The organism is Thioclava nitratireducens, from assembly GCF_001940525.2.
Taxonomy (GTDB): Bacteria; Pseudomonadota; Alphaproteobacteria; order Rhodobacterales; family Rhodobacteraceae; genus Thioclava; species Thioclava nitratireducens.
This window is the reverse complement of record NZ_CP019437.1, coordinates 2,070,864-2,530,662: the sequence shown is the minus strand read 5'-3', so window position 1 is coordinate 2,530,662 and position 459,799 is coordinate 2,070,864. Positions and strand designations below refer to the sequence as shown.

Annotated in this window: 410 protein-coding genes, 3 tRNA genes, 1 other RNA gene, 4 pseudogenes and 1 riboswitch (2 of these 419 only partly in view); of the genes and pseudogenes, 193 read left to right on the top strand and 225 right to left on the bottom strand. The window is 63.9% G+C overall.

What is annotated here, in order from left to right:
• Both BMG03_RS21385 and cysE read left to right on the top strand, forming a co-directional pair.
• Positions 1-78: the final stretch of a DUF7742 family protein gene (locus BMG03_RS21385; RefSeq protein WP_441351180.1), read on the top strand. 267 nt of this gene lie to the left of the window's left edge; the window shows 78 of its 345 coding nt (coding positions 268-345); the start codon falls outside the window, past its left edge; its stop codon occupies positions 76-78.
• Positions 79-107: 29 nt separating this feature from the next.
• On the top strand, positions 108-914 hold the full coding sequence (cysE, locus tag BMG03_RS12010) for a serine O-acetyltransferase (protein ID WP_075775017.1): 807 nt from the start codon (positions 108-110) through the stop codon (positions 912-914).
• A 187-nt stretch (positions 915-1,101) separates the two neighbouring features.
• Here the strand turns inward: cysE and BMG03_RS12005 are convergent, their stop codons facing one another.
• The 4 genes from BMG03_RS12005 to BMG03_RS11990 form a co-directional block, all read right to left on the bottom strand.
• The gene (locus BMG03_RS12005) at positions 1,102-2,475 is read right to left on the bottom strand and encodes a pyruvate dehydrogenase complex dihydrolipoamide acetyltransferase (protein ID WP_075775016.1); all 1,374 of its coding nucleotides are present in this window, start codon (positions 2,473-2,475) and stop codon (positions 1,102-1,104) included.
• A 12-nt stretch (positions 2,476-2,487) separates the two neighbouring features.
• Positions 2,488-3,882, bottom strand: coding sequence for a pyruvate dehydrogenase complex E1 component subunit beta (locus BMG03_RS12000; RefSeq protein ID WP_075775015.1), 1,395 nt, complete (start codon positions 3,880-3,882; stop codon positions 2,488-2,490).
• A gap of 14 nt (positions 3,883-3,896) precedes the next feature.
• A complete protein-coding gene (gene pdhA, locus BMG03_RS11995) occupies positions 3,897-4,922 on the bottom strand; it encodes a pyruvate dehydrogenase (acetyl-transferring) E1 component subunit alpha (protein WP_075775014.1) in 1,026 nt (341 codons plus the stop codon).
• Between the two features lie 182 nt (positions 4,923-5,104).
• A complete protein-coding gene (locus BMG03_RS11990) occupies positions 5,105-5,401 on the bottom strand; it encodes an FtsB family cell division protein (protein ID WP_075775013.1) in 297 nt (98 codons plus the stop codon).
• A 360-nt stretch (positions 5,402-5,761) separates the two neighbouring features.
• On the opposite strand from BMG03_RS11990, the gene BMG03_RS20755 reads away from it, so the two are divergent.
• The gene (locus tag BMG03_RS20755) at positions 5,762-5,917 is read left to right on the top strand and encodes a glycosyltransferase family protein (protein ID WP_157771584.1); all 156 of its coding nucleotides are present in this window, start codon (positions 5,762-5,764) and stop codon (positions 5,915-5,917) included.
• A 17-nt stretch (positions 5,918-5,934) separates the two neighbouring features.
• Here BMG03_RS20755 and BMG03_RS11980 read toward each other — a convergent pair whose 3' ends face one another.
• The 10 genes from BMG03_RS11980 to BMG03_RS11935 form a co-directional block, all read right to left on the bottom strand.
• Entirely contained in the window at positions 5,935-7,545 is a 1,611-nt protein-coding gene (locus BMG03_RS11980) for a coiled-coil domain-containing protein (RefSeq protein ID WP_075775011.1), read from the bottom strand.
• Positions 7,542-8,660, bottom strand: coding sequence for a protein-glutamate methylesterase/protein-glutamine glutaminase (locus BMG03_RS11975; protein WP_208858017.1), 1,119 nt, complete (start codon positions 8,658-8,660; stop codon positions 7,542-7,544). The genes BMG03_RS11980 and BMG03_RS11975 overlap by 4 nt, the downstream gene beginning before the upstream one ends.
• Positions 8,657-9,511 (bottom strand): CheR family methyltransferase, encoded by an 855-nt coding sequence (locus BMG03_RS11970; RefSeq protein WP_075775009.1) that lies wholly within the window; start codon positions 9,509-9,511, stop codon positions 8,657-8,659. The genes BMG03_RS11975 and BMG03_RS11970 overlap by 4 nt, the downstream gene beginning before the upstream one ends.
• A gap of 2 nt (positions 9,512-9,513) precedes the next feature.
• Positions 9,514-9,996, bottom strand: a complete 483-nt coding sequence (locus tag BMG03_RS11965) for a chemotaxis protein CheW (protein WP_075775008.1) — start codon at positions 9,994-9,996, stop codon at positions 9,514-9,516.
• A 34-nt stretch (positions 9,997-10,030) separates the two neighbouring features.
• Positions 10,031-11,704, bottom strand: a complete 1,674-nt coding sequence (locus BMG03_RS11960) for a methyl-accepting chemotaxis protein (RefSeq protein WP_075775007.1) — start codon at positions 11,702-11,704, stop codon at positions 10,031-10,033.
• Positions 11,704-12,240: a chemotaxis protein CheW gene (locus tag BMG03_RS11955; RefSeq protein ID WP_075775006.1), complete on the bottom strand. Its 537-nt coding sequence runs from the start codon at positions 12,238-12,240 to the stop codon at positions 11,704-11,706. Before BMG03_RS11955 ends, BMG03_RS11960 begins: the two co-directional genes overlap by 1 nt.
• Positions 12,237-14,171, bottom strand: a complete 1,935-nt coding sequence (locus BMG03_RS11950; protein WP_075775005.1) for a chemotaxis protein CheA — start codon at positions 14,169-14,171, stop codon at positions 12,237-12,239. The genes BMG03_RS11955 and BMG03_RS11950 overlap by 4 nt, the downstream gene beginning before the upstream one ends.
• A complete protein-coding gene (locus tag BMG03_RS11945; RefSeq protein WP_075775004.1) occupies positions 14,168-14,536 on the bottom strand; it encodes a response regulator in 369 nt (122 codons plus the stop codon). The genes BMG03_RS11950 and BMG03_RS11945 overlap by 4 nt, the downstream gene beginning before the upstream one ends.
• Positions 14,537-15,181: 645 nt before the next feature.
• On the bottom strand, positions 15,182-16,075 hold the full coding sequence (locus BMG03_RS11940; protein WP_075775003.1) for a fructose bisphosphate aldolase: 894 nt from the start codon (positions 16,073-16,075) through the stop codon (positions 15,182-15,184).
• Between the two features lie 235 nt (positions 16,076-16,310).
• Positions 16,311-17,507 carry a phosphoglycerate kinase gene (locus BMG03_RS11935; protein ID WP_075775002.1) on the bottom strand — a complete coding sequence of 399 codons (1,197 nt, stop codon included), beginning with the start codon at positions 17,505-17,507 and terminating at the stop codon, positions 16,311-16,313.
• Positions 17,508-17,687: 180 nt separating this feature from the next.
• Here BMG03_RS11935 and BMG03_RS11930 point away from each other — a divergent pair, with 180 nt between their 5' ends.
• Entirely contained in the window at positions 17,688-18,194 is a 507-nt protein-coding gene (locus BMG03_RS11930) for a peptidylprolyl isomerase (protein ID WP_075775001.1), read from the top strand.
• A complete protein-coding gene (locus BMG03_RS11925; protein ID WP_075775000.1) occupies positions 18,187-18,792 on the top strand; it encodes a peptidylprolyl isomerase in 606 nt (201 codons plus the stop codon). The genes BMG03_RS11930 and BMG03_RS11925 overlap by 8 nt, the downstream gene beginning before the upstream one ends.
• 175 nt (positions 18,793-18,967) lie before the next feature.
• Here BMG03_RS11925 and BMG03_RS11920 read toward each other — a convergent pair whose 3' ends face one another.
• Positions 18,968-19,903, bottom strand: coding sequence for a nucleoside hydrolase (locus BMG03_RS11920; RefSeq protein WP_075774999.1), 936 nt, complete (start codon positions 19,901-19,903; stop codon positions 18,968-18,970).
• A 252-nt stretch (positions 19,904-20,155) separates the two neighbouring features.
• On the opposite strand from BMG03_RS11920, the gene BMG03_RS11915 reads away from it, so the two are divergent.
• Positions 20,156-20,872 (top strand): hypothetical protein, encoded by a 717-nt coding sequence (locus BMG03_RS11915; protein ID WP_075774998.1) that lies wholly within the window; start codon positions 20,156-20,158, stop codon positions 20,870-20,872.
• Between the two features lie 83 nt (positions 20,873-20,955).
• Here the strand turns inward: BMG03_RS11915 and BMG03_RS11910 are convergent, their stop codons facing one another.
• A complete protein-coding gene (locus BMG03_RS11910) occupies positions 20,956-21,957 on the bottom strand; it encodes a Fe(3+) ABC transporter substrate-binding protein (RefSeq protein WP_075774997.1) in 1,002 nt (333 codons plus the stop codon).
• A gap of 234 nt (positions 21,958-22,191) precedes the next feature.
• On the opposite strand from BMG03_RS11910, the gene BMG03_RS11905 reads away from it, so the two are divergent.
• The 8 genes from BMG03_RS11905 to BMG03_RS11870 all read left to right on the top strand — a co-directional run bounded on the left by BMG03_RS11905 (position 22,192) and on the right by BMG03_RS11870 (position 34,478).
• Positions 22,192-25,566, top strand: a complete 3,375-nt coding sequence (locus BMG03_RS11905) for a transglutaminase family protein (protein ID WP_075774996.1) — start codon at positions 22,192-22,194, stop codon at positions 25,564-25,566.
• Positions 25,567-25,587: 21 nt separating this feature from the next.
• Positions 25,588-28,023, top strand: coding sequence for a circularly permuted type 2 ATP-grasp protein (locus tag BMG03_RS11900; RefSeq protein WP_075774995.1), 2,436 nt, complete (start codon positions 25,588-25,590; stop codon positions 28,021-28,023).
• Positions 28,024-28,027: 4 nt separating this feature from the next.
• A complete protein-coding gene (locus BMG03_RS11895; RefSeq protein WP_075774994.1) occupies positions 28,028-28,906 on the top strand; it encodes a transglutaminase family protein in 879 nt (292 codons plus the stop codon).
• Between the two features lie 220 nt (positions 28,907-29,126).
• Positions 29,127-30,725, top strand: a complete 1,599-nt coding sequence (locus tag BMG03_RS11890; RefSeq protein ID WP_075774993.1) for an ABC transporter substrate-binding protein — start codon at positions 29,127-29,129, stop codon at positions 30,723-30,725.
• Between the two features lie 160 nt (positions 30,726-30,885).
• Positions 30,886-31,893 carry an ABC transporter permease subunit gene (locus tag BMG03_RS11885; protein ID WP_075774992.1) on the top strand — a complete coding sequence of 336 codons (1,008 nt, stop codon included), beginning with the start codon at positions 30,886-30,888 and terminating at the stop codon, positions 31,891-31,893.
• A gap of 5 nt (positions 31,894-31,898) precedes the next feature.
• Positions 31,899-32,798 carry an ABC transporter permease subunit gene (locus tag BMG03_RS11880; protein WP_075774991.1) on the top strand — a complete coding sequence of 300 codons (900 nt, stop codon included), beginning with the start codon at positions 31,899-31,901 and terminating at the stop codon, positions 32,796-32,798.
• Positions 32,799-32,802: 4 nt separating this feature from the next.
• Positions 32,803-33,636, top strand: coding sequence for an ABC transporter ATP-binding protein (locus BMG03_RS11875; protein WP_075774990.1), 834 nt, complete (start codon positions 32,803-32,805; stop codon positions 33,634-33,636).
• Entirely contained in the window at positions 33,633-34,478 is an 846-nt protein-coding gene (locus BMG03_RS11870; protein WP_075774989.1) for a dipeptide ABC transporter ATP-binding protein, read from the top strand. Before BMG03_RS11875 ends, BMG03_RS11870 begins: the two co-directional genes overlap by 4 nt.
• A gap of 246 nt (positions 34,479-34,724) precedes the next feature.
• On the opposite strand, the gene BMG03_RS11865 is transcribed toward BMG03_RS11870, so the two are convergent.
• The 5 genes from BMG03_RS11865 to BMG03_RS11845 all read right to left on the bottom strand — a co-directional run bounded on the left by BMG03_RS11865 (position 34,725) and on the right by BMG03_RS11845 (position 40,376).
• Positions 34,725-35,492 carry a crotonase/enoyl-CoA hydratase family protein gene (locus tag BMG03_RS11865; RefSeq protein ID WP_075774988.1) on the bottom strand — a complete coding sequence of 256 codons (768 nt, stop codon included), beginning with the start codon at positions 35,490-35,492 and terminating at the stop codon, positions 34,725-34,727.
• Positions 35,489-37,165: an AMP-binding protein gene (locus BMG03_RS11860; protein WP_244270944.1), complete on the bottom strand. Its 1,677-nt coding sequence runs from the start codon at positions 37,163-37,165 to the stop codon at positions 35,489-35,491. Before BMG03_RS11860 ends, BMG03_RS11865 begins: the two co-directional genes overlap by 4 nt.
• Positions 37,166-37,262: 97 nt before the next feature.
• A complete protein-coding gene (gene arsJ / locus BMG03_RS11855; protein WP_075774986.1) occupies positions 37,263-38,531 on the bottom strand; it encodes an organoarsenical effux MFS transporter ArsJ in 1,269 nt (422 codons plus the stop codon).
• Positions 38,528-39,526 carry an ArsJ-associated glyceraldehyde-3-phosphate dehydrogenase gene (locus BMG03_RS11850; protein ID WP_075774985.1) on the bottom strand — a complete coding sequence of 333 codons (999 nt, stop codon included), beginning with the start codon at positions 39,524-39,526 and terminating at the stop codon, positions 38,528-38,530. Before BMG03_RS11850 ends, arsJ begins: the two co-directional genes overlap by 4 nt.
• A gap of 10 nt (positions 39,527-39,536) precedes the next feature.
• The gene (locus tag BMG03_RS11845; protein WP_075774984.1) at positions 39,537-40,376 is read right to left on the bottom strand and encodes an arsenate reductase/protein-tyrosine-phosphatase family protein; all 840 of its coding nucleotides are present in this window, start codon (positions 40,374-40,376) and stop codon (positions 39,537-39,539) included.
• A 469-nt stretch (positions 40,377-40,845) separates the two neighbouring features.
• Here BMG03_RS11845 and BMG03_RS11840 point away from each other — a divergent pair, with 469 nt between their 5' ends.
• From BMG03_RS11840 to BMG03_RS11820, 5 genes are all read left to right on the top strand, one after another.
• Complete coding sequence (locus BMG03_RS11840) at positions 40,846-42,786, top strand: dynamin family protein (protein ID WP_075774983.1); 1,941 nt, start codon at positions 40,846-40,848, stop codon at positions 42,784-42,786.
• Positions 42,783-43,859 (top strand): dynamin family protein, encoded by a 1,077-nt coding sequence (locus BMG03_RS11835; RefSeq protein WP_075774982.1) that lies wholly within the window; start codon positions 42,783-42,785, stop codon positions 43,857-43,859. The genes BMG03_RS11840 and BMG03_RS11835 overlap by 4 nt, the downstream gene beginning before the upstream one ends.
• Positions 43,856-45,997: a dynamin family protein gene (locus BMG03_RS11830; RefSeq protein WP_075774981.1), complete on the top strand. Its 2,142-nt coding sequence runs from the start codon at positions 43,856-43,858 to the stop codon at positions 45,995-45,997. The genes BMG03_RS11835 and BMG03_RS11830 overlap by 4 nt, the downstream gene beginning before the upstream one ends.
• Positions 45,998-46,011: 14 nt before the next feature.
• Positions 46,012-47,463 (top strand): GTPase, encoded by a 1,452-nt coding sequence (locus BMG03_RS11825; RefSeq protein ID WP_075774980.1) that lies wholly within the window; start codon positions 46,012-46,014, stop codon positions 47,461-47,463.
• Positions 47,464-47,647: 184 nt separating this feature from the next.
• Complete coding sequence (locus BMG03_RS11820; RefSeq protein ID WP_075774979.1) at positions 47,648-49,168, top strand: bifunctional metallophosphatase/5'-nucleotidase; 1,521 nt, start codon at positions 47,648-47,650, stop codon at positions 49,166-49,168.
• Positions 49,169-49,524: 356 nt separating this feature from the next.
• Here the strand turns inward: BMG03_RS11820 and BMG03_RS11815 are convergent, their stop codons facing one another.
• Positions 49,525-49,992: an Lrp/AsnC family transcriptional regulator gene (locus BMG03_RS11815; protein WP_075774978.1), complete on the bottom strand. Its 468-nt coding sequence runs from the start codon at positions 49,990-49,992 to the stop codon at positions 49,525-49,527.
• A gap of 114 nt (positions 49,993-50,106) precedes the next feature.
• On the opposite strand from BMG03_RS11815, the gene putA reads away from it, so the two are divergent.
• Positions 50,107-53,526 carry a bifunctional proline dehydrogenase/L-glutamate gamma-semialdehyde dehydrogenase PutA gene (gene putA, locus BMG03_RS11810; RefSeq protein WP_075774977.1) on the top strand — a complete coding sequence of 1,140 codons (3,420 nt, stop codon included), beginning with the start codon at positions 50,107-50,109 and terminating at the stop codon, positions 53,524-53,526.
• Between the two features lie 14 nt (positions 53,527-53,540).
• Here putA and modC read toward each other — a convergent pair whose 3' ends face one another.
• The 7 genes from modC to BMG03_RS11775 form a co-directional block, all read right to left on the bottom strand.
• The gene (gene modC / locus BMG03_RS11805) at positions 53,541-54,620 is read right to left on the bottom strand and encodes a molybdenum ABC transporter ATP-binding protein (RefSeq protein WP_075775135.1); all 1,080 of its coding nucleotides are present in this window, start codon (positions 54,618-54,620) and stop codon (positions 53,541-53,543) included.
• Complete coding sequence (gene modB, locus BMG03_RS11800) at positions 54,617-55,312, bottom strand: molybdate ABC transporter permease subunit (RefSeq protein WP_075774976.1); 696 nt, start codon at positions 55,310-55,312, stop codon at positions 54,617-54,619. The genes modC and modB overlap by 4 nt, the downstream gene beginning before the upstream one ends.
• Positions 55,309-56,058, bottom strand: a complete 750-nt coding sequence (gene modA, locus BMG03_RS11795) for a molybdate ABC transporter substrate-binding protein (protein ID WP_099049362.1) — start codon at positions 56,056-56,058, stop codon at positions 55,309-55,311. Before modA ends, modB begins: the two co-directional genes overlap by 4 nt.
• Before the next feature lie 142 nt (positions 56,059-56,200).
• On the bottom strand, positions 56,201-57,301 hold the full coding sequence (locus BMG03_RS11790) for a c-type cytochrome (protein WP_077701241.1): 1,101 nt from the start codon (positions 57,299-57,301) through the stop codon (positions 56,201-56,203).
• Positions 57,298-58,578: a c-type cytochrome gene (locus BMG03_RS11785; RefSeq protein WP_167733395.1), complete on the bottom strand. Its 1,281-nt coding sequence runs from the start codon at positions 58,576-58,578 to the stop codon at positions 57,298-57,300. The genes BMG03_RS11790 and BMG03_RS11785 overlap by 4 nt, the downstream gene beginning before the upstream one ends.
• Before the next feature lie 16 nt (positions 58,579-58,594).
• The gene (locus tag BMG03_RS11780) at positions 58,595-59,248 is read right to left on the bottom strand and encodes a cbb3-type cytochrome c oxidase subunit II (RefSeq protein ID WP_075774975.1); all 654 of its coding nucleotides are present in this window, start codon (positions 59,246-59,248) and stop codon (positions 58,595-58,597) included.
• On the bottom strand, positions 59,245-60,819 hold the full coding sequence (locus tag BMG03_RS11775) for a cbb3-type cytochrome c oxidase subunit I (RefSeq protein WP_244270943.1): 1,575 nt from the start codon (positions 60,817-60,819) through the stop codon (positions 59,245-59,247). Before BMG03_RS11775 ends, BMG03_RS11780 begins: the two co-directional genes overlap by 4 nt.
• 639 nt (positions 60,820-61,458) lie before the next feature.
• On the opposite strand from BMG03_RS11775, the gene BMG03_RS11770 reads away from it, so the two are divergent.
• Both BMG03_RS11770 and BMG03_RS11765 read left to right on the top strand, forming a co-directional pair.
• A complete protein-coding gene (locus tag BMG03_RS11770; protein ID WP_075775131.1) occupies positions 61,459-61,782 on the top strand; it encodes a YidH family protein in 324 nt (107 codons plus the stop codon).
• Between the two features lie 59 nt (positions 61,783-61,841).
• Positions 61,842-62,687, top strand: coding sequence for a fumarylacetoacetate hydrolase family protein (locus BMG03_RS11765; protein ID WP_075774974.1), 846 nt, complete (start codon positions 61,842-61,844; stop codon positions 62,685-62,687).
• Between the two features lie 61 nt (positions 62,688-62,748).
• On the opposite strand, the gene kdsA is transcribed toward BMG03_RS11765, so the two are convergent.
• The 3 genes from kdsA to BMG03_RS11750 are packed head-to-tail and all read right to left on the bottom strand — an operon-like array spanning position 62,749 to position 66,060.
• Positions 62,749-63,582, bottom strand: coding sequence for a 3-deoxy-8-phosphooctulonate synthase (gene kdsA / locus BMG03_RS11760; RefSeq protein ID WP_075774973.1), 834 nt, complete (start codon positions 63,580-63,582; stop codon positions 62,749-62,751).
• A 35-nt stretch (positions 63,583-63,617) separates the two neighbouring features.
• Positions 63,618-65,423 carry a KpsE/RkpR family capsule polysaccharide export protein gene (locus tag BMG03_RS11755; RefSeq protein ID WP_075774972.1) on the bottom strand — a complete coding sequence of 602 codons (1,806 nt, stop codon included), beginning with the start codon at positions 65,421-65,423 and terminating at the stop codon, positions 63,618-63,620.
• Positions 65,407-66,060, bottom strand: a complete 654-nt coding sequence (locus BMG03_RS11750; RefSeq protein WP_075774971.1) for an ABC transporter ATP-binding protein — start codon at positions 66,058-66,060, stop codon at positions 65,407-65,409. The genes BMG03_RS11755 and BMG03_RS11750 overlap by 17 nt, the downstream gene beginning before the upstream one ends.
• Before the next feature lie 155 nt (positions 66,061-66,215).
• Between BMG03_RS11750 and BMG03_RS11745 the strand changes: the two genes are divergently transcribed.
• Both BMG03_RS11745 and BMG03_RS11740 read left to right on the top strand, forming a co-directional pair.
• Positions 66,216-66,797 (top strand): uracil-DNA glycosylase family protein, encoded by a 582-nt coding sequence (locus BMG03_RS11745; protein WP_075774970.1) that lies wholly within the window; start codon positions 66,216-66,218, stop codon positions 66,795-66,797.
• Positions 66,794-67,594 (top strand): SseB family protein, encoded by an 801-nt coding sequence (locus BMG03_RS11740; protein WP_075774969.1) that lies wholly within the window; start codon positions 66,794-66,796, stop codon positions 67,592-67,594. The genes BMG03_RS11745 and BMG03_RS11740 overlap by 4 nt, the downstream gene beginning before the upstream one ends.
• Positions 67,595-67,645: 51 nt before the next feature.
• Here the strand turns inward: BMG03_RS11740 and BMG03_RS11735 are convergent, their stop codons facing one another.
• From BMG03_RS11735 to BMG03_RS11715, 5 genes are all read right to left on the bottom strand, one after another.
• Positions 67,646-68,551: a formate/nitrite transporter family protein gene (locus tag BMG03_RS11735; RefSeq protein ID WP_077701239.1), complete on the bottom strand. Its 906-nt coding sequence runs from the start codon at positions 68,549-68,551 to the stop codon at positions 67,646-67,648.
• Positions 68,552-68,599: 48 nt separating this feature from the next.
• Positions 68,600-69,577 carry a Gfo/Idh/MocA family protein gene (locus tag BMG03_RS11730; protein ID WP_075774968.1) on the bottom strand — a complete coding sequence of 326 codons (978 nt, stop codon included), beginning with the start codon at positions 69,575-69,577 and terminating at the stop codon, positions 68,600-68,602.
• 128 nt (positions 69,578-69,705) lie between these two features.
• The gene (gene rpoH, locus BMG03_RS11725) at positions 69,706-70,605 is read right to left on the bottom strand and encodes an RNA polymerase sigma factor RpoH (RefSeq protein WP_075774967.1); all 900 of its coding nucleotides are present in this window, start codon (positions 70,603-70,605) and stop codon (positions 69,706-69,708) included.
• Between the two features lie 178 nt (positions 70,606-70,783).
• A complete protein-coding gene (gene cls / locus BMG03_RS11720) occupies positions 70,784-72,226 on the bottom strand; it encodes a cardiolipin synthase (protein WP_075774966.1) in 1,443 nt (480 codons plus the stop codon).
• On the bottom strand, positions 72,223-73,275 hold the full coding sequence (locus BMG03_RS11715) for an RluA family pseudouridine synthase (RefSeq protein ID WP_075774965.1): 1,053 nt from the start codon (positions 73,273-73,275) through the stop codon (positions 72,223-72,225). The genes cls and BMG03_RS11715 overlap by 4 nt, the downstream gene beginning before the upstream one ends.
• On the opposite strand from BMG03_RS11715, the gene BMG03_RS11710 reads away from it, so the two are divergent.
• From BMG03_RS11710 to BMG03_RS11620, 19 genes are all read left to right on the top strand, one after another.
• Positions 73,274-73,609, top strand: coding sequence for a DUF6476 family protein (locus tag BMG03_RS11710; RefSeq protein WP_075774964.1), 336 nt, complete (start codon positions 73,274-73,276; stop codon positions 73,607-73,609). The two genes, BMG03_RS11715 and BMG03_RS11710, sit on opposite strands and share 2 nt — an antisense overlap.
• A complete protein-coding gene (ybeY, locus tag BMG03_RS11705; protein WP_075774963.1) occupies positions 73,599-74,096 on the top strand; it encodes an rRNA maturation RNase YbeY in 498 nt (165 codons plus the stop codon). The genes BMG03_RS11710 and ybeY overlap by 11 nt, the downstream gene beginning before the upstream one ends.
• A 38-nt stretch (positions 74,097-74,134) precedes the next feature.
• Positions 74,135-75,025: a hemolysin family protein gene (locus tag BMG03_RS11700; RefSeq protein ID WP_075774962.1), complete on the top strand. Its 891-nt coding sequence runs from the start codon at positions 74,135-74,137 to the stop codon at positions 75,023-75,025.
• 18 nt (positions 75,026-75,043) lie between these two features.
• Positions 75,044-76,600 (top strand): apolipoprotein N-acyltransferase, encoded by a 1,557-nt coding sequence (lnt, locus tag BMG03_RS11695; RefSeq protein ID WP_075774961.1) that lies wholly within the window; start codon positions 75,044-75,046, stop codon positions 76,598-76,600.
• A gap of 10 nt (positions 76,601-76,610) precedes the next feature.
• Positions 76,611-76,660, top strand: a riboswitch (SAM-SAH riboswitch).
• Positions 76,661-76,667: 7 nt separating this feature from the next.
• Positions 76,668-77,834 (top strand): methionine adenosyltransferase, encoded by a 1,167-nt coding sequence (metK, locus tag BMG03_RS11690; protein WP_075774960.1) that lies wholly within the window; start codon positions 76,668-76,670, stop codon positions 77,832-77,834.
• A 210-nt stretch (positions 77,835-78,044) separates the two neighbouring features.
• Positions 78,045-78,491, top strand: a complete 447-nt coding sequence (locus tag BMG03_RS11685; protein ID WP_075774959.1) for a DMT family transporter — start codon at positions 78,045-78,047, stop codon at positions 78,489-78,491.
• Positions 78,492-78,524: 33 nt separating this feature from the next.
• Positions 78,525-79,271, top strand: a complete 747-nt coding sequence (gene trmB, locus BMG03_RS11680; protein ID WP_075774958.1) for a tRNA (guanine(46)-N(7))-methyltransferase TrmB — start codon at positions 78,525-78,527, stop codon at positions 79,269-79,271.
• A 59-nt stretch (positions 79,272-79,330) separates the two neighbouring features.
• Complete coding sequence (gene aroA / locus BMG03_RS11675) at positions 79,331-80,677, top strand: 3-phosphoshikimate 1-carboxyvinyltransferase (protein ID WP_075774957.1); 1,347 nt, start codon at positions 79,331-79,333, stop codon at positions 80,675-80,677.
• A gap of 48 nt (positions 80,678-80,725) precedes the next feature.
• Positions 80,726-81,334, top strand: coding sequence for a (d)CMP kinase (locus BMG03_RS11670; RefSeq protein ID WP_075774956.1), 609 nt, complete (start codon positions 80,726-80,728; stop codon positions 81,332-81,334).
• Between the two features lie 9 nt (positions 81,335-81,343).
• Positions 81,344-81,910, top strand: a complete 567-nt coding sequence (locus tag BMG03_RS11665; RefSeq protein ID WP_075774955.1) for a hypothetical protein — start codon at positions 81,344-81,346, stop codon at positions 81,908-81,910.
• A gap of 96 nt (positions 81,911-82,006) precedes the next feature.
• Entirely contained in the window at positions 82,007-82,606 is a 600-nt protein-coding gene (locus BMG03_RS11660) for a glutathione peroxidase (RefSeq protein ID WP_077701238.1), read from the top strand.
• Between the two features lie 197 nt (positions 82,607-82,803).
• Positions 82,804-84,483, top strand: coding sequence for a 30S ribosomal protein S1 (gene rpsA / locus BMG03_RS11655; protein WP_075774954.1), 1,680 nt, complete (start codon positions 82,804-82,806; stop codon positions 84,481-84,483).
• A gap of 302 nt (positions 84,484-84,785) precedes the next feature.
• Positions 84,786-85,073 carry an integration host factor subunit beta gene (ihfB, locus tag BMG03_RS11650; protein WP_075774953.1) on the top strand — a complete coding sequence of 96 codons (288 nt, stop codon included), beginning with the start codon at positions 84,786-84,788 and terminating at the stop codon, positions 85,071-85,073.
• Between the two features lie 6 nt (positions 85,074-85,079).
• A complete protein-coding gene (locus BMG03_RS11645) occupies positions 85,080-85,436 on the top strand; it encodes a lipopolysaccharide assembly protein LapA domain-containing protein (RefSeq protein WP_233243041.1) in 357 nt (118 codons plus the stop codon).
• A 1-nt stretch (position 85,437) separates the two neighbouring features.
• On the top strand, positions 85,438-86,124 hold the full coding sequence (locus tag BMG03_RS11640) for a phosphoribosylanthranilate isomerase (protein ID WP_075774952.1): 687 nt from the start codon (positions 85,438-85,440) through the stop codon (positions 86,122-86,124).
• A 105-nt stretch (positions 86,125-86,229) separates the two neighbouring features.
• Positions 86,230-87,462 (top strand): tryptophan synthase subunit beta, encoded by a 1,233-nt coding sequence (gene trpB, locus BMG03_RS11635; protein ID WP_075774951.1) that lies wholly within the window; start codon positions 86,230-86,232, stop codon positions 87,460-87,462.
• A 138-nt stretch (positions 87,463-87,600) separates the two neighbouring features.
• Complete coding sequence (locus BMG03_RS11630) at positions 87,601-88,110, top strand: PepSY domain-containing protein (protein WP_075774950.1); 510 nt, start codon at positions 87,601-87,603, stop codon at positions 88,108-88,110.
• 80 nt (positions 88,111-88,190) lie between these two features.
• On the top strand, positions 88,191-88,694 hold the full coding sequence (locus BMG03_RS11625; RefSeq protein ID WP_157771583.1) for a hypothetical protein: 504 nt from the start codon (positions 88,191-88,193) through the stop codon (positions 88,692-88,694).
• Positions 88,695-88,724: 30 nt separating this feature from the next.
• The gene (locus BMG03_RS11620; RefSeq protein ID WP_075774948.1) at positions 88,725-89,282 is read left to right on the top strand and encodes a helix-turn-helix transcriptional regulator; all 558 of its coding nucleotides are present in this window, start codon (positions 88,725-88,727) and stop codon (positions 89,280-89,282) included.
• Between the two features lie 4 nt (positions 89,283-89,286).
• On the opposite strand, the gene BMG03_RS11615 is transcribed toward BMG03_RS11620, so the two are convergent.
• Positions 89,287-90,180 carry a LysR family transcriptional regulator gene (locus BMG03_RS11615; protein ID WP_075774947.1) on the bottom strand — a complete coding sequence of 298 codons (894 nt, stop codon included), beginning with the start codon at positions 90,178-90,180 and terminating at the stop codon, positions 89,287-89,289.
• Positions 90,181-90,307: 127 nt separating this feature from the next.
• Between BMG03_RS11615 and BMG03_RS11610 the strand changes: the two genes are divergently transcribed.
• Positions 90,308-90,712 (top strand): DoxX family protein, encoded by a 405-nt coding sequence (locus BMG03_RS11610; RefSeq protein ID WP_075774946.1) that lies wholly within the window; start codon positions 90,308-90,310, stop codon positions 90,710-90,712.
• 12 nt (positions 90,713-90,724) lie between these two features.
• Complete coding sequence (locus BMG03_RS11605) at positions 90,725-91,528, top strand: VOC family protein (protein ID WP_075774945.1); 804 nt, start codon at positions 90,725-90,727, stop codon at positions 91,526-91,528.
• A gap of 63 nt (positions 91,529-91,591) precedes the next feature.
• Here BMG03_RS11605 and BMG03_RS11600 read toward each other — a convergent pair whose 3' ends face one another.
• The 3 genes from BMG03_RS11600 to BMG03_RS11590 all read right to left on the bottom strand — a co-directional run bounded on the left by BMG03_RS11600 (position 91,592) and on the right by BMG03_RS11590 (position 93,455).
• The gene (locus tag BMG03_RS11600; RefSeq protein WP_075774944.1) at positions 91,592-92,656 is read right to left on the bottom strand and encodes a 5-(carboxyamino)imidazole ribonucleotide synthase; all 1,065 of its coding nucleotides are present in this window, start codon (positions 92,654-92,656) and stop codon (positions 91,592-91,594) included.
• Entirely contained in the window at positions 92,649-93,134 is a 486-nt protein-coding gene (purE, locus tag BMG03_RS11595) for a 5-(carboxyamino)imidazole ribonucleotide mutase (protein ID WP_075774943.1), read from the bottom strand. The genes BMG03_RS11600 and purE overlap by 8 nt, the downstream gene beginning before the upstream one ends.
• Before the next feature lie 102 nt (positions 93,135-93,236).
• A complete protein-coding gene (locus BMG03_RS11590) occupies positions 93,237-93,455 on the bottom strand; it encodes a YdcH family protein (RefSeq protein WP_075774942.1) in 219 nt (72 codons plus the stop codon).
• A 231-nt stretch (positions 93,456-93,686) separates the two neighbouring features.
• Between BMG03_RS11590 and BMG03_RS11585 the strand changes: the two genes are divergently transcribed.
• Positions 93,687-94,097 carry an Hsp20 family protein gene (locus BMG03_RS11585; RefSeq protein ID WP_075774941.1) on the top strand — a complete coding sequence of 137 codons (411 nt, stop codon included), beginning with the start codon at positions 93,687-93,689 and terminating at the stop codon, positions 94,095-94,097.
• Positions 94,098-94,120: 23 nt separating this feature from the next.
• On the top strand, positions 94,121-94,348 hold the full coding sequence (locus BMG03_RS11580; RefSeq protein WP_075774940.1) for a DUF1150 family protein: 228 nt from the start codon (positions 94,121-94,123) through the stop codon (positions 94,346-94,348).
• Positions 94,349-94,381: 33 nt separating this feature from the next.
• Here BMG03_RS11580 and BMG03_RS11575 read toward each other — a convergent pair whose 3' ends face one another.
• From BMG03_RS11575 to BMG03_RS11545, 7 genes are all read right to left on the bottom strand, one after another.
• Positions 94,382-94,819 (bottom strand): paraquat-inducible protein A, encoded by a 438-nt coding sequence (locus tag BMG03_RS11575; RefSeq protein WP_075774939.1) that lies wholly within the window; start codon positions 94,817-94,819, stop codon positions 94,382-94,384.
• A 36-nt stretch (positions 94,820-94,855) separates the two neighbouring features.
• Positions 94,856-95,629: a hypothetical protein gene (locus BMG03_RS11570; RefSeq protein ID WP_075774938.1), complete on the bottom strand. Its 774-nt coding sequence runs from the start codon at positions 95,627-95,629 to the stop codon at positions 94,856-94,858.
• A gap of 125 nt (positions 95,630-95,754) precedes the next feature.
• Positions 95,755-96,501: an ABC transporter ATP-binding protein gene (locus BMG03_RS11565; RefSeq protein WP_075774937.1), complete on the bottom strand. Its 747-nt coding sequence runs from the start codon at positions 96,499-96,501 to the stop codon at positions 95,755-95,757.
• Positions 96,498-97,289 (bottom strand): MlaE family ABC transporter permease, encoded by a 792-nt coding sequence (locus tag BMG03_RS11560; protein WP_075774936.1) that lies wholly within the window; start codon positions 97,287-97,289, stop codon positions 96,498-96,500. Before BMG03_RS11560 ends, BMG03_RS11565 begins: the two co-directional genes overlap by 4 nt.
• Entirely contained in the window at positions 97,286-98,335 is a 1,050-nt protein-coding gene (gene alr, locus BMG03_RS11555; protein ID WP_075774935.1) for an alanine racemase, read from the bottom strand. The genes BMG03_RS11560 and alr overlap by 4 nt, the downstream gene beginning before the upstream one ends.
• Before the next feature lie 69 nt (positions 98,336-98,404).
• On the bottom strand, positions 98,405-99,133 hold the full coding sequence (locus BMG03_RS11550; protein WP_075774934.1) for a hypothetical protein: 729 nt from the start codon (positions 99,131-99,133) through the stop codon (positions 98,405-98,407).
• A 20-nt stretch (positions 99,134-99,153) separates the two neighbouring features.
• Complete coding sequence (locus tag BMG03_RS11545) at positions 99,154-99,909, bottom strand: RNA methyltransferase (protein ID WP_075774933.1); 756 nt, start codon at positions 99,907-99,909, stop codon at positions 99,154-99,156.
• Positions 99,910-100,009: 100 nt separating this feature from the next.
• On the opposite strand from BMG03_RS11545, the gene BMG03_RS11540 reads away from it, so the two are divergent.
• On the top strand, positions 100,010-100,627 hold the full coding sequence (locus tag BMG03_RS11540; RefSeq protein WP_075774932.1) for a thiamine phosphate synthase: 618 nt from the start codon (positions 100,010-100,012) through the stop codon (positions 100,625-100,627).
• Entirely contained in the window at positions 100,627-101,301 is a 675-nt protein-coding gene (locus BMG03_RS11535) for a nucleoside/nucleotide kinase family protein (protein WP_077701236.1), read from the top strand. Before BMG03_RS11540 ends, BMG03_RS11535 begins: the two co-directional genes overlap by 1 nt.
• A gap of 10 nt (positions 101,302-101,311) precedes the next feature.
• Here the strand turns inward: BMG03_RS11535 and BMG03_RS11530 are convergent, their stop codons facing one another.
• The 12 genes from BMG03_RS11530 to BMG03_RS11485 form a co-directional block, all read right to left on the bottom strand.
• Positions 101,312-102,556, bottom strand: coding sequence for a cytochrome P450 (locus tag BMG03_RS11530; protein WP_244270942.1), 1,245 nt, complete (start codon positions 102,554-102,556; stop codon positions 101,312-101,314).
• A gap of 124 nt (positions 102,557-102,680) precedes the next feature.
• Positions 102,681-103,943 carry a hypothetical protein gene (locus BMG03_RS11525; RefSeq protein ID WP_075774930.1) on the bottom strand — a complete coding sequence of 421 codons (1,263 nt, stop codon included), beginning with the start codon at positions 103,941-103,943 and terminating at the stop codon, positions 102,681-102,683.
• Between the two features lie 56 nt (positions 103,944-103,999).
• Entirely contained in the window at positions 104,000-104,692 is a 693-nt protein-coding gene (locus BMG03_RS11520; protein WP_075775126.1) for a M48 family metallopeptidase, read from the bottom strand.
• A gap of 34 nt (positions 104,693-104,726) precedes the next feature.
• Positions 104,727-105,359, bottom strand: a complete 633-nt coding sequence (locus BMG03_RS11515; protein ID WP_075774929.1) for a DedA family protein — start codon at positions 105,357-105,359, stop codon at positions 104,727-104,729.
• A complete protein-coding gene (locus BMG03_RS20750) occupies positions 105,356-105,730 on the bottom strand; it encodes a hypothetical protein (RefSeq protein WP_075774928.1) in 375 nt (124 codons plus the stop codon). The genes BMG03_RS11515 and BMG03_RS20750 overlap by 4 nt, the downstream gene beginning before the upstream one ends.
• Positions 105,727-106,908, bottom strand: coding sequence for a vWA domain-containing protein (locus tag BMG03_RS11510; protein ID WP_075774927.1), 1,182 nt, complete (start codon positions 106,906-106,908; stop codon positions 105,727-105,729). Before BMG03_RS11510 ends, BMG03_RS20750 begins: the two co-directional genes overlap by 4 nt.
• A 13-nt stretch (positions 106,909-106,921) precedes the next feature.
• Entirely contained in the window at positions 106,922-107,089 is a 168-nt protein-coding gene (locus BMG03_RS20880; protein ID WP_165756950.1) for a hypothetical protein, read from the bottom strand.
• A 52-nt stretch (positions 107,090-107,141) separates the two neighbouring features.
• Positions 107,142-108,632, bottom strand: coding sequence for a DUF2927 domain-containing protein (locus tag BMG03_RS11505; RefSeq protein ID WP_244270941.1), 1,491 nt, complete (start codon positions 108,630-108,632; stop codon positions 107,142-107,144).
• Between the two features lie 378 nt (positions 108,633-109,010).
• Positions 109,011-109,997 (bottom strand): methyltetrahydrofolate cobalamin methyltransferase, encoded by a 987-nt coding sequence (locus BMG03_RS11500; RefSeq protein WP_075774926.1) that lies wholly within the window; start codon positions 109,995-109,997, stop codon positions 109,011-109,013.
• Positions 109,994-110,887, bottom strand: a complete 894-nt coding sequence (locus BMG03_RS11495) for a methylenetetrahydrofolate reductase (protein WP_075774925.1) — start codon at positions 110,885-110,887, stop codon at positions 109,994-109,996. Before BMG03_RS11495 ends, BMG03_RS11500 begins: the two co-directional genes overlap by 4 nt.
• 14 nt (positions 110,888-110,901) lie before the next feature.
• Entirely contained in the window at positions 110,902-111,213 is a 312-nt protein-coding gene (locus tag BMG03_RS11490) for a virulence factor (RefSeq protein ID WP_075774924.1), read from the bottom strand.
• A 234-nt stretch (positions 111,214-111,447) separates the two neighbouring features.
• Complete coding sequence (locus tag BMG03_RS11485; RefSeq protein ID WP_075774923.1) at positions 111,448-112,362, bottom strand: LysR family transcriptional regulator; 915 nt, start codon at positions 112,360-112,362, stop codon at positions 111,448-111,450.
• 373 nt (positions 112,363-112,735) lie between these two features.
• Here BMG03_RS11485 and BMG03_RS11480 point away from each other — a divergent pair, with 373 nt between their 5' ends.
• The 5 genes from BMG03_RS11480 (at position 112,736) to BMG03_RS11460 (ending at position 117,493) form a co-directional block, all read left to right on the top strand.
• Entirely contained in the window at positions 112,736-113,953 is a 1,218-nt protein-coding gene (locus BMG03_RS11480) for an ABC transporter substrate-binding protein (protein WP_075774922.1), read from the top strand.
• A 72-nt stretch (positions 113,954-114,025) separates the two neighbouring features.
• Positions 114,026-114,799, top strand: coding sequence for an ABC transporter ATP-binding protein (locus BMG03_RS11475; RefSeq protein ID WP_075774921.1), 774 nt, complete (start codon positions 114,026-114,028; stop codon positions 114,797-114,799).
• 11 nt (positions 114,800-114,810) lie between these two features.
• Positions 114,811-115,518, top strand: coding sequence for an ABC transporter ATP-binding protein (locus BMG03_RS11470; protein WP_206184180.1), 708 nt, complete (start codon positions 114,811-114,813; stop codon positions 115,516-115,518).
• A 54-nt stretch (positions 115,519-115,572) separates the two neighbouring features.
• Complete coding sequence (locus BMG03_RS11465; RefSeq protein ID WP_075774919.1) at positions 115,573-116,478, top strand: branched-chain amino acid ABC transporter permease; 906 nt, start codon at positions 115,573-115,575, stop codon at positions 116,476-116,478.
• A 94-nt stretch (positions 116,479-116,572) separates the two neighbouring features.
• A complete protein-coding gene (locus tag BMG03_RS11460) occupies positions 116,573-117,493 on the top strand; it encodes a branched-chain amino acid ABC transporter permease (RefSeq protein WP_075775124.1) in 921 nt (306 codons plus the stop codon).
• 146 nt (positions 117,494-117,639) lie between these two features.
• Here BMG03_RS11460 and BMG03_RS11455 read toward each other — a convergent pair whose 3' ends face one another.
• Entirely contained in the window at positions 117,640-117,822 is a 183-nt protein-coding gene (locus BMG03_RS11455) for a hypothetical protein (RefSeq protein WP_075774918.1), read from the bottom strand.
• Positions 117,819-118,367 carry a hypoxanthine phosphoribosyltransferase gene (hpt, locus tag BMG03_RS11450; protein WP_075774917.1) on the bottom strand — a complete coding sequence of 183 codons (549 nt, stop codon included), beginning with the start codon at positions 118,365-118,367 and terminating at the stop codon, positions 117,819-117,821. Before hpt ends, BMG03_RS11455 begins: the two co-directional genes overlap by 4 nt.
• 84 nt (positions 118,368-118,451) lie before the next feature.
• Here hpt and BMG03_RS11445 point away from each other — a divergent pair, with 84 nt between their 5' ends.
• On the top strand, positions 118,452-118,910 hold the full coding sequence (locus BMG03_RS11445) for a type II toxin-antitoxin system RatA family toxin (protein WP_075774916.1): 459 nt from the start codon (positions 118,452-118,454) through the stop codon (positions 118,908-118,910).
• A gap of 81 nt (positions 118,911-118,991) precedes the next feature.
• Here BMG03_RS11445 and BMG03_RS11440 read toward each other — a convergent pair whose 3' ends face one another.
• The 4 genes from BMG03_RS11440 to BMG03_RS11425 form a co-directional block, all read right to left on the bottom strand.
• Positions 118,992-120,170: an ammonium transporter gene (locus BMG03_RS11440; protein ID WP_075775123.1), complete on the bottom strand. Its 1,179-nt coding sequence runs from the start codon at positions 120,168-120,170 to the stop codon at positions 118,992-118,994.
• 180 nt (positions 120,171-120,350) lie between these two features.
• Complete coding sequence (locus BMG03_RS11435) at positions 120,351-120,824, bottom strand: CinA family protein (RefSeq protein ID WP_075774915.1); 474 nt, start codon at positions 120,822-120,824, stop codon at positions 120,351-120,353.
• Positions 120,821-121,330, bottom strand: coding sequence for a phosphatidylglycerophosphatase A family protein (locus tag BMG03_RS11430; RefSeq protein ID WP_075774914.1), 510 nt, complete (start codon positions 121,328-121,330; stop codon positions 120,821-120,823). Before BMG03_RS11430 ends, BMG03_RS11435 begins: the two co-directional genes overlap by 4 nt.
• 4 nt (positions 121,331-121,334) lie before the next feature.
• Positions 121,335-122,462, bottom strand: coding sequence for a bifunctional 2-C-methyl-D-erythritol 4-phosphate cytidylyltransferase/2-C-methyl-D-erythritol 2,4-cyclodiphosphate synthase (locus BMG03_RS11425; protein ID WP_075774913.1), 1,128 nt, complete (start codon positions 122,460-122,462; stop codon positions 121,335-121,337).
• 217 nt (positions 122,463-122,679) lie between these two features.
• Here BMG03_RS11425 and dusB point away from each other — a divergent pair, with 217 nt between their 5' ends.
• The 5 genes from dusB (at position 122,680) to ntrX (ending at position 129,850) form a co-directional block, all read left to right on the top strand.
• Positions 122,680-123,660: a tRNA dihydrouridine synthase DusB gene (dusB, locus tag BMG03_RS11420; protein WP_279627814.1), complete on the top strand. Its 981-nt coding sequence runs from the start codon at positions 122,680-122,682 to the stop codon at positions 123,658-123,660.
• On the top strand, positions 123,657-124,724 hold the full coding sequence (locus BMG03_RS11415; RefSeq protein WP_075774912.1) for a two-component system sensor histidine kinase NtrB: 1,068 nt from the start codon (positions 123,657-123,659) through the stop codon (positions 124,722-124,724). Before dusB ends, BMG03_RS11415 begins: the two co-directional genes overlap by 4 nt.
• 3 nt (positions 124,725-124,727) lie before the next feature.
• Complete coding sequence (locus tag BMG03_RS11410) at positions 124,728-126,098, top strand: response regulator (RefSeq protein ID WP_075774911.1); 1,371 nt, start codon at positions 124,728-124,730, stop codon at positions 126,096-126,098.
• 72 nt (positions 126,099-126,170) lie between these two features.
• Complete coding sequence (locus BMG03_RS11405; RefSeq protein WP_075775121.1) at positions 126,171-128,453, top strand: sensor histidine kinase NtrY-like; 2,283 nt, start codon at positions 126,171-126,173, stop codon at positions 128,451-128,453.
• Complete coding sequence (ntrX, locus tag BMG03_RS11400) at positions 128,450-129,850, top strand: nitrogen assimilation response regulator NtrX (protein WP_075774910.1); 1,401 nt, start codon at positions 128,450-128,452, stop codon at positions 129,848-129,850. The genes BMG03_RS11405 and ntrX overlap by 4 nt, the downstream gene beginning before the upstream one ends.
• A 102-nt stretch (positions 129,851-129,952) precedes the next feature.
• Here the strand turns inward: ntrX and BMG03_RS11395 are convergent, their stop codons facing one another.
• The 6 genes from BMG03_RS11395 to BMG03_RS11370 all read right to left on the bottom strand — a co-directional run bounded on the left by BMG03_RS11395 (position 129,953) and on the right by BMG03_RS11370 (position 136,359).
• Positions 129,953-131,281: a branched-chain amino acid ABC transporter permease gene (locus BMG03_RS11395; protein WP_075774909.1), complete on the bottom strand. Its 1,329-nt coding sequence runs from the start codon at positions 131,279-131,281 to the stop codon at positions 129,953-129,955.
• Positions 131,278-132,285 (bottom strand): branched-chain amino acid ABC transporter permease, encoded by a 1,008-nt coding sequence (locus BMG03_RS11390; protein WP_075774908.1) that lies wholly within the window; start codon positions 132,283-132,285, stop codon positions 131,278-131,280. The genes BMG03_RS11395 and BMG03_RS11390 overlap by 4 nt, the downstream gene beginning before the upstream one ends.
• Before the next feature lie 3 nt (positions 132,286-132,288).
• On the bottom strand, positions 132,289-132,993 hold the full coding sequence (locus tag BMG03_RS11385) for an ABC transporter ATP-binding protein (protein ID WP_075774907.1): 705 nt from the start codon (positions 132,991-132,993) through the stop codon (positions 132,289-132,291).
• Positions 132,990-133,850, bottom strand: a complete 861-nt coding sequence (locus BMG03_RS11380) for an ABC transporter ATP-binding protein (RefSeq protein WP_075774906.1) — start codon at positions 133,848-133,850, stop codon at positions 132,990-132,992. Before BMG03_RS11380 ends, BMG03_RS11385 begins: the two co-directional genes overlap by 4 nt.
• Positions 133,851-133,954: 104 nt before the next feature.
• Positions 133,955-135,139, bottom strand: a complete 1,185-nt coding sequence (locus BMG03_RS11375; RefSeq protein ID WP_075774905.1) for an ABC transporter substrate-binding protein — start codon at positions 135,137-135,139, stop codon at positions 133,955-133,957.
• Between the two features lie 191 nt (positions 135,140-135,330).
• The gene (locus BMG03_RS11370; protein ID WP_075774904.1) at positions 135,331-136,359 is read right to left on the bottom strand and encodes a GlxA family transcriptional regulator; all 1,029 of its coding nucleotides are present in this window, start codon (positions 136,357-136,359) and stop codon (positions 135,331-135,333) included.
• A gap of 220 nt (positions 136,360-136,579) precedes the next feature.
• Between BMG03_RS11370 and BMG03_RS11365 the strand changes: the two genes are divergently transcribed.
• Complete coding sequence (locus BMG03_RS11365) at positions 136,580-137,950, top strand: class II 3-deoxy-7-phosphoheptulonate synthase (RefSeq protein ID WP_075775120.1); 1,371 nt, start codon at positions 136,580-136,582, stop codon at positions 137,948-137,950.
• 108 nt (positions 137,951-138,058) lie between these two features.
• Here BMG03_RS11365 and BMG03_RS11360 read toward each other — a convergent pair whose 3' ends face one another.
• Positions 138,059-138,841, bottom strand: coding sequence for a PAS domain-containing protein (locus BMG03_RS11360; RefSeq protein WP_075774903.1), 783 nt, complete (start codon positions 138,839-138,841; stop codon positions 138,059-138,061).
• A 175-nt stretch (positions 138,842-139,016) separates the two neighbouring features.
• Here BMG03_RS11360 and BMG03_RS11355 point away from each other — a divergent pair, with 175 nt between their 5' ends.
• From BMG03_RS11355 to BMG03_RS11345, 3 genes are read left to right on the top strand one after another with little or no spacing between them, the layout of a single operon-like run.
• Positions 139,017-139,952: a YicC/YloC family endoribonuclease gene (locus BMG03_RS11355; RefSeq protein ID WP_240497093.1), complete on the top strand. Its 936-nt coding sequence runs from the start codon at positions 139,017-139,019 to the stop codon at positions 139,950-139,952.
• Between the two features lie 5 nt (positions 139,953-139,957).
• Positions 139,958-140,602: a guanylate kinase gene (gmk, locus tag BMG03_RS11350; RefSeq protein ID WP_075774902.1), complete on the top strand. Its 645-nt coding sequence runs from the start codon at positions 139,958-139,960 to the stop codon at positions 140,600-140,602.
• On the top strand, positions 140,599-141,120 hold the full coding sequence (locus BMG03_RS11345; protein WP_075774901.1) for a gamma carbonic anhydrase family protein: 522 nt from the start codon (positions 140,599-140,601) through the stop codon (positions 141,118-141,120). The genes gmk and BMG03_RS11345 overlap by 4 nt, the downstream gene beginning before the upstream one ends.
• Here BMG03_RS11345 and BMG03_RS11340 read toward each other — a convergent pair.
• A complete protein-coding gene (locus BMG03_RS11340) occupies positions 141,117-141,419 on the bottom strand; it encodes a hypothetical protein (RefSeq protein WP_075774900.1) in 303 nt (100 codons plus the stop codon). The two genes, BMG03_RS11345 and BMG03_RS11340, sit on opposite strands and share 4 nt — an antisense overlap.
• A 347-nt stretch (positions 141,420-141,766) precedes the next feature.
• On the opposite strand from BMG03_RS11340, the gene BMG03_RS11335 reads away from it, so the two are divergent.
• The 6 genes from BMG03_RS11335 (at position 141,767) to BMG03_RS11310 (ending at position 150,470) form a co-directional block, all read left to right on the top strand.
• Entirely contained in the window at positions 141,767-142,825 is a 1,059-nt protein-coding gene (locus BMG03_RS11335; protein WP_075774899.1) for a sensor histidine kinase, read from the top strand.
• A gap of 132 nt (positions 142,826-142,957) precedes the next feature.
• Positions 142,958-144,103, top strand: coding sequence for a Ppx/GppA phosphatase family protein (locus BMG03_RS11330; RefSeq protein ID WP_075775118.1), 1,146 nt, complete (start codon positions 142,958-142,960; stop codon positions 144,101-144,103).
• Entirely contained in the window at positions 144,103-144,837 is a 735-nt protein-coding gene (locus tag BMG03_RS11325; RefSeq protein WP_075775117.1) for an RlmE family RNA methyltransferase, read from the top strand. Before BMG03_RS11330 ends, BMG03_RS11325 begins: the two co-directional genes overlap by 1 nt.
• Before the next feature lie 125 nt (positions 144,838-144,962).
• On the top strand, positions 144,963-145,934 hold the full coding sequence (locus BMG03_RS11320) for a GAF domain-containing protein (protein WP_075774898.1): 972 nt from the start codon (positions 144,963-144,965) through the stop codon (positions 145,932-145,934).
• 669 nt (positions 145,935-146,603) lie between these two features.
• Positions 146,604-148,130, top strand: coding sequence for an aldehyde dehydrogenase (adh, locus tag BMG03_RS11315; RefSeq protein ID WP_075774897.1), 1,527 nt, complete (start codon positions 146,604-146,606; stop codon positions 148,128-148,130).
• 147 nt (positions 148,131-148,277) lie between these two features.
• Positions 148,278-150,470, top strand: a complete 2,193-nt coding sequence (locus BMG03_RS11310; RefSeq protein WP_075774896.1) for a methyl-accepting chemotaxis protein — start codon at positions 148,278-148,280, stop codon at positions 150,468-150,470.
• 242 nt (positions 150,471-150,712) lie between these two features.
• Here the strand turns inward: BMG03_RS11310 and BMG03_RS11305 are convergent, their stop codons facing one another.
• Positions 150,713-151,546, bottom strand: coding sequence for an AraC family transcriptional regulator (locus BMG03_RS11305; protein ID WP_077701379.1), 834 nt, complete (start codon positions 151,544-151,546; stop codon positions 150,713-150,715).
• A gap of 180 nt (positions 151,547-151,726) precedes the next feature.
• A complete protein-coding gene (miaA, locus tag BMG03_RS11300) occupies positions 151,727-152,611 on the bottom strand; it encodes a tRNA (adenosine(37)-N6)-dimethylallyltransferase MiaA (RefSeq protein ID WP_075774895.1) in 885 nt (294 codons plus the stop codon).
• Positions 152,612-152,729: 118 nt separating this feature from the next.
• Here miaA and pyrH point away from each other — a divergent pair, with 118 nt between their 5' ends.
• From pyrH to BMG03_RS11235, 14 genes are all read left to right on the top strand, one after another.
• Entirely contained in the window at positions 152,730-153,461 is a 732-nt protein-coding gene (pyrH, locus tag BMG03_RS11295) for a UMP kinase (protein ID WP_075774894.1), read from the top strand.
• A gap of 88 nt (positions 153,462-153,549) precedes the next feature.
• On the top strand, positions 153,550-154,113 hold the full coding sequence (frr, locus tag BMG03_RS11290; protein WP_075774893.1) for a ribosome recycling factor: 564 nt from the start codon (positions 153,550-153,552) through the stop codon (positions 154,111-154,113).
• A gap of 137 nt (positions 154,114-154,250) precedes the next feature.
• Entirely contained in the window at positions 154,251-154,925 is a 675-nt protein-coding gene (gene uppS, locus BMG03_RS11285; RefSeq protein ID WP_240496934.1) for a polyprenyl diphosphate synthase, read from the top strand.
• Positions 154,922-155,719, top strand: coding sequence for a phosphatidate cytidylyltransferase (locus BMG03_RS11280; protein WP_075774892.1), 798 nt, complete (start codon positions 154,922-154,924; stop codon positions 155,717-155,719). The genes uppS and BMG03_RS11280 overlap by 4 nt, the downstream gene beginning before the upstream one ends.
• 3 nt (positions 155,720-155,722) lie before the next feature.
• Positions 155,723-156,901 (top strand): 1-deoxy-D-xylulose-5-phosphate reductoisomerase, encoded by a 1,179-nt coding sequence (dxr, locus tag BMG03_RS11275; protein WP_075774891.1) that lies wholly within the window; start codon positions 155,723-155,725, stop codon positions 156,899-156,901.
• Positions 156,902-156,904: 3 nt separating this feature from the next.
• A complete protein-coding gene (rseP, locus tag BMG03_RS11270) occupies positions 156,905-158,245 on the top strand; it encodes an RIP metalloprotease RseP (RefSeq protein ID WP_075774890.1) in 1,341 nt (446 codons plus the stop codon).
• A gap of 135 nt (positions 158,246-158,380) precedes the next feature.
• Positions 158,381-158,554 carry a hypothetical protein gene (locus BMG03_RS20745; protein ID WP_157771582.1) on the top strand — a complete coding sequence of 58 codons (174 nt, stop codon included), beginning with the start codon at positions 158,381-158,383 and terminating at the stop codon, positions 158,552-158,554.
• 287 nt (positions 158,555-158,841) lie between these two features.
• Positions 158,842-161,094 (top strand): outer membrane protein assembly factor BamA, encoded by a 2,253-nt coding sequence (gene bamA / locus BMG03_RS11265; RefSeq protein ID WP_075774889.1) that lies wholly within the window; start codon positions 158,842-158,844, stop codon positions 161,092-161,094.
• A gap of 9 nt (positions 161,095-161,103) precedes the next feature.
• Positions 161,104-161,982 carry an OmpH/Skp family outer membrane protein gene (locus BMG03_RS11260; RefSeq protein ID WP_075774888.1) on the top strand — a complete coding sequence of 293 codons (879 nt, stop codon included), beginning with the start codon at positions 161,104-161,106 and terminating at the stop codon, positions 161,980-161,982.
• Positions 161,983-162,104: 122 nt separating this feature from the next.
• Complete coding sequence (fabZ, locus tag BMG03_RS11255) at positions 162,105-162,566, top strand: 3-hydroxyacyl-ACP dehydratase FabZ (protein WP_075774887.1); 462 nt, start codon at positions 162,105-162,107, stop codon at positions 162,564-162,566.
• A gap of 4 nt (positions 162,567-162,570) precedes the next feature.
• Complete coding sequence (gene lpxA / locus BMG03_RS11250) at positions 162,571-163,368, top strand: acyl-ACP--UDP-N-acetylglucosamine O-acyltransferase (RefSeq protein ID WP_075774886.1); 798 nt, start codon at positions 162,571-162,573, stop codon at positions 163,366-163,368.
• Complete coding sequence (locus tag BMG03_RS11245) at positions 163,365-164,180, top strand: LpxI family protein (RefSeq protein WP_075774885.1); 816 nt, start codon at positions 163,365-163,367, stop codon at positions 164,178-164,180. Before lpxA ends, BMG03_RS11245 begins: the two co-directional genes overlap by 4 nt.
• A complete protein-coding gene (lpxB, locus tag BMG03_RS11240; RefSeq protein WP_075774884.1) occupies positions 164,177-165,328 on the top strand; it encodes a lipid-A-disaccharide synthase in 1,152 nt (383 codons plus the stop codon). The genes BMG03_RS11245 and lpxB overlap by 4 nt, the downstream gene beginning before the upstream one ends.
• The gene (locus BMG03_RS11235; protein WP_075774883.1) at positions 165,328-165,591 is read left to right on the top strand and encodes a hypothetical protein; all 264 of its coding nucleotides are present in this window, start codon (positions 165,328-165,330) and stop codon (positions 165,589-165,591) included. The genes lpxB and BMG03_RS11235 overlap by 1 nt, the downstream gene beginning before the upstream one ends.
• 21 nt (positions 165,592-165,612) lie before the next feature.
• Here the strand turns inward: BMG03_RS11235 and BMG03_RS11230 are convergent, their stop codons facing one another.
• The 4 genes from BMG03_RS11230 to BMG03_RS11215 form a co-directional block, all read right to left on the bottom strand.
• Positions 165,613-166,983 carry an aspartate aminotransferase family protein gene (locus BMG03_RS11230; protein ID WP_075774882.1) on the bottom strand — a complete coding sequence of 457 codons (1,371 nt, stop codon included), beginning with the start codon at positions 166,981-166,983 and terminating at the stop codon, positions 165,613-165,615.
• A 47-nt stretch (positions 166,984-167,030) separates the two neighbouring features.
• Entirely contained in the window at positions 167,031-168,506 is a 1,476-nt protein-coding gene (locus BMG03_RS11225) for an NAD-dependent succinate-semialdehyde dehydrogenase (RefSeq protein ID WP_075774881.1), read from the bottom strand.
• A 102-nt stretch (positions 168,507-168,608) separates the two neighbouring features.
• Complete coding sequence (locus BMG03_RS11220) at positions 168,609-169,094, bottom strand: Lrp/AsnC family transcriptional regulator (protein ID WP_152844310.1); 486 nt, start codon at positions 169,092-169,094, stop codon at positions 168,609-168,611.
• A 64-nt stretch (positions 169,095-169,158) separates the two neighbouring features.
• On the bottom strand, positions 169,159-170,637 hold the full coding sequence (locus BMG03_RS11215; protein WP_075774880.1) for an MFS transporter: 1,479 nt from the start codon (positions 170,635-170,637) through the stop codon (positions 169,159-169,161).
• A gap of 503 nt (positions 170,638-171,140) precedes the next feature.
• On the opposite strand from BMG03_RS11215, the gene BMG03_RS11210 reads away from it, so the two are divergent.
• Positions 171,141-173,012, top strand: a complete 1,872-nt coding sequence (locus BMG03_RS11210) for a PHA/PHB synthase family protein (RefSeq protein ID WP_075774879.1) — start codon at positions 171,141-171,143, stop codon at positions 173,010-173,012.
• Here BMG03_RS11210 and BMG03_RS11205 read toward each other — a convergent pair.
• Positions 173,009-174,583: a cisplatin damage response ATP-dependent DNA ligase gene (locus tag BMG03_RS11205; RefSeq protein WP_075774878.1), complete on the bottom strand. Its 1,575-nt coding sequence runs from the start codon at positions 174,581-174,583 to the stop codon at positions 173,009-173,011. The two genes, BMG03_RS11210 and BMG03_RS11205, sit on opposite strands and share 4 nt — an antisense overlap.
• Complete coding sequence (locus BMG03_RS11200; protein WP_075774877.1) at positions 174,580-175,581, bottom strand: ligase-associated DNA damage response exonuclease; 1,002 nt, start codon at positions 175,579-175,581, stop codon at positions 174,580-174,582. Before BMG03_RS11200 ends, BMG03_RS11205 begins: the two co-directional genes overlap by 4 nt.
• Positions 175,582-175,752: 171 nt before the next feature.
• Here BMG03_RS11200 and BMG03_RS11195 point away from each other — a divergent pair, with 171 nt between their 5' ends.
• Positions 175,753-176,124 carry a phasin family protein gene (locus tag BMG03_RS11195; protein WP_075774876.1) on the top strand — a complete coding sequence of 124 codons (372 nt, stop codon included), beginning with the start codon at positions 175,753-175,755 and terminating at the stop codon, positions 176,122-176,124.
• 127 nt (positions 176,125-176,251) lie between these two features.
• Here BMG03_RS11195 and mnmA read toward each other — a convergent pair whose 3' ends face one another.
• Entirely contained in the window at positions 176,252-177,388 is a 1,137-nt protein-coding gene (mnmA, locus tag BMG03_RS11190; protein WP_075774875.1) for a tRNA 2-thiouridine(34) synthase MnmA, read from the bottom strand.
• Between the two features lie 131 nt (positions 177,389-177,519).
• On the opposite strand from mnmA, the gene sciP reads away from it, so the two are divergent.
• The 5 genes from sciP (at position 177,520) to BMG03_RS21210 (ending at position 183,141) form a co-directional block, all read left to right on the top strand.
• On the top strand, positions 177,520-177,798 hold the full coding sequence (sciP, locus tag BMG03_RS11185; protein WP_075774874.1) for a CtrA inhibitor SciP: 279 nt from the start codon (positions 177,520-177,522) through the stop codon (positions 177,796-177,798).
• A gap of 94 nt (positions 177,799-177,892) precedes the next feature.
• Complete coding sequence (gene ctrA / locus BMG03_RS11180) at positions 177,893-178,606, top strand: response regulator transcription factor CtrA (RefSeq protein WP_075774873.1); 714 nt, start codon at positions 177,893-177,895, stop codon at positions 178,604-178,606.
• Positions 178,607-178,694: 88 nt separating this feature from the next.
• Positions 178,695-180,818, top strand: coding sequence for an NAD-dependent DNA ligase LigA (gene ligA / locus BMG03_RS11175; protein ID WP_075774872.1), 2,124 nt, complete (start codon positions 178,695-178,697; stop codon positions 180,816-180,818).
• Positions 180,815-182,905 carry an ATP-dependent DNA helicase RecG gene (gene recG / locus BMG03_RS11170; RefSeq protein WP_075775113.1) on the top strand — a complete coding sequence of 697 codons (2,091 nt, stop codon included), beginning with the start codon at positions 180,815-180,817 and terminating at the stop codon, positions 182,903-182,905. The genes ligA and recG overlap by 4 nt, the downstream gene beginning before the upstream one ends.
• A 113-nt stretch (positions 182,906-183,018) precedes the next feature.
• Complete coding sequence (locus BMG03_RS21210; protein ID WP_255266459.1) at positions 183,019-183,141, top strand: hypothetical protein; 123 nt, start codon at positions 183,019-183,021, stop codon at positions 183,139-183,141.
• A 168-nt stretch (positions 183,142-183,309) separates the two neighbouring features.
• Here BMG03_RS21210 and BMG03_RS11165 read toward each other — a convergent pair whose 3' ends face one another.
• Positions 183,310-183,738: an iron-sulfur cluster assembly scaffold protein gene (locus BMG03_RS11165; RefSeq protein ID WP_075774871.1), complete on the bottom strand. Its 429-nt coding sequence runs from the start codon at positions 183,736-183,738 to the stop codon at positions 183,310-183,312.
• 61 nt (positions 183,739-183,799) lie between these two features.
• Here BMG03_RS11165 and hisI point away from each other — a divergent pair, with 61 nt between their 5' ends.
• Positions 183,800-184,162: a phosphoribosyl-AMP cyclohydrolase gene (hisI, locus tag BMG03_RS11160; protein ID WP_075774870.1), complete on the top strand. Its 363-nt coding sequence runs from the start codon at positions 183,800-183,802 to the stop codon at positions 184,160-184,162.
• Between the two features lie 28 nt (positions 184,163-184,190).
• Here hisI and gluQRS read toward each other — a convergent pair whose 3' ends face one another.
• From gluQRS to BMG03_RS11115, 9 genes are all read right to left on the bottom strand, one after another.
• On the bottom strand, positions 184,191-185,039 hold the full coding sequence (gene gluQRS / locus BMG03_RS11155; RefSeq protein ID WP_075774869.1) for a tRNA glutamyl-Q(34) synthetase GluQRS: 849 nt from the start codon (positions 185,037-185,039) through the stop codon (positions 184,191-184,193).
• Between the two features lie 21 nt (positions 185,040-185,060).
• A complete protein-coding gene (locus BMG03_RS11150; RefSeq protein ID WP_075774868.1) occupies positions 185,061-185,255 on the bottom strand; it encodes a hypothetical protein in 195 nt (64 codons plus the stop codon).
• Positions 185,252-186,601 (bottom strand): methylenetetrahydrofolate--tRNA-(uracil(54)-C(5))-methyltransferase (FADH(2)-oxidizing) TrmFO, encoded by a 1,350-nt coding sequence (trmFO, locus tag BMG03_RS11145; protein WP_075774867.1) that lies wholly within the window; start codon positions 186,599-186,601, stop codon positions 185,252-185,254. The genes BMG03_RS11150 and trmFO overlap by 4 nt, the downstream gene beginning before the upstream one ends.
• Before the next feature lie 97 nt (positions 186,602-186,698).
• The gene (locus tag BMG03_RS11140) at positions 186,699-188,309 is read right to left on the bottom strand and encodes a BCCT family transporter (RefSeq protein ID WP_075774866.1); all 1,611 of its coding nucleotides are present in this window, start codon (positions 188,307-188,309) and stop codon (positions 186,699-186,701) included.
• Positions 188,310-188,658: 349 nt separating this feature from the next.
• Entirely contained in the window at positions 188,659-191,484 is a 2,826-nt protein-coding gene (gene gyrA / locus BMG03_RS11135; protein WP_077701229.1) for a DNA gyrase subunit A, read from the bottom strand.
• 149 nt (positions 191,485-191,633) lie between these two features.
• Entirely contained in the window at positions 191,634-193,451 is a 1,818-nt protein-coding gene (typA, locus tag BMG03_RS11130) for a translational GTPase TypA (RefSeq protein WP_075774865.1), read from the bottom strand.
• A gap of 99 nt (positions 193,452-193,550) precedes the next feature.
• The gene (locus BMG03_RS11125) at positions 193,551-193,886 is read right to left on the bottom strand and encodes a DMT family transporter (protein ID WP_075774864.1); all 336 of its coding nucleotides are present in this window, start codon (positions 193,884-193,886) and stop codon (positions 193,551-193,553) included.
• 18 nt (positions 193,887-193,904) lie between these two features.
• Positions 193,905-194,552 (bottom strand): YitT family protein, encoded by a 648-nt coding sequence (locus BMG03_RS11120; RefSeq protein ID WP_077701228.1) that lies wholly within the window; start codon positions 194,550-194,552, stop codon positions 193,905-193,907.
• A 118-nt stretch (positions 194,553-194,670) separates the two neighbouring features.
• A complete protein-coding gene (locus BMG03_RS11115; RefSeq protein ID WP_075774863.1) occupies positions 194,671-195,288 on the bottom strand; it encodes a YitT family protein in 618 nt (205 codons plus the stop codon).
• A 425-nt stretch (positions 195,289-195,713) separates the two neighbouring features.
• Between BMG03_RS11115 and BMG03_RS11110 the strand changes: the two genes are divergently transcribed.
• On the top strand, positions 195,714-195,935 hold the full coding sequence (locus BMG03_RS11110) for a hypothetical protein (protein WP_075774862.1): 222 nt from the start codon (positions 195,714-195,716) through the stop codon (positions 195,933-195,935).
• 318 nt (positions 195,936-196,253) lie between these two features.
• Here BMG03_RS11110 and BMG03_RS11105 read toward each other — a convergent pair whose 3' ends face one another.
• The 6 genes from BMG03_RS11105 to BMG03_RS11080 all read right to left on the bottom strand — a co-directional run bounded on the left by BMG03_RS11105 (position 196,254) and on the right by BMG03_RS11080 (position 201,870).
• The gene (locus BMG03_RS11105) at positions 196,254-197,468 is read right to left on the bottom strand and encodes an NADP-dependent isocitrate dehydrogenase (RefSeq protein WP_075774861.1); all 1,215 of its coding nucleotides are present in this window, start codon (positions 197,466-197,468) and stop codon (positions 196,254-196,256) included.
• 100 nt (positions 197,469-197,568) lie between these two features.
• The gene (locus BMG03_RS11100; RefSeq protein ID WP_075774860.1) at positions 197,569-199,773 is read right to left on the bottom strand and encodes an NADP-dependent isocitrate dehydrogenase; all 2,205 of its coding nucleotides are present in this window, start codon (positions 199,771-199,773) and stop codon (positions 197,569-197,571) included.
• Between the two features lie 135 nt (positions 199,774-199,908).
• Positions 199,909-200,499, bottom strand: a complete 591-nt coding sequence (locus BMG03_RS11095) for an HD domain-containing protein (protein WP_075774859.1) — start codon at positions 200,497-200,499, stop codon at positions 199,909-199,911.
• Positions 200,496-200,933 carry a hypothetical protein gene (locus BMG03_RS11090; RefSeq protein WP_075774858.1) on the bottom strand — a complete coding sequence of 146 codons (438 nt, stop codon included), beginning with the start codon at positions 200,931-200,933 and terminating at the stop codon, positions 200,496-200,498. The genes BMG03_RS11095 and BMG03_RS11090 overlap by 4 nt, the downstream gene beginning before the upstream one ends.
• Positions 200,930-201,193 (bottom strand): hypothetical protein, encoded by a 264-nt coding sequence (locus BMG03_RS11085; RefSeq protein ID WP_075774857.1) that lies wholly within the window; start codon positions 201,191-201,193, stop codon positions 200,930-200,932. The genes BMG03_RS11090 and BMG03_RS11085 overlap by 4 nt, the downstream gene beginning before the upstream one ends.
• Positions 201,193-201,870, bottom strand: a complete 678-nt coding sequence (locus BMG03_RS11080) for an alpha/beta hydrolase (RefSeq protein ID WP_075774856.1) — start codon at positions 201,868-201,870, stop codon at positions 201,193-201,195. The genes BMG03_RS11085 and BMG03_RS11080 overlap by 1 nt, the downstream gene beginning before the upstream one ends.
• A gap of 255 nt (positions 201,871-202,125) precedes the next feature.
• Here BMG03_RS11080 and iscR point away from each other — a divergent pair, with 255 nt between their 5' ends.
• The 11 genes and pseudogenes from iscR (at position 202,126) to BMG03_RS11025 (ending at position 211,817) form a co-directional block, all read left to right on the top strand.
• The gene (gene iscR / locus BMG03_RS11075; RefSeq protein ID WP_075774855.1) at positions 202,126-202,584 is read left to right on the top strand and encodes a Fe-S cluster assembly transcriptional regulator IscR; all 459 of its coding nucleotides are present in this window, start codon (positions 202,126-202,128) and stop codon (positions 202,582-202,584) included.
• Between the two features lie 144 nt (positions 202,585-202,728).
• Positions 202,729-203,772, top strand: coding sequence for a cysteine desulfurase family protein (locus BMG03_RS11070; RefSeq protein ID WP_075774854.1), 1,044 nt, complete (start codon positions 202,729-202,731; stop codon positions 203,770-203,772).
• Between the two features lie 18 nt (positions 203,773-203,790).
• The gene (gene sufB, locus BMG03_RS11065; RefSeq protein ID WP_075774853.1) at positions 203,791-205,311 is read left to right on the top strand and encodes a Fe-S cluster assembly protein SufB; all 1,521 of its coding nucleotides are present in this window, start codon (positions 203,791-203,793) and stop codon (positions 205,309-205,311) included.
• A gap of 99 nt (positions 205,312-205,410) precedes the next feature.
• Positions 205,411-205,944, top strand: coding sequence for a hypothetical protein (locus tag BMG03_RS11060; protein WP_075774852.1), 534 nt, complete (start codon positions 205,411-205,413; stop codon positions 205,942-205,944).
• Between the two features lie 52 nt (positions 205,945-205,996).
• Positions 205,997-206,311, top strand: a complete 315-nt coding sequence (locus BMG03_RS11055) for a heavy metal-binding domain-containing protein (RefSeq protein ID WP_075774851.1) — start codon at positions 205,997-205,999, stop codon at positions 206,309-206,311.
• A 9-nt stretch (positions 206,312-206,320) separates the two neighbouring features.
• Complete coding sequence (sufC, locus tag BMG03_RS11050; protein ID WP_075774850.1) at positions 206,321-207,094, top strand: Fe-S cluster assembly ATPase SufC; 774 nt, start codon at positions 206,321-206,323, stop codon at positions 207,092-207,094.
• On the top strand, positions 207,094-208,371 hold the full coding sequence (gene sufD, locus BMG03_RS11045; protein WP_075774849.1) for a Fe-S cluster assembly protein SufD: 1,278 nt from the start codon (positions 207,094-207,096) through the stop codon (positions 208,369-208,371). Before sufC ends, sufD begins: the two co-directional genes overlap by 1 nt.
• Positions 208,372-208,380: 9 nt before the next feature.
• Positions 208,381-208,872, top strand: a complete 492-nt coding sequence (locus BMG03_RS11040; protein WP_075774848.1) for a Yip1 family protein — start codon at positions 208,381-208,383, stop codon at positions 208,870-208,872.
• Positions 208,872-209,465, top strand: coding sequence for a YIP1 family protein (locus BMG03_RS11035; protein WP_075774847.1), 594 nt, complete (start codon positions 208,872-208,874; stop codon positions 209,463-209,465). Before BMG03_RS11040 ends, BMG03_RS11035 begins: the two co-directional genes overlap by 1 nt.
• A gap of 8 nt (positions 209,466-209,473) precedes the next feature.
• Positions 209,474-210,693, top strand: a pseudogene (locus tag BMG03_RS11030) (cysteine desulfurase).
• Between the two features lie 86 nt (positions 210,694-210,779).
• On the top strand, positions 210,780-211,817 hold the full coding sequence (locus tag BMG03_RS11025) for a patatin-like phospholipase family protein (RefSeq protein WP_075774845.1): 1,038 nt from the start codon (positions 210,780-210,782) through the stop codon (positions 211,815-211,817).
• Here BMG03_RS11025 and BMG03_RS11020 read toward each other — a convergent pair.
• From BMG03_RS11020 to BMG03_RS11000, 5 genes are all read right to left on the bottom strand, one after another.
• The gene (locus tag BMG03_RS11020) at positions 211,799-212,500 is read right to left on the bottom strand and encodes a DUF502 domain-containing protein (RefSeq protein WP_075774844.1); all 702 of its coding nucleotides are present in this window, start codon (positions 212,498-212,500) and stop codon (positions 211,799-211,801) included. The genes BMG03_RS11025 and BMG03_RS11020 overlap by 19 nt on opposite strands.
• A gap of 77 nt (positions 212,501-212,577) precedes the next feature.
• The gene (locus BMG03_RS11015; protein ID WP_075774843.1) at positions 212,578-213,498 is read right to left on the bottom strand and encodes a pseudouridine-5'-phosphate glycosidase; all 921 of its coding nucleotides are present in this window, start codon (positions 213,496-213,498) and stop codon (positions 212,578-212,580) included.
• On the bottom strand, positions 213,495-214,397 hold the full coding sequence (locus tag BMG03_RS11010) for a PfkB family carbohydrate kinase (protein WP_075774842.1): 903 nt from the start codon (positions 214,395-214,397) through the stop codon (positions 213,495-213,497). The genes BMG03_RS11015 and BMG03_RS11010 overlap by 4 nt, the downstream gene beginning before the upstream one ends.
• Positions 214,398-214,458: 61 nt before the next feature.
• Entirely contained in the window at positions 214,459-214,953 is a 495-nt protein-coding gene (locus BMG03_RS11005; RefSeq protein ID WP_075774841.1) for a disulfide bond formation protein B, read from the bottom strand.
• 8 nt (positions 214,954-214,961) lie between these two features.
• Complete coding sequence (locus BMG03_RS11000; protein WP_075774840.1) at positions 214,962-215,540, bottom strand: YqaA family protein; 579 nt, start codon at positions 215,538-215,540, stop codon at positions 214,962-214,964.
• A 135-nt stretch (positions 215,541-215,675) separates the two neighbouring features.
• Between BMG03_RS11000 and ypfJ the strand changes: the two genes are divergently transcribed.
• The 4 genes from ypfJ (at position 215,676) to BMG03_RS10980 (ending at position 220,777) form a co-directional block, all read left to right on the top strand.
• Complete coding sequence (ypfJ, locus tag BMG03_RS10995) at positions 215,676-216,539, top strand: KPN_02809 family neutral zinc metallopeptidase (RefSeq protein ID WP_075774839.1); 864 nt, start codon at positions 215,676-215,678, stop codon at positions 216,537-216,539.
• Positions 216,540-216,585: 46 nt separating this feature from the next.
• Positions 216,586-216,669 (top strand) — tRNA-Leu (locus tag BMG03_RS10990).
• Positions 216,670-217,548: 879 nt separating this feature from the next.
• Entirely contained in the window at positions 217,549-219,825 is a 2,277-nt protein-coding gene (locus BMG03_RS10985; RefSeq protein ID WP_077701225.1) for a Hint domain-containing protein, read from the top strand.
• A gap of 214 nt (positions 219,826-220,039) precedes the next feature.
• Positions 220,040-220,777, top strand: coding sequence for a Hint domain-containing protein (locus BMG03_RS10980; protein ID WP_075774838.1), 738 nt, complete (start codon positions 220,040-220,042; stop codon positions 220,775-220,777).
• An 85-nt stretch (positions 220,778-220,862) separates the two neighbouring features.
• On the opposite strand, the gene BMG03_RS20740 is transcribed toward BMG03_RS10980, so the two are convergent.
• Positions 220,863-221,051 (bottom strand): DUF1127 domain-containing protein, encoded by a 189-nt coding sequence (locus BMG03_RS20740; protein ID WP_075774837.1) that lies wholly within the window; start codon positions 221,049-221,051, stop codon positions 220,863-220,865.
• Positions 221,052-221,138: 87 nt separating this feature from the next.
• Here BMG03_RS20740 and BMG03_RS10970 point away from each other — a divergent pair, with 87 nt between their 5' ends.
• From BMG03_RS10970 to BMG03_RS10955, 4 genes are all read left to right on the top strand, one after another.
• Entirely contained in the window at positions 221,139-222,557 is a 1,419-nt protein-coding gene (locus BMG03_RS10970; protein ID WP_075774836.1) for an aminotransferase-like domain-containing protein, read from the top strand.
• 163 nt (positions 222,558-222,720) lie between these two features.
• Entirely contained in the window at positions 222,721-223,617 is an 897-nt protein-coding gene (locus tag BMG03_RS10965) for an ABC transporter permease (RefSeq protein ID WP_075774835.1), read from the top strand.
• A 7-nt stretch (positions 223,618-223,624) separates the two neighbouring features.
• Positions 223,625-224,434, top strand: a complete 810-nt coding sequence (locus BMG03_RS10960) for an ABC transporter permease (protein WP_075774834.1) — start codon at positions 223,625-223,627, stop codon at positions 224,432-224,434.
• Positions 224,435-224,445: 11 nt separating this feature from the next.
• A complete protein-coding gene (locus BMG03_RS10955; protein WP_075775109.1) occupies positions 224,446-225,522 on the top strand; it encodes an ABC transporter ATP-binding protein in 1,077 nt (358 codons plus the stop codon).
• Positions 225,523-225,710: 188 nt separating this feature from the next.
• Here the strand turns inward: BMG03_RS10955 and BMG03_RS10950 are convergent, their stop codons facing one another.
• The 4 genes from BMG03_RS10950 to BMG03_RS10935 all read right to left on the bottom strand — a co-directional run bounded on the left by BMG03_RS10950 (position 225,711) and on the right by BMG03_RS10935 (position 231,724).
• Positions 225,711-227,315: an ArnT family glycosyltransferase gene (locus BMG03_RS10950; RefSeq protein WP_075774833.1), complete on the bottom strand. Its 1,605-nt coding sequence runs from the start codon at positions 227,313-227,315 to the stop codon at positions 225,711-225,713.
• Positions 227,312-228,343 (bottom strand): glycosyltransferase family 2 protein, encoded by a 1,032-nt coding sequence (locus tag BMG03_RS10945; RefSeq protein ID WP_075774832.1) that lies wholly within the window; start codon positions 228,341-228,343, stop codon positions 227,312-227,314. Before BMG03_RS10945 ends, BMG03_RS10950 begins: the two co-directional genes overlap by 4 nt.
• Before the next feature lie 368 nt (positions 228,344-228,711).
• A complete protein-coding gene (locus tag BMG03_RS10940; protein ID WP_077701223.1) occupies positions 228,712-230,091 on the bottom strand; it encodes a cytochrome-c peroxidase in 1,380 nt (459 codons plus the stop codon).
• A gap of 4 nt (positions 230,092-230,095) precedes the next feature.
• Positions 230,096-231,724, bottom strand: a complete 1,629-nt coding sequence (locus BMG03_RS10935) for a phospholipase C (RefSeq protein ID WP_075774831.1) — start codon at positions 231,722-231,724, stop codon at positions 230,096-230,098.
• A gap of 438 nt (positions 231,725-232,162) precedes the next feature.
• Between BMG03_RS10935 and trkA the strand changes: the two genes are divergently transcribed.
• The 6 genes and pseudogenes from trkA (at position 232,163) to tsf (ending at position 238,786) form a co-directional block, all read left to right on the top strand.
• Entirely contained in the window at positions 232,163-233,539 is a 1,377-nt protein-coding gene (gene trkA, locus BMG03_RS10930; protein WP_075774830.1) for a Trk system potassium transporter TrkA, read from the top strand.
• 13 nt (positions 233,540-233,552) lie between these two features.
• Entirely contained in the window at positions 233,553-235,076 is a 1,524-nt protein-coding gene (locus BMG03_RS10925; RefSeq protein WP_075774829.1) for a TrkH family potassium uptake protein, read from the top strand.
• Positions 235,077-235,236: 160 nt separating this feature from the next.
• On the top strand, positions 235,237-235,470 hold the full coding sequence (gene hfq, locus BMG03_RS10920; RefSeq protein WP_038060695.1) for an RNA chaperone Hfq: 234 nt from the start codon (positions 235,237-235,239) through the stop codon (positions 235,468-235,470).
• Between the two features lie 33 nt (positions 235,471-235,503).
• A complete protein-coding gene (gene hflX, locus BMG03_RS10915; RefSeq protein ID WP_075774828.1) occupies positions 235,504-236,790 on the top strand; it encodes a GTPase HflX in 1,287 nt (428 codons plus the stop codon).
• Positions 236,791-237,063: 273 nt separating this feature from the next.
• Positions 237,064-237,830, top strand: a pseudogene (gene rpsB / locus BMG03_RS10910) (30S ribosomal protein S2).
• A gap of 74 nt (positions 237,831-237,904) precedes the next feature.
• Positions 237,905-238,786: a translation elongation factor Ts gene (gene tsf / locus BMG03_RS10905; protein WP_075774826.1), complete on the top strand. Its 882-nt coding sequence runs from the start codon at positions 237,905-237,907 to the stop codon at positions 238,784-238,786.
• Positions 238,787-238,871: 85 nt separating this feature from the next.
• On the opposite strand, the gene BMG03_RS10900 is transcribed toward tsf, so the two are convergent.
• From BMG03_RS10900 to BMG03_RS10810, 19 genes and pseudogenes are all read right to left on the bottom strand, one after another.
• Positions 238,872-239,636, bottom strand: coding sequence for a helix-turn-helix transcriptional regulator (locus BMG03_RS10900; RefSeq protein WP_075774825.1), 765 nt, complete (start codon positions 239,634-239,636; stop codon positions 238,872-238,874).
• Between the two features lie 139 nt (positions 239,637-239,775).
• Positions 239,776-241,527 (bottom strand): SulP family inorganic anion transporter, encoded by a 1,752-nt coding sequence (locus BMG03_RS10895; RefSeq protein WP_075774824.1) that lies wholly within the window; start codon positions 241,525-241,527, stop codon positions 239,776-239,778.
• A gap of 23 nt (positions 241,528-241,550) precedes the next feature.
• Entirely contained in the window at positions 241,551-241,991 is a 441-nt protein-coding gene (locus tag BMG03_RS10890; protein ID WP_075774823.1) for a protein tyrosine phosphatase family protein, read from the bottom strand.
• A gap of 68 nt (positions 241,992-242,059) precedes the next feature.
• Positions 242,060-242,923: an MBL fold metallo-hydrolase gene (locus BMG03_RS10885; RefSeq protein WP_075775107.1), complete on the bottom strand. Its 864-nt coding sequence runs from the start codon at positions 242,921-242,923 to the stop codon at positions 242,060-242,062.
• 48 nt (positions 242,924-242,971) lie between these two features.
• Positions 242,972-243,673: an HAD family hydrolase gene (locus BMG03_RS10880; protein WP_075774822.1), complete on the bottom strand. Its 702-nt coding sequence runs from the start codon at positions 243,671-243,673 to the stop codon at positions 242,972-242,974.
• Positions 243,667-244,329, bottom strand: a complete 663-nt coding sequence (locus tag BMG03_RS10875) for a phosphoglycolate phosphatase (protein ID WP_075774821.1) — start codon at positions 244,327-244,329, stop codon at positions 243,667-243,669. The genes BMG03_RS10880 and BMG03_RS10875 overlap by 7 nt, the downstream gene beginning before the upstream one ends.
• Positions 244,326-244,879: pseudogene (locus tag BMG03_RS10870) on the bottom strand (thioredoxin family protein). Before BMG03_RS10870 ends, BMG03_RS10875 begins: the two are co-directional and overlap by 4 nt.
• Positions 244,880-244,887: 8 nt before the next feature.
• Positions 244,888-245,844 carry an MBL fold metallo-hydrolase gene (locus BMG03_RS10865; RefSeq protein WP_075774819.1) on the bottom strand — a complete coding sequence of 319 codons (957 nt, stop codon included), beginning with the start codon at positions 245,842-245,844 and terminating at the stop codon, positions 244,888-244,890.
• Between the two features lie 2 nt (positions 245,845-245,846).
• Entirely contained in the window at positions 245,847-246,755 is a 909-nt protein-coding gene (locus BMG03_RS10860; protein WP_075774818.1) for an MBL fold metallo-hydrolase, read from the bottom strand.
• A 112-nt stretch (positions 246,756-246,867) separates the two neighbouring features.
• A complete protein-coding gene (gene rpe, locus BMG03_RS10855) occupies positions 246,868-247,569 on the bottom strand; it encodes a ribulose-phosphate 3-epimerase (protein ID WP_075774817.1) in 702 nt (233 codons plus the stop codon).
• An 18-nt stretch (positions 247,570-247,587) separates the two neighbouring features.
• Positions 247,588-249,915, bottom strand: coding sequence for a nitric oxide reductase activation protein NorD (locus BMG03_RS10850; RefSeq protein ID WP_075774816.1), 2,328 nt, complete (start codon positions 249,913-249,915; stop codon positions 247,588-247,590).
• Between the two features lie 12 nt (positions 249,916-249,927).
• A complete protein-coding gene (locus BMG03_RS10845; RefSeq protein ID WP_075774815.1) occupies positions 249,928-250,764 on the bottom strand; it encodes a CbbQ/NirQ/NorQ/GpvN family protein in 837 nt (278 codons plus the stop codon).
• A gap of 83 nt (positions 250,765-250,847) precedes the next feature.
• Positions 250,848-251,213 carry a ribulose bisphosphate carboxylase small subunit gene (locus BMG03_RS10840; protein WP_075774814.1) on the bottom strand — a complete coding sequence of 122 codons (366 nt, stop codon included), beginning with the start codon at positions 251,211-251,213 and terminating at the stop codon, positions 250,848-250,850.
• 41 nt (positions 251,214-251,254) lie between these two features.
• Complete coding sequence (locus BMG03_RS10835) at positions 251,255-252,688, bottom strand: form I ribulose bisphosphate carboxylase large subunit (RefSeq protein ID WP_075774813.1); 1,434 nt, start codon at positions 252,686-252,688, stop codon at positions 251,255-251,257.
• Between the two features lie 71 nt (positions 252,689-252,759).
• The gene (gene fba, locus BMG03_RS10830; protein ID WP_075774812.1) at positions 252,760-253,839 is read right to left on the bottom strand and encodes a class II fructose-bisphosphate aldolase; all 1,080 of its coding nucleotides are present in this window, start codon (positions 253,837-253,839) and stop codon (positions 252,760-252,762) included.
• A 58-nt stretch (positions 253,840-253,897) separates the two neighbouring features.
• Entirely contained in the window at positions 253,898-254,899 is a 1,002-nt protein-coding gene (gap, locus tag BMG03_RS10825) for a type I glyceraldehyde-3-phosphate dehydrogenase (RefSeq protein ID WP_075774811.1), read from the bottom strand.
• 13 nt (positions 254,900-254,912) lie between these two features.
• Positions 254,913-256,886, bottom strand: a complete 1,974-nt coding sequence (gene tkt, locus BMG03_RS10820; protein WP_075774810.1) for a transketolase — start codon at positions 256,884-256,886, stop codon at positions 254,913-254,915.
• A gap of 17 nt (positions 256,887-256,903) precedes the next feature.
• Positions 256,904-257,776 (bottom strand): phosphoribulokinase, encoded by an 873-nt coding sequence (locus BMG03_RS10815; RefSeq protein WP_075774809.1) that lies wholly within the window; start codon positions 257,774-257,776, stop codon positions 256,904-256,906.
• A gap of 3 nt (positions 257,777-257,779) precedes the next feature.
• Entirely contained in the window at positions 257,780-258,775 is a 996-nt protein-coding gene (locus BMG03_RS10810; protein WP_075774808.1) for a class 1 fructose-bisphosphatase, read from the bottom strand.
• A 107-nt stretch (positions 258,776-258,882) separates the two neighbouring features.
• On the opposite strand from BMG03_RS10810, the gene cbbR reads away from it, so the two are divergent.
• Both cbbR and BMG03_RS10800 read left to right on the top strand, forming a co-directional pair.
• Positions 258,883-259,812, top strand: coding sequence for a LysR family regulator CbbR (gene cbbR / locus BMG03_RS10805; RefSeq protein ID WP_075774807.1), 930 nt, complete (start codon positions 258,883-258,885; stop codon positions 259,810-259,812).
• Between the two features lie 47 nt (positions 259,813-259,859).
• Entirely contained in the window at positions 259,860-260,831 is a 972-nt protein-coding gene (locus BMG03_RS10800; protein WP_075774806.1) for a quinone oxidoreductase family protein, read from the top strand.
• A gap of 123 nt (positions 260,832-260,954) precedes the next feature.
• Here BMG03_RS10800 and BMG03_RS10795 read toward each other — a convergent pair whose 3' ends face one another.
• The 6 genes from BMG03_RS10795 to BMG03_RS10770 are packed head-to-tail and all read right to left on the bottom strand — an operon-like array spanning position 260,955 to position 271,924.
• The gene (locus BMG03_RS10795; RefSeq protein ID WP_075774805.1) at positions 260,955-262,580 is read right to left on the bottom strand and encodes an alpha-D-glucose phosphate-specific phosphoglucomutase; all 1,626 of its coding nucleotides are present in this window, start codon (positions 262,578-262,580) and stop codon (positions 260,955-260,957) included.
• Positions 262,577-264,595, bottom strand: a complete 2,019-nt coding sequence (gene glgX / locus BMG03_RS10790) for a glycogen debranching protein GlgX (protein WP_075774804.1) — start codon at positions 264,593-264,595, stop codon at positions 262,577-262,579. The genes BMG03_RS10795 and glgX overlap by 4 nt, the downstream gene beginning before the upstream one ends.
• Positions 264,592-266,013, bottom strand: a complete 1,422-nt coding sequence (glgA, locus tag BMG03_RS10785; RefSeq protein ID WP_075774803.1) for a glycogen synthase GlgA — start codon at positions 266,011-266,013, stop codon at positions 264,592-264,594. Before glgA ends, glgX begins: the two co-directional genes overlap by 4 nt.
• Positions 266,014-266,071: 58 nt before the next feature.
• Entirely contained in the window at positions 266,072-267,343 is a 1,272-nt protein-coding gene (gene glgC / locus BMG03_RS10780; protein ID WP_075774802.1) for a glucose-1-phosphate adenylyltransferase, read from the bottom strand.
• A gap of 26 nt (positions 267,344-267,369) precedes the next feature.
• The gene (gene glgB / locus BMG03_RS10775; protein ID WP_075774801.1) at positions 267,370-269,514 is read right to left on the bottom strand and encodes a 1,4-alpha-glucan branching protein GlgB; all 2,145 of its coding nucleotides are present in this window, start codon (positions 269,512-269,514) and stop codon (positions 267,370-267,372) included.
• Between the two features lie 13 nt (positions 269,515-269,527).
• Positions 269,528-271,924, bottom strand: a complete 2,397-nt coding sequence (locus tag BMG03_RS10770; RefSeq protein ID WP_075774800.1) for a glycogen/starch/alpha-glucan phosphorylase — start codon at positions 271,922-271,924, stop codon at positions 269,528-269,530.
• 166 nt (positions 271,925-272,090) lie between these two features.
• On the opposite strand from BMG03_RS10770, the gene BMG03_RS10765 reads away from it, so the two are divergent.
• The 3 genes from BMG03_RS10765 (at position 272,091) to BMG03_RS10755 (ending at position 278,566) form a co-directional block, all read left to right on the top strand.
• Positions 272,091-273,677, top strand: a complete 1,587-nt coding sequence (locus tag BMG03_RS10765; RefSeq protein ID WP_075774799.1) for an alpha-amylase family glycosyl hydrolase — start codon at positions 272,091-272,093, stop codon at positions 273,675-273,677.
• A gap of 244 nt (positions 273,678-273,921) precedes the next feature.
• A complete protein-coding gene (gene mprF / locus BMG03_RS10760) occupies positions 273,922-276,528 on the top strand; it encodes a bifunctional lysylphosphatidylglycerol flippase/synthetase MprF (RefSeq protein ID WP_075774798.1) in 2,607 nt (868 codons plus the stop codon).
• Between the two features lies 1 nt (position 276,529).
• Complete coding sequence (locus tag BMG03_RS10755) at positions 276,530-278,566, top strand: bifunctional DedA family/phosphatase PAP2 family protein (protein ID WP_075774797.1); 2,037 nt, start codon at positions 276,530-276,532, stop codon at positions 278,564-278,566.
• 9 nt (positions 278,567-278,575) lie between these two features.
• On the opposite strand, the gene BMG03_RS10750 is transcribed toward BMG03_RS10755, so the two are convergent.
• Positions 278,576-278,932 (bottom strand): YigZ family protein, encoded by a 357-nt coding sequence (locus BMG03_RS10750; RefSeq protein WP_075774796.1) that lies wholly within the window; start codon positions 278,930-278,932, stop codon positions 278,576-278,578.
• Positions 278,933-279,006: 74 nt separating this feature from the next.
• Positions 279,007-279,981 (bottom strand): NAD(P)-dependent oxidoreductase, encoded by a 975-nt coding sequence (locus BMG03_RS10745; RefSeq protein WP_341865708.1) that lies wholly within the window; start codon positions 279,979-279,981, stop codon positions 279,007-279,009.
• 48 nt (positions 279,982-280,029) lie between these two features.
• Between BMG03_RS10745 and BMG03_RS10740 the strand changes: the two genes are divergently transcribed.
• Entirely contained in the window at positions 280,030-282,513 is a 2,484-nt protein-coding gene (locus tag BMG03_RS10740) for a penicillin acylase family protein (protein ID WP_075774794.1), read from the top strand.
• Between the two features lie 61 nt (positions 282,514-282,574).
• Here the strand turns inward: BMG03_RS10740 and BMG03_RS10735 are convergent, their stop codons facing one another.
• From BMG03_RS10735 to BMG03_RS10720, 4 genes are all read right to left on the bottom strand, one after another.
• Positions 282,575-283,867, bottom strand: coding sequence for an HlyD family type I secretion periplasmic adaptor subunit (locus tag BMG03_RS10735; RefSeq protein WP_075774793.1), 1,293 nt, complete (start codon positions 283,865-283,867; stop codon positions 282,575-282,577).
• Between the two features lie 36 nt (positions 283,868-283,903).
• On the bottom strand, positions 283,904-285,772 hold the full coding sequence (locus tag BMG03_RS10730; protein ID WP_075774792.1) for a cadherin-like domain-containing protein: 1,869 nt from the start codon (positions 285,770-285,772) through the stop codon (positions 283,904-283,906).
• 3 nt (positions 285,773-285,775) lie between these two features.
• Entirely contained in the window at positions 285,776-287,548 is a 1,773-nt protein-coding gene (locus BMG03_RS10725) for a type I secretion system permease/ATPase (protein ID WP_075774791.1), read from the bottom strand.
• 72 nt (positions 287,549-287,620) lie between these two features.
• The gene (locus BMG03_RS10720) at positions 287,621-294,475 is read right to left on the bottom strand and encodes a peroxidase family protein (RefSeq protein WP_075774790.1); all 6,855 of its coding nucleotides are present in this window, start codon (positions 294,473-294,475) and stop codon (positions 287,621-287,623) included.
• A gap of 251 nt (positions 294,476-294,726) precedes the next feature.
• Between BMG03_RS10720 and BMG03_RS10715 the strand changes: the two genes are divergently transcribed.
• Both BMG03_RS10715 and BMG03_RS10710 read left to right on the top strand, forming a co-directional pair.
• Positions 294,727-296,211 (top strand): sensor histidine kinase, encoded by a 1,485-nt coding sequence (locus BMG03_RS10715; RefSeq protein ID WP_075774789.1) that lies wholly within the window; start codon positions 294,727-294,729, stop codon positions 296,209-296,211.
• Between the two features lie 198 nt (positions 296,212-296,409).
• Complete coding sequence (locus BMG03_RS10710; RefSeq protein WP_075774788.1) at positions 296,410-297,072, top strand: response regulator transcription factor; 663 nt, start codon at positions 296,410-296,412, stop codon at positions 297,070-297,072.
• A gap of 36 nt (positions 297,073-297,108) precedes the next feature.
• On the opposite strand, the gene BMG03_RS10705 is transcribed toward BMG03_RS10710, so the two are convergent.
• On the bottom strand, positions 297,109-297,882 hold the full coding sequence (locus BMG03_RS10705; RefSeq protein WP_075774787.1) for a 3-hydroxybutyrate dehydrogenase: 774 nt from the start codon (positions 297,880-297,882) through the stop codon (positions 297,109-297,111).
• A gap of 317 nt (positions 297,883-298,199) precedes the next feature.
• Between BMG03_RS10705 and BMG03_RS10700 the strand changes: the two genes are divergently transcribed.
• From BMG03_RS10700 to BMG03_RS10675, 6 genes are all read left to right on the top strand, one after another.
• Positions 298,200-300,026, top strand: a complete 1,827-nt coding sequence (locus BMG03_RS10700; protein WP_075774786.1) for an extracellular solute-binding protein — start codon at positions 298,200-298,202, stop codon at positions 300,024-300,026.
• Between the two features lie 248 nt (positions 300,027-300,274).
• Positions 300,275-300,604: a hypothetical protein gene (locus BMG03_RS10695; protein WP_075774785.1), complete on the top strand. Its 330-nt coding sequence runs from the start codon at positions 300,275-300,277 to the stop codon at positions 300,602-300,604.
• A gap of 260 nt (positions 300,605-300,864) precedes the next feature.
• Positions 300,865-302,385 carry a class I adenylate-forming enzyme family protein gene (locus BMG03_RS10690; protein WP_075774784.1) on the top strand — a complete coding sequence of 507 codons (1,521 nt, stop codon included), beginning with the start codon at positions 300,865-300,867 and terminating at the stop codon, positions 302,383-302,385.
• Positions 302,382-303,029 carry a DsbA family oxidoreductase gene (locus BMG03_RS10685; protein WP_075774783.1) on the top strand — a complete coding sequence of 216 codons (648 nt, stop codon included), beginning with the start codon at positions 302,382-302,384 and terminating at the stop codon, positions 303,027-303,029. The genes BMG03_RS10690 and BMG03_RS10685 overlap by 4 nt, the downstream gene beginning before the upstream one ends.
• A gap of 138 nt (positions 303,030-303,167) precedes the next feature.
• Entirely contained in the window at positions 303,168-304,388 is a 1,221-nt protein-coding gene (locus BMG03_RS10680; protein WP_077701219.1) for a multidrug effflux MFS transporter, read from the top strand.
• Positions 304,389-304,454: 66 nt separating this feature from the next.
• Positions 304,455-305,129, top strand: a complete 675-nt coding sequence (locus BMG03_RS10675; RefSeq protein ID WP_075774782.1) for a class I SAM-dependent methyltransferase — start codon at positions 304,455-304,457, stop codon at positions 305,127-305,129.
• Here BMG03_RS10675 and mfd read toward each other — a convergent pair.
• Positions 305,101-308,544 carry a transcription-repair coupling factor gene (gene mfd / locus BMG03_RS10670; RefSeq protein WP_075774781.1) on the bottom strand — a complete coding sequence of 1,148 codons (3,444 nt, stop codon included), beginning with the start codon at positions 308,542-308,544 and terminating at the stop codon, positions 305,101-305,103. The two genes, BMG03_RS10675 and mfd, sit on opposite strands and share 29 nt — an antisense overlap.
• Positions 308,545-308,593: 49 nt before the next feature.
• Positions 308,594-309,127, bottom strand: coding sequence for a hypothetical protein (locus BMG03_RS10665; protein ID WP_075774780.1), 534 nt, complete (start codon positions 309,125-309,127; stop codon positions 308,594-308,596).
• 157 nt (positions 309,128-309,284) lie between these two features.
• On the opposite strand from BMG03_RS10665, the gene hemB reads away from it, so the two are divergent.
• A complete protein-coding gene (gene hemB, locus BMG03_RS10660; protein ID WP_075774779.1) occupies positions 309,285-310,286 on the top strand; it encodes a porphobilinogen synthase in 1,002 nt (333 codons plus the stop codon).
• A 141-nt stretch (positions 310,287-310,427) separates the two neighbouring features.
• Entirely contained in the window at positions 310,428-310,985 is a 558-nt protein-coding gene (locus BMG03_RS10655; protein ID WP_075774778.1) for a lipid-binding SYLF domain-containing protein, read from the top strand.
• 99 nt (positions 310,986-311,084) lie between these two features.
• On the opposite strand, the gene BMG03_RS10650 is transcribed toward BMG03_RS10655, so the two are convergent.
• The 4 genes from BMG03_RS10650 to BMG03_RS10635 all read right to left on the bottom strand — a co-directional run bounded on the left by BMG03_RS10650 (position 311,085) and on the right by BMG03_RS10635 (position 313,317).
• A complete protein-coding gene (locus tag BMG03_RS10650) occupies positions 311,085-311,708 on the bottom strand; it encodes a lytic transglycosylase domain-containing protein (RefSeq protein WP_075774777.1) in 624 nt (207 codons plus the stop codon).
• Between the two features lie 117 nt (positions 311,709-311,825).
• The gene (locus BMG03_RS10645; RefSeq protein ID WP_244270939.1) at positions 311,826-312,317 is read right to left on the bottom strand and encodes a helix-turn-helix transcriptional regulator; all 492 of its coding nucleotides are present in this window, start codon (positions 312,315-312,317) and stop codon (positions 311,826-311,828) included.
• A 54-nt stretch (positions 312,318-312,371) separates the two neighbouring features.
• The gene (locus tag BMG03_RS10640; RefSeq protein ID WP_077701218.1) at positions 312,372-312,971 is read right to left on the bottom strand and encodes a cytochrome b/b6 domain-containing protein; all 600 of its coding nucleotides are present in this window, start codon (positions 312,969-312,971) and stop codon (positions 312,372-312,374) included.
• An 82-nt stretch (positions 312,972-313,053) separates the two neighbouring features.
• Positions 313,054-313,317, bottom strand: coding sequence for a PepSY domain-containing protein (locus tag BMG03_RS10635; protein WP_075774775.1), 264 nt, complete (start codon positions 313,315-313,317; stop codon positions 313,054-313,056).
• Between the two features lie 273 nt (positions 313,318-313,590).
• Here BMG03_RS10635 and ssb point away from each other — a divergent pair, with 273 nt between their 5' ends.
• A complete protein-coding gene (gene ssb, locus BMG03_RS10630; RefSeq protein ID WP_075774774.1) occupies positions 313,591-314,100 on the top strand; it encodes a single-stranded DNA-binding protein in 510 nt (169 codons plus the stop codon).
• 89 nt (positions 314,101-314,189) lie between these two features.
• On the opposite strand, the gene BMG03_RS10625 is transcribed toward ssb, so the two are convergent.
• The 10 genes from BMG03_RS10625 to BMG03_RS10580 all read right to left on the bottom strand — a co-directional run bounded on the left by BMG03_RS10625 (position 314,190) and on the right by BMG03_RS10580 (position 322,051).
• Positions 314,190-314,726, bottom strand: coding sequence for a DsbE family thiol:disulfide interchange protein (locus tag BMG03_RS10625; protein ID WP_099049360.1), 537 nt, complete (start codon positions 314,724-314,726; stop codon positions 314,190-314,192).
• Entirely contained in the window at positions 314,719-314,937 is a 219-nt protein-coding gene (locus BMG03_RS21025; RefSeq protein ID WP_075774773.1) for a hypothetical protein, read from the bottom strand. The genes BMG03_RS10625 and BMG03_RS21025 overlap by 8 nt, the downstream gene beginning before the upstream one ends.
• On the bottom strand, positions 314,934-315,662 hold the full coding sequence (locus BMG03_RS10615) for a heme ABC transporter permease (protein ID WP_075774772.1): 729 nt from the start codon (positions 315,660-315,662) through the stop codon (positions 314,934-314,936). The genes BMG03_RS21025 and BMG03_RS10615 overlap by 4 nt, the downstream gene beginning before the upstream one ends.
• A 65-nt stretch (positions 315,663-315,727) precedes the next feature.
• On the bottom strand, positions 315,728-316,384 hold the full coding sequence (ccmB, locus tag BMG03_RS10610; RefSeq protein WP_075774771.1) for a heme exporter protein CcmB: 657 nt from the start codon (positions 316,382-316,384) through the stop codon (positions 315,728-315,730).
• Positions 316,385-316,547: 163 nt separating this feature from the next.
• Positions 316,548-317,180, bottom strand: coding sequence for a heme ABC exporter ATP-binding protein CcmA (gene ccmA / locus BMG03_RS10605; protein WP_075774770.1), 633 nt, complete (start codon positions 317,178-317,180; stop codon positions 316,548-316,550).
• Positions 317,177-317,566: an Mth938-like domain-containing protein gene (locus BMG03_RS10600; protein ID WP_075775103.1), complete on the bottom strand. Its 390-nt coding sequence runs from the start codon at positions 317,564-317,566 to the stop codon at positions 317,177-317,179. Before BMG03_RS10600 ends, ccmA begins: the two co-directional genes overlap by 4 nt.
• Entirely contained in the window at positions 317,550-318,536 is a 987-nt protein-coding gene (gene secF / locus BMG03_RS10595; RefSeq protein WP_075774769.1) for a protein translocase subunit SecF, read from the bottom strand. The genes BMG03_RS10600 and secF overlap by 17 nt, the downstream gene beginning before the upstream one ends.
• A 13-nt stretch (positions 318,537-318,549) precedes the next feature.
• A complete protein-coding gene (secD, locus tag BMG03_RS10590; protein ID WP_075774768.1) occupies positions 318,550-320,220 on the bottom strand; it encodes a protein translocase subunit SecD in 1,671 nt (556 codons plus the stop codon).
• Positions 320,221-320,241: 21 nt separating this feature from the next.
• On the bottom strand, positions 320,242-320,580 hold the full coding sequence (gene yajC / locus BMG03_RS10585) for a preprotein translocase subunit YajC (RefSeq protein ID WP_075774767.1): 339 nt from the start codon (positions 320,578-320,580) through the stop codon (positions 320,242-320,244).
• Positions 320,581-320,887: 307 nt separating this feature from the next.
• Positions 320,888-322,051 (bottom strand): M20 aminoacylase family protein, encoded by a 1,164-nt coding sequence (locus BMG03_RS10580; protein WP_075774766.1) that lies wholly within the window; start codon positions 322,049-322,051, stop codon positions 320,888-320,890.
• 63 nt (positions 322,052-322,114) lie between these two features.
• On the opposite strand from BMG03_RS10580, the gene mazG reads away from it, so the two are divergent.
• Complete coding sequence (mazG, locus tag BMG03_RS10575; protein ID WP_075774765.1) at positions 322,115-322,957, top strand: nucleoside triphosphate pyrophosphohydrolase; 843 nt, start codon at positions 322,115-322,117, stop codon at positions 322,955-322,957.
• 64 nt (positions 322,958-323,021) lie between these two features.
• On the opposite strand, the gene BMG03_RS10570 is transcribed toward mazG, so the two are convergent.
• Together BMG03_RS10570 and dusA are read right to left on the bottom strand one after the other, a co-directional pair.
• Complete coding sequence (locus tag BMG03_RS10570; RefSeq protein WP_075774764.1) at positions 323,022-323,837, bottom strand: sulfite exporter TauE/SafE family protein; 816 nt, start codon at positions 323,835-323,837, stop codon at positions 323,022-323,024.
• Between the two features lie 25 nt (positions 323,838-323,862).
• Complete coding sequence (dusA, locus tag BMG03_RS10565) at positions 323,863-324,888, bottom strand: tRNA dihydrouridine(20/20a) synthase DusA (RefSeq protein ID WP_075774763.1); 1,026 nt, start codon at positions 324,886-324,888, stop codon at positions 323,863-323,865.
• Positions 324,889-325,130: 242 nt separating this feature from the next.
• On the opposite strand from dusA, the gene BMG03_RS10560 reads away from it, so the two are divergent.
• Both BMG03_RS10560 and BMG03_RS10555 read left to right on the top strand, forming a co-directional pair.
• Positions 325,131-325,967 carry a hypothetical protein gene (locus BMG03_RS10560; RefSeq protein WP_075774762.1) on the top strand — a complete coding sequence of 279 codons (837 nt, stop codon included), beginning with the start codon at positions 325,131-325,133 and terminating at the stop codon, positions 325,965-325,967.
• Positions 325,968-326,002: 35 nt separating this feature from the next.
• A protein-coding gene (locus tag BMG03_RS10555) for an IS3 family transposase (RefSeq protein WP_244270937.1) occupies positions 326,003-327,162 on the top strand; the annotation gives its coding sequence in 2 pieces (ribosomal slippage) (positions 326,003-326,252 and positions 326,252-327,162; 1,161 coding nt in all).
• Positions 327,163-327,612: 450 nt separating this feature from the next.
• Here BMG03_RS10555 and BMG03_RS10550 read toward each other — a convergent pair.
• The 7 genes from BMG03_RS10550 to BMG03_RS10520 form a co-directional block, all read right to left on the bottom strand.
• Complete coding sequence (locus BMG03_RS10550; protein WP_075776457.1) at positions 327,613-328,137, bottom strand: GNAT family N-acetyltransferase; 525 nt, start codon at positions 328,135-328,137, stop codon at positions 327,613-327,615.
• A gap of 494 nt (positions 328,138-328,631) precedes the next feature.
• Positions 328,632-329,015: a helix-turn-helix domain-containing protein gene (locus tag BMG03_RS10545; RefSeq protein ID WP_075776612.1), complete on the bottom strand. Its 384-nt coding sequence runs from the start codon at positions 329,013-329,015 to the stop codon at positions 328,632-328,634.
• Positions 329,016-329,166: 151 nt separating this feature from the next.
• Positions 329,167-332,259 carry a type I restriction endonuclease subunit R gene (locus BMG03_RS10540; RefSeq protein WP_075776458.1) on the bottom strand — a complete coding sequence of 1,031 codons (3,093 nt, stop codon included), beginning with the start codon at positions 332,257-332,259 and terminating at the stop codon, positions 329,167-329,169.
• A complete protein-coding gene (locus BMG03_RS10535) occupies positions 332,259-333,413 on the bottom strand; it encodes a DUF4268 domain-containing protein (RefSeq protein ID WP_075776459.1) in 1,155 nt (384 codons plus the stop codon). The genes BMG03_RS10540 and BMG03_RS10535 overlap by 1 nt, the downstream gene beginning before the upstream one ends.
• Positions 333,413-334,270, bottom strand: a complete 858-nt coding sequence (locus BMG03_RS10530) for a hypothetical protein (protein ID WP_075776460.1) — start codon at positions 334,268-334,270, stop codon at positions 333,413-333,415. Before BMG03_RS10530 ends, BMG03_RS10535 begins: the two co-directional genes overlap by 1 nt.
• Complete coding sequence (locus tag BMG03_RS10525; RefSeq protein WP_075776461.1) at positions 334,267-335,592, bottom strand: restriction endonuclease subunit S; 1,326 nt, start codon at positions 335,590-335,592, stop codon at positions 334,267-334,269. The genes BMG03_RS10530 and BMG03_RS10525 overlap by 4 nt, the downstream gene beginning before the upstream one ends.
• Entirely contained in the window at positions 335,589-337,109 is a 1,521-nt protein-coding gene (locus tag BMG03_RS10520; RefSeq protein WP_075776462.1) for a type I restriction-modification system subunit M, read from the bottom strand. Before BMG03_RS10520 ends, BMG03_RS10525 begins: the two co-directional genes overlap by 4 nt.
• 246 nt (positions 337,110-337,355) lie before the next feature.
• Here BMG03_RS10520 and BMG03_RS20730 point away from each other — a divergent pair, with 246 nt between their 5' ends.
• The 4 genes from BMG03_RS20730 (at position 337,356) to BMG03_RS10505 (ending at position 340,418) form a co-directional block, all read left to right on the top strand.
• On the top strand, positions 337,356-337,511 hold the full coding sequence (locus BMG03_RS20730; protein WP_157771580.1) for a hypothetical protein: 156 nt from the start codon (positions 337,356-337,358) through the stop codon (positions 337,509-337,511).
• A gap of 274 nt (positions 337,512-337,785) precedes the next feature.
• Entirely contained in the window at positions 337,786-339,351 is a 1,566-nt protein-coding gene (locus tag BMG03_RS10515; RefSeq protein ID WP_075776464.1) for an ankyrin repeat domain-containing protein, read from the top strand.
• On the top strand, positions 339,315-339,794 hold the full coding sequence (locus BMG03_RS21325; protein ID WP_425275168.1) for an ankyrin repeat domain-containing protein: 480 nt from the start codon (positions 339,315-339,317) through the stop codon (positions 339,792-339,794). Before BMG03_RS10515 ends, BMG03_RS21325 begins: the two co-directional genes overlap by 37 nt.
• Positions 339,795-340,130: 336 nt before the next feature.
• Positions 340,131-340,418: a pyocin activator PrtN family protein gene (locus tag BMG03_RS10505; protein ID WP_075776466.1), complete on the top strand. Its 288-nt coding sequence runs from the start codon at positions 340,131-340,133 to the stop codon at positions 340,416-340,418.
• A gap of 354 nt (positions 340,419-340,772) precedes the next feature.
• Here BMG03_RS10505 and BMG03_RS10500 read toward each other — a convergent pair.
• From BMG03_RS10500 to BMG03_RS21020, 3 genes are all read right to left on the bottom strand, one after another.
• Positions 340,773-340,849: transfer RNA gene (locus BMG03_RS10500), tRNA-Arg, on the bottom strand.
• 51 nt (positions 340,850-340,900) lie between these two features.
• Entirely contained in the window at positions 340,901-342,007 is a 1,107-nt protein-coding gene (gene aroB / locus BMG03_RS10495; RefSeq protein WP_075776467.1) for a 3-dehydroquinate synthase, read from the bottom strand.
• On the bottom strand, positions 342,000-342,572 hold the full coding sequence (locus BMG03_RS21020; protein ID WP_276206163.1) for a shikimate kinase: 573 nt from the start codon (positions 342,570-342,572) through the stop codon (positions 342,000-342,002). The genes aroB and BMG03_RS21020 overlap by 8 nt, the downstream gene beginning before the upstream one ends.
• A 232-nt stretch (positions 342,573-342,804) precedes the next feature.
• Between BMG03_RS21020 and BMG03_RS20725 the strand changes: the two genes are divergently transcribed.
• The 6 genes from BMG03_RS20725 (at position 342,805) to BMG03_RS10465 (ending at position 348,937) form a co-directional block, all read left to right on the top strand.
• Entirely contained in the window at positions 342,805-343,029 is a 225-nt protein-coding gene (locus BMG03_RS20725; protein ID WP_075776469.1) for a hypothetical protein, read from the top strand.
• Positions 343,019-344,623, top strand: a complete 1,605-nt coding sequence (locus BMG03_RS10485) for a hypothetical protein (RefSeq protein ID WP_077701216.1) — start codon at positions 343,019-343,021, stop codon at positions 344,621-344,623. The genes BMG03_RS20725 and BMG03_RS10485 overlap by 11 nt, the downstream gene beginning before the upstream one ends.
• Entirely contained in the window at positions 344,620-345,597 is a 978-nt protein-coding gene (locus BMG03_RS10480) for a site-specific tyrosine recombinase XerD (protein WP_075776470.1), read from the top strand. The genes BMG03_RS10485 and BMG03_RS10480 overlap by 4 nt, the downstream gene beginning before the upstream one ends.
• Positions 345,598-345,630: 33 nt before the next feature.
• A complete protein-coding gene (locus BMG03_RS10475) occupies positions 345,631-346,953 on the top strand; it encodes an HlyC/CorC family transporter (RefSeq protein WP_075776471.1) in 1,323 nt (440 codons plus the stop codon).
• A gap of 93 nt (positions 346,954-347,046) precedes the next feature.
• Entirely contained in the window at positions 347,047-348,609 is a 1,563-nt protein-coding gene (guaA, locus tag BMG03_RS10470; protein WP_075776472.1) for a glutamine-hydrolyzing GMP synthase, read from the top strand.
• A 52-nt stretch (positions 348,610-348,661) separates the two neighbouring features.
• Positions 348,662-348,937 carry a putative quinol monooxygenase gene (locus tag BMG03_RS10465; RefSeq protein WP_075776473.1) on the top strand — a complete coding sequence of 92 codons (276 nt, stop codon included), beginning with the start codon at positions 348,662-348,664 and terminating at the stop codon, positions 348,935-348,937.
• A gap of 4 nt (positions 348,938-348,941) precedes the next feature.
• Here the strand turns inward: BMG03_RS10465 and BMG03_RS10460 are convergent, their stop codons facing one another.
• The 6 genes from BMG03_RS10460 to BMG03_RS10435 all read right to left on the bottom strand — a co-directional run bounded on the left by BMG03_RS10460 (position 348,942) and on the right by BMG03_RS10435 (position 356,878).
• Complete coding sequence (locus tag BMG03_RS10460; protein ID WP_075776474.1) at positions 348,942-350,498, bottom strand: trimethylamine methyltransferase family protein; 1,557 nt, start codon at positions 350,496-350,498, stop codon at positions 348,942-348,944.
• A 71-nt stretch (positions 350,499-350,569) separates the two neighbouring features.
• Positions 350,570-351,655 carry an ABC transporter ATP-binding protein gene (locus BMG03_RS10455; RefSeq protein ID WP_075776475.1) on the bottom strand — a complete coding sequence of 362 codons (1,086 nt, stop codon included), beginning with the start codon at positions 351,653-351,655 and terminating at the stop codon, positions 350,570-350,572.
• Between the two features lie 10 nt (positions 351,656-351,665).
• Entirely contained in the window at positions 351,666-353,306 is a 1,641-nt protein-coding gene (locus BMG03_RS10450; RefSeq protein WP_075776476.1) for an alpha-glucosidase, read from the bottom strand.
• A complete protein-coding gene (locus BMG03_RS10445) occupies positions 353,306-354,463 on the bottom strand; it encodes a carbohydrate ABC transporter permease (RefSeq protein WP_075776477.1) in 1,158 nt (385 codons plus the stop codon). The genes BMG03_RS10450 and BMG03_RS10445 overlap by 1 nt, the downstream gene beginning before the upstream one ends.
• Positions 354,463-355,440, bottom strand: coding sequence for a carbohydrate ABC transporter permease (locus tag BMG03_RS10440; protein WP_075776478.1), 978 nt, complete (start codon positions 355,438-355,440; stop codon positions 354,463-354,465). Before BMG03_RS10440 ends, BMG03_RS10445 begins: the two co-directional genes overlap by 1 nt.
• Before the next feature lie 73 nt (positions 355,441-355,513).
• Positions 355,514-356,878 (bottom strand): ABC transporter substrate-binding protein, encoded by a 1,365-nt coding sequence (locus BMG03_RS10435; RefSeq protein WP_075776479.1) that lies wholly within the window; start codon positions 356,876-356,878, stop codon positions 355,514-355,516.
• 268 nt (positions 356,879-357,146) lie between these two features.
• Here BMG03_RS10435 and BMG03_RS10430 point away from each other — a divergent pair, with 268 nt between their 5' ends.
• The 11 genes and pseudogenes from BMG03_RS10430 to BMG03_RS10385 all read left to right on the top strand — a co-directional run bounded on the left by BMG03_RS10430 (position 357,147) and on the right by BMG03_RS10385 (position 365,596).
• The gene (locus BMG03_RS10430) at positions 357,147-358,178 is read left to right on the top strand and encodes a LacI family DNA-binding transcriptional regulator (protein WP_075776480.1); all 1,032 of its coding nucleotides are present in this window, start codon (positions 357,147-357,149) and stop codon (positions 358,176-358,178) included.
• Positions 358,179-358,224: 46 nt separating this feature from the next.
• Positions 358,225-359,553, top strand: coding sequence for a GH1 family beta-glucosidase (locus tag BMG03_RS10425; protein WP_075776481.1), 1,329 nt, complete (start codon positions 358,225-358,227; stop codon positions 359,551-359,553).
• Entirely contained in the window at positions 359,550-360,506 is a 957-nt protein-coding gene (locus BMG03_RS10420) for a glucokinase (protein WP_075776482.1), read from the top strand. Before BMG03_RS10425 ends, BMG03_RS10420 begins: the two co-directional genes overlap by 4 nt.
• A gap of 113 nt (positions 360,507-360,619) precedes the next feature.
• Positions 360,620-360,904 carry an STAS domain-containing protein gene (locus BMG03_RS10415; RefSeq protein ID WP_075776483.1) on the top strand — a complete coding sequence of 95 codons (285 nt, stop codon included), beginning with the start codon at positions 360,620-360,622 and terminating at the stop codon, positions 360,902-360,904.
• Positions 360,901-361,266 (top strand): response regulator, encoded by a 366-nt coding sequence (locus BMG03_RS10410; RefSeq protein WP_075776484.1) that lies wholly within the window; start codon positions 360,901-360,903, stop codon positions 361,264-361,266. The genes BMG03_RS10415 and BMG03_RS10410 overlap by 4 nt, the downstream gene beginning before the upstream one ends.
• A gap of 10 nt (positions 361,267-361,276) precedes the next feature.
• The gene (locus BMG03_RS10405) at positions 361,277-363,514 is read left to right on the top strand and encodes a chemotaxis protein CheA (RefSeq protein ID WP_075776485.1); all 2,238 of its coding nucleotides are present in this window, start codon (positions 361,277-361,279) and stop codon (positions 363,512-363,514) included.
• 3 nt (positions 363,515-363,517) lie between these two features.
• Positions 363,518-363,988 carry a chemotaxis protein CheW gene (locus BMG03_RS10400; RefSeq protein WP_075776486.1) on the top strand — a complete coding sequence of 157 codons (471 nt, stop codon included), beginning with the start codon at positions 363,518-363,520 and terminating at the stop codon, positions 363,986-363,988.
• Positions 363,985-364,170, top strand: a pseudogene (locus BMG03_RS21320) (hypothetical protein); the annotation flags it as partial. The gene BMG03_RS10400 and the pseudogene BMG03_RS21320, both read left to right, overlap by 4 nt.
• A 130-nt stretch (positions 364,171-364,300) precedes the next feature.
• A complete protein-coding gene (locus BMG03_RS20935; protein ID WP_279627839.1) occupies positions 364,301-364,843 on the top strand; it encodes a CheR family methyltransferase in 543 nt (180 codons plus the stop codon).
• A 4-nt stretch (positions 364,844-364,847) separates the two neighbouring features.
• On the top strand, positions 364,848-365,234 hold the full coding sequence (locus BMG03_RS10390; protein WP_075776487.1) for a response regulator: 387 nt from the start codon (positions 364,848-364,850) through the stop codon (positions 365,232-365,234).
• Positions 365,234-365,596 carry a hypothetical protein gene (locus BMG03_RS10385; RefSeq protein ID WP_075776488.1) on the top strand — a complete coding sequence of 121 codons (363 nt, stop codon included), beginning with the start codon at positions 365,234-365,236 and terminating at the stop codon, positions 365,594-365,596. The genes BMG03_RS10390 and BMG03_RS10385 overlap by 1 nt, the downstream gene beginning before the upstream one ends.
• 87 nt (positions 365,597-365,683) lie before the next feature.
• On the opposite strand, the gene BMG03_RS10380 is transcribed toward BMG03_RS10385, so the two are convergent.
• From BMG03_RS10380 to recA, 9 genes are all read right to left on the bottom strand, one after another.
• Complete coding sequence (locus tag BMG03_RS10380; RefSeq protein WP_075776489.1) at positions 365,684-366,205, bottom strand: chemotaxis protein CheD; 522 nt, start codon at positions 366,203-366,205, stop codon at positions 365,684-365,686.
• Positions 366,202-367,266: a protein-glutamate methylesterase/protein-glutamine glutaminase gene (locus tag BMG03_RS10375; protein WP_075776490.1), complete on the bottom strand. Its 1,065-nt coding sequence runs from the start codon at positions 367,264-367,266 to the stop codon at positions 366,202-366,204. The genes BMG03_RS10380 and BMG03_RS10375 overlap by 4 nt, the downstream gene beginning before the upstream one ends.
• A gap of 20 nt (positions 367,267-367,286) precedes the next feature.
• Positions 367,287-370,337, bottom strand: coding sequence for a methyl-accepting chemotaxis protein (locus BMG03_RS10370; protein WP_167733394.1), 3,051 nt, complete (start codon positions 370,335-370,337; stop codon positions 367,287-367,289).
• Positions 370,338-370,462: 125 nt separating this feature from the next.
• On the bottom strand, positions 370,463-371,227 hold the full coding sequence (locus tag BMG03_RS10365; protein ID WP_075776491.1) for a squalene/phytoene synthase family protein: 765 nt from the start codon (positions 371,225-371,227) through the stop codon (positions 370,463-370,465).
• Positions 371,224-372,846 carry a citramalate synthase gene (cimA, locus tag BMG03_RS10360; protein WP_075776492.1) on the bottom strand — a complete coding sequence of 541 codons (1,623 nt, stop codon included), beginning with the start codon at positions 372,844-372,846 and terminating at the stop codon, positions 371,224-371,226. Before cimA ends, BMG03_RS10365 begins: the two co-directional genes overlap by 4 nt.
• A gap of 172 nt (positions 372,847-373,018) precedes the next feature.
• The gene (gene cysS / locus BMG03_RS10355; RefSeq protein WP_075776493.1) at positions 373,019-374,419 is read right to left on the bottom strand and encodes a cysteine--tRNA ligase; all 1,401 of its coding nucleotides are present in this window, start codon (positions 374,417-374,419) and stop codon (positions 373,019-373,021) included.
• 255 nt (positions 374,420-374,674) lie between these two features.
• Entirely contained in the window at positions 374,675-374,980 is a 306-nt protein-coding gene (locus tag BMG03_RS10350) for a DUF1330 domain-containing protein (protein WP_075776494.1), read from the bottom strand.
• Positions 374,980-377,634 carry an alanine--tRNA ligase gene (gene alaS / locus BMG03_RS10345; protein WP_075776495.1) on the bottom strand — a complete coding sequence of 885 codons (2,655 nt, stop codon included), beginning with the start codon at positions 377,632-377,634 and terminating at the stop codon, positions 374,980-374,982. Before alaS ends, BMG03_RS10350 begins: the two co-directional genes overlap by 1 nt.
• A gap of 124 nt (positions 377,635-377,758) precedes the next feature.
• Complete coding sequence (recA, locus tag BMG03_RS10340; protein ID WP_075776496.1) at positions 377,759-378,826, bottom strand: recombinase RecA; 1,068 nt, start codon at positions 378,824-378,826, stop codon at positions 377,759-377,761.
• A gap of 216 nt (positions 378,827-379,042) precedes the next feature.
• On the opposite strand from recA, the gene BMG03_RS10335 reads away from it, so the two are divergent.
• Positions 379,043-379,645 (top strand): hypothetical protein, encoded by a 603-nt coding sequence (locus BMG03_RS10335; protein WP_075776497.1) that lies wholly within the window; start codon positions 379,043-379,045, stop codon positions 379,643-379,645.
• Here BMG03_RS10335 and BMG03_RS10330 read toward each other — a convergent pair.
• Both BMG03_RS10330 and BMG03_RS10325 read right to left on the bottom strand, forming a co-directional pair.
• The gene (locus BMG03_RS10330) at positions 379,637-382,018 is read right to left on the bottom strand and encodes an ATP-binding protein (protein WP_077701377.1); all 2,382 of its coding nucleotides are present in this window, start codon (positions 382,016-382,018) and stop codon (positions 379,637-379,639) included. The two genes, BMG03_RS10335 and BMG03_RS10330, sit on opposite strands and share 9 nt — an antisense overlap.
• A gap of 152 nt (positions 382,019-382,170) precedes the next feature.
• Positions 382,171-383,331, bottom strand: coding sequence for an RsmB/NOP family class I SAM-dependent RNA methyltransferase (locus tag BMG03_RS10325; RefSeq protein WP_075776498.1), 1,161 nt, complete (start codon positions 383,329-383,331; stop codon positions 382,171-382,173).
• Positions 383,332-383,573: 242 nt separating this feature from the next.
• Between BMG03_RS10325 and BMG03_RS10320 the strand changes: the two genes are divergently transcribed.
• Both BMG03_RS10320 and BMG03_RS10315 read left to right on the top strand, forming a co-directional pair.
• Positions 383,574-383,951 carry a TadE/TadG family type IV pilus assembly protein gene (locus BMG03_RS10320; RefSeq protein ID WP_075776499.1) on the top strand — a complete coding sequence of 126 codons (378 nt, stop codon included), beginning with the start codon at positions 383,574-383,576 and terminating at the stop codon, positions 383,949-383,951.
• 1 nt (position 383,952) lies between these two features.
• Complete coding sequence (locus BMG03_RS10315; protein WP_077701214.1) at positions 383,953-385,299, top strand: pilus assembly protein TadG-related protein; 1,347 nt, start codon at positions 383,953-383,955, stop codon at positions 385,297-385,299.
• A 310-nt stretch (positions 385,300-385,609) separates the two neighbouring features.
• On the opposite strand, the gene BMG03_RS10310 is transcribed toward BMG03_RS10315, so the two are convergent.
• The 3 genes from BMG03_RS10310 to BMG03_RS10300 are packed head-to-tail and all read right to left on the bottom strand — an operon-like array spanning position 385,610 to position 389,422.
• Positions 385,610-387,826, bottom strand: coding sequence for a polysaccharide biosynthesis tyrosine autokinase (locus tag BMG03_RS10310; RefSeq protein WP_075776500.1), 2,217 nt, complete (start codon positions 387,824-387,826; stop codon positions 385,610-385,612).
• A 60-nt stretch (positions 387,827-387,886) separates the two neighbouring features.
• Positions 387,887-388,333 (bottom strand): low molecular weight protein-tyrosine-phosphatase, encoded by a 447-nt coding sequence (locus BMG03_RS10305; protein WP_075776501.1) that lies wholly within the window; start codon positions 388,331-388,333, stop codon positions 387,887-387,889.
• Positions 388,334-388,336: 3 nt separating this feature from the next.
• On the bottom strand, positions 388,337-389,422 hold the full coding sequence (locus BMG03_RS10300; protein ID WP_075776502.1) for a polysaccharide biosynthesis/export family protein: 1,086 nt from the start codon (positions 389,420-389,422) through the stop codon (positions 388,337-388,339).
• A gap of 437 nt (positions 389,423-389,859) precedes the next feature.
• Here BMG03_RS10300 and BMG03_RS10295 point away from each other — a divergent pair, with 437 nt between their 5' ends.
• Entirely contained in the window at positions 389,860-390,963 is a 1,104-nt protein-coding gene (locus BMG03_RS10295) for an MraY family glycosyltransferase (protein WP_075776503.1), read from the top strand.
• Positions 390,964-391,425: 462 nt separating this feature from the next.
• Here the strand turns inward: BMG03_RS10295 and BMG03_RS10290 are convergent, their stop codons facing one another.
• From BMG03_RS10290 to BMG03_RS10275, 4 genes are all read right to left on the bottom strand, one after another.
• Positions 391,426-391,755: a hypothetical protein gene (locus BMG03_RS10290; protein WP_075776504.1), complete on the bottom strand. Its 330-nt coding sequence runs from the start codon at positions 391,753-391,755 to the stop codon at positions 391,426-391,428.
• Between the two features lie 98 nt (positions 391,756-391,853).
• The gene (locus tag BMG03_RS10285) at positions 391,854-392,498 is read right to left on the bottom strand and encodes a YjbF family lipoprotein (protein WP_075776505.1); all 645 of its coding nucleotides are present in this window, start codon (positions 392,496-392,498) and stop codon (positions 391,854-391,856) included.
• Complete coding sequence (locus tag BMG03_RS10280; protein ID WP_075776617.1) at positions 392,495-394,609, bottom strand: YjbH domain-containing protein; 2,115 nt, start codon at positions 394,607-394,609, stop codon at positions 392,495-392,497. The genes BMG03_RS10285 and BMG03_RS10280 overlap by 4 nt, the downstream gene beginning before the upstream one ends.
• A 138-nt stretch (positions 394,610-394,747) precedes the next feature.
• The gene (locus BMG03_RS10275) at positions 394,748-396,178 is read right to left on the bottom strand and encodes a mannose-1-phosphate guanylyltransferase/mannose-6-phosphate isomerase (protein ID WP_075776618.1); all 1,431 of its coding nucleotides are present in this window, start codon (positions 396,176-396,178) and stop codon (positions 394,748-394,750) included.
• A 195-nt stretch (positions 396,179-396,373) separates the two neighbouring features.
• Between BMG03_RS10275 and nusG the strand changes: the two genes are divergently transcribed.
• A complete protein-coding gene (gene nusG / locus BMG03_RS10270) occupies positions 396,374-396,880 on the top strand; it encodes a transcription termination/antitermination protein NusG (RefSeq protein ID WP_075776506.1) in 507 nt (168 codons plus the stop codon).
• 22 nt (positions 396,881-396,902) lie between these two features.
• Here the strand turns inward: nusG and BMG03_RS10265 are convergent, their stop codons facing one another.
• A complete protein-coding gene (locus BMG03_RS10265; protein WP_075776507.1) occupies positions 396,903-398,315 on the bottom strand; it encodes a cryptochrome/photolyase family protein in 1,413 nt (470 codons plus the stop codon).
• 206 nt (positions 398,316-398,521) lie between these two features.
• Here BMG03_RS10265 and BMG03_RS10260 point away from each other — a divergent pair, with 206 nt between their 5' ends.
• Positions 398,522-399,574, top strand: coding sequence for an ABC transporter substrate-binding protein (locus BMG03_RS10260; protein ID WP_075776508.1), 1,053 nt, complete (start codon positions 398,522-398,524; stop codon positions 399,572-399,574).
• Positions 399,575-399,678: 104 nt separating this feature from the next.
• Positions 399,679-400,860 carry a hypothetical protein gene (locus BMG03_RS10255; RefSeq protein ID WP_240496893.1) on the top strand — a complete coding sequence of 394 codons (1,182 nt, stop codon included), beginning with the start codon at positions 399,679-399,681 and terminating at the stop codon, positions 400,858-400,860.
• An 18-nt stretch (positions 400,861-400,878) separates the two neighbouring features.
• Here the strand turns inward: BMG03_RS10255 and BMG03_RS10250 are convergent, their stop codons facing one another.
• The 3 genes from BMG03_RS10250 to BMG03_RS10240 are packed head-to-tail and all read right to left on the bottom strand — an operon-like array spanning position 400,879 to position 404,611.
• Positions 400,879-401,889 carry a sulfotransferase family 2 domain-containing protein gene (locus BMG03_RS10250; RefSeq protein ID WP_075776509.1) on the bottom strand — a complete coding sequence of 337 codons (1,011 nt, stop codon included), beginning with the start codon at positions 401,887-401,889 and terminating at the stop codon, positions 400,879-400,881.
• A complete protein-coding gene (locus tag BMG03_RS10245; protein ID WP_075776510.1) occupies positions 401,886-403,031 on the bottom strand; it encodes a glycosyltransferase in 1,146 nt (381 codons plus the stop codon). The genes BMG03_RS10250 and BMG03_RS10245 overlap by 4 nt, the downstream gene beginning before the upstream one ends.
• Positions 403,028-404,611: a glycosyltransferase gene (locus tag BMG03_RS10240; RefSeq protein WP_075776511.1), complete on the bottom strand. Its 1,584-nt coding sequence runs from the start codon at positions 404,609-404,611 to the stop codon at positions 403,028-403,030. The genes BMG03_RS10245 and BMG03_RS10240 overlap by 4 nt, the downstream gene beginning before the upstream one ends.
• 89 nt (positions 404,612-404,700) lie before the next feature.
• Here BMG03_RS10240 and ssrA point away from each other — a divergent pair.
• The 5 genes from ssrA to fumC all read left to right on the top strand — a co-directional run bounded on the left by ssrA (position 404,701) and on the right by fumC (position 408,020).
• Positions 404,701-405,056: a transfer-messenger RNA gene (gene ssrA, locus BMG03_RS10235) on the top strand.
• A 95-nt stretch (positions 405,057-405,151) separates the two neighbouring features.
• On the top strand, positions 405,152-405,502 hold the full coding sequence (locus BMG03_RS10230) for a hypothetical protein (RefSeq protein WP_157771579.1): 351 nt from the start codon (positions 405,152-405,154) through the stop codon (positions 405,500-405,502).
• Between the two features lie 156 nt (positions 405,503-405,658).
• On the top strand, positions 405,659-406,123 hold the full coding sequence (locus BMG03_RS10225) for an SspB family protein (protein WP_075776513.1): 465 nt from the start codon (positions 405,659-405,661) through the stop codon (positions 406,121-406,123).
• Between the two features lie 4 nt (positions 406,124-406,127).
• Positions 406,128-406,529: an ester cyclase gene (locus BMG03_RS10220; RefSeq protein WP_075776514.1), complete on the top strand. Its 402-nt coding sequence runs from the start codon at positions 406,128-406,130 to the stop codon at positions 406,527-406,529.
• Positions 406,530-406,625: 96 nt separating this feature from the next.
• Positions 406,626-408,020 carry a class II fumarate hydratase gene (fumC, locus tag BMG03_RS10215; RefSeq protein ID WP_075776620.1) on the top strand — a complete coding sequence of 465 codons (1,395 nt, stop codon included), beginning with the start codon at positions 406,626-406,628 and terminating at the stop codon, positions 408,018-408,020.
• Positions 408,021-408,214: 194 nt separating this feature from the next.
• On the opposite strand, the gene BMG03_RS10210 is transcribed toward fumC, so the two are convergent.
• The 12 genes from BMG03_RS10210 to BMG03_RS10155 form a co-directional block, all read right to left on the bottom strand.
• Positions 408,215-408,961, bottom strand: a complete 747-nt coding sequence (locus BMG03_RS10210) for an alanyl-tRNA editing protein (RefSeq protein WP_075776515.1) — start codon at positions 408,959-408,961, stop codon at positions 408,215-408,217.
• Entirely contained in the window at positions 408,945-411,497 is a 2,553-nt protein-coding gene (locus BMG03_RS10205; protein WP_075776516.1) for a DUF3772 domain-containing protein, read from the bottom strand. The genes BMG03_RS10210 and BMG03_RS10205 overlap by 17 nt, the downstream gene beginning before the upstream one ends.
• A complete protein-coding gene (locus BMG03_RS10200) occupies positions 411,494-412,525 on the bottom strand; it encodes a cysteine synthase A (protein ID WP_075776517.1) in 1,032 nt (343 codons plus the stop codon). The genes BMG03_RS10205 and BMG03_RS10200 overlap by 4 nt, the downstream gene beginning before the upstream one ends.
• Before the next feature lie 86 nt (positions 412,526-412,611).
• Complete coding sequence (locus tag BMG03_RS10195; protein ID WP_075776518.1) at positions 412,612-413,745, bottom strand: NUDIX domain-containing protein; 1,134 nt, start codon at positions 413,743-413,745, stop codon at positions 412,612-412,614.
• Between the two features lie 87 nt (positions 413,746-413,832).
• Positions 413,833-414,318: a TrgA family protein gene (locus tag BMG03_RS10190; protein WP_075776519.1), complete on the bottom strand. Its 486-nt coding sequence runs from the start codon at positions 414,316-414,318 to the stop codon at positions 413,833-413,835.
• Between the two features lie 154 nt (positions 414,319-414,472).
• The gene (locus BMG03_RS10185) at positions 414,473-415,183 is read right to left on the bottom strand and encodes a ThuA domain-containing protein (RefSeq protein ID WP_075776520.1); all 711 of its coding nucleotides are present in this window, start codon (positions 415,181-415,183) and stop codon (positions 414,473-414,475) included.
• Positions 415,180-416,049, bottom strand: coding sequence for an NAD(P)-dependent oxidoreductase (locus BMG03_RS10180; protein ID WP_075776521.1), 870 nt, complete (start codon positions 416,047-416,049; stop codon positions 415,180-415,182). The genes BMG03_RS10185 and BMG03_RS10180 overlap by 4 nt, the downstream gene beginning before the upstream one ends.
• The gene (locus tag BMG03_RS10175) at positions 416,049-417,575 is read right to left on the bottom strand and encodes a sugar ABC transporter ATP-binding protein (protein ID WP_075776522.1); all 1,527 of its coding nucleotides are present in this window, start codon (positions 417,573-417,575) and stop codon (positions 416,049-416,051) included. The genes BMG03_RS10180 and BMG03_RS10175 overlap by 1 nt, the downstream gene beginning before the upstream one ends.
• Complete coding sequence (locus BMG03_RS10170; RefSeq protein ID WP_075776523.1) at positions 417,572-418,561, bottom strand: ABC transporter permease; 990 nt, start codon at positions 418,559-418,561, stop codon at positions 417,572-417,574. Before BMG03_RS10170 ends, BMG03_RS10175 begins: the two co-directional genes overlap by 4 nt.
• A 10-nt stretch (positions 418,562-418,571) precedes the next feature.
• Positions 418,572-419,546: an ABC transporter permease gene (locus tag BMG03_RS10165; RefSeq protein ID WP_075776524.1), complete on the bottom strand. Its 975-nt coding sequence runs from the start codon at positions 419,544-419,546 to the stop codon at positions 418,572-418,574.
• A gap of 129 nt (positions 419,547-419,675) precedes the next feature.
• Positions 419,676-420,473, bottom strand: coding sequence for an SDR family NAD(P)-dependent oxidoreductase (locus BMG03_RS10160; protein WP_075776525.1), 798 nt, complete (start codon positions 420,471-420,473; stop codon positions 419,676-419,678).
• 77 nt (positions 420,474-420,550) lie between these two features.
• Positions 420,551-421,501, bottom strand: coding sequence for a sugar ABC transporter substrate-binding protein (locus tag BMG03_RS10155; protein ID WP_075776621.1), 951 nt, complete (start codon positions 421,499-421,501; stop codon positions 420,551-420,553).
• Between the two features lie 228 nt (positions 421,502-421,729).
• On the opposite strand from BMG03_RS10155, the gene BMG03_RS10150 reads away from it, so the two are divergent.
• The 8 genes from BMG03_RS10150 to BMG03_RS10115 all read left to right on the top strand — a co-directional run bounded on the left by BMG03_RS10150 (position 421,730) and on the right by BMG03_RS10115 (position 431,525).
• Positions 421,730-423,535, top strand: coding sequence for an ABC transporter substrate-binding protein (locus BMG03_RS10150; RefSeq protein WP_077701211.1), 1,806 nt, complete (start codon positions 421,730-421,732; stop codon positions 423,533-423,535).
• An 11-nt stretch (positions 423,536-423,546) separates the two neighbouring features.
• Positions 423,547-424,350 (top strand): SDR family NAD(P)-dependent oxidoreductase, encoded by an 804-nt coding sequence (locus BMG03_RS10145; RefSeq protein ID WP_075776527.1) that lies wholly within the window; start codon positions 423,547-423,549, stop codon positions 424,348-424,350.
• 89 nt (positions 424,351-424,439) lie between these two features.
• Positions 424,440-425,741 (top strand): M24 family metallopeptidase, encoded by a 1,302-nt coding sequence (locus BMG03_RS10140; protein WP_075776528.1) that lies wholly within the window; start codon positions 424,440-424,442, stop codon positions 425,739-425,741.
• Positions 425,742-425,818: 77 nt separating this feature from the next.
• Positions 425,819-426,817 carry a thiamine pyrophosphate-dependent dehydrogenase E1 component subunit alpha gene (locus BMG03_RS10135; RefSeq protein ID WP_075776529.1) on the top strand — a complete coding sequence of 333 codons (999 nt, stop codon included), beginning with the start codon at positions 425,819-425,821 and terminating at the stop codon, positions 426,815-426,817.
• 10 nt (positions 426,818-426,827) lie between these two features.
• Positions 426,828-427,823, top strand: coding sequence for an alpha-ketoacid dehydrogenase subunit beta (locus tag BMG03_RS10130; RefSeq protein ID WP_075776530.1), 996 nt, complete (start codon positions 426,828-426,830; stop codon positions 427,821-427,823).
• A complete protein-coding gene (locus BMG03_RS10125; protein WP_075776531.1) occupies positions 427,813-429,171 on the top strand; it encodes a biotin/lipoyl-containing protein in 1,359 nt (452 codons plus the stop codon). The genes BMG03_RS10130 and BMG03_RS10125 overlap by 11 nt, the downstream gene beginning before the upstream one ends.
• Before the next feature lie 19 nt (positions 429,172-429,190).
• Entirely contained in the window at positions 429,191-430,621 is a 1,431-nt protein-coding gene (locus tag BMG03_RS10120) for an NAD-dependent succinate-semialdehyde dehydrogenase (protein ID WP_075776532.1), read from the top strand.
• Positions 430,622-430,631: 10 nt separating this feature from the next.
• A complete protein-coding gene (locus tag BMG03_RS10115) occupies positions 430,632-431,525 on the top strand; it encodes a 2-oxo acid dehydrogenase subunit E2 (protein WP_075776533.1) in 894 nt (297 codons plus the stop codon).
• 832 nt (positions 431,526-432,357) lie between these two features.
• Here BMG03_RS10115 and BMG03_RS10110 read toward each other — a convergent pair.
• A complete protein-coding gene (locus BMG03_RS10110) occupies positions 432,358-433,773 on the bottom strand; it encodes a tetratricopeptide repeat protein (protein ID WP_157771578.1) in 1,416 nt (471 codons plus the stop codon).
• A gap of 386 nt (positions 433,774-434,159) precedes the next feature.
• Here BMG03_RS10110 and BMG03_RS10105 point away from each other — a divergent pair, with 386 nt between their 5' ends.
• Positions 434,160-434,366, top strand: a complete 207-nt coding sequence (locus BMG03_RS10105; protein WP_075776535.1) for a YjiS-like domain-containing protein — start codon at positions 434,160-434,162, stop codon at positions 434,364-434,366.
• A gap of 568 nt (positions 434,367-434,934) precedes the next feature.
• On the opposite strand, the gene guaB is transcribed toward BMG03_RS10105, so the two are convergent.
• Positions 434,935-436,383, bottom strand: a complete 1,449-nt coding sequence (gene guaB / locus BMG03_RS10100) for an IMP dehydrogenase (RefSeq protein ID WP_075776536.1) — start codon at positions 436,381-436,383, stop codon at positions 434,935-434,937.
• A gap of 298 nt (positions 436,384-436,681) precedes the next feature.
• A complete protein-coding gene (locus BMG03_RS10095) occupies positions 436,682-437,644 on the bottom strand; it encodes a TDT family transporter (protein ID WP_075776537.1) in 963 nt (320 codons plus the stop codon).
• Positions 437,645-437,751: 107 nt separating this feature from the next.
• On the opposite strand from BMG03_RS10095, the gene speB reads away from it, so the two are divergent.
• Positions 437,752-438,741, top strand: a complete 990-nt coding sequence (gene speB, locus BMG03_RS10090; protein WP_075776538.1) for an agmatinase — start codon at positions 437,752-437,754, stop codon at positions 438,739-438,741.
• Between the two features lie 39 nt (positions 438,742-438,780).
• On the opposite strand, the gene BMG03_RS10085 is transcribed toward speB, so the two are convergent.
• Positions 438,781-439,617 carry a GNAT family N-acetyltransferase gene (locus tag BMG03_RS10085; RefSeq protein WP_075776539.1) on the bottom strand — a complete coding sequence of 279 codons (837 nt, stop codon included), beginning with the start codon at positions 439,615-439,617 and terminating at the stop codon, positions 438,781-438,783.
• A gap of 129 nt (positions 439,618-439,746) precedes the next feature.
• Here BMG03_RS10085 and BMG03_RS10080 point away from each other — a divergent pair, with 129 nt between their 5' ends.
• The 8 genes from BMG03_RS10080 to BMG03_RS10045 all read left to right on the top strand — a co-directional run bounded on the left by BMG03_RS10080 (position 439,747) and on the right by BMG03_RS10045 (position 446,766).
• Positions 439,747-439,953: a hypothetical protein gene (locus BMG03_RS10080; RefSeq protein WP_075776540.1), complete on the top strand. Its 207-nt coding sequence runs from the start codon at positions 439,747-439,749 to the stop codon at positions 439,951-439,953.
• A gap of 199 nt (positions 439,954-440,152) precedes the next feature.
• Positions 440,153-441,250 carry an outer membrane protein transport protein gene (locus BMG03_RS10075; protein ID WP_075776541.1) on the top strand — a complete coding sequence of 366 codons (1,098 nt, stop codon included), beginning with the start codon at positions 440,153-440,155 and terminating at the stop codon, positions 441,248-441,250.
• A 118-nt stretch (positions 441,251-441,368) separates the two neighbouring features.
• Entirely contained in the window at positions 441,369-442,274 is a 906-nt protein-coding gene (locus tag BMG03_RS10070) for a DMT family transporter (RefSeq protein WP_075776542.1), read from the top strand.
• Positions 442,275-442,324: 50 nt separating this feature from the next.
• Positions 442,325-443,179, top strand: coding sequence for an ATPase (locus tag BMG03_RS10065; RefSeq protein WP_075776543.1), 855 nt, complete (start codon positions 442,325-442,327; stop codon positions 443,177-443,179).
• A gap of 54 nt (positions 443,180-443,233) precedes the next feature.
• On the top strand, positions 443,234-444,154 hold the full coding sequence (locus tag BMG03_RS10060; RefSeq protein WP_075776544.1) for a homoserine O-succinyltransferase: 921 nt from the start codon (positions 443,234-443,236) through the stop codon (positions 444,152-444,154).
• Positions 444,129-445,112, top strand: a complete 984-nt coding sequence (locus BMG03_RS10055; RefSeq protein ID WP_075776545.1) for an alpha/beta fold hydrolase — start codon at positions 444,129-444,131, stop codon at positions 445,110-445,112. Before BMG03_RS10060 ends, BMG03_RS10055 begins: the two co-directional genes overlap by 26 nt.
• A gap of 156 nt (positions 445,113-445,268) precedes the next feature.
• The gene (ppk2, locus tag BMG03_RS10050; RefSeq protein ID WP_075776546.1) at positions 445,269-446,165 is read left to right on the top strand and encodes a polyphosphate kinase 2; all 897 of its coding nucleotides are present in this window, start codon (positions 445,269-445,271) and stop codon (positions 446,163-446,165) included.
• The gene (locus BMG03_RS10045) at positions 446,158-446,766 is read left to right on the top strand and encodes a TetR/AcrR family transcriptional regulator (protein WP_075776547.1); all 609 of its coding nucleotides are present in this window, start codon (positions 446,158-446,160) and stop codon (positions 446,764-446,766) included. The genes ppk2 and BMG03_RS10045 overlap by 8 nt, the downstream gene beginning before the upstream one ends.
• A 100-nt stretch (positions 446,767-446,866) precedes the next feature.
• Here BMG03_RS10045 and BMG03_RS10040 read toward each other — a convergent pair whose 3' ends face one another.
• Positions 446,867-447,460, bottom strand: a complete 594-nt coding sequence (locus BMG03_RS10040; protein ID WP_075776548.1) for an outer membrane protein — start codon at positions 447,458-447,460, stop codon at positions 446,867-446,869.
• Positions 447,461-447,711: 251 nt separating this feature from the next.
• Between BMG03_RS10040 and BMG03_RS10035 the strand changes: the two genes are divergently transcribed.
• The 3 genes from BMG03_RS10035 to BMG03_RS10025 all read left to right on the top strand — a co-directional run bounded on the left by BMG03_RS10035 (position 447,712) and on the right by BMG03_RS10025 (position 450,087).
• Positions 447,712-448,458, top strand: a complete 747-nt coding sequence (locus tag BMG03_RS10035) for an SDR family NAD(P)-dependent oxidoreductase (protein WP_075776549.1) — start codon at positions 447,712-447,714, stop codon at positions 448,456-448,458.
• Positions 448,459-448,567: 109 nt separating this feature from the next.
• Positions 448,568-448,657: transfer RNA gene (locus tag BMG03_RS10030), tRNA-Ser, on the top strand.
• Positions 448,658-448,794: 137 nt separating this feature from the next.
• Positions 448,795-450,087 carry a tyrosine-type recombinase/integrase gene (locus BMG03_RS10025; protein WP_075776550.1) on the top strand — a complete coding sequence of 431 codons (1,293 nt, stop codon included), beginning with the start codon at positions 448,795-448,797 and terminating at the stop codon, positions 450,085-450,087.
• Here BMG03_RS10025 and BMG03_RS10020 read toward each other — a convergent pair.
• The 9 genes from BMG03_RS10020 to BMG03_RS09975 all read right to left on the bottom strand — a co-directional run bounded on the left by BMG03_RS10020 (position 450,069) and on the right by BMG03_RS09975 (position 457,524).
• Entirely contained in the window at positions 450,069-450,257 is a 189-nt protein-coding gene (locus tag BMG03_RS10020; protein WP_075776551.1) for a hypothetical protein, read from the bottom strand. The two genes, BMG03_RS10025 and BMG03_RS10020, sit on opposite strands and share 19 nt — an antisense overlap.
• A gap of 162 nt (positions 450,258-450,419) precedes the next feature.
• A complete protein-coding gene (locus tag BMG03_RS10015; protein WP_075776552.1) occupies positions 450,420-450,599 on the bottom strand; it encodes a hypothetical protein in 180 nt (59 codons plus the stop codon).
• 1,123 nt (positions 450,600-451,722) lie between these two features.
• Entirely contained in the window at positions 451,723-452,733 is a 1,011-nt protein-coding gene (locus BMG03_RS10005) for a phage tail tape measure protein (protein ID WP_157771577.1), read from the bottom strand.
• On the bottom strand, positions 452,724-454,070 hold the full coding sequence (locus BMG03_RS10000; protein WP_075776555.1) for a hypothetical protein: 1,347 nt from the start codon (positions 454,068-454,070) through the stop codon (positions 452,724-452,726). Before BMG03_RS10000 ends, BMG03_RS10005 begins: the two co-directional genes overlap by 10 nt.
• A 17-nt stretch (positions 454,071-454,087) precedes the next feature.
• Complete coding sequence (locus BMG03_RS09995; protein WP_075776556.1) at positions 454,088-455,695, bottom strand: terminase large subunit; 1,608 nt, start codon at positions 455,693-455,695, stop codon at positions 454,088-454,090.
• 2 nt (positions 455,696-455,697) lie between these two features.
• Positions 455,698-456,084, bottom strand: coding sequence for a phage terminase small subunit P27 family (locus BMG03_RS09990; protein WP_075776623.1), 387 nt, complete (start codon positions 456,082-456,084; stop codon positions 455,698-455,700).
• A 277-nt stretch (positions 456,085-456,361) separates the two neighbouring features.
• A complete protein-coding gene (locus BMG03_RS09985; protein WP_075776557.1) occupies positions 456,362-456,673 on the bottom strand; it encodes a phage head closure protein in 312 nt (103 codons plus the stop codon).
• Between the two features lie 3 nt (positions 456,674-456,676).
• Positions 456,677-457,156 carry a DUF3168 domain-containing protein gene (locus BMG03_RS09980; RefSeq protein ID WP_244270936.1) on the bottom strand — a complete coding sequence of 160 codons (480 nt, stop codon included), beginning with the start codon at positions 457,154-457,156 and terminating at the stop codon, positions 456,677-456,679.
• An 86-nt stretch (positions 457,157-457,242) separates the two neighbouring features.
• A complete protein-coding gene (locus BMG03_RS09975) occupies positions 457,243-457,524 on the bottom strand; it encodes a hypothetical protein (RefSeq protein ID WP_075776558.1) in 282 nt (93 codons plus the stop codon).
• A gap of 296 nt (positions 457,525-457,820) precedes the next feature.
• On the opposite strand from BMG03_RS09975, the gene BMG03_RS09970 reads away from it, so the two are divergent.
• Positions 457,821-459,110: a hypothetical protein gene (locus tag BMG03_RS09970; RefSeq protein WP_075776559.1), complete on the top strand. Its 1,290-nt coding sequence runs from the start codon at positions 457,821-457,823 to the stop codon at positions 459,108-459,110.
• A 1-nt stretch (position 459,111) separates the two neighbouring features.
• Here BMG03_RS09970 and BMG03_RS09965 read toward each other — a convergent pair whose 3' ends face one another.
• Positions 459,112-459,765 (bottom strand): hypothetical protein, encoded by a 654-nt coding sequence (locus BMG03_RS09965; protein WP_075776560.1) that lies wholly within the window; start codon positions 459,763-459,765, stop codon positions 459,112-459,114.
• Positions 459,762-459,799, bottom strand: partial view of an HNH endonuclease gene (locus BMG03_RS09960; protein ID WP_075776561.1) — the 3' end only. It continues 301 nt past the right edge of the window; only the last 38 of its 339 coding nucleotides appear in the window; its start codon lies beyond the right edge, outside the window; the stop codon is at positions 459,762-459,764. Before BMG03_RS09960 ends, BMG03_RS09965 begins: the two co-directional genes overlap by 4 nt.

The window sequence follows — 459,799 nt, the reverse complement described above, 5'->3', positions numbered from 1 at the left end:
TGGCAATCCATGCGGCAGCCCGTAAACCGAAATGATCGAACGCCCCTTCCTCTATCCGCCGAAAAACCTATGTGTTAGGTTCTTGCGCGCGAAGAGGGAGTAATCCGATGAACAAGCAGATGGCAAAGGTTGCAACCGTCGATCCGGTCTGGACGCAGATTTGCGACGAGGCGCGGGCAGCGGTGCGTGACGAGCCACTTCTGGGCGCGCTGATCCATGCGGGGCTGTTGCATCACCCGACGCTGGAACGCGCGCTGGCCTACCGTTTCTCGATGAAGCTGGCCTCGGCGGAGATGAGCGAGCAGATTCTGCGCGAGATCGCCGAGGAAGCTTTCGCGGCCGATCCCGATCTGGGGCAGGCGGCCCGCGCCGATCTCGTCGCCGTGCATGAGCGCGACCCGGCCTGCCACCGCCTGATCCAGCCGTTGTTGTTCTTCAAGGGGTTCCAGGCGCTGCAAAGCTACCGGATTGCGCATTGGCTGTTCACGAACGGGCGTCGCGACATGGCCTATTTCGTGCAGATGCGCGCTTCGGAGCTTTTCGGCGTCGACATCCATCCCGGCGCGAAGATCGGCCGCGGCATCATGATGGACCACGCCCATTCGATCGTGATCGGCGAAACGGCCGTGGTGGGTGACAATGTCTCGATGCTGCATTCGGTGACGCTGGGCGGCACCGGCAAGGAAGACGAGGACCGTCACCCGAAGATCGGCAATGGCGTGCTGATCGGCGCCGGTGCGAAGGTGCTTGGCAATATCCATGTCGGCGACAACAGCCGGATCGCGGCGGGGTCGGTCGTCCTCTCGGACGTGCCTTGCTGCAAGACCGTGGCCGGCGTTCCCGCGAAGATCGTCGGCGAGGCGGGCTGCGAGCGTCCGGCAAGCGAGATGGACCAGCTGCTGCACGGCAGTTGAGCAAAGCTCAGATGGAATAGAGAGGCGGGGCTTCGGCCCCGCTTTTTTGTTGCCTCGCGAAAAGCCTCCAGGCCTTCTCGAATGACTGCGCATCGTCCCCTTGGTGAAAATCTCCCTAGGGCGAGTTCGCGAATGCGAAGAGGGGGGCAGCGCGCCCCTCTTCAACGTCTCGAAACGTACGGGCAGGTCAGGCCAGCATCAGCATCGGGTTCTCGAGGTTCTCGCAGATCGCCTTGAGAAGCTCCGCGCCGAGCGCGCCGTCGATCACGCGGTGATCGACCGAAAGCGTCATCGACATGACGGTCGCCACCTCGATCTCCCCCTCGTCATTCACCACCGGCTGCTTGATGCCTGCACCGACGGCGAGGATCGCGCCATGCGGCGGGTTGATGACCGCGTCGAAATTCTCGATCCCGAACATGCCGAGATTGGAGATCGCGAAGCTGCCGCCCTGATACTCATGCGGGGCAAGCTTGCGGTCGCGGGCCCGGGTCGCGAGGTCCTTCATCTCCGCCGAAAGCGTCGAGAGCGATTTCGCCTCGGCATCTTTCAGCACCGGCGTGAACAGCCCGCCTTCGATCGCGACCGCGACGGCCACGTCCGAGGGCTTCAGCTTGAACACCTTGTCGCCGGCCCAGACCGCATTCGCATCCGGCACCGATTGCAGCGCCAGCGCGCAGGCCTTGATGATGAAGTCGTTGACCGACAGCTTCACGCCACGACCCTCGAGCTGCTTGTTGAGCTGCGAGCGGAATTTCATCAGCGCGTCGAGCTTGACCGAACGACGCAGGTAGAAATGCGGGATCGTCTGCTTGGCCTCGGTGAGGCGCGCGGCAATGGTCTTGCGCATCCCGTTGAGCTCGATCTCCTCGTACTCGCGACCCTCGTACATCTTGGCGATGGCAGAGGAGGATACCGTCGGCGCGGGCGCCGAAACGGGGCTCGCATCCGCGGATTTCGGCGCGTCCGACTTGGCCGGGGCTGCCTTGCCACCTTCGGCGGCTTCGACATCGGCCTTCACGATGCGACCCTTCGGGCCCGAGCCCTTGAGCGAGGCCAGATCGACGCCCTTGTCGGCGGCGATGCGGCGCGCGAGCGGCGAGGCGAAGACGCGCTTGCCATCCGCATCCTGCGGCGCGGCAGGCGCTTTCTCGGTCTTCGGCGCGGCGCCTGCACCTTTCGAGCCGCCGGCTTTCGCGCCGCTTTTCTCGGCGGGGGCGTTGTCGGCTTCCTTGGTCTCTTCCGCGTCCTCGGCCGCTTCGGCCTGAGCCGCGGCCGGGGCAGGGCTTTCGGCCTCGTCCACGGCGGAAGCGTCTTCGCCTTCTTCCAGCAGAACCGCGATCGGGTCGTTGACCTTCACGCCGGAGGTGCCTTCGGCGACGAGGATCTTGCCGATCGTGCCTTCATCCACAGCCTCGAATTCCATCGTGGCCTTGTCGGTCTCGATCTCCGCGATGATGTCGCCCGAGGAGACTTCGTCACCCTCTTTCACGAGCCATTTCGCGAGCGTGCCTTCCTCCATCGTGGGCGACAGGGCGGGCATCAAAATCTGGGTTGCCATTGCGCTATCCCCTTACCGGTAGGTGACTTTTTTGACCGCATCGACGACCTCGTCCGAGGTCACGAGCGCCAGTTTCTCGAGGTTCGCCGCGTAGGGCATGGGCACGTCCTTGCCGGTGCAGTTGATCACCGGGGCGTCGAGCCAGTCGAAGGCGCGCTCCATGATCACGGCCGACAGGTGGTTGCCGAAGCTCGCGACGGGGAAGCCTTCCTCGACGGTCACGCAGCGGTTGGTCTTGCGCACCGAGGCGAGCACCGTGTCGTAATCCACCGGGCGCAGGGTGCGCAGGTCGATCACTTCGGCGTCGATGCCCTCTTTCTCGAGCTTGTCGGCGGCTTCGAGCGCGTGGCTCATACCGATGCCCCAGCTGACGATGGTGACATCCGCGCCTTCGCGCCAGATCTTCGCCTTGCCGAAGGGGATCGTGAAGTCCTCCAGATCCGGTACCTCGAAGCTCCGCCCGTAGAGGATCTCGTTTTCGAGGAAGATCACCGGGTTCGGATCGCGGATCGCAGTTTTCAGCAGGCCCTTCGCATCGGCCGCCGAGTAGGGCTGCACGACTTTCAGGCCCGGAACATGGGCATACCATGCGCCGTAATCCTGGCTGTGCTGTGCCGCCACGCGGGCCGCAGCACCGTTCGGACCGCGGAACACCATCGGTGCGCCCATCTGGCCGCCCGACATGTAGAGCGTCTTCGCTGCCGAGTTGATGATCTGGTCCATCGCCTGCATGGCGAAGTTGAAGGTCATGAATTCGACGATCGGGCGCAGGCCACCGAAGGCCGCACCGACGCCGAGACCGGCGAAACCATGCTCGGTGATGGGCGTATCGATCACGCGGCGGTCGCCGAACTCGTCGAGCAGGCCCTGCGTGACCTTGTAGGCGCCCTGGTATTCGGCGACTTCCTCACCCATCACGAAGACGGTGTCGTCGGCGCGCATTTCTTCGGCCATCGCGTCGCGCAGCGCCTCGCGAACGGTCTGCGTCTTCATCGGCGTGCCTTCGGGCCAATCCGGCGTGGTGTCGGGCTTGGGCATGTCGTCGCCGTCGTCCGAGGACTTCGCCTTGGCCGGAGTTTTCGCGGGTTCGTCGCTGTCGTCGCTCTCGGCGGCGTCCGACCCGGTGTCGGGCGCTTCGGCCTCTTCCGCGGCGGAGGCGTCTTCGCCTTCTTCCAGCAGCACCGCGATCGGGTCGTTGACCTTCACGCCGGAGGTGCCTTCGGCGACGAGGATCTTGCCCAGCGTGCCTTCGTCGACCGCTTCGAATTCCATCGTGGCCTTGTCGGTCTCGATCTCGGCGATGATGTCACCGGCCGAAATCTCGTCGCCCTCTTTCTTGAGCCATTTCGCCAGCGTGCCCTCTTCCATCGTGGGCGAGAGCGCGGGCATCAGAATCTTGGTTGCCATCTGTCTTTCCCCCCTCAGGCGTTCTGCGGCGCGACATCGGTGTAGATGTCGGTGTAAAGTTCATCCACGGAGGGCTCCGGGCTCTCCTTGGCGAAATCGGCGGCGCCGTTGACGATCGCCTTGATATCCTTGTCGACCTGCTTGAGCTCGTCCTCGGTCGCGTGCTTGCCGGTCAGCAGGAGCTGACGGACCTGCTCGATCGCGTCACGCTCTTCGCGCATCTTCTGCACTTCTTCGCGGGTCCGGTATTTCGCCGGGTCCGACATCGAGTGGCCGCGATAGCGATAGGTCTTGATCTCGAGGATGTAGGGGCCCTTGCCCGCGCGGCAGTGCGCGACCGCCTTCTCGCCGGCCTGCTTCACCGCCAGCACGTCCATCCCGTCGACTTCCTCGCCGGAGATGCCGTAGGCAATGCCGCGCTCGTAGAAGTCGGGCGACTTGGTCGCGCGCTTCACGCTGGTGCCCATCGCGTACTGGTTGTTCTCGATCACGAAAACGACCGGAAGATCCCAGAGCTGCGCCATATTGTAGGTCTCTGCGACCTGACCCTGGTTCGCCGCACCGTCGCCGAAATAGGTGAAGGTGACGTTGTCGTTGCCCTTGTACTTATCCGCGAAGGCGAGGCCCGCACCGATCGGCACCTGCGCCGCGACGATGCCGTGGCCGCCATAGAAATGCTTCTCTTTCGAGAACATGTGCATCGAGCCGCCCTTGCCCTTCGAGTAACCGCCGTCGCGGCCCGTGAGCTCGGCCATGACGCCTTTCGGGTCCATCCCGCAGGCGAGCATGTGCCCGTGGTCGCGATAGGAGGTGACGCGCTTGTCGCCTTCCTTCGCCGCAGCCTCGAGGCCGACGACCACCGCTTCCTGCCCGATATAGAGGTGGCAGAAGCCGCCGATCAGACCCATGCCGTAGAGCTGACCGGCCTTCTCTTCGAAGCGCCGGATCAGCAGCATGTCGTGGTAATATTGCTTGAGTTCCTCGGCCGAGACATTCGCGCCCGCTTTGGCGCCGCTCGCCGAGCCTTTCCGTGCTGCCATTGGTCAGACCTCCCTTGGCCGGAATAGTTTAGCGTTAAACCATTCCTTACAGCAATGCCGGGCCGAAGGCAATGACCCCGCGGCATCGGAGGGCGGGAATGGCGCTCACGTTTCAACTAGGGCCGGTGAGGCAGTTTTCGAGCGATGTTTGTGCCGCAAAAACGGGCAGGCCGAGTAGCCTCTCAGCGGATCACGATCTCGTCGGAGCGCATCGCGCCCAGCACTTCGCGCGCCTGGCTGTCGAGAAGATCCAGATCGAGGTAATCGTCGGAGAGGCGATGGGTCAGGTTGGCCATCCGGTCGACCTTGGCGCGCAGCGCATCGCGCTCGGCGCGCTTGGCGTCGATCTCCGCTTCGATCTGCACGCGGCTGAGAATGCCGTAGCGTCCCTGTACGGCGGCGAAGGCGAAATAGGCGCCGAGCACCACCGCCACGGTCACGAAAATCAGAGGCCCGATCGTGGGGCGTCTCATAACCATTGTCCTGCCTCTCTTCCGTATCGGCCGCGCTCCGTCCCCCGGAGCCGCGTCCTGACCTCTGCCGGGCCCTTTATCTCGAATCATGTCACATGTGATTCGTCATTGGAATCCCCCCTGCGATCAATTCTGCAAAGATTCCGCGCAGAGTTGCGCGTCGGCGAATTGTCTCGCATGCACCGCCCTTGGTTGCGCACAAACTTGTTCCCACCCGCGCATCTGGCTACGCAGGCGCTAATGGAAACGCGCGCATGTGAGCATCTCCGGATTCATCGAGGCGATCGGATCGAAGAAGATTCGGCTCTTCGGCATCACCGCGCCCCCCCGCCGCCGACGCGCGACGGTCCGGCCCTCGTCGCTATCGTGAAGACTATCGGTGATTACATCCTCGAATGGCTGGAAACGCACACGGTGACCGGCGCGCGCCACGTCTGTCTCTACGACACTGGCTGCACCGACGATACGCTGGCGAAGATCGGCACACGATACGCTTCAGCGCCCGGGCGCTGGAACCGGTGACTGAATATGCGGATACCTCAGAAGAAGATGTCCTCGGCCTCCTGTGCCACGGATACGAAATCCGCCGAGGATGACGGGAAGACCCCGGCATGCACCTCGCGCTCTGCGGGCATGGTGTAACTCGCCTCGACCGCGTCCAAAAAGCTGGCGATTTCGTTCGAAATCTCGCCCTGGAAGGCATTGTTCGTGTTCGGAGGAAGCGCCGATCGTGCTTCGCTCAGCAAGCGCACCAACGCGGCCCGGCTATCCCGCAGGGGACCATCGCGGTCGGCGCGGACCATATCTGTCATGCCGTCCAACGCGGCGCCGAGTTCTGCCGCGAGGCTCTCCATGGCCCTGACCGCAGAGATATCCGCGCCGCTCTGCTCGTCCGGGGAAAGGAAGACCGCGGCGCTCGACTCCTGCAACAGGGCCAGGCGGACGATCCCGGCGATCCCGGCCGCGATCTCGAGTGTGCAGTCGCGCAGCTGCTCCGACACTTCGAGCGTCGCTCCGCCGTCCGGCCCCAGACGGCCGGAGACCAGGGTCGCGTTTATCCCGAGCAGCTGGATGCGTTCGTCGAGACGGGATATTTCCGCGGCGGACGCGGCACTGCGGGCGTAAAGGGCCGAGAGAGCGGCCATGTCCGGCGCGATCCGATCACGCTGCGCTGCAAGTTGCTCTGCCCCGGTCGCCAGCCGGCGGGCGCGTTCGGCCACGCCGGCCAGTGATCTTGCCAAGGGAGCCTCGGCGATGCCGGCGAGTTCGACGCGCGCGTTTTCGACCTGCACTCCCATCCGATCGAACTCCGGCAGGGCGGCCTCGATGCCCATCCCCAAGTCGTCGATCGCCGCGTGCAGCTGTCGCTGCGCGAGCGCCCGGGCGGCAGGTCTTACGCCCGCCGGACCGGCCTCGCCGCGCGCCGCTATCGCCTCGACATGTTCCAGTCTCTGCCGTGCCGCGTCACCGCATTGAAGATGGGTCACCGCGCTTTGGAGGGCGGATCCGAGACGTTGCCGCGCTTCTCCGACCTGTTCCACGGCCCGGAGCGGCAAGGAATTGCCACGCAGCGCACGGAGCAGAGCAGAGATTTCCCTTCGAACATCCCCGATGTCTTGCGCGGTCCGTTTCATGCCGCGGATCTCCGGGGCGAGGTGGGCCAGTTGCCGGTCGCCCTGCGCCAGTTCCTCCCCCAACTCTGCCACCGCGCGATCGATCCTGTCGAGTATTGTCCGGGCCTCCGTGGCGAAGCGCGCCAACGACCCCTCGTTCATGGCGCGGCTGACGACGAGGGCATTGGTCGCGATCATTCGCGCAAGCCGAATTCTGCGGACCTGAGCGGGGATCAGAGCACGGATCTCTGCGGCATTGCCGAGCAGCATTTCGGCCGCCTCGTCGAGCATGCCGAACTGGGCTTCGACCTGTTCGAGGAGCGCCCCGACGTCGCGCGCCGCCTCGTCGAGCCGTTTCAATCCCTCCTGGCCGGACGCCTCGGAGACGCGTCCCAGCATGGTCTGCATCGTACCGAGATCGTCGAGCCGTGCGAATAGCGCGGTCGATGCATTCAGGAAGACGGCTTCCAACTCGCCCGCCAGCTGCGCCGAAACTGTTCGGAGAGCGGCAAGCGACAGCGTGATATCATCGGTCATGCCGCACCGACCCGCATCTCGTACCGCGCGATCTCCGTCGCCAGCCCCGGCAGCGGAACCGCCCGTTCAGCGGCGCCGATGCGCATCGCCTCACCGGGCATCCCCCACACGACCGAGGTCGGCTTGTCCTGAGCGATGGTCTGGGCGCCGACCGCCCGCATCTCGGCCAGCCCGCGCGCGCCGTCATCGCCCATGCCCGTCATCAGGATCCCAAGCGCCGCCGGCCCGGCGGCGATCGCCGCCGAGCGGAACAGAACATCCACTGAAGGTCGATGCCGTGCGACATAGGGCCCATCGAGAATCCCCACGCGATAGCCCGCGCCTTGCCGCCGCAGAATGAGGTGGCGATCGCCCGGTGCGATCAGCACGCTGCCCGGGACGGGGCGGTCGCCATCGACCGCCTCGCTGACACTGACCGAACAGAGACCATCGAGCCGCCGGGCGAAGGCCGCTGTGAATTTCTCCGGCATGTGCTGGACGATCACGACCGGTGGCGTCGTCGGGGCAAGCCGCGGAAGCAGCGTCGCCAGCGCCTCCGTCCCCCCGGTCGAAGCGCCGATCACCACGAGCGGCCCGACGCCGGAGGGGATCGGCGCGCCGGGACGTGGCGGAGGCAGGATGACGTCGGCCGTAAGTTTCGGCCCAGGCGAGAGCTGGGTCGGCTCTGCCTTCAGGCGGGCGGACGCGCGATCGCCGAAGCCGCGAAGTCCGCCTGCCTTCGCAGCGGCGCGTACGGCATCGGAGAGCCGGATCTGTGCTTCCTGCCGGGCCTCGGGTGAGGTCAGGCGCGGCTTGCCCACGACCTCGCGGGCCCCAATTTCCAGCGCGCGCATCGCGGCATGCGAGCCGGCATCGGTATGGCTCGAACAGACGACGACGGGCAGCGGGTGCTGTGCCATTATCTTGGCCAGAAAAGTCAGCCCATTCATACGCGGCAATTCCAGATCCAGCAGCATCACATCGGGCAGCGCATCGCGCATTTTCTCGGCCGCGTCGAAAGCATCGCGGGCGGTCGCGGTCACCCGAATGGCCGGATCCGCGCCCAGAAGTTCGCACAGCGCCTTTCGCGCGGAGGCGCTGTCATCGACGATGAGAACCTTGATCTGCGCCATCATGTTGCTCCTTCGTTGCGGAACACGCCGGGGGCCATCTGAACGAGCGAAGGCACCTGCACGATCATGGACTCGGAATGGCCGACGATCAGGTAGCCGCCGCGACGCAGGTGTCGGGCCAGCGCGGCGAGCACCCGGTGCTGCGTCGGCGGATCGAAATAGATCAGGACGTTGCGCAGCATGACAACGTCCAGACCGGTTTCGATCGGATAGGGTATCTCCATCAGGTTCATCGGTGCGAACCGGACCCGCGCACGGAGTTCCGGCACAATTCGTGACTGCCGAACCGGGCCTTTCCTGCCCTGCATGAGATAGGCGTCGCGCAGTGCCGGGGGGACCGGCTCCAGATCCGATAGCGGAAAGACGGCGTTTTGCGCGATCTGCAGCACCCGGTGAGAGATGTCGGTGCCGAGTATGGCCCAATCCAGCCGGCGATCAGCCTGTGCCGCGCGGGCCAGCAGCATTGCCGCCGACCAGGCTTCGGCCCCGGTCGAGGCTGCCGCGCTCCAGAGCCGGAACCGGACCGTCCGTCCAGCGGGCGCGGGCGCGAGGCATTCGGGAATGATACGCTCCTCCAGAAAGCGGTAATGTGCCGGCTCCCGGAAGAAGTCGGTCTTGTTGGTGGTTATCAGATCGATGATCCGGGGCAATTCTTCGCGCATTGCTCCATCGTCGAACAGGTGACCGAGATATGCGTCCAGCGTGGGGAGGCCGAGCGCGACCATACGCTTGCGCAGGCGCGACTCGATCATCACGTTTTTAGACTCCCGCAACCGGATGCCGCTGACCTCGTGAACGAGGTCGCGGAACCGATCGAGCCTGGCGTGGCTGGTGCTGGTTGCCGCGTCTACCATTGTCAGGCGGCGAGTGCGGCCGACGCGAGAACAGCGACATCGTCCGCGAAGAGCCCTTCGACATCCAGCACTGTCACGAAGGCGCCGTCACGCCGACCGATGCCGGCCACCATAGATTCGTGCCATTTCAGCAAATCCGCCTCGGCCAGCGGCCGGGTGACAGCCTCGTCGAGCTCTGTCACCTCGATTACCTGGTCGACCCGGAGCCCGACACTGTGATCGGCCTCACCATCGCCGCGCAGCCCCAAGACAATGATCCGCGTATCTGGCGCGTCATCGCAGTCGGGGCGTCCCAGAAGACGGCGCAGATCGATCACCGGTACCGAAGCGCCGCGACGGTCGATCAGCCCCAGCAGATGTGCGGGCGTTCGGGGCAGTGGAGTGATTGGCCGCACGTCCAGAATTTCGACCACGGGCGCAACGGGCAGAGCGAAAAGCGTGTCCGCCAGTCCGAAGGTGACGACGGTACGGTGGTTCTGTGTCATGTCTTCGCATCCTTGCTGTGGGACTTGTGTCTGATCATGCAGCGTTGCGGCCGGCCCGGGTGAACTGAGCATCCAGCTCGTCCTCGCTGACGGTCATGTCGAAATCGAAACCACCGGACTTGGGTGGCGATTTGGGCTGCGTGGCCGCTGCCCGTCGTTGCGGTTTGCGGCCGGTGGACGTGGACGACGCCGCGTGCCCGGCGGGAGCGGCCATCCCGTCAGCCAGCCGGAACAGCGACATCGTCGCGCGCAGCGTCTCGGCCTGAGCCGACAGCTCTTCGGCGGTCGACGACAACTGCTCGGACGCCGAAGTATTTTCCTGCGTGACCTTGTCCAGCTGCTGGATCGCCAGATTCACCTGTGTGGCGCCGGTGGCCAGTTCCTGACTGGCGCCGCTGATCTGGCTGACCAGTTCGGCGGTGCGTTCAATGTCGGGGACCAGACCGTCGAGCATCCGGCCGGCATCCTCGGCGGCCTTGACCGTGTCCGAAGACAGTCCGCTGATCTCCCCGGCCGCGGTTTGGCTGCGCTCCGCCAGCTTACGCACCTCGGAAGCGACCACGGCGAAGCCTCGGCCATGTTCACCTGCGCGCGCGGCTTCGACCGCCGCGTTGAGAGCCAGGAGGTCGGTCTGGCGCGCAATTTCCTGCACCACCATGATGCGCTCGGCAATGGTCTGCATCGCAGTTACGGCGCGCGACACCGCCAAGCCCGAAGCCCGGGCGTCCTCGGCCGATTTCTTGGCCATGCCCTCGGTTTCGGACGCGTTCTCGGCCGTCTGCTTGATGCTGGCGGTCATCTGCTCCATCGAGCTCGACGCTTCCTCGGTCGAAGAGGCCTGTTCGGTCGCGCCCTGGCTGAGTTGTTCTGACGTGCTCGCCATCTCGCCGGCGCCCGAGGCGACGTTGCTGGCACCGCCGGTAACTTCGCCGACGATGTCGCGCAGCTTCTCGACCATGATGTTCTGCGCGCGCAGCAGATCGGTCACCTCGTCGTTGCCGCGCAACGTGGCCGTTTGCGTCAGATCGCCGTCCGAGACGCGGCGCGCCAGTTCGATCGAGCGATTCAGCCCGCGCGAGATCGTCATCACGATCCACGTGGCTGTCAGGGCGCCGAGCACCACGGCGGCGATCATCAACCCGATCACGGTCTGTCGCGCTTTGGCGTAGAGCGCATCGGTGTTCCGGATCGCCTCGGCCATGATGGCATGGTTGGAAGCCAGAATTGCGTCGAGGCTTGTCTGCATTTCGGTCCACTGGGCTTGTCCATCGCTCGACACGAGCCGGTAGCCCGACAAAGCCCCGTCGTTGTCGGCCATGACCATCGCGCGATTGTTGATGTCGCGCAGCTTGGCGTTGATGTCGGTATAGGTGGCGATTTCCGCCTTTCCCTCGGGTGTTGCCAGGGCAAGCAGGTCGGTGACCAACGCGTCATGGGCCTTTCGCCCGGCCGCCAGTTCGCTGCGCAATTCGGTCCGCATGGAAGCGCGTTCGCTCAGCAGATATTCCCGCACGTTGCGCTGGATGCGCAACTGCTCGGCATTCAGTTGCTGGGACAATTCGATCCTGCGCGCGGAGTTGTTGACCAATTCGCCCAAACGATCGTTGAGGCGTCCGAGATCGCGGATCGCGAATGCGAGGCCAGTGCCAGCGAGGGCAATCAGAAGAACGAATGTGGCGGCCAGTTTGAGTTTCAAGGTAAATCGCATCAGGCATGCTCCGGTTGCGGTGTTGACCCCGCGGACGTTGCGCCGGGCCTTTCTGGTTGGGCGGTTCGCCCGATGAGAAAATCGCCGAAGATCGTCGAGAGGTCGGGTATCGTGACGAAGCGGCCGGACCAGCGTCCGACGGCGGCGACGTAGCGGGGCGGCCAGCGGCTGCCGACCGGAGGTATGCGTTCGATGGATTCGGGCGGGATGCGCGTGACCTCATGCACGCTGTCGGCGAGAATGCCGACAATGCTGCGCTGGTCTTCGAGATCGAGATCGAGGACCAGAACACGGGCCGCGATCCCCCCGGTGGCGCGCGGCATTCTCAGCGGAACCCGCAGGTCGGCGAGCGGCACCACGGCGCCGCGAACGTTGATCAACCCGGCGACGAAATCGGGCGCACCGGGCACGCGGGTCATGGCGCCCGGTTCGAGTACCTCGCGTAGCTGCGCTGTCGGGACCGCCAGTGTTTCACCGGCGAGGTGAAAGGTGACGAGATCACCGTCGAGCGCGCGGGGGTCGCTGTTCAGGGTCATGCCGCCTCCTGACCGGTTTCGGCCTCGCTATGGCCGCGCGCGACTAGTTGCGGGACGTCGAGGATCAGCGCCACCGCGCCGTCGCCCAGGATCGTCGCGCCGGAGAATGCCTTGAGCCCGGCATGCAGCGGCGAGAGCTGCTTGATGACGGTCTGATTGGTGCCGATGATGCGGTCCACCACCAATCCGACGCGGCCATCGCTGCTGGTCACGACGATCACCTTCTGATGCGGGCCGGGGGCGCCGGGACTGTCCAGCAGATGGCGCAGGCGCAGGAAGGGCACCAGGCTGTCGCGAATGTCGAGAAATGCGTTGCCGCTGTCGGGCATCGCCATCTCGGCGGGAAGCTCGACGATCTCATCGACTGCGGCCAGCGGGATCACGAAACGTTCGTTCGCCACCTCGATCAGCAGACCGTCGACGATGGCGAGGGTCAGCGGCAGGCGCAGGGTAACCGTCGTGCCGTGGCCGGGTTCGCTCGTGACCTCGAGCGTCCCGCGCAGCGCCTCGATCGTGCGCCGCACCACGTCCATGCCGACTCCGCGCCCCGACAGCTCAGTCACCGTGGCCGCTGTCGAGAAGCCCGGAACGAAGATGAGTTGGAAGAGCGCGTCGTCGCTCAGCTCGGTGGTTTCGGCGATCAGCCCGCGCTCCACGGCCCGGTCGCGGATCGCGGCACGGTCGAGACCGCGTCCGTCGTCGCCAAGCGAGATCAGCACCTCGGCCCCGGAGTAGCGGGCCTTCAGCCGGATTTCTCCGGTCTCGGGCTTACCCATCGCGCGCCGGGTCGCCGCATCCTCCAGGCCGTGGTCGGCGGCGTTTCGGATGATATGCATGAGCGGGTCCGTCAACCGCTCGACAACGGTCTTGTCCAGCTCGGTCTCCTCGCCCTCGACCGTGAAAGTGAGCGACTTTCCCAGACTGCCGGTCAGATCATGGACCAGCCGGCGGAAGCGTCCCGTGATCGCGCCGATCGGGGTCATGCGGATCGACATCGTCGTGTCGCGCATCGCCGTGGTCAGGCGCTGAATGTCTTCGGCCACCGCGATCAGCCCGGGGTCGCCGGACTGTGAGGCCAGTTCGATCAGCCGGGCCTCTGCGATCACCAGTTCCCCGACACGGTCCATCATGTCGTTGAGGCGCTCGGCCGGCACCCGCATGAGCGCACCGGAGCCGCGGCTTGCCCCCTCCGCGGGCCGGGCCGGCGCCGGATCGGTTGCGGGTTCCTGTTCCGGAGCCGCAGATTCCTGGCTCGCGCGTTGCGGGGGCAGGGGGTCCGCCAGCTCCGACGACTCGAGTTCGAGGCGGAGGCCGTTCTCGTGGAACAGGAAGACGCCGCGGATATCGTCCTCGGTCGCGGTTGAGTCGATCCACGCCTCCCATCCGAGGTAGAGCTGCAGCGGGTCCAGCGCATCGAGGGGCGGAATCTCGTCGGTCAAGGCAAGGATCTGCGCCGCGCCAAGGTGTTGCAATTCCTCCAGTACCAGTTCTGGTCGGCCGCCCAGCGTTGGCGTGTCCGGTGGCAGGAAAAAACGCAGGTGCCTGCCGGGCGCGGCCGGCGGAGCGTCGGAGGTGAGATGGTCGGCGAGCCGCTTGAGGATGGCGTTGCCGTCATCGCGCGCAGCCCCGGATAGCAGGCCGGCAACGTGATCGCGTGCCGCGAGACTGATCGTGATCAGGTCTTCGTCCACCGGCACCGTCCCCTCACGTACAGCAACGAATGCCGTCTCGAAGTCATGCAGGAAACCGGCGATGTCGGTGCGCCCGAACATCGCGCCGGATCCCTTGAGGGTATGCAGATCGCGGAAAACCCCGTCGATCAGCCCACGGTCCCCCGGGGCGTCCTGCAAGGCCAGCAACTGCTGCTCCAGGCTTTCCACGAGGCTCTCGGCCTCCGCGCGGAAGGTGTCGAGAGAGTCTTCGTCCATCATGTCCCCACCACCTTGCCGATTACCGAAAGGAGTTTCTGCTGGTCGAACGGCTTCACCATCCAGCCGATGGCTCCCGCCGCGCGGGCCTTGTCCTTGATCGCGGCTGCGGTTTCGGTCGACAGGAAGACGATTGGCACGCCGAGGTTGGCGGGGCGTGCCCGGAATGCCTGGCAGAACCCCAGCCCGTCGAGCCGTGGCATGTTCTGGTCCGTGATGATCGCATCGAAGCTACGGGTCCGGCTGATGTCCAGCGCGTCCTGCCCGTCCACCGCAGTGGCCACGTCGTAGCCAGCGCTCTTCAAGGTCGTGGCGATCATTTGTCGGACCGACAGGGAGTCGTCGACCACCAGAATACTGCGTGTCATCTATTGAAACCTCAGTCGGAATTCGAAGGCGTCTCGGAAAGCGCGCGCGGAAAGAGATGACCGGAGCCTCGCGACCGAGATCGCCGCGCAATCGGGGAAGTTGCGGAGGCGCCAGCCCCGTAACGTCGAGCCGGAGGCATCGGGAGTCGGTTGCATGAACGAGACCTCGTGTTTCTTGGGCCGGGAACAAAGCGGTCACACGAGGCATAGCAACGCCGCCTTAAGGCTTCCCTAAAAACGCCGCTGAATTTGCCGCCGTCTCGATCGGAGAAACGAAACCGCTGGGAATCGCGGTGCAAGGGGAGTGGATATGCGTGGCGGCGGCGACCACGCCAGCGCCCTGCGCTGTTTGACCGCTGCGAACCCCAAGGCGAACGCGCCGCAAGAGACCCGACAGACCCGCTTTGCGGGGGCTTCGCGTGGAGGCTCGCCGAGCATGAAAAGGGGCTGCCGCGCCTTAGATCTGGTAAAAATAAAAAGAGGGCGCGGTAGGTTCCGCGCCCTCTCAGCGTTCATCGTCTGCCCACCGATCCCATCGGCGCGGCAGCGGGTATGCGCATGCCGTTGCCTCCATTCCGACACGGCGTCGGAGGTGTCCAACCGGCAGCTATGAATCGGGCAGCGCCCCCTGATCGGTAACCGATCTTACCCGGCCACAGACGCCGCATGGATCGAGGTGATCGCATCTTCCAGCATCGCGTTGAATTCCTCGTCCGACTGCTGGGCCGAGAGGCCCTCGGTCAGCGCGCGCGAGAAGGACGCGATCATGCCGGTGTTCTTGGCCAGCTTCTCGTTCGCCTCGTCGCGCGAATAGCCGCCCGAGAGCGCCACGACCTTCAGCACCTTCGGGTGGTCGACCAGCGGCTTGTAGCGGTTCGGCTCGGTCGGCAGCGAGAGCTTCAGCATCACCTGCTTGCCCTCGGGCACTGCGTCGAGATGGCTCAGGATCTCGGCCAGCAGCATCTGCTCGGCCTCGTCCTTGTCGGAGATCGAGATCGTCACTTCCGGTTCGAGGATCGGCACGAGGTCGTGGCTGAGAACCTGCATGCCCAGCTCGAACTGCTGATCGACGATCGCCTTTATGCCGCCGACATTGGCCGCCGAGATCACCGAGCGCTCCTTGGTGCCGAAGATGCCCGCCTTCACGGCACGCTCCAGCAGAGCGTCGAGGTTCGGGATCGGCTTCATCAGCTGCACGCCGTGCTCCTCGGCCTCGAGGCCCTTGTCGATCTTCAGGAAGGGCACCACGCCGCGCTTTTCCCAAAGATAGGTGGCGGTGGGGGTGCCGTCGATGTCACGATCCATCGTCTGCTCGAACAGGATCGCGCCCACCACTTTCTCGCCGGTGAAGGCGGGGGATTTGATGATCCGCGAGCGCATCTGGTGGATCAGGTCGAACATCTCGTCTTCGCTGTTATAGGCATCTTCCTCGATGCCGTAGAGCCGCAGCGCCTTGGGGGTGGAGCCGCCCGACTGGTCGAGGGCCGCGATGAAGCCGTTGCCCTCGCGCATCTGCTCGGTCTGCTTGGCGTTGGACATGGGAATTCCTCCTGCGGGATATAGGGTCGTCTGAAGGGATAGTTTCCGCGCCGGTGCGATGCAACGCTGGTGACGCTAACATATCGAAACGGCGCGCATTTTGGCGTGTCCTCGCCGGCCCCGCCCTCGCGCGCCTTGAAACGCTGCGCGAAAAGACAAGGCCGGGGCGCTTTCACAGCCCCGGCCCGATCCGTTTGCTCTTTCCTGTCTCCCGCCCGTTTTCAGGGCGCGCGGCTCAGCTTTGCTGGTCGAGCGCCGCCACGCCGGGCAGGACCTTGCCTTCCATCCATTCGAGGAAGGCACCGCCAGCGGTAGAGATATAGGAGAAATCCTTCGCCGCACCGGCCTTGTTGAGCGCGGCCACCGTGTCGCCGCCGCCCGCGACCGAGATCAGCTTCTCCTCGCGCGTCAGCTCGGCCGCTTTCGCCGCCGCCGCATTGGTCGCCGCATCGAAGGGTGCGATCTCGAAGGCGCCGAGCGGGCCGTTCCAGATCAGCGTGCGCGAGTTCTCGAAGACCTTACTGATTTCCTCGACCGATTTCGGTCCGGCATCGAGGATCATCGCATCCGCGGGACAGGCGTCATTGGCCACGGTCTCGTTCTCGGCCCCCGCCTTGAACTCGCGCGCCACGACCACGTCGACGGGCAGGTGGATCTTGCAGCCCGCAGCCTTGGCCTTCTCCATGATCTCCTTCGCCGTGTCGGCCATGTCGCGCTCGGCCAGCGATTTGCCGACGTCGATGCCTTGCGCCACGAGGAAGGTGTTCGCCATGCCGCCGCCGATGATCAGGTGATCGACCTTCGCCACCAGATTGCCGAGCAGGTCGAGCTTGGTCGAGACCTTCGCCCCGCCCACGACTGCCGTCACCGGACGCTCGGGATCGCCAAGCGCCGCCTCGAGGGCTTTCAGCTCGGCCTCCATCAGGCGACCGGCCGCGGCGGGCAGGATCTTCGCGATGCCTTCGGTCGATGCGTGCGCCCGGTGCGCGGCCGAGAAGGCGTCGTTGACATAGACCTCGCCAAGCGCGCCCATCTCGGCGGCCAGCATGGGGTCGTTCTTCTCTTCGCCGGCGTGGAAACGGGTGTTCTCCAGCAGCAGAACCTCGCCCTTCTGCAGCGCGCCCACGGCTTCCTTCGCAGGGCCGCCGATGCAGTCCTTTGCGAATTTCACCGGAAAGCCGAACGCCTTCTCCAGCGCGGGCACCAGCGGCTCGAGGCTCATCTCCGGCACGACCTGCCCCTTGGGGCGCCCGAAATGCGCCAGCAGCACCGGCTTGCCGCCCTTCGACATGATGTCCTGCACGGTCGGCACGATCTTCTCGATCCGCGTCGCGTCGGTCACTTTTCCGTTCTCCACGGGCACGTTGATATCCACGCGCACCAGCACGACCTTGCCGTCCAGATCGACCTCGTCGAGGGTTTTCCAAGCCATGATATCACTCTCCCAATCTGCGCAGGGGGCCATCGCGAATGTGGCCCGCTCCCGCGGCTTGCGTTCTTCTTGCCTGCGGCGATGGGTCGCGTCAACACGGCGGACCGAACTGCGGCGCTTTGTCCTTGCCGCGCAAGGGCCTCGCTCCTATGGTCGGCCCAAATTTCAACGGAGGACCCAATGGCCGATATCAAGGATCCCGAGAACACGATCATCATCGAGCTCAAGGACGGGCCGGTCGTGATCGAGCTGCTCAGCGACGTCGCCCCGAAACATGCCGAGCGCATGAAGCAACTCGCCCGTGACGGCGCCTATGACAACGTGGCCTTCCACCGCGTGATCGAGGGCTTCATGGCCCAGACCGGCGATGTCGCGAACGCCAATATGGAAAAGGACTACAATCCGGGCCGTGCGGGCACGGGCGGGTCGCAATATCCCGACCTTCCGGCGGAATTCTCGAAGCTGCCGCATGATCGCGGGACGCTGGGCGCTGCGCGCTCGCAGAACCCGAACTCGGCCAATTCGCAGTTCTTCATCAACTTCAAGGACAACCACTTCCTGAACGGTCAATACACGGTCTATGGCCGCGTGATTTCGGGGATGGAGCATGTCGACAAGATCGCGCGCGGCGAGCCGCCGGCGAACCCCGACCGGATGATCTCGGTGAAGGTGGCCGCCGATGCGTAATATCCTGCGCCGCACCGTCCTCGCCGCCGCCGCGAGCCTCGTCGTCTCGGCGCCCGCCGCCTTCGCGCAAGACAGCTCTGGCGTGCCGGATACCGGCGGGCCGAAGCTCGTGCTGCAGATCGGCGGTCAGACCGAAGGCAAGGTCGTGATCGACCTGCTCACCGACAAGGCCCCGAAAGCCGCCGAACGCCTGATGAAGCTCGCCAAGGAAGGCAAATACGACGATGTCGTCTTCCACCGCGTGATCGACGGCTTCATGGCCCAGACGGGCGATGTGCAATTCGGCAAGAAGGGCGGAGATACCTCGATGGCCGGGATGGGCGGCTCCGATCTGCCCGACCTTCCGGCGGAATTCTCGAACATCTCCTTCCAGCGGGGCATCGTGGGCATGGCCCGCTCCGCCGATCCGAACTCGGCGAATTCGCAGTTCTTCATCATGTTCGCCCCTGCGCCCCATCTCGACGGGCAATATACCGTCGTGGGCCATGTCGTGAGCGGCATGGACGTGGTCGACAAGATCAAGAAGGGCGACGCGGCGCGCAACGGCGTGGTCGAGGATCCCGATTACATCGTCAAGGCGACGGTGGAAGACAAGTAAGACGGGCAAGGGGGCTTCGGCCCCCTTTCTCATGCGCAGGCAGTCACTTTCGGCTTGGCCCAAATATCCCGGGGGGTGAGGCGGGATCAGCGGCCTTCCAGTGGAAGGACGCCCCGGCGAACGCCCGAAGCGCAAGCGAAGGGCCGTCAGCGCGGGGGCAGCACCCCCCCAGCTGTCACAGCCGCGCGATGCGCTCGGTCAGGAGCGTGTAGAACCCTTCCGCGTCCAGATCGCCCATGAACATCGCATTCGGCGCCCGGTCGGTCACGCGCCACCAATCGGCGACGGTCATGCCCATGGTCAGCTCCGACGTCGTCTCGATCTCGACATTGATATGCCGCCCCGTGAACAGGTCGGGCTTGAGCAGATAGGCGATCACGCAGGGATCGTGCAGCGGCGCGCCCTCGGAGCCGTATTTCGCCATGTCGAAGCGCTCGAAGAAATCGGTCCAGCTGGCGACCGCATGGCCGACGCGGGTGCCGAGATTGCGGAACGCCTCGACGCGGGCGCGGGTGGTGAGCGCCTTATGCGTCACGTCGAGCGGCATCACCACCAGAGGCACGCCGGATGTGAAAACGATCTCGGCGGCCTGCGGGTCGACATGAATGTTGAATTCGGCGGCGGGGGTGGTGTTGCCCACCTCGAAATAGGCGCCGCCCATCAGCACGATCTCGGCGATCTTCTCGGCGATATCGGGGGCGCGGCGCAAGGCGGTCGCGATATTGGTGAGCGGGCCCAGCGGGCAGAGCGTCACGCTGCCTGCGGGATGGTCGCGCAGCGTCTCGATCAGGAAGTCGACCGCGTGCTGCTCCTGCAGCGGCATCTGAGGCTCGGGCAGTTCGATCCCGTCGAGCCCGGTCTTGCCGTGGACATATTCCGCCGTGACCAGTTCGCGCGCGAGCGGCCGGTCGCAGCCCGCATAGACCGGCACATCCGTGCGTCCGGCAAGTTCGCACACCACGCGCGCGTTCTTCGAGGTCAGCGGCAGCGGCACGTTTCCGGCGACGCAGGTGATGCCCAGGACTTCCAGCTCGGGGCTGGCCAGAGCCAGCAGGATCGCCACCGCGTCATCCTGTCCGGGATCGGTGTCGATGATGATCTTGCGCGCCATGTTCGCCTCCTTCGTGGGTTCCGCGCGACCTTGGCGCGGCGGCGCGGCGATGTCCAGATATGGGGGCGGATGACGGTGAGGCGCACCAAATCAACAATACCTATGCGTGTGTTCGCCCCGAAGCTTTCCAGCCACCGGCCACATTTGGCCACATTCGGTCTTTAGACAAATTGCTGCAGGGAAGGACACCCAGACATGAACCAGCATCACGTTTTCATTGCAGCGCCCGCTTCGGGGGGGATGAGTGGCAGGATGGCCCGCACGCTTGGCTGCGGACAGGACGCTCTGGCCCGCGCAGGCTATGGGCAGGCCGTGATCGGTGCAGCAGCCAGTGGCCGTGTCCATCTTGATTCGCAATTGATCGGCGATGCGGCGGCGGGGCTCTATCACCTCTTCGCCCGAGCCCAGGAACGGGCCGAGCGGTTTCGCGCAGCGCTGGCCGGGACGGTCGGTCGCGTGGTGCTCTACGCGCCGAGCTACGAAGACTATTACCCGGCGCTCTGGCGTGACCTCGCCGCCCGCCGCCCGCTCAAGCCCTTCGCCGAGCTGACGCCGCGCCTGATGGCGCGCCCGCGTCGCTGGGTCGACGTGGTGCGTGATCTGAAGGCGGGGCTCGAACCCCGCGAGATCATCGTCTTGCCGCATGGCTCGCAGATCGGCGAGGCGCTGGCGGCGCTGGTGCCGGGCGCGTCGCTCGAGCCCGCGCCCGATGCCGAACCCAACCATTCCGATACGGTGATTGCGATGATGCAGCGTCTGCATCATTCGGGCGTCGTGATCGGGCCGAAGCAGAAACGCCGTCTGGCGCGGTTCCACGAGCATCAGCCGCAGGGCACGCCGATTGCGGAGTTCGACGCGCTCGACCGGGTCTCGCTGCAGCGCCGCTACGAGCAGGATCTGGAGCAGATGGCTGCCATCGACGGCGTGCGCATCGGCCCCGACGAAGCGTTGCAGATCGCCGCCCAGTAAACGGTTCGGTTCGCTCCTTTGCGAGAATGAAAAAAGCGGCGCCTTCTGGACGCCGCTTTCTCTTTTCGGAGGCACGCTTGCGATCAGCCGTCGAGATCGACCTCGTCGATCAGCTTCAGCGCGGTCGGGCGCAGTTCTGCCAGCTTCGCGAGGTCCAGCGTGTCGGGCGTGAACTCGCCCCAGCTTTGCACCAGCTCGGACCGCGCAACGCCCGGCTTGATCGGGAATTCGTGGTTGGTCTGGGCGTAGATTTCCTGCGCCTCATCCGAGACGAGGAATTCCATCAGCTTGAGCGCGTCGTCGCGGTTCGGCGCGGATTTGGTCATCGCCATGCCCGAGACGTTCATATGGGTGCCGCCTTCCTCGAAGACCGGGAAGGCGATGCGCACGGAATTGGCCCATTGCGCCTGCTCGGGATCGGCGAGCATCTGGCCCATGTAATAGGTATTGCCCAGCGAAATGTCGCATTCGCCCGCCCAGATCGATTTCACCTGGCTGCGGTCATTGCCCTCGGGCGTCTTGGCGAGGTTCGCTTTCAGCCCTTCGAGCCATTCCTTGGTCGCCTCTTCGCCGTGATGGGCGAGATAGGCGGAGGTCAGCGCGACGTTGTAATCCGAGGTGAAGGAGCGGGTGCAGATGCGGCCCTTCCATTTCTCGGAGGCGAGGTCTTCATAGGTCGTCACCTCGCCATCGGCCACGCGCTCTTTCGAGGCATAGACGATGCGCGCCCGCGAGGTCAGGCCGAACCAGTGGTTTTCCGGATCGCGGAATTCGGCCGGGATCGCGTCTTGCAGCGCCGGGTCCTCGACCGCCTGCGTCACATCCGCATTCACCACTTCGCTCAGCCGCGCGATGTCGACGGTCAGCACCAGATCGGCGGGGGAGCGGTCGCCCTCGGCTTTGAGGCGCTCGACCATGCCTTTCTCGACATAGGCGATGTTCACCGCGATCCCGGTCTCTTCGGTGAAAGCGTCGAGCACGGGCTGGATCAATTCAGGCTGGCGGTGGGAGTAGATGTTCACATCCGCAAGCGTCGGCGTGGCGAGGGCCGTGCCCATCAGGGCGAGGGCGAGGGTCCGGGTCATTGAAGTCTCCATTCGCGTTTTCGTGAGCGAAGAGGTAACGGCGGTTCACGAACGCGTCAATGCCTGAGTGAAATAATCGGAAATAATTTGCCGGCGCGCTTCCTGCCTCATTATTGGGCGTTCGATTTCGCAATAAGCAGGGGCAGGGCGTATTTTTCGAAATTGTTCCTTTCACCGATGCCCTCGCTCCGTCATCGTGAAGAAACGCGACATCCTATTGCGGGAGCGAGACTTATGGCGATCCATGCCAGCATCTATCACTTGACCCATTACCAATATGACCGCCCGGTGACGCTCGGCCCGCAGATCATCCGCCTGCGTCCCGCGCCGCATTCGCGGACCCGGGTGATCTCGCATTCGCTCAAGGTCTCGCCCGGCGGGCATTTCGTGAATCACCAGCAGGACCCCTATGGCAACTGGCTTGCGCGCTTCGTCTTTCCCGAGCCGGTGACCGAGCTGAAGATCGAAGTGGACCTCACGGCGGATATGACCGTCTACAACCCGTTCGACTTCTTCACCGAGGAATATGCCGAGGAATGGCCCTTCGACTATCCCGAGGAGCTGCGCGACGATCTGTCGATCTACCGCACGCCCGAGCCGGAAGGCCCGCGTCTGGCGCAGTTCATCGGCGAGATCGACTACACGATCAAAGGGACGGTCAATTTCCTCGTCGCGCTCAATGCGCATATCTCGAAGGTCGTCGATTACACGATCCGCATGGATCCCGGCGTGCAGACGCCAGAGGAGACCTTGGAGAAATGCTCGGGCTCTTGCCGGGACAGCTCGTGGCTACTGGTTCAGGTCCTGCGCCATCTCGGCTTCGCGGCGCGGTTCGTCTCGGGCTACCTGATCCAGCTGAAGCCCGATCTGGAGGCGCTCGACGGGCCGTCTGGCACCGACCACGACTTCACCGACCTGCACGCGTGGTGCGAAGTGTTCATCCCCGGCGCGGGCTGGATCGGTCTGGACCCGACGTCCGGATTGCTGACCGGCGAGAGCCATATCCCGCTGGCCGCCACTCCGCATTTCCGCAATGCCGCGCCGATCTCGGGGGGCTTTTCCTCGGTCGGCAGCCCGGAGGTGAGTTTCGCCTTCGACATGACGGTGGACCGGGTGGCCGAACATCCTCGCATCACCAAGCCGTTCTCCGACGAGGCATGGGGCCGGCTCAATGCGCTGGGACGCAAGGTGGATGAAAGCCTGAAGGCGGGCGATGTGCGCCTGACGATGGGGGGAGAGCCGACCTTCGTCTCCATCGACGATTTCGAGAGCGACGAGTGGAACACCGCCGCCGTGGGCCCGCAAAAACGCGCGCTGGCCGATGAGCTGATCCGGCGGCTGCGCGACCGCTTCGCGCCGGGGGGCTTTCTGCATTACGGGCAGGGCAAATGGTATCCGGGCGAAAGCTTGCCGCGCTGGACCTTCTCGCTCTACTGGCGGCGCGACGGCAAGCCGATCTGGCGCGACGAAGATCTGATCGCCAAGGAGGGCGACAAGACCGGCGCGGGCCCGGAGGAGGCCGGCACGCTGATGCGCGGCATCGCGGAGCATTTGGGGATCGAGCCCGATCACGCGCAGCCCGCCTATGAAGACCCGGCTGAATGGATGCTCAAGGAAGGCAACCTGCCAGAGAACGTCACGCCCGAAGACAGCAAGCTGAAGAACCCCGAGGATCGCGCCCGTTTCGCCCGGGTCTTCAATCGCGGGCTGGAGACGCCCACGGGCTACATCCTGCCGGTGCAGCGCTGGCAGGCCAAGGCGCAGCCCGGCCATCGCTGGCGCTCGGAGAAGTGGAAGACCCGGCGCGGCAAGCTGTTCCTGATCCCCGGGGACAGCCCTGCCGGGTTCCGTCTGCCGCTGGGCGCGCTGCCCTATGTCCCGCCCGCGCAATATCCCTATCACTACGTCACCGATACCTCGCTGCCCAAAGGCGATTTGCCCGATTTCCATGCCGAGATGGAGAAGGCCGTCGCGAAGGGGTTGGTCGACAAGCCCACCGAGGAACACAGCCAGCCCGTCTCCGAGGCGCAATCGGCCGAGCCGGGCCAGACCATCGTGGAGCAGGATCTGGATACGATCGACGGCGTCGTGCGCACCGCGATCTCGGTCGAGCCGCGCGACGGGCGGCTGTGCGTCTTCATGCCGCCGACCGAGGATCTGGAGGACTATCTCGAACTGATCGCCGCCGCCGAGGAAAGCGCCAAGGCGATGGGGCTGCCGATCCATATCGAAGGCTACGCCCCGCCGCATGACCCGCGCCTCAACGTGATCCGGGTCGCGCCCGATCCCGGGGTGATCGAGGTGAATATCCATCCCGCTCATAGCTGGGAGGACTGCGTCGCCACCACCGAGGCGATCTATGAGGAGGCCCGCCAGTCCCGGCTGGGGGCCGACAAGTTCATGATCGACGGGCGCCATACCGGCACGGGGGGCGGCAACCATGTGGTTGTCGGCGGAGAGACGCTGCTCGACAGCCCCTTCCTGCGTCGCCCCGATCTGCTGAAATCGCTGATCCTGATCTGGCAGCGGCATCCCTCGCTGTCCTACCTGTTCTCGGGCCTCTTCATCGGCCCAACCTCGCAGGCGCCCCGGATTGACGAGGCGCGGCACGATACGCTCTACGAGCTGGAAATTGCGCTGAGCCAGATCCATCCGCCCGAGGCAGGCAACGTCCCGCCGCCGTGGCTGGTGGACCGGCTGCTGCGCAACATGCTGACCGACGTCACCGGGAACACGCACCGCGCCGAGATCTGCATCGACAAGATGTTCTCGCCCGACGGGCCCACGGGGCGACTTGGCCTCGTCGAATTTCGCGGCTTCGAGATGCCGCCGGACCCGCGCATGTCGCTCGCCCAGCAGCTTCTGTTGCGGGCCATCATCGCGCGGTGCTGGAATGCGCCGGTAGAGGGGCGTCCGGTGCGCTGGGGGACGGTGCTGCATGACCGCTTCATGCTGCCGCATTACCTGTGGGAGGATTTCACCGATCTTCTCGCCGATCTGCGCCGCCACGGTTTCGATCTCGATCCGCAATGGTTCGAGGCGCAATCGGAGTTCCGTTTCCCCTTCTGCGGTCAGATCGAGGCGGAAGGCGTTCACTTGGAGATCCGTCAGGCGCTGGAGCCGTGGCATGTGTTGGGGGAGACCGGCGCCATTGGCGGTACGGTTCGCTATACCGACAGCTCGGTGGAGCGTCTGCAGGTGAAGATGACTTCGCTCCATCAGGACCGCTACAGGGTGATGTGCAACCGTCGCCCCGTGCCGCTGGCGCGGACGCAGGAGAGCGGGGTCTCTGTCGCGGGAGTACGGTTCAAGGCATGGCAACCTGCAGAGGCGCTGCATCCGACGCTGCCGGTCAATGCGCCGCTGACCTTCGACATCTATGACGACTGGACGGGCAGGGCGATCGGGGGCTGCGTCTACCACGTGGCCCATCCGGGGGGGCGCAACTACGATACCTTCCCGGTGAACGGCAACGAGGCGGAAGCCCGCCGACTGGCGCGCTTCGAGGGGCACGGTCACACGCCGGGGGCCTATCGTCCGGAACCGGAGCCCCCCCACCCGGAGTTTCCCCTGACGCTTGACCTGCGACGTCCTGTCGGGCTGAGTTGATCCGAGCCTAACGGAGACCCTATGCAAAGCCCCGATACGCCCGACGCTGCGAGCCCGCTCGAACAGCACCCACTTCTGGCGGGCTATGCGCCTGTGCCCGGCGTGGCCGACGAGCTGTTCGAACGCTCCGGCGCGATGCGGCGGGTCTGGCGGCCCTTCGTGGAGAAGTTCCTGCAGCTCGAACCGGGGGAAATCCCCCAGCGGTTCGAGCGCGGCAATCAATACCTGCGCGACGCGGGCGTCTATTACCGGCAATATTCCAACGACGTTCTGGCCGAACGCGAATGGCCGCTTAGCCATATTCCCGTCGTGCTGCATGAAAGCGAATGGTCGAGTATCTGCGAGGGGCTGGCACAGCGCGCCGATCTGCTGGAGGCGGTGATGGCCGATCTCTACGGGCCTGGCACGCTGGTCTCCAACGGACACCTGCCGCCGGAACTCATCGCGGGCAATAAGCACTGGATGCGCCCGATGGTGGGGGTGCAGCCCAAGGGGGGGAACTACCTGCATTTCCTCGCCTTCGAGATCGGGCGCTCGCCGGACGGGTCGTGGTTCGTGCTGGGGGATCGGACGCAGGCGCCCTCGGGGGCAGGCTTCGCGCTGGAGAACCGGATGGCCACGGGGCGCATCTTCCCCGAGAGCTTCCCGCGCGATCATATCCACAAGCTCGCCACCTTCTTCGGTGATTTCCGCGCCGCGCTGGAGACGCTGGCGGGGCGGGCCGATGGCGATATGCGCCGCGCCGCGATCCTGACGCCGGGCCCGGCCAATGACAGCTACTACGAGCACACCTATATCGCGCGCTACCTCGGCCTCTCGCTTCTCGAAGGCGAGGATCTCTTGGTCCAGAACGGCGAGGCGATGGTCCGCACGATCGAGGGGCCACAGCCGCTGGGTGCCCTCTGGCGGCGGATGGATGCGGGCTTCGTCGATCCGCTGGAGTTCGATCCCGCCACGCAGATCGGCACGCCCGGCCTGATGGAGGCGGTGCGCGAAGGCAATCTGGCGATGGTCAATGCGCTGGGCGCAGGGGTGCTGGAAACCCGCGCGCTGATGGCTTTCCTGCCGAAGATCTCGCGGGTGCTGACCGGGCAGCCGCTCGCCATGCCCAATATCGCGACATGGTGGTGCGGCGGCGCGTCCGAGCGTGCCCATGTCCGCGCCAATGCGGCCAACATGATGATCGGCCCCGCGATGGCGGTGGATCTCCCGTTCGATCTGGATGCCGCGACCGCGCTGGGCGGGCAGTTCCGTTCGGGGGCGGAGGCGCCGATCGCGGATTGGCTGGAGGCCGAGGGCGGCAAGCTCGTGGGGCAGGAGGCGGTGACGCTGTCGACGACGCCCGCATGGCATGACGACGGGGAGGGCGGCGGCGCGATCCGGCCCTGTCCGATGACGGTCCGCGTATTTGCGGCGCGCACGCCGCAGGGCTGGCAGTTCATGAAGGGCGGCTATGCCCGGATCGGGCCAGAAGGCGATGCGACCGCGCTCTCGATGCAGCAAGGCGGCGCGGTGGCCGATGTCTGGATCGTCTCGGACAAGCCGGTGCCCTCGGCAAGTATCGCGCCGCGCCAGACTGGCACCTTCCGGCGCAAGATCCCCGGCACGCTGCCTGCGCGCGCCGCCGACAACCTGTACTGGCTCGGCCGCTATATCGAGCGCTGCGAAGACTCGATCCGGGTGATCCGCGCCTATCACCTGCGCCTCGCCGCGACAGGCAGCCCGGAAGACCCGCGGCTTGCACGGCTTGCGCAATTTCTCGGAGCGCATGGCTTCGACATCTCGCAACCGGTGCCCGACGCGCTGTTGCAGCGGCTCGATGCGGCGCAGGCCTGCGCGTCGAAAGTGCGCGACCGGTTCTCGACCGATGGCTGGCTCGCGCTGAAGGATCTGTCGAAGACCGCCCGGGAGATGGTGAATACCGCACGCCCCGGCGACGATGCGGCCCGCGCGATGGGGGTGCTTTTGCGCAAGATCACGGGGTTCTCCGGGCTCGTGCACGAGAACATGTATCGTTTCGAGGGCTGGCGCTTCCTGTCGATCGGGCGGGCGCTGGAGCGCGCCGACGGGCTGGCCGCGCTGCTGATCCGTTTCACCGCCGAGGACGCACCGGAAGGAGCGCTCGATCTGGCGGTGGAGGTCGCCGACAGCGTCATCACCCACCAGCGCCGCTACCGGGTGCGCACCAACTTGGAGACGGTGCTGGACCTGCTGGTGCTCGACGCCGCCAATCCGCGCGCAATTCTTTTCCATATCAACGGTTTGAAAGCGCTTCTTGATGAACTCCCCGGTGCGGAGGTCGCCGGGCGTCCGGGCGATCTGCTGCGCGCGCTCATGCCGCTGCGCACCCAGCTCTCGGTGATCGAGCCCGAGGAGGTCACGCTGCAGATGTTACAGCAGATCCGGTCGGACCTGTTCCGGCTCTCCGATCTCGTGTCGCAGAAATATCTGAGGTAATCCGATGCGTTACGAGGTGAAGCTGAAGTTGACCTACAGGTATAACGCGCCATCGGATCATGCGCGGACCCTGCTGCGGGTGCTGCCCTCGGACATCGCGGGGCTGCAAACCGTCACATCGCGGGTGCTCAGCTTCGATCCTCCGCCCGACGAGCGTCACGAGTCGCGCGATTTCTTCGGCAATGGCATGACCTCGGCGGTGTGGCACGCGCCGGTCGCCGAGATCGGAGTGACGCTGAACGCCAGGATTGAGCGCGGGCTGGCGGAGCCGGGGCTGGACCTGTCGTCGCCGCGCGAGGAACTGGCGCAGGAGATCGCGCAATTTCGCAGCCTCGCGCCCGACGCGCCGCATCACTTCCTCGCGCCCTCGCGCCGCGCCTCGCCGACCAAGGCGATGACCGAGTTCGCCCGGGCGCAGTTGCAGCCGGGCCAGACCGCGCGCGGCGCGATCGAGGCATTGGGGCGTGCGCTGCACCGGGAGATGCGCTTCGATGCGGGCGCGACCGATGTCAACACGCCCGCGGCGGAGGCATTCGCGAACCGCCACGGCGTCTGCCAGGATTTCAGCCATATCATGATCTCCTGCCTGCGCGGTGTGGGCATCCCTGCGGGCTACGTCTCGGGCTTCCTGCGAACCTATCCGCCGCCCGGCCAACCGCGTCTGGAAGGCGCGGATGCGATGCATGCCTGGGTGCGCGCATGGGCGGGGGCGGAGACCGGTTGGATCGAATTCGACCCCACGAACGATCAATATGCGGGCGAGGATTACATCACCGTCGGCTATGGCCGCGACTATGACGACGTGCCGCCTTTGCGCGGGGCGATGCGCGGGGCGGGCGGTCAGCAAAGCGCGCAGGCGGTGGACGTGATCCCGCTCGATTGAGGCGGTGAACGGCGCGCTGCGGCGTGACCCCGTGCCTCGGACGCACGAAAGCTTCACCCGCTCGTGACCCGCGACGTCACGGCATTCATTGACCACGTGATCAAAGCACGATTTACTCCTCACCAGTTTGTGTTTGAACCGTCCCACGATGTCGCGTCCGCGCGACCGTTGAGGGGGCAGCGGCACACACGAGAAGACCAACCAACAGGAAGGACAGACCATGACCATTCGCTCGATGCTTTTGGCGGGGGCTGCCGCGGTGATGATGACCGCAGGCGGGGCCGGCGCCAAGACGCTCGTTTACTGCTCGGAAGCGTCGCCGGAAGGCTTCGATCCCGCGCCTTACACCGCGGGCACCACCTTCGACGCCTCTTCGCACCCGGTCTACGACCAGCTCGTCGAATTCAAGCCGGGCACGACCGAGATCGAACCGGGCCTCGCGGAAAGCTGGGACGTCTCGGATGACGGCCTCACCTACACGTTCAACCTGCGCAAGGGCGTGAAATTCCACTCGGTCGAGGGCTTCACCCCGAGCCGCGATTTCAACGCCGATGACGTGATTTTCTCGTTCGACCGTCAGGGCAACAAGGACAACCCCTATTACGCTTACGCGCCGGGCGTGTCCTATGAATACTATGCCGGCATGGATATGCCGACGATCATCAAATCGATCGAGAAAGTCGACGATTACACGGTGAAGTTCACCCTGTCCGAGCCGAACGCGCCGTTCCTCGCCGACCTCGCGATGGACTTCGCGTCGATCCTGTCGAAGGAATATGCCGACAAGCTCGCCGGCGAAGACCGCAAGGCCGACATCAACAACGTGCCCGTCGGCACCGGCCCGTTCTCCTTCGTGGCTTACCAGAAGGACGCCGTGATCCGCTACAAGGCGAATCCGGACTACTTCAAGGGCAAGACCCCGGTCGACGACCTGATCTTCGCGATCACCCCCGATCCGGCGGTGCGCATGCAGAAGCTGCAGGCGGGCGAGTGCCAGATCATGCCGTACCCGGCGCCGGCCGACATTCAGGCGCTCAAGGACGACTCGAACATCAAGGTCGACGAGCAGCCCGGTCTGAACGTGGCCTACCTCGCCTACAACACCACGCAGGCTCCGTTCGACAAGGTCGAAGTCCGCAAGGCGCTGAACATGGCGATCAACAAGGATGCGATCATCGACGCGGTCTTCCAGGGTGCGGGCCAGGTTGCCAAGAACCCGATCCCGCCGACCATGTGGTCCTATAACAAGGACATCAAGGACGACGCCTACGATCCTGAGCAGGCTAAGAAAATGCTCGAGGATGCCGGCGTGAAGGACCTCGAGATGAACATCTGGGCGATGCCCGTGCAGCGGCCCTACATGCCGAACGCGCGCCGCACCGCGGAGCTGATGCAGTCGGATCTCGCCAAGGTCGGCGTGAAGGCGAACATCGTCTCCTACGAGTGGGGCGAGTACCTGAAGAAGTCGAAAGACCCGAGCCGTGACGGCGCGGTGATTCTCGGCTGGACCGGCGACAACGGCGACCCGGACAACTTCCTCGCGGTTCTGCTGGGCTGCTCGGCGGCCGAAAGCGGTGCGAACCGTGCCTTCTGGTGCAATCAGAAATTCGACGATCTGATCACCAAGGCACGTCAGAGCAACGATCAGGCCGAGCGCACCAAGCTCTACAAAGAGGCTCAGGAAGTCTTCAAGGAACAGGCGCCGTGGGACACCATCGCCCACTCGACCGTGTTCATGCCGATGTCCAAGAAGGTCACCGGCTACGTGATGAGCCCGCTGGGCGGTCACGACTTCTATGGGGTGGACATCTCGGAGTGATCCTGAGAATACCCGTCTGATTGAGGCGTCCGGGAGACCGGGCGCCTCGCAATACTTTCAGGGGCCAAACATCGGAGACCGATGACCGCGGGCGCGACAGGGTGCGGCGGGCAGGGGCTCCACGAAGGTTCCGCAGAGAACCGCAAACAGGACCGGTGACATGTTACGTTTCATAATCGGCAAGATCCTCTGGCTGATCCCTACGCTGATCGGCATCACGATCGTGGCTTTCGGCTTCGTTCGGGTGCTGCCCGGGGATCCCGTGCTGCTGATGGCAGGCGAGCGCGGGCTGAGCCCCGAACGCCATGCCGAGCTGGCGCATCAGCTGGGCTTCGATCGCCCGCTCTGGCAGCAATATCTCGAGTTCATCTGGCAACTCGCCCATGGCAATCTCGGCGACAGCCTCGTGACCCACAAACCCGTGCTCGGTGAGTTCTTCGCACTCTTCCCGGCCACGCTGGAGCTGGGCGTCTGCGCGATGTTCCTCGCCGTGGTGATCGGCGTGCCGATCGGCGTGATGGCCGCGATCAAGCGCGGCTCGTGGTTCGATCAGGCGACGATGGGCACGGCGCTGGTGGGCTATTCGATGCCGATCTTCTGGTGGGGCCTGCTGCTCATCATCCTCTTCTCCGGCATTCTGCAATGGACGCCGGTCTCGGGGCGCATCTCGCTGATGTATTACTTCCCCAACGGCACCGGCTTCATGATCTGGGATGCGCTGATGTCGGGGCAGTCCGGCGCGCTCACCTCGGCGCTGAGCCACCTGATCCTGCCCGCGATCGTGCTGGCGACGATCCCGCTCGCGGTGATCGCGCGCCAGACCCGCTCGGCCATGCTTGAAGTGCTGGGCGAGGATTACGTGCGCACCGCACGCGCCAAGGGGATGCCGCCGCGCCGCGTCGTGGGCGTCCACGCGCTGCGCAATGCGATGATCCCGGTCATCACCACGATCGGCCTTCAGGTCGGCATGCTGATGGCGGGCGCGATCCTGACCGAGACGATCTTCTCCTGGCCGGGCATCGGCAAATGGATGGTCGACTCGATTTCGCGGCGCGACTACCCCTCCGTGCAGGGCGGGCTGTTGATGATCGCGCTGATCGTGATGTTCGTGAACCTGATCGTGGATCTGCTCTACGGTCTGATCAATCCGCGTATCCGGCATAGGTGAGTGACATGTCCGAAGTGATCGAAACCGATATCCCGGCCGGCACGCGCCGCGCGCAATTCGCCGAGTTCTGGTTCTATTTCAAGGAAAACCGTGGGGCCGTTCTGGGTCTGGTGGTGTTCGTGCTGATCGCGCTGGCCGCGATCGCGGCGCCGCTGGTCGCGCCCTTCGATCCCGATACGCAGTTCCGTGACGCGCTTCTGGCGGGTCCGCTGACCCATGACGCGAACGGGACGTTCCTGATGGGCACCGACGCGGTCGGACGCGACATCCTTTCGCGCCTGCTGTTCGGCGCGCGCTTCTCGCTGTTCATCGGCGTGATGGTCGTGCTGCTCGCGCTCTCCGTGGGCGTGCTCCTCGGCCTGCTCGCCGGCTGGTTCGGCGGCTGGGTCGATACCGTGATCATGCGGGTGATGGATATCATCCTCGCCTTCCCGTCGCTGCTGCTCGCGCTCGTCTTCGTGGCGGTGCTCGGCCCGGGCCTGATCAATGCGATGATCGCCATCGCCATCGTCTACCAGCCGCATTTCGCACGCCTGACGCGGGCCGCGGTGCTGTCCGAGAAGAACCGTGATTATGTCATGGCCGCACAGGTCGCGGGCGCAGGCCATATGCGCCTGATGTTCCGCACGGTGCTGCCGAATTGTCTCGCGCCGCTGATCGTGCAGGGCACGCTGAGCTTCTCGAACGCGATCCTCGACGTGGCGGCGCTCGGCTTCCTCGGCATGGGGGCGCAGCCGCCGACGCCGGAATGGGGCACGATGCTGTCGGAAGCGCGCGAGTTCATCCTGCGCGCATGGTGGGTCGTGACCTTCCCGGGTATCGCGATCCTCGTGACGGTGCTGGCGATCAACCTGATGGGCGACGGCCTTCGTGACGCGCTCGATCCGAAACTGAAGCGGAGCTGAGCCAATGTCCTTGCTGAAAATCCGCAATCTCACCGTCGAATTCGACACCGCTCAGGGCGCGTTTCGCGCCGTGGACGGGATCGATGTCGAGGTCTCCGGCCGCGAAGTGCTCGCCATCGTGGGCGAATCCGGCTCAGGCAAATCGGTCTCTATGCTCGCCGTGATGGGCCTTCTGCCGCCCACCGCGACGATCACCGCCGACGAGATCACCTATGACGGGCGCGACATGCTGAAAATGTCTGGCCGCGAACGTCGCCAGATCATCGGGAAGGAAATCTCGATGATCTTCCAGGAGCCGATCTCCTCGCTCAACCCCTCCTTCACCTGCGGTTTCCAGGTCGAGGAAGTGCTGACGCGTCACCTTGGCCTGAAGGGCAAGGATGCCCGCAAACGCGCGCTGGAGCTGTTCGAACAGGTCGGCATCCCCGATCCCGAGCGGCGGCTGAACAGCTATCCGCACCAGCTCTCGGGCGGTCAGTGCCAGCGTGTGATGATCGCGATGGCCATCGCCTGCAAGCCGCGCCTGCTGATCGCCGACGAGCCGACGACCGCGCTCGACGTGACGATCCAGAAGCAGATCCTCGATCTGCTGATGAGCCTGCAGGAAGAATACGGCATGGGGCTGATCATGATCACCCATGACATGGGCGTCGTGGCCGAGACCGCCGACCGCGTCTCGGTCCAGTTCAAGGGCCGCAAACTGGAGGAGGCCGACGTGCTCTCACTCTTCGAGAACCCCCAGCATCCCTATACGCGCGCGCTTCTGGCCGCGCTGCCGGAAAACGCGACCGGGGACCGTCTGCTGACCGTCGCCGATGGCTGGGAGGGCGTGCAATGAGTGTGATCCTCGAAGGGCGCGACATCACGCGCGACTACATCGTCTCGGGCGGGTTCCTGCGCGGGGCGAAGACGATCCGGGCGCTGCACGGCATCTCGTTCTCGCTCGAGCAGGGCAAGACGCTGGCCATCGTCGGCGAATCCGGCTGCGGCAAGTCCACGCTGGCGCGTATCCTGACGCTGATCGACCCGGCCAATTCGGGCGATCTGTATATCCAGGGCGAGAAGATCGACATCAAGGAAACCAAGGTGACGTCCGAACTGCGCGCCAAGGTTCAGATCGTCTTCCAGAACCCCTATTCGTCGCTCAACCCGCGCCAGAAGGTGGGCGAGGTGCTGACCGAGCCGCTGATCATCAATACCGACATCCCCGCCAAGGAGCGCCGCAAACGCGCCGAGGAGATGCTGGAGAAGGTCGGGCTCGAGCGGCAGCACTACAACCGCTACCCGCATATGTTCTCGGGCGGCCAGCGCCAGCGGATCGCGATTGCGCGCGCGCTGATGCTGAACCCGCAGATCCTCGTGCTGGACGAACCGGTCTCGGCGCTCGATCTGTCGGTGCAGGCGCAGGTGCTGAACCTGCTCAAAGACCTGCAGGACGAGTTCGATCTGTCCTATATTTTCGTGAGCCACGATCTCTCTGTCGTGCGCTATTTCGCGGATGAGGTGATGGTGATGAATGCGGGCGAGGTGGTGGAATACGCCTCGCGCGATCAGATCTTCGCCAATCCGCAGCACGAATATACCAAGACGCTGCTGGCCGCGACGCCGATCGCCGATGTCGAAAAGATCCGCGAGCGGGTCGAACGCCGAAAGGCGTTCTTGGCCGCGGCGGAGACATAAGGGCCGGGCGCCTCAGGGGCCGTTCGGAGTTAAGAAAAGGGGCCCGGGGCGATGCGCCTCGGGCCTTTTCATTTTGCGAAACGCTCTCAGGTCTGATTTTGGCGCGGGGCGACCAGCCCCGGGCCGTGCCCGATCCTCCCCCCGGGAGGGCGCCCCGTGCGCCGCGCCGCGCGGCGCGTTCGCCGCTGAAGCCTTCCACTGGAACCCTTCCGAGACGCGGCTCACCCCAAGGCTCGGGTGCGGCCCTTATCTCCCGGACCACTCCGGCGCGCGTTTCTCGAGGAAGGCTCGCGCGCCTTCGGCGGCGTCCTCGCTCTCCATCACGGCCTTCAAGGTCCGCGCGTTCTCCTCCCAGAGGGGGTCGACCGCGCGGCGCTCGATCTCGCGCGACAGCCGCAGGGTTTCGCGCAGGGCCAAAGGCGCGTTCTTCGCGACCTCCTCGGCCAGCGCCAGCGCCGCGTCAAATGCCTGCCCGGCCTCGGCGCGGCGGGCGATCAGGCCCAGCTCCCACGCCTCCGCCGTGTCGAAAAGCCGCCCCGTCAGCAGTAATTCGCGCGCCCGGGCCGGGGGGATGAGGCTCGCCAGCCGCAACGCGCCGCCCGCGCCCGCAACCAGACCGCGCAGCACTTCTGGCAGGCCGAAGCGGCAGCCCTCTTCCGCCACGATCATATCGCAGCCCAAGGCGAGTTCGAACCCGCCTGCGAGCGCCGCGCCGTGACAGGTGGCGATGATCGGCTTGCTGCGGTGGGATTGGGTCAGGCCGCCGAAACCGCCTTCAGCAAATAGTAACTCCTCGACCTTACCTTCGGTGAATGCGGCGAGGTCCATGCCCGCGCAGAACACCGCGCCTTCGCCGCGAAGGATACCGATCTGCAGCGCGTCATCCGCTTCCAGACGGGCTACCGCCTCGGCCAAAGCGTGGCCAGCTTCGGCATTGATCGCGTTGCGCCGTTCGGGGCGGTTGAGGGTGATGATCGCGATGTTGCCGCGGGTCTCGAATAGGACGGGGCTCATTGGGCGGGCTCCTTGGGTAGGCGGGCGCGTAGCGCGTTGCGGATGATCTTGCCGGTGGTGGTCACGGGCATGTCGTCGATCACGTAGATCGCGCGGGGGTATTCGTATTTCGCGAGCCGTGCGCGGACATGGGCGGCAAGGTCGTCGCGCAGCGCCTCGGTATCGGCATGGCCGGGGCAGAGCGTGACGAAGGCCGCGACGATCTCGCCGCGCAGCGGATCGGGCTGCCCTACGACGCCCGCCATCTGCACCGCCGGATGGGAGATCAGGCAATCCTCGATTTCGGCGGGGCCGACACGGTAGCCGCCGGTCGAGATGATGTCGTCGTCGCGCCCGATGAAGCGCAGCCTGCCGTCTGCGCCGCTGACGCCCCGGTCGCCGGTCAGCAGCCAGCGCCCGTCGAGGCCGGTCACGAATTTCGCCTCTGTCGCCTCGGGCTGATTGAAATAGCCGAGAAACATCACCGGGTCGGGCGCGCGCACCGCGATCGCGCCTTCCTCGCCATCGGGCAGGATCTGACCCGTCTGGCTGTCGACGATCGCGACCTCGTGGCCCGGCACCGGCCAGCCCATAGCACCCGGTTCGGGCGCATCAAGGCTCGCGGCGGACGAGACCACCATGTTGCACTCCGTCTGGCCGTAGAATTCGTTGATCGTGACGCCAAGCGCCTTGCGCCCCCAGTCGAGGAGCTGCGCGCCCAGCGGCTCGCCCCCCGAGGCGACTGAGCGCATATTGAGGCTCCAAGACAGGCTCTCCGGGTCGGCTTTCATCATCTTCAGCGCGGTGGGCGGCAGGAAAGCGTTGCGCACGCCCAGACGCCGGATCAGATCGGCCGCCGCCTGCGCCGAGAACTTGCGGAAGCGGCAAGCCACGACCGGCACACCGTGATGCAGCGCCGGGAGCAGCACGTCCAAGAGCCCGCCGATCCACGCCCAATCGGCGGGCGTCCAGATGCGGTCGCCCGCCTGCGGCAGGAAATCGTGGCTCATCTCGACGCCGGGCAGGTGGCCCAGCAGCACCCGATGGGCATGGAGCGCGCCTTTCGGATTGCCCGTCGTGCCCGAGGTGTAGATCAGCACGCCGGGGGTTTCGGCGCTGGTATCGACGGGGGTGAACTTGGGCGAAGCCTCGGTGAGAGCGGCGTCGAAATCCGCGGCGCCTTCCGGTTGCGTCCCGCCGCCATCGGTGACGAAAACCGTCTCCAGATCGGGCAGCTCGGAGCGGATTGCGGCGATCACCTCGTAACTCGCCGGGTCGGTCACCAGCACCCGCGCGCCGCTGTCGCGCAGCCGGTGCAGCAGCGCCTCGGGGCCGAACAAGGTGAACAGCGGCAGCGAGACGCAGCCCGCCTTGAAGGCCGCGATATGGGCGATGGCGGTCTCGCGGCGTTGCGGCAGCAGGATCGCCACCCGGTCGCCGGTCTCGCGCCCGTCGCCGCCTACGCCCATCGCCGCCAGCACATTGGCGAAGCGGTTCGACGCCTCGCGCAACGCGCCAAAGGTGGTCTCGCGGACTGCGCCGTAGCCGTCTTCCTCGACCTCGATCAGCGCGACGCGGTCAGGCTCGCGCGCGGCCCATTTGTCGCACGTGTCGACGCCGATATTGTAGCGTTCGGGTATGTCCCATCGAAACGCAGCCCGCGTGGCCGCGTAATCCTTGCCGCGTGACAGCACCGGCTCTCCTCCCATTTTGCAAGCGGCGCGGGGGCCGCTTTCCTCCGCCGCTCAGAAAAGCGCGGAGAGCCGGGAATGTCCATCTCCGCTCACGGGCTTATGCGGGGCTTTGCGCTGAGAGCCGCCCCGCCGCCAGCGCGCTGAAGGCCACCATCCCCGTCGCGGTGATCATCACGGCACCCAGCCCGCCCATCTGGTAGCTCAGCCCCGACAGCAGCGTGCCGATCAGCCGCCCGCCCGCATTGGCCATGTAGTAGAAGCCCACATCCATCGTCACCCGCTCGGCCTGTGTGAAGGCGAGGATGAGATACGAGTGGAGCGAGGAATTCACCGCGAAGATCGCGCCGAAGACGAGCAGACCCACGACCAGCACGGTGCTGAGCCACAGCGACGGGGTCGGGTCGATCAGCACGGCGGCGCTGAGGAGCGCAGGCACGGCAAGCAGCGCCAGCGCCCAGTGCCGCGCGGCCCCGATCAGTGCGCTTTCGGGGCGGGACTTGGCCTTCAGGATGCGCGGGGCGGCGGCCTGCACCGCGCCGTAGAGGATGATCCAGAGCGCCATGAAGGTGCCGACGAGGAAGAAGGCCGCGCGGTCGCCCGCATGCGTTCCGTCCGACAGGACCGCATAGAAATAGATCGGGATGCCGACGACGAACCAGACGTCGCGCGCGCCGAACAGGAAAACCCGCGCCGCGGAGAGCCAGTTCACATTGGCCGATTTCGAGAAAACCTCGGAGAATTTCGCGCCCTTGCGCCCGCGCGGCAGGCCCGGCGGCATCGCCACGACGATTGCGGCGAGGATCAGCGCCAGCACCACCGCCATCGCGACCACCGCGTAATCGAAGCCGAGCGCCGCCAGCAGCGCCGCGCCCAGCAGGAAGCCCACGCCCTTCACCGCGTTCTTCGACCCGGTCAGCACCGCGACCCATTTGAAGAGCCCGCCATTGTCGGTGGGCGCCAGCAGCTTCACCGCCGATTTCGAGGACATCTTGGCAAGGTCCTTCGCGACCCCGCTGAGGCCCTGCACGATCATCACATACGTGACGGAGGCGCCAATCGCCCAACCCGGGTTCAGTTGCGCCAGTGCGATCAGCGCCACGACCTGCAGCGACAGCCCCGCATAGAGCGTCGAAACCAGCCCGAACCGCGCCGCGATCCAGCCCGCCGAGACGTTCGTGACCATCCCCGCGACTTCATACAGGATGAACAGGTAAGCCAGTTGCACCGGCGAGAAGCCGAGCGTGTGAAAATGCAGCAGCACCAGCATCCGGAGCGCGCCATCGGTGAGCATGAAGGCCCAATAGGCCGCCGTCACCGCGATATAGGCGGAGAAGCCTTCGGGGCGGCTGGCGGGGTGGTCGGTCACAGCGAGGCTCCCACCATCAGTGCGACATCGGCGAGCCGGTAGGCATAGCCCATCTCGTTGTCATACCACGCATAGACCTTCACCTGCGTGCCGTTCACGACCATCGTCGAGGGCGCGTCGATGATCGAGGAGCGGATGTCGTTGGTGTAATCAGACGACACCAGCGGGCGCGTCTCGTAGCCGAGGATGCCGTGCAGATCGCCCTCAGCGGCGGCTTTGAACAGCGCGTTGACCTCTTCGGCAGTCGTTTCGCGCTCGACCTCGAAGACGCAATCGGTGAGCGAGGCGTTCAGAAGCGGCACGCGCACCGCATGGCCGTTCAGGCGGCCCTTCAGCTCGGGGTAGATCAGCGTGATCGCGGTGGCCGAGCCGGTCGTGGTCGGGATCAGCGAATTGAGCGCCGAACGCGCGCGACGCAGGTCCTTCGCGGGGCGATCAACGATGGTCTGGGTGTTGGTCACGTCATGGATCGTGGTGATCGACCCGTGCTTGATCCTCAGGTTCTCGTGGATCACCTTCACCACTGGGGCGAGGCAATTGGTGGTGCAGCTGGCCGCCGTCACGATGCTATGCGCAGCCGGATCGTAGGCGTCATTGTTCACGCCATAGACGATATTCGCCGTCGGGCCGTCCTTCACCGGGGCCGAGACGACGACCTTCTTCACGCCGGCGGCGAAATAGGGGGCGAGCGCGGCCTCGGATTTGAAGACGCCGGTGCAGTCGATCACCACGTCGACCCCGTCCAGCGGCAGGTCTTCGATGTTGCGCGTGCCGATGAAGGGCAGGCGGGTGCCGTCGATGGTAACGCTGTTCGCGTCGCTCGAAAACTCCGCGTCCCAGCGGCCATGAACGGAGTCGAATTCCAGCAGATGCGCTTGCATCGCCGCATCGCCCACCGCGTCGTTGATCCATGCGATCTTCGCACCGCACTCCAGAAGCGGCTTCAAGGCGAGTTTTCCGATGCGGCCGAGGCCATTGAGGGCGTAGGTGGTCATGGTCAGTCCTTCAGTTACGGCCAATGTCATCGACGGCGGATTGCAGCGCGATGCGGTCGAGCGTGGTAAGCGGCAGGGCGGCGAAGGCCTCGATCCGGCGGTGAAGCGCGCCATAGGCCTGCTGGAACGCCAGCGCCTTTTCGGCCTCGGTGCCGGTCGCCTTTACCGGGTCGGGCATCCCCCAATGGCCGCTGATCGGCTGGCCGGGCCAGGGCGGGCATTCCTCGTTGGCGGCGAGATCGCAGACAGTGAAGACGAAATCGAGTACCGGCGCGTCCTCTCCGTGAAACTCGGAGATGTTCTTCGCGCGCAGCGGCTCCACGTCATGGCCCTTGTCGCGCAGCACCTGCACCGCGAAAGGGTTCAGCTCTGAATAGGGTTTCGTGCCCGCCGAATAGGCTTTGAACCGGTCGCCCGCCCGGTCTCGCAGGATCGTCTCGGCAAGGATGGAGCGCGCCGAATTGCCGGTGCAGATGAAAAGCACGTTGAATTTTCGGCCCGTTGCAGATTGCGTCATGCGGCTGTCTCCGCTGGGATCGGGTTGCGTGAGGGGAGAGCAGATATCGGGGCGTCCCTGACAGCAGTCGATCAGAAGCGCGTCGAAGAGGTTGCGCACGGTCTCCATCTCGATTCCGTAGCGCAACGAAGTGCCGGCCCGCGTCTGACCGATCAGCCCGACTTCGGCGAGGGCTGCGAGATAGGCCGAGAGCGTGGAGGGTTTCAGCCCCAGCGCCGCGCCGATTTCGCCTGCGGGCAGCCGGTCGGGATACCGGCGCATCAGCAGCCGGAAGATCGCTAGGCGTTGCGCGTGGCCCAGCACGGTGAGCCGTTGGGGTGTCATCTCATCCATATTTCGAGGTTTTACGAAATAAGAGAGTCGGATCAAGTGAAGCTTTGATGACGGTGCGCGATAGACGGATTACGTGTAAACAATCCACGGAAAACCTGCGGTAACTCGCGATAACCGGAAACGCTCACAAATTCGTGAATACGCAGGGAAATAGGGCCGAAACGAGACTTCCCCTGCGTCACACATTTCGCATCGACCCAGCAAAGCAAAGAAAACAGGCGAAAAATCGTGATCGGGGAAATGCGCTGCGCGCTGCCCCGAACGGCAATTATGGTCGCTCTGCCATAATCTCTGCCGCATTTCGGACAAGAGTGCACAACAGAACTTAAGCACGAACCGACCCAGCCGGTGCGTCGCCAAGAAGGGGGCGCGCGCCGTCCCTGTAACGTTGGCGGTCTCGGGCGGCATGGGGTGTGCCGAACCGTTTCCGCCCAAGACCGCATCGCCCCTGCGGAAAGGAGTGCCCCTCGTGTATGAAGCGAATTCCATCTTTGATTGGCATCGCCGCGGTTTCGAGGCGCTCAATTCTTACTGGGAGACGCTCGACCAGCTCGAACAGGCGGTAAAGGATGTCTCGGACGCCGATCTCGGCTTCGTCGAGGACCAGCTCGACAGCGTGCTCGAGATGATCGACGCGTTCGAGCCGACCGTCAGCGTCATCGGCCAGGTCAAAGCGGGAAAGAGCACACTTCTTAACGCATTGATCGGCAAGCCGGGGATGCTGCCCTCGGATGTGAACCCTTGGACCTCGGTGATCACGGCGCTGCATCTGAACGCGCGCCACCGCCCGATGGACACGCGCGCGCTGTTTCGTTTCTTCGACCGTCACGAATGGGATCGGCTTGTGGCGACCGGCGGGCGTCTGGGCGAGATGGCCAACCGCGCGGGCTTCGAGACCGAGGCCGAGAGCGTGCGCAAGCAGGTCACCGCGATGCGCAACGCGACCGAGGCGAGGCTTGGCGAGCAGTTCGAGGAACTTCTCGGCACCAGCCGCGCCTTCCCGACGCTCGATAAGGCGGTGCTGGATCAATATATCTGCTACGGCGATCCTGACGATCTGGCCGAGGGCGCGAGCGAAGGCACCTATGCCGATCTGACGAAATCCGCCGATCTCTATCTCGATCTGCCGCATCTGCCGCGCGGCTTGTGTCTGCGCGACACGCCGGGTGTGAACGACACCTTCATGATGCGCGAGCAGATAACGCTCAATGCCATCGGCGACAGCCGCGCCTGTATCGTCGTGCTCTCCGCCCATCAGGCTCTGACCACGATGGATCTCGCGCTGCTGCGCATCATCTGCGCGATCGATGCGCGCGAGGTGGTGATCTTCGTCAACCGCATCGACGAGTTGGAAGACCCGCGCGGGGCGCAGGCCGCGATCCGCGGCTCGATCCGCAAGACGCTGGGGCGCATGGGGCTGGGCGAGGAGATCGAGATCCTGTTCGGCTCGGGCTACTGGGCCAATTGCGCGATGGGCGATGTGAACGAGATGGCGCCCGCCAGCCGCGCGGCGCTGGAGAAGATGACCGGCCCCACGCCCACCAGCGAGACCGAGTTGCGCCAGCGCGCGATGGAAGCGTCCGGGATCGGTGCGTTGATGCAGGCGGTGGTCAAGCGGATCGTCGACGGGCCGGGGCAGGCGGTGCTTGGCGATGTGCAGGACGAGCTGGAGCGCATCATCGAGCGCGCCGAGACCGTGGATAGCGTCGCCCGCGTGGCTGATCCCTCCACCATCCTCAGCGAGTCCAAACTGATGATGCGCCTTGCCGAGATCGAGGAAGAGGCCGTCTCCGCCTTCAACCGCGATGCCGCGGACCTGCGTGCGGAGCTGCGCGAGCGGCTCGACCGGGCGCAGGAGCAATTCGTGGCCTCGGCGCTCGAGGCGCTGCAGTCGCATATCGACACCTATGGCGAGATCGGCGCGTGGACCCATGATCCGACTTCGCTGCGCATGGCGATGAAGACCGCCTTCGCGTCCAATTGCGCGCGGCTGCGGCGCAAGGGCGAGGCGGCGCTCGACATGGTCAGCGACGGGATCGACAGCTTCCTCGCTGCCGAGTTCGGCGTGATCCGCGAGGCCGATGTGAGCCGCTTCCCCGAACAGCCGCAACATCGCGCGCCGACGGTGCTCGCGCGAATGATCACGCTGGATATGCAGGGCGCGTGGTGGCGTCGCTATTGGCGGTTCAATCGCAAGGGCGCGGCACAGGCGCGCTACCGCGATGTGATAATCGCGGAAACCACGCCGCTGATCGAAGACCTGATGACCGAGTATTTCGACCCCGCCATCGCGCGCAGCCGCGAGATCGTGGAGCGCTTCGTCTTCGATCAGGGTCAGTTCTGCAAGGCGGTGCGCGAGCGCTGCCTCTCGGGCGCGGCGGGACACGACAAGGAAAGGCTCTCGGCATGAACTCGATGCGCAAACGCGAACGCCCTGCCTTGCCGGACCTCACGAGTGCCCAGAGCCCGCAAGCCGCCGCGAAACCGCGCAAGCTGCGGGTGCTGGTGGCGGGCGAATTCTCGGCTGGTAAAACCAGTCTCATCAACGGGTTGCTGGGCGAGAAGGTGCTGCCCTCGCATGTCACCGCGACCGCCCTGCCGCCGATCTGGCTGGTGCACGGCAGGGACCGGGGGCAGATCTGGATCGACAAGGAGGAGGTCGCGCGCCCGCTTTGCGATCTGGCGCAGCTCAATCTGGAAAAGGCGCGCTACTGCGTGATCGCCCATGGTGCGCCGATCCTCGAGCGGATCGACATCATCGACACGCCCGGTTCGTCGGACCCGAACATGCCGATGGAAAGCTGGCAGCGGATGCTGCGCTATGCCGATCTCGTGATCTGGTGCACCAACGCGACGCAGGCGTGGCGGCAAAGCGAGAAGGCGGTCTGGGACGCGATGCCCCAGGCGCTTCTCGAGCAGCCGATGCTCGTCGTGACCCATGGCGACCGTCTGCCCGACGAACGCACCCGCGCGCGCCTGATGCGCCGGGTTCAGCGCGAGGCGGGAGAGGTTTTCCCGACGATCCGTCTGGCGGCACTGACCGACGCGCAGGACGTCGCGCAGATCGGGCGCGAGATCGAGCGGCTGATCGGCCAGATCGGCCAACCATCGGGAGAGACCAACGAGACGGTCGCCAAATTCGTGCGCGAGCGCGACGTGATCGCTTTCCCGAAGCCGCGCATGCCGGTCAAGCCGCGCCGTCTGCGCTCGGCGCGCCTGATAAAGGCGGAGGGCGCGGAGCTGCCAGAGGTGACCGATGCCGAGCCGCTGATCCTCGACTCGCCGCTCCCCGACTACCCGCCCGCAGAGCCCGCCTCGATGCCGGGCCCGGCCCGCGCGCTGTGGGAGGAACTCACGGCGGGTCACGCCTTTACCGATGCCGCAGATGTCCTCGCCCATGTCGAACATCTGCTTGACCGGCTCGATGCCAGAGCCGCAGACGAACCCGAGCCGGCCTACGCGACGAGGAGGAGCACGCCATGAAGATCGCCCCGCAACTGCGTAAGGAACTCGACTTTCTCGACGGCACGCTCGACCAGATAGAAACCGCCGTCGAACGCAGCGCCCGTCCGCGCATCCGCGATCTGCGCTTGCGGCTGCATGACTGGGCGGCGCGCGTGGCGGTGATCGGGCAGGTGAAGGCGGGCAAGTCGACCTTCCTCAACGCCTTCCTGCACCAGCATGACTTCCTGCCCTCGGACGTGAATCCGTGGACCTCGGTCGTGACGAACATGCGCATCAACCTGCCGGAAGATCCGGTGACGGGGGCCCGGTTCGAGTTCTTCTCGGAAGCCGATTGGGACGAGATCATCAATGGTGGCACGCGCATCCGGCAACTGACCGAAGAGCTGCTGCCGGGATTCGATACCGACATCCTGCGCGAGCAGTCCGAGCAGATGCGCCGGCGCGCGCAACGGCGGCTTGGCAAGCATTACCACACGCTTCTGGGGCAGCAGCACGACTACGACTTCCTCGCCCCCGACCTGTTGCAGCGCTATGTCTGTGCCGGGCCGGGCGCGGATGACGGGCTGGATCGCGAGGCGCTCGGCCGGTTCGCCGCGCTGACGAAAAGCGCCCATATCTACATGCGCTTGCCCGAATTCCAGGTGCCCACGATCATCACCGACACGCCCGGCGTGAACGACCCGTTCCTCGTGCGCGACGAGTTCACCTGCCGCTCGCTCGACCGCTCGGACGTGTTCATCATGGTGCTCTCGGCGCATCAGCCGCTGACCGATGTGGACCTCGCCCTGATCCGTATCCTCGCGCGGCAGGACGACAAGGACGTGCTGATCTTCCTCAACCGGATCGACGAGTTGGACGATTACGCGGTCGAAGTGCCCCGCGTGATTGCCGATGTGTCGCGCCGCCTGCGCGCGGCGATCCCCGACATCGACTTCAAGATCGTCGCGGGCAGTGCCTATCTCGCCGATCTTACCCAGCGCTCCGACGAGGAAGCCGCCTGGGCGCGCGCCGAGATGGATTCGATGGAGCTGGCGCAATATCTGTATTCGCGTTTCGGCCGTGTGCCCGAAGATCCGATCGATCGGCTTCTGCTGGCCTCGGGCGTCGAAGAGGTCAAACACGTGCTCTCTGCCGTGATCGATGGCGGGGTGGGGCGTCAGCAGCTCGCCCAGCTGCGGGGCGATTTGCGCGCGGAGCTGTCGGGGATGCAATTCGTCGCCCGCCGCGAACGCGATACGCTGCAGATGCAGATCGAGAGCATTCGCTCGGACGTGGCGGAGGCCGCGATCGAGGAGATGACCGGCGAGATCGAGGCGACGGAGGCGCTGCGCGGCGCGCTCGAAAACCATGTCGAGAGCGCCGAACACCAGATCGAATCCGTGCTGAACCGAGGCTGGTCGGCGTTGGAGACGCGGCTCAACAAGAGCATCGAGGATTTCGTCAACAGTCAGCGTGCCCGGTTTGAGGAGGTTCTGCGCACCAATCGGATCCGCGACGGCCGTCCGCCGCGCAGCTTCGAGACCGATACGACCGCGTTGCAGATCGCGCTCGAACGCGAAGTGACGAAAAGCTACGCCCGCTCACGGGCCGCGATCGACGTGCTGCTCGACAATGCGATCCATGCCTGCCGCACAACCATCGTGGACCGGTTCGACGATCCCAGCGAAGAGATCGACCTCGCGGATATGCCGCATGACACCTTCACCTCGACCTTGACGCTGACCCGGCGCGCGCTGCGGATCAATTTCGCGTTGGAGCGCGGCTGGGCCTTCTGGCGTGGACCGACCGTGAATATCGAGAAGACGCTCGAGGGTCTGCGCATCGTCGCGGCGGAAGAGTTGCGCCCTGCGGTGGAGAAGATCCTGCAAGCCTATGGCGAGACGCTGGTGGAGCGCGCGACCGCGGGCGGGTCGCGACTGCGGGTCATGGTTCGGATGATGGAGATGGTCGTGCGCGAGCGGACCCTGCAGCTCAAGCAGGAGCGGGCCGAGTTGGAACGTCTGGCGCGTGATCCCGCCCAGCAAAGCCGGATGGCGTCGCGCATCCAGAGCAAGCTGGAAGTTCTGGAACGGCGCCTGATCAACCTCGGCGCTATCGAAAGCGCCGTCAGCAGCACGATGATGCCGCGGCGCAAGCCCGCATCCCGCGCGGCGTGAGGACAAGGAAGCAAATGATCTTCAAACAAGACCTCCGCCACGATCAGGCACCGCCCGATCCGGTCCGCGCACCGTTGCGGGTCGCGATCTGCGGCGAGGTCAATTCCGGCAAGTCCACGGTGCTCAACGCGATTTTGCGCGCGCGCAGCATCGGCGACAATCTGGGCCGGACCGAGCGACCCACGGTCGTCGCGCGCTACCGGGCGACGCCGGGCGTGGTGATGCGCGACGCGACGGGGCGGGAGATCGACGCGGCGGAGGTCGAAGAGGGCGGCGCCGTGCCCTCCGAGATTTACGTCTATTCCGCGCAGCCGCATCTGCAGGGGTTCGAATTCGTCGAGGTGCCGCTGACCTGCGCCGAGGATCTCAACGAAGGACAGGTCGGCCTGATCGCCACCTGCGACGTGATGATTTGGGTCACGATCGCCTCGCAGGCATGGCGGCTGACCGAAAAGACTCTGATCGAATGTCTGGGGTCTGCGCGCCCGTCCGATTGCCTGCTCGCGATTTCGCGTGGCGACAAGCTGCGCAACGACAGGGACCGGGCGAAGCTGAAGGCACGGGTTCAGCGCGAGTCGGCGGCGTATTTCTCGCGGATCGCATTTCTGCACGGATCGCGCGACCTGTTGCGTGCCGCCGAGACTTCGGATGAAGCGTTCCAGCGTAGCGGCGGCGCAGCGCTGATCGCGGCGCTCGGGGCGATGACAGGGCGCGCGGTGGCCGGGCTCGACGCGCTCGATCCCGAGACCGAGGCGGATCTGGCGATCGGGGCCCATGACGCGCCGTCCCCGCTACTCTCGGAACATGGCGGGGCGATCTTGCCGTTCCGCGCGCCCGGGGAGCGTAAACGCAGCTCCGAGCCCGCAAATTCGGGCGCTCCGGTCGCGCCGGTTGCGCCCCCCGGGGCCGAGCCCGAGTATCGGCCGGACCCGAACCCCGTTGACCGCACGCCCGAGGTGTCGCCACGTCGTGTCACGCGGGCGTCGAAACCCCTTCGCGATCCTGCGCGCGAGCCCGTTCGAGAGCCCGCGCTCAAGCCGGGGCCGAATGTCACCGGCGGCGTCGTGCCTGAAACCGAGGCCGAGAGGGAGGCCCCGGTGGAGCAGGAAAGCCCGCTGCTTCTCGCCACCACGCGGCTCCGGCTGGGTATCGAGTTGCCCGAGGGGCTGCAGCTTGCCGGGCGGATCGGCCCCAGCGACCGGATCTTGCGGCCCGTCAAAGGGTCGTCGGACGAGATCGTGGCCTGCGCCAAGGCTTTGGAGGCCATGATGTCCGGATTCGCGGGAAGCTACACGACCGTCTTCGGCGGGCAGCTCGACATGATCACCGAGTCGGGCGAGGACGTCCGCGTCATGTTCTCCAGCGCGCCGGAGACCGGCCTGACCTTCGCGCAATTCACCGTCGACCTGATCGACGAGGCGGCGGCGCATGCGTTGTTCGCGCGCTTGGCGGGCGTGTTGGTCTGAAAGCGTACCCAGCGCGCTGATCTGCGCGGGGTGACGCGAAAAGAGGCGCGCGTCCGATCGTGAACGCGAGGTCATCTGACTTGAGGTTTGCGCGATGACAGAGTGCGGCTAAGCTTTCTCCCACGCCCCGGGCCATGCGGCCGTTCGGGGTCTATGAATAAATTCATTCCGCAGGGAGACCGAAATGTCCGATTTCAAGCGCCGTCTGGCTGCCCTCATGCTGGGCGCCGCCTCCACCGGGCTTCTCGCCGCCGGGCCCATTCAGGCCGAGACGGTGAAGCTCACGATCCTCGGGGTTGGCGATATCTACAATTTCGACGGTGATGGCGAGCGCGGCGGGTTCGCCCGGCTCAACGCGGTCGCCAAGAAGGAGCGCGCGGACAATCCCAACACGCTCTATGTGTTCGATGGCGACATGCTCTCGCCCTCGCTTCTGTCGGGGATCGACGAAGGTCAGAACACGATCGACCTGACCAATATCGTGCCCTTCGATATCGCGGTGCCGGGCAACCATGAATTCGATTTCGGCCCGCAGAATTTCGAGAAGAAGATGGAAGCCTCGAAATACCCGTGGGCCGCGATCAACATCACCCAGAAAGACGGCTCGCCGGTTCAGGGTCTGGGCGGCGTGATGATGAAAGAGATCGCCGGTCTCAAGGTCGCGCTCGTTCCGGTCGCGCAGGACACGACGCCCGAGGTCGCCAATTCGGGCGATCTGAAATTCGGGCCGACCGTGGACAGCGCGATCGCAGCAGCCAAGAAGGCGCGCGAGGATGGCGCGGATCTGGTGATCGGCGTCGTGCAGACCGATCAGTCGAACGACCGCGACCTGATCGCGAGCAAGGATTTCGACGTCATCATCTCGGGCGACGACCACCTCAATGCGATGTTCTATGACGGGATCACGGCCTATGTGGAGACCTCGATCGACGCGCGGTACCTGATGCCGGTCGATCTGACCGTCGACATCTCCGAGAAGGACGGCAAGCGCAAGATCAGCTGGACCCCGGATTTCCGCTGGATCGACACCGCGAATGTGACGCCGGATCCGGAATCGATGAAGCTGGTCAACGGCTTCAAGCAGCAACTCGACGACAATCTCGGCCAGCAGATCGGCACGTCGGAGACCGAACTGGACTCGCGGCGCAACGTGGTGCGCTCGCAGGAGAGCACGATGGGCGATCTGATCGCCGATGCGCTGCGCGACGCGACCAAGGCCGATGTGACGCTGATCAATGGCGGCGGCATCCGGGGCGACACGACCTATGATGCGGGCCACAAGATCACCCGCAAGGACGTGCTGACCGAGCTGCCCTTCGGCAACAAGACGGTGGTGACCGAGATCCCCGGCTCGCAGCTCCTGAGCGCGCTGGAGAACGGCTTCAGCCAGGTCGAGAACGGTGCGGGCCGTTTCCCGCAGATCTCGGGCATGAGCGTGGTCTACGATCCCTCCGCACCGGCCGGGTCGCGCGTGGTTTCGGTCGAGGTGGGCGGTCAGCCGCTCGACAAGGACAAGGTCTACAAGGTCGCGACCAACGATTACATGCTGGGCGGCGGCGACGGCTACACGTCGCTCGGCGGCGGCAAGGTCATCGTGAACGCCGGCAACGGCAACCTGATGGCCAATGACGTGATGACCTATATCGAGAACAAGGGCACGGTCGCACCCAAGCTCGACGGGCGGATCAAGAAACAGGGCGAGTGAGTTCGACCTGATCGGATCGAGAGGCGGCGGGGAGACCTGCCGCCTTTTCTATTGCGCCTAATGTGGTGAGGGTCCGGCGCGGCCCGGGGCTGGTCGCCCTGTGCCAAGTGGACAACTATTGCCAATATGCGCGTGCAGGGACAGGGAAGCGTAGAGAGGGCCTCGATCTGAACGAACGCAATCTGCTTGCCCGGAACAGCCGCGAAGCGGCCCGGGCAGCGCCCGACCGCCCCCTCGGGCGGGCGCTTGGGTGACGTCAGCGCGCGGATCGAGGTCATCCGGATTTGGCCGCGATTAAGTACGGACCACATGACGAGGGACGCCCGCCCGGCGATCGGGCGCTGCCCTCTGTAACCTCACTCCAAGGGCGGCGCGCTGGCCTCCACCACGGTCTCCATCGCGACATAGCTCGACGAGGAATGGACATGGGGCAGGGTGGACAGCTCTTCCGACATGATCCGCCGGTAATCGGCCATGTCGCGGGCGCGGATCTTCACTAGATAATCGAAGCCCCCGGCGATCATGTAGCACTCTTCGACCTCGGGGATCGCGCGCACCGCGGCGTTGAACGCCTTCAGCGCGGTCTCGCGCGTATCGCTCAATTTCAGCTCGATATAGGTCACATGGGTCAGCCCCAGCTTGATCGGTGAGATCATCGCCCGGTAGCCCTTGATGAGCCCGGTTTCCTCCATTTGGCGGATGCGCGCGGCCACCGGCGTCTTCGACAAGCCGACCCTGCGCGCTATCTCAGCCACGGGAAGGCGTGCATCGGCGATAAGCTCGTTGAGGATTCGCCTGTCGATCGCATCGATCTCTTCACTCATGGGCTACAGAGTCTCCAAAAATAAGTTCCAGAGACCATCGCTTAGCAAATCTTTGCGCCAATCGCCTAGGGGAAATCGAATAGTATCGGACAATCAGACTCAAGGGAGGATCGCATGGGCGACACGTTCGATCAGTTCACGACACAGGCGAAATTCGCCGAAGAAGCCGCGCTTCTGGAGCGGCTAAAGGGCCAGGCCGAACTGAGCGAGAGTGATCGCAAGCAGATCTCCGCCCGCGCGGCAAAGCTCGTGCGCCGTATCCGGACCGAAGCCAAACCGACGCTGATGGAGCATTTCCTCGCGGAATATGGCCTGTCCACGCAGGAAGGCGTGGCGCTGATGTGCCTCGCCGAGGCGATGCTGCGCGTGCCCGATGCCGAGACGATCGACGCGCTGATCGAAGACAAGATCGCACCGTCGGACTGGGGCAAGCACATGGGCACCGCGTCGTCCTCGATGGTCAACGCCTCGACCTGGGCGCTGATGCTGACGGGCCGCGTGCTCGAAGACGAAAAGCCCGGCATGGCAGGCGTGTTGCGCGGGGCCGTGCGCCGTCTGGGCGAGCCGGTGATCCGGGCCGCCGTCAGCCGCGCGATGAAGGAGATGGGCCGCCAGTTTGTCCTTGGCGAGACGATCAAGGACGCGCTGAGCCGAGCCAAGAAGCTCGAAGATCGCGGCTACACCTACAGCTACGACATGCTGGGCGAGGCCGCTCGCACCGCGCGCGACGCCAAGCGCTACGCGAAGGATTACGCCGACGCCATCGCCGCCATCACGAAGGTCTGCAAGGACCGCCCTGTGGCCGAAAATCCCGGCATCTCGGTGAAACTCTCGGCGCTGCATCCGCGCTACGAGGTCGCCAAGGAAGAGCGCGCCATGGCCGAGATCGTGCCGGTGCTCAAGGATCTGGCGAAGGCCGCGAAGGCCGGGAATATGGGCCTCAACATCGACGCCGAGGAGCAGGACCGTCTGGTGATCTCGCTCAAGATCATCAAGGAGGTTCTGTCCGACCCCGAGCTTGCCGGCTGGGACGGGTTCGGCGTGGTCGTGCAGGCTTACGGCAAACGCGCGAGCCTCGTGATCGACTGGCTGGGCGCTCTGGCGGAAAAGCTCGACCGCAAGATCATGGTGCGTCTGGTGAAAGGCGCCTATTGGGACACCGAGATGAAGCTCGCGCAGGTCGAAGGCCTGCCGGACTTCCCGCTGTTCACCACGAAGGCTGCGACCGATGTCAGCTACCTTGCCAATGCGCGCAAGCTGTTCAGCTACACCGACCGCATCTATCCGCAATTCGCGACCCACAATGCCCATTCGGTCGCGGCGATCCTCGAGATGGCCGAGGGCCGTCCCTACGAGTTCCAGCGCCTTCATGGCATGGGCGAGCGTCTGCACGAGATCGTCCACCGCGAAGAGGGCACCCGCTGCCGCATCTACGCCCCCGTCGGCGCGCATCGCGACCTGCTGGCCTATCTGGTGCGTCGCCTGCTGGAGAACGGCGCGAACTCTTCCTTCGTGCACCAGATCGTCGATGAGGACGTGGCGCCCGAGACCATCGCGGAAGACCCGTTCGTGCAACTCGAGACGGCCGAGCGTTCGGCGATGCTCAAGCTTCCCTCGGAGGTGTTCGCCGAGTCCCGCGAGAATTCCATGGGCTTCGATCTGACCGACGAGGGCACGCTTGCGCGCATCGACGCCGCCCGCAATGTGGCGATCCCGGATGCGGGTCCGCTGGTGGCGGGCGAGGCGACGGGGCAAGCCGTGGCCGTCATCAACCCCTCGACCGGCGAAGAGGTGGCCAAGGTCACGGAGGCCGACGAGGCCTGTGTCGCGGCCGCCATCGACGCTGCGCGTCCGTGGGCTGCCCCGGTCGCTGAGCGTGCCGCCGTTCTGCGTCGCGTGGCGGAGCTTTACGAGGAAAACTTCGGCCCCTTCTTCGCGGTGCTCGCGAAAGAGGCGGGCAAGAGCCAGCTCGACGCCGTGGGCGAATTGCGCGAGGCGGTCGACTTCCTGCATTATTATTCGGCGCAGGCCGAAGAGAGCGACCCGACGGCGCGCGGCATCTTCGCGGCGATCAGCCCGTGGAACTTCCCGCTGGCGATTTTCACCGGGCAGATTTCGGCGGCGCTGGCTGCCGGTAATGGCGTGATCGCGAAACCGGCCGAGCAGACGCCGCTCGTCGCCGCCATCGCCGTGCGCCTGATGCATGAGGCGGGTGTGCCGCGCGACGTGCTGCAACTGCTGCCGGGTCAGGGCGAGACGGTGGGCGCAGCCCTGTCGTCCAACCCGAAGATCGCGGGCATCGCCTTCACCGGCTCGACCGAGACGGCGAAGATGATCCGCCGCGCGATGGCCGACAATCTCGATCCGACCGCGCCGCTGATCGCGGAAACCGGCGGTCTGAACGCGATGATCGTGGATTCGACCGCGCTGCCCGAACAGGCGACGCGAGACATCATCGCCTCGGCCTTCCAGTCGGCGGGTCAGCGCTGCTCGGCGCTGCGCTGCCTCTATGTGCAGGAAGACGTGGCCGAGAACCTGATTTCAATGATCAAGGGCGCGATGGACGAGCTGTCGCTGGGCGATCCGTGGTATCTGTCGACCGATGTCGGCCCGGTGATCGACGGCGAAGCTCAGGAAGACATCGCCGCCTATATCGCGAATGCCGAGAAAGAGGGCCGCGTGCTGCACAAGCTCGACGCGCCGTCGAAGGGCCATTTCATCGCGCCGACGCTGGTGAAAATCTCCGGCATCGAGGCGCTGGAGCGTGAGGTCTTCGGCCCGGTTCTGCATATCGCGACCTATCGCGCAGAGGATATCGAGAAGGTGTTCGACGCGATCAACGCCACCGGCTACGGGCTGACCGCCGGTCTGCACAGCCGGATCGACAACCGCGTGCAGGAGGTCTCGGACGCGCTGCATGTCGGCAACCTTTACGTCAACCGCAACCAGATCGGCGCGGTCGTGGGCTCGCAGCCCTTCGGGGGCGAAGGTCTGTCGGGCACGGGGCCGAAAGCGGGTGGACCGCTTTACCTGACCCGCTTCGCGATGGCGCCTGAGGCGTCGTCGAAAAACGGCGAATGGGGCCACAAGGCCGATCTCGACACGCTGCGCAAAAAGCTTGCGAAAGCGGCGGCGAAGGCCGAGGCGGCGGGGCCGCTCGAGGCGCTGGAACTGCCGGGCCCGACGGGCGAGGCTAACACGCTGCGTCGCTATTCGCGCGGGCCGATCCTGTGCCTCGGGCCGGGTGAAGCCGCGCAGGTCGCGCAGATCAAGGAAGTCGAGAAGCTGGGCGGTGTGGCCGTCGGTGCCGATGGCAAGATCGCCCCGGAAGTGCTTGAAACGCTTGAGGATATCGCGGGCGCCATCTGGTGGGGCCACGATACGCGCGCCCTCGTCAAAGCGCTTGCAAAGCGCGAGGGCCCGATCCTGACGCTGACCACCGGCGCGGTGCAGAAGGCCGATGTCCTCCACGAGCGGCATCTCTGCGTCGACACCACCGCGGCGGGCGGCAACGCGGCGCTGCTGGCGGGGTAAGCCCCGCTGGCCTGCTAGCCCACATCCTCGGAGGCCACCGACATCGCCTTGATGATCGCGTGGCACCTCTCCCCCTCGGTCAGGCCAAGCGCCGCGACCGAGCGGGTGGTGAGCCGGGCCAGCAGATGCTCGTCGCCCATCTTCAGGCGGGCATAGACGCTGGGAGGAGCCGCAGGACGCAGCTCCGTGACCGTCACCGGCAGGATGTTGAGCGCGGAGAGGCCTTCGGGCCGCGCAACCGCAAGAGTCACGTCCCCCGCATGGATGCGCAGCCGCAGTGATTGGCCGGGCTGACCTTCCCAATAGGGCAACAGCACCGGCCCGCCTGCGGTTTCGATCCGGGTCAGGCCGTCGGCTTCCTGCGCCATGACACGTCCCGAAATCACCGCCCCCGCTTCGCGCTGCCCGAGCGCGGGGGCGAGTGTCGGATCGGACAGAATCTCGCGCGCGGGGCCGAAGCCGCGCAGCCGGCCGGCCTCGATCAGCGCGATGGATGTGGCGAGGCGCGCGACCTCGGCCGGTGCGTGGCTGACATAGAGGATGGGAAGTTTAACTTCGTCCCGTAACCTCTCGATATAGGGAAGGATTTCCGATTTTCGCGCAGCGTCCAGCGCGGCGAGTGGCTCGTCCATCAGCAGCATCCGCGGGTTCGACAGGATCGCGCGACCAAGCGCGACGCGGCTTTTCTCACCGCCCGAGAGCGCGGCGGGACGGCGCTCCAGCAGCGCGCCGAGGCCGAGCATATCGATGATGTGGTCGAACTCCGGCGCGGTCTTGGTTTTGTTGAAACGCTGCCCGTAGAGTAGGTTCGATCTGACGCTCAGATGCGGGAACAACCGGGCGTCCTGGAAGACATAGCCGATGCGGCGCTTGTGGGGCGGCAGGCAGATCCCGGCCTCGGTCTCGAGCAGCACCTCTCCATTGACGACGATCCGCCCCCGGTCGGGCCGCAGCAGCCCCGCGACCGCGTTCACCACGGTCGTCTTGCCCGCGCCGGACGGGCCGAACAGCGCGGTCACGCCTTCGGGCGCTGTGAAATCTACGTCGAGATCGAGCGCCGGCAGGCGATGGCTGAGCGAGATTTCCAGCATCAGTTCTGTCCCGCGATCCGCGCCGCGATCCGTCGCGCCAGCCACTCCGAGACCAACAGCGCGCCAAGCGCCAGCGTGACCGAGATCACCACCAGCCGCGCGGCCTCGACCTCGCCGCCCGGCACCTGCAATTGCGAGTAGATCGCGAGCGGCAGGGTCTGTGTCTGGCCGGGGATGTTCGAGACGAAGGTAATCGTCGCGCCGAATTCGCCCATCGCCTTGGCGAAGGCGGTGATCGCGCCCGCAAGGATGCCGGGCAGGATCAGGGGCAGGGTGATCGTTGCGAAACTGGCGATGCGCGAGGCCCCGAGGGTGGAGGCCGCCTGTTCCAGCTTCGGGTCCACCGCCTCGATCGCGAGCCGGATCGCGCGCACCATCAGCGGAAAGGCCATGATCCCGGCGGCCAGTGCCGCGCCGCGCCACGAGAAGGCGACCGTGACCCCGATCTTCGCCAGCGCCGCCCCGATCACCCCGTTCGGCGCGAAGCCTATCAGCAGCAGGTAGCCAGTGACGACCGGCGGCAGGATCAGCGGCAGATGCACCAGCCCGTTGACGAGGCTGCGCCCCGGAAAGCGCCAGCGGGCCAGCGCATAGGCGACGAACAGCCCGGGCGGCAATGACAGCAACGTCGCCCAGCCTGCCACTTTCAGCGAGAGAAAGACTGCTTGCCAGTCGGAGGACGACAGCCAGCTCATTTCAGTGTCTCGAAGCCTTGCTCGTGGAAGATCTTCGCGGCGGCGTCGGATTTCAGCTCGGCATAGAAGCTTTTCGCCGCGTCGCTATCGGTGAGGCGGGCGGCTGGGTAGCGGATCGGTGGGTGGCTGTCTTCGGGGAAGGTCGCCACGACATGCACGCGCGGCTCGGCCACGGCGTCGGTCGCATAGGTGATCCCGTAGGGTGCTGCGCCAAGCGCCACCATCGCAAGTGTCGCGCGCACGTTATCGGCCTGCGCGACTTCGGGCTCGACCTTGGACCAGAGCCCGTAATGCTCCAGCGCCGCCTTGCCGTATTGCCCGGCGGGCACCGCGTTCACCAGCGACATGGCCAGCTTGCCGCCATTCAGAAGCGCGTCGAAATCGAGATCGCGAGAAATCGTCACAGGTTTCGCTTCTGGATCATGGGCGATCAGCACAAGGTGGTTGGCCAGCAGATCCTCCTGCACCTTGATGCGGCCCGTCTTCGCGACCGTCTCCATCCAGCCGGGATTTGCGGAGATGTAGATATCGGCCGGTGCTCCGGCGGCGATCTGGCGGGCCAGCGCACCGGACCCGGCGAAGGAAATATGCGCCACGTCGCCGGTCTTCGTCTCCCACGCTTTGGCCACCTGATCGAGCGCGGTCTTCATCGACGCGGCGGCGAAGATCGTGACCTCCTCTGCGCGGGCGGGTAGCGCGAGGCTCGCCGTCGTAAGCGCAAGGGCGAGGATGCGGGGCAGGGACATGGGGCCTCCTTCGATATGTTTCATCAGACATATTGCAGCGCAGATCGCCAAAGGCAAGCGCGGGCCGCCGCGGGAAGGGCTCAAAAGGAAAAGACCGGCGCATTGCTGCGCCGGCCCGTTCTAGGAGGTCTAATGGAAAGGCTTAGCCTCCCGAACTTTCGTTTTGCGCAGGCGCCGAGGCCTGATCGCTGGAGGGATATCCCGGACCCATCAGCTTGCCGTCGACCTCTTTGCCGTAGAAGCCCTGATGGTTGTGGTGCCATTTGTCGACGGCGTCCTTCACCGTCACGTCGCCGATCTGCCGCGGGTCGTTCGGGCGCGGATGGCTGTCGACGAAGGCGGCCACGTCCCAGGCTTCCTGCACGGTCAGTTTGTTCGGCTCCGAAAGCGGCATGTTATGCTTGATGAAGGCGGCGGCGGCGTTGATCTTGTGCATGCCCGCGCCCCAGTTGAAGCTGTTCGGCCCCCAGAGCGGCGGGAAGACGACCTTGCCATTGATGTCCTTCTGACCCTGACCGTCGGCGCCGTGGCAGACCGCGCAGTTCTGGGCGAAGACCGCTTCGCCGCGCTGGCGCGAGGGCTCTTTCGCGGGCTTGTCGATCTTGCCGAAGCCTGCGCCTTCCGGTTTCTCGCCCGTGGGCAGACCCTTGGACATCCAGAAGAAATAGGCCTGCAGATCGCGATAGACATCCGAGCCATAGGGCGGCGGTCCCCCCGAGGGCGAACCTTGCGCGTTCATCGAATAGGTGAAGCAGCCCTTGATGCGGTCCTCCATGGTATTCACCATTTTGTTCTTGCCGCGATATTTCGGATAGACCGGGTAGGCGGCCCACATCGGCGCGGAGAAGGCCTGACGGCCCGCGTCGAGGTGGCAGTTCGAGCAGGACAGATCGTTTCCGACGAAGTCATGCGCGTTGGTGCCGGTATCGTTGAAAATCGCCAAGCCTCGGCGGACCGACTTGCCGAAATCGTCGTCGGGAATGGTGCTCTCCGCAGGCGGGGTGAAAAGCTTCGCGTGTTGCGTGTCGCCGCCGCTTTGCTGCGCGGCGGCCTCGGCTTCGCTCTGGTCACGCGTGGCGCCGGTCAACCAGCTGGGTGCGAGGCCGAAATTTACCAGCAGCGAGCCCAGCACGACCAGTGCGAGGCCACCGCCTACCGCGAGGATCGCGCGCAGGGCCGTCTTGCCGCGGGAGGGGTCGGTCTCTCCGCGCGGAGGGATGTCGGACGGGTGCTTGTTACTCATTGATCCACTCCTTCACGCACCGGGATGTTGCTTTCCATCGCGGCCAGTTCGGTTTTGTCCATCGCCGGCATCGGGGCGAGCGAGGCGAGGTAATCGGCCACCGCGCGCCGATCCGCATCGTTCAGCGCCTTGCCGATCCCCGCCATCAGGCCGAGCGGCGAGTTATGGCGCGCGCCGCCTGCCCACATCGCGAGTTGATGCGCGACATAGGCCGGCTGCTGCGCGGCGATCCCGGGAAAATTCGGCGCGACGCCGACGCCCGAGGGCCCGTGGCAGGTGAAGCAAGCCGGAACGCCGATCGACCAGTCGCCTTCCTTGGCAAGCTGTGCGCCGCGCTTGAGATCGCCTTCCAGAGAAGGCTTCGCGCCCGAGGGGCTGGTCATCGTGGCGTAGTAGTTCGCCAGTTCTACGATTTCCTGATCGCTCAGACCCTTGGCCACATAGGCCATCGAGTCGTTGGGCCGGGTGCCTTTCTGGAAGTCGTGCAACTGCTTGGCCAGATAGGGCGCCGGAAGGCCCGCCAGCCGCGGCACGGTCTCGGTGCCTTCGCCCTTGTCGCCGTGACAGCTTGCGCAGGCCCAGACCGTGCCCGAGCCCTGACTGACGAGCTGCGCGACGCGCTCGGACCCGGGGCCTTTCTCGGCAGCTGCGGATTCCGGCTGCGCGGGCAGGTTGTTGATCAGCCCTGCGAGGCCTGCGCCGCCATCGAGCGGGTCCATGTCGCCCGCCACCTTGCGGATATCGGCGACCTCCGGGGCGCTGATGGTCTTGGCGTCGTCATTGAGCCCGGTGGCCACATAGGATGCGACTTCGGAGATTTCGGTGTCGCTGAGAACAGAGCCGAAGGCGGGCATCTCGCCCTCGTAGCTCTCGCCATTGACGTTGAGCTTGCCACCGATGCCGCGCATCACGATCTGGGTCACCGCCTTTGCGCCGCCCAGCTTCACGATGTCAGAGCCGTGCAGCGGGGGGAAGGCGCCGGTGACGCCTTCACCGGCATCGCCATGGCAGGTCGCGCAATTGTCCGCGAACAGCGTCTTGCCCGCGTCGAGATCGGGCGCGGCGGCCTGCGCGAGTTTCGTGGGCTCTTGCTTGGCCGCTTCGGTTTGCGCCTTGTCCGCGACCTGGACGGCGGTGCTGGTCTGGACCAGCATGATCACCCCCCAGATCGCGAGCGCGATCGCGATCGAATAGACGGGCCACGGGATGCGGCGGGTGGCCTCGAACGGCTCGAAAGTCTCGTCGGGACGCCGGGGATCGGGTTTCTTGTCGGTCATTCTTGTCTCCGTCGTCTCAGTTCGAGGCCTTGGTGGCATCGGTCGCTTCGCGTTGCTTCTCGGCGATCAGCGCGTAGCCGTTGTCGCGCAGACCGTCCTTCGGCGGAGCGTATTGGCGTGTCATGCCTTGCAGATACTTCACGAGGTCGAGCGCATCCTGCTTGGCCACGATCACACCGGATTTGGGCGCGTATTTCGCGGGCAGCTTGACCACCACATCGTCAGGCCCGGCTTTGTCCTTATGCGTGAAGAGGTAGGGATAGGCGGGCATGATCGACCAGCTGGAGATCGCGCGGGGCTGATAGAGATGGGTCAGCTGCCATGCCTGAGAGGGCATGCGGTCGCCGATATCCATCAGGTCCGGCCCGGTGCGCATCGTGCCCAGCTGGTGAGGGGCGTCATAGGCGTAGTCGCCCGCGACCGAGGCCCGGCCCCAGCCGCGTTCGGCATCGGGGGCCTGTGCCAGCGAACGCGGCTGCTGCGAGTGGCAGTATAGGCAGCCCAGCGAGACATAGACCTCACGGCCGCGCGCCTCGGCCTCGGTGTAAGGCTTGAGCCCCGACGTCGGTCCCTGTGCGCTGATCTGCATGCCCGGCGCGATCACCAGGAACAGGGTCGCGAGCGCGAGGATCGCCAGCGCCGTGATTGCGAGAGGAAGATAGCGGTTCATTCTGCAGCCACCATGTTTTCGGTTTCGGTCTCACGGGTCTTCTTGGCGAAGCCGATCGCGATGAGGTTGATCACCAGCAGCACATGGCCCAGCGTCATCAGTCCGCCGCCGAGCGAACGGCCTTCGAGATAGGGCTTGAGCAGGGTCACGCTGTCGGCGAAGGGCTTCGTCGCATCGAGCTGGGCAAGGCCCTGCAGCACGCCGCCGATTGTCAGCGAGAAGAAGTAGATCGCGAAGCCGATCACGTTCAGCCAGAAATGCCATGCGATCATCCGCGGGAAAGGCCAGTATTTCCCGGTCGCACGCGGCACGACCTGATAGATCACGCCCATCAGCACCAGCGACACGAAGGCATAGGCGCCCAGATGCGCGTGCGCCACCGTGTAATGGGTGAAGTGGGTGATCGTGTTGACCGAGCGCAGCGCCTCGATCGAGCCCTGGAACGAGGCCAGCGTGTACATCACCGCCCCGAAGGAGATGAAGCGCAGCGGGATCGACTCCTTGAGCGCCCAGAGATTGGCCGCCACCGTGACGTGCTGGTTGATCGCAACCGCGATCACGGGAACGAACATCATCACCGAATGGACGACCGAGAGCGTCACCAGCCAGGTCGGGACCGGGCCGCCGATCAGGTGGTGGATGCCGACCTGGCTGTAGAACAGCGCCAGCGCCCAGAAGCCAACCAGCGAGAGCGCGTAGGAATAGACCGGTTTGCCGATGATCTTCGGGATGAAGTAATAGGCCGCGCCCACGCCCAGCGGCGTCAACCAGAGGCCCAGCACGTTATGGGCGTACCACCAGTTCATCGTGGCCTGCTCGACCCCGTGATGGACGCCGGGAATGTTGGCGATGACGAACAGCACCGGGAACCAGAGCACCGCGGCGAGGAAATACCAGCCGGAGACGTAGATGTGATGGACGTTGCGGTGCTTCGCGGTCGCGATCAGCGGGGCCACGAAACAGGCCGCGCCGGCTGCGAGGACGATGTCGATCTGCCACGGGATCTCGAGCCATTCGAGCCCGTCGGTCCAGCCGTTCGCGATGGCGAACACGCCTGCGGCGAGGCCGATATTCCAAAGCACGATCCCGGTCTTCAGAAGGCCCGTCATGCGCAGTTCGGTGCGGAAGATACGCGGGAGGATCCAGCAGACGGCGGCGAGGCCGCCCTGGCTCGCCCAGCCATAGGCGACCGAGTTCAGGTGCACCGTGCGCATCCGCCCGAAGGTCATCTGCGCAGTTCCCGACATCAGATCGGGCAGGTGCAGTTCCAGCGAGGCGGCCAGCCCGTGCAGCGAGCCGTAGATCAGCCAGAACACCGCCGCCGCGATGAGCCACATCACGACGCTGGAGGAACTCGCGTCGATACCGGCGCGCGCCGCGTTGAAGTGGTGAGGGTCGTTCGGCGCGTCGGTATCCGCGCCCTCGCCGGGCTCGAAGATGGTCCGCGCATCGTCGGCGTCTGGCGTGTGGACCTGCTTGTTCGCGATCGCCCAGATCAGGATCGTCAACGCCAGTAGCGAGATGACGAAGCTGAGGGCGAGCAGCAGGCCGAGCGTTTCGGTGATTTGCATTGGCTGGCTCCGGTGTCAGGTTTGACCCGGGCCGAGCCGGTGCGACGCGTGGATGCTCGTCACTGTTCCATTCTCCCTTTAGCCCGGTCGGTCGGTTCTTGTTCACGTTGTTTTCACGAACAATGCATGGCGGAGTGATCTGTTCCAAACATTCAGATGTATGCAGATGTCGGGCGCACCGACGCCCGCCGAGGGACGATCACGACCATGTGGCGCGGGCGCCGGATGTTCGCGAGCGCCCAGAATGATGCAGTCACGGGGGCGCGACCACCTCTCCTCACGCGATGATGATCTTGGTTGAACGAGCCGCGCGGAGAGCTTTCCTCGGCGGAAAGCGCACGCGCCAGCCGGGCCTTGTTTTTCGGGCGGAAATCCGCTGGCGGGACGCTCGCGAGGCGCTCCCGCAGCGCTGATCGGGGCAACGATCTCGTGATCCGCGGCTCACGATTGCCGTGAGATGAGTTGAAAGCGGGGCGGGGTTCCCCAAGGGGCAGGGCGGCAGACCGCTTCCGGGGATAGGGGAACCGATCGGGCCGCAGATGCGATTCCGATACAGGAGCGCGCGGTGCGCGCCGCCTTGCGTGGAGTGTCGCAGCGGATCGCGCGAGATGCGATGGAAAGGCAGGCTCGAGAGTGGCCGTGAACGAGAACTTCAAGGATCACGCCGCCAACGAGCGGACCTTCCTCGCGTGGCTCCGCACGGCCGTCGCGATCGTCGGGGTCGGGCTCACCGCGGCGAAGTTGACCCGGACGGATCTTCCGCAATGGTCCGATCTGGCGATGGTGCTGAGCGGCGGGGTCGTGGTGATCCTCGCCTTCGTGCGCATGCGGATGCTGCGCGCCGCGATCGAAAGCGGCAAGGCCCCGGACAGCCAAGGAACCAACTGGCCCGAGCTGGTGCTGTTTGCGCTGGTGATCGCGCTTCTGGTTCTGCTCGGGATTTTCATCCTGCATGTCACCTGACACTCTTGCATCTTCGTCGCCGCACAGGCTTGATGCCGCCAAATTATGGAGGACATTACATGAAACTTCTGCGTCACGGGCTTATCGGAGCCGAAAAACCGGGGCTGATGGACGGTCAGGGTGTGATCCGCGACCTGTCGGGCCAGGTCGCCGATATCGGGGGTGCGGTGCTCTCGGATGACGGGTTGGCGGCGATCGGCTCGCTGGACGTGTCCGAGTTGCCCGCCGTGCCCGAAGGCACGCGTCTGGGCGCGCCGATCGCGGGCATCGGGAAGATGATCTGCATCGGGCTGAACTATGCCGACCACGCTGCGGAATCGGGCGCGACAGTGCCGCCGGAGCCGCTGATCTTCATGAAGGCCACTTCCGCGATCCAGGGCCCGAACGATCCGATCGTGATTCCGCGCGGCGCCGAGCAGACCGACTGGGAAGTCGAGCTGGGCATCGTCATCGGCAAACCTGCGAAATACGTCTCGGAAGAGGATGCGATGGATTACGTCGCGGGCTACGTGCTCGCCAACGACGTGTCCGAGCGCAGCTACCAGAAGGACCGCTCGGGCCAGTGGACCAAGGGCAAGAGCTGCGACAGCTTCGGCCCGCTCGGACCGTATCTGGTGACGCGCGACGCGGTGGCCGATCCGCAGAAGCTGGCGATGAAGCTGAGCGTGAACGGCGAAGTGATGCAGAACGGCTCGACCGAGACGATGGTCTTCGGCGTGAAGAAGCTGGTCAGCTACCTCTCGCAATTCATGACGCTGCATCCGGGCGACGTGATCTCGACCGGGACCCCTCCGGGCGTCGCAATGGGGATGGAGACCCCGCGCTTCCTGCGTCCGGGCGATGTGGTGGAGCTGGAGATCGAAGGGCTGGGCCAGCAGCGCGCCGAGGTCGTGGCCGACGCCTGAGGCAGGTCTTTGCGAACAGGGCAGGGCGCGCGGAACACTCGCGCGCCCTTTCTCATACGCGTTACAGCCGGATCGGGTCGTCCTTGGCGATCCGGTCGAACTGCATCAGCGTCTGCACCAGCTTCGGCATCTGGTTGAGCGGGATCATGTTCGGCCCGTCCGAGGGCGCGCTATCGGGCGCCTCATGGGTTTCGATGAATACCCCCGCAATGCCCAGCGACACCGCCGCACGCGCCATCACCGGCGCGAATTCGCGCTGACCGCCAGAGGAGCCGCCCTGACCGCCGGGCTGCTGCACCGAATGGGTCGCGTCCATGATCACCGGGTAGCCGGTCTTCGCCATCTCGGGCAGGCCGCGCATATCGGCGACCAGCGTGTTGTAGCCGAAGGAGGTGCCGCGCTCTGTCAGCAGGATCTTCTCGTTGCCGGTGGAGGCGACCTTCTCGGCCACGTTGGGCATGTCCCACGGGGCGAGGAACTGGCCCTTCTTGATGTTCACGACGCAGCCGGTCTCGCCCGCGGCCAGCAACAGATCGGTCTGGCGGCACAGGAAGGCCGGGATCTGGATCACGTCGACGACGGCGCCTGCAATCCGGGCCTGTTCCGCGTCGTGGATGTCGGTCAGCACCGGGCAGCCGATCTCTGCGCGCACCTCTTCGAGGATCTTCAGTCCCGCGTCGATGCCGAGGCCGCGCTTGCCTTTGAGACTGGTGCGGTTGGCCTTGTCGTAGCTCGCCTTGAAGATGAACTGCGCGCCCGCCTGGTCGCAGGCGCGGGCCATTTCCTTCGCGATCATCATCGCATGGTCGCGGCTTTCGAGCTGGCACGGACCCGCGATCACCGTCAGCGGGCGGTCGTTCGAGACGGTCAGCCCGCCGATTTTCACGTCTTTCATTTCTCTCTCCGCAGCCTGTGACGGGCCGCTCTAGCTCAGCTCGAGACCTGCTCGCGCAGGACCGACGCTGTGAGCGACAGCATCAGATAGATGCCCGAGAAGATCAGGAAAGCCAACAGCGTGTTCTCGAAAGCGCGCGGATAGGTGGGCTCGTCCGGGGCGACGGGGCGTACGCCCATCTCCAGATAGCGTACCTGCTTGTTGGCCTCGATCCGGGCGGTTTCCATCTGTTGCGCAGCGGCAGAGAGCAGCATCTGGCGGGTCTGCAATTCGCCTTGGGCGATCTGCAACTGGCCGGTGACGGCGGCGAGCGACTCGCCCCCGGTGGCCTGGCGCCCCGCCGTGAGTTGGCCACGCGTCTTTTCGAGAAGCGCCTGAATGCGCCTGATGTCGCCCTGCACACCCGAGACCCGCGCCTGGTTGGGACGCGCATTGTCGAGAAGTTGGCCCAGCTCGAGCCGTTTCTGCTGCAACTGGTTTTCCAGATTGGCGACCTGGCCCATCACCACCGAGTTCTCGCTGACGGGATCGAGGACGCCGACCTTCTCCTGTAGCTGCTGCACCTTGGATTGCGCAGCGAACACCTTCGCCTCGGCATCCTGATAGCTTTCGCGCGCGCCCTTCATCTGGTCGTCGCGCAGCCGCGAAGTCAGTTGGTCCACCTGCTGTTCGGCATAGGAGATCAGCGACTCGGAGAATTGCTGCGATTTCTGCGGATCGGGGGCGATGACCTCCATCTTCACGATGCCCTCGGAAGGGTCGTAGCCGATCTCGACCATTTTCGAGTAAAGCCGGTAGGCCTGCTCGTCGGTGGCATCCTTCGGCAGGCGCTGAAGCGGGTCGATGCTCGGATCCTCGAAGATTTTCTTGAAACCCTGATCGCGGTCGAGCCGTTTCATGGCATCGCGCGACTGCAGATAGGATTGCACTGTCACCGAGTCCTGATTGGTGGCGAGCTGCGTGCCCGAGAAGAGCGACCCCAGCCCGGAATTGCCCAGCCCTTCGGCCTTCTGGATCACGAAAGCCGATTTCGTCGCATACATCGGCGTGGCCATCGCGAAATAGTAATAGGCGGCCATCAGCGTCGGCAGCACGACGAAGAAGCCCAGCCGCGCGCCCAGCAGCATCAGCTTGCGGCGGCGACGTTTGGCGATGTCGCGCTGGATGCGCAGGATCTCGGCGGCGCGACGATCCTCGGTCATCACCTCGGTCGAGGGGAGCTGACCTTTCTTGATCGTCTGCGGCAGGTTCACGCGGGTATCCGCGCCCGGCCCGTCGGTCCGTGCCAGCGCCCGCGAAGTCGCTTCCGCCTCGCCGGGTTTCACCATCGCCACGATATTCGAGCGGTCGAACGGATCGATCCCGCGGCGGCGCAGGAGCAGCACGGCCTCGAAATCGGAACTGGCCTGCACGCCGTGTTTCTGCGCCATCCGGCGGGCGAGGCGCAACTGGCGGCCGGTCAGCCCCTCGGCGCGGATCGCGTCGATTTCTTCCTCGGGGGTGCGCTGGCCCGCATCGATCACCTCGGCGCCGTTGCGCTCCGCCGTCGGGAATTTTTGATCGCCGAACCCGTCATCCTGCGGCTCGAACATGCTGGAGGGATCGCTGTCTCTGTGCCGCCGTTGCCGTTGCCGTTGCGGTTCCGGCGTGTCGGAAGAGGGTGCGGCTTGCGCGGCGGAGGCCGCAGAGGCGTTGGAGGCGCGCGGCGTGGTCGGCTCTCCCGTCGTCCCGGGGCCCGATTTCAGCGGCATCGCCCCCAGCTGCAGCGAGCCGTCGCTCCCCGTGATCACCGGCCCATCGCGGCGGATACGGAATTTCGGGGCCTTAGGACTGGTAGTCATACAACCGCTTCGCTTCTTCAAGAGTGTCGAACTGGTAAAGTTGCCCGTCGCGCAGCACCGCCGCACGATTGCAGAATTTCTCGATCGTGGAGGGTTGGTGCGAGACCACGACCACGGTGGAATTACGCAGCCGGTCGCGCAGGATCGAGCCGGCCTTGCGGTTGAACTCCACATCGGTGGTCGAGGGCATCCCCTCGTCGATCAGGTATATGTCGAATTCCAGCGCGAGCAGCAGGGAAAAGGTGAACCGCGCGCGCATCCCCGAACTGTAGGTGCCCACGGGCTGGTCGAAATATTCCGCGATCCCGGTCAGCCAGCGCGAGAAGGCCTCGACATAGTCGGGATCGAGCCCGTAGAGCCGCGCGATGAAGCGTGCGTTTTCGCGCGCCGAATGTTTCGAGACGACGCCGCCCATGAAGCCCAGCGGGAACGAGACCCGGCTGGTGCGACGAATCTCGCCCTCGTCGGGCTTTTCCAGCCCTGCCATCATGTTGATGATCGTGGTCTTGCCGGTGCCGTTGGGCGCGAGAATGCCGAGGCTCTGGCCCAGCTCCACGCGGAAGCTGGCGCGTTCGAGGATCACCTTGCGCTGCTTGCCGGTCCAGAAGGATTTGGAGACGTTCTCGAATACGATCATTACTTTTTGGCCCGGGTCTCCATCTGTGCGCGCCTCGCCACTAAATCACGGGGGCAGCAGTGCGAGAACCCGCCTAACCTTGGATTTGGGCAGCATTATGTTCAGTTGTGGGAGGGTTATGCAATGACGAACACATTGACACTAGAGGAGAAACGATGACCCGCCCCGTGCAAGACGAGATCCGCGACTGCCGCCTTTGCGCGGCGCGGTTTCGCGCGACCGCGACCGGGCATTCGCCGCGTCCCGTCGCGTGGTTCGCCGCCGGCGCACGCGTGCTGATCGTGGGGCAGGCGCCAGGGATCCGGGTGCACGAGACCGGCGTGCCGTTCAACGATCGCTCGGGCGACCGGCTGCGCGATTGGATGGGCGTCGATCGCGAGACCTTCTACGACGTCTCGCGCATCGCGATCGCGCCGATGGCGTTCTGCTTTCCGGGCTATGACGCGAAGGGGGCCGACCTGCCGCCGCCCGCAATCTGCGCCCAGACGTGGCGCGACCGGGTGATGGAGGAAATCGGCCCGGTCGATCTGACGCTTCTTGTGGGCGGCGCCGCGCAGCGCTGGCATCTGGGTACACGCAACGTGACGCAGGCCGTGCTGGGCTGGCGGGACCAGGCGCCGCGCCTCTTCCCCTTGCCTCATCCGTCTTGGCGCAATACGGGATGGCTGAAGAAAAACCCGTGGTTCGAGGCCGACCTGCTGCCGGTCCTGCGCGCCCGGGTGAAGGAGCTGACATGACCCCCTATGACCGCGCCCATGCCGCGATGGAAGCCGAACCGGAGAACGAGGCCAAGCGTCTCGCCGTGTTCGACCGTCTCGCCGATGCCGAGCTGTTCCTGCTGCTCGAAGAAGAGCCCGAGGACGAAAACATCAAGCCGCAGGTGTTCTCCACCGAAGAGGGCGAGTTCGTTCTCGTCTTCGATACCGAAGACCGTCTCGGCGAATTCGCGGACGGGCCGCAGCCCTACGCGGCGCTGCCGGGCCGGGTGATCGCGCAGCATCTGGTGGGCGAGAATATCGGGCTGGGCGTCAATCTCGGTGTTGCGGACTCGGCGATGCTGTTGCCGCCCGAGGCGCTGGACTGGCTGACCGAGACGCTCGCGCATACGCCGTTGGAGGCGCAGGGCCGTCCGGTGGAATTCACCGCTCCGGGTCTGTCGCCCGCGGTGATCGCGCTGCTGCTGCCCGCCTTCGAGGCCAAGCTGGACCAGCTTGCCGGGATCGCGCAGGCTGCCGTGCTGGGCGGCGTCACCTACGAGGACGGCCACCGGGGCCATGTGCTCGCGGTGATCGGCGCGCATGAGCATTTCCGCGCGGGTATCGCCAAGGCAATGGGCGAGGCGCTGACCTTCTCGGGGCTGGATGCGGGCGAGTTGGACGTGACCTTCCTCGAGCCCGAGGACAAGGCCGCGCAGCTTCTGCTGGACAAGGGGCTCGTGCTGCATGTCCCCGAGCCGGTCGAGGAAGAGGTGCAGGAACTCCGCCCCGGTTCCGCCCCCGGCATGGATCCGAGCAAGCCGCCGAAGCTGCGCTGAGGCGCGCCCGGCGGTTTTCGCATATCGTTTGAAAAACTCGGTCGGGGCGGCTCAGGACTCGTCGTCTGCCTCGTCGTGCTCGCCGATCACCTCGTTCTTCACCTGACCCCATGTCAGCAGCGTGAAGACCGCCGTGCCGCCCGCGACATTGCCTGCGAGAACCGGGAAGAAAAACCGGCTGATCGCCTCGGTCAGGCTCATATGGCCGCTCCAGACAAGCAGCCCCGCCTCGACCGAGCCCGCGACGACGTGCGCAGAGCCCGAGGCCGCGAGCAGCCATGTCATCGCGAGGATCACGAGGAACGAACTGCCCTGCGCCGCGGGCATGATCCACACCACGGCGGCGATGATGATGCCCGCCGGCATCGCGCGGTAGAAGTTCTGTCCCATGTCGCCGTCGGTCGCGTGGCGCGCCACGGCCAGCAGGCTGTCGGTCATCTCGTCGGGGATGACATGGGGAATGCTCAGGAACCCCGAGGCGATCGCGCAGCCAAGAATGTTCGACGCAAGCACGATCGCCCAGAGCCGCAGCATTTTCAGCAGGCATGTCAGCGACCGTTCGGCCACCACCGGCAGGACGGTGGTGATCGTGTTCTCGGTGAACAGCTGCATCCGCCCGAAGATCACCACCATGAACCCGGCCGAATAGCCGAGGGACTCGACCAGAATCCGCCAGCTTTCGTCGGGCAGACGCGCATGCAAGCTCGCCTGCGCGATGACCGAGAGGCTGATCAGGATGCCCGCCGCGAGCCCCGACCACACGAGAGAGGTGAGCGGGCGGTTCAGCTCTTCGTCGCCGTCATGCCGGATCACGGCGTAGATCAACCGCGCGGAGAGGCGCGAGGCTTGCTTCACCGAGCGCTCCTCGTGCCGTTCGCGCACGGCGTTGTTCTGGACTTTTCCGCTGCCGTTGTCGGACCCGCCCTGCGCGTCACTTTGGGAACTGTCTGATTTCATTCGTCCTGAACCCCGTCACGCGTGCTTTGTTCCCTGTGCGAGCCTGCGCTATCCCTGTTCGCTGGCGAACACCTTGTCGATCATCGCCTGTGTGCCGCGCGCATCTTCAAGTGTCCACGCATAGGGCGCGCCCTCGGTGACATGACGCATGAAGGCTTCCACCTGGATCACATATTGATTCACGGCCGGGTAGCGGATCATCTCGTCCGGCTTGCCCTTGCGGATCAGCGTGACCTCCGCCTGATCGAAGACATTCGCGTTGAACGGGCAGGTGAGGCGGATCAAACCTTCGGAGCCCTGGAAGACCGCTTCCTGGCGCGGATGCAGCCGGGTCGAGGTCAGCGCGCCATAGGTGAAGCGGCCCTTGTCGCTGACCATCTCGCCCGTGACCTGCGTGAACGTGTCGACATCGTTCTCGCGATGGATGACGGCGCGCAGATCGCCCGGTTCGGCCCGGGCTGCGAAGCGCACGCAGGAATAGGCATAGACGCCGATATCGGGGATCGAGCCGCCGCCCATATCCGCCTTGTTGCGGATATTGGTGGGGTCGGGGTTGTTGAAGGTGAACACCACATCGGCGTGGCGCAACTCTCCGATCGCGCCCGCATCGAGCCAGTCGCGCACCTGCCGCCATTGCGGGTGATGCACGATCATGTAGGCCTCGGTCGCGAACTTGCCGGCGGCGTCGCGCGCGTCTATCAGCCCGTCGATCTCCTCGGCCTTCATCGCGATCGGCTTTTCCGTCAGTACATGCTTGCCTGCCGCCAGCGCCTTCTTCGTCCACTCCACATGGAGCGTGTTGGGCAGCGGGATATAGACTACGTCGATGCCGGGGTCGGCCAGCAGCGCGTCATAGCTGTCATGAACCTTGAGATCGGGCGCGAAGGCCTTGAAGGGATCGGCTTTTTCCGGGCTCGACGTCGCGAGCGCCGCCAGCCGCGCGCCCTCGGCCGCGTGGATCGCCCGGCCCATATGCTCGCGCGCAAATTTCGCGGCGCCGAGGATTCCCCAGTTCAACACCTGCATCGTCTCTCTCCCTCTTTTCGTGCTCGTATCCGGGGCGAAGGTAATGCTTATGCGGCGCGGCGCAAAGAAAATCGCCGCCCCCGGGAAAGGAGCGGCGACACACTTTCGCACTCGTTACTGTTCGCGGGTTACGCGGGCACGTTCATGCCTTTTTCCCGTGCCAGTTCGGTCATGCGCTTCTGCAGCTTCTCGAAGGCGCGCACCTCGATCTGGCGGATACGCTCGCGCGAGACGTCATAGACGCCCGAGAGTTCCTCCAGCGTGACGGGATCGTCGCGCAGGCGGCGCTGCATCAGGATGTCCTTCTCGCGGTCGTTGAGAACGTCCATCGCGTCCATCAGCATCTCGCGGCGGGCTTCCATCTCCTCGGTCTCGGCATAGGCCTCGGCCTGATCGGCATCCTCGTCTTCGAGCCAGTCCTGCCACTGTGCGGCCCCGCCTTCGTCACCCGCGCCGATCTGTGCGTTCAGCGAGGCGTCCGAGCCCGACATCCGCCGGTTCATCGAGATCACTTCTTCCTCGGTCACGTTCAGATCGGACGCGATCTGTTTGACGTTCTCGGGGCGCATATCGCCGTCTTCATAGGCGCCGATCTTGGACTTCGCCTTGCGGAGGTTGAAGAACAGCTTCTTCTGCGCCGAGGTGGTGCCCAGCTTCACGAGGCTCCACGAGCGCAGGATGTATTCCTGGATCGCGGCGCGGATCCACCACATAGCGTAGGTCGCGAGGCGGAAGCCCTTCTCGGGATCGAAGCGCTTCACGGCCTGCATCAGACCGACATTCGCCTCCGAGATCACCTCGGCCTGCGGCAAGCCGTAACCGCGATAGCCCATCGCGATCTTCGCGGCGAGACGCAGGTGCGACGTCACCAACTGGTGCGCGGCATCGGTGTCCTGGTGGTCGGCCCAGCTCTTGGCCAGCATATATTCCTGTTCCGGCTCCAGAAGCGGGAACTTCCGGATCTCCTGAAGGTAGCGGTTCAGCCCCTGCTCAGGACTCGGGGCCGGAAGGTTCGTGTAGCTCGTCATCGTCTCCCATGTCTCCCTTTTGGCGGCTGCTCAATGTGGGGATCGCCCCCCGTTCTTTCAAGAAACGCAAGGCAGTGCGGATTGGTTCACCGAAAGCCGCCCTGACGCAGTCGCATAGAAAGATCAACGTATCGTAACGGGATTTCCGTCGCGGATGTGTAAAAAAACATCTGACGCTTCACAAGATCGGCGCGAGCACCGACATCAGGTTGTTGATGATTTTCCAGTGCAGGGGCCATTCCGCGATCCGCTCCGGTCCGACGCGGCGGGCCTGCGCGATCCAGTGGCGCTGGCGTTCGCCAAGTTCGAGACCGAGTTCGTGGTCCTCGATCAGCACGCAATTCTCGTAATTCAGCTCGAAGCTGCGGCGGTCGAGATTGGCCGAGCCGAGGATCGCGACGCGGCCATCGGCCAGCAGGGTCTTGGCGTGCAGCAGGCCCGGCCCGTGCTCCCAGATCTCGACGCCCGCCTCGGCCAGCACCGGGTAGAAGCTGCGCGCGGCATGGGCGACGAAGCGCGAGTCGTTGCGCCTCGGCACGATCACCTGCACTCGCACCCCCCGGCGCTTGGCGGCGCGCAGGGCGGAGGCGATTTCCTCGCCCGGCACGAAATAGGGGGTGGAGAGGGTCAGCGTCTCGCGCGCGGCCCCGATCACCGCAAGGAACACATCCGGCACCCCGCGCGTGTCCAGCATCGGCCCCGTGGCGAAGGCGACCGCCGTTCCGGGCCGCGCGGTCGGCGCGGCGGGAGTGGGGATCACGAGGTCCGAGATTTCCTCCCGGCTATGCGTCACCCAGTCGGTCGCGAAGATGTGCTGGTGCTGGGCGGCGAGCGGCCCCTCGATCCGCAGCATGACATCCTTCCACGGCGCGAAGCGCGCCTTGATGCGGAACTCCGGGTCGGCGATGTTGCGCGAACCGGTATAGGCCACATGCCCGTCGATCACGGCGAGCTTGCGGTGGTTGCGCAGGTCGATCCGCATCGTCGCGAGCTTGAACAGCGGCCAGCGGAAGGAAAAGGCGATCGCGGTCTTCACTCCGGCCTTCTTCATCGCCTTCCAGTGGCGCGACTTGATGAAGCCGCGCGCGCCCAGCCCGTCGACGAGGACGCGCACGGTCACCCCGCGTTCGGCCGCGCGGGTCAGCGCCTCGGCCATCGCGATGCCGGTCAGGTCTGTCAGCCAGATATAGGTGATGAGGTGCACGCTTCGGCTGGCGGCGTCGATATCGGCGATCAGCGGTTCGAGCTGATCGGCAGGGTCGGGCAGGAAGGCGATGGCATCGCCGCTACTCGGCGCGTAGCCGTTGATCGCGGCGGCCCGGGCGAAGGCTGCGCGATAGGCCGGGGAGATGGCTTCGAGGTCTGCGGGCTCGACCGGATCGGGGGCGGGCAGGGCGGCGACCGTCGCCTGCAGCTTGCGCGCGACGCGCTGGTTGAGCCGCGTCTCCCCGATCAGGATGTAGAGGATGACGCCGAGGAACGGCACCGACAGGATAAGCACCGTCCAGCTTGCGCGCACCGCGGGCGGCTTGTCGGGACGGGTGAACACGCGCAGCAGCGCGAGCGCCTGACTGCCGAAGTGAAACAGCAGCGTCAGAAGCTCCGCCCACCAGACGTTCACGGGGCGGTGCCGCCTGCAGGGGGCATGGAGGCGGCGCGCAGCGCGTCGATCAGGTCGGTCATGTCGTCGGGCAGGGGCGCCTCGAAGGACAGTTCCTCTCCGGTGACGGGATGAACGAAGCCAAGCGTCGCCGCGTGGAGCGCCTGACGCGGGAAGGCGCGGACGGCCTCTGCCGCAGCCGCGCCCACCGCTTTTTCCGAGATCTTGCGCTTGCCGCCATAGGTCTGATCGCCGATCAGCCCGTGACCCGCATAGGCCATATGGACGCGGATCTGATGGGTGCGCCCGGTCTCGAGCCAGCAATCGATCAGCGCCGCCGTTCCGTTGAAATCCTCGATCGTGCGGGCCCGGGTGACGGCATGCCGCCCGCCATGGGCCACCACCGCCTGTTTCTGCCGGTCGGTCTTGTGGCGGGCGAGTTGCGTGACGATCTTCAGCACGCCGCCTTGCTCGAAGCTGACGCCGTTCAGTCCGCGCAGCCGCGGATCGGAAGCCTGCGGGACGCCGTGGCAAAGCGCGCGGTAATGGCGATGAACCGTATGCGCCTCGAATTGCGCGGCGAGCCCGTGATGCGCCCGGTCCGATTTCGCGACGACGAGCAGCCCCGATGTGTCCTTGTCGATGCGGTGGACGATGCCGGGGCGCGCCTCGCCGCCGATCCCTGAGAGATTCCCGCCGAAATGGTGCAGCAGCGCGTTGACCAGCGTGCCTTCGGGCGTGCCCGGCGCGGGGTGGGTGACCATGCCCGCGGGCTTGTTCACGACGATCAGGTCGTCATCTTCCCACAGCACTTCCAGCGGAATGTCCTGCGCGACGGTCTCGACCTCTTTCGGAGGCTCCAGCGCGATCTGATAGACCTCGCCCTCGGCGACCTTGGTCTTCTGATCGGTCACGGCCACGCCCTCGCGGCTGACCGAGCCCTCCGCGATCAGTTTCGCCAGGCGCGAGCGCGAGAGCGCCGCTTCCTCTGGCACAGCCGCCGCCAAGGCCTTATCAAGGCGGGGACCCATGCCGGGTCCGATCTCGATGCTGAGGATTTCCTTATTCATGTCCGACCTGCCTGACGAAGAGCCTGCCACCACGCTGCCACCCGATCTTCGCTTTCTCAAGATACTGGTGACCACGCTTGCGGCGGTGATGATCGTCGGGCTTGTAGCGATCGTGGCGCTGCTTGTCATCCGCTTGCAGCAACCCAATCCGCTGCCGCAACTGCCCGCCGCGATCACGCTGCCCGAGGGCGCACAGGCCGAGGCCGTGACCTTCGCGCGCAACTATACTGTGGTGGTGACCGATGGGGGGCAGGTGTTGGTCTATGACAAGGCCGGGCAGAAGGTGGGCGATCTGACGCTTGGCACGGAAGGCGGGAATTCCGATGGAAATTGACCTCGAGATCGAAGACCCCCGCTGGGAGACGGTCGGGCTCGAAGACCTTATGACCCGCGCCGCGTCACTGGTGCTGGAGGATCGCGGAATCGAGGCTGAGCTCTGCCGCCTCTCGGTGCTCGCCTGCGACGATGCGCGCATCGCCGAGCTGAACGGCGAATATCGCGACAAGGCGAAGCCCACCAATGTGCTCAGCTGGCCCGCCGAAGAACGCGGCGCGGAAGAGCCCGGCGCCCATCCCGAACCGCCCGCGCCCGATGTCTTCGGTGAGATCGAGCTCGGCGACCTCGCGATCGCCTATGAAACCTGCGCCCGAGAGGCCGAAGAGCAAGGCAAATCCGTCGAAGATCACACGCTGCATCTGCTCATCCATGGGGTGCTGCACCTGTTGGGCTATGACCATATTCGCGACGAAGATGCGCAAGTTATGGAACAAATCGAAATCCGGCTTCTTGAAAGCGTAGGAATTCGTAACCCATATGTGTAAGACTAGGCGCATTCCGCGTCATCTTTCGGAAAGGAACAATGGGACAGGTCGCCGACGGAGTTACCTCCGCCAATACCGGTAGTTCGGAAAACGCAGAACCCGGTCAGTCTTCGGAGCCCGCTTCGCGCGGGTTGCTCAGCCGCTTTTTCGGGCAACGCCCAATGGAAGAAGAGGCCCCACAGGTAGAAATGCCGCCCAAACCCGCGCCAGCGCCGCTGGGGCTGGGGAACCTGCGCAAGATGCGGGTGGGCGATGTCGCCATCCCCAAAGTCGAGATCGAGGCCGTTCCGGTCTCCATCACCCGCGACGAGCTGGTGGAGAAGTTCCGCCAGCACGGCTATTCGCGCCTGCCGGTCTTCAAGGAAACGCTGGATACGCCTCTGGGCCTCGTCCACCTGAAAGACCTGGCGCTGGAATACGGCTTCGGATCGGGCAATGGCCGGTTCTCGCTGCGCAAGCTGATCCGTCCGCTCCTTTACGTGCCGCCGTCGATGCCGATCGGCGTGCTCTTGCAGAAGATGCAGGTGCAGCGCACCCATATGGCGCTGGTGATCGACGAATATGGCGGGGTCGACGGTCTGCTCACGCTAGAAGACCTGATCGAACAGGTGATCGGCGAGATCGAGGACGAGCATGACGAGGCCGACGACGCTTATTGGCGCGAGGAAAAGCCCGGCCAATGGGTCGTGCAGGCCCGCGCGCCGGTCAACGAGTTCGAAGCGCAGATCGGGATGCGGCTCTCTGACGAGGAGGCCGATGACGAGATCGATTCGATGGGCGGTCTGGTGTTCATGCAGCTTGGCCGGGTGCCCGCGCGCGGCGAGGTCGTGGTGACCGAGAACGGCGTGGAATACGAGGTGGTCGATGCCGATCCGCGCCGGATCAAACGTCTGCGCGTACGTCTGCCGGGAGTGGCGCCCGCCGAGTGAGCGGGCTATGACGCGCCCATGATCGCGACCATCCGAGAGGGCTTTCGCGCACCGTTGCGCCCGCGCTGGCAGAGCTTGGCTCTGGCAGCGCTTTTCGGTGTTCTGTTCGCCGCCGGGCAGGCGCCGCTCGGTCTGTGGTGGATCGCGCTGCCCACGCTGGCGGCCTCAGTCTGGTTCGCCTCCGCCGAACGCTGGCGCGCCTCCACGATCTGGATCGGGTTCGCCACCGGCTTCGGCTATGCGCTGGCCGCGATGTTCTGGATCGTCGAGCCTTTCATGGTCGAGGCCGATGTCTATGGCTGGATGGCGCCTTTCGCGCTGGTCCTGATGGCCGCAGGGATGGGCGCATTCTGGGCGATCGGATACGGGCTCGGGGCCTATGCGGGGCAGGGGCCGCGCTCGCGTGCGCTCGGGATCGCGCTTGGCATGGCGGCCTCGGATGCGCTGCGCTCCTACGTCTTCACCGGGTTTCCGTGGGTGCTGGTCGGCCATATCTGGATCGGCTCGCCCGTCGCGCAGGCGGCGGCCTTTGTCGGGCCGCTGGGGCTGAGCCTGATCACCCTGCTGATCGCAAGCGCGCCTGCGATGACGCGCGGGATGCGGATGCCTGCCGCCCTCGGGATCGTGGGCGCGGCGCTGGTCGGGCTGTGGCTCGGCGGGGTGGCGCGGCTCAACGCGCCGGTGGCGCCGAGGCCCGAGCCGATCACTCTGCGTCTGGTGCAGCCCAATGCGCCGCAGAACCTGAAATGGCTGCCGCAATACCGGATGAAATTCTTCCAGCGGCTGCTGGACCTGACGAAGGCCGATCCTGCGCCCGGCCAGCCCAAGCCCGACCTGATCGTCTGGCCCGAGACCGCGGTGCCGTTCCTGCTCGACCATCCGCAGGGCGGGCTCGAGATGTCGACCGAGGCGGCGGGTGGCATCCCGCTCGCGATGGGGGTGCAGCGCAGTGAAGGCAGCCGCTATTTCAACTCGCTCGCCGTCATCGCTCCCGACGACCGGGTCGAGGCGCTTTACGACAAATCCCATCTCGTGCCCTTCGGCGAATACATGCCCTTCGGCGATGCGCTGGCTAAGATCGGGATCACCGCCTTCGCGGCGCAGGTCGGCAATGGCTATTCGTCCGGGCCGGGGGAGAAGCTGCTCGATCTGGGCAAGCTCGGCCATGTTGCGCCGCTGATCTGCTACGAGGCGATCTTCCCGCAGGACCTGCGCGGCTTCCCGCAGCGGCCCGACTGGATCTTGCAGGTCACGAATGACGCGTGGTTCGGCACGCTCAGCGGGCCCTATCAGCATTTCGCGCAGGCGCGGCTCCGCGCGATCGAACAGGGCCTGCCGCTTGCGCGCGACGCCAATACCGGGGTCACTGCGATGATCGACGCCAAGGGGCGGATCACGGCGAGCCTCGGACTCGACCGGATGGGCAAGCTCGACGTGGCGCTGCCGCCAAGCCTGCCGCCGACGCTCTATTCCAAGCTGGGCGACGCACCGTTCATCGCGCTGATTGTTGCAGCTTTGGCGCTTCTTTCACTCTTTACGCGTATTTCGATTGACCCGACCGGCAGGCGCTCCTAGCTAGAAAGCCGAACCACCCCAACGGCTTCCTGACGGGGTGGGGATATCAACAACGGAGCACCCTTTCATGGCACGCGCGAATTACGTCTTCACCTCCGAATCCGTTTCGGAGGGGCATCCCGATAAGGTCTGTGACCGCATTTCGGATGCCGTTCTCGATACTTTCCTGGCTGCAGAGCCCAACGCGCGGGTCGCCTGCGAAACATTCGCGACGACCAATCAGGTCGTGGTCGGTGGCGAGGTCGGTCTGGCCGATAAAACCAAGCTCGCCGAATATCTCGAAGGCATCGACAAGATCGTGCGCGATTGCGTCAAGGATATCGGCTACGAGCAGGACGAGTTCCACTGGGCGACGCTGAAAGTCGCGAACTTCCTGCACCCGCAATCGGCCCATATCTCTCAGGGCGTCGACAAGGATGGGGCCGGCGATCAGGGGATCATGTTCGGCTTCGCCGCCGATGAGACCCCCGAACTGATGCCCGCGCCGATCCATTATTCGCACGCGATCCTGCGCCGTCTGGCCGAAGCGCGCAAATCCGGCGCCGAGCCCGAGCTGCGCCCCGACGCGAAATCGCAGCTGTCTGTGCGCTACGAGAATGGCCGCCCCGTCGGCGTGAGCCAGATCGTGCTTTCGACCCAGCATGCCCACGAGCATCAGACCTCGGATGATATCCGCGCGATCGTCGAGCCTTACATCCGCGAGACGCTGCCCGAAGGCTGGATCACCGACGAGACCGAATGGTGGGTGAACCCGACCGGCACCTTCGTGATCGGCGGTCCGGATGGCGATGCGGGCCTCACCGGGCGCAAGATCATCGTGGACACCTATGGCGGCTCGGCCCCGCATGGCGGCGGCGCGTTCTCGGGCAAGGACCCGACCAAGGTGGACCGTTCGGCGGCCTATGCGGCGCGCTATCTGGCGAAGAACGTGGTGGCGGCAGGCATGGCGCGCAAATGCGTGATTCAGGTGTCCTACGCGATCGGCGTGGCGAAACCGCTGTCGATCTATGTCGACACGTTCGGCACCGGCGAAGTGCCCGACGAGGTGATCGAGAAAGCCGTGGCGCAAGTGATGGACCTGACGCCGAAAGGCATCCGCGAGACGCTCGATCTTTGCAAGCCGATCTACGAGCGCACCGCGGCCTATGGCCATTTCGGTCGCGCCCCGGAGGCCGATGGCGGCTTCTCCTGGGAGAAGACCGATCTGGTCGAGGCGCTGAAGAAGGCGGTCTGAGGCGAGAGCTTTCAGGAATTTGCGACGGGCAGGGGGAACCTCTGCCCGTTTGCTTTTGCGGGGATGGTGCTGAGCGGCGGGTGCGGCCTTGAGGCTGGTCGTCCAACGCGGTTCGTGCGCGCAGACGAGCAGACCGAACGCTTCGCGATCCAGCTTGCGCCTTCCGACCTTCCGCGCCACTCTCCGCCGCAAAACAACAGGAGACAGACCATGCCCGACGCCCTGCGCTATGCCGCCATCATGCTTGCCGCCGGGATCGGGATTCCGGTGCTGGCCGCACTCAACGCCCAGCTTGGCGCGCGGATCGCATCGCCTGCGGTCGCGGCGGTCGTCCTGTTCTGCGTTGCGCTGTCGGGTGCGGTGATCGTGATGCTCTTCACCGTCGGTCCCGCGCCGCTCGCACGTCTGCCGGGGCAGCCTTGGTATCTGTTTCTCGCGGGGCTCCTCGTTGCCTTCTACGTGATCTCGATCACCTTCATCGCGCCGAAATTCGGGGTCGGCAATGCGGTGTTCTTCGTGCTGCTGGGCCAGATGATCGCCGCCGCCGCGATCGACCAGTTCGGACTGTTTGGCGCGTTGGTCCGGCCGATCACTCTGATGCGCGGGGCGGGGATCGGTTTCATGTGCCTGGGGCTGTTCCTCATTCAGAAGGCTTGAACCTTTCGAGAGACGCCGCTAGAGGCCCCTCCCATGAGCGAGAATGACACCCCCGAACAGCCCTGGCGCAACTTCTATGGTCGCCGCCACGGCAAGACGTTGAACAAGGCGCAGAAGGAATATCTGCGCGAGGACCTGCCGGGCCGTCTGCCCGGTCCCGTCGGTTGGGAGGAGAACCCCGACCGCGAGCCGCTCGACATGGAGACGCGGTTCAAGGGCAAGCCGGTCTGGCTTGAAGTGGGCTTCGGAGGGGGTGAACATCTCGCCCACATGGCGCAGACCTATCCGGACGTGGAATTCATCGGCTGCGAGCCTTTCGTCAATGGCGTGGCGATGCTCTTGGGTAAGCTGCGGCGCGAGAAAATACCGAATGTCTCGGTCCATCCCGGCGATGCGCGCGACCTGATGGATGTGCTGCCCGAGGGCTCGATCTCGAAGGCGTTTCTCCTCTACCCAGACCCGTGGCCGAAATCGAAGCACCATCGTCGGCGCTTCGTGACGCAGGAGCATCTCGAACCGCTGCACCGCGCGCTGAAACCGGGATCGGAATTCCGCGTGGCGACCGACATCCCCGACTATGTCCGCCAGACGGTCGAGGAAGTCCCGCAGGCCGGATTCGAGCCGCTGTTCGAGGTGCCCGCCGCCTTCGATTTCGACGATCCGCAGCCGGTTTCCGGCGATTGGGATACACCGTGGGCGGACTGGCTCTCGACGCGCTACGAACAGAAAGCGCTGCGTGAGGGCCGCAAGCCGCATTACCTGACCTATCGGCGGATCTGAGCCCTTCCGCCTCCCGCCAGATCGCGCTAACAGGGGCGCGTTGAAATTAGGGAGGCATCATGTCCGGCCACGGCACACCGATCAAAATGACCTCGCACGCCTGCGGTCCCCTCAAGGGCACGGCGGAGGTTCCCGGCGACAAGTCGATCAGCCATCGCGCGCTGATCCTCGGCGCGCTCTCGGTGGGCGAGACGAAGATCACCGGCCTGCTCGAAGGCGAAGACGTGCTCGACACGGCCAAGGCGATGCGCGCCTTCGGCGCCGAGGTCACGCAGCACGGCCCCGGCAGCTGGTCGGTGCATGGCGTGGGCGTGGGCGGCTTTGCCGAGCCTGAGGATGTCATCGATTGCGGCAATTCCGGCACCGGCGTGCGCCTGATCATGGGCGCGATGGCGACCTCGCCGATCGTGGCGACCTTCACCGGCGACGGGTCTTTGCGCAAACGCCCGATGGGCCGCGTCACCGATCCGATCCGGCTGTTCGGGGCGCAGGCTTTCGGGCGTCATGGTGGGCGACTGCCGATGACCATCCTCGGCGCGCCGAGCCCCGCTCCCGTGCGCTACGCGACGCCGATGGCCTCTGCGCAGGTGAAATCGGCGGTGCTGCTGGCGGGTCTGAACGCGCCGGGTCAGACCGTCGTGATCGAGAAGACCCCGACCCGCGATCATACCGAGCGAATGCTGCGCGGCTTCGGTGCCGAGATCACGACGGAAGTGACCGATCAGGGCCATGTGATCACGTTGCAGGGCCAGCCTGAGTTGAAGGCTCAGGAGGTCGCCGTGCCGCGCGATCCGTCTTCGGCGGCCTTCCCGGTCTGCGCTGCGCTGATCGTGCCGGGCTCGGAGATCGTGGTGCCGGGCGTCAGCCAGAACCCGACCCGCAACGGGATCTTCATCACGTTGCGCGAGATGGGCGCGGACCTGACCTTCGAGAACGAGCGCGAAGAGGGCGGCGAGCCGGTGGCCGATCTGCGCGTGCGCTATTCCAAGCTGCACGGGATCGACGTGCCCGCCGAGCGCGCCTCGGCGCAGATCGACGAATATCCCGTTCTTTCGGTCGTCGCAGCCTTTGCCGAAGGCGTGACGCGCATGCCCGGCGTGCATGAGCTGCGCGTCAAGGAAAGCGACCGGATCGACGCGATGGCGCGCGGGCTGGAAGCCAACGGCGTCAAGATCGAGGAAGACGAGGATACGCTGATCGTGCATGGCTGCGGACCCGAAGGCGTGCCGGGCGGCGGCACCGCGGTGACCCATCTCGACCACCGCATCGCGATGAGCTTCATGGTACTGGGCATGGCTGCGCAGAAGCCGGTCTCGGTCGATGACGGCTCGCCCATTGCAACCTCCTTCCCGATCTTCGAAGATTTGATGGCGCAGCTGGGTGCGGAGATCGTCCGCGAAGGCTGAGCCGGGCAGGGCGGCTGTCCGCGTCGCTGTGAGAAGAAAGGACCGTTCATGCGCTTTACCGTCGCCATCGATGGCCCCGCCGCGGCCGGCAAGGGCACGATCAGCCGCGCCGTGGCCGAGCAGTTTGGGCTGGCGCATCTTGATACCGGTGCACTCTATCGCGCGGTCGGCATGAAATCCGAGACCGAGGGGCTGGAGCCCATCGCCGCGGCCAAGGCGCTCCGCCCCGAGGATCTGGAGCGCGACGATCTGCGCACGATGGAAGCGGGGCAGGCGGCCTCGATCGTCGCCGCGATCCCGGAGGTGCGCGCGGCTCTGGTGGCGTTTCAGCGCGATTTCGCGGCGCGAGAGGGCGGTGCGGTGCTCGACGGGCGCGACATCGGCACGGTGATCTGCCCGCAGGCGGAGGTGAAGCTGTTCGTCACCGCCTCGCCGGAGGTGCGCGCGCATCGGCGCTGGCTCGAGCTCGGCGGCGACGAGGCAGATGTGCTCGAACAGGTGCGCGAGCGCGACGCCCGCGACATGGGCCGCGCCGACAGCCCGCTGCGCCCGGCCGTGGATGCGCTCGTGATCGACACGTCGGATCTCAGCATCGAAGAGGCCGTCGCCCGTGCCGCCGATCAGATCGAGGCCCGCCGCGCGGGCGATCTGGACTAGGGGGCAGGGATGCTGCGCTGGGGGCTCCTCTTGCTGGTTCTTGCCTCTCAGGCGACCGCCGAGGAGCGCCCGCAGGGCCTGTTATGGAGCGAGACGGACCTGCCGCGCACCATGCCGTTGCAGATCAAATCCGCCCCGGATCGCGATCTCTACATCGTGCTGCGCGATGCCATGACCGGGCAGGACGTGATGGGGGCCTATGCGCAGGGTGGGGAGTTCTTTCGCCTGTTGGTGCCGCCGGGCCGGTTCGAGCTGCAGGTGGCGCTTGGACCTGCCGAGGATTGGAAAGGCGGTGCGACGCTCTTCGGTCCCGACACCGAGCGCTTGCGCCTCGATCCGCCGCTCGATTTCGGCGTCACGGGCTTCGCGCGAAAGGGCGGGCATCTGGTCGATCTGAGCGATCTGGGGGCGATAGCGCAGAAAAGCCTCGGAATTTGCCAGCGCCTCGCGCTCGATTTCGACAGCGTGACCACCGCACCGGAAGCGGTGCGCCCTGGCGTAAAGCCCCGTGATCCCATGGAAATACCAGAATTCCCGGTGCCGAAATATCGCCGCGTCGATCGCATTTGCGATTGAGGAAAAGAAACATCCGAAATATATAATCACGAAATGGTGAACCTTTTCCCGCCTCGCTGCGTTAGCGGTACGTGAAAACTACATGAGGAAGGTCCGATGCGCTTGCCCCTGGCTTTGGCCTGCATCTGTCTTGGCGCCGCGTCCCTGACCGCTCCGGCGCGGGCCGACAGTCCGCTTCCCGAACCGCTCCGGGTCAAGGCGCACTCCGCGACGCCGGTGCCCGGCGATCTGTCCTTCGATCTGGTCGAAGGCGGAAAAGTGTCGCTCTCCGATTTTCGTGGCAAGGTCGTGCTCGTGGTCAATACCGCATCCAAATGCGGCTTCGCGCCCCAGTTCACCGAGTTGCAGAAACTGTCCGAGACCTACGGACGCGACGGGCTGGTCGTTCTGACCGTGCCCTCGAACGATTTCCATCAGGAACTCTCCACCGCGCAGGAGGCCAAGCGCTATTGCGCGTTGACCTTCGGGGCCGAGTTGCCGATGGCGCAGCTGGCCAAGGTGAAGGGGCCGCAGGCGCATCCGTTCTACCGCTACATGCATGACACCGAGGGGTTCGAGCCGAGCTGGAACTTCAACAAGGTGCTGCTGGGCCGCGACGGATCGTTGATCGCGACCTATCCCGCCAGCGCGACCCCGCTTTCGTCGTGGATGCTGGGCGACGTCAAGGCCGCTCTCGCCAGTGCGAGCCACGGTTGAGCGAGAGGCCGCCACGGCCTGCTCAGGACGCAATAAATGCTTGCGATAATGGTTGATCGCGCCTATATCGGCGCGGTCTGAGGCAGGTCGGGACTCACCCGGCCTGTGCGCTATTGCAGCACGGACATTCCAACGAAAGACCGGCGGAGCCAACCGCAAGGCCAGAAAACCGAAGATGAAAAGGAAAATCTGAACGCATGTCGCAAAATGCAACCATGGACGAATTCGAAGCCCTTCTGAACGAGAGCCTCGAAATCGACACCCCGAACGAAGGTTCGGTTGTTAAAGGCAAGGTCATCGCCATCGAGGCGGGCCAGGCCATCATCGATGTCGGCTACAAAATGGAAGGCCGCGTCGAACTGAAAGAATTCGCCAACCCCGGCGAGGCTCCGCAGATCGAAGTCGGCGACGAAGTCGAAGTGTATCTCGACCGTGTCGAGAACGCCCGCGGCGAAGCCGTGATCTCGCGTGAGAAAGCCCGCCGCGAAGAGGCATGGGATCGTCTCGAAGCAGCTTACGCCAAGGAAGAGCGCGTCGAAGGCGCCATCTTCGGTCGCGTCAAAGGCGGCTTCACCGTCGATCTGGGCGGCGCTGTCGCGTTCCTGCCCGGCTCGCAAGTTGACGTGCGCCCGGTGCGCGACGCTGGCCCGCTCATGGGTCTCAAGCAGCCGTTCCAAATCCTCAAGATGGACCGTCGTCGTGGCAACATCGTTGTCTCGCGTCGTGCGATCCTCGAAGAGAGCCGCGCCGAACAGCGCGCCGAAGTCATCGCCAACCTCTCCGAAGGTCAGGTCGTCGATGGTGTGGTCAAGAACATCACCGAATACGGTGCGTTCGTTGATCTGGGCGGCGTCGACGGTCTGCTGCACGTCACCGACATGGCATGGCGCCGCGTGAACCACCCGTCCGAGATCCTGTCGATCGGCGAGACCGTCAAGGTCCAGGTCGTCAAGATCAACAAGGAAACCCACCGCATCTCGCTCGGCATGAAGCAGCTGCAGTCGGATCCGTGGGACTCGGTGGAATCGAAGTACGCTCTGGGTTCGGTGCATACCGGCCGCGTGACCAACATTACCGACTACGGCGCGTTCGTCGAGCTGGAGCCGGGTGTCGAAGGTCTCGTGCACGTGTCCGAGATGTCCTGGACCAAGAAGAACGTCCACCCCGGCAAGATCGTCTCGACGAGCCAGGAAGTCGACGTCATGGTCCTCGAGATCGACACCGCGAAGCGCCGCGTCTCGCTGGGTCTCAAGCAGACCATGCGCAACCCGTGGGAAGTCTTCGCAGAGACCCACCCGGTCGGCACCGTCATCGAAGGCGAAGTCAAGAACATCACCGAGTTCGGTCTGTTCGTTGGCCTCGAGAACGACATCGACGGTATGGTTCACCTCTCGGACCTCAGCTGGGAACAGCGTGGCGAGGATGCGATCCAGGATTACCGCAAAGGCGACATGGTCAAGGCCGCTGTCACCGAAGTGGACACCGACAAGGAGCGTATCTCGCTCTCGATCAAGGCGCTCGACGCCGACACGTTCTCGGATGCCGTTGACGGCGTGAAGCGTGGTTCGATCGTGACCGTGACCGTGACCGCGATCGAAGACGGTGGCGTCGAGGTGGAATACAACGGCATGAAGTCGTTCATCCGCCGTTCGGACCTCGCCCGCGATCGTGCCGACCAGCGCCCCGAGCGCTTCCAGGTTGGCGATCACGTCGATGTCCGCGTGACCAACGTCGACTCCAAGACCCGCAAGCTGGGTGTGTCGATCAAGGCGCGCGAGATCGCTGAAGAGAAAGAAGCCGTGGAACAGTACGGCTCGTCGGACTCGGGTGCGTCGCTGGGCGACATCCTGGGCGCCGCGCTCAAGGGCGACAAGTAAGAGATCGGACCGCTCGGTCCATCCGGAGGCCCCGCCGTTTGGCGGGGCCTTTTTCGTTCCTGCAAAGGCTTGGCGATGTGCAACAGCGATTCGCGCACAGGGTGACGCGTGGGCGGGCGATCGGCCAATTTTCTGCGATTGCGAAGGCGGTTCTATCGGCGGCAGACCGCTAGGGGCTCGATTTTACGTGGATTTTCCGGGTCTTTGCTGTTCCGCGCTGACCCGATTGGTCCTATAATTGCACTCTGACGCATGTGAGAGCCGGGAGCTCACCCGGCCAAGCCCGTGGGGGAGATAACAAGATGATCCGCTCTGAGTTGATCACGAAGATTGCCGAGGAGAATCCGCATCTTTACCAGCGGGATGTCGAGAAGATCGTGAACACGATCTTCGACGAGATCACCGAGGCGCTCGCCTCGGGCGACCGCGTCGAGCTGCGCGGCTTCGGGGCTTTTTCCGTCAAGAAGCGCGACGCGCGCACCGGTCGGAACCCGCGCACCGGCGAAGCGGTTGAGGTCGAGGAAAAACATGTACCCTTCTTCAAGACCGGTAAGCTGCTGCGCGACCGGCTGAACGGGAAAGAGGAATAAGAGCTAATGATTCGAGCGCTTCGGCTGCTGTTTCTCGGCCTGCTCGCCGTGGTCCTGATCGGACTGGCGCTGGCCAATCGTCAAATCGTCACGCTGCGGGTGCTGCCGCTCGAGGCGGGCAGCTTCCTTGGCTGGGACTGGGCTGTTCAGGTGCCGCTGTTCCTCGTGATCCTCGCGGGCGTTCTGATCGGCCTGCTGATCGGTTTCGTCTGGGAATGGGCGCGCGAGGCGCGTCTGCGCCGCGATGCCCGCCAGTCGCACCGCAAGGCCCGCAAGCTCGAGGCGGAGGTTCAGACCCTGCGCCACGACAAGACCGGCCCGAAGGACGACGTGCTGGCGCTGCTCGACCAGCCCTCGCGCTGAGATGCCGACCGTCGCCATAGACCGCAACGCGCAGGGTCTCGCCCGGGTCAAGATCTGCGGGCTGCGCAAGGCCGAGGATATCGCCGCCGCCGTCGAGGCGGGGGCGCGCTATGTTGGCTTCGTTTTCTTCCCGAAATCCCCGCGTCATCTGGAGATCGCCGAGGCGCGCGAGTTGGCGCAGGAGGTGGAACCCGGCATCGCCAAGGTTGGCCTGGTTGTGAACCCGAGCGACGAGCTTCTCACCGAGATCACGGAGGCCGTGCCGCTTGACATGATCCAGCTTCACGGCTCCGAGACGCCGGAGCGGGTATCCGAGATCCGCGCCAAGTTCGGTCTGCCCGTAATGAAGGCGGTGGGCGTCGCGGATGCGGCCGATCTGCCGAAGATCGCGGACTATGAGGCGGTGGCCGACCAGATTCTGCTCGATGCCAAGCCGCCGAAAGAGGCGGAGCTTCCGGGCGGTAACGGGCTTTCCTTCGACTGGCGGCTGATCGCCGGGCGCAAATGGGAAAAACCGTGGATGCTGGCCGGAGGGCTGACGCCCGAAAACGTGGCCGAAGCGATCCTGCTGGCCGGCGCGCGGCAGGTCGATGTCTCTTCCGGGGTGGAAAGCGCGCCGGGCGTGAAAGACCCCGAGAAAATCCGCGCCTTCGTCCACGCCGCGCGTCAGGGGGCCGACGGGGCGTAGCCGGGCCCGGCGCAATCGAGTATTTTTGGTCTGAGGCCGGGGCAGGGATTTATCTTGCCCCGCTTTGACGCTAGACCCGTCGTCACGAAAAGCGCGAGGTGAGCCATGGCTGACGATCTGATCAATTCCTTCATGAATGTGCCCGACGAGAATGGGCGGTTCGGCATTTTCGGTGGCCGCTTCGTGTCCGAGACGCTGATGCCGCTGATCCTCGCGCTCGAAGAGGAATACGAGAAGGCCAAGACCGATCCCGAGTTCTGGGCGGAGATGGACGATCTGTGGAAGCACTATGTCGGCCGTCCGTCGCCGCTGTATTTCGCGCCCCGCATCACCGAAGAGCTGGGCGGCGCGAAGGTCTATCTCAAGCGCGACGAGCTGAATCACACCGGCGCGCATAAGATCAACAACGTGCTGGGGCAGATCCTGCTGGCACGGCGCATGGGCAAGACCCGGATCATCGCCGAGACCGGCGCGGGCCAGCATGGCGTGGCCACCGCGACGGTCTGCGCGAAATTCGGTCTCAAATGCGTGGTTTATATGGGGGCGACCGATGTCGAGCGTCAGGCGCCCAACGTCTTCCGGATGCGCCTGCTGGGCGCCGAGGTCGTGCCCGTCAAATCGGGCCGCGGCACGCTGAAAGACGCGATGAACGATGCGCTGCGCGACTGGGTGACCAATGTGCGCGACACGTTCTACTGCATCGGCACGGTGGCCGGTCCGCACCCCTATCCGGCGATGGTGCGCGATTTCCAGTCGATCATCGGCAAGGAAGTGCGCTGGCAGCTTGAAGAGCAGGAAGGCGAGGGCCGTCTGCCCGACACCGTGATCGCGGCGATCGGCGGTGGCTCGAACGCGATGGGCCTGTTCTACCCGTTCCTCGACGACAAATCCGTGCGCATCATCGGCGTCGAAGCCGGCGGTCACGGCGTCGACGAGAAGATGGAGCATTGCGCCTCGCTCACCGGCGGGCGTCCGGGCGTGTTGCATGGCAACCGGACCTACCTGCTGCAGGACGAGGACGGGCAGATCCTCGAAGGGCATTCGATCTCGGCCGGGCTCGACTATCCGGGAATCGGGCCGGAGCATAGCTGGCTGCACGACACGGGTCGCGCGGAATATGTGAACATCACCGACAAGGAAGCGCTGGAGGCGTTCCAGTTCTCCTGCCGTCTCGAAGGGATCATCCCCGCGCTCGAGCCCTCGCACGCGCTGGCCCATGTGATGAAGATCGCCCCCGATCTGCCCAAGGACCATATCATCGTGATGAACATGTGCGGGCGCGGCGATAAGGACATTTTCGCCGTCGCGAAGCATCTCGGCTTCGATATGCAGGCATAAACTCAGGTTTATGTCCTGCAACGGCAGGCCGAATGTGCCGACATAACCCAATTGTCAATGGACCGGCGGGCCCTGTCCGCCGACCCTCTCCCCCGACGTCGCAGCCCGCGGCGCAATTCCCATCGGAGGAGAGAGACGATGAAGATGAAATCTACCCTCGCCGTACTCGCGGCATTCGCGGTCTCAGCGCATATGGCGCAGGCTGAAGTGTCCACGGACGGCATCGCCGCCGATCTTCAGGCCAATGGCTTCACCAGCATCGAGATCAAGGTCGGTCCGACCCAGGTCAAGGCCGAGGGCTACAACCCCGACGGCACCAAGATCGAAGTGGTCTATGACCGCGAGACCGGCAAGATCCAGAAACAGGAAACCTACCGGACGCGCGCGGGCGAGGACATGACGCAGGGCGTCAGCGTCCGTCAGCAATCGGAAGATTTCTACGACGGCAGCGAAGACGACCATAACGGTAGCGACGATCAGGGCATGGATGACAGCAGCGACGGCGATCACACCATGTCGGATTCCGATCACGGTTCGGACGACCACGGCTCGGACGATGGCGGCTCGGATGACAGCGGTTCCGACGACGGCGGCTCACATGACAGCGGGTCGGATGACGGCGGCTCGCATGATAGCAACGACGATTGATCCGAACGGACTTGCCCGGCGCTCCCTGCGCCGGGCATAATCCCCGCAAGAGCCGCGTATCCGCGCGGGAGGAGGAGCCGATGAGATTGCGCAGAGACTTGGCGATAGCCGCGTTGATCGGCGCGTTGAGCGTGCCTTTCGCGCCCGGCCTCGCCCGTGCCGAGAGCGCCAGCGAGGCGGTCACCCGACAGCTCGAAGATTACGGCTATCATGGCATCGACGTACAGCGGACCCTGTTGGGCCGCGTGCGCATCACCGGCACCCGGGCAGGCGTCGAGCGCGAGATCGTCCTCGATCCGCGCAGCGGCGAGATCCTGCGCGATCTGTCACGCTCCAGCCGCAGGCCGATCCTGAACGACACGCCATTGGGCGGGAACGGATCGAGCTCCTATGCCGGACAGGGCGCCACATCCGGAGGAGACGGCTCCGACGACGGGTCGGACGATGGCGGCAGCGACTCGGATAGCGGATCCGACAGCGGGTCCAGCGCCGGCAGCGACGATGGCGGAAGCCACGACAGCGGCAGCGACGATGGCGGGGGCAGCGATAGCAGCGATAGCGGCGGAGACAGTGCGGATGATTGACGCCCCGCAGCGGTCGACGGGAGCGGCGCTATGACGTCGCGGCTGCGCCGGGCGGTGCTTGTGGGGGCGATCCTGCTCTTTCAGGCTGTCTGCGCGCTGTTCTTCATCTCCGACATCCTGCTGTCGATCTTCGGTCTCTACCCGGCGCCGATCAGTTGGCAGAACCGCGAATTCCTCGAAATCGGCGCCGCGCTCGGCCTCGTTCTGGGCCTCGCGCTCGGGGCGTTCGCTCTGGCGGGGGCACTACGCGAGGGGGCGCGGGCGCAGGCGCGCCTGGACCGGGCGACCTCGGCCTTCGAAGACCTTCTGGAAGAACGCTTCTCGGACTGGGGCCTCACGGCGGCAGAGCGCGACGTCGCGCTTTTCGCGATCAAGGGGCTCAGTACGGCGGAAATCGCGGCCCTTCGCGGGACGTCCGAGGGCACCGCCAAGGCGCAGAGCGCGGCAATCTACCGCAAAGCCGGGGTGAACGGACGCGGCGCGCTTCTGAGCCTTTTCGTCGAGGACATGATGGACCAGCGCGCCCAAGGCGCACAGCGGTCCGAGACGTCGGCCACGCGCGGCGTGACGGCGACGGTCAAGGGCTGAGCGCTCAGGCCCGGAAGGGGCGCGTATCCTCGTAGGCGAACTCGATCAACGCGCGCAGCTTGCGCGGCAGCCGCGGCCCGTCGAGATAGACCGCGTGAATCGGGATGCGCAGCAGCATCTCCTCCGGAAAGAGCGAGACCAGCCGCCCCGCTGCGATTTCAGGGCCCAGCACGAAGTCCGGCCCATAGGCGATGCCGTGGCCCGCCAGCGCCAGCTCGCAGGCCGCGCTGGCGCTGTTGACGCGGATTTGCGCGGGAACGGGCAGGGTGGTGATCTCGCCGCTCTCACGATGCCGCCAATGCGGGATCGCGCTGTGATTGCTGTCATGGATGCAGCGGTAATCGGTCAGATCGGCGATCTTCGCAGGACGGCCCACCCGTTCGAGATAGGCCGGAGAGGCCACGACGCGCATCCCGATCTCGCCCAGCTTGCGCGCCCGCAGAGCCTGATCGCGCAGCTGCCCGATCCGGAAAGCGAGGTCGATCCCCTCGGCGGCCAGATCGGTCGGTGCATCCGAGAGCGTCAGATCGATCACCAGATCGGGGTGCGGTGCGGCGAAGCGCGCGAGCATCTCGGCCAGATAGACCTCGCCGAAAGTGACTGGCGCGGAGATCCGCAGCACGCCGGAAAAACCCCGCGACTGTTCGGACACCGCGCCCAAGAGATCGTCGAGCCCGTCGAGCACGCCCGGCGCATCGGCCAGCAGCCGTTCGCCCGCGGGGGTCAGCCCGATCCGCCGCGTCGTGCGCTGCAGAAGGCGCGTGCCAAGGCGTTCCTCCAGCTCGGCCACGTATTTCGAGGCGAGCCGATTGGAGATGCCCAATTGCTCCGCCCCCGCGGTGAAAGAGCCGGCGCGGGCGGTCGCGACGAAGGCGCGGAGCTGTTCGGTGATATCCATCGCAATTCAGAACAAAATGGTAAAAGTCATTCCAGATAATATCCATTTTATTCACTAACGGAACGGCTAATTTCCTCGCTGTAACGCGAACACACCGCACACAAAGTGCGGTTGCAGGAGATAGACCATGATCGACACCAAACTCGCCCCCTACGGCATCCTCGTTTTGCGCCTTCTGACCGGGGCGCTGTTTCTCACCCACGGCCTGACGAAGCTTTTCGTTTTCACTCCGGCCGGCACGATGGGTTTCTTTGAATCGCTGGGTTTGCCCGGCTGGCTCGGCATCGTGACGATGGCGGCGGAATTCCTCGGCGGTATCGCCTTGCTCACCGGCATCTATGCGCGGATCGTCTCTTTCGGGCTCGGGTTCATCCTGCTCGGCGCGGCCTTCACGGCGCACTGGGGCAACGGCTTCGGATTCTCGAACCAAGGCGGCGGCTGGGAATATCCGGTGATGTGGGCCATCGTGCAATTCACGCTCGCTGTTCTGGGTGACGGCGCCTATGCGCTGCGCCCTTTGAGCCGGAAATGACAGGAGGAGACGATGGCGACCAGTGATGCAAATGTCGAAATCGGCCATGTGACCCTCGTGGTCCGTGACCTCCCGGCGGTGGGCGCGTTCTACGAGAGCGTGCTCGGGCTGGAGTGGATCGGGGGCGACACTGCCGAGGCGCGTTACGGCGTCGATGGCAAGGTGCTCGTGATCCTGAAAGCCGACCCGGAGGCGCGCAAATCGAGCCGGGCAGAGGCGGGACTGTTTCACACCGCCTTTCTGCTGCCCGACCGCGCCGATCTGGGCGCGTGGCTGAACCACGCCGCCGAGAAAGGCATCCGGCTCGACGGGGCGTCCGATCACCTCGTGAGCGAGGCGGTCTATCTGCACGACCCCGAAGGCAACGGGATCGAGATCTACCGTGACCGTGCCCGCGAAGACTGGCCGCGCAAGGACGGGATGATCGCGATGGTGACCGACCCGCTCGATCTGGCTGACGTGATGGCGCAGGCCCGCGGCCCGTGGCGCGGCGCGCCGAAGGGTTCGGTGATCGGGCACGTTCACCTACAGGTCGGTGCGCTCGATCCAGCGGAGCCGTTCTATGCCGAGACGCTCGGTGCGGATTTGATGGCCCGCTATCCGGGAGCGAATTTCCACGGCTGGGGCGGCTATCACCACCACCTCGCCACGAATATCTGGAACAGCCGCGGCGCCAAGGAGCGTCACCAGCCCGTGACCGGTCTGGCCGAGGTGGGGCTGAAGGCCGATGCCGAGCCGCTCGCCGCCTTCCGCGAGGCCTATGGCGACAGCGTGGCAGACCCGTGGGGCACGCGCTTCACATGGTCCGCGAAGTGATCGTGCGACATAAGTGATCTTGCGATATAAGAGAAAGGCGCCCGCGATGGGCGCCTTTTTCACTTACAGGATGTGGTTCACATGACCCATCTTGCGGCCCGGCTTCACCTCGGCCTTGCCGTAGAGATGGATCTGATACCGCGCGAGCTTCGTCAGCCGCGGCACGCGGTCCATGTCGTCGCCGATCAGGTTCTCCATCTCGACGTCGCAATGGCGCCCGCCATCGCCCAGCGGCCAGCCGGTCACGGCCCGGATATGTTGCTCGAACTGGTCGACCGCGCAGCCCGCCTGCGTCCAGTGGCCGGAATTATGCACGCGCGGGGCGATCTCGTTCACGATCAGCGCGTCGCGGGTGACGAACAGCTCGACCCCCATCACGCCGACATAATCGAGCTTGTTCAGGATCTTCGCCGCCAGCAGTACCGCATCGGTGCGCTGGCTGTCAGTGATCGCGGCGGGCACCAGCGTGGTGCGCAGGATGCCGCCCTCATGCTTGTTCTGGCCCGGATCGTAGCAGGAGATCGCGCCATCCTCGGCACGCGCGCCGATCACGGAGATTTCCTTGAAGAACTCCACGAAGCCTTCGAGGATCGCAGGCGCGCCCTTCATGTCCTCCAGCGCGGCGGCAGCCTCTTCGGGCGCGTTGATCACCACCTGTCCCTTGCCGTCATAGCCGAAGCGGCGTGTCTTCAGGATCGCGGGGCAGCCGATCTCGGCGATCGCTTCCTTGAGGTCCTCGATATCGTCCACGGCGGCGAAAGGTGCTGTGGCGAGGCCCAGGTCGTTGAGGAAGGCTTTCTCCACCAGACGGTCCTGGCTGACGGCGAGCGCCTTGCGGCTGGGGCGGATCGGTTTGAGGCTTTCCAGCAGATCGAGCGCCGAAGTCGGGACATTCTCGAACTCGTAGGTGATGACGTCCACGGCTTCGGCGAAAGCGCGCAGCGCGGCCTCGTCCTCATAGGGCGCAGTCGTCACCGCATGGGCCACGTCACCTGCGGGCGGGTTCGCGCCCGGCTCGAAGATGTGGGTCTTGTAGCCCAGACGCGACGCCGCGACGGAGAGCATCCGTCCCAGCTGACCGCCGCCCAGAATGCCGATCACCGACCCATAGGGCAGGGGCTCACTCATCTTCCGGCTCCTCCTTGATCGAGGCGGAGAGCTTCTCGCGCCAGTCATCGAGCCGCTTTGCCAGATCCGCATCGGACACGGCCAAGATTCCCGCCGCCATCAGGCCCGCATTGGCGGCACCCGCCGCGCCGATCGCCATCGTCGCGACGGGGAAGCCCTTGGGCATCTGCACGATGGAATAGAGGCTGTCGACGCCCGAGAGCGCCCGGGTCTGCACCGGCACGCCGATCACCGGCACGCGGGTTTTCGAGGCCATCATGCCGGGCAGGTGCGCGGCACCGCCCGCGCCTGCGATGATGACGTGCAGACCACGCTCCACGGCGGTCTTTCCGTAGGACCAGAGCCTGTCGGGGGTGCGATGGGCCGAGACGATCTTCGCCTCGTATTCCACACCGAGTTCGTCGAGGATTTCCGCCGCCTCTTTCATCGTGGTCCAGTCGGACTGACTGCCCATGATGATTCCCACTTTCACGCTCATGACGCCCCCTTTTCAGATGGAGCGCGCACTATAGGAATCTGTGCCGTCGCGGCAAGCCCCGGCAGGGCTGCAGCACCGATCGGGTCGGGATCAATTCGGGGATCAGGCGATGATGTCGGGCGTGAGCTGGTCTTCGATCCGCGCGATCTCGTCTTTCAGGGCCAGCTTCTGCTTTTTCAGTCGCACGAGGCGCAGCTGATCGGAATGCACCGCCTGTGTGAGGGCAGAGATCGCCTCGTCCAGATCGCGGTGTTCACGCCGCAGCACTTCCAGCTTCACCCGCAGCACTTCTTCATGATCCATCTCGAGATGGGCGTTCATATCCGTATCATCCGGTTCTGGTTGCGCGATTTACCCTCCGCCCGACTCGGCTGGGCCCGTCAGGGGGAGGGTCAATATAACAGGTTTCGAACGACTTAGGAGAAAATTTGCCCTTAGCGTAAATGGACGGCGGGGTCTTGCAGGGGGCTTCCACGCCGCCCATATTTGACTAGTGGGCTGCCGAAGATCGGGGCCCGAACTTGCAACGTCGCTTGATCAAGGGCTTGCCGAATGACGAAACTGAGTTTTGGCGCACATCCCTACCTGCTGGGCTTCGACCAGCTGGAACGGCTGGTGGAACGCACCGCCAAGGGATCGGATGCCTATCCGCCGTATAACATAGAACAACGCGGCGAGGATGCGTTCCGCATCACGCTCGCAGTGGCAGGCTTCCGAGAGGAAGACCTCGCGATCACCCTCGAAGACCGGGCTTTGGTGATCCGCGGTCGTCAAAGCGAGGAGGATGGCGACCGCCTGTTCCTTCATCGCGGGATCGCCGCACGGGCCTTTCAGCGCAGCTTCGTGCTCGCCGAAGGGGTCGAGGTCGCAGCCGCCACGATCGAGAACGGTCTACTGCATGTCGATCTGAACAGGGCGCCGCCCGAGACGATCGTGCAGACCATCCCGATCGAGCGGAAATAATCAGGCAGGAAAGGAAAAGCGCAATGAATACGGAATACGATTTCGGTGATAAGGCCGAACATCCCATCGTCTATGTCCGCGAAGTGGCGGTCGTTGATCTGCCCGAGGAAATCCGGGCCGAACTGGACGATGTCGATCACCTCTATGCGGTGCATGACAGCGATGGCGAACGGCTCGCGCTGGTGAAGGACCGCAAGCTGGCCTTCTCGCTGGCCCGGCAGAACGATCTGGACCCGGTCTCGGTCCATTGATCGGTTGAACGGACGCGAAAGGCGCCCGGGGGATCACCCTCGCGGCGCCTTTTTCATTTCCAGATGCGAGATCGCGAAAGAGGCCGCGACGCATCCGGTAAACAGGTACAGCCCCCAAGCCGTCTCGAGGCGCCCGACGCCCACGCCCTTCGCCACGACGATATAGATCGCGATCAGGAAGATGTCGGCCATCGCCAGCTTGCCCAAGACGTTCAGCGTCGGCAGCAGGCGCGGCGATGCCAGATCGAACTGGATCAGCGCGACGCCGATCACCTTCAGATAGGGGGCAAACAGGGCCAGAAAACTGACGAGCAGGGCGAGAAACACATCCGTCCGCCACAGCGTCTGCAGCCCGCTGAGCACCGAGATTCCCTCCAGCCCGAAGAAGGGCAAGAGCCCCGCGCGCAGAAGCGGCGCGGCCCATGCGAGGGGAAAGAGCAGCAAGAGCGCCAGATTGGCGAATTTCAGCATCGACCGGCGCTCTTCCCGAGGGACGCTTCGGCCCCGTTACGACTTGGATTCTTTCTTCGCGATCGGCACCACGTTGGGCTGCGGGCCGTCTTCGATTTCGTAGCCCAGCAGCGGCAGGATGTCACGCAGGTCGCGCTCCAGCAGGCGAAACTCGGCGTTCACCTCGCGCTCCTCGGTCTCGACATCGGTCAGCCATTCGCGCAGCTGCGTGCAGGTTCCACGGGCGACCGAGATCTGATCGCTCAGCGTCTCCGCCTCCTGTTGGCGCTGTTCGAGGAAGGCGCGGGCGCGTTTGACCTTTTCCTCGGAATAGACCTTCGCGAGGTCGCGCGATTGCAGGCTCATCTGTGCGGCCAGTTCCAGCAGCTCCGGCTCGAGCCCTCCCAGGTCGGGATGCTGGCGCAGATAGCTGATGCGCTCGCGCATGGCGTCGAACTCGCCCGACAGCGCAAAAACGCCTGCGCGGTCCGCATCATGCGCGCTGCGATAGGCGCGGGTCACGTCATCCATGTCGACGTGGAACCGCCGATGACTGCCTTCGAGCTTCGACACGCGCGAGCAGGAGGGCAGATAGAGCAACAGGATCAGCGCCAGAAGCGCTGCGCCAACCTGTAGCCAGGCGCCGAAATCAGGCAGGACGGTGTCGCCGAATTGCGCCTCGAGACTGAGCCACGGCATCAGGCCGAGCGACGCCGCAGCGACCGCGCCGATCGCGGCGAGTGCGGTGATTGCGACGGTGACGGTAAGTGCTTGGCCAATCGCCGCGTTGATACGGTCTAGATTGGCACTCCCAACGTGTTCGGTTTGCATTGTCTGAACCCCCCGGTCCCCTTGTTGAAGATGTTGGCCGGAACCGGTCCGAGTTTGAGTCTCGTTGGCGGATCAAGCACTTGGGGAGAATGCGCGGAAATTCGCTTGGTTCCGCAGCCTGTATGTTAACGAAGCGTTTCGATCGGTCCGTCCGCACGTCCGTGGATGAACTGCTGGACGTAAGGGTCTGAAGTCGCGTCCATTTCCGAGATCGGACCTTCCCATCGAATTTTGCCCGCGTGGAGCATTGCAACGCGGTCGGCAATCGCGCGGACAGAGGTCATGTCATGGGTGATCGTCATCGCGGTCGCGCCCATCTCGGTGACGATCTCGCGGATCAGCTCGTTGATGACACCCGCCATGATCGGGTCGAGCCCGGTGGTGGGTTCGTCGAAGAAGATGATCTCGGGCTCTGCGGCGATCGCGCGGGCAAGGCCGACGCGCTTCTGCATACCGCCCGAGAGTTCCGCCGGATATAGGTCGGCGACATCCGGCGACAGGCCCACCCGGCGCAGCTTCTCCACCGCGATCTCGCGCGCTTCCGCCTTGGGGCGCTTCAGCGCGCCGCGCAGCAGGCGGAAAGCGACGTTCTCCCAGACGGAAAAGCTGTCGAACAGCGCGCCGCCTTGAAACAGCATCCCGAAGCGGGCGAGGAAGGCGTCGCGCTCCCCGGTGCGGACATCGACCCCGTCGAGTGTGATCGTCCCGCTATCGGGTTTGACCAGCCCGAGGATACACTTCAGCAGTACCGATTTGCCGGTGCCCGAGCCACCGATGATGACCGTCGATTGCCCCGTCGGCACCACCAGATCGACGCCGCGCAGGACGTGGTTCGATCCGAAGCTCTTGGTTATGGCCTCAAGCGTGATCATGCCGAGAAGAACGCCTCCGTCAGCACGTAATTCGCGGCGAGGATCGCGACCGAGGCGGCGACCACCGCCGATTTCGTCGCCCGGCCCACGCCCTGCGCGCCGCGGCCCGAATTCATCCCGTGATAGCAGCCCATCGTCGCCACGATGAAGCCGAAGGCCGCGCCCTTCACGAGGCCCGATCCCACGTCCCAGAACTCGAGGAAATCCCACGTATTCTTGAGGTAGGTGGCGGAGTTGAAGCCGAGACGGTTCACGCCGACCACCCAGCCGCCCATGATCCCGATCACGTCGCCCACGCCGACCAGCATCGGCACGCAAAGCGTCGCGGCCAGCACGCGCGGCACGGTGAGATATTTCATCGGGTTGGTCGAGAGCGTGGTGAGCGCGTCGATCTGCTCGGTCACTTTCATCGTGCCGATTTCGGCCGCGATGGATGAGGCCACACGCGCCGCCACCATCAAGCCGCCCAGGACGGGGCCAAGTTCACGCACCATTCCGATCGCGGTGATCGAGGGCACGACCTGCTCTGCCGAGAAGCGCGCGCCGCCCGCGTAGATCTGCAGCGCCAGCGCCGCGCCGGTGAACAGGGCGGTCATCCCCACCACCGGCAGCGACAGCCAGCCGATATTGAGACAAGCGAGCCAGAATTCGCGCAGGTAGAAGGGCGGGCGGAGCAGGTGGCTCAGCGTCTCGCCCACGAAGCGCGACAGCCGCCCCGTCTCCGCCAGAAGCGCGAGCGTGGCCCGCCCGAGCGTGGCCAGCGGTCGGCTGAGCGCCGTTGCGGTCATGCGGCGGGCTCCGCGTAGCGGCGGGCATAGCGTGGACCGAGCGAGGTCAGGATCTCGTAGCCGATCGTGCCCGCGAGATCCGCCAGCGTGTCGACACCCTGATGCGGCCCGAGCAGATCTAGCGTCTCGGGCACCGTATCGAGATCGGTCACATCCACCGTCAGCAGGTCCATCGAGACGCGGCCTCGCAGCGGGCAGGGCGTGTCGCCCGCGTAAAGGTTCGTGATGTTCGACAGCACGCGGTGAATTCCGTCGGCATAGCCCGCCGAGAGCGTCGCGATCTGCGTCTCGCGCTCGGCGGTCCAGGTGTTGCCGTAGCCCACGGTTTCGCCAGGCTCGACGATCCGGGTCTGGATCACCGGCAGCGAGAGGGTCACGACGTGGCGCGCCTCTTCGAAGGGGCGCCCGCCGTAAAGGCCGATGCCGGGGCGTGTCACGTCGAAATGATAGTCCGGCCCGAGCAGAATGCCGCCCGTCGCCGAAAGCGAGCGTTTCAACCCCATACCGTCGGTCATGCGTTTGAACTCGGCCAGCTGCTTGGCGTTCATCTCGTGGTCGGGTTCGTCGGAACAGGCGAGATGGCTCATCACCAATTCGATCCCGCGCTCCATCAGCTGCGGGGCGGCGGCCTGCCAGTCGGCAGCCTCCATCCCGAGCCGGTTCATCCCGGTGTCGAGCTGTACGCCCACGGGGCTTTCGGGGATCGCCTGCAGATGCCGCTGCGCCTGTTCGCCGGAGTTCAGCATCGGGACCAGCCGCGCGTCGCGCAGGAAACCCGCATCGCCCGCCATATGACCGCCAAGAACGAAGATCCGCGCGTCTTCGCCCAGATGCGGACGCAGCTTCGCGCCTTCCTCGGCCAGCGCGACGAAGAAGTCCCGCGCACCCGCCCGGTAAAGCGCCGGGGCGATACGCTCTGCGCCCAAGCCGTAGCTGTCGGCTTTCACGACCGCCGCCGTGCGCGTCGCCTCACCCGATTGCGCGTCGAGCGCGCGCCAATTGCTGACCACTGCGTCGAGGTCGATATGAAGATGTGCCTGTGCCATGGCCCCTTTTTCTGCGCACACGCCCTCAGGTCAAGCGCAATCCGCGCACGCCTCGCGCATGGCTGCGTTTCAGGGAAAGCTGCGCCCGTCTTCCAGCCGCGCAAGGATTGCCTCAGGTCCGCCCTGATGCGCCTCCCAGATCAGCACGGCGCAGGCGGCTTCGGCATAAAGTCGGTTGTCGCGCCCGGCCTGCGGTGCCCAGTCGAAGGGCGAGCTGGGCAGATCGGCGCGCGGCAGCGCCTGACAGCGCCCGATGCCCGAGCCTGGCCCGAGATAGCGCGGATCGTTCGAGACCAGCACCGCTAGCCCCTCGTCGAACCACGCGGGCATGCGACCGCGTACCTGACCCAGAACCCCCAGCCGGGCATGGGTCTCTGTATGGGTCAGCTCATGCGCGAGGATCGTCTCGGTCAGCCCGCGCGGGGCCACGCGGATCACCGCCCAGGCCCCGAGCGAATAGGTCACTGCCGCCGCACCCCGCCCACCAAGGCGGCGGTCGCAGGCGTCGCTCGTGCAGGCGAGAATGCGGGTATGGGCTTCGCGCGTGGGATAAAATTGGGCGACGGTGTCGCGTGCCGCATCGACCGTCTCGACCAGATCGCGGCGCTCTGCGCGGCTCATCTCATGCTCGACGAAAATGCCCGGCGCGGCCCGGTCCAGCCCGAAGCAGCGCGGGCATAGCCCCGCCGCCAGTACCGGATAGAACCACAAGAGAGCGATCAGGCCCAGAAGCCCGCCCGCCAGAAGCGCCAATAGAGAGACCCGGATCACTCGCCACATGCCGCCAAGATGGCGCATGCCACGGTTTTCACCAAGCGTCAGTCGCGCCCGCGGAGGATTTGTCGCAGCGCGCCGTGCAGTGTCTGCACCTCCGAGCGCGTCATCGCGAAGCGCGTCCACATGTTGCGCAGGTTGCGCTTCATCATCGGGGCCTTCGCGGGCGGGTGGAAGAAGCCCGCCTCTTCGAGCCGCTGCTCGAAGTGATCGCCCAGCTTCTCGACCTCGACCGCGCTTGCAGGATCATGGCCCGCAAGTCCCGGATCGATCGGAACGGACTCCAATGTGTGGCGCGAATACTCATAGGCCGACAGCAGCACCGCCTGCGCGAGGTTGAGCGAGAAGAATTCCGGGTTCACCGGCACGGTGATGATCGCATTGGCACGCAGGATGTCGTCATTCTCCAGCCCCGTGCGTTCGGGCCCGAAAAGCACGCCGACCTTCTGGCCTGCGACGATGCGTTTGCGCGCCTCGTCCATCGCCGCCTCGGGCGTGTAGATGGGTTTGGGCAACTCACGGCCGCGCGCGGTGGTGGCAAAGACGTAATCGCAATCGGCGACCGCGTCCGCCACGCTGTCATAGACGCCCGCGAAATCGAGCACTTGACCGGCCGCCCCCGAGGCCATCGCCACCGCCTTGGGGTTGGGCCAACCGTCGCGCGGTTCCACCAGCCGCATCTTGCGCAGCGAGAAGTTGAGCATCGCGCGCGCCGCCGCCCCGATATTCTCGCCCATCTGCGGACGCACGAGGATGAAGGCGGGCTGGGCGGGATCGGGGATTTCGGGCGTATTGGGCATGGGCGGTCCTTTCGCGCCTCTCCTAGTCGCGCAAGCTGGCACTGGCAAGGCCGCGCCGCTTGCGTTAATAGGCGGCCAAGACCCGCAAAGGAGCCTGCCCATGGCCGAAGACCGCCCGCAGATTTACCTGATCACGCCGCCCGCTTTCGACGCCGAGGAATTCGCGCCGAAACTGGCCTCGGTGCTCGATGCGCATGAGATCGCCTGCATCCGCCTGTCGCTCGCCAGCCGCGACGAATACGAAATCGGTCGGGTCGCCGACGCGATGCGCGAAGTGGCCCATGCCCGCGACGTGGCGCTGGTCATCGAATCCCATGTCGCCCTCGTTGAACGCCACGGGCTCGACGGGGTGCATTTCATCGATGGCGCGAAGCAGATCCGCTATGGCCGCAAGGAGCTGGGCGACGACGCGATCGTCGGCAGTTTCTGCGGCAATTCCCGCCATGAGGGGATGAACGCGGGCGAGGCGGGGGCCGACTATGTCTGCTTCGGCCCGATCGGCGAGACCGTTCTGGGCACGGCGGAGCCTGCCGAGCACGAGCTGTTCGCCTGGTGGTCGGAAGTGATCGAAGTCCCGGTGGTGGCCGAAGGCGCGCTGACCGAGGAATTGGTCACGAAATTCGCCCCCGTCACCGACTGGTTCGCCTTCGGCGACGAGGTCTGGCGCGAAGACGACCCGGCCGCAGCTTTGGGACGGTTCATCGAGTCGATGTCGTGATGCCGGATTGGCTCGGCGATAGCGACGGCCCGATGGGCGATTACGGGGCCTTCATGGAGAGCGAGCTGCAGGTGCCGCGCGCCGATCTGGCCTCGCATATCCGCCAGCTTCCGGGCGAGCGGCTGCTGATCGGGCTCGTCGGCGGCCCCGGTGCGGGCAAGTCGCATCTCGCGCATGAACTCGCCGAGGCGCTCGGAGAGCAATCGGCGATTGTCGCGATGGACGGGTTTCACCGCGACAATGACTGGCTCGACGCACGCGGCCTGCGTAACGTGAAGGGCGCACCGGAAACATTTGATACGGAGGGGTTTTCACAACTTCTTGCACGGCTGAAGTCGAGCCGTCAGGACGAGGCGGTGCCGACCTTCGACCGTGATCTGGACGCCACCGTTCCGGGCGGTGCAAACGTGCCGGGCTCGGCGAAATACCTGATCGTCGAGGGCAATTACCTGCTGCTGACGCGGCCCGGTTGGAGCGATCTCTATCCGCTTTTCGATCTCACGATCCGCATCGATCTGCCTGAAGAGGTGCTGCGCGAGCGGCTGACTCAACGCTGGCGCGATCAGGGCTGCGATCTGGCCGAGACGCGCCGCCGCGTCGAGGAAAACGACTTGCCCAATGGCCGTACCATCACGCGCGAGAGCCGCGCCGCCGATCTCGTCGTGCGGGACTGAGCTTCGCGTCTCAACGCACGGAAATCCTGAGATAAATCCCGTCCTTGCCGCGCACCGTCAGATGCGCGACAGGGACAGGCTCGTGGCCCTCGACAGCCTCGAAACGAAACGCCCGCAGCAGCATCGCGAGCAGAAGCGGCCCCTCCGCCATCGCGAAGCCTGCACCGGGGCAGACCCGCGCGCCCGAGGAGAACGGGATATAGGCGCGGCGCTGGCAGGACTTGCCGTTCTCGGTCTCCCAGCGGCTCGGGTCGAACCCGTCGGGATTGTCCCATAGCCGTTCGTGGCGATGCAGGTGCCACGGTGAGATGACCACCTGACTGCCCGGTTTGACGTCGCGCCTGCGGAAGGTTTCCGGGCCGGTCGCCTCGCGCACGAACATCGGCACCGGCGGGTAAAGCCGCATCGCCTCACGGAATGTGGCGCGGTTCAACTTCAGCTTGGAAAGCACGGAAAAGTTGTGACTTTCCGCCAGTGCAGTCGTTGCCTCTTCGGCCACTCGGTCCTGCCATTCCGGATGCGTCGCCAGCAGATAGAGCGCCCATGCCAGCGCCGAAGCCGAAGTCTCGTGGCCCGCAAGAAAGAAGATCGCGACCTGATCGACCATCTCGGCGGTGTCGAAGGTCTCGCCGGTTTCGGGATCGGCGGTGGTCATGATCTTGGTCGCCAGATCGTCGGGCGCGGTGCCGGTGGCGATCCGGGCGGCGCGCTCTGTCGTCAGCCGCTTGATCAGCGCGCGGATATGGGCGGCCGTGCGCTTCGTCTCGCGCGCATGAAAGCGCGGAAACCAGCGCGGCAGCGGCAGAAGCGCGCCAAGATTGACCACCGGAGAGGCGCGCTGATGGCGCTTGAAGGCTGCGAAGACGGCGCTGGCGGTCTCATCCTCGATCGGGATCGAGAATAGGGTGCGAAAGATGATATCGGCCGCGAAGTGGGAGGTTTCCGTTTCAATATCAATTGGTTCGGCGTCGGTCTTCAACTTCAGCCGTTCGACGCAAGCCTCGCCCGCTGCCCACATCGCCGGGAATGTCTCGCGAAGCTTGCCGCCCTCGAAGGCCGGGTCGATGATCCGGCGCTGGCGCTGCCATTGTTCGCCATTGGTGATGAAGACGCTCTCGCGGAGAAGCGGTTTCAGCCCCTCGCGCACTCGGTCGGATTTCGGGAAATCCATCGGGCGTTTGTTGAGCACCAGATCGACCAGATCGGGGTCGTTGCACATGTAGGAGCGGAAGAACGGCGTGCGGAACTCCGCCATCCACGCGCGATAGAGACGCGCGGGCTGGGCGGAGAGGATGTCGGATTTGAACAGCCGGAAATAGCGCCAGAGAGAGACGCGATCCGGGCGCGGGGTCGGTTTCGGGGTAGGCGGGAGGGCCGGCTCATGTGACGCTCGAGAACCGGTTCGCGGGCGTCGTGATCCGGCTTTTCGATGGCGGACGACCGTGGAAGCGTTCGGCCAGGGTCAGCGGTCCGGCGGTCAGGCGGAAATAGTCGTAATCCCTTGGCCGGTCGAAGGCGCAGAGGTATTGGAAATGCAGCCGGAAGAAGCGCCAGCGGAGGTCTTTCCAACGTGCAGGGCTGAGAGTCTGGGTGAAGGCGGCGGAGATCACCAGCGGGTGGATCTGGCCCTCCGGGGCCACGCCCGAGACCGCAACCGGATCGCAGAGCGCGAAGGCGCAGCCATCGCCCGGCGCGGTGACGTCGAGCCAGAACAGCTCGGGCCGCGTGGCGAGGAACTGCAGATCTGCGCGCAGGCGGGTAGCGCGGGGGAGGTAGCTGACCATCGGGATGACCTGACCGAGCGAGAGGAAGGCGAGCGCCGGGGGCGCTGCCCCCGGACCCCCGGGATATTTCGACAAGCCCGAACTGGGGAGGCGGTTCTCGCGGATCAGGTCGGCGAGGATCGAGACGGCCAGATGGGCGCCCGAGGAATGGCCGACGATCAGGACTTCATCCCAGTCCTCTCGCATGGCGTCTTCGATGCGGGCGGCGAATTCGGCCATGCGCGCTTCCAGCTCTGGCGGGTTCGCACCGCCCCAGCGTGCGGTGAAGGCGTAGTCATGCATCAGGTAATAGGCGAAGAGCTTGCCGTCTTTGCCTCGGAACCAGCGTAGGGTGAGAGCGAGGATCGCGGCGCCGAGAATGAGGCCTGCGAGCCAGTCGAGCGGGAAGCCGGGAAGGCGCGTCAATGCGAGTGCTGCCGTAGCCCAGCCAAGGCCGAACCCGATCAGCGCCTGCACGATCAGTGCCACGATCGGGTAGAGCGCGGCGATCACCGGGCCTTTGCGCAGCCTCATCAGCCGGAACAGCGCGCCGGAGGCGATATAGGCCCATGCGGTGCGGATCAGTTGCGCGTAGGTCGCGGGGATCGATTTGCCCATCGATGAGCGCACGATATCGGACCAGACGAGCACTTCGACATCGGCCTCGACCTCTGCGCCGTCCTGGGTGGAGGTGACGTGCCAGCCATAGGGGCCGCCTGCGCGCTTGGGCGCCAGCGAGATCTCGTAGCCCGAGATACGGGCCTGGTCTGCGCCTTCCTTGCGGTAGAGCTCGCGGTAGCGGCGGGGGTGAATCGGGTCGTAGCCCGGAATGTAGAACACCCGGCGCCTGTGCACCCGCCCTTTAGACCCGCTTGTCATTCGCTGCCCTTCCTCGCGGGCAGATTAGCGGCCCTGCGAGGCGAAAGTAAGGAAAATCAGCGCTCTGCGCGTGACCAGCGCAACTGGTTCGCCTCGATCGCGGCGATGCGCTTTTCAGTCTTGGGGTGGGTGAGCAACCAGGCGGGCGTGGTCTGGCCCGCGTTCTTGGTCAGCGCATCGAGCTTGCGGAAAAGCGAGACCTGCGGCGCGGTGCCGAAGCCCGCCTTGATCATCAGTGCCGAGGCGAATTCATCGGCCTCGAACTCGTCTCGCTGGCTGAGGCGGGCAGCGAGTGCGGCGGTGATCAGATTGGCGATCCACGGACCGATGAAGGGGATGAAGCGGCCAAGCACTGTCATCAGCACGGCGCGCAGGGCGTTCTGACCCGAGAAGTCGATCATGCGGCGGCGCGAATGGCCCAAGGCGACATGGCCCAACTCATGCGCGATCACCGAGGTCAGTTCCTCCGCCGAGACCTCGCGGTTGCGATATTTGCGCATGAAGCCTTCGGTGATGAAGACGCGGCCATCGGGGGCGGCGAGGCCGTTGACCGGTTCGATCTGGTAGACATGGACGGGGATTTCCGAGACTTCGAGCGCGGCGGCGAGCCGGTCGAGATAGGGCTCCAGCTTGCTGTCGCGCAACCGGCGCGAATTCCCGTTCAGCTGGCGTTTGAGTTGCCAGGTCGAGAAATGCCACATGGCGAAGCCGTAGAGGACCAGCAGCAGGATCGGGAGAAGGCGGAACAACATGGGATGGATATGGCGGCTCGCGGGCCCGTGATCAAGCGTCGTGATCAGGCGTCGGATGGGGGGCTTTGGGCGCGCGTTTGGCCGCGTGCCAGAGCCACCAGCCGAAGGCGAAGGCGGCCGCACCCGCGCCCAACAGCCCCAGCGCGTTGCCTGCAAGTTCGGCGGCCGCGTCCAGATTGGCCCCGAAAGTGATGCCGAGGCCCACATAGGCGGTGACCCAGACCGCTTCGCCCGCCAGATCTGCCAGCGTGAAACGCCGATGCGCGAAGCCCGAGGCGCCGGCTGCGAGGTTCACCCAAGGCCCGAGCGCGGAGAACATCCAGCGGGTGAAGAACACCGTGACCGCGCCTCGCCTGCGCAGGGCGGCCATCGCCTTGTCCACCAGGGCGCCGCGTCTGGTGCCGGGCTGCGGCAGGAACCGCTCGGCCCGGCGGCCGAGCTGAAAGCCCAGCTGATCGCCGAGGATCGCGCCGGTGAAGGCTGCGCCCGCGACCGTCGCGAGGTCCAGATCGCCCGAGGCCACGAAGGCTCCGCTCGCGATCATCATCAGCGAGGAGGGGACCGGGATCGCGAGGCAGCTCAGGAAGGTCGTCAGACCTAACAGCCAAGGCCCATAGAGCGGCACCTGCGCGAGCAGCCAATCTGAGAGGTCGGAGAAACTCATTGCGGCGGTCGCGCTTCTTTGTCGGCGATCGTCTTCGGCAGGCCGAGAGAGAGTTTGCGCATCAGGTCCTGCAGCGGCTCGCCCTTGGCCTTCGCGATACGTTCCAGCGTCGGGCGTCCGTCGCCGACCAGCGCGTGGCCGTCCTCGATGCCGAGGATCGCGTCGACTTCCTCGATCTTCAGATGCCAGCTGCGCGCGATATAGCCAGGCGTCATCCATTCCTCGGGGCTTTGATGCATATGGGCGGGGTCCGACCAGTAGATCGCGCGCGAGACGAACCTTGCGCCGAAGAACAGCGACAGCGCGACCGCGAGGATAAAGCCCAGCGAGGCGATCTTGTGATGCCCCCAGAGGTAGCGCAGCCGGTTCATCCGAGTTCCTTCATCGCCGCGGTGATCCCTTCGAGGGTCAGCGGATGCATTCGGTTCTCGAAAATCTCGCGGATGATCTCGATCGACGGCGTATAACCCCAGCCGCGTTCCGGGATCGGGTTGAGCCATGTGTGATCGGGCCATTGCTCGCGCGCGCGGGTCAGCCAGACGTGGCCCGCTTCGTCGTTCCAATGCTCGTTTGCGCCGCCGCGATGGGTGATCTCATAGGGCGACATCGAGGCGTCGCCCACGAAGATGCATTTGTAATCGGGCCCGTAGCGATGGAGCACGTCCCAGGTCGGCGTCGCCTCGTTCCAGCGACGCTTGTTCGATTTCCAGACGCCCTCGTAGAGGCAATTGTGGAAATACCAGTGCTCGAGATGCTTGAACTCGGATTTGGCGGCGGAGAACAGTTCCTCTACCAGCTGCACATGGGCGTCCATCGAGCCGCCCACATCGAGAAACAGCACGACCTTCACCGCGTTATGCCGCTCGGGCCGGGTCTTGACGTCGATATAGCCGGCTTCGGCCGAGGCGCGGATCGTGCCGGGCAGGTCCAATTCCTCGTTCGCGCCGTGCCGCGCCCATTGGCGCAGGCGCTTGAGCGCCACCTTGATGTTGCGGGTGCCCAGCTCCACCGTGTCGTCGAAATCGCGAAACTCGCGCTTGTCCCAGACCTTCACCGCGCGCTGGTGACGGCTTTCCTTCTGGCCGATGCGGACGCCTTCCGGATTGTAGCCATAAGCGCCGAAGGGCGAGGTGCCCCCCGTACCGATCCATTTGCTGCCGCCCTGATGGCGGCCTTTCTGCTCCTCGAGCCGCTTTTTCAGCGTTTCCATCAGGTTGTCGAACCCGCCGAGCGCCTCGATCTGCGCTTTTTCTTCGTCTGTTAGGTGTTTCTCAAGCTGCTTGCGCAGCCATTCCTCGGGTAGATCGACGGCGTTGAGCACATCGTCCGGCGTGATCGTCTCCAGCCCCGAGAAGGCCTCGGAGAACGCGCGGTCGAACCGGTCGAGGAAGCGTTCGTCCTTCACCATCGCGGCGCGGGCGAAATAGTAGAACCCGTCGATGTCGTAGGTGCAAAGCCCCGCGGCCAGCCCTTCGAGAAAGCTCAGATATTCGCGCAGAGAGACGGGGACACCGCCGCGCCGCAGAGCATCGAAGAATGGCAGGAACATCTCCGCCCTCCGATTATGCCCAGATGCGGTTGATGATCACGGTGACGAAGAGGCCCACCAGCGCCAGCCCGATCGCGTGAACGGCGGCATATTGCGCCCGGTCGAGCTTGTTGCCGCCGCGTTTGCGGGCCTTCCAGTCGCCCCAGATCAGCCCGATCACCACCCCTGCCAGAACATACATGCTGCGCCCCCTTGCGGTCTTGGTCCGGGCGCGCCCGGACCGCCTTTTGCGGTCAGTTCACGCGAGCGCCCGCATTGGCGAGGGCCGCCACCTCTTTCGCGCGGCGTGTAACCGCCGCGTCCGAGCCAAATCCATAGCGCGCCCATTGCTGCATGTCGAGACGAGCCTGATGTTCCTGCGTAGCGTCACCAAGCTGGCCATAGGCTTCGGCGCGGATCATGTAGAGCGTGGCCATCAGCGAGGCGTTCTCGGTCGAGACATCGGGGGCCAGCGCGCGGTTCACCAGCGTCACCGCCTCCTGCGCGCGGCCCGTGCCAAGCGCGTAGGCCGCAAGCTGCATATCGATATGGGCGGCCTGAATTTCCGCGCCCGGCGTTGCGCGGTAGATCCGGCCTGCCTTCTTGTAGGCCGCGACGGCTTTCTCGGGATCGGTCTTCATCGTCAGCCGCCCGACCGCGAACCACGCAAACGCCGCGCGGCTGTCATGCCAGCCCCGGCTGGTGGCGATCTTCGTGGCGCGTTCGGCGGCGGCACGACGGCGCTTGTCGCTCGCGCCTTGACCGAGCGCGGTGGTGATCGCCTTCACATAGGCGCGCGGTGTCGGATCGGCGGGCAGGGTGCGCATCTGGCCGCCCGACGGGTGGATCTTCGACAGGATCGCGGGCAGGGCCATGCGCACTTCGTCGGGGCTCATGCCGGTATGCAGCGCCGGGTCGTAATAGGCGCGCAGGATCGTCATGTCGAACTTGGTCAGCACGGTGTGGAAATTGTCGTCGTTCCAGACCGTGTCGGGCAGGCGGTAGAGATCGTTCACCGGCCCGAGCGCCTGGCTGACCTCCTCATGCAGGCAGTCGCGGATTTCCTGCGGCGTGGAGTCGGCGGGGATGAACACGGTGGCGGAATGGCGCTGCGTCAGCTTGGCCCAATCGCTGGCCTCGTCGCCATGCGAGTTGCGGTAATCCGTCCAGCTTTCGACATTAGGCACCACGAAACAGGCGACATTCGGAACCTCGCGCCGCATCTGCCGTTGGGGAACGAATTGCACAGAGATTGTGTTGGTATTGCCCGGTTCGGTCGACACGTTCAGCCCCGCCTCGGTCTGCAGCCGGTGGACCAGATGACCCAGTTCGGTCTGCGCGACGGGCGGGGCGTTGCCGGCGAGCGTGATCGAGACGGGACCTTCGAACCGGGTGAAGCGCGGCAGCGCGCGCCCGGATTCGAGGAAAAAGCTGAGTTCCATGAAGTCGGCGCCCAGATGGCTGTTATCGGGCAGCCGCTCAGACGGGGGAGCGGTCTCGAGCCCTGGCGCCAGATCGGGCGCGGAGAGATCGAGAAGTTGGGCCGTGCCACGGGTCGTCGTCACCTCGGGGCTGTTGGTCGAGCAGGCGGCGAGACCGCCCGCGACGATCAGCGCGGCGAGCATGCCCGCCCGCGCCGCAGCGCGTCCGGGGGACGAGGCTTTCAACAAGCCGGTGCGCGATGCCGTCTCAAGGTGCGCAGGCGCCAGAGAGGCCGCGCTGAGCAGTTTGAATGCTAAGCGCATGGCAGCGTGTTCCCAGTTCGATGCCGCAAGGTACACATACGGGTTTAAGCCCTGCCAGTAAATCTTTGCCTTACAATCGGAATTTTCGAGCCCCGGGGCGCGAAGCGGCGATATCCCGCCGGTCCGCAGCGCGGCTGAGGCTGCAATATGCTGAATGAGACGGCTTCTGTGCGCGGGAGCTCTGATTGATTACGACTCCGCGAATCGCGCCGTGATAACCGCCATTGTCCCATTGTCGTGGAACTGCGGACGATTTGTGCCGGTTTGCGCAACAATATCCGCAGGTAAGGCCGCAAATCCGGGCTGGAAGAAACGCGATGCGCAAAATGCGAAACGCCCGGAGCAAGCCCGGGCGTTCGACTGTCTTGGTGGGGCGGATCAGGCGCGGCGACGGCGCCCGCCACGACGCCCACCGGCGGAGGAGGTGGCCGCGGCTGCCGAGGCTTCGGCGAAGCTGATGCCGCCCTCTTTCATCGCGTCGAGCGTCTTCGACAGGCGGATCCACTCCATCCCGTTCGGGTCGTGGTTCATCAGCAGGTTGGCGGCGCGGATCGCCTCCATCTCCTGATTGCGCACCGGGTTCATGATGGCCGAGGTCATGCCCGCGCCGATCGCCATCGGCAGGTAGGCCCCGTTGATCCCGTGACGGTTCGGAAGGCCAAAGGAGATGTTCGACGCGCCGCAGGTGGTGTTCACGCCCAGCTCGTCGCGCAGACGGTTGACCAGCGTGAAGACCTGACGGCCCGCGGAGGCCATTGCGCCCACAGGCATCACCAGCGGATCGACCACGATGTCATGCGCGGGGATGCCGAAATCGGCGGCGCGCTCGACGATCTTCTTGGCCACGGCGAAACGCACGTCGGGATCTTCGGAAATCCCGGTGTCGTCGTTCGAGATCGCGACGACCGGCACGTTGTATTTCTTCACCAGCGGCAGAACCAGTTCCAGACGCTCTTCCTCGCCCGTCACCGAGTTCAGCAGCGGACGGCCTTCGGCGGCTTCCAGACCCGCCTCGAGCGCGGCCGGAACCGAGCTGTCGATGCACAGCGGCACGTCGATCACGCCCTGCACGCAGTTGATCAGATCGCGCATCAGCGAGGGTTCGACGAAGTTGTTATCCGCATAGCGCGGGTCTTCGGCCATCTTGTTCGAGAACACCGCGCCCGAATTGATGTCCAGAACCGTGGCGCCGCAGGCGACCTGCTCGAGCGCGTCTTTCTCGACGGTCGAGAAATCGCCTTGCTCCAGCTCGGCGGCCAGCTTCTTGCGGCCGGTGGGGTTGATCCGCTCACCGATGACGCAGAAGGGCTCGTCAAAGCCGATCACGACGGTTTTGGTTTTGGACTCAAGGACGGTGCGGGTCATTCATGGCCTCTCTGTTCGGCGATCCAATTGGCTGTGGCGGTGATACCGCCCAGCGGGAAGAAATGCACGGCTTCGATATTCGATGGGCGATCGGCGGCCAGATCGGTCAGCAATTCGGTCGGCTCGAAGGGCAGCAGCAGCTTCGTCACGTCGCGGGCGCGCTTTTGCAGCACTTTCAGCGAGGGGCCGACGCCGCAGGCGATGGCGAACTTCAGCAGCGTCTGCAGTTTCGCGGGGCCCGCGATGCCCAGATGGACCGGCATTTCGATGCCGTTGGCCTCCAGACGCTTGGCCCAGTCGCGGATCGGACCGGCCTCGAAGGCGAATTGCGTGGCGATCGCCATATCCGCATCGGTGCGGTTCGCGAAATCCTGCTTGAGCTTCAGCGCGGCCATCACCTCTGCCTCGCCGCCATTGGGATCGATGTCGCGGTTGCCCTCGGGGTGGCCGGCGACATGAAGACGGGCGAAGCCGTCGAAGGCGCCGGTTTCGATCATCTGCATGGCGCAGTGGAAGTCGCCCTTCGGCTCGGCCACGCCGCCGCCCAGCAGCAGCGCCTGCTCGACACCTGCTTCGCCACGGTAGCGTGAGACCCAGTCATTGAGCTGCGCTTCGTCGCGGATGATGCGCGCCGGGAAGTGCGGCATCGGCTCGAAACCCTCTTCGCGCAGCCGTTTGGCCGTGGCGAGCATTTCCTCGAAGGGCGTGCCGTCGATATGGGCGATATAGACGCGGGAGCCCTTCGCGAACAAAGGCGCGAAGCTTTCCACCTTCGCGGCGGTGCGCGGCATGACCTCGACCGAGGCGCCGTCCAGCAGGGCCACCATATTGGCGTTCACCGGCGGGCGGACCGGTTTCGCAGCCTCGCGGCGGAAATTCACAAGAGCCATGCGCCTATTCTCCCTTACGCGTCGGGCTGGGGGTTCCAGCCGTCATTGGCAATCAACGCGCGCAACCGCGCGTCGTCGTAGTCAGAGAGGATACGCGCCAGCACGGCCTCGGCCGCCTCGGCATCGTCGCCGGGCTCCTCGCCCTCGGGCACCTTGCGCCACTCGGCCAGATAGGCGTCGCTGTCGCGTGCGCCGATCTTCATGGCCGCGCGGTCGATCGCCTGCTCGAACCGTTCGGGCAGTGGTTTCTTGACGCCACGGCGTCCCTTGCCCGCGATGATCTGGGCCGGGATGTCGCGCCAATAGACCAAGGTGATCTGTGCCATGCGAATCTCTCTCCTCGTGGGGCCAGAATTGCCCGAAAGCGACGCCGGGCGCGGTGGATTTTCGACATTCCGTCGCGGGTGAGCGACGTGCCGGTGACTGTGGGGCAGGTGATAGCAGGCGGGCAGGGGCCTGGGCCAGCGCTGCGCATCGGAATAATCCGCGCCAAGATCATGAGCGCGGCTCAATCGACCGCGCTCCATCGCTGACCCAATCGGCCCGCCGCGTCGCCCCGTTCAATCCGACAGGGCGGTGATCCGGGGCAGGAACTCGGCGCGGCTCTTGGAAACCTCTTCGGCGATGAAGCGCATCGCGGCGCGGACGCGGGCGATCTCGTGCAGGTCTTCATGAGTGACCAGCCAGAAGGTGCGGCGAATCTCGATCTCGTCGGGCAGGATCGGCACCAGCTTCGTCGAGTGGCGGGCGAGGAAATCGGGCAGCACCGCGATCCCGCGTCCGGCCTCGGCCACCTGCTTGTGCGCGAAGAGATTGGTCGAGGACAGGCGCGGCGTGTGATCGCCCAGCATGACCGACAGGTAATCCAGCTCCGGCGTGTAGATCAGTTCCGGGATATAGCCGACCAGCGGGTGCTTCAGCAGGTCCTCCTTGCGGTTGATCGCCGAATTGCGGGCGAGGTAGTCGGGGGAGGCGTAGAAATGCAGCGTGTATTCGGTGAGCTTGCGCGACACGAGCCGGCCCTTTTCGGGGCGCGACAGGGTGATCGCGATATCCGCCTCGCGCTTCGAGAGCGAGAACAGGCGCGGCGTGGCGACCAGCTGCGCCTCCAGCTCGGGATTGGCCTTGATGAAATCCGCCAGCCGCGGCGCGAGAAAGAACGCCCCGAACGCATCGGGCGCACCGATTCGCACCGTGCCGGACAGCGCATAGAGCGTGCCCGACAATTCGTCCTGCACGCGTGCCGCGACATTCTCGATCTGCTCGGCCTTCGCCAGAAGCCGCTCGCCATGTTCCGACAGCGCATAGCCGCGCGGGCTGCGCTCGAACAATTGCGCGCCAAGCTGGGTCTCCAAAGATTTGACCCGGCGTGATACCGTGGCATGATCGGTGCCCATCGCGCGGGCCGCGACGGTCAGGCGCCCGGCCCGGGCCACCGAGAGAAAGAATCGCAGATCGTCCCAATCGAAGCTCATTGCCGGTCCTTTTTGCAGTCGTGTGTCGTAAAAACGGGCTATATGGGTATTCTTGCACATGCGTTTGGCGATACGTGGCATGGCCGCGCGTATTTTCCCACCTAGCCTTTTGCACATGGCCGGTTTCTGCCTATGATGGGAGCGCTGACAATGAATTTATCGGCTTGAAGGGAACTGCGGTGGCGCAAGCGCTTGAATGTCCCCTCGTTTCCAAGCTGAATTCGCCAGCGGTCGCGTCGAGGAGCAGGGACGGCCGTGTGAGGAGAAAAACAGGATCGTAATCCGGCAGGGACCAGAGAAGCGTCCCGTCGGCGTGTTCTCATGGCGCGATGCGCAAGAGAGCCAAATCTATCAACCAATGGGAGGAATGTTGATGAAATCAGCTATTTACGCAGGTGTAAGTGCCGCGGCGCTTAGCATTGCCGCAGGCGGCGCGATGGCGCAGGACGCGATTTCGAACGGCTCGGTGAAGATCGGTGTGCTCGGCGATATGTCCGGCGTCTACTCGACCGGTTTCTCGGGTAAGGGCGCGGTCGACGCGGTGAAAATGGCCGTGCGCGACTTCGGCGGCGAAGTTCTCGGCAAGCCGATCGAAGTGATCTCGGCTGACCACCAGAACAAGGCGGATGTCGGTTCGGCCACCGCACGCGAGTGGATCGACCAAGAGCATGTCGACATGATCGCCGACCTGACCAACTCGGCCGTGGCGCTTGCCGTGCAGCAACTCGCTTCCGAGAAGAAGACCATCACCTTCGCAACCGGCGCTGCCACCGCGGCGCTGACCGGCGAGAACTGCTCGAAATATGGCATCCACTACGGCTACGACACCCACGCGCTGCCGGTCGGCACCGCGACGGCGGTCGTGAAGAACGGCGGCGACAGCTGGTACTTCATCACCGCTGACTACGCCTTCGGCCATGCGCTGCAGGACAACACGTCGGAAGTCGTGAAGAACCTCGGCGGTTCGGTCGTGGGCAGCTCGGACGTGCCGCTGGCATCGACCGACTTCTCCTCGTACCTGCTGCAGGCGCAAAGCTCGGGCGCGAAAGTGATCGGTCTGGCCAATGCCGGTCAGGACACCGTGAACTCGATCAAGCAGGCGCATGAATTCGGCATCGTCGCCGGTGGCCAGCAGCTCGCTGGTATGCTGGTGCTGATCTCGGACGTGAAGTCGCTCGGCACCGACGTCGCCAAGGGCCTCCAGTTCACCACCGGTTGGTACTGGAACATGGACGACGAGAGCCGCAAGTGGAAGGAAGAGTACGAGAAGTTCTCGGGCGGCGAAGCGCCGACCTTCGTGCACGCTGCGGACTACTCGCTGACCATGGCCTATCTCGAGGCGATCAAGGCGGCTGGCACCGACGATTCCGACAAGGTGCGTGAGCAGCTCGGCAAGATGAAGATCGACGACTTCTTCGCCAAGGGCGGCACCATCCGTCCCGACGGCCTGCTGGAGCACGACATGTATCTGCTGAAGGTCAAAGAAGGCGGCGAAGATCCGTGGGACGTGGCCGACGTGGCGCGCACCATTCCGGGCAAAGAGGCCTATGCCTCGCTCGAAGCGGGCGGCTGCAAGCTGGTCAACAAGTGATCTGAACAAATCCTTGGCGCAGGGCGGCATCGCGACCGCCCTGCGCCTGCGTATCAGTCCGAAAGCGAGACCATGAGCGACGATATCATTCTCGAGGCCAAGAACCTGACCAAGAGTTTCGGCGGCTTCGTGGCCGTCAATGACGTGAACCTGCGCATCAAGCGCGGCGCCATTCACGCGATCATCGGCCCGAACGGCGCGGGCAAGACCACGATGTTCAACCTGCTGACGAAATTCATCACGCCCACGTCGGGCAAGATCCTCTTCAACGACCGCGATATCACCAATCGCAAACCCGCCGAGATCGCCAATATGGGCATCGTTCGGTCGTTCCAGATTTCCGCGGTCTTTCCGCACCTGACGGCGCTGGAAAACGTGCGCCTCGCGCTGCAACGCTCGCTGGGCGTGAGCTATCAGTTTTGGCGCTCCAAATCGGTGCTGCACGACCTCGACGCGAAAGCCGTCGCTGCACTCGATCAGGTGGGGCTGAAGGACTTCGCCCATCTCAAAGCGGTGGAGCTGCCCTACGGCCGCAAACGCGCGCTCGAGATCGCGACGACGCTGGGGCTGGAGCCCGAGCTGATGCTGCTCGACGAGCCGACCCAGGGCATGGGCACCGAGGACGTGGGCGCCGTGACCGAGCTGATCGGCCGTGTCCGCGAGGGGCGCACCATCGTCATGGTGGAGCATAACCTCGGCGTCGTGGCGGAACTGGCCGACACGATCACCGTGCTGGCGCGCGGCGAAGTGCTGGCCGAAGGGCCCTATTCCGAAGTGTCGAAGAACCCGCAAGTCATGGAGGCCTACATGGGCGTCTCCGCCGACGAGCAGGAGGAGGTCGCATGAGCACCGCAACCATGACCAAACCGATGCTCAAGATCGAGAATCTGCACGCATGGTATGGCGAGAGCCACGTCCTGCACGGGATCAATCTCGAACTAGGCGAGGGGCAGCTGATCACCCTTCTGGGCCGCAACGGCGCGGGCCGTTCGACCACGCTGCGTTCGATCATGGGTATGGTCGATCGCCGCGAAGGCTCGATCAAGATCAATGGCGAGGAGTTTCTGACGAAGCCCACGCACAAGATCTCGCCCGATGCACGGATCGGCTATTGCCCCGAAGAGCGCGGCATCTTCGCCTCGCTCAATGTCGAGGAAAACCTGATGCTGCCGCCGAATGTCGGCGAGGGCGGCATGTCGGTGGAGGAACTCTTCGAGATGTTCCCGAACCTCGCCAATGTCCGCAAGCGGATGGGCACGCGGCTTTCGGGCGGCGAACAGCAGATGCTGGCCATCGCGCGTATCCTGCGCACCGGCTCGCGGCTGCTGCTGCTCGATGAGATCACCGAAGGGCTGGCGCCCGTGATCGTGAAAACGCTGGGTCGCGTGATCCGCGATCTGAAATCGCGCGGCTACACGATCGTTCTGGTGGAGCAGAACTTCCGCTTCGCAGCCCCGCTCGCCGACCGCCATTATGTCATCGAACATGGCGAGGTGATCGACGTGATCGAAGCCGATCAGGTCGAAGCCTCGATGGACCGGCTGAACCATTACCTGAGCGTGTAACGAGAAACCGGGCCGGGCTCAGGCGCCCGAGACCCGACAGGGAGGACAACCCCGATGGATCCGATGATCCGACTTATTCTTGCCCAGGGGATGCTGGGCCTAAACAACGGCGTGTTCTACGCGATGCTGAGCCTCGGGCTCGCGGTGATCTTCGGCCTCTTGAACGTGGTCAATTTCGCGCATGGCGCGCTCTACATGCTGGGCGCGTTCCTCGCGCTGATCCTGTATTCCTATGTCGGTCAGTGGATCGGCATGGCGGACCTGCATATCGGCTTCTGGCCGGCGCTGATCCTCGCGCCGCTCCTGGTGGCCTGCTTCGGGATGCTGATCGAACGCTTCCTGCTGCGCAGGCTCTACAAGCTCGACCCGATCTACTCGCTGCTGCTGACCTTCGGGATCACGCTGGTGCTGCAGGGCCTGTTCATCAATTACTTCAACGCCTCCGGCACGCCCTATCCGGGGATGCCCGAGAGCATGAAGGGCGTGACCAATCTCGGCTTCATGATGTTCCCGAAATACCGCCTCTTCGTGATCATCTTCTCGATCGTGGTCTGCTTCGTGACCTGGTACGTGATCGAGCGGACCCGGATCGGCGCACGGCTGCGCGCGGGCACCGAGAACCCCGAACTGGTGAAAGCCTTCGGGATCAACGTGCCGCTGATGGTGATGCTGACTTTCGGCTTCGGCACCGGCCTCGCGGGGCTCGCAGGCGTGCTGGCCGCGCCGATCTACTCGGTCAGCCCGCTGATGGGCGCGAACCTGATCATCGTGATCTTCGCGGTCGTCGTGATCGGCGGCATGGGCTCGATTGCGGGGGCGGTGATCACCGGCTTCTCTCTGGGGCTGATCGAGGGCGTGACCAAGGTCTTCTACGCGCCCGCCGCGAACACGGTGATCTTCCTGCTGATGGTGATCGTGCTTCTGGTGCGCCCGTCGGGCCTCTTCGGACGTCAAGGGTGAGGGTGAAGACATGAGCAATACGACAAGCACGACGAGCGAAATCGGCGAATTCGAACAGGAAGACGTCAGCCCCCAGACCCACAAGCGCGGCCGCATGGTGCAGGCTGTGTTCTGGGTGGTGTTGCTGGGCTTCCTCGCGATCGCACCCTTCTTCCTCTACCCGGTCTTCGTGATGCAGCTGCTGTGCTTCGCGCTGTTCGCGGCCGCCTTCAACCTGCTGATCGGCTTCACCGGCCTCTTGAGCTTCGGCCATGCCGCCTTCTTCGGCGGTGCGGCCTATGTCGCGGGCCATGTGCTGAAGGTCTGGGGCTTCCCGCCGATCCTGGGCATCATCGCTGGCACGCTCGCAGCGGCTGCGATGGGCTGGGTCGTGGGCTCGCTCGCCATCCGCCGGCAGGGCATCTACTTCGCGATGATCACGCTCGCGCTCGCGCAGATCGTGTATTTCTTCGCGCTGCAAATGCCCTTCACCGGCGGCGAGGACGGTCTGCAAGGCATCCCGCGCGGCAACCTGCTGGGGATCTTCAATCTCAGCGATCCGATCACGATGTACTATTTCGTGGCCGCGATCTTCTTGGTCGGCTTCCTCGCGATCTACCGCATCGTGCATTCGCCCTTCGGGCAGGTGCTGCAGGCGATCCGCGAGAACGAGCCGCGCGCGCTGTCGCTGGGCTACAACGTCGACCGGTTCAAGCTGCTGGCCTTCGTGCTGTCTGCGGGTCTGGCAGGGCTTGCGGGCTCGACCAAGGCGCTGGTGTTCCAGTTTGCCTCGCTGACCGACGCGCATTGGCAGATGTCGGGCGAGGTGATCCTGATGACGCTTCTGGGCGGCATGGGCACGATCTTCGGCCCGGTCGTGGGCGCGTTCATCGTGGTCACGCTGCAGCACTTCCTGTCGGGCATCGGCTCGTGGGTGCAGGTGGTGATCGGCGCGACCTTCATCGCCTGCGTGCTGCTGTTCCGCCGCGGCATCGTCGGCGAGATCGCGCGCCTGCTGCGCATTTCGTCGCTATAAAACTGGCGTGGCGGGGGCTCTGCCCCCGCGCGTCACGGCCCGTCGCTTGCGCGTCGGGCGTTCGGCGGGGCGTTCTTCCACTGGAAGGCCGCCTTTCCCGCCTCACTCCCCGGGATATTTCACAAGCCCGAAGAGGGACCGCGGCCTCAGGGTCTGGGAGCGCGCAAGGCGCGCGGGTTCACCGACGCCCAGTCCGGCCAATATCCAAGCTTTTCAATGACAACGATCGCGATCACGGCGAGCGCCACGACCGCCACGATCTTCACCTGCGTCATCGACGGAGGGCGCCGTGCCCACCGCGCCATGCGCAGCAGCCACGTGTAATTCACGAAGCATCCCCGGTGAAGCGCACCTTGCCGATATAGGGCAGGTTGCGGTTGCGCTGCGCGAAGTCGATCCCGTAGCCCACGACGAATTCATCGGGGGTCTCGAACCCGGTCCAGGTGGCGCGCACATCGACCTCGCGCCGCGACGGCTTGTCGAGCAGCGCGCAGGATTCGATCCGCCCCGGTTCGCGCGCCCGCAGCATTCCCATCACGTGGTGCAGGGTGAAGCCAGTGTCGACGATATCCTCGACCACCAGCACGTCGCGGCCTTCGATGCCCGCGCGCAGATCTTTCAGGATGCGGACCTCGCGCGAACTGGTCATCGCGTCGCCGTAGCTCGAAGCCTCGAGGAAGTCGACTTCGACGGGCAGGTCGATCTCGCGCACCAGATCGGCGATGAACACGAAGGAGCCGCGCAGCAGCCCCACCACGACCAGCTTGTCGGTGCCCTTGAAGGTCCGGGTGATCTCGGCCGCCAATTCCTCGACTCGGGCCGCGATCTGCTTGGCCGAAATCATCTGGTCGATCACATAGGGGCGCTGCGTCATGATGTAGGGCCTCGAAACGGGTTGTAGGGCTTGAACTCGGGCTTAGCTTTAGCGCATCAAGAGGCGCAAGAAAACGGGAGAGACATGCCTAAGCATCACGAGAACAGGGTCATGCCCTATAGCGCGCAGCAGATCTACGATCTTGTGGCCGATGTGGAGAGCTATCCGAAATTCCTGCCGTGGAATTCCGCCGCCCGCGTGCGCTCGCGCGAGGAGCGTCCGGACGGCTCGATCCTGATGCTGGCCGATCTGGTGATCTCGTTCAAAGTGTTCCGCGAGAAGTTCGGCTCGCGCGTGGTGCTTCATCCCGAGGAGCATCATATCGAGACCGAATATATCGACGGGCCGTTCAAATACATGCACAGCCACTGGCGGATGACCGATCGCGAGGAGGGCTCCTGCGAGGTGGATTTCCACGTCGATTTCGAGTTCAAGAACGCGATCCTGCAGGGCGTGATCGGGGTCGTCTTCAACGAGGCGATGCAGCGGATCGTGCGTGCCTTCGAGAAGCGCGCAGAGGAGTTGTACGGGCCGAAGGGCTGAGCGCCGCGCCGTTCGTTCCGCGCCACGAAAAAGGCCGCCTCTCGGGGCGGCCTTTTTGCGTTTCCCTTCAAAGCCCCGCGATCAGGAATTCATGTCGTAGGCGCGTTCGCCATGGGTGGAAAGGTCCAGCCCGTTGGTCTCGTGCTCCTCGCTCACGCGCAGCGGGAAGACGAGCCGCACCAGCATCGCCAGCGCCCAGCTGCCTGCGACGGTGAAGACGCCCACCACCGCCAGCGCGCCAAGCTGGGCAACAAAGCTGCCATGGCCGAAGACCGCGATCATGATCGTGCCGAAGATGCCGCCCACGCCATGGACCGCGAAGACGTCGAGACTGTCATCGACATGAAGCCTCTCGCGGATCAGTACGACGAATTCCTGACAGATGATCCCGGCGGCGAAGCCGATCACCAGCGCCTCGATCGGACCCACGAAGCCCGAGGCCGGGGTGATCGAGGCGAGGCCCGCGATCGTGCCGGTCACGAGGCCCACCATCGAGGCGCGACCGAACTTGATGCGCTCCCACAGCGCCCAGCTGAGCGAGGCGGCGGCGGCGGAGATATGAGTGACGGTGATCGCCATGCCGGCAACGCCATCGGCCGCCAGCTCCGAGCCGCCGTTGAAGCCGAACCAGCCGACCCACAGGAGCCCTGCGCCCATCGCGACCATGCCGGGATTGTGCGGCGGGGTGGTGCGCTTGGCGCGCGGCCCGATCATCAGCGCCAGCACGAGGGCTGCAAGACCCGCGGTTTCATGCACCACAATGCCGCCCGCGAAATCCCGGGTGCCGACCGCGCCCCAGATGCCGCCATCCGACATCATGCCGCCCCCCCAGATCCAATGCGTGACCGGGGCGTAGATCAGTAGCATCCAGAGCCCGGTGAAGGCCATCACGAAGGCATAGTTGATGCGCTCCACGAAGGCGCCGACGATCAGGGCGGGCGTGATGATCGCGAAGGTCATCTGGAAAGCGAAGAAGACGATCTCGGGGATCGAGCCCGACAGCGTGTCGGGCGTCACGCCCAGCAGCGCAAATTTGCCCAGACCGCCCCAGTAGCCATTGGCGTCCCCGAAGGCGATCGAATAGCCGAACAGCAGCCACAGCACGCTCATCAGCGCGGCGATCGAGAAACACTGCATGAAGATCGACAGCACGTTGCGCGCCCGCACCAGCCCGCCGTAGAACAGCGCCAGCCCCGGCAGCGTCATCAGCAAGACCAGCGCCGTCGCCACCATGATCCACGCGGTATCGGCCGCGTTCATCCCCGCTTCCATTTGCTCACATCCTCCTCGGAAATCCCTCTGGAGGGGCAGGGGCCATAAGCGCCGCGCGCAATAAAGGGACAATTTCCGCGCAGGCCGCTCAAATGCGCGTCACTTTGGAAACTGCGCGCAAATTGGGCAGATTTTTCCCGGTATGCGCGATTGATGGGCGGAAGTGAGTCAGCTTTTGGCGGCTTGCAGCAGCAGGCTCAGCGCATGATCGCGGGCCGCTTCGCGCACGATGTCGCGGCCGAGCGCGCCGAATTCGACTGTCTCGACCTGCGTTTCGGCGCCGTTTCGGGCGAGGCCGAAGCAGACGCGGCCCTCGGGTTTGAACTCCGACCCGCCGGGGCCTGCGATCCCGGTGATCGCGACCGCGAGCTGGGCGTGGGAGTGGCGCAGCGCGCCCTCGGCCATCTCGCGCGCGACCTCCTCGGAGACCGCGCCATGGGCGTCGAGGCTTTCCGCGCTGACGCCCAGCATCTCGCGTTTGGCGTCATTGGTGTAGGTGACGAAGCCGCGCTCCACCACCGCCGACGATCCCGGAATATCGGTAAGGGCTGCGGCGACCATGCCGCCGGTGCAGCTCTCGGCGGTGGCGACCATAAGACCGCGCGCCTCGCAGGCGTCGAGAACGTCGGAGGCGCGGCTCATCCCATCATGCCCAGAAAGACGATGTGATAGAGCCCTGCGAGGATGATCGACACGATCCCGGCAAAGACCCCCGCCCAGATATCGTCCAGCATCACGCCCGTCGCGTCATGGCGGCGATCGGCGCGGCCCACGAGCCACGGCTTCCAGATGTCGAACAGCCGGAACAGCAGGAAGGCCGCGACCGGGCCGGGCCAGACCATATGCAGATCGACGCCGGTGGAGAGGCCGCGCTGCCAGAAGCCGAAGGCCGGGAACAGGAGTGCCACCCATTGGCCCGCTACCTCGTCGATGACGATCTCGGAGGGGTCGTCGCTGCTGTCGCCCAGTTGCGCGCGCACCGACCAGAAGCCGAGTGCGGTGACCGCGACCGTGGCGATCACCAGCGGGATAAAGCCCAGCCAATGTTCGATCGCCCAACCGACCAGCACCGCCACCAGCGAGCCCCAGGTGCCCGGCGCGGGTTTCAGCAAGCCGACAAATCCGACCGTGTTGATGGCGCGCAGCATGGCGTTACTCCTTGATCAGCGTGGCAGTGGCGATGGCGGCGATGCCTTCCTCGCGCCCGGTGAAGCCCAGACGTTCGGAGGTGGTGGCCTTGACCGAGATCCGGCCCGGCTCGATCCCGATGATGCGCGCCAGAACCTGTGCCATTTCAGTGGCATGCGGGCCGATCTTGGGACGCTCGCAGATCAGCGTGACATCGGCATTGCCCAGACGGAAGCCTCGTGCTTCGGCCAGTTTCACCGCGTGGTCGAGGAAAATCTCGGACGCCGCGCCCTTCCACCGCGGGTCCGATGGCGGGAAATGCCGCCCGATATCGCCCTCGGCCAGCGCGCCATAGATCGCATCGGTCAGCGCGTGCATGCCCACATCGGCATCGGAATGGCCCTTGAGCTTCTTGTCATGCGGCACCGCGACCCCGCAGAGCGTCACGTGATCGCCCGGCTCGAACGCGTGCACGTCGTAACCATGACCCAAACGGATATCCATCTTGTCTCCCAACAGTCTCTCGGCCCGGGCGAAATCCTCCGGGTAGGTGATCTTCAGATTGTCCTCCGAGCCGCGCGTGATCGCAACCGATAGACCCGCCGCGCGGGCCACTTCCACGTCATCGGCGGACCCGCCGGGATGGGCGCGGTGCGCGCTGAGGATCGCGTCGAAATCGAAGCCCTGCGGGGTCTGCGCGCGGTAGAGCCCGTTGCGGTCCTGCGTGCCCGTGACCTGACCGTTCTCGCCGGTCCAGAGTGCATCCGACACGGGCAGGGCGGGGGCTGCCGCCTGTGTGCTGTCCAGCGCCTCGAGCACGGCGTCGATCACTGCGCGGCTCACCAGCGGGCGTGCGCCGTCATGGATCAGCACCTTATCGACGCCCGAGCCCTCGAGCATCTCCAGCGCATTGCGCACCGAGGCGTCGCGGCTGGCACCGCCCGCACACAGCGCGACCTTGCCCTGAAACAGCGCGACGCCGCGCGTCATGTCCTCGGGATGCAGCACCACGACGATGCGTCCGATGCCTTCGAAAGCGGCGACGGTATGGGCCAGCACCGGCTGCCCCGCGAGGCTCTGCCATTGCTTCGGGGTTTCTCCGCCGGCGCGGGTGCCGCGCCCGGCGGCGACGATGATGATGGCGTTGCTCATGGCGCCTCCCTGATCGCCCAAGGGCTTAGGCGAAGACGCGACTTTGCGCAATCGGTGCCGCTGGACGCGAGACGCTGCGGGATGTGACAACTGGCCACGGCCCGGTGATTAAAAAATAGGCGGATGCTGATTTTCCCACCTAAAAAGGGCTGGACGCAATTGTGATTCTTTGGTCAAACGCCTAATTCGAAGGAAGACGCGTAACAGGACAGTCTCCGTGCCGCAGAATTTGGTTCTCGACGATATCACATTGACCCCTCCGGTCTTCCTCGCGCCGATGGCGGGGATCACCGACCTTCCGTTCCGGCGGATGGTGGCGCGCTTCGGCGCGGGTCTCGTCGTGTCCGAGATGGTGGCCTCGGGTGAGATGCTGACGGCGAAGCCCTCCGTGCGCGCGAAGGCCCGGGTCGAGATGGGGCTGGAGCTTCCGACCTCGGTGCAATTGGCGGGCCGTGAGCCCGAGCCGATGGCCGAAGCCGCGAAAATGGTCGCCGGCATGGGGGCGCGGATCATCGACATCAATATGGGCTGCCCGGCCAAGAAGGTGACGGGCGGGGCCTCGGGCTCGGCGCTGATGCGCGATCCAGATCACGCGCTGCGTCTGATCGAGGCGACGGTGGGCGCGGTCGATCTGCCGGTGACACTGAAGATGCGGCTGGGCTGGTGTGACGATACGCATAACGCGGCCGAGATCGCGCGCCGGGCAGAGGCTGCGGGCGTGAAGATGATCGTCGTGCATGGGCGCACCCGGATGCAGTTCTACAAAGGCAGCGCCGACTGGGAGGCGATTGCCGAGACGGTCGAGGCGGTCTCGATCCCGGTGATCGCCAATGGCGACGTGGTCGATGCGAATTCCGCTCGCGCAGCGCTTGCGCAATCGGGCGCGGCGGGCGTGATGGTCGGGCGTGGGGCGCAGGGCGCACCGTGGCGCCTGGCTGAAATCGGTCATGAAATCTTCGGATCGCCGAAGCCGCAGGTTCCGTACGGAAACGCCCTTTGCGATTATATTTCAGAACATTACGAGGCGATCTTGAGCTTCTACGGCCGTGATCTCGGGCTGCGTCTCGCGCGCAAGCATCTGGGCTGGTATTGCGAGGCGGCGAACGCGCCGCTGCGCGCCGAGTTGATGGTCAGCGAAACGCCGGAGGCGACCTTGGCGCTAATCGAGCGCGCTTTCGGCGAAAGGTGCGCCGCATGAACCTTCCGGCCCCCGGCATAATCTGGACTTCGCTGCCGACCCCGGCTTTGCTGATCGACGGCGATGATCTTGTCGACGAGGTGAACCCGGCCGCCGAGCTGTTCCTTAACCTGTCTGCCAAGGCGCTGAGGGGTAAGGCGATCGGTGAAAGGCTCGCGATTTCGGCGCCTTTGGAGGAGATCTTCTACCGGGTTCGGAAGAACCGCGCCTCTCTCTTCGTTAACGATGTCGAGCTGACGACGGGCGAGAAAGCCCCGGTGCAATGCAACCTTCAGGCTGCGCCGGTGGGCGAAGACCCCGACCGGGTGTTGCTGCTGATCGAGCCGCGCGAACTGGCTGACCGGCTGGGCCGCGCCAGTCTCGTGAAATCGGCGGCGCGCTCGGCCATCGGTATGGCGGAGATGTTGGCCCATGAGATCAAGAACCCGCTCGCCGGGATCGCCGGGGCGGCACAGCTTCTGAGCATGAACTTGTCCGGAGAAGACCTTGAATTAACGGACCTGATCGTCGACGAGACGCGCCGGATCGTGAAGCTACTCGAGCAGGTCGAACAGTTCGGCAACGTCCGTGCGCCCGAGAAGAAGCCGGTCAATATCCATGACGTACTCGACCGCGCACGCAAATCCGCAGGTGTGGGTTTCGGCGCGCATATGGCGATTACGGAAGATTACGATCCCTCGCTGCCGCCGACGCTGGGCGATGCGGATCAGTTGACTCAAGTCTTCCTGAACCTGTTGAAAAACGCCGCAGAAGCCTCTGAAGGAGCTGGGAATATCAAGATCCGTACCTTCTACGAACACAGCCTGCGTCTGCGTCGCGCCGATGGATCGGGGCAGCCCTTGCCGCTGCAGATCGAGATCATCGACGACGGCCCCGGTATTCCGCCGGAAATCTCCAACGAGATCTTCGAGCCCTTCGTCTCGGGTCGCGAGAACGGGACCGGGCTCGGTCTCGCCCTTGTCTCGAAGATCATCAATGATCACGACGGCTGGGTCACGCTCGACTCGGTCCCGGGCAAGACCCGGTTTCGCATTTCACTTCCCGTTGCGCCGAAGGAGGCCTGATCCATGGACGGCACCGTACTTGTCGCGGATGACGATCGCACAATCCGCACCGTTCTGACCCAGGCGCTTACCCGTGCGGGCTGCAAGGTTCACGCCACGGCCTCGCTCGTGACGCTGATGCGGTGGGTCGAAGAGGGCAAGGGTGATCTGGTGATTTCCGACGTCATGATGCCCGACGGGAACGGGCTGGAGGCGTTGCCGAAGATATCCGAGGAGCGTCCCGGCCTGCCGGTCATCGTGATCTCGGCGCAGAACACGATAATGACCGCGATTCAGGCGGCCGAGGCCGAGGCTTACGACTATCTGCCCAAACCGTTCGATCTGCCCGACCTGATGAAGCGCGCGCAAAAGGCGCTGGAGCAGAAACGCCGCAGTCCGACCGCGCCGCGCGAGATCGACGGACGCGCCGATGCGGGCGATCTGCCGCTGGTCGGGCGCACGCCTGCGATGCAGGAGCTTTACCGGCTCGTTGCGCGGGTGATGAATGCCGATCTCGCGGTGCTGATCGCGGGTGAGAGCGGCACCGGCAAGTCCCTCATCGCGAAGGCTATTCACGACTTTTCCGACCGCCGCACGCTTCCCTTCGTGGTGGCGCAGGCAGGCGATCTGCAGGGCGCGGACGGCCCCGCGGCACTGGTGGCGAAGGCCAAAGGTGGCTCGCTCGTTTTCGACGAGGTCGGCGATTACGACGACGAGACGCAGGCGCGGATCGTGCGTATGCTCGACGCGCTGCCCGATCCCGCACCGCGTATCATGGCGACGACGCAGATCGACCTCGCGGGGCTGATGGAGGCGGGCAAGTTCCGTCAGGACCTGTTCTACCGGCTGGGCGGCGTGACGCTGAACGTGCCGAGCCTGCGCGAGCGGGTCGAGGATATCCCGCTTCTGGCCGAGCATTTCCTTGCCCGCGCCGAGCGTGATGGGCTGGGGCTGCGCCGTTTCACGCCCGAGGCGCTGCAACTCGTGCGCGCCTATTCCTGGCCCGGCAACGTGCGCCAGCTGGAGAACACGATCCGCCGGCTTGCCGTGACCTCGCCCGAAGAGGAAATCACCCGGGCCGAGGCGGAATTCGTGCTGGGCAACCAGCCCGCGATCGAGCCGCTACGTCAGGGCGGCGAGGGCGAGAAGTTGTCCTCCTCCATCGCACGCCACCTGCGGCGCTATTTCGACCTTCACGGCGGCACGCTGCCACCGCCGGGCCTCTACGACCGGATTTTGAAGGAAATGGAGGCGCCGCTGATCGAAATCGCCTTGGATGCAACCGGCGGCAATCAAGCCAGATGTGCCGATTTGCTCGGCATCAACCGCAATACGTTGCGGAAAAAGATCACTGATCTGGATATTCAGGTGACACGGCGCCGCAAACTGATGTAAACCCGCAACAGGGGCCTGTGGCTTTTCCGTCTAACGGATTCGCGAGCTTCAGCCCGGAATGAGGGGGCATTGGTGCAGGGCAGCACGGCATATCGCTCAGGCTGGGACCGTTTGGCGCGCTTTCGCCGCCAGAAGCGGGTCCGCAACCTGTTCACCTTCGGCCTGGTGGTGCTTGGCCCGGCACTCGCGATTGCGACCTTTATCGTCCTCGGCCCCCTGGGACAGGGGGCGGACAGCACCGCGCTGCGCCTGATCCTGCTCGCCGATTTCGTCTATTTTCTGCTGCTCGCCGGTCTGATTTTGATGCGGCTGGTGCAGATCATCGCAGCCCGGCGCGCCCATTCCGCCGGCTCGCGGCTCACCCTGCGCCTGACGGGCGTTTTCGCGGGCATTGCGCTGGTGCCGACGATCCTCGTCGCAGTCTTCGCGTTCCTTACCGTGAATATCGGCCTCGAGGGGTGGTTTTCCGACCGCGTGCGCTCGGTCGTCGGCACCTCGCTTCAGGCCGCCGAGGCCTATCAGTCCGAGCACAAGCGCGATCTGGTGCAGGACAGCCGGGCGCTCGCGAATTTCCTCGACCTGCGTCGGCAGGCGTCGACCTTCATGTCGGATGGCGAGCTGCGCGAATTGCTCATTACCGGGCAGGCGGGCATCCAGCGCGGCGTGAAAGAGGCCTATGTGATCGACGGTACGGGGCGCATCATCGCGCGCGGCGATCGCTCTTATCTCTTTGATTACGAAGAACCTTCTCCGCGTGACATCGTCGAGGCGCAGAAGGGCGAGACGGTGCTGATCGAGGATTGGCCGAACTCGGAACTGCGCGCGCTGATCCGGCTCGACGCTTTCGTGGATCGGTATCTGTATATCTCGCGCAAGGTGGATGGGCAGATTCTCGCGCTGCTGGACAAGACGCGCGAGACGGTGACGCTCTATCAGCAATTGGAGAGCGCTCGCGGTCGCGTCATCTTCGAATTCGGGCTGGTCTATTTCGGCTTCGCGCTGATCCTGATCCTCGCCGCGCTCTGGATGGGGCTGTGGTTCGCGGAGCGCCTGTCTCGGCCGATCGGGCGGCTCGCCGCCGCCGCGGAGCGGGTCGGCGCGGGTGATTTGGACGCGCGGGTGATCGAGGCCGAGGGCGACGACGAGATCGCGACGCTTGGCGAGGCGTTCAACCGCATGACCGGGCAACTGAAGGGCCAGCGCATGGCCCTGATGGAGAATCACCGCGAGACGGAAGAACGCCGTCGCCTGTTCGATTCCGTGCTGTCCTCGGTGACTTCGGGGGTGATCGGACTCGATGCCGACGGGCGGATCGATTTCATGAACCGGGCGGCTATGCAGTTGCTGGCGCTCAATAGCGTGAGCGATCATTCCCGCGACCTTGCAACCGCCGTTCCAGAATTTCTCTCGATTTACAACAAGTTGCAGGACGGTCTTAATGAAGTTGCGCAGGAGGAAATCCGGATTTCGCGCGGCGGGCGGCTGGAGAGCCTGCTGGTGCGCATGGCCGTTCGACGCAACGATCTGGGCACGCCCGAGGGCTATGTGGTCGCGTTCGAGGATGTGACCGATCTGGTCTCTGCGCAGCGGATGGCGGCCTGGGGCGACGTGGCGCGGCGCATCGCACATGAGATCAAGAACCCGCTCACGCCGATCCAGCTCTCGGCCGAACGGATCAAGCGTAAGTTCGGCAAGATGACCGAGGGCGAAGACCTAGAAACGCTCAATCAGCTTACCGGCGTTATTGTGCGCCAGACCAATGACTTGCGGCGCATCGTGGACGAGTTCTCGCGCTTTGCCCGGATGCCCGAGCCCGACCGTGCCGATCACGATCTTGCGCAGCTCGTGCGCGATGCGGCGACCTTGCAGCAAGACAGCCTGCATGGCGCGAAACTGGTGACGGATGTCCCGACCGAGCCGGTGATCGTCGAACTGGACGCGACGATGATTTCGCAAGCGGTGACTAACCTCGTGAAGAACGCGGGCGAAGCGATTGAATCCTATACGGAAAAAGGGCACGTGGAGGAAGGCTACGCGCCCGAGGTGCGCCTCGATATGGAAGTCGCCTCCGATCACGTGACGATCCATATCGCGGATAACGGGATCGGCCTGCCGCCGGACCGTTCACGCCTGTTCGAGCCTTACGTGACGACGCGCGAGAAAGGCACCGGGCTGGGTCTTCCCATCGTCAAGAAGATCATCGAGGAACATGGTGGAACGTTGACGCTGAGCGACGCGCCCGCCTTCGTAGAGGGCGCCCATCGCGGGGCGCTCGCCGAAATCAGGCTCCCACGCGCCCGAGCAGCGCTCAGAGCCATCAAGGAGAGGGGCGAAGCCCCCGGGGAAGTGACATGAGCGACATTCTGATCGTCGACGACGAGAAAGACATCCGCGAGCTGATCGCCGACATCCTGCGCGACGAAGGCTTCAAGACACGCCTCGCGGCGAATTCCAACGAGTGCATGGACGAGATCAACGCGCAGGAACCGGCGCTGATGATCCTCGATATCTGGCTGAAGGACAGCAAGATGGACGGGATCGACATCCTCAAGACGGTCAAGCGCGACAATCCGGACGTGCCGGTGATCATCATCTCGGGCCACGGCAATATCGAGATCGCAGTGGCGGCTATCAAGCAGGGCGCTTACGACTTCATCGAGAAGCCGTTCAACATCGACCAGCTGATGGTGGTGATCTCCCGCGCGATGGAGACGGCGCGGCTGCGGCGCGAGAACTCGACGCTCAAGCGCCGCGACATGTCCTCGGGCGAAATGATCGGCGACTCGGCGGCGTTCCGGCGGCTGAAGGATCAGCTCGACAAGGTGACCAAGTCCAACGGCCGGGTGATGCTGACGGGCGAGCCGGGCTCGGGCAAGGAGATGGCCGCGCGCTACATCCACCAGTTCTCGACCCGTGCGGCGGGGCCCTTCGTCACGGTCAATTCCGCCTCGATCGAGCCCGACCGGATGGAAGAGGTCCTCTTCGGGCGCGAGACGCCCGAGCGCGGCGTCGAGAAGGGCTTGCTGGAGCAGGCCCATGGCGGCGTGATCTATTTCGACGAGGTGGCGGAGATGCCGCTCGGCACGCAGTCGAAGATCCTGCGCGTCTTGACCGAGCAGCAATTTCTGCGTGTGGGCGGGGCCGACAAGGTCCGCGTCGACCTGCGGGTTATCTCGTCGACGACCCGCGATCTGACGGCACAGATCCGCGAGGGGCATTTCCGGCAGGAGCTCTACGACCGGCTCAACGTGGTGCCGATCGAGGTGCCGCCGCTCTCCGAGCGCCGTGAGGACGTGCCGCTTCTGGCCGACCATTTCCTGCGCGGCTTCAACGAGACCCAAGGCCTGCCGCTGCGAGAAATCTCGGAAGAGGCGGCGGCGCTGATGCAGACGATGGAGTGGCCCGGCAACGTCCGCCAGCTGCGCAACGTGATCGAGCGGGTGCTGATCCTCGGGGAAGGCACGGGCGTGATCGAGGCGCGCGAATTGCCCGGCCAGGAAGGCCCGGCGGATGAAGGGCGCATCGTTCTGGGCGGCGCGCTTGCAACGCTTCCACTGCGCGAGGCGCGCGAGCTGTTCGAGCGCGAATATCTGCTCACCCAGATCAACCGTTTCGGGGGCAACATCTCGCGCACCGCGAATTTCGTCGGCATGGAGCGCTCGGCGCTGCACCGCAAGCTCAAATCGCTCGGCGTCGTCACCACGAACAAGGCCGGCGCCCGCGTCGCCCAGTTTGACGGCGGCGAGGAGTAACCAAAAAACGCGCGCTCCTTGCGGGGCGCGCGTCTTGTCTTCGGCTTGGAAGAAATATCCCGGGGTGAGCCCGGAACGGGCGAGGGGCAGAGCCCCTCTTTTTTATTTCTCCGGCAAGAGCCCGCGCGGGCTGAAGCGCAGCACCATCAGCAGGATGATACCCATCACCAGCATCCGCATATGCGGGGCCGATTGGATCAGGTGATCCTTGAACCCGCCATCGGGGAAGGGAGCCGCCAGCGCGCCCATGATATCCGGGCCCCAGTCGCCTGCCTTGACCCAGACATACCAGATCAGCACGCCACCGAGGATCGAACCCCAGTTGTTCCCCGAGCCGCCCACGATCACCATCACGAGGATCAGGAAGGTGTAGCGCAGCGGGTTGTAGGAGGTCGGCGTCATCTGCCCGTCGAGCGAGATCATCATCGCGCCCGCAAGCCCGATCACCGCCGAGCCCAGCACGAAGATCTGCAGATGGCGGCGCGTGACGTTCTTGCCCATTGCCGCCGCCGAGATCTCGTTGTCGCGGATCGCGCGCATCATCCGGCCCCAGGGCGATTTCAGCGACATCTCGGTCAGCCAGATCAGCGCGAGGATGACGATCACGAACAGCACGAGGAAGGCCAGCTTCACCACGATGGTCGAGCCAAGCTGCGGATCGAAGCCCCAGCTCTGCATTTGCGCGACGAAGTCGGGCGAGTTCTGCAGGTCGATCTCGTAGGGCACCGGCCAGGGGCGCGGGATGCCATTCACGTTCAGCACGCCGCGGTCGAGCCACTGCTCGTTCTTCAGGATCGCAACGATGATCTCCGCGATGCCCAGCGTGGCGATCGCGAGGTAATCCGAGCGCAGGCCGAGGGCGGTCTTGCCGACCAGCCAAGCCGCGCCTGCGGCGAGAACCGCGCCCACGGGCCAGGAGATCAGCGTCGGAAGGCCAAGCCCGCCGAGGTTGCCCTGCGCCGAGGGGTTGATCGCCTCGATCACTTCGACCGCCGGATCGAAGAGCCAGCGATAGGTGAAGAAGCCGACGATCAGCACGGCCGTCACGGCGAGACCGCGCGTCTTTCCGCGCAGATTGCGCCAGATCCAGACCGCCGCCAGCACGGCGACGATGGCCACGAAGAAGGCCGCCATGATGCCCGGACCGCCGCCCGAGAAAGCGCCGGGGGTGGGCGGCATGGAGATCAGCACCGGGGCGAGGCCGCCAAGCGCGAGGAAGCCCATCGCGCCCGCGTTGAACAGGCCCGCATAGCCCCATTGCATGTTCACGCCGAGCGCCATGATCGCCGACAGAAGCCCCATGTTGAGAATGCCGAGCGCCGAGTTCCAGCCCGAGGTGAAACCTTCGAGCAGGATGAGCGCGGCCATGATGGCGAAGAAGAGGGGCGCACGGAGACGGCTGGTCTCACCAGCCTGACGATTGCTGCTCATACGATTTTCCCCTTGAAGAGGCCGGTCGGCTTGAAGATCAGGACAAGGATCAGGATCGTGAAGCTGACTGCGTATTTGTAGTCGGTGGAGAGAAGCTGAACGAGCCCGTCCGGCTCCCAGTTCGGGATCAGATAGGTCGCCACCTTCTTCCAAGCGTAGGTGAGGCCCACCTCCGAGAAGGAGATCACGAAGCCGCCCGCGATCGCGCCCACCGGGTTGCCGATGCCGCCGACGATGGCCGAGGCGAAGATCGGTAGCAGAAGCTGGAAATAGGTGAAGGCTTTGAACGACTTGTCGAGCCCGTAGAGCGTGCCTGCGATGGTCGCGAGCGCGCCGGTGATGATCCAGGTCACGGCCACGACCTTGTTCGGGTCGATGCCGGACAGCAGCGCCAGATCCTCGTTATCGGAAAACGCGCGCATGGATTTGCCGGTGCGCGTCTTGCCGAGGAACCAGAACAGCGCGGCCACGGTGATGATCGCGGTGACGACGGTGATCACCTGCGTCGAGCGCAGCGTCAGCGGCTCGGAGAGGCCCGTCATGTCGCGCCATTGCCGGGCGTTGATGACGAAGCGGGTGCCGTCGTCGAAATTGATCTGGTCGACGCCGATCAGGAAGCGTGTGAGCGCGTTCATCACGAACATCACGCCGACCGAGACCATGACCATGACCACGGGCGCAGCCCTGACTTTTCGGTAATACTGGTAAACGACCTTGTCGGTCCCGAGCATCAGCGCCGAGGTGATGACGATGCCGAAGGGCAATGCGAGCAGGGCGGTCGGCAGAGGCCCGAAGCTGATCCCCATCGCCTGGAAACCCCAGGTGATCAGGATCACGACCCCGGTGCCGAAGGCCATCGTGTCGCCATGGGCGAAGTTGGAAAACCGCAGGATCGAGTAGATCAGCGTGACCCCGAGCGCGCCGAGCGCAAGCTGCGCGCCATAGGCGGTGGCGGGGATGATGACGTAATTGGTAACCGCGACGAGCGCGTTGATGAGTTCCATTCCTCAGCCCCCCAGGAAGGTGCGGCGGACTTCCGGGTCGGCCAGAAGGGCCTCGCCAGTGTCGGTGTACTTGTTCGCGCCCTGCACGAGGACATAGCCTTTATCCGCGATCTCAAGCGCTTGGCGGGCGTTCTGTTCGACCATCAGGATCGAGATGCCGGTGCGCGCGACCTCGATGATGCGGTCGAACAGCTCGTCCATCACGATGGGCGAGACGCCTGCGGTCGGCTCGTCGAGCATCAGGAGCTTCGGCTGGGTCATCAGCGCGCGGCCCACGGCGACCTGCTGACGCTGCCCGCCTGACAGTTCGCCCGCATTCTGGCGACGCTTTTCCTTCAGGATCGGGAACAGGTCGAAGACCTGATCCATCGTGCCCCGGAAATCGTCGTCGCGGATGAAGGCGCCCATCTCGAGGTTTTCCTCGACCGTCATGGTCGGGAAGACGTTGTTCACCTGCGGAACGAAGCCCATGCCTTTCTTGACGCGGTCCTGCGGCGAGAGGCCGGTGATGTCCTGCCCGTCGAGCGTGACCTTGCCTTCGCGCAGACCGAGCATCCCGAAGACCGCCTTCATCGCGGTGGATTTGCCTGCGCCGTTCGGGCCGACGATCACCGCGATCTCGCCTTTTTCGACGGTCAGGGTGCAGTCGTGCAGGATGTCGGCCTTGCCGTAGCCGCCGGTCATGTGTGAGGCGTCGAGGTAGCTCATTGGTCGCCTCCATGGCCTGCTTCGTCGCCCAGACCGGGCTGCGCGCCGTGGTCTTCATGCGCGGCGGTCTCGGCGGTTTCCTCGGCCTTGACCTTGTTCTTCAGGCCGGTCCCCAGATAGGCCTCGATCACGGCCTCGTTTTCCATGATGTGATCGGCGGACCCTTGGGCCAGCACCTTGCCCTCGGCCATCACGATGACCGGGTCGCAGAGGCGGCCGATGAAATCCATGTCATGTTCGATCACGCAGAAGGTGTAGCCGCGCTCCTTGTTCAGTCGCACGATGGCATCGCCGATCGTGTTCAGAAGCGTCCGGTTCACGCCCGCGCCGACCTCGTCGAGGAAGACGATCTTGGCTTCGACCATCATCGTGCGGCCCAGTTCCAGAAGCTTCTTCTGACCCCCCGAGAGGTTCCCTGCCTTCTCATCCTTGAGATGCGAAATCGTCAGGAAATCAAGCACTTCATCGGCTTTCTTCAGAAGCGCCGCTTCTTCCTCGCGGATGTGTTTTCGCCCGAACCACGTGTTCCAGAGCGTCTCGCCGGCTTGCCCGGTGGGCACCATCATCAGGTTCTCGCGCACGGTGAGCGAAGGAAACTCATGCGCGATCTGGAAGGTGCGCAGCAGACCCTTGTGGAACAGCTCGTGCGGGGCAAGCCCGGTGATGTCCTCGCCATCCATCGTTACACGGCCCGCGGTGGGTTCGTGCACGCCTGCGATGACGTTGAAGAGCGTGGATTTGCCGGCGCCGTTCGGTCCGATCAGCCCGGTGATAGAGCCGGTTGCAATCTCGAGGCTCGCGCCATCGACCGCCCGGAATCCGCCGAAGGATTTGACTAGGTTTTCAACCCGGATCATAGGGTCCCCTGAGTTGTAGGCATGTTAGCTTCACGCCGCATCTTGTTGTTTTATAATTGAAAACAGCCCGGATCTCTCCGGGCTGTCTCGCGTCTGATGATCGCTTAGCGGTACTTCACCGTTTCGATCTTGTCGTCCTTGATCTCGATTTCGCGGAAGGTGCCCGCGGCTTCGCCATTGCCGATCAGGTTGACGGCGGTCGCGCCTTCGTAATCGACAGGCTTGCCTTCCTTGATCAGGTCGAGCGCCTTGCCCAGCTCGCCGGGATAGATCTTCTCGCCGGGGCCGTTCGCGACTTCCATGACCTTGTCCTTGTAGACTTTCGGGTCGGTGGAGTCGGCGGCCTGCATCGCCAGCAGCATCAGGGCCGCCGCGTCATAAGCGCCGCCCGAATAGGCCGACGAGCCGTCGAAGCCGGCTTTCTCGGCCATGCCGAGATAGGTCTTCATGCCGTCGCCCGCGGAGTCGGGAAGCTGACCGAAGGAGCCGTTGATTTCCGAGCCGAAATTGTCTTCGAGCGTCTGGCTGACCATGCCGTCGGGGAAGACGAAGGTCTCGAAGGCGCCGGTGTCGAGCGCGCCGCGCAGGATGCCCGAGCCGCCCTGGTCGATATAGCCGACGATGACGAGCGCGTCGCCACCCGCGGAGGCGAGCGATGCGACTTCTGCGGAGTAGTCGCCCTTGCCGTCTTCATGCGCGGCCGAGATCGTGACGTTGCCGCCCTTGGCCTTGTAGGCTTTCTCGAAGCTGTCCGCGAGACCCTTGCCGTAGTCGTTGTTGGTGTAGGTGACGGCGGCGTTCTTGATGCCTTTCTCGATCAGCTCATCGGCCATGACTTCGCCCTGACGCGCATCCGACGGAGCGGTGCGGAAGAACAGGCCATCGTCTTCGAGATCCGAGAGCGCCGGCGAGGTCGCCGAGGGCGAGATCATCACGACGCCGTTCGGCATGGCGACGTTCTGCAGGACAGCGGTGGTCGCGCCCGAGCACATCGCGCCCATGATGCCAGCGACCTTGTCGGTGGTGACGAGCGTTTCGCCAGCCGCGGTTGCGGCTGCTGCGTCGACGCAGGTCGAGTCGCCGCGAACTGCGGTCACGGTGTCGCCACCCAGCAGCTTGCCGGAGTCGGAGACTTCCTTGATCGCCATCTCGGCACCCTGCGCCATCGGCGGGGCGAGCGATTCAAGCGGGCCGGTAAAGCCCAGCAGGACGCCCATCTTCACGTCATCGGCATATGCGCCGGTCGCGCCAAGCGCGATCGCAGCCGAAGCCAGAAGCAGTTTTTTCATGTGTTCACTCCCGTGTTGGAACTCGCGTTCTTGCGCGAGGTTAGTGCGCGGTGCGTCAAATGTGAAGAACCGCGAGTGGCGCGATGACGCGAAAAACCGACCCGAAGGTCAAGCATCGCGCAATGCGACGTAACGGCAATTTGGGCCGTTGTGCAAATTCGTGAAAGGCGAGGGGGCGGATTGCGCAATTTTCAGTCGAGCGAGTCTTCCGGTCCAGCCTCGGAGGCGGCGTCGGGGATCTCCTTCTCGCCCGCAGCGCTCGCGCCGCGTTCACGGTAGGGTGTGGTCTGGTAATGCGCGCGGTAGCATTTCGAGAAATGCGAGGGGCTGGCGAAGCCGCAGGCCATGGCAACGTTGATCACGCTCATTTCGGTCTGCATCAGCAGGTTACGCGCCTTCTGCAGCCGCAATTCCATGTAATAGCGCTTGGGCGAGCGGTTGAGGTAGCGGCGGAACAGCCGCTCCAGCTGGCGCGCCGACATGCCGACCTCGGTGGCGAGCGTCGCGGGGCTGATCGGGTCTTCGATATTGCGCTCCATCCGGCCGATCACCTGCGCGAGCTTCGGGTGGCGCACGCCGATGCGGGTGGGAATCGATAGCCGCTGGGTGTCGCGGTCCGAGCGGATCGAGGAATGGATCAGCTGATCGGCGACGGTATTGGCCAGTTCTTCGCCGTGATCGCGGGCGATCAGCCGCAGCATCAGGTCGATCGAGGCGGTGCCGCCCGCCGTCGTCACCCGGTTGCCGTCGATCACAAACACGCCCTTGGTCAGTTCGATATCGGGAAAATCCTCGGCGAAGGCGTCGATATTCTCCCAGTGGATCGTCGCGCGCTTGCCGTCGAGCAGACCCGCGCGGGCCAGCGCGTAAGAGCCAGTGCACAAGCCGCCCATCACCGCGCCGCGCCGCGCCTCGCGCCGCAGCCAGTTCAACAGCGGCTTGCTGACCGCCTCGGCCACGTCGATGCCGCCGCAGACCAGCACCATCGTGTCGCGTCCCAGCTCCTCCAGACCGATATCGGTGCGGAAGGTCGTCCCGTTCGAGCAGGTGACATCCGCGCCGGACTCTGAGGCGAGTTTCCACGTGTAGAGCGTGCGACCGGATACCTGGTTGGCAAGGCGCAGCGGCTCGATCGCGCTTGCGAAGGCCATCATCGTGAATCGCTCTAGAAGCAGGAAGACGACCGAACGCTGGCGTGCGTCCGGGCCAATCCGGATCATTCCTTGCGAAGGGGCTGGCCGACGGGTGGGGCGGGGATCAGGCATGTCGTCAATCCGTCATCTGTGGTGAATCACCGAAACAGGAAATTGGCGCGCGCCGCAAGAGGGGGGCAAGGTGGGCGCTGCAGACTTGTCGAAATGCAAATTCGGGTTTGTTTCCCAGACCCGCGCCGTCTATAAGCGGCGCCGAATGAACACGACCACGCTTTTGGAGGATCAGATGGGCAAGGGTTGGAGCAAATCGGACTGGCGCGCGAAACCGCGGGTTCAGATGCCCGACTATCCCGATCAGGGGGCGCTGAACGCTGTCGAGGCACAGCTGTCGCGGATGCCGCCGCTGGTCTTCGCGGGCGAGGCGCGCACGCTGAAGGCGGAGCTTGCGAAAGCTGCGCGTGGCGAGGCGTTCCTGCTTCAGGGCGGCGACTGCGCCGAGTCCTTCGGGGAATTCTCCGCCGACAATATCCGTGACACGTTCAAGGTGATGCTGCAGATGGCGGTCGTGCTCACCTGGGGCGCGAAGGTTCCGGTCATCAAGGTCGGCCGCATGGCGGGCCAGTTCGCCAAGCCGCGTTCGGCGCCGACCGAGACCATCGACGGCACCGAGCTGCCGAGTTACCGCGGCGACATCATCAACGGTTTCGAATTCACCTCGGAGGCGCGTCTGCCCGATCCGAACCGGATGCTGCAGGCCTACACGCAGGCGGCGGCGTCGCTGAACCTGCTGCGCGCCTTCTCGACGGGCGGTTTCGCCGACATCCACCGCGTCCAGAGCTGGATCGCCGGCTTCACCGATGCCGACGAGGCCGAGAAATACCGCGAAGTCGCCAACCATATCAGCGAGGCGATGGACTTCATGCGGGCCGCGGGCGTGACCTCGGAAACCGCGAATGAGCTGGCTTCGGTCGATTTCTACACGTCGCACGAGGCGCTGCTGCTGGAATACGAAGAGGCGCTCTGCCGCATCGATTCCACCTCCGGCCTGCCGATTGCGGGCACCGGTCACATGCTCTGGATCGGTGACCGAACCCGTCAGCCCGACGGTGCACATGTCGAATTCGCACGCGGCGTGCAGAACCCGATCGGTCTGAAATGCGGCCCCACCACCACCGAGGACGACCTCAAGGTGCTGATGGAGAAGCTGAACCCGGAGAACGAAGCGGGCCGTCTGACGCTGATCGCGCGCTTCGGCGCGGGCAAGGTTGGCGATCACCTGCCGCGCCTGATCCGCACGGTCGAGGCCGAGGGCGCGAATGTCGTCTGGTCCTGCGATCCGATGCATGGCAACACGATCAAGTCCGCATCGGGCTTCAAGACCCGCCCGTTCGACTCCGTGCTGCGCGAGGTGAAGGAATTCTTCGCGATTCACAAAGCCGAGGGCACGATCCCCGGCGGCGTGCATTTCGAGATGACCGGCAAGGACGTGACCGAATGCACCGGCGGCGTGCGCGCGGTAACCGACGGCGATCTTTCCTCGCGCTACCACACCGCCTGCGACCCGCGCCTGAACGCCTCGCAATCGCTGGAACTGGCGTTCCTCGTGGCCGAGGAGCTGCAGGACCGCCGCAAGCTGGCGAAAGCGGCCTCGCAATAAGGCGCGATCGTCGCGCCGCGGCACAGTTTCCGAAATAGATCGGCCCGGACCTTTGCGTCCGGGCCTATTTATTGCTGTCGGCGGTGCAGAGGTCATCCATCACGGGTCTTAACCCTCCTGTCGCACCACCCGGAACATCGCGCGGCGCTCTTCCGGGGTCATTTCCGCCAGATGTGCGGCGCGGGATTTCGGCCGCGGGGTGTAAGGCGTCTGGCTTTCGGCGAAGCCAGAGGTGGCGGCGGTCGGCACGGGCTGCTCGAAGGAGTGCGCCGGAGGAGACCTGCGCCCAGTCGGTCGGGGCGAAGGCTGCGGGTCGCGCAGGGGCGGCATCTCCAAAGGCTTGATCCGCGCGGCTGACACGGTAAAGCGGCGCGGGGCACGTCCTGCGTCGAGGCTACCGTCCGCCGCCTCCGGAGCGCGCAGAGGCTCCGCTACGAAACATCCAAGCGCGCGCGTCACCGCCTCGAAATCGTCCGTCAGCGGCAGCATCAGCAGATGGCCCGTCAGTTCCGGTTTTCCGAGCCCTGCGGCCGAGGTCAGTTGCGCCTCGGCGATGGCGGGACGCGCGAAGACGGCCTCGGTCAGATCGGCGATCTGTTTGCGGGCTTCGGGCGCGAAGAGCGAGGTCAGGGGCATGCCGCGCACCTCCATTCCCATCAGGCCGCAGATATGCTGGCCCGCAAGGCGAAACCGCGCCATGCCCGGCGCGACGCGCTCGAGGATGAAGGCGAATTGCAGTGCCCGGTCGATGCCGCGCGGATCGATATCGGCGCGCGCGGGCATCGGGCGACCGTCGAGCAGCGCCTCCCAATAGGCGTGCAGCTCGTTGCCGACCCGGCGACCTTTGGCCGAGGCGGGGGATGCAGCGTTGCTGTCGGTCTCGCGATCCATTTCTATCATCCTTGTTTCGTCCCGCGCGGCACGGGCGCGGGGCCGCTTTCTCTCGCCCGGCGCGCCGGTGGCGCGGGGCGCCTTGCGGTTGACCGTCGGGACGAAATCGTTACTGAACTCTTACCGGGCCCCAAGTTAGGCCATTTTTTCGTCACATGGAGAAAGAAACTCTTAAATGGTTAAGCCCGCCCCAGAGCCGCGCCCGGAGGGGGCGCCCGCCGCCGCCACCGTCTCGATGACCGGATTTGCCGCCGGACAGGGGAGCGGCGCGGGGCATGACTGGAGCTGGGATCTGCGCTCGGTCAATGGCAAGGGCTTCGACCTGCGGTTGCGGCTGCCCGATATCGAGGGGCTGGAGCCGGCGCTGCGCAAGGCGGTCGGCGAACGGGTCGCGCGGGGTAACGTCACGCTGAACCTGAAGCTCACGCAGGCCGTAGGCAGTGCCGCGATGCGGATCGAGCCGGAGGTGCTGAACGCCGCCCTTGCTGCCGTCGACAAGGTCGAGCGCGCCGCCGAACGCAAGGGCGTGGCGCTGGCGCCGCTCAAGCCGAGCGACCTGATGGCGATGCGCGGGGTGATCGACCACTCGGGCAGCACGATCGAGGATCCCGCCGCACTGCTGGCCGCCTTGATGGAGAGTTTTGCGCCCGTTCTGGAAAGCTTCGTCGCGATGCGCCGCGAGGAAGGCGCGCGGACGGGCGCGTTGCTGGCCTCCCGCATCGACGAGATCGCGGCGTTGACCGATGAAGCGGAAATCGCCGCCGCAGCGCGCGCTCCGAAAGCTGCAGAGACGCTGCGCGCGGCGCTCGCGCGGGTGATGGAAGCGACCGAGGCCGATCCCGACCGGGTCGCGCAGGAACTGGCGCTGATCGCGATCAAGGCGGATGTCACCGAAGAGATCGAACGGCTCCGCGTCCATGTCGAGGCCGCGCGCGCGCTTCTCGCCGAGACCGGGCCCGTGGGCCGCAAATTCGAATTTCTGGCGCAGGAATTCGTGCGCGAGGCCAATACGCTGTGCTCGAAATCGGGCGATGCGGAGTTGACGCGGATCGGTCTGGCGTTGAAATACGCGATCGACCAGCTGCGCGAGCAGATCCAGAACGTAGAGTGATACCAATGCCCGACACTGCCCGCCGCGGCCTTCTGATCATCCTGTCCTCGCCCTCGGGCGCTGGAAAATCCACGCTTGCCAAACGGCTGATGAGCTGGGATCCGACGCTGCGCTTCTCGGTCTCGGCCACGACGCGCGATCCGCGCACGGGCGAGACCGATGGTGTCGAGTATTTCTTCAAGACCCGCGCAGAGTTCGAAGCGATGGTGGTGCAGGGCGACATGCTGGAACATGCCGAGGTGTTCGGCAATTTCTACGGCACCCCGAAAGGCCCGGTGGAGGCGGCGATGGGCGAGGGGCGCGATACGCTCTTCGACGTCGACTGGCAGGGCGGTCAGCAGATCCGCAACTCCACGCTTGGCAAGGACGTGGTCTCGATCTTCATTCTGCCGCCTTCGATCGCGGCGCTGGAAGACCGTCTGCGCAGCCGCGCGCAGGACAGCGACGACGTGATCCGCAGCCGGATGGAGAAATCGCTCGCCGAGATCAGCCATTGGTCGGAATATGACTATGTTCTGGTCAATGACGACCTCGACCGCGCCGAGGAGATGCTGCGCACCATTCTGACTGCGGAGCGTAACCGCCGCGACCGTCAGGTCGGGCTCAGCGAATTCGTGCGAAAACTGAACAGGGAGTTCGACGCAAGATGATTTACGAACTGGACGGGATCGCCCCGAAAATCGCCGAAGACGCATGGGTCGCCGCCGACGCCAACGTGATCGGCAAGGTCGTGTTGGAGGCCGAAACCTCGGTTTGGTTCTGCGCGACCCTGCGCGGCGATAACGAGGAAATCCGGGTCGGACGCGGCTCGAACCTGCAGGAAAACGTGGTCTGCCATACCGATATGGGTTTTCCGCTGACCATCGGCGAAAATTGCACGATCGGCCACAAGGCGATGCTGCATGGATGCACGATCGGGGACGGCTCGCTGATCGGGATGGGGGCGACGGTTCTGAATGGGGCGAAGATCGGCAAGGGCTGCCTGATCGGCGCCGGTGCGCTGATCACCGAGGGCAAGGAAATTCCCGACGGCAGCCTCGTGATGGGCGCGCCGGGCAAGATCGTTCGCGAACTCGACGAGGGCGCGCGCAAGGCGCTTCTGGGCTCGGCCGCGCATTACCGCGAGAATGCGGCGCGTTTCGCCAAGGGGTTGAAAGCGATCGGCTAATTGTCGCGACGCTTGTCGACCGGCAAGGTGAATATATCGAAATCGAGCTGGGGATGCGCGGCGCGCACCTCCTGCCGGATGAAGTCGATATTCGGAAGCGGAGTGGAATAGGCCCGCAGCTTGCCGGCAAACCCGAACCGTTCGAGACGCTTTGCCAGATCGAGAATGTCGAACCGCGTGGTCAGCAGCGGCGCCAGCACCAGTTCGGGGCGCAGAGCCGCCATCTTTTTCGCGGTGATCTGGTCGTATTGCAGTACCTGAATCGCCTGGCCCGAAATCTCGTTGAGCGACGGGGGCAACTTTCCGCCCGGGTCTACAAGCAGAAGGTTGCTGCTCTCGGACGTTTTCACGCATTGAAAGAGAACAGCTTGTAGCGCAAGGCGGGAACTCGGGGTTCTTGGCATAATTCGTAATAACCTCATCGCCCCCGATGATGTATTCGACGGAACCCGACCGGGCTCGGCTAAATACACGCCTAGGTTTAACGTCTCGGTAGCCATTCTACAACCCATTGATTGCGAACCGCGAAGCGTGAGTTGCAATGCCGATGCAGGGTTGGATTTCATGTCTATGACAAGCCTTTACAGCTCGCCTCGCATCGCTCAAACCTTGCTCCGAACGAGATGGCAGGCGGGGAGGCGCGGCAATGAGCCAAGGGGCGATCGGACAGGTTCTCGACGCGCTGCCGAGCGCGGTTTTGCTGATCGGGCGCGACGAGCGGATCGCGCAGGGCAATCTCGCAGCCAATCGGCTGTTCGGAACGCAGTTTCTCGGGCGCCCCTATGTGACGGCGTTGCGCCAGCCCGGCTTCGGGGCGGCGGTGAGCGCGGCGCTGCGCGGGGCGCGACCCGATCCGGTTCGCCTGCGGCTGCATCCCACCGGTCAGGCCGAGACGATCACGCTGGTGCATTTCTCTCCGCTGCCGCCCGCGCCCGAAGGGCCGCTTGCGACGAATTCGGTTCTGGCAAGCTTCGAAGACATCACGGCTCTCGAATCTGCCGAAGCCATGCGGCGCGATTTCGTTGCAAATGTGAGCCACGAGTTGCGCACGCCGCTGACCGCGCTGATGGGCTTCATCGAGACGCTCCGCTCGAGCGCGCGCGACGATGCGGCGGCGCGCGACCGGTTCCTGTCGATCATGGAGCGCGAGGCGGCGCGGATGAACCGTCTGGTGGGCGATCTTCTCTCGCTCAGCCGTGTCGAGGGCGAAGAGAGGATGCGTCCCACTGGCAAGGTCGATCTGGCGCTGGTGCTCAAAGGGATCACGCAGACGCTAGAACCCGTGGCAGAAGCGGCACAGGTGAAGCTGATCTCCGAGGGCGAGGCCGGGGCCTTGCCGGTGCAGGGCGACCCCGATCAGCTGACGCAGGTCTTCTCGAACCTCGTGGAGAACGCGATCAAATATGGCGGGCAGGGCGGCGAGGTGCGGCTGCGGGTCTCACTGATCCCGCATGAGCCGGTGTTGCGCGGCAAAGCCTATCGCGTCGATGTGATCGACCGCGGCGAGGGCATCGACGAACAGCACCTGCCGCGCCTGACCGAGCGCTTCTACCGCGTCGATACCCACCGCTCGCGCGAGAAGGGCGGAACGGGGCTGGGTCTCGCCATCGTCAAGCATATCGTGGCGCGCCACCGTGGCCGGTTCCGCGTCGACAGCAAGAAGGGCGAGGGCAGCTGCTTCACGGTGATCCTGCCTGCGGCCTGAGAGCGCGCCGGTACGGTTCGGTTTCGGCTAGACGAGATGCGCTGACGTTCTGTCACTTCCGCGTCGCGCTCCCTTGAACCGGGACGCGCAAACCGATAGCTTTATGGCAACTTCAAATCGGAGGGCGTAATGATGACGCCCAAGCGTCCCCGGTCGGCGGGCGCGCTCCCGACAGCTGCATCGCCCGCGCGGGCGGTGAAACCGGCTCAGGTCGAGTCCCCCGCGACCAAATCCGCCAAGTCCGGCGAGGGGCTATATGCCGCTCTCGATCTTGGCACCAACAGTTGCCGGATGCTGATTGCCCGTCCCAAGGGTTCTCAGTTTCAGGTCGTGGACAGCTTCTCGAAAGCGGTCCAGCTGGGTCAGGGTCTCGAAACCTATGGCCGGTTGTCGCGCAGCTCGATGTCGCGCACCGTTCAGGCTTTGCAAATCTGTCGCCGCAAGATCGAAACGCACGGGGTCACCCGGATGCGTCTGGTGGCGACCGAAGCCTGCCGGCGCGCCAAGAATGCGCGCGACTTCATCCGTTATGTACGCCGCGAGACCGGCCTGCCGCTGGAGATCATCGCGCCCGAGGAAGAGGCGCGGCTGGCCGTGATCTCCTGCGCTTCGCTGGTGTCGCCCAATTCCGAGCAGGTTCTGGTGGTCGATATCGGCGGCGGCTCGACAGAGCTCGTCTGGATCGACCTCGAAGACGTGCCGCCCGGCGACAGGGCCCGCGCGATCATGCGCCTCTCGCAAGGGTTCAACCAGCCCGACGGGCCCGATCCGGCGGCGCGCGTTGTCGATTGGATTTCGGTGCCGCTCGGGGTCGCGACGCTCAAGGATCAATTCGCCGATGTCGAAGACGATGCCGCACGCTTTGCGCTTATGAGCTGGTTCTTCGAGGAGAAGCTCGCGGACTTCACGCCCTACGCGGCGGGCAGCCCGCAGGACGGATTCCAGATCATCGGCACCTCCGGCACCGTCACGACGGTCGCGGCCTGCCACCTCAACCTGAAGCGCTATGACCGCAACCGGGTGGACGGGCTGACCATGACCTCGGGCGAGATCGACGCTGTGATCCGCTCCTTCCTGCAACTCGGGCCCGCCGGGCGGCGCTCCGACCCGCGGATCGGGCGCGACCGACACACCTTGATCATGTCCGGCGCCGCAATTCTCCAGGCCCTTATGCGGGTCTGGCCCACCGACCAGATGTCCATTGCCGACCGTGGCCTGCGCGAGGGGCTCCTCTATGCGCAAATGGCCGGAGACGGCGTGTTAGAAGAGATTAAATGATGGCGAAGACACCGAGCGGCAAGAACACTTCGGGACGCGGGCAGCGCGACCTGCGCGTGCGCGTGAAGACGGCGAAGGGGCGCAAGCTGTCCTCGACCCTCTGGCTGGAGCGGCAGCTGAACGACCCTTACGTTCAGCGTGCCAAGAAAGAGGGCTATCGAGGCCGTGCCGCCTACAAAATCCTCGAGCTGGACGACAAGTATCGCTTCCTCGTGCCCGGCGCGCGCGTGGTCGATCTGGGTTGTGCGCCTGGCGGCTGGTGTCAGGTGGCGGTCAAGCGTGTGAACGCCCTGGGCGAGAAATCCGGCAAGAAGGTCGGCACCGTTCTGGGTGTCGATCTGCAGGAGGTCACACCGATCGCCGGGGCCGAAATCCACGTGCTCGATTTCCTCGAAGAAGGCGCCGACGACAAGGTCAAGGAATGGCTTGGCGGCTCTGCGGATGTGGTGATGTCGGATATGGCGGCCGCGTCCTCGGGGCACCAGAACACCGATCACCTGCGCATCATCACGCTGTGCGAAGCGGCGGCAGAGTTCGCCTTCGACGTGCTCGAAGAGGGCGGCACCTTTGTCGCCAAGGTTCTCGCAGGCGGCGCGGAGCAGGGATTGATGACGATCCTGAAGAAAAACTTCACCAAGGTCGCCAATGTGAAACCGCCAGCCTCGCGCTCGGACAGCTCGGAGAAATTCGTGGTGGCGCAAGGTTTTCGCGGGCGGCGGCACGAGGAGCCGTGAGCCTAGACTGTCTCAACCCCGAGACAGGTGCCTGCCCGCTCAGCGGGAATTTACGTTGTGAACGGTTCGAATCGGCCTAACCTGCGTGGACTTTCATAGGCTGCGCAAGAGAGGGAGGCTTTCGCATGCCGTCACTGCATACGGGCGTTCCGCGCCAACATGCCGATATCGTGCGCGAAGTCGTCTCTTCGCCGAAATCCGCCACGCGGGCGGGGTTCGCGGCGAGTTGGCGCCGCTCGATGATCCATCACCGCATCGACCCCGAAACCGGTGGGCGCAATGAGCGCCTGACCCAAGCCGAGATGCGCGAGCGGCGCGAGCGGGCGGAACTGATGATGCGGATCGCCTCGCCGGTGCTCGACCGTCTGTCGCGGGCGGCAGGCGATGCGGGCTGCACGGTCCTTCTATCCGACGCGGGCGGGCTCGTGCTGGACGAGCGTTTGCGCGACGCGGATAAGGATGATTTCCATTCCTCCAACCTCGCGCCCGGCTCGGACTGGTCCGAAGGGGTCGAGGGCACGAACGGCATCGGTACCTGCGTCGCCGAGGCGCGCCCCGTCACCGTCTGGCGCGATCAGCATTTCCGCACCCGCAACACGGTGCTGACCTGCATGGGCTCGCCCATTTTCGGCGCGCAGGGCGATCTGGCCGGCGTGATCGACGTCAGCTCCGCGCGCTCCGACATGACCGAGGGATATGCGCGCCTCGTGGCGCTGACCGTGCAGGACGCGGCGCACCGGATCGAGGCGGACCTGTTCCGCGCCTCCTATGACGGCGCGCGCATCCTCTCGACCGGCTCGGGCGAGACCGGGGCGCAGGGCGTGATGCTGCTGGCGCTCGACCGCGACGATCTCGTCGTCGGCGCCACCCGCGCCGCCCGGCGGCACCTCGGCATCGAGGCCGGGCAGATCGGCCAGCTTCCGGCTTCCGATCTGCTGGAGCATGGCATCCGCAACGGTCTCGAAGAAGCGCAACGCGCCGAAATGGCCCGCGCACTGGCCCGCAACGGCGGCAACGTCTCGGCTGCCGCCCGCGATCTCGGCATCGGTCGGGCGACCTTCTACCGCAAGGCCAAGGCGCTCAACCTCGGCGTTTGAGTGGCGGTGAGGCGGGCAGGGGGCTGGGCCGACCGATCACGGCGCTACTCTATCGCGTTTCCGGATCTCCGTTTCTTGCCTGGCACCCCGTGGGGCGCCTGCCTTGTCGTAACAACTGCAAGTCGTCGTGCGCCCAATTAGCTGTGCAAAGTGCTTCACTCACATTTTCGCAACGGTTTCCCACATAGATCGGTCCGGTGTCGCTCGGCACGATCTGCGCCCCAGAGTTGTAAAGATCATACGAAAATCGCCGCCCGAACGTCCAAAACACGCCACAGTTCGATGATTCCTTGAGGCATGAAGACTTCGGAATCTTCCGGCACGTATCGCTCCGATACCCGCGGCGTGCCTGAGGCAAAGCATAGGGCAGAGGCGAATGATGAGCTGCAAGTGCGGTGCTAGCTCTTAGCATCCCGATGCAGGGTATGGCGGGCGAGGCTTACTTGGCGCGACGCTCCCCTTCGGTCCTGATAAATATCCCGGCGGCTCCGCGGGTGCGGGGCGGCGCCCCTCCTTCCTCTGAATGCTGCGCCTGCACCTGTCTCAGCTCTGATACAGATGACGTATTCCCCCAGCGCAGACCGGCTATGCGTAGCGTGCGCGATTAGGCAAGCTGAGCCCCATACTGCGCGGCCCTGTCGGTTGCGCTCTAAACTGGGAGGAAGACCAATGGCCAATGATATGACGCCCGAGTTCAAAGGCGTTTCCGTGTCGCCGTTCCGCGACCGCTACGACAACTTCATCGGCGGCAAGTTCGTGCCCCCGAAAAGCGGCAAGTATTTCGACAACATCACACCGATCACTGGCAGCAAGGTCTGCGAAGTCGCCCATTCGAACGAGGCGGATATCGAAGCCGCGCTTGATGCCGCCCATGCTGCGAAAGACGCTTGGGGCAAGACCTCGGCTGCCGAGCGCTCGAACGTCCTTCTGAAGATCGCCGACCGGATCGAGGAAAATCTCGACCTGATCGCCGCGGCCGAAACCTGGGACAACGGCAAGCCGATCCGCGAGACCACGGCCGCCGACATCCCGCTCGCCGTCGACCATTTCCGCTATTTCGCGGGCGTTCTGCGCAGCCAGGAGGGGACGATGTCGGAAATCGACGCCGATACCGTCGCCTATCACTTCCACGAGCCGCTGGGCGTCGTCGGGCAGATCATTCCGTGGAACTTCTCGGTTCTGATGGCGGCATGGAAGCTGGCGCCGGCGCTGGCGGCAGGCAACTGCATCGTGCTGAAACCGGCCGAGCAGACTCCGGCAGCGATCATGGTCGTGGCTGAAGTCATCGCCGACCTGCTGCCCGATGGCGTTCTCAACATCGTCAACGGCTACGGCGCGGAAGTCGGCGCGGCGCTGGCGCGCTCCTCGCGCATCTCCAAGATCGCCTTCACCGGCTCCACCGCGACGGGCCGCAAGATCATGCAGGCCGCGACGGAGAACCTGATCCCGGTCACCTTGGAACTTGGCGGCAAGTCGCCCAACATCTTCTTCTCCGACGTGATGGCCGAGGATGATGCATTCCTCGACAAGGCGGTCGAAGGCTTCGTGCTGTTTGCCTTCAATCAGGGTGAAGTCTGCACCTGTCCGAGCCGCGCGCTCATTCAGGAGGACATTTACGAGAAGTTCATGGAGCGTTGCATTGCCCGCGTCGAAGCCATCAAGCAAGGCGACCCTCGCGCGATGGAGACGATGGTCGGCGCGCAAGCGAGCCAGGAGCAGCATGACAAGATCATGTCCTATCTGAGCATCGGTCGCGAAGAAGGGGCCGAGGTGCTCACCGGCGGTGACGCCGCGCGCTTCAACGGCGATCTGGCGAACGGCTTCTACATCCAGCCGACGATCCTGAAAGGCCACAACAAGATGCGGGTCTTCCAGGAGGAAATCTTCGGCCCCGTGGTGTCGGTCACGACCTTCAAGGACGAGGCAGAGGCGCTCGAGATCGCCAATGACACGATGTACGGCCTTGGCGCCGGTGTCTGGACCCGTGACGGCTCGCGTGCCTATCGCTTCGGTCGCGGGATCGAGGCGGGCCGCGTCTGGGTCAACAACTACCACGCCTATCCGGCCCACGCGGCCTTCGGCGGGTACAAGCAGTCGGGCATCGGTCGCGAGACCCACAAGATGATGCTCGATCACTACCAGCAGACCAAGAACATGCTGGTCAGCTACAACCCGAACAAGCTCGGGTTCTTCTGATAGGGTTTACCTCCCCGAAACCCGGGCCGCGCCTGCAAGGGCGCGGCCCATTTCTATGCGGCGCGGCGGGCCGCCGATATCGCGTGAACGAGATGTTAGGAGAATCGTTCTAGTCCGGATCCGACTGACTTTGAGAAAGGGTCCGACATGTCCATTCGCCGGCAAATCCTGTTGTTGCCAATCGTGATCTCGCTCATCGCCTGCGCGCTGATGGCAGCGGGGATGTTCTGGGTCGGTGGCAAGCTCGAGGATGTCTCGCGCGTGCGCAATCTGAATGCGGCCGAGGAACGGATGCGTAGCGCGATCGAGGCCGCGAGTGTCGGTGCGCGCGACCGGGCGCTGCTGATCGCAGGATTGCCGCAGGTACAGGCAGCAATGGCTGCCCGCGACGATGCCGCGCTGGAAGCGATCTTCGCGCCGAACTGGCCGGTCTTGCGCGACGAGACTGGCGTGGCGCAGTTTCAGTTCCATCTGGCGCCTGCAACGTCGCTGATCCGTATCCACAAGCTGGAAAAACGCGGCGACGATCTGTCGGGGTTTCGCAAGACCGTGGTCGCGGTGAACGAGACCGGCAAGCCGGTCGCGGCGCTGGAATCGGGCAAAGCGGGGATCGGAGCGCGGGGCGTCGCCCCGGTCTTCCACGAGGGCAAGCAGGTCGGTTCGGTGGAGATCGGCCTCAATATCGGACAAACCTTCTTCGACGCGCTCAAGGCCCAGACCGGCTCCGAGTATGAATATTTCGGTCTCCTCGGGGACGGGAAGCCAGAACGGCTCGCCTTCACCGTGGATGAGCGGAACCCGCTGAACGACGCGGATTTCGCGGCATTGCGCGCAGGCGAAACGGTCGACAAGTGGATCTCCCATGACGGGGCGGACTACGTGCTGCGCGCGACACCGGTGCGGGATTTCTCCGGCGACGTCGTCGGTGCCGCGACTGTGGAACTGAGCGCCGATGAGCTGGCGGCTCTGCGGCGAATGATCTGGCAGATTTCGCTCGGCTTGATTGCCGCGGCCTTCGTCGTCTCCGGGGTGATCGCCTGGATCGCGGGTGGACGGATCACGCGCCCGATCGGCGCATTGGCGCGGGCGACCGATGCGATTGCAAAAGGGGATACGCAGGTCAAGGTTTCGGGCGCCAAGCGGCGCGATGAGCTGGGCGAGATGGCACGGGCACTCCAGGTCTTCGCCGAGAATATCGAGCGGAACGCCGAAATGCAGGAGAGCCTGCGTCTCGAAGAGGAAAATGCCCGAAAGGCGGATCGCGCGCGTCAGGAAGAGGTCGCGCAGGCCGAGGAGGCTCGCCGTGCTGAGGCAGAGGCCGCGCAACGCGCGGAGCGCGAAGCCGAAGCCGTGGAACAGGCAGCCCTGCGCCAGCGCGAGGAAGAGTCGCGGCAAGCTCTCGCGGATCAGAAGACCATCGTGAATACGCTCGCTGCGGGGCTCGATGCGCTCGCGCGCGGCGATCTCGGTGCTTCGCTCGATCACGAACTGCCCGGCGAGTATGAAAAGCTCCGCCACGACTTCAACGCGGCCGTGGCCCAGCTTGCCGCTTCGCTGAGTCAGATCGACAGCGGGGCACGGCATATCGACGGCGAGGCCCGCGCAATCGCAAACTCCGCCGATGAACTCAGCGCCCAGACAGAGCGCAATGCCGCAACGCTCGAACAAACTGCGGCGGCCCTCAACGAACTTACGGTCTCGGTCCAATCGGCAGCGGAAGGGGCGCAGTCGGCGCGCGATCTTGCCAGCGACGCGCGCGGACATGCCGAGAGCGGCTCCAACGTGGTGGATAGCGCGGTGGCCGCGATGGCGGAGATCGAGACCTCTGCAAAGGCGATTTCGCGGATCACTTCGGTGATCGACGATATTGCCTTCCAGACCAACCTGCTCGCGCTCAACGCCGGGGTCGAGGCCGCACGGGCGGGCGAGGCGGGCCGGGGCTTCGCGGTCGTCGCTTCGGAAGTGCGCGCGCTGGCGCAGCGCTCCTCCGAAGCCGCTAAGGAAATCTCAGAGCTGATCTCTTCCTCGGACCGGCAGGTGCAATCCGGCGTGAGTCTGGTCGGCCAGACCGGTGCGGCTCTAGCGCGGATCGTGGGCTCGGTGCGCGAAATCCATGACCGGGTCTCGGAAATCGCGGCTTCTTCGGGGGAACAGGCGAATGGTATCGCCGAAATCAACACTGCGGTGCACCAACTGGATCAGGCAACGCAGCGTGGGGCCGCGATGTTCGACCGCAGCGCCGCTGCCAGCCGCGCGATGCTGTCCGAGAGCGCGCAGCTGATCGCCGCCGTTTCGAGTTTCACCCTACCGCAACGCGATGGCACCGCGAGCGCTGCATGATGCGTCTGATCCATGGGCCCGTTCCAAAGACGCACATCGGTGTGACAAACGCGCGAGGGCGATTTCCCCGCCGCCTCGGCGCACGGATCGAGGCTGCGAGGTATCGTCGCCCTTGGCGTGATGGGTCGAATTCGCCCAGACGCGACCCACGCGTCGGCCGGTCGCAGTCCCCCGGGGCGATCGGCCCGGGGCCCGCTCGGAAGGCAAGCCCGCCGGCCCTTCCTCGCGGCGCGAGACGCCGCTCAGGTGGCGCGGCGGAAGGCGATCGGGGTACTGCCGGTGCCGGCCTGAAAGGCGCGGGAGAAATATCCGGCGCTGCGATATCCCAGAAGCTGCGCGATCTCCTTGATCGGAACGGGGGTATCGCGCAGCAGGCGGCGGGCTTCGTAAAGGCGCCGCTCCTGCATCAGTTCCAGAGCCGATTTCCCGCAGGCGTCGCGACAGGCACGCGACAGATGGGTCGGTGTTACGCCCAGTTCGCGCGCGATATCCGCGACCGGCGTTCCCGCGCGATACTCGCGCTCGACCAGAACGGCGTAGCGCGTAACCAGACGGCGCGCCGCGCTCGGGCGGATCGCCTCGCTCGCATTGCTCGCGATCTGTCGCTCGAGCCAAACGCTGAGCAGGCCCAGATGGCTGCGCAGTGCCCGGTCGGCGGCGGGACGCGTGCTCTCGTTCTCGCGCTGGATCGCTTCCAAGATCGAGCCGATTTCGCCCTGTGCGATCGCCTCCCGGATGCGCAGGTGATGGGCAGCGGGCGGCAAGACGATGTCGCTGTCGCGCCCGAAGAACAGCGCCTGACCGTGGGTCTGGTTGGAAATCTCGAAGCCGTGCATCACGCCCGGCGGGATGAAAATCGCGTTATTTGGCCCATAGCCGCGCGTCACGCCCGCCAGCGTGATCCGGCCCTGCCCTCGAGAGAACCACAGAAGGCAAGGTTCGGAATGGGCGCGCATTGCCTCGACCCGCCAACGCCCGCCCTTGGCCAGATGGGCGATCTGCACGAGCCGTGGTTCCCGCGGAACGGTGGGCAGTTCCGAAGGCTGGCCGACGTCGCCGCGCGTCGGGCCGGACATGGACTGCGACCCGGGCCTTACGGTCTTGGCCTGCGACAGCTGCGACAGGGGCGGAGTGGAAAAGAGCTTCACGATGCGTTGATCCCAAGCGATGACGGCGGGAGGATAGCCCGCAACCCGCTTAGCGACCAAGGAATTTTCCACAGAAGCCCGGATGCGCAGTTGCCGTTGGGTCACAGTCTACGTGATCTTGTGCCACGCCTTCATACGGCTACGAAACCATGTGCGTTGCCGCTTGGCATATTGGCGACTTGCCGCCTGCGCGCGTTTGCGCGCCTCACTCAGATCGAGTTGGCCATGCAAATGCGCGATCAATTCCGGCGCTCCGATCGCCTTCGCCCAAAGCGCATCCGGATCCCAGATCGGCTCCATCCTGCGAACCTCGTCGAGCGCGCCTTGTTCAAGCATCAGATCGAACCGGCGATCGATGCGTTCGGCCAGCCAGTCGCGCTCCGGATCGAGGTGGAGGGGCGCCGCAGTCTCGAGCGGCAGAAGCGGCGGCGGGGTGCGGGCCTGCCACACGGCGAGGCCTTCGCCGGTGGCGCGCAACACCTCCCACGCGCGCTGGACGCGCATCGGGTTCTGCGGATCGATCTTCGCGCGGGTCGTCGCGTCGAGCTCGCCCAGCATCCCCGCATGGCCTTCCGAGAGCCGCCGATGATCGGCCTCGGCGCGAATTTCCGGTGGCGTTTCAGGGATCTCCGCCAATCCCTGCGTCAGCGCCGTGAAATAGAGCCCGGTGCCGCCAACGACGATCGGGCGCGGCCCGCCTGCGTGAAATGCCTCCAGATGCGGCGTGACATCGCGCAGCCAATGGCCGACGGAATAGTCCGCGCCGGGATCGAGATGCCCGTAGAGGGCATGCGGCGCGCGGGCCTCTTCCTCGGGCGAGGGTCGCGCGCTCAGCACCCGCCAGCAGGACCAGACCTGAAGCGCATCGGCATTGATCACGATGCCGCCCGCGGCTTCGGCGATCGACAGTGCCAGCGCCGATTTTCCGCTCGCCGTGGCGCCCGCGATCAGCACGGGCGTTCGCGGCGATATATCGGGCAGGGCAGGCGGCATCGGCGGCTCTTGCAGGCTTTCTGTCGGGCTCGGGGAACAACGCTTCTGCAAGAGGTTGAACCCCGGCTCTATTTGGATCATTTTGCGCGCCAATGACAACAGCCCATCGGAGGATCAGATGAGCGCCGAGACGCATCCCGCGGCCAAATACAATCGCGTGCTACTGAAAATCTCGGGCGAGGCGCTGATGGGGGACCAGGGCTACGGCCTGCATCCGCCGACCGTGTCGCGTATAGCGCATGAAGTGAAGTCGGTGCGCGATCTCGGTGTCGAAATCTGCATGGTAATCGGCGGCGGCAACATTTTCCGCGGGCTTGCGGGCTCTGCTCAGGGGATGGAGCGCACGACGGCCGATTACATGGGGATGCTCGCGACCGTGATGAACGCGCTGGCGATGCAATCGGCGCTGGAAGGTCTGGGCGTCTTCACCCGCGTAATCTCGGCCATCCCGATGGATCAGGTCTGCGAGCCCTATATCCGCCGCCGCGCCGTACGCCACCTCGAGAAGAAGCGGGTCTGCATCTTCGCCGCCGGCACCGGCAACCCCTATTTCACCACCGACACGGCCGCGACGCTGCGCGCCAACGAGATGTCCTGCGAAGCGATCTTCAAGGGCACCAAGGTCGACGGGGTCTATGACAAGGACCCGAAGAAATTCGACGATGCGAAACGGTACGATACCGTCAGCTATGACGAGGTTCTTCAGAAGAATCTCGGAGTGATGGATGCCTCGGCGATCGCGCTCGCACGCGACAACAACAAGCCGATCATCGTGTTCTCGCTTGACGAGCCGGGTGGCTTCCGCGGCATTCTGGCAGGCGAAGGCACCTACACCAAAGTGCAGGGCTGAGCGCCGCGCGACGATCACAAATGCTAGTTTTCGCCTGCGAGCTGCGCTAAAGCTCGGCCCGAGGCTCAACAAGAACGGGAAATACCCAATGTCCGACGATTTCGAGATCGATACCGATGACCTGGCACGCCGTATGGATGGCGCTATGAGCTCGCTCAAGCATGAATTCGCGTCGCTGCGCACGGGCCGCGCCTCGGCTTCGATGGTGGAGCCGGTTCAGGTCGAAGCCTATGGCCAGATGACCCCGATCAACCAGGTCGGGACCGTCAACGTGCCCGAGCCGCGGATGGTCACGATCAACGTCTGGGACAAGGGCCTCGTCGGCAAGGTCGAGAAGGCGATCCGTGAATCGGGTCTGGGCATCAACCCGCAGACCAACGGGACGATCATCATGCTGCCGATCCCCGAGCTCAACGAGGAACGCCGCCGCGAACTGACCAAAGTCGCCGCCCAATATGCAGAGCACGCCCGCGTCGCGATCCGCAACGTACGTCGCGATGGCATGGACCAGATCAAGAAGGCCAAGGCCGACGGCATGTCCGAAGATGACGTGAAGCTCTGGGAGAGCGAAGTCCAGGAGATGACCGACGCGCATATCGCGAAGGTCGACAAGGCGCTGGAAGACAAGCAAGCCGAAATCATGCAGGTCTGAGGCCTCGGCCTCAGCCCCGCATTGCGTCCTGCGCGAGAAGGATCACATCGCCGATGGCCCCTAGCATTCCCGATATCGCCCAAACCCCGCAGGGGCATGACGGCGGCGCGCCTGCGCCGCTGCATGTCGCGATCATCATGGATGGCAATGGGCGGTGGGCCACCCAGCGGGGCTGGCCGCGTCTCGCCGGTCACCGCAAGGGGGCGGAGCAGATCAAGAAGGTCGTGCAGGCCGCGCCCGACCTCGGCATCCGCTACATGACGATCTACGCCTTCTCGACCGAGAACTGGAAGCGTTCGACGCAGGAAGTTCTTGGTCTGATGAAGATGTTCCGGCTGATGATCAAACGCGAGGCGGCGGAGCTGTCGCGTCAGGGCGTCGAGCTGCGCTTCATTGGGGACCGGACGCCGCTCGACCCGCTTCTGCGCGAGACGATGGACGCGATCGAGACCCGCACCAAGGGCAATTCGAAGCTGACGCTGGCGGTTGCGATCAATTACGGCGGGCGCGACGAGCTGAAGCGCGCCGCGCAATCCATCGCGCGTGACGTGGCCGCGGGAAAGATCGATGTCGATGCGGTCGACGAGGCCCTGATCTCGGCCCGGCTCGACAGCGCGGGGATGCCCGATCCCGATCTGGTGATCCGCAGCTCGGGCGAGACGCGGACCTCGAATTTCCTGCCGTGGCAGGCGGCCTATTCCGAATATGAATTCACGCCCACGCTCTGGCCCGATTTCACCCCGGCCGAGCTTGCGGACATCCTCGAGCGGTTCGCCGGGCGCGAGCGGCGCTTCGGCGGGGTCGCCTCGTGACCCGTCAGCCGCGGACCGGCAAATGGGGCGATCTCGTCCCGCGGCTCGCCTCCGGGCTTGCAATGGTCGCGATCGGGCTTGCCGCGATCTGGTGGGGCGGGCCGGTCTTCGCGGCGCTCTCGGTGCTCGTCACCGGGCTGATGGTCTGGGAGCTGACCGAGATGCTGCGCCCCGAACGCCCCGGCAAAGCCGTGGGTCTGGGGCTCGTGGCGGCGGCGACCCTGACCTTCGTCTTCGTGATCCACGAACCTTACGGGCTGATTTACCTGCTGATCGTACCGATCATGGCGGCGGTGATCTGCACCGGGCGGCGCCGGATCGGCGCGGCCTATGCGCTGGCGATCATGCTGACGGGATACGGGCTGGTGGCGCTGCGAGAAGGCGCGGGGCTGGGTGCGATCACATGGATCGTCGCGGTGGTCGTTGTCTCTGATATCATGGGATATTTCGTCGGCCGGACGGTCGGCGGACCGAAATTCTGGCCCAAGGTCAGCCCGAAGAAGACATGGTCGGGCACGATCGGCGGCTGGGTCGGCGCGGCGCTCGTGGGCTTCGTCTTTGCCCAGATGGGCGGCGGTCTCGCGATGATCTGGATCTCGCCGCTTCTGGCCTTCGCGGGCCAGCTGGGCGACATCGCCGAAAGCGCGATCAAGCGCGCGACCGGGGTGAAGGACAGCTCCTCTCTGATCCCGGGCCATGGCGGTGTGCTCGACCGGTTCGACGCGCTGACCGGGGCCGTCGTGTTCCTGATGCTGATCTCGCAGGTGACGACCCTGCCGCTGACGGAAGGCTGAACGATGCGGAAGGTTTCGGTCTTCGGGGCAACCGGCTCGATCGGGGAAAGCTGCTTTGATCTGCTGATGGCACAGGGCGGGGCGGAAGCCTACGACGTCGTGGCGCTGAGTGCGGGCCGCAATGTTGCGCGACTGGCCGAGCAGGCCGTGGCGCTGAAAGCCGATCTGGCCGTAACCGCATTCGACGATTGCCTGCCCGCCTTGCGCGATGCACTCGCCGGGACCGGGATCGAGGTGGCCGCCGGGCCGCAGGCTTTGATCGAGGCGGCCTATCGCCCCGCAGATTGGGTTCTGTCGGGGATCGTCGGCGCGGCGGGGCTCGCACCCGGCTTCGCGGCGCTCTCGCAAGGGGCGACGTTGGCGCTGGCGAACAAGGAGTCGCTGGTCACCGCCGGGCCGCTCCTGATGGCCGAGGCGCGCACCCATGGCGCGACGATCCTGCCGGTGGACAGTGAGCATTCGGCGATTTTCCAAGGGCTCGTGGGCGAGGATATCGCTGCGGTCGAAAGGGTTATCATCACCGCCTCGGGCGGCGCATTCCGCGACTGGCCGATGGAAAAGCTGGCCCATGCGACCGTGGCAGAGGCCTCGGCGCATCCGAATTGGGACATGGGGCAGCGGATCACGATCGACTCCGCGTCCATGTTCAACAAAGCCTTGGAAGTTATTGAGGCGAAAGAGTTCTTCGGTTTCGCGCCAGAGCAGATCGAAGTCCTCGTGCATCCTCAGAGCATCGTCCATTCGTTGGTCGGGTTCCACGATGGCGGGCTGATGGCGCATATGGGTGTGCCCGACATGCGCCATGCGATCGGCTATGCGCTCAACTGGCCCGCGCGAAAGCCGCTTCCGGTCGAGAAGCTCGATCTGGCGAAGATCGGACAGCTCGATTTCCGCACGCCCGATCTGCAACGGTTCCCCGCGCTGCGATTGGCGCGTGAGGTGATGGAAGCGGGCGGTCTGGCGGGCACCGTGTTCAACGCCGCCAAGGAGGTGGCGCTCGATCTGTTCATCGCGGGACGTATCGGATTTCTCGACATGGCGGCGCTGGTCGAGACCACCTTGGGCGAGATGTCGCGGGATCAGGGGCTTGGAATCGCGGCGAAAGACCTCGATATGGTTCTGAGCTGCGACGCCGAGGCGCGCGCGCGCGCAATGGCGATCTGTGAACACGGAAGGATCTGAGTTTTGGACCTGCTGCCCCAATTCGGAAATCTGCTCTATACCGTGGTGGCCTTCGTCGTCGCGCTCTCGATCATCGTCGCGGTGCATGAATACGGCCATTACATCATCGGACGGATTTCCGGCATCAAGGCAGAGGTTTTCTCGCTGGGCTTCGGGCCCAAGCTGATCAGCCGCGTCGACAAGCATGGCACGCGCTGGCAGATCGCGGCGGTGCCATTGGGCGGCTACGTCAAGTTTCTGGGCGATGCGAACGCGGCCTCGGCCGGGGTCGATGTCGAGGAGATGCAGCACCTGAGCCCCGAGGAACGCCGCCACACCATGCATGGCGCGCCTCTTTGGGCACGGGCCGCGACCGTGGCGGCAGGGCCGGTCTTCAACTTCATTCTGTCTATCCTCGTGATCGCGGGATTGAGCCTCTGGGCCGGAAAGGCGACCGAGACGCCCGCGATCCAGACTGTCGTGGCGCTGCCCGGTGGGGCAGGCGATCTGCAACAGGGCGACGTGATCGACGCGGTGGCGGGCAAGCCGACGCCGGATTATCAAGCGCTCTCCGACGTGGTCGATCAACTGCCCGCAGGGCCGACGCTCGATTACACCGTAACCCGCGATGGCAGCAAAACCGACGCCACGGGACCGCAGCTTTTCCCGGCGCGATTTGCGGGCGTTCAACCCGGCTCGGCCGCCTATGATGCCGGGCTGCGGGCCGGCGACGTGATCACGGCGATCGACGGCAAGCCGGTCTATCGTTTCATCGATCTGCAGGATGCGGTGAAAGCGGGCGCGGGCAAGCCGGTCGCGCTCGATATCTGGCGGCCCGAGGGGGATGCGGGCAAGACGTTCTCCGTGACGCTCGAGCCGCGCCGCACCGATCTGCCGGTGGGCGACGGGCAATTCGAGACCCGGTTCCTGATCGGCGCCACGGGCTCGTTCATGTTCGAGCCGGTAACCCAATCGGTCGGCCCTGTCGATGCGCTGGTGGGTGGCGTGACCCAGACCTGGGGCATCATCACGCAATCGGTCTCGGGCATTCAGGCGATGATCGCGCAGCGGATTTCGAGCTGTAATCTCACCGGCGCGCTGCGCATTGCCGAGACTTCGGCTGCGGCGGCGAAATCGGGGATGCTCGACTTCATCTGGTTCATCGCGGTGCTGTCGACGGCTGTGGGTTTCCTGAACCTCTTTCCGATCCCGGTGCTCGATGGCGGCCACCTGATGTTCCACCTCTACGAAGCGATCACGGGCAAGCCGCCCTCCGATCAGTTGATGAACGTCTTCATGTCGATCGGGCTGGCGCTGGTGCTGACGCTGATGGTCTTCGGGCTGTGGAACGATCTGACCTGCTGAGCGGGGACTGACTGAGCGGAGCCTGATGGGCGCGCGACCGGGCGGTGCCGCGGTTTCGCCACATTTGCCTCGCAATGCCGACATGAAGGCCGGGTAGGGAACCTTTAGGCGCAACTCGCGCGAAGGAGGCCACCCATGTCCGAGATCATCGCGCATCACTATCGCGAACTCCGCCCCTTGGTGGATATTGTCGGCGACCGGCTGCTGTTCATCGCGGCGGTTCTGGTCGCGCTTCTCGGTGCGGCTCTGATCGGTGTTCAACTGATCGACATTCTCGGCGGCGACGCTTCGAGCTTCCAGCGCATCTGAGCCGGAGCCGACAGGGGCGCGACGCCCGCAAAATCCGTTCTTCCTTGATCCCGGGGCCGCCTTCGCGGCCCTTTCCTTCGTGGCAAGATGATCGCGGTCCACAAAATCTCGGGGCCGAGGGGCCATCCCAGCTTTGACATCGGTTACGCCCTTCGCTACCACCCTAACCAAAGGGAAAAGTGAACTTCCGGCGGGAGAGGGCGATGTCGATGAGCGTGCAAACTATGCTGAGACTCTGTGCGACGCGAAAGGCACTGCGGGCCAGCGTAGTATTTCCAGCAGTTGCAATGAGTTGCCTCGCGGTTCCCGTGATCGCTCAGGCGCAGCAATACAGCTTCTCGCAGGTGGTCATCACCGGTAACGAGCGCGTCGACGCGGCGACGATTCTGTCCTTCGCCAGAATCGCCCGCAATCAGCCCGTCACCGCCGCCGATCTGAACGCGGCTTACCAGCGTCTGACGAATTCCGGCCTGTTCGAGAACGTTGCGATCACGCCGCAGGGCAACACGCTCAAGATCGCCGTTACGGAATATCCGACGATCAGCGTGATCAATTTCGAAGGCAACAAGATCATCAAGGATGCGCAGCTCGCCGCGATCATTCAGGCGAAGCCGAACCGTGTCTACAATCCCGCCCAGATCGAAGCGGACGCCCAGCGTCTGGCGCGTGCCTATTCCGAGGATGGCCGCATGGCCGCGCGTGTCGTGCCGAAGGTCATTCGCCGCGACAACAATCGCGTCGACGTGGCCTTCGAGATCAAGGAAGGCAAAGTCACCTCGATCGAACGTGTGACTTTCACCGGCAACCGCTCCTTCTCGGATCGTCGTCTGCGTCAGGTTCTCGAGACGAAGCAGGCGGGGATTTTCCGCACCTTCGTGAAGAACGACACGTTCAACGCAAGCCGCATTCCGGTCGACCGTCAGAAACTGATCGAGTTCTACCAGGCGCGCGGCTACAAGAACGTGCAGGTCACCGGCGTGTCCTCGCAGATGTCGCGTCAGCGCGATGCGTTCTTCATGACCTTCAACATCATCGAAGGGCAGAAATACCACTTCAACGCGATCAACACGAGCTCCGAGATCGACGGGCTTGCGCCTGACGAGTTCGCGCCGCTCACCAAGATCCGCCAAGGTCAGACCTTCTCGCCAAAGGCGATCGAATTGGCCGTGACCCGGATGGAGCAGCTTGCGATCAAGAAGGGCGTGCAATTTGTCCGCGTCGATCCCCGCATCACCGAAGACCCGCGCACGCAGTCGGTCAATGTCGATTTCGTTCTGGTCCGTGGCCCGCGCGTCTTCGTGCAGCGCATCGACATCGAAGGCAACACGGCGACGCTCGACCGGGTGATCCGGCGCGAATTCCGCACCGTCGAAGGCGACCCCTACAACCCGCGCGAGATCTCGAACGCGGCTGACCGGATCCGTGGCACCGGCTATTTCAAGTCGGTCGACGTGAACACCAAGCCGGGCAGCAACTCCGATCAAGTCGTGGTCGACGTGAACGTCGAGGAGCAACCCACCGGCTCGCTCGGTTTCGGCGCGTCCTATTCCAAGACCGACGGGATCGGCTTCAACGCCTCGCTGGAAGAGAAGAACTTCCTCGGCCGCGGGCAATATCTCGGCCTGTCGCTCGGAACGACCAAGGACAACAACAGCTCGAGCATCCGCTTCGTCGAGCCGGCTTTCCTCGGCCGTGACGTGGCGCTGAAATTCTCGGCGATCTATGCGACGTCCAGCTCGGCTACGAACACCAATTACGACACGCGCCGTATCAGCATCGAACCGGCGCTGGAATTCCCGGTCTCCGAGCGCGGCCGGCTGCAGGTGAGCTACAAGATCGGCGAAGACACGCTGAACAACGTGCCGACCAACTCGTCGCAGATCCTGCGGGACGAAGAAACCGACAAGGGCTCGCAGCGGTACAGCGGCCCGGGCCTTCGCTACAGCTACGACACCTCGCGCGAACAGATCGACCCGCGTTTTACCTGGCGCTTCAACGTCGACCAGCAGTTCTGGGGCCTGGGCGGTGACGTGAAAGGTGGCCAAACCACCGCGAAGATCGTCGGCGAGCGCAAGATCTTCAACGAGGAAGCGACGCTGCGCGCCTCGCTCGAAGGCGGCGCGGTCGATGCCACGGATGGTTCGACGATCCTGCAACGCTTCTCGGGTAGCCAGATCCGCGGCTTCGAGAGCTACGGTATCGGTCCGCGTGATCTCAATGCAGCGAACAGAGACGCGCTCGGCGGCAACTACTACTGGGTCGGCAAGGTCGAAGCGGAGTTCCCGATCGGTCTGCCCGAGGAATACGGCATCACCGGCGGCGTGTTCTGGGATGTTGGCTCCGTCTGGGGTCTGGATGACACCAAGGGCACTGGCGGTAACGAGGTCGACGACTCGATGCATGTCCGTTCCGCGGTCGGCGTATCGCTGTTCTGGAAATCGGCGATCGGCCCGCTGCGTCTGAACTTCTCGCGCGCGATCAAGAAAGAAAGCTACGACAAGACGCAGAACTTCGATCTGTCTCTTTCCACGCAGTTCTAAGGGCGCGCGATGCGTCTGAGCCGTATCTCCGTCACCCTTATCGCAGCCGCGCTGGCCTTCGGGCCCGGCGCGGCTGTCGCGCAATCGGCAGGTCAGACTCCCGACGCGCAGGCCTTGGGGCCGCGCGCACAACAGAGCGCGGTTCTGACCCTCGATTGGGAGAAGCTTTACGACAACTCGCTGTGGGGCAAGCGGGTGCAATCCGAGATTCAGGCCGCGTCGAGCGCGCTGCGCAAGGAAAATGACCGGATCGCGAGTCAGCTCGAGGCGGAGGAGCGAAAGCTCACCGAGGAGCGGCTGACGATGCCTTCGGACGCGTTCCAGAAAGCCGCCGATGCGTTCGATAAGCGGGCAACCGATATTCGTCAGGCCCAGAAGGCCAAGGCCGATGCGATCCAGCGCCAGCTCAATCAGGAGCACCAGACCTTCGTGCAAACGGTGGTGCCGTTGCTCGACGAGGTACTGCGGGCGCGCGGTGCGGTCGTGGTGCTCGATTCCCGCGCGATCATCCGCGGGCTCGCGCAGGCCGACGTGACGCAGGAACTCGGCGCGCGGGTCGATAAGGAAATCGGCGACGGGGCCGGGCGCGTGACACCGCTGGTCCCGCCCGCCTCCAATGACAGCGCGGGTGCGGCGACCGATACGCCCGCGCCTTCGGATCAGGCGGCGCCTTCCCAGCCCGCTCCGGATCAACCTGCGAATGGCGCGACGACGGATTCGAGTGGCGAGGCAGGCGTTTTCGTGGATACGACGCCGAACACGAAGCCCAAGGGCAACGGCAATTCCACGCTGGACGGGGCGACCCGCGATGCGCCCGGATTGCCGCTCGGTCTGCCGGTGGTAGATGGTACTCAGGCCACTCCGACGGACACCAAGCCGGAGCAATAGCAGGCGCGCGCTGCTTGCCAAGCGAGGCCGCGATTGCTAGCAACAAGCCAAAAGCGACGATTGCGTGATGCGGCGCCCTAATGCGGCCGCAGGCGCAATTTGCCCGAGAACGAGGACAGCTCATGACCGAACCCGCCCCCTATACCGAAGCCGATCTGTCGCTCATTAAGCGCATCATTCCGCATCGTTATCCGTTCCTGCTCATCGACAAGGTGCGTGACATCGTTCCGAACAAGGGCGCGGTCGGAATCAAGAACGTCACCGCGAACGAGCCGCATTTCCAGGGCCACTTCCCGGAAGAGCCGATCATGCCCGGTGTCACCATCGTCGAGGCGATGGCGCAGACCTCGGCGGTCGTCGTGGGGATTTCGCTCGACGTGATCGACAAGCCGCTGCTGACCTATTTCATGGGTATCGACAAGTGCAAGTTCCGTCGCAAGGTGGTTCCGGGCGACGTGCTGGAGCTGCACGTCTCCGTGAAGCGTGGCGGCGGCAAGATCTGGAAATTCGAGGGCCGGGGTACGGTGAATGGCGAACTGGCCGCCGAAGCCGAGTTCACCGCGATGATGGACCTTCAGGGCTGAATGCATGAGCATTGACCCAAGCGCGCAGATTCACGCCTCCGCGGTGGTCGAGCCCGGGGCGGTGATCGGTCCGGACTGCCGGATCGGTCCGTTCTGCGTGGTCGGCCCCGAGGTCGTGCTCGGCCGCGGCGTGTCGTTGCAAAGCCATGTCGTCGTGCAAGGCGCGACCGAGATCGGCGACGAGACGGAGGTGTTTCCTTTCGCCTCGCTCGGGCAGATCCCGCAGGATCTGAAATTCAACGGCGAGAAGACGCGGCTGAAGATCGGCAAGCGCAACCGCATCCGCGAATACGTGACGATGAATACCGGCACGGAGGGCGGCGGCGGGCTGACCGAGATCGGCGATGACGGGCTCTTCATGTCGTCGTGCCACGTCGCGCATGACTGCAAGCTGGGCGATCGGGTCATTCTGGTGAATTCGGTCGCGGTGGCGGGGCATTGCGTGCTGGGCGATGACGTGATCGTCGGGGGCCTCTCGGGCGTGCACCAGTTCGTCCGCATCGGGCGCGGCGCAATCATCGGCGCGCTGTCGATGGTGACGGCGGATGTTATCCCGCACGCGCTGGTCGCAGGGCCCCGCGCCGGGCTCGAAGGGCTGAACCTCGTGGGCCTGAAGCGTCGCGGAACGCCGCGCGAGGAAATCTCGGCATTGCGCAAGACCGTCGAGGCGCTCGGTCAGGGCAGCTTCCGCGAAAGCGCGCGAACCCTCTCCGAAGAGGGTGTCGAGGGCGAATTGGCGCGCGAAGTGCTCGACTTCATCCTCGGCCCGTCCGAGCGCAGCTTCCTGACGCCCGGCAAATGAGCGGGGGCAAGCATACCGCGCTGATCGCCGGCTCTGGCCGTCTGCCCGCGATCGTGCAAGAGGCCGTGCCGGACATCCTCGTTTGCGAGATGATCGGCGCGCCCTGCCATCTGGACGGCTATCACCTGCGATTCCGGATCGAGCGGCTGGTGCCGTTTCTCGACGAACTGGCCGATCGCGGGATCGAGCGAGTGGTGTTCGCCGGCGCGATGCAGCGACCCGCGATCGACCCCGAGCAGTTCGATCCGCGCTCGGCGCAACTGGTGCCGCGTCTAGCCATGGCGATGCAGGCGGGCGACGATGCGACGTTGCGGGCAGTGATCGAGGTCTTCGAGGAGTTCGATCTGGAGGTCGTCGGCGCGCATGAATTAGTGCCGGCATTGCTGCCCGAGGCGGGGGTGCTGTGCGGCAAACCGTCCGCCGTGGACGAAGACGACGCCGAGCGTGGCGCCGAAATCGTGGCCGCGCTTGGGGCCTCGGATATCGGTCAGGGGGCGGTCGTTGGGCGCGGGCTTTGCCTTGCCGTCGAGACACTGCCGGGCACCGACGCAATGCTTGATTTCGTGCGTCACCACAAAGGCTTGCGCGGCGATCTTAAAGCGGTGAAAGGGGTCTTCTACAAGGCACCGAAACCCGATCAGGACCGTCGCGCCGATCTGCCCGCCATTGGCGTTGAGACGGTGAAGAACGCCGCCGCTGCTGGCCTGTCCGGTATCGCCTTCGAGGCGGGCGGCGTGATGCTTCTCGACCGCGACGCGGTCATCGAGGCCGCCGAGGAAGCGGGCCTCTTTCTCTGGGCGCGGGCGTCATGAGGCTCTACGTCATCGCGGGCGAGGCTTCGGGCGACAAGCTCGGCGGCGCCCTGATGGCGGGGATTAACGAGCTTGCGCCGCACGTCGAATGGTCCGGCATTGGCGGCGAGGAAATGGGCGCGCAGGGCCTGACCAGCCTCTTCCCGATGGAAGAGCTTTCGGTCATGGGGCTGATGGAAGTTCTGCCGAAATACCGCCATCTGAAACGTCGCATCGCCGAGACCGCGGATCATGTGATCGATAGCGGCGCCGAAGCGCTGATCACCATCGACAGTCCCGATTTCTGCCTTCGCGTCGCGCGGCTGGTGAAGGAAAAAAGGCCTGATCTCAAGGTGGTCCACTATGTCGCGCCCTCGGTCTGGGCGTGGCGTCCGGGGCGTGCGCAGAAGATGGCGCGGGTGGTCGATCACGTGCTCGCGCTGCTGCCTTTCGAGCCGCCCTATATGGAAGCCGCCGGGATGAGTTGCGATTTCGTGGGCCATCCCGTCGTCGCCGAACCGCGTGCGACCGGTGCGGACGCGGCGGCCTTCCGCGAGACCCATATGATCGGCGAGGATCAACCGCTGGCGCTGTGTCTGCCGGGCTCGCGGCGCGGCGAGGTAAAGCGGCTCGGGGCACGGTTCGACGAGGCGCTGATGCAGCTGCGCGACCGCGAGCCGGGGCTGCGCGTCGTGCTGCCGACGGTGCGGGGCGTGGCGCCAATGGTGCGCGAGATGACCGCGCGCTGGCCGGTCGCGCCGATCGTGGTCGAGAATGCCGATGACAAGCGCGCGGCTTTCGCCGCCGCCGATATCGCTCTGGCGGCCTCGGGGACTGTCAGTCTGGAGCTGGCGGCGAACCGGGTGCCGATGGTCATCGCCTATGACGCGAATTTCCTGACTTGGCATATTATCTCGCGGATGCTCAAGATCGACACGGTGACGCTGGTCAATCTGGTCTCGGACACGCGGGTGATCCCGGAATTCCTCGGCCCCGAATGCAAGCCGCGCGAGATTTCGGCAAAGATGCTGGAGTTGCTGGAAGAAGATGCGGCGCGTGACGAGCAGATGGCCGCGATGGAAGAGGTGATGCGCCGTTTGGGCGAGGGCGGCGAGCCGCCCGGCCTTCGTGCGGCGCGTTCGGTTCTGGAGTTTCTCGGGAGGGCGTGATGCGCGTCTTTTTGGTGATGACGCTGACATTTTGGGCGGGAAGCGTTTTGGCCGAACCCGATCCGGCGCAGCTTTTCACGCAATCCTGTGGGCGCTGTCATCGCGATGCGGAGCGATTGATGGCACGGCTCGGCTGGGCGCTCGGTCCGAAGACGCCGGAGGAGCGGCGCGAATGGCTCGACGATTTCATAGTCTCGCATCATTCGCCCGATCCAGACAGCCGCGCGGCGATTGCCGCATGGCTGGCAGAGCTCGCCTCGTAAGACGACCCCTGCCGAGGGGCCTTAGCCCAGCACCGATTTCACGGCATCGGCGGTGACTTCGATGATCTTGTCGGCCTCCGCCTCGGTCAGGCACAGCGGCGGGGCGAGGCCAAGGATGTCGCCCTGCGGCATCGCACGCCCGATCACGCCACGCTCGACCATCGCGCCTGCGATCTTCGCGCCGATCTTGTCGGAGGCGTCGAAGAAGGTGCGGTTGTCGCGATCCGAGACGAATTCCACCGCGCAGAGCATTCCTTCGCCGCGGATATCGCCGACATTCGCGTGCTCGCCGATGGCGGCGCGCATCTGGTCATTGAGGTATTTGCCGACTTTACCCGCATTCTCGACCAAACCCAGCTTGTCGATCAGTTCGAGGTTCGCGACACCGGCCGCCGCCCCGATCGGGTGCGCCGAATAGGTCCAGCCGTGTCCGATCGGGCCGTTCTCGTCGGTGCCTTGCTCGAGCACTTTCCAGACCTTGTCGCTCACGATCGTTCCGGAGAGCGGCGCATAGGCCGAGGTCAGGCCCTTGGCGATGGTGATCAGGTCGGGCTTCATGCCGTAGTGATCCGAGCCGAACATGCTCCCCAGACGTCCGAAGCCGGTCACGACCTCGTCTGCGATCAGCAGGATGTCGTATTTGTTCAGCACTTTCTGAATCGCCTCCCAGTAGCCTTTCGGCGGGGGCACGATGCCGCCCGTGCCCAGAACCGGCTCACCGATGAAGGCGGCGATGGTGTCGGGGCCTTCGCGTTCGATCAGCTGCTCCAGCTCCGTGGCACAATAGGCGGTGAAGGCCTCTTCCGACATCGCCTCATCGGGGCGGCGGAAGTAATAGGGCGCCTCGGTGTGGACCACCTGGCTCAGCGGCAGGTCGAACTTCTTGTGGAACAGCTCCAGCCCCGTGAGCGAGCCGGTCATCAGCCCCGAGCCGTGATAGCCGCGCCAGCGCGAGATGATCTTCTTCTTCTCGGGGCGGTTCAGGATGTTGTTGTAATACCAGACCAGCTTGATGTTGGTCTCGTTCGCATCCGAGCCCGACAGGCCGAAATAGACCTTCGACATGTGATCGGGCGCACGGTCGAGGACCATATGCGCCAGCGTGATCGAGGCTTCCGTGCCGTGGCCGACATAGGCGTGGTAATAGGCCAGTTCCTTCGCCTGCTCGGCGATGGCCTCGGAGATTTCGGTGCGCCCGTAGCCCGCGTTCACGCAGTAGAGGCCTGCGAAGGCGTCGAGCAGCTTGTTGCCGTCGCGATCCTCGATGAAGACGCCCTTGCCGCCGGTGACGATGCGGTTGGGGGACTCGCCGCGCGCGTGCTGGGCGAGATGGGTCGAGGGGTGGAAGAAGCTTTCGCGATCCCACTTGTCGAGTTGGTCATTGGTCAGCAATTTTCTCTCCTTCTTCTTGTCTTGGGGCGTCCGGGCGGGCGGGGCGATCAGCCCCAGTCGCGGCAGACGTATTTGATTTCCATGAACTCCTCCATTCCGCGGCGCGAGCCTTCGCGGCCGAGGCCGGACTGCTTCATGCCGCCGAACGGGATCGGCGCGCCGGTGACCTTGGTGCGGTTGACCGCGACCATGCCGAATTGCAGCGCGCGCGTGGCGCGGTAGATGCGTTTCGGGTTCTGGCTATGGACGTAAGCCACGAGCCCGTATTCGGTAGCGTTGGCGCGATCGAATACCTCTTCCTCGGTGTCGAAGACGGTGACCGGAGCGACCGGGCCGAAGGTTTCCTCCTGCATGATCTTCGCGCTGTCGGGCACATCCATGAGAACGGTCGGCGCGAAGAACAGCGGGCCGCGGTCGAGCCGCTTGCCACCGCAGGCCAGTTTCGCGCCCTTGGCCAGCGCGTCGGCGACATGCTCTTCCTGCTTGGCGACGGCCTTTTCGTTCATCAGCGGTCCGATATCGGGGTCGTCCATGCCGATGCCCACGCTCAGCGCCTGTGTGGCCTCGGTGAACCGACGGCAGAATTCTTCATAGACGGGGCGCTCGACATAGATGCGGTTCGCGCCGAGGCAGTCCTGACCGGAGGTTGCGAATTTCGCCTTGATGACCTCTTCCACCGCCCGGTCCAGATCGGCACCCTTGAAGACGATGACCGGGGCGTGGCCGCCCAGTTCGAGGACCAGTCGCTTCACCGTCTGAGCCGATTGGCGATAGAGCAGGCGGCCTACTTCGGTCGAGCCGGTGAAGGACAGCGCGCGAACACGGGTGTCTTCTCCCCAAGGCTCGACGATCTCGGCGGCGTGGCCGGTAAGCACGTTGAACACGCCTGCGGGAAGGCCCGCGCGTTCGGCCAGCTCCGCCAGCGCCAGCGCGGAATAGGGCGTCTCGTGAGAGGGATGCGCGACTACGGTGCAGCCAGCCGCGATGGCGGCGGCGGCCTTGCGGGTGAGCATCGCGGCGGGGAAGTTCCAAGGCGTGACGAGGCCCACGACGCCCACCGGTTCGAGCCACAGCTCCACCTCTGCGTCATGCAGATGCGAGGTGACGCCCTCGATATTCGGGCGCTTGGCCTCTTCGGCGTAATATTCGATGAAGCTCGCCGCGTAGTCGATCTCGCCCAGAGCTTCGCTCAGCGGTTTGCCCTGTTCGAGCACCATGATCCGCGCGAGGTCATCCTTGGCCTCGATGATCAGATCGAACCAGCGGCGCATAATCGCGGAGCGCTCCTGCGGGAGCGTCGTCGACCAATCGAGAAACGCGCGCTGTGCGGCATCGACGGCTTCTAGCGACTGGCTGCGGCTGAGTGCGGTGATATCGCCCAGCCGTTCCGAGTTGGCGGGATTGGTGACGGGGATCACCTCGCCCGTCTCGCCGGCGACCCAGCGACCGTTCAAATAGGCAAAGCTGCGCAGAAGGCGCTTGTCGGCGATATCGGGGCGGGCGGAAATGGCGGTATCGAGCATGAGAGACCTCCTTGGTTGAGATCACTCTGCGCCCGTTTTGACAGGGTAATAGTCCGAATGGGCTGCGCGGGCCCCGCATTTGGGCTGAAATACCGCCGACCGTCAGTCCATTTGGTCTGCGAAGAGGTCGAAGGGCGGCATGGCGGCGTTCTTCACCTCCTTCGTGACGATATAGGTGAAGTAGCGCGCGATCCCGATCCGCGCGTCCAGCATCGAGTCGATCAGCCGCTGATAGGCGTCGATGTCGCGGGTCACGATCTGCATCAGGTAGTCGAAGCCGCCGCCCAGAGCCCAGCAGCCCACGACCTCGGGGTGCTGATCGAGCGACCGCTCGAAGGTCTGGAAACTGGCGGCGGTGTGATCGGCCAGTTCGGCGGCCACGAACAGCGTCACATGCGGCCCGAGCTTCTTGAGGTTGAAGGTCGCGCGATAGCCAGCGATGAGGCCCGCCTTCTCCAGCTTTTTCAGCCGGTCCCATGCGGGCGTGGGCGAGAGGTTGATCTTCTCGGCCAGCGCCGCCTTGGTGATGCGGCCCTCGCGTGCCAGCACGCGCAGAATTTCGATATCGCGGGGGTCGAGCTTGATCATGGCGCCACGCTACACCGGCTCAACGCCTTGTGCATCCCCGATTTTCCGGCTGCTCTCCTGGGGCTCACTCGGCCGGTTCGCGCGCCTCCTTGGACTGCGGAGCGTGGAAGCGTTCGCGCGAGGAGCCGTAGGGCTCGACCGTCCGGCGCTTGCGACGCAGCCCGTCGGCATCGCCCCGGCGCAAGCGCATGAAATAAAGCGCCGAGAGCGGTCCCGTCGCACCCGCGATGGCAAATCCCCAGAGGAAAGCGTGGATCGGGATCATCTCGGCCCCGGTGGTGGTCGCGGCCGCCCCCGCGGTCAGTTCCAGAACCACGCCCGCCAGCGCGATGCCAAGCGCAAGCGAGACCTGACGGCTCATCGCGGTGAAGGCGGTGGCGGGGCTCATCTCGCGCAGGTCGAGATCGGCAAACCCGATGGAGTTGATCGCGGTGAAGACCACCGATTGCGCGGCGCCGCCGATCAGCAGAAGCGGGATCAACTGCCAGTCATGGATGCTGGTCACGGTGAGGAAGCCGAAGATCGTGGCGCCCCGTATGACGGCGGCCCAGATCATCACCCATTTGAAGCCGAACCGATCGAGGATGCGCGGCACGAAGGTCCGCAGGCTGACCGCGCCCACCGCGTTCAGCCCGGTCAGTGCACCGGAAACCATCACGGAAGCGCCGAGCCCCAGCTGGAAGAACAGCGGCAGCAGAAGCGAGATCGCCCCGTTCGACAGCCGGAAGATCAGCCCGCCGGTAATCGAAACGTCGAACGTCCTGTGCCGGAATAGCCGCAGATCGAGAAGCGGCTCGGACGTATCGCGCGCGCGCAGCCAGTAGAGGACCAGCAGGGCCACACCCGCGACGCTGAGGGCGACTGCGGCCTGCCACGGCAGGATATGCTCGCCCAACGCGGAAAACCCGGTCATCACGGAGGCCAGACCTACGGCAGAGAGCACGAAGCCCGGAAAATCGAATGGTTTCGGCTCGGGCGGGCCGTCGGCGGGCATGTGGCGCAGCGTCAGCCAGATCGCCAGCGCGCCCAGTGGCAGGTTCATCAGGAAGATCGAGCGCCAGCCAAGGAAGGTCGTCACCGTCGCGCCCACGAAGGGGCCCAGCGCCGGGCCGATCAGCGCGGGCAGGGTGACATAGACCATTGCGCGGGTCATCTCCTCCTTGGAGGTGTGGCGCAGCACGATGAGCCGGCCCACCGGGCTCATCATTGCGGCCCCGATGCCCTGCAGCGCGCGGGCCAGCACGAGTCCCGTCACGCTCGTCTGGATCGCGCAGAGGAGCGAGGCCACGAGAAACACACCCATCGCGGCCAGAAACGTTCGTCGTGCGCCGATCCGATCCGCGATCCAGCCGGAAATCGGCACGAAGGCCGCGAGCGCGATCAGGTAGGTCGCCATCGCCATCTTGAGCGACAGCACCGGCACCGAGAGGTCCCGCGCGATCACCGGAATCGCGGTGGCCAGCACGGTCGCGTCGATCAGCTCCATCAGGAGCGACAGCGCCACCGTCAGCGGAATGATATTTTCGCGAAGCCTGCTCAGCATGACCGGGCATAGCTAGCACTTTGCCGCGCGGTGTCACCCCGCCGGGCGCGCGCAGAGCGCCGTGCTTTATCGCGCAGGTGAGATCGGCAAAGAAAAACCCCGCCCGAGAACGGGCGGGGAGTTGGGAGTGATGGGGCCTGCTTCCGGGCAGGAGAGACGAGAGAACCCGGAAGCAGGTCGTCGCGGAAACCCGGGCAGGGAGGGGGAGAGAGAGAAACCCGGCCTTTCCGAATGTCGCGAGGCATCTGCGCTCGACGGCGATGTCCGGGGGGTGGCGTATCCCGGCCTGCCATCTTGCCTATGCCCTTGCGTCTCGAGATGTGCAGGGAGAACCGATGCAGCAATGCCGCAGTTCCGATATTTCATTCGCCTCCCGTTCATGTGAGAACGCGCCGGTTTTCCGTGAGGTGCTGCTGGAGCGTCCTCCCTTGCGTCAGGTCAAACCAATGTCATGCTTTCTGCGCTAGGTTTGGCGTGGAATCGCACAGGCAGGAGACAGCGGGATGAAGGATCTGGCCGGGGACAAGGTGCCGCCGCGCAAGGGGACGTCACGCAAGGGGTCGCCGCGCAAGGGCGCGACGGCGGGCGCGGGATCGGCCAATGTGGTGAGCAAGCTCGCGGGCGTCGATCAGCCCCGGACCGAGGAACACAGCGCGGCGCTGGCCTCCTTCGAGGCGCTCGACCGTCTCTCTCACGCGTTGATGGGCCGGGCCGAGGGCGGGCTGTCTCCGATCTCGCTGAGCCTCGCCTGGGCCGATTGGGCGACGCATCTGGCCCTCAGCCCCGGCAAACAGGCCGAGCTTGGCTGGAAGGCCGGGCGCAAATGGATGCACCTGTTGCGCGCAATGGCGCCGCACAGCAGCGACGATGTCGAGGCGCAGCCGCTCGAACCGCTGCCGCAGGACCGCCGTTTCTCCGCGCCCGACTGGCAGCAGTTTCCGTACTCCCTCTACGCGCAGAGTTTCCTGCATGCCCAGCAATGGTGGCACAACGCCACGACGGACGTGCGCGGGGTCGAGGCCCGGCACGAACAGATGATGCAGTTCTACGCGCGCCAATGGCTCGACATGGTGGCGCCCACGAATTTCATCGCGACCAATCCGCGAGTGATCGAGCGGACGTTGAAGGAAGGCGGGGTGAACCTCCTGCGCGGGGCGCGCTATTGGGGCGAGGATGCGATCAAGGCGCTCACCGGCGATACCAAGCCGGAACCCACGCTGATCCCGGGGACCGATGTGGCGCTGACGCCGGGCAAGGTGGTGCTGCGCAACGATCTGATCGAGCTGCTGCAATACGAACCGCGCACCGAGAAGGTCCATTCGGTGCCGCTGCTGATCGTGCCGGCCTGGATCATGAAATATTACATCCTCGATCTGGAGGAGACGAATTCGCTGATCCGCTGGCTCGTGGGGCAAGGCTTTACCGTTTTCGCGATCTCTTGGAAAAATCCCGACGAGGGCGACCGCGATCTGGGCTTCGACGATTACCGCGAGAAGGGCGTGATGACGGCGCTCGATGCGGTCTGTGCGATCACCGGTGCGGAGAAGGTTCACGGGCTGGGCTATTGCCTCGGCGGGACGCTCCTGTCGGTCGCGGCGGCGGCGATGGCGCGCGATGGCGACGAGCGGCTGGCCTCGCTGACGATGCTGGCTGCGCAGGTCGATTTCACCGAGGCCGGGGAGCTGAGCCTGTTCACCAATGAAGACCAGCTGAGCCTGATCGAAGATATGATGTGGGAGGAGGGCTATCTCGACAAGACCGCGATGGCGGGCACTTTCACCATGCTCAAGTCGAAGGATCTGATCTGGTCGCAGGCGGTTCATACCTACCTGATGGGCGAGCGCGAGACGGACAGCGCGCTGGCCTCGTGGAGCCACGACGCGACGCGGATGCCCTACCGGATGCATTCGCAATATCTGCGCCGGCTGTTTCTCGACAATGATCTGGCAGAGGGACGCATGGATACGCGCGGCGTGCCGGTCTTCCTGCAGGATATCGAGACGCCGGTCTTCGCCGTCGCGACCGAGGCCGATCACATCGCGCCGTGGCACTCGGTCTTCAAGCTGACATGGTCTCTGCCGGGAGCGGTGAATTTCGCGCTGGTCTCGGGCGGGCACAATACCGGGATCGTGCGTCCGCCGGGTGCGCCGCGGGCGCATTACCGCCTGATGGAGCATCGCCCCGGCATGCCGCATCCCTCCGCCGTGGACTGGGCCTCGGAATGTGCGCCCCGCGAAGGGTCGTGGTGGGAGCCTTGGGCGAAATGGCTGCGCAAGACCGGGGACGGGTCCGAGATCGCGCCGCCCGCGATGGGCAAGGGGCGCAAATACCGCGCGCTCTGCGATGCGCCGGGGGCGTACGTGCTGACCCGCTAGGGCTGCTCGACCTCGGGCAGCATCGCGCGCAGGGTCTCGATCCGGTCGGCCTCACCTGGGGGTTTGTCCCAGCGGATTCGCGAGATGCGCGGGAAGCGCATCGCGACGCCGGATTTATGTCGGGTGGAGCGGTTGAGCCCCTCGAAGGCGACCTCCACCACCAGATCGGGCGACAGGGACCGCACCGGGCCAAAGCGTTCCACCGTGTGATTGCGCACGAAACGGTCGAGCTTGCGCAGTTCCTCATCGGTAAAGCCGGAATAGGCCTTGCCCACGGGCACGAGATGCTCTCCCTCCCAGACGCCGAAGGTGAAATCGGAATAGAAGCCCGAGCGTTTGCCATGCCCGCGTTGCGCATAAAGGATCACCGCATCGATGATCCGCGGATCGCGTTTCCACTTGAACCACGGCCCCTTGGGGCGGCCCGCCATGTAGGGCGTATCGCGACGTTTCAGCATCACGCCCTCGATCACCACCTCGGGCGGCGCTTCGCGTAACTCGGCGAGATCCTCCCAAGTGTCGAAGGGCAGCAGTTCCGAGACGTCGAAGCGCTCGGGGTTGAGGTCAGCAACAAACGCCTCCAGCCGGGTGCGGCGGGCCTCGAAGGGCAGGGGGCGCAGATCTTCCTCGCCCGCGATCAGGATATCGTAGAGCCGCAGCGCCGCAGGGTGAGAGGCGAGCATCGCTTTGCCCGGAGATTTCCGCCCCAGCCGCTTCTGCAGATCGCCGAATGGCGCCACCTGATCGCCGCGCCGTACGATCAACTCGCCATCGAGCGCGCCGTCGAATGCCATATGCGCGACTACATCAGGAAACGCCCCCGAAATATCCTCGCCGGTGCGCGAATAAAGCCGCCTCTCGCCGCCCTCGGCCACGGCCTGCACGCGGATGCCGTCCCATTTCCACTCGGCGGCGAAGTCGTCGGGCGTCAAATCGGTGAGCGCGTCGAGATCGGTGGGAGTCGACAGCATCACCGGACGGAACGGCGCAAAACCTGCGCGCTCGGGCTTTTCGCCGCCCTCGATCCAGTCGAAAAGCGGCTGATAGGGCGGCGATAGCCCGTGCCAGATTTCCTCGATCTCCTCAAGTTCGGGCGTGCCGAGCGAGGCCAGAGCCACCCGGGCAAGCCGCGCCGAGACGCCCACGCGCAGCCCCCCGGTCGCGAGTTTCAAGAGCGCATAGCGTTCCGAGGGCTCGAGCCGGTCCAGCCACCCGGCGATCAGCGGCCCGACGCGGGTCTTGGGCGTGTCCTGCAGGGTCTCGACGATCTCCACCAGATCGAGGTCCTGGGGCGTGTTTTCCTGCGGCCAGATGAGTGCGATCGTCTCCGCCAGATCGCCTACGTAGTCATAGGACAGCGCGAACAGCTCGGGATCGACCCGTTCGCCCACCATCGCGCGCAGCACCGCAGGTTGCGCGCGGCCCAGTTCCAGTTCTCCGGTGAGCGCCGCAAGCGCATAGCCGCGCTCGGGGTCGGGCGCGTGGCGCAGGTAATCGGCCAGCGCGTCGATCTTGGCGTTGCGCCCGGGCGTGAAGGCGAGACGTTCGAGAAGGACTGCGAAGGCTTTCATTCCGGCTCCTCTTCGTAGCCCACAAGATGGAGCGGCCGGGCCACGCGCCCCTCCAGTTCCGCCCAGCGCATCAGCGCCTCCTCGCGGCCATGGGTGATCCACAGCTCGGACGGGTCGATCTCGCGCACCGTGCGCGTGAGGTCCACCCAGTCGATATGGTCCGAGATCACCAGCGGCAGCTCGACCCCGCGCTGGCGGGCGCGGGCGCGGATTTGCATCCAGCCCGAGGCGAAAGAGATCACCGGGTCGGCGAAGCGCTGTACCCAAGGTGAGGAAAAGGCCGAGGGCGGCGCGATCACCAGCGCCTCGCGCAGCTCCCGCGCCTCTGCCTTGTCCATCGTGGCGGGGCGCAGATCGCCCAAGGGGATGCCCTGCTCCAGGTGGTAGTCGCAGAGCCGCTGCAGCGCGCCGTGGATGTAGATCGGCGCGTCATAGCCCGCCTCGCGCGCGAGCATGATGACGCGCTGCGCCTTGCCCAGCGCATAGGCGCCCACCAGATGCGGTCGCTCGGGGGCTGCGCGCATCGAGGCCATCAGCTTCGCCATCTCTTCGGCAGGATCGGGATGCTTGAAGACCGGCAGCGCGAAGGTGGCCTCGGTGATGAACGTGTCGCAGGGCACCGGCTCGAAAGGCGCGCAGGACGGGTTCGCGACGCGCGCGTAATCGCCCGAGGCCACGATCCGCTGGCCGCGATGCGTGATCGCGATCTGCGCCGAGCCGAGCACATGCCCCGCCGGATGAAAGCTGACATCCACGCCCCCCACCGAGAGCGGCCCCTCGTAAGCCTGCCGCTGTCCTGCGAAATCTCCGCCATAGCGGATCGCCATGATCTCCAGCGTCTGGCGCGTGGCCAGCACATGCCCGTGGCCTGCGCGCGCGTGATCGGCGTGGCCATGCGTGATCAGCGCACGCGCCACGGGACGACTCGGGTCGATGTAGAAATTGCCGCTCGGGCAATAGAGCCCCTCGGGGCGCGGGATCAGAAGCGGCTCGGCCATCGGTCTTTCACTTACGGTAACGCTCGAAATGCATACGCGAGGGCGCGCGCCCGGCCCAAATTTTCGGCAATCGCCCTAGGGCAAGCTTTTCGCGCGACGATTGTTCCAAATCAAACGATCTTCGGCGCGCCCATGTTAGGGTTGCGCTATCCAGTCACAAGGGAGGCTTACATGGCAGAGAAGAAATCCCCACCCGGCATGAACATGGCCGGCTGCATGCCGGTGCCGGATATGGGTTCGGTAAGCTCGGTGATGGCACCGCAGCTCAAAATGATGGAATCGATGATCGCGCAGAACATCGAACTGCTCGAATTCTTGAAAGCCCGGTTCGAGCGTGATCAGGAAATGGTCAACCAGCTGTCGGAAACTGCCGATCCGATGCGCGCGATGACGCTCTGGGGTGAGTTCTGGCAGCGTACGGCCAGCGATTACACCGCCGAGATGACGAAGCTCGCCACCTCGATGACGGGGATCGCGGAACGCGCGGTGCGCTCTGCCACCGAAGAGGGCGAAGCGCTCGCCAAGGCGGTCGGAAAAAAGTGACGACTCGGGTCGGCAAGCACGGGGTGAGCCTCGGCGACGTGCCGGTCTGAGCGATCCGAAAACGCGTTGGCGCGGCAAGCCGGAGGGGCTCGCCGCGCGCAGTGCCGTTTGCGGCCAGTCTGCGGGCTTACTTCTTGTAGATCCAGCCGCCGCCGAAGATGCGGCTGTCCTCGGGCGCGTAGAACACGCAGGCCTGTCCGGGGCTGACGCCTTCCTCTGGCACGACCAGTTCGACCTCGGCCTCGGTCTCCGAGACGGGGCGGATGATCGCCTCGCGCGGCGGGCGGGTCGAGCGGACCTTGACCTTCAGGTGCCATTCCTCGCGCGAGGTGAAGGGCTCGTCGCCTAGCCAGTTGATCTCGCGCACGGGGATGATGCGGGTCGACAGCGCCTCTTTCGGGCCGACGACGACATGGCGCGTCTCGGGGTCGAGCTTCACAACGTAAAGCGGATCTTCCAGTCCGCCGATGCCGAGCCCGCGCCGCTGACCGATCGTGTAATGGATCACGCCGCGATGCTGGCCGAGCACGTTGCCCTCCATGTCGACGATATCGCCGGGATCGGCGGCGCCGGGGCGCAGCTTCTCGATGACGCTTGCGTAGTTCCCGTTCGGCACGAAGCAGATATCCTGACTGTCGGGTTTGTCGGCCACCGCCAGCCCGTATTTCGCCGCCAGTTCCCGCGTCGCATCCTTCGAGGGCAGGTGGCCCAGCGGGAAGCGCAGGTAATCGAGCTGCTCCGGCGTGGTCGAGAACAGGAAATAGCTCTGATCGCGGTTCGGATCGGCTGCGCAATGCAACTCGGGCCCGGCCGCGCCGTCCTTGCGCTGGATGTAATGGCCCGTCGCCATGCAATCGGCATCGAGATCCTTCGCCGTCTCCAGCAGATCCTTGAACTTCACGCGCTCGTTGCAGCGGATGCAGGGCACCGGCGTCGCGCCACCCAGATAGGCGTCGGCGAATTCGTCGATCACCGCCTCGCGGAACGTGTTCTCGTAATCGAGCACGTAATGCGGGAAGCCCATCTCCTCGGCGACGCGGCGGGCATCGTGGATATCCTGCCCCGCGCAGCACGCGCCTTTCTTGGCCAGCGCCGCGCCGTGGTCGTAAAGCTGCAGCGTCACGCCCACCACGTCATAGCCTTCCTCGGCGAGTTTCGCGGCCACGACCGAGCTATCGACGCCGCCCGACATGGCGACGACGACGCGGGTGTCCGCGGGCGGTTTGGCGAAACCGAGCGAATTGAGCGGCAGATCCTTGGGCATGATGAAGCGTCCTTTAACGAGACGTGCAGCAATATAGGAAAATGCGACCCACTCTCAACCCCGCGTTTCACGCAGTGTTAACGGCGTGCGCACCAATGTGGCCGGCGTGAAGAGCTTGAAGGGGTGAGCCCATGTATCTCAAGAAAGTCGACGGCCCGCGCGCGGTGACCCTCGCCGACGGCACGATCCTGACCCGTGCCGATCTGCCTTCTCCGAAAACCCGAAGATGGGTGGCCAGCCGAAAAGCCGTAATCGTGCAGGCGGTCGCGCATGATCTGATCTCGCGCGATGAGGTGCTGGAGCGCTACGGGCTCTCCGACGAGGAGCTCGACCTCTGGATCGAAGCGATCGAAAGGCACGGGATTCAAGGGCTTAAGGTGACCGCGATCCAGAAGCTCAAACAGCTTTAGGTTGCACCCTCGCGGAAACGTGAGAAGGTAACCCGGTGTTAACCATTTGATGTAAGTCTCGACCTGATCGAGGGATTAATGCGGAGAACCCAGAATGCGTATTTTATTGGTGGAAGACGACCCGACGACCTCGCGCAGTATCGAATTGATGCTGACCCATGCGAATCTCAACGTCTATTGCACCGATCTGGGTGAAGAAGGCATCGATCTCGCGAAGCTCTACGATTACGACCTGATCCTGCTTGACCTCAATCTGCCCGACATGAACGGGCACGAGGTGTTGCGCCAGCTGCGCCTGTCGAAGATCGACACGCCGATTCTGATCCTCACCGGGGCCGACGATACCGAAAACAAGATCAAGGGATTCGGCTTCGGCGCCGATGACTACATGACGAAGCCCTTTCACCGCGAGGAACTGGTGGCGCGCATTCACGCGATCATCCGCCGGTCCAAGGGCCATGCGCAATCGATCATCCGCACCGGCAAGATCTCGGTCAATCTCGATGCGAAGACGGTCGAGGTCGATGGCAAGCCGGTGCATCTGACCGGCAAGGAATACCAGATGCTCGAACTCCTGAGCCTGCGCAAAGGCACGACCCTGACCAAGGAAATGTTCCTCAACCATCTCTACGGCGGCATGGACGAGCCCGAATTGAAGATCATCGACGTTTTCATCTGCAAGCTGCGCAAGAAACTCGCCGATGCCACCGAGGGCGAGAATTACATCGAAACCGTCTGGGGCCGTGGCTACGTGCTGCGCGATCCCGACCCTTCGGAGTTGGAGCGGCGCATCGCCATGGGCGCCTGACTTCACAAAGCCGGCGATCTCCGTCGTCACGGCTCTTTACGCCCCCTCGGCGCTTGCCTAAACCAAGGTCAGCACGAGGGGGTTTTCCATGTCCGAGCCAAGCCGCACCGAGATCGACGCGCTGAGCGAGGCCGAGGCCCGCGCAGAAATGCCCAGCCTGATCGCCAAGATCGAGGCGGCCAATACCGCCTATCATACTCATGATGCGCCCGAGATTTCGGATGCGGAATATGACGCGCTCAAGCAACGCCTCGCAGCGATCGAGGCGAAATTTCCCGCGTTGAAATCCGAGCAATCGCCCACCGAACAGGTTGGCGGCCAACTCGCGGAAGGCTTCGGCAAGATCACCCATGCGATCCGCATGATGAGCCTCGCCAATGCCTTTTCTGACGAGGAGGTGACCGAGTTCGACGAAAGCGTCCGCAGCTTCCTCGGTCTGAAATCCGACGCAAAGCTGAACTACACGGCCGAGCCGAAGATCGACGGGCTGTCGCTCTCGATCCGCTACGAGAAGGGCAAGCTGATCCATGCCGCCACGCGCGGCGACGGTGCGGTCGGTGAGAACGTGACCGAGAACGCACGCACCATCGACGACATTCCGACCTCGATCGCGGATGCGCCCGACGTGCTGGAAGTGCGCGGCGAAGTCTATATGAGCCATGCCGATTTCGAGGCGCTCAACAGCCGCAACGAGGCCGCAGGCGAAAAGCGTTTCGCCAATCCGCGCAACGCCGCTGCTGGATCCTTGCGCCAACTCGACCCGAAAGTGACCGCGTCGCGCCCTCTGAAGTTCTTTGCTTATGCCTGGGGGGAGCTTTCCGCGCCGCTGGCCGAGACCCAGATCGAGGCCATCGCGCGGCTGCAATCCCTCGGCTTCCAGACCAACCCGCTGACCGAGCTTTGCGACGGACCTGCTGACATGCTCGCCCATTACCGCGAGATCGAGGCAAAGCGCGCCACGCTCGGCTACGATATCGACGGCGTCGTCTACAAGGTAAACGACCTCGCGCTGCAGCGCCGCCTCGGCTTCCGCTCGACCACGCCGCGTTGGGCGATCGCGCATAAATTCCCCGCCGAGCTTGCCTGGACGCAGCTCGAAGGGATCGACATTCAGGTCGGTCGCACCGGCGCGCTCTCGCCGGTCGCGCGGCTGACGCCGGTGACGGTGGGCGGCGTGGTCGTCTCGAACGCGACGCTGCATAACGAGGATTACATCGCCGGGCGCGATTCCAAGGGCGCGGAAATTCGCGGCGGCAAGGATATCCGCGTCGGCGACTGGGTGCAGGTCTATCGCGCGGGGGACGTGATCCCGAAGATCGCCGATGTCGATCTCGCGCGCCGCCCCGAAGATGCGGTGCCCTACGACTTTCCGACCCATTGCCCTCGCTGCGGATCCGAGGCGATCCGCGAAGAGGGCGATGCGGTGCGCCGCTGCACCGGCGGGCTGATCTGCCCCGCGCAAGCGGTCGAAAAGCTGAAACATTTCGTCTCTCGCGCGGCTTTCGACATCGAAGGTCTCGGCGCGAAACAGGTCGAGCAATTCTACGAGGATGGCTGGATCAAGGAACCTGCCGACATCTTCACGCTGGAAGAGCGCTACGGGCAGGGCATCCAGCAGCTCAAGAACCGCGAGGGCTGGGGAGAGAAATCGGCGCGCAACCTCTTTGCCGCCATCGCAGAGAAACGCAGGATTCCGCTGCAACGCCTGATCTTCGCGCTCGGCATCCGTCATGTCGGTGAGACGAGCGCAGGGATGCTTGCCACACATTACGGCACATGGGACGCGTTCGAGACCGCGATGACGCAGGCAGACTGCGGCCAGGGCCCGGAATGGGACGATCTGATCTCGATCGACGGCGTCGGCGAGACACTCGCGACCTCGGTCGTGACGACGTTCCAGCAAGAGGCCGAGCGCGCCTCGATCGACCGTCTTACCGCACATCTGAGTGTCGAGGAGGCCGAGAAGCCGAAATCCGACAGTCCGGTTTCGGGCCTCACCGTCGTTTTCACCGGCACGCTGGAGAAGATGACCCGGGCCGAGGCGAAGGCGCGGGCGGAGGCGCTTGGCGCGAAGGTCTCGGGGTCCGTCAGCGCCAAGACCGACCTGCTCGTCGCGGGGCCGGGCGCTGGATCGAAAGCCAAGAAAGCGGCCGAGTTGAACATCCGCGTCATCGACGAGGATGAATGGATCGCGCTCGCGGGGGGCGCATGAGCACCCGGCCCTCCGAACTGTTCGAGCTCTTCGCCGAGCTCGACAGTCTCGCGGGCGTTGGTCCGAAAACGGCCAAGCATTTCGAGGGGTTGGGGATCACCCGCCCGCGCGACGCGTTGTTCACCTTACCGTATTCGGTGATCGACCGCCGTCCTGTCGCGACCGTGCAAGGCGTGCCAGCGGGCACCACAGTCACCGTCGAAGTGACGATCGGAGCCCATAGCCCTGCGCGTAAACAGGGCGCGCCAGACCGGGTTCTATGCCATGACGCGCAGGGCGACATCACGCTGGTCTTCTTCCGCGCGCGGGGCGACTGGCTCGCGAAACAGATGCCCAACGGGGCGCGGCGGATCATTTCGGGCAAGCTCGAGATTTATGACGGGCAGGCGCAGATCGTGCATCCCGATTACATCCTGCCGCCCGAAAATGCGGGCGAGATGCCCCGCTTCGAGCCGGTCTATCCGCTCACCGCCGGCGTCACGCAAAAGCTGATGGCGAAGGCGGCCGAGGGAGCCTTGGCGCGTGCGCCGGACCTGCCCGAATGGATCGACGCTGCGCTCAAGCGCCGCGAGGGCTGGCCGGATTGGCGCGACGCGGTGCAAACGGCGCATCACCCTGAAAAGATTGACGATCTCGCGGCCACGGCGCCGGCGCGCGCGCGCCTCGCCTATGACGAGCTTTTCGCGCATCAGATGACACTCGCGCTCGCGCGGCGCCAGTCGCGGCGCAAGAAGGGTCGGGTGACGCGCGGCACCGGCAAGCTCTCGGCGCAGGTTCTGGCCAGCCTGCCGTACAAGCCGACCGGTGCGCAGACCCGCGCGATCGCCGAAATCTCGGGGGATATGGGCTCCGAGCGGCGAATGAACCGGCTGCTGCAGGGCGATGTCGGCGCGGGCAAGACGCTGGTCGCCTTCTTGGCGCTGCTGACGGCGGTCGAGGCTGGCGGGCAGGGCGTGATGATGGCGCCCACGGAAATTCTCGCGCGCCAGCATCTGGAAGGTCTGGCGCCGCTGGCCGAGGCGGCGGGCGTCCGGCTGGAGATTCTGACCGGGCGCGACAAGGGGGCGGAGCGGGCGCGCAAGCTCGTCGATCTGGCCTCGGGCGCGATCGGTATCCTCGTGGGCACCCATGCGGTTTTTCAGAAAGACGTGGAATTTCAGGATTTGCGGCTTTCCGTGATCGACGAACAGCATCGCTTCGGCGTGGCGCAACGGATGGAGCTGGGTGCCAAGGGGCAGGCGGTCGACGTGCTGGTCATGACCGCAACGCCGATCCCGCGCTCGCTCGCGCTGGCGCAATATGGTGACATGGATGTGAGCCTTCTCGACGAGAAGCCACCGGGTCGGACGCCGGTCAAGACCGCGCTCGTCGCGATGGAGCGGATGGGAGAGGTGGTCGAGCATCTGCGCAAGGCGGTGGCCGAGGGGCGGCAGGCCTATTGGGTCTGCCCGCTGGTCGAAGAGAGCGAGCGCGTCGATCTGAGCTCCGCCACCGACCGCTTTCTGGCGCTGCGCGCAGCGCTTGGCGACGATGTCGTGGGGCTGGTTCACGGCCAGATGCCCTCCGCCGAGAAAGACGCCGCGATGGCGGCTTTCGTGAAGGGGCAGACCCGGGTGCTGGTCGCGACGACGGTGATCGAGGTGGGCGTGAACGTGCCCAACGCCTCGATCATGGTGATCGAGCGGGCCGAGAGTTTCGGTCTCGCGCAGCTCCATCAGCTGCGCGGGCGGGTCGGGCGCGGCGCTGCGGCCTCGACCTGCCTGATGATCTACCAGAGCCCGCTGAGCGAGACGGCAGAACGCCGCCTGTCGATCCTGCGCGAAAGCGAGGACGGGTTCCGCATCGCCGAGGAAGACCTCGCCATGCGGGGCGCGGGCGATGTGATCGGCACGGCGCAGTCGGGCCTGCCGCGTTTCCGCGTGGCGGACCTTGAACGTCAGGCCGGTCTGATGGCGGTGGCGCAGTCGGATGCGCGCAAGCTCCTGTCCGACGATCCCGAGCTGAGCGGCCCGCGCGGACAGGCGGCGCGGGTGCTGCTGTGGCTGATGGAACAGGACCGCGCGATCCGCCTGATCGGAATCGGCTGAGCCCGGTTCGACTCACGTTCTCCCCCTAGTGTTCTCAAATGTTCCTAAAAAGTTCTTTACACGCGACGTCAATTATGAGAACAAAGTAGCAACAGAGGGAATGGAGGTGCCAGATGGCCAAGGAAATCAAGGAGCTTCTCGACCGCAATCACAGCACGCTGCTGGCCGACGCCGTAGGGGGCATCGCGCTTTGCGCAAGCTTCATCATGGCGCTTTGGCTGCCGGGGCTCCTCTAAGCCCGACCTGTCTCATCGTTACTGCCTCGCGCTTTTTGGCTGCCGCACCTGTCCCAAACCCGCGGCTTTGCCTGTCCCCCAGGCCCCGCCTGTCCGTAAAGCGCAACCTTCAGCCGCCGCTCTTTCGAGTGGCGGCTTTTTTTATCGCGTAGAAGAGAGTTTAGCGGCTCAGCACTGCTCGAGCGCTTCGAGCGTCGCCTCGGGGGCGAGCAGGATCGAGCCATGCCGGTTGGGGTAGTCGCGCGCGGCTTGCAGCACTTCATAATCGCCGAAGGGCGCATCGGGGACAGGGCCGCCCTTGAGCATCTCGGCCAGCTGATCGCGCAGCTTCGCGATCTCATCGCGCGTGCGGCCCACGACCTGGGCCCCGAAGATCGCAGCAGAAGCCTGACCCAGCGCGCAGGCATGTACGGTCTGGCTATAGCCGGTCACGCGGCCGTCTGCGCAGGTCAGCGCGACTTCGACTGTGGAGCCGCAAAGCGGCGCGCGCTTGCGCATGGTCACGTCGGGCTCGGGCAGCGGATCGGTGCCCGGCATATCGGCGGCGAGCGCCAGAATGCGCTGCGAATAGAGCTTGATCAGATCGGTGTCGCTCATCTCTTTCCCCTTCGGCCCGTCCGGCGTAGATAGGACCTGAGCCACAGGAAGGAAAGAGCAGATGCCATTCGATCCCGCCAGCTTGACTTATGACGCCAACGGTTTGATCCCCGCCATCGCGCAGGATGCGCTGTCCGGCGATATCCTGATGATGGCATGGATGAACGCTGAGAGCGTTGCGAGGACACTCGAAACAGGGCGCGTAACCTATTGGTCGCGCTCGCGGCAATCGTTCTGGGTAAAGGGCGAGACCTCGGGCCATGTGCAGCGCCTGCGCGAGATGCGGGTGGATTGCGACCGCGACACGCTTCTGGTGCTGGTGGAGCAGGAAGGCCCGGCCTGCCACACCAATCGCCGGTCGTGCTTCTATACCGCGATCCGTGATGGCGAGGAGGTCGAGATCCTCACGCCGATGGAAGATTGAGAGCGACCCTTCGGGGTGGATATTTCCGTCAAGAGGAAGCGGGTAGCCCGACCATGCGGCGAATCTCGTCCGGGGTGCCCCCATCCTCGCGGTATTTCGCAATCGCGCGGGCGTCGTCGCGCTTGGCGAGGCGCTTGCCGTTCTCGTCTCGGATTAGCTTGTGGTGACAATAGGTTGGCGTCGGAAGTTCAAGTATCTCTTGAAGCAGAACATGGATCTGCGTGGCGTCGAACAGGTCCGCGCCGCGGGTGACATGGGTGATGCCTTGCGCGGCGTCGTCGAGCACGACGGCGAGGTGATAGGATGTGCCCATCTCGCGGCGTGCAAGCACGACATCGCCCACCTTGTCGATCAGATCGGCGCGAGAGATGTGATGCGTGCCTTTGTGCAGCGCGCAGACTTCCTCGAAGCGGATATCGCGGGCGGCGCGGGTCATATTCAGGCGCAAGGCGCTTTCAGGCAGCGGAGCCCCGGGGCGGCGCGCGCCGCTGTCGCGGCAGGTGCCGGGATAGATCAGGCCGTCGGGCCCGTATTGCGCGCCTTCCTGCGGTGCGGAGGCGGCTGCCTCAATGTCGCGGCGGGTGCAGGAGCATGCAAAGAGAAGATCGCTTTCCCAAAGTCTTTCAAGGGCTTCGCGATAGAGGTTCAAGCGATCCGATTGGCGCAGAACCGGCCCGTCCCAAGACAGCCCGAGCCAGTGTAGATCGTCGTAGATCTGCTGTTCCCAGTGCGGGCGCGCGCGGCTCTGGTCGATGTCTTCGATGCGCAGCAAGAACTGCCCGCCGGCCTTGCGCGCCATGTCATGCGCTAGGATCGCGCTATAGGCATGGCCCAGATGCAGCGGGCCCGTTGGCGAGGGGGCGAAGCGTGTGATCATCGACGCGCGCACCCTGCCAAATCAGCCGCCCGCGCGGCGATCCGCATGCGCCTGATAGATCAGGATCCAGGCGAGCGCGATGAACATCGGATGCGTCAGGCCGCCCGAGAAGATGATCGCCGGAACCCAGATCACGAAGACGAGGATCGCAAGGAAGATGCGCCCGATCAGCAGGATCGAAAGCGGTGGCAGAAACAGGGCCAGAACGTAGTTCATACGGTCTCTCCTTGATGTGCCAGCCAGTCGCCGAAGACCGTCTTGGCGCGATCGGTATAGGCCTTGTAGCGGTCTTTGCGGCCACGCCGCCCGCCCTTGGCGTCGATCGGCGGGAAGAGCCCGAAATTGACATTCATCGGTTGGAACGTCTTCGCCTCGGCCCCGCCTGTGATGTGGGTGATCAACGCCCCCATCGCGGTTTCGGGTCCCGGTGGCGGCAACTCGCGGCCCTGAAGCTCCGCAGCGGCCATGCGACCCGCCAGAAGGCCCATCGCGGCGCTTTCGACATAGCCTTCAACGCCGGTGATCTGGCCCGCGAAGCGCAGGTTCGGGTGCGACTTAAGCCGCATCTGAGCATCGAGCAGCGTCGGCGAATTGATGAAGGTGTTGCGGTGAATCCCGCCGAGACGCGCAAACTTGGCATCCTGAAGTCCCGGAATCATCCGGAAAACAGCAGCTTGCGCGCCGTACTTCATCTTGGTCTGGAAGCCCACGATATTGTAGAGCGTGCCGAGCGCGTTGTCGCGGCGCAGCTGCACCACCGCCCAAGCCTTGGTCTGCGGATCGTGCTCGTTGGTCAGGCCGACCGGTTTCATCGGCCCGTGGCGCAGGGTCTCGCGACCGCGTTCAGCCATCACCTCGATCGGCAGGCAGCCGTCGAAATAGCCCGCGGTCTCGCCCTCGTGGAACTCGGTCTTGTCGGCCTCGAGCAGCGCGTCGATGAAGGCCTCGTATTGGTCCTTCGTCATCGGGCAGTTGATATAGGCCGTGCGCTCTTCCTCGGTCTCGCCCTTGTCGTAGCGCGACTGGCGCCATGCGACGGACATGTCGATCGTGTCGGCATAGACGATGGGCGCGATGGCGTCAAAGAAGGCCAGTCGCTCTTCGCCGGTGGCTTGCAGGATAGCTTTGCCGAGGCTCTCAGACGTCAGAGGCCCGGTCGCAAAGATCCATTTTCCCTCTGAAGGAAGCTCCGTAACTTCTTCCTCCGTAAAGGAAATGTTCTCGTGGGCGCGAAGCGCCTCGGTCACCGATTGCGAAAACGCCTCGCGGTCCACGGCCAGCGCGCCGCCTGCGGGCAGACGGTGCTTGCGCGCGGTCTCCATGATCAGCCCGTTCGCGGCGCCCATCTCCCAATGGAGCTGACCCACGGCGTTGCGTTCGTGATCGTCCGAGCGGAACGAGTTCGAGCAGACCATCTCGGCATAGTTGCCGGTCTGGTGCGCGAAGGTTTCGACCTTGGGCCGCATCTCGTGCAGCACCACGCGGATGCCGGCATTCGCCGCCTGCCAGGCCGCTTCCGAGCCCGCCATGCCACCGCCGACGATATGGAGTTCTTCTGTCATGGCCGCTCATGTAGTGGTCAAAGCGGCAAAAGGGAAGGCCGATCCGCGGAGGGAAAACGGGAAACGGCCCGGAGCATCCCCGGGCCGTTTCTTGCGATCAGAAATCGTCGAGCTTGGGTCTCTTGCCGATCGAGACATGGTCGATGTCTTCAAGCGCAAATCCCTTGATGATCGAAGGGATCATCATCGACACCAGTATGAAGATCGGCAGGCCCACGACGGTGATCACCTGTTGCAGCGCGGTCAACCCGGCATCGCCTGCGAGTATGATCAGCATCGCCGCGACCAGCCCTTCGGCCGCGCCCCAGAAAACGCGCTGATGGACGGGGCCGGGCGTCGGCGTGCCGGTGCAGAGCATGTCGACCACCAGCGAGGCCGAGTCCGACGACGTCGCGAAGAAGATCGCCACCACGACGACGGCGATGCCCTGAACGATATGGACGAAGGGGAAATGCTCGAAGAAGGCGAACATCGCGAGCGGAACGCTATCGGAGACCGCTTTCGACAATTGCCCCGCCTGATCGCCCATCGCGGCGCGCGCCGCCTGTCCGATGCCGTCGAACTCCATCGCCTGCCAGCCGAAGATCGCGAACCAGATCAGGGTGAAGAGTGACGGCGCCAGCAGCACGCCGAAAACGAATTCGCGCACCGTGCGACCGCGCGAGATGCGCGCGACGAAGAGCCCGATGAAGGGCGACCAGGTCACCGTCCAGGCCCAGTAGAACACCGTCCACGAGCCCTGCCAGCCCCAGCCGGGCGTGTCGGGGTTCTCGTTGGCCAGCATGTCGTTCCAGAAGGCCAGATGCGGCAGGTTGGAGAAATAGAGCCCGAAGGTCTGGACGATCCCGCGCAGCAGGAACAGGGTCGAGCCGAAGATCAGCACGAAGACCATCAGGCCGACCGCCATGCCGATATTGATATTCGACAGCAGCTTCACGCCCTTGTCGAGCCCAGCGACGATGGAGGTGATCGCAACGGCGGTCAGCGCGGTGAGGATCGCGATCTTGACGAAGGTGCCGTCGCCCGTACCGAGAAGCGCATCGAGGCCGGCGGCGATCTGGCTGGAGCCGAGGCCGAGCGAGACGGCGACGCCAAACAGCGTGCCGAGGATCGAAGCGATGTCGATCGCCTTTCCGATCGGCCCGTTGATGCCCTCTTTCAGGAGCGGGTAGAACACCGAAGAGACCCGCACCGGCAGGTCGTAGCGGTTGATGAAATAGGCAAACCCCAGCCCCGGCAGCGTGAAGATCGTCCAGGTGTGCAGGCCGAGGTGATAGATCGCGATGGAGATCGCGTCTTTCGCGGCCTCGTCGGAAAAAGGCTCGACGCCCGGCAGCGGTGGTTCGGAGAAATGGCTGATCGGTTCGGCCACGCCCCAGAACATCAGCACCGTGCCGATACCGCCCGCGAACAGCATCGTGAACCATGACAGATTGCCATATTCCGGGCGGCTGTCCTTCGGCCCGAGCCGGATATGGCCATGGCGCGACAGCGCGGCCCAGATCAGGAAGCCCAGCCAGATATTGACGCCGAGAATGAAGAACCAGCCGAGATTGGCGACGATCCAGGAACGGCCCGCGGCGAACGCGTCGCCAATCGGGCCGGGAAAGATCACAAGGGCGAGCACGAAGACGATCGTGAAGCCTGCCGATACGAAGAAGATCGTCGGGTCGGTTCTTAGGCCGAGCCTATCTGCCAAGGCTTTCATGAAACTCTCCCTTTTTTGAATAGTGCAACCGCAACGGGTGGCTTCAGGGGTGGTTCCGGGCAAATGGCGAATTGAGAGCAACAAAGAGTCGAAACGGCGCGGCACGTGGCTGAGCCGCAACATCGAAAGTCCGTGCGATCAGAAGGCGAGGTTGTGGCGGAAGAGGTTCGTGGTCGAACCTTTTCCAAGGGTGACGCCGAGGCCGACGTTCCAGAGATCGAACTCGCCATCGCGACTATCCTTCTAGCGTGGAAGCCATAATGGGAAAGCCCCCGGTCCTTGCGGAACGGGGGCTTGATCTCATTGCTTTTTGCGAAGCCGTTGCGAATTGCGAGCAACCTGCGCGGGATCAGCTTTCGCTATCCTCCGCACCGCCGTTCCCGGAGGCGTCCGGCGCGGAAGGTGCATCGGGTGCATCGGTCGACCCATCGGAATCCGGATCCAGATCGTCGTCGTCGCCCTGATCGGCGATCCGCGCGACCGAGACCACGACTTCGCCCTTGGCGGTGTTGAACACACGCACGCCACCGGCAGAGCGCGAGCGGAAGGAGATGTCTTCCACCGGGCAGCGGATCGACTGACCCGTCGAGGTGGCGAGCATGATCTGATCGCTCATCTCGACCGGGAAGGAGGCCACCAGCGGGCCGCCCCGCATCGCCTTGTCGATCGCCGTCACACCCTGACCGCCGCGACCGCGGGTCGGATAGTCGTGGCTCGACGAGATCTTGCCCGACCCCTTCGAGGTGATCGTCAGGATCAGATCTTCGGCGGCGGACATCTCGGCATAACGTTCCATCGAGAGCGGCCCCTCGGCCACGGTTTCCTCGTCCTCGTCGGGCTCGACCTCGTCCTCGGTCACGCCCGCCATCAGGCGACGCTGCTTGAGATAGGCCGCGCGCTCTTCCGAGCTGGCTTCGAAGTGGCGGATCACCGACATCGAGACGACCTCGTCATCGCCCTTCAGCTTGATGCCGCGAACGCCGACCGAGTTGCGCGAGTTGAACACGCGCACTTCCGGCACCGGGAAGCGGATCGCGCGACCGCTGGCGGTGACCAGCATCACGTCGTCGTCCTCGGAACAGATGCGCGCATTGATCAGGCGCATTCCGGCGTTCTCGTCCTCGAACTTCATCGCGATCTTGCCGTTGCGCATGACGTTGGTGAAATCCGACAGGCGGTTGCGGCGCACGGTGCCCTTGGAGGTCGCGAAGACCATCTGCAGGTCGTCCCATTCCGCCTCGTCGCGATCGACCGGGGTGATCGCGGCGATCGACACGCCTGTGGGGATCGGCAGGATGTTGACGATCGCCTTGCCCTTCGACTGGCGAGAGCCGAGCGGCAGCTGCCAGCACTTCATCTTGTAGACCATGCCTTCGGTCGTGAAGAACAGAAGCTGCGTATGGGTGTTGGCGACGAACAGCGTGGTGACCGTGTCGTCATCCTTCAGCGCGCCACCCGACAGCCCCTTGCCGCCGCGCTTTTGCGAGCGGAAATCGGCCAGAGGCGTGCGCTTGATGTAGCCGCCCTGAGTGACGGTCACGACCATGTCTTCGCGCTCGATCAGGTCTTCGTCGGCCATGTCGCCGGCCCAGTCGATGATCTCGGTGCGGCGCGGCACGGCAAACAGCTCGCGCACTTCGCGCAGCTCGTCGGCGATGATGCCCATGATCCGCTCGCGCGAGGCGAGGATGGCGAGGTATTCGCGGATCTTCTCGGCCAGCTGGGCGAGTTCGTCCGTGACTTCCTTCACGCCGATCTGGGTCAGACGCTGAAGACGCAGATCGAGGATCGCGCGGGCCTGCGTTTCCGACAGGTTATAGGTGCCGTCATCGTTGACCGGATGCAGCGGATCGTCGATCAGCTTGAGATATTCGACGATGTCATGCGCGGGCCAGCGCCGCTCCATCAGGCGGGTGCGGGCCTCTGCCGCGTCGGCCGAGGAGCGGATGGTCGCCACGACCTCGTCTACGTTCGACACCGCCACGGCCAGACCGCAGAGGATGTGGCTGCGCTCGCGCGCCTTGCGCAGTTCGAATGCGGTGCGGCGTGCGACGACTTCCTCGCGGAAGCTGATGAAATAGGTGAGGAACTGGCGCAGCGTCAGCTGCTCGGGGCGGCCGCCGTTCAGCGCCAGCATGTTGCAGCCGAAGGAGGTCTGCATTTGCGTGAAGCGGAAAAGCTGGTTCAGCACCACATCGGGGGTCGCGTCGCGCTTCAGCTCGATCACGACACGCACGCCAACGCGGTCGGATTCGTCGGCGATGTTCGAGATGCCTTCGAGTTTCTTCTCGCGCACGAGATCGGCGATCTTCTCGATCATCGCCGCCTTGTTCACTTGATAGGGAATCTCGTCGAGGATGATCGCGAAGCGGTCCTTGCGGATCTCTTCCACGCGGGTCTTCGCCCGGATGATGACCGAGCCACGGCCCTCGAGGTAAGCCTTGCGCGCACCGCCGCGCCCCATGATCTGGCCGCCGGTCGGAAAGTCGGGGGCGGGGACGATCTCCATGATCGCCTCGTCCGACATGTCGGGGTTCTCGATCAACGCCAGCGTCGCGTCGCAGACCTCGCCGAGGTTGTGCGGCGGAATGTTGGTCGCCATGCCGACGGCGATACCGCCCGCGCCGTTGACCAGCATGTTCGGGAAGCGTGCGGGCAGAACCGTCGGCTCTTCCTGCTTGCCGTCGTAGTTGTCCTGGAAATCGACCGTGTCTTTCTCGATATCGGCGAGAATGTAATTGGCCGGTTTCGCCATGCGCACTTCGGTGTAGCGCATCGCCGCCGCGTTGTCGCCGTCCATCGAGCCGAAGTTGCCCTGACCGTCGAGCAGCGGCAGCGACATCGAGAAGGGCTGCGCCATCCGCACCAACGCGTCGTAGATCGCGGCGTCGCCATGCGGGTGATACTGACCCATGACGTCGCCAACCGGACGCGCCGACTTGCGATAGGGCTTGTCGAAAGTGTTCCCGGTCTCGTGCATCGCATAGAGGATGCGCCGGTGAACGGGTTTCAGACCGTCGCGCAGATCGGGGATCGCGCGGCTCACGATCACGCTCATCGCGTAATCGAGATAGGCGGTTTTCATCTCGTCCGCGATGGAAACGGTGGGGCCGAGATAAGCGGGCCGCCCGGGGCCTTCTTCTTCGGTTTCCGGCGGTTCAGGAGTGTCGGTCACGCGCGCCTCGATATTCTAGATATTGTTGTGGAACCTTATAAAGGCCGCAAGCGGCGGGTGCAATCATGGAGAAGGCCCCGGCGGGTGCGCGGGGCCTTCTTCGTGACGTCAGGTTAGGGCGATCGGGGCGCGGCCCGTGCCGCAGCCGATCAGCCTTCGCGGGCTGCGCGCTTCCGCTCGTGCGGGTCGAGGTGCAGTTTGCGCAGGCGGATCGCCTTGGGCGTGACTTCGACCAGCTCGTCGTCGTTGATATAGGCGATGGCCTCCTCGAGCGACAGACGCACCGGCGGGGTCAGGCGGACCGCTTCATCCGTGCCCGAGGCGCGGACGTTGGTCAGCTTCTTGCCCTTGAGCGGGTTCACTTCGAGATCGTTGTCGCGCGAATGCTCGCCGATGATCATCCCGGTATAGACCTGCTCCTGCGAGCCGATGAACAGCTTGCCGCGCTCCTCGAGGTTCCACAGCGCGTAGGCGACAGAGACGCCATTCTCCATCGAGATCAGAACGCCCTGACGACGCCCGTCGATCTGGCCCTTGTAGGGCGCCCAGCTATGGAACAGGCGGTTCAGCACGCCCGAGCCGCGCGTGTCGGTCAGGAACTCGCCCTGATAGCCGATCATGCCGCGCGAGGGGACATGGGCCACGATGCGGGTCTTGCCACCCTCGGCCGGGCGCATCTCGGCCAGTTCGCCCTTGCGGTAGCCGGTCAGCTTCTCGATCACGACGCCGGAATACTCGTCGTCCACGTCGACGATGACTTCCTCGATCGGCTCCATGCGCTGGCCGTCTTCCTCGCGGAAGATCACCTTCGGGCGCGAGATCGACAGTTCGAACCCTTCGCGGCGCATGTTCTCGATCAGCACGCCCATCTGGAGTTCGCCACGACCCGAGACCACGAAAGCCTCGCCGCCGGGGGTGTCCTCGACGCGGATCGCGACGTTGGTTTCGGCCTCTTTCATCAGGCGGTCGCGAATGACGCGCGACTGCACCTTCGAGCCGTCCTTGCCGGCGAGCGGCGAGTCGTTGATGCCGAAGGTCACGGAGATCGTCGGCGGATCGATCGGCTGGGCGTCGATCGGGGTATCGACTTCCGGCGCGCAGAGCGTGTCGGCGACGGTGGCCTTGGTCATGCCTGCGACGGTGACGATGTCGCCAGCGACGGCCTCGTCGATCGGCTGCTGCGACAGGCCACGGAAGGCGAGAATCTTGGTGCAGCGGAAGGCTTCGATGCGCTCGCCCTTGCGCGAGAGCGCCTTGAGCTGATCGCCGACCTTGAGCGTGCCCGCCTCGATGCGGCCGGTCAGGATGCGCCCGATGAACGGGTCGGCCGAGAGCGTGGTGGCCAGCATCTGGAACGGCTCGTCGGCGCGGAATTCCTGCTTCGGCGGCTCGACATGCTTCAGGATCAGCTCGAACAGCGCGTCGAGGTTCTCGCGCGGGCCGTCCAGCTCGGTATCCGCCCAGCCACCGATGCCCGAGGCATAGAGATGCGGGAAGTCGAGCTGCTCGTCATCGGCGCCGAGATTCGCGAAGAGGTCGAACACCTCGTCCAGCGCGCGGTCGGGCTCGGCCGCGGGCTTGTCGACCTTGTTGAGCACGACGATCGGCTTCAGGCCAAGCGCAAGCGCCTTCGAGGTCACGAACTTGGTCTGCGGCATCGGGCCTTCGGCTGCGTCCACCAGCAGCACGACACCGTCCACCATCGAGAGGATACGCTCGACCTCGCCGCCGAAATCGGCGTGGCCGGGGGTGTCGACGATGTTGATGCGGGTGCCGCCCCATTCCACCGAGGTGGCCTTGGCGAGAATGGTGATGCCGCGCTCGCGCTCGATGTCGTTGCTGTCCATCGCGCGTTCCGCGACGGCCTGGTTTTCACGGAAAGCGCCCGATTGGCGCAGAAGCTGGTCCACGAGCGTCGTCTTGCCGTGGTCCACGTGAGCGATGATCGCAATGTTGCGAAGGTCCATGGGAGGTCGTCCTGTTCTTGAGTTGCCCCGCCCATAAAGGAAAGATCGCCTCTCGGCTAGCCCCCCAGCATGGCGATCTCGCCGCGATGCGGCATCGTGTCAGTGGAAATGCGATTTCGAGAACAGGTTGATCACGAGGATGCCTGTCAGAATCAGCGCGATCCCGATCAGGGCGGGCAAATCCAGCCGCTGATTGAACATCAGCCAGCCCACGCCCGCGATCAGGACCATTCCGATCCCGGACCACAGCGCATAGGTGATCCCGAGCGGCAGCACCTTCAGCACCAGCGTGAAGAAATAGAGCCCGCCGATGAAGCCCACCGCCACGCCCACCGTCGGCCAGAGCCGCGTGAATTGCTGGCTGGCCTGCAGGCAGGCCGAGCCGAAGGTCTCGAAAGCGACCGCGATGAGCAGGATGACATAGGTCTTGAGCATGGCCGGCACTCTGCCGGATCACTCGGCGATATACCAGTCCCGGCGGTGGTTCATCGCGATGACGAAATTCAGCACGATTGCACCCAGAAGCGAGTAGAGCACCAAAGGCGGTGCGAGGATGAAGCTCGCGATGACGAACAGGCACAGGTCGTGGATCAGCTGCGTCCAGCCGGCGCGAAAGCCGAACTTGTCCTGCAAGATCACGGCGACGATGGAGACGCCACCGAGCGAGCCCTTGTGACGGAAGAGGCCGAGAAGGCCGACGCCTGCGGAGATCCCGAACAGCACGGCGGCCACGGCAGGGTGGATATCCGCGACATGCAGAACGGGCTTGAGCGCCTCGGCCATCAGCGACACGAGCGTCACGGTCACGAGGCTTTTCAGCGCAAAGCCTGCGCCGCGCGCGTAATAGGCGAAGGCGTAGAAGGGGATGTTGATCACGAAGAACACGACCCCGAAACTGACTCCCGTGATATAGGACAGGATCAGCGCGGCGCCTGCGGTGCCCCCGGTCACGAGGCCCGCGGCGCGCAGCAGGTGAATTCCCAGCGCGGCTTGAGCGGCGGCCACGACAAGGCCCTGCAGATCCTCGAGCTTCGAGTAATGCGGACGGGTCGCGTCTTTGGCGGCGATCTGGTCGGCGGTGATATGTGCGTCAGTGGTCATGACCTAATAATAGGGCATAATCGCTGACCTACCAACTCGCTGGGCGCAGGTCCGCCTTGCAGTACTCGAAAGGGTCGGGCAGGGCGCGCGGGCCCGTGGCCGGCCGATCGCGTCCGGATCAGGTGGCGATATAGCGGTCGCGGCGGTGGTTGATCAGGATGATAACGTTCAAAACCATCGCGCCCAGAAGCGACCACAGCACCTTGTCGAGCGGTAGCACGAACAGCGCGAACAGGAACACGCCGCAATCGAACAGGATCTGCGTGCGGCCCGCTTTGAACCCGGTCTTGTCCTGCAGATAAAGCGCCACGATCCCCACGCCGCCAAGGCTCGCGCCGTGGCGAAAAAGCGCCAGAAGCCCTGCGCCCGAGACGACCCCCGCCAAGACAGCCGCCGCACCGGGGTGAAGGGTGGCGAAGCTGAGAAGAAGCGGCAAGATCTCGGTAAAGACAGACAGGATGGCCACTGCGATCACCGTCTTCACCGTGAATCGCTTCCCCATCCGGCGCAAGGCAAGCCAATAGAAGGGCAGGTTGAGCGTGAAGAAGATCGCACCGAAGCTCCATCCGGTGACGTAGGAGAGCACCAGCGACAGCCCCGCGATCTGCCCGGTAAACAAGCCCGCGCCGTGCAGCAGCGCTACGGCGAGCGCCATCATCAGCGTGCCGGAGAGAAGCCCTTGGGTGTCCTCGGGCAGAGTATGGCGATGCGGGTCTTGGATGCGGGTCTGGCTCATGGCGCTCAGATGCCATGAGGCAACGCCAAGCGCAAGAACTGATGCGCATCGGCAACAGAGGTGCCTCAATACCTCCCAAACACCGTCGCGCGAGTTGCCGTGCTGTCGGAGATCGGGCCAAGTGGCGCCATTCGCAACGCCCAAGTCAAGAGGAGGGCCGCCATGATGTCATATCACCAAGCCCTCGCAGCGTATTGCGAAACCCGTATCGGTTTTTCGGTCACCGCCCGCGTCGCACGACGCCTCGCCTGACCGTCCCGATCCGACCCGGGGCCTAGGCCCCACTCCCGCAAACTGACCCGATTTCCGCGTCCCGATCCTGTCGCGACGCATCCTGGCCGCGCTCTCGCGGTTCCCGTCGGGTCTTCTTTCACATCAATCGAAGAAAGGCCGGTTGCGGGATTGGACCCGCGCCGGGACATCACATGATCCAGACTCTCGAGCGTCCGAACGACGCCTTCACCATCGAAGCCACGATCGCCAAGTTCGGCGCAGGTAAAGTGCTGCGCTCGGCGCTGCTCGCGCTTATTTCCCGCGGAAACAAGCCGCGTCCGCTCGATGCCGGGCAGCTGAGCGACCACTTGCGCAGAGATATCGGGCTCGGGCCCGCTGAGCCTCCGCCAGAGCCGTGGAGCATGATGCGGTAAACGAAAGGGTCGGGCGTGTGATGCGCCCGGCCCATGCAAGGACATGAGGGGCGCGCCCGACCTCGGGTGGGCGCTTTGATCCGCCTGTGTGAGGGTGTTTTATCTCGCAAGCCCGAATGACTGCGTGCTTGCGGAGACACCACCGATGCGCCCTCCCGGGAGGAATGAGGAGGGACCGTCGCGCCTGTGGCGCGGCGTAAGCCTGACGAATGGGCGCGGCCCGGGGCTGGTCGCCCCGTGCCAGTCGGGCGTCGATCGTTTCTCGCCAAACGAAAAAGGCGGGGAGAACCCCGCCTTCCTCAACCCATTTCGCGCGCTTTAGAGCGACAGCGACTTGTTCAGGTATTCGTCGATCTTCTCGAGGAAGCCCATCGTGGTCAGCCACTTCTGATCGGGGCCCACGAGCAGCGCGAGGTCCTTGGTCATGTGGCCATCCTCGACCGCCTGCACGCAGACCTTCTCGAGCGTTTCCGCGAAGGTCTGAAGCTGCGCGTTGCCGTCCAGCTTGGCGCGGTGCTTCAGGCCACCGGTCCAGGCGAAGATCGAGGCGATGGAATTCGTCGAGGTCTCCTTGCCCTGCTGGTGCTGGCGGTAGTGGCGCGTGACCGTACCGTGGGCGGCCTCGGCTTCGACCGTCTTGCCATCGGGCGTCATCAGGATCGAGGTCATCAGACCCAGCGAACCGAAGCCCTGCGCGACCGTATCCGACTGCACGTCGCCGTCGTAGTTCTTGCAGGCCCAGACATAGCCGCCCGACCATTTCAGCGAGCTCGCCACCATGTCGTCGATCAGGCGATGCTCGTACCAGATGCCGGCTTCCTTGAACTTCTCGGCGAATTCTTCCTCGAAGACCTGCTGGAACAGATCCTTGAAGCGGCCGTCATAGGCCTTGAGGATCGTGTTCTTGGTCGACAGATAGACCGGCCAGCCCTTCATCAGGCCGTAGTTCAGCGAAGCGCGCGCGAAGTCGATGATCGACTTGTCGAGGTTGTACATGCCCATCACGACGCCTGCGTCAGGCGCCTGGAACACTTCCTTCTCGATCACTTCACCATCGTCGCCCACGAATTTCAGCGTGATCGTGCCCTTGCCGGGGAAGCGGAAATCGGTGGCCTTGTACTGGTCGCCATAGGCGTGACGGCCCACGACGATCGGCTTGGTCCAGCCGGGCACGAGGCGCGGGACGTTCTTGCAGATGATCGGCTCGCGGAAGATGACGCCGCCGAGGATGTTTCGGATCGTGCCGTTGGGCGAGCGATACATGCGCTTGAGGTTGAATTCCTCCATGCGCGCCTCGTCGGGGGTGATCGTCGCACATTTGACGCCGACGCCGTATTGCTTGATCGCCTCGGCCGCATCGACGGTGATCTGGTCGTCGGTCGCGTCGCGGCTCTCGATGCCGAGGTCGTAATATTTCAGGTCGATATCGAGATAGGGCAGGATCAGTTTCTGCTTGATGAAGTCCCAGATGATGCGGGTCATCTCGTCGCCGTCGAGTTCGACGACGGGGTTCTCTACCTTGATCTTGGTCATGCGCGTTCCTTTTCAGATCGGGCTTAATTCACGGGTTCGTGTGCCGGGGAGGCCGGGAATTGAAAGGGGCGGCCCGCGCCGCCCCCTGGTCTCAGTGCTCTCAGCCGATGATGGCGTTGAGCGTCTCGCTCGGGCGCATCACCGCGGCGAGCTTTTTCGGATCGGCGTGGTAGTAGCCGCCGATATCGGCGGGCTTGCCCTGAACCTCTGCCAGTTCGGCCACGATCTTCGCCTCGCCTTCGGCCAGCGCCTTGGCGATCGGGGCGAATTCGGCGGCCAGTTCGGTATCGTCGCCTTGCGCGGCGAGAGCCTCGGCCCAGTAGCGGGCGAACCAGTAGTGGCTGGCGCGGTTGTCGGGCTCGCCGACCTTGCGCGAGGGCGACCGGTCGTTGTCGAGAATGCCCTGCGTCGCGGTCTCGACCGTCTCGCCCAGCACGCGCGCTTTCGCGTTGTCGGTCTGGTCCGCGAAGAACTTGAAGCTCTCGCCGAGGGCGCAGAATTCGCCGAGGCTGTCCCAACGCAGGTGATTTTCCTCCACCAGCTGCTGAACGTGCTTGGGGGCCGAGCCGCCAGCGCCGGTCTCGAACAGACCGCCGCCCTGCATCAGCTTCACGATCGAGAGCATCTTGGCCGAGGTGGCCAGCTCCAGGATCGGGAACAGGTCCGTCAGGTAGTCGCGCAGCACGTTGCCGGTGATCGCGATAGTGTTCTCGCCCTTGGTGATGGTCTCGAGCGAGGCGATGGTCGCCTCACGCGGGGCCATGATCTCGAACTTGTCGGCCACGCCCTTGGCTTCCAGGATCGGCTTCACGTAGGAGATCAGCTCCGCATCGTGAGCGCGGGTCTCGTCGAGCCAGAAGATCGCGCGGTAGCCGGTCGCCTTCTGACGGTCGATGGCGAGGTTCACCCAGTCTTCGATCGGCGCCTTGCGGGCCGAGGCCGAACGCCAGATGTCGCCCTTCTTCACGTCATGCGAATGCAGGACCGTGCCGTCGTCCAGAACCATCTTCACGGTGCCGTCGTTCGGGATCTCGAAGGTGGTCGGGTGCGAGCCGTATTCCTCGGCTTTCTGCGCCATCAGGCCGATGTTCTGAACGGTGCCCGCGGTGGCGGGGTTCAGTTTGCCGTTGGCTTTGAAATACTCGATCGTCGCGTCATAGACCGGCGCGTAGGAGCTATCCGGGATCACGCAGACGCAGTCGTGTTCCTTGTTGTCCGGGCCCCAGCCTTTGCCGCCGGCGCGGATCAGCGCGGGCATCGAGGCGTCGATGATGACATCGGAGGGCACGTGCAGGTTGGTGATGCCCTTGTCCGAGTTCACCATATACATCGGCGGACGCTGGTCGCGGACTTCCTCGATCGCAGCCAGGATTTCCGGCTCGCCCTTCACGCGCTCCAGCAGGTCGCCCATGCCCGAGGCGGGATCGACGCCGAGCGACTTCATCTTGTCACCGTATTTCTCGAAGACCGGCTTGAGCCATTCCTTCACCGCATGACCGAAGATGATCGGGTCGGAGACCTTCATCATCGTCGCCTTCATATGCAGCGAGAACAGGACGCCTTCGTCCTTGGTCTTCTTGATTTCCTCGGCAAGGAAGGCGTCGAGCTTGTCAGCCGACATGTAGGTCGCGTCGACCACGGTGCCTTCGGGATAGCTCACGCCGTCCTTGAGAACGGTCTCGCCATCGGCGCCTTCCAGCACGATTTTCGCGGTGGCCGCCTTCGGCAGGGTGGCCGAGACTTCGTTCGAGAAGAAATCGCCTTCTGACATCGAGGCGACGCGGGTCTTGCTGTCGGCGGTCCACTCGCCCATGCGGTGCGGGTTGTTCTGCGCGAATTTCTTCACGGCAGCGGCGGCGCGACGATCCGAGTTGCCCTCGCGCAGCACCGGGTTCACGGCCGAGCCCTTGATCGAGTCGTATTTCGCGCGGACGGCTTTTCCCTCATCGGTCTTCGGCTCTTCCGGGTAATCGGGCAGGGCGTAGCCTTGGCCTTGCAATTCACGGACGGCAGCGACCAGCTGCGGCACCGAAGCCGAGATGTTCGGCAGCTTGATGACGTTGGCCTGCGGCGTTTTCACGTAATCGCCGAGCCAGGCCAGATCGTCCGACTGGCGCTGCTCTTCGGTAAGCGCTTCGGGGAAGGTGGCGAGGATGCGGCCCGCGAGCGAGATATCCTTGGTGCCCACCGAAATCCCGGCCGCTTGCGCGAATTTGCGCACGATCGGCAGCAGTGATGCGCTTGCCAGTTCCGGGGCCTCGTCGACCTTGGTGTAAATGATGTCAGGAGTGTTCTTGTCGCTCATGGCACAGCCCTCTTCGGTTGAAGCCTCGGTTTGCTGCCTCTTACCCGATTCAGATGCGCTTGGCTAGACGGTATGCGATTGTATACGGAGGTTGCCCGAAATCCCCATGCAACGGGCGCTGAGGGGCTGCACGCATCAGCTGCGCGCCGCGAACCAGCCTTCGACCCGATCGCGCACCCAGTCCCACACCGCGGGCGCGCCACGGGCGATCTTGGTGCCGATGCGCTCTTCGAGTTGGGTGAAGCTGACATCGTAATCGATCCACGAGCCGCCGCCTGACTGGTGGTTCAGCAGGACCGGTTGCACCCGGTCGAGCGATTTCGCGAAGATCGCGTCGGGGGTCTCGTTGGCCTCGAATTCCTGCCACAGCGCCAGCATCGCTGCCCCCTGGTCCTCTGGCAGCAGTCCGAAGATGCGCTCGGCGGCGGCGGCTTCGGCCTTCTGGATGTCTTCCGCGCCGTGCGCCGTGCCGCCTTGGCTGTGGATCGGCACGTCGCCCACGTCGATCTCGACCAGATCGTGCAGCAGGAGCATGCGGATCACCCGGTCGATCGAAACACCTTCGGGCGCCTGCTCGGCCAGTGTCAGCGCATAAAGCGCGAGCGACCAGCTATGCTCGCCGGAATTCTCAGGGCGCGAGGCGTCGTGGATCGGCGTCGCGCGGGTCACCGATTTAAGTTTCTCGGCTTCGGCGAGAAAGGTGAATTGCTGATCGAGCCGGGTCATGAACGTCTCCAGAGCCGGGGCAGAAGCAGAAGAAGCGCCACGAAGGCGAACAGACCGCCCGCGCGCCAGCTCATCGCGCGATCGGTATAGGCAGCACAGTCGAGGTTCGGCGCCGCGAAAGCGTAGAACAGAACCGTGCCGAAGATCGAGAAAACGACGATGCCCATGCCCAGCACCGGCGGGATCGCGCGGTTCGCGGCGGCGAGCAGGAGCCCGGTCCAGCCAAGCCAGAGCGGCACCGCCACGACGATCAGGTGCAGCGGCCGCGCGAGCAGGTCTGCAAGCCCGAGCCGCAACGCCTCACCACGCGAATGCGATCCGGCCCAGTCGCCGTTGCAGAGCATCTGGCCTGCATGAAAGGCCGTCGCGATGATCAGCGACAGGGCGAGGGAGAGGGCTGCCGCGAAGAGGACGCGCGCGGCCCCCGGGCTCATGCCCCGGTCCCGGAATCCGGTGTTTTCGCCGCCGCCTGTGCGCGTTTTTCCAACTCCACCAGCTTGCGCTCGAAGAATTCGCGGCCGCGTTGCTCGGCCATGTGCAGGCGACAGGCGGTCATGTAGGCCTCCTGCAGGGAGGGCGACGACGTGCCGATATAGTTGCTCACCTCCATGAAGAGGCGATCGTCGTCGTATTTGCGCATCGCCTCCATCGTGTCGGTGGCGAGCTTCTCGGCCAGTTCGTCGATCAGCGCCATCAGCGCGTGCCCTCCGTCAGCCGGCGGCGCACATAGGTCTGAACGGTCTCGATCATCGGCTGCATATGGGCTTCTTCGTTCTTGAAGAAGTGGTCCGCACCCTCGATGACCTCATGGGTGATCGTGATGCCCTTCTGCTCCTGCAGCTTGGAGACCAGCTGCTCGGTCTCTTTCGGCTGCGCGATCCGGTCGTTCGTGCCGTTGATGATCAGACCCGAGGACGGGCAGGGCGCAAGGAAGGAATAATCGTAATTGCCGGGGCCGGGCGAAGACGGGCCGGGCGGGGCAACGGAGATGAAGCCGGTGATCTCGGGGCGGCGCATCAGCAGCTGCATGCCGATCCACGCGCCGAAGGAATGGCCCGCGACCCAGCAATGCTTCGAGTTCGGGTTCATCGCCTGCAGGTAGTCCAGCGCCGAGGCGGCATCGGACAATTCGCCCACGCCTTGATCGTATTCGCCTTGGCTGCGGCCCACGCCCCGGAAGTTGAAGCGCAGAACCGTGAAGCCCATTTTGAAAAAGGCGTAGTGCAGGTTGTAGACGACGCGGTTGTTCATCGTGCCGCCGAACTGCGGATCGGGATGCAGGATGATCGCGATCGGCGCGTCGGGTGCGGGCTGCGGGTGGTAGCGCCCCTCGAGGCGACCTTCGGGACCGGGAAAAATGACTTCGGGCATCGTCTCTCGTTTTTATTGCGCCAGCTCTGGGTTCCGGGGCCGCCAGCGCATCCGCCTTTCTTGACGGGTCGGCGCGGCTGGCCTAGGAGAAAGCCACCCCCGGCGCCATGCCGGGAGATCGGGCATTGGTGGAGGTAATCGGCCCTCGCGCTTGCGTCAATGCTTTAGCAATGATTCACTCCTGCGCGGGTAGAGTTTTCGGGCCGATTTGCGGTCAAATACGGGTTCGGATGGGTCTCGGACCGGGGAGGGTGCATGAAACTGTCGACGAAAGGCCGTTACGCGATGGTCGCGCTGGTCGATCTGGCGCTGGCGGGCGAAGGCAGCCGGACCTCGCTGGCGGCGCTGTCCGAGCGTCAGGATATCTCGCTGCCTTATCTGGAGCAGCTCTTCGTACGGCTGCGCCGTGCGGGGCTGGTGAATTCGGTCCGCGGCCCCGGCGGGGGCTACCGTCTTGCGCGCACGCCCGCGGAAATCCGCATCTCGGAGATCTTCGAGGCCGTGGACGAGACCGTCTCGGCGATGCATGTCGGCGCCGGTGCCTCGGGCGCGATTTCGGGCTCGCGGGCGCAGTCGATGGCGAACCGTCTTTGGGAGAGCCTCTCGGCGCAGGTCTTCGTCTTCCTGCATCAGACGACGCTCGAAGACGTGGTGAAGAACCAGCTCAAACCCTGTCCGGCGGTGCCGAGCCTGTTTTCGGTCGTCGACGAGTGATCCCGTCCGTCCGGGCATGATGGTCGCTCGCGGACGCTCCGCGGGGGATATTTTCGCCGAGGCGAAGGCACGCCCTTTCTTCTTCGGCTTGGGTCAAATATCCCCGCCGGAGGCATCCGACATTTCATTCACGCGGAGCGTATCATGGCGCGCAGCTATCTCGACTGGAACGCGACAACGCCGCTGAGGCCCGAGGCCCGTGCGGCGATGATCGAGGCGATGGACGTGGTCGGCAACCCATCCTCCGTGCATTCCGAGGGGCGTGCCGCGAAGGCACTGATGGAGCGGGCGCGCAATCAGGTGGCGGCCGCCTTGGGCGCAGAGGGACAGGACGTGATCTTCACCTCCGGCGCCACGGAAGCCGCCGCCTTGGCGCTGGCCGGGCGCGAAGTCCATTGTGCGGGCGTCGAACATGACGCGGTGCGCAGCTGGTGCGTGGAGGATCTGCCTGTGGACCGGAAAGGGCGGATCACCGTCACCGATCCCGCAAATTCGGCGCTGCAGCTGGCCAATTCCGAGACCGGCGTGGTGCAGGAGATGCCCGAAGGCCTGTATCTGAGCGATCTCACCCAAGGGTTTGGCAAGATCCCGTTTGCGTTCAACTGGCTCGGCACCACCTGCGGCATCGTTTCGGCGCATAAGCTGGGCGGGCCGAAAGGCGTCGGCGCGCTGATCGTGAAGCGCGGCACGGATATCGCGGCGCAGCTCAAGGGCGGCGGTCAGGAGATGGGACGCCGTGCCGGCACCGAGAATCTGATCGGTATCGCGGGCTTCGGTGCGGCAGCCGAGGCCGCCTCGCGTGATCTTGAGGGCGGAATCTGGCGCGAGATCGAAAAACTTAGAAACATTCTAGAAAACGCCATTGCGGATCGGGCAAGCGAGACTATTTTTGTCGGGAATGAATCGCGCAGGCTTTCGAACACGTCCTGCTTCATCACGCCCGGCTGGAAGGGCGAGACGCAGGTGATGCAGATGGACCTGGGCGGGTTCGCGGTCTCCGCAGGCTCCGCGTGTTCAAGCGGAAAGGTCAAAAGCTCCGCCGCGCTGGTCGCGATGGGCTTTTCGGAAACCGAGGCGGGATCGGCATTGCGGGTCTCGCTGGGGCCGCAGAGCCGCGAAGAAGATGTCATGCGTTTCGCCGAACACTGGCTGAAATGCGAAGCGAAACACCGCGCACGGCGCGGGTAAGAGATGGGAGAGCCGGATATGGCGGGCGTTGATCAGGTGGAAGTACGTGAAGGCGTCGATCGCGAGACGGTCGAGACCGTCCAGAATATGGGCACCTACAAATACGGCTGGAACACCGATATCGAGATGGAATACGCGCCGAAAGGGGTGAACACGGATATCGTCCGCCTGATCTCGGACAAGAACAAAGAACCCGAGTGGATGACCGAATGGCGTCTGCAGGCTTTCTCGCGCTGGGAAGATATGCCCAAGCCGAACTGGGCGCTGCTGAAGGTTCCGGAAATCGACTTCCAGGACCAGTATTACTACGCGCGCCCGAAAAGCATGGTCGAGAAGCCCAAGTCGCTCGACGAGGTCGACCCCAAGCTGCTCGCCACCTATGAGAAGCTCGGCATTCCGCTGAAGGAACAGATGATCCTCGCGGGCGTCGAAGGGGCGGAGGACATCAACCTCGAAGATCGCCAGATCGCGGTCGATGCGGTGTTCGACAGCGTCTCCGTTGGCACGACCTTCAAGGACAAGCTGGCCGAAGCGGGCGTGATCTTCTGCTCGATCTCGGAAGCGATCCAGGAACACCCGGAGCTGGTGAAGAAATATCTCGGCTCTGTCGTGCCGCAGGGTGACAACTTCTACGCAGCGCTGAACTCCGCCGTGTTCTCGGACGGCTCCTTCGTCTACGTGCCGCCGGGCGTGCGCTGCCCGATGGAACTGTCGACCTATTTCCGCATCAACGCGGAGAATACAGGGCAGTTCGAGCGCACCCTGATCATCGCAGACAAGGGCTCCTACGTGTCCTATCTCGAAGGCTGCACCGCGCCCAAGCGCGACACCGCGCAGCTGCACGCGGCCGTGGTCGAGATCATCGTCGAGGAAGACGCCGAGGTGAAATATTCCACGGTGCAGAACTGGTTCCCGGGCGATGAAGACGGCAAGGGCGGCATCTACAACTTCGTCACCAAGCGCGCCGATTGCCGCGGCGACCGCGCCAAGGTGATGTGGACGCAGGTCGAGACCGGCTCCGCGATCACATGGAAATACCCGTCCTGCATTCTGCGCGGCAACGAAAGCCAGGGCGAGTTCTACTCTATCGCCATCGCGAATAACTGGCAGCAGGCCGATACCGGCACCAAGATGATCCATCTCGGCAAGGACACCCGCTCGCGGATCGTGTCCAAGGGCATCTCGGCCGGTCAGGCGCAGAACACCTATCGCGGTCTCGTCTCGATGCACCCGAAAGCGACCGACTCGCGCAACTACACGCAATGTGACTCGCTGCTGATCGGCGATAAATGCGGCGCGCACACGGTTCCCTATATCGAGGTGAAGAACAACTCGAGCCGGGTCGAGCACGAGGCCACCACCTCGAAGGTCGACGACGATCAGCTGTTCTACTGCCGCGCCCGCGGGATGGACGAGGAAGAGGCCGTGGCGCTCGTCGTCAACGGGTTCTGCCGCGAAGTCCTTCAGGCGCTGCCGATGGAATTCGCGATGGAAGCTCAAAGCCTTGTGGCGATCTCGCTGGAGGGGAGCGTCGGGTGATCTTCACGCGCGCAAATATCGAAATTGCCGAGGATCTGCCCCATTTCGGGCATAATCCTTATGCATGTCTTAACCTGTCCAAATGGATAGGTGAGGACCATGACGATATCGAGCGCCAGCTTCAACGATCGCCTCGCGCGGATCGAGAAAACGCGGAAATCGGCGAAGGGCCGGATTCAGCTGCATATCGGCGATCAGGAAGCCTGGGTGACCAACGATTCCGCGATGCTGCGTCGGGTCATCGCCAAGCCGCGTCACTCGCGGCTGGCCGTGTTCAAGGTCCTGCCCGCGCTGATGGTCGGCGCGATCGGGATGATGATCGTGACGGCGCTCAAGATGCGCTTTCTGACGCCGGAACTCGCCGAGAAGGTCGGCTCCAATCCGGATCTGGTCCTCGTGGTCGCGGCAGTGCTGACGGCCTTCGGGCTGGGCATGGTGCTGCGGCTCGCCTCGGTGAAACTGATGGCGGTGCAGCTGCTGGGCGTCGCGCTGGCCTTCGTGGGGCTGCACAATATCGCGTTCTGGGAACCGGATATGGCGGCGCTCGCCTTCACGCCCGACTGGGTGGAGCAGCAGACCGCGCAATTCGAGCCGCGCACACTGCGCTACGCCGAGACAACCATCCGCTTCTGACCCTATGCGCGCCCGCCGCGGCCCGTAAGGGTCGCCAAGGGGGAGAGCGCGCATGATCGTCACCACCACACCCACCATCGAGGGTCGCCCGATCGCGACCTATCATGGCATCGTCGTGGGCGAGGCCATCATGGGCGCCAATGTCGTCCGCGATATCTTCGCGCAGGTCACCGACATCATCGGAGGCCGCTCCGGCGCTTACGAATCCAAATTGCAAGACGCGCGCGCCACGGCGCTTGGCGAGCTTGAAGACCGCGCCCGCGAGCTGGGCGCGAATGCCGTTGTCGGCGTCGATCTCGACTACGAGGTCGTCGGCCAATCCATGCTTATGGTGTCGGCCTCCGGCACCGCTGTAACCGTATCCTGAGGAAGAACCATGCTTGATATCAAGAACCTGCACGTCAAACTGGAAGAAGAGGACAAGCAGATCCTCAAGGGCGTCAACCTGAGCGTCGAGTCCGGCAAGGTCCATGCGATCATGGGTCCGAACGGGTCCGGTAAATCCACGCTGTCCTACGTGCTCTCGGGCCGCGATGGCTACGAGGTCACCGAAGGCGAGGCGCATCTCAACGACACCGACCTGCTCGATTCCGAGCCCGAAGAGCGCGCGGCGGCAGGCCTGTTCCTCGCGTTCCAATATCCGGTGGAAATTCCCGGCGTCGGCAACATGACCTTCCTGCGTACCGCGCTCAACGCACAGCGCAAGGCCCGCGGCGAGGAGGAAATCTCCGCTGGCGACTTCCTGAAACTGGTGCGCGGTAAGGCGAAATCGCTCAAGATCGACGCCGATATGCTGAAGCGCCCGGTCAATGTCGGCTTCTCGGGCGGTGAGAAGAAGCGCAACGAAATCCTTCAGATGGCGATCCTCGAGCCGAAGATGTGCATCCTCGACGAGACCGACTCCGGCCTCGACGTCGACGCGATGCGTCTGGTGGCCGAAGGCGTGAACGCGCTGCGCGACGAGGGCCGTTCCTTCCTCGTCATCACCCACTACCAGCGCCTGCTCGACCATATCAAACCCGATGTCGTCCACATCATGGCGGATGGCCGCATCATCGAGACCGGCGGGCCGGAACTGGCTCTCGAGGTCGAAAAGAACGGCTACGCCGACCTGCTCGCGAAACACGGGATCTCGGAGGTGATGGCGTAATGTCGGCAGTCGAGAAAATGACCCCCGCCGAGACGCGGCTGGCGCGCGTTTCTCTGCCCGAGGGCTTTGGGCCGCAACGCCGCGCAGCGCTGGACCGTCTGAACGCGATGGGCCTGCCGGGCCGTCGCGACGAATACTGGCGCTGGACCAACCCGACCGATTTCATCGCGCCCGATCCGGTGCGCGCCGCGCCCTTCGCGGATGACGAGCCCGAAATTTTCGGGGAAATCGATCGGCTGAAGATCGTATTCCGCGACGGTGTTTTCGATGCCGAGGCCTCAGACGATCTGGCGATGTCCGGTGTCGAAATCCTGCGTCTGGCCGATGCGCCCGACGTGAACTGGGCCAGCAGCCTTTACGGCACGCTGGAAGCCAACGGTCAGGATCCGGTGAAACGCCCCTTCGCGGCGCTGAACACCGCGTCGGCGACCGATGGCGTTCTGATCCGCGTGACCGGGGCCGCCGAGAAACCCGTGAGCCTGATTTATACCCATGAGTCACAGAGTTCCGACCCGATCCTTCATCACCTCGTGAAGCTGGAAGAGGGCGCGGAGATCACGGTTCTGGAGAACGGCCCGGCCGGGGCGCGCTTCAACCAGCTGATGGAAGTGGAGGTCGCGAAACACGCGAAATTCCACCACATCCGCGTGCAGGGCCGCGACCACGAGCGTCGTGCGATCACCTCGATCTTCACCCGCGTCGCGGAAGAGGGCCTGTTCAAGAGCTTCACGCTGACCTCGAACGGGGTGCTGACGCGCAATGAATGCGTGATCGACATCGTGGGCGACGACGCGAACGCCCATGTCGCGGGCGCGGCTCTTGGCGATGGCAAGACCGGCAAGTTCCACCACGACGACACCGTCTTCATCACCCACGGGGCCGAGCGCGGCGAGAGCCGTCAGGTCTTCAAGAAAGTGCTGAAGAACGGCGCCGAGGGCATCTTCCAGGGCAAGATCCTCGTGAAGCCGGGCGCGCAGAAGACCGATGGCTACCAGATCAGCCAGTCGCTGCTGCTCGACGAGAACAGCCAGTTCCTCGCCAAGCCGGAACTCGAAATCTACGCCGATGACGTGCAGTGTTCGCACGGCTCGACCACCGGCGCGATCGACGAGACGGCGCTTTTCTACCTGCGCTCGCGCGGCGTGCCGGAAGAGGAAGCCACCGCGCTTCTGGTTCTGAGCTTCGTGGCCGATGCCATTGAAGAGATTGAGGAAGAGCGGTTCCGCGATGCGATCCTCACCCGGTTGGAAGGGTGGCTTTCGCGCCATCGCGGCTGAGGCGCCGCGATGTCCGCGACCGACGATATCCGGCGCAGCTACCGGCGTCCGCGCGTGGTGATGCGCGAGCATCTCGCACGCCCGGCTTCCGAGCCGCGCGCGCTGGTCTTCCTGCTTGCGGCGCTGACCGTGATCTTCATCGCGCAATGGCCGCGGTTGTCGCGGATCGCCCATGAGATGCCCGACCAGCCGATGGTCGGGCTGATGATGGGCACGGTGCTGGCGCTGCTGGCCACCGTGCCCGTTTTCTACGCGATTGCGGCATTGAGCCACCTTGTGCTGCGCCTCCTTGGCGGGCAGGGAAGCTGGTATGGTGCGCGCGTCGCACTGTTCTGGTCGCTTCTGGTGGTCTCGCCGCTGATGCTGTTGCAAGGGCTGGTCGCGGGGTTCATCGGACGCGGCGCGGAACTTTCGCTCGTCTCCGCGCTTGTGACCGTAGCCTTCGTCCTGCTATGGGGCGCAGCGTTGCGGGTGGTGGAATTCGAAGGAAAAACAAACTGATGCAGCCCGACCTTAAAGAATGGCTTATCCGCAGCTTCACCGATCCCAAATCGGTTGCGCGCGATTTGATCGGGCTGAATCTGAGCGGCAATGCGCGGTTCATGGCGATGGTGCTGGTTGTCGTGATGACGGCGATCCTCGGCACGCTCGCGCAGCTGGTGTTCTCGTTCATCACCAAGGTCGATATCGGCACGGTGACGCCGCCGCTGACCGTCGTGGGGCTGCAGGCAGCCCTTCTGGTCTATGGCGCCTTCGCAATGTCTTTCGTCGGCCAACGCTTTGGCGGGAATGGGAAATTCTCGGATGCGCTGCTGCTTCTGACCTGGATTGAGTTCGTTCTGATGATCGGTCAGATGATCCAGGTCGTGCTTATGGTGTTCTTCCCGATCTCGGCCACTCTGATGTCGGTGCTGCTGGTGGCGCTGATGTTCTACTTGCTGGTGCAGTTCACGATGGTTCTGCACGGGTTCGAAAACCCCTTGGCAACCGGCTTCGGGGTTATCTTGACCTTTCTGGGCTCGGCGATGATCGCGGGGATCGTGCTGGTCTCGACCGGCCTCGTGCAAATGCCCGCAGACCCCGCGTCACTCTGAGGTGCTCCATGTATGATATCGAAAAATCCGCGCGGATTTCCCGATCCTGACGCGAGAAGTGAACGGCAAGCCGTTGGTTTACCTCGATAACGGGGCCTCGGCGCAGAAGCCGCGCGTCGTGATCGACGCGATGACGCAGATGTACGAGCACGACTATTCCAACGTGCATCGCGGGCTGCATACGCTGTCCAATATCGCGACCGAGAAATACGAGAGCGTGCGCGGGATCGTCGCGCGCTTCCTGCATGTCGCAGATGAAGAGCAGATCGTGTTCACCACCGGCTCGACCGAGGGGATCAACCTAGTGAGCTACGCCTGGGGGGCGCCGAACCTCGAGCCGGGCGACGAGATCATCCTGTCGGTGATGGAGCACCACGCCAATATCGTGCCGTGGCATTTCCTGCGCGAGCGGCAGGGCGTGAAGCTGGTCTGGGTGGAGCCCGAGGCCGATGGCTCGCTGCCGCCCGAAAAGGTGCTGGAGGCGATCACGCCGCGTACAAAGCTGATCGCGATCACCCATATGTCGAACGTGCTGGGCACCCGGGTCGATGTGAAACCGATCGCGCAGGCAGCGCGCGCCCGCGGGATCGCCACGTTGGTCGATGGCTCGCAGGCGGCAGTGCATGGCCCCGTCGACATCGACGATCTGGGCTGCGATTTCTACGTCATCACCGGACATAAGCTATACGGACCAAGCGGTTCCGGGGCGCTCTTCATTCACCGCGACCGGATGCTCGAGATGCGCCCATTCCTTGGCGGCGGCGACATGATCGACACCGTTACCCGCGATACGGTGATCTACAATACGCCGCCGATGAAATTCGAGGCTGGCACGCCCGGCATCGTGCAGCAGATCGGCATGGGCGTCGCCCTCGATTACCTGATGGGGATCGGGATGGAGAACATCGCCGAGCATGAGCGCGACCTGCGCGACTATACGGCCGAGAAACTGAGCGGGCTGAACTGGCTCAACCAGCAGGGCACCGCGCCCGACAAGGGCGCGATCTTCTCGCTCACGCTGAACGGGCCGGCGCATCCGCATGACATCTCGACCATCCTCGACAAGCGGGGCGTCGCGGTGCGCGCGGGGCAACATTGCACCGGGCCGCTGATGGAATGGCTGGGCGTTTCCGCCACGGCGCGCGCGTCTTTCGGGATGTATAACACCCGCGAAGAGGCCGACGCGCTGATTTCCGCGCTGGAACTCTGCCACGATCTGCTAGGCTGAGGCGACCGCCCGGGCGAGAGACTTGCTTTTGCTGCGACGCAGCATAACTCTGCGGCAGGGAGGCGGGCAGCGAAAGGGCCGAGCCGATGAACCGCAAGAGCATCAATCTCGCATTGCAGGGCGGGGGCGCACATGGCGCGTTCACCTGGGGCGTTCTCGACCGATTTCTGGATGAAGAGTGGCTGGACTACGCGGCGATCTCCGGCACCTCTGCCGGGGCGCTGAACGGGGCTGCGTTCAAGGCGGGCTATGCGCGAGCTGGCCGTCAGGGCGCGCGCGAGTCGCTCGACGAGCTCTGGAGCCAGGTGGCCGAAAGCGTCGATCTGCGGCTCGAGCGGTTGATGCCCGCGCAAGTGCCCGGATCCGAGGCGCTGAAACGCTGGTTCGACGCTTTCACCCCTGCGGCCTTCATCGACGGCATGTCGCGCGTCTTTTCGCCCTATGATGCAGGGCCGTTCTACGTCAATCCGCTGAGCTCGGTGGTCGAACGGTTCCGATATCGCGATGTCTGCGCGGAAGAGGGGCCACGGCTGCATGTCTCGGCGACCAATGTGCGCACCGGCAAGGTCCGTGTCTTCACCGGCGAAGAAATTACAGCGGATGCCATCCTCGCCTCGGCCTGCCTGCCCGAGATTTTCCAGGCGGTCGAAATCGACGACCCGAAGACGGGCCGCACAGAGGCATATTGGGATGGCGGCTATACCGGAAATCCGCCGCTTTTCCCGCTGTTCGAACCCGCCTATCCGCGCGACGTCGTGGTGATTTCGATCAACCCCCTCTGGCGCGACGAAATCCCCCGGACGCCCGCGCAGATCGACGAACGGATCAACGAGATCAGCTTCAACACCTCGCTGCTGCGGGAATTGCGCGCGATCAATTTCGTACATCGGCTGATCCGCGAAGACCGGCTGCCGGAGGGGTCGATGAAGGATGTGCTGATCCACATGATCGCCGATGACGACGTCATGACCGAGCTGGGTGCGAAGTCCAAAATCCTTCCCGAATGGGGGATGCTGGCAAAGCTGAAACTGGCAGGCCGGGCGGCGGCGGATCGCTGGCTCGAAGCTCACGCCGACAAGATCGGCAAAGAGGCGTCGACCGACCTTCAGGCGTTGTTCGACTGAATCTTCGCCTTCGACTTGCGCGGCTCCTTCACCGGTTTGGGCTGCGGATAGACAAGACCTGCCGAGATGATCAGCTTCGCCGCATCCTCGACCGACATCTGGAGATAGGTGACCTTCGATTCCGGCACGAAGAGCAGGAAGCCCGAGGTCGGGTTCGGCGTCGTCGGCAGGAACACCGAGATCAGCGGGTCGCCGTCCTCGGCCTGTGCCGCGATCTCGCCCTTCGCGGTCGACGACACGAAGGCGATCGCCTTCAGGCCCTCGCTCGGATACTCGATGATGCAGGCGCGGTCGAACTTGCCCTCGGACTGGCTTAGCACCGTTTCCGCGATCTGCTTGAGACCGTTATAGACCGTGCGCACGAAGGGCAGCCGGTCGACGATGCTTTCGCCGAAGCGGATCATCGTGCGGCCGAAAAAGCCCTTCGCGAGCCAGCCGACGATGACCGTGAATACCAGGAAGATGATGACGCCGAGCCCGCGTACATTGATGCCGATATAGCGTTCGGGGCGCAGCTCGGGCGGCACCAGCGGCAGCACCCAGCCGTCGACCCAACCGGCCATCGTCCACATCAGCCAGATCGTCAGGCCGATCGGCGCGACGACGATCAACCCGGTAAAGAAGGAGGCGCGCAGTGCGCCGAAACGCGAGCGGCGGCGCGGATGGGAATCGTCTTTGGTCATGTCAGGATGCGCCCTCTCGTGGCGATGCGTTGCCTGCTATCTAGGCAGCGCCGCCACGATGAGCAATGGTCCGCGTATCAGGCGCCGCGAGCTGTGATGATTTCGCCCGCGATTGCGGCAGCCAGACGGGCATTGTTCAGAACGAGGGCGATATTGGCCTCGAGCGAGCGGCCTTCGGTCAGTTCGAAGATGCGCGACAGCAGGAAAGGCGTGACGGCCTTCGCCGCGATGCCCTGCGCCTCGGCCTCGCTCAGCGCCTGTTCGATCACCGGCACGATCTCTTCGCGGGCAATTTCGGCTTCTTCGGGGATCGGGTTCGCGATCAGCTGGCCGCCTGGCAGACCGAGCGACGCGCGCGCGAGTTGCGACTTGGCGATCTCGGCGGCGCTATCGGCGCGCAGCGGCGCGGGAAGGCCGGAATTGCGCGACCAGAAAGCGGGGAAGGCGTCTTGCCCGTAGGCGATGACCGGCACGCCGTGGGTCTCCAGCACTTCGAGCGTCTTCGGCAGATCGAGGATCGCCTTCGCACCGGCCGCGACCACGCTGACCGGAGTCTGTGCCAGTTCCAGAAGGTCCGCGGAGATGTCGAAGCTGTCTTCGGCACCGCGATGGACGCCGCCGATCCCGCCGGTGGCAAAGACGTCGATGCCCGCGAGGTTCGCGCAGATCATGGTGGCGGCGACGGTGGTGGCACCGGTCGCGCCCTTCGCGAGGCACACCGCCAGATCGGCGCGGCTCACCTTCATCGCGTCCTTGGTCTGCGCGAGCTGCTCCAGTTCCTCCGGCTCCAGCCCGATATGGATCTTGCCGCCCATCACCGCGATCGTAGCCGGTACCGCGCCCGCCTTGCGGATCTCGGCCTCGACCGCCTGCGCGGTTTCAAGATTCTGCGGATAGGGCATCCCGTGGGTAATGATCGTCGACTCGAGCGCGACGATGGGACGGTTTAGTGCTTTCGCATCAGCGACTTCGGCGGCGAAGGTGAGGGGGGCGGTCATGTGGCCAGTTCTCCGGAAACGTAGCGCGCGGCGGCGGTCAGAGCGCGCTCCAGCGCCTCCTCACGACCCGCGCCGCGCTGTTCGGCCACGAGATGCGCGGCCATGAAAGTATCGCCCGCGCCGGTCACGCGGGTCACGAGGACGGGGGGCGGCGCCGAGGCGATCACGTTGCCCGCGACAGCACTTCCGTCGGCGGCCGCCTTGCCGCCATCCGTCACGAGCACGCGCTGCGCCCCGCGCTCCAGTAGCGTTTCGGCGGCGTGCTGGGCGCTGTCGAAGCGGCCCTGGCACAGGATGCCCGCCTCTTCGAGATTGACGTAAAGCGTCGCCGCCGGATGCCTCAGAAGCGGCATCAACCTTTCCGCCTTGCCGGGGCTGGCAGGCGCCACGCGCAGGTCGGCCTTGGCGAACAGAGGCGAATGCGCGATCTGGCTGAGCAGAGCCTCGGTCAGGTTGCCGTCGAGTGCGATGGCGCCGGTCCACGGCTCGTTTTCCGTGCCGAGCCGCCCGTCGGAAAGCGGTGCGAGGATCTTCTCGCCCGCCGCCTCCAGCGAATGCGCATCCGCGATGGCCGCGATCAGTCCGTTCGCCCCTTCGATCGCCATGTAGCGGTCGGTCGGAAGGTCGTCGGAGCGGTAGAGATAGCTGCAATCGACGCCCAGCACCTCGGCGGTCCGGATCAGGTCGTTGCCCTGGCTGTCGCGCCCGAGCGCGGTCAGCACGGCCGGTTTCAGCCCGAACCGATGGAGCGTCATCGCGATGTTCATCGCAACGCCGCCGGGCAGCCGCTCGATCCGCCCCGGCACGTCGGAGCCCTCGTGCATATGCACCGAGGCGCGGCCGATGATGTCCCACAGGACCGAACCGATGCACAAAATATCAGGTCTGGATTCGCTCATGCGCGGTTCTTGGCGCGGTTTCGGGAGCGGGGCAAGGGGGCTTGGCCCCCGCTCGGGTGGCTCAGGCGCGGCGCGACTTGAGGAACGCCCAGAGCCAGATGCCCGCAAGAACGAGCGAGCCGATTGCGTTGAGGTTCGCCATGGTGATGCCGAAGATGTCCCACGGAATCTCGTCGCAGCGCACCAGCGGGGCTTCGTTGATCTGTTTGAGCAGGTCGGCGGCGGAGACGGTGGTGTCGACGCCATTCGAGGTGCAATCGGTCGGACCTTGGAAGATCTTCCGCTCGACGCCCGAATGATAGAAGCCCAGCACCGAGGTCGTCAGCGCCGCCAGCATGCCCAGAAGCGCAGTCCAGCCGGGCAGACGGAAGGCGAGGATCGCAAGCCCGATCAGGATTGCGACCAGATGCGGCCAGCGTTGCAGCAGGCACAGGTGGCAGGGCGCATAGCCCAAGGCCTGAAACACGAAGGCCCCGGCCAGCACGACGGCGGAGCCTGCGGCGGCGAGGCCGACGAGGCCGCGGAAAGAGGTCTGGGTTTGCAGGCGATCTTGCATCGGAGGCCTCAGAGATATTTCAGAAGATAGAACCCGCCGATCAGCAGGATGACGAAGATAGTGAAGAGCGGGCCGAGCCAACGTTCGATGAAGGTCTTGATCGGCTCGCCGAATTTCCAAAGGAGGCCAGCGACCACGAAGAAGCGCAGCGCGCGGGCGATGAAGGAGACGCCAAGGAAGAGAACCGGGCTCAGGTTCGTGGCGCCCGCGAAGATCGTGATCACCTTGTAGGGGAAAGGCGTGACACCTGCGATCAGCACGGCCCAGCCGCCCATCTGGTTGAACCGGGCGGCGAGTGTGTTGAAATCGTCCGCCTTGCCGTAGAAATCCAGCACCGGCCTGCCGATCGCATCCATGAAACCATAACCGATCAGGTAGCCCAGACAGCCGCCCGCGACCGACGACAGCGTCGCCACCAGCGCGATGCGCCAAGCCGCCCAGGGCCGGGCGAGGATCATCGGGATCATCAGCACATCCGGAGGGATCGGGAAGACCGAGGCCTCGATGAAGGCGACGGCGGCGAGATACCACATCGCATGCGGGTGGCTCGCGCGGGCCATCGTCCAGTCGTAGATGCGGCGGATCATGGCGGCATCCTTTTCCTTGCTGCTCGGATCGCTTCATCTCCCGCGCGGGCCGCAAGGTCAAGTCACGCGCGTCGCACCTTTGCTTTTGCGGGCCTCGCGCTAGACTTCACGAAAAAGCGAGGGAGGCATTCGCAAATGCAATGGCGGGGACGGCGCGGCAGCCGCAATATCGAGGACCGGCGCAGCCAGCGCAGGGCAGGGGGCGGCGCAATCCGTCTGGGCGGCGGCGGCCTCGGCGTGGTCGCGATCATCGTGGTGGCCTATTTCCTCGGGGTCGATCTGACGCCGCTGCTCGATGGCGGGTCGGGCTCGGGGCCGGTGATCACGCAATCGGGCGAGCTGAGCGAACGCGAGAAGGCGATGGGCGATTTCGTCTCGGTGACGCTGGCCGATACCGAGGAGGTCTGGCAGGGCGTGTTCCAATCCGACCTGGGACGGCAATACGATCCGGCGGTGCTGGTACTCTTTAGCGGGGTCACGCAATCGCCCTGCGGCAATGCGAGCGGCGCGACGGGGCCGTTCTACTGTCCGGGCGATCAGAAAATCTATCTCGATACGGCGTTTTTCGACACGCTGAGCCAGCAGCTCGGCGCGCGGGGCGATTTCGCCGCCGCCTATGTCGTGGCGCATGAGGTGGCCCACCACGTTCAGGACGAGCTGGGGATTCTCGGTAAGGTTAACGAAGTGCGCGCGCAAAGCTCCGAGGCGCAGGCTAATGCGCTCTCGGTGCGCATCGAGTTGCAGGCCGATTGCTTCTCGGGGATCTGGGCGCGCCGCGCCGAAGATCAGATCGGCGCGATCGAGCCGGGCGACATCGCGGAGGCCATGAACGCCGCGGCACGGATCGGGGACGATACGCTGCAACGCGAGGCCGGCCGGGTGCCGATGCCCGACAGCTTCACCCATGGCAGCTCCGCTCAACGGCAACGCTGGTTCGAGCGGGGCTATCTGAGCGGTGAGCTCAAACAATGCGACACGTTTTCAACGCGTAACCTCTAAGCGTACTTGCCTCGGGCGCGGCTGCGCGCTAGAGGATTCGGACTGGGCCCGAGTGGCGGAATGGTAGACGCAGCGGATTCAAAATCCGCCGCTGCAAGGCGTGTCGGTTCGAGTCCGACCTCGGGCACCAGACCTTCCGCAGAATGACAGATCCGCGCGCCGATGGTGACCCGGCCGGCGCATCTTCGTTCCTATGTCTTGTCAGGCCCGCATTTTCCGGCCTCGCAAGACTTTGTCCAAATTTGGCGTCATCGTGAAAAGCGGCGTCTTGGAACGTGGTTAGCAAAAGATGATTCGAAGTAATCTCGTTTCGTTCTCAGAACAAACGGGCGCGAGATACCGGATTGCGGCGCGGTCGAGGACAATTAAGACTTATCCGTGGGAGAAATATCGCTGCGATTGGGGGCATCCCAGGAAACAAACTCGCCCGGTTATTGTCGCTAAATCGAAAACAGTTTTTCGCCTTTCGCAACGGGTCCGACAAATACCTTTCAACCACCGGTTTAAATGTGGCGAAACTTAGGCATGGCTCCTGTCTAAAAAGATAGGTCGATCTTTTGGTAAACGGAAACGGTGTTTAAAAACAGTCACTTCGCGATTCGGATTATTGATGACCGTTTCCCGGGCATTTCCTCGAAATGAGGCAAGAAAGCGGCAAATTCCCCTTTTCTTTGTGGCGGTCGCGAGGGCAGATTGAGGCCAAGCCCTGCTGGGGGGCGATTGGCCATGGGGGTGGCCAAAGAGAAGAGTTGTCGAAAGAGAGCTCGCCCGGCGCTGCCAAGGGGACCGATCCATAACGGCCTCGACCATGAGGGCAAATGAGACGCAGAGCGATCTGCGGCGACTTTGCCGGCAGCGCCCGCGCGCGCCGACGCTGGCCAATTCTTCTCAAAAAACACGTTCGGACTTCGGATCCGGACACGTCACGGCGCCGCCGCTTTGCGCCCTAGGGAAGATACGCCACGGCGCGGGGCCAGGGAGCCAAGCGGACGGCAAAGGAGAGTTGGGGATGACTTATTTCTACTATCATCACGACGACGATGATTGCGACAAGAATTCCGATCCGAATGCTACCAACGACAGCGCGAGCGTTAAGTACAACACCGCGCAGACGATCGCCGTTCTCGCGAATGACAGCGACCCCGATGGCGACCCGCTCAAGGTGCAGTGGGCGAGCGACCCGGCGCATGGCTCGGTCACGGTGAATGCCGATGGCACGATCACCTACACGCCCGAACCCAACTATTCCGGCACCGACAGCTTCACCTACAAGATCTATGACGGGCAGGGCGGCTACGACACCGCGACCGTTACGATCAACGTGAGCGCGCCCGACGGTATCGTCGAAGGCACCTCCGGCGGCGACCTGATCGACGATCATTACACCGGCGATCCCGAAGGCGACATGGTCGACAATAACGACGCGATCCTTCCGGGCGCCGCGCCGAATGACGACTACATCATCGCGGGCGACGGCAATGACACGGTCTATGCCGGTCAGGGCGACGACTCCGTCGAGGGCGGCCAGGGCGACGATCTGATCTATGGCGAGGGCGGCAACGACACGATCTCGGGCGATGCCGGAAACGACACGATCTATGGCGACAACGATCCGGCCGGTGGCCCCGCGGCCGATCCGGTCTCGGAAACCGTGGACTGGAGCCATTTCCAGACCGATTGCGGCGAGGTGAAGGACCAGACTGTCGATCTGGGCGAGACCAAGGTCCATTTCGACTTCCAGTCGCAGGATTACGGGGCGAAGGCGACGCTGACGACCTCTGCGCAATATACCGAAGCTGGCGAGAACTTCGACAGCTGCTCGGCGCTGCAGCTCTACGGTGCGGGCGGCGATTGCGAAGGCGGTGTGTCGCCGACCTCGACGACCGTCTTGACCTTCTCTTCGGACAATAGCGATTACACCGGTGAGGTTCAGGGGTTGAGCTTCCGGATCAACGATCTCGATCGTTCGGACAGCTATGACGACCATGTCGATGTCGTGACGCTCTCGGCCTTCGATACCGACGGCAACCCGGTCGCGATCACGATCGATCCCGAGGGCAACCAGACGGTCACCGACAATGGCGACGGCACCTACACCATCACCGGTGGCGATCAGGACGACGGCAGCCTGCATCAGGACGACAAGATCGGTTCGGTCAAGGTCACCATCAATGATCCGACCGCAAAGCTGAGCATCGCCTATTCGAATGGCGGGGCGACGGATCAGGCGATCTCGATCACCGACATGACCTATGACACCTGCCCGGTGGAAAATGATCCGGGCGAGCCCGGCGACGACAGCCTGATGGGCGGTCTGGGCGATGACGTGCTCTACGGTCAGCAAGGCAACGACACGCTGGAGGGCGGTCACGGATCGGACAATCTCGATGGCGGCCAGGGTAACGATACGCTCGATGGCGGCGCGGATGCGGACACCGTCTCCGGTGGCGACGATCGCGATCTGTTCATCGTGGGGTCCTCGACCGATGGCATCGGAGACACGCTCGACGGCGGCGAAGGCGGCGACGATTACGACACGCTCGACCTGCAGGGCGCGGGGCCGCTGCGTGTTCATTCCACGGTCACCGATTACGATCCGGTCTCGGGTGTCAGCACCTATGCCGGGACGGTCGACTTCCTCGACGGCTCGGGAAATGTCACCGGTACGCTCGAATTCTCCAACATGGAAGAGGTCATCCCCTGCTTCACGCCGGGTACTCTGATCGCGACGCCGCGTGGCGAGGTTCCGGTGGAGACGCTGCGCGAAGGCGACAAGGTCCTGACCCGCGATAACGGCATTCAGGAGGTCCGCTGGGCCGGCCGCGCCGACATGACGCATGAGCAGCTCGCGCGCGCACCGCATCTCAAGCCGGTGCTGATCCGCAAGGGCTCGCTCGGCAACGACCTGCCCGAGCGCGACATGATGGTCTCGCCGAACCACCGAATGCTCGTCGCCAATGACAAGACTGCGCTCTATTTCGAAGAGCACGAGGTTCTCGTCGCGGCCAAGCATCTCGTCGGCAATCAGGGCGTGGACACGGTGGAGACGCTGGGCACCAGCTACCTGCACTTCATGTTCGACCGCCACGAGGTTCTGCTCGCCAATGGTGCCTGGACCGAGAGCTTCCAGCCCGGCGACCAGACGCTGGGCGGGATGGGCAATTCGCAGCGTCAGGAAATCTTCGAGATCTTCCCGGAACTGCAGACCGCGAAGGGCCGCGAGGCCTATCAGGCGGCGCGCAAGACGCTCAAGAAGCATGAAGCCAACGTCCTGCGCATGAGCTGACGCGCAGGCCTCGTCAGAGGCCCCGCCAGCCCAATAACTGCGACCGCGTCCGGGATGTTTCCGGGGCGCGGCGCTGCCGTGTTGTTTCCGCAACTCGAACAATTCGTTTCCGCTAATCCGCACGTAGAGACGCCATCACGCGTTTTCGCCTCAGGGTTTTGTCGCTATCGTGTGATGGAAGGGGGCCTCGACTGCTGGGAGGCAGGAGGATCGGATGACGCGGAGCATGCGCGCAACGGATATCGCGGAGATTTTGGCGCAATCGCCGGCTCAGGGGCTGCGATGTACCGCGATGGCGCGCACCGAGTCGCTGCGCCTGGAATTCGACAGCCATGACGAGACGGACGGCCATATCAGTGGCTTTGACGCATCCGGAGATACGGTTTTTTCCGGCTCCATCGCTGCGTTTCGCGCGGCCATTCCCTGCGTGACGCCCGAGACGCGGGTCGCAACCGAGGCTGGCGGTGTTCCTGCGGGCGATTTGCGCCCCGGTGCGCGGCTGGTGACGCGCGAGTCCGGTGTTCAGACGCTGCGCTGGATCGGTTCACGAGTGTTCACGGCTGCCGATCTCGCGCTCAATCCTCTGCTGAGCCCGGTGCGTATCCGCGCGGGCGCGCTTGGCGAGGGGCATCCGGTGCAGGATATGCGCGTATCACCCAATCACCGTCTGATGTCGCCGCTACGGGGGAATCTCGTTTCCGCGCAAGAGCTTGTCGGGCTGGACGGGGTCGAGGCCGAGCGGGCGGCGGGCGGCGTGCGCTATCTGCAATTGCTACTCGACGCGCCGGAAATGTTGCTCTGCGACGGGCTATGGGTCGAGAGTTTCCGACCGGAGTTGGCGATGCTGGCGGGCTTCGATGCGGCGCAGCGGGCGGAGCTTCTGGCGCTGCGCCCCGATCTGTCCCGGCGCGACGCCGAGGCCGCCTTGCCCGAGACGCACCCCACCGAGTGATTTTCATCAACCGCAAAAAAGAGCCGGGCACTGAGGCCCGGCCAATAGACGATTCCGGTCAGGGGAATTGCCCGGATCGTTCGCGTCACAGGAAGCGGCGCACTTCTTGCCGGGCAATCTCCCGGCTGATTCCGATATCTCTGAGCAGATGGTCATCGAGTTTCTCCAGCGCCATCCGCGAACGGCGCGCTTCGAGGACGCGCGCAACGCGCGCGATCAGGCTCAGACGGCCATGACGAGCGGGAACGGGACGGGTCCGCGACAGGGTAAACATTGCGATGCCTTTCTGTATTGATACAATGTGGCGTTTGTTGCTATAGGAGGGATACAATACCTCAAAATAAGCAACCAGAGAAATATTGTGACTGATACAAGCTGGTCTCCCCAACTCGCCCATATCGCCGGACCGAAATATCTCGCGCTGGTGCGCGCGCTGCGCGAAGGGATCCGTCGCGGAGACCTGAAACCGGGCGCAAAACTCCCTACTGTCAGGGACTTGGCGTGGTCACTGGGGGTGACCCCCGGCACGGTCGCGCGGGGCTACCAAATCGCCACGCAGGAGGGGCTGCTGGAGGCCAAGGTGGGACGCGGCACCTTTGTATCGACACAAACGCAGCGACTCGGCCCGCGCGAGCCGCTTTACCGCCATACCGGGGAGGAGATCGATGCAACCCCGGGCGATCTGGTCAACCTCCGATCGCCACAATTGCCCGATGTCGGCCAGACAAAAGCGTTACAATGGGCGATGGAGGAAGCTGCGCGCTCGATCGGCAAGACCTACCTGCAATATCCCGGTCTGCGCCGCGACGCCTATTGCCGCGAGGCGGTGCTCGACTGGTTTCCGAAAGATTGCTCGCTCGCCTCTATCCTGAACGCGGATGACCTTGTGCTGACCCATGGCGGGCAGAACGGGATCAACCTCGTGATGCAGACCTGCCTGCGTGGCGATCGGCCCGGCGTTTATATCGAGGAGCTGGCCTATCCCGGCTTCCGTCACGCCGCACGGCTCAACCGCGCAGAGGTCCATCCCGTCGCCATCGACGAACAGGGAATGATGCCCGATGCGCTCGACGCGGCCTGCCGCAAACATGGCGGCCAGATCGTTTGCATCACGCCCGACGCACAGAACCCCACGGCGGGGCGGATGGATGTCGCGCGCCGCGAGGCGCTGGTCGAGGTCGCGCGCCGCCATGACCTGCAGATCATCGAGGACGATTGCTACACCGCGCCGGTCACCGGCCTGCCGAGCTTCCGGGTGATCGCGCCCGAGCGCAGCTGGCACATCACATCTCTGTCGAAGACGATCTCGGCGGGCATGCGCTTCGGCATCGTCGCAGCCCCCGAAGGCATGGGCGAAGTGGGGCGGCTAGCCGCCCAGCACAGCTTCTTCGGCCTCGCACGGCCGATCACCGACATGGTCGCCCGGCTCTTCGAGAGCGGCGAGGCGATGCGTCTGCGCTATGCCGCGCAGGAGGAAATGGGTCGGCGGTTGCAGATGACGGTGCAATCGCTGGCGGGACAGGATTTCAACTGGCTGCCGGGGCTGAGCTTCCTTTGGCTGAAGCTGCCGATGGGCTGGCGTGGCTCCACCTTCGCGCGCATGGCGGAGATGGAAGGCGTGCTGCTGCGCTCGGCCGATGAATATGTCGTGCAGGACGGGCAGGCGCCCAACGCGGTGCGCATCGCGATGGCGGGCTCGGTCCCCGAAGAGCGCTTCCGTACCGCGCTGCGCACGCTGACGGGGCTGCTGGAGCGGATGCCCGACGATCTACCGGTCTGAGGGCTGAGGCCTGACGCCGCGCCGCCGAAGCGCGCTGCACAAAATTACGGCATCTGCCTTGCCCTTGCGCGAGTAGGGGCGCTTGCCCTCTTTTCACGCCCGCGCCCTTGTGCTTTCGTGACAGCCAACGACGCCCGAGACGGGTGCAAATCGGGAGAGATGGATGGCGGGTAAAGGGGAGAGCTGGCTGCGCAGCGAGTCCGCGCAGGGCTATGCGCTGATTTCGCCCCCCTTCCTCTATGCCGTTCTTTTGCTGGCCGCGCCGCTGGTCACGATCCTTGCCTATTCCTTCTTCAAGGATGGCTATCTGACGGTGGTGCATGAATTCACCGTGCAGAATTACATCGCCACATGGACCGATCCGATCTTTCGCGTGATTCTGGTTCGCTCGCTGCTGGTGGCGGGGCTGGTGACGCTGGTCACGGTCGCGCTGGCCTTCCCGATTGCCTATTATCTGAGCTTCGGTCTGGCGCCGAACCGGAAGGCGCGCTGGATCTTTCTGATCACCATCCCGTTCTGGACGTCGTATCTGATCCGCGTGTTTCTGTGGAAGGTGATCCTTGGCTATAATGGCGTGATCAATTCCGCGTTGGAGGGGATCGGGATCATCGGGCCGAACGGGCTGATCGCCGATCCGCTGCAGATGCTCAATTCGGTGGGGGCGATCGCGCTGACGCTGGCCCATGCCTATGCGCCCTTCGCGATCCTGCCGATTTTCGTGAGCCTCGAGAAGATCGACCGCTCGTTGCTGGAGGCGGGGCAGGATCTGGGCGAAAGTCGCTGGCGGACCTTCCTGCGCGTGACACTGCCCTTGGCGATGCCCGGTGTCGTAGCCGCGACGCTGATCGTATTTATCCCGACGGTCGGCGATTACGTCACGCCCGAGCTGATCGGGGGCGGCAAGATGCCGATGGTCGCGAACCTCATTCAGGCGCAGATGCTACCCCTGGACAATCGCCCGCTGGGCTCGGCCATTGCGGTCAGTTCGCTGCTCGTGGTCGCGGCCCTGTCGCTGGTCTTCCTGTGGCTCAACCGTCGCTTCCTGAAGGTCGGAAAGTGAGCCGCGCATGAAAATACCGTCCCTCAAGATTTACGCGATCGCCTATCTGATCTTCCTCTACGCGCCGATCTTCCTGCTGCCGCTGTTTGCTTTCAATGACGGCACGATCATCGCCTTTCCGCTGAAGGGTTTCACGACCGACTGGTTCGCGAAAATGGCCGAGAACGACACGCTGCGCCACGCGCTGTCGAATTCGCTGATCATCGCGCTGACCTCCTCGGCGGGCGCCACGATCCTCGCGGTTTTCGCCGCCCGCGCCTCGACGCGCTACCGCTTCAAGGGCAAGGGCGGGATCATGGGGCTGATCCTGCTGCCGATGGTGCTGCCCGATATCCTGATGGGGATGTCGCTGCTCTTGGTGATGCTCGAAGTGCTGAAGGTGAACCTGTCGATCGCGACGGTGATCTTGGGCCACGTGATCATCTCGCTGCCTTATGCCATCGCGGTCCTGCAGACGGCGTTCGCGACGCTGGATCAGTCGCTGGAAGAGGCTGCGGTCGATCTGGGCGAGACGCGGATGTCGACCTTCCGCCTGATCGTGCTGCCGCTGGTGATGCCCGGTATCATCTCGGCCTTCCTGATCTCCTTCACGATCTCGCTCGACGAGTTCATCGTGGCCTTCTTCCTCGCGGGCAATCAGCCCACGCTGCCCACCTATATCTTTTCCCAGCTGCGTTTCCCGTCAGCGATCCCGGTCATCATGGCGCTTGGCACCTGCCTCGTCGCGGCCTCGATCCTGCTTCTGAGCGTGGCCGAATTCTTCCGCCGGCGCGGGGTCAAACGGACCGGCGCCAAGGATACCGGAGGCTTCCTGTGACCGATAAACCGATGATCGCCTTTCAGGACGTTCATAAATATTACGGCGATTATCACGCGCTGCGCGGCATCACCGCGGAGATCCGCGCAGGCGAGTTCTTCTCGCTGCTCGGTCCGTCGGGCTGCGGCAAGACCACGCTGCTGCGCACCATCGCGGGATTCGAGGAGATCTCGGAAGGCGCGGTGCTGATCGACGGCAAGACGATGGTGGGCGTTCCGCCGAACAAGCGGCCTACCAATATGGTGTTCCAGTCCTACGCGATCTTCCCGCATCTGAGCGTGGCCGAGAATGTCGGCTTCGGCCTGCGCCGCGATCCGCGTTCGAAATCGGAGAAGGCCAAGCTGGTCGAGGAATCGCTCGAGATGGTGGGGCTCAAGGGCTACGGCACTCGCGCGGCCCATGCGCTCTCGGGCGGGCAACGGCAGCGTGTGGCGCTGGCCCGCGCGCTGATCCTTAAGCCTAAGGTTTTGCTGCTCGACGAGCCGCTCTCCGCGCTCGACCGCAAGATCCGCGAGCAGATGCAGGTCGAGCTGATCAAGCTGCAGCGCGAGGTCGGCATCACCTTCGTTCTCGTGACCCACGATCAGGAAGAGGCGCTGGTCATGTCGGACCGGATCGCGGTGATGTTCGAGGGCGAGATCGCCCAGCTCGCCGACCCGGAAGTGCTCTATGGTCGCCCCAATTCGCGTCGCGTGGCCGATTTCATCGGGGTGATGAATTTCCTGCCCGCGACGGTCACGGATGGGCCCGGCGAAGCGGTCACCGCAGAGGTCGCAGGTCTCGGACGGCTCGAGGTCGCGCCGAGCCAGATCTCGATCGCACCTGCGGGCGATGGCGCCGCGGTGGGTTTCCGCCCGGAAACCTTGACGCTTCTTTACGAAGGTCAACAGGCCTCCGACCGCGAAGCGCCCGGCACGATCGACGAGGTCGTCTATTACGGCGACATGACCTATTACGACGTGCGCCTCGACGGCACCGAAAAACCGGTCCGTATCTCGATGCGCAACGTGTTCGGCCGCCCCGTGCTGGAAGTCGGCACCCGCACCCGCGTCGCATGGTCGCCGGGAGCGCTCGTTTTGTTCCGGTGACCGGGGCAGGGGGCTAACCCGACCGATAGTTGTCAGATGGATCCCTTCGGTTTCATTGTCTCTGGTAGTGAGCGGGTGACACTATTCCACTGCGTCCCTGCGCGCGCTCGAAATCGTGGAACGGCTCGAAGTCTTCGATCCCTTCGCGGCGGGCGTCTTCGCGCCTCCCGTGGCCCCCGCTTCTCGGGTCAAGGAAGATGGAAGATCAAGAAATCCGACGTCTCCAAGGCGCGTTCCGCCGTCTGATCGAGATAGGCAATTACGCCGGCATGATGGTCCAGGAAGGGACGCCCCTTGCGATCCTTGGAGACTTTGGTCACTCCGAACCAGCGCGCGCCCTGTTTCTTCATCTTCTCAAGCTGGGCGATCGGTGTCGCATCGTCCTCGGCGAAGATCGACCAGTCCTCGTCGCCACCGCCGGGCGGCAGGGTCCAGCCGTTCCGGCGGCTGTAGTAAATTGCAATGGGGTCACCGACCTGGGGGCTGATCGCGACGACGAGATCATCTGGCCCGGCCAGGCGGTCGAGGGCCTGCCCCATCAGGCGGGCTTCTTCCGCTTGCGGGTCTTTCAGGCGCGGCACGGTCTGAAACTGCGACAGGGCCGCCAGTATCACCCCGATGACGCCCAGGCGAACGACGCCGGTGAGAGAGGCGAAGGCGCTACCGCCCAATTCGACAAGCAGAATGAGCCCGCGCCCGGCGAAAATTGCCAAAGGGACATGGAAGACGTGCAGGTTCCACGGATTGTTGCTGATCTCCTTGGCGGCGCAGAGATAGACGATGATCGCGGCTAGCAACCACACATAGGGAATCCCGGTCAGGCCCGGATCCCGTCGCTCTGCTTTGGAGAAGTCCGGTGGCACCCAGAGGCCGAGTGCGATCAGCCCCATGAACCAATAGCCGTAGAACCCCCAGACCGAGATGACCCAGAGTTTATGCGCGTAGAAGGCCTCGGAGACGAAAGTCCAGAACTTGTGGTCCCAGATGTAGCCGCTGCCCGCGACATGGTAGGGCGGGGTGGAGCGGCCGAGGTAGATCGCCCAGGCGTAATAACCAGCGATGGCCCCGAGGCCGATGGCAAGGGGGAGCAGCGTCCTCAGGACGGTCGTGCGATCCCCACGTCGGAGCGAGACCAGCATCAGCCACAGCACGACGAGACCGACGCCGAGCCCCGGCAGTTTCGACAGCGCGCCCAGCGTGAAAATCGCGGCGGCCAGGATCGGATAGCCCTCGCGCTGCGTGATCCAGTAGCGCACGTAGAGCCATATGCCCAAGGTGATCAACGCCAGCATCGCCGGATCGGGCAGGGCCGAGGTTTCGATGATGATCGTGCCCGGCATCACCGCATAGGCAAGGGCCGCCGCATGCGCGTGGCGCTCGTCCCAGATCAACGCGACGAGCCGATGTAGGGAGAATACTGTCAGCATTCCGAACGCGGTCGCGACCATCCGCCCGAACCAGTCATGCCAGCCGAAAAGCGCGTTCAGGATCGCGACGATATAGGCGTAGAGCCCGAATTCACGCCCCTGGTAACTCGGGCCGGGCCCGGACCAGTTCACTTCCGGAAGGAATATATTCCAGCCGTGTTGCCAGTAATTTTCCGCGATCATCGCCGTACTGGCCTCGCGCCAGCTGAAGACGTCGACGAGCGGCTGCGTCAAGTAGGGAAGCCGGAGACACAAGGTAACCGCGAGCAGCGCGAAGAGGACAACCCGGTCTACTGTCGCCGACGGCAGAACGTTGGTCATCGGCTCGGAGGCGGAGGACATGCGTTCCATCTCGGCCGCGGTCACTGGGCTGCCCCCGCCGCGACGGGATCGTCTTCGAAATTCAGGAATTGCCGCACGGTGTAGGGTTTGCGTCCGCGCTGGTTGAAATAGACCCGCGCGAGAACTTCTCCGATCAGGCCGATGCTCAGAAGCTGGAAGCCCGCCAGAGCCGACAGGACCGACAGCAAGAGAAACGGGTTGCCCGTCATGTCGACGCCGCCCCAGATCTTCATGATGACGGTGACCATGGTCGCGACGAAAGACAGCGCGAAGCTGAAGATGCCGAGCCCGCCGAAGACCATCATTGGGTGCCCGGCATTGCCCAGAAAGAAGCGCACCGTCAGCAGGTCGAGGATCACCACGAAGGTGCGGCCGATCCCGTATTTCGTCTCGCCATGGAGCCGCGGCCGGTGATGGGTTTCCATCTCGACACAGCGCGCACCGCGTTCAAACAGCAGGAGCGGGATGAACCGGTGCATGTCGCCGTAGAGCTCGATCTCCGCGACGAGCTCTCGCCGCATCACCTTTAGGGTGCAGCCCAGATCGTGGATCGGGAAGCCCGTGCTCCACGAGATCAGCCGGTTCGCGATCATTGAGGGCAACTTGCGGTTCAGCATCGCGTCCTGCCGATGCCGCCGCCAGCCATGAACGAGATCATATCCCTCCTCCAGCTTGGCCAGCATCGGCGCGATATCCGCAGGGTCGTTCTGAAGGTCGCCATCGATAGTGACGATCGCGTCCTGCGAGGCAAAATCCAGCCCGGCCTTCATCGCGGCGGTTTGGCCATAGTTGCGGCGGAACCGGATCACCCGCAGGTGCTCGTCCTGCCGGGCCCTCTCCGCGAGCGCCTCGCCGCTACCGTCGATCGAGCCATCATCCACGAAAACAATTTCGTAATGTTTGCCGATTGGCTCGAGTGCTGCGGTCAGTTCTTTGCAGAGGAGATCGATATTCTCGATTTCGTTGTAAATCGGCACGACGACGGAAATGCCTGAGATCGGTTCTTGTCCCGCTTCGTCCGATCTTTCGGCCGATGCCGCAATTTCCGTCATTTTTCTCTCCCCCAAATCTTCCCCACCACACAGCAAGAAAAATTCAACGCAGCCTCATATTCAAGAATTTTCCTACGAATATGGCTCTGTTTCGGGCGAATATATATACAATCGCTTCAATCGGTGTGCCTGCGCCCTAATTTTGGAAACAGACACGACTGCGCCGCTACTGATGTGCGCGGAGCCCGAAGGCGGCTCGGAATGAAACCTCACGCGATGCACCAGACCCCCCTTCAGCCGAGTTCCTCGTCAAATTTGGCGTCCGGGCGATGATTTGGGCGGGAACAGGGCGCTGCCCCGTCGCCGGAGTGCAGCATGGCTCAAAGGTGGAAGCGGCCTCGCAAGAGGGGCCTCGCCAGTGGCTCTGATCACTCCTCCGGCGGTGCGTAGCCATCTGTCAGGGTCTCGAGAAAGGCGATGATATCTGCTTGCTCGGCCTCGGTCAGCGCGTCGCCTTCTCCGGGCTTGCGTCCGAAAGGCGTGTCGGTGCGGTCGATATTTCCCTGATAGCGAGTGGGCAGGTCGTCGAACCGCGCCACTTTTCCGTTGCGCGTGGGGTAAATCGCGCGGGGATCGCTGTCGCGCTTGGCGTAAAAGCGCAGGACCTGTTGCAGGCTGGTGTAGACACCGTTGTGGAAAAACACGTGCCGGGTCGCGACGTTGCGCAGGCTCGGGGTCTTGAACATCCCGCAATTGCCGGGCTGCGTCGAAATCGTGTCGTGGCGCAGCGGGCCGCACAGACCGAGATCGATATAATGCGGATCGGCATTGGCCGGGATCGCCGGGTTGCGGGGCACGCCGAGCGCCTCGTATTCGTAATCGGTGAATTGCGGCGGGCGACCATCGGCGGACCGGGTGTCGAGATGACAGGCCGCGCAATTGCCCTTCTTCGGATCGTCGAAGAGCGCACGGCCCCGCGCCTCTGCCGGCGAAAGCTGCGTCTCGCCCGCGAGAAAGGCGTCGTATTTGCTGGTATAGGGATGAAATTCCACCGCCTCGGTCTGGTAGCGCGACAGAGCGAAGGCGGCCTCGTCGATCAGCATCTTGTCGTCGTCACGCACCGCCTCGCCGAAGAGCTGCGCTAAGCGGTCGCCATAGCGCGCTCGCAGGGTCGCGGCGAGGGTTGCGCGGTCGGGCTCTGCCATCTCGAAATGAGTGAAGAGGACGGCCAGCGCCTGCTCTTGCAGCGTATCCGCGCGCCCGTCCCAGAACAGACCGCCCCGCGGCACCGGGCTCGCGGCGGCGGACGTGCCGGCGGTTTTTTGCGGCGCGGGCTGCGTAGATGCGCTTGCTCCTGCGGCTCCTTTCGCGCCCGCCCCTTGCTGTGCGACCACCTGCGGCGCGGCTTCGCCCGCCTCCGAGGTCGGGTCGAGCATCCCGAAGGTGAAGGGTGGCGTCTGACGCTTGTATGTGAGCGATGGCACCGCGCGCAGTCCCGGCTGGTCGAGATACGCCCCGCCAAGCTGCACCGGGCGGGCATTGGAGGGCGCGAAGTGATTGCCCGGGTCGTGGCAGCTCGCGCAGCTCATTTGGCCACTGGCTGACAGCTTGGGGTCAGAAAACAGTGCCTTGCCGATCGTGGCCACGGCGCTCAGATCGGCATCTCCGGGCGCGGTCGTTTTCGAACCGGCGTCGGACGCTGCCCCGACGGGGGTGGCCGAAAGGAAAGCCGCGAGCGTGATGCTCGCGGCCCCCTGTGCCGAACGGATCGTTCTGGGAGTGATCAATCTCAGGTTCGGCAGTCTCATCGCCTCAGCCTTTCGGGTTGCCGGTGGCCGGGTCGAGGATCAGCTTGCCATTGGCCGCTTTCGAGAAGTCGAACATGCCGTTCAGCTCGCCCGCCTGGGCGTCGAAGGAGCCCTGACCGATGCGCTGACCGTTCAGCCAGTTATCCTCGATAAACTTGGTGACCGATGACTGATCGACCAGTGTGTGATCCACCGCGTTCTTCTTGGCATAGGGCGAGATCACCAGCATCGGGATGCGGGTGCCATAGCCGCAACGGCCCTGCGCGGGCTTTCCGTCGAGCCCGGGCAGCGTCTTGTCGCTGGCGCAGTTGCTGCCATTGAGCACGTCATAGCCCGCGACCGGGATGTTCGAGCCATTCACCACTGCCATCGCGTGGTCATACCAGCCATCGGAATCGTCGTAGGTCACGACGATCGCAGTGTCCTTCCAGTCGTTCGATTTCTGCAGCGCGTTGACCGCGTTGACGATGAACTCCTGCCCATCGAGCGGGTCGGAATAGCCCGCATGGCCGTCCTGATAGGCGGGCGCTTTCAGGAAGCTCACCGCCGGCAGGTTGCCGTTCTTCAGGGCCGCGTAGAAATCCTTGCTGTCATATTGGTGGTTCGCGCCGCCATCGTCCGACGTGCCGATCACATCGACCGAGGCGGGACGGGTGTGATCGACGTTCCGGGTCGATTTGTAATACTGGAAGGGCTCGTGGTGGGGGATGTAGTCCTTCGAGGTCTCGCCGGTCACCTGCGAGAGCGACGAGCGGTCGCAGCCGGTGGTGCCGTTGCCGTTCACCGCGGTCAGATCGAAGCCGCCCTCGAACCAGCCCCAGGTAACGTGTTTGGCGTTCAGCAGATCGCCGATATTCTTGCCGCCCATAAGCGTCGTGGGGTATTTCGGGTTCGAGCAGACATCGCCGGTCGGATCGAGATCGGAGATCATGGTCCAGCCGCCATTGCCGTCGGGCACGACGCGCCCCTTGTCATAGGTGCCGTCGGCTTCGAGCTTGTAGCCCTTGGGCAGCACCGCGCCATTGGTCTGGCCCGAGACGAGGTTGATCGCGCCCGGCGTCGAGGGGCCGAAGGTGCTCGAGAAGGCATTGTCGTTCATCGCGTAGGCCTGCGCGTAGTTCCACAGTGCGGTGACGGTATTGCCGTCGTAATAGCCCATCACCTGGCCCTTGGTGCCGAATGCGCCCGTGCCGCCTTTCGTGCCCTTGCCGGTATTGGCCGGGAAGGCATCCATCTTGCCGCCGTGGAAAGCGGCCTGCTCGGCGGTGTAGCCGTGGTTCTGGTCGGCGGACGCGGCCTGCGTCCGGTCGAGCCGGAACGGGGCGGCGGCATTCGCGCCATTGACGGCATTGCTCTTGTTGGGGTTGTTCTTCAGCAGACCGGCGCTTGCGAGCGTATTGGCCTTGGGCGTGTCTTTCGCGGCGGTGAATTGCGGCTCGCCCTTGGGGTTGGCGGCCTTCGGATAGGTCGCGAAATAATGGTCGAAGGAGACGTTCTCCTGGAAAATCACCACGAGATGCTTGATCGGGGTGGCGGTCTGGGTGTCGGCGGCGGTGCCAGCCTGGGCGGTCGCGGCGGCGCAAGCCAGCGCGAGCGCGCTGACGGCACCGGTCGGGCGGAGCGTGTCGATCATGTGAAGTCCCTCGTTGAGATGGCAGCTTTCCCGTGCGTTACGGGGCGTGGCCTCTGGCTAGGGGCGTCATTTGACACTTCGGTGACGGTTCCGCTCACGCGCCATCACCGCTCGGTGAGACCGGCGCGGATACACGCGGATGGGATGTTGCGTGAGCGACCGGTGATCGCGGCGCGGGCGCACCGGCTAGGTCTTGCGAGGGGGCTGAGCAGGGGCCGGCCTCCGCTCGCCACGGCCGTTCTCTGGCGCTACGGGGGCGTGTGGCGGGGCGTCCTTCCGCTTGAAGTTCGTTTATCCTGCCTCACCCCCAAGGTTATTCTCGGCAAGAGGAACGGGCTTAGGTTTACAAGGCTGACATGCGGCTTGCGTGTTTGCCATTTGACCACCCCCGGCAACGCGGCCTAGATAGGGGCCAAGTAAGGCGCGGAGGCATTTGCCATGAAGGTCATCATCTGCGGTGCGGGTCAGGTCGGTTGGCAGATCGCGCGCCATCTGGCGGGCGAGCGCAACGACGTCACGGTCGTGGATTCCAATCCTGAACTGGTGCGGCGCGCGGCCGATACGCTCGACGTCCAGGGCGTGGTGGGCTTCGCCTCGCATCCGGACATTCTCGAGCAGGCCGGGGCGCGCGATTGCGACCTGATGATCGCCGCAACCCATTCCGACGAGGTCAACATGGTGACCTGCCAGGTCGCGATGTCGGTCTTCGGGATCACGCGCAAGATCGCCCGCATCCGGGCGCAAAGCTATCTGCAGCCGGAATATTCCGATCTCTACCGCCGCGATCATCTGCCGATCGACGTCATCATCTCGCCCGAGCGCGAGGTGGCCGAGGCCGCGCTGCGCCGTCTGGCGGCGCCCTCGACCTTCGACACCGAAAGCTTCCTCGACGAGCAGTTGCAGTTGCTGGGGATCGAGCTGGACGCTGATTGCCCTGTGCTCGACACGCCGCTGCGGCAGCTGACCGATCTGTTCTCGACGCTGCGCGCTGTCGTGGTGGGCATTCGCCGCGAGGGGCGGCTGTTCGCGCCCGAGCCGGGCGACCAGCTTTTCGCGGGCGACCAGATCTATGTCTTCGCCCATGTCGAGGACGTGAACCGCACGCTCGATATCTTCGGCAAATCCACGCAGAAGCAGGAACGCATCGTCATCATCGGCGGCGGAAACGTCGGTCTCAGCGTGGCCAAGTCCCTCGAAGCGCGGACCGAGCGCGTGCGTGCCAAGATCATCGAGCGCTCGCGCGCGCAGGCCGAGAAGGCCGCCGATGCGCTGGACCGTACGATCGTTCTCAACGGAGACGGGATGAGCTCGGAACTGCTGGAGGAGGCGAATATCGCCACCGCCGACGCGGTTCTGGCGATCACGGATGACGACAAGACGAACATTCTCGTTTCGGTGCGCGCGAAACAGGCGGGCTGCCGGATGGCGATCTGCCTGATCAACGATCCGACGCTGGCGCCCTTGCTGAGCGCGCTCGATATCGATGCCTATATCAACCCCCGGGCAACCACCGTGTCGTCGATCCTGCGCCATATCCGCCATGGCCGGGTGCGCGCGATCTACTCGATCGGGGATGCCGAGGGCGAGGCGATCGAGGCGCAGGTCATGGGCACGTCGCCGATGTCGGGCAAGGCTGTGCGCGATGTCGATTTCCCCGAAGGGGTTCTGATCGGCGCGATCCGCAAGGGCGACAAGATCGTCAAGCCGACCGGCAATACCCGGATCGAAGAGGGCGATATCGTGGTTCTCTTCGCTCTGACCTCCGACGTGCCCGAAGTGGAGCGCCTGTTGCAGGTCTCCATCGACTTCTTCTAAGGGCCGGTCCGCGATGGAACGCATGATCAAGGCCTTGCCGCTGCCGATACTCCTGATGGGAGTTTCGGCGCTAGCGATGTATGTGCCGGCGATCCACGCGCTCCTGACGCATCATCACCATACCGCGCGATCGTTCTTCTATTCGGCGACGCTGTTTCTCTTCGCGACCGCCCTGATCGGCTTGGCCAACGGGTCGAACCCGCGGCCTGCGCGGGCGGGGCGGGCGAGCCTTCTGATCATGCTGGCCGCTTTCACCGTGCTGCCCGTGATGCTGGCAGTCCCGTTCTATATCGCGGTGCGCGACACGTCGTTTTTCAATAGCTGGTGGGAGATGGTTTCCGCCTTCACCACCACGGGCGGCACGCTTTACGAGCCCGACCGGTTGGTCGGTTCGGTGCATCTTTGGCGTGGGCTGGTGGCGTGGATGGGCGGCTTCTTCATCCTCGTGATGGCAATCGCGGTGCTGGCGCCGATGCGGCTTGGCGGCTTCGAAGTGTTCTTCTCGGGTGGCCCCTCTGGCGCCCCGGCCGCCGCGGCCCCGGCCGCAGATGGTGGCGCGGAGATGTCCGAGCGCATCGCCCATTACGCGGTCTCGCTGGCTCCTATCTATACCGGGCTGACGGTGCTGCTGTGGGTCTGCCTGCTGATGGCGGGGGACCGGTCGCTGACGGCGCTGATCCATGCGATGTCCACTCTCTCGACCTCCGGCATCTCGCCAGTGGGCGGGATGGCCAATGCGCGCTCTGGGGTGGCGGGCGAGATGGTGATCTTCGTGTTCTTCCTGCCCGCGCTGTCGCGCAGGCTCTGGCCGGGGGGCGGCGAGCTGCGCGCCTCGCCGAAGCTGATCGACGACCCAGAGCTGCGTCTGGCTGCGGGGCTGGTGATCCTCGTGCCGCTGTTCCTGTTCCTGCGTCACTGGATCGCGGCGCTGGAAGTGCGCACGCCGGGCGATTTCGGTGCGATCTTCCGCTCGATCTGGGGGTCGCTGTTCACCTCGCTGTCCTTCCTGACCACGACCGGCTTCGAATCGAACGGCTGGCACGACGCGCGCGACTGGTCGGGGCTGGGCACACCGGGCCTGATCCTCGCGGGGCTTGCGATCATCGGGGGCGGCGTCGCAACGACCGCGGGCGGGGTGCGCCTGCTGCGGGTTTACGCGCTGCTGCGTCACGGCGAGCGCGAACTCGACAAGCTGATCTATCCGAACTCCATCGCGGGCGGCGGCATGATGGCAAGGCGGCTGCGCCGCGAAGGCGCCTATATCAGCTGGATCGTGTTCATGCTGTTCGCGATTTCCATCGCCGGGGTGATGATGGCGGCGTCGCTGTTCGGTCTGTCGTTCGAGCCCGCGACGATCCTGACCATCGCGGCGCTGTCGAATACCGGACCGCTGGCGGGGATCGCGGCCGATGTGCCACTGAGCTGGGCCCATCTGAGCGAGCCAATCAAGGCCGTTTTCGCCTTCGCCATGGTGCTTGGCCGGCTCGAGACATTGGCGATCATCGCCCTGTTCAACCCGGAATTCTGGCGCGCCTGAATCCCGGATTCGATACGCAATTTCTGGCTCAGGGCCTAACAAACTGTTTTTTGGGCTGGAATCTCCCGCTATGCGCTGCATACTTGAAGAAAGGGCAAATCAGGCCCGTCCGATCACGCGCGATGCGAAACGCGATACGAAAAACAAGGGCAAGAATAATATGGCTGGCGACAAACAGAACCTGCAAGACGCATTTCTCAATCATGTGCGCAAGACAAAGGTTCCTGTCACGATCTTCCTGATCAACGGGGTGAAGCTGCAGGGCGTCATCACCTGGTTTGACAACTTCTGTGTGCTTCTGCGCCGCGACGGGCAATCTCAGCTTGTTTACAAGCACGCGATCTCGACGATCATGCCGGGACAACCTATCTCGCTTTACGAAGGCGACGACTAAGCGGCGCCGCGCGCGGCTTTAGCGATACATATCTTGAGCGAAACGACCTCTACCGAGACGCCCGATACGCGGGCCTACGTGATCCATCCCGACATTCCGTCGCGAGAGGGCCAGCGACACTTGCCCGAATTTGCGCTGGCCGAAGCGGTTTCGCTCGCCGCCGCCCTGCCGCATCTGCAGGTGGTGGGCGAGGAGATCGTGAAGCTGCGCAAGCCCGAGCCGGGCAAGCTGTTCGGCCAGGGCAAGCTGGCCGAGATCAAGGCGCGGCTGGAGGAGAACGAGGTCGATCTCGTCTTCATCGACGGGCCGGTGACCCCGGTGCAGCAGCGCAACCTCGAGAAGGAATGGGGGGTGAAGCTCCTCGACCGGACCGGGCTGATCCTCGAAATCTTTGCCGACCGTGCGCGCACCCGTGAAGGTGTGTTGCAGGTGGAGCTGGCCGCGCTGAGCTATCAGCGTACGCGGCTGGTGCGCGCCTGGACCCACCTCGAGCGTCAGCGCGGCGGGCTCGGCTTCGTCGGCGGCCCGGGGGAAACCCAGATCGAGGCCGACCGCCGCGCCATCGACGAGCAGATCGTGCGTCTGCGCCGCCAGCTTGCGAAGGTCGTGAAGACCCGCGAGCTGCACCGCGCCGCACGCCGAAAGGTGCCGTTCCCGATCGTGGCGCTGGTGGGCTATACCAACGCGGGGAAATCCACCCTGTTCAACCGCGTGACCGGGGCCGAAGTGCTGGCCAAGGACATGCTGTTCGCCACGCTCGACCCGACGATGCGCGGGCTGGAGCTGCCGACGGGCCGCAAGGTGATCCTGTCCGACACGGTGGGCTTCATCTCGGACCTGCCGACGCAGCTTGTCGCCGCCTTCCGCGCGACGCTGGAAGAGGTGCTCGAAGCCGATCTGATCCTGCATGTCCGCGACATCTCGCATCCCGAGACCGAGGAGCAGGCGGAGGATGTGAACGACATTCTCACCAAACTCGGCGTCGCCAAGGAAGTGCCGCTGATCGAGGTCTGGAACAAGATGGACGCCGTACCGCCCGAGCCGCGCCGCGCTCTGCTGGTACAGGAGGCACGCGAGCCCGATCTGCAGGCGATCTCGGCGCTGACCGGAGAGGGGCTCGACGCGCTTCTGACGGCGATCGACGAGAAGCTTTCGGAAGAACGCTATCAGGAAGAGATCACGCTGGGCTTTGCGGATGGCCGCAAACGCGCTTGGCTGCACGAGCAGAACGTGATCCGCGCCGAGACGCAGACCGAAGAGGGGTGGACCTTCGAGGTCGAATGGACCGGCAGTCAGCGCAACCGGTTCCGCGCGCTGTAAGCCGGGCCGGAGACGGGGCAGGGGCGCTGCCCCTCTTCGCTGACGCGAATTCACCCGGGATATTTACACCAAGCCGAAGCGGGCGCGCGCGCCTTGGTTTTCCCGGGGACGCCCATGACCGGTAGGGGTTGCCAAGGCGGCGCGATGGGTCTATATCGCGCGCACTTCACAGGCGGAGGCGGGCCGATGGGGGAGACATCCCCAAAAGTCCACCGGTTGGGGCATATGCCCTGAGACCCTCCGCTCAGGCGCAAACCGGAAAAGGAATTGGACATGGCGCTTCCTGAATTCTCCCTGCGTCAGCTCTTGGAAGCTGGCGTTCACTTTGGCCACCAGACCCAGCGTTGGAACCCCGTATGGGTCAGTACATCTATGGCGAGCGTAACGGCATCCACATCGTCGACCTGACGCAGACCGTTCCGCTGCTCGATCAGGCTCTGCAGGTCATCCGCGACACCGTTGCGAAAAACGGCCGCGTTCTCTTCGTCGGCACCAAGCGTCAGGCTGCGCGCCCGATCGCCGAAGCCGCCGAGAAATGCGCACAGTATTACATGAACCACCGCTGGCTCGGCGGCACGCTGACCAACTGGAAGACCGTCTCCCAGTCGATCAAGCGTCTCAACGAGATCGACGAGAAGCTTGAGCAGGGCGCTGAAGGCCTGACCAAGAAAGAGCGTCTCGGCATGGAGCGTGACCAGGCCAAGCTGCAGGCGTCGCTCGGCGGTATCCGCGAAATGGGCGGTCTGCCGGACCTCCTGTTCGTGATCGACGTGAACAAGGAAGACCTCGCCATCGCGGAAGCCAAGAAGCTCGGCATCCCGGTCGTGGCGGTGGTCGACACCAACTGCTCGCCGAACGGCGTGGATTACGTGATCCCGGGCAACGACGACGCGGCCCGTGCGATTGCGCTCTACTGCGACCTCGCTTCGCGCGCAGCTCTCGACGGCATGTCGGCCCAGATGGGCGCGGCGGGCGTCGATGTCGGTGCCCTCACCGAGACCCCGGTTGAAGAGGCGCTGGCCGAGGCCGAGGCCAAGTAAGGCCGCGACCGTCACCCAGATGACATGAGGGCGGGGTATCCCGCCCTCGCAGAGTTCTTGAAGGAGATCCGACCATGGCGATTACCGCCGCTCAGGTGAAGGAACTGCGCGAAGCTACCGGCGCAGGCATGATGGACGCGAAAAAAGCGCTGACCGAGACCGATGGCGACATGGACGCCGCCGTTGACTGGCTGCGCACCAAGGGCCTTGCGAAGGCTGCGAAGAAATCGGGCCGCGTGGCTGCCGAAGGTCTCGTCGCGCTCGCCGTCAACAACGGCAAGGGCGTCGCGATCGAGATGAACTCGGAAACCGACTTCGTCGCGAAGAACGCCGATTTCCAGAAGCTCGTCTCCGACATCGCGGAAGTCGCGCTGGAAACCGGTGAAGATGTCGAAGTCGTCAAGGCTGCGCATCTCAACGGCAAGAAGGTCGAAGACGTGATCACCGACGCCATCGCGCGTATCGGTGAGAACATGAACCTGCGCCGCATGCACATCCTCGAAGGCGACACGCTGGTGCATTACGTGCACAACGCTGCCGCCGACGGCATGGGCAAGATCGGTGTGCTCGTTGCGCTGAAGGGCGAAGACAACGGCATCGGCAAGCAGATCGCGATGCACATCGCCGCGACCAACCCGGCCGCGCTGTCCGAATCCGATCTCGACCCGGCTGTCGTCGAGAAGGAAAAGCAGGTTCAGATCGACATCGCACGTGAATCGGGCAAGCCCGAGCAGGTGATCGAGAAGATGATCGAAGGCCGCATGAAGAAATTCACCGCGGAAGTCACGCTGCTGAACCAGCAATTCGTCGTCAATCCCGACCTCACCGTCGGTCAGGCCGCGAAAGAAGCTGGCGTCGAGATCACCGGCTTCGTCCGGATGGAAGTCGGCGAAGGCATCGAGAAGAAAGAAGAAGATTTCGCCGCTGAAGTGGCGAAGACCGCAGCTGGCAACTAAGCCCGCGCGTCTTCTTTGAAATAGGAAACGCCGCCCTGATCGGGGCGGCGTTTTTCATTGTGGGGCAGGGGTTTGGGATGCGAACCTAACGCGCCGCCGCGTGTGAGGCGTTCAGGAAAATCTGCTTTTGCACCGAGGCTTTCATGACCGCCTGCGCGGTGGTGTCCACGTCCAGCGCCTCGCGCGCCAGTCGCAGGTGTTTCTCCACCGTCGACGGGGTCAGCCCCATGATGATCGCGATATCGGCGGTCGTCTTGCCCTCCGCCACCCATTCGAGGACTTCGCGCTGCCGATCCGTCAGTGGGCGTCGCCCGGTGGAATAGGGCATGGTCGAGATGCGCAGATGAACGAGGCTGTTCATCACCATCAATTCGCGTTCGTTCTCGCGCCAGATGCGGTCGACGTCGTCCTGGCTCAGCCCCGGCCGCCCCACGAGTCCGATCGCGCCGCGCGCGTAGGAGAGCGGGTCGGAGAAACCGATCGAATAACCCGCGCGGATGCCGAAACGGTGGTTGATGTCGATCACGTCGATCTCTGCCGGGGTCAGCTCTCCCCGCATTGCGCGGTCCGCGACAATGCGCCACGAGCAGGGCCCGTCATTCTTCGCGGCCCATTGCACCATCGGCGCGTGGCGATATTTTCCCTCTCCGATGAAGAGGTCGAGATATTCCTTCTGGTGGTTCGAGAGGATCAACAAATCGTCTTCGTGGCCGAAGTTGTTTCCCTTTCGGAAACTCGTGAACCCATAGATCAAACGGTCAAAGCCGAACCGCTCCATTTCGCGGCAATGGCGGGACCAAATTTCCTGCACGGATTTTGCGCGTAAGACCGCCTCACAGAAGGATAACATCGCGTTTCACCCCACAATCGGTTAGTTCGCGTAGCTCATTAACACTACTCCGGAGGCGCATGTTTCCCCGCGCCGGTGACCCTGTTCAAATGTCTTATGTTTCGCGCGCCATGGCAACCCACGTGGGGCACGAAGACGCTTAGCGGTGGGTCTCGACACGGCTCTCGTGTGCGCAACCTTGGGTGGTCTCGGGGGCAAGCGTCGCCAGCGCGTCGTAATGGGTAAGGTAGATCTGCCCGGTTAGTTGGGTGATCAGGTCCGAGCGCGTCAGGCGGTCCATCACCGGGCCTTTAACCTCGGACAGGTGCAATCGCACGCCCGCGTCGTTGAGCTGGTCGTTCACCTCTTCCAGCGCCTCGAGCGCGGACATGTCGATATGGTTGATCGCGGGGCAATTCAGCACGACATGCTTGATGGACTCGTCGCTCGCGATCCGGTCGTAGATCATCTCCTCGACGAAGCGGGCATTCGGGAACCACAGGCTCTCGTCGATGCGAAGGCTGAGGATGCCCGGCGCGCAGTTCACCCGGTGGCGCCGGATATTGCGGAAATGCTCGGTGCCGGGAACCTGGCCCAACTCGGCCACATGCGGGCGCGAGCTTTGCCACAACCGCAGCGCGATCGAGAGGATGACGCCGAAGGCGATGCCGTCCTCGACGCCCCAGATCAGCGTGACGAGCACCGTCAGCGCCATGCCGACACCTTCGCGGGGGGCGTATTTGAACGTGCGCTTGAGCGCCTTGATGTCGACCAGCGTAAGCACCGAGACGAAGATCGTGGCCGCGAGCGTCGCTTGCGGCAGGTAATAGAGGGCCGGGGTCAGGGTGAAGGTCGCGAGCGCGACCCCGATCGCGGTGAAGGCGCCAGCGGCGGGCGTCGTAGCGCCGGCCTCGAAGCTGACGACAGAGCGCGCGAACCCCCCGGTAATCGGAAAGGATCCAGAGATCGCGGAGCCGATGGAGGCGCCGCCGAGGGCTATGAATTCTTGGTCCGGATCGATGCGCTGGCGTTTCTTAGCGGCCAATGTCTGGGCGACCGAGATCGTCTCGACATAGCCGATGATCGCGATCAGGAGCGCCGGGACGAAGAGTTCTTTCCAGAGCGCGAGATCGGCGGGCGGCAGGCTCGGGGTCGGGAAGCCGAGCGGCACGGTGCCGACGACGCGGACCCCGCGACCCTCGAGCCCGAACAGCCAGGTGATCAGGATCGTCGCGGCGACTGCGTAAACCGGCGCGGCGCGGGTGAGGATGGCCGCAAGCCGCTCGGACAGCCCTGCCTTTAGCAGGCGCGGCTTAAGCCCACGTCGCGCCCAGAACAGGAAGACCAGCGACAGGATCGAGATGACGACCGTGTAGGGATTGGTCTGGCCGAGATGCGCCCAGAGTCCGCCGAGAATATCGAGAATCCCGCCGCTCTCCGCCGGAATACCGAAGAAATGCTTCATCTGGCCCGCGGCGATCAGGATACCGACAGCCGATGTGAAGCCCGACAGCACCGGGTGGCTGAGGAAGGCGGTGATGAAGCCCATGCGCAGGAAGCCCATCACCACCAGCATCACGCCCGAGAGAAACGCCAGCGCCACTGCGGCGGCGATATATTCGGGCGTACCCTGCGCCGCGACCCTGCCAACCGCGGCGGCCGTCATCAGCGAGATCACCGCGACCGGGCCGACGGCCAGCGGGCGCGAGGTGCCGAAGACTGCGTAGATCAGCAGCGGCAGTACCGAAGCGTAGAGCCCGTATTCCGGCGGCATCCCGGCCAGCAGAGAATAGGCCAGCGACTGCGGGATCAGCATGATCGTGACGATCACCGCCGCGATCAGATCGGCCTCGAAGGTCGGGCGATCGTAGTCGCGCCCCCAGCTTAGGATCGGCAGGTAGCGTTTGAGCATTGGCACGTCGCGAAAGGGCTGGATCAGGCCTGATCGCGGCGGCTGGCGTAATACTGCATCACCGGCACCAGCGTGGAATGGTCATAGCCCGCTTCGGCGGCGGTCGCGACGATCTTGTCGATTTCCATCTCGCCCGCCTGGCTGACGCCCCACAGATGCGACGAGCGCGTGCCCGAACGGCAATAGCCCAAGGCGGGTTTCTCTGCCGCGTCCATGATCGTCGCGAAATTGTCGACCAGTTCGAGGCTCAGTTCGCCGGGATAGTAGGGCAGGTAGTAAGGCGTGAGGCCATGCGTCGTGCAAAGCGCGGCGATCGCGTCCGAGCGCTGATCTGCGTCCTCGATCTCCTCGTCGGGACGATTGATGATCAGCGTGCGAAAGCCGATCTCGGCAAGCTTCGGCACGTCTTCGGGTTCGATCTGCGGGGCGACGGAGAACTCGTCGGAAAGTTTGCGCAATTCCATGATCTGTCCTGTTATCCTGCCTTCTAGGTGGAGATGGGCGGGGTTTCCCGCCCTCTCGGTTTATCGTCTCAGAGCCCGTTGACCGGGACTTTGAGGTAGGTCTTGCCGTCCTCGTCCTTCGGCGGCATCTGGCCCGCGCGCATGTTTACCTGAAGCGACGGGATGATGAGCTTCGGCATCGCCAGAGTCGCATCGCGCTCGGTGCGCATCTTGACGAATTCGGCCTCGGACTTGCCGCCGCCGATATGGATGTTGCGGGCCTTTTCCTCGGCCACGCTCGTCTCCCACGCAAATTCGTCGCGGCCCGGTGCCTTGTAGTCGTGGCCCACGAAAATGCGGGTCTCGTCGGGCAGCGACAAGATTTTCTGGATCGAGGCGTAGAGCGTCTCCGCCGAGCCGCCGGGGAAGTCGCAGCGCGCGGTGCCGAAATCGGGCATGAAGAGCGTATCGCCCACGAAGGCCGCATCGCCGATGACGTAGGTAAGGCAAGCGGGCGTATGGCCCGGCGTGTGCAGAACGCGACCCTCCAGCGCGCCGACGCTGAAAGTGTCGCCTTCCTTGAAGAGCCTGTCGAACTGCGAACCGTCGCGCTGGAATTCGGTGCCTTCGTTGAAGATCTTGCCGAAGGTGTCCTGCACGACCTGAATGCGGTCGCCGATGCCGATCTTGCCGCCGACGCGCTCCTGAATGTAGGGCGCGGCGGAAAGGTGGTCGGCATGGACGTGACTCTCGAGGATCCACTCCACCTCAAGCCCGTTCTCCTGCACATAGGCGATCACCTCGTCGGCGGATTTGGTATCCGTCCGGCCCGAGGAATAGTCGAAATCGAGCACGCTATCGACAACGGCGCAGGCTTTGCTGCCGGGATCTTTCACCACATAGGAGACGGTGAAAGTCGCGGTGTCGAAAAAAGCTTTGACGTCCGGTTTGATCATGGCGGCCTCCGTTAACCTGCCCAGCATATGTAGCCGAGTCCGATCTTATGAAATTGCGGCACTCTGTCCCAGCCCTTCCGTGATCTCGGGCGGTAAGGGGTACGAGAGATCGGGGAGCACCCACTCCGCGCTCGAGAAATCGCCGCCATCGGTATAGGCCGAGGGCGTCACGACCACGCGCAGCCCGGCCGCTTGCGCAGAGCGCAGGCCCACCTCGCTATCCTCGAAGGCGATGCAGGCCTCGGGCGGCAGATGCAGCCGGTTCAGCGCGAGTTCGAACACGTCGGGCGCGGGTTTCTTGGCGGCGACCTCGTCGCCTGCCGCGATCGCATCGAACAGGTGATCGGGGTCGGCACCCAGCTGCGCGCGGATCAGCGCATCGACATTGGGACGGTTCGTCGTCGTGGCGATGGCGAGCTTCATCCCGGCGGCACGCGCATTTGCGATCAGCCGCGCCACGCCCGGGCGCAGCGGGACCTGCCCGCCGGTGATGATCTCGACATAGCGGCGGGTCTTGATCTCGTGCAGCATGGCGATCTCGTCGTCGGTCGGGCCGAAGCCCATGACCTCGCGGTGGCGCGCCATGCGCTCCTTGCCGCCGGCGGTTTTCAGCAGTTCGCGATAGGTCTCCTGCGACCAGTTCCAGTCCACGCGCCGTGCGGCAAAGGTCTCGTTGAAGGCACGGCGATGGGCTTCTTCGGTTTCGGCCAGCGTTCCGTCGACGTCGAAGATCAGCGCGCTTACCATTTCCAGCCCTCCACCAGACCGGGCAGCATCGCCCAATCCGAGAAGGCGACGTCATGGGGCACGTCGGTCAAGGGCGTCTTGCGATAGCCCTCGGAATAGATCGCAAACGGGGCCTGCGCATTCGCCGCCGTTTCCGCATCGACCTCGCTGTCGCCGACATAGATCATCTGTCCGCCGCCTAGGGCCCGATGGCAATGATGCAGCATTTCCGGCTCGGGCTTGCGGGTGGGCATGGAGTCCCCGCCCAGCGTCAGCTCGAAATAGTCCCATAAACCGACATGGCGCAGCGCGGCTTCAGCGGGGCGGACCGGTTTGTTCGTGCAGACCGCCATCCGGCAGCCCATCTCCGTGAGCCGGTCGAGCGCGGCGATCACGTTGGGGTAGGGCACGTTGCCCTCCACATCGGTCTCGTAGCGAGCGACGAGGGCGTGCTCCACCCGATTGAAGAGCGGCCCGTCCGGGTCTTCGCCCGAGGTGATCAGCAACTGGCGCACGAGGTTGGGCACGCCCTTGCCGACGAAGCTTCGGACCGTCGGAAGCGAGAGCGGCTCGAAGCCCATATCGGTCAGAACGGCGTTCGAAACGGCATGGATCGCGGGCACGGAATCGATCAGCGTTCCGTCGAGATCGAAGATGACGGAAGGCGCGTCGCTCATGCCGATTTCCATTTGATGGAGCAGCCCATCGACGGAATCTGGTCGCGCGGGCCTTCGCCGGTCTCGGCAACCAACATCATGCCTTCGTAGAGTTCTCGCTTGGCGTCGACCGCGGCGGCCTGCTTGGTCGAGGCATCGAGACGGCCGCGATATTGCAGCCCGTCCTCGGCGTTGAAACCGAAGAAGTCCGGGGTGCAGGCGGCCCCGTATGCCTTCGCGACCGCCTGAGTTTCGTCATAGAGATAGGGGAAGGGGAAGCCCTTCTCCTCGGCCAGTTTGGCCATGTTCTCGAAGCTGTCCTGCGGATATTCGTCGACATCGTTGGCCGAGATCGCAACGACGCCGATCCCGCCTTCTGCAACTCCGCCGCATCGCGCAGGATGCGGTCGAGGATTGACTGGACATAGGGGCAATGGTTGCAAATGAACATCACGAGAGTGCCCTTGGGACCACGGATGTCGTCAAAGCTGTATTGCTTGCCATCGGTGCCGGGCAGGGTGAAGCCCGGAGCCTTCCAGCCGAAATCGCAGACGGGGGGAGTGACAGCCATGCGGCCTCCTATTCGAATTCCATTTCCTCGTAGACGACGCCCGCGTTTTTCGTCGCCAGTTCCTCGAACGTGTCGAGGTTTTTGTAGGGGCTCTGATCCACGTAGTAGGCCTCGGCCAGATCGCCACCATTGTCGAGATGTTCGGCGATCTTTCCGCGCAGATATTTCAGGTAGCCCGTCGTTCCGCGCGTGACTTTCTCGAGATTCGTCGGATGGCCGTGACCGGGGATGATGAAGGCAGGCTCCAGCGGCGCGAATTTGGTCTCGAAGGTCTCGATCCAGCAGCTCGTGCAGGTGCCCGAGAAGATCGGCGGCATCCGTTCCGAAAAGGCGATATCGCCCGCGATCATGAACTTCTGTTCCGGCAGCCAGACCTGCGTGTCGCCGGGGCTGTGCGCGGGGCCCAGATGCATAACTTCGATGGTCATGTCGCCCATCTCGATGACGCGCTTGTCCTCGAAAGTCTCGGTGGGCAGCTTCGGATCGGTGCCTTCGGCGGTTTCCTTGCCGTAGCTCTTGAGCGCCTCGAAGGCGCCGCCGGCGTCATGTTCGAACTCGGCCGCCGCATCGACATGGGCGAGCACCGGCACGCCCTGTTCGATCCAGTAATTGTTGCCGAGCATCGAATGGCCCTGACCGTTCTCGTTGATCACCAGCTTCACCGGCTGATCGGTGACCGCCTTGATCTCGTCATGCAGCGCCTTGGCGAGTTGATAGGACGCGCCGGAATTCACCACGACCACGCCGTCGCCGGTGACGATGAAGCTGAGATTGTTGTTATGACCAGAATTCTCATAGGTCGGCGGCGCGGTGGCCCCGATCGCGGTCCAGACGCCGGGGATCACCTCGTAGGGCTTAGAGTAGAGAACCGAACCGGGATACATATCCGGCACATCTTCAGAGGCGAGTACGGGGCTCACATGAAGAAGCCCAGCCAAGACGCTGGTCAAAAGGAGTTTTTTCACCCTCAGACCTCCGGCACGTAGCGATAGGCGTCGCCGTCGCGCTCGACCCGGCCCAGGCCGCCTTCGGGCAGGTGATAGCCGATGATCGGCAGCTTGTCGGTCGCCAGCTGATCGAGCAACGCGACACGGGTCTCCGCGCCCAGATCGGGGTTTTGGTCGGAGCCTGCCGCCATGCCCGGCGCGGCGAAGGCGAGGTAGTGGTTCACGATCGCATCGCCGACGATGAAGGCCTGCGTCTCGCCGTTCTTGACGTGGAAGGACATGTGACCGGGCGTGTGGCCGGGCGTCATCTGCGCCAAGATGCCGGGGAGGATTTCCTCGCCATCTCCAAAGGTTGCAATCTGGTCTTCAAGGATCTGGAGGCGACGCAGCGCGCCTGCCGCGAAGGTCTTGCGGCCCTGATCGATCGTGTCGAGAGTCTCCGGGTTGAGCCAATATTCGAATTCGTCCTTGCCCATCATGTGCTCGGCGTTGGCGAAGAACGGCTCGTCGAAATCGTCGAGCACGCCCCAGAGGTGATCCGGGTGGCCATGGGTGAAGACGACATGGGTCACGTCCTCGGGGGCGACTTCGAGCGCGTCCATCGCTTCCATCAGTTTGCCGGCCGACGGCATGAAGTCATTGCCCGACCCCACGTCGAACAGCACGGTGTTGGTGCCGTCGCGATAGAGCGTGACGTTGCAGGGCGGTTCGACCGAGTCTCCGGTGATGCCGTAGCTCTCGAGGATCGGCTTGGCCTCCGGATTGTCGGTCACAAAGCCGATCGGCAGCACGAGATTGCCATCGGACAGCGTGTCGAGCCGGGCCGACCCCATCTCGAGGGTCTGGGCGGCGAAGCTGAGCCGGGGAAGGGCTGTCATGGCGCCCATGGCCAGCCCTCCGCGCAGAATGGTGCGTCGCGTGAATGTCATGCCAGTCCTCCCTAGCTGGTATTCAATTCCACGAATATGAACGAGAGGCAGCGGCAGGGCAAGCGGTCAGATCACGAGATCGCGACCGATCTCCTTGCAGCTTGGCAGTTTCTCACTGCGCGGCTTTGAGAGCACCCTCCGCCGCTTCGCGGATCGCGCGCATATTCTGGCCATACACCTCCGGCCTATCGACCGAGCCGCCCTTGAAGACGGCGGAGCCCGCGACGAAGCAATCCGCACCAGCCTCGACCAGCGGGCCGACCGTGGTCGGATCGACGCCGCCATCCACCTGAATGTGAATCTCCCGACCGCCAATCATTTCGCGCACTTGGCGGACCTTGTTGATGCTGGAGGGGATGAATTTCTGACCGCCGAAGCCGGGATTCACGCTCATCACGAGAACCATATCGACGAGGTCTAGTAGTTCCGAGATCACGTTGGCGGGCGTGCCGGGGTTCAGCGAGATGCCGCATTTCACGCCCTGCGCCTTGATCGCCTGCAGCGTGCGATGCGGGTGCGGACCGGCCTCCCAATGCGCCACGATCATGTCGGCGCCTGCTTCGGCATAGGCCTCGATGTAAGGGTCGACCGGCGCGATCATCAGGTGGACGTCCATGAAGGTCTTCACATGCGGGCGGAAGGCTTTCACGGCGGGCGGGCCGAAGGTGAGGTTCGGCACGAAATGCCCGTCCATCACGTCGACATGGACCCAATCGGCCCCCTGATCTTCGATGGCGCGGATCTCGGCGCCGAAATTGGCGAAATCGGCCGACAGGATCGAGGGCGCGATCTTGATGGAACGGTCAAAGCTCATGGGGGCCTCCTTGGCGGCTCATTTCGTCAGTTGCGCGAACAGGGTCGGCAGTTTCTCGGGCAGGCGCTCGACCTGATCGATCACGGTGTAATTATTGGTCCCGAAGATGCGCGACACATAGGCATCGGCTTCGGGGTCCAGCGTCAGACAATAGCTGTTAATGCCGATCTGCTGGAGTTCCGCAACCGCCTTCTTGGCATCCATGCGCAGATATTGCGGGTCGCGCTCGTCGATATCGGCCGGTTCGCCATCGGTGACGATCAGCAACAGTTTATGGGCTTCCGGGCGCAGGGACAAATGAAGGGCGGCATGGCGCATCGCGGCCCCCATGCGGGTCGAGAGCCCGCCCTTCATGCCCGCAAGGCGGCCTTTGACCTCGGAATCGAGCTTCTGCTCGAAATCCTTGAAGCGCTGATATTGCACGTCGTGCCGGCCATCCGAGGAAAAGCCGTGGATCGCGAACGGGTCGCCGATCCCTTCGATCGCCGAGGCCACCAGCGCCGAGGCTTCGCGCGTCAGCTCCAGCACGGTCTTGTCCGAGCCGCGCACGGTCTCGTTGGTGCTCTCCGACAGGTCGAGCAGGATGCAGACCGCCAGATCGCGCCGGTTGATGACGTTGCGCATGGTGATCCGCATGTCGGGCTGCATGCCGATGCGCTGCATCACCATCGCATCGACGGCGGCATTGATATCCAGCTCGTCGCCATCCTCCAGCCGCCGCTGGCGCGAGATGCCCTGCGGGCGCAGCCGGTCCACGATCTGCTTGATCCGGTGACGGATGCCGCGATGCGCGGTCAGGATCGTGTCGATCTCGTCCGGGTCGCCCATCGGCGGGCGGTGTTCGTAGACAGTCGACCACGACGGGCGCATCAACTGCACCTTGTAATCCCATTCGCCGTAATGGAACGGGTCGGAGATCGGGGCCTTGCCCTCCATCTCGTTATAGCTGACGCCCTCATCCTCGTAGGGGAACAGCTCTGACGACAGCACCCAGACCTCCTGCGCATCGTCGCCCGCGGTCTCGACATCGACCTCGTTGACGAATTCCATCAGGCCTACGCGCTTGCGCACCTGACCCTGCGCGGGCTGATAGGCGTTCTGGTTCGACCAATCGTAATCCGAGAGCGACCAGATGAAGCGGTTGTCATCGCGATACGGAATTTTCAGAGATTCGAGAATGCGAAGGGAAGGCACCGCGCGGCGCTGTGCGAGCAGGTTGAACAGCTCGACCCCCAGCGACCAGGAGAACATCGTCTCGCGCGCATTGCCCGCGATCTCGCCGTGGAAGGTCTCGACGAGATTGTCGATCTCCAGATCACCGGTGCGGGTGCCGGACGTGTTGAGCGCGCGGGCGACTTTTTCCAGCAGATACATCGTCTCGTGTTCGTATTGCCCTTGCGGCGTGTCCGGCATCAGCCGGTCGAACATCGCGCGCAGCCCCGGAAAGGCCTGCGTCGCGCAATATTCGACGCGGGCATCCTCGATCATGCCGATCAGGAATATCTGCGCGGGGTTCAGCGCTTCCTGCCCGAGCCCGTGATCGGAATAGACGATATGGGCCGCCATATGGGCGCACATCGCGCGGTAGAGATCGAGGCCGGAGGCGCCGTTGATCCCGTCCACCGCATCGGGCAGATGCAGCGCGCCGTCCTCGATGAAGGGGCGGAACCCCTCGAAATCGGCGGCAGAGGGACGCAGGAAGAAATCGCGGGCCCAGAAGGCGCGGAGGTAGAAGTTCAGCCGGCGCTGGCTGTCGATGAAGAGCGTGCCGCGGCGTTCCTGTTTGAGCACCGCGCGGCTGTCTTCAGAAACAAGCCCGAAGTAATCCGCCTGTTTCGGCAGGTCGCGCCGATAGGCTTCGGCCCCGAAATCCACCCAGCGGCGCAGGCCCGAGAGCGTCAGTTTCGCGAGCAGTTCCTCCAGCACGCCGAACATAGGGCGCAGGCCGCGCGGCGCACGGGCCGCCAGCCGGTGCAGCAGCGCGAGATAGCCGCGCAGCAGTTCCGGATCGCCGAAGCGGTTGGCGGCGCCGGGCAGCGTGTCGAGCATCAGCACCAGGATTTCGCCCGACACCATCGAGGCCAGCTTCAGCACCGCGCCCACCACGTCCCGAATGACGTCCTCACCGCATTCCTTGGCGACCTGCGGCATCTCGTCGAGATAGGAGATCAGCAGGCGGGGGCCCTTGCCGAGCGAGGTCATCGCCTTCGCACCGTCCATGTAATCCTTCAGCCCGGCGGGCGACATCATCCGCGCCGCCTCGTGGAAGAGCCCGTCGAGGGTCTCCTCCAGCTCCGGCGCGGATTTGATCAGATCGGCGGCGTAATCGTCGAGATCGACCTTCATCGGACGCGCTCCTTACGCCACCTTCGAGCTGTCGGTGATCTCGGGGAAGAAGGTCTGGACGGCCGCCTGCAACGTGTCGCGCATATCGGCGTCGTCGGTCAGCGGCTCCACCAGCGCCATTTGGCAGGCGGCGGGCGCGGGGATGTCTTGCGAGATCAGCTGGCCCGCATAGACCAGAAGGCGCGTCGACATGCCCTCATCGAGCCCGTGGCCCTTGAGATTGCGCGAGCGTTGGGCGACCTGCACGAGGCGTTCGGCGGTCTTGAGGTCGATCCCGGCCTCGTGGCTGACGATCTCGGCCTCGGTCGCGGCCTGGGGGTAGTCGAAACTCATCGCGCCGAAGCGCTGCTTGGTCGATTGCTTGAGGTCCTTCATCATCGACTGGTAGCCGGGGTTATACGAGATCACGACCTGAAAATCGGGATGCGCGTCGACCAGCTCGCCCTTCTTCTCCAGCGGCAGCTGGCGGCGGTGATCGGTCAGCGGGTGGATGACGACGGTTGTGTCCTGACGGGCCTCGACGACCTCGTCGAGATAGCAGATCGCGCCGATCCGCGCGGCAACGGTCAGCGGGCCGTCCTGCCATTTCGTGCCGTTGATATCGAGGAGGAACCGCCCGATCAGGTCGGACGCGGTCATGTCCTCGTTACAGGCCACGGTGATCAACGGGCGCTGCAACTTCCACGCCATATATTCGACGAAACGCGACTTGCCGCAGCCCGTGGGGCCCTTGAGCATCACCGGCATCCGCACGTCATAGGCGGCGGCGTATTGTTCGATCTCGTTGCCGACGGGCCGGTAGTAGGGCTCGGTCTTCACGCGGAACTGGTCTGGGTCGATATCGCTCATGGGTGGCTCTCCGTCGCGCTGGAAAATCCGGAAAAATGGGGCAGGTCGGGCCGCCGCGATCGGCAGCCCGCCCCGGTATCAGATCAGGCAGAGGCCGACATGTCGGCGCGGTGCACCACCATCGAGGTGCCCTGCGTCTGCTTGAAGTTGTCGTAGCCGACGAGGCGGACATGGTTGCCCGGGTTGGCCTTCTTGCACATCTCGATCTCGCGGAAGATCGCATCGACATCGGTTTCCCCGAACATCGGCAGCTTCCACATGTACCAGAAGTTCGAGCGCATATTCTCGGGCTCGGTATGCTCGATGGCCGGGTTCCAGCCTTTCGAGACGATGTACTCCACCTGCTTGCGCAGCTCGTCATCGCTGAGCTGGGGCAGATAGGAGAAGGTGCCCATCTTGCGGCTGTTCGGGTCCGAGATGCGGGAGCCGTAATCTTGCATTTCACTCATGGTGTCAGTCCTTTCTCAGGCGTTTGTGGGAGGGGCGCGCCTTAGCGGTGCGCCACGTCCAGCTTGTCCACGGTGTCGAACTCGAACTTGATCTCTTTCCACGTCTCCATGGCGATCTTGAGTTCGGGCGAGTGCTTCGCGGCCGAGGTCATGATGTCTTTCGACTCCTTCTCGAGATCGCGGCCCTCGTTGCGTGCCTTGACGCAGGCCTCGACCGCGACGCGGTTGGCCGCTGCACCGGCGGCGTTGCCCCAGGGGTGGCCCAGCGTGCCGCCGCCGAATTGAAGGCAGCTGTCATCGCCGAAGATGTTGACCAGCGCGGGCATGTGCCAGACGTGGATGCCGCCCGAAGCCACCGGGAGCACGCCCGGCATCTGACCCCAGTCCTGATCGAAGAAGATGCCGCGCGAGCGGTCTTCCTTGACGTATTTGTCGCGCATCAGGTCGATCCAGCCCAGCGTCGCCTCGCGGTCGCCTTCGAGCTTGCCGACGACGGTGCCCGAGTGCAGGTGGTCGCCGCCCAGAAGGCGCAGCATCTTCGCGAGAACGCGGAAGTTGATGCCGTGCTTGGGGTGGCGGTCGATCACGCCATGCATCGCGCGGTGCACGTGCAGCAGCATGCCGTTATCGCGGCACCAGCGGCTCAGCGAGGCCTGCGCGGCCCAGCCCATCGTCAGGTAGTCCGACATGATGATCGGCGACCCGATCTCCTTGGCGAACTCGGCGCGCTTGTACATCTCTTCGATGTTCGGCGCGGTGACGTTCAGGTAGTGGCCCTTGCGCTCGCCGGTTTCGCGCTCGGCCTTGTCGATCGCTTCCTGACAGAACTCGAAACGGTCGCGCCAGCGCATGAAGGGCTGCGAGTTGATGTTCTCGTCATCCTTGGTGAAGTCGAGTCCCCCCCGCAGCGCCTCGTAGACCGCGCGGCCGTAGTTCTTCGCCGAGAGACCCAGCTTCGGCTTGATCGTGCACCCCAGGAAGGGACGGCCGTATTTGTCGAGCTTGTCGCGCTCGACCTGAATGCCGTGGGGCGGGCCGTCACAGGTCGTCACGAACCACAGCGGGAAGCGCACGTCTTCCAGACGCAGGGCCCGAACGGCCTTGAAGCCGAAGACGTTGCCCACGAGCGAGGTGAAGACGTTGACGACCGAGCCCTCTTCGAACAGACCCATCGGGTAGGCGATGAAGGCGTAGTAGCTCTCGTCATCGCCCGGCACGTCCTCGATCGCGTAGGCACGACCCTTGTAGTAGTCGAGATCGGTCAGCAGGTCGGTCCAGACCGTGGTCCAGGTGCCGGTCGAGCTTTCTGCGGCGACGGCGGCTGCGGCTTCCTCTCGCGGGACGCCGGGCTGCGGCGTGATCTTGAAGACGGCGAGCACGTCGCTGTCCTTGGGGGTGTAGTTCGGCTCCCAATAGGTTTCACGGTATTCCTTGACGCCGGCGCTGTATTTACCGGGATTTGCATGCTGGTTCATCGGGGTCTCCTTGTCTCCCTAAATCCGATAACTGCGGCCCCGGGCGCTCGACTGCCGGGATCGCGGGTGTGTCAGGCGGCCTTGGCCGCGGAAATCACCGGGTCGAGCGATCCCTCGGCATAGCGCTTGGCCATGTCGTCGAGGTCGATCACCTTGATCTTGCTGGCATTCCCGGCGGTGCCGAAGCGCTGGAAGCGGTCTAGGCAGAGCTTCTCCATCTCTTCCATCGCGGGGATCATGAATTTGCGCGGGTCGAATTCGGTCGGCTTGCTTTGCGCGACCTTGCGGAACTGAGCCGTCAGGGCCATTCGGTTGTCGGTGTCGATATTCACCTTGCGCACGCCCGACTTGATGCCGCGCTCGATCTCTTCGACGGGCACGCCGTAGGTCTGGGGCATCTCGCCGCCGGACTCGTTGATCAGGTCCTGCAGATATTGCGGCACGCTGGACGAGCCGTGCATGACCAGATGGACGTTCGGGATCTTCGCATGGATCTTCTCGATCTGGCTGATCGCGAGGATGTCGCCCGTGGGCTTGCGCGAGAACTTGTAGGCGCCGTGGCTGGTGCCGCAGGCGATCGCCAGCGCATCGACCTTGGTGAGCTTGACGAAATCCAGCGCCTCGTCGGGATCCGTCAGCAGCTGATCGTGGCTGAGTTTGCCAACCGCGCCCGAGCCGTCTTCCTCCGCCGCTTCTCCAGTCTCGAGATTGCCGAGCACGCCCAGTTCGCCCTCGACCGAAGCGCCGACCCAATGGGCCATGTCGGCCACGCGCTTGGTGATGCTGACATTGTAGTCCCAATCGGCGGGGGTCTTCATGTCCTCTTTCAGCGAGCCGTCCATCATCACCGAGGTGAAGCCGTGGCGGATCGCGGTGAGGCAGGTGGCCTCGTTATTGCCGTGGTCCTGATGCATGCACAGCGGGATATCGGGATACATCTCCGACAGCGCCTGGATCATGTGGCGCAGCATGATGTCACCGGCATAGCTGCGCGCACCGCGCGAGGCCTGCATGATGACGGGGGCGTCGCATTTCGCCGCCGCCTTCATGATGGCGATACCCTGTTCCATGTTGTTGATGTTGAACGCCGGCACGCCGTAGCCGTGTTCCGCGGCGTGATCGAGCAATTGTCTGAGCGTAATCAGTGCCATATCAGGTGTTCCTTACGTTGTGGGCCTTACGTTGCGGGCCTAACCGGTCGCGCCGCGGTCAGAGGAGCTTTCCCATCGCGACGGCGGTGTCGGCCATGCGGTTGGAGAAGCCCCATTCGTTGTCGTACCAGCTGAGGATTCGGACCATCCGGCCGTCCATCACCTTGGTCTGATCCATATGGAAGACCGAAGAGTGAGGATCGTGGTTGAAGTCGCTGGAAACATTGGGTTTGTCGGTATAGCCGAGGATGCCTTTCATCGGACCATCGGCGGCGGTGCGGATAGCCGCGTTGACCTCTTCCACAGTGGTATCTTTCGCGGCCTCGAAGACCAGATCGACGACCGAGACATTCGGCGTCGGCACGCGGATCGCGACTCCGTCCAGTTTGCCGTTGAGCTCCGGCAGCACCAGACCCACGGCCTTCGCGGCCCCGGTCGAGGTCGGGATCATCGACAGCGCGGCGGCGCGGGCGCGATACATGTCGGGATGCATCGTATCGAGCGTCGGCTGGTCGCCGGTATAGCTGTGGATCGTCGTCATGAAGCCTTTCGAGATGCCGATCGCGTCGTTGAGCGCCTTGGCGACCGGCGAAAGGCAGTTCGTCGTGCAGGACGCGTTCGACACGACCAGATCGTCCTTGGTCAGCGCACCGTGGTTCACGCCGTAAACGATGGTCTTGTCAGCACCGGCCGCCGGGGCCGAGACGAGCACGCGCTTCGAGCCGTTCTCCAGGTGGAAGGCAGCTTTCTCCCGCGCGGTGAAGATGCCCGTGCATTCCATCGCGATGTCCACGTCGCCCCAGGGCAGCTCCTTCGGGTCGCGGATCGCGGTGACCTTGATCTTGCCGCGGCCTGCGTCGATCCAGTCCTCGCCGGTGGTGACCTCCTGCGGGAAGCGGCCGTGGACGCTGTCGAATTGCAGCAGATGGGCGTTGGTTTCGACCGGGCCCAGATCGTTGATCGCAATTACCTCGATATCGGTGCGACCCGACTCGATGATCCCGCGCAGCACGTTGCGGCCGATACGTCCAAACCCGTTGATGGCAACTTTAACCGTCATTCTCGTTAGTCCCTCAGATCAGTTCTTTTGCATCCGAAACAATCGCTTCGGACGTGATGTTGAAGTGTTCGTAGAGCGCCGGGGCAGGGGCCGAGGCTCCGAAACCGGTCATGCCCACGAAGCGGTCCTCGGGGCGCAGGAAGAGATCCCAGCCCTGACGGATCGCGGCTTCGCAGCCGACGCGCGGGGCATCGCCGAGAACCTCGGCGCGATAGGCCGCGTCCTGTTTCTCGAAAAGCTCGAAACACGGCGCGGAGACGACCGCGGCCTTGATCCCTTGCTCGGCCAGTTGTTCGGCAGCGGCCATTGCGATCTCAACTTCGGACCCGGTGGCGATCAGCGTCACGTCGCGGGCCTCGGGTGCGCGCAGCAGATAGGCGCCGCGGGCGGTGAGGTTCTCGTCCGTATGTTCGGTGCGAACCGTCGGCAGACCCTGACGCGAGGCCACGATCATCGTCGGCGTGGCCGTCGAGGTCATGGCGATTTCCCAGGCCTCGGCGGTCTCCACCGCATCGGCTGGTCGGAGCACGAGCAGGTTAGGTATGGCCCGGAGCGAGGCCAGATGCTCTACCGGCTGATGGGTGGGACCGTCCTCGCCGAGGCCGATCGAGTCATGGGTCATGACATAGCAGGTCGGCACGCCCATCAGTGCCGACAAACGAATTGCGGGGCGGCAGTAATCGGCGAAGGCCAGGAAGGTGCCCCCATAGGGCCGCAGCCCGCCATGGAGCACGATACCGTTCATCGCAGCGGCCATGCCGTGCTCGCGAATGCCGTAATGGATGTAATCGCCGGTGAAATCGGTAGGCGTGATCGATTTCATGCCCGAGGATTTCGTGAGGTTCGAGCCGGTCAGATCGGCCGAGCCGCCCACGGTGAAGGGCAGGGTGGCGTTGACCACTTCCAGCGCCATCTGGCTCGCCTTGCGGGTCGCTACCTTGGGCCTGTCCTGCGACAGCTTGCGCTTGTAGACGGCGATCGCGGCGGGCAGGGCGCTGGTGTCGGCCTCCTCTGCGGCGAGGAAGTCGGCGCGAGCGGTCGCGGCGTTCAGCCTCGTCTCCCATTCCGCCCGCGCCCGCGCGCCGCGCGAGGCGATCCGGCCCCATTCCTCGTAGATCGCGGCCGGAATTTCGAACGGCGGATGGTCCCAATGCAGTTGCTTGCGCGCGGCAGCGATCTCGGCGTCACCCAGCGGCGCGCCGTGGACATCGTGGCCACCTTGCTTGTTGGGCGCACCGAAGCCGATGATGGTGCGGCAGGCGATCATCGACGGGCGCGGATCCTGACGCGCGGCCTCAATCGCAGCGGCGATCTCGGTCGGGCTGTGGCCGTCGCAGTCAACGACATGCCAGCCGGCGGCGGCGAAACGCGCCTTCTGATCCATCGAGGTGGAGAGATCGGTGTCGCCGTCGATGGTGATCGAATTGTCGTCCCACAGCACGATCAACTTGCCGAGCGCCAGATGACCCGCGAGGTCGATCGCCTCGTGGCTGATCCCTTCCATCAGGCAGCCGTCGCCCGCGATGACATAGGTAAAATGATCAACCAGATCGGCGCCATAGCGCGCGTTCTTCATCTTCTCGGCAATCGCCATACCCACGGCGGTCGCGACACCCTGACCAAGCGGCCCGGTGGTCATTTCGATCCCGTCGGCATGGCCGTATTCCGGGTGACCAGCGGTGCGCGAACCCAGCTGGCGGAACGCCTTGATTTGGTCCATGCCCATGTCTTCATAGCCCAGCAGATGGTTGATCGCGTAGAGCAGCATCGAACCGTGCCCGGCCGACAGCACGAAGCGGTCACGATCGGGCCATTTCGGCGCGGTGGGATCGATATTGATGAAGCGGTTGAACAGAACCGTCGCCACATCGGCCATGCCCATCGGCATGCCGGGATGGCCAGAATTGGCCTTTTGCACCGCATCCATCGCGAGCGCGCGGATCGCATTCGCCATCCGGGTTTCTTGCGTAATTTGAATATCTTTCATCGCCTTTTTCATCCTTCTCAAGCCCGCTTCGCTTCGCGCACGAGGCGCTCGATGAGGGGGGTGAGGATCAGCTGCATGGCCAGATCCTGACGGTTGCCGGGAATGACGATCGAGTTGGCGCGGCTCATCCACGAGCCGTTGATCATCGAGGTGAGATAAGGGAAATCGATCCCGCGCGGGTTCTTGAAGCGGATCACCACGAGGCTCTCATCCGCGGTCGGAATCCAGCGCGCGATGAACGGGTTCGAAGTGTCTACGACCGGCACGCGCTGGAAATTGATATCCGTCTCAGTGAATTGCGGCGTGATGCAATACACATAGGCGTGCATGCGGCGCAGGATCACGTCGGTGACGGCTTCGGTCGAATAGCCGCGGGAGGCCCGGTCGCGATGGATCTTCTGGATCCATTCGAGGTTGATCACCGGAACCACGCCGATCTTCAGATCGGCCAGCGCCGAGAGGTTCACCTCGTCATTGACCACGCAGCCGTGAAGTCCTTCGTAGAAAAGCAGATCGGTCTCGTCGGCGAAATCGCTCCAGTCGGTGAAATGACCGGGAGGCGTGCCCCATTTCTCGGCTTCGGCATCGTCATGGACGTAATGCCGGGTCTTGCCCTTGCCGGTCTCGCCATATTCGCGAAAGACGCGCTCCAACTCTTTGAGTTCATTGGCTTCGTAGGAGAAGTGGGAGAAGCCCTGATCGCCCGCGTCGTACCGCTTCTGCAGCTCTTCCTTCATGTCGGCGCGGTTGTAGCGGTGGAAGGCGTCTCCCTCGATTGAGACTGCGGAAATCCCTTCGCGGCGGAAGATCTGGTCGAAGGTCGATTTCACCGTCGAGGTACCTGCACCGGAGGAACCGACGACGGAAATGATGGGGTGTTTCTTGGACATGTATCAGCTCCGGAAGAGGCCGCGGGTATTGAAGAGCGCGTGGGCTTCATCCTGCGGCAAGTCGTGATAGGCGGCGACGCGGGCGACCTTGCTGGCCGAGCCGAATACGAAGGGCGTGCGGGCATGCAGCCGGTCGGGCGTCGCGGACATGATGGGATCGGCGCCGTCTGTGGCCTCGCCGCCGAGCTGCTCGATCAGCATCGCGATTGGCGCGCATTCATAGACGTGCCGCAGGCGTCCGCGCTGGTAGCCTTCGCGGTCGTCACCGGGATAGAGGAACACGCCGCCGCGCGAGATGATGCGGTGGGTCTCGGCCACCAGCGACGCGATCCAGCGCATGTTGAAGTTGCGCCCGCGCGGGCCTTCGGCGCCGGCGACGAGATCGTCGATGAAGGCGCGGATCGGCTGCGGCCAGTGGCGGTAGTTCGAGGCGTTGATCGCGTATTCCGAGGTCTCGGAGGGCAGGGGCTTCGGATCGGCCACGCGGCGCCAGATGTCGCTTCCGGGCTCGAGAACCCATTGCTGCACACCCTTCCCGAAGGTCACGACCAGGGCGGTCTGCGGTCCGAAGATAATGTAGCCGCCCGCGATCTGCTCGTTCGCCGGACGCAGGAAGCTGGCCTCCGTGTCGTCGGCTGCCTCGAAGATCGAGAAGATCGTGCCGATCGAGACATTCACGTCGATATTGGACGACCCGTCGAGCGGATCGATGGCGAGCGCGAGCGTGCCGGTCCCGAAATCGACCACCTCGTCCTGCTCTTCCGAGGCGTAATGGCGCACCGCACCACCGCGCAGCGCGGCCATGAAGGCCTCGTCCGCGATCACGTCGAGCGCTTTCTGCCCGTCGCCACCGGCATTGGTGCCAGCCGCTTCCGCCAGATTTCCGTCCAGCCCGTTGCGCGCAATCATGCGGGCAAGCTGGGCACCGACGCTGGTCAAGCGGGTCATGGTGTCGGCAAGATCGGCAGAAATACCGAGGCCGTCGAAACTCACGGACATCTTCTCCTCCTCCAAAGACGATGTTCTTGTGAGCCAGACCATTGCCCGGATCGGTTTTTTATGAAATTTAAATAAAGGGAATGTGCGTTAAGGAAATTTGAAACCCAATGCGGATGAATGCTGTGACGCTGAAGCAATTACGCGCGCTCGATGCGGTGGCTCGCGGCGGTTCGCTGACGGCTGCCGGAGAGAGCCTGAACCTCACAACCCCAGCAATTCATACGCAAATCAGGGGACTGGAGGACGCGATCGGGATGAAGCTGATCCAGCGTGCCGCTGATGGCGCCGGATCCGAGCTGACCGAAGCAGGCAAAGCGCTGCGCGAGAGCGCGCTGCGGATCGAGGACAACTTGTCGCAGGCCGAAGCGACGCTGAGCGCCATCGCACGGGGGCAGGTGGGTCGGATCACGCTCGGCGTCGTCTCCACCGGCAAGTATTTCGCGCCGCGGCTGGTGAAGATGCTGCAAGACGCCCATCCCGAGATCGAGGTCGCGCTGCGCGTGGGCAACCGTTCGGCCATTATCGAGGGGATCGAGCGCGGCAGTTTCGACATCGCCGTGATGGGCCGACCGCCGCGCCATCCGCCGGTCGTGGCGCAGCCGATCGGCCAGCATCCGCATGCGTTGGTCGCGCCGCCGGACCATCCGCTTGTCGCCAAGGCAGACGATGTCGAGCGGCTTTTCGGCGAGACCTTCATCTCGCGCGAGGAAGGGTCGGGGACGCGGATCCTGATGTCGCGCTGGCTCGACCGGGTCGGTGACGGGCGGCTCTATGACACGCTGGAGATGGACAGCAACGAGACGATCAAGCAGGCGGTGATGGCGGGTCTCGGCATCGCGTTTCTCAGCCTGCACACGGTGACGGACGAGCTGGAGACCGGACGTCTGGCGCTGATCCCGGCGCCTGGTTTGCCGCTGATGCGTCATTGGTTCCTCGTGCGCCGCGAGAGCGAACGCCCGCGCGAACTGGCGCTGCGCGTCTGGGATCAGATCGTCGAGATGAACGGCGCCTTCCTGCCGCATCCGATCCCGGATTGACGCCGGGGCTGCGCGCAGTACCTTTGCGCGGCAACAGGGAGGATATCATGGCCTATGCGATGGCAATCGCGCGCCCCGGCGGGCGCGACCAATTCCACAAGATCGAAATAGAGGTTCCGAAGCCGGGCCCGGGCGAAATCACCTTAAGACATACCGCTATCGGTCTGAATTTCATTGATGTTTACTTCCGCACGGGTCTTTATCCGTGGCCGGTCGAGAGCGACCTGATCACCGGCGGTGAAGCGGCGGGCGTCATCGAGGCGGTCGGCGACGGCGTCGATCTGCAGGTCGGGCAGCGCGTGGCCTATACGCAGCCCAACGGCGCTTACGCGAGCCACCGGGTGATCGCGGCGAAAAACGTGGTGCCGATCCCGGACGATATTTCCGACGAAGTCGCGGCGGCGGTGATGCTTAAGGGTCTGACCGTGCATTACCTGATCCATCACTCGTATCCGGTAAAGTCCGGTGACACCGTGCTTTTCCACGCGGCGGCTGGTGGCGTCGGCTCGATCGCGGGTCAATGGCTCAAGGCCAAGGGCGTACGCGCGATCGGTACGGCTGGCGGGCCTGAGAAATGCGCGCGTGCTCTTGAGCACGGATATGACGCGGTGATCGATTACCGGACTGAGGATTTCGGCGCAGAGGTCAAACGGCTCACCGACGGCGCAGGCGTCGCGGCGGTCTATGACTCGGTGGGCGCCGACACGGTGATGACGTCGCTCGATGTGCTCAAGCGCTTCGGCACGCTGGTGTGCTTCGGACAAAGCTCGGGACCGGCGGATCAGTTCAAGATCGGCGATCTTGCGCGCAACTCGCTGTTCCTGACGCGTCCGACCTTGTTCCAACACACGGATCAACCGGGGTGGCTACGAAACTCCGCCGCAGAACTCTTTGAGATGATTGGAAAAGGCGACATCAAGATCGACGTGCCACAGACATTTTCTCTGGAGGATGTTGCTGCAGCCCATGAGGCGCTGGAGGGCCGGAAAACGGTCGGGAGCACGGTTTTGACCCCATAATGGGCGTCAAACCGCAATCATATTTTACATAATACCGATTATAGGTATTACGTTGATAATAAAGCGGGGGGTGATTTCAGCCCCCCGACTTTGTTTCGGTTCAGGATTTCTTGCCTGTAGCGCTCAGGTAATGACGTCGGGCCTCTCTCGCCCCGTACGTTCGCGGATGCCCACCAACGCCTCTGTCGCCCGGATGATCGGTGCCAGCGCCTCTTGCGGATCATGGTCCAGCCCGTCCGGTCCCGGCGCATAGCGCTCGAGATACACGCGCAGCGTCGCGCCCTCGGTGCCCGTGCCCGACAGACGCAGCACGACGCGCGAACCGCCTTCGAACAGAATACGGAAACCCTGACCTTCCGCGACCGAGCCATCGACCGGATCGGTATAGGAAAACTCGTCTGAGCTTTCGACCGTAAGCCCTTCGACCTGCGTCCCTTTCAGCTCTCCAAGGCGGCCACGGAGATCGTCCAGCATCGCCTCTGCCTGCTCGGTCGGCAGCGCCTCGTAATCGTGGCGCGAATAGTAGTTGCGGCCATAGCGCGCGAAATGATCGGCCATGATCTCGGCCACCGACATCTTCCGCGCGGCAAGGATGTTGAGCCACATCAGCACCGCCCATAGCCCGTCCTTCTCGCGCACATGGTCGGAGCCCGTGCCGAAACTTTCCTCGCCACAGAGCGACACGCGCCCCGCATCCATCAGGTTGCCGAAGAACTTCCAGCCCGTCGGCGTCTCGTAGCAATCGAGGCCAAGCGCCTCGGCCACCCGGTCCGCCGCCGCAGAGGTCGGCATCGAGCGCGCGACGCCCTTCAGCCCGTCCTTGTAGCCCGGAACGAGATGCGCATTTGCGGCCAGCACAGCAAGACTGTCCGACGGCGAGACATAAGTGCCCGCGCCAAGGATCATGTTCCTGTCGCCATCGCCATCCGACGCCGCGCCGAAATCCGGGGCGTTTGCGCCCATCATCTCGTCCATCAACTCATGCGCCCAGGTCGGGTTCGGATCGGGATGCATACCGCCGAAATCCGGCAGCGGCGTGCCATGGGTCACGGTCCCCGCCGGCGCACCGAGACGGTTCTCGAAGATCTCGACTGCGTAAGGTCCGGTGATGGCGCACATCGAGTCCATCCGCATCCGGAAGCCCGCCTTAAAGACATCGCGCAAAGCGTTGAAATCGAATATCGTTTCCATCAGGTCGGCATAGGCGGTCACGGGGTCGACGACTTCGACGGTCATCTCTCCCAGTTTCGTCTCACCGACGCTGTCCAGATCCGGGTCTGCCGCGTCGAGCAGATGATATTCGGTGATCTCCTGCGTGCGTTTGTGGATCGCCGAAGTGATCGATTCCGGCGCTGGACCGCCATTGGAGCTATTGTATTTGACGCCAAAATCCTCGTCCGGGCCGCCCGGATTGTGGCTGGCCGAGAGGATGATGCCGCCGTTCGCCTGACGCTGCCGGATCAGGTTCGAGGCGGCGGGCGTCGAGAGCCACGCACCCTGCCCCACGATCATCCGCGCGGCCCCATTGGCAGCCGCCATTTTCAGGATCGTACTCGCAGCTTCACGCCCGAAATAGCGCCCGTCACCGCCAAGAACCAAAGTCTTGCCCCGCACGCCGCCGATCGCGTCGAAGGTCGATTGGACGAAGTTCTCGAGATAGTTCGGCTGCATGAATACGCGGGTTTTCTTGCGCAGCCCCGAGGTTCCGGGTTTCTGGCCGTCGATGGGCTGGGTCGCGTGGCGGGTCATGATTTCTCCTGCACTGTTGCGCGGGTAAAGACTTGAACGGATTGTGCGGCAAGGCAAGCCTCAGGGGCGACCAATTGTTCCGCCTCCCGTTCAGGAAACGCGGAATCGATCAAGCAGGTCCAGCGACCGGGAGGTAACTGCACCCGTTGTTTGGGCCCTGCGTTGAGGATCACATAGACCGCTTCGCTCCCCGCCTCGCCTGCCGGCCCCTCGGCGGCGCCACGGATCTCGACACCGATGCAGCGCAGCTCGGGATCGTTCCAATCATGCGGCTCGGGTTCTTGCCCCGAGGCGAGCCGCCAGATCAGATCGCGCATCCCGTCCTGCTTGCGGATCAGCGAATGCAGATAGCGGTTCTGCCGCAAGACGCGGTGATTTTTTCGTATCTCTATCAAGCGTTTGACGAATGTTGTTAAAGTCTCGTCAGGTCCACTCCAATCGATCCAACCGACCTCGTTATCCTGCGCATAGGCATTGTTGTTGCCGCCCTGAGAATTGCCGATCTCGTCGCCCGCCAGCAGCATCGGAACGCCTTGGCTCATCAGCAGCGTCGCGAGCAACGCGCGTTTGCGCAAAGCCTGCGCCTCAGGGTCCTCGAGCGCCTCCGAGAAGTTCGCATCATGGCCATCGCGGTTTTCCTCGCCATTCGCGAGGTTCTGCTTTTCGCCATAGGAGACGAGGTCTTGCAACGTAAATCCGTCATGCGCGGTGATGAAATTCACCGATGCCGTCGCGGGCCGCCCCATCTGGTCGAAGATCTCCGCCGAGCCCGCGACGCGTCGCGCCAGATCGCCCGCCATCCCACGATCACCGCGCCAGAAGCGCCGCGCGTCGTCACGGAAACGGTCGTTCCATTCGGTGAACGGATGCGGGAAGCCACCGAGGTAATAGCCGCCCGGCCCGATATCCCACGGCTCCGCGATCAGCTTCACGCTCCGCAGGACGGGATCCTGCTCGATCGCGGTGAGAAATTGCGAATGCGCCTCGACCGCCCCCGACGATCCGCGCGCGAGCGTCGCGGCCAGATCGAAGCGGAAGCCGTCGACGCCCATCTCCTCGACCCAATGGCGCAGGCAATCCATCACCAGACGCAGGCAAAGCGGGTTCGACAGGTCCAGCGTATTGCCCGTTCCGGTCTCGTCGATATAGGCGCCGTCCGGTGTCAGGCGGTAATAGCTCGCATTGTCGAGGCCGCGAAGGCTGAGCATCGGCCCGACCGCGTTGCCCTCACCCGTATGGTTGTAGACGACATCAAGGATCACCTCGATCCCGGCCCCATGGAAGCGCCGCACCATGTCGCGGAATTCGCCGCGCGGATCTGGCCCGGAATAGCGCGGCTCGGGCGCGAAATTGGCGATCGGCTGGTAGCCCCAGTAGTTGCTCAACCCCTTCTCGACCAGGAAGCGGTCGTCGAGATAGGCACAGCTCGGCAGCAGCTCGATCGCGGTGATCCCAAGATCGGCGAGATGCGACAGGATCGGATCAGAGGCGAGCCCTGCCCATGTGCCGCGCAGCGCCAAGGGCACGTCCGGATGGGTCATCGTCAGCCCCTTGGGATGGGCCTCGTAGATCACTGTTTCCGACCAGCTGTGGCGCGGGCGATCCCATTTGGGCCGCTCGATATCGGTCACGACCGACTTCGGCACAACGCTCGCACTGTTTCGTCGGTCTGGCCTGGATTTTCCATATTGCATAGGTGCTTGCCAGCTGATCTTCGAGTCGATCTGCCGCGCGTAGGGGTCGATCAGCAGCTTCGCCGGGTTGAACCGATGTCCAGCTTCGGGGGACCAGGGCCCATGCACCCGGTAGCCATAGCGTGCGCCCGGATTGAGCCCCTCGACGAGGCCATGCCAGATCGGCCCCGAACGTCCCGGCAAGTCTATGCGTTCTTCCTTCTCGCCGTTGAACAGGCATAGCTCCACCCTCTCGGCATGGGCCGAAGCAAGCGCGAAATTCACGCCACCTTCGCAGGGCGTCGCGCCCAGCGGGTCCGGTTTCCCTGGGGTGACCTTCATCGAGCGACAAGGTCGTCATACAGCGCGGCATAGCGCGCGGCTGACCGCTCCCAGCCCCAGTCGGTCTTCATGGCGCGGCGCTGCATCGCGGACCAGCCTTTTCGATCGCCGTAAAGCGCGATCAATTTCATCAGCGCCTGCCGCAGCGCCAGATCGTCAACGGGATGGAACACGATGCCGGTCGATGCGCCCGCGGCTTCGGTCGCGGGGGTTGCGCCCACCACCGTATCGGCCAGACCGCCGACGGCAGAGACCACCGGGATACAGCCATAACGCAGCCCGTAAAGCTGCGTCAGCCCGCAGGGCTCGAACCGCGAGGGCACCAGCACCGCGTCGCCGCCCGCATACATCCGGTGGCTCAGCGCCTCGTCATAGCCGATCTTCACGCCAACCCGACCGGGATGGCGCGCAGCAAGCTCGCGCATCGCATCCTCGGCCCAGCCATCGCCCGATCCAAGCACGGCAAGGCCACCGCCCGCTTCGAGATAGGGCTCGAGCGCCGGGGCGATCAGATCCATCCCCTTCTGCGCTGTCAGGCGCGAAATCAGAATCGCAAGCGGCCCCGGCGCATCCAGTTCAAACTCGGCTTCCAAGGCCTTGCGATTATTAGATTTCCCACCGAGCTTCGTAGCCGAGAAAGACGTCGCCTCCGGATCGGCCTCAGGGTTCCAGACCTCCAGATCGATGCCGTTGAGGATACCGTGCAGATCGCCCGCGCGGGCCTGAATGACACCTTCCAAACCCATGCCGAACTCGCCGCGCATCAACTCGTCGGCATAACGCGGGCTGACCGTGGTGATTGCGCTCGCCGCAACCAACCCAGCCTTGAGCGTCGAGATGTCGCCCCAGAACTCCACGCCTTCGCGGGTGAAATCCCACGCCTGCAGCCCGAGGGCTGCCAGCTTGTCGCGGCCGAACCGGCCCTGAAACGCGATGTTGTGGATTGTCATCACGGTCGGGATGCCAGTGCCGCGCAGATACCACGGCACGAGCCCGGTCTGCCAATCGTGGCAATGCACCAGATCGGGCTGCCATTTGCCCGCGCCCTCGCACGCGATCTCGGCGGCGACGAAACTGAGGGCTGCGAAGCGTTCGGCATTGTCGGGATAGTCGCGCCCGTCTTCGGAATACGGGCCCCCGTCACGGTCAAACAAATGGTCGGCCTGCAGAGCCAGAACCTCCATGCCGCCCGCCTTGCCCAGCACCAGCCGCGCCGGACCGCCATAGAGGCTCTCGCGTTCCCACACTGGTTTCGGCGATTTCAGCTTTTTCAGGATTCCGCGATAGGCCGGGATCATCACCCGCATCTCCCAGCCCTGCCCTTTGAGAGCGGCGGGCAACGCACCTGCCACATCGGCCAGACCGCCCGTCTTGATCAGTGGAACCGCTTCTGACGCAACCGAGAGCACGCGTTTCATGTCTTCGCTCTTTCCAAATATCCCGGGGTGCGGGGCAGCGCCCCGCTATCCACCCCAGTTAGTCCAATGCCGCCGCGCGTTTGTCGAGCATCGCCTGCGTAATCAGCACGACCCCGCCTTCCGACCGGCGGAACCACTTCTCGTCTTCTTCCGGATCCTCGCCCACGACAAGGCCTGCGGGGATTTGCACGCCGCGGTCGATCACGCATTGGCTGAGCCGCGCATGTCGCCCGATATCGACGTAAGGCAGCACCACCGCCTCCTCGAGGCTTGCGAAACTATGCGCACGCACGCCCGTATGAAGCAGTGAATTGCGCACCTCCGCACCCGAGACGATGCAATCGCCAGAAACCAGCGAGGAGATCGCAGAGCCCCGTCGTCCGTCCTCATCGTGGATAAATTTCGCGGGCGGCACGATCTCGGCATAGGTCCAGATCGGCCATTCGGTGTCATAGAGGTCTAGCTTCGGCGTAAAATCCGTGAGGTCGATATTGGCCTGCCAGAACGCGTCGACCGTACCGACGTCGCGCCAGTAAGGCTCGGTCTCCAGTCCCGTCGTCACGCAGCTATCCGAGAACTTATGCGCCATAGCCTTGCCGTGCTTGACGATCTGCGGGATCAGGTCATGACCGAAATCGTGGCTTGAATTCGGATCCTCCATGTCGCGGATCAACAATTCGCGCAGGAATTCCCAGTCGAAGACATAGATTCCCATCGAGGCCAGCGCGTGATCGGGATCGCCGGGCATGCCGGGCGGGTCGGCCGGCTTTTCGAGGAAATCGGTGACCTGGCCGGTCTTGTCGATCGCCATCACGCCGAAGGCCGTCGCCTCCATGCGCGGCACCGTCAGGCAGCCGATCGTGACATCGGCCTTGGTCTCGACATGCTGGCGCAGCATCACCTCGTAATCCATCTTGTAGATATGGTCGCCGGCAAGGATGATGACGTATTTCACGCCGTAATCTTCAACGATATCAATGTTCTGAGCGACCGCATCGGCGGTGCCCGCATACCAGCGGCTATCGGCTACGCGCTGGCTTGCGGGCAGGATGTCGAGATATTCGTTCCGCTCGGCGCGGAAGAAATCCCAGCCGCGCTGGATGTGGCGGATCAGCGAATGCGCCTTGTATTGCGTGGCGATGGCCATCTTGCGGATGCCGGAATTGAGCGCGTTCGACAGAGCGAAATCGATGATCCGGGTCTTGCCGCCGAAATAGACCGCGGGTTTCGCGCGCCTGTCGGTGAGCTCCTTGAGGCGACTCCCGCGGCCGCCCGCCAGCACGAAGGCCATGGCCTGTGCGCTCAGGCGCGTGTTGGGCTGTGGTTTCATAATCCTCCCCCTCCTCTGGGCACCGCTTATGCGGGCGTGAACATCACGACTGACAGCGGCGGCAAATATACCTCCGCGCTATGGGCGCAGCGGCCATGGGCGTGGTCTTCAGCGGCGATCGCGCCGAGATTGCCGCGGTTGCCACCGCCATAGAATTCGGAATCCGTGTTCAAAATCTCGCACCATTCGCCGCTCTGGGGCAGACCGATGCGGTAGCTGCGTTCGACCGGGGTCAGGTTCGCGACGACCACCACCGGATCGGAGCCGGGCGCGCGGCGTTCGAAGATGAAGACCGAGGCCTCGGAATCGTTGGCCGCGATCCACTCGAAACCCTGCGGATCGCAATCGCCCCAATGCAGCGCGGGCGTGTCGCGGTAGAGCCGGTTGAGGTCACGCACCAGCGCGCGCAGCCCCTCGTGGCGCGGATCGTTCAGAAGATACCAGTCCAGTTCGCGCTCGTGGCTCCATTCCGACCACTGGCCAAATTCCTGCCCCATGAAGAGAAGCTTCTTGCCCGGATGCGCCCATTGGAAGGCGTAGAAGGCCCGAAGGTTGGCGTATTTCTCGGGCTCGCTTCCCGGCATCTTGCCCAGCATCGAGCCTTTGCCGTGCACGACCTCGTCATGGCTGATCGGCAGAATGAAATTCTCGCTGTAAACGTACGAGCTCGCGAAGGTCAGCTCGTTATGGTGAAATTTGCGATAAAGCGGATCGCGCGCGAAATAGCGCAGGCTGTCATTCATCCAGCCCATGTTCCACTTGTAGCCGAAACCGAGCCCGCCCTCATGCACGGGCTGCGTGACCCCGGGATAGGCGGTACTTTCCTCGGCCACCGTCATGATGCCTTCCGCGCCGCCGTAAGAGGCCGCGTTCATGTTCTGCAGGAATTCGATCGCCTCGAGATTCTCGCGCCCGCCATATTTGTTGGGCACCCATTCGCCCGCCGACCGTGAGTAATCGCGGTAGAGCATCGAGGCCACCGCATCGACGCGCAGCCCGTCGAGGTGATATTCCTCCAGCCAGAACAATGCGTTGGCAAGCAGGTAGTTGGACACTTCCCGCCGCCCGTAATTGTAGATCAGCGTATTCCAGTCCTGATGGAAGCCCTCTTTCGGGTCGGCATGCTCGTAAAGCGCCGTGCCGTCGAAATGTCTCAACCCGTGATCGTCGGTCGGGAAATGGCCCGGCACCCAGTCGAGGATGACGCCGAGCCCTTTCCGGTGTGCGGCATCGACGAACTCCGCGAATTCTTCGGGGCGGCCGTGGCGGATCGTCGGGGCGTAAAGCCCGATCGGCTGATAGCCCCAGGAGCCGTCGAACGGGTGTTCGGTAATGGGAAGCAACTCGATATGGGTGAAACCCATGTCGCAAACGTAATCGACCAGCTTCTCGGCCAACTCGTGGTACGAGAGCGGCCTGCCCCCATCGTCCCAGATTCGCATCCACGAACCCAGGTGTACCTCGTAGACCGAGATCGGCGCGTGACGTTCCTGCGCCTCGGCCCGGGTCTGGCACCATGCGCTGTCACCGAAGCGGTGCAGCCCCAGCTTGCGCACGACCGAGGCCTGCGCAGGCGGATGCTCCGCGCCGAAGCCGACCGGGTCCGCCTTCAGCGGCAGCACCGTGCCCTCGGCGTCGAGCAATTCGTACTTGTAGAGCGCGCCTTCATGGATGCCGGGGACGAAGATCTCCCACACGCCGGACGCACCGATCCGGCGCAGCTGGTGACGCCGCCCGTCCCAGAAATTGAACTCACCCACGACCGAGACCCGGCGCGCATTGGGCGCCCAGACCGCGAAATGGACGCCTTCGACGCCTTGATGGGTGATCGCATGGGCGCCGAGCTTCTCCCAGAGACGCTTATGCGTCCCCTCCCCGATCAGATACTCGTCGATCGGTCCAAGCACCGGCGCGAAGCTGTAAGGGTCGTCGAAATCCCAAGTCGTCTGGTCGCGTCGCGCGCGGAGATAATAGGTCTCCTCGCTCCAATTTCCGGCGAAGACCCCGGGCACCACAGGCTCCAGCGCGACGTCCTTTTTCCCGAGCGCCCAGACCTCGTCCGCCCCGGGCACGAGTGCCACGATTTTCCCGTCATGAAGACCCAGCACGGAAAACGGGTCGGGATGATGCGCTTCGATCAGCGCTTCGGCCTCGTCGCGGGAAAGTGTCATATCGCTCCTTGGTTCACAGGGCAGATCGCGTGGTCCAAATCTCGTCCATGTAGCCCTTGATTGCCCGGTCGGAAGAGAAGAACCCCATCCGCGCGGTGTTCAAAACAGCCATCTTCGCCCAGCCTGCGCGATCGGCGAAGGCCGTGTCCACCTCTTTCTGGGCGGTCCGGTAGGCCTCGAAATCGGAGGCAACGAGGAAATAATCGCTGTGCCACATGTTATGAACAAGATCGTGATAGCGTTCTGGTTCCTCCGGAGAGAAACGTCCCTCGGCGATCATCTGCAAAACGTCCTGCAAAGGCTGGCTTTCAAGGATCGCGTTGCGCGCATGTTCGGGATCGCGGCGGCGCTCCATCACCTCGTCGGCGGTCATGCCGAAGAGGAAGAAGTTCTCCGCGCCGACCTGTTCACGGATTTCCACATTCGCGCCATCGAGCGTGCCGATGGTCAGCGCACCGTTCAATGCGAACTTCATGTTGCCGGTGCCGGAGGCTTCCTTGCCCGCAGTCGAGATCTGTTCTGACAGATCGGCGGCCGGGATCAGTCTTTCGGCCATGGAGACGTTGTAGTTCGGCGGATAGACTATCTTGAGGCGCCCATCGACGTAAGGGTCATTGTTCACCACCCGCGCCACGTCGTTGATCAGCCGTATGATCTGTTTCGCGGTGTGATAGCCCGGCGCGGCCTTACCGCCGAAGAATTTCACGCGCGGCTGGAAATCGGCCTGCGGGTTCTCGCGGATCGCATGCCAGTCCGCGATGGTCTGCAGGATGTTCAGCAGCTGGCGTTTGTATTCGTGGATGCGCTTGACCTGAATGTCGAAGATCGCGTCGGGGTCAATGGTGATCCCTTGGCTTTCGTGCACCCACTCCGCGAGATGCACCTTGTTATGGCGTTTCGCGCCCATGAAGGCCTCGCGGAAGCCCGCGTCATCGGCGTAAGGCTCGAGCGTGCGCAGCTTGTCGAGATCGGCCTCCCAGCCCTCGCCGATCGTGTCGATGATGAGGTGGGACAGCGCCGGGTTCGCCATCCGCAGCCAGCGGCGCGGCGTGATCCCGTTGGTCTGGTTGATGATCCGCCCCGGATGCAACGCGTCGAGCTCGGGAAAGAGGTTGCGCTTGATCAGCTCGGTATGCAGCGCCGATACACCGTTCACCTTGTGCGAGGTGATGAAGGCCAGCTCGCCCATCCGCACTTCCTGATGCTTCACGATCCCCACGAAATGCGCGCGTTTCGGATAGGTGCGGCGGTGCCAACTGTCGATCTTCTCGATGATCTGCATATGGCGCGGCAACACCGTGCCCATCAGATAGGTCGCCCAGCGTTCGAGCGCTTCAGGCAGCAGCGTGTGGTTGGTATAGCCCAGACATTGCATCGTGATCTCGAGCGCGGTCTCGAACTCCATGTCATGCAGATCGACGAGGATGCGGATCAGTTCCGGCCCGGCGATCGCCGGATGCGTGTCGTTCATCTGGATAGCGACATAGTCTGGCAGCTCTTCGAGCGTATAGCCCGAAGCCAGATGTCGGCGCATGATGTCCTGCAGCGCGGCGGAGGTCAGGAAATACTCCTGTTTGAGCCGCAGCTCCTTGCCCGCATAGGTCGTGTCATCCGGGTAAAGCACGCGGCTCAACGTCCGCGCCAGAGCCTCGGGCTCGGCCGCGGCGGCATAATCGCCGTGATTGAACCGCGCGAGGTCGAAGAGCTCGGTGGGCTTGGCCGACCACAGCCGCAGCGTGTTCGCCCATTTGCCCTCCCAGCCGATGATCGGCATGTCATAGGCCTCGGCCAGCACCGTCTCGCCGGGGATCCAATGCGGCTTGCCGTCCAGCGTCTCGACATGGCCCTTGAAGCCGATCTCGTAGGCCGCCTCTGGACGCTCGAATTCCCACGGATGACGCTGCTTGAGCCAATCCTCAGGCGTCTCGACCTGACGCCCGCCCTCGAAGCGCTGCTTGAAGAGGCCGTGCTCGTAGCGGATGCCGTAGCCGTAGCCCGGGCAGCCCAGCGTCGCCATGCTCTCCATGTAGCACGCCGCCAGCCGCCCCAGCCCGCCATTGCCAAGCGCGGCATCCGGTTCGTTCTCGACCACCGTCTCCCAGTCCTGCCCCAACCCTTCGATCGCCTCGCGGCAGATCGCGCGCAGCCCGAGATTGATCGCGGCATCTTCCAGCATCCGTCCGATCAGGAATTCCATCGAGAGATAGTAGACCCGCTTGCGCTTTTCCTCCCAGGTGCGGCGGGTGGCCGCGAACCACGGCGCCACGACCCGGTCACGTATCGCGAGGCTCAGTGCCATGCGCCAGTCATAGACCGAGGCGTGATCGGGATCCTTGCCCATCGAAAATGTGATGTGGTGCAAAATTTCTTCGCGAACCGTCTCGGCACTGGGCAATTGGGTGTCTTTCAAGGGGGAGGTCTCCGGATCTCTTCAGATAGCAATTGATTGATGAGCCGCCCCCTGTTCAAGGTCAAGCGACGGCGTAGAAACCATCTGAGCAGCTGTTGCCGTTTGCGCTAACAAGTCTACCCTTGCCGCGTTAACGGGCAACAGGAAACTGAAAGAGGAGCGATTCATGGCGAAGGATTGGTGGCGCGGAGCGGTTATCTACCAGATTTATCCGCGTAGCTTTCAAGACGACTCGGGCGACGGGATCGGCGATCTCAAGGGGATCACGCGCAGGCTCGATCATGTCGCCTCGCTGGGCGTCGATGCGATCTGGCTGTCGCCGATCTTCACCTCGCCAATGGCTGATATGGGTTATGACGTGTCCGATTATCGCGGTATCGATCCGCAATTCGGCACGCTGGAGGATTTCGACGCGCTGGTCGCGCGGGCGCATGAACTGGGCCTGAAGGTCGTGATCGATCAGGTGATCTCGCACAGCTCCGATCAGCACCCGTGGTTCAAGGACTCCAAGAAAGGCGGTACGAAGAAGGACTGGTATGTCTGGGCCGATCCCAAGCCCGACGGCAGCCCGCCCAACAACTGGCAGGCGGTGTTCGGCGGCTCGTCCTGGGAATACGCCCCCGAGCGCGGCCAGTATTACCTGCACAATTTCCTGATCGAACAGCCCGACCTGAACCTGCACAATCCCGAGGTGCAGGCGGAATTGCTCGACATTTTCCGTTTCTGGCTCGATCGCGGCGTCGATGGCTTCAGGCTCGATACGGTGAACTACTACTTCCACGACCCCAAGCTGCGCGACAACCCGGCGATGGAACCCGACCCGGAGCGTTGGCCGCCGGTCTCGACCTACGACATGCAGGATCACGAGTTCGACAAGAACCGCCCCGAGAACATCACCTTCCTCAAGAAGATGCGCGTGGTGATGGACGAATACGAAGACCGGACCCTGATCGGCGAAGTCGGCGAAGCGCCGCATCGCGCGCTCGGGCTCATGGAGGAATACACGCGCGGCGTCGATCGCCTCCACATGGCCTACAGCTTCGACATGCTGGGGCCGAAATTCTCGCCCGCGCATTTCCGCGGCAAGATCGAAGGCTTCTTCGAGAATGCCCCCGATGGCTGGCCGAGCTGGTCCTTCTCGAACCACGACGTGCAGCGCCATGTGACCCGCTGGGCGAAATACGGCACCGAGGACGGCATCGCACGGCTGGCCATCGCGATGCTCGCCTCGTTCCAGGGCACGATCGGCATCTATCAGGGCGAGGAACTCGGCCAGACCGAGACCGAGATGGAATATCACGAGCTTACCGACCCGCCCGGCCTACGCTTCTGGCCCGAGAACAAGGGCCGCGACGGCTGCCGCACGCCGATGGTCTGGGACGAAAGCACGAATGCAGGCTTCTCCAAGGCCAAGCCGTGGCTGCCGGTGAAACCGCCGCAAGCCGCCCGGGCGGTCTCGGTGCAGGAGGCCGACGCGCACTCGGTGCTGGCCTATTACCGTCGCGTGCTGTCCTTCCGGAAGGAAAACCCGGTGCTGCGCAAAGGCGCGTCGACCTTCCTCGACCTGCCGGACCCGATCCTCGGCTTCATCCGCGACGATGGCGAGACGAAATTCGCCTGCTACTTCAACCTCGGCCCGGATCCGGTGACGCTCGAAGCGGACGGGGAGCTTGTCGGCCCCTGCCTCGCCGCGACGCTGGAGGACGGCACCCTGTCCCTTGGCCCGAACGGCGCCGCCTGGCTGAAGATCTAACCAAACCGGAAAAACGCGGCGCGCGGGCCCCGAATTGCAGCCTGCCGCCACGTCTCGGACCCGCGACGGCGTCGGGAGCGTTTGCTCTCGACGCCGTTCGCATTCCGGTGCTCTGCCTCTGGTCAGCCGCGCCGTCTCGGTCGATAAGATGCCATCGGAAGCGATTTCTTACGGAATTTTAAGAAGGACATAAATTCCTTCTGCGATCGTTCCGCCAGAGATTGGAAAAACTTGGAAATACAAGATGGTTCACGTTGATCCGGCGCAAGCCGCCCCTGCCTCGTCGCGCGTCAAGATACTCTGGCCGATCGCGCTGGGGCTGCTGCTGTTCCTGATGGGGCTCTGGGCGCTGCATCATCTGCTCGCCAGCATCGACGTGCGCCAGGTAATCGCACAGATCAGGGCGACGCCGTGGCCCACGCTCGGCGCGGCCGTGGGGGCGACCTCGCTGGGCTACGTGGCGCTTGTCGGCTATGATTTCTGGGCGCTGCATTACCTCGGCAAAAAACTGCCCCTGCGCACCGTCGCGCTTGGCGGGTTCCTTGGCTACGCCTTCGGCAACACGGTCGGGATCAGCGTGATCTCGGGCGGCGCCGTGCGCTACCGCATTTACTCCGCCGCCGGGCTGAACGCGTTCGAGGTCGCGGCGCTGTCCTCCTATATCGCGATCGCGATGGGGCTCGGGCTGACGATGGTGGGCGTTCTGGCGCTTTCCGTGCATCCTGCTGCGCTCGCCGGCGTCATCTCGGCGCCCGAGTCCTTGATCCGCGTCGGCGCGCTGGCCGCGACGGCCTTGATCCTGGGCGGCGCCTTCTACCTGTCCTATACGGGGCGCGCCCTGCGCATCCGCGACCGCGAGATCGCGATGCCGGCCCCGCGTATCCTTGTCGGGCAACTCGGCGTGGCGCTCTTCGACTCGACGATGGCGGCGGGCGCGCTTTGGGTGCTGATGCCCGCAGGCACGCCACCTTTCGCGAGCTTCGTCGCGATTTACGCTGCGGCCAGCATGGTCGGCATTCTCAGTCACGTGCCCGGCGGGGTCGGCGTGTTCGAGACGGTGGTGATCGCCGCCCTGCCCGCCGGCGTGCCCCTCGGCGATGCCGCGGCGGGCCTGCTGGCCTTCCGGATGATCTATTTCCTGCTGCCCTTCGTGATCGCCTTCGTGGTGGTCTCGCTGAACGAGGCGCGTCTCGCAGGCGGCTGGGCCACGCGCGTCTTCGGCGAGATATCCGAGCCGATGCGCCCGGTGATCAACGGCATCGAGGGTATCGCGCCACGGATCGCAGGGGTTGCGGTGCTTGGCCTCGGTTTCTGGATGGTTATCGTCGCGCTGATGCCCGTACTGGGCCAGCAAGGCGGCGAGCCGGGGCTGATCACGGCGGTTCTGGCCGAGGGCGGCACCCAGCTTTGCGCCTTGGCGGGCGTGCTGTTGATCGTCCTCTCGCATGGTCTGGTTCGCCGGGTGCGGCTCGCCTATTGGCTGGCGCTCGCCGGGCTCGTGCTCGGTGTGATCTCGGTGATGGCGGCCGATCTCGACATCGACAACGCCATCGTCCTGTCACTTGCCGCGCTGGTGCTTCTGCCGTTTCGCCGCGCATTCCACCGGCAGGTCGCGCTCACCGAAGGGGGCTACGGCCCGCTCTGGCTGGCTGTGATCGTGGGGATGGTGGCCTCGGCGGCGGTTTTCTTCTTCCTCGCCTATGCCGCGCATCCTTATTCGAACGCGCTCTGGCTCGATTTCACCGCACGTTCGCCGACACCGCGGGCGCTTCGCGCAGGTCTTCTGATCAGCGCACTGCTGTTGGGCTTCCTGCTTTGGCTGATGCTGCGCCCGATACGCCACTTCGCCTTCTCCGTGGATCCCGAGCAGGATGCCTCGGTCGCCGCGATCCTCGCCGCGCAGGACGTGCCGCAGGGCTGGTTCGCGCTGACGGGCGACAAATGCGTGATGTTCTCCTCCGACCGCTCCGCTTTCCTGATGTATGCGCAGCGCGGCGGGATGCGGGTCGTCCTTGGTGATCCCGTCGGCCCGCCGGAGGCTGCGCGGCAACTGGCATGGGAGTTTCACGAACGCGCCGTGAGCGAGGGGCTCACCCCCGTCTTCTACGAGGTCTCGACGCGCAATCTGCCGCTCTGGATCGAGATGGGCTACGCGCTGCACAAGATCGGCGAGGAGGCCGTGATCGACCTGGAGAAGTTCTCGCTTTCGGGGTCGAAATTCAAAACGATGCGGGCCGAGCAGAACCGCGCCCTGCGCGAAGGATACACGCTCGAACTCGCCGCCCCGCCGCATGCGCCCGAGCTGCTGTCGACGCTGCAGGAAATCTCCAATGCGTGGCTCGCCGGTCAGAAAGGCCGCGAGAAAGGCTTCTCGATCGGACGCTTCGATCCGCGCTACCTCAACCACTGCGAGATCGCCCTGATCCGCTGCGAGGGAGAGATCCTAGGCTTCGCGAACCTTCTGGGCGGCAACGGAGCGCAACATTTCGCGATCGACCTGATGCGATATCGCCCGGAAGCCGCCGACGGCGTCATGCAATTCCTGTTCCTCGGCCTGATCGAGGCACTGCGCGATCGCGGCGCGACCGAGCTGAGCCTCGGCCTCGCACCGCTGGCGGGGCTGCCCGATCACGCCTCCGCGCGGCTCACGAGCCGGGTGGGAAACCTGATTTATCGTCACGGCGGAAGCTTCTACAATTTCGAGGGGCTGCGCCGGTTCAAACAGAAATTCCGCCCCGAATGGCGGCCGCATTACGTGGCGCTGCCGCCCGGCACCTCGCCCTATCTCGCGCTGACCGAGATCGCGCTCTTGATCTCCGGCGGTGCGCGCAACCTGCTGACAAAGGACTGACATGCTAGACGCCATCTACCAAGTGCTCCCGAATCTCGCCGCTCTGGGGATCTTCGGCTACTGGGTGATCGGGGCCGCGGCGGGGCTGGAGGCCTTCCTGCCAACCGGGTTGTTCCTGCCGGGAACGCTTCTCGTCGATGCCGGCGGGGTGATGGTTCAGCGGGGGATGCTCGACCTGCTCGACCTGCTGTGGTTCGTCGCGATCGGCTCGGTGCTCGGCGGCGAGGCGACCTTCTGGCTCGGTCGTCATGCACGGCGCGGCATGCTTGGGCGTTGGAATGTCGAAGGCATGGCCGCCTATCGACGCGCGGAGAAGCTATTTGCCCGCCATGGCGGCTTGGCGATCGTCATGGGGCGTTTCCTCGGTCCCGTCGCGGGCTTCGTTCCCTTCGCCGCCGCCGTCGCCGGGATGGAGACGCGACGCTTCCGGATCTGGAACCTGCTGAGCGGCTTGCCCTACGCTGTCTTCCATGTCGGCTTCGGTTATGCGCTTGGCGCGGGGTTCGCCCAGCTCAGCCCGATGATGACGCGCAACACCTTGTTCGTGCTTGGCATTGTCGTGATCGCCGCGGTGCTTTTCTGGATTCTGCGCCGACTCGACCGGGCGGTGCCCTATCTCCTTGCGATGGCGGGCGGCCTGATGGACGACATCGCGCGCCACCCCCGCATCGACAGCTGGGGCGGGCGCCATCCGAAAACGGCGGCCTGGATCGCGCGCAGGCTCGACCGGACGAAATTCTCCGGACTGCCATTGAGTCTTCTCGCACTGGCCTTCCTCTACCTCGCCTCCGTGCTAGTCGGGCTGTCGCTCGATTTCCTGCAAAGCGACCCGATCGTGCAGATCGACGCACGGCTGGCGGCGCTGATGCGGCTGTTCTGGACGCCGGGTCTCATACAGATCTTCACCTGGATCACCGCGCTCGGCGATACGCAGCTCGTGGCCGCGCTGCTCGTGCTGGCCCTCGTCTGGCTCGCGTGGCTGCGCCGCTTCGATCTCGCCACGGGGCTCGTGGTCTCGCTCGGACTCGATTTGGTTTCGGTGATAATCCTGAAGGCCGGCTTCGGGCGGCCGCGTTCGATCCTCGGCTATTTCCACGAAACCTCGGGCAGTTTTCCCTCCGGCCACGCGACGCTCTCTGTCGCCTTTTACGGGATGCTGGTCTTCCTCCTTTGGCGGCTATCCCGGATCGGAGCACTCAGCGCGAGCTTCCTGGCGTTCCTGTTCGCCGGGCTGATCGGGCTGAGCCGTCTCTACCTTGTCGAGCATTACCTGAGCGACGTGATGGGTGGCTGGCTCCTCGGCGCGCTATGCCTTCTCGTGGGCATCGCCGTGGCCGAGTGGCTTTATCCGCGTTGGGCCGGGGCGCCGCGCACGCGGCCGCGCTGGCAGATCGGCGTGATCGGGGTGGTGACGCTCGCGCTTATGGGCTTCACGATGGTTCGGGTGCGCGACTACTCCAAGGCGCTGAACCCCCCGCCCGTCGCGCAGCCGCTGATCGTGATCGCCCAAGGGGCCGAGCCGCAGGCGTTGAGCGACGCGCCGCTGATGGCGCAGACGCTCGATGCGGAGCAACAGTTCCCGCTTTCGCTCGGGATGTGGGCTGCGAACACCGATCAGATTACTGCGGCGCTGACATCCATCGGCTGGCAGCGCGCCGATCCGGTGACGCTGAAGACGCTGGCGGGCGCGGCCTTCGGAGCGGTGCGCGACACGATACGCCCCGGGGCAGCCCTCGCACCGCTTTTCTGGAACAACAAGCCGAGCGAGCTTGGCTTCACCCGCGTGCCGGAGGGCCACGCGACCGACGAACTGCCGCGGCTGCGAATGTGGCAGACGCGCTATATCGATGCGTCCGGCGCGCGGCTCTGGATGGGGGCGATCACTCGCGATGACGGGCTGGTGCCAAGCGACGGGTCGGCGGCGGGGCCGCTGGCCTCTGACGTTGTGAAGGCGCTGAGCCAGAGCGGCGGGGCCAAGACGGTCGGCCATATCTCCGGCACTGACGCGTCGGCGATCCCGGTTCTGGCGCTGCGATAAGCGCGCATGTCAGCCTGCGTGCAGATCCTCAAGATAAATGCGAACCGCTTCCTGCACATGACGGAATCGGTCGCCGCCCAGATGCTTGCCGCCGAACCAGCGGGTGACGACGATGATGTGGTCATAGAGCTCTTCGCGCTCGAGCATCCGCAGGATCACCATGCCGGCGCCTGCCTCACCGTCGTCGTTCTTAACCGGAGCGTCTGCCGTCAGAAGCGCCCAGGTGTTATGCGTCGCCTTGGCATATTTCTTTTTCCGGCAGAGTTCCTTGACGAAGGCCTTGGCCTCCTCCTCGGAGGTGCAAGGCCCGCCCGAAACCGCGTATTTCGAGCCGCGGTCGCTGATGATGTTCTCGAGGATGCGCATGGCGCAGGTTTATGGGCCAAGCGCCGAAGCGGCAAGGGCGGGCAGCGGACCCGATGGCCCGCCGCCCTGCCCGCTCAGCCCAGTTTGCGCAGACGGGCGATCAGCGAGGACGTGTCCCAGCGGTTGCCGCCCATCGCCTGTACGTCCTTGTAGAACTGGTCGACCAGCGCGGTGACGGGCAGCGAGGCCCCGATCTCGTCGCCGGTCTTCAGGCAGATTCCCAGATCCTTGCGCATCCAGTCCACCGCGAAGCCGAAGTCGAATTCGTCCTTCGCCATGGTCTCGTAGCGGTTCGCCATCTGCCACGAGCCGGCCGCGCCCTGAGAGATCACTTCGACCACGGCGGCGATGTCGAGATCGGCCTTCTCGGCGAAGTGGAGGCTTTCCGCGAGGCCCTGCACCAGACCCGCGATCGCGATCTGGTTGCACATCTTGGTCACCTGCCCGGCGCCGCTTTCGCCCAGACGGCGGCAAATCTTGGCATAGGCGTCGATCACCGGCTCGGCCTTGTCATAGGCCGCCGCATCGCCACCGCACATCACCGACAGCTGACCGTTCTCGGCCCCCGCCTGCCCGCCCGAGATCGGCGCATCGATGAAGGCCACGCCGTGGCCAGCCGCCTCGCCCGCCAATTCGCGGGTCACGGCAGCCGAAACCGTGGTGTGGTCGACGAAGACCGCGCCGGTTTTCATCCCCTTGAACGCGCCGTCCTTACCAAGGCAGACCTCGCGCAGATCGTCGTCGTTGCCGACACAGGACATCACGAAATCGGCGCCCTTGGCCGCTTCGCGGGGCGTGGGCGCGGCGGAACCGCCATGTTCGGACACCCATTTCTCGGCCTTGGAGACCGTGCGGTTATAGACCGTGACCTCGTGGCCCGCCGATGCGAGATGCCCCGCCATCGGATAACCCATCACCCCAAGCCCCAGAAATGCAACTTTCGCCATCGACCTCTCCCTTGCGTGAATACGAAACCGCGCCCCGTGAAGCGCGAGCGCGTTGATTGTAGCGTCGGGCTCAACTAGTAACGCGCCATCCCGGCGCGTCAACTCATGCGCCGGTCGGAGGGATTCCGGGTGAGGCGCGCAGAGGGCTCGATGTACAAGGCATTTCGATGGGGCGTTCGGCTGATCATGGCCGCTATCGTGGGCGTGGTGCTCATCGGGGGGCTGATCTATTTCTTCGCCTCGCGCTCGCTGCCCGATTACGACGCGACCTACAAGGTCACTGGCCTCACCGCCCCGGTCGAGATCGTGCGCTCCACCGAGGACGTGCCGCATATCTTCGGCAAGAATGACCCGGACGTGTTCTTCGCCCTCGGTCTGGCGCATGCGCAGGACCGGCTCTGGCAGATGACGCTGATGCGCCGCACGGTGCAGGGGCGGCTGTCGGAGGTGTTCGGGCAGGAGACGCTGAAGACCGACGAGCTGATGCGGCGACTGGGCCTCTATCAGGCGGCGGTCGACTCGGTGGCATCGCAGGACGATTACACCAAGGCCGCGCTTCAGGCTTATGCGCGCGGCGTCAACCAGTGGATCCAGATCGTCAACGAGGGCGCGATGGGGCGCGGTGCGCCGGAATTCTTCCTTTTTGACAGCAAGATCTCCTACTGGACGCCCGCGGATTCGCTCGCGATCATGAAGCTGATGGCGGTGCAGCTGTCGAACCAGCTGCAGGACGAGGTGCTGCGCGCCCGCGTCTCGCTCGCCGGAAAGGATCTCGTGCGCGACATCATGCCCGACGATCCGCAACAGGCGACCGCCGCGCTGCCCGATTACGCCAGCCTGTTCCCGACAATGCAAAAAGGCATCCAGACGGCAGAGAACGGCGCGCCCGGCGCGTTCTCGCCCTTCCCCGAGCGCGGCTCTGCCGGGGCGTCCAACGCATGGGCCGCGGGGCCTGACCGCTCGGCCGCGGGCGGCGCGCTTCTGGCCAACGATCCGCATCTTGGGCTCACCGCGCCCTCGATCTGGTATCTCGCGCGGCTGCAACTGCAATCGGGCGGCGTGATCGGCGGCACGATCCCGGGAATGCCGCTCGTGCTGTCGGGCCGCAACAAGGATCTGGGCTGGGGGCTGACCACGGCCTATGTCGACGATCAGGACCTGCATATCGAGGAAATTGACCCCGACGATCCGACGAAATACCGCACGCCCGATGGCTGGAAGCATTTCAAGACCAAGCGGGTGATCGTCGAGGTGAAGGACGCGAAACCCGTGACACTCACCCTGCGCTGGACCGATAACGGCCCGGTTCTGCCCGGCAGCCATTTCGATCTGGCGACGGTGACGCCGCCCCATTCGGTGATGTCGCTCAGCTGGACGGCCTTCGATCCGAAAGACACCACGATGACCGGCGCGATGGACCTGATGCGGGCGAAATCGATCCCGCAGGCGCTCGACGCCGCAAAAGAGATCGTAGCACCTGCACAGAATATCACGCTGGCCGACAAGGATGGTGTGGCGCTGGTCACCGCCGGGAAAATCCCGCTGCGCGACCGGGCGAATGACACGCAGGGCCGGATGCCCAACGCGGGCTGGAAACCCGAAAACCGCTGGAAAGGCGCCCTGCCCTTCAAGGACAATCCGCAATTCGTGGAGCCCAAAAGTGGCATCGTCGTGAACACCAACAACAAGACGGTGGACCGACCCTTCCCCTATAACGTCTCGTTCCACTGGGGCGACACGCAGCGCATCCAGCGCCTGTCGAAACTGATGGGCGAGCGCGAGGTGCATTCGCGCGACAGCTTCATCTCGGCGCAGCTCGATACCGTCTCGCCCGCCGCGCGCGGCCTGCTGCCGCTGGTCGGTGCGAACCTGTGGTATACCGGCGATCCCGCGCCTGACGGCACGCCCGAGCGGATGCGTCAGCGCGCGCTGGAGATGCTGGCGAGTTGGGATGGCGAGATGTCCGAGCATCTGCCCGAGCCGCTGATCTACGCCGCCTGGATGCGCGAATTGCAAAACCGGCTGATCCGCGACGAGCTGGGCCCGCTGGCGAAGAAATTCGACCACCTGGAGCCGCTGTTCATCGAGCGCGTCTTCCGCGACACCCAAGGCGCGAGCCATTGGTGCGACATCATCCAATCCGCGCCCAAGGAGACCTGCAGCGATATCGCGCGGCAATCGCTCGACGCGGCGCTCTTGGACCTGTCGAAGAAATACGGGCCGAATATCGAAAGCTGGCGCTGGGGCGACGCGCATATCGCCGAGCAGGACAATCCGGTGCTGGGCAAGGTGCCGGGGCTGAAATGGTTCGTGAATATCCGGCAATCGACGTCGGGCGGCGATTTTACCCTGATGCGCGGGCGGACCAAGGGCGGCGACGGGCCCGATCGCTTCGCCAATGTCCATGCGGCGGGCTATCGCGAAGTACTCGATTTCGCCGATCCGGACAGCTCGGTCTTCATCATCTCGACCGGGCAATCGGGCCATCCGCTGAGCCGCCATTACGACGACCTGTCAGAGCTGTGGCGTTCGGGGGAATATATCCCGATGTCGCTCGATCCGGCACTGGCGCGGGCAGCGGCGACGGGGATCACCCATCTGGTGCCGAAGGGCGCGGCGCAAGCGGCCAACTGATCCATAATGAAACGGGGACGGACCTTGGCCCGCCCCGGATCAAATCTCAGTCCTAGCGCCCTCAGTCCTCGCGCATCGTGCGCTGCACCTGATCCGCGACCGGCTTGAGCAGGTAGGAGATCGCGGTGCGCTCCCCCGTCTGGAAGAACACCTCCACCGGCATCCCCGGACGCAGGCCCCGCCCGTCAGGCAGCACCGGCGCCTCGGTCAGTGCGACGGTGCAGAGATAGTAGTTACCGCCGCTCTCGTCCTTCGTGGCCGAGGCCGCGACGACGCGCACCTCGCCCGCCACTTCCGGCGTCGTCCGCTGGTTGAACGCGGTGAAGCGCAGCCGCACCGGCTGCCCCGGCATGACCTGGTCGATATCGGTGGTGCGCAGCCGCGCCTCCACGATCAGCTCGCCATCGGGGACGATCGCCATCACCCGCTCCCCGGGCGCGATCACGCCGTTCACCGTATGCACGCCCAACTCGTTCACCACCCCTGCGATCGGCGCGCGGATCTCGGTGCGCGAGAGCCGGTCGCGCGCGGCCACGGCGCGCTCATGCAGTTCGGCCATCTGCGCGTCGATGTCGCGCAGCTCCTTCTGCGCGGCGGTGCGCGCCTGATGATCCAGTTCCAAGATGCGCAGGTTCGACTCGCTGATCTGGCCCCGCACCCGCGCGATATTTGCCTCTATCTCGCCGGAGACCCCGTCGAGCCGCGCCATGTCGCGCTCGATCTCGGTGATCGCGCCTTTCTCGGTCAGCCCCTTCTTCAGGAGCGTCTCGAGCCGGGCATGATCTTCGCCGCGCAGACGCCGTTCGATCTCGTTCGAGTGGCGCTGCGCTTCGAGCGCGCGGATCTCCTCGTCGAACTGGTCGACCTGAGACAAAAGCTGGTCGCGGCGCAAGTCCTGCATCGCCCGGTCATGGGCCAGAAGCTGGCGCTCGCCATCCGCGATCGCGGCGGTTTCCTCGGCGGTATCGAACCCCTCCGGGAACACGATCTCGACGGCGCTGTCGCGCACTGCAAGGAGCCGCGCGCGGCGGCCGGTAAGCTCGCGGATCTGGGTCTCGACGATCCCCAGTTCCGAGCGCAGCTGCGTGTCGTCGAGGCTCAGCACGACATCCCCCGCCTGCACGAGATCGCCGTTCTCCACGCGGATCTCGCGGATCACGCCGCCGTCCGGGTGCTGCACGACCTTCAGCTGCGATTTCACCGCAACCTGCCCCTGCGCAATCACCGCGCCGGAGAGTTTCGCCTGCGCCGCCCATCCGCCGAAGACGAGGATCAGCGCGCCCAGAAAGGCCGTCGCGAACAGGATCCGCGCACGGATCGAGAACAGGGTCGGATCATGGTCAGTCTTGGTCATTTTCGGTTCCCCCCACCAAAAACTCGCGAGCGCCCGTCAGACGGTCGCGTCGCAGTCAAACAGAAAATTGGTTTCTTCCAGCGTGTGATGGCCGTCGAGTTCGATCTCGAAGTCGTAATCCTCGACGCTGCCATCCTCGTGCTGCGCGCTGAGCTTGGCTTTCACGATGGTGAATTCGTGCCCCTCGTCGCCGTCTTCGATCTCGTAAGCCACGAAAACGCCTCCACGCGCCTCGGCGACCTCGCCATTGGCACCGGCGTAGAACAGCCGCATTTCACCATAGCCTTCGCCCATCGGGTCGATATGCGAGAAGTCTATCCGGTCGCCGGGCTCGAAATCGGTGATGCGGTCATGGCCCGCGCCCGCGTTGCGGATCGCAGAGACCGAGGTGAAGACGAACACGTCCTCGCCTTCGCCGCCGCTGAACAGGTTGCAGGCATCACTTGCGATCAGCTGGTCATCTCCGGCGCCGGAAGCGACGTTCTCGATACTGACGAGCGTCGCTTCGCCGGTCTCGCTCGTCATTGTCCCTGAAGACAGATCGACGGTGACCGACTCCGCGATGCGGTGCAGATCGAGCGTGTCCGAGCCCGCGCCGCCATCGTAGCTGTCGCCCGTAGCCTCCGCGATTTGCGAAACCACGATGCGGTCCTCGCCCGCGCCACCGTCGAGCAGATCGGAGCCCTCGCCGCCGACCAACGTGTCGTTGCCGGCCCCGCCATCTAGGCTGTCCGCGCCGGAGCCACCGTCGAGATAGTCATTGCCGTCCTCGCCATGCAGCAGGTCCGCCCCGGCCTCGCCGAAGACAATGTCGTCACCCGCGCCCGCGAAGACCGTGTCGTTGCCGGCGCCGCCATAGATCACGTCCGCGCCCGCGCCGCCGATCAGCACGTCGCAGCCCTCTCCGCCGTCGAGCATGTCGTCGCCCTCGCGGCCATAGAGGATGTCGTCGCCCCCCTCGCCCCGCATCGCGTCGCGGTCGGGCGTACCGAGCAGCAGATCGTCTTCGGCGGTGCCGATCACGTCGTGATACTCGGGTGGCAGGATCAGCGCGGTCGCGGTCTGTCTGATCGACAACTCGCCGTCGCTGAGATCGTAGGTGATCACCAGCTCGCCCTCGAAGCCCTGATCGGGCTTGATCAGCCATTCGCCCGCGCCATGGGCGATCACTTCGCCGCCTTGCGCTTGCATCGACAGGATCGAGAGCGGGTCGCCATCGGGATCGCTCGCCCCGGTCAGCAGGACCGCCGCCACGATGAAGAAGCTCTCATCCCGCCGTCCGGGCGACAGCCGAACCGGGCCCTTCGTCTCCGGCGCACGGTTGCGGGGGGCTTCGGTCGCCGCGTCCGGAGGACGGGCTTCATCGGGAGCGCCACGGCTTTCACGCGCCTTGCGTGCAGCGGCACGGGTCGAGGTGAAGACCGGCACTTTCGGAAGATCGAGTTCCTTGACCTCGATCGCGTCCGGGAAGAACAGCGTATCGCCCTGCGCCTCCACCGTCGCCTTGTGCTTAGCGTGCCATCGCTGCGGCGAGAGCGTGAACGGCGCGGGATTGGCGCCCGGGAACAGGATCACGTTGTCGGGCAACGGATCGGGCGGCGTGTTTTCCTCCGTAAGCACCTCACTCGGCCCCATTTCGGGGATGTGATGCGCGTTCGGCGTCTGCGGGCCGGCGGGGGCGTCGGGATCTGCCGGGGGGTGGGCCGGTCCATCCTGAACGCCTTCCGCCTGCGCCGCATCCGTGCCGAAGAGCTTGCGCGCGAGCGCAGCCCAGGCAATGGCGACCAGCCCCACCGCTGCGCGGCCGGGCCAGACCGAGCGCCGTTCCGGCGCACGGTATTTCTGCATCGGCGCGATGGCCGCTTCGTCGTCCGGGATACCGAGCTTGAGCTTGTCCTGTTCCATGGCTCAGCCCACCGCCTGTTCGATACTGTCTCCCAGCTCCGCCGCCGGTGCCGCGGGTTTTCCCTTGGGCAGCGGTTTGAGCCCGACGGAGCGGTTCACGATCTCGTCTTTGGGGCCGAAGGCCACCAGCTTGCCGCCCTGGACGAAGCCCACGAGATTCACGGATTCGAGCGCCTTCGGGCGATGCGCGATCACCACCACGATGCCGCCACGCGCGCGGACCGAGGCGATGGCCGCGCTGAGTGCCGCTTCGCCATCGGCGTCGAGGTTCGAGTTCGGCTCGTCCAGTACCACAAGGAACGGCGCGCCGTAGAGCGCACGCGCCAGACCGACCCGCTGACGCTGCCCCGCCGAGAGCGAGGTGCCGAAGGGGCCCAGCTGCGTCTGGTAGCCATCGGGCAGATGGATGATCGTCTGATGCGCACCCGCGGCCTTCGCCGCGGCCACCACATCGGCATCCGTCGCGTCCGGCGCAAAGCGCGCGATATTCTCGGCGACCGTGCCTTCCATCAGCGAAACCTCCTGCGGCAGGTAGCCGATATGATCGCCCAGCAGATCCACGCGCCACTGGTCGAGCGCGGCCCCGTCGAAACGGACATGCCCGCGCAGCAGCGGCCAGATCCCGACGATGCCCTTGGCGAGCGTTGTCTTGCCCGAGCCAGACGGCCCGATCAGGCCGAGCGCATCGCCGGCTTTGAGATCGAAACTGACATCGCCCAGCAGCACCGCGCCGGAGCCCGGCGCGACGACCGTCATCCCCTCGACCGTGAAGCTCTCGGTCGGCGCGGGCAGAGCGATCAGGCTGTCGTCATCCTCGAGCGTCGCCAGCGTGTCGCGCAGACGCGCATGGCTGCGGCGGGCGGCAGTGAAGCCCTTCCAGTTGCCGATCGCCATTTCCACCGGCGCGAGTGCGCGCGAGGCTGCGACCGAACAGGCGATGATCGCACCGGGCGACAGCTCGCCCACGATGGTCAGATACGCGCCGAGGCCCAGCAGCGCCGATTGCAGCATCATCCGCGTGACCTTCGACAGCCCGCTCAGTGTGCCGGTGATGTCGCTGGTGCGCGCATGCAGGCGCAGGTGCTCCGCATTGGCGGTGCCGAACCGCTCCACCGCGCGGCGGCCGAAGCCCATCGCGTGCAGCACGTCGGCATTGCGCGTGTTGGTATCGGCGATCATCGCGCGGGCGATGGAGGCCTTCTGCAGCTCCCGGCCCGAACGGCGCGACAGCATCTCGGTGATGACGGTCAGCGTGATCAGCACGCAGGCACCGCCGATTGTCAGCAGACCCAATAGCGGATGCAGCATGTAGACGAAGCCCAGAAACAGCGGCATCCACGGCAGGTCGAGAAGCGCGATGGCCCCTGCCCCCGAGACGAAGCTGCGGATCGTGTCGACGTCGCGGCCGCGCTCCAGCGCCTCGGACGTGGAATAGCCGAAGCGGGGCATTTCGATTGCCACCCGATGCGCGAGCGGCGCGAGGCGGTTGTCGATCCGCGCACCGACCCGCACGAGGATCTGGTTGCGCAGCACATCGAACAGCCCCTGAAACAGATAGAGCGCGATGGCCAGAACAGAGAGTGCAAGCAGCGTCGGAACCGAGCCGCTGGTCAGCGCCCGGTCATAGATCTGCAGCATGTAGAACGAGCCCGTCAGCGCGAGCAGGCTGATCACGAAGGACAGTCCGAGGAGAAAGACGATCAGACCGCGATAACGGCCCAGACGCTCGGAAACGAGTTCTTCGCTGGCTTGAAAACGACGACGTGCGTTGCTCATGTGATCCTCCCACCAAGATCTTGAGACTTATGTACAAAGCGCCCGACGGACCCCTCCGCCGGGCGCCAACCCTTAGTTCACTCCGTTGAAATCAGAGGCGTCGAGCATGTGATGACCCGTGAGGTCGATCTCGAAATCGGCATCCAGATCGTCGTCGACATTGCCGGCGATGATGGTGTGCTCGCCATCGTCGCGCATCTCGAAGGAGACCCGCAGTTCGCCCGCGGCGCTGAAATCGCCCGCCGCGAACAAGACGAAGGATTGCGAACCGGCCGCGCCCTGATCTGCGTCGATCCCGCTCAGGTCGATCTTGTCGCCCGGTGCGAAGCCGTTGATCCGGTCGCCGTCGGCATCTGCCGCGGAGTTGAACACGAAGGTGTCGTGGCCGCCGCCGCCATCCATCACGTTGACCGCGCCGTTGGCGATGATCGTGTCGTCGCCGCTGCCGGTGATGACGTTCTCGAAGCTGTAGATCTGGTCGGCGGTCTCGCCGATCATCACCTGGCCGTGGCCGTTGGTGCCGTGGCCCAGATCGACCTCGACCGAGGCCTGGATCGCGGCGTAGTCGAGCGTATCCGAGCCCTCTCCGCCCCAGTAGCTGTCGGCCCCGTCGTCCTCGGTCGCGATGACCGTGTCGTCGCCATCATCGGCGAAGACCATGTCATGCCCCTTGCCGGCTTCGATCACGTCGTCACCGTCGCCGCCGAAGAGGCGATCCGCCCCGCCATCGCCGAAGATCATGTCGTCGCCGCCGTTGCCAAGCGCATTGTCCGCGCCGCCGCCTGCGAAGATGACGTCATTGCCCTCCATTCCGATGAAAGTCTCGGCGGTGTCGTCGCCGACCAGCACCACCCCGTCGGACATCGCGTCGTCGGAACTGTCGTCGGCGTCGCCGTCGCTGCCGCTGTTTGAGCCGTCCTGATCGGAACTCTCCGAGCGCGTGCCATAGCGGGCACCGTGAACTTCGTCCTGCGGACGTTCGCCGCCGACCACCATGTCATCTCCGCCGCCGCCGTTAAAGACGATGCGGTGATCCGAGGTGAGCCCCGAGATGTCGACCGTGTCGTCGCCCGCGTCGCCATTGATGGTGATCGTCGAATAGGCGAGGCTCGTGCCCGAGAAATCGCCCACGATCTGGACCGTGTCGCCGCGCCGCGGATTCGCGCCGTCGGGCACGCCATTGCCGTTGTCCGCTGTCACGTCGAGAGTGTTGATCGTGATTTCCTCGATATTGGCAAGTTCCGCGATCACGACACCGTCGCGTGTGATGATAATCTCGGCGTTCGCGAGATTCTGAACCGCTATCCCCGCGTCAATCGCAGCAGCGAGCGTGTAGATCGCGAAGGTCTCGCGGGTGTTGTTGCCCGACACGACGAAGCGATCTCCCGCCGCCCCATTGGCGCCTCCATCCACGAAATCGCGACCGTCCGGGCGCTCTGGCCGATTGGGACGCTGGTTCGTTACCGTCCAGACGAAGGAGTCGTCGCCCGCCCCGCCGGTGATCGTGTCATTACCCTCGCGACCGTAGACCAAGGTGTCGTTGGTCGAGCCGCTCAGATCGATCGTATTGTCTCCGGCATCGCCGGTGACGATGTTGAGGGTCTCGGTGACCTGCGTCCCGGTGAGGTCGGTGGCACGGATCGTCGCGCTCAGCGTCTCGTTGTCGCCAAGCCCGCCCGCGACGCGAAGCTCATCGTTATTGGCGCCGCGAAGTCGCATCTCCGGCGAGCCTCCGACCAGTTCGTAGGTCGCCTGCCCGTCGAAAGGTACATCCGCGCTTAGCGTCGCGATAGTTCCGCCGCCACGGTTCCCGGTGGCGTTCATCATGATGTCGGACATCGGGTCCGCCGCGAGCGAGAGCATCTCGCCATTCGCGAACTTGGCGAATTCGACGCCGACGAGGATATCCACGCCATCGGTCGCGACCGGGTTCCCCTGGTTGTCGGTGCCGCTGCGAAGATCGGTGATCCGAACCGCCTGCTGGCCGTTCATCGCGATCAGCTCGATGCGGTAGTCGTCGCGGTTGCCGGTATAGAGCGCGGTGTCGGTGCCCTCCGCCCCGGTGTCGCCGAGGATGTGGCCCAGCGAGCCGTCCGAGAACACCACACGGGTGTCGCCGGTGCCGTACCAGTTCTCGATCCGGTTGACCTCGAACACCGACTGGTCGTGACGGTTGTCGCCGATCCAGTAGAGGTTCGAGTCCACGACCACGCTGTCGCCGAAGATGAAATCGGCCTGACCCGTGGTCTCGTCGCCCCCATCGCCCAGACCGGTCAGCTTGTCATCGCCGCCGCCGCCCACGAGATAGTTGTTCATCCCGTTGGAGCCGATGCCGTTCTCGTCCGCGCCGGTCAACTCGTCATTGTATTGCGAGCCCACGAGCCCTTCGAGGAAGGCATACTGGTCCATCAGGACCGACCCGGTCCCTGCGTTGTTCGAGGTCTGCAGGTTCGCGATCACGTTGATATAGGCGTCCTCGTAGGAGCCGATATCCATGTCGCCCTCTGTGCCGTCGCCGTTGAACTCGATCACCGGGTTGAGCTGCGCGGGGCTGTCGCCGTTGAGGCGGTCGCCATCGTTCGCGGTCGGGCCGAGGCCGCCTTCTAGCAGGTCGTTGCCCGAGCCGCCGTTGATGTTGTCGTCGCCGACGCCGCCGACCATCCAGTCCGCGCCGTTGCCGCCGAACATCTCGTCGACGCTGTCGCCGCCATCCATGTAGTCGTTGCCGTCACCGCCCATCATCAGGTCGGTGTCGCCCTCGCCATAGAGCCGGTCATCGCCGTCGTCGCCGAAGACCTCGTCGATGCCGTCGCCGCCATGGACCTCGTCATCGCCCTCGTTGCCATGCGCCGTATCGAGCACGCCGGGACCGGCGAAGATCGTGTCGTTGCCGAGTCCGCCAAGAATGAAGTCGTCGTTCTCGTAATCGGTGATGTAATCGTCGCCGTCGCCGCCATAGATATGATCGTTACCCTGCGCGCCTTCGATGCGGTCATTGCCTTCGTCGCCGTAGAGCACGTCATCGCCCAGAGCGCCGACGATGAAGTCGTCGCCGGAGAGGCCGATCACCGTGATATGGCCGTCATTGGCCGGACCGCCGGGGATGCTCTCTGTCAGCTGGACATTGTCGAAGAGCGTGTATTGGCCGGTGCCGTCGGTCTCGACCACGATGCTCAGGCCCAGGCCTGCGAGATCCGCGGGCACGGCATCGGTGCTCAGGGTCACCATGTCCCAGGCGTCGTCCGTTGTGACGTCGTCGTCATCGAGCGGCGGCGCGAAAACGGCGCTGGCCAACACGGTGCCATCCGAGGCCACCAGTTTGACCGTGCCGCCGGTCGCGACATAGCCGATCTTGTCGCCCACTTTGAGCGTCAGGGTGTAGACATTTCCCTCGACGAGCTCCGTGCCGGTGTCGGCCGTCATCGACGCATTGCGGCCAAGCTGGGCGACCTGCGTGCCTTCGGGCAGGAAGGGCACCGCAGCTTCGGTGGGAGCCCAGGTGCCGCCGGTGCCGTTGAGGGTCCAACCCTCGATCGCCCCGTTGAGATAGGTGCCGCGCGCATTGGTCGGGGCTCCCGCCGCGACCAGATCCTGCGCCTCGAAGCCACCATTCGCGAGCGCAACATCGCGCACCTCGTCGGGCAGTCGCTCCAGCGTCGCGTTGAAGTAGTCGTTGTCGTCATAGGCGTCATCGACACCCATCAGACCGTCGCGCGCATTGTCGTTAATGGTGCCCGCCGAGGTCTCGCCGTCGAGCACATAGGTGGCCGAGGGCGTCGCGAAGGCATCCGGGATATGCTCCAGCCCGGTGGTGCGCATGATCAGGTGGGCGAATTGCTCGCCTATGATCTGGTCGCCCAGATGGTGACCAACCGGCATCCGGTAGAGGTAATAGAACCGGTCGCCATCCTGCAGGCGCTGCGTGAAGTCCAGCATGATGAAGCTGAACGTCGTGCCAAGCGGGCCATCGAACATCGGCTGTTCGGCCAAGCCGCCGACCCAGAGGTCGATATCCCAGAAGCCCTGATCGCCCGAACCGCCCGAGAGCGTCCAGCCCTCGCCCGGAGTGTAAGTGGGCTCGCCCGAGCCGCGCATGAACATCAGCGCCGCGTCATGCATCGGATCGGAGGCATCGGCCGCCGCATCGAGGATCGCCTGCGCCGCCGCGCGGATCTGCCACAGCTCGCCCGTGCCCGCCTGATAGGCGTCGCGCGCCTCTTGCAGCTTGAACGTGCCCGCTTCGTCCCGGCCATAGGCCGCGATGAAGTTCACCAGCGATTCCGGGGTGCGCAGATGCGCGCCGAAATCTTCCCAGCTGTGATAGGGCGCGATGCCCGCGCCATTGGCGTTGTTCGAGGTATTCTGCATCAGCCCGTCGAAGACCTGCTGGCGCAGTTCGTTCAGCGTCGGCAGCCCGACATCGCGACCGCGCGCGATATTCAGCGCGGCCAGGTCGAGCGGCACGCCGACCAGCGATTGCTGCAGGGCCGCGGTGACGAATTCGTCCATCTCGTTGCCTTGCTGGGACAGCAGACCCGCAGCGATCCCGGATGCGCCGTAGGCGTCGAACTGATCGGGATTGAGGAAGACGTCGAAGAGCCCCCTTTCGACATAGGTCGGCACGTAGCCCGGCTCGCCCGGATGGACGCCGACGTCGTCAGTCACCGCGATCTGCACGGTCTCACGCAGTTGCGAGTGGCCTAGACGGAACACCGCCTGCGCGAATTCAAGGCTGATATTGAGGTTGATATCGGCCGAGTAGGACACGAATTCCGGCAGCGCCGGGTAGAGCGTCGTCATGTATTGATCGACCGCGACGTGGTTGTACTCGCTCTCGGTGATCAGACGTGCGGCCTGGTAGACGCGTTCGCCATCCCAGGTGAGGCTGTCCACGATGGCCTGCACAGCCACGTCGTCGGTCAGGTCGGTCCCGGCCCAGCTGTCGAAGGTCGCCTGATCGACATCCACCGCGAGCCAGCCCTCGTTGGCCGCGTCGGTCCCGTTCAGGCCACTGAGGTCACCGGTCTCGATCGCATCGCGGACCGCCGACATCATGATGTTATGGGCCTGGATGTTGTGCTCTTCGTGGAAGACGTGGTGGACCGAGGTGAGCGTGATGTTCTCGTTCACACGGCCGTCGCCCGAGACCTTGTGACGGGCCAGAAGCGCGTCGTCATAGGTGAAAGCGCCCGAATTCGGATCCGAGGCCGGGTTCAGCTCGTTGCCCTGGAAGTCGAGGCCCGGCGTCGCGCCATGCGCGATATCGATCAGGATCGGCTGGTTCGTCGTGCGCACTTCGCCGATATCAGCCGCCGCGCAATGGCCGTCCATTGCATCCTGCAGCGTCCAACGCACGAAGGGATCGTAGCCCGCGGCTTCCAGTTGCGCGTAGGAGTGGTAGGTCATGCCGTTGATATCGACGCCGTCAGGCGTCATCGCGAACATCTCGTCGATATCGGCGATGCTCTGATCCGAACGGAAGTGGAAATCCTGCTGCGGCGTGAAGTTCAGCCGACCGATCGCATCGGCGTTGATCCACGGGCAATCGAGCACATCCGTGTCGATCAGTTCGACGCCGATCCGCATCGCGTTGACCTTCATGTCGGCCCAGGTCGCAAGCTCGTCCTTACCCGTGACCTCCGTGCCATCGGGCGCGATTGCCGAGCCGTCCGAAACGTCGAGCGCCACGAGATTTCCATTCGCATCCTGGCGATGGACGATCCCGTCCTCGGATCCGGTGATCAGCCTGCCAGTGACGACGCCGTTGGCATCGTAGTGCCGCAGCAGCGCGTTGACCGACTCGTGCGAGCCGTAGGTCTGGCTCTGATCGATCATCAGGCCGGTATTGTTGTTGTAGAGCGGCGTGACACCCGGCAGCAGGTTGCCCTGATCGTCGAAATCCGTATCGGGGTTCGACAGTTTCCCGCGGCTCAGCATCATCATGTTCGAGACGCCGGGAATGTAAGACGGGTTCGTCGCGATCATCTCGGGAACGTTCGGCGTGGTCGCCGCATCCACGTAATCCGGGTTCGGCGCATACATCGGATCAACGTAGAGCGGATCGTTCGGGCTCAGCGGGATCATCACCACGCCGCCAGTCTTCTGGATGAAATCCAGCCCGTGATCGAAGAACTGACCGAAGGCCACGAACCATTCGTTATAGCTCACCCCGCCCAGCACGCCGGGATTCGGGATGAATGCGGTGGTGATATCGCCCACCACGGAGTTCGACACATCCACTGCCGAGCCGCCAAGCGCGTTCATCGCCGCGACCGCAGCCGGGTTGTAGTTCGGATCGGTCATGTCGACATTCGAGCTGCTGATCAGCTGCGAGATCAGGCGCGGCGTCGAATCCACCACGACAGAGCTGTTGAGGATATCCAGCGTCGAGCCATCGCTTGTGAACTGGTATTCCGGCTGCGCGTCCGACATCGCGGTCATCATCGACGTCGCATCGACGGTCGGCAGGTAGCCCGTTGCACCCGGTGCCACGCCGTTCGAGTCGGCCACGAACATCGAGGGCGACATCGACATCGGGTTGTCGACCAGCACCTGCTTCGAGGTCGGGACATAATCGAGATCGCCGGGCAGACGGCCCTCGCTATCGGGCAGCACCAGCGTCACCCACATCTTCTGCACGGTCGCATAAGAGGTGCCGTATTCCGGCTCGGTCGGGTGGTTTGTCATGAACATACGCAGGAACTCGGTATCGGCCTGCCCCCAATCGGGATGCACGTTGCCACCGCCGGTCCAGACGACGTTGCCGTTCTCATCGACGGTATAGCCGCCCGCGAGGTTGTTGTTGTGGCCCGACACTTCGCGCACCCCGTTCGGGTCGAGCGCGCTCGTCAGTCGCGAATAATCGTTCAGGATATTTGCCTGTTGCAGCAGATAATCGAGATCGGCTCCGGCCAGTTTGATCGTCATGGTAGCCCCCTAAGACCAATTCGGTCCGCGCATCGCGGTCCGTGTCACACCCATTGCCGAAGCTCGGTTCATAGGAGGCTGTGCGAGACGGCAAACACCCCTGCGCCGCATCTCTCGCCGACACCCCCACAAGCTCGGCGCTTTTCCTGTTTCCATGAGGCCATCGAATCGGGACGACGAAAATTGTCTTAGGTCCAACGCGATTTTCCCCTATGGTCGGGAACGCTCCTCGCCAAAGGACGCAAGGGAACATGGGACGAAGGTCTAAGAGCGATGCGACCAAGGTCGGGGATGTGGGGGCCCCGGACCGGGTGCAGCCGGTGCGCAACCCGCTGCGCTGGTTTCTGGGATTTTCGTTATCCCTTCAGTTTCTGGTGGGTCTGGGCCTGGTGCTGAGCCTCTTGCTGGCCTCGCTCGCCTATTGGATCAACAACCGCGCGACGACCCGGCTTCTCGACGCCTCTGCCGACACTGCCGCCTTCTACATGCAGAACCTTCTGCAGCCGCATGTTCAGGCGCTGGGCCGATCGGACGCGTTGCGCGCCGAAGATCTCGCCGCGCTGCACGCGCTCGCGGAGGGGTTTCGCAAACAGGGCAACTTCCTCGCCATCAAGATCTGGAGCCGCGAGGGCAAGCTGATCTTCGCGCCCGATGCAGGGCTTGGCCATGTGCTGCCCGACGACGAGATCTTCGAGGCTCTCAAGGGGAATGTCTTCGGAAGGTTTCCCGATCTCGAGGACGCGGCCCATGATGCCGAGCGCGCGCTGGGCGTGCATCTCTATGAAATCTATGCGCCGCTGCGCGACCTGGAGACCGGCACCATTCTTGCCGTCGGAGAATTTTATCAGAACGCCGATGTGGTCCGGGGCGCGCTGCTGACCTCCGCCAAGACGACATGGCTCTTTGTCGGGCCAGTCGCGATCATCGTCTTCACCATGCTGTTCCTGATCGTGCAGCGCGGCAGCCTGACGATCGAGCGCCAGACCGTCGAGCTCCGCCGCCAGTTCGCCGAGCGCGAGCGGCTGCTGCTCGGCAATTCGCAACTGCACCGCTCGATCGCCGAAGCCGCGCGGAATGCCGCCGATATCGACGAGCGCGCGAAACGTCGGATCGGCGCGGACCTGCATGACGGCGCCTGCCAGCTTCTCTCCTACCTGGTGCTGGAGATCGACCGGCTGGAGCATCTGATTCGTTCGCCCGGGGCGACCGATGAAGCGAAAGCGGCCGGGATTGTCTCGGAAATCAAAAAAGTTGCGCGCAAGACGATGGAGGAAATCCGTGCCATCTCGGGCGGATTGGTCGCGCCGCAATTCGACGCTGCGCCGACGCTGGCCGCGCTGGTCGAAACGCTCGCCACCGATCACCGCCGACGCACCGGTTTGGAGGTCACGCTTTCGCTCGCACCTGACGCTCCGGAACTGTCCGAGACGACGCGGCGCACCTTGGGCCGGATCGTGCAGGAAGCGCTGGCCAATGCCGCGCGACACGCTCCAGGCTCGACGCAGAAAATCAAAACCTATCAAGAGGATGGCGATTTCGTTCTGCGCATAAGCGACAGCGGCGCGGCCCCCGGCCACACCCCCCCGCAGGAGCGCGAATACCGCGAGGGCGGGCTTGGTCTGCCGGGGATGCAATTCCGGGCGCAATCGCTGGGAGGCACGCTCGAGTTCCGCTTGCTTGAGCCGCAGGGATCGGAGGTGATCTGCCGTATCCCGCTCGAACCGGAACGCCGCTGAAAGTGACGCAAAGGTAAACCCTTGGAGCTACGCCCATACACCGATGGGGCTAGATGATAAGCGTCTTTCTTTATTGTGTTTCTTCAAGACCTCTTCATTCTGGACGTCCGGGGGGAAGACGGATTTCGCGACAGTCCGGATGGCTTGGCCTTCACGCGTTGGGGAACGCGGTCGCGGGATCGTTCAAGGGGTATTTCGATGTCCGATTTTGTGCCGACGACGGCTTGTATTGTAGACGACCATCCAATTTTCCGGCAGGGGCTGTGCGCCGTGCTGCAGGACGCGCTCGATATCGACGTGCTCGATCAAGGCAGTTCCGCCATCGACGCGATCGAGCTTGCCCGGGCGCGACGGCCCGACGTGATGATCCTCGATCTCAGCATGCCCGGCGGCGGGTTGAACGCGCTTCGCAAGATCATCGATCACGACCCGTCCATGCAATGCATCCTGCTGACCGCCTGCGATGAGCCCGCCACCGCGATCGAAGCGATGAGCGCGGGGGCGAAGGGCTACATTCTCAAAGGGGTCGGCGTCTCGGAACTCCGGGCGGCAATCGACGCGATCCTGCACGGCGGCACATTCGTTTCGCCGAGCTTCGCGGCGGCGCTGCTGCAGGCGGCGCTTTCGGGGCAGGAAAAATCCGAGAGCGAGAGCCTGACCCACCGCGAGATGCAGGTGCTGCGCGAGTTGGAGCGCGGCAAGACCAACCGCGAAATCGCCAAGCGCCTCGCGATCAGCGAGAAGACGGTGAAGTTCTACATGACCAATATCATGCAGAAATACGGGGTGAAGAACCGGCTGGAGGCCGTGATCGCCCATCGTCAGGCGCATGAGCGTACGCCCTCGTCGCGCCCCTATTGAAGAGGCGGAGCGAAACCGCTCCGCCAGTCTTTCAGGTTACAGCGCGGTCCAGCCGCCATCGACCGAGATCGTGGTCCCGGTGATCTGCGCAGCCGCGTCCGAGCACAGGAACACGGCGGTGCCGCCGATCTGCTCGACCGTCGCGAATTCCTTCGACGGCTGGCGCGCGAGGATGACCTTCTCGATCACCTCTTCCTCGGTCATGTTGTATTCCTTCGCCGTGTCGGGGATCTGCGCCTCGACGAGCGGGGTCTTCACATAGCCCGGGCAGATCGCGTTGACGGTGATGTCTTCCTTCGCGGTCTCGAGCGCTGTGACCTTGGTCAGGCCCACGACGCCGTGCTTGGCCGAGACATAGGCCGATTTATAGGGCGACGCGGTCAGACCGTGCGCGGAGGCGATATTGACCACCCTGCCCCAACCCGCCTTGCGCATCATCGGCAGCGCGACGGCGGTGGTGTGGAAGGCCGAAGTCAGCATGATCGCGATGATCGCGTCCCACTTCTCGACCGGGAATTCCTCGATCGGCGAGACGTGCTGGATGCCAGCATTGTTCACGAGAATATCGCATTTGCCCGCCTGCTCGATCAGGGCGCGCGCTTCGGCACCTTTCGAGAGATCGGCCTTGATGTAGCGCGCGGTGACACCGAATTCCGATGCGATATCGGCGGCGAGCTTATGATCCTCGTCGCGGTCGGTGAAGGAGTTGATGACAATATCGGCGCCCGCGCGCGCGAGTTCGCGCGCGACCCCGAGACCGATCCCGGAATTCGACCCGGTAATGACGGCGGTTTTTCCCTGAAGCGACATGTTCTCTCCTTCGGTGACGTAAGTGACGGATTCGCCGGGATCATGCCGTGCCGCGCGTGCGAACGCCATGCTGCAAGCGCAATACCGCGTGAGATCGCGGTGAGGGCCTTGTTTTCTTGGGTAATGAGGTAAAAAAAGACGCCCGCGCTAGGGCGGGCGTCAAGTCATGAGGCAGGTTTCATACAGGCAAGAAACCTATCGAGCAGTGCATCCCTTATAAGCAATCCTGCGCCGCTCTCCAAGGGAAAAGTTTGCGCAGTTTCAAACCTCTCGCTAGCTTGGCGCCAATAAATGCAGGCAAGGCAGGGATTGTTAACATGACGAGATCGATGTTTTTCCATTTACTCGGCGGGGCTCTTTTCGGGCTCGCCCCTGTATTTACAGGGATCGCCGCCGCGGAGCCACAACCTGCGATTGCAATGTACGGCGAGCCTGCACTTCCTGCCGGCTTTACCCACCTGCCCTACGCCAATCCCGATGCCCCAAAGGGCGGCGAGATCAGATTTGGCGTGGCCGGCATGTTCGATTCGCTCAACCCGTGGATCCTGAACGGGAGACCGGCGGAAGGAATCAGCCGCTATGTCGCCGAATCGCTGATGGGCCGCTCGATGGACGAGCCTTTCACGCTCTACGGACTTCTCGCCGAATCGGTCGAGACCGACCCGGACCGCACTTGGGTGGAATTCACCCTGCGCCCGGAGGCCAAGTTCTCCGACGGCAACCCGGTGACGGTCGAGGATGTCATCTGGTCCTACAAGACGCTCGGGACCGAAGGCCATCCGCGCTATCAGAACGCCTGGTCGAAGGTCGAAAAGATCGAGAAGACCGGCGATCGCATGGTCCGCATCACCTTCAAACCCGAGGTGAAGGACCGCGAAATGGCGCTGATCATGGGGATGCGCCCGGTTCTCGAGAAGTCGCAATGGGAGGGGCACGACTTCGCCTCCACCACGAATATGGCTCCGATCGGCTCCGGCCCCTACGTCGTGGGCCGCGTCGATCCGGGCAAATATATCGAGCTGAAACGCAACCCCGATTACTGGGGGAAGGATCTGGGCTTCAACAAGGGCCGGAACAATTTCGATACGATCCGCTATGATTATTTCGGCGATGGCGGCGTCGTCTTCGAGGCCTTCAAGGGCGGCGAGACCGACAGCTACACCGAATGGAACGCGGCCGACTGGGGCCGGAACTACGACTTCCCGGCGGTGCAATCGGGCGACGTGATCAAATCCGAGATTCCGAACGGGCGTCCCTCGGGGATCAAGGGGCTGGTGATGAACACCCGCAACCCGGTTTTCGCGGATTGGCGGGTGCGTCAGGCGATGATCGACGCGTTCAACTTCGAATTCATCAACAAGACCATCAATGGCGGCGCGGAGCCGCGGATCTCGTCCTATTTCTCGAATTCCGAGCTGGGGATGGAGCACGGCGCCGCCGCAGGCAAGGTGAAGGCCCTGCTGGAGCCCTTCGCCGATCAGCTCCCGCCCGGCACGATCGACGGCTACAGCCTGCCTACGTCCGACGGCGGCGTGCGCAACCGCAAGAACATGCGCGCCGCCGCGAAGCTGCTGGAAGAGGCCGGCTGGCAGGTCGACAGCGATGGCGTTCTGAAGAAGGACGGCAAGCCCTTCACCTTCGAGATCGTGCTGCAACAGGGCGCGGCCGAGACGCAAAGCATCGTCGATATCTACACCGAGGCGCTCAAGAAGCTGGGTATCTTCCCGAAAGTGACCGTGATCGACGATGCGCAATACACACAGCGCACCAATTCCTATGATTTCGACATGGCGTGGTACTGGCGCGCTCTGTCACTGTCGCCCGGCAACGAGCAGAACCTCTACTGGGGCTCGAAAGGCGTGAACGAGCCCGGCTCGCGCAACTGGATGGGCATGAATTCCCCAGCCGCCGAGGCGATGGTGAAAGCCATGCTAGATGCGAAAAACCACGAGGATTTCGTCGCCGCGACCCGTGCTCTCGACCGGGTGTTGACTGCGGGCCGCTATGTCATTCCGATCTGGTACGCACCGGTTGACCGGATCGCCCATATCAAGCAGCTTCACTACCCTGAGAAGACCCCGCTATACGGGGCATGGCCGGGCTTCGAGCCCGATGTCTGGTGGTACGAAGAGGCAGGACAATGAAGAAACTCATCCTTCTGGCAGCGATCGCTGCGGCAATGGCGGGCTGCAACACGGTGGCCGGTGTGGGCGACGACATCTCGGGCGGTGCCCGTTCGGTGCAGGGCTGGTTCAGGTAACTCCCGGAATTCAACGCGATATGGAACCGCGCGAGCTATCTCGGCCTTGTGCCTTGCAAAGCCCCGCGCGCGTCCCTTTCTCAGTATGAGGGTCACCCGCGACACGAGCCGTGAAGAAAAGGATCAAAAGCGATGAAATGGCACCATATCGAGGAAAACTGGGCTGCATTTTACGAGGCTATCGTGGATCGGTGGCCGGATGCCGACGAGGCCGAGCTTGACGAGATCGACGGCGATCAGAAAGCCTTCATCCGCTATATCGCCGAGCTGACCGAACAGGAGCCCGCCGACGCGCGCGACGAAATTCGCGACTGGATGCGAGGCGAATTGCCCTCCGACGTGATCATGGACCCGACTCATGACGGTCACTCGATCGCGGCCTCGTCGAAATACGTCCCCGAAGGCGAGGACGAATATGACGACGACGCGCGCTTCGGCGACGACGAGGAAGAGGACGAGTAAGCTTAGCCCGCGCATAGGCGCGCAAACTTCACGTCACATGGGCGCTTTGCTCCCGCGCACGGTCGCACATGGTTAAAGTTGCAGGGGGCTCTGCCCCCGCTGCGTCGTGGCCCTTCCTCTGCGCTCCGGGCGTTCGGCGGGGCGTCCTTCCATTGGAAGGCAGCTCGTCCCACCCCAAGATAATTTCGCCAAGGCGAAGTCAGAGTGAAGGGCGCGCGTTCGGGCTTGCTCGGGCGCGCGCCGCGTCCTAGCTAGACGGCATGGATTCAGTTTACCGCACAGACCCGATCCCCGCCCCGCCGAGCGCCTTCAACATGGCCGCGCATGTTCTGGCGGCAGGCGCGGCGACCCCGGACAAGCTGGCGATGCAGATCGTGAAGCCTTCGGGCGCGCAGCGCTGGTCATATGGGCGGCTGACCGCGGCGGTGCGCGGTGCGGGAACGCTGTTGCTCGACGCGGGGCTGATACCCGGAGATCGCGTGATGCTGCGGCTGGGCAACGGTCCGGAATTTCCCATCGCTTTCGTTGGCGCCATCGCAGCCGGGCTGGTGCCGGTGCCGACATCGGCGCAGCTGACCGAGGCGGAGATTACCAAACTGGCGGGCGATCTCGATCCGGCGGCTGTCGTGGCGGGCGATGGGATAGCCCTGCCCGATCATCCGGCGCGCGCAATCCCCGCCGATATTCTGCGCAAGGCCGGGGACGCCGCCCCCTGCGACTACGCAATGGGCGATCCGAACCGCCTCGCCTATATGATCTTCACCTCCGGCACGGGCGGCTCGGCGCGCGCCGTGATGCATGCGCATCGCGCGATCTGGGCGCGGCAGATGATGTATCGCGGCTGGTATGGCATGGGGCCCGACGACCGTCTGATGCATGCAGGCGCCTTCAACTGGACCTATACGCTCGGCACCGGGCTGATGGACCCGTGGACACTAGGGGCCACCGCACTGATCCCGGCGGACGGGGTAGAGCCGCGCAGCCTGCCCCTGCTGCTCAAGCGCTTCGACGCGACGATCTTCGCCGCCGCTCCCGGGGTCTACCGGCAAATCCTGAAGCATCATGAGGCGCTATCGCTGCCGAAGCTACGCCATGGGCTGAGCGCGGGCGAGGCGCTGCCGGAGCCCACGCGCGCAGCCTGGATCGCGGCGACGGGCACCAGGGTCTATGAGGCGCTCGGCATGTCCGAATGCTCGACCTTCATCTCGAGCAGTCCGGACCATCCCGCGCCGCCCGGCACCTGCGGCTATCCGCAGGCGGGCCGTCATGTCGCCGTGCTGGACGAAGACGGGCAACCGGTGCCGCGCGGCGAGCCGGGGCAGCTGGCGATCCATGAAAGCGATCCGGGGCTCTATCTGGGCTATTGGAATGCGCCCGAAGAGACTGCGGCGCGCCGGATCGGCCCGTGGTTCGTCACCGGCGACACGGTCTCGATGGGCGAAGATGGTGCGATCACCTATCTCGGACGCGGCTATGATATGATGAATGCGGGCGGCTTCCGGGTCTCGCCGATCGAGGTCGAAGAGGTCATGCATGACTGCCCTGGCGCAGGCGACGTGGCCGCGGTCGAAATCGCGGTGAAAGTCGATGCAAGCGTCATCGCACTGGCCTATACCGGCGACGCCGGGGAAGAGACGCTGCGCGCCCATGCCGAGGCGCGGCTTGCACGCTACAAGCAGCCGCGCCTTTACGCCCATATCGCCGCCCTGCCCCGCAACCGCAACGGCAAGGTGCTGCGCTCGGAAATCCGCACCATGCTGCAACAGGAGGTCACCTCATGATCACGCTCGATATTTTCGCCGATCCCGTTTGCCCGTGGTGCTTCATCGGCAAGGCGCGGCTCGACCGGGCGCTCGCCCAACGCCCCGACCACCCGTTCCAGCGTGCGTGGCAGCCCTTCGAGCTGAACCCGACCATGCCGCCCGAGGGGATGGCGCGCGCCGATTACCTGCAGGCGAAGTTCGGTCAGGACGGGGCGGCGAAGATGCATGTGCAGCTGCTCGAGATCGCGGAGGCCGAGGGCTACGATTTCCACCCCGAGCGCGTCACCCATCAGCCGAACACCCGCAACGCGCATCGCCTGCTCTATTGGGCGGGGCTGGAAGAGCGGCAGGAAGAGGCGATGGAGGGGCTGCTGGCCGCACATTGGAGCGACGGGCGCAATATCGGCGACTCGACCGTGCTGTGTGAAGTGGCCGAGGCGGCGCGGATGGACCCGCGACTGGTGGAGCGGCTTCTGGCTTCGGATGCCGATATCGACACGATCGTCGCCAAGGAACAACATGCGCGCGAGCGTGGGATCAACGCGGTGCCCTCGGTCGTCGTCGCAAATGCTCATCTGGTGAGCGGCGCGCAACCGACCGAGCTGTGGCTGCAGGTCATCGACGAGCTGTCCGGCACACCGTCCGACGCGACCCAGCACTGACCGAGTTGTCCGGCGTCGCAGCCGCCGTCACTATCGCGTGAGCGCACAGGGGGCTGCGCGCCCGGCCCTCTGGCCAAATCGGCGCAGCTCCCTATGCTCGCGCTTCGAATAGATCCGACTCTCGGAAAGTCCCCCAGAATGTCCCACATCTCTGACGCGCCCCGGGCGCGCACGCCCCTTTCGCTGCCCGAACTGACGGTTATGCTCGCCTCCTTGATCGCGACGGTCGCCTTCTCGATCGACGCGATGCTGCCGGCACTGCCGCAGATCGCGGCAGAGTTGAGCCCCGACGCGGTCAACCGTGCGCAGCTGGTGCTGACCGCCTTCGTGCTGGGCATGGGCGTGGGCACGCTGTTCGCCGGGCCGATCTCGGATGCGCTGGGGCGGCGCAAGACCATCGCGGGGGGGATTGCGATCTACATGGTCGGTGCCTTCGTCGCCGCCCATGCGCAAAGCCTCGAAGCGCTTCTGGCGGCGCGGGTGCTGCAAGGGATCGGCGCATCGGGTCCGCGGATCACGGTGATGGCGCTGGTGCGCGACCTATTCGCCGGGCGCGAGATGGCGAAGATCACCTCATTCATCATGATGATCTTCATCCTCGTGCCGGCCGTCGCCCCCTCGATCGGCCAACTGGTGATCGCTCTCGCGGGCTGGCGCGGCGTATTCTGGGCCTTCATGGTCTTCGGCTGCGTCGGCGTGAGCTGGCTGATGATCCGCCAACCCGAAACGCTCGCTCCCGAGGATCGCCGACCGCTGAGCGTATCCAAGCTGCGCGCCGCGGCGCTGGAGGTGATCACCCATTCGGATGTGCGTCTCTATATCGTGACGATGACGCTGGGCTTCGGGCAGATGTTCGGCCTGCTGTCCACCGCGCAGCAGCTTTACGCGGCGCATGGCGTCACCGACACCTTCCCGATGTGGTTCGCGATCGGCGCGCTGCTCGCGGGCTCGGCCACGATCTTCAACGCGCGCTACGTGATGCGGCTGGGGATGCGCAAGATCGTCAAGGGGACCTATATCTCCCAGGTGGCGATCTCGACGGTGATGCTGGTGCTGGTGCTGCTCGGGTTCACTGACGGCGCGGCGGGTTTCCCGTTCATCTTCATCTACTCCGTCTCGGTCTTCGCGATGGCGGGCCTGACCTTCGGCAATCTCAACGCGCTGGCGCTGGAACATATGGGCCATATCGCGGGCATGGCGGCCTCCATCGTGTCGGCGATTTCGACCGTCGGCGCGGTGATCATCGCAGCCCCGGTGGGCCTGTCCTTCAACGGCACTGCGTTGCCGATGGTGATCGCGACGCTGACCTGCTCGAGCCTCGCCTGGTGGCTGATCCGCAAGACGCAGGAAACCGGCTGACGGGGCTTTACGCGCAGGTGCAAAAGCTACATATGCGCGCATCGCCCTTGTCACGGAGCCTCACCGATGTCGTCGCCCTATGCCCGCCCCGGGTTCTATGATGAGGCGCTCGCCAAGGGACGCCACCGCGACATCGTGGGCGGCCGCTGGGACGAGACGGGCCGCGCGCAGATGGCCGCGCTTCTGGATCACGGGCTGCGGCCCGATCATGTCCTTCTCGATATCGGTGCGGGGGCGTTGCGGCTGGGCTGCAAGGCGGTGCCCTATCTGGAGCCCGGCCATTACTGGGCCACGGATGCCTCGCGCGCACTGATGCTTGCGGGCTATGCGGCGGAGTTGGAGGCGCGCGACCGGCTCGATCCTATGCAGCTGGTCGAAGACGCGGATTTCGGTTTTGATGGCGTGACGGACACGATCACCCATGCCATCGCTTTCGGTGTCTTTCCGCATCTGGAAAGCGACGCGATTGCACATTGCTTCAACGGCTTGCGGCGCTTTGCTCAACTGGAGTGCCTGCTACTGACGGTATTCCTCGCCCCCGAAGGCGCTACGATCCACCGACAGAACGACGGCGTCGTCACCCACGCGACCCGCGCGCCCTATCACCTTTCGGAAGCCGCGCTCTACGCGATGGCGGAGGCGGCTGGCTGGCGCCTTATCCGCGACGACCGGATGCTGCCGCGCGGACAGGTGATGTTCCGCGCGGAGCCGCTCAGGCCTTCGTCTTCTTCGCCTCGATAACCTTCGAGGCCAGATCGCGGGCGATCGCAAAGGCGCCCTTGATCTTGTCCTTGTCGTTCTTCCAGTCGCGGCGAATGACCAGCTTGTTGTCCTTTACCTTGGCCAGATCGCGCTGTGCAGTCAGGAATTCCACGAGCCCCTGCGGGTTGGGGAACTTGTCGTTGTGGAACTGGACGGTCGCGCCCTTCGGCCCGGCGTCGAGCTTGGCGATCATCGCGCGTTTGCACATCGCCTTGATCCGGACGACCAGCAGCAGCGTGTTGACCTCTTTCGGCAGTTCGCCAAAGCGGTCGATCAGCTCGGCGGCGAACCCTTCCAGCTCGACCTTGGTGGTCAGGCTCGACAGGCGACGATAGAGACCGAGGCGCACGTCGAGATCGGGGATGTAGCTCTCGGGGATCATCACCGGCACGCCGAGATTGATCTGCGGCGACCAGTCGCCATCCGCCGTCTCGGTCAATTCGCCCGATTTCAGCTTCGAGATCGTCTCTTCCAGCATCGACTGATAGAGCTCGTAACCCACCTCGCGGATGTGTCCCGACTGTTCCTCGCCCAGCAGGTTGCCCGCGCCGCGCAGGTCCAAGTCCTGGCTCGCAAGGTTGAACCCGGCCCCGAGGCTGTCGAGCGAGCCCAGCAGACGCAGCCGTTTCTGCGCTTGTGGCGTCAGCGGCATGCGCGGCTTCGTCGTCAGGTAGCAATAGGCCCGTGTCTTCGCGCGGCCTACCCGGCCCCGTATCTGGTAAAGCTGGCTGAGGCCGAACATGTCGGCGCGATGAATTACCATCGTGTTCGCGGTCGGGATGTCGAGGCCACTTTCGACAATCGTCGTCGCCAGCAGAACGTCGTATTTGCCGTCGTAGAAGGCGTTCATCCGGTCGTCCAACTCGCCCGCGGCCATCTGCCCATGCGCCACGAGATATTTCACCTCCGGCACGTGGGTTTGCAGAAATTCCTCGATTTCGGGAAGATCGGAAATTCGCGGCACGACATAGAAGCTCTGCCCGCCCCGGTAATGCTCGCGCAGAAGCGCTTCGCGCACGGTGACCGTGTCGAATTCGGAGACATAGGTACGGATCGCAAGTCGGTCGACGGGCGGTGTGCCGATGATCGACAGGTCGCGCACCCCGGTCAAGGAGAGTTGCAGCGTGCGCGGGATCGGCGTCGCGGTCAGCGTCAGCACGTGGATCTCCGAGCGCATCTCTTTCAGGCGCTCTTTGTGCTGCACGCCGAAATGCTGCTCCTCGTCGATGACCAGCAGACCGAGATTGGCGAATTTCACCGATTTCGCCAGAACCGCATGGGTGCCGATCACGATATCGACCGTGCCGTCGCGCAGCCCCTCGCGGGTCTTCGTAGCCTCCTTGGCGGAGACGAAGCGGCTGAGCGGTTTCACATTCAGCGCGGTGCCCCGGAAGCGTTCGGCGAAGGTCTTGTAATGCTGGCGCGCAAGCAGCGTCGTCGGCGCGATCACCGCGACCTGCATGCCCGATTGCGCGGCGACGAAGGCCGCGCGCATCGCGACCTCGGTCTTGCCGAAGCCCACATCGCCCACGACGAGACGATCCATCGGCGTGCCCGATTTCAGATCGTCCACCACATCCTCGATCGCGCTCATCTGGTCGTCGGTCTCGGTATAGGGGAAGCGCGCGGCGAAGCTTTCCCACTCGTGATGCGGCGCTTCCAGAATGGGTGCGTGACGCAGGTGACGCTCTGCCGCGATCCGCATCAGCTTGTCGGCGATCTGGCGGATGCGTTCCTTCAGCTTGGCCTTCTTGGCCTGCCATGCGCCCCCGCCAAGCTTGTCGAGCAAGCCCTCCTCATGGCCGTAGCGGCTGAGCAGTTCAATATTCTCGACTGGCAGATAAAGGCGATCCCCGCCCGCATATTCCAAGAGCACGCATTCATGCGGCGCGCCAAGGGCCGTGACCGTCTCCAGCCCCTTGTAACGGCCCACCCCGTGATCGACATGGACGACCAGATCGCCGGGCGAGAGCGTCGTGTGTTCGGTCAGGAAGTTCTCGGCCTTGCGCTTGCGCCGCGGCTTCGAGACGAGCCGTTCGCCCAGCACGTCCTGTTCCGAGATCACGGTCATCTCGCCGCCGTCACGCGGGGCTTCGAACCCTTCGTCGAGCGGCCAGACCGTGAGGTTCACCCCCGGTCCGATCTCGCGCGCCGATCCGATCAGCTTCGCGCCGATCACGCCCTCGTCTTCCATCAGGCCCTTGAGGCGCTCACGTGCCCCCTCGGACCACGAGGCGATCACCACGGGACCATCGGCCAGACGCGCTTGAACATGGTCTTTCAACGCGCTGAACAGGCTGACGTTTTCCACCTTGCGCTCGGGCGCGAAATTGCGCCCGACGCGCCCGCCCGCATTCAGGATCCCGGGTCCGGGCGGTGCCGGGATCACCTGCAGGCGCAGCACGCGAAGCGGTTTCAACACCGCCTCCCAACTCTCTGGGTTCAAATACAAAAGCTGCGGCGGCGCGGGTTTGTAGACGGAGTCCAGCCGGTCGCGCCGGGTCATCGCTTCGCGCCGCGTGTCATACTGATCCGCGATGCCTTCCCAACGGCTTTCCTGCTGCGCCGCGATCTGGTCGTCGAGCATCACCGACGCATCGGGCAGATAGTCGAAGATGGTCTCGAGCTTTTCATGGAAGAAGCCCAACCAATGCTCCATCCCCGCCTGTTTGCGCCCTGCCGAAACCGCCTCGTAAAGCGGGTCTTCCGCACCACCCGAGCCGAATTCGATCCGGTAATTCTGCCGGAAGCGCGTGATCGCTGCCTCGTCGAGGATAACCTCGGAGACCGGCGCCAGCTCCACGCCTTTCAGTTTCTCGGTCGTACGCTGGCTGACCGGGTCGAAGCCACGCGCGTCGTCGAGCACATCGCCGAACAGATCGAGCCGCACCGGACCGCCCTCGCCGGGCGGGAAGATGTCGATGATGCCGCCGCGGATCGCGTAATCTCCGGGCTCGGACACGGTCGAGGCCTGCGAGAAGCCCATCCGGACGAGGAATTCGCGCAACGCCTGCTCGTCGATCCGCTTGCCGACCTGCGCGGTGAAGCTCGCGCCCGCCAGAACCTCGCGCGCGGGCACGCGCTGCATGGCAGCCGAAAGCGTCGTCAACAGAACGAACGGCCCGGGCATCCCCGAAGCCAGCGCGGCCAACGTCGCCATCCGCGTGGCGGAGATATCGGCATTGGGCGAGACGCGGTCGTAGGGCAGACAGTCCCAGGCCGGGAAGTCCAGCACCGTCGCCTCGGGCGCAAAGAACGCAAGTGCCCCGCGCATGGCCGCCAGACGGCGATCGTCGCGCGCGACATGGATGACCGACTTGCCCTTGGCAAGTTCCTTGGCCAGCAAGGCGGCGTCGAACCCTTCCGGGGCGCCCGAGAGAAGAAAATGCTCCATAGCCAAGCGAGGTATCCGGCCTGTCTCCGGTGTCAAGTTGCTTCGCGCGTCAAACCAGCATCGAGGCGAGAAGGTTCTGATACATTCCCCAGAGCGCGCTCACGATGATCGCGACCACGCCGATCGCCTGCACGTTCACCCGGTGGCGCGAGAGTGCCTTGATCGCAATCGCCGGGTCATGCGCAAGCGTGGGCTCTGCATCGAGTTTATGCGCCAGTCGCAGGCTCAAGCCGAACACGGCCATCATCGGCACCAGCAGCAGAGCGAAAGCCTGCGCCGTCTCCGAGCCGTAGATGAACCCGGTGATGATGAGAAAGCTCAACATGAAGGGGATGGTGATCGACATCGAGAACCCGGCATCGCGCCGGATGCGGTTCAGCCGCCGTGCGCTCAGCGCCGTCATCGCGGCCAGATCCTGACCCGCGTCGCCGCCCTTGCGGCGCGCGCGGATCACCATGTCCCACGGCACGCCCAACACCCAATGCGAGGCCGAAGACCAGACTGCGGCCAAGGCGATCCAATACCACAGGTTGGAAAAGCTGCGCAGGTCGATCAGCCGCGCGATCGTGTCGAAAACTTCCAAGCCCCTCGCCCTCGTTCTTCCGGGTCGTCGTGTCGCGCCCCCTCCTGACGATGCATAGACCAGCCCAGCCCCGAGCGGAAGCCCGCGCGGATCTGCCGCGCTTGCCTGTTACATCGATCCGTGGCACCCATTTTGCCCGAGCCAGAGGAGCCAGCCGATGAACCCGATCCTTCCGCCCTTCCCCCACACCCGTTTGCGCCGGATGCGCCGCACTGCAGCGCTTCGCGATCTGGCACAGGAACACCGGTTGAGCGTGAAGGACATGATCTGGCCGATCTTCATCACCGACGTGCCGGGCGCGGATGTCGAAGTGCCCTCGATGCCGGGCGTCGTGCGCCGCACGCTGGAGGGTGCGGTGCGCGCCGCCGAAGAGGCCGCAAAGCTTGGCATCCCAGCGATCTGCCTCTTTCCCTATACCGATCCGGCAGTGAAGACCGAGACCTGCGAAGAGGCCTGGAACCCCGAGAACATCACCAACCGGGTGATCCGCGCGATCAAGGCAGAGGTGCCCGAGATCGCGATCATGACCGATATCGCGCTCGACCCCTACAATGCGAACGGCCATGACGGGCTGGTGCGCGACGGGGTTATCCTCAACGATGAAACCGTTGAATGTCTTGTGAAAATGGGGATCGCGCAGGCCGAAGCCGGGGCCGATATCCTCGGGCCTTCGGACATGATGGACGGGCGCATCACGGCGCTGCGCTCGGCGCTCGAAGGCGCGGGTCATTCGGACGTGACGATACTCAGCTATGCCGCGAAATATGCCTCCGGCTTCTACGGGCCGTTCCGCGACGCGGTCGGTGCCACCGGTGCGCTCAAGGGCGACAAGAAGACCTACCAGATGAACCCCGGTAATTCCGACGAGGCGATCCGGCTGGTCGCGCGCGATCTCTCCGAGGGCGCGGATATGGTCATGGTGAAGCCGGGGATGCCCTATCTCGACATCTGCCACCGCGTGAAAGAGCAATTCGGCGTACCGACCTATGCCTATCAGGTGTCGGGCGAATACGCGATGATCATGGCGGCGGTGAAGAACGGCTGGCTCGACCACGAGAAGGTCATGCTCGAAAGCCTGATGAGCTTCCGCCGCGCGGGCTGCGATGGCGTGCTCACCTACTTCGCGCCGGAGGCCGCGAAACTGCTCGGTAACGGCTGAGCAGGGTCTTGCCACTTCGGCGTGAATTGGCTCAAGAAGAAGTGACAAAGCGGGTTCCCTCGTCTATTAATTGTGCCAAGCGGTCGTAATAAGACCAATCAGCCCGGCGCGAGATCGGGCATATCGAGCGGAGCGACAGACATGACGAAACTTTCCAGACGGACCCTTCTGGCGATGGGCGGTGCGGGGCTCGGCCTTGCGGCCTGCGGCAACGGCGTGGGCAGCGCAGGCAGTGCCAAGCTGGACGCGCGGGTCGACGCCACACGGAACTACCTTCTGACGAAATATCCCGGCACCCGCGATCTCGAGAACAAATCGGTGGGCGTGCTCTGGATGCCGCTGATGACCGAGGCGGGCTTCGGCGTAGGTGGGGCTTTCGGGCGCGGCGCATTGCGGATCAACAACGTGACGGTCGATTACTACGCGGCGGCAGCGGCGAGTTTCGGTCTGCAGATCGGCGCACAGCAATATGCCCATGCCCTGTTCTTTATGACGCCCGAGGCGCTGTCCAGCTTCCGCCGCGGCGATGGCTGGCAACTGGGCGCGGATGCGCGCTACGCGGTGCCGGATCAGGGCGGCGCGATTTCGGCCTCCACGCTGACCTCGACCGCGCCGATCATCGCGCTGGTCTTCGGCCAGGCCGGTCTGATGGCGGGCGCGACGCTCGCGGGCACCAAGTATACCCGGATCATTCCGTAAAATCTGCCGCTTAGACTGCTTCCTTAAAGCCAAACATAAAGAAAGCCCCGCAGATTGATGATCTTGCGGGGCTTTTCATGATTGCGGGCGCATAACGGATCAACCGCCGAGGATCACCCGCACATAGTTGCGAGTCTCGCGATACGGCGGAATGCCGTTATGTTTCGCGACCGCCTCCGGCCCAGCGTTATAGGCCGCGAGCGCCAGCCGCCAGCTTCCGAAGCGATCATACATCATCTTCAGGTAGCGCGCGCCGCCCTCGAGGTTCTGCGCCGGATCGCGCGGGTTCACGCCCAGTTTCGCGGCGGTCGCGGGCATCAGCTGTGCCAGCCCCATCGCCCCCTTGTGCGAGCGCGCCTGCGGGTTCCAGCCGCTCTCCTGCTGTACGAGCCGCAGAAACAGGTCGGTCGGGATGCCGTGGCGCGAGGCCACCGATTTCGCGGTGTTGATATACTGGCCGCGATACTTGCCGTTGTAGCGTGGAACGCTCTCGGCACTGGCCGTCTGGGTCAGCTTGCCGCCGGGTCGCAGCCGCGAGGAATGTTCGTATTGCTGGGCTGCGCGCGTGTCGAGGATGTTGGTCTGGTTTCGGAACAGCATCGCACGCGATTTCGAAGAGTTACCCTGGAGCCTCAGCCCCTCTGCCTGGGCGCTCATCGGGCCCGTCATCACCGTTGCCGCGGCAATCGCCGCAAGCCCGAGAATTCCGATCGTCCTACGCATCGGCCCCTTACCATTCACTGTCCATATTTTCGGGGCCAAACTATAAAGAAATCGGCAAAAAGTTAAAGGAAAACGCCGAATGCCTCGGCAATCTCCCGCCGACTCGCTTCCCTAACGTCAGATTGCGCGTGCCTGTTGCGCTTTCGCATCAGCCTTGATGGGGCCGTGAAACAGCTCCTCCACGAAGATCGAGACAAGCTGGGAGCGGCCCGAGACCCCCGCTTTGCGGTAGACTGAATTGAGGTGGGATTTCACCGTCGCCTCGCTCGATCCGCGAAAGGAGGCGGTCTCCGAGACCGAGAACCCTTTGATGGTGAAGGCCGCCACATCGGCCTCTGCGGGCGTGAGCCCCCATTGGTCAAACTGCGCGCCCATCATCTCGGCCATCGCGCCCTGTGCGGCCCCGATGGTGCGATCCGCGCGCGCCTGACGGCGCAGGAGCGCCCAGAGCACCGTCGCCTCAACGACGATCCCCGCGATAAGGCCGAGATTGGCGAACAGCTCCATGTTGAGATCCACCGTGAACCGTCCGGCTTCGCGGATGTCGTTGAACACGTCTGCCACGAAGAGAGCGGCACAGGCCGTCTGGAATAAGATGAGGGCGACCAATGCGCCCTCTTTCGTCCAGACCGAGACTCGCGCTCGCGATATCGCCATGGGCGTTTACCCTCTGTTGCTGCGGAACACCTTCTTACCGGTGATCATCGCGCGCGCAAGGTTCACGCGCAACCGACGGCTCTCAAAGACGACGGCGGCGATATGGGCGGCGATCGAAACCTCGGCCCAGTTGACGGCCAGTTCATGCACTTCCTTGGGCCATTTCACGCCCCAATAGGCGTCAGTCGTCATCAGGTAGCCCGAGCCCGCGATGACCAGAAGCGTGATCAAAAGATTGTAGATCATCAGCGCGCCGAGTGGCGAATGGCCCAGATGCGCGTGCCGCCGCCCCGTCGCCATATCGCGCAGCTGCGTCAGCGCGCCGGTGGGCGATGGCGGGAAATCCTTGAACTTCGCATGACGCGTCCCGAACACCCCCCAGAGGATGCGCGCGATCACGAGCCCCGCGACCGTGTAGCCGATCCAGTGATGCAGATCGTTCTTCGGCGAGGTGAAGAAGGCGTTGGCGGTAAAGAGGCCCGCGATCGACCAGTGGAACACCCGGACGAACGGGTCCCAGACGCTATGCGCGCCAACGGGCGGCGGTTCTGCGTGAGACGTTTCATGCGACGGAAGATCGGTAAAGCTCGCGTCTTCGATGGCCATGATCGGGCCCTCCTGCTGCTTTCGGGAAAGACTGGCGTGAAGAGGACGGGCCGATCGTGCCGGCCCGTCCCCGAGGATCGGATCAGTTGCTGTCCGAACGCTTCACCTGCTTGAGGTTCGAGTCGAAGAAGAGTTTGGCGCGCTTGCCGTCCTTCATCGCGTAAACCTCGATATAGCCGCCATCCGTTTCCATGCTGCGAACCTGGTATCCCTGATCTTTCAGCTCGGCTGCGAGCTTCTGCTCTTGTGCCGGGGCCACGTCGCCTTCGCCACCTTCGGCGAGTGCGGGGAGAGTGGAAGCAGCGGCAATCGTAGCGCTCGCGGCGATCAGCATCAGGTATTTCATGGGGTATCTCCTCATGGGATATGGGTTTGCTCGACCGGATCGGGCGGGGTCGTCCCCGGGTGCCGTCCGGCTCGTGCAGACCTGGGGCAAACCCGGACCGCCAGCTATCGACGCAAGGTTGGAAATGCGGTGCCGAAATCGCTCTCAAACCAAAGATGCACGCGGGATTTCGCCGCTTTCCGTCACGGTTGAGCGAAGCTTCGCCCCTAGGCTCCAGCGGGGCTCTGCTCTATACCCTTTGGGACCAATTCTAGAATCGCAGGCGGAGGCAATATGGCAGGCAGCGTCAACAAGGTCATTCTGATCGGCAATCTGGGGCGCGACCCAGAGGTGCGGACCTTCTCGAACGGCGGCAAGGTGTGCAACCTGCGCATCGCCACCTCCGAGACGTGGCGCGACCGCAATACCGGCGAGCGCAAGGAGCGCACCGAATGGCATTCGGTCGCGATCTTCTCGGAGCCGCTGGCGAAAGTGGCCGAGCAATATCTGCGCAAAGGCTCGAAGGTCTATATCGAAGGCCAGCTCGAAACCCGCAAATGGCAGGACCAGAACGGTCAGGACCGCTACTCGACCGAGGTCGTGCTGCGCCCCTATCGCTCGGAACTGACCATGCTCGACGGGCCTGGCGGCTCGGGCGGCGGTCAGGGCGGCGGTGGCGGTGGCTACGGCGGCCCGTCCTCGGGTGGCGGCGGCTACGATGACGGCGGCGGCTATGGCGGCCCGTCCTCGGGCGGCGGCGGCGGCGGTGGCCGCTCGGATTTCGACGACGAGATCCCGTTCTAAGCCAGAAACAAGAAAGGCCCCCGGTTCGGGGGCCTTTGCTTTTTGAAGCTATCGGAATCCGGGGAAGTCGCGCGCCTGCGCCCTGCCCTTTATTTCGCGGCGGTTTCGCCATCCAGAAGCGGGCGCAGATCCGAGGCGATCACGCGCTCTGTCAGCGGTCCGGCAAAGCGATAGAGCACCTTGCCCGCGCCATCGATCACGAAAGTCTCGGGCACGCCGTAGACGCCCCAATTCAGCGCCATCTTCCCTTTCGGATCGGCCCCGAGTTCGGCGAAGGGGTTGCCCATCTCGCTGAGGAAACCCTGCGCCTTGGCGGTCTTGTCCTTGTAGTTGACCCCATAGATCGGAATGCCTTCGTCCGAGAGCGCTTCGAGGTTGGGATGCTCCACCCGGCAGGGCGCGCACCACGAGGCCCAGAAATTCACCAGCTTGACCTTGCCGTCCTTCAGATCGGCATCGGTGAAGGGTTTGAAATCGCCCAGCGGTTCGAGTTGCACCGGCGGTGCGGGCTTGCCCGCAAAGGCGGTGGGGATTTGCGTCGGATTCTCGCGCTGCATCCCCACATAAGCCGCACCAACAAATCCGACGACCACGATCAATGGCAATAGCATCAGCGGCTTAACCATGTGCGCCCCCTTTCCGGCGGGCCTCGGCCTCGGTCAGTTGACGTTTCACCTTCGCGCCCCGCATCAGCGAGACGACGACGATCAGCACCAGAAGCACGACCGTCGAGGCCCAGGCGATATTGACGGTGTAGGTGTAGGATTTGGTGGACGGGTCCACGAGGACGACGCCGCCCTCGGTGACGGTGCCGCCTTGTTCGGTCGTATCACTCATGCCATGCGCTCACGTTGCTGGATGGCGCCCAGACGGCGCGCGCGGACCTCGGTGCGGGTGCGGATCAGCACCAGCGCGAGGAAGAAGAAGATGAACCCGGCCATGCAGAGAAGCAGCGGGAACCAGTAGACATCCGCGATGTGCTGCTCGGAATCCATCGAGAGCGTCGCCCCCTGATGCAGGCCCTGGTTCCAGAAATTCGCCGCATAGCGCGAGAGCACCGCGAAGACCCCGCCGACCAGGCTGAGCACGCCGGTCAGATCGGCGGCCGTATCGGGGTTCTCGACCGCGGCCCAGAGCGCGATATAGCCGAGATAGAACAGGAACAGGATCAGGAACGAGGTCAGTCGCGGATCCCATTCCCACCAGGTACCCCACATCGGCTGGCCCCAGACCGCGCCGGTGATCAGCGCAATCAGCGTCATCACCGCGCCTATCGGCGCCGCGGCCTTGGCGGCCAGCGCCGAGACATGGTGGCGCCGGATCAGCCAGATCAGCGAGGTCACGACCATCATCACCCAGATGTTGATCGCCATCATCGCGGCGGGAACATGGACATAGATCACCTTCACCGAGCCGCCGAAATTCTCGGCGGCCGGGACGAAGAAATAGCCCCAGACCAGCCCGACGATCAGCGTGATCGCAGCAATTCCCACCGTCCAGGGCAGGACCTTGTCCGTGGTCTTCATGAATTTGACGGGGTTGGCGTATTCCCAGATCGACATCTTGTTGTTCTGCTCACCTTCTGGCCAGGTTGGCTCTTCCTATCATGGGATGCGCGCGGGAAGCCCTAGCGCAGATTGACGCGGATCGCGGCGGCCGAGGCGAAGGGCACGAGCGCGATCGTCGCCGCCGTGATCCCGGCGAGCATCAGAAGCGGTGTCTCGGTGTTCATCCCCTCGGCGCCACGGCGCACGAGCTCCGCCCCGAAGATGAGGGTCGGCACGTAGAATGGCAAGACCAGCAGCGACAACAAAAGTCCTCCGCGCTTCAGCCCGACGGTCAGCGCGGCCCCGAACGTGCCCAGAACCGAAAGCGCGGGCGTGCCCAGAAGAAGCGAAACCACCATCCAGACATGCGCCCCTTGCGGCAGATGCAGCAAGATCCCGAAGATCGGCGCCGCGACGACCAGCGGAAGCCCGGTCGTGATCCAATGCGCAAGCGCCTTGATCGAGACCACCCCTTCCAGCGGCACAGGCGCGGTGACCAGCAGATCGAGCGAGCCATCCTCGTAATCGAGCGCGAAGATCCGGTCGAGCGAGAGCAGGCAAGCCAGAAGTGCTCCGACCCACAGGATCCCCGGCGCGATCCGCGCGAGGATTTTCCCCTCGGGGCCGACGCCGAAAGGCACCAGCGTCACCACGATCAGGAAAAACGCGAGCCCGAGCCCGAAGCCGCCACCTGCGCGTACCGCGAGGCGCAGGTCTCGCATCAGAAGTGCGATCATGTCCGGCCTCCTGCGCGAGCCAAGGGGGCGCTGCCCCCTTCGCGGCTGCGCCGCTCATCCCCCGGGATATTTCGGCCAAGCCGAAACAACGCGCAGCTGCCTTCGCCTTGGTTCAAATATCCCCGCCGGAGGCTCCCGACCGCGCCTATAGCGCGCCGCGCGATCATAGGAAAGCCTCGTCGAAGGCGCCCTGCATCCCGCCCTCTTCCGGCATCTTGGCCTTGAAGGGCGTCAGGTCGAGGACCTTCGCCTCGTCCAGCCCAAGATCGATATGGGTCGCGATCAGCGCCGCTCCGCCGCCCGCGAGATGGCCGCGCACGGCCTCGGCGAACAGCGCGACGGAGGCCGTGTCGAGCGAGACGGTCGGCTCATCCAGCACCCAGATCGGGCGCCCGGTCACCAGAAGACGCGCAAGCCCGAGGCGGCGTTTCTGCCCCGCCGACAAGCTATGCGCAGGCCGTGTCTCGAGGCTTTTGAGATTCATCCGCGCCAGTGCCGGCTCGATATCGCGGGACGCATAGACCGACGCCCAGAAGCCGAGGTTCTCGCGCACGGTCAGCGTCGATTTCAGCCCGTCGGAATGGGCGGCATAGGCCATGCTTTCCGGCGGCACCGAGACTGTCCCCGCCAGCGCCGGTTGCAGCCCCGCCAAGGTGCGCAGGAGCGTCGTCTTGCCGACCCCGTTGGGACCGCGCAGCACTAGCGCATGACCGGCGTCGAGCGTGAAGCTCAGGTCTTCCAGCACCGGAAGCCCCCCGCGCGACACTGCGAGCCCGTCGACCGACAGCATGCTCATTCAGGCGTCTCGGAGGCGTCGGGTTTTTCCGGCATCGCGATCAGCGCGCAGCCGACGCGGCGGCCTTCGGACAGCAGCACGTTATAGGTACGCGCCGCCGACGGCGTGGCCATGCCCTCGCACATTAGTCCCTCGGCCTCCAGTTCGGCCACGAGGTCCTTCGGCAGATGGGCGATCTCATCGCCGGTGCCGATGAACAGCACGTCGAGCTTTCCTGCGAGCGCGAGCAGCGGCGCGCGGTCGTCCAGACCGCCCCAGCTGCCCATCTCCTCTCCCGAGACCCAGATCGAGCCTCGCGTGACCTCTCCGGCGACGCGGAAAAATCCCGGCCCGTAACCGTCGATCGGCAGCGAGGCCCCGAAATTGGCTTCAGTCAGTAGCGACATCCGTTTTGTCGAAGAACTTCTCCGAGGGGTCCTTCTTCTCCTTGTTGCGGTCCAGCCCGATGAACAGGACGATGTTCTTTGCGACATAGACCGAGGAATAGGTACCCACGATCACGCCCCATGTCATCGCGAAGACGAAGTTGCGGATCACGTCGCCGCCCAGAACGAGCAGCGAAATCAGCGCCAGCAGCGTGGTGCCCGAGGTCATCACGGTGCGCGACAGCGTCTCGTTGACCGAGAGGTTCATCACCTCGCGCAGCGGCATCTTCTTGTATTTCACAAGGTTCTCGCGAAGACGGTCGAAGACGACGACGGTATCGTTGATCGAGTAGCCGAGGATCGTCAGCAGCGCCGCGATGATCGACAGGTCGAACTTGATCTGGAACAGCGCGAATATGCCCACGGTAACGGTCACGTCGTGGATCAGCGCCGCGACGGCGCCGACCGAGAACTGCCACTCGAACCGCAGCCAGATATAGACGAGGATCGCGGCGACCGCGGCCAGAACCGACCAGATCGCGGTCCAGATCAGCTCGCCCGAGACTTTCGGGCCGATCGACTCGGTCGCGACGATCTTGATGTCCTTGTTCACCGTTTTCAGCGAGTCCAGCACCTTGGCCTGGGTCTCGGGGCTGATCGCTTCCTGCCCGTCCTGCGCCTGGATGCGGATCGTGACGACCTTCTGATCGGCGCGGAAGTTGGGATCATAGACCTGCGTGATCAGCACGTCGCCCAGACCGAGCGGCGCGATGGCCGAGCGATAGGCGCCGATGTCGACCGGTTCGGTCTGGTCGGCCTCGGTGCGGATCGTGGTGCCGCCCCGGAAGTCGATGCCGAGGTTCAGACCCATGGTCAGCACGAGCACGATCGAGGCCAGCACCATGACGACGGAGAAGCCGAAGGTCGCGACCTGATGCTTGAAGAAGTCGAAGTTGGTCTTTTCGGGAACCAGTTTCAGACGGAATGCCATGTCTCGATCTCCCTTAAAGAACCAGTTCGCGGGGACGACGGCGCGCGAACCAGAGGCTCACGAACAGCCGCGTCACCCAGATCGCGGTGAAGACCGAGGTGATAATCCCGATCAGGAAGGTGACGGCGAAGCCCCGCACCGGGCCCGCGCCCAGCACGAAGAGGATCACCGCGGTGAGGAAGGTGGTCACGTTGGCGTCGATGATCGCCGACATCGCGCGCTCGTAACCCAGTTCGATCGCTCTGGCGGCTTTCGCCTTTTGCTGATTGCGCAGCTCCTCGCGGATACGTTCGAACACGAGCACGTTGGCATCGACCGCGGTCCCCATTGTCAGCACGATCCCAGCGATACCGGGCAGCGTCAACGTGCCGCCGATTGCCGACATGATCGCGAAGATCAGCGCGATGTTGATCCCCAGCGCCAGCGAGGCGAAGACGCCGAACGTGCCGTAGGAGGCGATCATGAAGACCACCACGAGCACCGCGCCCACGGCCGCCGCCATCTTGCCCGCGGCGATCGAATCCGCGCCGAGTTCCGGGCCGATAGTCCGCTCTTCGAGGAAATTCATCGAAGCAGGCAGCGCGCCGGCGCGCAGCAACAGCGCGAGATCGGTCGCCTCTTTCACCGTGAAGCGGCCGGTGATGATGCCCGAGCCGCCCGCGATATGCGATTGGATCGTCGGGGCCGAGATCACCTTCTTGTCAAGCACGATGGCGAAGGGCTTGCCGATATTGTTTTGCGTGTAATCGCCGAAGGTGCGCGCCGCGCTCGCGTTGAAGCGGAAGGCCACCGCCGGATAGCCGTTCTGATCGGTATCGGGGCGCGCGTCCGTCAGGTCCTCACCGGTCACGACCGGAACACTGTCGAGGATGTAGTAGAGGCCCTTCTGGTCGGCCGAGGGCAGGATTTCCTGATCCGAGCCCACGGCTTCATTCGGGTTCGAGCTGGTGCCGATCACCGAGTTGAAGGTCAGTTTCGCCGTGGTGCCGATCAGCTGCTTGATCTCCTGCGCGGAGCTCGCGCCCGGCACCTGAATCAGGATGCGGTCGGAGCCTTCGCGCACGATCGTCGGTTCACGGGTGCCAGCGGCGTCGATCCGGCGGCGCACGATCTCGAGCGATTGCTGCATCGTGCGGTCGTCGGTCGCGGCTTTCTCGGCATCCGAGAGCTGCACGATCAGCTGGTTGCCCTGGGTGGTGATCGCGAGCGTCTTCTGACCCACGCCGGTCAGCGAGGAGACCGGGTTGTTCAGCGTCTCGGCGATCTTCTGGGCTTCGGCGATCTGGTCGGCATTGCCGATCTGGATGCGCAGAACGCCGGGATCGGCGTTGAGCCGACGGATCGAGCCGAGCGTCCCGCGTTCGGCGGCGAGCGCCTTGCGGAACTCGGGCCAGAGGGCATCGACGCGGGCCTTGTAGACCTCGTCGACATTGACCTCGGCCAGAAGCTGCGCGCCGCCGCGCAGATCGAGACCGAGGTTCACGATGTCGGAAGGCAGCCAGTCGGGCCAGCCCGCGCGCGCGGCCTGCTGATCGGGCGTCAGGGCCTGGCCCTTCGCAGCGGCGGCAACGGCATCGTTATGCCCCTCCACCCGGTTGTAAAAGATGTTCGGCGCGGCAAAGACGAGCCCGATCACAACGACGATCAGGATCAGCACGCGCTTCCACAGCGAAATATGCAACATGGGGGACGGGCCTTATATGGCTTATTCGGAGGTCTTGGCGGGTTCGGTGCGCGAGAGAACCTGCACGATGGTCGATTTCACAACGCGGACCTTCACGCCCTGCGCGATCTCGACTTCGACTTCGCCGTCTTCTTTAAGATGGGTGACTTTGCCGAGGATACCGCCCTGGGTCACGACCTGATCACCGCGGCGCAGCGCCTCGAGCATCGCCTTGTGCTCCTTGGCTTTTTTCTGCTGCGGACGGATCAGCAGGAAATACATGATCACGAAGATCAGGATCAGGGGAAGGAACTGGCCGAACGCGGCGGCGGGGTTGCTGGCGCCACCGGCGGCCTGCGCGAGAGCGGGGGTCACGAACATGATCTATGGTCCTTTGTCATGGGCCTTGGGGGCATGACGCCCCGGTTGTCGGCGCGCACCCTATCCGTGGCCCTGAGGCTTGGCAAGGCGAAGCGGCCCCGGCACGCGCGTCCTCACGTCGCGTTGACGGGGCGAAAGAAGGCGCGCAGCGCCGGGTCGTCGCCCGGTCGCGACAAAGAGCAACGGAAACGGTGTGCGGCCCGCGTCGCGAAAGGGAGACACTCGACGCGGAAAGAGGGGCTCTGCCCCGTTCCTGCGGAGCGTCCCCGGAATACCTGCACCTAGGGGAAAGGGCACCCGGTGGCCTTCAGGCCAGCGGCAAGGCGCGCTCGGCCAGACGTGCGAGCAGCGATGCGCCCACCGGCGCCGCCTCGTCGTTGAAATCGAAGCGCGGATGGTGGAGCCCCGCCCCCTCGCCGGTGCCCATGAACAGATAGGCGCCGGGCCGCGCGGCCAGCATATAGGCGAAATCCTCGGCGCCCATTTCACGCGGAGCATCGGTGACCACGCGCTCGGGGCCCGCGATTTCACTTGCGACCTCCGCGGCGAAGCCGGTCTCGTCAGGGTCGTTCACGGTGGGCGGATAGCCACGTTCGTATTCGATCTCGACGCTGACACCGTGCGCCGCCGCGATACCTTCGCAGATCTCGTGGATCCGTTTCTCGGCCAGATCGCGGATTTCCGGCTCGAAGCAGCGAATCGTCGCAGTGAGAAAGCCGCTTTCGGGGATGATGTTGAGCGCGGTGCCCGCGTGGATCTGCGTTACCGAGATAACGAGCGCATCTCCCGCGCCCACGTTGCGCGCGACCACCGTCTGCAGCGAGGAGACGATCGCCGAGAGCGCCGGGATCGGATCGATGCAACCCTGCGGTGTCGCCGCATGGCCGCCGCGCCCCGTCACCGTCACGCGGACCTCGTCGACCGACGCAAGATAGGGACCGGGCGTGGTGTAGAAATGCCCGAAAGGCAGCCCCGGCGCATTGTGGATCGCGTAGACGCGCGAGATGTAGAAGCGCTCCATCACGCCGTCCTCGACCATCGCCTCGGCGCCGCCGCCGTCTTCCTCGGCGGGCTGGAAAATCAGCGCGACGGTCCCGGCGAATTTTCGGGTCTCGGCGAGATAGGCTGCCGCGCCCAGAAGCATCGCCGTATGCCCGTCATGCCCGCAGGCATGCATCTTGCCTGGGGTTTCCGAGGCATAGTCCGCATGGGTTTCCTCGGTGATCGGCAGAGCGTCCATGTCGGCCCGCAGGCCCACGGTCGGGCCCGCGCCCTGCCCCCTTATCAGCGCCACAATACCGGTCTCGGCGATGCCCTCATGGATCTCGTCCACCCCGATCTCACGCAGCCGGGCCGCGACATAGGCCGAGGTTTCGTGCAGCGCGAAGCGCAGCTCGGGATGGCGATGCAGCCAGTGCCGCCATTCGGTCATTTGCGGGCCGAGATCGGCGATACGGTTGAGAACGGGCATAGTGGACTTCCCCTTGCGGGCTGGTTAGGCCAGAGGCATTCGCATGGCAGGAGGCAAGCTGCAATGGCCAAACCCGACGATGCCCTGATCTTTGACGATACGGGAGACGCCGCGCATCAGTTCACCCGGCTGACCGCGATCATGGAATGCCTGCGCGATCCCGAGACCGGCTGCCCGTGGGATCTGGAGCAGGATTTTGCCTCCATCGCGCCCTACACGATCGAGGAAGCCCATGAAGTCGCCGATGCGATCGCGCGCGAGGCTTGGGCGGAATTGCCCGGAGAGCTGGGCGATCTCGCGCTGCAGGTGGTCTATCACGCGCAGATGGCGTCCGAGGACGGGCGTTTCGACATCTCCGATGTGCTGCGCGCGATCAACGCCAAGATGGTGGCACGCCATCCGCATGTCTTCGGGTCGGAGAGCCGCGAGAAATCCGCCGAACAACAGACCGCCGATTGGGAAGCGATCAAGGCGGCCGAGCGCAAGGCTGCAGGCAAATCCGAGCGTGTCGGTGTTCTGGACGGGGTCGCCTTGGGTCTGCCCGCGCTGACGCGTGCGATCAAGCTGCAGAACCGCGCGGCCCGTGTTGGGTTCGACTGGCCTTCGACCGACGAGGTTCTGGACAAGATCGTCGAGGAGGCGCGCGAGTTGGAAGAGGCGCGCGACGAATTGGGGCCGGAGGAACTGGCCGAGGAATATGGCGATCTGCTGTTCGTGATGGTCAATCTGGGGCGGCATCTGGGGCTGGACCCGGAGGCGTCCCTGCGCGCGGCCAATCTGAAATTCACCAATCGGTTCAATCATATCGAGCGCGAACTTGAAGCGCGTGGGAAAGCGCCCAAGGACAGCGATCTGGCCGAGATGGATGCGCTCTGGAACGACGCTAAGGCGCGCAAGATCAAGTGACGGAGGGGGCGCTGCCCCCGCGCATTCGCGCCCCCAGGGATATTTTCAGCAAGCCCGAAGAGACTTAGAGGAACGCTTTGCGCAGCATGTTCAGCGCGACGAGCATAAGAAAACCCGCGAAGACACGCTTGAGCTTCCTGGGATCGAGCTTATGCGCCAGCGCTGCGCCCAGGGGGGCGGTGAGCGTGGTCATCGCGATAACGATCAGGAAGGCGGGGATGTTGACCGCGCCGATCGAGTAAGGCGGCGCGTCGGGGACCGGGGTCAGCAGGAAGCCGATCGCCGAGGGCAGCGCGATGGTCACGCCGAAGCCTGCCGAGGTTGCGACCGCGCGGTGGATCGGGATGCCATGCAGCGTCTGCATCGGCGTACCGATCGACCCGCCCCCGATGCCCAGAAGCACCGAGAGGAACCCCATCAGCGGGCCGAACCACGCGCGGAAGATGCCACCCGGCAGCCCGTCCGAAATCCGCCAGCTCTGTTTCCCGAACATCATGTAGCAGGCGATCAGCAGCACCATGACCGCGAAGATGATCTGCATGGTCGAAGAGCGCAGTTGATGCACCACCAGCACCCCGATGATCGCACCGATGGCGATTGGGACGACCCATTGCTTGAGGATGTCCCAGTCGACCGCGCCCTTGCGGTTATGGGCCATGACCGAGCGGATCGAGGTCACGATGATCGTGGCCAGAGAGGTTGCGACGCAGACTTGCATAAGATCGCTCGACCCGTAGCCCAACCCGCTGAAAAGATAGAAGAACGCGGGCACGAGGACGATCCCGCCGCCGACGCCCAGAAGCCCCGCCAGAACGCCTGCGAACGCCCCCACTGCCATCAGGATCAGGACGAGCGGCGCGAGCGTAGCGAAATCGGGCATGTCGGGAAATCTCCTTGGGTTCCGCTCAGTTAACCCGTTCACGTACCGCTGACAACGCACTCTCGAAAAGTTCAACCCCGGCACCGTCGCGGGTCGCGCCTTCCGAGAGAATCTGCCGGAAGCGCCGCGCGCCGGGCTTGCCGTGGAACAGGCCCAGCATGTGGCGGGTGATCTGGTGCAGCCTGCCGCCGCGCTCGAGATGGCGCGCGATATAGGGGATCATCGCCTGCGCCACATCGAACGGATCGCGCGCCTCGCCCTGCCCCCAGATGCGCTGATCGGCGGCGCCGAGCACCTCCATCGGCTGGTGATAGGCCGCGCGGCCCACCATCACCCCGTCGAGCCCTTGCGCGAGTTCCGCCTCGGCCGCGGCGAGATCTTTGATACCGCCATTGATCGACAGGTGAAGCTGCGGATAGGCCGCCTTCATCGCGTGGACGAGCGGGTAATCGAGCGGCGGGATCTCACGGTTGTCCTTGGGCGAAAGGCCTTGCAGCCACGCTTTGCGCGCATGGATCGTGATCCGGGTCACGCCTGCGGCGGCGACTTTCTCGATGAATTCCGGCAGCACTTCCTGCGGGTCTTGGTCATCCACCCCGATGCGGCATTTCACCGTGACTTCAACCGGTTGCGCGGCGATCATCGCGGCGCAGCACTCCGCCACCAGATCGGGCGTCTTCATCAAGACGGCGCCGAAGGCCCCGGACTGCACGCGATCCGACGGGCAGCCGCAGTTGAGGTTGATCTCGTCGTATCCGAAATCCGCACCGACCTGCGCCGCCTCGGCCAGTTCCTTGGCATCCGAGCCACCCAGCTGCAGCGCCACCGGATGCTCGGCATCGTCGAACCCCAGCAGCCGCTCCCGGTCGCCGTGAATCACTGCGGGTGCGGTCACCATCTCGGTGTATAGCAGCGCATTGCGGCTGATCTGACGGTGGAAGTAGCGGCAATGGCGGTCGGTCCAGTCCATCATTGGGGCCACGCTTAGCCGCGCGGCACGGGCGAGCGCCAAAATCCCTTGTTTATTGGCGTTTTTCGATTCGGGCTTCATTCTGATTTGCTCCGATTTCGTCCGGTTTCGCGCGATTTTTCAAAAAAGTGCTACACCGTGTAGCACTCGAGAAGTGCGTGTAGCACCGCGCGCCTGCGATTTCCATGCGGCCATCTCCGGCTACAGGTTTGACCTCATTCGCCAAGCGCGCGGACCACCGCTAAGCCCATGAGAGAGACGGCATCCGATACGCCGCCACATCCCGAAAACCTCAAATAACAACTTAGTTCGAGGAACATCTCATGGGCTCGATCACCCAACGCAAGAGCAAGAAAGACGGAATCCGCTATACCGCTCAAATCCGCAAGAAACAGGGCGGGAAGGTCGTCGTCGATATCGCAAAAACCTTTGGGAAGAAGACGAGCGCCAAGGCCTGGATGCAGCGCATGGAGGCGGAGATCGAAAGCTACAGCAGCCTGGACGCGTTTGTGTCTGCGCGAAACGCCCGGAATGCCCGCGCTGATACGACAGGGATCGCGGTCATTGAAGCCTATCTGAAAGCGCATAGAGAAGAGCCGCAGAAGACCAAGCTTCAATATTTGAAGATGCTGAAGCGGTTTCCGATTGCAAAAAAGGACTGGCGCTTTCTGACGACAGCAGACTTCATCAAATTTGGAGAGGATCTTTTCAACGGCGTTCGTCCTGAACCGATCGACATCGATGCAGCTTCGACAGAAGACTTCATCGAGAAACCTCGCAAGCCACAAACGGTTGCAAACATTCTCTCTCACATGGGACCACTTCTGCAACACGGGGGCACCATCCTGGGCGAGAAGCTTCCTTATGAAGCCTTCTATGAAGCACGCGAAACTTTGAAATTTTTGGGGATAGTTTCGCGTTCAGGAAAGCGCGAGCGGCGACCGTCTCTTGACGAGCTCGACAAGCTCATGAAGTTCTTTTTCGAACGCAACCGCGCTGATAGCCGATGCGTTCCCATGCATCTGATCATTCTCTTTCAGATTATCGGCTGCAGACGCCTGAGCGAAACTACGCGCATGCGATGGTGCGACTATGAACACGAAAACGGTCAACTATTGATCCGAGACATGACCTGCCCCCCGCGGGATCCCTCAACGTAGTGTAGAGTCTGCGCCAACTCTGAAGGAGCAGACGAATGCGAAAAAGCCGTTTCACCGAGGCGCAGATTATTGGGATGATCAAGGAGCAGGAGGCAGGCATGCCGACAGCTGATGTGTGCCGCAGGCATGGCCTCAGCCCGGCGACCTTTTACAAGTTCAAGGCCAAGTATGGTGGCATGGAGCTCTCCGAGGCAGCCAGGCTGAAGGCGCTCGAAGACGAAAACGCCAAGCTCAAACGTCTGTTGGCCGACACCATGCTCGACAACGTGGTTCTGAAGGATCTGCTGGGAAAGAACTGACGACATTGACCAGGCGGCGAGAGGCGGCGCTCAGGGCGATGCGGGATCATGACATCTCGCAGCGTCGGGCCTGCCAGCTTGTCGGTGTCGACCCCAAGACGGTCCGGCGCACACGCCCGCCGGACTGCCCCGAGATCCGCGAGGAGATGAAGGAGATCGCCGGGAAGCGGCGCCGGTTTGGCTATCGCCGGATCGGCATCCTGCTTGAGCGCAAGGGCATGACCATGAACCACAAGAAGCTGTATCGGCTCTATCGCGAGGAAGGGCTATCGGTGAAGCGACGGCGTGGACGCAAGCGGGCTCGCGGGTCACGCACGCCGATGCCTGCGGCGGCGCATCCCAATGCGCGCTGGTCGCTCGACTTCCTGGCGGACAGCTTCGGCGCCTCGCGCAAGTTCCGTATTTTGGCCGTGATCGACGATTGTTGCAGAGAGAACCTGTGCCTGGTCGCCGATACCAGTATATCGGGCAAGCGTGTTGCCCGTGAACTCGATGCGCTGGTGCGGATCTACGGAAAGCCTGCTTGCATTGTCAGCGACAACGGGACGGAGTTCACCAGCCGGGCCATCCTGAGATGGGCCGACCAGAACGCCATTCCCTGGCACTACATCGACCCCGGCAAGCCGCAGCAGAACGCGTTCATCGAGTCCTTCAACGGAAGCCTGCGCGACGAATTATTAAACGAGGAGATCTTCGACACACTGGACGATGCCCGGCGCAAGTTGGCGCTCTGGCGCTACGACTACAACGCCGTCAGACCGCACTCGTCTCTGGGAAACCAGACGCCGCTCGAAGCGCGCCGGACGCTTGAGCAATTTGAGGGCTCCGCGCCCGGCGCGCTTGCCCACAACAACCGATCCGACTACCAATCTCAAACCTGCAGACTCTCGTTATGAACGAGGGCCCCAAGGGGGGCAGGTCACTTGGGGTGGGTATTTCATGCCGTCCTCTACTCAGCTGAAATCGTAATCACTGTAGTTAGTTAAGTGTAAATAATCGGTTAAAACGCCGAAAACTCCCGTGCAGCGAACCGGTGTTTCGACCCGAAGACTAATTTTGCAATACTTCACTGTATGACTGAGTGCGTCGCAATTCAGCGCTTGCGCGGTTTCGAGCTTGCGAAAGATCCCAGCGCGTGAAGCGAGCCGACGACAGTCCTCGATCCCTGTGGAGCCAAATGTGGCCATTCGCGGTGCTTGGCTCGAACGGCAGCTTAGGGCCGCGAATGCCAAGTTGCCCGCCATGTAGGCTGGCCCTGGCCGCTGCGGCGCCGCATGCGGATCTTGCGGCCATCCGGATGAAACGCACAGATGACTGGTCAGCGTCGAATGACCGGTCTGCAGCTGCTAAATGAGGGTGCGCTCCATGAAGTAGACATGGTTTCGCCATTTGTCCGGAAAACCCGTGGGATGCGGAATATCCGAGAAGCCGGCCGCTTCATACATCGCTCTCGCGTGAGTCAGCCAATTTGCAGAGGAAAAAAATACCTTGCGGTAGCCGTCTGCTATTAGCTGCTCAAACATGTGCTCCAGCATCTTCTGCCCAAGTCCGTGGCCCCGGCCGCTCTCGCTCACGAACATTCGATTGAACTCTGCGAGGCCTGCTTCCTTTGCCGCTTCACGATACATCACGCACCCAACGGCTTGCCCATCCACCGACCCGATGATGATGCCGCCACCGGGCCGCTCATGGAGCGTTGGCAATCTCTGCACAATCGCCTCGAATTTCATGGGGTCCATCGGGTTGTCGGCCCCGCGCGGCCAATCGCTCGGGTAGTGGCGCCAATGCCAATCCAGCCATTCCCGGCACAACTTCTGGGCAACTTCGAAATCACCAGGATCTTCTGCCATCCGAACCGAAACATCCGACATGCATGGCTCCTCGTCGGCCCATTTCAACTTTCGACGGTGCCGTTCTTGTTGCACGATGTCAACTTTGAGGCAGTCGTGCAGCGGAGTTCCACGACGTCGGATGGTGTGACGGGATTGTTCGCGAACGCGCCCAAACGCGGAAATGCGCACGTAGCGAGCATCAAGGCGGCAGAGGCGAACGGCAGCGGCGTCCGCTCAGCTGACCTCCGCCGGAACCAGTTTGCTGCGCAAGGGGCAGATGACCGGTTCGGTGACGCTGCGCCGCAGCGGTGCGCCTTGGGATCAATGGCCGGTTTGGGCCGACAGCGATCATAAGATATCTGCATCATGACGCCTATGGCTGTCGGGATTTCGCACCTTTTGGCGTCATTTGACGAGCTTTCGCAGATACGCTCTCGAACATAACCCCGATAAATGTTTGGAGGTGTCTGTGCGAAGGTCGCGCGTTGCTATCTGCTGTCGAGATTTGACGAAGTGCTTTGTGCGAAGCTTCCTCATGCTTCGAGTTCATCGTCGCAATCCCATTCGAACTCGAAGCCATGCCGATGAGCGAGCCATTCCTTTGCGTCGTGCGGATTTATTCGGACGGATCCAAACACACAACGCGTTGGAAGACCGTCCTCAATCCAGCGTTCAATCGTGCGGACTCCAAAACCGCACGCGTGTGCCAGCTCAGGTTTTGTCTTCAAGGGGGTTCGATAGCGTTCTCGCGACTCGCCTTTAGGGATGGGGCCGCGTTCGCAGGCCCAGACGTCCTCCCAGGTCAAACGAAGCGAACGATTGACCCGGCTCGCATGAAGGTCACCGGATTTGATACGGCGGGCTACCGTGGAATTTGACAATCCGTAGTGACGGGCGACTTGCTCGATCGTCAGCATCTTTCTCTCCCGATGTTCAAACAGGAAGGAGATAGACCCTTTCATGGCGCCGCCGAAAAACGCGCCTTAGCTATTTGCTCGGTCGAGGCTGTTGAATCAACAGGCAATCCCCAATCGAAATGCTGTTCGAGAGCAGACGCAAAACAACTCGCTAAGTGTTCTGCGCCAACGCTTCGGCTTGCTTCAGGACCAATTGGACGGCCTCGGCCTGCAAGTCAGGCGGATACCCGTATTTGCGAAGAATGCGCTTCACAGACACCCGCATCTTGGCGCGCACATCTTCCCGTTGCCACCAGTCGACGCCAGAATTTTCGCGCACGGACCGAACCAACTCGGCAGCGATGACCTTCAGCTGCTCGTTCTTCAAAACTTCGACTGCACTCTCATTCTGAGCGAGTGCGTCGTAGAAGCTGCGCTCGGCCTCCGACAGATCATCATTCGGTTGCGCCTTGAGCTCATGCGCCAAACCGATGAGTTCCTGGATGACCTGCAAGGCATCGACGCTGCGGTTATGATAGCGCGCAATCGCATCGGTCAGCCGCTCCGAGAACTTCTGGTTCTGCACGACATTACCACGGGTCCGCGCCGCGATTTCTCCATTCAGAAGCTTCTTCAACGCCTCGACGGCAAGGTTTTTGTGCTTCATCCCTTGGATTTCGGCCAGGAACGCTTCGGAAAGAACGCTGATATCGGGACGGTCAAAACCGCAAGCTTCGAGAATGTCGACGACTTCGGTCGAAGCAACTGCGCGGTTGAGGAGCTGTTCTATCGCGAAATCCGACGAGCCGCGGCCGCTCGAGCCACCGGTGACATCGAATTTCTGAAGCGCCGCGCGCACAGCGAGGAAGAATGCCACCTCTTCCGCGTGGGACTTTGCCTCAGGGGCCCCCGAGGCGAGCTTGAAGGCTTTGGCGAGCGCTGCAACGGCGTCGAAATAGCGCTTGCCGAACTCCTTGGTCCCTTCATCGGCCTCTTCGCGTGCGTGGCGCAAAATATGATCGGTCGCCGCTGGCAGGATACTGAGCCGCTCACTTGCCGAACCGCCGAGCACGCCCGCGTAATCGAAACCATGAAAGAGCGCGCGCGCGACATCCAACGCGCTCATGAAAGCCGCGACAGCCTCGCGTTCGTCGATACCCGTTTGCGCCTGGTCTCCCTGCGAGTAATGGGCCAAGGCTTTCTTCAGGTCGGCAGCCAAACCGATATAGTCGACGACGAGCCCGGCGGGCTTGCCTGCAAACACACGGTTTACCCGTGCGATGGCCTGCATCAACCCGTGTCCCTTCATCGGCTTGTCGACGTAGAGCGTATGCATGCAGGGCGCGTCAAAGCCGGTCAGCCACATGTCGCGCACAATCACGAGCTTTAGCGGATCCTGGGTATCCTTGTAGCGTTTGCGCAGGGCTTCGAGTTTCGATTTACTGCGGATATGCGGTTGAAAAGGCTGAGGATCGGTCGCGTTCCCGGTCATCACAACCTTCACAGCGCCGGTTTCGTCGTCTTCGCTGTGCCAATCGGGGCGCGCTGCGACGATACGTTCGTAAACCTCTACGCAAATTCTGCGGCTCATGCAGACGATCATTGCCTTGCCGTCGATGGCCTCAAGCCGAGCGTCGAAATGCGCGAGTATATCGGCGACGACCACATCGAGACGCGGCCCCGCCCCGACCAGCTTTTCAACCTGAGACCACTTGCGTGCGGCTTCTCCAGCCTCGGTCTCGGCCAAGCCTTCGGTCGCCTCGTCGAACTCCTCGTCAAGGCTTTCGCGAAATTCATCCGCTATTTCGACGCGCGCAACGCGACCTTCATAGAAAATCGGGACTGTCGCGCCATCCGCAACTGCCTGTGCGATGTCATAGATATCAATGTAGTCGCCAAAGACGGACCGCGTATTAGCACCAACCAACTCGACGGGTGTGCCCGTGAAAGCAACGTAGACCGCGTTCGGCAAGGCAGACCGCAGGTGATGAGCCAAACCATGACGCATCTCGCCTGTCTTGCGATCGATCTTGGCTTCGAACCCGTATTGCGTGCGATGCGCCTCATCGACCATAACGATGACGTTCGAACGGTCGGTCAGCTCAGGGAATTCCTTTCCACGCTCAGGACGGAACTTCTGAATCGTCGAAAAGACGATCCCGCCGACCTCGCGGTTCAGAAGATCTTTCAGATCGTCGATGCTGTCGGCCTGAACTGGATCCTCGCCGAGCAGATCGCGGCAACGACCGAACGTCGCGAAAAGCTGACTATCAAGGTCATTGCGATCCGTCAGAACGAGAAGGGTTGGGTTCTCGAGCTCGGACAGATGCATGGCGCGCCCGGCAAGAAAGGTCATCAGGAGTGACTTTCCCGAACCTTGCGTGTGCCAGATGACCCCACCCTTTCCATCGTCTCCGCGCGCAGAGAGGATCGACGCCATCGCCTTTCGCACGGCATGATACTGGTGATAGCCTGCGGCCTTCTTTATCGGCCCTTTGCCCTCATCCTCGAAGACGGTGAACCAGCGCAGCATTTCCAGCACCACCGGCCGCTGCAACAACCCATCCGTCAAGGTATTGAGCGCGAGCGCCTCGTTCTCTGGCATGATGGTATCACCATCAATCGTGCGCCACCGCATGAAGCGATCAAACCCAGCAGAGAGCGTGCCGTAGCGCGCATTTATACCATCCGAAATCACCGAGAAAAGCGATGTCCGGAACAGGTTTGGAATGTCCGACTTGTAGGTTTCGACCTGATTGAAGGCGGCCTCAAGGTCAGCCCCTTCTGTTCCTTTCAACTCAACTACGATCAACGGCAGACCGTTGAGATAAAGGACAACATCAGGGATGCGCGGCTTTCGTCCGACCATGTCGACCTGGTTGAAAGCGTGCCAAGCGTTTTCCTGATCCTCCCAGTCCACCAGACGAGCACGATCATGACGCTCTTCTCCCCCGTGAACGTAGGTGACCGGCACGCCATCGGTAATCAGCCCGTGGAGACGTCGGTTCTCTGCCATGAGATCACCAACGAACTTCTCGTCATGCACGCGCGCAATGACCTCTTGAACCGCACCGTCCGGCAACTCCGGGTTCAAACGTCGCACGGCTTTCTCGAACACCTTACGCAGGATCGCTTCGTGAAAGCTTCGACGCTCCGGATCTCGTTTTTCGGGCGAAATTTCGGCGCCGGAGGCAGTGACATAGCCCAGGCCCGCCAGCTTCTCCATCATCGCGTCTTCGAGATCGCTTTCCGAGAGCCACGCCATCAGAGCTTTGCCTCGCCAGCCTTCAACCGACGGTTCAGATCAGCCAGATCCCCCGAAAACGCCTCTTCGATCTTCTCATAGGTATCGCCCAACCATTGGATCATCTCGGGCCAATTCTCTTCCGAAAAGCCGTCAAACGGGTGCCGTGTCTGAATGAGGGCTCGATTCAGGCCTTCCTTCCGGTCCCACTCCAAAGACGCTCCGAATTTTTCTTCGATACTCTCGCGTTTTTCAAGCAGCTGGTCGAAAAGCCATTTGTTTTCGGCCTTTTCTGGGCGCTGCAGAACAATTTCTACGCGCGCTTCGGTCTGCGAGAAAACCAGAGAAAGCGGACAGCCTGATATCCCCGTGCCGCAGCTGATCCAGTTCTCGCGGGATGGGCCAACGCTTTGGAATCGCTGGCTTCCACGCGTCCCAAGTTGTTCAAGCGCCTTTGTCCAGAATGCCAAGCGCAGAGTATGGCTACGCCGCTGCGCACCCTTAGCCGATTTTTCCTCGCTGTCCTTCTCGGCCATCTTGATCATATAATCGGCGGCCTCGGGTGTCGGGATCACCTGCTGCAGGTCGACGAAGATTTCTTCGTCGAACTTGTAGGGCACCACCTTGATACAGCGCGCGTCGATCTGGTGCTCGCGCAACCAAAGCACCGTCGCAGTCACCTCGCGCCGGAAATTCGCGGCGATGAACACCACGCGTTGGTTAGTGCCGTCATTCAGCACGACTTCATCGAGCGTGTCCTCCCCGAGGAATTCACAGATCGCCCCCGCAGCGTCTCCGCCGCCCTGCTTGTCGAGATATTGCTGATAGACGCCGACGATCTCGGCCTTCTTCAGGCTCGAGCAATAGGCCGCGTATTTCAGGGCCTGCCAGACGACATCGCGCCCGGAATCGTCGAGCTTGTTCTCGATAACCACCAGCTGCCCGTTCCGATCGAGCGCCAACAGATCGAGTCGCTCGCGCGTCCCGTCGAACCCGTCGAACTCCTTCTGGATGATCAGCAGCCCCTCCTCGCCCTCACTCATCGCCTCGCATAGCGCATCGGGCATCGAGGCTAACCATTCCTGTAGATGCTCCCGCTCCCGAAATCCCACCTCGGAGAAACTCGTGCGCTCGAGTTTGCGCAGGCGGTTTGCGGAACGGTCGATCTGGAACATCAAACTTCTCGAATTTTGGAAAAATCTATGTGTGCAACGCCTTGAAGCTGCCTTTCAACAAGGAGATCGGTGAGTCCGGTTGCTCCTTCAGACAACATATCAACCCAGTCTGGGCGTCTTTTTGCTGGAATAAAAGTCTGAGCTTCTTCCCCATCCGGCAGCGCAGCGCTTTTGGCAATCTCATTCATTGCACCTTTGGGCCTGCATGGCTGTCCAATACTGAAAAAGCGATGCCAAGGAACCATCCCTGGCTTAATCGCGTCCAATTTCTCCGAGGTAGCGTGTTTCATGAACTGAGCGGTCGTCACTGCACACCCCCAACAATCACGTCCGAAGAAGTCAGGCTGACGCGAGGGGCCAAAAAGAGAGCTATTACGGACGTCGGGATGGTTATAAAGAACGTAGATCGGGTTACTGCCCATTGCTCGGTCGATGAGATCTTGGATCTGACGGTCTCCAGGCTTGAAGCCACCGTATCTCCCATCTTTGATCGGGTTGTCTTTGTAGAGCTTCTTCGCCTGAACTCGAAAGCTGGCCATGCACCCGCCTGGCCCCTCGAAGAACCATTCCCAGTCTGCCCCCTCCGCTTCGATAACGACTTCTTCGGCTTCTGCCTCCACCCCGCCGGGCGCAACGCCTTTTGTCTTTCGAACTCGGCCACCCTCCTGAGCCTTGGAAAACATACGAACGCTCAATCCGAGTGGTGATAGCTTCCGAGCCATCTCCAGTAGAAGCACCTCGGTTATCGTTTCTTCCTGCAATGACAATCCGAACTGGTGCGCTGCGGATTGCTCTTTCCAGACCCACCCCGCGAGCTGGCGCATGTAGACTCGAAAATCTCCAGACGTCAGCGTCATACAACCTCCTCAACCTGTTTCTCGGCATCGCGGATGCGGAGTTCGCCGGACATGAGGCGGGGGAGCAGGGCGTCTCGGAGGGCAGCGAGGTTCGCGCTCTCGGCGCAGAGCCCCGCAACCCGATCAAACCATGTTCCGGCGAGGTCGCGGAATGCGCTCCGGACCGGGTCTGGTGCGACGACGCATGGTAGCGGCCGGAAATTCTTCTTCGAAATCTCCTGGAAGGTCGATCCGTTCGCGTTCGCAAGGATCGCGTCCATGTTCGACTGAACCCAGAAATACGCTTCGACTGAGGAAATCCGGGCGGTTTCGCGCAGAGCGATGAAACCCTGGTTCACCGCAACCGGGTTCTGCGCAATGGCGACGTATCCGATGGGAGCACGCGACGACAGAAGGACGGTTCCGGCCGGGGAGAGGCCCGAGGATATCTTGGCGAGCCCGGCATCGGTCAGTGTCCTGTCCGTCTCGAACAGGACGGGCTGGCCGAGTTTTGACAAGTCCCGAGGCGTCGCCCAACGGTGCGGGCCATCCCAGAAGCTCGGCTCCTTTGTCTTCGGGGTTGCGCCGCCACCTGTCTCGGCCACCTCGCCGATGGTGGACATGTCCCACCCCTTCGGCAGGCCGTCGGGGCCGAAGCTGTCGGGGAAGAGGGCTGCGGTGGCGGCGTCCATGTGGGCGGGGGGCTGGCCGAGGGCGCGGGCGTGGACGGGGTCGAAATCCACGAACCAGGACCGATAAAGCGCCCGCGCCATCTCCTCCAGCGTCGCGCTCATCCGGCGGTTCAGCTCGATCTTGTCGTCGAGGGCGCCGAGGGTCCTCGATATTGAAATCTGGGTCTTCAGGTTCGGCAATGAAATGGGAAGCCGCTTGATCGTCGCCTGATTGAGTGAGGCCATGGTGGACCCAGTCGAATTTTGGATCAGCCAATCCCGAACTATGGGCGAGCCGATCCAATAGCGCACAAATCGCGAAGATACTGTGCTGGGAAGCCGCAAGCGAATGCCGTCCGAACCAAGAAACCATCCAGCTTCTCGCTGGCCAATAAGAGCAGTCCGATCGACACTACCCTTACGAGCGAAAACAATATCGCCCTCCCGCAAGACGTATTCTGGGAGCCGCGTCGTAACGGCTTCATCGACAAATGGGGTGCGATCATGGAGGTGGATCACGCCGTGCCCGATTTCACCGACCGAAATGACAGGGACGCCAGAGTTAGTATACTCAGAAGCCTTCAGTGCAGTGCCAAACGGCCCGGTTTTCACTTCACCGCCGAACTCAGTAAGAACGTCACCGATAGTTGTCGGGTGTTGTTCCTCACTCATTCCAAGGCCTCCAACCGCGCCTCGATCTCCTGCTCCAACCGCCTCCCCTCGGCAAACTGCGCCCGGAGCTCCGCAGTCAGCCGCTCGAACTTCTCCTCGAAAGGCTCGCCATCCTCCTCGGCCGCGCTGGCGCCGACATAACGGCCCGGGGTCAGGACGTAGTCGTGCTTGGCGATCTCCTCCATGGAGGCCGCCTTGCAGAAGCCCGGCTCGTCGGCATAGGCGCCCGCGTCTGGCTCGCCGCGCCAAGCGTGGTAGGCGGCGGCGATGCGCTCAATCTCCTCGCGCGACAGCTCCTTCTGTTTGCGCGATCCGGGCACCAGCGCGCCCATCTTGCGGGCGTCGATGAACAGCACCTGACCTCGCCGGTCGCGCAGTTTGGCGTCCTTTGCGATCCCGTTCGACTTGTCCTTCGCCAAGATCCAGATGCAGGCCGGGATCTGCGTCCCGTAGAACAGTTGACCCGGCAGCGCGATCATCGCATCCACCGCGCCACCTTCGACCATGGCGCGGCGAATGTCGCCCTCGCCGCTCGACACAGACGACATCGAGCCGTTCGCCATGACCACGCCTGCGATGCCGGTGCTGCCCAGCTTGTCGTAGATGTGCTGCATCCAGGCAAAATTCGCATTGCCGACCGGCGGCGTGCCGTATTTCCAGCGCCGATCCTCGGCCAGGATGTCGCCCGACCAGTCCGAGATGTTGAAGGGCGGGTTGGCCATGACGAAGTCGAACTTCTCATCCGGGAAGGCGTCACGCAAAAGCGTGCCTTCAGCGTTCCACTGGATGTTGGCGACGATGCCCCGGATTGCGAGGTTCATGCGCGCAAGGCCGTAGGTGGTGTGGTTGCGCTCCTGCCCGTAGATGGCAAGGTCAGCGCGGCGGCCTGAATGATGCTCGAGGAAGCGCTCGGACTGCACCATGAAGGAGCCTGAGCCGCAGCATGGCTCGTAAAGGCGGCCCTTCATCGGCTCGATCATATCGACGATCAGTTCGACCACGGGTTTCGGCGTGTGGAAATCACCGCCACGCTTGCCCTCGTTGCTGGCGAACTCCGAGATGAAATATTCGTAGATCCGACCGATCAGGTCGAAATCCTTGGGTGTGCCGTCGAACTTAATGTTCGAGAACAGGTCGATCAGCCCGGTGACGATGGCGGGATCGAGCGCCTCGCGACCGAAGACCTTGGGGAGCGCGCCCTTGAGCTGCTCATTCTCAGCCTCGATCGCACGCATCGCGTTGTCGACCTGAACGCCAATCTTCGGGTCCTTCGCATTTGCGGAAAGCGTCTTCCAACGCGCCGGTTCCGGCACCCAGAAAATACCGTCGGCAAGGTATTCATCGACATCCTCGGCGATCTCCTGCCCCTCGGGCAGAAGCTCGTCATATTTGCGCTGAAACGCGACGCCGATATAGCGCAGGAACAGCAGGCCGAGCGCCACATGCTTGTATTCGCCCGGGTCCATCGACCCGCGCATCTTGTCCGCGGCCGCAAATAGCGTCGTCTCGATCGACATGACCCCCCTCCCCTTTGGCGCCACCCGCCAATGCGTTGTTTTCTTATGTCGATTGATGCCCTGTGGACGTGGCGTTGGCAACCTGAGCGCGAGCTTTTTAGGGGAAATGTGACCTCGCCCGGGGGCAAGAAAACCGTGGTCTAACAGTGGCCTATGTAAAATCCGGAATTCGTGTCCCCAACACTTCCGTATCTTCCCGAGCCGCTTTCAGGAGAAAAGCGAGCATCGCAAACGAAAGGAACTGATATGTCGAAATCGAAACCCATGACCATGTCGGCAGTCAAACGCATTCAATCGGCCGAAGCCAAGTCGAACGGCGGCCAGACGGCCAAAGGCAGCTTCACGACGCGTGCGATGGCTGCCGCGGCAGCCAATGCCGCAAAACCGTCGCCGAAGAAATGAAATACTTGGGGTGGCGGCTTTGTCGTCACCCCTTTGCACAGGCACACGCCATGACTTATTCAAGCAACAAGGACATTGATCGCCTCGTCCGGCAGGAATTGCGCAACGGAGCGAGATACGCTCGCGGCTCCAAGCACGGGAAGCTCATTCTACCCTGCGGGGCCAGAGTCGTGTTCTCTCGGAGCCCCGGCGATCGACGCGCCTTTCAAAATTTTCGCGGACAGATCCGCCGTTCAAGAATTCAATCAGAGACAATTTCGACGGGAGAATTTGCATGACCCATGATCTTACGCCAATCCCTCAACCGTCGGAGATCGTCGCCTTCCTGGTTCGAAATCTCTCTCATGTGGACGATCAGGCAAATCCGGAACTGAAGAAACGCCTGCAGAGAATGCGCACGGGGAAGCCGCTCTCAGTCGACGCCGCGATGGATATTCTCGACGGCAAGTTGAAGCGCTTTCGAGCTGCCAATGGCAACACCGCCACGTGGGACAATGACATTCGTTCAGCACTTGAAGGCTATATCGCGCTTTGTTTGCACCTCGATTGCGGTGCGATCCCCGCGGTCGCCATTCGCCAACTTTTCGATCGGATCGCCGCTGGTTTCTTCTTCGCTCTCTTCGATGCGACACTCCAAGGGATGGGTGTCTCTGCCGACGAAATTCTCGGACGACCGTCCACGGCGACAGCACTGCTTTGGCAATCACGTCTGAAAGACCACAACCCGAGCGTTCTCGCGCGAGAACTCAGCGAAATCACCGGCCTCCGTCGTGAAGGCGAGCACTGGGACCGCCTTCTGCGCGGTTGGACCGCGTCCAAGCACCAGATGCGAACGGACACGATCTTGCGGCTCATGGAGCACTGGGATCAACGCTTCGGTCGCGCGCTGCTCCTCGTTCACCTTTACGAAAACTACTGTAACCTCGCGATCGTAGACCCAAGCCAGCACACGCTTGAACAAGCGCTACCGATTAATCTATTTCGCATACGCCACGAGATAGAGGAACTGCAAACAGGGAAATACGCTGCGTGTTGTAAGCTTTCGCCAGGTATGGATGAAGCAGCGAACATCCTGCTCGATGTCACCGATCCAAATCGTCGCAAAGAACCAGGTGATGCGAAGAAAGCTAAAGAATGTCTGGGTGAACTTGACTTGGCGCTCTCCGGCCAGCCGCGCCTTGCAGGGTTGGGCGCGTTGCGGGGGCGCTACTTCGTCCAGATGGGGCTGATCGATGAAGCAATCGAAGCTTTCGAGGGTGCCGCGAATTGGTTCCTGTTCCGCAGCGCCGTGCAGTTGAAAACAAGCCTTCACCATTTGCTGATCGTCGCAGCTGCGGGAGGTAAGAAAACGACGGCAACGCACTGGAAGGGGTGGGCTGAAGCACTGGAACTTCAGGTATCGATCCCGGACCCAGCCCTCTCCTTAATGCGTGAATTTCCAGATCCCTTTCCCGAAGCTGAATCATCTCAAAATACGAACCCGGTCGGAAAATATTCTCTTAACTTGGATGACTGGCGAAGCCGAAAACCCGACTTACGGAACCCGAACCGGCTTTTCAAAGGATTTGGCCCAACACGAACACCGCAGCTCGCGCTCTTTGCCAGCCTGGGCCAAGCAGACAAGGTGAACGCCCTTCTTGCTGCGGGAGCAGATCCAGAAATGCTGGACGCCAGTAATGGTTCGGCCCTTCTTTGCGCCATTCAAGAGGGCGACGATGCGTGTGTCGATGAGCTGATCGCGGTCACTTCCAAAAAAACCATCAATACACGCACAAAAAAGGACACAGCCCGCTCCACGAAGCGATCTCGAAATGTCGTCCGGACTGGGTGCAGGCCCTAATAGTGAAGGGAGCGGATATCGAGCTTCCCGGAAGGCGTGGTCAGAGCCCACTATACAACGCGGTCGATGGCTTTTCCTCGGCCAAACGAATTATCGCTAACCTCCGCGACCCGAACGCAGTTGCGCGCAACATCGACCGCATCCCTGCTCCGTTGTTGCCAAGTAACTCGCCATTCGTTTCCGAGCAGGCAGATGTGATTGTCCAGAGCCTCGGAAAGTATCCAGGATTGATGCATGGCCTTGCCAAGAGCTTCTGCCGCACACCCAATAAACACACGGGGGCCAAAGAGATTTTGACACTGCTCCTGGAAGCTGGCGCTGATCCAAACCAACGCGTTGAACATCACGAAATGACGCCCTTCCTCTATGCTGTCGAGATCGGAGACGAGTGGCTCCTGAAAACTCTCCTCGATCATGGTGCTGACATCCGTTCTCGCGAGTGAGGCGTGGGTCGTTCGTCGTGGCAAGTCATAGAGTCGGCGTCGCAATCTTGCGTTCCTCATTCTTCCGTTTGTTCCCAAGGACTTCGTCACCCCAACGCTCTCAACGAGATTTCCGGTCCAGAAGGCACTTCAAGCGAAAAATGCTCACCTTGGAACACTTACATTCGGCGACACAATGCTCCTCCGGGAACTGGTTTGACTCGATTCGCCAAGTGCACTGAACCTGCGGTATCTCGTCGGCACAGGCGGAGGTGCCTAACGTCCAGCTGTAAGCTATTTCAGGCAGCGCGTTGCGGACGGGAAGGCTCCACCGGAAAGCGTTCACATGAGGTAAAAATGAACGAAAAATTCGCTCCCCTTGTTCCGCGGCTCGAGCTGCAACTGATGGGCTTGTATGATGGCTCTCCTCTGATCGAGATCGAGGAACTCGCAGATCGTTGGTTCAATCTGACGCCAGCCAAGTTGCTCTATAAGTGCAACACAGGGACAATCGATCTGATCATTACTCCGCTCGGGGATTCACAGAAAGCGAAGAAAGTCATTACCGCTCATGATTTCGCGGTTTACGTGGCCCATCAACGAGCCGCTGCAGAGGCCGAGAGGCAAAAGCTTCTGAACTGGTAACCTGAACATCAGGAAGTCAAATGAAAGGGACCGCACTGCGGTCCCTTTTTTCGTGCTTGCGTGGTCTTGGAAATGCTGAGACGATCTCCGTATGACCGGGCCTTTCACAGACATCTTGAGAAACGAAGTGCTACAAAAGTGCTACGCGCCTCACTCAGGTCCTAAAATGCGCCTTGTTTTATTGGCTCTCCGCGATCAATCCGTCCAGTCCATCATCGGCGCGACCGAGAGCTTCGCTGCGCGGATCAGGGCGTCATCTGTCGTCATCGCATCTCTCATCGGGTCTGTCTCGGGGCCGTCTCGATAGCGCCTGTGCCGCCCCCAAGGCGCTGAAATTCCGGAAACTGGGGGAAATGGCGCACCCAGAAGGATTCGAACCTTCGGCCTCTGCCTTCGGAGGGCAGCGCTCTATCCAGCTGAGCTATGGGTGCCTGAAGCGGCGTATAAAGAAGGAGCGCGCGGCTCGCAACTGGGAAATCGGCTTACCGCGCGGCGAGCGCGTCGTCGAGCACGCCTGCCAGCACGTCGCGCGGCACATCCGACGTCACGAAAGCCTCCCCGATGCCGCGCGCGAGAATGAAGCGCAGCTTGCCATCGAGCACTTTCTTGTCCTGCGCCATCAGGTCGATCAGCGCGTCGCGCCCCGGCAAATCGCCTTCGATATCGGCCAGATCGGTCTTCATCCCCATGTCGCGCAGATGCGCACGCACGCGGCTCGGTGCCTCTTGCGAACACAGGCCGAGGCGCTGGCTGAGCTCGAACGCCATCGCGCAGCCGATCGCCACGCCCTCGCCATGCAGGAGGCGGTCGGAATAGCCTGTCGCGGCCTCCAGCGCGTGGCAGAACGTGTGGCCAAGGTTGAGGAGTGCGCGGTCGCCCTCCTCCGTCTCGTCGCGCGCCACGATCTCGGCCTTCATCTCGACCGAGCGTTTCACAGCATGCAGGCGCTTTTCCATGTCGCCTTGCGCCATAGCTGGCGCATTCGCCTCGAGCCAGTCGAAGAAATCCGCATCGCCCAGAAGGCCGTATTTCACCACCTCGCCATAGCCCGCGAGGAAGTCACGCGGCTCGAGCGTGCCGAGCACGTCGAGATCGGCCAGCACCAGCGAGGGCTGATGGAAGGCGCCGATCAGGTTCTTGCCCTGCGGCGCGTTGATCCCGGTCTTGCCGCCCACGGAGCTGTCGACCTGCGCGAGGAGCGAGGTCGGGATCTGCACGAAGCGCACGCCCCGGCGTAGCACGGCGGCCGCAAACCCCACCAGGTCGCCGATCACGCCGCCGCCCAAAGCGATGACGATATCCTTGCGCTCGACCTTCTGCTCCAGCAGCCATTCGACGGTGCGGGTGAATTGCGGCCAGCTCTTCGTACCCTCGCCCGGCGGCAAGGTCAGCGAGACCATCTCGATATCGCCAAGACCGCGGCGCAGGGTTGCGAGATGCAGATCGGCCACCGTCTGATCGGCGACGACGGCCACGCGCGGACGGCGCAGCAAGGGTGCGATCTCGGTGCCTGCGTTTTCCAAGAGCCCGGTGCCGATGCGCACCTCGTAGGAACGCTCGCCCAGCTCGACCGGCACGATCTCACGCATCTTTCACCTCTTCGATCAATCCATCCACCTCGCGCAGATGGCTCACCACCTTGCGCGCCATCCCCAGCACGGAGAGGCCCGGTTCGGCCTCCACCACGATTTGGGCCTTCTCGTAATGCGGAAGGCGCGCCGTGAGCAGGTCGCTCAGCGTCCGTTTCGGGTCGGCTGTGCGCAGCAGGGGCCGCGTGTTCTTGTGGCGCACGCGATTCCACAGGATATCCAGATCCGCCTTCAGCCAGACCGACACGCCCAGCCGGTTGATCAACTCGCGGTTCTTTTCCGACAGGAAAGCCCCGCCTCCGGTGGAGATGACGCCGGGCGGCCCCATCAGCAGCCGCTCCAGCACTTCCGATTCGCGGGCGCGGAAGAACGGCTCGCCATCGCGGGCGAAAATTTCGGCCACGGTCATCTGGGCGGCGCGTTCGATTTCGTGGTCGCTGTCGAGAAACGGCGAATCGAGCATCTTGGACAGCGCGGTACCAACGGCGGTCTTTCCAGACCCCATCATGCCCACGAGCACGACGGAGCGCGTCAGATGGCCCACTTTCCCGGTTTCGCCTTCCACTGCGCCCCCTGCCTCGCGTCGCCTGCGGTATTCCTGCCCTGTCAATCCCGGCGGGGCGGACAAGGCTTGCCATCGGCGGAGCCTTGCACAATCGTGACGCAGGACCCCTTGAATGGCGTGAACTTCCCTGAAATGCCATATATGATCAACGCGAAACCGCAACCAAGAACGGCCCGCCCGCCGAGAGACACGATCTGGGACGGGCCGCGACAGACGGCAGAAAAGAGAGATTATGGGGCGCATCTTCAAGCTTATCGTCATCCTTCTGGTGCTTGGCGCGATCGGCGTGATCGGCTTTGCTTACTTGGGCGACATGAGCCCCGACAGTCAGGAACAGCGTATCGAGGTCACCCTGCCCGACGGCACGGGTGCCGCGGCGGGCGCGGGTAGTTCCGATGCGAGCACCAAGACGGGTACCGATGCCGGGACCGACGGAGATACTGCGAGTGGCAACTGATCGCCGTCCGGCGATCCTCGGCCTGATCTGGCTGAGCGGTTTCGCGCTTGGCGGTCTCGTGGCGGATCCGGCCGCCGCGCAATCGACGACGCCGGTGGATGCCTCCGCGACGACCGGCAGCCCGATGTCCGCAATCGACTGGCTTTCACATTCGCTGGCGACCACGCCGCGCGGCGGCTCGACCTCTTCGCAAGCTCCGGTCACCGGCGCGGGCGGGATCGAGGATATCGCGGTGCTCTCGCTCGATGCGCCCTCCGCCGACAGCCTGGGTCTTCTGACCCCGGATCGCACCGGATTGCCGCGCGATCTCTGGGGCAAGACGCCCGAGCCGGAACTGGCGCAGGCGCTGCGGGCAATGCCGCTCGATCAGCTGCCCGCGCTTCAGGGCTTGAGCCTGACGCTTCTGCTGGCGGAACTGAATCCGCCCCAGATCGAGACGCCGGCGCAACGCAACCAGCTCTTCCTCGCCCGGATCGACCGGCTATTGGACATGGGTGCGCTGGAACAGGCGAATGCCCTTCTGGGACAGGCAGGCACGGCGAGCCCCGAGATTTTCCGCCGCAGCTTCGACGTAGCGCTGCTTCTCGGGCAGGAAAACCGCGCCTGCAAGATCATCGAGCGCACTCCCGGCATCGCACCATCCTACGCGGCGCGGGTGTTCTGCCTAGCGCGCAACGGGCAATGGGACACGGCCGAGCTGACCTATGGCACCGGCAGTGCGCTGGGGCAGATCCCGGCAGAGGACCAGTCGCTGCTGGAGCAATTCCTCGATCCGGCGCTGGCCGAGGAGGCCGGCGATGCGCCGCCGCCCGATCACGTCACGCCCTTGGCTTTCAAGATGATGGAGGCGATCGGTCAGCCGCTGCCTACTGCGACGCTGCCGCTGGCCTTCGCACAGGCGGATCTGACCGAGAATAACGGCTGGAAGTCGCAATTGGAGGCCGCCGAGCGACTGGCCCGCGCGGGTGTGCTCGACCCGAACCAGTTGCTGGGGCTCTATACCGAGCGCAAGGCAGCCGCGTCGGGCGCGCTCTGGGATCGCGTGTCGGCGGTGAGCGCGCTGGATGATGCGTTGGAGAGCGGCAAAGCCGATGCGATCGCGACCGCCCTGCCCGCCGCCTATGATGCGATGGCCCCGGAAGACCTGGTCCCGGTGCTGGGCACCCTGTTCGGCGACCGGCTCGCGGGCATGGACCTGCCGGGCCGCGCCGGGCGCATCGCCTATGAGCTGAGCCTGCTCACCCCGAATTACGAAGAGAACGCCCTGAAATCGGCGCCGCAGTCACCGCGGGCCAAGCTGCTCAAGGCTCTCGCTGCGGGCGATACCGGAACCGCGCCAGCGACCGGGGCCCGCGATCAGGTGCTTAAATCCGTCTTTGATGCGTCCCCCGCTGCGCCGCCTGCTCGCTACGAGAGCTTGCTGCCCGACCAGCTGGGCCTCGCCCTGATCGAAGCGATCGGCGATGTAAGCGAGGGATCGAAAGGCGATTACCCGCGGCTTCGGGAGGGTCTGAGCCTACTACGGCTCGCCGGGCTGGAAACCGTCGCCCGGCGCGCCGCGATCGAGATGATTGTACTCGGAGACACCCCGTGACCGGCCCCGGTTCAGACGCGCCGCCCGATCCGCAATGGCTGCCGATCTTCCTCGATGCTCAGGCCGCCGAAGCGGGCGCAGCACGCAACACGATCCTGAGTTACGGGCGTGATCTCAATGACTTCGCGGGGTTTCTTCAGGCAAAGGGGCTTAGCTACGCCAGCCTCACTCGCGCCGATATCGAGACCTACCTGATCCGCTGCGAGGCAGAGGGTCTGGCGAAATCGACCCGCGCGCGCAGACTCTCCGCGATCCGGCAGCTTTACCGCTTCGCCTATGAGGAAGGCTGGCGCGCGGACAATCCGGCGATCCGCATCTCCGGCCCCGGGCGCGCGCAGCGCCTGCCCAAGACGCTGAGCCTCGAGGAGGTGGAGGCTCTGCTGGAGGCTGCCCGCGATCAGGGCCGCTCGCAAAAGGACCAGATCCGCAATCGCTGCCTGATGGAACTGCTCTACGCGACCGGGATGCGGGTGTCCGAGCTGGTCTCCCTGCCCGTTTCCTCCGCGCGCGGCGACCCCCGGATGCTACTCGTGCGCGGCAAGGGCGACAAGGAGAGGATGGTGCCGCTCTCGCCCCCCGCTCGCGAGGCGCTCGCCGACTGGCTGACCGCGCGCGACGAGGCCGAGGAACAGGCGCGCATCGAACACCGCGCGCCGCCCTCGCGCTACCTTTTCCCGTCGGGCGGCAAGGAAGGTCACCTCACGCGACAGGGCTTTCACAAGCTCTTGAAGGATATCGCGGTCAAGGCCGGGGTGAGCCCCGCCAAGGTCACGCCCCACGTCTTGCGCCACGCCTTCGCCACCCATCTTCTGCAAGGCGGTGCCGATCTGCGGGCGATTCAGATGCTTCTGGGGCACGCGGACCTGTCGACCACGGAGATCTACACCCATGTGCTGGACGAACGGCTCAAGGAGCTGGTGCTGACCCATCACCCGCTGGCGAAACCGCGCGGCAAAAGTGACGGCACCGCTTGAATGCGTCCTGCCCGCGCCCCATAACCTGACATCATGGAAAACACTCTCGATTTTGCCTTCTGGCTCACCGCCGGTTCGATCATTCTGCTGCTGGCGCTCTCGGCCTTCTTCTCGGGCTCGGAAACCGCACTGACCGCGGCCAGCCGCGCGAAGCTGCGCGCGCAGGCCGACAAGGGCGAAAGTGGCGCGCAAACCGCGCTGGAGGTCACCGAGGATAGCGAGCGTCTGATCGGCGCGATCCTGCTGGGCAACAACGTGGTCAACATCCTCTCGGCTTCGCTGGCAACCGCGCTGCTTACGCGGGTCTTCGGGCAATCGGGCGTGGCGCTTGCGACGCTGGTGATGACGGTGCTGGTGCTGGTCTTCTCGGAAGTCCTGCCCAAGACCTACGCAATCACCCTGCCGGAGAAAGTCGCCTCGAAAGTCGCGGGCCCGATCCGCGTCGTGACCCTCGTCCTCGCCCCGATCGTCGCCATCGTGCGGATGATCGTGCGCGGCATCCTCTATGCCTTCGGGATGCGGACCGACAAGAACACCCATATGTTCTCGATCCACGAGGAAATCGCGGGCGCGCTGGCGCTGGGGCAATCCGAGGGCACGGTGGACAAGGAAGATCGCGACCGCTTGCTGGGCGCGCTCGACCTTGGCAATCGCACGGTCGAAGAGATCATGCTCCACCGGAGCCAGATCGAGATGATCGACATCGAGGAAGACCCCGATGCGATCCTCACGGCGGTGCTGTCCTCACCTCATACCCGGCTGCCGCTCTATCGCGGCGAGCGCGAGAACGTGGTGGGCGTGATCCACTCGAAAGACCTGCTGCGCGCGGTCGAGAAAGTCGTGCGCGGGGGCGACGGGACGCTGGAGAGCGTGGCCGATCTCGACATCTCCAAAGTGATGATGAAGCCTTATTTCGTCCCCGAGACGACGCCCCTCGACGAACAGATGCAGGAGTTCCTGAAACGTCGCACCCATTTCGCGCTCGTGGTGGACGAATATGGCGATCTGCGCGGTCTGCTGACGCTGGAGGACATCCTCGAGGAAATCGTCGGCGAGATCACCGACGAGTTCGATCCCAAGTCCGAGAAACGCCTGAAACCCACCGAGAACGGCGATTACATCGTCGACGGCGCGATGACGATCCGCGACCTGAACCGCGAGACCGACTGGACGCTGCCCGATGACGAGGCCAACACCGTCGCCGGTCTGGTGATCCACGAGGCGCAGACCATCCCGACCGAGGGTCAGGTCTTTTCCTTCCACGGCTTCCGCTTCGAGGTCGCGGGCCGCAAGGACAACCGGATCACCCGGCTGAAGATCCGGCCACTGATCCCGGGAGGCTATCCGGAGAGCTGAGCGGCGATGTCGAAGAAGCAACACGCGCGATAAACAACCGTTGCGCAAGCTGCCCTCTTGCCAAGCGCGAAAACGCGTCCTAATGCCATCGGCATGACAGACCATCAGCGCCTCCTCATCATCGACTTCGGTTCTCAAGTCACGCAGCTGATTGCGCGGCGGCTTCGCGAGCTGAATGTTTATTGCGAAATCCATCCCTATCAGAACGTCACCGACGCCTTCCTGAAAGAGTTCGCCCCGAAAGCGATCATCTTCTCGGGCGGGCCGGATTCGGTCACGCGAGAGGGCTCTCCGCGGCCGCCGAAATCGGCCTATGAGCTTGGGGTGCCGATCCTCGGCATCTGCTACGGCCAGCAGGTGATGATGCAGGATCTGGGCGGTCTGGTGGAGGCCAAGCACGGCTCCGCCGAATTCGGGCGCGCCTATGTGACGCCGACCGAGACGCGGATCGATCTGCTCACCGGCTGGTTCATGGATGGCGCGGGCCGCGAGCAGGTCTGGATGAGCCATGGCGACCATGTCAGCCGCATCGCGCCTGGCTTCGAGGTCTATGGCACCTCGCCGGGCGCACCTTACGCGATCACCGCCGATCTGAGCCGTCGCTTCTACGCGGTGCAGTTCCACCCGGAGGTGCATCACACGCCGAACGGCAAGACGCTGTATGAGAACTTCGTGCGCGACGCGGGCTTCACCGGCGACTGGACGATGGATGCCTATCGCGACGAGGCGATCAAGCAGATCCGCGAGCAGGTCGGCGACAGCCATGTGATCTGCGGCCTGTCCGGCGGCGTCGACAGCTCGGTCACCGCGATCCTGCTTCACGAAGCGATCGGCGATCAGCTGACCTGCGTCTTCGTGGATCACGGGCTGCTGCGGCATAACGAGGCCGAAGAAGTGGTCACGATGTTCCGCGACCATTACAATATCAAGCTGATCCATGCCGACGAGAGCGAGCTGTTCCTAGGCGAGTTGGAAGGCGTCACCGACCCTGAAGTGAAGCGCAAGACGATCGGGCGCCTCTTCATCGACGTGTTCCAGAAATACGCGGGCGAGATCGAGAACGCGGAATTCCTCGCGCAGGGCACGCTCTATCCCGATGTCATTGAATCGGTGAGCTTCTCGGGCGGTCCTTCCGTCACGATCAAGTCGCACCACAACGTCGGCGGTCTGCCCGAGAAGATGGGCCTGAAACTGGTCGAGCCGCTGCGCGAGCTGTTCAAGGACGAGGTCCGCGCGCTCGGTCACGAGCTGGGTCTGCCGGCCTCCTTCATCGGCCGCCACCCCTTCCCCGGCCCCGGCCTCGCGATCCGCTGCCCCGGCGAGATCACCCGCGACAAGCTGGAAATCCTGCGCAAGGCCGACGCGGTCTATATCGACCAGATCCGCAAGCACGGTCTCTATGACGAGATCTGGCAGGCTTTCGTCGCGATCCTGCCGGTGCGCACCGTCGGCGTGATGGGCGACGGGCGGACCTATGATTACGCCTGCGCCCTACGCGCGGTGACGAGCGTTGATGGCATGACCGCGGATTACTACCCGTTCAGCCACGAATTCCTCGGAGAGACCGCGACGCGGATCATCAACGAGGTGAAAGGCATCAACCGGGTGACCTACGACATCACCTCGAAGCCCCCCGGCACGATCGAGTGGGAGTGAATTTCAGGCCCGCGTCCGAAAGGCGCGGGCCTTTTCTTTTGGGGAGACAAAGATGGTCGTCAAACTAACCGGGCGCCTGATCTGCGCCGATGCTGCCGAGGTCGGGATCGTTCGTGCCCATCTGCCCGAGCACATCGCGCTCACCCATGCCGAGCCGGGATGCGAGATGTTCGAAGTCAGGCAAGGAGCCGATCCGCTGGTCTTCACGGTCTCGGAACGCTTCACCGACCGGGCCGCGTTCGAGGCGCATCAGGCGCGGGTGCAGGCTTCGGAATGGGGCCGCGCGACCCAGGGGATCGCGCGGGATTATCAGATCGAGGAAGACTGAGCCGTTACAGGAAAGCGTCGGGCACTTCTGCCTTCTTTCGTGCGACATAAGCCGCCAACGCCTCGGCGATGCTCGGATCCATGGCGGGCTGCTGATACTCGCTGAGCATCTTCTCGACCCGCTTCGTCGCGAGCGCCATCGTGTCGGGTGCGCCCTGCTCTTCCCAGGTCTCGAAGGGACGGTAATCGAGCAGCTGCGTGCGCCAGAACGCGTCCTTGAAATTGGCCTGCGTATGGGCGCAGCCGAGATAGTGACCGCCCGGGCCAACCTCGCGGATCGCGTCCATCGCCTGCCCGTTTTCCGAGGCGTCGACGCCCTGCGCCAGACGATGGAGGACGCCCAGTTGATCGGCATCCATCACGAATTTCTCATAGGACGACACCAACCCGCCTTCGAGCCAGCCGCAGGCATGGAGCATGAAGTTCACGCCCGCATAGAGGCCATTATTGAGCGTGTTGGCGCTCTCGTACGCGGCCTGCGCATCGGGCAGTTTCGAGCCGGTGAAGCCGCCAGCCGAGCGGTAAGGAAGGTTGAGACGGCGTGCGAGTTGACCCGCACCAAGCGTGATCAGCGAGGCTTCCGGCGTGCCGAACGTGGGTGCGCCCGAGTTCATGTCGATCGAGGTCACGAACGCGCCGAAGATCACCGGCGCACCGGGACGGATCAGCTGGGAATAGGCCACGCCCGCCAGCACCTCGGCCAGCACCTGCGTCAGCGTGCCCGCGACCGAGACCGGCGCCATCGCGCCGCCCACGATGAAGGGCGAGATGATGCAGGCCTGATTGTTGCGGGCGTAGATTTCCAGCGCGCCCATCATCGTGTTGTCGAAGGTCAACGGCGAGTTGATGTTGATGAGCGAGGTCATCACGGGGTTGTTGTCGACGAACTCCTCGCCGAAGAGGATCTTCGACATCTCGACGCTATCCTCGGCGCGCGAAGGTTCGGTAACAGAGCCCATATAGGGCTTGTCCGACAGCGTCATATGGGCGTGGAGCATGTCGAGGTGACGTTTGTTCACCGCCACATCGGTCGGCTCACAGACGGTGCCGCCGGAATGGTGGAGCCATTTCGACATGTATCCGAGCTTCACGAAGTTCCGGAAATCCGCGATCGTCGCGTAGCGGCGACCGCCTTGCGCGTCGCGCACGAAGGGAGGGCCATAGACCGGGGCCAGCACGAGGTTCCGGCCGCCGATCTCGACATTGCGCTCGGGGTTGCGGGCGTGCTGGGTGAATTGCGACGGCGCGGTCGCGCAGAGCTTGCGGGCCAGACCGCGCGGGATGCGCACGCGTTCGCCTTCGATCGAGGCGCCGGCTTCGCGCCAACGCTCGAGGGCTTCGGGGTTCTCGACGAAGTTCACGCCGATCTCTTCGAGCACGGTTTCCGCATTATGCTCGATGATCTCGAGGGCTTCCTCGTTCAGGATTTCCATGTCGGGAATATTGCGCGTGATGAAGCGCGAGAACTCCACCTTCACGGCCGTGCGCTCGGCCCGACGGGCTGCCCCGCCACCACCGCGCGCGCGACGCCCTACACGTTCACCCAAATCCGAATCGGCCATGATTGCCTCCGCCCGTTTATCTCACCTCAAACTAACGGGCAGAGGGATACGCGATGGCCTGTTTGCGTCCGTCAGCGGTAGAGAAGCGACTGACCGTCCGCGAAGAGGTGTACCTTGGACGGATCCGCGCCGAGCTTAATCTCGCTGTGGCGACGGTCGTGATGGATGCCGGGCAGTTTCGCGATGATCGGCTCATGACCGCCCTCCGCCTCGAAGTAAAGCAGCGTCACCTCGCCCAGAGCTTCGACGATATCGACCTTTCCGGTGTAGATCCCCTCGCCCTCGACGGGCTCGAAATCCTCGGGGCGCACGCCGATATTGACCCGGCGCGACAGGTCTTCCGGACGGGTCGCGATGGTGGATCGCGCGATGCCGCCACCATCGAGTTTCACGGTGGTCATCTCACCCGTCTCGGTGATCTCGCCCGACAGCAGGTTCATCGCAGGCGAGCCGATGAATTGTGCGACGAACTCGTTTTGCGGCTTCTCGTATAGCTCCAGCGGCGTGCCGACCTGCGCGATCCCCTTGTTGGCCAGAACCACGATCCGCGTCGCGAGCGTCATCGCCTCGACCTGATCGTGGGTGACGTAGATCATCGTGCGATCGGGCATCGCCTCTTTCAGCTGGGCGATCTCGATCCGGGTCGCGACGCGCAGCGCCGCATCGAGGTTCGAGAGCGGCTCGTCGAAGAGATACACCTTCGGGTCGCGCACGATGGCGCGCCCGATGGCTACGCGCTGCCGCTGACCACCCGAGAGCGCCTTCGGCAAACGGTCGAGATAATCGGTCAGTTGCAGCATCTTCGCGGCCTTCTCGACGGCGGCGTTGATCTCTTCCTTCGACTGTTTCGCGATCTTCAGGGCGAAGGCCATGTTGTCGCGCACCGTCATGTGCGGATAGAGCGCGTAGGACTGGAAGACCATCGCGATGCCGCGGTTCGAGGGCGGCACGTCGTTCATCCGTACCCCGTCGATCTCGAGCGTCCCGCCCGTGATCTTCTCCAGCCCCGCGATCATCCGCAGAAGTGTCGATTTCCCGCAGCCCGAGGGGCCCACGAAGACGATCAGCTCTCCGGCCTTGATGTCGAGGTTGATGTCCTTGAGGACCGACACCTCGCCATAGCTTTTCGCGACGTTTTCCAGTTTGAGTTCGGCCATTGTCTCCCCCTCAAGCCCCGTGTTCGTCGAGGCGCAGAATGCTCGGCTGCCACGGGCCGAGATGCAAAGTGTGATCGGGCATCGGGCGGATCGAGCCCAGCTCGCCCCCGACCGTCACCCAGTTGCCCGGCGGAACGGTGGCGTTCACCGGATGATCGGACAGGTTGAAATAGCACAGGATCGTCTCCTCCTCGTTCCTGCGCGTGAAGACCAGCAGGTCGCCGGAGCAATACATATCCTCCATCGCGCCGGTCCGAAGCACGTCGTGATTGCGACGGAACGCGATCGCGCGGCGGTAATGGTGCAGGAGCGAGGCCGGGTCGTGCTCGGCCACATCGGTCGCGATATTCTGGTGCGTGGTCGGCACCGGAAGCCACGGGCGCGCCTGCGAGAAGCCCGCATAGGCGGCGTCGCGCTCCCAGACCATCGGGGTCCGGCAGCCGTCGCGGCCTTTGAACTCGGGCCAGAACTCCTTGCCGTAGGGGTCTTGCAGATCTTCGAAGGACAGTTCCGCTTCGTGCAGCCCGAGCTCCTCGCCCTGATAGAGACAGAGCGATCCGCGCAGGCACATCATCAGCGTCGTATAGAGCCGTGCCGAGGCGGGCGTCAGGTTCCAGCGAGAAATATGGCGCTCAACGTCGTGGTTCGAGTAGGCCCAGCAGACCCAGCCGTCCTTGGCGACCGCATCGACCTTGTCGAACACGGATTTGATGAACTCCGCCTTGAGCGGCTCGTGCCCCGACAGAAGCTCGAACGCGTAGGACATCTGCATCTTGTCCGCGCCGGAGGTGTATTCGCCAAGGATCTCCAGCCCGCGCTGGCTGTCGCCCACTTCGCCGACGGCTGCGGCGTTGTAATTGTTCATCAGCGTCCGGAGCTTGCGCAGGAAGCGCAGGTTCTCGGGGTTGTTCTTGTCGTAGATGTGGCGCTGGTGATTATAGGGGTTCACCTTGGGCGCGGTCTGATCGTTACGCTCTTCCGGCGGCAGCGGCGGGTTATCGCGCAGCTCGTCGTCATGCATGTAGAAATTGATCGTGTCGAGGCGGAAGCCATCGACGCCGCGCTCCAGCCAGAACTGCGCCACGTTGAGCAATTCCTGCGTCACTTCCGGATTGTGGAAGTTCAGATCGGGCTGCTCCACGAGGAAGTTGTGCATGTAATACTGCTCGCGCCGGCTGTCCCAATGCCAGCCCGGCCCGCCGAAAATCGACAGCCAGTTATTGGGCGGCGTGCCATCGGGCTTGGGATCGGCCCAGACATACCAGTCGGCCTTGGGGTTATCCCGGCTCGACCGGCTTTCCTGAAACCACGGGTGCTGATCGGAGGTATGGCTCAGCACCAGATCGATCATCACCTTCAGACCCAGCGCATGGGCCGTCGCGATCACCTGGTCGAAATCGGCAAGGCTGCCGAACATCGGATCGACATCGGTGTAATCGCTGACGTCATAGCCGAAATCCTTCATCGGAGAGGTGAAGAAAGGCGAAATCCAGACCGCGTCCGCCCCGAGGCTCGCGACATGCGGCAGGCGTCTGACGATCCCGAGAAGATCGCCGATGCCGTCGCCATTGCTGTCTTGAAAGCTGCGCGGATAGATCTGGTAGATCACTGCTCCGCGCCACCAGTCTTCTTTCTTTGTAAGGGTTTTCATCAACCACCTTTAACCGAACCCGCCAGCAGACCGCGGACGAGATATTTCTGCATTGCGAAGAACACCAGGAGCGGCACGGCGATCGAGATGAAGGCGGCGGACGCCAGAATACCCCAATCGCCGCCGCGCGACCCCAGAAGGTCGTCGGCGATCTTCACGGTCATCACCTTCGACGCGTCATTGGCCGGAAGGAAGACTTTCGCGACAAGTAGGTCGTTCCAGACCCAGAGGAACTGGAAGATTGCAAAAGAAGCGAGCGCCGGGAATGACAAAGGCAGCACGATTTTCATGAAGATCTGGAAATCTGTCGCCCCGTCGACCTTCGCGCTCTCGATGATGTCACGCGGCAGACCCACCATGTAGTTCCTGAGCAGGTAGATCGCGAGCGGCAAGCCGAAGCCGGTATGGGCCAGCCATATCCCGAGGAAGCTTTGCCCGATGCCGATCTCCTGATGGAGCCGCAGAAGCGGCACCAACGCGAGCTGCAGCGGCACGACCAGAAGGCCCACAACGGCCGCGATCAACAGGCCGCGGCCCGGGAACTCCATCCAGGCCAGCGCATAGGCCGCGAAAGCCGCGACGAGGATCGGGATGATCGTCGCCGGGATCGTCACCGTCAGCGTGTTCATGAAGGCCTGCCCCATGCCGTCGGAGAACAGCACGTTGCGATAATTGGCCAGCGTGAAGGCGGGCGGCATCTCGGCCACGAAATAGACCCGCGGGCCCGAGCCCTCGAAGCTCGTCTTCGACGTGGCCTTGTAGGTGCCGTCCTTGGCGACGCTCAGCGTGCCGCCATCGCCGGTATCGACCGTCTCGCCCGCCTTGTAGGCGCCCGGCTTGATGCCCGAGGTGCCGAAGGCGGTGATCGTCGTGCCCGGTTTCAGGTCATTCGCGTTCTGCCCGTTATTGAGCAGATCGCCCTCGAGTACGTAGAGCCCGTCGACCTGTTTCTCACCGTCGGCCGGGATGCGGTCGCGGAAGGCTTTCTCGACCGAGAATGCCGCGTCCCACCAGCCCGACTGACTGATTTGGTCCGTTGTGCGGAAGGAGCTGACCAGGAGCCCCACCGTCGGCACGAGCCAAAGCACCACCATGAAGACGACCGAGAGTTGCACCGCCCATGTCAGGCGCGATTTCTGTCCTGCGATAGCGGCCATCAGCGCGTCTCCCTACGGGCTTGAATGATGTTCCAGATCATCACCGGCAGCACGATGATCATGATGACGAAGGCCACAGCCGTCGCGCGCCCGTCGTCGCGGAACATGTATTGCATCATGTAGCTGGGCAGGATCTGGGTGCCGAAATTCCCGCCCGTCGTTGCGTAGACGATGTCGAAGACCTTGAGCACGAGGATCGTGATCGTGGTCCAGACCACGACGATCGTCGGCATGATCTGAGGCACCTTGATCTTGAAGAACAGCTGGAACGGGTTCGCCCCGTCGAGCACCGCGGCTTCGATCGTCTCCTCGGGGATCCCGCGCAGCGCGGCCGACAGGATCACCATCGCGAAGCCGGTCTGGATCCAGATCAGGATCACCATCAGGAAGAAGTTGTTCCAGAACGGCACCTGCAACGGGTCGAGCGGCTGCATGTGGAAGGCCACGCGGATCGCGTTGATCATCCCGATATCGGGGTTCACCGCATAGACGAATTTCCAGATCAGCGAAGCACCCACGAAAGAGATCGCCATCGGCATGAAGATCAGCGATTTCGCGATGTTACCCCACTTGATGCGGTCGGTGAGCTGCGCGGCCAGCAGACCGAGGAAGGTCGCGAGCGCAGGCACGACAAGCACCCAGAGGAAGTTGTTGAACACGGCCTGACGGAAGCTCGCATCCATCGCGAGCCGCTCGTAATTGCCAAGGCCGATGAAGGTCCCGCCATCGCGGTTGAACAGCGAGCGCCAGAACGAGCCCACCACCGGATAGGCGAGATACAGACCGAGCGCGAAGATCGCCGGGAACAGGAACAGCCAGGGGCGGACCATGTTCGCGCGGTTGATGTTGCGCCCCGGATCGGCGCCTTTCGGCGGGAAGATGACTCGGTCGAGGACGATGTTGGCGGCGTAGAAATAGGCCACACAACCGCCCACCCCGAGCGCGATCGTTATCAGCCCCTGCAAGATCGGTGACATCAGGTCCCTCCCCGAACCGGCGTGTGAAGATGCAAACGCCCCCGGAAAAACGCTCCGGGGGCGCAGGCGTTGGTTACTTCTGGATGCTGTCCCAGCGCTTCTGGACCGCGTCGGCGGCCTCTTGCGCGGTCTCGTCACCGGTCGTGTAGGCGACCATCGCCTTCCAGAACGCATCGGTACCGATCTCGCCCGGCATCTGGTCCGACCCGTCGAAGCGGAAGGTCGTGGCGTCCAGCAGGATCGAGTTCATGTGACGCTGCACGTCATTGGCGAAGGCCGCCGGATTGACGTTCTTGTTCGGCGTCAGGAAGCCCGATTGTGCCATCCAGATTTCCGAGGCGATCGGCGTCTCGAGGAACTTGATGAAGGCCTCGGCAGCCTTGGAGTCCTTGGTGATGCCGAACATCGTGCCCGCGCCGAGAACCGGTTTACCCAGATCCTTGTCTGCATAGGCCGGGAAGTAGAAGAAGTTCACGTCCTGACCGACTTTGGTCCCTTCGGGGAAGAAGGTCGGGATGAAGCTCGCCTGCTTGTGCATGTAGCATTTCGGCGGGAAGTCGAAGAGACCCTTCGGGCTGTCGCGGAAGTCGGTGGTGGCCACCGCCTGCTCGCCGCCTTCGGCGAAGCCGGGGGTCTTGGCGAACCAACCGTAATCCTTGATCGCCTCGACGACCTTGGGATCGTTGAACTTCAGCTTGTTGGTGACCCAATCGTCATAGGTCTCGGGCGACTGCGTGCGCAGCATGATATCCTCGACCCAGTCGGTCGCGGGCCAGCCGGTCGCCGCCCCCGAACCCAGACCGATACACCACGGCGTGCCGCCATCGGCCTTGATCTGCTCGGTCAGCGACTTCAGATCCTCCATGGTCTCAGGCACCTTGTAGCCCGCTTCCTTGAAGTTCTCCGGCACGTACCAGACGAGCGATTTCAGGTCCGCCTTGAACGGGAAGGTGAAGGTCTGCGCCTCGCCATCCTTGTTCTTGTAGGTGGACAGATCCTCCCAGGATTTTCCGGCGGCGTAGTTGTTCTTGATCCAGTCGCCCGTCCCGTCGGGCATCGGCGTCAGGTATCCCTGGCGGGCCATGTCCGATGCGAGGCCCGGCTGCGGGAACACCGCGATATTCGGGGGCGTGCCGGCCTTGGCGGCGATCACGATATCCTGCTCGAAGCTCTCCGACCCCGAGTAGTTCACCTTGGCCCCGGTCGCGGCTTCGAAATAAGCCAGAACGCTCTCGAAGAGCGCCTTGTCATTGCCGGTCCACGGGCCAGTGATCGTCAGCGTCTCGCCGCTCAGATCGGTGTCGCTCTTGAATTGGTCATAGCTTTGCCAGTCGAACTTGTCGCCGTCGCTGCCCGGCGCGAATTTGAGATCCTGCGCGTTAGCGAGCCCGGCCGACAGCGCCAGCGCCGCGATCCCAAGCATCAGATGTTTGGTCATGAAATCCTCCCGGTGTGTCGCGCTTTTCGGCTTGGCGACTCGCCCGACCCAAAGCGCTTTGGACGTCTGCGACCGTTTCAGAGCCTCGCAGCGATGTCAACAAAACGCGCTCTCGTCGTGTTCAAATATACTCTATATCGTCGTTGGTTGCGCGCAGCTGCACGCCGCGGCGCAGCGGGAGGAACGCCGCGCGCGCAGCATTGACGGCGTGCGAGGCTAAGCCTAGTCTCGCCTCCAATCCAAAGCGGTTTGGCTTTTAGAACCCGATATGAATCTCAAGACCTTGGCACAGGAACTGGGGCTGTCCCCCACCACGGTGAGCCGCGCGCTCAATGGCTATCCGGAAGTTTCGGAAGCCACGCGCCGCCGCGTGCGCGAAGCTGCCGAGGCCGCGAACTACCACCCCAATACGCAGGCGAAACGGCTTGCGACGGGACGGACGATGGCGATCGGTCACATCATCCCGATCTCGGATCGGCACGAGATCGTGAACCCGGTCTTCGCCGATTTCATCGCTGGCGCGGGTGAAGTCTATGCGCAGCGGGGCTACGACATGGTCATGACGATCGTGCCCGACGATTCCGAGGCCCGCGCCTATGCCGAACTGCGCTCGAAAGGCAATGTCGACGGCGTGCTGATCCACGCCCCGAAAGTCGGGGATCACCGGATCGAGATGCTAGACGCGCTCGGGCTGCCTTACGTACTGCACGGGCGGGTCAGCGGATCGGATTCCGCCTTCAGCTGGGTCGATGTGAACAACAAGCGCGCCTTCGAGCGGGCCACGAATTTCCTGCTCGATCTGGGTCATCGGCGGATCGCGCTGATCAACGGCATCAAAGAGATGGATTTCGCCTGCAGGCGTCGACGCGGCTACGAGGCGGCGCTCCGGGCGCGCGGCCTTCCGGTCGATCCCGACCTGATCGTCGAGGGCGAGATGACCGAGGCACAGGGCCATGATGCGGCGCGCGAGATGTTGCAATGGCCCGACCCGCCGACCGCCTTCCTGACCGCCTCGCTGCTCTCAGCGATGGGGGCGCGACGCGGCATCGAAGAGGCCGGGCTGGTGATGGGGCGCGATGTCTCAATCGTGACCCATGACGACGAGCTGGGGTACCTGAGAAACGGCACGGCGGAAGAGCCGATCTTCACTGCGACGCGCTCGTCGGTGCGCGAGGCGGGACGACGCTGCGCGGCGCTGCTGATCGAGCAGATCGAGAGCGGCGACCGCAGACCGCGCCACGAACTGATGGAGGCGGTTCTGGTTCTCGGCCAGTCCACCGGACCCGTCCCCGCACAATGAGGCGCGCCGCGCCCGAATTGAAACCAATTTTACACACAGGATGAAGATGCTTCCGAAACGCTCTGATTTTCCTGCCGATTTCCAGTTCGGCGTTGCCACCTCCTCCTACCAGATCGAGGGCCATTCCTTCGGTGGCGCAGGCCCGACCCACTGGGACACATTCGCCGCCACACCGGGCAATGTCGTGCGCGCCGAGAATGGCGCCGTGGCCTGCGATCACTACCACCGCTGGGAAGAAGACCTCGACCTGATCGCCAATGCAGGATTCGACATCTACCGCTTCTCGACCTCCTGGGCGCGCGTGATGCCCGAAGGGCGCGGCCCGGTGAATCGCGAGGGTCTGGATTTCTACGACCGGCTGGTCGACGGAATGCTGGAGCGCGGGCTGAAACCGGCGCTCACGCTCTATCACTGGGAGCTGCCCGCGCCGCTCGCCGACAAGGGTGGTTGGCGCAACCGCGATATCGCCTCCTGGTTCGCCGACTTCACGCAGGTCATCGCGGATCGTCTGGGCGACCGGATCTGGTCCGCCGCCCCGATCAACGAGCCTTGGTGCGTCAGTTGGCTGAGCCACTTCCTCGGCCATCACGCGCCGGGCTTGCGCGACATTCGCGCGACGGCGCATGCGATGCATCACGTTCTGCTCGCCCATGGCAAGTCGACGCGTGTGATGCGCGCGCACGGGATGAAGAACCTCGGCGCGGTATGCAATCTGGAATACCCGATCCCCGCCGATGACAGCCCCGAGGCCGCCGCCGCTGCAGATCTCTATGACGCCTATTACAACCGGTTCTTCGTTGAGGGCATCTTCAAGGGCCGTTACCCCGAGCAGGTGATGGAAGCCTTCGCGCCGCACATGCCGCATAACTGGGAAGACGATTTCGCTCTGATCGGCGAGAAGCTCGACTGGCTGGGGCTCAATTACTACACCTGCAAGCGGATCGCGCCCACCGAAGGCCCGTGGCCCGCGCATCACGAGGTCGACGGCCCGCTGCCGAAAACCGCGATGGGCTGGGAGATCTATCCCGAGGGGCTCTATCAGTTCCTGACCCGTCTCTCGCGCGAGTATACCGGTGACCTGCCGCTCTACGTGACCGAGAACGGCATGGCCGCGCCCGACGTGGTCGAGGATGGCAAGGTCGAGGACCCGCATCGCATCGCCTATTACAGCGAGCACCTCGCCGCCGTGCAGCGCGCGATCGCCGAGGGCACCCCCGTGAAGGGCTATATCGGCTGGTCACTGATGGACAATTACGAATGGGCCTTGGGCTACGAGAAACGCTTCGGGCTCGTCCACGTGGACTTCGACAGCTTGCAGCGCACCCCGAAAGCGTCCTATCTGGCGTGGAAAGACGCATTGGGGAGCCGCGGATGAGCGATCAAATCACCCTGCTGGCCGATATCGGCGGCACCAATACCCGGGTCGCGATGGCCCGCGACGGCAAGCTGATCCATTCAACGATCCGTCGTTATCCCAATCTGGGCCGCGGTGCGCTGGAGGAGATTCTCGCTGAATATATCCGCGACGAGGATTGCGGTCCCATTGCGGGTGCCTGCGTGGCCGCCGCCGGCCCGGTGCGCGACGACGTAGCCGAGATGACCAATCTCGCCTGGATAATCCGTGCCGACAATATCGCGCGCCTGACCGGGACGGATCAGGTCTTCGTGCTCAACGATCTGCAGGCGCAGGGTCATGCGCTGGGAAGTCTCGCCGAGGATGCCGTGCGTCCGATCCTGCCCGGGCTGCCCGCGAAGGAAGGCTCCGCGCGGCTGGTGGTCGGCATAGGCACCGGCTTCAACGCGGCTCCCGTGCACGAGGGCCCCGGCGGCCGCGTCGTCCCCCCTTCCGAGGCCGGACACACCACCTTGCCGATCGAGACCGAGGCCGATTTCGCGCTCAAGACCTATCTCGATGCGAAACATGATTTCGCCAGCGTCGAGCATGTCGTGTCGGGCCGCGGTCTGGAACGTCTCTACGCCTATCTCCGGGGAGAGGAAGACGCGACCACGTCCGGGCAGGAAATCCTCGAAGCGATCACCCGTGGCGAGGAGAAAGCCGTCGCGGCGGGGCAATTGTTCGTTCAGATGCTGGGCCGTGTCGTGGGTGATCTGGCGCTGACCCACCTGCCCTTCGGCGGCATCTACCTGATCGGTGGGGCGGCGCGCGGCGTCGTGCCGTGGCTCGAGGAATTCGGCTTCGCCGAAGCGATGCAGGCCAAGGGCCGCTTCTCGGAGTTCCTGCGCGCCTTCCCGGTCTATGTGATCGAAGACGATTACGCAGCGCTGCAGGGCTGCGCCTCCTATCTTTCTTCGCGGATGTCGCGATAGGCGCGTTTCCGTCAAGCCTATTTTAACGGCTTGGACTTAGACCTCTTGCACGGATGTGTTTGAAAGAGGTTGCCGATGCGTACGCCCTGCCTTCGTGACTTTCCGGTGGCGCCATGACTGCGCTTACCCTGCCCGACCGGATCGATCTTGCGACCGTGCGCTCGCTGCATGAGTCGCTGACATGCGTGGCGACGCAGGACGTCGCGCTAGATGCCTCCAACGTGACCCATCTCGGGGCGCTTGGGCTACAGCTGCTGGTGTCCGCGGCGAAAACCGCACGAGGCGCGGGCCATCGCCTCGAGATCACATCCAGCTCCGAGGCATTCGACAGCGCGCTCGCCCGGTTCGGCCTCTCGCGCGCCGATCTGCAACATCAGCCGGATGCGGAGGCCGTATGACCCTGAAAGTCCTCGCGGTCGACGACAGCCGCACCATTCGCGACATGCTCAAACTCACCCTCGAACACGCCGGGATGGAGCTTTATCTCGCCGAAGACGGCGTGCACGGGCTGGAGGTTCTCGACGGGCTGGAGCCTGACGCGATCATCTCCGACATCAACATGCCGCGCCTCGACGGGTTCGGCTTCATCGAGGCTGTGCGCGGCCAGGAACGCCACCGCGCCACCCCGATCCTCGTCCTCACCACCGAATCCGCGGCAGAGCTGAAAGCCCGCGCCCGCGCCGCCGGGGCGACCGGCTGGATCGTGAAGCCTTTCGACCCGACCAAGCTGGTCAAGGCGCTCAACATGGTTGCCGGATAAGGAGCGCGACATGTCCGACCCGATGGCAGAAATCAAAACGTCCTTCTTCATCGAATGCGAAGAGCTGCTCGAAAGCCTGCAAGACGCGCTCTCCGACCTCGACGAAGGGGCCGACGATGGCGAAACGATCAACGTCGTCTTTCGGGCGGTCCATTCGATCAAGGGCGGCGCCGGCGCCTTCGGCCTCGATGCGCTGGTCGCTTTCGCCCATCGCTTCGAAACCGTGCTGGACGAACTGCGCTCAGGCAGGCTCGCCCTCACGCCCGAAGCGGTGAAACTATTCTTTCAGGCGGCCGATTTGCTCACCGACGAGATCCATGCCGCCCGCGAAGGCTCACCTGAACCCGCAACCGCCGCGGCCTGCCTGCAGTCTCTCGAAGCGCTTTTGGGCGAGAGCGGGGCAGAGCGCGTGGCGGAAGCGGAAGACGATGAGGTTTCAGATTTCCAACCGATGGGTCTTGCGCTCGATCTCGACTTCGATTTCGCGCCGGTGGAAGCACCTCCGTCAGGCTTCAACCTGGAGTTCCGCCCGGATACCGCTCTCTACGCCTCTGGCAACGAACCGCTCCAACTCCTGCGAGCCCTTTCCGATATTGCAGATATCTCCGTCGTGACCGACACGACTGCGGTCCCGTCGCTCGACGCGCTCGACGCCGAGGAGAACCATCTCGGCTGGTCGGTACAGATCACCGGGGATATCGGAGAAGACGAAATTCGCGAGGTCTTCGAATTCGTCGAAGATGTCTGTCAGCTCGATATCTCCCCGACACTAGAAACACCCGAAGTGCCCCCCGCGGGGCTCCCCGACATCGATAGCGAACTGCGCGAATACGCCCACGAAGAGGAAGACGACGGCCAAGATCTTGAATCGGAGGCGCAGAGTTCGGAAAACGCCGCCCCTCCCCGAGCGGAAGAGGGAGCCGAGGCCGAGCCCGCACCCCCCTCGCGCAAGGCCGATCCGTCCCCCACCGGGCATCAAGCTGAGACTGCGAAGCCAACCGCTGCGCAGCCCGCAGCCGCCGCCACCCCCGCGCCGGCCGCCGAACACGGTGCCACAGTGCGCGTCGACATCGAGCGTATCGATCGTCTGGTGAACCTTGTCGGCGAATTGGTGATCAACCAAGCGATGCTCGCCCAATCCGTCGCCGAAGCCGGGCTTCCGCCCAATTCAGCCGTAAATACTGGGCTCGAAGCTTTCATGATGCTCACTCGCGACATCCAGGACAGCGTAATGATGATCCGCGCCCAGCCGGTCAAACCGCTGTTCCAGCGAATGGCCAGGATCGTTCGCGAGGCCTCCTCGGCAATCGGAAAGGATGTCCGCCTCAAGACCGAAGGGGAGACCACCGAGGTCGACAAGACCGTCATCGAACGCCTCGCCGATCCACTCACCCACATGATCCGCAACGCCGTCGATCATGGTCTCGAAGCCTCGGACACGCGCGTGGCCGCAGGCAAACCACGCGAAGGCATCGTCACCCTCTCGGCCCACCATCGCTCCGGCCGGGTCGTCATAGAAGTCAGCGATGACGGCGGCGGCATCAACCGCAAGAAAGTCTTCCGCAAAGCCGTCGAAAAAGGCCTGATCGCCGCCGATGCCCAACTCTCGGACAGCGAAATCGACAACCTGCTCTTCCTGCCCGGCTTCTCCACCGCCGATCAGGTTTCGGCGCTTTCAGGTCGGGGCGTCGGCATGGACGTCGTCAAAAGCTCGATTCAATCCCTCGGCGGTCGAATCTCGATCACCTCCGCCCCCGGCAAAGGCAGCTGCTTTTCGATTTCCCTGCCGCTGACACTCGCCGTGCTCGACGGCATGGTCGTCAACGTCGCCGGAGAAACCCTCGTCGTGCCTCTCTCGTCGATCCTTGAAACGGCCACGCTAACGAGTGAAGACATCCGCGCACTCGGGCCATCGACCAATGTGATCCACCTGCGCGGTGCCTTCGTGCCCCTTTTCGATCTCGGCGCGGAACTCGGATACCGAGACCCGAAGAACTCCTATAGCGGAGATGTCGTCCTGCTCACAGCGCAGGAAGACGGCGCCCGATCCGCACTTGTCGTCGATTCAATACTCGAGCAACGGCAGGTGGTGATCAAAGGCCTACAGCAGTCCTACGGCCACATTCCGGGCGTCGCTGCGGCGACAATCCTCGGCGATGGTCAGATCGCGCTCATTCTCGACCCTGCCGATCTCGTGCAAACCGCCTCGGGCAACACCCGCGCCATCGATCTCTCACTCGCAGGATAAGCCATGACCGAAGACATTTCGTCCAAATCTGAAGCCGCCGAAGTCGAGCTCCTCTCCTTCCGTCTGGGCGAAGAGGAATACAGCGTCGACATCATGTCGGTCCGCGAGATCCGCGGTTGGACCCGCGCCACCCCACTGCCCCACGCGCCCACCTTCGTACGCGGCGTGATCAACTTGCGTGGCACGGTTCTGCCCGTTGTAGATCTTTCCGTTCGCCTGGGAATGGAACCGGTCGCAGGCGATGCTCGCAACGTGATAATCGTCGTTCAGGTCGGCGGGCAAACTGCAGGCCTCCTCGTCGACGCGGTCTCCGACATCCTCGCCCTCCCCCGGTCGGAGATGCAACCTCCGCCCGATCTCAACGCCGACATCTCGCAACGCTACATTTCGGCGCTCACGATCGTCGAAGGCCGAATGATCCGGATCCTCGACCTCACGTCCGTACTCCCGCAAGAGGCGATCGAGGCCGCATGAACGCTCCGCAGTCCACATTGGGGCAAGTCGCGCCGACAGAGGCGGAATTTAGAGCGATCGCACAGCTCCTTTCCGACACGACGGGCATTGTGCTCGCGCCCGGCAAAACCTCGATGGTCCAAAGCCGTCTTGCTAAACGGCTCAGGGCCTTGGGGCTCGCAACCTACAAGGATTATATTGCGCTCGTGAGCTCCGAGGGGGGGCGCGACGAATGCCGTCGCATGGTTTCGGCTCTCACGACGAATGTCACCCATTTCTTCCGTGAGAACCACCACTTCGAGACACTGCGCCAAGTAGTGCTCCCCCCCCCTCCTGGAAGAAGCCCGCTGCGGTGGCCGCGTTCGTCTGTGGTCAGCGGGATCCTCGAACGGTCAAGAAGCCTACTCGATGGCCATGACAATCGCCGAGCTCGCTCCCGATTTCGCGACCCTGAACCTGCGCATCCTCGCAACCGACATCGATCCTCTCATGATCGAACAGGGCGCGAAGGGGATTTATCCCGCAGCTGCGCTTGAGGCGGTGCCAGAGAACCTGCGCAAAAAATATTTTCGAAAGGAAGGCGAAGATTATCAAGTTGATCCGAATCTTCGCGGTCTTGTGCAGTTCCGTGAACTCAATCTCCACGAGCGCTGGCCAATGCGCGGAAAATTCGACGTGATTTTTTGTCGCAACGTCGTCATCTACTTCGCGCCGGCAGCGCAGGCCCTGCTCTGGGAGCGGTTCGAAGAACAGCTGACACCAGGGGGATACCTCTTTGTTGGCCATTCTGAACGGGTAACGGACGGGAAACACTCGAATCTCCGAACCGCAGGCGTCACGACCTATCAACTGACAAATCGAACCAGCAGGATCTGACTTCATGGCATTGAGAGACCAATTGCGTATCCTCGTGGTCGACGACATGTCGACGAGTCGAGGTCTCATTATGCAAGCGCTCGACGCGATGGGAATTCGACAGGTCGGATACGCGACCGACGGTCAAAGCGCACTTCAGAGCCTCGAAGCCAAGCCCGTTCATCTTGTGATCTCTGACTACAACATGCCCGGAATGGACGGCTTGCAGTTCCTTCAGGCAATGCGAAAGAACGCACGCACGAAGGGGCTAGGATTTATCCTGATCACCGGACGAGCCGATCGCGAAATCATCGAGACTGGCCGACGTCTTGGAATGAACAACTTCATCAAAAAACCATTCACCCCGCCCGAACTGAAAGCGTGTATCGAAGCCGTCGTGGGACGTTTGTAATGCGGCAATACGCCCGCCAACTCCCAGTCAGAGACATCACCGCACGCGTCGGGCGAGAATTGGAAACGCTCGCTCGCTTGTCGGTTTCACTCCAGAAAACGCTTTCAGCAAGCGTGATTGATGGCGATCTCTCGCCGCATATCGTTCGTGAGCTTCAAAGCATTGATTTCATAAGTCAATCTCTTGAAGACCTCGGGGCGCTCGTCAACAAGCTCTCTGAGCAGATATCGCCCGACCTCGCCTGCGACGCAGACACGGTTTTTGCCTCACTTCGGCTTCAAGACCTTGCAGCAGCTCTCGATCCCGAGAATTTTGCCGAGTTTCAAAAACGCGCCACTGACGGTGACGTCAGTTGGTTTTGAAGTAGCTGAGCTTCCGAATACATTTTGAGACTCGATTAAGCCATGCCCGAACTACGAAGGAAGGCAACGGGTTTTTCATCTGACGTACTAGAACAACTCGATGTCGAGAGACGGCGCTGGTGCAATCTCGCGTTCAAGAACCTTTGCATCCCCGAGCAGCTTCTGGCGCGCTCGCCCGGTGTCAGGCCAAAACACTATCCGACGAGCTTGCGAGCCCCCTAGGCTTTGGCTGACACAGGGGATACCCTCCTTGGCGAGGAACTCGATTGAAAACTTGCTGTTCTTCAATCCGATATCCGATAGTCCATTGACCATGCGCGCGCCACCGAAGAGCTTCGCGCAAAGGTCACCACGTTGCGCACCCTGCTTGATCAGTTCATTTATCAGCAGTTCCATTGCGTTCACACCAAAGCTCGCCGCTTGAAAAGTTGAGCCGGTGGTATCTGGCAAGAGAAAGTGATTCATTCCGCCAACACGCGCTTTCCCATCGTAAAGACAGCAGGCCACACAGGAACCAAGGATGGTCGTGATAGATTGCGCTCCCGCTCCTGCGACAAGAAACTCACCTTGCGAAATGTGGATTGGCCGACCTGAAGCAACGGCGCTCATGTACCACCCACCTTGCCGTCCGGCGCGGAAATCTGAGCAGATCTAGTCAGAATTTCTTGCGAAATCTCTTGCAGCGGAACCGAATAGGACGCGGCTCCAAGTTCAAGAGCAGCACGCGGCATTCCAAAAACGATCGATGTCGCTTCATCTTGGGCGAAACAATGTGCACCAGCTCTGCGAAGTTGCAACATTCCCTCCGCCCCGTCCCTTCCCATACCGGTGAGCAAAACAGCGACCGCCTTCGCCGCTATCTCGACCGCAGATTCGAATAGCACATCTACTGACGGGCGATGCCCGTTTCGCTTCTCGCTCTCGATCAATGCGAGTTCAGGAGCTTTCGCGTTTCGAACCGTGAGATGCGTTGCGCCACCAGGCGCGAGATAAACATGACCTTGCTCAAGACACGTCCCCGTCATGCCGAGGCGAACGTTTGGCGCTATCATGCGATCGAGTCGTTCGGCGAAGCTCGCGAGGAAGCTTTCCGGCATATGTTGCGCGATGAGGGTGGGAGGGCAATTCCCGGGAAACCCTTTCAGTATCGTCTCAAGCGCGTCGACACCACCGGTCGAGGAACCGATAAGCACGATTTGACCGTCCCACCGAAAGTTTCGCGCGGGTGTAATCGCGGCGCGATCACGCGCTCTTTGAGGTAGTCGCGCGTTCGCACTTGCGAGAAGAATTTCCGGAAGCACTTCGAAACTTCTTTCGAGATTACCGAACCGAGGCTTTCCAACGCAGTCGATCGCTCCGAGGGCGAGCGCTTCGATTGCCGCACGCGATCCTTTATGTGTTTCTGTCGACACCATGACCACGGGGATCGGCCGTAAACGCATGAGGCGTTCGAGGAAAACGAGACCGCTCATTCGCGGCATCTCGACATCGAGCGTGATCACATCGGGCAAAAGCATTTTTATTTTTTCGCGCGCCTCGAACGCGTCTGCCGCCTCGCCGACCACGACAAGCCGCCGGTCCGTCGCGAGGCGCGCCCGAATAAGCTTACGCATCGTAGCGGAGTCATCGACGATGAGAACCCGTTTGGCGGAAGCAAAATCATCCGGCATCAGTTTTCCTTCGCGCGAACTCAAAATTCTTCCCAGTCTTCGGCTGCAAAGCTGGCGGCGCGCGGCGTCGTGTCGCCGACCGCGCGCGAAAGCTCGACGTTCCCGTCTTTTTCGTTCGATGTTACTTGCGACAACTCGGAGCGCTCGCGCGCAGGCGGCGAGAGTGACTGCGTATTGACTGTAAATTGCGCTGTGATGTCGCGCAGTGAAGTCGCGTTTGTGGTCAAGGCGTGGCTCGCCGCTGTGGTTTCTTCGAACATTGCAGCGTTTTGTTGGGTCACCTGGTCGAGCTGATTGACCGCAGTATTGATCTCCTTGAGTCCTTCCGCCTGTTCACGCGCGCCGCCCGCTATTTCTGAAACGCGCGTTGAAATGTTCATCACCGCGCCGAGAATACCCTCGAGGGCGCGACCGGTTTCATGGACGAGGCCGACGCCGCGCGTAACCTGTTCGCTCGACGCGGTGATCAGGGCATCGATCTCGCGAGCGGCCTCCGAAGAGCGCTGCGCGAGGGCACGCACCTCTGAGGCGACGACGGCGAAGCCGCGCCCCGCTTCACCCGCGCGCGCAGCTTCGACGCCGGCATTAAGTGCGAGAAGGTTGGTCTGGAACGCGATTTCGTCGATCACGCCGATGATTTTGGAAATCTGAAGCGAGCTGGTTTCGATCTCGCCCATAGCTTGAATTGCCTGTTTCACCACTTCGCCCGATGTCTCGGCGCTATTACGGGCCTCGGAGACCACGCGATCCGTTTCGGCCACCCCTTGCGCCGAGGTTGTGACAGACGATGACAATTCATCGAGCGCGGCAGCCGTTTCTTCGAGCGTGGCGGCCTGTTGTTCGGTTCTGCGACTGAGATCGTCAGAAGCCGACGCGATCTCACGGGCCTCGGTATCGATAGCCGCCGCGTTGTCTATCACGGTTTCGATTGCTGCAGCGAGATTTCGCGCTGCATCATTGAAGTCATTGCGCAGCGCCTCGTATTCCTCGGTGAACTCCATGTCGAGAGTCAGGCTCAGGTCGCCCCGCGAGAGGGCGGCAAGGCCGACCTGCAAGGACTCGACCACGGATTTCTGCGCCTCCAGCATTGCAAGGTTGCGGTTCTGCGCGGCGGTGAGAGCGGTCTCTGCCGCAGTCACGTCATTCGCCATGAGAAAAATCTTCATCAAGCGACCGGCTTTGTCCGAGATCCCATTCAGCGTGCCGTCGAGCAGGTAGGCATCTCCCTCCGGGGCGCGCATCGTGAAGCGGGCGGTCACGGACTGCCCGGCGGCGACCGTGGGCCAAGGATCGCTGCCATCGATAGGGCTCAGCCATTCCTTCAGCGGCTGCCCTGTCAGGTTTTGCGCCTGCGCTCCAAGGAGCGTCTGCATATTTGCGTTCATTCGCGTCACCAGGCCCGCAGGGTCCGCTTCGCAAACGAGTTGGCCACGCTCGATGGCCGAAACGAGCGCATCCTTCATGCGACGCTCGGTGACATCCTGCCATTCGACGACAAAACCGGCCTGATTGCCGTCGGCATCGACAAAGTTGGTGACGTCGACTCCGAAACGGCCATCACCGACCTTGATATCGACATGAAGCGGCAATTTGCCGGGATCATCGAGCAGCGCACGCGCGTGATGCCGCTCCGCATGGAAGTCGTCCATCGACCGGCCAACGAGACCGTCGGGATCAAGGTCGGGACTGACGACGCGAAACTCCTTGATCCGGGATGCGACCAGTTCTACCAGCGCTCGGTTGACATGCGTGATGCGGAAATCCTGATCGACGATCATCAGCGCGGCGGAGGCATTCGCAAAGGCTGCGCCTTGTCGGGTCGCCTCGCGCTGGATGGCTTCGGCACGATCGAGCTCATTGCGCAGGTTGCTCAGCGCCGAGGTGATCGCGCCGACCTCGTCGCCGCGACGGGTCTGCACGATCTCACCGGTGTAATCCCCTTCGCTAATCTTGCGGATGGACTTCTCAAGTCCTTTAAGGGGATTGGAGACGGATCGCGCCATCCAGGTCGACAGCGCCGCAAGCAGAAGGATGAGCCAGGACGCATTGAAAAGCATCGAGCGGGCGAGCGACGTAGCTGGCGCGAAAAGCTCTGCCCTGTCCTGTTCCACGACCGCCCAATAGGCTTCATCGAACAGGGTGAGCGCCAATGTTCGTTCGATTGCCGGGTGTCCCGAAAGCGAAGTCACTTCATCCTGCCCCTGTTTCACGGCATTCAAGGTGGCCTCGGGCAAAGCCTCCCCCGGCTTCGGTGCGGCGTCAGGAAAGCGAAGGTCGCTCATCAGCCGACCTTCCGCATCGATCAGGAACCCCTCCCCGGTCTCGCCCATGCCGCGCGGGTTGGCCATGATCTGCCCAAGCTGTGTCATGGGCTTTTGCAAGACCACCGCTCCGAGGTTGAGGCCGGTGCCGCTGCGCACGGGGCGCGCTGCGAAAAACCGCCCCTCGCCGGCGTTGAAATGCGGCGGAGGCACGGCGACGGTGCTTGCCGACACCATGCGCCGCGGCGCGTTCAACCAGTCCAAAGCCTTTGTCGCGGCCTCCTTCAGGCCGGCGGGCTCGTCCCTGAGGGGGTGGCCGATCGCGGCGTGATCACGAACCGCGAAGACGATGCGACCGTCGCGATCGACCAGATAAAGATCGTCCAATCCATGCTCAGCAAAAATCTGTTCGATCACAGGGCCATAGCGGTCCTGCAGCAGGCGGTAGTCCCGCAGAGGGCCGCTCACTTCGCCCGCGGACGCGCCGGCCTCGGCCGTCCCGTTTCTCAAACTATCGATCGCCGCGGAGTCGAGGTTGTCAACGCTTCTTGTGAACTCGTAAAGCGCCCGGGCCGTGTCGGGATTGGCCGAGATCGTGCGCGTGTTGGAAGCAAGCCGCTGCGCCCAGTCTTCCACCAGCGCCGCGCGCGCCTCGAGCGTCCGCCCGAGACGCTGCCTCCCCTCGCTTTCCAGCAACCCATGCGCGGTGCGATAGGCAGAAATTCCCATGATCGTCAGTGCGACCATTGCGATCGCCACCAGCATCAGCGGTAACTTCAATCCGAGTTTGAGATTGTCGAAAAAGCGCATCAACGTCCTCCGGCGAACTGCGGAAGCGACCCGACAGATCGGGGCAATCGCGGTCACCATCCGGCGAAGAGTTGAAGATTCCTCTAACTTCGGAAAATTTCCTGCGCTCTACGATGCAGACGCGCTCAGACACCAAGCAAGGCGGCGCGCAGAAGGCCCGAGCGACGCCGGAATTCCGACAGCACCAATGCGCCCGGCGCGAGCGGGTCATCTGAGCCGTGCGCGCGCGCGAGGACGGCTCTCGCCTGCCATCCCGGTAGAAGCGCGGCCTTGGCGGCGCCGAGCCGCAGCTTGCGCGCGGGCTCGAGGCGCGCCTGCCCCTCGGCCGCGAGCTGGCGCAAGGTCGCAGCGTCGGGCGCAGCGAGTGGCGGACGACCGCGCGCAGCCAGGTCGGACCATGCCTGCAGAAGCGCCGCCAACCCGGCGCCCGCGCCGAAACTGCGCACCGCGATCTCGGCCTCATTCGGCGCGCCGAGCGCCTCGGCAGCGGCCCAGTACAGCGCTCCGGCGGTCTGGTCGAGATAGGCCCAAAGGCTTGAAATATCGTCGAAAGGTTCGGGCCAACAGTCGGCGCGTCGAGCCTCGGCGGCAGCAATCAGATGGCGGGCGGGCGCTGCGACCGACACCAGCGCGGGGCCGATCTCGTGCGGGGGCTCCCGCTCTTCGGACAGCGCCTCGAGGGCATCGACCCACCATTGCAGTCGCATCTCGGCGACCATCGGCTCTGACGAAGCCCAGGGCGCGCGCGCGATCTCGAGATTGGCGGCGTAGAGCGGCCAGAGGCGGTCGCGCAGTTCGGCGGGCGCGGCCATCGTCGCGGCGAAGCGATCGGGATCGCCCTGGCGCACGGCCTCGGCTGACGCTTGCAGGGAGGCGGCCAGATCGCTCATGCCGGATGCGCCCCGTCGCGCAGCAGTTTCCAGATCATCGCGTCGAGGAGCGCCTCGAAACTCGCGTCGACTATGTTCGGCGACACGCCCACGGTGGACCAGCGCTGGCCTGCGCCGTCTTCGCTGTCGATGATGACGCGGGTCACGGCCTCGGTGCCGCCTTGGGTGATACGGACCCGGAAATCGACCAGTTTCATGTCGTCGATGAGGTTCTGATAGGGGCCCAGATCCTTCGACAGGGCTTTCGAGAGTGCGTTCACCGGGCCGCGGTCATGGCCCTGCTCGTCCATACTTTCCGAGACCGAGAGCATCTTCTTGCCGCCGACCTTGACCACCACGACGGCTTCCGAAATAGAAACCATCTTGTCGTAGCGGTTCTTCCGACGCTCCACAGTGACCTTGTAGCGCTTCACCTCGAAGAAATTCGGCAGCTGCCCCAGTTCGGCACGCGCGAGCAGCTCGAAACTCGCCTGAGCGCCGTCATAGGCATAGCCCTGATCCTCACGTTCCTTGATCAGATCGAGGATACGCGCGAGGCGCGGATCGTCCTTTTCGACCTCGATCCCCATCCCCTTGAGCCGCGCGCGCAGGTTCGATTGGCCGGCCTGGTTGGACATCGGGATCAGCCGCGTATTCCCCACCACAGCCGGATCGATATGCTCGTAAGTGTCTGGATTTTTGAGGATCGCCGAAGCGTGCAGACCAGCCTTATGAGTAAAGGCCGAGGCGCCCACATAGGGCGCCGAGCGCAGCGGCACCCGGTTCAGGATATCGTCGAGCTTGCGCGAGAGCTTGGTGATCCCGCGCAGGCTCTCATGGCTGATGCCAGTGTCGAGCGTCGACGCGTAAGGCTCTTTCAAGAGCAGCGTCGGGATCAGCGTGATCAGGTTCGCGTTGCCGCAGCGCTCGCCCAGACCGTTGAGCGTGCCTTGGATCTGGCGCGCACCGGCCTCGACCGCGGCGAGACTGCCCGCCGCGGCGTTGCCGGTATCGTCATGGCAATGGATGCCGAGACGGTCGCCGGGAATGCCCGCCGCGATCACCGCCTCGACGATCTTGCCGATCTCGCCCGGCAGCGTGCCGCCATTGGTGTCGCAAAGCACGATCCAGCGCGCGCCCGCCTCAAAGGCCGCACGGCAGCACTCCAGCGCATAGCCCGGGTTCGCCTTGTAGCCGTCGAAGAAATGCTCCGCATCGAACAGCGCCTCGCGACCTTGCGCCACCATATGCGCGACCGAGGCGCGGATATTCTCTAGGTTCTCCTCCAGCGTGATCCCGAGCGCGGTGGTGACGTGGTAGTCATGCGTCTTGCCGACGAGGCAGACGGCGGGCGTATTCGCGTTCATCACGCCCGCGAGAACGTCGTCATTCGCGGCCGAGCGCCCTGCCCGCTTGGTCATCCCGAAAGCCGTGAAGGTCGCCCGCGTCTCGGGCCGCGCTTCGAAGAAATCGCTGTCGGTCGGGTTCGCCCCGGGCCAGCCGCCTTCGATATAGTCGATGCCGATTGCGTCGAGCGCCTTGGCGATCTCGATCTTCTCAGGCACCGAGAACTGGACGCCCGCCGATTGCTGCCCATCGCGGAGCGTCGTGTCGTAGAGATAGAGGCGTTGTTTGGTCATTGGTTGCCTCCGTCGAGGTTACGTTCCGCCAAGCGGCACGTCGGGCCGCGCCCTAAGGGTCCAAGAACCACCGGATCGCTTGCGATCCGGTTCGCCCCCGACCCGCCCCCCAGGGCGGGGGCGAAGATGCCCCCACCCTCGGGCCGGGGGCAAACCTGCGTTGCGTAAGCCATCACAGACCCTCCAGCTTGGCGGGGTCGAAATCGGATCCGGGCAGCAATTCCACCCCGGCCTTCGACATGCGCACCTCGACACCTGCCGCGACGAGCGCCTGTTTCATTGCATCGACCGGCGCGAAGTCCTTGGTTTCCATCGCATTAGCACGCAAAGCAACGAGCTTGTCGGCGAGCCCCGAGAGATCGGCCTCCGGTGCCGCGACCCAATCGCCCATCCCATCGTCAAGCAGGCCGAGCATCGCAGCGGAAGCCTTCAGAACTGCTGGATCGTCGATTTTATGCAGCGCCGCGATGGCACCCGCCGTGTTAAGATCGTCGGCGAGCGCAGCGATCACTTCCGGCGCCGCCTCGGGTGAAGGTGTGACCCCATCAACAGTTGTCCGCCACTTGCGCAGGGTCGCAGCCGCCGTCCGCGCCTTCTCCGCCGTCCAGTCCATCGGCTTCGTATAATGCGTCTGCAGGAACACAAACCGGATCACCTCGCCGGGAATGCCCTTCTCGCCGTCATGGCCGTCGAGCAGATCGCGCACGGTGAAGAAATTGCCCAAGCTCTTGGACATCTTCTTGCCCTCGACCTGTAGCATCTCGTTATGCAGCCAGTAGTTCGCGAAAGAGCCCTCGGGATGCGCGCAGCAGCTTTGCGCGATCTCGTTCTCGTGGTGCGGGAATTGCAGGTCGATGCCGCCGCCATGGATGTCGAAAGACGCACCCAGCAGCTCGTAAGACATGGCCGAGCATTCGATATGCCAGCCCGGACGGCCCCTGCCCCACGGGCTCTCCCAGCCCGGCAGCCCCTCGTCGGAGGGTTTCCAGAGCACGAAATCCATCGGGTCTTCCTTGAAGGGCGCGACCTCGACCCGCGCGCCCGCCATCATGTCGTCGACCGTCCGCCCCGACAGCGCGCCATAGTCCTTGTAGCTGCGCACCCGGAACAGCACATGCCCCTCGGCGGCATAGGCGTGACCGTCTTCGATCAGCTTTTCGATCATCGCGATCATCGCGCCGATATAATCCGTCGCGCGCGGTTCCTGATCGGGGCGCAAGGCGCCGAGCGCATCCATGTCGGCATGATACCAGCCGATGGTCTCCTCGGTCCGCGCGCGGATCAGCTCTTCGAGCGACCCTTCGGCCCCGGCTTCCTTCCGCGCCAGCGCCGTCGCGTTGATCTTGTCATCGACATCCGTGAAATTGCGCACATAGGTGACGTGTTCCGGCCCGTAGACGTGGCGCAGCAGCCGGTAGAGCACGTCGAACACCACCACGGGCCGCGCGTTGCCGAGATGGGCGCGGTCGTAAACGGTCGGCCCGCAGAGATACATCCGCACGTTCTTCGCATCGATGGGATGGAAATCCTCGACCTTCCGGGTCAGGGAATTGCGCAAACGGATCTGGGTCATAAGTCCTCGCAAAGGGTCGGCGGCACCTGCCGGCGGGCTTACAAGGTCATGTCGTTTTTGGAAAGAGAAGACCGGCCCGCGTGACGATGTCAGCGGATAATGCAGCAGATGATGATGGTCTTCGTGGTCATGGCGAGAAGATAAGCCGCCGCCCGCCCAAAGGTCCAGAGCAAAATTGGGCGCGCCCGAAAACGAAAAGGGGCAGCCCCAGCCACCCCTTTTCGGACTTCTGATCAGCGATTTACGCGACGATCTTCACTTGAACTCGACGTCGTCCATCGCCTCGACGATCACCAGATCGCGTTCGGCCGCGCCTTCGGCATGGGCCAGCGCCGCCTGATAGTCGTCGGAGCGGTAGCAGGTTTCGGCCGCCTCCAGCGAGGGGAACCAGGCAACCACGTTGCGCGCCCGGTCATTGCCTTCCAGCTGCACGTAGCGCGCGCCACGGGCGAGGAACCGCCCGCCATGTTTCGCGATCGCGGGCCCCGCGCCTTCGGCATATTTGCCATACGCCTCGGCGTCTTTCACGGTTACATGGGCGATCCAGAATGCGCCTGCCATCAAAGTTCCTCCAACAAAGTTTTCACGGCCGCAACGGCCTCCCCGGCTTTCGATGGATCGGCCCCGCCGGCTTGCGCCATATCGGGACGGCCACCGCCGCCTTTCCCACCAAGAGCCTGCGCGGCGGCCTTCACCAGGTCGACCGCGCTCACACGCTCGGTCAGGTCCTTGGTCACGCCAGCCGCCACGGCCGCCTTGCCGCCCGCATCCGCGACGACGAGGATCACGCCGGAACCGACCTTGTCCTTCAACTCGTCCACGATGCCGGGAAGGTCCTTGCCGGTCACGCCGGACACCACTTGAGGCACGAACTTCAAGCCATTGATTTCACTTACGTCCGGGCCGCCGGAAGCACCACCGCCCATCGCAAGTTCGCGACGCAGCTGCGCGATCTCGTTGGCCTGCGCCTTGCGCTCGTCGAGGATCGCCTGCAGACGCCCGAGCACATCCTGCTCGGAGGTCTTGATCAGCCCTTCGATCTCGGTGAGCAGCTTGTCGCGGCGGCGCAGTTCGGCCATCGCGATATCGCCGGTCAGCGCCTCGATCCGGCGCACGCCAGACGACGACGCGCCTTCGCTCGTCAGCACGAAAGTACCGATATCCCCGGTGCGCTTCACATGGGTGCCGCCGCACAGCTCGAGCGAATAGACATTGCCGGTTGTACCTTTGCCGGAATTGGCCAGTTCGCCCATCGAGACGACGCGCACCTCGTCGCCGTACTTCTCGCCAAACAGCGCCTGCGCGCCCAGGTCGCGAGCATCATCCGGCGTCATGATCCGCGTGTCGACCGGCGTATTTTGGCGAATGAATTCATTCACTTCGCGCTCGATCTTCGCGATTTCCTCCGGGCTGAGCGCCTTGTTGTGCGAGAAGTCGAAGCGCAGACGATCCTCGGCATTGAGCGAGCCGCGTTGGGCCACGTGATCGCCCAGCGTGCGGCGCAGCGCCTCGTGCAGCAGGTGCGTGGCCGAGTGGTTCGCCCGGATCGCGCTGCGGCGGGCGTGGTCGACTTCCAGCTTCGCGCCCTGCCCCTTCGCAATCTCGCCTTCGGTCACACGCGCGAAATGGATGAACACGCCAGCGACTTTCTTGGTGTCGGTAACCTCGGCTTTACCTGTGTCGGTCACGATCCAGCCACGATCGCCGATCTGGCCGCCGCTTTCAGCGTAGAACGGGGTCTGGTTGACCACGACCTGAACCTCGCCGGTCGCTGTGTCGATCTCGGCTCCGTCCGTTACCAACGCTGTGATCTGCCCCTCGGCAGTCTCGGTGTCATAGCCGAGGAATTCGGTCGCGCCGAGTTTCTCGGACAGATCGAACCAGATCGCGGCATTGGTGGCTTCACCCGTGCCGGACCAGCTGGCGCGCGCCTTCGCCTTCTGCTCTTCCATCGCGGAGTCGAACCCTTCGGTGTCGACCTCGCGATCCCGCTCGCGCAGAGCGTCCTGCGTCAGATCGAGCGGGAAGCCAAACGTGTCATAGAGTTTGAACGCGGTCTCGCCCGGCAGCTTCGACCCTTCGGGCAGGTCCAGAAGCGCCTCGTCGAGCAGCTTGAGCCCGCGATCGAGCGTGGTCTTGAAGCGGGTTTCCTCGCCCAGAAGGGTCTCTTCGATCAGTGCCTGCGCCCGGCCAAGCTCGGGGTAAGCCGCGCCCATCTCCCGGATCAGCGAGGGGACAAGACGGTGCATCACCGGATCCTTCGCGCCCAGCAGGTGCGCGTGACGCATCGCGCGGCGCATGATCCGGCGCAGGACGTAACCACGCCCGTCCGCCGAGGGCATCACGCCATCCGCGATCAGGAACGAGGTCGAACGCAGGTGATCCGCGATCACGCGGTGATGCACGTTCCCCGGCCCGTCCGGCGCGCCATCGGTCGCATTGGCCGAGGCCTCGATCAGGTGGCGCATCAGGTCGGTATCGTAATTGTCGTGCTTACCCTGCAGCAGCGCACCGATCCGCTCGAGCCCCATACCGGTGTCGATCGACTGCATGTCGAGCGCGCGCATCGAGCCGTCCTCGAACTGCTCGTTCTGCATGAAAACGAGGTTCCAGATCTCGATGAAGCGGTCGCCATCTTCCTCGGGCGAGCCGGGCGGGCCGCCCCAGATGTGATCGCCGTGATCGAAGAAAATCTCGGTGCAGGGGCCGCACGGCCCGGTCGGGCCCATCTGCCAGAAATTGTCCGAGGTCGGAATGCGGATGATCCGCTCGTCCGGCAGACCCGCGACTTTCTTCCACATCTCCGCCGCCTCGTCATCGGTATGGTAAACCGTGACCAGCAGCTTTTCTTTCGGAATATCGAAATCCTTGGTCAGCAGCTCCCAGGCGAAGGGGATCGCGCCGTCCTTGAAATAGTCGCCGAAGGAAAAATTCCCCAGCATTTCGAAGAAGGTATGGTGGCGCGCAGTGTAGCCGACATTGTCGAGGTCGTTATGCTTGCCCCCGGCGCGCACGCATTTCTGCGCAGTCGTCGCCCGGTTGTAGTCACGCTTCTCCACCCCGGTGAAGCAGTTCTTGAACTGCACCATGCCGGAATTGGTGAACATCAGCGTCGGGTCGTTGCGCGGAACGAGGGGCGAGCTATCAACGACCCGGTGGCCGTTGCGCTCGAAGTAATTGAGGAAAGTGGAGCGGATTTCGTTAAGGCTGGGCATAGTGTCCTGTCTCGCCTGATCGGGCTTGTTCGCTCCCGTTTAACGCCCGCCCTTCCCCCTGTCCAGCAATCGCAAAAGGCCGGGAGTTTGCGCTCCCGGCCTTTGCAAGAATTCGCGGCGAAGATCAGTCTTCGGTCAGCGCGTCGTCTTCGGACAGATTGTCGAATTCGAGCCCGTGGCTGGCGCGGATTTTATCCTCGATCTCGTAGGCGACATCGGGATGTTCGCGCAGGAAGGTTTTCGCGTTTTCACGGCCCTGCCCGATCCGCTCGTCCCCGTAGGAATACCAGGCGCCGGCCTTGTCGACGACCCCCGCCTTGACGCCCAGATCGACCAGTTCGCCCATCTTCGAGATTCCCTCGCCATACATGATGTCGAACTCGACCTGCTTGAACGGCGGGGCGACCTTGTTCTTGACCACTTTCACGCGGGTCTGGTTGCCCACCACCTCGTCGCGATCCTTGATCGAGCCGATGCGGCGGATGTCGAGGCGCACGGAGGCGTAGAATTTCAGCGCGTTGCCGCCGCTGGTCGTTTCCGGCGAGCCGAACATCACGCCGATCTTCATCCGGATCTGGTTAATGAAGATCACCATGCAATTCGAACGCCCGATCGACGCGGTCAGCTTACGCATCGCCTGGCTCATCAGGCGGGCCTGCGCGCCCACGGTGTGGTCGCCCATATCGCCTTCGATCTCGGCCTTCGGCGTGAGCGCCGCGACCGAGTCGACCACCACGAGGCTGACCGCGCCGGAGCGTACCAGCGTATCGACGATTTCCAGCGCCTGTTCGCCCGTGTCGGGCTGCGAGATCAGCAGCTCGTCGAGATCGACTCCGAGCTTGCGTGCATAATGCGGGTCGAGCGCGTGTTCGGCGTCGACGAAAGCGCAGACGCCGCCCTTCTTCTGCTCTTCCGCGATCGCGTGGAGCGTCAGCGTCGTCTTGCCCGAGCTTTCAGGCCCATAAATTTCGACGATCCGGCCTTTCGGAAGACCGCCGATCCCGAGCGCGATATCCAGACCGAGCGAGCCGGTCGACGTCGCTTCGATTTCCCGAGCGGGCGTCTCGCCGCCGAGCTTCATGATCGAGCCTTTGCCGAACTGCCGCTCGATCTGCGCCAGCGCCGAGTCGAGCGCCTTCTGCTTGTCTGCCTTGGGAGATTTATCCATGTCGAAAAGCTTCGCTACTGCCATTTGTCCGCTTCCTTATTTCACAGCGACGGCCGGTCGGCAATGCGACGCCCTCGCGCGGATGTTCACCTCATGTTCTGTTTGCACTATGCGCACGAAACATGAACATTACAATAAAATTCTGATAGCCCTACTGAACCGCATTTACTCTTAAGAAACGGTTTACCGACGCGAACCGAATGATTATCACCGGCGGAGTTAGGAGCTAGACCCGCCAAGATGCTGATTTTCTGGACACAAAAACTCGTCTTTCTGGCCACGCCGAAAGCGGGCTCCTCGGCGGTCGAGACCGCTCTGGAGTCCCTCGCCGATGTCGCGCTGACCCGTCCGGCGGTTCTCAAACACACCTCCGCCCGCAATTTCCGGGACCATCTCGAGCCGCTTCTTGCCGCGAAAACCGATGCGAGCTTTACCACGGTCGCGCTGATGCGCGAGCCGCTCGACTGGCTGCGTTCGCTCTATCGCTTTCGGCTGCGCGACTTGATCGAGGAGAGCGACATCTCCGCCGGCTATTCCTTCGACCAGTTCGCGCGCGATTATATCGACGATCCGCGCGCCGGGTTCAGCGACGTGCCCAGTCAGTCGGCGTTCCTGTGCGACGACGATGGCAACACGCTGGTCGACCGGATTTTTCCCTATGAGCGGATCGAGGATTTCGTGCATTTCCTCGAAGATCGGCTCGGTTTCGCGATAACCCTGCCGCGGGTGAACGTGCCGCCTGCAGTCGAGACCGGGCTCGCCCCCGAGACCGAGGAGGCGCTGCGGACCGCGATGCAGGAAGATCTCGCGCTCTACGATCGGGTCACCCGCGCCTTAGCGTGAGAGGAGCTCCTGCACAGTCGCGGTCAATTCGCCAAGCGAGAAAGGTTTCGGCAGGAAGACCGAGTCGGGCACCGGCGAGCTGCCGTTCTGGAACACCTCCTCGGCATAGCCCGACATGAAGACCGTGCGCGTGCCCGGCCGCGCCTCGAGCGCCTGCCTCACCCAGCTTGGCCCGTCGAGACCGGGCATGATCACATCGGTGACGAAGATATCCACCTTCAGCTCCGAGTCTTCCAGCAATTCCAACGCCTCTTCGGCGCTCTCAGCCTCGAGCACGGTGTAGCCGCGCAGCTGGAGCGCGCGCGAGGCGAAGGCGCGAACCGGCGGTTCATCCTCGACGAGAAGTACCGTCGCGTCACCGGCGATGACGTGGCTGTCAGGGACGGAGGTTTGTGCGATCTCCACCTTGGGCGCGATGGTCGATGCTGCGGCGCGTGGCGGCACCGGCGCCTTTGTCGCAGGCTCGAGCTCGGGCGCGGGTTCGGCCGATTGCGACACCTCGGCCTCCTCCGCCAAGTCATAGGCGGGCAGCAGGATCGTGAAGCTCGTCCCCGTGCCAATGACGGAATCGCAGAAAATGTAGCCCCCGGTCTGCTTCACGATGCCATAGGCGGTGGAGAGGCCGAGCCCGGTCCCCTCGCCCGTGCGTTTCGTGGTGAAGAAAGGTTCGAAAATCTTGCCGAGCTTGTCGGCGGGGATCCCGGAGCCGGTATCGGTGACCTTGATCGCAACATAATCGCCCTTGGGCACCGTGACGCGGTCCCGCTGGCGGTTCTCGGCCAGATGGAACGCTTCGGTCTCGATCCGGATTTCGCCGCCGCCGGGCATCGCGTCGCGCGCATTCACCACGAGATTCATGATGACCTGTTCGAGCTGCCGCTTATCCGCACGCACCCGTCCGGCATCACATTCGTGCCTGACGCTCAGCGCGACCTTCTCGCCGACCAACCGGTTGAGCAGATGGGTCAGGTCTGACAGCGTGTCGCGCAGATCGAGGGTTTCGGGTTTCAGCGTCTGCTTTCGGGAGAAGGCGAGTAGCTGGCCGACGAGCGCCGCGGCGCGATTGGCGTTCTGACTGATCTGGTCAAGATCGGCGTAATCGCCATCTCCCTTGTCATGGCGCAGCATCAGCAAGTCGCAATGCCCCGAGATCGCCGTGAGCAGGTTGTTGAAATCATGCGCGACCCCGCCCGCGAGCTGGCCGATCGCCTGCATCTTCTGGCTTTGCACGAATTGCGCCTCGAGCGTCTTGAGCTGCGTCGCGTCGGACAGCACCGCCAGCAGCCCCGCGCGTCCGTTTTCCACGATCCGCGACAGGGTGACCTGCAGGAAGACCTCCTTGTCGCCGCGTCGGGCGCGCAGCACTTCGGGACGGCCATCGGCACGACCGGCGAGGGCATCGTTCACCCAATCCGAGACCGGACGGCCGAGCCCTTCGAGCAAGTCCGACAGACGGGACTGCGGCTCGATCCGGCCCAACAGGCCGCGCGCCGCGCGATTGGCCGCGCGCACCCGGCCATGCGCGGAAAGACGCAGCATCGCGACGGGCAGCGCCTCGAAATTCGCGCCCTCCTCTGCCGCGCGCGGTCCGGGGATCGGGAGCAGATAGACCTCGGATCGTCCTCCTGCGCCTTGAAGCTGCGCTACGACTGCCGTGACCGGGCCATCCTGCCCCTTGATCTCATGCTCCTCGCCCGAGCGCAGCGGAAGATCGGTGAAGATGCGGTCGAGAGACCGCACCCGCTCTCCGACGAGCCGCCTCAGCGCTTCGTTCATGAACAGAATCGTGCCGCCCTTGGAGACGGTGAGCATCGGCAGGCTGATCGTTTCCGCACCGCGCCCGCCAATCGCCCTCTCGGCCATGTCTTCGAGACGCCACAGAAAATCGCCAGAGCCGATGCGGTGCACCGAGAGTCGCAGATGGCCGCGCCGGGTCACCAGATCCTCGCGCGCGGCCCCCTTCGCCTCCGCCTTGCTCTGCAATCGACGCAGCACCGCGCCCGGATCGGCGAAAAGTTCCGCAAGGGTTCGCGCCAGCCCCTGCCCGCCGCGAGAGCCGAACCGGTCCAGCGCGGCGCGGTTTTGATAGCCGATCTCGCCCTCCGGGTCCGTGGTGAAGCTGGGCGCGGCGTCATGGGCGACGAAATTCGCGATCGTTTCCTGCTGCCGCGCCCGTCGCCTTCGCTCCTGCGCCAAGGCGAGCCGCAACCAGCCCGCCGTGATCACGAGCGTGCCGGCGACGGAAAACATGGCCCAGGTCACAACCTCGTCGGGCATCACGAAGGCAACCGCAGCCGCGATCCCTGCAGCAAGCAGCAGATAAACCGCACCTGGCGCCAGCGCGGCCATCGTCTTAGAGAGTGGCTGCAGCATCAATTCGTTCCGCCCCACACTCTCCTCCCTGCCTGACGTCTTCGTCCCATAGCGCGGCAAAAAACTTAAAACCCAATTAACGAGACTAGACTTTCAGCGAACGCGCGAGTCAATCACGCGACCGTGAGAAAGCGAGCGCCCGTTCGGGAAACTCAAAGCTGGAGATGGGCCACGAAAAACCCGTCGCCGCCCGAGAGCGGCGTGATCTGGCGCTGCGACAGCACCTCGCAGCCGTGGCGCATGGCGAAATTGGCGATTTGCGCGCCATTCTCGACCGTAAGCAGCGAGCAGGTCATGTAGACGAGGCGGCCGCCGGGGGCGACAAAGCCGCGCGCGGCGTCGAGGATTTCGCTCTGCAAGGCGACCAGTTCCGACAGCCGCGCGGCGCTCAGACGCCATTTCGCATCCGGCGTGCGTCGCCACGTTCCCGAGCCCGAGCATGGCGCGTCGACCAGAACCAGATCGTAGCCCGTCCCCGGATCCCCCGGCGCGCGCAGGGACACCTTCGCCCCGGCCCGTTTCGCGCGCGCGGGCAAATCGCGCATTCGGCCCGCATCGATGTCATGCGCTGCGATCAGCGCCTCCGGACAGGCTGCCGCCAGCGCCAGCGACTTGCCGCCACCGCCCGCGCAATAATCTAGCACACGCTCCCCGGGCCCGAGCGGCGCCGACGCGATCGCCGCTTGCGAGGCCGCGTCCTGCAACTCCACCAGACCGTCCTTGTAAGCCGCGGCCTGCTGAATGCGCCGCGCCCCCGCGCCGAGTTCCAGCGCGGTCGCGGCCAGCGGGTGGGGCGTGGCTTCGATCCCGTCCTTCGCGAGCGCCGCGATCGCACGTTCGCGGTCCGTCTTGGCAAGATTGACGCGGAGGAAAACCGGTGCGCGGGCGCGCATCGCCTCGGAGATGGCGTCGAAATCCGCACCAAGATCGGAAGCGAGCTGATCACGCAGCCAATCGGGCCAGTCCAGCTGGGCAATATCGTCGGGCAAGGCATGGGTCAGCGCGGCGCGCTCGACTTCGGACAAGGGGTCAGGCGCAAAGCCCTCCCCGGTGAAGATCGTCGCGGGATCGACGCCTCGCAGGCGCAGCAACCCGGCGACGAGCGCGCGCCCCGCAGCCCCGCCTCCGGCAAGCGCTGCGCTTGCCTTGCAGCGCAGCACGTCGAAGACGTGATCGCGGATCGCCGCGCGATCCTTTGAACCCGCGAAACGGTGACTGCGCGCCCAGTTGGTCAGCGCGCGCTCGGCCACCTCGCCCGACTGGATGCGGTCGAGAATATCGATGGCGGCGGCATAGCGCGCGGCTGGCGTCATGGGTGGGCTCCGAGGCGGGCTGTGATCTGGCCCGGTTCTAGGCGCGCCGGCTGGGCGGCGCAATGCCACGCGACAAAGACCGCTCCCGGGCCACACGCTCGTAGAATCTTGCTGTTAAACCTTAATTTATTGATCGTAACCCACTTTTTGCCACATTTACGCCGCGACAACTCCCTTTTTCTCCCTAAGGAACATGTAAAAGGACGTTTTCAGCCACGGGGTATCCCTCCTTGAAACGATTAATGAGTTTTCTGTCCGCCGAAGACGGCGCCACGACGATCGAGGCGCTGCTCTGGTTGCCACTTTTCGTCGGAATGCTGGCGGTAACCGTCGACGTTTCCCTCATTTTCAACGCCCAGTCCCGCATCCTCGGCATCGTGCAAGACGTCGATCGCGCCTATTCGGTCGGGCGGTTCGAGAATGACGAAGACACCATGGCGCGGCTGCGCGCGCTCCTTCCCTATGACCAAAACACCTACACGCTCGACACGAGCGTCACCGACGGGATCATCGAGACCCGCGTGACGATCCCGATGTCCGAACTCGTCGCGACGGGCCTCTTCACCAGAGTTCTGAACATGGACCTCACGGTCCGCGACTACCGCTACATGGAGTCCTGAGATGAGCCGCGTAACGATTACCGATTTCACCGCTGAAGAAGATGGCATGATCACTCAGCTCTCGCTGTTCTGGACGATCCTGTTCCTCGCCGTCGGCAGTCTCGCGCTCGACGTCTCCAATGGCTATCGCGAGCGGGTGCAGATGCAGGATGCGACGGATGCCGCCGCGCTCGGTGCGATGTATCTTGCTTCCGACCCCCTGATCACCAAAGACGAGGCGAGGACTCGCGCGGCCGAGCTGGCCCATTCCAACCTCGGCTCCGACGATGCGACTTCGGTCATCACCAAAGACGATGTGACCTTCGGCTATTACGACGCGACCAACAATCGCTTCCTTACGGATTACGCCCCCGACCTCGATCTCAGCCCCGCGGTGCGCGTGATGGCGCATCGCACCACCGACCGCGCGAACGCAGCGCCCACCTTCTTCGGTAAGGTGATCGGTCAGGACGGGTGGCAGATCAATACCGGCGCCGTCGCCGAAGCATACCAGCCCGCCTGCCTCACCGAAGGCTTGGCCGCGAAAGGTGTCATCGATCTGCAATCGGGCAACAGCTTCGCGTCGGGCTTCTGCCTCTACGCGGCGCAATACGTGTCGCTCAACCAGAACAACATGTTCGAGAGCGGCGCGATCGTGTCGATGCCCGACACCAGCAAGCTCGACATCCCCGCATCCGGCTTCACGCAGAACGACGGCTTGCAAGAGGCGCTGCGCACCTCCTTCTACAAGCTGCGCGTGCTCGACCGCATTCCGAAGATCATCGAATCCATGCGCGACGGCACTGGCTATTTGCCCTCCTATATCACGAACCGGACGCCGACCTTCCTCACCGGGACGAAGCTCGACACCACCGATTTCGCGCCCGGCAATCTCTACATACTCGACTGCAACTCGAGCGTGACGATCTCGGTCCCGAACAAGGTCGACGGGTCCGTGACGACCGACCCGAGCGTGATCTCCGAGGTCGCGGTTATCGCGAACTGCCCGGTGAAATTCGGCAATGGCGTCGCGCTGGAAAATGCGATCTTCGCAAACACCTCGACCGATGATCGCAGCTTCTCGGCGCCGCAGGGGCTGAGGATCGGGCGCGACGACAATTGCGCACCCGATGGCGGCGCGAAGCTGATCACGATGGGCGGTGTCTCTTCGGCGGCAAAAATTTCCTTCTACGGCGGTCAGATCCTCGCGATGAAGGATGTAAGCTTCTCGGCGCAGGCAGACGGGATCGAAGGAGTCGCGATCGTCTCTGGCGGCAAGATCGACGGCACCTCCAACTCGCGCTTCGGTCATTGCGATACCGGCATGGAGAGCAATATCGAGATGAGCTACTTCCGCCTGCGGATGTAAGGGGCCTCCCAACGCGCGCAAAGCGCAATCGAAACAATCCGCGCAAGATGGGAAAGGAGAGGCCACGTTTTGGCCGCTCCATTGCTCCCGACGTCGCCATGCCGGATCGCGCCGCTTCCGCGCAACCGCCTTTCCTACCGCGCGTGGTCGCGATCGGTTTCAACAAATGCGGCACCCGCTCCCGGGGATGCCATGGCGGCCTGGTCGCGGTTCGGGCGTGGTGATCCCGAGCTTCGAGATTTTCGCCCGGCCCAGCAGTTTTCGCAGCAGTCGCGCCTCCCGCCCCGGTCACGGACCGGGATGGCCCTGCTCAATCGTCGGATTTGTAGCTGTAGCGGTAGTTATAGTGATATTGGTAATGACCGCCATAACGCTCGGCCGCCTCGGCCTTGAAGCCGTTGAGGACCGCGCCCGTGATCGACGTGCCCGCCGCCTCGAAGCTCGCCTGCACGGCACGCACCGCGCCCTGCATCGTCTCAAGATGGCGCGCGATCACGATGCTCGCGCCTACGGAGCGCCCGATCACCACCGGATCGGTGACCGCAAGCGCGGGCGGCGCATCGACGATGATGAGATCGAACTCGCTGTCGAGCTGGCGAAGCATGGTCCCGAACTCGGCCCGCATCAGCAGTTCCGACGGGTTCGGAGGGTAGCGGCCCGAGGTGATCACCTTCAGCCCCTCGACCGGCCCGTCGCGCATTACCTCTTCCAGCGCCTTCTCGTGGCCGAGATAATCCGAAAGGCCCTCCACCGTCTTCGGCAGATGCAGGAACCGCGCGAGATAGCCTTTGCGCATATCTGCATCGATCAGACAAACTCGCTGCCCCGCTTGCGCCGCGACTACGGCGAGGTTGATCGAAAGGAAGGTCTTGCCCACCCCCGGCGCGGCCGAGGTCACCTGGATCGAGTTGGTCTGCGCATCCAGTAGCCCGAAATGCAGCGAAGTGCGCAGGGATCGCAGCGCTTCGGTCGTCACGGCGTCTGAATGTTCAAGCGCGAAGATCGGCAGGTCGCCCTTGCGGTGACGTAGATCGGACGCCTCCTTGGCGAAGGGAACGGTTGCGAAGACTGGCAGACCGAGCGCTTCGATCTCTTCGGCGCCCTTGATTCCGTGACGCAGCGCGCGACGGATCAGAACGTAGGCTGCGCCGATGATGAGACCCAGTATCCCCGCCAACGCGACGATCCGCGATTTGCGCGGCGCGACCGGGATGATGCTCGCATAGGCTTTGTCGATCACGCGCACCGAACCGACAGTCGAGGCGCGCACGACCTGCAATTCCTGCGATCGGTTGAGAAGCTGGGTGTAGACCTGCTGCGCCACTTCGAGGTTACGCTGCAGATTGAAGATGTCCTTCTGCGTCTCCGGCAGCCCTTGGGTCGCCTTCTTCGCCTGTTCCAGCTGCGCTTGCAGTTCCTTGCGGTTTTGCAGCAGCGCCTGATAGGCGGGGTGGTTGACCGTGTACTGGTTCTTCAGCTCGGCCTCTTTCAGATCGAGCGCGGACAGTTCCCCCTCAATCTTCGTGACGCGCTCCAACAGGGCCTGGGTCTCGTATTTCACGTCGACCGATTTCTGCTTTTGGCGATAGGCATTGAGCGCCTGCTCCGCCTGGGACACGTTCTTGCGCGCCTCGGGCAATTGCTTCTGGATGAATTCGAGGCTGTTCTCGGCGGAGGCCGAATTGCGCTCGATATTCTGGTCCACGAAAGACGCCGCGATCGCGTTGAGGATCTTTTCCGCGCGCTGGCGGTCGGTGTCCTGATACGCGGTATGCAGGATGTTCGAACCGCGCGGGCTTTCGGAGACCGAAAAGTTTTCGCGCATCGCCTGAATCGTCGCGTTGAGAGAGCGGCGCCCGATGTAGAACTCGCGGCCGACCGGGGCATCCATCTCGGATAGCGCAAGCGCGAAATCGCCATCGCGCGCGGTAACTTCGTGGCCGACCGTACCGCTGACTTCGGTGCCGTCGAGCAGCGTGACGCGATAGCTGTCCGCGCCGGTCACGGTCAGCGTCATCGGCTCTCCCTGCCATTGAGCGGGCACTTTCAGCTTACCGATCTGAACCGTCTCTGCGTTCCACTGGTATTGGGTGAACAGGCCCGGATCGGGCAAGTGCAGGTTCGCGGGAAGCATGCCGATAAGCGGCAGCCGGCGCGGAATGACGAAGTTCTGCAGGTCGAGCTTGTTCGCCGCATCGCCCAGCACCAGCCGCGACGACATGATCGCGATCTGGGTCTCGGCCTGCGATTTGCCGCCAACATCGCTGCCGAGAAGCGTCTGCATCGACTCCGGAAGCGCCGACAGACCGTTTTGCGACTGCTCGAGCTGCAACAGGCCGTTCGCCTCGTAGACCACCGGTTTGCGCAGCGCGACGAAAGCGCCGAGGATCACAGCCAGGGCAAAGGCCAGCGCGATCCATTTCCAGCCCCCCAAAAGCGCGCCGGCAAGCGCCATCAGGTCGATTTCGTCATCCTCGACCTCGGGCTGCGCAGCATGTCTCTGGGTTCCCTCGGAAATTTGCTTCATCTGTCCCGCTCAATTTCTCAAATGCTTATCCAAACCCACGCGCGCCGCCAGTTACGCCGCTCACCGTTTCGGCGCGAGGCGCGAGACCCATGCCTCGCTCGCGGCGGAAATCTCGGTAAATGCCTTGCGATGAGCCTCGATCGGCTCGCGGTACGGGTCGGCGATCCCCTTGCTGCCCATCCATTGATCGAACAGCATCACCCGCCCGCCCAGTTGCGGCGCGCGGCGCGTTATCTCGCGCTTGTGGCCAGCCTCCATCACGAGGATCAGCTCGTGCTCGGCCCCGATCTCGGCGGTGAACTGGCGCGCGACATGGCCGTCGAGGCTCAGCCCGTTTTCCGCGGCGACCTCGCTCATGGTCTCGTCCGCGCCCGCGCCGACCACCGCGCCGATTCCGGCAGAGGTGACCTTGCACTCAGGCAGTGCCGCAGCGAGAAGCCGTTCGCCCACAGGCGAGCGACAGATATTTCCGACGCAGACGACGAGGATGGATCCGACTTTCGCCATCGCTCAGTTCGCCAGTGCGGAGGCCGCGCGAGCGGTGCTCAGCGTCGGCAGGATGTTGGAGACCACACGGTTCCATTTCGCGACCGGCGCGGTCGTGACATAGACGACGTCCTGCGGGTGCAGGAAGAATTTCGTGCCTACGACAAAGGCCGCTGCGCTCGACGTATCAAGCTGGAACACCACCACGCCGCTCGGCGTGTCACGGAACACGAAGACGCCGCGCGCATCGGCCTGATTGGTGTTCAATCCGCCGACAGCGGTGACGGCTTCGGTGAGGCTCACGTCGTCCTTGGTCAGGTCGATCGGACCGGGCTTCACCAACTGCCCCAGCAGATAGGCTTCCAGCTTCGTCGCGCGCTGCACCGAGACGACATCGCCATTGCGCAGTACCGGGTTGTTGGAGGCGATCCCCTGATTGAGGAAGGCCTGCAAGTCCACCGCGTAGCTGCGCCCGCCGCGGCGCACAAGAACCCGACGCGCATCGGCGGCATCGTTCAGACCACCCGCCTCGTTGATCGCATCGAGCAGCGTGAGCGATTTGGAGGTCAGCGGGATCCGCGCAGGCTTGCCGACCTCGCCGGTGACCGACACGGTCTGCGAGTTGTAGCCCACCACGCGCACCGAAACCTGCGGCGAGGGGATGAACTCCTTCAGCTTACGCGAGAGATCGGCACGCACCTGTTCGGGCGTCCGGCCCGCGGCGCGCACGTTGCCGACGTAGGGATAGTAGAAGGTTCCGTCCGAATTGACGCGAAGACCGCCCTCGGCGGGCGTCCGGGTCGAGCCTGCGGGCGAGGTCAGTTCGGGATGTTCGTAGACGACGATATCGAGCAGATCGCCCGGCCCGATGCGGTAGTTCCAATAGCCATTCGAAGGCAGGGTCGTGCGCCCGCCGCTCAGATCGGAGGGCGCGCCGAAGGTGGAGACGTTGGCGAGGCTCAGCCGCACAATCGCGACATCGCCCGCTGCCGGATCCTCGACGGAACTGACGTTACGGGTATTTACCGGGAAATTGGTGGTCGACGTGTCGCAGGAGGCCAAAAAGAGCGACGCGCAGAGCGCCACAAAAATCCTCGTCACTGCCCCCATCGTGCCCTCCTGAGCCTCTTAATCCAAGCTTCTGATCCGTTCCGGCCATGCGGTCGGGACCGGGTTTCGTCTAGCGCCTCTGAATAGACAAGCTGTCGCCGTTTTCAACCGTCCAATCGCGTCGAGGCGCGATTCTGTCTCAAATCACTCAACCTGACGGCGAGCCCCCACCCGCTGGAACCGCGTGAACTCCGCCCCGATCGTGTGAGCATACGCGCGACAGGAGCTCATACTCATTGGTCGCGAACAGATGAGTGAAGTTTTCTGACGTTTTTCGCCTAACGTGAGTCAAAAGCCGTTGACCCTCCGGAAAAAAGTTAAGTATCCCTGTCGAGCAAGAGTATCCGTACGATTAGCGATATTTTTTACGATGACGCGTTAGCGGAATATTAACATCTACCGCCGCGCTAATTTTTTTTCATGCAAGAGGGCAGTGTATGATTGGCCTTGAATATGTTGTGACGGCTTTCCTGGCATCGTTCCTGATGGCGGCCCTCATCGTTGCAACAAAGAGTTTTCATGGCAAGCTCACGCTCGACGGCGATCACGGCATCCAGAAAATCCACGCGGCCCCGACCCCGCGGATCGGCGGCTTTGCCCTTCTGTCAGGTGCGTTGGTTGCGGGTCTGACTTTGGATGCGCAGACACAGGCGCTGTGGTGGACGATCTGCCTCTGCGCGAGCCCTGCTTTCGGCTCCGGGGCGATCGAGGACATCACCAAGAAAGTCTCCGCCAAGTGGCGCCTGCTCGCTACCGTATGTGCGGGGCTGATTTTTTGCCTCGTGTCCGGCTACCACATTGAACGCGCGGATATCCCCGGGCTCGATTACCTGCTGCGCTACCCGGCGTTCGGGATCGCACTCAGCGCCATCGCTATCGGCGGGATCGCCAATTCGCTCAACATCATCGACGGGGTGAACGGGCTCGCCTCCGGCAGCGCGATCATCGTCTTTTCTGCTTTCGCGGTTATCGCCGAGCAAACCAATGACGGGCCGATCTTGGCGATCTGCCTGCTGATGATCGGCTCGATCGCGGGATTCTTCGTGATGAATTTTCCGGCCGGAAAGCTGTTTTACGGGGACGCCGGGGCCTATGCGACAGGGTTCGTACTCGCCGTGATCGGCATCGTCTTGCCCGCCCGCAATCCCGAGATTTCACCGCTGATCGCCGTGCTCGCGCTCGCCTATCCGTGGATCGAGACGGTCGTCTCGATTCGCCGCAGGCTGAAGCGCGACGGAACCCATCCCGGCGCGGCGGATCGGCTGCACCTGCACAGCCTCGTCTATCGCAGCCGTGCGAAGCGAATTGCCGAAGCGCTCGGACATCCGGAGATGCGCAATCCGATCACCTCGGTTGTTCTCTGGTCACTGAGCCTGATCGCGTGCTCCATCACCGTGATCAGCGCGACTTCACCCGGATCCCTCGGCGCGGGGGTCGGCGTGGTTTTTGTCTGCTACATGCTGATCTATCGTCGCGTCGCGCTTGGCAGCAAGCTTCGTCGTGCAATGGCGACCGCGCGCCGCGCACGGATCGATATGTAACGCGAGAGCTCACGCGCATCACCTTGGAATCCGCGTGTCTTCGCCCGGCGTATTCCAAGCGGTGGAGCCGAGCGCCGACCGGCGCGTCGAGTCTTACCTATCCTGCGCGGATCGGCGCTCGTCACCACCTTGCCCGGGCCCAGATCGGCCCAAGCGATTCCCTAATTGGCCACCTCGCGATACGGTGCTTCATCCTGCACAGGCGCAATGCTCTCCCAGAGCATCATCCACACCAAGGACGCGAGAGGAAAAATCGCGAGTCCTGTCAACATCGGCTCCTACCCCAACACTCAAACACCCGTCTTATGATTGTCATATCATAACTCGAGCGAATCAGTGCGCATTTGTAAGGCCTGGAGCACTGTCGATTTGGATAGTTTTGCAGCGTTCCCCTGTGGTTAGGCGGAATCAAAAAGGCCCCGCTTCAAGCGAGGCCTTTCGAAAGATCGCGGATCGCGCGGATCAGTTGGTGCCGTTGGTTCCGTTGGTCCCGTTAGTGCCGCCGCTGCCCATAGCAGCTGCCGCGAGGCCGACGCCAACGATCACCGCAACGACCGGGGTCGCACCGCCGAGGTTGCTATTCGCCGCCGCCGTGCAGGATACCACGGCCTCACCTTTATTATTGTACACAGCGTCGACCACAGCCGTGTCGCAAACATTATTCGCTTTTGCCCAGGCAACGAGCGCGTCGTGGCTAAGATTGGCCGGCGCTTGCAGGTTCTGGGCCGCGCCCGGAAGGGCACCAGCAAGAGTGGCTGCCACTACAACGGCACCCGTAAAGAACTTCGTCATCGAAACCTCCGATCAGGTTGGGATAGGTAAGACATTATTATCTTACATTAATCTTTTGGTGAACCATAGGGTTAATTGATACCCAAGGCCCATTCAGTTTAGTCGAGCACGCCGATCGCGATCTGCCCCACAGTTGGAGAAACCCATTGCCGCCCGGCCTGGATCCGTCCCGTTTTATCGGTCCAGTAAATATTGGTTATGGCCATCTTCGGATTGCGACATTGTTCTTCGTGGCGCAACAATTTTAGCCCTGCGAGGGTTTCGTTTCCAGCCGCAGTCATCTTGCAGCCGAGCAACACATAGTCCGCATGATTGTCCGCCGTAAGGAAGCGGTAGGTCCGGCGATAGGCGTCCATCTTGGCGCTGCGAAGGGCGGCGAGCGTCGGCCCCGAATCCGCCGCCATCAGATCTTCGCCCAAGCCGCGGGTCGCGACCACCACGCCCCGATCGACCGACACGGTGATATCGTCTCCGGACCGCCAGGTCTCGACGGTGCCATTCCGCCCGGCCAGAGACAGGGTCGCATTCGCGTCGCGCGACGGAATGACAACTTCGAGCCCGTGCTTCGGAACTGCTCGCGTCACCACCTTCACGCCCACGCCTTCGCCATTCGTTGCGGATTGCACGGGCGCGCCCTGCCCCACGGAATGGCTGCCCGTAAGCGTCATCGTGTTGCCCAGTTTGTCGAATTGCGCGCAGCCCGCGACCGCCAGCAGCGCCGCGCCGAAAACAAGTGATCTCATCGCCAGAACCGCTCCCAATTTCCGTCGAAGGAGGCGGGCTGATCTTCGCGCACCATCCCGTAAAGCCTGTTGGCCACACCCAACCGCGCCCCGCCGTCGCGCACGATCGGCTGGATCACCGTCGAATAGCGCTGCTTCGTCGGCTGCCCGGTCGCCCAGTGCAGCGGGATGGTGATCATGAAGCCCTTGTCGAACGAGCCCTCGCCGAAATCTTCCGAGGACACATCGGTCTTCGTCGCATAGACCCCGACTTTCCAGCCATTGTCGAAAACGCGCGAGAAGCTCAGCGTCGCGCCCCAGTCGCCGGCGAGGTAACGGCCGACATCGAGCTGCGTATAGAACTGGTCGGTGAACTGATAATAAGCGGATAGATGGCCCGTCGTGACCTCGTAGTCGCGCAGATCGAAGCGCTGGTCGTAGCCGCGCTGGCGTACCCGGTTAAGCTCGGCCCCCAAAGCAAGGCGGCTGTGTTCCGGCGCCCAGAGAAGCTCGGTCGAGACACCCGCGAACATCGGCTCCAGATAGCCGGCGGTCACACGCCCGAAGAGATCGCGTCCCGGACGGAAGAAATAGGCCCCCGTCAGTTCCGGAATCGTCGGACCCGACCCCTTGTAATAGAGCCACGCATCCGAGCGCACATGCGGTAGCACCGAATCCGACGGCCGGTTCGCCTGATCGAGATTGCCGATCACCTTCTGGTTCACGCGCCCCGACAGCAACAGACCTGGCGCGATCTCGTATTGTGCCTGCACGCTTACACCCAGATCGGCGCGCAACGGATCGTCCGGGTCGAACAGGCCCGGAAGCAAATAAGGGCCGACACCCCAGGAAAAGCGCGGGTAGGTGCCGGGCGCGACCGGCAGCCGAGGGGGCGCGCCGTCGATCTGTGCATGGGCGCGCATCAGTTCGCCGCCGACGGGGTGGAATTCATAGGCCTCGAGGTCGTCCCGACGTATTGTCGTGGTCGAGACGGGCTGCGAATTTTCCGACAGGGTGATCGCGAAGCGATCGACCATAGCAGGGGCCTGCGCGCTCAGCACCCGCGCGGCGCGCCCGAGCGCTTCGGGCGGCGCGTTGTATCGGTCGTTGCGAATCTGGATCGCAAGGGTGGAGCCGCTGAGCTTCGCACCTTCCAGCACCAGTCCCTGTTGCGCCAAGGCCGGGCGCAGCTTCGCCGTCAGATAGGCCGGATCGTTCGTCCAGCTTTGCGCCGCCTCGACGCCCGCGCGCGGTACGACCGGCGGCGGTGCATCTTTCAGCCCGCTCGGATGCGCGTTGTGCTTGGGGTTCAGCGCGTAGCTCAATTGCACGCTAAAATCGGTTCCGTAGAGATAGCCCGCCGTGATCGAGGCCTGATCGTTGATCTTGTATTGCGCGGCGATGTTGACCGGGGATTTGCGATCGAAGGTCGGACCATCCTCGCGCGTATAGGCGTCGGAGGAATATTCCGCCATCAGTCGCAGCCGGTCCGTCGCCTGCCATTCGACGCCCGCAAACAGTGCCGCATCCCCGGTAAACCATTGCTGTGGCTGGAAAGTCCCGCCCTGCGCCCCGGTGCGTTCACCGCGTGTCTTAAAGTGATCGCTCAGCACGCCCAGCGGATTGTCGAAGCCGTTATTCGACCCAAGACGCCCCCAACCGATCCCCGCCGTCGCGCGCAGTTTCGGCGAGATCGACTTGGTCGCCACGACATATTCCCCGGAATAGACCCCGGTGCCGGTCATGTCGTTGATGCCGAACGCCATCGCAGGCCAGAAGCGCCCCTCGTCGAGGAACCGATACTGGATCGAGAAGCTGCGATCGTAGAGCGTACCGCCGCCCATGTAGTTCTTGATCGTCGAATATCGGAAGCCAGCCGACAGGCGCGGCGTGATCTGGAACGCGGCCGAGACGCGCGTCTGTCCGGCGAAGGCGAAGACATTGAAGCCAAGTTCCGCATCCTCGCGACTGCCCGCGACGGGCATGTCGATCAGCCCCGGGATGCCATAGCTGTTATAGCCCCAGGCCCTGTCGGCCGATTGCGCGCAGGCGGGGCCGAAGCCGAGACCCGCGAGCGCACTGCTCGCCATAGCAAAGAAGAGAAAACGGGAGCGGTAGGGGCGCGCCAACATGTCAGGAAAATCCGCCTCGGTCACAATCAATTGGAGACCTAGCAGAGAGTCGCACTCCTCTGAAACGCGAATTGCTGCTTTTCCAAGGAATTGTCACCGATTTGCACTGCCGGGCGGCGACCCGCCGCCGAGCACGTGCTATTCGCCCACTGCGCGCATGTAGACATCTTCGTAGCGGATGATGTCATCTTCCCCGAGATAGGCCCCGGTCTGCACTTCGATCAGAACCATCGGCATCATTCCGGGGTTTTCGAGCCGGTGCGTCTCGCCGATCGGAATGTAGACGGATTCGTTTTCCGTCACGAGGCGCGCTTCCTTGCCCAGCGTCACGAGGGCGGTGCCCTGAACGACGATCCAATGCTCGGCCCGGTGGTGGTGACTTTGCAGACTGAGCGCCGCGCCGGGCTTCACCGTGATCCGCTTCACCTGAAACCGATCGCCGGTGACGAGGCTCTCGAACCCGCCCCAAGGTCGGTGATCGCGCGGGAAGTCTGTCGCCTGCGCAGCGTCGCGGGCCTTGAGCGCGTTAACCGCCGCTTTCACATCCTGCGCGCGCGAGCGATGCGCGACGAGGACCGCGTCGGGCATCGCCACCGCGATCACGTCCTCGAGCCCGATCCCGACCATCTGTAGCCGCGGATCTTCCGAGCGCAGCAGGCTGTCGCGGCAATCGATCGCGGTGGCAGCGCCCGACAGCGCGACCCCGTCGGAACGCGCAGCCGGGGCCGCGCGGCGCACCGCCTCCCAGTCGCCCAGATCCGACCAGCCCGCCTGCACCGGCATCACGGAGACGCAGCCCGCGCGTTCCATGATCGCGTAATCGATCGAGATGTCGGGCGCATCCCCCCAGGTATCCGGGTCGAGTCGGAGAAAACCCAGATCGGCGCGCGCGGCAGCGAATGCCGCCTCGACGCGCGCGAGGAGGCTCGGCGCATGGGTTCGCGCGGCTTCGAGGATCGCGCCCGCGGAAAACAGAAAGAGACCGGAATTCCATAGGTAATCGCCGCTTTCATAGAGGGCGCGCGCCCGTACGAGATCGGGCTTTTCGATGAACCGGACCAGGGGCACGGGGCCGCCGACGCCTGACTCCTGAGAAGGTTCGAGATATCCATACCCCGTCTCGGCCCGGTCGGGGGTAATGCCAAAGGTCACCAACCGCCCTCTCCGCGCCGCAAGCTCCGCGCCTGCGATCGCCTCCTGAAACGCCTGCGCATCGGCGATGACATGATCCGAGGGCGCGACCAGCATCAGCGCCTCCTCCCCTGCCTCGCGTCGGAGCCAGAGCGCCGCGGCGAGAATGGCGGGGGCGGTGTTGCGCCCCTCGGGCTCCAGCATCACCGCGCCGGGATCAATGCCGACCGCGGCAAGCTGCTCGGTCGCGATGAAGCGGAAGTCGGATTGTGTGAGCACCAGCGGCGGCGCGAAACCCGCGCCCGACAACCGCTCTGCCGTCGCTTGAAACAGTGTTACCGGCCCTGTCAGTTCGGCGAATTGCTTCGGATAGCTGCGCCGGGACAGCGGCCACAGACGCGTTCCCGACCCGCCCGCTAGAAGAACCGGAGTGATCATGTGCATCCTCCCCATCTCGGCAGGTTTCTCCTGCCATGTCGGAGCTTTGCACGGTCATTCCTAACGTTACGTTAACGACGCTCGGAACCACTTTGGCGCGCATCTTTACGCACGAATTCGCCTTGTCAGATTGACTTGTCAGGCCCTATCCATCAGTCAGCAAAGCACACCCCGGTTGGACAAAAGGCCCAAGCCATGACCGATCAGAGCCCGGCCCGCGCGTGGCATGTGGCGCAGTTCAAGCCCAACAGCGCCGCCATCGCCCGGCGCAATCTGGCGCGCCAGAAGTTCGAGGTTTTCCTGCCGATGATCGAGACGACGCGCCGCCAGTCGGGCAAATTTGTGACCCGCAGTACGCCGCTCTTTCCAGGCTATCTTTTCCTGCGCGAGACACCTGGCTCGGCGCATCTCGGCGCGGTGAACGGGACGCAGGGGATAACACGGCTCGTGGCGCTTGCAGGTCGCCCGACGCCGGTGCCCGACGCGATGATCAAGGCGCTGCGCGCGCGCTGCGATACTCAAGATCAAGTTCAGCCGCTGCCGGATTACGCGCCCGGCGATGCGGTCACGCTGACGACCGGGCCGTTCGCGGATTTTGTGGCGACGGTTGAAAGGGTCGATGCCGAGAGACGGGTCTGGCTGCTGTTGGATTTCATGGGCCGCGAGACCCGGATCAAGGCTACGCCTGACGCCTTGATCTAAGCCCGCGAACCAGCGCTACAGCCTAGCCTTTGTGCTGCTCATACGCGGCCAGGGCGCGCTCCCGCCCTTCCTTGAGATCGATCAGTCGATCGGGATAGTCCTGATCCGGCGTTAGCGCCCAACTCTCTGGGATCGCTTCGAAATAATCCGTCGCCGTCTCGGGCGGATTGGCCTGCCCCTCGGCGATGAAATCCTTCCGGTAGCGCCCGTCCTTATCGAATTTATCCAGCTGCGTCTCCGGATTGAACACGCGGAAATAGGGCGTCGCGTCCGGCCCCGGACCTGCGACCCATTGCCATCCCATCGCGTTGCTTGCCGGATCCCAGTCGATCAGGCAGTCCTCGAACCAGCGCAAGCCCACCCGCCAATCGGTCATCAGGTGCTTGCTGAGATAAGAGGCCACGATCATCCGGGCGCGATTATGCATCGTGCCGGTGACATACATCTCGCGCATCGCCGCATCGACGAAAGGCTCTCCGGTCATGCCGCGCCGCCACGCCTCGGCGTCGTTATTGTCGCGCCGCCAGTCGAAGCCGTTCCACTCGTCGCGCCAGTTTCTCTCGGCCATGTCGGGCCAGTGAAAGAACAGGTGCCAGGCGAATTCGCGCCAGACGAGCTCTTTCAGGAAGGTCTCTGCACCGGGGTTGCCCTCGGCCATCTCGCGATAACCGGCATGCCAGATCGTACGCGGGGAGATCTCGCCATAAGTCAGGTTTTCGGACAGGCCCGAGGTACCGCCCGAAGCGGGCACATCACGCTGAGTCTTGTAGGCCGAGAGGCGATCGCGCAGGAAATTCGACAGCCGCGACTGCGCGGCGCGCTCGCCGACATTGACATGTTTCGCAACGATGGCCGCACCGCGCCGCATCGCCGCTCCCATCTTCCAGTCGTCCAGCTTTTCGCTTCTTGGCCAATCACTTGGCGTGCGAAGTTCAGACACTGTCTTAACTTCCGGCGCGACATCCGTGCCCTTCACCGCGTTCCAAAAGGGCGTGTAAACCTTATAGGGGCCGCCGGTCTTGGTCTCCACCGTCCACGGCTCGAACAGCAGATGCCCGGTGAAGCTTTTTGCCTCGATCCCGTCGTCGGAGAGCGCGGATTTCACCTCCGTATCGGTGTCGCGCCCCGGCTTGTCGTAGCGGCGCGACCAATAGACCGCGCCCGCGCCCGTCTCCTCGATCAGCGCACGGAGCACAGTAAGGGGCGCGCCCTTGCGCAGGATCAGCTTCGAGTCTTTCTCCGAGAGGCTTTCCGCAAATGCCTCCACCGCAAGACCGAGCCGCCATTTCGCCGCCGCCCCCAAGGCTTCGACCTGGTCGTCATGGATGAAGACCGGGATCACCGGGGCACCGGTCTTCGCGGCCGCCGCCATCGCCTCATGATCGTGGAATCGGAAGTCGCGCCGCAGCCATAACAGGACGGGGGTGTCACTCATGCTCGTCTCCTTTGCCTCCCTCTCCCTACGCGCCGCGCCCGATCCGGTTCAGTCGCGCCCAAATTTTCCGCATCCGCCCCGCTTGACCATAGCGCCGCACCGTCAAACCCGGCGCTCCTGCCTAACGGCCGTGCAAATGCCTCTTGCGAGGGCGAAAAAGCCGCTCTAGCGTTTTCACAAAACGAACACAAAACAGGGAAGATACAATGAAGACTTCTGCTCTCCTTATGGCGGGGATCGCCGTGGCCGCACTGAGCGCGCCCGCGCGGGCCGCCGATCCGGACCTGACTATCTTCGATTGGGCCGGCTTCGAAATTCCGGGCCTGTTCCAGCCCTATATCGACAAATACGGCGACAGCCCGACTTACGCCTTCTACGGCGATGACGACGAAGCCTATCAGAAACTCGCCTCCGGCTTCAAAGCAGATGCCGCCCATCCCTGTTCGCAGATGATCTCGAAATACAAGGACGCCGGGCTGATCGAGCCCTGGGATGTCTCCAAGATCCCGGAGTTCAAGAATATCGACCCCAAATACCTGAACTCGAAGATTTTCGTCGATGACGACAAAAACGTCTGGTACCTGCCGACCGATTGGGGCGCGACCGCAATCGCCTACAATCCCGACAAAGTCCCGGCCGAGGACGTGGCCAGCCTCGATGTCTTCGTGAACCCGAAATATGCGGGCCGCACCTCGCTGCCCGACAGTTCGGACGACGTCTGGGCGCTGGCCTATCTGGCGACGGGTGTGACCGACTGGACCAATGTCACCGACGAACAGTTCAAGGCCGCCGCCGACTGGCTGCGCGAGGCCAACAAGAACGTGCAATCTTACTGGACCGACCCCTCGCAGCAGGCCCAGCTGATGGCCTCGGGCGAGGTTCTGGTCGCGTGGTCGTGGAATGACGGCGTCGCCTATCTGCAGGACGACAATTATCCGGTCGCCTTCCAGCGCGAGGCGAAAGAGGGCTCGTCGACCTGGTTCTGCGGCTTCGTGAACCTCAAGGACGGTCCCGGCTCGGAAGAAAAGCTTTACGATTTCATGAACGCATGGCTGCGCCCGGAGGCGGGCCCGGTTCTCGTCGACGAGATCGGCTACGGTCACACGAACACCGAGGCGATGAAACTGATCCCGCCGGAGCAGCTGGAAACGGCAGGCCTGACCGAGATCAACGCGCCTGTCCTCGCACAGACGCCGAACTCGCCGGAGCTGCGTGAAAAGCAACTGGCCGAGTTCGAGAAGATCAAGGCTGGCTTCTGATCACTGCGCCGAATACGTCACAACCCTAGGGCCGCGTCTGACGCGGCCCTTTCTAATTGCCCCCCTCGTGCTAGCTGCGTGCAACCGACCATTTGAGACCGACCATGATCCTCGACGCAGCCATTCTCATTCTCGCCCTGATCGTCCTTGCCGCGATGTTCCTGCCGCAGCTACGCGACCTGCCGCGCTGGCGCGCCATGGTGACGCCGCTGGCCTCGATCATCGGCTCGGGCTTCCTGGTGCTGGGGCCGATCCTAGAGGTGCGCTACGGCAGTTTCGCGCCGCTTGCGATGGCGGCCTTGTGTGGCTTGGGATGGCTGTTCGGCGCGGCCGTGCGCGCCAATATCCGCGCCGAGGACGTGCCCGACACCCGCGCCGTCAAGCGCATCGAAGAGGTGGCACAGCTCGCACTCGCCTTCGCCTATGTCATCTCGGTCGCCTATTACCTCAACCTGTTCGGGGCCTTCGCGGTTTCGCTTACGCCGTGGAACACGGCTTTCGCGGCGCGCGCGGTGACGACGACGATGCTCGCCATCGTCGCGATCGCCGGGTTCTCGGGCGGGTTCAAACGACTCGAGCAGATGGAATATGCCTCGGTCGCACTCAAGCTCGCGATCATCGCCGGACTGATCCTCGGCCTTGCGGTCTATTTCGGCAAGGTCGCCGTCGCGGGCGATCTTGTGGTCGATGCGCCGACGCTGGGCCCGTGGGACTCTTTACGGCTGCTCTTCGGCCTGATCGTGACCGTGCAGGGGTTCGAGACCGCGCGCTATCTGGGCAAGAGCTACGATGCCGACACCCGGGTCGCTGCGATGAAATGGGCGCAGATGCTCGCGACCGCGATCTACATGGTCTATATCGCGCTGCTGGCTTACATCTTCACGCCCAACGCCCATAACCTGACCGAGACCGCGATCATCGACATGATGCGCGTCGTAGCCCCGATCCTGCCGGCCATGCTGGTAGCCGCGGCGCTGGCCGCGCAGTTCTCCGCTGCCGTGGCCGATACCGGTGGCGCGGGCGGTCTGATCGCGGAATTCTCGCGTGGGAAGATCCCGCAAAAGGCGGCCTACCCGGTGTTGATCGGCGCGGGCATCGTGCTGACCTGGACGACCGACCTGTTCCAGATCATCTCCTACGCCTCGCGCGCCTTCGCGGGCTATTACGCGCTGCAAGCAGTGCTGGCCGCACTGCAAACCGAAGGGACGAAGCGCCACGCGTTCTGGGCACTTGCTGCGCTTGGGGTCGCGATCACGCTTCTGGGCATCCCGGCCGAAGGCGACTGAGGCGCATATCCGGCCAAGCTAGCTCTCGGCCCGCGCCTGCGCATGCAGCCGCGCATCGAGCGCGTAGTAATCCCCTATGAAGCCGCGAATATCGTCCGTCAGGAACGCCTCGTAAGGTGGGGTGCGCGCCCCCATCCAGTCCCCCGGCAGGGCATCGGAGAGATCGCGCGTCGGCGTCCCGCGTGTCTTTTGCGCCGCATTGGTCAGCCCGAGCCGGATCTCGCGCAGATCCTCCGGCAGGCGCTCACGCAGGAAGGCCTCGAAACTCTCGATCTTTTCCAGCGCGAAGAGCCTGTCCCAGCGGCGATTTTGCAGGTAGCTCCACTGTGCCGCCCAGTGGCTGTCCTGGACCTCGCGCGCAGTGGCGTTGATGTAGAAACAGAATTGGCGAAAGCTCAGCCCGCGCTCGACCATCTCCCGGTCCGGCGCGTCTCCACCCGCGAAGAACGCATAGACCGACCGGGTATGATGGAGCACCGAGTCCTGCATTCGGTTGCGCCCGAATTTGTCGCAATAGCAGCTGACGAGCCGATCGACGGGATCGCGCAGAAGCGCGACCGAGACCCAATCCGGCGCGTGATCAACGCGAGCGCGTGCGGCGAAGGCCCAGTGGCGTGCCTGCATGCGGCTCTGTCCGGAATCGAGCCAGTAATGCGACATCCCCGGCTCGGGTCGTCCATCGCCCACCAACCGCAGAGCCCAATCCTTGACCGAGGTATTGGCGACCTTCGCGATCGGGCAGAACACCGCCCGCGCCGGCGCAATGTAGAGCATCGCGCCATCGTACTGGCTACGATCCTGATCGCGCAGAAGCCGGGCCTTGCGTCGATATTCCTCCGACCCGCGCAGCTCCCGCTCGACATCGGCCACGCTCGCGCGCCGCTCTTTCAACGCCGCCTGCGCCCGCGCTTCCGCAGGCCGCCCGAGATAGGCCTGAAACAACGTGTCGATCGCGGCAGGCGTGGCGCGCATCTGCGCGGCCAGTTCCGGATCGGCAAAGGCGACGGGCTGCAGGGATAAATCCGTCATGCGGCGAGACTTTCATAGCGGGACATCAGAGGCGCGAGCTGCGCGGGCCAGCCATATTGCGCCACGTCTTCGGGGCGGCGCTGCGAGCCGATCGCCCCCGTCATGGCATCGCGCAACAAGCGACGAAGCTGCACCGGATCGTCCGCGACATGAACGCCGCTCAGCCCCTCCGCGTCTTCAAACCCGCGCATCGCGGGGCGCATCGCGACGACGGGCTTGCAGGACAAAAGCGCCTCCGCGGTCTTGAGATTGGTGCCGCCTCCCTCGGTGATCGGCAGGCAGATGGCGCGGGCGTGGTACAGAAGACCACTCAAGGTTTCTTCCGCCACCACGCCCAGGGGCGCGACGAATTCCGCGTTCATCTGCGCGTAACGTTCATAGCGGGGGTCGGTGGTAATAAGGTGGGTCATCGCCCCCGCGACGGCGAGACGGCTACGCGGCGGAAGGAACCCCGGAATTTCGCCAAAAGACGCCCAATAGCCCGTGGCGTTCGGCGGATGCGCCGAGCCCGCAACGAGTGCGTAAGCCCCATCCAACGGTGCTGGTGGAAGCGCCTCGGGATCGGGCGCCCAGCAGCCGTTCGGAGCCACGACGATTGCCGGCGCGCCCGGCTGGCACGCGAAGTGCCGTGCATCGGCCTCGCAGACCGCGATGACCAGATCGGCTGCCGCGACGAGCGCCGCTTCGAGCGCTTCCGCCTGCGCGCGCCAATGTGGGTCGATCAGCGCCGCCTCGACATTATGGGCGGAATAGATGAGCCGGGCGCGGCGCAGGATGGGGTCGCGTTCCAGCGCTTCGGCGAAAAGCGGATAGAGCCAGGGATGCTCGAACTGCACCGCGTCGGGTGCGAAATCGCGCAACTCGCCGATCAGCCCGGGGATCAATGGATGAGCGGCGAGAGCGTCCGATATATGCAGATCCTCTCGGCGCTGCGGATCGTGGAGACGCGGCAGCAGCGCCATCGGCACCGCCGTACGTTGCTCGTCCGGGGAGCCGTCGGGATAGCCGCGCGTCGAATAGATCGGGACATAGCGAAAGATATGCCCCGCCTCCCGCGCCTGCCGCGCGATCGCTGCGACCCGGCGCTGACCGCCATGTAGCGGGCGGTGGATCGGATAATGACCGAAAGCGGCGATCTTCATGCGGCGTCCTCCCGGTAGGTCGTGGCGTCTTCCGCAAGCGCGTAGGATGTGGCGGGACGTGAAGATTTCTCCGACGAGTCCACGTCGAAACCTTCGGTCAACGTCACTCGAAAATCAGCCCATCGATGCGGCTTGAACCGCTCCGCTTGCGCGCAGGCCGCGCGATAGGCCGCCTCGTCCACCATCAGCGCCTCGGTGCGCGCAAGCCAGCGCTCGCCCTCGAACAGACCGATCGCCTCGGAGGCCCCGCCCCCGGCTTCGATCAGCGCCGGCGCATCCGACGTGAGACAGGGTTTGCCATGCAGCAGCGATTCCACGACAGGCAGGCCCCACCCTTCGTAATGGGAGGGGTAGATGGTGAAGCGACAGTTGCCGTAGAGCACCTGCAACTCGGCATCGTCCACATCGTCGAGGATGCGGATCGCGCCATGCGGCAGGCCGGGATCGGCCCGCACCATCGCGAGCAGCGGGTCGATCGACCAGCCGGGCTGCCCCACCCAGACCAAGGGCAAGACATCGCCGCCGTGCCGCGCACACAGCTCCCGCCAGAGGCGATAGGCGAATGCGTGGTTCTTGCGCGGCTCTTGCGTGCCGACCATGAGGACGTAACGCCCGGGCTCCAGGTTTCGGTGCGCGAAGATTCCCGCGAGATTGTCCGCGGGCGTGGTTCGCGGCAGCGCATCGGCACCGAGGGCAACGACACGCACGTGGGTCGGGTTCAACTCGGGGTAGCCGCAACTGGCGGCGTGGGCGAGCAGATCGCACCGCGTCACCTCTGAATTCGTCCAGATCCGATCCACCCCCCAGAGCATCCAATGCAGCGCGGGCGGAAAAGTCTTGCGCGTAGTGGGTTCGGCGACATGCCCCCAGAGGATCGGGATCAGGTCATGGATGTAGTAGCTCAGCCGCCAGCCGTGGGACTGGCGCATCTCATAGGCCGCGCGGTAACGCGCGTCGCCCCAGAATCCGCCAGCCGAGACATAGTCACTCACTTCCTCGGGCGAAATCCGGTTTCGATCGGCGCAGATCTCGTCATGGACCGTATCGATGAGCCCGTAATGCGCCCGGTGATTGAGCGCATCGAGCGCGCGGATGCGCGGCGCGATAGGCGGAGCGATCCGCTCGAGCCGTACGAGCCAGCGGCGCATCTGGGCATATTCGTCACCGCTCAGCCGCAGCAATTCCTCCGCCGCGGCGCTCTCACGCCGCGCACGAAGTGCAGCTTCGCTTGGTCTTGCGCCCTGCCCCGAGTCGCGTCCGACCGCCCGCAATCTGCGCGAGACTCGCCAGACAAACCGCCCGATCCGCGCCCATGACCGCCAGCGGCGCGGCGCGGTGAGGGCGCGCGCAGGCGCCTCCGGCTGAAAACCGTTGCGAAAGATGACCTCTTCGAAGATCGCCTGAGGGATGCGATAGAACCCGCCACGCGCCTCGTCATAGATCACTGGCACCGTCCCCACGCCGAAGTGCGCGGCAAACGCCCGCCAGACCTCATGTTCCACCCGAAGGATGCCCATGGGGCGCCAATGGCGGAACTGATAGCTCGTGCTGAGATCGATCAGGATCGTCTTGTCGCGCATCGCGCCCCTCCATGGCCAGTTCTTGACCCGACTCGAGCTATAGCGCGCTGCCAGTTCACGTCCGGTTAATGCGCATTCATCCCATCCGACGCCTTGAAGCGCCCTGATCTTCCCCCTATATTCCAAAGCGTTCCCGGCAACGGGGACTATGGGCATAAACGCGCATGTAATAAGCGGATCGGACCCGGGGGCGGTACCCGGCGGCTCCACCAATCAACCCTCGTTGGGGGAGAATGGGGCCGAAATAGGATCGACGAACGTGTAAAGATGTTTGCTTTGTCCCGGTGAGCCACCACCGTTATCGGTGCAAATTGTACAGTTGCCAACGACAACCGTGCTCCGGTCGCTCTGGCTGCGTAAGCAGCTCGGGTAACCGAAACTTAACTCCTTGCGCTTAGCCGCGTAAGGCGGGGCCCGCAGGAGCCTTGCAACAGAATCCTGCATTTCTTCCCCCCTTTGTTCATTCGATCACCGTAAACCGGTTTGATATTCGTGCCTGCAATGCTCGCCCGAAAGGATCGGCTGGACGAGATCGACGGGTTGTTTGACGCGGATGTCTTGACCAAAGGACCGATCTCTGGGCTCGAGATTCGACCGGAGGTTTTCGGCGAACGGGTGCCGGCGTTGCGGGCGCATTTACACGGAATTCAGATAGCCGTGATGCGCCATGTCGAATCCGGCGAATGGCTCTGGACGCTTCTGAAAGTCGCGGGAAAATCCGCGCAGACCGCGCGTTCGGTGGGGTTTACCGGACAATTGGCCATGCGATTTCGCGGAGAAAAAATCGTGGAAGCTTACAACACTCACGACGTGATCGCGCTGTTCGAGGGCTTGGAACTGATGCCCCCCGACACGGTCGCGCTCTGCCTATCCGGGGAGATGCTGGAGTAAGCAGAAACGCTACCCCGTCTCGCCTCTAGGATGCAAAGGCATCGATCGCGGCGAGGCTGGCGCGTCCCCGCAAAGTCGCGCTTCGCGCTCCCTCGCCCGCCTTGCGGCCCGCCAAGAATCCCCTATGCTTGAGGCCGAGAAGAAAGGGACTTGGCCATGACGCAATCCATTGATTACGGAAACCTGATGCATCACGCGATGCGCGGGCTGATCCAGACAGTGCTGAGCGACATCGCGGCGAATGGCCTGCCCGGTGAACACCACTTTTTCATCACCTTCGATACCCGTCATCCCGACGCCGAACTCGCCGATTGGCTGCGCGAACGGTACCCCGAGGAAATGACGATCGTCATCCAGAATTGGTATGACAATTTCGAAGTGGGCGAGGACGGTTTCTCGATCACGCTGAACTTCGGCAATTCGCCCGAGCCGCTCTATGTGCCGCTCGACGCGATTACCACCTTCGTCGATCCCTCGGTAGAGTTCGGCCTGCGTTTCGAGACGCAGGAATATGACGACGAAGACGAGTTCGAAGAGGAAGAAGTGGCCGAGGAAGAAGAGGCGGCCCCCGCCGCGCGTGGCGAGGCCGAAGTCGTGAGCCTCGATCAATTCCGCAAGTAACCCGGTGGCGTCGGAGCCTCCGGACCGCGAAGCGCTTCTGTCGCTTTATCGCGGCTATCTGACTTGCCTGAACGAACAGGACTGGGCGCGTCTCGGTGATTTCGTGCATCCCGAGGTCACTCATAATGCGCGCCCGCTTGGCCTCGCGGGCTACCGGGAGATGCTCGAGGGCGACCATCGCGCGATCCCCGACCTTCATTTCGATGCGGAAACGCTTGCGGCCGATCCGCCAGTGATCGCAGCACGGCTGCGCTTCGACTGCACGCCGGTGGGAATGCTCTTCGATCTGCCGGTGAACGGCCGCCGCGTGAGGTTCGACGAGCATGTCTTCTATCGCGTTGCAGATGGCCGCATCCGCCAGGTGCATTCGCTGATCGACCGGGATGCGATCGCCGCACAGATCTGAGAGCCGCCCCAAGTATACCTCCGTATACCGTTGCAAAATTCCTTCGCGGGCCCTATCAGTGCGTGCGAAAGATTGCGCGCAATCATGGAGGCCCAGATGACCGCGACCCGCACCGAAACCGACAGCTTCGGCCCGCTTGAAGTTCCTGCAGACAAATATTGGGGCGCGCAGACGCAGCGCTCGATCATGAACTTCCCGATCGGATGGGAGCGCCAGCCGGTCCCGATCATCCGCGCGCTCGGCGTGATCAAGAAAGCCTGCGCGATGGCCAACAAGGCGCAGGGCAAGCTGGACGCGAAGATCGCCGATGCGATCATCGAGGCGGCCGGCGAAGTGATCGAAGGAAAGTTCGACGACAACTTCCCCCTCGTGGTCTGGCAGACCGGATCGGGTACGCAGTCGAACATGAACGCCAACGAGGTGATCTCGAACCGCGCGATCGAAATTCTGGGCGGCGAGATGGGCTCGAAAGACCCGGTCCACCCGAACGATCACTGCAACATGGGGCAGTCCTCGAACGACACTTTCCCGACCGCGATGCATGTCGGGATCGCGATGCAGGCGCGCGACGTGCTGCTGCCCGGTCTGCGCAAACTGCACGCGGCGCTGGAAGCCAAGTCCGAGGACTTCAAGGACATCATCAAAATTGGCCGCACCCACACGCAGGACGCGACGCCGCTGACTCTCGGCCAGGAATTCTCCGGCTACGCCCATCAGGTGAAGAAGGGAATCGAGCGCGTCGAAGCCTCACTCGGCGACATCTACGAACTGGCCCAAGGCGGCACCGCCGTCGGCACCGGTCTGAACACCCAAGTCGGTTGGGCCGAGACGGTGGCGGCGAATATGGCCGAGATTACCGACCTGCCCTTCGTCACCGCGCCGAACAAGTTCGAAGCGCTCGCCGCGCATGACGCGATGGTCATGTTCTCGGGCGCGCTGAAAACCGTGGCCGCCTCGCTCTTCAAGATCGCCAACGACATCCGCCTGCTGGGCTCTGGCCCGCGCTGCGGCCTGGGCGAGCTGATCCTGCCGGAAAACGAGCCGGGCTCCTCGATCATGCCGGGCAAGGTGAACCCGACGCAGGCCGAAGCGCTGACCATGGTCTGCGCCCATGTCATGGGCAATGACGCGGCCATCGGTTTCGCCGGCTCGCAAGGCCATTTCGAGCTCAACGTCTACAACCCGATGATGAGCTATAACGTGCTGCAATCCATGCAGCTTCTGGGCGACAGCGCCTCGGCCTTCACCGACAACATGGTTGCCGGCATCGAGGCCAACGAGCCGCGCATCGAGAAACTGCTGCACGAGTCGCTGATGCTGGTCACCGCGCTCGCGCCGACGATCGGCTACGACAACGCGACCAAGGTCGCGAAGACCGCGCATAAGAACGGCACCACGTTGAAGGAGGAGGCGATCAAGCTTGGCTTCGTCGACGAGGAAACCTTCGACAAGGTCGTCCGCCCCGAGCAGATGATCGGCCCGAAAGCCTGATCCAGCTTCCATGAATGACGAAGGGCGGCCCAGTGGTCGCCCTTTTTCATTGGGGGGCTCTGCCCCCGCGCTTTCAGCGCTCCCCCGGGATATTTCGGCAAGCCCGATGCAGCCATGTCCGTTCGGGCTTGTCTAAATATCCCGGGGTGAATGTCGAAGGCAGAGGGGCAGCGCCCCTGCCCGGCCCGCAGTTCTCAGGCAAGATGAAGATGTACGCGGCGGTTCATCTTGCCCTTCTTCTCGATCTTGCCGAGCCGGAGGCCACCGATCTCGCCGGTCGAGGCGACATGGGTGCCGCCGCAGGGCTGCAGGTCGATGCGGTCGGCAGCTTCGCCGATCGCGACCAGCCGCACCCAGCCCTGCCCCTTGGGCGGCGCGACCGAGAGCGTCTTGACCAGCTCTGGCTGCGCCTCGAGTTCGGCATCGGTGATCCAATGCTCGACCACTTTCAGGTCTTGCGCGACCCAATCGTTCAGCTGCCGTTCGATCGCTTCCAGATCTTCAGGCTTCTCCGGCATATCGAAATCCAGCCGCCCCTTGTCGGACCCGATCTGTCCGCCCGTCACCGGCAGCGGGATCGCGACCGACAGCAGGTGCAGCGCGGTATGGACGCGCATGTGGCGGTGGCGGCGTTCCCAGTCGAGACGCTGCTGCACCTGAGCACCGACAGGCGGCAGGGGTTGCGGCTCGGCGGGCACGAGGATCACCGCGCCGGGCGCGCCGGGTTCGGCCTTCACGGTGGTCGCGATCTCGATCTCGCCGCCGTCCCAGACCAGCTTGCCGCTATCCCCCGGTTGGCCGCCGCCGGTCGGGTAGAAGATCGAATCCGCGCAATAGATGCCGCCTTCGTCGGTCAGCCCGGTCACCCGAACTTCGAGATCGCGGGCATAGGGGTGGATACGGTAGCTTTGCTGCTGCGATTGTTTAACGGTCTCCTGCATCGGCCTCTCCATCGGAACTGTCGTGGCGCTGTTGTTCTAACCCTTCCGGACCTTCGCCGGGTTGGGGCTTGCCATACTCGGCGCGGCTGACGGGGCGCTTGGAGGCGGTGTCGTCACTGTCCTCCGACCCCTTGTCCTCGGCCTTGTCGGATTGCGCCTCGGCGTCGTCCTTACTGGGCCGCAGCACCTCGGGGTTGCGCAACCAGACGTCGCGCTGTGCGAAGGGAATCTCGATCCCGGCCTCGGCGAAGCGTTGATTGATCTCGTGGTTCATCTCGCTCTGGACGCGGAGGATGAAGTTCACGTCCGAGAGGATCACGCGCACCTCGAAATCGAGGCTGTCCGCGCCGAAGCCCTTGAAGATCACGACAGGCTCGGGGTTCATCATCACCAGCGACTGGTTCGCGGCCACCTCGTGCAAGATGGTCTCGACCTTGCGGGTGTCGGTGCCATAAGCCACGCCGACCGGCACGATCAGGCGCCCCGTGACATTGCCGCGCGTCCAGTTCGTCACCTGCCCCGAGATCAGGTCCGCATTGGGCACGATGACTTCGGTGCGGTCGAAGGTCTCGATCCGGGTGGAGCGCACGGAGATCGCCTTCACGATTCCCATCTGGCCGTTGACCTCGATCCAGTCGCCTTCGGAGATCGGGCGCTCGATCAGGAGGATGATGCCCGAGACGAAGTTCTGCACGATGGTCTGCAGACCGAAACCGACACCGACAGAGAGCGCACCGGCGACGATGGCGAGCGAGCTGAGGTCGATCCCGGCCGAGGAAATCGCGATCACCGCGGCGAGGAAGATGCCGAAATAGCCAAGGCCCGAGACGATAGCGTTCTGCCCGCCCTTGTCGATCTTGGTCTTCGGCAGAAGCGAGGTTTTCAGCGCCCCTTGCAGGAGCCGGGTAACCATCAGGCCGATCACGAAGACGATCGCGAAGGTCAGGAAAATGCCAGGCGAGATCGTGACGCCGCTGACCGAGACACCGTTCTGGAAACGCGTCCACATCTCGGCCAGATCGGCCGGGCGCGCGCCCCAGATCAGAGCTGCGGGCGGCATCGCGAGCAGGCCAAGCAGGAAGCCGATCAGCGCCGGGATCAGAGAGTCGCGCCCGTCGTCCTCGCGCCGGGCGACCAGCACATAGACATCGGTAAAGAACTGGTTGAGCACCAGCAGCAGCGCGATCAGCCCCAGCGTCAGGATGGTCGGGAAGATCAGCGCGTTGGCGGCGTTGATATAGCCGATACCGCCCAGAACCGGCGCGACCACCGCGACCGCGATCAGCGCATTGCCGAGCGCCCCCACGAGCCGGTCGCGGAACGCGCCCTCCTCGGAGCCGGAGGTCTCGTTGCGCAGGTGGCGCCGCAGCAGTTGCCCGAAGCGGAATAGCGCGATCGCGGCAAGAACCTGCAGCGGGAAGACCAAGACGCCGAAACCGGCATCGAGCGTATGCCCCGCCGCATCGATCTCTTCGGCCGTTTTCGCGCTTCCCTCGATCACATCCTGCCCGCGCGCGACGAGCCAATCGCCGAACGGGCCCTGGATCGCCGCGAAAACCGCCAGCGAGATCGTCAGCAACCGACCTTCGCGGCGACGCTCGCTTTGCAGGGTGAAGGGCGCGACTTGCCGGTCGTTGCGCGGGAAGATGCGGCCCGAGAGCCAGAAGGCGACGAAGGCCGCGCTCAGCACCACGCCGATCGCTATGAGCAGCTCCATCCATCGCGAGCCGAAGAGTTCGGTCTGAACCAGCGCAGCTTCGAGCAGTACGATCCCCGCGATCGGCAGCAGGAGCTGCCCCAGCGAGACGATGAAATCGATCACTCTCTGCGCATTGCGCGCCAGCCGCGCCTCGAGCACATCGGCCAGCTTGTCGATCCATGTCCGGCCGCGCGCCACCAGAAGCAGCGCCACCAGCAGCAAGCCCACGATCGCGGGCGCGTTGTTGCGCGCACTGGCATAGGGATCGGTGTCATTGAGCTGCTGGCCCATCTCCGAGGCTAGCTCGGAGGTCAGTTCCGACAGCACTTTCAGACCCTCGGGCCAGTTTATCGGGTTCAGCGGCGAGGGTGTGAGCCGCAACAGCTTGTCAGTCTGCCGCGCGCGCAGAAGCTGGTCGATATTGGCAACGATGGAATCCGCGCGGCTCGCGGCCTCGGTCGCGCGCAACCCCGGCGATTGAAGCTGCGCCAACTCGTCGTTGAGCTTCTTGCGCCGGTCGGCGATCGCCTTGTCCTCGCTCTGGCCCTCCTTCGGAGGAGGTCCGAGCGCTTCGATCTGCGCCTTGACGGTCGAGATCTGGCTGGCGTTGATATCCTCGGCCGCCTTGAATTTCTCGCGCCAGTTGACGACCTCCTGCCGGATCTTGTCGAATTCCTGGCGCTGTGCCTTGTCGGCCTGCACCATCTGCTCGGCTTCGGTCGCGGTTTTTTCCCACGCCTTGTAATCCGGCGGCTCGGGGCTTTGTGCAAAGAGGATCCCCGGAAGCGCCAGCGCGACGGCCAGCAATAGCAGACGCGCCAGACGCAGGATCGTCATCCCTCGAACACCTCCGGCATCTCACGCGGGGCCCGGTCGAGCCATTCCGGCACAGGCAGACCCTTGCCCTTGAGGAAGTCGGGGTTGAAGAGCTTCGACTGGTAGCGGTTGCCGTAGTCGCACAGCACCGTCACGATCGTGTGGCCCGGGCCCATCTCGCGCGCCATATGCATCGCGCCCGCGATATTGATCCCCGAGGAGCCGCCCAAGCAGAGGCCTTCTTCCTGCAGCAGGTCGAAGACCACCGGCAGCGCCTCGCTATCGGGGATGTTGAAGCTCATATCCGGGGTGAAGCCCTCGAGATTGGCGGTGATCCGCCCCTGCCCGATGCCTTCGGTGATCGACGAGCCCTCGGATTTGAACTCGCCGGTCGTGTAATAGCTGTGCAGTGCCGCGCCATCGGGATCGGCGAGGCCGATCTTCACGCCCTTGGGCTGCAGCGCCATGCCGGTGCCCGCGAGCGTGCCGCCCGAGCCCACCGCGCAGATGAAGCCGTCGACCTTGCCGCCGGTCTGATCCCAGATTTCGGGGCCGGTCGTTTCGATATGAGCCTGCCGGTTCGCGGTATTGTCGAACTGGTTGGCCCAGATCGCGCCATGCGGATCGGTCTTGGCCAGTTCCTTCGCCAGCCGCTCGGAATAGCGCACGTAGTTGTTGGGGTTGCGATAGGGCGCGGCCGGGACCTGCACCAGCTCGGCGCCGGCCAGCCTCAGCATGTCCTTCTTTTCCTGGCTCTGCGTCTCGGGGATCACGATCACCGAGCGGAAGCCCATCGACGCGCCCACGAGCGCGAGGCCGATGCCGGTGTTGCCCGCCGTGCCTTCGACGATCGTGCCACCGGGTGCGAGCTCGCCGCGCTGGATCGCGTCGCGGATGATGTAGAGCGCCGCGCGGTCTTTCACCGATTGGCCGGGATTGAGGAATTCCGCCTTGCCGAGGATCGTGCAGCCGGTCTCTTCCGATGCCTTCCTGAGCTTGATGAGCGGGGTATTTCCCACCGCCGACGCCAGATCGCTGCAGATACGCATCGCGCTTTCCTCCCGTATCGAGTTGCCCGCCACGGGGCCGTTGAAGCCAGACTTAGGACGCGGCGCGCGCCACCTCAACCCCGCGATTACGCGACGCCCGCCATCCGCTGCAGTGCGGCGCGCTGCCCGGCGAGCCAGAGTGCGAGCACGACAAGCGGCGCATTGCCCGCCTCGCCGGTCGCCACCAGCGTCATCAGACGCTCGAACGGCACCAGATGGGCGCGGATATCTTCATGCTCATCGGCCTTGCCGCCAAGCTGCGCAGCCTCGTCGGGAAGATCGGCGATCCCGATATAGGAATAGACGAATTCGCTCTTGGCTCCTGGCGACGGATAGTAGCGCGGGGCCTCGATGAGGCGCGCAATCGTGATGCCCGCCTCTTCCCCCGCCTCGCGCAGCGCCGCTTCCTCGGGGGTCTCGCCGGGATCGACCCGGCCCGCGATCGCCTCGATCATCCACGGGTTCGGCTCACCGCGGGCCAGCGGCCCGGTGCGGATCTGTTCGATCAGCATCACCCGGTCGCGCACCGGATCATAAGGCAGAACGACGCTCGCATCGCCCGAAACGAAGGCCGCCCGGTCGAGCTTGGCGCTCATGCCTCCGGCAAAGAGCCGGTGTTCCAGCTTGTAATCTTCAACGGCGAAAAACTTAGCATAGGCAGTCTGTTGCGCGTCGATCTTGATGTCGCCATCCTGCAGGTCGCGGCGCAGGTCCTGCGCCATCGGGGCAGCGCGCGCCCGCAGGATGGAGGCCGCGCGCACGAGGATCGCATGATAGCGCGCATTGGCGGCGTCGGGCCCGACGGCCTGCGCTTCGGCGATGAACAGGCGCGCGGCTTCGGTCTTCAGCGCTGCCCATTTCGGCGCCCAGTCGCCGAGCGTCCACTCCGCGCCGACCTCCCAGCGATCGGCCTGCGGCAGCCAGAGCTTCGCCTCGCGCGACCCCGCCCCAGTTTCCAGTTCACGAATCTCGGCGTCGTACCCATCCTCGTACCACGCGATGCGCTCCGCCTCGGCCTCGGTCAGATCGGCCACGACCCCGCGCGTCACCGCCCCCGGCGTTTCGATCAGGATCGGAAAGCCCAGACCCTGCCCCTCGCGGCAGGCCTCGTGCGGCGCGAAACCTTCCAGCCGTGCCGGAACGAGCTGCGGCACACGTCCGATCACCGCCTCCAGCAGTGGCGGATGACAAAGCGTTCCGTAAAAGAAATGTGGTTGCATGAGCATCCCTGCAGCTTGGCGCATCATGCGCTTCAACCTGCAAGGCAAGCGCGCGATGTCAAGCCAAGGGTGCGGCCCGCGCGGTGTTCAGCGCCCGTAGCGGCGATAGGCGAACTCCGACAGCAGGCCCGCGCCCATCGCGCCAAGACCGAGCGTGATGACCGGCGCCACGCCCAGCGAGGCCACCCCGATCGCGACACCCTGCCCGATGACATCGGTCACGGCGGAGAGCACGTCGTCATAGCGCATCCGCAGTGCCAGCTTCAGCATCTGGATTGTGCCGAGGAAGAAGAAGGTCCACATCAGGACATAGATCCCGCCGCGCAGCCCGTCATTGATTGCATCGACCCAACGCCGTCCCTCCGACACGCCCACCACGCGCCAACCAACCAGAAGCCCGAAGGAGCCCATGATCAGGCCCAGCTCTTTCGCGCCATCGACCCCGGCCGGAATCGCAGGCATGATCTGTTGGGCGGCGAAGAACCCCGTCGCCCCGAGCGCGAGCGCCGCGAAAAGTTTCGCGAGGGTCGGGATTTGCGCCTGCGACTTGCGCACTGCGATACGTTGCATCATTGCCGGGCCTCCATCTCGAAACCGATCCGGTCTGAGGGTGATCCCTACTGGTTAACGCGCGATTACGGCGAAACTATGAAAGACTGACGTAAGGTAACACGACATCAAGAAGGCCATCACGAAGGACGCATTTGTCCGGTCGCGTCGCTCGCTTTCACACGTCAGGCCCTCGCGCCGCCCAATGCATCCCGCGCCGGATGATCTCGGTCACCTGCTCGACCTTCAGATCGTCGAGCGTGTGTCCGATCGAGCAATAGAAGATCCGCCCCTTGTCCCAGCGCCGCTTCCACACGACCGGAATCACAGTGCCCTCGATCCACCACAGGTGATCGCCCGAGAAGGTCGTCGTCGCGAGCACCTCGTTGCTCGGATCGGTAAGCATATAATACTGCTCGGATTTCAGCCGGAAGCTGCGGATGCCCTTCACGATCGGATCTGCGGGGCGGCAGATCGTGACGTCGTAATCGACGTAATCGTCGGTCGGCACAAGGTTGTCCGGCCAGCCCGGTGGATGGGCGACGAACTGCCCGCCGATCAGGAAGTGGTAGGTCGGGCGGTCGCGGAAGGCATCGCCCATATGGCCGTGCCAGCCCGCCAGCCCACAGCCGCCTGCCACCAGCTTGAGAAGCCCGTCCTCCTCCGCCTTGGTCATGTTTCCGAATTCCGGCTGGTGCGCGGAGCGGGCGGACGACCAGATCGGCACGATCAGGTCGCAATCAGCCATCTTCTCGGGCTCGGCAAGGGGCGCGAGCGTGTCATGCACCACCACCTCGAAGCCCTCGCCCTCCAGCAGCTCGCGGCACCAGTCTGCGAATTCGGTCGGCGCGTGGCCTTCCCAGCCTCCGACGAAGAGAACGGCTTTCATGATTTATCCTTTCGCGTGAAATCGACCATCGAAGCCATGTCGCGCGCCCCTCGGCCCGCAGCTTCGGCGGCGCGCAGCCGCTCCAGCACCACCTCGCCCTGCGGCAGCGCGACGCCAAGCTGCGCGGCCAGTGCCTGCGTGACCTCCATATCCTTGCGCGCCAGCGCCACTGTGAAACTGACCGGGTGGGCCGCCTCGTCCAGATAAAGCGGCTTGCGGTAGCTCAGCATCGGCGCGGCGGCGGCCGAAGCCTCGATCGCGGCAAAGGCCGTGCTTGTGTCGATGCCTGCCGCGTCGGTGAGGCTCAGCGCCTCGGCGAGGGTCTGGTTGAGGCTGTGGATCAGCATGTTCACGGCGAGCTTCATCACCGCGCCGTCGCCCACATTGCCCAGACAGATCACCGTCTTGCCCATCGCGTCGAGCGCAGGGCGCAGCGGCGCCGCCTGATCCTCGGTGCAGCCCGCCATGATCATCAGGCTCGCCGCCTCGGCCGCGGCTGTGGAGCCCGAGACCGGCGCGTCGATCACCTGCCAGCCTGCGGGGGCCTCGCCCGCGAGATCAGCGATATGTTCGGGGCTCATCGTGCCCATCTCGAGCAGCGTCAGCGGACCGGACGCGGCGAAGAGACCGTCCTCTCCCAGATGCACGGCGGAGGACGCCGCGTCGTCGGAGAGCATCGTCACCACCAGTTCCGTCCCCTCCGCCAGGGCGCGCGGGGTGGCGGCCACCCCTGCTCCGGTCTCGGCGGCGAAGGTCTCAGCGCGGTCCGGAGAGCGGTTCCAGACCGTCACCTCGTGCCCGGCCGCGATCAGGTTACGCGCCATCGGCGCACCCATCCGCCCGAGCCCCGCAAACCCGATCCGCATCACGCGACCTGTTCTTGCTCGATCCCGGAAATCGCTGCGACGAGACTGTCCTCGGTCACTTCCTCGGCGGTGAAGCGGCGCATCACGCGGCCATGATACATCGCGAGGATGCGGTCCGAGACATGAAGCACTTCGGGCATCTCCGAAGAAATCACGATCACCGCGTAGCCCGAGCGGGCAAGCTCGCGGATCAGGTCGTGGATCTCGGATTTCGAGCCCACGTCGATGCCGCGCGTTGGCTCGTCCACGATCAGGATGCGCGGATGCATCGCGAGCCATTTGCCGATCACGATCTTCTGCTGGTTGCCGCCCGAGAGATTGCCGACCGCCTGCCGCCAGCTGGGAGTCTTGATCTTCAGCGTATCGCGATACTGGTCGAAGATCGCGATCTCGGCCCCGTCCGACACGAACGGCCCCGAGGTCAGATCGCCCACCTGTGGCAGGGTGATGTTGTCGCGGCAGTTCATGCCAAGCACCAGCCCCTGTTCCTTGCGGCTTTCGGGCACCAGCGAGATGCCTTTCGCGATCGCGTCGGCGGGCGAGTGGATCGAGGTCTCCTTGCCGTCGATCTCGATCGTGCCGGCGGTGGGACGGCGCAGGCCGAACAGCGTCTCGGCGATCTCGGTGCGCCCCGCGCCCACAAGACCGTAGAAGCCCAGCACCTCGCCCTCGCGCAGCTCGAAGCTGACATCCTGGAACAGCTTGCCGCAGCTCAGCCCCTCCACCTTCAGGGCGACGTCACCGGTCTTCACCTCGGCATGCTGGCGGCGCGACAGGTCGAGCGAGCGCCCGATCATCAGCTGGATCACCTCGTCCTCGGTGGTGTCGCCGGCGACCAGCGTCCCGCGATAGCCGCCATCGCGCAGCACCGAGATCCGGTCGGCCAGCGTGAAGATCTCGTCCATTCGGTGCGAAATGTAGACGATGCCGACGCCGCGCGCCTTCAGGTCGTTGATGATCTCGAACAGCACCACCTTCTCGGCATCGGTCAGCGAGGCGGTCGGTTCGTCGAAGATCACGACCTTCGCATCTACCGTCAGCGCGCGGGCGATCTCTACCATCTGCTGGTTGGCGATGGAGAGTGCGCCCACCCGGTCCTTCGGGCCGAAGCCGCAATTGAGGCGTTTGAGGATTTCCTCCGACTTGGCGAAGAGCGTCTTCCAGTCGACCCGGCCAAGGCTCCGGCGCGGCAGCTCGCCAAGGTAGATGTTCTCGGCGACCGTCATCTCCTCGGCCAGCGACAGCTCCTGGTGGATCAGCACCACGCCGCGCCGTTTTGCCTCGAGGGGCGTACGCATCGTGACCGGTTTGCCCTCGATCTCGATCGTGCCCTCGTCGGGTTGATACATCCCGGCGAGCACCTTCATCAGGGTGGATTTGCCCGCACCGTTTTCGCCCAGCAGCGCGTGGACCTCGCCTGCGCGGACGTCGAATGTCACGTCGTCCAGTGCGCGCACACCGGGAAAGGTCTTGACGATCCCCTTGAGTTGCAGCGCGGGGGTCTTGGTTTCAGCAGCGTCGCTCATACCCGAAGCTCCTCTTTGCCCTTGCGGTTGAGCTGCTTGTCGAGCAGCAGCACGGCGATCAGGATCGTCCCGAGGATCACCAGCACGTAGAAAGCGGGCACCTGCATCAGGTTCATCCCGTTGCGCAGGATGCCGATGGCGAGCACGCCGCCCAGCGTGCCGATGATATTGCCCGCACCGCCGTTCAGCTTGGTGCCGCCAAGCACGACCGAGGTGATGACCCACAGTTCGTAATTCGTGCCGAGGTTCGGCGTCGCCGCGCCCATCTGCGAGGACAGCGTGACCCCTGCGAGCGCCGCGAAGAAGCCGACGATCATGAAGTTGATCAGCATGTGCGGCCCCACGCGGATCCCCGCATTCACCGCTGCTGCCCGGTTGCCCCCCACCGCGTAGGTGTTACGGCCATGCACGGTGCGCGCAAGTAGCAGATGCACCACTACCGTGCAGACGAGGAATAACACCGCCAGCGTCGGCAACGGTCCGAGATTGCTCGACCCGAAATCCGAGAAGGAGAAGTTCATCGCGAAGAAGGACTGTTCCTTGGTGTAGACGAAGACGAGCCCGCGCACGCCAAGCATCGCGCCCAGCGTCACGATGAAGGCATCGACCCCCGTTTTCCAGACGATGAACCCGTTGAGCGCGCCAAGGGCGGTGCCCGCTACCAGCGCCGCGACTACGGCGGGCAGGAGCGCCCAGTTGCCCCAGGCCGAGAACATATCCCAGCCCTGAATGTCGACGCAGAGGCTTGCCGCGAGGGCGACGACCGCACCGACGCTCAGGTCGATATTGCCGTTGATCATCACCAGCGTCATGCCGAGCGCGATCAGGCCGATGGTCGAGGTCTGCACGAGGATGTTCTGGAAGTTCTGCACCGCGAAGAAATACGGGTTCGCGAAGCTGAAGAACACGAATATCAGAACGATGAAGCCCCATATCGGGTTGGCTGCGAGCCAACGCACGGGCGATTTGATAACGGTATCCGCCATTGTCTCCTCCTCAGGCGATCGGGGAAAGCAGCCGGCCACGCTTGGCCGCGATGTCGAGCCAGACCGCGAGGATGATCACCACCCACGTCACCAGCCACTGCACGTAATATTCGAAGCCCATCAGCAGCAGGCCGTTCTGGATGAAGCCGAGGATCAGCACGCCGATCACCGTCTTCCAGATCGTGCCCGAGCCGCCCAGCAGCGACGTTCCGCCGAGGATCACGCCCGCCAGCACCTGCAGCTCGTAGCCTTGGCCCACGTTGTTCTGCGAGCCCATCACCCGGCTGCCGAGGATGATCGCGGCGATGGCGACGCCGGTGGCCGAGATCAGGTAGGTCAGGAACACCACGCGCGAGCGCCGCACGCCCGAGAACACCGCCGCCGTGGCGTTGCCGCCAGTGGCGTAGATGCGCCGTCCGAAGGGGGTGTAGGCCATCGTCAGGTGCAGCACGATCGCGCAGATCCCGAAGATCACGATGGGCGTCGGGATGTCGAAGATCGAGCCGCGCCCGAAAATCTTGAACCAGGTCTGATCCTGATTGACGATATCGACGTTCTTGCCGCCCGAATAAATCAGCGTGAGGCCCTGTATCGCCGAGAGCATACCGAGGGTCACGATCAGCGAATTCAGCCGCGCGACGCCGACGAGCAAACCGTTCACCGCGCCGAGCGCCAGAGTGGCGACCAGCATCACACCAATCGCCGGTGCCGGGCCGATCTTGTCATGCAGATCGACCACCAGGACGGTCGAGAAGGACAGCATCGAGCCCACCGACAGATCGAGATTGCCGCCGATCACCACCACCGTCACGCCTAGCGCCATGACCCCGATGATCGCCGAGGAGCGTATCACCGAGAAGAGGTTCTCCGGCGACAGGAACCGATCCGAAAAGATCGAGAATCCGATCAGGAACAGAGCGAAGGCCACCAGGATGCCCTGCCGCGCCAGCACGCCGGCGATCGTTTTCCACCTGTCTCGGTTCATTCCACTCCCCCTGCTGTCACGCGCCACGCGCGCCGTGTGCGGGCTGCTTGCGGCAGCCGGCTTCTCCACATGCGAATTCGCCATTTTCTCCTCCCGTCGGGCAGCCTCCTCGCTGCCGCTGACGGCGGGTCAGACCAGTGTCATACCGCCGTCGATCATCACGATCTGTCCCGTCATGTAGTCACTGTCGGGCGAGGCGAGGAACGTCGTGGTTCCCGTGATATCGGCAGGTCGTGCGACCCGTCCGCGCAGGATGCCCGAGGCGAACTCCTCCATCGCCTGCCCGGGCGCCTGCGCCGCGCCGATCTCCATCAGGTCGCGATCGACCTCTTCCCACATCTCCGTCGCCACCACGCCCGGCGCGAAACCTGTCACGGTGATATCGTGCTTCGCAAGATCGCGCGCGCCTGATTGCGTCAGCGAAACCACCGCCCATTTCGAGGCGCAATAGGGCGCCACGTTGTCAAAGCCCTGACGGCTCGCGATCGAAGCGGTGTTGATGATCTTGCCACCACCGCCCTGCGCGATCATCTGATGGGCTGCTTCCTGCATCCCGATCAGAGTGCCGAGCCCATTGATATCCATGATGAAATGCCAATTATCTTCGGTCACGTCGAGGAAGTTCATCGGGCGATTGACGCCCGCATTGTTGAACACCACGTCGACCCGGCCGAATTCCGCAGCGACCTTCTGCATCATCGCGCGCACTTCGTCACGCTTGGTCACGTTCACCTGCGCCGACATCACCCGGCCACCCGCAGCTTCCGCGCGCGCCGCATTCTCCGTCGCAAGTTCGGCGACCCGCTCACCGTTGAGATCGGCGAAACAGACATCCGCCCCCTCATCCAGCAAAGCCTCGGCAATCGCGCGTCCAATACCGCGCGCAGCACCCGTCACGAGACAGACCCGTCCAGTTACGCGTCCCATCGAATTCTCCGTTTTTCCTGCAATAAGGTGGGCATGGGTCGCCCCGTGAGCTTGACCCATGCCCTGGGGAGGAGAGATCAGAAGGCAGGCTTCTTGAACTGGTCCATATTCTCCTGGGTGATCTGGGGCGTCTTGAAGTAGTTCATCTTCGGAACGTCCTTGCCCTGGATCACGTCGATCGCGGTCTGAAGCGCGTTCTTCGCATCGTCGATCGGCGACTGGTAAACCGAGCCGTAATACTCGCCCTTCTTCATCGCCTCGTAGCCGACCGCGAAGTTGGTGGCGCCGACGAACTTGATGTCCTTGGCACGACCCGCAGCCTTGGCGGCGTTGAGCGCACCGACGCCCATGTTGTCATCGGCCGCATAGACGCCGTCGATCTTCGGATATTTCACGAGGAAATCTTCCATGACGCGCTGCGACTTCTCGCGGTTCCAGTCGCCAGGCTGGGTGTCCATGATCTTCACGTCGGGGCAGGCCTTGGCCAGCTCGTCCTCGAAGCCCTTCTGGCGTTCGATCGCGGTGGTGTAGCCGGGCTTGCCCGAGATCTGCACGATGTCACCCTTGCCGTTGAGCCCGGTGCACATCATGTCCGCGGCTTCCTTGCCCTGCTCGATATTGTTCGGGCCCGAGAAGGCGGCGATGAAGGGCATGCCCTGCTCGGCGATGTTGGAGTTGGTGATGATGACCGGGATGCCCGCGTCATGCGCTTTCTTGACCGCCGGGACCACGGCCTTGCCGTTGGTCGGCCAGACGATGATCGCCTGCACTTTCTGCTGCACGAGATCCTGGATCTGCGCGATCTGGCGCGCCACGTCGCCGCCCGCATCGAGCACGACCGCATCGACGTCGGGATTGGCCGCCGCCGCCTCCTTGAAGGCCTTCTCATAGGTGGTCTGGTAGCTGTCCACCCCGACGTTGTTCTGCGTAATGCCGATCTTCATCTGTTCGGCCCATGCACCGCCGGCAAGCGCGAGCGTTGCGACTGCGGTGGTTCCGGCGACGAGCGCCTTCATCGATCTTTTCATCATTATCCTCCCATGATGTTTCAGTCCGGCCGTTGGTCAGCCGTGGCACCCACCCCCTCCTGAGTGTCTGCCATGCAGCCCGAATCCTCCGGCGGCACATCCTGATCATTCCGACAGCGGCCCCGGCTTTCGCCCGCCAACTTATCCATTTTGAACATCGTTATATCCATAATGGATATTTTTGCTAAGGTGAACGATCCTCGATCTGGACATCTTTCGGAGGACTTCATGGCGAAGCAACCAAAACCACAGCTCGGACACAGACGCGTGACCAAACTCGATCCGCAAAATATCCAACATGGACATACCGGCGCCCCGGCGCCGTCCGCGTCCGTCGTTCAGGATCGGGACACCGCGCTGTCGATGATCGACCTGCTCGAGTCTCTTGCCGACGAGATCGATTCCACGCTCGCGCTCTCCACCCCAAACCCGTATCTCGCGATGGCCGCCCATCTGGTGCGCTGCCATCTGGAGGGCAAGATCGTCACGCCCTCCTCGCTCGTCGCGGCTTCGGGCGTGCCCTACGCGACGGCGATGCGCAAACTCTCGGACATGATCGATGCCGGGATGATCGAGCAACGCCCGCGCACTCGCTCTGGCAAGACCGTTTCGCTTCATGCCAGCACGCAGCTGCTGACGAACTGGGGACAGCTTTCCGATCGCGTCGCGCGTCTGGCCCGCAAGCACCTCGCCGACTCCGATGGGGGCGAGCGCGACTATTACTTCGGCGGCACCTACCTCGCCGGTCATTCGATTGCTCCGCCCTCGGTGCTGCCCGAGCCGATCACCGTGCCGGGCGGCCTGCGCGTTCTGGTTCATGGCGATCCGACCTTCATGGTGATGGAGAACCTCAAGCGCCAGTTTGAACATATCGTGGGTACATCGATCTCGCAGCGGGCCTTCTCGATCGACCGGCTGCACGAAGAGACGCTGCGCAATGCCACCCGCAAGACCAGCCATTACGACATCATCGCCGTCGACCTGCCGTGGATCGGGGAATTCGCGAAGAAAGGGCTGTTGATGCCGCTCGACGAGGTGATGGATATCTCGCGCCTCGATCCGAGCGATTTCCATACCGCGGGCTGGCGCGGCGCGCATTGGGAGGGCCGCCCCTATGGCGTGCCCAGCCAGACCACGCCGGAACTGCTGTTCTACCGCAAGGATCTGTTCGCCGAAGCCGGGCTGAAGCCACCGTCCACGACCGATCTCGTGCTCAAGGCCGCGCGGCATTTCCACGACCCCACGCATGGCCGCTACGGCATCGCGTGGAACGCCGCGCGCGGCACCGCGCTGGGGCACACCTTCATCATGGCGATGGCCGATTTCGGCCAGCCGGTCGTCAATCTCGACCCGATCGCGGGCGGGTTCGACGCCGATCATCTCGATCGGGACGATTTCGTTGCGCAGTTCGACACCCCCGCGACCGAGGCGGCTGCAGAGTACCTGCTGCAACTGATGAGCGTCTCGCCGCCCGACATCCTGTCGATGTCCTGGTACGAGCGCGTGCGCCCCTACGCGGCGGGCAAGGTCGCGATGGCCTATGGCTACACGCTGCTCGCGCCGTATTTCGAACTCGACGCGAATTCGCCCGCGCATGACACGACCGGCTATCTTCCGCATCCGACGGGGCTTGCCGCGAAGCCGGTGGCGCCTGTGGGCGGATACGTGCTCGCGATCCCGGCCAATCTACCCGAGGAGCGGCGCGCCGCCGCGGCAGAGGCGCTGATCGCCTTCACCTCGCCCGCGGCGCAGAAACTGTACGTGCTCAACGGCAGCCGCACGGTGCCGCGCTACTCGGTCGGCGCCGATCCGCAGGTGCAGCATCTCTCGCCGATCTTCGAGGCGGTGGACGCGATGTCCTGGCGCGACGAGCTGCAATTCTGGCCGCGCCCGCCGCTGCCGAACATCTGCGAGCTGATCGAGATCTGCGGGCAGGAAATTCACGACATGCTGCGCGGGGTCACCACCCCGCGCGAGGCACTCGGCAAGGTCCAGATTCGGGCCGACCGGGTGCTGAGGACAGGTTCAAGTTAGGGAGGAAAGACATGGACCCCGATCGACTGAAGGGAAAGAACATCCTGATCACCGGCGCAGGCCAGGGCATGGGTGCGTGCAACGCGGAGTATTTCGCGCAGCAGGGCGCGAATGTCTGCCTGGGTGATATCGATCTCGACGCAGCCCAGGAGACCGCCGACCGTATCAACAAGGGCGGCAACGGCAAGGCGATCGCGGTGCGCATGGACGTCACCAAGCGCAAGGACAATGCCGATGCGGTCGCAGCCACCGTCGACGCCTTCGGCATGATCAATGTCGGCCTGTTCAATGCGGGCCTGAACAAGCCCCGGTTCTTCATGGATATCGATGAAGACAACTGGGATCACATCATGACGGTCAACACCAAGGGCATGTGGCTCGGCATGCAGGAAACCGCACGGCAGATGATCGCGCAGGGCAAGCAGGACTATCCCTACAAGCTGATCAACGTGGGCTCCGTCGCCTCGCGCAAGCCGCTGGTCGACGTGACGGTCTACTGCACCTCGAAATACGGCTGCCTCGCGCTGACCCATTGCGGGGCTATCGCGCTGGCAGAGCATGGCATCACCGTGAACGGCTACGCGCCCGGCGTGGTGAAGACGCCGCTCTGGGAGCAGCTCGACAAGGATCTCGTGGATATCGGCTTCAAGGAGCGTGAAGGTCAGGCCTTCGACGATCTGGCCGAAATCCTCGCGCTCAAGAAGGTCTCCTACCCGGATGACGTGAAGGGAACGGCGGCGTTCCTCGTCAGCCCGGAGAGCGACTACATGACCGGCCAGATGATCCATATCGACGGCGGCTGGGTCATCCAGTGATCCGCGCCTGAACCGGGCCAACACCCCGGGACTCTTAGACAATCGCAACCGAACAGGCGCGCCGGAACGGCCGCGCCGGGAGACATATCATGACCACGACCGCCCTCAACCCGCGCATTCTGCAACCCGGGGACATCGACCCGAACTGGCGCTGGGAAAAGCACATCCCCGCCTGGGGTCACACCTCGGTGGATTTCGAGCGCCGCGTCGATCACGACCGTCTGCGCCGCTACCGCCTCAGCCGCGCCAAGGATGCGCTGAAGAAATCGGGCTGCGGCTCGCTGCTGCTGTTCGATGTGAACAACATCCGCTACATCTCCGGCACCAAGATCGGCGAGTGGGAACGCGACAAGATGTGCCGGTTCTGCCTGCTCGCAGGAGATGAAGAACCCTATGTCTGGGACTTCGGCTCCGCCGCCGTGCACCACCGCGAATATTGCGACTGGCTCGACCCCGAGCGGATGCTGGCGGGCGTCGTCGGCATGCGCGGAACGATCCCGCCCTCCTTCGGGCTGATGAAGAAATATGCCGAGGAGATCGCCTCGCTGATCAAGAAGGCGGGCATGGCCGACATGCCGGTGGGCGTGGACTATGCCGAGACGGCGATGTTCTTCGCGCTGAAGGAAGCCGGGCTGAACGTCGTGGACGGCCAGCAGGTCATGCTCTCGGCCCGCGAGATCAAGAATATCGATGAGATCCAGCTGCTCAACCAGGCGGCTTCGATGGTCGATGGCGTCTACCACATGATCCACGAGGAGCTGAAACCGGGCGTGCGCGAGAACGATATCGTCGCGATGTCGAACAAGCTCCTCTACGAGATGGGCTCGGACGACGTGGAAGCGATCAACGCGATCTCGGGCGAGCGCTGCAACCCGCACCCGCATAACTTCACCGACCGCCTGTTCCGGCCCGGTGATCAGGCCTTCTTCGACATCCTGCAAAGCTATCAGGGTTACCGCACCTGCTATTACCGGACCTTCAACATCGGTCGCGCGACGCCCTCGCAGAACGACGCCTACATCCGGTGCCGCGAATGGCTCGACAACGCGATCGCCCTGATCAAGCCGGGCGTCACCACCGATGTCGTCGCGAAGGCTTTCCCGAAATGCGAGGAATTCGGCTTCCCCGACGAGCTGTCGGCCTTCGGTCTGCAATTCGGCCACGGGCTGGGTCTCGCGCTGCACGAACGGCCGATCATCAGCCGGGCGGTGTCGCTCGACAATCCGATGGAGATCCAGACCGGCATGGTCTTCGCACTCGAAACCTATTGCCCGGCCTCTGACGGCTATTCGGCGGCACGGATCGAGGAGGAGGTCGTGGTGACCGACAAGGGCTGCACCGTGATCAGCCTTTTCCCGGCCGAAGAGCTGCCGATCGCGGCCCGCTACTGACCGGCTCCCGGGCCCGCGCCATTCCGCGCGGGCCCGGACCTTACGCATAACGCCTACGCCAAAGGGGGGAGCGCGCCATGGCCAAAGCCACCAAGCGCAAGACGAATACCGAAGACTACCTGCGCATGTATCGCCAGATGGTGCGCATCCGCAGCTTCGAGGACAACGCCAACCAGCTGTATCTCTCGGCCAAGATGCCGGGCCTGACCCACATGTATTCCGGCGAGGAGGCCGTCGCGGTGGGCATCTGCGAGGCGCTGACCGACGACGACAAGATCACCTCGACGCACCGGGGCCACGGCCATTGCGTCGCCAAGGGGGCCGAGTTCAAGCAGATGTTCTGCGAGCTTCTCGGCAAGGCCGAGGGCTATTGCCGCGGCAAGGGTGGCTCGATGCATATCGCCGATCAGAGCCACGGCAATCTCGGCGCCAACGCCATCGTTGGCGGCTCGATGGGGATCGCCACAGGGGCCGCACTCTCGGCCCGCCGGCTCGGGCGCGACGACGTGACCGTCTGCTTCTTCGGCGACGGCGCGACCGCGCAGGGCCTTTGGTACGAGGTGATGAACATGGCCGCGCTCTGGAAGCTGCCGGTCATCTATGCCTGCGAGAATAACGGCTATTCCGAATACACCAAGACCGACGAGATCGCAGCTGGTTCGCTGACCGCGCGCGCCGAGGCTTTCGGCATCGAGAGCTTCGAGGTCGACGGGCAGGACGTGCTGGCGGTGAACGAGCTGGCGCAGCGACTGGTCGCCCGCGCCCGCAAGGGCGAAGGCCCGTTCTTCATCGAACTCAAGACTTACCGCTATCACGGTCACCATGTCGGCGACATCAACCGCGACTACTACCGCTCCAAGGACGAAGAGACGATCTGGAAGGAGCAGCGCGACCCGATCATCAATTTCGGCAAATGGCTCGTCGGCGAGGGCGTCGCGAGCGATGCGGAACTCGAGGAGATCCGCGAAGCGGTGAAGAAAGACGCCGCCGACGCCGTCGAATATGCGCTGGCCGCCGCCTACCCCGATCCGGGCGAGGTCGACATGCATGTCTACGCCCCCAACGACGCCGCCTGAGGAGGAAATCATGCGCGAGATCACCCTGTCCAAGGCCGTCAACGAGGCCATCGCCGAGGAAATGCGCCGCGATCCCACGATCTTCCTGATCGGCGAGGACGTGGCCGAAGCCGGCACCCCCTTCAAGGTCCTCTCCGGGCTCGTCGAGGAATTCGGCACCGAGCGGATCATCGACACCCCCATCTCCGAGCCCGGTTTCATGGGCCTCGCGGTGGGCGCGGCGATGACCGGATCGCGACCTATCGTCGATCTGATGTTCGGCGACTTCCTGTTTCTGGTGATGGATCAGCTCTGCAACCAGGCGGCCAAGACCCATTACATGTCGGGCGGCAAGCTGAGCGTGCCCTTGGTGCTGCGCACCAATCTGGGCGCGACCCGGCGCTCGGCCGCGCAGCACAGCCAGTCGCTCCATGCGCTCGTGGCCCATATCCCGGGGCTGAAGGTCGCCCTGCCCTCTTCTGCCTACGAGGCCAAGGGGCTGATGAAGACCGCGATCCGCGACAACAGCCCGGTCGTCATTTTCGAAGACAAGCTGATGTATAACGACAAGGCTCCGGTGCCCGAGGAGGAGTATTACATTCCCTTCGGCGAGGCCAACGTGCTGCGCGAGGGCAGCGATATCACTCTGGTCGCCACCTCGTCGATGGTGCAGGTGGCGCAGGCTGCCGCCGAGACGCTGGCCGCGGAGGGCATCTCCGCCGAGGTGATCGACCCGCGCACCATCGTGCCGCTGGATGAGAAGACAATCCTCGACAGCGTGCGCAAGACCAGCCGCGCCATCGTCATCGACGAGGGCCACCAGAGCTACGGCATCACCGGCGAGATCGCCGCGCGCATCTCGGAGAAGGCCTTCTACCACCTCGACGCGCCGGTGCTGCGGATGGGCGCGATGGACGTGCCGGTGCCGTTCTCACCCGCGCTCGAGGATCTGACCGTGCCGACGGCAGAGGGCGTGGCGCAAGCGGCCCGCCGGCTGGTCCGGCAGGAGGTGAGCGATGCCGCATGAGGTCATCATGCCCGCGCTCGGCATGGCCCAGCAATCGGGCCAACTGGTCGCCTGGCTGAAAGCGCCGGGCGATGCCGTGAAGGCGGGCGAACCCCTGATGGAGGTCGAAACCGACAAGGCCACGATGGAGGTCGAGGCGCAGGCCGACGGCTACCTCGGCGGGCTGCGCGCGAAGGCGGGCGATGACGTGCCCGTGGGCTCCGTGGTCGCGGTGATCGCCGAGACGAAGGAAGCCGCGGAGGCCGAAGCTGGCGGAGAGGTTGCCCAAGACGCACCTGCCGACGAGCCAGCCTCCGGGTCCGATACCGAGACCGCGAACGACGACGCGCTCCCCGAGGGTGCGGAGGTCATCATGCCCGCGCTTGGCATGGCGCAGGAGACCGGTCAGATCACGACCTGGCTCAAGGAGCCGGGCGACGCGGTGGGTGCCGACGACATTCTCTTCGAGGTCGAGACCGACAAGAGCGCCGTCGAAGTACCTGCCGGTGTCTCGGGCTACCTTGCCGCGATCCTCGCGGACCCCGGCGAGGAAGTTCCGGTCGGCGCGCCGATTGCGATCATTTCGGCGGAGGCGCCCGCGAACCCGGTCCGCCGCAGCCACGCGCAAAAACCGGCCGCGCCCAAGCCTGCCAAGGCAGAAGCCCCGGCGAACAAAGCCACGCCGGAAAAAGAGACCACATCGAAGCCCGCAGCGGCTAGGCCGTATGCGAAACCCGCGGCAGCCCCCGCGCCCGGCGGTCGCATCCTCGCCTCGCCGAAGGCGAAACGGCTGGCCCGCGAACAAGGGCTCGAGCTCGCGCGGCTGGCCGAGGCGGGCATCGCACAGCCCTATCACGTCTCGGATCTCGAGACGCTGCGCACCCTGCCCGCACCGCAAGCGGCGGCAGCGACGGCTCCGACCGCTCAAGCGCTGCATCTGAGCGCCGAGGTGTCGGCGAAAGGCTTCGCCGCGTTCTGCGACTGGATTGAAGCGGAGACGGGTCAGGCCCCCGATCCGGGCGCGCTGCTCGCCGGTCTCGCGACAGGTGCGACGTTCTCGGGCCCGGTCGCGGTTTCGCGTCACGGGCGCAGCCGCTGCTTTGCCGATCCGGGCCGTTACCCGCTGGGGCAAGCCCCCGAGTCGGAAGAGGATGCCACCCCCGCGCTCCTGATCCGCGATCTGCGCGGCAGCGCGTTGCAGCGGATCTCGCTCGGCGCAGAGGCGCAGCCAGTGCTGACGCTCACCGGCTCCGATCCGCTGACCCTCACGCTCGAGGCCGATCCCGGCCAGCTCGCGCCCGAGGCGGCGCTCGACCTGATAACCGGATTTGCCGCGCGGCTGGACGAGCCGCTGCGCCATCTCCTCTGATACAAGGAACCGGACCGACATGGACCAGACCGACCTCTATATCGACGGCGCGTGGCGCCAGGGCGCGAAAGGCGCCCGCTTCGATGTCATCAACCCCGCGACCGAGGAAGTGCTCGCCTCCGTCGCCTCCGCCGAGATCGAAGACGCGGATGCGGCGCTCGACGCCGCGCAGAAGGCCTTCGTGGACTGGGCGGCGCGCTCGCCCCGCGAACGCTCGGAAATCCTGCGCAAGGCGTTCGAGTTGATGACCGAACGGCTTGATCACTTCGCGCATCTCATCACGCTGGAGAACGGCAAGGCCGGGGCTGACGCGATGGGCGAAGCCCGCTACGCCGCCGAGTTCTTCCGCTGGTTCGCCGAGGAAGCCGTGCGCGCCGACGGGATGATTACCCGCGCCCCCGCCTCTGGCGCGCGGATCGTGGTGCAGCACAAACCGGCGGGCATCGCGGTGCTGGTGACGCCGTGGAACTACCCCGCCGCGATGGGCACCCGCAAGATCGCGCCTGCGCTGGCCGCAGGCTGCCCGGTTATCATCAAGCCCGCCTCCGAGACGCCGCTGACGATGCTCGCGCTGATGCCGCTGCTGGAAGAAGCCGGCATGCCCAAGGGCCTCGTGAACGTGCTGCCGTCGGAGAATTCCGCGGAGATCGTCGATCACATGCTGCACGATCCGCGGGTGCGCGTCGTGAGCTTCACTGGCTCCACCGGAGTCGGCCGCAAGCTTCTGCGCTCGGCCGCCGATCAGGTGCTGAAACCGGCGATGGAGTTGGGCGGCAACGCGCCGCTGATCGTCTTCGAGGATGCCGATATCGACGTCGCTGTCGAAGGTGCGATGTTGGCCAAGATGCGCAACCTCGGCGAAGCCTGCACCGCAGCGAACCGGTTCTATGTCCACGAGGCGGTGGCCGAGGAATTCACCGCGAAGATGACAGCGGCGATGGGCGCGCTGAAGGTGGGCAACGGCGTCGAGAAGGACGTCGATGTCGGCCCGCTGGTCAACGCCAAGACCCGCGACAAGGTGGCGAGCTTCGTGACCGACGCGCTGGAGCGTGGCGCGGAACTGAAACTCGGCGGCAAGGTCCCGAACGGGCCGGGCTATTTCTACCCGCCGACCGTTCTGACGAAGGTGCCGCAGGATGCCGCATGCGTGCATGACGAAATCTTCGGCCCGGTCGCCGCGATCCAGACCTTCACCGACGAAGAAGACGTGATCGCGCGCGCCAACGACACCGAATACGGGCTCGTGGGCTATGTCTTCACGCAGGACATGGCGCGCGGGATGCGGGTCTGCGAACGGCTCGATTACGGGATGGTCGGGCTCAATCGCGGCCTCGTCAGCGATCCTGCAGCGCCCTTCGGCGGCTCCAAGCAATCGGGTCTCGGCCGCGAAGGCGGGCATGAAGGGATGCTCGAATTCATGGAAACGCAATACATCTCGGCCAGCTGGTGAGGAGGATGCCATGAGCTATGTCGCAAGCCCTTCGGTGCGCAGCTACGCCGCCGAACGCGGGGTGGATCTCGACCGCCTCGCGCAGGAGACCGGGCGCGAGACGCTCGCGCGCGAAGATGTGGATCGCAAGGCCGACGGGGCGGGCTCCGGTGTCGCACCCGGCCCCGCCCCGGATGCCGCGCGCTACTGGGATGTCGATCATGCGGCCTTCGGGCCGGTGACCGAAGAACCACTCTCACGGATCGCCCGGGTCGCCGCCGACAACCTGTCCGCAGCGAATTCGCTGATCCCGCAGGTCACGCATCACGACAGCGCCGACATGCGCGCGGTCGAAGCCTTCCGAAAAGGCCTTCGCGACGAGGCGCGGGACCGTGGCACCCGCCTGACGGCGCTCGCCTTCCATGTGCGGGTTCTGGCGCGCTGTCTGCGCGAATTCCCCCGGTTCAACGCCTCGCTCGACGCAAGCGGCGAGACGCTGGTGCTCAAGGATTACGTCCATGTGGGCATCGCGGTCGACACGCCGAACGGCCTGATGGTTCCGGTGATCCGCGACGCCGACCGCAAGGGGCTTTGGGAAATCGCGGCGGAAATCACCGAACTGTCGCGCAAGGCGCAGGGCCGGAAACTGCGCCCCGAGGAAATGGGCGGCGCCTCGATGACGATCTCCAATCTCGGCGGGATCGGCGGCAGCGCCTTCACCCCGATCGTGAACCCTCCGGAAGTCGCGATCCTCGGCATCACCCGCAGCCAGATCACACCGGTCTGGGAAGGCGAATGGGTGCCGGTGCCGCTTTGCCCGCTCGATCTGAGCTACGATCACCGGGTCATCAACGGCGCCGATGCCGCGCGCTTCCTGTCGCGCTATGCAACACTGATGGCGGATCCGCGCCGGATGCTGATCTGACGGCGGAACGGGGCGCGAAGCATCGCGCCCTCGCCGTGGTCCACGTGGCGATCTGCCGCCCCCGCCGGAGACAGCCCGCCGATTACGATTGCCGGGTTAAAGCACAGGTGCCTGCAAAGAGATGTGTCATCACGAGAGGGTCGGCCTGCTTCATGCAATGCCCCTGGCTCCGGCAGAGACGACTCCCCTATTCCTATCAAGGCCCGGCCGCCCGATAGGCGGCCGGGCTTCATGTTCGAAGAGCACAAGCCAATCTTCGCGGACTTGCCATTTCTTCCCGAGACGCGTGGCTGGTAGCTTCAAGCGACGTCCGTTCACCGGGCATCCCTTTTGAATCCGATCTCGGATCGTGCGGGTATGGCGGCGAAACCGAACTGCGAGTTCGTCGGTCTCACAGTAGCGGCGCAGCGGGCCTTCCTGAGACTCAGAACCGATCGATTGATGTTTTTCACACGCCATGTGTTCTGCCTCCCAGGTTCTGGGGGGTTACGGCGAGCAATCCCCTGCACTGAGCCGTCGAGGCATGTTTCGAGTGACGATTTTCCATTTGTTGTCTCCGGCATTTGTGGAAACCGGAATGGAGATGATTAGCTTCCGACATACTGCCAGAAGGACGGCTTCCAGAAGTTCGCTGCGTTTGGTTCAAATGTCTGGTTAGAGCGCGTTGCGGCGGGCTTGGGGGATGCCGGGCGGGAAACGGAATTTCCTTGCGATATCCACGAACGGCCCCAACGGGCAGGCACTGGACTTTCACTATATCGGCCAAAACAAATTGGACTTCATGGTCAGATGGCATTCAATGCATGCGTCATCGGGTATTTGAGTGACGAAGCTATTCTTCTGGCAAACCTGCCCGACGCATTGCGTCGTAGAACTCCTGCCGGTTCTCTACGGCTGATGGTGGAAGCGAGTCACTCAGTTTGCGAACGGTCAGTCCCGGATACGCTGCAAGCAGCTTTCGATAGGCTTCTTCGGCATCCGCCTGCCGTCCAAGCCGAATATTCAGAGACGCTATGAAACGGTAGGCCCATTCGACGCCAGGAGAGAGGGCCATTCCTCGCTTGAAGTGTTTGAGGCACTCCTCAAAGCGATCTTCATGGAGATATGTGACCCCGCGGCCAAACTCTATGTTGAACAGGAAAGGGTCGAGTGGACTAAGGGCTTCCGCACGATCAAAGCTCAAGCGCGCCTCTTCGGTTTCTCCAAGATAATGACGGTTCCAGCCGCGGCGCATCCAGCCCCAAGCACAATTTGGGTCGATCGCAAGCGCGCGATCTATAAAAGTTCTGCTGAAATCGTGATCCGTTGAAACGAGGTCAACTGCTGCGCCGACAGCCACCATCGAAGGCGCATGTTCACCGACGAATTGGGCAGCCTGCTGCGCCAACCGCAGCGCCTCTGCCTTATCCGCCAAAGGATTGTCTGACCATATGTAGGAGCACTGTTGCGCAAGCGCCCATGCCTTATGCGCCAGCGCAGGTCCATAGTCCGGAGCGATCGAAAGCGCTCTATCGAACAGGTCAATCGCTTGTGCGTTGCTTTTGCGTTGATGGGCCCACATGTGCGGCAGGCCGGTCAAAAACAACTCGTAAGCATTCCGGCTTTCCGGCGGAGTGGTTCTTGCGCGTGCGATCTCGGCATTGCGCAGACTGGGTAAAATCTGCCCCGCGACTTGGCCTGCGACCCTATCCTGCAAGGCGAATAGGTCGTCGAGCCGGTCGTCGAAGCGTTCAGTCCAGATTGTGCGACCGTCGCGCCCCTCTACGAGTTGAACTGAGATCCGCACTCTGTCGTCGGCGCGCCTGACGGTCCCCTCAACAACGTAATCAACCCCGAGTCTTTCGGCGACTTGAGGCACATCCAGATGCTCGCCGATAATCGCGATTGCAGATTGGCGGGCGATGACGTGGAACTCATGCACCCGGCCGAGCGCACCAGTAATTTCCTCGACCACCCCGTCGGCAAACATGTCTGTTGCAGCCACTCCGATCTCTTCGAAGGGGAGCACTCCAAGGCTGGGAAGCCGCCTTGCTCTATGAGGGGCGGCTGTAGCTACAGGAGTGGCTGAGCCAGGGCGCTCGGCTTGCCGCATTTCCCGGAGCCAATCTTCGAAACCTTCCGTGGCAAGATCGAACCCTTCGAGAAATACGCCCGAGCCGGACTTGTCGGCGACCACTGCGGTCGGGTCCAGCCAGACGAGTTGTCGGTTCGCGTCAAGAATCCCTTCGGGCAAAAGGCGACGCAACACCGACAACTCCTGTCGGAGCGATGCCCGGGCTTGCCCCTCGGATCGGTCCGACCAGAGAAGGTCTGCCAATCGCGCACGCTCGGCCCGCATTTCCGGTTGTTGTGACAGGAAGGCAAGCAGCGCTTGCCCCCTTCGCGACAGGCCCACGAGTTCGAGGCCTGACCCATAATGGGCAGAGAACACTCCGTGAAGGATAAGTGTCAAATGCAGCTGTCCCGTCGACGTAGCCATAATATCTCGCGGTTCTCGAAGCTTCTTACGGTCGTCGCATTCGATTTTACGCGATTTTTACGCTGGAGGGAGAGTTTTGGTGGGCGGCTTTTGCGGGTGTTTTGCGGAAGACTGGCAATCTGGCTTCAGTTTACCACTTCAGCAGGAGCCCAGAGATGCAAACCCTAAGCGACATTGCCCTCAAAATTCGCCGCCCCAAGGGCTGGATGCACGCCCTCCACTGGATTGTGGAGCAGAATGCCAACTACCGCGCTTCGCACAAGTTGCGCTCCATGACCGACGAACGACTCGAGGACATGGGGATATCACGTGAGGACGCGGATACCGCCTTCTACAAACGCTTCGCGCTCCGCGACGATTGATCCTGTGCCGGGTGGGCGGTGGCATTTCCTTCACGGGTGTCATGCGCGAGCAGTCGCCCTCCAGCACACCTTTATTGCGTTGCAGCCGCGCAATGCATGACTGCTGTCATTAGATGAGAGGTTAATTCAAGCGAGCGGACGCCTGCTGTGCTTGGAGCAAGTGTCTGGTTTGGGATGGGCCGACAAGAGCTCGTCATCCGGGGCTGCTGGGCGTAGCTGATCGCTGGATGTGCACTAAAACATCGGGCGATCGGCCAATTTTCCGAGATTTTGTCTCTGACATGATGACCGTTCCGTATCGCTACCGGTTTATCTGACGCGCTCGACACCTGCGCGCATCGGCGGTGCATTGAAGCATCAACATAACCCCGTTCGACAGCGACGCGTCAGCGATATACCGAGCCTCGAAAAGATAGCATCGGAGCGAACGGATGCAGCTGCAATGAAACTGCATCAGTTCGCATAAGCAAACGCTGTCCAGTTCTGGGTAGTTCATATCCTGCTCACCTTCAGGCCGCGCGAATCGCGCGCGGCCCGCAGGATCGATTAAAGACGTATAATCTGATACTTACCCGATCCGGTAGTTCGGGCTCTCGCGGGTGATCGCGACGTCGTGGACGTGGCTTTCCTTGAGACCCGCGCCGGTGATGCGGACGAAATTGCAGTTCGTGCGCATCTCGGCGACCGTCGCGGAGCCGGTATAGCCCATCGCTGCGCGCAGACCGCCCACGAGCTGGTGGACGACGGCGCCTGCCGGGCCTTTGTAGGGCACCTGCCCCTCGATGCCTTCCGGCACGAGCTTGTCGTTCGCCGCATCCTTCTGGAAGTAGCGATCGGCAGAGCCGCGTGCCATCGCACCCAAGCTGCCCATGCCGCGATAGGATTTGAACGAGCGGCCCTGATAGAGGATCACTTCGCCGGGGCTCTCGTCGGTGCCCGCGATCATCGAGCCGACCATGGCGCAGCTTGCGCCCGCCGCGATGGCTTTCGCGAAATCGCCCGAGAACTTGATGCCGCCATCGGCGATGATCGGCACGTCTCCGGCGGCACTCACGCAATCCATGATTGCTGTCAACTGCGGCACGCCCACGCCCGCGACCATCCGCGTCGTGCAGATCGAACCCGGACCGATGCCGCATTTCACCGCATCCGCGCCCACGTCGATCAGCGCCTTGGTGGCATCTGCCGTCGCCACGTTGCCCGCGATCACCTGAATATCGTTCGACACCTGCTTGATGCGCTTCACCGCGTCGATCACGCCCTGACTATGGCCGTGGGCGGTGTCGACGACGATCAGGTCACAGCCCGCATCGATCAGCGCCTCGGACCGCTCGAAGCCCGCATCGCCGACCGAGGTCGCGGCGGCCACGCGCAGGCGGCCCAGCTCGTCCTTGCAGGCGGTGGGGTTGAGGACAGCCTGCTCGGTGTCGCGCAGCGTCAGCAGGCCGGTCAGCTTGCCCTCGTCATCGGTCACCAGCAGCTTCTCGATCCGGCGCTCGCGCATCATCGCGATCGCTTCGGACCGATCCGCCGGCTCCTGCAGGATCGCGAGGTTGTCGGTGGTCATCATCACCGAGACCGGAGTTTCGTCCTTCTGGGCGAAGCGCATGTCGCGGTTGGTCACGATGCCGACGACGCGGCGGTTTTCATCGACGACCGGAAAGCCGGAGAAACCGTAGCGCTCGGTCAGTGCCTTCGCATCGGCCAGCGTCTGATCGGGGCGCAGCGTGATCGGGTTGTAGACGATGCCGCTCTCGAAACGCTTGACGCGGCGGACCTCGTCGGCCTGCTGCGCGACGGTGAGGTTCTTGTGGATCACGCCCACGCCGCCCGCCTGCGCCATCGCGATCGCCATGCGCGCCTCGGTGACGGTGTCCATCGCGGAGGACAGAAGCGGGATGTTGAGACGGATTTTCTTCGTCACCTGGGTCGAAACATCTGCGGTTGCCGGAAGCACCGAAGAGGCTGCGGGAAGAAGAAGAACGTCGTCGAAGGTGAGCGCCTCGCGAATCTGCATGGGGGGTCTCCAGTGTCCAGATGCGTTTGGCAGTTTGCTGTTTCACGCAATGGACGCGAAGGCAACCCCTCGCGGACGCGGTACGCAGCGGGTGTGCGGAAAGGTCGGCCTGCGTGCACCGCGCCAAAGGTCTCTGGGCGCGGGGGCGACCAGCCCCGGGCCGCGCCCGAGCCTCCCCCGGTTGGGCGCATTGGTCATGTCGTCGCGGGCACACTCGACATCCGGGCCTTCACGACAAAGCAGCCGGCCACGTACGGAGCAAAGCGCCCACCCGAGGCTCGGGGGCCGCCCTTTCGTCTCACGCAATCGCGGCGTTGGTCTTCATCGCAAGCTGCCCCTTCGCCCAAAGTTGCAACACCTTCAGCGCGATCGGTACTACGACCAGCGTCGCCGCCGTCAGCATCAGCGCGCCGGGCAGCGCCCAGACGCCGCCAAGCGCGAGCCAGCACCCCGCCGTGGCTGCGACCGGGAAGGTGAACGCGCCCCAGAGCGGCGAGAAGCCCCCAGCGAGCAGCCAGCGCACCGACACGACCAGTGCCAGCAAATAGCCCGCAGACAGGATCGCCATCGCCTGCGCGATGCCCATCGCGCCGAACCCGCTCGCGACAGTCCCGAGCAGCGCCGCAGGCGCGAGGTGAATGGCGAGTAGCGGGCGCAGCGGCGCGGGAACGCGCTCATGTGCGAATTGTCGCAGCGAGATCATCCAGATCACGACGGCCGACACCATCGCGACCCAGAACATCACCAGAGCCACGCTATCGAGCCCGAGGATCACGGCCGCCACCGCGCCGACGATCCAGCCCGAGAAGGTCAGCTGCCACGTGGGATTGACGCGGCGCTGCTCGGCCGGGCCGGTCGCGAGCGTGTAGATCACCGCCGCGATCAGCCCCAGATGCACGACGACGCCCAGCCAGAAGACGATCGCTGCCAGCCCGCCATAGGGCGCAAGCGACGCCGCGATCAGATAGATCGTCAGCGTTCCCGCCGCGAGCCCCGCACGCCCGGGCAGCACGCGCAGATCCTCGAACACCACGCCCGGACGCCGCACGATCTTCGCGCCATAGGCAACCAGCGTGAACAGCGCGAGCAAGGTCACCGCGCCCAGAAACAGCTCCGCCAGATCGGGCGGCAGCGCGAATTGCCCCACACCGCGCCGCCACGCGATCCCGAGGCCCATCAGCCCCAGCACGGGCGGGAACATCGCGGGCGGGGTGCGGCGAAACAGGCCCTTGGGCGTCATCTTGGGCGGGGCGAAGGACATGCGCTCTCCTCGGGCAATCGGCAAATCATTTCGGTCGCGCAGAAGCTTGCAATATTTCGCGCGTGGCGAAAAGCTGTCGGGGGTGCGACAGGGTGTCTGGAGGCAAGATGGCGGGACATGGGTATGAGGCGGGGCGGCTGAACCTGCCTTTCGTGGGGATTTCGACTTTCGGCAAGCGCGCATACGTGGCCGATTGGGATGCGATCGAGGCGGATGTGGCGGTGATGGGCGCGCCCTTCGATTTCGGCACGCAGTTCCGCCCCGGCGCGCGCTTCGGGCCGCGGGCGGTGCGCGAGGCCTCGACGCTGTTCTCCTTCGGACACGCGGGCGCCTACGACCACGAGGATGACGCGACCTATCTCGGCCCCGAGGTCACCATCGTCGATATCGGCGATGCCGACATCGTTCATACCGACACGGTGAAGAGCCATGCGAATATCGAGGCCGGCGTGCGTGCGATGCTGAAGGCGGGCGCGCTGCCGGTGGTGATCGGCGGCGATCACTCGATCAATATTCCCTGCATCCGCGCCTTCGAGTCCGATTGCGCCGAGAAGGGACCGATCCATATCCTGCAAATCGACGCCCATCTCGATTTCGTGGACGAGCGTCACGGCGTCACCGAAGGCCACGGCAATCCGATGCGCCGCGCCGCCGAGAAGGACTATGTCTCGGGCATCACCGCGCTTGGCATTCGCAACGTCTCTTCCACCGCGAAAGACGGGTATGACGCCGCCCGCGCAATGGGCGACGACTTCCTGAGCGTGCGGCAGGTGCGCAAGCTGGGGTCCCAGGGCGTGCTAGCCCGCATCCCGGAAGGCGCACGGATCTATGTCACGATCGATATCGACGGGTTCGACCCCTCGATCGCGCCCGGCACCGGGACGCCGAGCCATGGCGGGTTTCTCTATTACGAGGTGCTGGAGATCCTCCAGGGCGTGGCAAACCGGCACGAAGTTGTGGGCATCGATCTGGTCGAGGTCGCCCCCGATTACGACCCCAGCGGCTCGACCCCGATCCTCGCAGCGCAGGTGCTGCTGAATTTCCTCGGCTTCATCTTCCACGCGCGACAGTCCAGCGGCGCGTCTGCGGCGGGCTGAGGAGCCTCCGGCGGGGATATTTGGATCAAGAGGAAGGGGTTAGCGCGGCAACACCCACATAGTCGCCCCGAGACTGTGCGGCTTGGCGCCGGTGCCCAGTTTGAAGTGCATCCGCCCTGCCCCGTCCTCGCAATCCACCGCACCGAGATCGAGCTGTCGGATTCCGCGCGCCTTCAGCCGCAGCGCGGCCTGCCAGAGCATCAGGTTATGCGCGCGGGACACGCGCCCCTCCGCTCCGGTCCAGCCTATGTGATAGCTGGCACCTTCGCCGTGAAGCAGGAAGATGCCGCCCGCGATCCGCTCGCCTTTCGATGTCGCGACGCGCAAGGCGAGAAGGTCGGCGGCGCTGCGATCCGCCCACGCGAGGGTGAAGCTCGGCGGCAAGGCGCGGTAACCGCGGGCGCGTTGCTGGGCCGCGTCGGAGGCGAGAAGCCACTCGATCTCGGGTTCGGGCTCCACGCACAGCCCGGCACGCTCTGCTGCCGCCAACCTGTTGCGCCATTTTCCCGCCAAGCCTGCGCGCAGCGTGTGGGCATCGGGGAGCAAGGACCAATGCGCATGGTGGCGCGGGGTGATCAGCGGGATCAGCCCGAACCCAGCCAGCGGGTTTTCCGGCGTCATCAGCACCAGCCCGGCACGGCGCGCGATCCGACGCAGCACTGCGCGCCGGATCCAGATACCGAGCTCCGGCGCAAAGACCGGCCCGCGCGACAGAAGCCACAAACCGCCGCGCCCGATCATCTGGGCCAGCGCGACCCGCCTGCCCTGACATGTCGCCTCCAGCCGCAGGCACCGCCGCCCGTGCGCGGCCGCGATCGTTCCATAGAGCGCCGCCTGCTGAACAGCCGGAGGGTGTTCCGGCGCAAGCGCGCGCAACGCACGGTTCCAGCTGTCTTCGGAGCCGGGAAATGCATGACACGAAGAGGTTTCATCGCTGCCATTAAGGCCGGCTTCACCTAAGTCTGGGTTAATGGAGACGCGAAACGTTTCGACCTTGAGGCGAACATGCCCCGAATTCTCCCCAACGCGCTCCGCAACCTGCGCCAATCACCCAGACCCGCGCGCAAACCGTTGCGCCCCCGCCAGACCGAGGAACCGCGAAACCTGCCAGCGTCGCGCGCGACGCTCTGGAGCGCGCTTTTCATCGCAATCTTCGGCGCGGCCCTCTGGCTCGGCCTTCTCGCGATTCTCAGCTTTTCCAGTGGCTTCTGAACGCTTCAGTTCAGAACTTGACGTTCAGGTCACCCTGGAGTGACCGCGAAGACACGGTTTTCCCTGCACAGCTGCAACAGAACGTGACGTCACCGTGATCCCCAGATTGATTTACACCTTCCGGGTGGTAGCGTCGCCAAAAGGAATTCCTTCGAGACGTTAGGATCTCCTTCGGGACACGTTAGGGAAGAGGACAATTATGAAACGTGTGATGACTTCTATGGTCGCCCTCGCGATTGGCGCAGGCGCGGCCCATGCGGGCGGGGTGGAGCGCTCGACGCAGTCGGTCGGTATCCTGTTCGAGCAGGGGAACTACGCCGAAATGAGCTTTGGCGCGTTCAATCCGGATGTTTCGGGTACGGTAAACTACGGTCTCTACGGCAGCCCGTCTTCGGGCGACATGGCGCCGGGTTATGGCACGCTGAGCCTTGGATATAAGCAACAGCTCAACGACCAGTGGGATCTCGCGGTCATTTTTGACCAGCCCGTCGGCGCGAAAGTGCACTATCCCGCGCAGCCTGCCCCTCCCGCAGGCTACCCGGCTGGCGGCTCACAAGCCTCGATCAAATCATCCGCAGTTACTGCGCTCGTCCGCTACAAGATGCCGAGCAATGTCTCGGTTTATGGCGGCCTGCGCAGCGAAAGCGTTAAAGGTAACGTGAACTTGCCGGCCCAAGGCTACACGATGTCCACGTCGGAAGAGACCGATTTCGGCTACGTCGTAGGCGCGGCTTGGGAAAAGCCCGAGATCGCCGCTCGTGTGGCGCTAACCTACAACTCGAAAATCGACCACACGTTCGACGTGACCGAAAACGGCGCGCCGAGCGCCCCCTTCACGACGACGGTTCCGGAATCGGTGAACCTCGAATTTCAGACCGGAATCATGAAGGACACGCTACTGATGGGTTCCGTGCGCTGGGTGCATTGGAAGCAATTCGACATCACCCCGCTCGGCTACCAGATCGCGACCAAGGGTGACTCGCTCGTGGACTATGCGAACAACACGATCACCTATAATCTCGGCGTGGGTCGGCGCTTCAACGACCAATGGTCGGGCGCGATCATGTTCGGCTATGAGAAGCACCAAGGAGGCATCGTGGGCAACCTCGGTCCGACCGATGGCTTCAAATCTGTCTCGCTGGCGGCAAGCTACCAGGCGACCAGCAACATCAAGATTACCGGCGGCGTGCGCTATGTCGATATTGGCGATGCGAAAACTGAGATCGGTGGATCCACGACCGACTTCTCCGGCAATGACGGCTGGGGCGCAGGTCTGCGCGTCGGGATCAACTTCTGATCGCAACCCTCTGATAATTCTCGAAAAGCCCCGCCTCGTGCGGGGCTTTTTCTTGGGAACTCGACATTGCCGCAAGTTCCGGGTGGTGCGCGTCGCTGCCGCCCGCTAAATCGAAGCGATGAAACACGCACCCGCCCCTTTATCCCTCACCCCGCTCGCCTGGGCGCTGCTCGCGACGCTCGCGCTGATCTGGGGCTCGTCCTTCCTGTCGAACCGCGCGGCGCTGGAAGGCGCGGGCGTCTTTACCGTGGTCTTCCTGCGCGTGGCCTCGGGCGCGGTGCTGATCTGGGCCTATGTCGCGCTGCGCCGCCTACCGGTGCCGCGGCACCCGATCTATCTCGGGCATTTCCTGATCATGGGGCTGTTGAACAACGCCATTCCCTTCTCTCTCATCGTCTGGGGCCAGAAGCATATCGATAGCGGGTTGGCCTCGATCCTGAACGCCTCGACCGCGATCTTCGGGGCGCTGGTCGCGGCGGTGGTCTTCACCGACGAGCGGTTGAGCGCGCGCAAGGCCACCGGCATCGCGGTCGGCTTCGCGGGCGTCGTGGTGGCGATCGGGCCGGATGCGCTGAAGGGGTTCGATCTGACCTCGGCGGGCCAGCTCGCCGTGCTGGGAGCGGCGCTGAGCTATGGTTTCGCGGGCGCCTATGCGCGCTTTGCAATCAGAGGCTTACGGCCCGAAGTTGCAGCGGCCGGGATGCTCACCGGCGGTGCGATCTGGACGCTGCCGATCCTGCTTCTCACCGAAGGTGTCCCTTGCTTCGACTACGCGCCCTCGGTCTGGATCGCGATGCTTTGGCTCGGCTTCGGCTGTTCGGCGCTGGCCTACCTGCTCTATTACCGCATCCTTGCGATGGCGGGGGCAGCCAATCTCGCCCTCGTCACGCTCTTGATCCCGCCGGTCGCGATCCTCGCAGGCTGGGCGGTCTATGGCGAGCGTCTGGGCTGGGCGGAGGCCTTGGGCTTCGCGATCCTCGCGCTCGGTCTGTTGATCCTGAACCGCCGCCCCAAAACCCCGTGACGTGCGCGCCTTGCCGGGCTACACCGGGGCGAAAGACCTATGGGGACACGATGATCTATTCCAATCGCGCCGAGTGGCTGGCCGCCAAATCGAGGAAGGTTGCCCTGTTCGGCATGTCCGGCCTCGGCAAGACCTGGGCTGCGAACCTGCTGCGCGACGAGGGCTGGTTCCACTACTCCGTCGATTACCGGATCGGCACGCGCTACATGGGCGAATACATCGCCGACAACTTCAAGCGCGAGGCGATGAAGAACCCGTTCCTGGCGGAGCTTCTGCTGTCGGACTCGGTCTATATCGCGTCGAACATCACGTTTGAGAACCTCGCGCCGCTGTCGACCTATCTCGGCAAGCCGGGCGATCCGACCAAGGGCGGACTGCCCTTCGAGGAATACCTCGAACGCCAGCGCCAGCACCGCAAGGCCGAGATGGACGCGCTTCTCGACACCGCGCATTTCATCGACCGCGCGAAGCAGATTTACGGGATCGAGAATTTCCTGTGCGATTCCGGCGGCTCGATCTGCGAGGTGGTGGACCCCGACGACCCCGAGGATCCGATCCTGACCTCGCTGTCGCAGAACCTGCTGATGGTCTGGATCGAGGGCTCCGAAGCCCATACCGAGGAGCTGATCAAGCGCTTCTCGCGCGCGCCGAAGCCGATGTATTATCAGCCCGCGTTTCTGGCCGCGAAATGGGACGAGTATCGCGATCTGAAAGGTGTGGCCGAAACGGAGGTCGACCCCGACGACTTCGTGCGCTGGACCTATGCGCAGGCGCTGGCCCATCGTCAGCCGCGCTATGCGGCGATGGCGAGAAACTGGGGCGTGACGATCCGTGCCGAAGACCTCTACCTTGTCCGCGACGCAAAAGGCTTTACATCGCTGATCGCCGACGCGCTGCCCGCGTGAGCCGCGACACTTCACGCATCACTTTAACTTCACCCTGCAAGAGACTGAGAAACAATGCCGATCAAGCTGCCTGAAAACCTCCCCGCCTTCGACATCCTGTCGCGGGAAGGCGTGATGGTGATGTCGCCCGAGCGCGCATCGCGGCAGGAAATCCGACCCATCCGGATCGGCCTTCTCAATCTCATGCCGAAGAAAATCCAGACCGAGAACCAGTTCGCACGCCTGATCGGGGCGACGCCGCTGCAGATCGACTTCCAGCTGATCCGCATGAGCGAGCATCAGACGAAGAACACCGCCGCCGAGCATATGGAAGAGTTCTACCGTCCCTTCGAAGAGGTCGAGGCCACCGGCGAGAAGTTCGACGGGCTGATCATCACCGGTGCTCCGATCGAACATTTGCCTTTCGAGGAGGTGACTTACTGGGAAGAGCTCAAGCGGATTTTCGACTGGACTCAGACCCATGTCTTTTCGACCTTCGGCGTCTGCTGGGGCGGCATGGCGATGGCCCACTACTTCCACGGCGTGAACAAGCACATGCTTGATCACAAGGCCTTCGGCTGCTTCCGGCATCGCAATTGCGCGCCCGCCTCGCCTTACCTGCGCGGCTTCTCGGACGATCTGCTGATCCCGGTGAGCCGCTGGACCGAGATGCGGCGTGACGAGTTGGAAGCGGCGGGCATGATCACGCTGATCCATTCCGATGAAACCGGGCCCTGTCTGGTCGAAGATCGCGCTCATCGGGCGCTCTACATCTTCAACCATCTGGAATATGACAGCGGCACGCTGAAAGAAGAATACGATCGTGACGTCGCGGCGGGGAAACCGATCAACGTCCCCGCGAATTACTATCCTGAGAACGACCCGAGCCGGGTGCCGACGAACCGGTGGAAGAGCCACGCCCACCTGCTTTACGGCAACTGGATTAACGAGATTTATCAGGAAACTCCGTATGATCTGGCCGAGATTGGTAACTAGCCTCGTCCTCGTGCTGCTCATTCTGGGCGGCGCGACCTGGGGACTCGAGAGCTGGCGCGGCCGGATGGCGGAGCAGCGCTATCCGCCCAACGGCATATTCGTGGACGTTGGGGACCAGCGTGTGCATATGGTCATCAAGGGCGATCACGGCCCGGCGGTCGTGTTGATCCACGGCGCCTCGGGCTCGGCCCGCGATCTGACCTTCGATCTCGCACCGGAACTTGCGAAGCGCTATCGCGTCTTCGTGCCCGACCGTCCTGGGTTCGGCTATTCCGATCCGCTGCCGGAGGGGCACGACACGATCGAGGACCAGGCCAAGCTGCTGCAGCAGGCGACGAAGATGGCGGGCGCGGAGGAACCGATCGTGCTCGGCCATTCCTATGGCGGGGCTGTCGCAATTGCCTGGGCGGTATATCTGCCCGGCACGCTCTCGGGTCTGGTGCCGGTCTCCGCTCCTTCGCATAGCTGGGACACCGGGCTGCCGCTTCTTTATCAGATCACGTCGCCGCCACTGGGTCAGGCGATCGCCGTCCCGTTGATTTCGGCCTGGACGCCACCCGCGATCATTCGCTCCGAGGTGGAAGGAGTCTTCGCGCCGCAGGAGATGCCGATCGGCTACATGCGCTGGTTCGGCCCCGGCATGACGCTGCGTGTCGAAACGATGCGGGTGAATGCGCGCCAGCGTGCCGAGCTGAAGCCCGAAATTCAGCAGATGATCCCCCATTATCCCGATCTCGACCTCCCGGTCGTCTCTTTGCATGGCACGGCCGACACCATCGTGGGCGAGAAAATCCATGCGGTGCCCTTCACGAAGGAGGTGCCGGGCGCGGAACTGGTCTCGCTCGACGGGATCGGCCATATGGTTCCGCATGTCGCCTTGCTCCAGACAGTCGCCGCGGTGGACCGTGTCGCGACGCGCGCTGGCTATGACATCCCGATGAAGGCGGCGGCGGAGTAACCGCCACTCAAGCACTGCAGTCGCGTGAAAAGCGGTCACTCCTGCGGTTTTGCGCGCACGTCACACGAGCGGTATCGCCTGCCCGCCGCTGTGCGGCGCCGCTTGCACCGTCCCGGCCCGCGCAGCATACTGCCGTGAAACGACAAAAGGCAGATCATGGCCAAGGACAAGAGTGACCCGCCGTTCGATATCCCCTTCGTGGGCGACATCACCCGCTACCTCGAGGAGGAAGCGCCGGACGTCGTGCGCGAGGCGATCGAGAAGGCGGGCAAGGATGACATGCTCTCGCCCTCCTACCCTTACGACGAGGAGATGAAGCGCAAGAAATACGACCGTCACATGGATGCGCTTCAGGTCGAACTGGTCAAGATGTTCTGGGACGCCAAGGAAACCGGCAAGCGGATCGCGGTGATCTTCGAAGGGCGCGACGCGGCCGGCAAAGGCGGCACGATCGGGCGGATGCGGCAGAACCTGAACCCGCGCTCGGCCTATGTCGTGGCGCTGCCGAAGCCCACCGAAACCGAAGCCACGCAATGGTATTTCCAGCGCTATGTCGACTGGCTTCCGGCCGCGGGCCAGATCGCGATGTTCGACCGCTCGTGGTACAACCGCGGCGTGGTGGAACATGTCTTCGGCTTCTGCACGCCCGAGCAGCGCGAGCATTTCTTCTGCCAGTTGCCCGATTTCGAGAAGATGCTGGTCGATGACGGGATCATCCTCGTGAAGCTCTGGCTCAACGTGGATCGCGCCGAACAGCTGCGCCGCTTTCTCAAGCGCGAGAAGGATCCGCTCAAACAGTGGAAGCTGAGCTGGATCGACGTCGAAGGGCTCAAGCGCTGGGACGCTTATTCCGACGCGATCCAGGAGACGCTGGCGCGATCCGACAACGCGCATGCGCCCTGGACGGTAATCCGCTCGGACGACAAGAAACGCGCCCGGATTGCCGCGATCCAGACGGTGTTGAACGCGATCGATTATGCGCATAAGGACCGCGACGCGATCGGCGAGATCGACGGTGAAATCTGCGGTGGCATCGACGTTCTGAATGTCTAAGCAAGGCTATCATCACGGCAACCTGCGTCAGGCGCTCGTAGCCTCCGCGCTGGAACTGATCGAGGAGAAGGGCCCGACCGGCTTCACGCTCTCGGAAGCGGCGAAACGCGCAGGCGTGACCCCGGCTGCGGTCTATCGCCATTTCGAGGGGCGCGAGGACCTGATCGCGGAATGTGCGCGGCAGGGCTATCTGATCTTCGGCGACCTGCTCGATCATGCATGGAACGGCGGCAAGCCTTCGGCGCTGGCGGCGTTCTCGGCGGTGGGGCGCGCCTATCTCGCCTTCGCGCGGAAATATCCCGGTCACTACATGGCGATGTTCGAAAGCGGCATATCGCCCAACCGCTCACCCGATCTTGCGGCGGTGGCGCGCAAATCCAGCGACGCGATGGAACGTGCGACGCGCGCCCTGATGGCGCATATGCCGCCGGAGAAGCGCCCGCCCGTCGCGATGGTCGCGGCGCATGTCTGGGCGATGAGCCACGGCGTCGTGGAGCTTTATTCCCGCGAGGGGAATCGCGCGCCCTATGCCCCCGAGGACCTTCTGGAAAGCGGCATCGGCGTCTATCTGCGCGGGCTGGGCCTGATCGCTCCGGATTGAGCCGCCTTGCCCGATCCCGCCGCGTCGCAGCATCATCCGGACAAAGAAAAACGGGCGGAGGTTTCCCCCCGCCCGTCGATATCAGACGATCCGCCTGAGATCAGAACTTGTAGGACGCGGTTAGGTTCAGCGTCGTGGTGTTCAGATCGTTGGTGGTGCCGTCGAAGTTGTTGCCCTTGCGGTAGTCGAGCTCGGTACCGACGGTCCACTTCGGGTTGATGGCATATTTCATGCCGACGCCAACCAGCGGAACGGTGTCGGAGTAGCTGGCACCCGAACCGTCTTCAGCGTCGACGTAAGACGCACCGAGCGTGCCGTAGAACAGCATGTTGTTGTAGGGCGCACCGGCGATCATCTTGAGGTCGGTCATCGAGTTGACCTTCGCGCCGGTGGTGTTGTCGTCGATGTTCGCGGCGTTATAAGCCAGCTCGCCACCGAGGACATAGCCGCCGAAGTCGCGCAGGTAACCCGCGTGCAGACCGCCCACGACGCCGTCGCCATCGATCGACTGGTCAGCCTTGCCGTAACCGAGTTGAGCACCGGCATAGAAGCCGTCCCAGCTGAACTGCGCGGGCGCGACTGCGACCGGGGCCGGGGTGACTTCCGGAGCCGGTGCCGGGGTGGTGTAGCCGCCCGCCATCGCGGCGGAGCCAGCGAGTGCCAGAATGCTCGACGTAACGATGATACGTTTCATGTTTCTCTCTCTCCTGTCTTGGGGGTTCATCCCCCGTTGAGACGTTTTGGATCAGATCCGTTGCCCGGACCTATGCTCATTCAATGCAACGTCAATCGGCTTGGTTCCGGCCATAGGCGGCAGGTTGCCGAAGCTGTCACAAGACGTGATCGGGGCGCCGGATGCTGCAGCCGCAAAATGCATTGGCAACACTGGACAAAGCGGCGGTTCCACTGGTTAATGAACACGCGTTCATTTCGAGGGAGTATCACATGGAGTTGAGCAAAATTCGCGCCATCATCACCGGCGGCGCTTCGGGGCTGGGGGCTGCGACCGCGCGGCACTTCGTTGAGTCGGGCGCGCAGGTGACGCTCTTCGACCGCGACCAGGCGGGCGGCGAGGCTTATGCGGCAGAGATCGGCGCGACCTTCGCCGAGGTCGACGTGACCTCCGAGGACAGCGTCGCCGCCGGGATCGCAGCCGCAGTAGACGCGATGGGCGGCATCGATGTGGCGGTCAATTGCGCCGGTATCGCCACCGGCGAGCGCGTGGTCGGCCGCGACGGGCCGCACCGGCTCGAGAGCTTCGCGCGCACGATCGACATCAACCTCGTGGGCAGCTTCAACGTCGCCCGCCTCGCCGCCGCCGAGATGGCCCGCAACCCCGGCCCCGAGCGTGGCGTGATCATCAACACTGCCTCCATCGCGGCTTTCGACGGCCAGAAGGGTCAGGCAGCCTATGCGGCGTCAAAAGGCGGAATCGTCGCGATGACCCTGCCCCTCGCCCGCGATCTGGCCAGCCAGGGCGTCCGTTGCTGCGCCATCGCGCCGGGAATTTTCGCCACGCCGATGATGAAGGGCCTGCCCCAGGAGGTGCAGGACAGCCTCGCCGCCGAAGTCACATTCCCGAAGCGGCTCGGTGATCCGTCGGAATACGCCAAACTTGCCGGTTTCATCGTCCAGAGCGGCTATCTGAACGGCGAAGTGATCCGCCTCGACGGGGCGCTCCGGATGCGTTGACCTCACGTTTATGACGGCTTTGCGAAGGATCTGAAAAAATCCTCGAAAAACGGGTTGCAAGGGCGCGCGAGGGCGGCTAAATCCCGCCCTACGAAACGACCCCTGATGCGGAGAGGTGGCAGAGTGGTCGAATGCGGCGGTCTCGAAAACCGTTGTCGGTGAGAGCCGACCCAGGGTTCGAATCCCTGTCTCTCCGCCACTTTCCCCGGCGAGTGTTTGCAAATCCCCTGTAAAACAAGTGCTTCGGCGAGCCGCAAGGCTTCGCAGGGTCAGTTTTGCTATACATTTTGCTTTACAAACTGCTATACATGGCCTGCCGCATTTGGAGTGCCACGCATGGCAATCGTTACGCGCAATGGATCAGCAAAAGGCACCCTCTATCTCTACAAGAGAGTGCCGAAGCGCTTCGCTGCCATCGAGCCGAGGAAGTTTGTCTGGCTGAGCTTGCACACAGATTCCCGCTCTGTTGCCACGACCAAAGAAGCAGCGACTTGGGAACAGATGACCGCTGCTTGGGAAGCGAAGCTGGCTGGTGACAGTCGCGATGCGGAAGAGCGCTTCACTGCTGCCCGGGATCTCGCAGCGGCTCGGGGCTTTCGCTACATGCAGGCCGATCAAGCCGCGAAGCTGCCGGTGCAAGAGCTGCGCGAAAGGTTCGCAGCGGTTCCCGGCTTCAAGGATCAACCTGACAAACCTGACCTTATTGAAGCTGCCGCGATCCTCGGAGGAGCCAAAGAGCCGCCGATTGTCGTCAGCAAGGCGCTTGAACTCTATTGGGGCCTTGCGAAAGACAAGACACTCGGGAAGAGCGAAGATCAACTTCGTCGCTGGAAGAACCCCCGGAAGAAGGCAGTGAAGAACTTCATCGCGGTTGTCGGCGACAAGGCGATTAACGAAATCACGGGTGACGACATGCTCGACTTCCGCAACTGGTGGATGGAGCGGCTCGAAGAGCAAGACCTAACGCCCAACAGCGCCAATAAAGACCTAATCCACCTTGGGGACGTGCTGAAGACCGTGAACAAGATGAAGCGCCTCGGTCTGGTGCTGCCGCTCACCGATTTGAGCTTCAAGGAGGCCGAGGCCAAGAAGCGCCCGCCCTTCTCGGCTAACTGGATCACCGAAAAGCTGTTGGCACCGAGTGCGCTCGACGGGATGAACTCGGAGGCACGCGCCATTCTGCTTGTGATGGTGAACACTTGCTGCCGCCCTTCCGAGCTAGCCGCCCTCACCGCGAACACGATCCATCTGAATCACAACGTCCCGCATATATCGATTGAGCCGGAAGGACGGCAGGTAAAGACTAAACACGCCAAGCGCAAAATCCCCTTGCTCGGGATCTCGCTAGAAGCGCTTCGCGAATTCCCTGAGGGGTTCCCACGCTATCGCGAAAGCAGCGCCAGCCTTTCAGCTACGGTGAATAAGTTCCTGCGCGAGAAGGGACTTCTGGAAAGCGATGACCACACGCTCTACTCCCTGCGTCACAGCTTCGAAGACCGAATGCTCGCGGCTGGCATTGATGACCGGATCAGGCGCGACCTATTCGGCCACAGACTGACGCGTGAGCGCTACGGCGACGGTGCGTCATTGGAGCAAAAGCAGCAGTTGCTTCAAGCGGCAGCATTGTGAAGCGCGGCAATCGCTCGCGCGCGGCTGATAGCATCATCCTCACTCTGATATAGCGCAAGCTCACGCTCGACGCGCTCGAAGAGCGGCAAATAGACCGGGTCAGCGACGACCAGAGCAGCCGCCATGCGGTGCATCTTTTGCAGATCGGCAAAAAGTTCAGGGTCGCGCATTGGTAAAGCCGGGACGTTTTCGCAGTAAGGCAATGGACTAATTTGCCTTATAGCGTTCCGAGCTTGGATTGCGGCAGGATCGCTAATTTTTCTCGGACAACGAACTTAGAAAAGGCGAGACCCTGCGGCCCCGCCCCTGTCCCTAGCAAGCACCAGCTTGGCTCAAGCCGCGTCAGCGTTCGCAAAATCCTCGCGGCATACGTCCGGCAGAATGCCCGCCTCGGCGAGTGCCTGCGCGACCACTGACCGGTGATCCGGCAGACCCTTCACCCCCTCCGTTACGCCCTTCACGATCTGCTCGACCAGCTCGCTGAACTTCTGTGTCTCGATAAAATGCGGCATCGCTCGCCCCTCTGGTTTCAACGCCACTAGATAGACACGACGCGAATCGACGCGCAACAGCTATTTTGTTGTTTTTCAAATGGTTAGCGTAAGCAAGTGGATACTTACACCCTGCAAAGTGGAAAGACCCTCGCCTGAAGGAAGACGAGGGCCTTAGGGATGCTTCGGCGGAGGGAAGCCGCCCGGAGCTACCTGCTTGCGGTATCTATATACCTCTCTTCGCTGTCGAGTTCAAGGGGACGCGTCAGCATATTTTCGGGGATCATTCGCATAATGTATCGGTCACACGCGCCCTCCATATTGACTACTCGCCCGGGTGGCTTTCGAACCGGGACAGCTTGCCCCGCGAGGGCAAACACCATTTTCATTAACGTGATCATTTCCACTCCTTCATTACGCGGCCACGCGGCTAGGGCTGCGCACTCGCTTCGCTCGCTTGCTGGGCGTCGCGCCTTCGGCGCTCGCCTCTCGTTATAGACTTCGATGCAGCGAAAGATTCAGTCAGGCACATGAAAGATGATGATTACTGCGGAAATAGGTCTTTCCCCCAAGGAGGACGCAGAGAAAGCTGCGTTCGCCAAAGGAGGAATCTCTGCGTCTAACAGGTGGTGAAGGGCTTCCAACGCTAGGTGGCTTCCCTTTACCTAGCAGCGCCCCGATTCCGGTCTTTCGACCAAGCGGTTACAGCCTTTCGGCTGAGCATCACGCTCGACTTACCTTCAATCGATGCGTGATCGGTTGTTGTGGCCCGGAGCCGAAACTCCCCGCACATTGCAACCGTCTTTCGTGCCATTTCGACCTAAGTCCGGCGGCGACCGTTTGGGGCGTCCGATGTTCTCCAACGGGGAGCGATCCAAAACGATCTTTCCTGCACCTTCCAGCTAGGCGGCTCGCTGCCCGGTCATGTTCCCGGCGCTGGCGAAATCTTCGATGCTGGTATGGGTGGCGACTGTCGGTGGCGTCTTTCCGCGAGGGTGTCTGCCGTTAAAACCTGACTACTGCCGTGCTCTTGTAAGTGTCTGTTTGCGTTACCGCTCGGTGACAATGAAGACATAGCGAGCAGCGAGGCGGATTTCAACACGAAACGCCACGAAAACAATGCGTTATCACTAAGCTCTAACGCTTACCCACGTCGATTCAGCATGTTCCCCGGTCGCATCTGCTTGCGCATCTCATCCTGAACCACGCTGCGGAAGCTGCGCTCGGTCGCCTTCACAATCTTGTCCGCGAGGTCGCGGTTCATTTCGGGCGATCCGCCACCGCCCTCCACGGTAATCGTCGGCGCGTAGCTGACCGAGACATCAGACGCGCTTTGAGAGCCGCTTGCGAGCACCTTCGACGGAGCTGCCGCCCCGACCAACCCACCCGAGCTGTAGCCTTTCAGCGCGGCGCTATGGAGCGCGTCGAGATTATCCACGCCAAGCCGTTCGGTCGCGGCTTTGCTCAGGACGTATTCGCCTTTGTGAACCACGCCCGCTGGCGCGAACTTGTGACCGTCGCCGGTGTAGCCACCTGCGCTAAACCCGAGCATTCCACCGAGCCACGTCATGAAGCCACCGCTGGCGGCACCACTGAAGAGCTGATTGAGCTGCGCCTGAGCAATCTGCATGAGAAGACCCGATAGCGCTTCCTCGGCGCTCGCAGAGCCGTCCAAGACCGAGCCGAAGAGGTCAGCGAGCGCACTCGCCCCAGCTTGGCCGCGTTCCTCAACCTTCTTGAGCTTGTCTGCGGCTTGCTCCGCCCGGTTGCCCGCTTCGACATAGCTCTGTGCGAGCCGGTCGATCTCGGCGCTCAGCTCAGGCGTGATCGCCTTCCCGTCCCTCTGGGCGGCAGACAGCAGCTCAGCTTTCTTGCGCGCGAACTCCACCGCGTCACCATAGCTCTTCCCGGCAGCCGCAGCCGCGACCAATGCAACCGCCTCGGCGTCGAGTGCAGCGCGTTCGTTCTCCATGTCAGCAAGGACGCGTGCGTAGTCGTCATGCGAGCGCCCACCGCCGCCTTTCTTCGGCGTCGAGACGTTCTCCGAGATCATCGGTGGCGCAGCTTTCGGGCGGGGCGAACTTGTCGGCGCGAACTCACCGGGCGGCATCTCGATATCCGCAACCGTAAGCCCCTGCCCGCTCGTCATCGGCAAAGAGCCACCCGGAAGTGAGGCACGCGCCTCGGCAGCTTTCGCGCGCACGCCTTCGAGTGCATCCCAAAGGTCGCCAAGACGCCCGATGACTTTCGAGAAGGTGGGGAAGCGTCGAGATCAGTGACCGCGCTGAGCGCGCCTTGCGCCTTCTTGATCACGTCGCCCATCTGGGCTTCGAAATCACTGGCGCTGATCTCGCCCTTATCCAGCTTTTCGGACAGGCGCTGCATCGCCCCGGCAGCCTCGAAGAGCGTATCGGCTGCCTGCGTATCACCCACGCGCTCAAGCTCGTTCGAGACCCGTTGCAGGTAGGGCGCGAGCGCATCCGACTGCGCCGTGAAGCGTTCATAGAGCGCCAGAAGATCGCCGATCTCGCGCGCATTGTCCTCGACCGCCTGCGAGTTACCATCCAGTGCGGCTGCAACCTTCGGACCGAGGATTTGCGGGGCCTGCGCGCCATTGCGGAACAGGTCACTCGCAGCAAGCTTGTCGCCTTCAAGGCGCAGGTTCAGAATCTGCGCCGCGAAGTCGGCTGCCCCGAGCGCTGCCTGTTGCCAACCGCGATGAATACTCGCGGTGAGCGCGCTATAACGGCGGTCCAGCGCATCGGCCTTGTTGATCTGCTTTTCGGTTAAGACCGATGCCTTACCCATCATCGCCTTGATGCTGGCTTGCCCACGGTTCAACATCTCCACGAACCGCTCGCCGCCTGTCCCGCCGAACACCTCGTCAGCGATGCGGATTTGCGCGGCCTTGTCGAACTTCTCGAGCCGCCCGATGATCTCAAGGAAGAGCTTGCTCGGGTCTTTCAGCTTCTTCGAAAGCTCGGCTGCCGAGTAGCCGAGCCGTTGGAACGCATCTGCCCCCGACCCCTTGCCGGTCGCAATGAACTCGTCGGCCCGAAGGTTCAGCTCTTTAAAGCCATCGGTCAAAGCGTCCACGCTGACGCGGTTCTGCTCCGCGACATACTGCCAGCGCTGGAAGTCCTCGACCGCAACACCGGCGCGGCGCGCCTCGTTTCCGATCTCGGCGATACCACGCACCGTCTGACGCACCTGACCGGCAGCAATGCCAAGCCCTGCCCCGATTCCGGCACCGGCCAATCCGGCAACACCGACGCCCAGACCGGGCAGCGGCAGCTTGCCGAGCGCGCCCGCTGCCTTCGTGCCGAAACTCTCATAGCTTTTCGCCATCTTCTCAGCCGAGCGTTTCGCCCGGTTCTCCATCTGGCGCGCGGTCTTCGCTTGCGCCTTGTTCGCGCGCTTCAGCGCTTTCTCAAGCTTGTCGATCCGGGCTTCGACAGGAACAATCAGACCGGGCAGATTAACGTCATTCATCACTCAAAACTCACTCATCAAAACACGAAAAGACCGCCCGAGCTGGGCGCGTTGTAGTTACTCAGATTGGTTTGCCCGAGGGTCAGGCGATAGACGGCCATCGCAGCCGCGACCGCACCGTCAATCCGGTCGGACTTGCGGCCCTTATGCATCTTCACCAGCCCGCTATCGGTGCGCACGGCGACCACGCTCGCGAGGTGCTGACGCAAGACCGGGTGGCCGTCATGGCGCACAAGCCTGCCGTTGACGATCCGCTCAAGGTCGGCACCGGCTGCGCCCATCGTCAGCGGCCCTTGGCGCACCTCGACCACGGGCAAGCCGTCATCATAGAGCCGCTGCATGATCCGCTGCGCGAGGTGCGGATCGAAACCGATCTCTTGCACGTCATAGCGCGCACAAAGCTCGCGGATCTCATCTTCAACCGCCTCTTCATCGATGATCGGGCCGGAACACAGGCGGATCAGACCATCGTCGGCCCATTGCTGATAAGGCACCCCGTCACGATCAGCGCGCGCCTTCAGGTCTTTCCCCGGCACGAAGAACGTGGGCCGGAGCGTCACCTGCCCGTCAAGGTGCTGGAACGCGGCCACAACCGCCGTCAGGTCGCCCGAGCGCGACAGGTCCACGCCGAGCCAGCATGGCAGTTGCTCAAGGTCTTCCTCGTCGCCTTCAAAGCACCGGGCGTCATAGGTCTCGAAGTCGAAGAGCGGATCGCGGCTGTTCCCGAGCCAGCGGTTCAAGTTGAACTGCTCGAAGCTGTGGCGCTCGCTCGGGCTATCCTTCGCCTTGCGCGCCAGCGAGCGCAGCCCTTCCAGATCGGGGAAGCCATGTGCGAGGCCGGGGTTCACCCGATGCCATAGGGATTCGTCTTCCCAATCCTCACCCGGCTCAGGCTCGAAGAGGATCGGCAAGAACTCAGGGTTCACGATCTGCCCGAGCGCGACACCGCGCGCGTAGGCGTATGTCTCGGCGGCAAGTCCCTCGTTTCCGCGACCGGCAGTCGTCGCAATCACGGTCAGGCCGCCCGCCCGCTTCGCCATGCCCGATTGCAGCGCTTCCCAGAGGTCGCGGCCCTGCCAAGTGTGAATCTCATCGGCGAGAACGAAGGTCGGCGTCGTGCCGTGCTGCGCGCGCCCGTCCGACGACACCGCTTTGAGCGTCGAGCCATCAAGGGCGCTCTTGATCGCCTTCGGCGCATTGTGCGCGTCATAGAGGCGCGTCACGGCCTCAAGGCGCTTGTCGCACCGGATCACCTCGGCAGCCTCTCGAAAGCCGATGCCTGCTTGTTCCCGATCACTGGCCGCGAAGATGATCTGACCGGCAGGCAGCTTCTCGGGGCCGAGCAAGTGCAAGAGTGCCAGCGCAGCGGCGAGCGAGGTCTTCCGATTGCCCCGAGGGATCATCAGGAAGACCATCTTCACCACGCGCGAGCCATCGGCGTTGCGCGGCCCGTAGATGCGCCGAACTATCCGCTCTTGCCACGGGGCGAGCTGGAAAGCGCGCTTCGGTGCAGAGCTGGCCGGGTGGCGAAGGCGGCGCAAAAACTGCACCGCCCGCTCGCCATAGCCGAGCGGGTCGTCAATCGGTGAGCTATCCATGACCCATTCGGGATAGGTGCTTGCCATGATCACACCGCGAGCGGGTCGTCAGCGTCGGGTTCATCGGGCGCAGCCGAGCCGATCCGAGCGCGCGAGGTGGGCGTGAGACCGTATTCGCTTGCGAGCTGGCGCGCGGTCTGTGCTGCCCGATTCCAGACACCGAAGAGCTTCGGGTCGATCAGACCACCGGCGCGCTGTTCCTCGATCTGGCGGCAGATGCCCACCGCCGAGCAATAGGCCTCGACGCCTGCCAAATCGGCCTTCGTGATGATCCTGCGCGCGATCAGTTGCGGCATGATCCGTTTCCATTCGGTCTTGGCATGGGCGCTGAAGTAAGACGGAACCTGTGGGGCCTTCGTCAGAGCTTCGGCGTCAGGCGCCAGAGTCGGTTTGATGCCACGTTGATGCACGCTCATGCGGCCACCGAAACTTTCTGTTGCCATCTTCCGACGAACATGCGAGCAGAAGGCTCTTTTGATCGGTCATTTCTAATTGAGGCAATATGTCTTGTGGTATCAAATGCTTGGCAGCAATTTTGTTCGTCCTCTTTGCACTCACACTGCTGGCTTTGGGCATGAACGGAGTAAATTCCGCAACCAAGTGCAAGCAAGCGCGCGATGCCTTGGCCTCGGCCCCAAATAATCAGAGTTTTCAGGATTTGGAAAAGACTGCCTGTGAAGGCTTCGACTGAATTCATGCGGCCACCGCGCGCAACTCTAAGCCACGCCTACGCCCGATCTCGGCAATCGCCACGACATTCCACGCGACACCATCGCAAACGATCCGATCCGCGACAGACACACCCGGCAGCCACCGGATAAGAAACACCGCGTTGTTGCTCACGCCCTTGCCGTAGGTCGTCAGAAACTCTGAGATGCCCGCTTGCCGCTGCTCAGCTCGCCCGGTCGCGTAGGTTGTCCATGCGCTCGACACCGAGCCGGACGGGTTCACCGCCTCACTCAACCGTTGCAGTTCAATCAGGTTGGTCAGCTTACCAGATTTCATCGCTCAGACCCTCCACCGCACAACAGCCTCAAGGCTCATTACCCCATGCGTCAGGCTTAGCTCGGGCTTGGGGTCACGCAGCCAGACCACGCTCGGCGCGTGCCATTCGTCCACGTCGATCTCAGGGGTATCGGCAGGGCCGAACTCAAGCGCTTGATACGTTGCCGCGCCGATCTGGCGCGCCGTATCTGGGCCGTCTTCAACCGCCCAGACATGAAGAGTGAGGAAGACACGCGCGAGGCGCTGAGACCCAGATGCACAGCCCAGGTATTCAGTTCGAGCGTCGGAAAGCACCACTGAGGGCAGCCGCTCACCGCGCACCTGACCGGCGCGAATGTTCGAAGCCTCGACCAGCGCGACCACCTCGGGCGCGTTGATCAGCGTGGCGCGGATAGCAGTTTGAAACGCGAGAGCGGGATCAAGCATCGCTTCCCCTTTCGCCGCTTCGCGCACGGCCAGCTCGGGAACAGAAACGGCAGACATACTGAAACTCGTCAAAGGAAATACTGTTGCATTATAGCAACAGTCGTCCGAGCTTTGAAGAGGCAATATGAATGGCGAACCGAGCGTTACGCCTTTAGCCAGCGGTCGAACACACTGTCAGTGTTCGCTGTAGTGATCCATCGGATCGCCCAGCCCAAGCCATAAATAACAGCGCCGCCACCAAGCACGAAGGCTACGCCCAAAATGAAGTCGGGCTTACCATAACTAAACCTTGCGGCCTCTCCTTCGACAAGCGCCATAGAAAATACGAGACCATAGAACACATACCAAAGCGCTGAACATATGACACCGAGAACGTAGATTAGCTGAACGAGTCTTCCGGTGATCGAGTCGCGCGCAACAGCCATCTTAAATTCCCATCTAAAATTATTCTTCGGTAACAGATAGTTCACGAACTTCTGACAGGTCAACGATGGAGTCGAGACGCAGAGAGGGTAACGTGGCGGCAAGAAGCGCACGCTTACCCCCTCCGGAGAAAAGTTATTTAGCGCAGATCGTGCGCGGACCTCCCCCCGCCGGTCCTACGCTCCCGTGTAAAGTTTAGACCGCCCCGCCCATGCAACCAGCCCAAGTAAAGCCTTGTGCTTGATTGCAAACGGTTCGCAAGTCAATCTCACGCAAATGATTCTTTCGGAGATTGAGAATGACGCGTTGGCAAGAGAATTTCGCGAAACATCCCATACACGCCACGCTCGACGCCATCGAGCAAGCACTAGACGTAGATGTTGATATCGAAGATGCCAGCTTAGCGTCAGAGTGGGTCAGGCTCGAAAAGGTGATTAAGATCATCAAGCAAATCTTGCATGACCTCGATCCAGAGCTGGCCCCGATCAATGCGCTCAATACTATCAACGCGCAAATTAATAACGGAGGCGTTCTGAATAGCGTTAGAAACTTTTCTAACACCAAGAACCCTCAACACCTTGTTGACGCAAATACGCAAATAGATCAAGCAATTGCTTCATTATATCAAATAACCTCATTGAAGTTCGCCAGATCGACGCGACGTGCGGATTTGGAGGCTGCGACTAGTAGTTTCGATAAGTTCGCAAGAACGACAGAAAAGACCCTAGCAGTATACAAGAATAGGACACAAGAATCCGCACATGAGATAGCTGCGGCTGCTCATCGAATTGAAGAAATGAGGGAGACAGCATCCAAATCGGCCAAAGAATTCGAGTTGGAGCTAGACGAATGGAGAACGACAAAGACCAACATACTGAACGACCAATCAAAGGAATTTACCGATCTAATTAATTCTAGCAAAACGAACGCAGCAAACACAGTCAAAGAGATTCGGGACACCGCAAGCAGCCATCTAAGCGAATTCTTTAAGGAGATACGGGAAAAGGCCAATGATGAACAGGTGGAGCTTGTTTCACATATCGAATCGATTAGCGCAGATGCCACCGACGCTCATGAGAAAATATTGAAACTATACAAGATCGTCGCGCGTGATAGTGTAATCGGCGGCTATAAGAGCATCGCGGACCGAGAATATTCGTCAGCTCAATGGTGGCGGCGGGGCGCAGTTGCCTGCATCGTTCTTACCATCGCTTGGCTACTTTATAGCCTTCTGTGCCTGCAGCCTATAGTTGAGCCAGAACCCCTGTTCTGGCTTCAAATCGGAAAGAGCGCAGTCATTACTGCATTGCTCATTTCGTTTGGAATTTACGCCTCAAAACAGGCCAATCTTCACCGAGCCAACGAGAAAAGAACCAGAGCATTTTCGTTGCAGGTTCAAGCTTTCGATCCGTTCATTGCCAATCTGCCTGATGATGATAGAGCAAACCTTAAAAAAGCCCTCAGTGAGAGAATTTTTGGAGTGCAAGATAACTCTGACGACGATCAGATTTTGAAGGACTCAAGCTTTCAAGGCTTAGAACAAGTCGTTTTGCTCATTGAGAGGGTAAAGAAGGCTGTCGGAAAATAGCTTACCCTGCAACGGTCAGCCCTTTCGCGAGCCTCTTGCGGATTGTCTGCTTGGTCACGCCCAGACGCTCGGCCCATTCGCCGAGCGTCAGCGTCTCGCCCTCGTGAGTGATCATCCTCGGTGGCGTGCCACGCGCCCAAGTGCGACCCTTCATAGCTTCCTTTATGCGCTCACTCCGCTTCTCGCGTGCCTGCAAACGCGCTTCAACAACGCTCGTGGTGATTGCTCTCTCGAACGTCCAGCCGTTACGCATTCGCGCGCGGATCACACCGGCAGCAAGCCCGACCTTTTTTGACCACTCCCCGATCGTGAGCGTTTCGCCCTTGTAGGTGTAAGTCGGGTTCGGTCGCTTCCGTTTTTGACGCGGTTCGCGCTTCTCGATTTCGGCCCTTTGGCGCACGGTCTTGCCCGCGACAAGTTCGTCAAGGGGTGGCGCTTCCGCGATAAGCTTTCTCATTCGTCTCACGACTCCTTCCATTTCCAGACCGGCACCGGTGCAGATCATCTCAAGATCACGGTTCGGCATGCTGAGCAGTTCGCGCGCCTGCTCGATATTCCGCCGCCTTACAGTCTCTGAATCGAGCGCAGCGCCATTCAGAGCGTCATCAACGGCCTGATAGAGAACTGCTTGCCAGAGACGCCTTGTGCCGCTCATGGCGCGGCCTCTTGGCGCTGCTTGTGCCGGTTGT

Bases quoted from the DNA above. Each gene is read 5' to 3' on its own strand.
- BMG03_RS11470 (WP_206184180.1), top strand. From the start codon at position 114,811: ATGACCAAACCGATGCTCAAGATCGAGAATCTGCACGCATGGTATGGC.
- BMG03_RS11710 (WP_075774964.1), top strand. From the start codon at position 73,274: ATGTCCGACCTGCCTGACGAAGAGCCTGCCACCACGCTGCCACCCGAT.
- BMG03_RS10205 (WP_075776516.1), bottom strand. From the start codon at position 411,497: ATGACGATCCTGCGTCTGGCGCGTCTGCTATTGCTGGCCGTCGCGCTG.
- BMG03_RS10285 (WP_075776505.1), bottom strand. From the start codon at position 392,498: ATGAGATCACTTGTTTTCGGCGCGGCGCTGCTGGCGGTCGCGGGCTGC.
- BMG03_RS10060 (WP_075776544.1), top strand. From the start codon at position 443,234: ATGCCGATCAAGCTGCCTGAAAACCTCCCCGCCTTCGACATCCTGTCG.
- sufB (WP_075774853.1), top strand. From the start codon at position 203,791: ATGGCGGGCGTTGATCAGGTGGAAGTACGTGAAGGCGTCGATCGCGAG.
- BMG03_RS10875 (WP_075774821.1), bottom strand. From the start codon at position 244,329: ATGAGCGACGCGCCTTCCGTCATCTTCGATCTCGACGGAACGCTGATC.
- BMG03_RS10465 (WP_075776473.1), top strand. From the start codon at position 348,662: ATGGTCGTCAAACTAACCGGGCGCCTGATCTGCGCCGATGCTGCCGAG.
- BMG03_RS10195 (WP_075776518.1), bottom strand. From the start codon at position 413,745: ATGCAACCACATTTCTTTTACGGAACGCTTTGTCATCCGCCACTGCTG.
- guaB (WP_075776536.1), bottom strand. From the start codon at position 436,383: ATGCAGATTCGCGAGGCGCTCACCTTCGACGACGTTCTTCTTCTTCCC.
- BMG03_RS09990 (WP_075776623.1), bottom strand. From the start codon at position 456,084: ATGAGCGTGCATCAACGTGGCATCAAACCGACTCTGGCGCCTGACGCC.
- mprF (WP_075774798.1), top strand. From the start codon at position 273,922: ATGGTTCACGTTGATCCGGCGCAAGCCGCCCCTGCCTCGTCGCGCGTC.
- BMG03_RS09965 (WP_075776560.1), bottom strand. From the start codon at position 459,765: ATGAGCGGCACAAGGCGTCTCTGGCAAGCAGTTCTCTATCAGGCCGTT.
- BMG03_RS11435 (WP_075774915.1), bottom strand. From the start codon at position 120,824: ATGAGCCGCGCCTCCGACGTTCTCGACGCCTGCGAGGCGCGCGGTCTT.
- BMG03_RS11865 (WP_075774988.1), bottom strand. From the start codon at position 35,492: ATGAGCCCCGTCCTATTCGAGACCCGCGGCAACATCGCGATCATCACC.
- BMG03_RS10225 (WP_075776513.1), top strand. From the start codon at position 405,659: ATGACGCAATCCATTGATTACGGAAACCTGATGCATCACGCGATGCGC.
- BMG03_RS11785 (WP_167733395.1), bottom strand. From the start codon at position 58,578: ATGACCGACAAGAAACCCGATCCCCGGCGTCCCGACGAGACTTTCGAG.
- BMG03_RS11745 (WP_075774970.1), top strand. From the start codon at position 66,216: ATGACCCGCCCCGTGCAAGACGAGATCCGCGACTGCCGCCTTTGCGCG.
- BMG03_RS11485 (WP_075774923.1), bottom strand. From the start codon at position 112,362: ATGAGCTTCGATTGGGACGATCTGCGATTCTTTCTCTCGGTGGCCCGG.
- BMG03_RS10170 (WP_075776523.1), bottom strand. From the start codon at position 418,561: ATGGCGGATACCGTTATCAAATCGCCCGTGCGTTGGCTCGCAGCCAAC.
- BMG03_RS11020 (WP_075774844.1), bottom strand. From the start codon at position 212,500: ATGACCAAAGACGATTCCCATCCGCGCCGCCGCTCGCGTTTCGGCGCA.
- BMG03_RS11225 (WP_075774881.1), bottom strand. From the start codon at position 168,506: ATGCTCGATACCGCCATTTCCGCCCGCCCCGATATCGCCGACAAGCGC.
- BMG03_RS11610 (WP_075774946.1), top strand. From the start codon at position 90,308: ATGATCGACACCAAACTCGCCCCCTACGGCATCCTCGTTTTGCGCCTT.
- lpxA (WP_075774886.1), top strand. From the start codon at position 162,571: ATGAGCATTGACCCAAGCGCGCAGATTCACGCCTCCGCGGTGGTCGAG.
- cysE (WP_075775017.1), top strand. From the start codon at position 108: ATGAACAAGCAGATGGCAAAGGTTGCAACCGTCGATCCGGTCTGGACG.
- BMG03_RS11005 (WP_075774841.1), bottom strand. From the start codon at position 214,953: ATGCAAGATCGCCTGCAAACCCAGACCTCTTTCCGCGGCCTCGTCGGC.
- recA (WP_075776496.1), bottom strand. From the start codon at position 378,826: ATGGCAGTAGCGAAGCTTTTCGACATGGATAAATCTCCCAAGGCAGAC.
- cbbR (WP_075774807.1), top strand. From the start codon at position 258,883: ATGCGGATGAATGCTGTGACGCTGAAGCAATTACGCGCGCTCGATGCG.
- BMG03_RS10520 (WP_075776462.1), bottom strand. From the start codon at position 337,109: ATGTCGATCGAGACGACGCTATTTGCGGCCGCGGACAAGATGCGCGGG.
- trkA (WP_075774830.1), top strand. From the start codon at position 232,163: ATGAAGGTCATCATCTGCGGTGCGGGTCAGGTCGGTTGGCAGATCGCG.
- tkt (WP_075774810.1), bottom strand. From the start codon at position 256,886: ATGAAAGATATTCAAATTACGCAAGAAACCCGGATGGCGAATGCGATC.
- glgB (WP_075774801.1), bottom strand. From the start codon at position 269,514: ATGACACTTTCCCGCGACGAGGCCGAAGCGCTGATCGAAGCGCATCAT.
- BMG03_RS10835 (WP_075774813.1), bottom strand. From the start codon at position 252,688: ATGAACCAGCATGCAAATCCCGGTAAATACAGCGCCGGCGTCAAGGAA.
- BMG03_RS10165 (WP_075776524.1), bottom strand. From the start codon at position 419,546: ATGAACCGAGACAGGTGGAAAACGATCGCCGGCGTGCTGGCGCGGCAG.
- alaS (WP_075776495.1), bottom strand. From the start codon at position 377,634: ATGCCCAGCCTTAACGAAATCCGCTCCACTTTCCTCAATTACTTCGAG.
- BMG03_RS11325 (WP_075775117.1), top strand. From the start codon at position 144,103: ATGGCGAAGACACCGAGCGGCAAGAACACTTCGGGACGCGGGCAGCGC.
- ccmA (WP_075774770.1), bottom strand. From the start codon at position 317,180: ATGAGCATGCTGTCGGTCGACGGGCTCGCAGTGTCGCGCGGGGGGCTT.
- BMG03_RS11790 (WP_077701241.1), bottom strand. From the start codon at position 57,301: ATGAGTAACAAGCACCCGTCCGACATCCCTCCGCGCGGAGAGACCGAC.
- BMG03_RS11540 (WP_075774932.1), top strand. From the start codon at position 100,010: ATGGCCGAAGACCGCCCGCAGATTTACCTGATCACGCCGCCCGCTTTC.
- BMG03_RS10860 (WP_075774818.1), bottom strand. From the start codon at position 246,755: ATGACATTCACGCGACGCACCATTCTGCGCGGAGGGCTGGCCATGGGC.
- BMG03_RS10440 (WP_075776478.1), bottom strand. From the start codon at position 355,440: ATGTCACCGATCTTGCAGGGGCTGATAACGATCGCGCTCGGGGTGGGC.
- BMG03_RS11035 (WP_075774847.1), top strand. From the start codon at position 208,872: ATGCAGCCCGACCTTAAAGAATGGCTTATCCGCAGCTTCACCGATCCC.
- BMG03_RS11815 (WP_075774978.1), bottom strand. From the start codon at position 49,992: ATGAGTGAAGAGATCGATGCGATCGACAGGCGAATCCTCAACGAGCTT.
- ihfB (WP_075774953.1), top strand. From the start codon at position 84,786: ATGATCCGCTCTGAGTTGATCACGAAGATTGCCGAGGAGAATCCGCAT.
- trpB (WP_075774951.1), top strand. From the start codon at position 86,230: ATGGCTGACGATCTGATCAATTCCTTCATGAATGTGCCCGACGAGAAT.
- BMG03_RS10475 (WP_075776471.1), top strand. From the start codon at position 345,631: ATGGAAAACACTCTCGATTTTGCCTTCTGGCTCACCGCCGGTTCGATC.
- BMG03_RS10765 (WP_075774799.1), top strand. From the start codon at position 272,091: ATGGCGAAGGATTGGTGGCGCGGAGCGGTTATCTACCAGATTTATCCG.
- BMG03_RS10725 (WP_075774791.1), bottom strand. From the start codon at position 287,548: ATGAGCAACGCACGTCGTCGTTTTCAAGCCAGCGAAGAACTCGTTTCC.
- fba (WP_075774812.1), bottom strand. From the start codon at position 253,839: ATGGCACTGATTACGCTCAGACAATTGCTCGATCACGCCGCGGAACAC.
- BMG03_RS10075 (WP_075776541.1), top strand. From the start codon at position 440,153: ATGAAACGTGTGATGACTTCTATGGTCGCCCTCGCGATTGGCGCAGGC.
- BMG03_RS11825 (WP_075774980.1), top strand. From the start codon at position 46,012: ATGATCTTCAAACAAGACCTCCGCCACGATCAGGCACCGCCCGATCCG.
- BMG03_RS11755 (WP_075774972.1), bottom strand. From the start codon at position 65,423: ATGACTACCAGTCCTAAGGCCCCGAAATTCCGTATCCGCCGCGATGGG.
- alr (WP_075774935.1), bottom strand. From the start codon at position 98,335: ATGGCACAGGCACATCTTCATATCGACCTCGACGCAGTGGTCAGCAAT.
- mfd (WP_075774781.1), bottom strand. From the start codon at position 308,544: ATGGAGCATTTTCTTCTCTCGGGCGCCCCGGAAGGGTTCGACGCCGCC.
- BMG03_RS10655 (WP_075774778.1), top strand. From the start codon at position 310,428: ATGACGAAACTTTCCAGACGGACCCTTCTGGCGATGGGCGGTGCGGGG.
- BMG03_RS11750 (WP_075774971.1), bottom strand. From the start codon at position 66,060: ATGATCGTATTCGAGAACGTCTCCAAATCCTTCTGGACCGGCAAGCAG.
- BMG03_RS11215 (WP_075774880.1), bottom strand. From the start codon at position 170,637: ATGCTGAGCAGGCTTCGCGAAAATATCATTCCGCTGACGGTGGCGCTG.
- BMG03_RS11335 (WP_075774899.1), top strand. From the start codon at position 141,767: ATGAGCCAAGGGGCGATCGGACAGGTTCTCGACGCGCTGCCGAGCGCG.
- BMG03_RS10310 (WP_075776500.1), bottom strand. From the start codon at position 387,826: ATGAAGCAAATTTCCGAGGGAACCCAGAGACATGCTGCGCAGCCCGAG.
- BMG03_RS10735 (WP_075774793.1), bottom strand. From the start codon at position 283,867: ATGACCAAGACTGACCATGATCCGACCCTGTTCTCGATCCGTGCGCGG.
- BMG03_RS11355 (WP_240497093.1), top strand. From the start codon at position 139,017: ATGGTTAAGCCCGCCCCAGAGCCGCGCCCGGAGGGGGCGCCCGCCGCC.
- BMG03_RS11615 (WP_075774947.1), bottom strand. From the start codon at position 90,180: ATGGATATCACCGAACAGCTCCGCGCCTTCGTCGCGACCGCCCGCGCC.
- BMG03_RS10315 (WP_077701214.1), top strand. From the start codon at position 383,953: ATGAGCCGCGTAACGATTACCGATTTCACCGCTGAAGAAGATGGCATG.
- BMG03_RS21210 (WP_255266459.1), top strand. From the start codon at position 183,019: ATGGCCAAGGAAATCAAGGAGCTTCTCGACCGCAATCACAGCACGCTG.
- BMG03_RS11590 (WP_075774942.1), bottom strand. From the start codon at position 93,455: ATGAACGCCCATCTCGAGATGGATCATGAAGAAGTGCTGCGGGTGAAG.
- BMG03_RS10350 (WP_075776494.1), bottom strand. From the start codon at position 374,980: ATGGCAGGCGCATTCTGGATCGCCCATGTAACCGTGAAAGACGCCGAG.
- BMG03_RS11385 (WP_075774907.1), bottom strand. From the start codon at position 132,993: ATGAGCTACCTCGACGCCTCACACATGACCGGCGGCTACGGCAAGGCC.
- BMG03_RS11885 (WP_075774992.1), top strand. From the start codon at position 30,886: ATGTTACGTTTCATAATCGGCAAGATCCTCTGGCTGATCCCTACGCTG.
- tsf (WP_075774826.1), top strand. From the start codon at position 237,905: ATGGCGATTACCGCCGCTCAGGTGAAGGAACTGCGCGAAGCTACCGGC.
- BMG03_RS10810 (WP_075774808.1), bottom strand. From the start codon at position 258,775: ATGTCCGTGAGTTTCGACGGCCTCGGTATTTCTGCCGATCTTGCCGAC.
- BMG03_RS10445 (WP_075776477.1), bottom strand. From the start codon at position 354,463: ATGGCCGCTATCGCAGGACAGAAATCGCGCCTGACATGGGCGGTGCAA.
- BMG03_RS11415 (WP_075774912.1), top strand. From the start codon at position 123,657: ATGAACCTTCCGGCCCCCGGCATAATCTGGACTTCGCTGCCGACCCCG.
- gap (WP_075774811.1), bottom strand. From the start codon at position 254,899: ATGACGGTTAAAGTTGCCATCAACGGGTTTGGACGTATCGGCCGCAAC.
- uppS (WP_240496934.1), top strand. From the start codon at position 154,251: ATGGATGGCAATGGGCGGTGGGCCACCCAGCGGGGCTGGCCGCGTCTC.
- BMG03_RS10210 (WP_075776515.1), bottom strand. From the start codon at position 408,961: ATGCAGGAGACCGTTAAACAATCGCAGCAGCAAAGCTACCGTATCCAC.
- hemB (WP_075774779.1), top strand. From the start codon at position 309,285: ATGAACCCGATCCTTCCGCCCTTCCCCCACACCCGTTTGCGCCGGATG.
- secF (WP_075774769.1), bottom strand. From the start codon at position 318,536: ATGGCATTCCGTCTGAAACTGGTTCCCGAAAAGACCAACTTCGACTTC.
- BMG03_RS11370 (WP_075774904.1), bottom strand. From the start codon at position 136,359: ATGATCCGGATTGGCCCGGACGCACGCCAGCGTTCGGTCGTCTTCCTG.
- BMG03_RS11625 (WP_157771583.1), top strand. From the start codon at position 88,191: ATGAGATTGCGCAGAGACTTGGCGATAGCCGCGTTGATCGGCGCGTTG.
- BMG03_RS11010 (WP_075774842.1), bottom strand. From the start codon at position 214,397: ATGAGCGAATCCAGACCTGATATTTTGTGCATCGGTTCGGTCCTGTGG.
- BMG03_RS10740 (WP_075774794.1), top strand. From the start codon at position 280,030: ATGTACAAGGCATTTCGATGGGGCGTTCGGCTGATCATGGCCGCTATC.
- BMG03_RS10330 (WP_077701377.1), bottom strand. From the start codon at position 382,018: ATGCTGCAGCCACTCTCTAAGACGATGGCCGCGCTGGCGCCAGGTGCG.
- BMG03_RS10455 (WP_075776475.1), bottom strand. From the start codon at position 351,655: ATGGCCGAACTCAAACTGGAAAACGTCGCGAAAAGCTATGGCGAGGTG.
- BMG03_RS10980 (WP_075774838.1), top strand. From the start codon at position 220,040: ATGACGCGGAGCATGCGCGCAACGGATATCGCGGAGATTTTGGCGCAA.
- BMG03_RS11430 (WP_075774914.1), bottom strand. From the start codon at position 121,330: ATGCTGCGCGCCATCAACACGGTCGGATTTGTCGGCTTGCTGAAACCC.
- BMG03_RS10425 (WP_075776481.1), top strand. From the start codon at position 358,225: ATGCTTCCGAAACGCTCTGATTTTCCTGCCGATTTCCAGTTCGGCGTT.
- BMG03_RS11235 (WP_075774883.1), top strand. From the start codon at position 165,328: ATGCGCGTCTTTTTGGTGATGACGCTGACATTTTGGGCGGGAAGCGTT.
- BMG03_RS10150 (WP_077701211.1), top strand. From the start codon at position 421,730: ATGGCGAAGCAACCAAAACCACAGCTCGGACACAGACGCGTGACCAAA.
- BMG03_RS10105 (WP_075776535.1), top strand. From the start codon at position 434,160: ATGCAAACCCTAAGCGACATTGCCCTCAAAATTCGCCGCCCCAAGGGC.
- BMG03_RS10580 (WP_075774766.1), bottom strand. From the start codon at position 322,051: ATGCCCGTTCTCAACCGTATCGCCGATCTCGGCCCGCAAATGACCGAA.
- BMG03_RS10715 (WP_075774789.1), top strand. From the start codon at position 294,727: ATGGGACGAAGGTCTAAGAGCGATGCGACCAAGGTCGGGGATGTGGGG.
- BMG03_RS11310 (WP_075774896.1), top strand. From the start codon at position 148,278: ATGTCCATTCGCCGGCAAATCCTGTTGTTGCCAATCGTGATCTCGCTC.
- BMG03_RS11140 (WP_075774866.1), bottom strand. From the start codon at position 188,309: ATGAAAGCCTTGGCAGATAGGCTCGGCCTAAGAACCGACCCGACGATC.
- BMG03_RS10505 (WP_075776466.1), top strand. From the start codon at position 340,131: ATGAACGAAAAATTCGCTCCCCTTGTTCCGCGGCTCGAGCTGCAACTG.
- trmFO (WP_075774867.1), bottom strand. From the start codon at position 186,601: ATGACAGAAGAACTCCATATCGTCGGCGGTGGCATGGCGGGCTCGGAA.
- BMG03_RS10275 (WP_075776618.1), bottom strand. From the start codon at position 396,178: ATGATCACTCCGGTTCTTCTAGCGGGCGGGTCGGGAACGCGTCTGTGG.
- lpxB (WP_075774884.1), top strand. From the start codon at position 164,177: ATGAGGCTCTACGTCATCGCGGGCGAGGCTTCGGGCGACAAGCTCGGC.
- BMG03_RS11205 (WP_075774878.1), bottom strand. From the start codon at position 174,583: ATGAAAGCCTTCGCAGTCCTTCTCGAACGTCTCGCCTTCACGCCCGGG.
- BMG03_RS11440 (WP_075775123.1), bottom strand. From the start codon at position 120,170: ATGAACGCGGCCGATACCGCGTGGATCATGGTGGCGACGGCGCTGGTC.
- BMG03_RS10850 (WP_075774816.1), bottom strand. From the start codon at position 249,915: ATGAAGGTCGATCTCGACGATTACGCCGCCGATCTGATCAAATCCGCG.
- sufD (WP_075774849.1), top strand. From the start codon at position 207,094: ATGTCGGCAGTCGAGAAAATGACCCCCGCCGAGACGCGGCTGGCGCGC.
- BMG03_RS10515 (WP_075776464.1), top strand. From the start codon at position 337,786: ATGACCCATGATCTTACGCCAATCCCTCAACCGTCGGAGATCGTCGCC.
- BMG03_RS11585 (WP_075774941.1), top strand. From the start codon at position 93,687: ATGACGAAACTGAGTTTTGGCGCACATCCCTACCTGCTGGGCTTCGAC.
- BMG03_RS11545 (WP_075774933.1), bottom strand. From the start codon at position 99,909: ATGCCCAATACGCCCGAAATCCCCGATCCCGCCCAGCCCGCCTTCATC.
- BMG03_RS11395 (WP_075774909.1), bottom strand. From the start codon at position 131,281: ATGAGCAGCAATCGTCAGGCTGGTGAGACCAGCCGTCTCCGTGCGCCC.
- BMG03_RS10435 (WP_075776479.1), bottom strand. From the start codon at position 356,878: ATGACCAAACATCTGATGCTTGGGATCGCGGCGCTGGCGCTGTCGGCC.
- BMG03_RS10410 (WP_075776484.1), top strand. From the start codon at position 360,901: ATGACCCTGAAAGTCCTCGCGGTCGACGACAGCCGCACCATTCGCGAC.
- BMG03_RS11990 (WP_075775013.1), bottom strand. From the start codon at position 5,401: ATGGTTATGAGACGCCCCACGATCGGGCCTCTGATTTTCGTGACCGTG.
- BMG03_RS11330 (WP_075775118.1), top strand. From the start codon at position 142,958: ATGACGCCCAAGCGTCCCCGGTCGGCGGGCGCGCTCCCGACAGCTGCA.
- BMG03_RS10400 (WP_075776486.1), top strand. From the start codon at position 363,518: ATGACCGAAGACATTTCGTCCAAATCTGAAGCCGCCGAAGTCGAGCTC.
- BMG03_RS11410 (WP_075774911.1), top strand. From the start codon at position 124,728: ATGGACGGCACCGTACTTGTCGCGGATGACGATCGCACAATCCGCACC.
- BMG03_RS10530 (WP_075776460.1), bottom strand. From the start codon at position 334,270: ATGACGCTGACGTCTGGAGATTTTCGAGTCTACATGCGCCAGCTCGCG.
- BMG03_RS11120 (WP_077701228.1), bottom strand. From the start codon at position 194,552: ATGACCACTGACGCACATATCACCGCCGACCAGATCGCCGCCAAAGAC.
- BMG03_RS11930 (WP_075775001.1), top strand. From the start codon at position 17,688: ATGGCCGATATCAAGGATCCCGAGAACACGATCATCATCGAGCTCAAG.
- BMG03_RS10700 (WP_075774786.1), top strand. From the start codon at position 298,200: ATGACGAGATCGATGTTTTTCCATTTACTCGGCGGGGCTCTTTTCGGG.
- BMG03_RS10370 (WP_167733394.1), bottom strand. From the start codon at position 370,337: ATGCGCTTTTTCGACAATCTCAAACTCGGATTGAAGTTACCGCTGATG.
- BMG03_RS10945 (WP_075774832.1), bottom strand. From the start codon at position 228,343: ATGACGGAAATTGCGGCATCGGCCGAAAGATCGGACGAAGCGGGACAA.
- ccmB (WP_075774771.1), bottom strand. From the start codon at position 316,384: ATGATCGCACTTCTGATGCGAGACCTGCGCCTCGCGGTACGCGCAGGT.
- BMG03_RS11935 (WP_075775002.1), bottom strand. From the start codon at position 17,507: ATGGCTTGGAAAACCCTCGACGAGGTCGATCTGGACGGCAAGGTCGTG.
- BMG03_RS10125 (WP_075776531.1), top strand. From the start codon at position 427,813: ATGCCGCATGAGGTCATCATGCCCGCGCTCGGCATGGCCCAGCAATCG.
- BMG03_RS11915 (WP_075774998.1), top strand. From the start codon at position 20,156: ATGGCCCGCACGCTTGGCTGCGGACAGGACGCTCTGGCCCGCGCAGGC.
- rpe (WP_075774817.1), bottom strand. From the start codon at position 247,569: ATGAGCTTTGACCGTTCCATCAAGATCGCGCCCTCGATCCTGTCGGCC.
- BMG03_RS11880 (WP_075774991.1), top strand. From the start codon at position 31,899: ATGTCCGAAGTGATCGAAACCGATATCCCGGCCGGCACGCGCCGCGCG.
- BMG03_RS11115 (WP_075774863.1), bottom strand. From the start codon at position 195,288: ATGAGCCAGACCCGCATCCAAGACCCGCATCGCCATACTCTGCCCGAG.
- BMG03_RS11910 (WP_075774997.1), bottom strand. From the start codon at position 21,957: ATGACCCGGACCCTCGCCCTCGCCCTGATGGGCACGGCCCTCGCCACG.
- aroA (WP_075774957.1), top strand. From the start codon at position 79,331: ATGTCCGGCCACGGCACACCGATCAAAATGACCTCGCACGCCTGCGGT.
- BMG03_RS10135 (WP_075776529.1), top strand. From the start codon at position 425,819: ATGGCCAAAGCCACCAAGCGCAAGACGAATACCGAAGACTACCTGCGC.
- BMG03_RS11605 (WP_075774945.1), top strand. From the start codon at position 90,725: ATGGCGACCAGTGATGCAAATGTCGAAATCGGCCATGTGACCCTCGTG.
- BMG03_RS10065 (WP_075776543.1), top strand. From the start codon at position 442,325: ATGATCTATTCCAATCGCGCCGAGTGGCTGGCCGCCAAATCGAGGAAG.
- BMG03_RS11560 (WP_075774936.1), bottom strand. From the start codon at position 97,289: ATGACCGCAACGGCGCTCAGCCGACCGCTGGCCACGCTCGGGCGGGCC.
- BMG03_RS10750 (WP_075774796.1), bottom strand. From the start codon at position 278,932: ATGCGCATCCTCGAGAACATCATCAGCGACCGCGGCTCGAAATACGCG.
- BMG03_RS11950 (WP_075775005.1), bottom strand. From the start codon at position 14,171: ATGATGGACGAAGACTCTCTCGACACCTTCCGCGCGGAGGCCGAGAGC.
- BMG03_RS10385 (WP_075776488.1), top strand. From the start codon at position 365,234: ATGCGGCAATACGCCCGCCAACTCCCAGTCAGAGACATCACCGCACGC.
- BMG03_RS10955 (WP_075775109.1), top strand. From the start codon at position 224,446: ATGATCGCCTTTCAGGACGTTCATAAATATTACGGCGATTATCACGCG.
- BMG03_RS10540 (WP_075776458.1), bottom strand. From the start codon at position 332,259: ATGGCGTGGCTCTCGGAAAGCGATCTCGAAGACGCGATGATGGAGAAG.
- BMG03_RS11740 (WP_075774969.1), top strand. From the start codon at position 66,794: ATGACCCCCTATGACCGCGCCCATGCCGCGATGGAAGCCGAACCGGAG.
- BMG03_RS11055 (WP_075774851.1), top strand. From the start codon at position 205,997: ATGATCGTCACCACCACACCCACCATCGAGGGTCGCCCGATCGCGACC.
- typA (WP_075774865.1), bottom strand. From the start codon at position 193,451: ATGGACCTTCGCAACATTGCGATCATCGCTCACGTGGACCACGGCAAG.
- BMG03_RS11305 (WP_077701379.1), bottom strand. From the start codon at position 151,546: ATGTCCGGCCCGACGCGCGGCGACGTCGGCCAGCCTTCGGAACTGCCC.
- BMG03_RS10845 (WP_075774815.1), bottom strand. From the start codon at position 250,764: ATGAGCGATATCGACCCAGACCAGTTCCGCGTGAAGACCGAGCCCTAC.
- BMG03_RS11070 (WP_075774854.1), top strand. From the start codon at position 202,729: ATGGCGCGCAGCTATCTCGACTGGAACGCGACAACGCCGCTGAGGCCC.
- BMG03_RS11730 (WP_075774968.1), bottom strand. From the start codon at position 69,577: ATGCAGGTGTTGAACTGGGGAATCCTCGGCGCCGCGAAATTTGCGCGC.
- BMG03_RS10960 (WP_075774834.1), top strand. From the start codon at position 223,625: ATGAAAATACCGTCCCTCAAGATTTACGCGATCGCCTATCTGATCTTC.
- BMG03_RS10120 (WP_075776532.1), top strand. From the start codon at position 429,191: ATGGACCAGACCGACCTCTATATCGACGGCGCGTGGCGCCAGGGCGCG.
- BMG03_RS10695 (WP_075774785.1), top strand. From the start codon at position 300,275: ATGAAATGGCACCATATCGAGGAAAACTGGGCTGCATTTTACGAGGCT.
- BMG03_RS11480 (WP_075774922.1), top strand. From the start codon at position 112,736: ATGAAATCAGCTATTTACGCAGGTGTAAGTGCCGCGGCGCTTAGCATT.
- sufC (WP_075774850.1), top strand. From the start codon at position 206,321: ATGCTTGATATCAAGAACCTGCACGTCAAACTGGAAGAAGAGGACAAG.
- BMG03_RS11530 (WP_244270942.1), bottom strand. From the start codon at position 102,556: ATGGCGGAGTTCCGCACGCCGTTCTTCCGCTCCTACATGTGCAACGAC.
- BMG03_RS11505 (WP_244270941.1), bottom strand. From the start codon at position 108,632: ATGCGCTTAGCATTCAAACTGCTCAGCGCGGCCTCTCTGGCGCCTGCG.
- BMG03_RS20740 (WP_075774837.1), bottom strand. From the start codon at position 221,051: ATGTTTACCCTGTCGCGGACCCGTCCCGTTCCCGCTCGTCATGGCCGT.
- guaA (WP_075776472.1), top strand. From the start codon at position 347,047: ATGACAGACCATCAGCGCCTCCTCATCATCGACTTCGGTTCTCAAGTC.
- BMG03_RS11830 (WP_075774981.1), top strand. From the start codon at position 43,856: ATGAAGATCGCCCCGCAACTGCGTAAGGAACTCGACTTTCTCGACGGC.
- BMG03_RS11465 (WP_075774919.1), top strand. From the start codon at position 115,573: ATGGATCCGATGATCCGACTTATTCTTGCCCAGGGGATGCTGGGCCTA.
- BMG03_RS10175 (WP_075776522.1), bottom strand. From the start codon at position 417,575: ATGAGCGACGCTGCTGAAACCAAGACCCCCGCGCTGCAACTCAAGGGG.
- BMG03_RS11965 (WP_075775008.1), bottom strand. From the start codon at position 9,996: ATGACACAGAACCACCGTACCGTCGTCACCTTCGGACTGGCGGACACG.
- BMG03_RS11920 (WP_075774999.1), bottom strand. From the start codon at position 19,903: ATGGCGCGCAAGATCATCATCGACACCGATCCCGGACAGGATGACGCG.
- BMG03_RS11575 (WP_075774939.1), bottom strand. From the start codon at position 94,819: ATGCTGAAATTCGCCAATCTGGCGCTCTTGCTGCTCTTTCCCCTCGCA.
- glgC (WP_075774802.1), bottom strand. From the start codon at position 267,343: ATGAAACCACAGCCCAACACGCGCCTGAGCGCACAGGCCATGGCCTTC.
- BMG03_RS10525 (WP_075776461.1), bottom strand. From the start codon at position 335,592: ATGAGTGAGGAACAACACCCGACAACTATCGGTGACGTTCTTACTGAG.
- BMG03_RS10600 (WP_075775103.1), bottom strand. From the start codon at position 317,566: ATGTCGCTACTGACTGAAGCCAATTTCGGGGCCTCGCTGCCGATCGAC.
- BMG03_RS12000 (WP_075775015.1), bottom strand. From the start codon at position 3,882: ATGGCAACCAAGATTCTGATGCCCGCGCTCTCGCCCACGATGGAAGAG.
- miaA (WP_075774895.1), bottom strand. From the start codon at position 152,611: ATGCCGCCTGCCCTGCCCGATATATCGCCGCGAACGCCCGTGCTGATC.
- pyrH (WP_075774894.1), top strand. From the start codon at position 152,730: ATGAGCGCCGAGACGCATCCCGCGGCCAAATACAATCGCGTGCTACTG.
- BMG03_RS11345 (WP_075774901.1), top strand. From the start codon at position 140,599: ATGATTTACGAACTGGACGGGATCGCCCCGAAAATCGCCGAAGACGCA.
- dusA (WP_075774763.1), bottom strand. From the start codon at position 324,888: ATGAAGCCCGAATCGAAAAACGCCAATAAACAAGGGATTTTGGCGCTC.
- BMG03_RS10420 (WP_075776482.1), top strand. From the start codon at position 359,550: ATGAGCGATCAAATCACCCTGCTGGCCGATATCGGCGGCACCAATACC.
- BMG03_RS11845 (WP_075774984.1), bottom strand. From the start codon at position 40,376: ATGGATGAGATGACACCCCAACGGCTCACCGTGCTGGGCCACGCGCAA.
- mnmA (WP_075774875.1), bottom strand. From the start codon at position 177,388: ATGCCCAAGGATCTGCCGCTCAATTCGCTCGGTTTCGCCAAACCGCCC.
- BMG03_RS10545 (WP_075776612.1), bottom strand. From the start codon at position 329,015: ATGCTGACGATCGAGCAAGTCGCCCGTCACTACGGATTGTCAAATTCC.
- BMG03_RS11125 (WP_075774864.1), bottom strand. From the start codon at position 193,886: ATGCTCAAGACCTATGTCATCCTGCTCATCGCGGTCGCTTTCGAGACC.
- BMG03_RS11000 (WP_075774840.1), bottom strand. From the start codon at position 215,540: ATGATCCGCCGCATCTACGACTGGACGATGGCCCGCGCGAGCCACCCG.
- BMG03_RS10535 (WP_075776459.1), bottom strand. From the start codon at position 333,413: ATGTTCCAGATCGACCGTTCCGCAAACCGCCTGCGCAAACTCGAGCGC.
- BMG03_RS10265 (WP_075776507.1), bottom strand. From the start codon at position 398,315: ATGAGTGACACCCCCGTCCTGTTATGGCTGCGGCGCGACTTCCGATTC.
- metK (WP_075774960.1), top strand. From the start codon at position 76,668: ATGGCACGCGCGAATTACGTCTTCACCTCCGAATCCGTTTCGGAGGGG.
- BMG03_RS10160 (WP_075776525.1), bottom strand. From the start codon at position 420,473: ATGGGACGCGTAACTGGACGGGTCTGTCTCGTGACGGGTGCTGCGCGC.
- BMG03_RS11085 (WP_075774857.1), bottom strand. From the start codon at position 201,193: ATGGCGCTGATCGACGAACTGGCCGAGAAGCTCGCCACCGACACGATG.
- ssb (WP_075774774.1), top strand. From the start codon at position 313,591: ATGGCAGGCAGCGTCAACAAGGTCATTCTGATCGGCAATCTGGGGCGC.
- BMG03_RS10035 (WP_075776549.1), top strand. From the start codon at position 447,712: ATGGAGTTGAGCAAAATTCGCGCCATCATCACCGGCGGCGCTTCGGGG.
- BMG03_RS09970 (WP_075776559.1), top strand. From the start codon at position 457,821: ATGACGCGTTGGCAAGAGAATTTCGCGAAACATCCCATACACGCCACG.
- BMG03_RS10925 (WP_075774829.1), top strand. From the start codon at position 233,553: ATGGAACGCATGATCAAGGCCTTGCCGCTGCCGATACTCCTGATGGGA.
- BMG03_RS11390 (WP_075774908.1), bottom strand. From the start codon at position 132,285: ATGGAACTCATCAACGCGCTCGTCGCGGTTACCAATTACGTCATCATC.
- modA (WP_099049362.1), bottom strand. From the start codon at position 56,058: ATGTCCCTGCCCCGCATCCTCGCCCTTGCGCTTACGACGGCGAGCCTC.
- BMG03_RS11775 (WP_244270943.1), bottom strand. From the start codon at position 60,819: ATGCAAATCACCGAAACGCTCGGCCTGCTGCTCGCCCTCAGCTTCGTC.
- rpoH (WP_075774967.1), bottom strand. From the start codon at position 70,605: ATGACGAGCTACACGAACCTTCCGGCCCCGAGTCCTGAGCAGGGGCTG.
- BMG03_RS10190 (WP_075776519.1), bottom strand. From the start codon at position 414,318: ATGATGCAACGTATCGCAGTGCGCAAGTCGCAGGCGCAAATCCCGACC.
- BMG03_RS10415 (WP_075776483.1), top strand. From the start codon at position 360,620: ATGACTGCGCTTACCCTGCCCGACCGGATCGATCTTGCGACCGTGCGC.
- purE (WP_075774943.1), bottom strand. From the start codon at position 93,134: ATGAGCGTGAAAGTGGGAATCATCATGGGCAGTCAGTCCGACTGGACC.
- BMG03_RS10640 (WP_077701218.1), bottom strand. From the start codon at position 312,971: ATGGCCATCGAAGACGCGAGCTTTACCGATCTTCCGTCGCATGAAACG.
- BMG03_RS21025 (WP_075774773.1), bottom strand. From the start codon at position 314,937: ATGAGTGATACGACCGAACAAGGCGGCACCGTCACCGAGGGCGGCGTC.
- BMG03_RS10840 (WP_075774814.1), bottom strand. From the start codon at position 251,213: ATGAGTGAAATGCAAGATTACGGCTCCCGCATCTCGGACCCGAACAGC.
- BMG03_RS11105 (WP_075774861.1), bottom strand. From the start codon at position 197,468: ATGACCAAGATCAAGGTAGAGAACCCCGTCGTCGAACTCGACGGCGAC.
- BMG03_RS10375 (WP_075776490.1), bottom strand. From the start codon at position 367,266: ATGCCGGATGATTTTGCTTCCGCCAAACGGGTTCTCATCGTCGATGAC.
- fabZ (WP_075774887.1), top strand. From the start codon at position 162,105: ATGACCGAACCCGCCCCCTATACCGAAGCCGATCTGTCGCTCATTAAG.
- BMG03_RS11875 (WP_075774990.1), top strand. From the start codon at position 32,803: ATGTCCTTGCTGAAAATCCGCAATCTCACCGTCGAATTCGACACCGCT.
- BMG03_RS10755 (WP_075774797.1), top strand. From the start codon at position 276,530: ATGCTAGACGCCATCTACCAAGTGCTCCCGAATCTCGCCGCTCTGGGG.
- ctrA (WP_075774873.1), top strand. From the start codon at position 177,893: ATGCGTATTTTATTGGTGGAAGACGACCCGACGACCTCGCGCAGTATC.
- BMG03_RS10635 (WP_075774775.1), bottom strand. From the start codon at position 313,317: ATGAAATACCTGATGCTGATCGCCGCGAGCGCTACGATTGCCGCTGCT.
- BMG03_RS10705 (WP_075774787.1), bottom strand. From the start codon at position 297,882: ATGTCGCTTCAGGGAAAAACCGCCGTCATTACCGGGTCGAATTCCGGG.
- BMG03_RS11015 (WP_075774843.1), bottom strand. From the start codon at position 213,498: ATGACCGCCCCCCTCACCTTCGCCGCCGAAGTCGCTGATGCGAAAGCA.
- BMG03_RS10940 (WP_077701223.1), bottom strand. From the start codon at position 230,091: ATGAGACTGCCGAACCTGAGATTGATCACTCCCAGAACGATCCGTTCG.
- BMG03_RS11640 (WP_075774952.1), top strand. From the start codon at position 85,438: ATGCCGACCGTCGCCATAGACCGCAACGCGCAGGGTCTCGCCCGGGTC.
- BMG03_RS11570 (WP_075774938.1), bottom strand. From the start codon at position 95,629: ATGCAAACCGAACACGTTGGGAGTGCCAATCTAGACCGTATCAACGCG.
- BMG03_RS10900 (WP_075774825.1), bottom strand. From the start codon at position 239,636: ATGTTATCCTTCTGTGAGGCGGTCTTACGCGCAAAATCCGTGCAGGAA.
- BMG03_RS10185 (WP_075776520.1), bottom strand. From the start codon at position 415,183: ATGAAAGCCGTTCTCTTCGTCGGAGGCTGGGAAGGCCACGCGCCGACC.
- BMG03_RS10045 (WP_075776547.1), top strand. From the start codon at position 446,158: ATGTCTAAGCAAGGCTATCATCACGGCAACCTGCGTCAGGCGCTCGTA.
- BMG03_RS10710 (WP_075774788.1), top strand. From the start codon at position 296,410: ATGTCCGATTTTGTGCCGACGACGGCTTGTATTGTAGACGACCATCCA.
- BMG03_RS10295 (WP_075776503.1), top strand. From the start codon at position 389,860: ATGATTGGCCTTGAATATGTTGTGACGGCTTTCCTGGCATCGTTCCTG.
- BMG03_RS10325 (WP_075776498.1), bottom strand. From the start codon at position 383,331: ATGACGCCAGCCGCGCGCTATGCCGCCGCCATCGATATTCTCGACCGC.
- BMG03_RS12005 (WP_075775016.1), bottom strand. From the start codon at position 2,475: ATGGCAACCCAGATTTTGATGCCCGCCCTGTCGCCCACGATGGAGGAA.
- BMG03_RS10365 (WP_075776491.1), bottom strand. From the start codon at position 371,227: ATGAGCGATCTGGCCGCCTCCCTGCAAGCGTCAGCCGAGGCCGTGCGC.
- BMG03_RS10305 (WP_075776501.1), bottom strand. From the start codon at position 388,333: ATGGCGAAAGTCGGATCCATCCTCGTCGTCTGCGTCGGAAATATCTGT.
- BMG03_RS10290 (WP_075776504.1), bottom strand. From the start codon at position 391,755: ATGACGAAGTTCTTTACGGGTGCCGTTGTAGTGGCAGCCACTCTTGCT.
- BMG03_RS11375 (WP_075774905.1), bottom strand. From the start codon at position 135,139: ATGAAAAAACTGCTTCTGGCTTCGGCTGCGATCGCGCTTGGCGCGACC.
- BMG03_RS10450 (WP_075776476.1), bottom strand. From the start codon at position 353,306: ATGAAAACCCTTACAAAGAAAGAAGACTGGTGGCGCGGAGCAGTGATC.
- BMG03_RS10260 (WP_075776508.1), top strand. From the start codon at position 398,522: ATGAAGACTTCTGCTCTCCTTATGGCGGGGATCGCCGTGGCCGCACTG.
- BMG03_RS20730 (WP_157771580.1), top strand. From the start codon at position 337,356: ATGTCGAAATCGAAACCCATGACCATGTCGGCAGTCAAACGCATTCAA.
- BMG03_RS10020 (WP_075776551.1), bottom strand. From the start codon at position 450,257: ATGCGCGACCCTGAACTTTTTGCCGATCTGCAAAAGATGCACCGCATG.
- BMG03_RS11715 (WP_075774965.1), bottom strand. From the start codon at position 73,275: ATGAATAAGGAAATCCTCAGCATCGAGATCGGACCCGGCATGGGTCCC.
- BMG03_RS11670 (WP_075774956.1), top strand. From the start codon at position 80,726: ATGCGCTTTACCGTCGCCATCGATGGCCCCGCCGCGGCCGGCAAGGGC.
- BMG03_RS10040 (WP_075776548.1), bottom strand. From the start codon at position 447,460: ATGAAACGTATCATCGTTACGTCGAGCATTCTGGCACTCGCTGGCTCC.
- BMG03_RS10895 (WP_075774824.1), bottom strand. From the start codon at position 241,527: ATGCTCAAACGCTACCTGCCGATCCTAAGCTGGGGGCGCGACTACGAT.
- BMG03_RS11445 (WP_075774916.1), top strand. From the start codon at position 118,452: ATGCCTAAGCATCACGAGAACAGGGTCATGCCCTATAGCGCGCAGCAG.
- BMG03_RS11900 (WP_075774995.1), top strand. From the start codon at position 25,588: ATGCAAAGCCCCGATACGCCCGACGCTGCGAGCCCGCTCGAACAGCAC.
- BMG03_RS10080 (WP_075776540.1), top strand. From the start codon at position 439,747: ATGCCCCGAATTCTCCCCAACGCGCTCCGCAACCTGCGCCAATCACCC.
- modB (WP_075774976.1), bottom strand. From the start codon at position 55,312: ATGAGCTGGCTGTCGTCCTCCGACTGGCAAGCAGTCTTTCTCTCGCTG.
- BMG03_RS11220 (WP_152844310.1), bottom strand. From the start codon at position 169,094: ATGATCAAGCTCGACCCCCGCGATATCGAAATTCTGCGCGTGCTGGCA.
- BMG03_RS11165 (WP_075774871.1), bottom strand. From the start codon at position 183,738: ATGAGCGACACCGATCTGATCAAGCTCTATTCGCAGCGCATTCTGGCG.
- BMG03_RS10570 (WP_075774764.1), bottom strand. From the start codon at position 323,837: ATGCCCGATTTCGCTACGCTCGCGCCGCTCGTCCTGATCCTGATGGCA.
- BMG03_RS20745 (WP_157771582.1), top strand. From the start codon at position 158,381: ATGTCCGAGATCATCGCGCATCACTATCGCGAACTCCGCCCCTTGGTG.
- BMG03_RS11850 (WP_075774985.1), bottom strand. From the start codon at position 39,526: ATGACCACCTACGCCCTCAATGGCCTCGGCCGCATCGGAAAACTCGCC.
- BMG03_RS10240 (WP_075776511.1), bottom strand. From the start codon at position 404,611: ATGCGCGACAAGACGATCCTGATCGATCTCAGCACGAGCTATCAGTTC.
- BMG03_RS11945 (WP_075775004.1), bottom strand. From the start codon at position 14,536: ATGACACGCAGTATTCTGGTGGTCGACGACTCCCTGTCGGTCCGACAA.
- BMG03_RS11245 (WP_075774885.1), top strand. From the start codon at position 163,365: ATGAGCGGGGGCAAGCATACCGCGCTGATCGCCGGCTCTGGCCGTCTG.
- BMG03_RS11535 (WP_077701236.1), top strand. From the start codon at position 100,627: ATGCCGGATTGGCTCGGCGATAGCGACGGCCCGATGGGCGATTACGGG.
- BMG03_RS11780 (WP_075774975.1), bottom strand. From the start codon at position 59,248: ATGAACCGCTATCTTCCTCTCGCAATCACGGCGCTGGCGATCCTCGCG.
- gmk (WP_075774902.1), top strand. From the start codon at position 139,958: ATGCCCGACACTGCCCGCCGCGGCCTTCTGATCATCCTGTCCTCGCCC.
- BMG03_RS11890 (WP_075774993.1), top strand. From the start codon at position 29,127: ATGACCATTCGCTCGATGCTTTTGGCGGGGGCTGCCGCGGTGATGATG.
- BMG03_RS11735 (WP_077701239.1), bottom strand. From the start codon at position 68,551: ATGAAATCAGACAGTTCCCAAAGTGACGCGCAGGGCGGGTCCGACAAC.
- BMG03_RS11665 (WP_075774955.1), top strand. From the start codon at position 81,344: ATGCTGCGCTGGGGGCTCCTCTTGCTGGTTCTTGCCTCTCAGGCGACC.
- BMG03_RS10625 (WP_099049360.1), bottom strand. From the start codon at position 314,726: ATGGTTAAGCCGCTGATGCTATTGCCATTGATCGTGGTCGTCGGATTT.
- BMG03_RS10200 (WP_075776517.1), bottom strand. From the start codon at position 412,525: ATGCGTATCTGCAGCGATCTGGCGTCGGCGGTGGGAAATACCCCGCTC.
- BMG03_RS10255 (WP_240496893.1), top strand. From the start codon at position 399,679: ATGATCCTCGACGCAGCCATTCTCATTCTCGCCCTGATCGTCCTTGCC.
- frr (WP_075774893.1), top strand. From the start codon at position 153,550: ATGTCCGACGATTTCGAGATCGATACCGATGACCTGGCACGCCGTATG.
- BMG03_RS10685 (WP_075774783.1), top strand. From the start codon at position 302,382: ATGATCACGCTCGATATTTTCGCCGATCCCGTTTGCCCGTGGTGCTTC.
- BMG03_RS11565 (WP_075774937.1), bottom strand. From the start codon at position 96,501: ATGATCACGCTTGAGGCCATAACCAAGAGCTTCGGATCGAACCACGTC.
- hfq (WP_038060695.1), top strand. From the start codon at position 235,237: ATGGCTGGCGACAAACAGAACCTGCAAGACGCATTTCTCAATCATGTG.
- BMG03_RS11940 (WP_075775003.1), bottom strand. From the start codon at position 16,075: ATGTCCAACGCCAAGCAGACCGAGCAGATGCGCGAGGGCAACGGCTTC.
- BMG03_RS10250 (WP_075776509.1), bottom strand. From the start codon at position 401,889: ATGACGGATTTATCCCTGCAGCCCGTCGCCTTTGCCGATCCGGAACTG.
- kdsA (WP_075774973.1), bottom strand. From the start codon at position 63,582: ATGAAAGACGTGAAAATCGGCGGGCTGACCGTCTCGAACGACCGCCCG.
- BMG03_RS10025 (WP_075776550.1), top strand. From the start codon at position 448,795: ATGGCAATCGTTACGCGCAATGGATCAGCAAAAGGCACCCTCTATCTC.
- BMG03_RS11490 (WP_075774924.1), bottom strand. From the start codon at position 111,213: ATGGCACAGATCACCTTGGTCTATTGGCGCGACATCCCGGCCCAGATC.
- BMG03_RS11685 (WP_075774959.1), top strand. From the start codon at position 78,045: ATGCCCGACGCCCTGCGCTATGCCGCCATCATGCTTGCCGCCGGGATC.
- glgX (WP_075774804.1), bottom strand. From the start codon at position 264,595: ATGAAGGTCACCCCAGGGAAACCGGACCCGCTGGGCGCGACGCCCTGC.
- BMG03_RS11365 (WP_075775120.1), top strand. From the start codon at position 136,580: ATGGGCAAGGGTTGGAGCAAATCGGACTGGCGCGCGAAACCGCGGGTT.
- BMG03_RS11600 (WP_075774944.1), bottom strand. From the start codon at position 92,656: ATGAGTGAGCCCCTGCCCTATGGGTCGGTGATCGGCATTCTGGGCGGC.
- BMG03_RS11380 (WP_075774906.1), bottom strand. From the start codon at position 133,850: ATGATCCGGGTTGAAAACCTAGTCAAATCCTTCGGCGGATTCCGGGCG.
- BMG03_RS11955 (WP_075775006.1), bottom strand. From the start codon at position 12,240: ATGACCCTGAACAGCGACCCCCGCGCGCTCGACGGTGATCTCGTCACC.
- BMG03_RS10815 (WP_075774809.1), bottom strand. From the start codon at position 257,776: ATGTCCAAGAAACACCCCATCATTTCCGTCGTCGGTTCCTCCGGTGCA.
- BMG03_RS10985 (WP_077701225.1), top strand. From the start codon at position 217,549: ATGACTTATTTCTACTATCATCACGACGACGATGATTGCGACAAGAAT.
- BMG03_RS11195 (WP_075774876.1), top strand. From the start codon at position 175,753: ATGGCAGAGAAGAAATCCCCACCCGGCATGAACATGGCCGGCTGCATG.
- yajC (WP_075774767.1), bottom strand. From the start codon at position 320,580: ATGTTCGTGACCCCCGCTCTCGCGCAGGCCGCCGGTGGCGCCAGCAAC.
- BMG03_RS11970 (WP_075775009.1), bottom strand. From the start codon at position 9,511: ATGGTAGACGCGGCAACCAGCACCAGCCACGCCAGGCTCGATCGGTTC.
- BMG03_RS10055 (WP_075776545.1), top strand. From the start codon at position 444,129: ATGATCTGGCCGAGATTGGTAACTAGCCTCGTCCTCGTGCTGCTCATT.
- BMG03_RS20880 (WP_165756950.1), bottom strand. From the start codon at position 107,089: ATGTATGTTCTGGCAGGGGTGGTGATCGGGCTGATCTGGGGCGACTGG.
- BMG03_RS11040 (WP_075774848.1), top strand. From the start codon at position 208,381: ATGTCCGCGACCGACGATATCCGGCGCAGCTACCGGCGTCCGCGCGTG.
- BMG03_RS10965 (WP_075774835.1), top strand. From the start codon at position 222,721: ATGGCGGGTAAAGGGGAGAGCTGGCTGCGCAGCGAGTCCGCGCAGGGC.
- aroB (WP_075776467.1), bottom strand. From the start codon at position 342,007: ATGCGTGAGATCGTGCCGGTCGAGCTGGGCGAGCGTTCCTACGAGGTG.
- BMG03_RS10180 (WP_075776521.1), bottom strand. From the start codon at position 416,049: ATGCGGATCGGGTTTGCGGGGCTCGGGCGGATGGGTGCGCCGATGGCG.
- BMG03_RS10155 (WP_075776621.1), bottom strand. From the start codon at position 421,501: ATGAAAAGATCGATGAAGGCGCTCGTCGCCGGAACCACCGCAGTCGCA.
- BMG03_RS10070 (WP_075776542.1), top strand. From the start codon at position 441,369: ATGAAACACGCACCCGCCCCTTTATCCCTCACCCCGCTCGCCTGGGCG.
- BMG03_RS11700 (WP_075774962.1), top strand. From the start codon at position 74,135: ATGGGACAGGTCGCCGACGGAGTTACCTCCGCCAATACCGGTAGTTCG.
- BMG03_RS11460 (WP_075775124.1), top strand. From the start codon at position 116,573: ATGGTGCAGGCTGTGTTCTGGGTGGTGTTGCTGGGCTTCCTCGCGATC.
- BMG03_RS11870 (WP_075774989.1), top strand. From the start codon at position 33,633: ATGAGTGTGATCCTCGAAGGGCGCGACATCACGCGCGACTACATCGTC.
- BMG03_RS10380 (WP_075776489.1), bottom strand. From the start codon at position 366,205: ATGAGCGCCGTTGCTTCAGGTCGGCCAATCCACATTTCGCAAGGTGAG.
- BMG03_RS10795 (WP_075774805.1), bottom strand. From the start codon at position 262,580: ATGACCCGCCACGCGACCCAGCCCATCGACGGCCAGAAACCCGGAACC.
- BMG03_RS10680 (WP_077701219.1), top strand. From the start codon at position 303,168: ATGTCCCACATCTCTGACGCGCCCCGGGCGCGCACGCCCCTTTCGCTG.
- BMG03_RS10300 (WP_075776502.1), bottom strand. From the start codon at position 389,422: ATGGGGGCAGTGACGAGGATTTTTGTGGCGCTCTGCGCGTCGCTCTTT.
- BMG03_RS10245 (WP_075776510.1), bottom strand. From the start codon at position 403,031: ATGAAGATCGCCGCTTTCGGTCATTATCCGATCCACCGCCCGCTACAT.
- BMG03_RS10720 (WP_075774790.1), bottom strand. From the start codon at position 294,475: ATGACGATCAAACTGGCCGGAGCCGATCTCGATTATCTGCTGCAACAG.
- BMG03_RS11630 (WP_075774950.1), top strand. From the start codon at position 87,601: ATGAAGATGAAATCTACCCTCGCCGTACTCGCGGCATTCGCGGTCTCA.
- BMG03_RS11660 (WP_077701238.1), top strand. From the start codon at position 82,007: ATGCGCTTGCCCCTGGCTTTGGCCTGCATCTGTCTTGGCGCCGCGTCC.
- BMG03_RS10550 (WP_075776457.1), bottom strand. From the start codon at position 328,137: ATGTCGGATGTTTCGGTTCGGATGGCAGAAGATCCTGGTGATTTCGAA.
- BMG03_RS11495 (WP_075774925.1), bottom strand. From the start codon at position 110,887: ATGGCTCTTGTGAATTTCCGCCGCGAGGCTGCGAAACCGGTCCGCCCG.
- fumC (WP_075776620.1), top strand. From the start codon at position 406,626: ATGACCGCGACCCGCACCGAAACCGACAGCTTCGGCCCGCTTGAAGTT.
- BMG03_RS11525 (WP_075774930.1), bottom strand. From the start codon at position 103,943: ATGACAAGCGGGTCTAAAGGGCGGGTGCACAGGCGCCGGGTGTTCTAC.
- BMG03_RS10280 (WP_075776617.1), bottom strand. From the start codon at position 394,609: ATGTTGGCGCGCCCCTACCGCTCCCGTTTTCTCTTCTTTGCTATGGCG.
- sciP (WP_075774874.1), top strand. From the start codon at position 177,520: ATGTATCTCAAGAAAGTCGACGGCCCGCGCGCGGTGACCCTCGCCGAC.
- BMG03_RS11025 (WP_075774845.1), top strand. From the start codon at position 210,780: ATGAACCGCAAGAGCATCAATCTCGCATTGCAGGGCGGGGGCGCACAT.
- BMG03_RS09995 (WP_075776556.1), bottom strand. From the start codon at position 455,695: ATGGCAAGCACCTATCCCGAATGGGTCATGGATAGCTCACCGATTGAC.
- ppk2 (WP_075776546.1), top strand. From the start codon at position 445,269: ATGGCCAAGGACAAGAGTGACCCGCCGTTCGATATCCCCTTCGTGGGC.
- BMG03_RS11905 (WP_075774996.1), top strand. From the start codon at position 22,192: ATGGCGATCCATGCCAGCATCTATCACTTGACCCATTACCAATATGAC.
- BMG03_RS11510 (WP_075774927.1), bottom strand. From the start codon at position 106,908: ATGTTCCTGCCATTCTTCGATGCTCTGCGGCGCGGCGGTGTCCCCGTC.
- BMG03_RS10140 (WP_075776528.1), top strand. From the start codon at position 424,440: ATGACCACGACCGCCCTCAACCCGCGCATTCTGCAACCCGGGGACATC.
- hpt (WP_075774917.1), bottom strand. From the start codon at position 118,367: ATGACGCAGCGCCCCTATGTGATCGACCAGATGATTTCGGCCAAGCAG.
- mazG (WP_075774765.1), top strand. From the start codon at position 322,115: ATGGCCAAACCCGACGATGCCCTGATCTTTGACGATACGGGAGACGCC.
- BMG03_RS11620 (WP_075774948.1), top strand. From the start codon at position 88,725: ATGACGTCGCGGCTGCGCCGGGCGGTGCTTGTGGGGGCGATCCTGCTC.
- BMG03_RS10690 (WP_075774784.1), top strand. From the start codon at position 300,865: ATGGATTCAGTTTACCGCACAGACCCGATCCCCGCCCCGCCGAGCGCC.
- BMG03_RS10430 (WP_075776480.1), top strand. From the start codon at position 357,147: ATGAATCTCAAGACCTTGGCACAGGAACTGGGGCTGTCCCCCACCACG.
- BMG03_RS11090 (WP_075774858.1), bottom strand. From the start codon at position 200,933: ATGAGCCCGGGGGCCGCGCGCGTCCTCTTCGCGGCAGCCCTCTCCCTC.
- BMG03_RS11835 (WP_075774982.1), top strand. From the start codon at position 42,783: ATGAACTCGATGCGCAAACGCGAACGCCCTGCCTTGCCGGACCTCACG.
- speB (WP_075776538.1), top strand. From the start codon at position 437,752: ATGGCGGGACATGGGTATGAGGCGGGGCGGCTGAACCTGCCTTTCGTG.
- ntrX (WP_075774910.1), top strand. From the start codon at position 128,450: ATGAGCGACATTCTGATCGTCGACGACGAGAAAGACATCCGCGAGCTG.
- BMG03_RS11080 (WP_075774856.1), bottom strand. From the start codon at position 201,870: ATGCCCGAAGTCATTTTTCCCGGTCCCGAAGGTCGCCTCGAGGGGCGC.
- BMG03_RS11200 (WP_075774877.1), bottom strand. From the start codon at position 175,581: ATGGCCGAGCCGCTTCTGATCCCGCGCCCCGAGGGGCTCTATTGCCCG.
- BMG03_RS11960 (WP_075775007.1), bottom strand. From the start codon at position 11,704: ATGCGATTTACCTTGAAACTCAAACTGGCCGCCACATTCGTTCTTCTG.
- BMG03_RS10000 (WP_075776555.1), bottom strand. From the start codon at position 454,070: ATGAATGACGTTAATCTGCCCGGTCTGATTGTTCCTGTCGAAGCCCGG.
- BMG03_RS11550 (WP_075774934.1), bottom strand. From the start codon at position 99,133: ATGCGCCATCTTGGCGGCATGTGGCGAGTGATCCGGGTCTCTCTATTG.
- nusG (WP_075776506.1), top strand. From the start codon at position 396,374: ATGACCGATCAGAGCCCGGCCCGCGCGTGGCATGTGGCGCAGTTCAAG.
- BMG03_RS10650 (WP_075774777.1), bottom strand. From the start codon at position 311,708: ATGCGTAGGACGATCGGAATTCTCGGGCTTGCGGCGATTGCCGCGGCA.
- BMG03_RS10320 (WP_075776499.1), top strand. From the start codon at position 383,574: ATGAGTTTTCTGTCCGCCGAAGACGGCGCCACGACGATCGAGGCGCTG.
- pdhA (WP_075775014.1), bottom strand. From the start codon at position 4,922: ATGGCAGCACGGAAAGGCTCGGCGAGCGGCGCCAAAGCGGGCGCGAAT.
- BMG03_RS11980 (WP_075775011.1), bottom strand. From the start codon at position 7,545: ATGACCGATGATATCACGCTGTCGCTTGCCGCTCTCCGAACAGTTTCG.
- BMG03_RS10405 (WP_075776485.1), top strand. From the start codon at position 361,277: ATGTCCGACCCGATGGCAGAAATCAAAACGTCCTTCTTCATCGAATGC.
- BMG03_RS11095 (WP_075774859.1), bottom strand. From the start codon at position 200,499: ATGACCCGGCTCGATCAGCAATTCACCTTTCTCGCCGAAGCCGAGAAA.
- iscR (WP_075774855.1), top strand. From the start codon at position 202,126: ATGAAACTGTCGACGAAAGGCCGTTACGCGATGGTCGCGCTGGTCGAT.
- ybeY (WP_075774963.1), top strand. From the start codon at position 73,599: ATGGAAATTGACCTCGAGATCGAAGACCCCCGCTGGGAGACGGTCGGG.
- BMG03_RS09980 (WP_244270936.1), bottom strand. From the start codon at position 457,156: ATGTCTGCCGTTTCTGTTCCCGAGCTGGCCGTGCGCGAAGCGGCGAAA.
- BMG03_RS11500 (WP_075774926.1), bottom strand. From the start codon at position 109,997: ATGACCCGCACCGTCCTTGAGTCCAAAACCAAAACCGTCGTGATCGGC.
- BMG03_RS11820 (WP_075774979.1), top strand. From the start codon at position 47,648: ATGTCCGATTTCAAGCGCCGTCTGGCTGCCCTCATGCTGGGCGCCGCC.
- BMG03_RS10335 (WP_075776497.1), top strand. From the start codon at position 379,043: ATGCTGATTTTCTGGACACAAAAACTCGTCTTTCTGGCCACGCCGAAA.
- hisI (WP_075774870.1), top strand. From the start codon at position 183,800: ATGCCATTCGATCCCGCCAGCTTGACTTATGACGCCAACGGTTTGATC.
- BMG03_RS11645 (WP_233243041.1), top strand. From the start codon at position 85,080: ATGATTCGAGCGCTTCGGCTGCTGTTTCTCGGCCTGCTCGCCGTGGTC.
- gluQRS (WP_075774869.1), bottom strand. From the start codon at position 185,039: ATGATCACACGCTTCGCCCCCTCGCCAACGGGCCCGCTGCATCTGGGC.
- adh (WP_075774897.1), top strand. From the start codon at position 146,604: ATGGCCAATGATATGACGCCCGAGTTCAAAGGCGTTTCCGTGTCGCCG.
- BMG03_RS11060 (WP_075774852.1), top strand. From the start codon at position 205,411: ATGACGATATCGAGCGCCAGCTTCAACGATCGCCTCGCGCGGATCGAG.
- BMG03_RS09985 (WP_075776557.1), bottom strand. From the start codon at position 456,673: ATGAAATCTGGTAAGCTGACCAACCTGATTGAACTGCAACGGTTGAGT.
- recG (WP_075775113.1), top strand. From the start codon at position 180,815: ATGAGCACCCGGCCCTCCGAACTGTTCGAGCTCTTCGCCGAGCTCGAC.
- BMG03_RS11765 (WP_075774974.1), top strand. From the start codon at position 61,842: ATGAAACTTCTGCGTCACGGGCTTATCGGAGCCGAAAAACCGGGGCTG.
- secD (WP_075774768.1), bottom strand. From the start codon at position 320,220: ATGTTGCATATTTCGCTGTGGAAGCGCGTGCTGATCCTGATCGTCGTT.
- rpsA (WP_075774954.1), top strand. From the start codon at position 82,804: ATGTCGCAAAATGCAACCATGGACGAATTCGAAGCCCTTCTGAACGAG.
- BMG03_RS10390 (WP_075776487.1), top strand. From the start codon at position 364,848: ATGGCATTGAGAGACCAATTGCGTATCCTCGTGGTCGACGACATGTCG.
- BMG03_RS11100 (WP_075774860.1), bottom strand. From the start codon at position 199,773: ATGAGCGACAAGAACACTCCTGACATCATTTACACCAAGGTCGACGAG.
- BMG03_RS10890 (WP_075774823.1), bottom strand. From the start codon at position 241,991: ATGGAATTGCGCAAACTTTCCGACGAGTTCTCCGTCGCCCCGCAGATC.
- BMG03_RS10880 (WP_075774822.1), bottom strand. From the start codon at position 243,673: ATGGTAAGCGCGCTGATCTTCGACGTCGACGGAACGCTGGCCGAAACC.
- BMG03_RS10145 (WP_075776527.1), top strand. From the start codon at position 423,547: ATGGACCCCGATCGACTGAAGGGAAAGAACATCCTGATCACCGGCGCA.
- BMG03_RS11515 (WP_075774929.1), bottom strand. From the start codon at position 105,359: ATGAGTTTCTCCGACCTCTCAGATTGGCTGCTCGCGCAGGTGCCGCTC.
- BMG03_RS11895 (WP_075774994.1), top strand. From the start codon at position 28,028: ATGCGTTACGAGGTGAAGCTGAAGTTGACCTACAGGTATAACGCGCCA.
- ligA (WP_075774872.1), top strand. From the start codon at position 178,695: ATGTCCGAGCCAAGCCGCACCGAGATCGACGCGCTGAGCGAGGCCGAG.
- BMG03_RS11360 (WP_075774903.1), bottom strand. From the start codon at position 138,841: ATGGATCGCGAGACCGACAGCAACGCTGCATCCCCCGCCTCGGCCAAA.
- BMG03_RS10015 (WP_075776552.1), bottom strand. From the start codon at position 450,599: ATGCCGCATTTTATCGAGACACAGAAGTTCAGCGAGCTGGTCGAGCAG.
- BMG03_RS11260 (WP_075774888.1), top strand. From the start codon at position 161,104: ATGCGTCTGAGCCGTATCTCCGTCACCCTTATCGCAGCCGCGCTGGCC.
- BMG03_RS10130 (WP_075776530.1), top strand. From the start codon at position 426,828: ATGCGCGAGATCACCCTGTCCAAGGCCGTCAACGAGGCCATCGCCGAG.
- BMG03_RS11150 (WP_075774868.1), bottom strand. From the start codon at position 185,255: ATGAACTACGTTCTGGCCCTGTTTCTGCCACCGCTTTCGATCCTGCTG.
- BMG03_RS11475 (WP_075774921.1), top strand. From the start codon at position 114,026: ATGAGCGACGATATCATTCTCGAGGCCAAGAACCTGACCAAGAGTTTC.
- cimA (WP_075776492.1), bottom strand. From the start codon at position 372,846: ATGACCAAACAACGCCTCTATCTCTACGACACGACGCTCCGCGATGGG.
- BMG03_RS20750 (WP_075774928.1), bottom strand. From the start codon at position 105,730: ATGAACCGGCTGCGCTACCTCTGGGGGCATCACAAGATCGCCTCGCTG.
- BMG03_RS10800 (WP_075774806.1), top strand. From the start codon at position 259,860: ATGGCCTATGCGATGGCAATCGCGCGCCCCGGCGGGCGCGACCAATTC.
- BMG03_RS10675 (WP_075774782.1), top strand. From the start codon at position 304,455: ATGTCGTCGCCCTATGCCCGCCCCGGGTTCTATGATGAGGCGCTCGCC.
- BMG03_RS10460 (WP_075776474.1), bottom strand. From the start codon at position 350,498: ATGGCCGATTCGGATTTGGGTGAACGTGTAGGGCGTCGCGCGCGCGGT.
- BMG03_RS10115 (WP_075776533.1), top strand. From the start codon at position 430,632: ATGAGCTATGTCGCAAGCCCTTCGGTGCGCAGCTACGCCGCCGAACGC.
- dxr (WP_075774891.1), top strand. From the start codon at position 155,723: ATGCGGAAGGTTTCGGTCTTCGGGGCAACCGGCTCGATCGGGGAAAGC.
- BMG03_RS11210 (WP_075774879.1), top strand. From the start codon at position 171,141: ATGAAGGATCTGGCCGGGGACAAGGTGCCGCCGCGCAAGGGGACGTCA.
- BMG03_RS10560 (WP_075774762.1), top strand. From the start codon at position 325,131: ATGGGCTCGATCACCCAACGCAAGAGCAAGAAAGACGGAATCCGCTAT.
- cysS (WP_075776493.1), bottom strand. From the start codon at position 374,419: ATGACCCAGATCCGTTTGCGCAATTCCCTGACCCGGAAGGTCGAGGAT.
- BMG03_RS20725 (WP_075776469.1), top strand. From the start codon at position 342,805: ATGGGGCGCATCTTCAAGCTTATCGTCATCCTTCTGGTGCTTGGCGCG.
- BMG03_RS11320 (WP_075774898.1), top strand. From the start codon at position 144,963: ATGCCGTCACTGCATACGGGCGTTCCGCGCCAACATGCCGATATCGTG.
- BMG03_RS11925 (WP_075775000.1), top strand. From the start codon at position 18,187: ATGCGTAATATCCTGCGCCGCACCGTCCTCGCCGCCGCCGCGAGCCTC.
- BMG03_RS10935 (WP_075774831.1), bottom strand. From the start codon at position 231,724: ATGATCGACACGCTCCGCCCGACCGGTGCCGTCAGCGCGCTCGCGCTG.
- BMG03_RS11110 (WP_075774862.1), top strand. From the start codon at position 195,714: ATGATCCAGACTCTCGAGCGTCCGAACGACGCCTTCACCATCGAAGCC.
- bamA (WP_075774889.1), top strand. From the start codon at position 158,842: ATGAGTTGCCTCGCGGTTCCCGTGATCGCTCAGGCGCAGCAATACAGC.
- BMG03_RS09975 (WP_075776558.1), bottom strand. From the start codon at position 457,524: ATGGCTGTTGCGCGCGACTCGATCACCGGAAGACTCGTTCAGCTAATC.
- BMG03_RS10095 (WP_075776537.1), bottom strand. From the start codon at position 437,644: ATGTCCTTCGCCCCGCCCAAGATGACGCCCAAGGGCCTGTTTCGCCGC.
- BMG03_RS11975 (WP_208858017.1), bottom strand. From the start codon at position 8,660: ATGATGGCGCAGATCAAGGTTCTCATCGTCGATGACAGCGCCTCCGCG.
- trmB (WP_075774958.1), top strand. From the start codon at position 78,525: ATGAGCGAGAATGACACCCCCGAACAGCCCTGGCGCAACTTCTATGGT.
- ypfJ (WP_075774839.1), top strand. From the start codon at position 215,676: ATGCAATGGCGGGGACGGCGCGGCAGCCGCAATATCGAGGACCGGCGC.
- lnt (WP_075774961.1), top strand. From the start codon at position 75,044: ATGATCGCGACCATCCGAGAGGGCTTTCGCGCACCGTTGCGCCCGCGC.
- glgA (WP_075774803.1), bottom strand. From the start codon at position 266,013: ATGAAACGCGTGCTCTCGGTTGCGTCAGAAGCGGTTCCACTGATCAAG.
- BMG03_RS10730 (WP_075774792.1), bottom strand. From the start codon at position 285,772: ATGGAACAGGACAAGCTCAAGCTCGGTATCCCGGACGACGAAGCGGCC.
- BMG03_RS10615 (WP_075774772.1), bottom strand. From the start codon at position 315,662: ATGTCGATCTGGGAATACGCCAACCCCGTCAAATTCATGAAGACCACG.
- BMG03_RS11425 (WP_075774913.1), bottom strand. From the start codon at position 122,462: ATGAGCAACGCCATCATCATCGTCGCCGCCGGGCGCGGCACCCGCGCC.
- putA (WP_075774977.1), top strand. From the start codon at position 50,107: ATGGGCGACACGTTCGATCAGTTCACGACACAGGCGAAATTCGCCGAA.
- BMG03_RS11580 (WP_075774940.1), top strand. From the start codon at position 94,121: ATGAATACGGAATACGATTTCGGTGATAAGGCCGAACATCCCATCGTC.